General features: G+C 65.8%; 422 protein-coding genes, 3 tRNA genes, 13 pseudogenes, 3 CRISPR repeat arrays and 2 riboswitches (2 of these 443 running past the window's edge). Of the genes and pseudogenes, 216 read left to right on the forward strand and 222 right to left on the reverse strand.

The genetic code is table 11. From position 1 onward, the window contains the following. Together OJF58_RS06275 and OJF58_RS06280 are read right to left on the reverse strand one after the other, a co-directional pair. Window positions 1-707 carry the 5' portion of an extracellular solute-binding protein gene (locus OJF58_RS06275; protein WP_300782716.1) on the reverse strand. The gene continues 622 nt to the left of window position 1, outside the view, so 707 of the gene's 1,329 nt are visible here — the first part of the coding sequence; the start codon lies at window positions 705-707; the stop codon falls past the left edge of the window. Further along, complete coding sequence (locus OJF58_RS06280) at window positions 704-2,062, reverse strand: sn-glycerol-1-phosphate dehydrogenase (protein ID WP_300782719.1); 1,359 nt, start codon at window positions 2,060-2,062, stop codon at window positions 704-706. Before OJF58_RS06280 ends, OJF58_RS06275 begins: the two co-directional genes overlap by 4 nt. A gap of 113 nt (window positions 2,063-2,175) precedes the next feature. Between OJF58_RS06280 and OJF58_RS06285 the strand changes: the two genes are divergently transcribed. The 5 genes from OJF58_RS06285 to cofH are packed head-to-tail and all read left to right on the forward strand — an operon-like array spanning window position 2,176 to window position 8,537. Next, the gene (locus OJF58_RS06285; RefSeq protein ID WP_300782722.1) at window positions 2,176-3,129 is read left to right on the forward strand and encodes a sugar-binding transcriptional regulator; all 954 of its coding nucleotides are present in this window, start codon (window positions 2,176-2,178) and stop codon (window positions 3,127-3,129) included. Beyond that, on the forward strand, window positions 3,129-4,571 hold the full coding sequence (gene xylB, locus OJF58_RS06290; protein WP_300782724.1) for a xylulokinase: 1,443 nt from the start codon (window positions 3,129-3,131) through the stop codon (window positions 4,569-4,571). The genes OJF58_RS06285 and xylB overlap by 1 nt, the downstream gene beginning before the upstream one ends. 9 nt (window positions 4,572-4,580) lie before the next feature. Beyond that, window positions 4,581-5,546: a 2-phospho-L-lactate transferase gene (gene cofD / locus OJF58_RS06295; RefSeq protein ID WP_300782727.1), complete on the forward strand. Its 966-nt coding sequence runs from the start codon at window positions 4,581-4,583 to the stop codon at window positions 5,544-5,546. Window positions 5,547-5,569: 23 nt separating this feature from the next. Then, complete coding sequence (gene cofC / locus OJF58_RS06300) at window positions 5,570-6,118, forward strand: 2-phospho-L-lactate guanylyltransferase (RefSeq protein WP_300782729.1); 549 nt, start codon at window positions 5,570-5,572, stop codon at window positions 6,116-6,118. Beyond that, window positions 6,108-8,537, forward strand: a complete 2,430-nt coding sequence (gene cofH / locus OJF58_RS06305; RefSeq protein WP_300782731.1) for a 5-amino-6-(D-ribitylamino)uracil--L-tyrosine 4-hydroxyphenyl transferase CofH — start codon at window positions 6,108-6,110, stop codon at window positions 8,535-8,537. Before cofC ends, cofH begins: the two co-directional genes overlap by 11 nt. A 68-nt stretch (window positions 8,538-8,605) precedes the next feature. Here the strand turns inward: cofH and fgd are convergent, their stop codons facing one another. After that, window positions 8,606-9,610: a glucose-6-phosphate dehydrogenase (coenzyme-F420) gene (gene fgd / locus OJF58_RS06310; protein ID WP_300782734.1), complete on the reverse strand. Its 1,005-nt coding sequence runs from the start codon at window positions 9,608-9,610 to the stop codon at window positions 8,606-8,608. A 74-nt stretch (window positions 9,611-9,684) separates the two neighbouring features. Between fgd and cofE the strand changes: the two genes are divergently transcribed. After that, a complete protein-coding gene (cofE, locus tag OJF58_RS06315) occupies window positions 9,685-10,428 on the forward strand; it encodes a coenzyme F420-0:L-glutamate ligase (RefSeq protein WP_300785193.1) in 744 nt (247 codons plus the stop codon). 92 nt (window positions 10,429-10,520) lie between these two features. On the opposite strand, the gene OJF58_RS06320 is transcribed toward cofE, so the two are convergent. Together OJF58_RS06320 and OJF58_RS06325 are read right to left on the reverse strand one after the other, a co-directional pair. Next, window positions 10,521-11,660 (reverse strand): ABC transporter substrate-binding protein, encoded by a 1,140-nt coding sequence (locus OJF58_RS06320; protein ID WP_300782737.1) that lies wholly within the window; start codon window positions 11,658-11,660, stop codon window positions 10,521-10,523. Window positions 11,661-11,668: 8 nt separating this feature from the next. Then, window positions 11,669-12,538 (reverse strand): IclR family transcriptional regulator, encoded by an 870-nt coding sequence (locus OJF58_RS06325; RefSeq protein WP_300782740.1) that lies wholly within the window; start codon window positions 12,536-12,538, stop codon window positions 11,669-11,671. A 106-nt stretch (window positions 12,539-12,644) separates the two neighbouring features. Between OJF58_RS06325 and OJF58_RS06330 the strand changes: the two genes are divergently transcribed. The 7 genes from OJF58_RS06330 to OJF58_RS06360 are packed head-to-tail and all read left to right on the forward strand — an operon-like array spanning window position 12,645 to window position 20,850. Further along, window positions 12,645-13,532 (forward strand): branched-chain amino acid ABC transporter permease, encoded by an 888-nt coding sequence (locus OJF58_RS06330; protein WP_300782744.1) that lies wholly within the window; start codon window positions 12,645-12,647, stop codon window positions 13,530-13,532. Beyond that, window positions 13,529-14,470: a branched-chain amino acid ABC transporter permease gene (locus tag OJF58_RS06335; RefSeq protein ID WP_300782747.1), complete on the forward strand. Its 942-nt coding sequence runs from the start codon at window positions 13,529-13,531 to the stop codon at window positions 14,468-14,470. Before OJF58_RS06330 ends, OJF58_RS06335 begins: the two co-directional genes overlap by 4 nt. Next, window positions 14,467-15,264 carry an ABC transporter ATP-binding protein gene (locus OJF58_RS06340; RefSeq protein WP_300782750.1) on the forward strand — a complete coding sequence of 266 codons (798 nt, stop codon included), beginning with the start codon at window positions 14,467-14,469 and terminating at the stop codon, window positions 15,262-15,264. The genes OJF58_RS06335 and OJF58_RS06340 overlap by 4 nt, the downstream gene beginning before the upstream one ends. After that, entirely contained in the window at window positions 15,261-15,995 is a 735-nt protein-coding gene (locus tag OJF58_RS06345; protein ID WP_300782752.1) for an ABC transporter ATP-binding protein, read from the forward strand. The genes OJF58_RS06340 and OJF58_RS06345 overlap by 4 nt, the downstream gene beginning before the upstream one ends. 21 nt (window positions 15,996-16,016) lie before the next feature. After that, window positions 16,017-18,092 (forward strand): hydantoinase/oxoprolinase family protein, encoded by a 2,076-nt coding sequence (locus OJF58_RS06350; protein ID WP_300782755.1) that lies wholly within the window; start codon window positions 16,017-16,019, stop codon window positions 18,090-18,092. Between the two features lie 2 nt (window positions 18,093-18,094). Further along, a complete protein-coding gene (locus OJF58_RS06355) occupies window positions 18,095-19,831 on the forward strand; it encodes a hydantoinase B/oxoprolinase family protein (RefSeq protein ID WP_300782758.1) in 1,737 nt (578 codons plus the stop codon). An 11-nt stretch (window positions 19,832-19,842) separates the two neighbouring features. After that, entirely contained in the window at window positions 19,843-20,850 is a 1,008-nt protein-coding gene (locus OJF58_RS06360; protein ID WP_300782760.1) for a TIGR03619 family F420-dependent LLM class oxidoreductase, read from the forward strand. Here the strand turns inward: OJF58_RS06360 and OJF58_RS06365 are convergent. The 3 genes from OJF58_RS06365 to OJF58_RS06375 form a co-directional block, all read right to left on the reverse strand. Next, on the reverse strand, window positions 20,843-21,910 hold the full coding sequence (locus OJF58_RS06365; protein WP_300782763.1) for an LLM class flavin-dependent oxidoreductase: 1,068 nt from the start codon (window positions 21,908-21,910) through the stop codon (window positions 20,843-20,845). The genes OJF58_RS06360 and OJF58_RS06365 overlap by 8 nt on opposite strands. A gap of 124 nt (window positions 21,911-22,034) precedes the next feature. Then, window positions 22,035-23,105 carry an LLM class flavin-dependent oxidoreductase gene (locus tag OJF58_RS06370; RefSeq protein ID WP_300782767.1) on the reverse strand — a complete coding sequence of 357 codons (1,071 nt, stop codon included), beginning with the start codon at window positions 23,103-23,105 and terminating at the stop codon, window positions 22,035-22,037. Window positions 23,106-23,120: 15 nt separating this feature from the next. Further along, window positions 23,121-23,981, reverse strand: a complete 861-nt coding sequence (locus tag OJF58_RS06375) for a TIGR03620 family F420-dependent LLM class oxidoreductase (protein ID WP_300782769.1) — start codon at window positions 23,979-23,981, stop codon at window positions 23,121-23,123. Between the two features lie 81 nt (window positions 23,982-24,062). Here OJF58_RS06375 and OJF58_RS06380 point away from each other — a divergent pair, with 81 nt between their 5' ends. The 6 genes from OJF58_RS06380 to OJF58_RS06405 all read left to right on the forward strand — a co-directional run bounded on the left by OJF58_RS06380 (window position 24,063) and on the right by OJF58_RS06405 (window position 29,818). Then, complete coding sequence (locus tag OJF58_RS06380; RefSeq protein WP_300782771.1) at window positions 24,063-24,905, forward strand: LLM class F420-dependent oxidoreductase; 843 nt, start codon at window positions 24,063-24,065, stop codon at window positions 24,903-24,905. Then, window positions 24,902-25,846, forward strand: a complete 945-nt coding sequence (locus tag OJF58_RS06385; protein WP_300782773.1) for an LLM class flavin-dependent oxidoreductase — start codon at window positions 24,902-24,904, stop codon at window positions 25,844-25,846. Before OJF58_RS06380 ends, OJF58_RS06385 begins: the two co-directional genes overlap by 4 nt. A gap of 105 nt (window positions 25,847-25,951) precedes the next feature. After that, window positions 25,952-26,797, forward strand: a complete 846-nt coding sequence (locus OJF58_RS06390) for an LLM class F420-dependent oxidoreductase (protein ID WP_300782776.1) — start codon at window positions 25,952-25,954, stop codon at window positions 26,795-26,797. A gap of 94 nt (window positions 26,798-26,891) precedes the next feature. Then, entirely contained in the window at window positions 26,892-27,677 is a 786-nt protein-coding gene (locus tag OJF58_RS06395; RefSeq protein ID WP_300782779.1) for an alpha/beta hydrolase, read from the forward strand. A gap of 5 nt (window positions 27,678-27,682) precedes the next feature. Continuing rightward, the gene (locus OJF58_RS06400; protein ID WP_300782782.1) at window positions 27,683-28,927 is read left to right on the forward strand and encodes an LLM class flavin-dependent oxidoreductase; all 1,245 of its coding nucleotides are present in this window, start codon (window positions 27,683-27,685) and stop codon (window positions 28,925-28,927) included. 3 nt (window positions 28,928-28,930) lie between these two features. Then, window positions 28,931-29,818, forward strand: a complete 888-nt coding sequence (locus tag OJF58_RS06405; RefSeq protein WP_300782784.1) for an LLM class F420-dependent oxidoreductase — start codon at window positions 28,931-28,933, stop codon at window positions 29,816-29,818. A 27-nt stretch (window positions 29,819-29,845) separates the two neighbouring features. Here OJF58_RS06405 and OJF58_RS06410 read toward each other — a convergent pair whose 3' ends face one another. Genes OJF58_RS06410 through OJF58_RS06420 form a run of 3 tightly spaced genes read right to left on the reverse strand, consistent with a single transcriptional unit; the run spans window position 29,846 to window position 33,046 of the window. After that, entirely contained in the window at window positions 29,846-30,838 is a 993-nt protein-coding gene (locus tag OJF58_RS06410) for a TIGR03619 family F420-dependent LLM class oxidoreductase (protein ID WP_300782787.1), read from the reverse strand. A gap of 2 nt (window positions 30,839-30,840) precedes the next feature. After that, entirely contained in the window at window positions 30,841-31,800 is a 960-nt protein-coding gene (locus tag OJF58_RS06415; protein WP_300782790.1) for an LLM class flavin-dependent oxidoreductase, read from the reverse strand. Further along, window positions 31,793-33,046 carry a pyridoxal-phosphate dependent enzyme gene (locus tag OJF58_RS06420; protein WP_300782792.1) on the reverse strand — a complete coding sequence of 418 codons (1,254 nt, stop codon included), beginning with the start codon at window positions 33,044-33,046 and terminating at the stop codon, window positions 31,793-31,795. Before OJF58_RS06420 ends, OJF58_RS06415 begins: the two co-directional genes overlap by 8 nt. Window positions 33,047-33,125: 79 nt before the next feature. Here OJF58_RS06420 and OJF58_RS06425 point away from each other — a divergent pair, with 79 nt between their 5' ends. Both OJF58_RS06425 and OJF58_RS06430 read left to right on the forward strand, forming a co-directional pair. Next, window positions 33,126-34,061, forward strand: coding sequence for a histone deacetylase family protein (locus OJF58_RS06425; protein WP_300782794.1), 936 nt, complete (start codon window positions 33,126-33,128; stop codon window positions 34,059-34,061). After that, window positions 34,054-34,788 carry a hypothetical protein gene (locus OJF58_RS06430; protein WP_300782797.1) on the forward strand — a complete coding sequence of 245 codons (735 nt, stop codon included), beginning with the start codon at window positions 34,054-34,056 and terminating at the stop codon, window positions 34,786-34,788. Before OJF58_RS06425 ends, OJF58_RS06430 begins: the two co-directional genes overlap by 8 nt. Window positions 34,789-34,801: 13 nt before the next feature. On the opposite strand, the gene OJF58_RS06435 is transcribed toward OJF58_RS06430, so the two are convergent. From OJF58_RS06435 to OJF58_RS06460, 6 genes are all read right to left on the reverse strand, one after another. Then, window positions 34,802-35,521, reverse strand: a complete 720-nt coding sequence (locus OJF58_RS06435; RefSeq protein ID WP_300782799.1) for an ABC transporter ATP-binding protein — start codon at window positions 35,519-35,521, stop codon at window positions 34,802-34,804. Beyond that, window positions 35,518-36,252 carry an ABC transporter ATP-binding protein gene (locus OJF58_RS06440; protein ID WP_300782802.1) on the reverse strand — a complete coding sequence of 245 codons (735 nt, stop codon included), beginning with the start codon at window positions 36,250-36,252 and terminating at the stop codon, window positions 35,518-35,520. Before OJF58_RS06440 ends, OJF58_RS06435 begins: the two co-directional genes overlap by 4 nt. Then, complete coding sequence (locus tag OJF58_RS06445; RefSeq protein WP_300782803.1) at window positions 36,242-37,243, reverse strand: branched-chain amino acid ABC transporter permease; 1,002 nt, start codon at window positions 37,241-37,243, stop codon at window positions 36,242-36,244. Before OJF58_RS06445 ends, OJF58_RS06440 begins: the two co-directional genes overlap by 11 nt. After that, the gene (locus OJF58_RS06450; protein WP_300782805.1) at window positions 37,240-38,106 is read right to left on the reverse strand and encodes a branched-chain amino acid ABC transporter permease; all 867 of its coding nucleotides are present in this window, start codon (window positions 38,104-38,106) and stop codon (window positions 37,240-37,242) included. The genes OJF58_RS06445 and OJF58_RS06450 overlap by 4 nt, the downstream gene beginning before the upstream one ends. A 25-nt stretch (window positions 38,107-38,131) precedes the next feature. Further along, a complete protein-coding gene (locus OJF58_RS06455; RefSeq protein WP_300782806.1) occupies window positions 38,132-39,391 on the reverse strand; it encodes an ABC transporter substrate-binding protein in 1,260 nt (419 codons plus the stop codon). A 66-nt stretch (window positions 39,392-39,457) separates the two neighbouring features. Further along, window positions 39,458-40,594: a mandelate racemase/muconate lactonizing enzyme family protein gene (locus OJF58_RS06460; RefSeq protein WP_300782809.1), complete on the reverse strand. Its 1,137-nt coding sequence runs from the start codon at window positions 40,592-40,594 to the stop codon at window positions 39,458-39,460. A 72-nt stretch (window positions 40,595-40,666) separates the two neighbouring features. Here OJF58_RS06460 and OJF58_RS06465 point away from each other — a divergent pair, with 72 nt between their 5' ends. From OJF58_RS06465 to OJF58_RS06490, 6 genes are all read left to right on the forward strand, one after another. Next, window positions 40,667-41,860, forward strand: coding sequence for a CaiB/BaiF CoA-transferase family protein (locus tag OJF58_RS06465; RefSeq protein ID WP_300782812.1), 1,194 nt, complete (start codon window positions 40,667-40,669; stop codon window positions 41,858-41,860). Then, on the forward strand, window positions 41,857-42,411 hold the full coding sequence (locus tag OJF58_RS06470; RefSeq protein ID WP_300782815.1) for a HutD family protein: 555 nt from the start codon (window positions 41,857-41,859) through the stop codon (window positions 42,409-42,411). Before OJF58_RS06465 ends, OJF58_RS06470 begins: the two co-directional genes overlap by 4 nt. After that, window positions 42,408-43,169: a substrate-binding domain-containing protein gene (locus OJF58_RS06475; protein WP_300782817.1), complete on the forward strand. Its 762-nt coding sequence runs from the start codon at window positions 42,408-42,410 to the stop codon at window positions 43,167-43,169. Before OJF58_RS06470 ends, OJF58_RS06475 begins: the two co-directional genes overlap by 4 nt. Before the next feature lie 28 nt (window positions 43,170-43,197). After that, window positions 43,198-43,674 (forward strand): redoxin domain-containing protein, encoded by a 477-nt coding sequence (locus tag OJF58_RS06480; protein ID WP_300782820.1) that lies wholly within the window; start codon window positions 43,198-43,200, stop codon window positions 43,672-43,674. A 136-nt stretch (window positions 43,675-43,810) separates the two neighbouring features. Then, window positions 43,811-44,914: a catalase family peroxidase gene (locus tag OJF58_RS06485; RefSeq protein ID WP_300782823.1), complete on the forward strand. Its 1,104-nt coding sequence runs from the start codon at window positions 43,811-43,813 to the stop codon at window positions 44,912-44,914. A 2-nt stretch (window positions 44,915-44,916) separates the two neighbouring features. Next, window positions 44,917-45,435, forward strand: a complete 519-nt coding sequence (locus OJF58_RS06490; RefSeq protein ID WP_300782826.1) for a cytochrome b — start codon at window positions 44,917-44,919, stop codon at window positions 45,433-45,435. A gap of 11 nt (window positions 45,436-45,446) precedes the next feature. Here the strand turns inward: OJF58_RS06490 and OJF58_RS06495 are convergent, their stop codons facing one another. Continuing rightward, window positions 45,447-46,733, reverse strand: a complete 1,287-nt coding sequence (locus OJF58_RS06495; protein WP_300782829.1) for an aminotransferase class III-fold pyridoxal phosphate-dependent enzyme — start codon at window positions 46,731-46,733, stop codon at window positions 45,447-45,449. A gap of 130 nt (window positions 46,734-46,863) precedes the next feature. Between OJF58_RS06495 and OJF58_RS06500 the strand changes: the two genes are divergently transcribed. Further along, a complete protein-coding gene (locus OJF58_RS06500; RefSeq protein WP_300782831.1) occupies window positions 46,864-47,556 on the forward strand; it encodes an HAD family phosphatase in 693 nt (230 codons plus the stop codon). On the opposite strand, the gene OJF58_RS06505 is transcribed toward OJF58_RS06500, so the two are convergent. Then, window positions 47,537-47,992 carry a DUF3617 family protein gene (locus tag OJF58_RS06505; RefSeq protein WP_300782834.1) on the reverse strand — a complete coding sequence of 152 codons (456 nt, stop codon included), beginning with the start codon at window positions 47,990-47,992 and terminating at the stop codon, window positions 47,537-47,539. The genes OJF58_RS06500 and OJF58_RS06505 overlap by 20 nt on opposite strands. Before the next feature lie 62 nt (window positions 47,993-48,054). Next, the gene (locus tag OJF58_RS06510) at window positions 48,055-48,756 is read right to left on the reverse strand and encodes an SDR family NAD(P)-dependent oxidoreductase (protein WP_300782837.1); all 702 of its coding nucleotides are present in this window, start codon (window positions 48,754-48,756) and stop codon (window positions 48,055-48,057) included. 68 nt (window positions 48,757-48,824) lie between these two features. Between OJF58_RS06510 and OJF58_RS06515 the strand changes: the two genes are divergently transcribed. Beyond that, complete coding sequence (locus tag OJF58_RS06515; protein ID WP_300782839.1) at window positions 48,825-49,496, forward strand: DsbA family oxidoreductase; 672 nt, start codon at window positions 48,825-48,827, stop codon at window positions 49,494-49,496. 20 nt (window positions 49,497-49,516) lie between these two features. Here OJF58_RS06515 and OJF58_RS06520 read toward each other — a convergent pair whose 3' ends face one another. After that, a complete protein-coding gene (locus OJF58_RS06520) occupies window positions 49,517-52,645 on the reverse strand; it encodes an AsmA family protein (protein WP_300782842.1) in 3,129 nt (1,042 codons plus the stop codon). A 140-nt stretch (window positions 52,646-52,785) separates the two neighbouring features. Between OJF58_RS06520 and OJF58_RS06525 the strand changes: the two genes are divergently transcribed. After that, window positions 52,786-54,381, forward strand: coding sequence for an ABC transporter substrate-binding protein (locus tag OJF58_RS06525; protein ID WP_300782845.1), 1,596 nt, complete (start codon window positions 52,786-52,788; stop codon window positions 54,379-54,381). Window positions 54,382-54,396: 15 nt separating this feature from the next. Here the strand turns inward: OJF58_RS06525 and OJF58_RS06530 are convergent, their stop codons facing one another. Together OJF58_RS06530 and OJF58_RS06535 are read right to left on the reverse strand one after the other, a co-directional pair. Continuing rightward, entirely contained in the window at window positions 54,397-55,500 is a 1,104-nt protein-coding gene (locus OJF58_RS06530) for an enolase C-terminal domain-like protein (protein ID WP_300782848.1), read from the reverse strand. Next, on the reverse strand, window positions 55,497-57,038 hold the full coding sequence (locus OJF58_RS06535; RefSeq protein ID WP_300782850.1) for a carboxylesterase/lipase family protein: 1,542 nt from the start codon (window positions 57,036-57,038) through the stop codon (window positions 55,497-55,499). Before OJF58_RS06535 ends, OJF58_RS06530 begins: the two co-directional genes overlap by 4 nt. Before the next feature lie 34 nt (window positions 57,039-57,072). Between OJF58_RS06535 and OJF58_RS06540 the strand changes: the two genes are divergently transcribed. Beyond that, window positions 57,073-57,798, forward strand: a complete 726-nt coding sequence (locus OJF58_RS06540; RefSeq protein WP_300782853.1) for an ABC transporter substrate-binding protein — start codon at window positions 57,073-57,075, stop codon at window positions 57,796-57,798. Between the two features lie 102 nt (window positions 57,799-57,900). Beyond that, window positions 57,901-58,104 (forward strand): hypothetical protein, encoded by a 204-nt coding sequence (locus tag OJF58_RS06545; RefSeq protein WP_300782856.1) that lies wholly within the window; start codon window positions 57,901-57,903, stop codon window positions 58,102-58,104. On the opposite strand, the gene OJF58_RS06550 is transcribed toward OJF58_RS06545, so the two are convergent. Genes OJF58_RS06550 through ugpC (OJF58_RS06565) form a run of 4 tightly spaced genes read right to left on the reverse strand, consistent with a single transcriptional unit; the run spans window position 58,068 to window position 62,385 of the window. Then, window positions 58,068-58,970, reverse strand: coding sequence for a carbohydrate ABC transporter permease (locus OJF58_RS06550; protein ID WP_300782859.1), 903 nt, complete (start codon window positions 58,968-58,970; stop codon window positions 58,068-58,070). The two genes, OJF58_RS06545 and OJF58_RS06550, sit on opposite strands and share 37 nt — an antisense overlap. Further along, the gene (locus tag OJF58_RS06555; protein ID WP_300782862.1) at window positions 58,963-59,919 is read right to left on the reverse strand and encodes a sugar ABC transporter permease; all 957 of its coding nucleotides are present in this window, start codon (window positions 59,917-59,919) and stop codon (window positions 58,963-58,965) included. Before OJF58_RS06555 ends, OJF58_RS06550 begins: the two co-directional genes overlap by 8 nt. Window positions 59,920-59,972: 53 nt before the next feature. Continuing rightward, the gene (locus OJF58_RS06560) at window positions 59,973-61,301 is read right to left on the reverse strand and encodes an extracellular solute-binding protein (protein WP_300782865.1); all 1,329 of its coding nucleotides are present in this window, start codon (window positions 61,299-61,301) and stop codon (window positions 59,973-59,975) included. A gap of 31 nt (window positions 61,302-61,332) precedes the next feature. Continuing rightward, window positions 61,333-62,385, reverse strand: a complete 1,053-nt coding sequence (ugpC, locus tag OJF58_RS06565) for a sn-glycerol-3-phosphate ABC transporter ATP-binding protein UgpC (protein ID WP_300782868.1) — start codon at window positions 62,383-62,385, stop codon at window positions 61,333-61,335. Window positions 62,386-62,593: 208 nt separating this feature from the next. Here ugpC (OJF58_RS06565) and OJF58_RS06570 point away from each other — a divergent pair, with 208 nt between their 5' ends. The 3 genes from OJF58_RS06570 to OJF58_RS06580 are packed head-to-tail and all read left to right on the forward strand — an operon-like array spanning window position 62,594 to window position 63,694. Further along, window positions 62,594-62,992, forward strand: coding sequence for a DoxX family protein (locus OJF58_RS06570; RefSeq protein ID WP_300782871.1), 399 nt, complete (start codon window positions 62,594-62,596; stop codon window positions 62,990-62,992). A gap of 11 nt (window positions 62,993-63,003) precedes the next feature. Then, window positions 63,004-63,342, forward strand: coding sequence for a Lin0512 family protein (locus OJF58_RS06575; protein WP_300782873.1), 339 nt, complete (start codon window positions 63,004-63,006; stop codon window positions 63,340-63,342). A gap of 7 nt (window positions 63,343-63,349) precedes the next feature. Continuing rightward, a complete protein-coding gene (locus OJF58_RS06580) occupies window positions 63,350-63,694 on the forward strand; it encodes a Lin0512 family protein (RefSeq protein WP_300782876.1) in 345 nt (114 codons plus the stop codon). Here OJF58_RS06580 and OJF58_RS06585 read toward each other — a convergent pair. The 7 genes and pseudogenes from OJF58_RS06585 to OJF58_RS06610 form a co-directional block, all read right to left on the reverse strand. Beyond that, entirely contained in the window at window positions 63,691-63,900 is a 210-nt protein-coding gene (locus OJF58_RS06585) for a hypothetical protein (protein WP_300782879.1), read from the reverse strand. The genes OJF58_RS06580 and OJF58_RS06585 overlap by 4 nt on opposite strands. Before the next feature lie 52 nt (window positions 63,901-63,952). After that, window positions 63,953-64,477 (reverse strand): UGSC family (seleno)protein, encoded by a 525-nt coding sequence (locus tag OJF58_RS06590; protein ID WP_300782881.1) that lies wholly within the window; start codon window positions 64,475-64,477, stop codon window positions 63,953-63,955. A gap of 16 nt (window positions 64,478-64,493) precedes the next feature. Further along, window positions 64,494-65,549: a hypothetical protein gene (locus OJF58_RS06595; RefSeq protein ID WP_300782884.1), complete on the reverse strand. Its 1,056-nt coding sequence runs from the start codon at window positions 65,547-65,549 to the stop codon at window positions 64,494-64,496. Between the two features lie 83 nt (window positions 65,550-65,632). Further along, a complete protein-coding gene (locus OJF58_RS06600) occupies window positions 65,633-66,229 on the reverse strand; it encodes a LysR substrate-binding domain-containing protein (protein WP_300785195.1) in 597 nt (198 codons plus the stop codon). A 118-nt stretch (window positions 66,230-66,347) separates the two neighbouring features. After that, window positions 66,348-66,596: pseudogene (locus OJF58_RS27090) on the reverse strand (LysR family transcriptional regulator); the annotation flags it as partial. Then, window positions 66,542-67,621 (reverse strand): LLM class flavin-dependent oxidoreductase, encoded by a 1,080-nt coding sequence (locus OJF58_RS06605; RefSeq protein WP_300782887.1) that lies wholly within the window; start codon window positions 67,619-67,621, stop codon window positions 66,542-66,544. The pseudogene OJF58_RS27090 and the gene OJF58_RS06605, both read right to left, overlap by 55 nt. Window positions 67,622-67,637: 16 nt before the next feature. Continuing rightward, window positions 67,638-68,510 (reverse strand): LysR substrate-binding domain-containing protein, encoded by an 873-nt coding sequence (locus OJF58_RS06610; RefSeq protein ID WP_300782890.1) that lies wholly within the window; start codon window positions 68,508-68,510, stop codon window positions 67,638-67,640. 74 nt (window positions 68,511-68,584) lie between these two features. Between OJF58_RS06610 and OJF58_RS06615 the strand changes: the two genes are divergently transcribed. Next, the gene (locus tag OJF58_RS06615; protein ID WP_300782892.1) at window positions 68,585-70,351 is read left to right on the forward strand and encodes an acyl-CoA dehydrogenase family protein; all 1,767 of its coding nucleotides are present in this window, start codon (window positions 68,585-68,587) and stop codon (window positions 70,349-70,351) included. Between the two features lie 188 nt (window positions 70,352-70,539). Next, a complete protein-coding gene (locus tag OJF58_RS06620) occupies window positions 70,540-72,153 on the forward strand; it encodes a gamma-glutamyltransferase (RefSeq protein WP_300782895.1) in 1,614 nt (537 codons plus the stop codon). A gap of 12 nt (window positions 72,154-72,165) precedes the next feature. On the opposite strand, the gene OJF58_RS06625 is transcribed toward OJF58_RS06620, so the two are convergent. Further along, a complete protein-coding gene (locus tag OJF58_RS06625) occupies window positions 72,166-72,648 on the reverse strand; it encodes a CBS domain-containing protein (protein ID WP_300782898.1) in 483 nt (160 codons plus the stop codon). A 29-nt stretch (window positions 72,649-72,677) separates the two neighbouring features. On the opposite strand from OJF58_RS06625, the gene OJF58_RS06630 reads away from it, so the two are divergent. The 13 genes from OJF58_RS06630 to ugpC (OJF58_RS06690) all read left to right on the forward strand — a co-directional run bounded on the left by OJF58_RS06630 (window position 72,678) and on the right by ugpC (OJF58_RS06690) (window position 87,574). Next, on the forward strand, window positions 72,678-73,325 hold the full coding sequence (locus tag OJF58_RS06630; RefSeq protein WP_300782901.1) for a 2Fe-2S iron-sulfur cluster-binding protein: 648 nt from the start codon (window positions 72,678-72,680) through the stop codon (window positions 73,323-73,325). Continuing rightward, window positions 73,322-74,320: a xanthine dehydrogenase family protein subunit M gene (locus OJF58_RS06635; RefSeq protein ID WP_300782903.1), complete on the forward strand. Its 999-nt coding sequence runs from the start codon at window positions 73,322-73,324 to the stop codon at window positions 74,318-74,320. Before OJF58_RS06630 ends, OJF58_RS06635 begins: the two co-directional genes overlap by 4 nt. 2 nt (window positions 74,321-74,322) lie before the next feature. Continuing rightward, window positions 74,323-76,455, forward strand: a complete 2,133-nt coding sequence (locus OJF58_RS06640) for a xanthine dehydrogenase family protein molybdopterin-binding subunit (protein ID WP_300782906.1) — start codon at window positions 74,323-74,325, stop codon at window positions 76,453-76,455. Between the two features lie 97 nt (window positions 76,456-76,552). Beyond that, window positions 76,553-78,145 (forward strand): ABC transporter substrate-binding protein, encoded by a 1,593-nt coding sequence (locus OJF58_RS06645; protein WP_300782907.1) that lies wholly within the window; start codon window positions 76,553-76,555, stop codon window positions 78,143-78,145. 21 nt (window positions 78,146-78,166) lie between these two features. Next, window positions 78,167-79,102 (forward strand): ABC transporter permease, encoded by a 936-nt coding sequence (locus tag OJF58_RS06650; RefSeq protein WP_300782910.1) that lies wholly within the window; start codon window positions 78,167-78,169, stop codon window positions 79,100-79,102. Then, complete coding sequence (locus OJF58_RS06655; RefSeq protein WP_300782913.1) at window positions 79,068-79,949, forward strand: ABC transporter permease; 882 nt, start codon at window positions 79,068-79,070, stop codon at window positions 79,947-79,949. The genes OJF58_RS06650 and OJF58_RS06655 overlap by 35 nt, the downstream gene beginning before the upstream one ends. Further along, window positions 79,946-80,926, forward strand: coding sequence for an ABC transporter ATP-binding protein (locus OJF58_RS06660; protein ID WP_300782916.1), 981 nt, complete (start codon window positions 79,946-79,948; stop codon window positions 80,924-80,926). The genes OJF58_RS06655 and OJF58_RS06660 overlap by 4 nt, the downstream gene beginning before the upstream one ends. Continuing rightward, window positions 80,919-81,890 (forward strand): oligopeptide/dipeptide ABC transporter ATP-binding protein, encoded by a 972-nt coding sequence (locus OJF58_RS06665; RefSeq protein ID WP_300782918.1) that lies wholly within the window; start codon window positions 80,919-80,921, stop codon window positions 81,888-81,890. Before OJF58_RS06660 ends, OJF58_RS06665 begins: the two co-directional genes overlap by 8 nt. 47 nt (window positions 81,891-81,937) lie before the next feature. Further along, window positions 81,938-83,173 carry an adenylate/guanylate cyclase domain-containing protein gene (locus OJF58_RS06670; RefSeq protein WP_300782921.1) on the forward strand — a complete coding sequence of 412 codons (1,236 nt, stop codon included), beginning with the start codon at window positions 81,938-81,940 and terminating at the stop codon, window positions 83,171-83,173. 125 nt (window positions 83,174-83,298) lie between these two features. After that, on the forward strand, window positions 83,299-84,624 hold the full coding sequence (locus OJF58_RS06675) for an extracellular solute-binding protein (RefSeq protein WP_300782924.1): 1,326 nt from the start codon (window positions 83,299-83,301) through the stop codon (window positions 84,622-84,624). Window positions 84,625-84,664: 40 nt separating this feature from the next. Continuing rightward, entirely contained in the window at window positions 84,665-85,597 is a 933-nt protein-coding gene (locus OJF58_RS06680) for a sugar ABC transporter permease (RefSeq protein ID WP_300782927.1), read from the forward strand. Window positions 85,598-85,625: 28 nt separating this feature from the next. After that, window positions 85,626-86,477 (forward strand): carbohydrate ABC transporter permease, encoded by an 852-nt coding sequence (locus OJF58_RS06685; RefSeq protein WP_300782930.1) that lies wholly within the window; start codon window positions 85,626-85,628, stop codon window positions 86,475-86,477. Between the two features lie 5 nt (window positions 86,478-86,482). After that, a complete protein-coding gene (gene ugpC / locus OJF58_RS06690; protein ID WP_300782933.1) occupies window positions 86,483-87,574 on the forward strand; it encodes a sn-glycerol-3-phosphate ABC transporter ATP-binding protein UgpC in 1,092 nt (363 codons plus the stop codon). A 3-nt stretch (window positions 87,575-87,577) separates the two neighbouring features. Here the strand turns inward: ugpC (OJF58_RS06690) and OJF58_RS06695 are convergent, their stop codons facing one another. From OJF58_RS06695 to OJF58_RS06760, 14 genes are all read right to left on the reverse strand, one after another. Continuing rightward, entirely contained in the window at window positions 87,578-88,429 is an 852-nt protein-coding gene (locus tag OJF58_RS06695) for an HAD family acid phosphatase (protein ID WP_300782936.1), read from the reverse strand. Next, entirely contained in the window at window positions 88,426-89,385 is a 960-nt protein-coding gene (gene add / locus OJF58_RS06700; protein ID WP_300782939.1) for an adenosine deaminase, read from the reverse strand. The genes OJF58_RS06695 and add overlap by 4 nt, the downstream gene beginning before the upstream one ends. Continuing rightward, window positions 89,382-90,194 carry a phytanoyl-CoA dioxygenase family protein gene (locus OJF58_RS06705; protein WP_300782941.1) on the reverse strand — a complete coding sequence of 271 codons (813 nt, stop codon included), beginning with the start codon at window positions 90,192-90,194 and terminating at the stop codon, window positions 89,382-89,384. The genes add and OJF58_RS06705 overlap by 4 nt, the downstream gene beginning before the upstream one ends. Continuing rightward, window positions 90,191-91,513: a thymidine phosphorylase gene (gene deoA, locus OJF58_RS06710; RefSeq protein ID WP_300782944.1), complete on the reverse strand. Its 1,323-nt coding sequence runs from the start codon at window positions 91,511-91,513 to the stop codon at window positions 90,191-90,193. Before deoA ends, OJF58_RS06705 begins: the two co-directional genes overlap by 4 nt. A gap of 7 nt (window positions 91,514-91,520) precedes the next feature. Continuing rightward, window positions 91,521-92,309 (reverse strand): purine-nucleoside phosphorylase, encoded by a 789-nt coding sequence (locus OJF58_RS06715; protein ID WP_300782945.1) that lies wholly within the window; start codon window positions 92,307-92,309, stop codon window positions 91,521-91,523. Then, window positions 92,306-92,701 (reverse strand): cytidine deaminase, encoded by a 396-nt coding sequence (locus tag OJF58_RS06720; RefSeq protein WP_300782948.1) that lies wholly within the window; start codon window positions 92,699-92,701, stop codon window positions 92,306-92,308. The genes OJF58_RS06715 and OJF58_RS06720 overlap by 4 nt, the downstream gene beginning before the upstream one ends. A gap of 1 nt (window position 92,702) precedes the next feature. Beyond that, the gene (locus OJF58_RS06725; RefSeq protein ID WP_300782950.1) at window positions 92,703-93,626 is read right to left on the reverse strand and encodes an ABC transporter permease; all 924 of its coding nucleotides are present in this window, start codon (window positions 93,624-93,626) and stop codon (window positions 92,703-92,705) included. Window positions 93,627-93,629: 3 nt separating this feature from the next. Continuing rightward, the gene (locus OJF58_RS06730) at window positions 93,630-94,694 is read right to left on the reverse strand and encodes an ABC transporter permease (protein ID WP_366526821.1); all 1,065 of its coding nucleotides are present in this window, start codon (window positions 94,692-94,694) and stop codon (window positions 93,630-93,632) included. Beyond that, window positions 94,691-96,232 (reverse strand): ABC transporter ATP-binding protein, encoded by a 1,542-nt coding sequence (locus OJF58_RS06735; protein ID WP_300782952.1) that lies wholly within the window; start codon window positions 96,230-96,232, stop codon window positions 94,691-94,693. Before OJF58_RS06735 ends, OJF58_RS06730 begins: the two co-directional genes overlap by 4 nt. Then, on the reverse strand, window positions 96,229-97,230 hold the full coding sequence (locus OJF58_RS06740) for a BMP family ABC transporter substrate-binding protein (RefSeq protein WP_300782954.1): 1,002 nt from the start codon (window positions 97,228-97,230) through the stop codon (window positions 96,229-96,231). The genes OJF58_RS06735 and OJF58_RS06740 overlap by 4 nt, the downstream gene beginning before the upstream one ends. Before the next feature lie 76 nt (window positions 97,231-97,306). Next, a complete protein-coding gene (locus tag OJF58_RS06745; protein ID WP_300782956.1) occupies window positions 97,307-98,470 on the reverse strand; it encodes an LLM class flavin-dependent oxidoreductase in 1,164 nt (387 codons plus the stop codon). 3 nt (window positions 98,471-98,473) lie between these two features. Continuing rightward, the gene (locus tag OJF58_RS06750; protein WP_300782958.1) at window positions 98,474-99,256 is read right to left on the reverse strand and encodes an SDR family NAD(P)-dependent oxidoreductase; all 783 of its coding nucleotides are present in this window, start codon (window positions 99,254-99,256) and stop codon (window positions 98,474-98,476) included. A gap of 22 nt (window positions 99,257-99,278) precedes the next feature. Beyond that, window positions 99,279-100,730 carry an amidase family protein gene (locus OJF58_RS06755; protein ID WP_300782961.1) on the reverse strand — a complete coding sequence of 484 codons (1,452 nt, stop codon included), beginning with the start codon at window positions 100,728-100,730 and terminating at the stop codon, window positions 99,279-99,281. Between the two features lie 252 nt (window positions 100,731-100,982). After that, the gene (locus tag OJF58_RS06760; protein WP_300782963.1) at window positions 100,983-101,978 is read right to left on the reverse strand and encodes an OmpA family protein; all 996 of its coding nucleotides are present in this window, start codon (window positions 101,976-101,978) and stop codon (window positions 100,983-100,985) included. A 437-nt stretch (window positions 101,979-102,415) separates the two neighbouring features. Here OJF58_RS06760 and OJF58_RS06765 point away from each other — a divergent pair, with 437 nt between their 5' ends. The 5 genes from OJF58_RS06765 to OJF58_RS06785 all read left to right on the forward strand — a co-directional run bounded on the left by OJF58_RS06765 (window position 102,416) and on the right by OJF58_RS06785 (window position 106,626). Next, complete coding sequence (locus OJF58_RS06765) at window positions 102,416-103,141, forward strand: PhoH family protein (RefSeq protein ID WP_300782965.1); 726 nt, start codon at window positions 102,416-102,418, stop codon at window positions 103,139-103,141. A gap of 235 nt (window positions 103,142-103,376) precedes the next feature. Beyond that, on the forward strand, window positions 103,377-105,263 hold the full coding sequence (uvrC, locus tag OJF58_RS06770; RefSeq protein ID WP_366526822.1) for an excinuclease ABC subunit UvrC: 1,887 nt from the start codon (window positions 103,377-103,379) through the stop codon (window positions 105,261-105,263). 64 nt (window positions 105,264-105,327) lie between these two features. Further along, window positions 105,328-105,897, forward strand: coding sequence for a CDP-diacylglycerol--glycerol-3-phosphate 3-phosphatidyltransferase (gene pgsA, locus OJF58_RS06775; RefSeq protein ID WP_300782967.1), 570 nt, complete (start codon window positions 105,328-105,330; stop codon window positions 105,895-105,897). Next, window positions 105,894-106,145, forward strand: a complete 252-nt coding sequence (gene moaD, locus OJF58_RS06780) for a molybdopterin converting factor subunit 1 (protein WP_300782969.1) — start codon at window positions 105,894-105,896, stop codon at window positions 106,143-106,145. The genes pgsA and moaD overlap by 4 nt, the downstream gene beginning before the upstream one ends. Before the next feature lie 4 nt (window positions 106,146-106,149). Next, a complete protein-coding gene (locus tag OJF58_RS06785) occupies window positions 106,150-106,626 on the forward strand; it encodes a molybdenum cofactor biosynthesis protein MoaE (RefSeq protein WP_300782972.1) in 477 nt (158 codons plus the stop codon). Window positions 106,627-106,682: 56 nt separating this feature from the next. Here the strand turns inward: OJF58_RS06785 and OJF58_RS06790 are convergent, their stop codons facing one another. The 7 genes from OJF58_RS06790 to OJF58_RS06820 all read right to left on the reverse strand — a co-directional run bounded on the left by OJF58_RS06790 (window position 106,683) and on the right by OJF58_RS06820 (window position 111,579). Next, complete coding sequence (locus OJF58_RS06790) at window positions 106,683-106,925, reverse strand: DUF2630 family protein (RefSeq protein WP_300782973.1); 243 nt, start codon at window positions 106,923-106,925, stop codon at window positions 106,683-106,685. Between the two features lie 33 nt (window positions 106,926-106,958). Next, window positions 106,959-107,927, reverse strand: a complete 969-nt coding sequence (locus OJF58_RS06795; protein ID WP_300782976.1) for a HesA/MoeB/ThiF family protein — start codon at window positions 107,925-107,927, stop codon at window positions 106,959-106,961. Next, window positions 107,924-108,532: a thiamine phosphate synthase gene (locus OJF58_RS06800; protein WP_300782978.1), complete on the reverse strand. Its 609-nt coding sequence runs from the start codon at window positions 108,530-108,532 to the stop codon at window positions 107,924-107,926. The genes OJF58_RS06795 and OJF58_RS06800 overlap by 4 nt, the downstream gene beginning before the upstream one ends. After that, a complete protein-coding gene (locus OJF58_RS06805) occupies window positions 108,529-109,302 on the reverse strand; it encodes a thiazole synthase (RefSeq protein ID WP_300782980.1) in 774 nt (257 codons plus the stop codon). The genes OJF58_RS06800 and OJF58_RS06805 overlap by 4 nt, the downstream gene beginning before the upstream one ends. A gap of 3 nt (window positions 109,303-109,305) precedes the next feature. Continuing rightward, entirely contained in the window at window positions 109,306-109,503 is a 198-nt protein-coding gene (gene thiS / locus OJF58_RS06810) for a sulfur carrier protein ThiS (RefSeq protein WP_300782982.1), read from the reverse strand. Further along, a complete protein-coding gene (locus OJF58_RS06815; RefSeq protein ID WP_300782985.1) occupies window positions 109,472-110,491 on the reverse strand; it encodes an FAD-dependent oxidoreductase in 1,020 nt (339 codons plus the stop codon). The genes thiS and OJF58_RS06815 overlap by 32 nt, the downstream gene beginning before the upstream one ends. Further along, window positions 110,488-110,605, reverse strand: a riboswitch (TPP riboswitch). Its footprint overlaps the gene before it by 4 nt. Window positions 110,606-110,646: 41 nt before the next feature. Further along, a complete protein-coding gene (locus OJF58_RS06820) occupies window positions 110,647-111,579 on the reverse strand; it encodes a branched-chain amino acid aminotransferase (protein WP_300782988.1) in 933 nt (310 codons plus the stop codon). Between the two features lie 315 nt (window positions 111,580-111,894). Here OJF58_RS06820 and OJF58_RS06825 point away from each other — a divergent pair, with 315 nt between their 5' ends. From OJF58_RS06825 to OJF58_RS06840, 4 genes are all read left to right on the forward strand, one after another. Then, a complete protein-coding gene (locus OJF58_RS06825) occupies window positions 111,895-112,323 on the forward strand; it encodes a MarR family transcriptional regulator (RefSeq protein WP_300782992.1) in 429 nt (142 codons plus the stop codon). Window positions 112,324-112,328: 5 nt separating this feature from the next. After that, window positions 112,329-113,018 carry a response regulator gene (locus OJF58_RS06830; protein WP_300782994.1) on the forward strand — a complete coding sequence of 230 codons (690 nt, stop codon included), beginning with the start codon at window positions 112,329-112,331 and terminating at the stop codon, window positions 113,016-113,018. 10 nt (window positions 113,019-113,028) lie between these two features. Continuing rightward, on the forward strand, window positions 113,029-114,378 hold the full coding sequence (locus OJF58_RS06835) for an ATP-binding protein (protein ID WP_300782996.1): 1,350 nt from the start codon (window positions 113,029-113,031) through the stop codon (window positions 114,376-114,378). Between the two features lie 63 nt (window positions 114,379-114,441). Continuing rightward, entirely contained in the window at window positions 114,442-115,536 is a 1,095-nt protein-coding gene (locus OJF58_RS06840) for a branched-chain amino acid aminotransferase (protein WP_300782998.1), read from the forward strand. On the opposite strand, the gene OJF58_RS06845 is transcribed toward OJF58_RS06840, so the two are convergent. The 5 genes from OJF58_RS06845 to OJF58_RS06865 all read right to left on the reverse strand — a co-directional run bounded on the left by OJF58_RS06845 (window position 115,533) and on the right by OJF58_RS06865 (window position 118,682). After that, on the reverse strand, window positions 115,533-115,871 hold the full coding sequence (locus tag OJF58_RS06845; protein WP_300783000.1) for a tRNA-binding protein: 339 nt from the start codon (window positions 115,869-115,871) through the stop codon (window positions 115,533-115,535). The genes OJF58_RS06840 and OJF58_RS06845 overlap by 4 nt on opposite strands. An 83-nt stretch (window positions 115,872-115,954) precedes the next feature. Continuing rightward, entirely contained in the window at window positions 115,955-116,389 is a 435-nt protein-coding gene (locus OJF58_RS06850) for a phasin family protein (protein WP_300783002.1), read from the reverse strand. 124 nt (window positions 116,390-116,513) lie between these two features. After that, a complete protein-coding gene (locus tag OJF58_RS06855) occupies window positions 116,514-117,125 on the reverse strand; it encodes a TetR/AcrR family transcriptional regulator (RefSeq protein ID WP_300783004.1) in 612 nt (203 codons plus the stop codon). Next, window positions 117,122-117,919, reverse strand: a complete 798-nt coding sequence (proC, locus tag OJF58_RS06860) for a pyrroline-5-carboxylate reductase (RefSeq protein WP_300783006.1) — start codon at window positions 117,917-117,919, stop codon at window positions 117,122-117,124. The genes OJF58_RS06855 and proC overlap by 4 nt, the downstream gene beginning before the upstream one ends. A 28-nt stretch (window positions 117,920-117,947) precedes the next feature. Next, window positions 117,948-118,682: an enoyl-CoA hydratase-related protein gene (locus OJF58_RS06865; RefSeq protein ID WP_300783008.1), complete on the reverse strand. Its 735-nt coding sequence runs from the start codon at window positions 118,680-118,682 to the stop codon at window positions 117,948-117,950. 78 nt (window positions 118,683-118,760) lie between these two features. Between OJF58_RS06865 and OJF58_RS06870 the strand changes: the two genes are divergently transcribed. From OJF58_RS06870 to OJF58_RS06885, 4 genes and pseudogenes are all read left to right on the forward strand, one after another. Next, window positions 118,761-119,018 (forward strand): accessory factor UbiK family protein, encoded by a 258-nt coding sequence (locus tag OJF58_RS06870; RefSeq protein ID WP_366526823.1) that lies wholly within the window; start codon window positions 118,761-118,763, stop codon window positions 119,016-119,018. A 3-nt stretch (window positions 119,019-119,021) separates the two neighbouring features. Next, window positions 119,022-121,037 carry a hydantoinase/oxoprolinase family protein gene (locus tag OJF58_RS06875; protein ID WP_300783010.1) on the forward strand — a complete coding sequence of 672 codons (2,016 nt, stop codon included), beginning with the start codon at window positions 119,022-119,024 and terminating at the stop codon, window positions 121,035-121,037. Window positions 121,038-121,102: 65 nt separating this feature from the next. Further along, window positions 121,103-121,870 (forward strand): annotated as a pseudogene (locus OJF58_RS27095) (hydantoinase B/oxoprolinase family protein); the annotation flags it as partial. A gap of 94 nt (window positions 121,871-121,964) precedes the next feature. Next, on the forward strand, window positions 121,965-122,702 hold the full coding sequence (locus tag OJF58_RS06885; protein ID WP_300783014.1) for a hydantoinase B/oxoprolinase family protein: 738 nt from the start codon (window positions 121,965-121,967) through the stop codon (window positions 122,700-122,702). Window positions 122,703-122,715: 13 nt separating this feature from the next. On the opposite strand, the gene OJF58_RS06890 is transcribed toward OJF58_RS06885, so the two are convergent. Beyond that, a complete protein-coding gene (locus tag OJF58_RS06890) occupies window positions 122,716-124,335 on the reverse strand; it encodes an L-lactate permease (protein WP_300783015.1) in 1,620 nt (539 codons plus the stop codon). Between the two features lie 386 nt (window positions 124,336-124,721). Here OJF58_RS06890 and OJF58_RS06895 point away from each other — a divergent pair, with 386 nt between their 5' ends. From OJF58_RS06895 to OJF58_RS06995, 21 genes are all read left to right on the forward strand, one after another. Next, entirely contained in the window at window positions 124,722-125,231 is a 510-nt protein-coding gene (locus tag OJF58_RS06895; RefSeq protein WP_300783016.1) for a YbjN domain-containing protein, read from the forward strand. A 148-nt stretch (window positions 125,232-125,379) separates the two neighbouring features. Further along, entirely contained in the window at window positions 125,380-126,192 is an 813-nt protein-coding gene (lgt, locus tag OJF58_RS06900) for a prolipoprotein diacylglyceryl transferase (RefSeq protein WP_300783018.1), read from the forward strand. 11 nt (window positions 126,193-126,203) lie between these two features. Next, window positions 126,204-127,304, forward strand: a complete 1,101-nt coding sequence (locus OJF58_RS06905; RefSeq protein ID WP_300783019.1) for an SAM-dependent methyltransferase — start codon at window positions 126,204-126,206, stop codon at window positions 127,302-127,304. Beyond that, window positions 127,301-128,080: a peptidoglycan editing factor PgeF gene (gene pgeF, locus OJF58_RS06910; RefSeq protein WP_300783020.1), complete on the forward strand. Its 780-nt coding sequence runs from the start codon at window positions 127,301-127,303 to the stop codon at window positions 128,078-128,080. The genes OJF58_RS06905 and pgeF overlap by 4 nt, the downstream gene beginning before the upstream one ends. Window positions 128,081-128,134: 54 nt before the next feature. After that, a complete protein-coding gene (locus tag OJF58_RS06915) occupies window positions 128,135-129,130 on the forward strand; it encodes a hypothetical protein (RefSeq protein WP_300783021.1) in 996 nt (331 codons plus the stop codon). Window positions 129,131-129,239: 109 nt separating this feature from the next. Continuing rightward, window positions 129,240-130,832, forward strand: a complete 1,593-nt coding sequence (locus OJF58_RS06920) for an ABC transporter substrate-binding protein (protein WP_300783023.1) — start codon at window positions 129,240-129,242, stop codon at window positions 130,830-130,832. 102 nt (window positions 130,833-130,934) lie between these two features. Continuing rightward, complete coding sequence (locus tag OJF58_RS06925; protein ID WP_300783025.1) at window positions 130,935-132,524, forward strand: ABC transporter substrate-binding protein; 1,590 nt, start codon at window positions 130,935-130,937, stop codon at window positions 132,522-132,524. A gap of 64 nt (window positions 132,525-132,588) precedes the next feature. Further along, entirely contained in the window at window positions 132,589-133,530 is a 942-nt protein-coding gene (locus OJF58_RS06930) for an ABC transporter permease (protein WP_300783027.1), read from the forward strand. Beyond that, entirely contained in the window at window positions 133,527-134,462 is a 936-nt protein-coding gene (locus OJF58_RS06935) for an ABC transporter permease (RefSeq protein ID WP_300783029.1), read from the forward strand. The genes OJF58_RS06930 and OJF58_RS06935 overlap by 4 nt, the downstream gene beginning before the upstream one ends. Window positions 134,463-134,585: 123 nt before the next feature. Then, entirely contained in the window at window positions 134,586-136,214 is a 1,629-nt protein-coding gene (locus OJF58_RS06940) for an ABC transporter ATP-binding protein (protein ID WP_300783031.1), read from the forward strand. Between the two features lie 96 nt (window positions 136,215-136,310). Continuing rightward, complete coding sequence (locus OJF58_RS06945; RefSeq protein WP_300783033.1) at window positions 136,311-136,526, forward strand: dodecin family protein; 216 nt, start codon at window positions 136,311-136,313, stop codon at window positions 136,524-136,526. A 63-nt stretch (window positions 136,527-136,589) separates the two neighbouring features. Further along, the gene (locus OJF58_RS06950) at window positions 136,590-138,200 is read left to right on the forward strand and encodes an acyl-CoA dehydrogenase family protein (RefSeq protein WP_300783035.1); all 1,611 of its coding nucleotides are present in this window, start codon (window positions 136,590-136,592) and stop codon (window positions 138,198-138,200) included. Between the two features lie 14 nt (window positions 138,201-138,214). Next, window positions 138,215-139,687 (forward strand): M81 family metallopeptidase, encoded by a 1,473-nt coding sequence (locus OJF58_RS06955; RefSeq protein WP_300783037.1) that lies wholly within the window; start codon window positions 138,215-138,217, stop codon window positions 139,685-139,687. 27 nt (window positions 139,688-139,714) lie between these two features. Continuing rightward, window positions 139,715-140,878, forward strand: coding sequence for a cobalamin-independent methionine synthase II family protein (locus OJF58_RS06960; RefSeq protein ID WP_300783039.1), 1,164 nt, complete (start codon window positions 139,715-139,717; stop codon window positions 140,876-140,878). 237 nt (window positions 140,879-141,115) lie between these two features. Further along, entirely contained in the window at window positions 141,116-141,421 is a 306-nt protein-coding gene (locus tag OJF58_RS06965) for a hypothetical protein (protein WP_300783041.1), read from the forward strand. A 99-nt stretch (window positions 141,422-141,520) separates the two neighbouring features. Continuing rightward, window positions 141,521-142,885, forward strand: coding sequence for an IS1182 family transposase (locus OJF58_RS06970; RefSeq protein ID WP_300778177.1), 1,365 nt, complete (start codon window positions 141,521-141,523; stop codon window positions 142,883-142,885). A gap of 259 nt (window positions 142,886-143,144) precedes the next feature. Continuing rightward, window positions 143,145-144,077 (forward strand): ribose-phosphate pyrophosphokinase, encoded by a 933-nt coding sequence (locus tag OJF58_RS06975; protein WP_300783043.1) that lies wholly within the window; start codon window positions 143,145-143,147, stop codon window positions 144,075-144,077. A 101-nt stretch (window positions 144,078-144,178) separates the two neighbouring features. Then, the gene (locus tag OJF58_RS06980; protein WP_300783045.1) at window positions 144,179-144,895 is read left to right on the forward strand and encodes a 50S ribosomal protein L25/general stress protein Ctc; all 717 of its coding nucleotides are present in this window, start codon (window positions 144,179-144,181) and stop codon (window positions 144,893-144,895) included. A gap of 27 nt (window positions 144,896-144,922) precedes the next feature. Beyond that, window positions 144,923-145,546 carry an aminoacyl-tRNA hydrolase gene (gene pth / locus OJF58_RS06985; protein ID WP_300783047.1) on the forward strand — a complete coding sequence of 208 codons (624 nt, stop codon included), beginning with the start codon at window positions 144,923-144,925 and terminating at the stop codon, window positions 145,544-145,546. Window positions 145,547-145,549: 3 nt separating this feature from the next. Then, window positions 145,550-146,647: a redox-regulated ATPase YchF gene (ychF, locus tag OJF58_RS06990; protein ID WP_300783049.1), complete on the forward strand. Its 1,098-nt coding sequence runs from the start codon at window positions 145,550-145,552 to the stop codon at window positions 146,645-146,647. A gap of 77 nt (window positions 146,648-146,724) precedes the next feature. After that, window positions 146,725-147,129: a RidA family protein gene (locus OJF58_RS06995; protein ID WP_300783051.1), complete on the forward strand. Its 405-nt coding sequence runs from the start codon at window positions 146,725-146,727 to the stop codon at window positions 147,127-147,129. A 257-nt stretch (window positions 147,130-147,386) separates the two neighbouring features. Here OJF58_RS06995 and OJF58_RS07000 read toward each other — a convergent pair whose 3' ends face one another. Continuing rightward, a complete protein-coding gene (locus tag OJF58_RS07000) occupies window positions 147,387-148,010 on the reverse strand; it encodes an FMN-binding negative transcriptional regulator (RefSeq protein ID WP_300783052.1) in 624 nt (207 codons plus the stop codon). Window positions 148,011-148,102: 92 nt separating this feature from the next. On the opposite strand from OJF58_RS07000, the gene OJF58_RS07005 reads away from it, so the two are divergent. The 3 genes from OJF58_RS07005 (at window position 148,103) to OJF58_RS07015 (ending at window position 150,974) form a co-directional block, all read left to right on the forward strand. Beyond that, complete coding sequence (locus tag OJF58_RS07005) at window positions 148,103-148,771, forward strand: dienelactone hydrolase family protein (protein WP_300783054.1); 669 nt, start codon at window positions 148,103-148,105, stop codon at window positions 148,769-148,771. Between the two features lie 68 nt (window positions 148,772-148,839). After that, a complete protein-coding gene (locus OJF58_RS07010) occupies window positions 148,840-150,075 on the forward strand; it encodes a CoA transferase (RefSeq protein ID WP_300783056.1) in 1,236 nt (411 codons plus the stop codon). Then, window positions 150,072-150,974 carry a CoA ester lyase gene (locus tag OJF58_RS07015; protein WP_300783058.1) on the forward strand — a complete coding sequence of 301 codons (903 nt, stop codon included), beginning with the start codon at window positions 150,072-150,074 and terminating at the stop codon, window positions 150,972-150,974. The genes OJF58_RS07010 and OJF58_RS07015 overlap by 4 nt, the downstream gene beginning before the upstream one ends. Before the next feature lies 1 nt (window position 150,975). Here OJF58_RS07015 and OJF58_RS07020 read toward each other — a convergent pair whose 3' ends face one another. From OJF58_RS07020 to petA, 5 genes are all read right to left on the reverse strand, one after another. Then, window positions 150,976-151,305 carry a hypothetical protein gene (locus OJF58_RS07020; RefSeq protein ID WP_300783061.1) on the reverse strand — a complete coding sequence of 110 codons (330 nt, stop codon included), beginning with the start codon at window positions 151,303-151,305 and terminating at the stop codon, window positions 150,976-150,978. Between the two features lie 13 nt (window positions 151,306-151,318). Next, a complete protein-coding gene (locus OJF58_RS07025) occupies window positions 151,319-151,540 on the reverse strand; it encodes a hypothetical protein (RefSeq protein ID WP_300783063.1) in 222 nt (73 codons plus the stop codon). A gap of 152 nt (window positions 151,541-151,692) precedes the next feature. After that, a complete protein-coding gene (locus OJF58_RS07030; RefSeq protein WP_300783065.1) occupies window positions 151,693-152,493 on the reverse strand; it encodes a cytochrome c1 in 801 nt (266 codons plus the stop codon). Window positions 152,494-152,497: 4 nt separating this feature from the next. Beyond that, on the reverse strand, window positions 152,498-153,733 hold the full coding sequence (locus tag OJF58_RS07035) for a cytochrome b N-terminal domain-containing protein (protein ID WP_300783067.1): 1,236 nt from the start codon (window positions 153,731-153,733) through the stop codon (window positions 152,498-152,500). A gap of 33 nt (window positions 153,734-153,766) precedes the next feature. Next, on the reverse strand, window positions 153,767-154,333 hold the full coding sequence (petA, locus tag OJF58_RS07040; protein WP_300783068.1) for a ubiquinol-cytochrome c reductase iron-sulfur subunit: 567 nt from the start codon (window positions 154,331-154,333) through the stop codon (window positions 153,767-153,769). A gap of 154 nt (window positions 154,334-154,487) precedes the next feature. Here petA and OJF58_RS07045 point away from each other — a divergent pair, with 154 nt between their 5' ends. Genes OJF58_RS07045 through OJF58_RS07055 form a run of 3 tightly spaced genes read left to right on the forward strand, consistent with a single transcriptional unit; the run spans window position 154,488 to window position 156,837 of the window. Further along, window positions 154,488-154,946 (forward strand): tRNA (cytidine(34)-2'-O)-methyltransferase, encoded by a 459-nt coding sequence (locus tag OJF58_RS07045; protein WP_300783069.1) that lies wholly within the window; start codon window positions 154,488-154,490, stop codon window positions 154,944-154,946. After that, window positions 154,943-155,866 carry an oxygen-dependent coproporphyrinogen oxidase gene (hemF, locus tag OJF58_RS07050; protein WP_300783070.1) on the forward strand — a complete coding sequence of 308 codons (924 nt, stop codon included), beginning with the start codon at window positions 154,943-154,945 and terminating at the stop codon, window positions 155,864-155,866. The genes OJF58_RS07045 and hemF overlap by 4 nt, the downstream gene beginning before the upstream one ends. A 2-nt stretch (window positions 155,867-155,868) precedes the next feature. Continuing rightward, entirely contained in the window at window positions 155,869-156,837 is a 969-nt protein-coding gene (locus OJF58_RS07055; RefSeq protein WP_300783071.1) for an FkbM family methyltransferase, read from the forward strand. On the opposite strand, the gene OJF58_RS07060 is transcribed toward OJF58_RS07055, so the two are convergent. Genes OJF58_RS07060 through OJF58_RS07075 form a run of 4 tightly spaced genes read right to left on the reverse strand, consistent with a single transcriptional unit; the run spans window position 156,818 to window position 159,319 of the window. After that, window positions 156,818-157,225: a hypothetical protein gene (locus OJF58_RS07060; protein WP_300783072.1), complete on the reverse strand. Its 408-nt coding sequence runs from the start codon at window positions 157,223-157,225 to the stop codon at window positions 156,818-156,820. The two genes, OJF58_RS07055 and OJF58_RS07060, sit on opposite strands and share 20 nt — an antisense overlap. Window positions 157,226-157,235: 10 nt before the next feature. Continuing rightward, complete coding sequence (locus OJF58_RS07065; RefSeq protein WP_300783074.1) at window positions 157,236-158,408, reverse strand: CCA tRNA nucleotidyltransferase; 1,173 nt, start codon at window positions 158,406-158,408, stop codon at window positions 157,236-157,238. A gap of 32 nt (window positions 158,409-158,440) precedes the next feature. Beyond that, on the reverse strand, window positions 158,441-158,674 hold the full coding sequence (locus tag OJF58_RS07070; protein WP_300783075.1) for a hypothetical protein: 234 nt from the start codon (window positions 158,672-158,674) through the stop codon (window positions 158,441-158,443). Between the two features lie 18 nt (window positions 158,675-158,692). Further along, window positions 158,693-159,319, reverse strand: a complete 627-nt coding sequence (locus OJF58_RS07075; RefSeq protein WP_300783076.1) for a CoA pyrophosphatase — start codon at window positions 159,317-159,319, stop codon at window positions 158,693-158,695. 66 nt (window positions 159,320-159,385) lie between these two features. Between OJF58_RS07075 and OJF58_RS07080 the strand changes: the two genes are divergently transcribed. The 8 genes from OJF58_RS07080 to OJF58_RS07115 all read left to right on the forward strand — a co-directional run bounded on the left by OJF58_RS07080 (window position 159,386) and on the right by OJF58_RS07115 (window position 169,080). Continuing rightward, entirely contained in the window at window positions 159,386-160,399 is a 1,014-nt protein-coding gene (locus OJF58_RS07080) for a MoxR family ATPase (protein ID WP_300783078.1), read from the forward strand. Between the two features lie 20 nt (window positions 160,400-160,419). After that, window positions 160,420-161,313 (forward strand): DUF58 domain-containing protein, encoded by an 894-nt coding sequence (locus OJF58_RS07085; protein WP_300783079.1) that lies wholly within the window; start codon window positions 160,420-160,422, stop codon window positions 161,311-161,313. A 142-nt stretch (window positions 161,314-161,455) separates the two neighbouring features. Beyond that, complete coding sequence (locus tag OJF58_RS07090) at window positions 161,456-164,251, forward strand: DUF4159 domain-containing protein (RefSeq protein ID WP_300783081.1); 2,796 nt, start codon at window positions 161,456-161,458, stop codon at window positions 164,249-164,251. Continuing rightward, window positions 164,248-166,347, forward strand: coding sequence for a hypothetical protein (locus tag OJF58_RS07095; protein WP_300783083.1), 2,100 nt, complete (start codon window positions 164,248-164,250; stop codon window positions 166,345-166,347). The genes OJF58_RS07090 and OJF58_RS07095 overlap by 4 nt, the downstream gene beginning before the upstream one ends. 72 nt (window positions 166,348-166,419) lie before the next feature. After that, entirely contained in the window at window positions 166,420-166,866 is a 447-nt protein-coding gene (locus OJF58_RS07100) for a nuclear transport factor 2 family protein (RefSeq protein ID WP_300783084.1), read from the forward strand. 105 nt (window positions 166,867-166,971) lie between these two features. Beyond that, window positions 166,972-167,688 (forward strand): pirin-like bicupin family protein, encoded by a 717-nt coding sequence (locus tag OJF58_RS07105; protein ID WP_300783086.1) that lies wholly within the window; start codon window positions 166,972-166,974, stop codon window positions 167,686-167,688. 69 nt (window positions 167,689-167,757) lie between these two features. Then, window positions 167,758-168,531 carry an SDR family oxidoreductase gene (locus OJF58_RS07110; RefSeq protein WP_300783088.1) on the forward strand — a complete coding sequence of 258 codons (774 nt, stop codon included), beginning with the start codon at window positions 167,758-167,760 and terminating at the stop codon, window positions 168,529-168,531. A 27-nt stretch (window positions 168,532-168,558) separates the two neighbouring features. Continuing rightward, the gene (locus OJF58_RS07115) at window positions 168,559-169,080 is read left to right on the forward strand and encodes a hypothetical protein (protein WP_300783089.1); all 522 of its coding nucleotides are present in this window, start codon (window positions 168,559-168,561) and stop codon (window positions 169,078-169,080) included. Between the two features lie 131 nt (window positions 169,081-169,211). Here OJF58_RS07115 and OJF58_RS07120 read toward each other — a convergent pair whose 3' ends face one another. From OJF58_RS07120 to OJF58_RS07140, 5 genes are all read right to left on the reverse strand, one after another. Beyond that, window positions 169,212-170,204 (reverse strand): NADPH:quinone oxidoreductase family protein, encoded by a 993-nt coding sequence (locus tag OJF58_RS07120; RefSeq protein WP_300785202.1) that lies wholly within the window; start codon window positions 170,202-170,204, stop codon window positions 169,212-169,214. A gap of 157 nt (window positions 170,205-170,361) precedes the next feature. Further along, on the reverse strand, window positions 170,362-172,197 hold the full coding sequence (locus OJF58_RS07125; RefSeq protein ID WP_300783091.1) for a carbamoyltransferase: 1,836 nt from the start codon (window positions 172,195-172,197) through the stop codon (window positions 170,362-170,364). A gap of 19 nt (window positions 172,198-172,216) precedes the next feature. Beyond that, window positions 172,217-172,369 (reverse strand): DUF5989 family protein, encoded by a 153-nt coding sequence (locus OJF58_RS07130; protein ID WP_300783093.1) that lies wholly within the window; start codon window positions 172,367-172,369, stop codon window positions 172,217-172,219. Between the two features lie 22 nt (window positions 172,370-172,391). Beyond that, window positions 172,392-172,823, reverse strand: a complete 432-nt coding sequence (locus tag OJF58_RS07135; protein WP_300783095.1) for an SxtJ family membrane protein — start codon at window positions 172,821-172,823, stop codon at window positions 172,392-172,394. Window positions 172,824-172,899: 76 nt separating this feature from the next. Continuing rightward, entirely contained in the window at window positions 172,900-173,550 is a 651-nt protein-coding gene (locus OJF58_RS07140) for a TetR/AcrR family transcriptional regulator (RefSeq protein WP_300783096.1), read from the reverse strand. A 120-nt stretch (window positions 173,551-173,670) separates the two neighbouring features. Here OJF58_RS07140 and OJF58_RS07145 point away from each other — a divergent pair, with 120 nt between their 5' ends. The 5 genes from OJF58_RS07145 (at window position 173,671) to OJF58_RS07165 (ending at window position 177,778) form a co-directional block, all read left to right on the forward strand. Then, complete coding sequence (locus tag OJF58_RS07145) at window positions 173,671-174,339, forward strand: HAD-IA family hydrolase (protein ID WP_300783097.1); 669 nt, start codon at window positions 173,671-173,673, stop codon at window positions 174,337-174,339. A 279-nt stretch (window positions 174,340-174,618) separates the two neighbouring features. Beyond that, the gene (locus tag OJF58_RS07150; protein WP_300783099.1) at window positions 174,619-175,173 is read left to right on the forward strand and encodes a RecX family transcriptional regulator; all 555 of its coding nucleotides are present in this window, start codon (window positions 174,619-174,621) and stop codon (window positions 175,171-175,173) included. A 33-nt stretch (window positions 175,174-175,206) separates the two neighbouring features. After that, entirely contained in the window at window positions 175,207-175,557 is a 351-nt protein-coding gene (arsC, locus tag OJF58_RS07155; protein WP_300783101.1) for an arsenate reductase (glutaredoxin), read from the forward strand. 4 nt (window positions 175,558-175,561) lie between these two features. Next, window positions 175,562-177,232, forward strand: a complete 1,671-nt coding sequence (locus tag OJF58_RS07160; protein WP_300783102.1) for an adenylate/guanylate cyclase domain-containing protein — start codon at window positions 175,562-175,564, stop codon at window positions 177,230-177,232. A gap of 60 nt (window positions 177,233-177,292) precedes the next feature. Continuing rightward, complete coding sequence (locus OJF58_RS07165; protein WP_300783104.1) at window positions 177,293-177,778, forward strand: tetratricopeptide repeat protein; 486 nt, start codon at window positions 177,293-177,295, stop codon at window positions 177,776-177,778. Between the two features lie 63 nt (window positions 177,779-177,841). Here OJF58_RS07165 and OJF58_RS07170 read toward each other — a convergent pair whose 3' ends face one another. Further along, complete coding sequence (locus OJF58_RS07170; protein ID WP_300783106.1) at window positions 177,842-178,681, reverse strand: universal stress protein; 840 nt, start codon at window positions 178,679-178,681, stop codon at window positions 177,842-177,844. Window positions 178,682-178,838: 157 nt separating this feature from the next. Between OJF58_RS07170 and OJF58_RS07175 the strand changes: the two genes are divergently transcribed. Continuing rightward, window positions 178,839-182,351, forward strand: a complete 3,513-nt coding sequence (locus tag OJF58_RS07175) for an indolepyruvate ferredoxin oxidoreductase family protein (RefSeq protein WP_300783107.1) — start codon at window positions 178,839-178,841, stop codon at window positions 182,349-182,351. A gap of 42 nt (window positions 182,352-182,393) precedes the next feature. Here OJF58_RS07175 and OJF58_RS07180 read toward each other — a convergent pair whose 3' ends face one another. After that, window positions 182,394-182,993 carry a YqgE/AlgH family protein gene (locus tag OJF58_RS07180; protein WP_300783108.1) on the reverse strand — a complete coding sequence of 200 codons (600 nt, stop codon included), beginning with the start codon at window positions 182,991-182,993 and terminating at the stop codon, window positions 182,394-182,396. A 137-nt stretch (window positions 182,994-183,130) separates the two neighbouring features. Here OJF58_RS07180 and OJF58_RS07185 point away from each other — a divergent pair, with 137 nt between their 5' ends. The 4 genes from OJF58_RS07185 (at window position 183,131) to OJF58_RS07200 (ending at window position 186,238) form a co-directional block, all read left to right on the forward strand. Next, a complete protein-coding gene (locus OJF58_RS07185) occupies window positions 183,131-183,613 on the forward strand; it encodes a peroxiredoxin (protein WP_300783109.1) in 483 nt (160 codons plus the stop codon). Between the two features lie 166 nt (window positions 183,614-183,779). Next, on the forward strand, window positions 183,780-184,448 hold the full coding sequence (locus OJF58_RS07190) for a hypothetical protein (protein WP_300783111.1): 669 nt from the start codon (window positions 183,780-183,782) through the stop codon (window positions 184,446-184,448). Between the two features lie 70 nt (window positions 184,449-184,518). Beyond that, on the forward strand, window positions 184,519-185,397 hold the full coding sequence (locus OJF58_RS07195; RefSeq protein WP_300783112.1) for a shikimate dehydrogenase: 879 nt from the start codon (window positions 184,519-184,521) through the stop codon (window positions 185,395-185,397). 19 nt (window positions 185,398-185,416) lie between these two features. Then, a complete protein-coding gene (locus tag OJF58_RS07200) occupies window positions 185,417-186,238 on the forward strand; it encodes an SDR family NAD(P)-dependent oxidoreductase (protein WP_300783114.1) in 822 nt (273 codons plus the stop codon). On the opposite strand, the gene OJF58_RS07205 is transcribed toward OJF58_RS07200, so the two are convergent. The 3 genes from OJF58_RS07205 to alkB all read right to left on the reverse strand — a co-directional run bounded on the left by OJF58_RS07205 (window position 186,228) and on the right by alkB (window position 188,283). Further along, window positions 186,228-186,989, reverse strand: a complete 762-nt coding sequence (locus OJF58_RS07205; RefSeq protein ID WP_300783115.1) for an SDR family oxidoreductase — start codon at window positions 186,987-186,989, stop codon at window positions 186,228-186,230. The two genes, OJF58_RS07200 and OJF58_RS07205, sit on opposite strands and share 11 nt — an antisense overlap. Window positions 186,990-187,019: 30 nt before the next feature. Further along, on the reverse strand, window positions 187,020-187,538 hold the full coding sequence (locus OJF58_RS07210; RefSeq protein ID WP_300783116.1) for a methylated-DNA--[protein]-cysteine S-methyltransferase: 519 nt from the start codon (window positions 187,536-187,538) through the stop codon (window positions 187,020-187,022). Window positions 187,539-187,632: 94 nt separating this feature from the next. Beyond that, window positions 187,633-188,283: a DNA oxidative demethylase AlkB gene (gene alkB / locus OJF58_RS07215; protein WP_300783118.1), complete on the reverse strand. Its 651-nt coding sequence runs from the start codon at window positions 188,281-188,283 to the stop codon at window positions 187,633-187,635. A gap of 208 nt (window positions 188,284-188,491) precedes the next feature. Here alkB and OJF58_RS07220 point away from each other — a divergent pair, with 208 nt between their 5' ends. Further along, window positions 188,492-188,908, forward strand: coding sequence for a low affinity iron permease family protein (locus tag OJF58_RS07220; RefSeq protein ID WP_300785203.1), 417 nt, complete (start codon window positions 188,492-188,494; stop codon window positions 188,906-188,908). A 256-nt stretch (window positions 188,909-189,164) separates the two neighbouring features. Here OJF58_RS07220 and OJF58_RS07225 read toward each other — a convergent pair. Beyond that, window positions 189,165-189,341, reverse strand: a pseudogene (locus OJF58_RS07225) (SUMF1/EgtB/PvdO family nonheme iron enzyme); the annotation flags it as partial. Between the two features lie 77 nt (window positions 189,342-189,418). Between OJF58_RS07225 and OJF58_RS27100 the strand changes: the two are divergent. Together OJF58_RS27100 and OJF58_RS07235 are read left to right on the forward strand one after the other, a co-directional pair. Further along, window positions 189,419-189,547, forward strand: a pseudogene (locus OJF58_RS27100) (LysR family transcriptional regulator); the annotation flags it as partial. Between the two features lie 284 nt (window positions 189,548-189,831). After that, window positions 189,832-190,383 (forward strand): substrate-binding domain-containing protein, encoded by a 552-nt coding sequence (locus OJF58_RS07235; protein ID WP_300783120.1) that lies wholly within the window; start codon window positions 189,832-189,834, stop codon window positions 190,381-190,383. 1 nt (window position 190,384) lies between these two features. On the opposite strand, the gene OJF58_RS07240 is transcribed toward OJF58_RS07235, so the two are convergent. Then, window positions 190,385-191,359, reverse strand: a complete 975-nt coding sequence (locus tag OJF58_RS07240; RefSeq protein ID WP_300783122.1) for an HAD family hydrolase — start codon at window positions 191,357-191,359, stop codon at window positions 190,385-190,387. 65 nt (window positions 191,360-191,424) lie between these two features. Here OJF58_RS07240 and OJF58_RS07245 point away from each other — a divergent pair, with 65 nt between their 5' ends. From OJF58_RS07245 to OJF58_RS07275, 7 genes and pseudogenes are all read left to right on the forward strand, one after another. Then, a complete protein-coding gene (locus OJF58_RS07245; RefSeq protein WP_300783124.1) occupies window positions 191,425-192,048 on the forward strand; it encodes a hypothetical protein in 624 nt (207 codons plus the stop codon). A gap of 57 nt (window positions 192,049-192,105) precedes the next feature. Then, a complete protein-coding gene (locus OJF58_RS07250) occupies window positions 192,106-193,527 on the forward strand; it encodes a DUF3300 domain-containing protein (RefSeq protein WP_300783126.1) in 1,422 nt (473 codons plus the stop codon). Window positions 193,528-193,536: 9 nt separating this feature from the next. After that, window positions 193,537-194,487: pseudogene (locus tag OJF58_RS07255) on the forward strand (DUF2950 domain-containing protein). A 26-nt stretch (window positions 194,488-194,513) separates the two neighbouring features. Continuing rightward, on the forward strand, window positions 194,514-194,729 hold the full coding sequence (locus tag OJF58_RS07260; RefSeq protein ID WP_300783128.1) for a hypothetical protein: 216 nt from the start codon (window positions 194,514-194,516) through the stop codon (window positions 194,727-194,729). A gap of 15 nt (window positions 194,730-194,744) precedes the next feature. Beyond that, entirely contained in the window at window positions 194,745-195,077 is a 333-nt protein-coding gene (locus OJF58_RS07265) for a hypothetical protein (RefSeq protein ID WP_300783130.1), read from the forward strand. A 16-nt stretch (window positions 195,078-195,093) separates the two neighbouring features. Beyond that, window positions 195,094-195,306, forward strand: a complete 213-nt coding sequence (locus tag OJF58_RS07270; protein WP_300783131.1) for a hypothetical protein — start codon at window positions 195,094-195,096, stop codon at window positions 195,304-195,306. 28 nt (window positions 195,307-195,334) lie between these two features. Then, the gene (locus OJF58_RS07275; RefSeq protein WP_300783132.1) at window positions 195,335-195,898 is read left to right on the forward strand and encodes a hypothetical protein; all 564 of its coding nucleotides are present in this window, start codon (window positions 195,335-195,337) and stop codon (window positions 195,896-195,898) included. Window positions 195,899-195,983: 85 nt separating this feature from the next. Continuing rightward, window positions 195,984-198,346: a CRISPR direct-repeat array (repeat unit 36 nt; unit sequence GCTTCAATGAGGCCGAGGCACGAAGGCCTCGGATGC). Between the two features lie 100 nt (window positions 198,347-198,446). Here OJF58_RS07275 and cas7u read toward each other — a convergent pair. After that, a pseudogene (gene cas7u / locus OJF58_RS27105) lies at window positions 198,447-198,995 on the reverse strand (type I-U CRISPR-associated RAMP protein Csb1/Cas7u); the annotation flags it as partial. Further along, a complete protein-coding gene (locus OJF58_RS07280) occupies window positions 198,985-200,907 on the reverse strand; it encodes a DEAD/DEAH box helicase (RefSeq protein ID WP_300783134.1) in 1,923 nt (640 codons plus the stop codon). The pseudogene cas7u and the gene OJF58_RS07280, both read right to left, overlap by 11 nt. Window positions 200,908-201,814: 907 nt before the next feature. On the opposite strand from OJF58_RS07280, the gene OJF58_RS07285 reads away from it, so the two are divergent. Next, window positions 201,815-202,867: an integrase family protein gene (locus tag OJF58_RS07285; protein ID WP_300783135.1), complete on the forward strand. Its 1,053-nt coding sequence runs from the start codon at window positions 201,815-201,817 to the stop codon at window positions 202,865-202,867. 105 nt (window positions 202,868-202,972) lie between these two features. Beyond that, complete coding sequence (locus OJF58_RS07290) at window positions 202,973-203,170, forward strand: AlpA family phage regulatory protein (protein ID WP_300783136.1); 198 nt, start codon at window positions 202,973-202,975, stop codon at window positions 203,168-203,170. A 273-nt stretch (window positions 203,171-203,443) separates the two neighbouring features. Here the strand turns inward: OJF58_RS07290 and OJF58_RS07295 are convergent, their stop codons facing one another. From OJF58_RS07295 to OJF58_RS07310, 4 genes are read right to left on the reverse strand one after another with little or no spacing between them, the layout of a single operon-like run. Then, window positions 203,444-206,392, reverse strand: a complete 2,949-nt coding sequence (locus tag OJF58_RS07295) for a type I restriction endonuclease subunit R (protein ID WP_300783137.1) — start codon at window positions 206,390-206,392, stop codon at window positions 203,444-203,446. After that, window positions 206,389-207,786, reverse strand: coding sequence for a restriction endonuclease subunit S (locus tag OJF58_RS07300; protein WP_300783138.1), 1,398 nt, complete (start codon window positions 207,784-207,786; stop codon window positions 206,389-206,391). Before OJF58_RS07300 ends, OJF58_RS07295 begins: the two co-directional genes overlap by 4 nt. Then, complete coding sequence (locus tag OJF58_RS07305; protein ID WP_300783140.1) at window positions 207,783-209,756, reverse strand: class I SAM-dependent DNA methyltransferase; 1,974 nt, start codon at window positions 209,754-209,756, stop codon at window positions 207,783-207,785. Before OJF58_RS07305 ends, OJF58_RS07300 begins: the two co-directional genes overlap by 4 nt. Window positions 209,757-209,805: 49 nt before the next feature. Beyond that, window positions 209,806-210,987, reverse strand: a complete 1,182-nt coding sequence (locus tag OJF58_RS07310; RefSeq protein ID WP_300783142.1) for a TraM recognition domain-containing protein — start codon at window positions 210,985-210,987, stop codon at window positions 209,806-209,808. Between the two features lie 80 nt (window positions 210,988-211,067). On the opposite strand from OJF58_RS07310, the gene OJF58_RS07315 reads away from it, so the two are divergent. Together OJF58_RS07315 and OJF58_RS07320 are read left to right on the forward strand one after the other, a co-directional pair. Then, window positions 211,068-212,183 carry an SIR2 family protein gene (locus OJF58_RS07315; RefSeq protein ID WP_300783143.1) on the forward strand — a complete coding sequence of 372 codons (1,116 nt, stop codon included), beginning with the start codon at window positions 211,068-211,070 and terminating at the stop codon, window positions 212,181-212,183. Further along, on the forward strand, window positions 212,173-214,029 hold the full coding sequence (locus OJF58_RS07320) for an ATP-binding protein (RefSeq protein ID WP_300783145.1): 1,857 nt from the start codon (window positions 212,173-212,175) through the stop codon (window positions 214,027-214,029). Before OJF58_RS07315 ends, OJF58_RS07320 begins: the two co-directional genes overlap by 11 nt. A gap of 434 nt (window positions 214,030-214,463) precedes the next feature. On the opposite strand, the gene OJF58_RS07325 is transcribed toward OJF58_RS07320, so the two are convergent. Then, a complete protein-coding gene (locus OJF58_RS07325; RefSeq protein ID WP_300783146.1) occupies window positions 214,464-215,843 on the reverse strand; it encodes an ATP-binding protein in 1,380 nt (459 codons plus the stop codon). Between the two features lie 326 nt (window positions 215,844-216,169). After that, window positions 216,170-217,732, reverse strand: a complete 1,563-nt coding sequence (locus OJF58_RS07330; protein ID WP_300783148.1) for a recombinase family protein — start codon at window positions 217,730-217,732, stop codon at window positions 216,170-216,172. 335 nt (window positions 217,733-218,067) lie between these two features. Here OJF58_RS07330 and OJF58_RS07335 point away from each other — a divergent pair, with 335 nt between their 5' ends. Both OJF58_RS07335 and OJF58_RS07340 read left to right on the forward strand, forming a co-directional pair. Next, a complete protein-coding gene (locus OJF58_RS07335) occupies window positions 218,068-219,063 on the forward strand; it encodes a hypothetical protein (RefSeq protein ID WP_300783149.1) in 996 nt (331 codons plus the stop codon). Beyond that, window positions 219,060-219,227 (forward strand): hypothetical protein, encoded by a 168-nt coding sequence (locus tag OJF58_RS07340; protein WP_300783151.1) that lies wholly within the window; start codon window positions 219,060-219,062, stop codon window positions 219,225-219,227. Before OJF58_RS07335 ends, OJF58_RS07340 begins: the two co-directional genes overlap by 4 nt. A 160-nt stretch (window positions 219,228-219,387) precedes the next feature. On the opposite strand, the gene OJF58_RS07345 is transcribed toward OJF58_RS07340, so the two are convergent. After that, window positions 219,388-219,464 (reverse strand) — tRNA-Arg (locus tag OJF58_RS07345). 213 nt (window positions 219,465-219,677) lie between these two features. On the opposite strand from OJF58_RS07345, the gene OJF58_RS07350 reads away from it, so the two are divergent. From OJF58_RS07350 to OJF58_RS07360, 3 genes are read left to right on the forward strand one after another with little or no spacing between them, the layout of a single operon-like run. Further along, window positions 219,678-220,562: a DMT family transporter gene (locus tag OJF58_RS07350; RefSeq protein WP_300783152.1), complete on the forward strand. Its 885-nt coding sequence runs from the start codon at window positions 219,678-219,680 to the stop codon at window positions 220,560-220,562. Between the two features lie 27 nt (window positions 220,563-220,589). After that, window positions 220,590-221,780, forward strand: a complete 1,191-nt coding sequence (locus tag OJF58_RS07355) for a molybdopterin-dependent oxidoreductase (protein ID WP_300783154.1) — start codon at window positions 220,590-220,592, stop codon at window positions 221,778-221,780. An 11-nt stretch (window positions 221,781-221,791) separates the two neighbouring features. Beyond that, window positions 221,792-222,106, forward strand: a complete 315-nt coding sequence (locus tag OJF58_RS07360) for a cytochrome c (protein WP_300783155.1) — start codon at window positions 221,792-221,794, stop codon at window positions 222,104-222,106. A gap of 5 nt (window positions 222,107-222,111) precedes the next feature. Here the strand turns inward: OJF58_RS07360 and OJF58_RS07365 are convergent, their stop codons facing one another. Continuing rightward, window positions 222,112-223,455 carry an LLM class flavin-dependent oxidoreductase gene (locus OJF58_RS07365; protein ID WP_300783156.1) on the reverse strand — a complete coding sequence of 448 codons (1,344 nt, stop codon included), beginning with the start codon at window positions 223,453-223,455 and terminating at the stop codon, window positions 222,112-222,114. A 124-nt stretch (window positions 223,456-223,579) separates the two neighbouring features. After that, window positions 223,580-225,076, reverse strand: a complete 1,497-nt coding sequence (locus OJF58_RS07370) for an NAD(P)/FAD-dependent oxidoreductase (protein ID WP_300783157.1) — start codon at window positions 225,074-225,076, stop codon at window positions 223,580-223,582. Window positions 225,077-225,153: 77 nt separating this feature from the next. On the opposite strand from OJF58_RS07370, the gene OJF58_RS07375 reads away from it, so the two are divergent. Both OJF58_RS07375 and OJF58_RS07380 read left to right on the forward strand, forming a co-directional pair. Beyond that, the gene (locus tag OJF58_RS07375; protein WP_300783159.1) at window positions 225,154-227,457 is read left to right on the forward strand and encodes a xanthine dehydrogenase family protein molybdopterin-binding subunit; all 2,304 of its coding nucleotides are present in this window, start codon (window positions 225,154-225,156) and stop codon (window positions 227,455-227,457) included. Between the two features lie 104 nt (window positions 227,458-227,561). After that, window positions 227,562-228,326 carry an FkbM family methyltransferase gene (locus tag OJF58_RS07380; protein ID WP_300783160.1) on the forward strand — a complete coding sequence of 255 codons (765 nt, stop codon included), beginning with the start codon at window positions 227,562-227,564 and terminating at the stop codon, window positions 228,324-228,326. Between the two features lie 7 nt (window positions 228,327-228,333). Here the strand turns inward: OJF58_RS07380 and OJF58_RS07385 are convergent, their stop codons facing one another. Beyond that, on the reverse strand, window positions 228,334-228,852 hold the full coding sequence (locus OJF58_RS07385; RefSeq protein WP_300783161.1) for a DUF2478 domain-containing protein: 519 nt from the start codon (window positions 228,850-228,852) through the stop codon (window positions 228,334-228,336). Between the two features lie 15 nt (window positions 228,853-228,867). Beyond that, window positions 228,868-230,649 (reverse strand): PQQ-dependent sugar dehydrogenase, encoded by a 1,782-nt coding sequence (locus OJF58_RS07390; protein WP_300783163.1) that lies wholly within the window; start codon window positions 230,647-230,649, stop codon window positions 228,868-228,870. A gap of 214 nt (window positions 230,650-230,863) precedes the next feature. On the opposite strand from OJF58_RS07390, the gene OJF58_RS07395 reads away from it, so the two are divergent. Continuing rightward, window positions 230,864-231,082: a dodecin gene (locus OJF58_RS07395; RefSeq protein ID WP_300783164.1), complete on the forward strand. Its 219-nt coding sequence runs from the start codon at window positions 230,864-230,866 to the stop codon at window positions 231,080-231,082. A 111-nt stretch (window positions 231,083-231,193) separates the two neighbouring features. On the opposite strand, the gene OJF58_RS07400 is transcribed toward OJF58_RS07395, so the two are convergent. From OJF58_RS07400 to OJF58_RS07430, 7 genes are all read right to left on the reverse strand, one after another. Further along, window positions 231,194-231,901 (reverse strand): ABC transporter ATP-binding protein, encoded by a 708-nt coding sequence (locus tag OJF58_RS07400; RefSeq protein WP_300783166.1) that lies wholly within the window; start codon window positions 231,899-231,901, stop codon window positions 231,194-231,196. Next, entirely contained in the window at window positions 231,898-232,650 is a 753-nt protein-coding gene (locus tag OJF58_RS07405; RefSeq protein ID WP_300783167.1) for an ABC transporter ATP-binding protein, read from the reverse strand. The genes OJF58_RS07400 and OJF58_RS07405 overlap by 4 nt, the downstream gene beginning before the upstream one ends. Beyond that, window positions 232,643-233,641: a branched-chain amino acid ABC transporter permease gene (locus OJF58_RS07410; RefSeq protein WP_300783168.1), complete on the reverse strand. Its 999-nt coding sequence runs from the start codon at window positions 233,639-233,641 to the stop codon at window positions 232,643-232,645. The genes OJF58_RS07405 and OJF58_RS07410 overlap by 8 nt, the downstream gene beginning before the upstream one ends. Beyond that, window positions 233,638-234,522 carry a branched-chain amino acid ABC transporter permease gene (locus OJF58_RS07415; protein ID WP_300783169.1) on the reverse strand — a complete coding sequence of 295 codons (885 nt, stop codon included), beginning with the start codon at window positions 234,520-234,522 and terminating at the stop codon, window positions 233,638-233,640. Before OJF58_RS07415 ends, OJF58_RS07410 begins: the two co-directional genes overlap by 4 nt. A gap of 114 nt (window positions 234,523-234,636) precedes the next feature. Next, the gene (locus OJF58_RS07420) at window positions 234,637-235,833 is read right to left on the reverse strand and encodes an ABC transporter substrate-binding protein (protein ID WP_300783170.1); all 1,197 of its coding nucleotides are present in this window, start codon (window positions 235,831-235,833) and stop codon (window positions 234,637-234,639) included. A 314-nt stretch (window positions 235,834-236,147) separates the two neighbouring features. Then, entirely contained in the window at window positions 236,148-236,819 is a 672-nt protein-coding gene (locus tag OJF58_RS07425; protein WP_300783171.1) for a hypothetical protein, read from the reverse strand. A 738-nt stretch (window positions 236,820-237,557) separates the two neighbouring features. Beyond that, window positions 237,558-237,914, reverse strand: a complete 357-nt coding sequence (locus OJF58_RS07430) for a hypothetical protein (RefSeq protein WP_300783172.1) — start codon at window positions 237,912-237,914, stop codon at window positions 237,558-237,560. 176 nt (window positions 237,915-238,090) lie between these two features. On the opposite strand from OJF58_RS07430, the gene OJF58_RS07435 reads away from it, so the two are divergent. Further along, window positions 238,091-239,284, forward strand: coding sequence for a CoA transferase (locus OJF58_RS07435; RefSeq protein ID WP_300785205.1), 1,194 nt, complete (start codon window positions 238,091-238,093; stop codon window positions 239,282-239,284). A 54-nt stretch (window positions 239,285-239,338) separates the two neighbouring features. Continuing rightward, window positions 239,339-240,550, forward strand: a complete 1,212-nt coding sequence (locus OJF58_RS07440; RefSeq protein ID WP_300783173.1) for an iron-containing alcohol dehydrogenase — start codon at window positions 239,339-239,341, stop codon at window positions 240,548-240,550. Window positions 240,551-240,833: 283 nt separating this feature from the next. On the opposite strand, the gene OJF58_RS07445 is transcribed toward OJF58_RS07440, so the two are convergent. From OJF58_RS07445 to ppk2, 5 genes are all read right to left on the reverse strand, one after another. Beyond that, on the reverse strand, window positions 240,834-242,009 hold the full coding sequence (locus tag OJF58_RS07445) for a patatin-like phospholipase family protein (protein WP_300783174.1): 1,176 nt from the start codon (window positions 242,007-242,009) through the stop codon (window positions 240,834-240,836). Window positions 242,010-242,211: 202 nt separating this feature from the next. Then, window positions 242,212-245,388, reverse strand: coding sequence for a multidrug efflux RND transporter permease subunit (locus OJF58_RS07450; RefSeq protein WP_300783175.1), 3,177 nt, complete (start codon window positions 245,386-245,388; stop codon window positions 242,212-242,214). Between the two features lie 4 nt (window positions 245,389-245,392). After that, entirely contained in the window at window positions 245,393-246,412 is a 1,020-nt protein-coding gene (locus tag OJF58_RS07455; RefSeq protein ID WP_300783176.1) for an efflux RND transporter periplasmic adaptor subunit, read from the reverse strand. A gap of 409 nt (window positions 246,413-246,821) precedes the next feature. Continuing rightward, complete coding sequence (locus OJF58_RS07460) at window positions 246,822-247,955, reverse strand: OmpA family protein (protein ID WP_300783177.1); 1,134 nt, start codon at window positions 247,953-247,955, stop codon at window positions 246,822-246,824. A 326-nt stretch (window positions 247,956-248,281) separates the two neighbouring features. Continuing rightward, the gene (gene ppk2 / locus OJF58_RS07465) at window positions 248,282-249,082 is read right to left on the reverse strand and encodes a polyphosphate kinase 2 (RefSeq protein WP_300783178.1); all 801 of its coding nucleotides are present in this window, start codon (window positions 249,080-249,082) and stop codon (window positions 248,282-248,284) included. A 407-nt stretch (window positions 249,083-249,489) separates the two neighbouring features. Here ppk2 and OJF58_RS07470 point away from each other — a divergent pair, with 407 nt between their 5' ends. The 4 genes from OJF58_RS07470 (at window position 249,490) to OJF58_RS07485 (ending at window position 252,314) form a co-directional block, all read left to right on the forward strand. Continuing rightward, the gene (locus OJF58_RS07470) at window positions 249,490-249,708 is read left to right on the forward strand and encodes a hypothetical protein (protein ID WP_300783180.1); all 219 of its coding nucleotides are present in this window, start codon (window positions 249,490-249,492) and stop codon (window positions 249,706-249,708) included. Between the two features lie 20 nt (window positions 249,709-249,728). Continuing rightward, window positions 249,729-250,058: a hypothetical protein gene (locus tag OJF58_RS07475; protein ID WP_300783182.1), complete on the forward strand. Its 330-nt coding sequence runs from the start codon at window positions 249,729-249,731 to the stop codon at window positions 250,056-250,058. 81 nt (window positions 250,059-250,139) lie between these two features. Then, window positions 250,140-250,739 carry a hypothetical protein gene (locus tag OJF58_RS07480; RefSeq protein WP_300783184.1) on the forward strand — a complete coding sequence of 200 codons (600 nt, stop codon included), beginning with the start codon at window positions 250,140-250,142 and terminating at the stop codon, window positions 250,737-250,739. A 285-nt stretch (window positions 250,740-251,024) separates the two neighbouring features. Further along, window positions 251,025-252,314, forward strand: coding sequence for a DUF2254 domain-containing protein (locus tag OJF58_RS07485; protein ID WP_300783186.1), 1,290 nt, complete (start codon window positions 251,025-251,027; stop codon window positions 252,312-252,314). A 99-nt stretch (window positions 252,315-252,413) separates the two neighbouring features. Here the strand turns inward: OJF58_RS07485 and OJF58_RS07490 are convergent, their stop codons facing one another. After that, on the reverse strand, window positions 252,414-253,328 hold the full coding sequence (locus OJF58_RS07490) for a DUF2950 domain-containing protein (RefSeq protein ID WP_300783188.1): 915 nt from the start codon (window positions 253,326-253,328) through the stop codon (window positions 252,414-252,416). Further along, window positions 253,325-254,539, reverse strand: coding sequence for a DUF3300 domain-containing protein (locus OJF58_RS07495; RefSeq protein ID WP_300783190.1), 1,215 nt, complete (start codon window positions 254,537-254,539; stop codon window positions 253,325-253,327). Before OJF58_RS07495 ends, OJF58_RS07490 begins: the two co-directional genes overlap by 4 nt. Window positions 254,540-254,770: 231 nt before the next feature. On the opposite strand from OJF58_RS07495, the gene OJF58_RS07500 reads away from it, so the two are divergent. After that, on the forward strand, window positions 254,771-255,628 hold the full coding sequence (locus OJF58_RS07500; RefSeq protein WP_300783192.1) for an amino acid ABC transporter substrate-binding protein: 858 nt from the start codon (window positions 254,771-254,773) through the stop codon (window positions 255,626-255,628). A 36-nt stretch (window positions 255,629-255,664) separates the two neighbouring features. Here OJF58_RS07500 and OJF58_RS07505 read toward each other — a convergent pair whose 3' ends face one another. Next, window positions 255,665-256,414 (reverse strand): Crp/Fnr family transcriptional regulator, encoded by a 750-nt coding sequence (locus tag OJF58_RS07505; RefSeq protein ID WP_300783194.1) that lies wholly within the window; start codon window positions 256,412-256,414, stop codon window positions 255,665-255,667. A gap of 369 nt (window positions 256,415-256,783) precedes the next feature. Between OJF58_RS07505 and OJF58_RS07510 the strand changes: the two genes are divergently transcribed. Then, window positions 256,784-257,572, forward strand: a complete 789-nt coding sequence (locus OJF58_RS07510) for a Crp/Fnr family transcriptional regulator (protein WP_300783196.1) — start codon at window positions 256,784-256,786, stop codon at window positions 257,570-257,572. A 254-nt stretch (window positions 257,573-257,826) separates the two neighbouring features. Here OJF58_RS07510 and OJF58_RS07515 read toward each other — a convergent pair whose 3' ends face one another. From OJF58_RS07515 to pflB, 6 genes are all read right to left on the reverse strand, one after another. Beyond that, window positions 257,827-259,098: an OprD family outer membrane porin gene (locus OJF58_RS07515; protein ID WP_300783198.1), complete on the reverse strand. Its 1,272-nt coding sequence runs from the start codon at window positions 259,096-259,098 to the stop codon at window positions 257,827-257,829. A gap of 161 nt (window positions 259,099-259,259) precedes the next feature. Then, a complete protein-coding gene (locus tag OJF58_RS07520) occupies window positions 259,260-260,783 on the reverse strand; it encodes an L-serine ammonia-lyase (RefSeq protein WP_300783199.1) in 1,524 nt (507 codons plus the stop codon). 259 nt (window positions 260,784-261,042) lie between these two features. Further along, complete coding sequence (locus tag OJF58_RS07525) at window positions 261,043-261,477, reverse strand: hypothetical protein (protein WP_300783201.1); 435 nt, start codon at window positions 261,475-261,477, stop codon at window positions 261,043-261,045. A gap of 35 nt (window positions 261,478-261,512) precedes the next feature. After that, complete coding sequence (locus OJF58_RS07530) at window positions 261,513-263,108, reverse strand: TrkA C-terminal domain-containing protein (RefSeq protein ID WP_300783203.1); 1,596 nt, start codon at window positions 263,106-263,108, stop codon at window positions 261,513-261,515. Window positions 263,109-263,132: 24 nt separating this feature from the next. Next, window positions 263,133-263,945: a pyruvate formate-lyase-activating protein gene (pflA, locus tag OJF58_RS07535; protein ID WP_300783205.1), complete on the reverse strand. Its 813-nt coding sequence runs from the start codon at window positions 263,943-263,945 to the stop codon at window positions 263,133-263,135. Window positions 263,946-263,971: 26 nt separating this feature from the next. Continuing rightward, entirely contained in the window at window positions 263,972-266,236 is a 2,265-nt protein-coding gene (pflB, locus tag OJF58_RS07540) for a formate C-acetyltransferase (protein WP_300783206.1), read from the reverse strand. A 105-nt stretch (window positions 266,237-266,341) separates the two neighbouring features. Here pflB and fabI point away from each other — a divergent pair, with 105 nt between their 5' ends. From fabI to OJF58_RS07560, 4 genes are all read left to right on the forward strand, one after another. Then, window positions 266,342-267,121 (forward strand): enoyl-ACP reductase FabI, encoded by a 780-nt coding sequence (gene fabI / locus OJF58_RS07545; RefSeq protein WP_300783207.1) that lies wholly within the window; start codon window positions 266,342-266,344, stop codon window positions 267,119-267,121. A 131-nt stretch (window positions 267,122-267,252) separates the two neighbouring features. Further along, window positions 267,253-269,412: a TerB family tellurite resistance protein gene (locus OJF58_RS07550; RefSeq protein ID WP_300783208.1), complete on the forward strand. Its 2,160-nt coding sequence runs from the start codon at window positions 267,253-267,255 to the stop codon at window positions 269,410-269,412. A gap of 2 nt (window positions 269,413-269,414) precedes the next feature. After that, a complete protein-coding gene (locus tag OJF58_RS07555) occupies window positions 269,415-270,389 on the forward strand; it encodes a phosphate acetyltransferase (RefSeq protein ID WP_300783209.1) in 975 nt (324 codons plus the stop codon). A 17-nt stretch (window positions 270,390-270,406) separates the two neighbouring features. Then, window positions 270,407-271,603, forward strand: a complete 1,197-nt coding sequence (locus OJF58_RS07560; RefSeq protein WP_300783210.1) for an acetate/propionate family kinase — start codon at window positions 270,407-270,409, stop codon at window positions 271,601-271,603. 266 nt (window positions 271,604-271,869) lie between these two features. On the opposite strand, the gene OJF58_RS07565 is transcribed toward OJF58_RS07560, so the two are convergent. The 6 genes from OJF58_RS07565 to OJF58_RS07590 all read right to left on the reverse strand — a co-directional run bounded on the left by OJF58_RS07565 (window position 271,870) and on the right by OJF58_RS07590 (window position 277,985). Beyond that, window positions 271,870-272,364 (reverse strand): hypothetical protein, encoded by a 495-nt coding sequence (locus OJF58_RS07565; RefSeq protein WP_300783212.1) that lies wholly within the window; start codon window positions 272,362-272,364, stop codon window positions 271,870-271,872. Between the two features lie 5 nt (window positions 272,365-272,369). Continuing rightward, entirely contained in the window at window positions 272,370-273,935 is a 1,566-nt protein-coding gene (locus OJF58_RS07570; protein WP_300785206.1) for a terminase gpA endonuclease subunit, read from the reverse strand. Between the two features lie 85 nt (window positions 273,936-274,020). Beyond that, window positions 274,021-274,236 carry a hypothetical protein gene (locus OJF58_RS07575; RefSeq protein WP_300783214.1) on the reverse strand — a complete coding sequence of 72 codons (216 nt, stop codon included), beginning with the start codon at window positions 274,234-274,236 and terminating at the stop codon, window positions 274,021-274,023. Between the two features lie 2 nt (window positions 274,237-274,238). Further along, the gene (locus OJF58_RS07580) at window positions 274,239-276,002 is read right to left on the reverse strand and encodes a prohead protease/major capsid protein fusion protein (RefSeq protein ID WP_300783215.1); all 1,764 of its coding nucleotides are present in this window, start codon (window positions 276,000-276,002) and stop codon (window positions 274,239-274,241) included. After that, window positions 275,995-277,407: a phage portal protein gene (locus OJF58_RS07585; RefSeq protein WP_300783216.1), complete on the reverse strand. Its 1,413-nt coding sequence runs from the start codon at window positions 277,405-277,407 to the stop codon at window positions 275,995-275,997. The genes OJF58_RS07580 and OJF58_RS07585 overlap by 8 nt, the downstream gene beginning before the upstream one ends. Window positions 277,408-277,409: 2 nt before the next feature. Beyond that, complete coding sequence (locus OJF58_RS07590) at window positions 277,410-277,985, reverse strand: hypothetical protein (RefSeq protein WP_300783217.1); 576 nt, start codon at window positions 277,983-277,985, stop codon at window positions 277,410-277,412. Between the two features lie 173 nt (window positions 277,986-278,158). On the opposite strand from OJF58_RS07590, the gene OJF58_RS07595 reads away from it, so the two are divergent. After that, entirely contained in the window at window positions 278,159-278,374 is a 216-nt protein-coding gene (locus OJF58_RS07595) for a hypothetical protein (protein WP_300783219.1), read from the forward strand. Here the strand turns inward: OJF58_RS07595 and OJF58_RS07600 are convergent. The 14 genes from OJF58_RS07600 to OJF58_RS07665 form a co-directional block, all read right to left on the reverse strand. After that, the gene (locus OJF58_RS07600; RefSeq protein ID WP_300783221.1) at window positions 278,371-279,852 is read right to left on the reverse strand and encodes a helicase HerA-like domain-containing protein; all 1,482 of its coding nucleotides are present in this window, start codon (window positions 279,850-279,852) and stop codon (window positions 278,371-278,373) included. The two genes, OJF58_RS07595 and OJF58_RS07600, sit on opposite strands and share 4 nt — an antisense overlap. Window positions 279,853-279,988: 136 nt before the next feature. After that, a complete protein-coding gene (locus OJF58_RS07605) occupies window positions 279,989-280,531 on the reverse strand; it encodes a site-specific integrase (protein WP_300785207.1) in 543 nt (180 codons plus the stop codon). A gap of 67 nt (window positions 280,532-280,598) precedes the next feature. Then, window positions 280,599-281,798 carry an IS256 family transposase gene (locus OJF58_RS07610; RefSeq protein WP_300779380.1) on the reverse strand — a complete coding sequence of 400 codons (1,200 nt, stop codon included), beginning with the start codon at window positions 281,796-281,798 and terminating at the stop codon, window positions 280,599-280,601. A 95-nt stretch (window positions 281,799-281,893) separates the two neighbouring features. Next, window positions 281,894-282,442, reverse strand: coding sequence for an integrase arm-type DNA-binding domain-containing protein (locus OJF58_RS07615; RefSeq protein WP_300783223.1), 549 nt, complete (start codon window positions 282,440-282,442; stop codon window positions 281,894-281,896). A gap of 180 nt (window positions 282,443-282,622) precedes the next feature. After that, window positions 282,623-282,699 (reverse strand) — tRNA-Arg (locus OJF58_RS07620). A 107-nt stretch (window positions 282,700-282,806) separates the two neighbouring features. Beyond that, window positions 282,807-284,249: a saccharopine dehydrogenase C-terminal domain-containing protein gene (locus OJF58_RS07625; RefSeq protein WP_300783225.1), complete on the reverse strand. Its 1,443-nt coding sequence runs from the start codon at window positions 284,247-284,249 to the stop codon at window positions 282,807-282,809. 98 nt (window positions 284,250-284,347) lie between these two features. After that, window positions 284,348-285,478, reverse strand: a complete 1,131-nt coding sequence (locus tag OJF58_RS07630) for a type III PLP-dependent enzyme (protein WP_300783227.1) — start codon at window positions 285,476-285,478, stop codon at window positions 284,348-284,350. Window positions 285,479-285,910: 432 nt separating this feature from the next. Continuing rightward, window positions 285,911-287,155 (reverse strand): MFS transporter, encoded by a 1,245-nt coding sequence (locus OJF58_RS07635; RefSeq protein WP_300783229.1) that lies wholly within the window; start codon window positions 287,153-287,155, stop codon window positions 285,911-285,913. Then, window positions 287,152-288,300: a dATP pyrophosphohydrolase gene (locus OJF58_RS07640; RefSeq protein ID WP_300783231.1), complete on the reverse strand. Its 1,149-nt coding sequence runs from the start codon at window positions 288,298-288,300 to the stop codon at window positions 287,152-287,154. The genes OJF58_RS07635 and OJF58_RS07640 overlap by 4 nt, the downstream gene beginning before the upstream one ends. A gap of 7 nt (window positions 288,301-288,307) precedes the next feature. Further along, window positions 288,308-289,228, reverse strand: coding sequence for a metallophosphoesterase (locus OJF58_RS07645; RefSeq protein WP_300783233.1), 921 nt, complete (start codon window positions 289,226-289,228; stop codon window positions 288,308-288,310). A gap of 47 nt (window positions 289,229-289,275) precedes the next feature. Then, window positions 289,276-290,523 (reverse strand): aminotransferase class I/II-fold pyridoxal phosphate-dependent enzyme, encoded by a 1,248-nt coding sequence (locus OJF58_RS07650; protein ID WP_300783235.1) that lies wholly within the window; start codon window positions 290,521-290,523, stop codon window positions 289,276-289,278. A gap of 14 nt (window positions 290,524-290,537) precedes the next feature. After that, window positions 290,538-290,858, reverse strand: coding sequence for an acyl carrier protein (locus OJF58_RS07655; protein ID WP_300783237.1), 321 nt, complete (start codon window positions 290,856-290,858; stop codon window positions 290,538-290,540). A gap of 97 nt (window positions 290,859-290,955) precedes the next feature. After that, complete coding sequence (locus OJF58_RS07660; protein WP_300783239.1) at window positions 290,956-291,882, reverse strand: NAD-dependent epimerase/dehydratase family protein; 927 nt, start codon at window positions 291,880-291,882, stop codon at window positions 290,956-290,958. 7 nt (window positions 291,883-291,889) lie between these two features. Beyond that, on the reverse strand, window positions 291,890-293,644 hold the full coding sequence (locus tag OJF58_RS07665; RefSeq protein WP_300783241.1) for a fatty acyl-AMP ligase: 1,755 nt from the start codon (window positions 293,642-293,644) through the stop codon (window positions 291,890-291,892). A 208-nt stretch (window positions 293,645-293,852) separates the two neighbouring features. On the opposite strand from OJF58_RS07665, the gene OJF58_RS07670 reads away from it, so the two are divergent. The 6 genes from OJF58_RS07670 (at window position 293,853) to cas2 (ending at window position 302,014) form a co-directional block, all read left to right on the forward strand. Beyond that, window positions 293,853-295,025: an aspartate aminotransferase family protein gene (locus OJF58_RS07670; protein ID WP_300783243.1), complete on the forward strand. Its 1,173-nt coding sequence runs from the start codon at window positions 293,853-293,855 to the stop codon at window positions 295,023-295,025. 4 nt (window positions 295,026-295,029) lie between these two features. After that, a complete protein-coding gene (gene argF, locus OJF58_RS07675) occupies window positions 295,030-295,956 on the forward strand; it encodes an ornithine carbamoyltransferase (RefSeq protein ID WP_300783244.1) in 927 nt (308 codons plus the stop codon). 25 nt (window positions 295,957-295,981) lie between these two features. Continuing rightward, window positions 295,982-296,950 (forward strand): Hsp33 family molecular chaperone HslO, encoded by a 969-nt coding sequence (locus OJF58_RS07680; RefSeq protein ID WP_300783246.1) that lies wholly within the window; start codon window positions 295,982-295,984, stop codon window positions 296,948-296,950. Window positions 296,951-297,300: 350 nt separating this feature from the next. Next, window positions 297,301-300,753 carry a type II CRISPR RNA-guided endonuclease Cas9 gene (gene cas9, locus OJF58_RS07685; protein ID WP_300783247.1) on the forward strand — a complete coding sequence of 1,151 codons (3,453 nt, stop codon included), beginning with the start codon at window positions 297,301-297,303 and terminating at the stop codon, window positions 300,751-300,753. Window positions 300,754-300,760: 7 nt separating this feature from the next. Next, complete coding sequence (gene cas1, locus OJF58_RS07690; protein WP_300783249.1) at window positions 300,761-301,678, forward strand: type II CRISPR-associated endonuclease Cas1; 918 nt, start codon at window positions 300,761-300,763, stop codon at window positions 301,676-301,678. 3 nt (window positions 301,679-301,681) lie between these two features. Beyond that, window positions 301,682-302,014, forward strand: a complete 333-nt coding sequence (gene cas2 / locus OJF58_RS07695; RefSeq protein ID WP_300783250.1) for a CRISPR-associated endonuclease Cas2 — start codon at window positions 301,682-301,684, stop codon at window positions 302,012-302,014. A gap of 74 nt (window positions 302,015-302,088) precedes the next feature. Then, window positions 302,089-303,445: direct repeats of the CRISPR family, unit length 36 nt; unit sequence AGCCTACCTACCGAATGATCGCGGGCCAACCGCAAC. Window positions 303,446-303,503: 58 nt separating this feature from the next. Here the strand turns inward: cas2 and OJF58_RS07700 are convergent. From OJF58_RS07700 to OJF58_RS07720, 5 genes are all read right to left on the reverse strand, one after another. Next, window positions 303,504-304,703, reverse strand: coding sequence for an IS256 family transposase (locus tag OJF58_RS07700; RefSeq protein ID WP_300779380.1), 1,200 nt, complete (start codon window positions 304,701-304,703; stop codon window positions 303,504-303,506). 142 nt (window positions 304,704-304,845) lie between these two features. After that, window positions 304,846-305,474: direct repeats of the CRISPR family, unit length 36 nt; unit sequence AGCCTACCTACCGAATGATCGCGGGCCAACCGCAAC. A 216-nt stretch (window positions 305,475-305,690) separates the two neighbouring features. Then, on the reverse strand, window positions 305,691-306,860 hold the full coding sequence (gene argE / locus OJF58_RS07705; RefSeq protein ID WP_300783251.1) for an acetylornithine deacetylase: 1,170 nt from the start codon (window positions 306,858-306,860) through the stop codon (window positions 305,691-305,693). A 61-nt stretch (window positions 306,861-306,921) separates the two neighbouring features. Further along, a complete protein-coding gene (gene folE / locus OJF58_RS07710) occupies window positions 306,922-307,548 on the reverse strand; it encodes a GTP cyclohydrolase I FolE (RefSeq protein WP_300783252.1) in 627 nt (208 codons plus the stop codon). A gap of 28 nt (window positions 307,549-307,576) precedes the next feature. After that, on the reverse strand, window positions 307,577-307,969 hold the full coding sequence (apaG, locus tag OJF58_RS07715) for a Co2+/Mg2+ efflux protein ApaG (protein WP_300785208.1): 393 nt from the start codon (window positions 307,967-307,969) through the stop codon (window positions 307,577-307,579). A 126-nt stretch (window positions 307,970-308,095) separates the two neighbouring features. After that, entirely contained in the window at window positions 308,096-308,575 is a 480-nt protein-coding gene (locus tag OJF58_RS07720; RefSeq protein WP_300783253.1) for a PaaI family thioesterase, read from the reverse strand. A 75-nt stretch (window positions 308,576-308,650) separates the two neighbouring features. Here OJF58_RS07720 and OJF58_RS07725 point away from each other — a divergent pair, with 75 nt between their 5' ends. Then, complete coding sequence (locus OJF58_RS07725; protein WP_300783255.1) at window positions 308,651-309,091, forward strand: MarR family winged helix-turn-helix transcriptional regulator; 441 nt, start codon at window positions 308,651-308,653, stop codon at window positions 309,089-309,091. 11 nt (window positions 309,092-309,102) lie between these two features. On the opposite strand, the gene OJF58_RS07730 is transcribed toward OJF58_RS07725, so the two are convergent. The 3 genes from OJF58_RS07730 to metZ all read right to left on the reverse strand — a co-directional run bounded on the left by OJF58_RS07730 (window position 309,103) and on the right by metZ (window position 312,163). Further along, complete coding sequence (locus OJF58_RS07730) at window positions 309,103-310,212, reverse strand: acyltransferase (protein ID WP_300783257.1); 1,110 nt, start codon at window positions 310,210-310,212, stop codon at window positions 309,103-309,105. A 95-nt stretch (window positions 310,213-310,307) separates the two neighbouring features. Beyond that, entirely contained in the window at window positions 310,308-310,928 is a 621-nt protein-coding gene (locus tag OJF58_RS07735) for a TenA family protein (RefSeq protein ID WP_300783259.1), read from the reverse strand. Window positions 310,929-310,948: 20 nt separating this feature from the next. After that, window positions 310,949-312,163, reverse strand: coding sequence for an O-succinylhomoserine sulfhydrylase (gene metZ, locus OJF58_RS07740; RefSeq protein WP_300783261.1), 1,215 nt, complete (start codon window positions 312,161-312,163; stop codon window positions 310,949-310,951). A gap of 46 nt (window positions 312,164-312,209) precedes the next feature. After that, window positions 312,210-312,285, reverse strand: a riboswitch (SAM riboswitch). 31 nt (window positions 312,286-312,316) lie between these two features. Here metZ and OJF58_RS07745 point away from each other — a divergent pair. Beyond that, a complete protein-coding gene (locus tag OJF58_RS07745; protein WP_300783263.1) occupies window positions 312,317-312,616 on the forward strand; it encodes a type II toxin-antitoxin system prevent-host-death family antitoxin in 300 nt (99 codons plus the stop codon). Then, entirely contained in the window at window positions 312,613-312,987 is a 375-nt protein-coding gene (locus OJF58_RS07750; RefSeq protein ID WP_300783265.1) for a type II toxin-antitoxin system VapC family toxin, read from the forward strand. Before OJF58_RS07745 ends, OJF58_RS07750 begins: the two co-directional genes overlap by 4 nt. 4 nt (window positions 312,988-312,991) lie before the next feature. Here OJF58_RS07750 and OJF58_RS07755 read toward each other — a convergent pair whose 3' ends face one another. Together OJF58_RS07755 and OJF58_RS07760 are read right to left on the reverse strand one after the other, a co-directional pair. Next, a complete protein-coding gene (locus OJF58_RS07755; protein WP_300783267.1) occupies window positions 312,992-314,677 on the reverse strand; it encodes a thiamine pyrophosphate-binding protein in 1,686 nt (561 codons plus the stop codon). A gap of 11 nt (window positions 314,678-314,688) precedes the next feature. After that, window positions 314,689-315,003 (reverse strand): NIPSNAP family protein, encoded by a 315-nt coding sequence (locus OJF58_RS07760; RefSeq protein ID WP_300783269.1) that lies wholly within the window; start codon window positions 315,001-315,003, stop codon window positions 314,689-314,691. A gap of 314 nt (window positions 315,004-315,317) precedes the next feature. Between OJF58_RS07760 and OJF58_RS07765 the strand changes: the two genes are divergently transcribed. From OJF58_RS07765 to OJF58_RS07780, 4 genes and pseudogenes are all read left to right on the forward strand, one after another. Next, complete coding sequence (locus OJF58_RS07765; protein WP_300785209.1) at window positions 315,318-315,902, forward strand: RNA-binding protein; 585 nt, start codon at window positions 315,318-315,320, stop codon at window positions 315,900-315,902. 112 nt (window positions 315,903-316,014) lie between these two features. Further along, window positions 316,015-316,770 (forward strand): annotated as a pseudogene (locus OJF58_RS07770) (aldolase); the annotation flags it as partial. A gap of 22 nt (window positions 316,771-316,792) precedes the next feature. Then, window positions 316,793-317,365 carry a DUF4136 domain-containing protein gene (locus OJF58_RS07775; RefSeq protein ID WP_300783271.1) on the forward strand — a complete coding sequence of 191 codons (573 nt, stop codon included), beginning with the start codon at window positions 316,793-316,795 and terminating at the stop codon, window positions 317,363-317,365. Window positions 317,366-317,401: 36 nt separating this feature from the next. After that, window positions 317,402-317,950 carry a carboxymuconolactone decarboxylase family protein gene (locus tag OJF58_RS07780; protein WP_300783273.1) on the forward strand — a complete coding sequence of 183 codons (549 nt, stop codon included), beginning with the start codon at window positions 317,402-317,404 and terminating at the stop codon, window positions 317,948-317,950. On the opposite strand, the gene OJF58_RS07785 is transcribed toward OJF58_RS07780, so the two are convergent. Further along, window positions 317,942-318,880, reverse strand: coding sequence for an RNA polymerase sigma factor (locus OJF58_RS07785; RefSeq protein WP_300783275.1), 939 nt, complete (start codon window positions 318,878-318,880; stop codon window positions 317,942-317,944). The genes OJF58_RS07780 and OJF58_RS07785 overlap by 9 nt on opposite strands. 168 nt (window positions 318,881-319,048) lie before the next feature. Here OJF58_RS07785 and OJF58_RS07790 point away from each other — a divergent pair, with 168 nt between their 5' ends. Then, window positions 319,049-319,633: a ferritin-like domain-containing protein gene (locus OJF58_RS07790; protein WP_300783277.1), complete on the forward strand. Its 585-nt coding sequence runs from the start codon at window positions 319,049-319,051 to the stop codon at window positions 319,631-319,633. Between the two features lie 18 nt (window positions 319,634-319,651). Continuing rightward, window positions 319,652-320,047, forward strand: a complete 396-nt coding sequence (locus OJF58_RS07795) for a cytochrome c family protein (protein ID WP_300783279.1) — start codon at window positions 319,652-319,654, stop codon at window positions 320,045-320,047. 6 nt (window positions 320,048-320,053) lie between these two features. Here the strand turns inward: OJF58_RS07795 and OJF58_RS07800 are convergent, their stop codons facing one another. The 3 genes from OJF58_RS07800 to OJF58_RS07810 are packed head-to-tail and all read right to left on the reverse strand — an operon-like array spanning window position 320,054 to window position 322,774. Continuing rightward, window positions 320,054-320,833: a cyclase family protein gene (locus OJF58_RS07800; protein WP_300783281.1), complete on the reverse strand. Its 780-nt coding sequence runs from the start codon at window positions 320,831-320,833 to the stop codon at window positions 320,054-320,056. A gap of 25 nt (window positions 320,834-320,858) precedes the next feature. Further along, window positions 320,859-321,626 carry an SGNH/GDSL hydrolase family protein gene (locus OJF58_RS07805; RefSeq protein WP_300783283.1) on the reverse strand — a complete coding sequence of 256 codons (768 nt, stop codon included), beginning with the start codon at window positions 321,624-321,626 and terminating at the stop codon, window positions 320,859-320,861. Continuing rightward, on the reverse strand, window positions 321,626-322,774 hold the full coding sequence (locus tag OJF58_RS07810; protein ID WP_300783285.1) for an OpgC domain-containing protein: 1,149 nt from the start codon (window positions 322,772-322,774) through the stop codon (window positions 321,626-321,628). Before OJF58_RS07810 ends, OJF58_RS07805 begins: the two co-directional genes overlap by 1 nt. Before the next feature lie 58 nt (window positions 322,775-322,832). Between OJF58_RS07810 and OJF58_RS07815 the strand changes: the two genes are divergently transcribed. After that, window positions 322,833-323,549 (forward strand): alpha/beta hydrolase, encoded by a 717-nt coding sequence (locus OJF58_RS07815; RefSeq protein WP_300783287.1) that lies wholly within the window; start codon window positions 322,833-322,835, stop codon window positions 323,547-323,549. Between the two features lie 47 nt (window positions 323,550-323,596). Here OJF58_RS07815 and OJF58_RS07820 read toward each other — a convergent pair whose 3' ends face one another. Continuing rightward, window positions 323,597-324,805, reverse strand: a complete 1,209-nt coding sequence (locus tag OJF58_RS07820) for a CoA transferase (RefSeq protein WP_300783289.1) — start codon at window positions 324,803-324,805, stop codon at window positions 323,597-323,599. 177 nt (window positions 324,806-324,982) lie between these two features. Between OJF58_RS07820 and OJF58_RS07825 the strand changes: the two genes are divergently transcribed. Then, window positions 324,983-325,846: a tripartite tricarboxylate transporter substrate binding protein gene (locus OJF58_RS07825; RefSeq protein ID WP_300783291.1), complete on the forward strand. Its 864-nt coding sequence runs from the start codon at window positions 324,983-324,985 to the stop codon at window positions 325,844-325,846. 265 nt (window positions 325,847-326,111) lie between these two features. Beyond that, window positions 326,112-326,405 (forward strand): helix-turn-helix domain-containing protein, encoded by a 294-nt coding sequence (locus tag OJF58_RS07830; protein WP_300785211.1) that lies wholly within the window; start codon window positions 326,112-326,114, stop codon window positions 326,403-326,405. 34 nt (window positions 326,406-326,439) lie between these two features. Here the strand turns inward: OJF58_RS07830 and OJF58_RS07835 are convergent, their stop codons facing one another. After that, a complete protein-coding gene (locus OJF58_RS07835; RefSeq protein WP_300783293.1) occupies window positions 326,440-326,712 on the reverse strand; it encodes a metal-sensitive transcriptional regulator in 273 nt (90 codons plus the stop codon). Between the two features lie 38 nt (window positions 326,713-326,750). On the opposite strand from OJF58_RS07835, the gene OJF58_RS07840 reads away from it, so the two are divergent. The 3 genes from OJF58_RS07840 to OJF58_RS07850 all read left to right on the forward strand — a co-directional run bounded on the left by OJF58_RS07840 (window position 326,751) and on the right by OJF58_RS07850 (window position 330,214). Next, on the forward strand, window positions 326,751-329,066 hold the full coding sequence (locus tag OJF58_RS07840) for a heavy metal translocating P-type ATPase (protein ID WP_300783295.1): 2,316 nt from the start codon (window positions 326,751-326,753) through the stop codon (window positions 329,064-329,066). Window positions 329,067-329,155: 89 nt separating this feature from the next. Next, window positions 329,156-329,893, forward strand: a complete 738-nt coding sequence (locus tag OJF58_RS07845; protein ID WP_300783297.1) for a hypothetical protein — start codon at window positions 329,156-329,158, stop codon at window positions 329,891-329,893. A gap of 45 nt (window positions 329,894-329,938) precedes the next feature. After that, window positions 329,939-330,214 carry a hypothetical protein gene (locus tag OJF58_RS07850; protein WP_300783299.1) on the forward strand — a complete coding sequence of 92 codons (276 nt, stop codon included), beginning with the start codon at window positions 329,939-329,941 and terminating at the stop codon, window positions 330,212-330,214. Here the strand turns inward: OJF58_RS07850 and OJF58_RS07855 are convergent. Genes OJF58_RS07855 through kdpF form a run of 8 tightly spaced genes read right to left on the reverse strand, consistent with a single transcriptional unit; the run spans window position 330,209 to window position 339,482 of the window. Next, complete coding sequence (locus OJF58_RS07855; RefSeq protein WP_300783301.1) at window positions 330,209-331,126, reverse strand: phosphoribosylaminoimidazolesuccinocarboxamide synthase; 918 nt, start codon at window positions 331,124-331,126, stop codon at window positions 330,209-330,211. The genes OJF58_RS07850 and OJF58_RS07855 overlap by 6 nt on opposite strands. 1 nt (window position 331,127) lies before the next feature. Further along, on the reverse strand, window positions 331,128-331,520 hold the full coding sequence (locus OJF58_RS07860) for a carboxymuconolactone decarboxylase family protein (protein ID WP_300783303.1): 393 nt from the start codon (window positions 331,518-331,520) through the stop codon (window positions 331,128-331,130). 37 nt (window positions 331,521-331,557) lie between these two features. Further along, on the reverse strand, window positions 331,558-332,241 hold the full coding sequence (locus OJF58_RS07865; RefSeq protein ID WP_300783305.1) for a response regulator transcription factor: 684 nt from the start codon (window positions 332,239-332,241) through the stop codon (window positions 331,558-331,560). Window positions 332,242-332,251: 10 nt separating this feature from the next. Next, entirely contained in the window at window positions 332,252-334,936 is a 2,685-nt protein-coding gene (locus OJF58_RS07870; protein ID WP_300783307.1) for a sensor histidine kinase KdpD, read from the reverse strand. Between the two features lie 15 nt (window positions 334,937-334,951). After that, complete coding sequence (locus tag OJF58_RS07875; protein ID WP_300783309.1) at window positions 334,952-335,557, reverse strand: K(+)-transporting ATPase subunit C; 606 nt, start codon at window positions 335,555-335,557, stop codon at window positions 334,952-334,954. A 10-nt stretch (window positions 335,558-335,567) separates the two neighbouring features. After that, the gene (gene kdpB, locus OJF58_RS07880; RefSeq protein WP_300785213.1) at window positions 335,568-337,613 is read right to left on the reverse strand and encodes a potassium-transporting ATPase subunit KdpB; all 2,046 of its coding nucleotides are present in this window, start codon (window positions 337,611-337,613) and stop codon (window positions 335,568-335,570) included. 38 nt (window positions 337,614-337,651) lie between these two features. Beyond that, window positions 337,652-339,379, reverse strand: a complete 1,728-nt coding sequence (gene kdpA / locus OJF58_RS07885) for a potassium-transporting ATPase subunit KdpA (protein ID WP_300783311.1) — start codon at window positions 339,377-339,379, stop codon at window positions 337,652-337,654. Between the two features lie 13 nt (window positions 339,380-339,392). Continuing rightward, a complete protein-coding gene (gene kdpF, locus OJF58_RS07890; protein WP_300783314.1) occupies window positions 339,393-339,482 on the reverse strand; it encodes a K(+)-transporting ATPase subunit F in 90 nt (29 codons plus the stop codon). Between the two features lie 232 nt (window positions 339,483-339,714). Here kdpF and OJF58_RS07895 point away from each other — a divergent pair, with 232 nt between their 5' ends. Together OJF58_RS07895 and OJF58_RS07900 are read left to right on the forward strand one after the other, a co-directional pair. Then, complete coding sequence (locus OJF58_RS07895; protein ID WP_300783316.1) at window positions 339,715-339,852, forward strand: hypothetical protein; 138 nt, start codon at window positions 339,715-339,717, stop codon at window positions 339,850-339,852. Between the two features lie 292 nt (window positions 339,853-340,144). Then, window positions 340,145-342,037 carry a potassium transporter Kup gene (locus OJF58_RS07900; protein ID WP_300783318.1) on the forward strand — a complete coding sequence of 631 codons (1,893 nt, stop codon included), beginning with the start codon at window positions 340,145-340,147 and terminating at the stop codon, window positions 342,035-342,037. Between the two features lie 11 nt (window positions 342,038-342,048). Here the strand turns inward: OJF58_RS07900 and OJF58_RS07905 are convergent, their stop codons facing one another. After that, window positions 342,049-342,546 (reverse strand): hypothetical protein, encoded by a 498-nt coding sequence (locus OJF58_RS07905; protein ID WP_300783320.1) that lies wholly within the window; start codon window positions 342,544-342,546, stop codon window positions 342,049-342,051. Between the two features lie 164 nt (window positions 342,547-342,710). Here OJF58_RS07905 and OJF58_RS07910 point away from each other — a divergent pair, with 164 nt between their 5' ends. From OJF58_RS07910 to OJF58_RS07930, 5 genes are read left to right on the forward strand one after another with little or no spacing between them, the layout of a single operon-like run. Continuing rightward, a complete protein-coding gene (locus tag OJF58_RS07910) occupies window positions 342,711-343,949 on the forward strand; it encodes a hypothetical protein (protein ID WP_300783322.1) in 1,239 nt (412 codons plus the stop codon). Window positions 343,950-343,961: 12 nt separating this feature from the next. Then, complete coding sequence (locus tag OJF58_RS07915) at window positions 343,962-345,377, forward strand: SrfA family protein (RefSeq protein WP_300783324.1); 1,416 nt, start codon at window positions 343,962-343,964, stop codon at window positions 345,375-345,377. A 51-nt stretch (window positions 345,378-345,428) separates the two neighbouring features. Continuing rightward, window positions 345,429-348,395, forward strand: a complete 2,967-nt coding sequence (locus OJF58_RS07920) for a virulence factor SrfB (RefSeq protein ID WP_300783326.1) — start codon at window positions 345,429-345,431, stop codon at window positions 348,393-348,395. 4 nt (window positions 348,396-348,399) lie between these two features. Beyond that, window positions 348,400-351,066 carry a virulence factor SrfC family protein gene (locus OJF58_RS07925; RefSeq protein WP_300783328.1) on the forward strand — a complete coding sequence of 889 codons (2,667 nt, stop codon included), beginning with the start codon at window positions 348,400-348,402 and terminating at the stop codon, window positions 351,064-351,066. A gap of 10 nt (window positions 351,067-351,076) precedes the next feature. Beyond that, entirely contained in the window at window positions 351,077-352,183 is a 1,107-nt protein-coding gene (locus OJF58_RS07930; protein WP_300783330.1) for a tetratricopeptide repeat protein, read from the forward strand. 104 nt (window positions 352,184-352,287) lie between these two features. On the opposite strand, the gene OJF58_RS07935 is transcribed toward OJF58_RS07930, so the two are convergent. Further along, the gene (locus OJF58_RS07935) at window positions 352,288-352,665 is read right to left on the reverse strand and encodes a hypothetical protein (RefSeq protein WP_300783332.1); all 378 of its coding nucleotides are present in this window, start codon (window positions 352,663-352,665) and stop codon (window positions 352,288-352,290) included. A gap of 188 nt (window positions 352,666-352,853) precedes the next feature. On the opposite strand from OJF58_RS07935, the gene OJF58_RS07940 reads away from it, so the two are divergent. From OJF58_RS07940 to OJF58_RS07950, 3 genes are all read left to right on the forward strand, one after another. Next, window positions 352,854-354,023: an acetyl-CoA acetyltransferase gene (locus OJF58_RS07940; protein WP_300783334.1), complete on the forward strand. Its 1,170-nt coding sequence runs from the start codon at window positions 352,854-352,856 to the stop codon at window positions 354,021-354,023. 283 nt (window positions 354,024-354,306) lie between these two features. Further along, window positions 354,307-355,278 carry a tetratricopeptide repeat protein gene (locus tag OJF58_RS07945; RefSeq protein ID WP_300783335.1) on the forward strand — a complete coding sequence of 324 codons (972 nt, stop codon included), beginning with the start codon at window positions 354,307-354,309 and terminating at the stop codon, window positions 355,276-355,278. Between the two features lie 166 nt (window positions 355,279-355,444). Further along, a complete protein-coding gene (locus OJF58_RS07950; RefSeq protein WP_300783336.1) occupies window positions 355,445-355,771 on the forward strand; it encodes a hypothetical protein in 327 nt (108 codons plus the stop codon). Between the two features lie 24 nt (window positions 355,772-355,795). On the opposite strand, the gene OJF58_RS07955 is transcribed toward OJF58_RS07950, so the two are convergent. The 3 genes from OJF58_RS07955 to OJF58_RS07965 all read right to left on the reverse strand — a co-directional run bounded on the left by OJF58_RS07955 (window position 355,796) and on the right by OJF58_RS07965 (window position 358,628). Beyond that, complete coding sequence (locus OJF58_RS07955) at window positions 355,796-356,182, reverse strand: DUF4168 domain-containing protein (RefSeq protein WP_300783337.1); 387 nt, start codon at window positions 356,180-356,182, stop codon at window positions 355,796-355,798. Between the two features lie 133 nt (window positions 356,183-356,315). Further along, window positions 356,316-356,612 (reverse strand): hypothetical protein, encoded by a 297-nt coding sequence (locus OJF58_RS07960; RefSeq protein ID WP_300783339.1) that lies wholly within the window; start codon window positions 356,610-356,612, stop codon window positions 356,316-356,318. A gap of 174 nt (window positions 356,613-356,786) precedes the next feature. Continuing rightward, window positions 356,787-358,628: an NAD(P)/FAD-dependent oxidoreductase gene (locus OJF58_RS07965; protein ID WP_300783340.1), complete on the reverse strand. Its 1,842-nt coding sequence runs from the start codon at window positions 358,626-358,628 to the stop codon at window positions 356,787-356,789. A gap of 95 nt (window positions 358,629-358,723) precedes the next feature. Here OJF58_RS07965 and OJF58_RS07970 point away from each other — a divergent pair, with 95 nt between their 5' ends. After that, on the forward strand, window positions 358,724-359,668 hold the full coding sequence (locus OJF58_RS07970) for a hypothetical protein (protein ID WP_300783341.1): 945 nt from the start codon (window positions 358,724-358,726) through the stop codon (window positions 359,666-359,668). Between the two features lie 12 nt (window positions 359,669-359,680). Here OJF58_RS07970 and OJF58_RS07975 read toward each other — a convergent pair whose 3' ends face one another. From OJF58_RS07975 to xdhA, 3 genes are read right to left on the reverse strand one after another with little or no spacing between them, the layout of a single operon-like run. Further along, the gene (locus OJF58_RS07975) at window positions 359,681-360,478 is read right to left on the reverse strand and encodes an SDR family oxidoreductase (RefSeq protein WP_300783342.1); all 798 of its coding nucleotides are present in this window, start codon (window positions 360,476-360,478) and stop codon (window positions 359,681-359,683) included. Window positions 360,479-360,491: 13 nt separating this feature from the next. Beyond that, a complete protein-coding gene (gene xdhB / locus OJF58_RS07980; RefSeq protein ID WP_300783343.1) occupies window positions 360,492-362,783 on the reverse strand; it encodes a xanthine dehydrogenase molybdopterin binding subunit in 2,292 nt (763 codons plus the stop codon). After that, window positions 362,780-364,138, reverse strand: coding sequence for a xanthine dehydrogenase small subunit (gene xdhA / locus OJF58_RS07985; RefSeq protein ID WP_300783344.1), 1,359 nt, complete (start codon window positions 364,136-364,138; stop codon window positions 362,780-362,782). The genes xdhB and xdhA overlap by 4 nt, the downstream gene beginning before the upstream one ends. Window positions 364,139-364,280: 142 nt before the next feature. On the opposite strand from xdhA, the gene OJF58_RS07990 reads away from it, so the two are divergent. The 7 genes from OJF58_RS07990 to OJF58_RS08020 are packed head-to-tail and all read left to right on the forward strand — an operon-like array spanning window position 364,281 to window position 370,625. Then, a complete protein-coding gene (locus OJF58_RS07990) occupies window positions 364,281-365,180 on the forward strand; it encodes a polysaccharide deacetylase family protein (protein WP_300783345.1) in 900 nt (299 codons plus the stop codon). 1 nt (window position 365,181) lies between these two features. Continuing rightward, window positions 365,182-366,105 (forward strand): polysaccharide deacetylase family protein, encoded by a 924-nt coding sequence (locus tag OJF58_RS07995; protein WP_300783346.1) that lies wholly within the window; start codon window positions 365,182-365,184, stop codon window positions 366,103-366,105. A 27-nt stretch (window positions 366,106-366,132) separates the two neighbouring features. Then, window positions 366,133-367,362 carry an ABC transporter substrate-binding protein gene (locus OJF58_RS08000; RefSeq protein WP_300783347.1) on the forward strand — a complete coding sequence of 410 codons (1,230 nt, stop codon included), beginning with the start codon at window positions 366,133-366,135 and terminating at the stop codon, window positions 367,360-367,362. Window positions 367,363-367,378: 16 nt separating this feature from the next. After that, window positions 367,379-368,251: a branched-chain amino acid ABC transporter permease gene (locus OJF58_RS08005; RefSeq protein WP_300783348.1), complete on the forward strand. Its 873-nt coding sequence runs from the start codon at window positions 367,379-367,381 to the stop codon at window positions 368,249-368,251. Then, window positions 368,248-369,210: a branched-chain amino acid ABC transporter permease gene (locus tag OJF58_RS08010; RefSeq protein WP_300783349.1), complete on the forward strand. Its 963-nt coding sequence runs from the start codon at window positions 368,248-368,250 to the stop codon at window positions 369,208-369,210. Before OJF58_RS08005 ends, OJF58_RS08010 begins: the two co-directional genes overlap by 4 nt. Next, window positions 369,203-369,931 (forward strand): ABC transporter ATP-binding protein, encoded by a 729-nt coding sequence (locus tag OJF58_RS08015; protein WP_300783350.1) that lies wholly within the window; start codon window positions 369,203-369,205, stop codon window positions 369,929-369,931. The genes OJF58_RS08010 and OJF58_RS08015 overlap by 8 nt, the downstream gene beginning before the upstream one ends. Further along, a complete protein-coding gene (locus tag OJF58_RS08020; RefSeq protein ID WP_300783351.1) occupies window positions 369,924-370,625 on the forward strand; it encodes an ABC transporter ATP-binding protein in 702 nt (233 codons plus the stop codon). The genes OJF58_RS08015 and OJF58_RS08020 overlap by 8 nt, the downstream gene beginning before the upstream one ends. On the opposite strand, the gene OJF58_RS08025 is transcribed toward OJF58_RS08020, so the two are convergent. The 5 genes from OJF58_RS08025 to OJF58_RS08045 all read right to left on the reverse strand — a co-directional run bounded on the left by OJF58_RS08025 (window position 370,619) and on the right by OJF58_RS08045 (window position 374,475). Next, on the reverse strand, window positions 370,619-371,665 hold the full coding sequence (locus OJF58_RS08025) for a P1 family peptidase (protein ID WP_300783353.1): 1,047 nt from the start codon (window positions 371,663-371,665) through the stop codon (window positions 370,619-370,621). The two genes, OJF58_RS08020 and OJF58_RS08025, sit on opposite strands and share 7 nt — an antisense overlap. Then, window positions 371,662-372,447, reverse strand: a complete 786-nt coding sequence (locus tag OJF58_RS08030) for an SDR family NAD(P)-dependent oxidoreductase (protein ID WP_300783355.1) — start codon at window positions 372,445-372,447, stop codon at window positions 371,662-371,664. The genes OJF58_RS08025 and OJF58_RS08030 overlap by 4 nt, the downstream gene beginning before the upstream one ends. 111 nt (window positions 372,448-372,558) lie before the next feature. Continuing rightward, a complete protein-coding gene (locus OJF58_RS08035; protein ID WP_300783357.1) occupies window positions 372,559-372,873 on the reverse strand; it encodes a hypothetical protein in 315 nt (104 codons plus the stop codon). A gap of 145 nt (window positions 372,874-373,018) precedes the next feature. Next, complete coding sequence (locus tag OJF58_RS08040; protein ID WP_300783359.1) at window positions 373,019-373,894, reverse strand: YihY/virulence factor BrkB family protein; 876 nt, start codon at window positions 373,892-373,894, stop codon at window positions 373,019-373,021. Window positions 373,895-374,046: 152 nt separating this feature from the next. After that, window positions 374,047-374,475: a CBS domain-containing protein gene (locus OJF58_RS08045; protein WP_300783360.1), complete on the reverse strand. Its 429-nt coding sequence runs from the start codon at window positions 374,473-374,475 to the stop codon at window positions 374,047-374,049. 80 nt (window positions 374,476-374,555) lie between these two features. Between OJF58_RS08045 and queC the strand changes: the two genes are divergently transcribed. After that, a complete protein-coding gene (gene queC / locus OJF58_RS08050; protein ID WP_300783362.1) occupies window positions 374,556-375,263 on the forward strand; it encodes a 7-cyano-7-deazaguanine synthase QueC in 708 nt (235 codons plus the stop codon). A gap of 25 nt (window positions 375,264-375,288) precedes the next feature. Here the strand turns inward: queC and OJF58_RS08055 are convergent, their stop codons facing one another. Further along, window positions 375,289-375,831: a DUF4142 domain-containing protein gene (locus tag OJF58_RS08055; RefSeq protein WP_300783364.1), complete on the reverse strand. Its 543-nt coding sequence runs from the start codon at window positions 375,829-375,831 to the stop codon at window positions 375,289-375,291. Window positions 375,832-375,984: 153 nt separating this feature from the next. On the opposite strand from OJF58_RS08055, the gene OJF58_RS08060 reads away from it, so the two are divergent. After that, window positions 375,985-376,812, forward strand: a complete 828-nt coding sequence (locus OJF58_RS08060; protein ID WP_300783365.1) for a universal stress protein — start codon at window positions 375,985-375,987, stop codon at window positions 376,810-376,812. A 17-nt stretch (window positions 376,813-376,829) separates the two neighbouring features. On the opposite strand, the gene OJF58_RS08065 is transcribed toward OJF58_RS08060, so the two are convergent. The 5 genes from OJF58_RS08065 to OJF58_RS08085 all read right to left on the reverse strand — a co-directional run bounded on the left by OJF58_RS08065 (window position 376,830) and on the right by OJF58_RS08085 (window position 380,539). Continuing rightward, a complete protein-coding gene (locus OJF58_RS08065; protein WP_300783366.1) occupies window positions 376,830-377,285 on the reverse strand; it encodes an SRPBCC family protein in 456 nt (151 codons plus the stop codon). Then, complete coding sequence (locus OJF58_RS08070) at window positions 377,282-377,647, reverse strand: metalloregulator ArsR/SmtB family transcription factor (RefSeq protein ID WP_300783368.1); 366 nt, start codon at window positions 377,645-377,647, stop codon at window positions 377,282-377,284. The genes OJF58_RS08065 and OJF58_RS08070 overlap by 4 nt, the downstream gene beginning before the upstream one ends. A gap of 5 nt (window positions 377,648-377,652) precedes the next feature. Then, window positions 377,653-378,300 (reverse strand): glutathione S-transferase family protein, encoded by a 648-nt coding sequence (locus OJF58_RS08075; RefSeq protein WP_300783370.1) that lies wholly within the window; start codon window positions 378,298-378,300, stop codon window positions 377,653-377,655. 78 nt (window positions 378,301-378,378) lie between these two features. Further along, window positions 378,379-379,827 (reverse strand): tetratricopeptide repeat protein, encoded by a 1,449-nt coding sequence (locus tag OJF58_RS08080; RefSeq protein ID WP_300783372.1) that lies wholly within the window; start codon window positions 379,825-379,827, stop codon window positions 378,379-378,381. A 172-nt stretch (window positions 379,828-379,999) separates the two neighbouring features. After that, on the reverse strand, window positions 380,000-380,539 hold the full coding sequence (locus tag OJF58_RS08085; RefSeq protein ID WP_300783373.1) for a VOC family protein: 540 nt from the start codon (window positions 380,537-380,539) through the stop codon (window positions 380,000-380,002). A gap of 77 nt (window positions 380,540-380,616) precedes the next feature. Between OJF58_RS08085 and OJF58_RS08090 the strand changes: the two genes are divergently transcribed. The 3 genes and pseudogenes from OJF58_RS08090 (at window position 380,617) to OJF58_RS08095 (ending at window position 382,665) form a co-directional block, all read left to right on the forward strand. Beyond that, window positions 380,617-381,891 (forward strand): amidase, encoded by a 1,275-nt coding sequence (locus OJF58_RS08090; protein ID WP_300783374.1) that lies wholly within the window; start codon window positions 380,617-380,619, stop codon window positions 381,889-381,891. Beyond that, window positions 381,888-382,205, forward strand: a pseudogene (locus OJF58_RS27110) (hypothetical protein); the annotation flags it as partial. The gene OJF58_RS08090 and the pseudogene OJF58_RS27110, both read left to right, overlap by 4 nt. A 136-nt stretch (window positions 382,206-382,341) precedes the next feature. Next, window positions 382,342-382,665, forward strand: a complete 324-nt coding sequence (locus OJF58_RS08095) for an aspartate dehydrogenase domain-containing protein (protein WP_300785214.1) — start codon at window positions 382,342-382,344, stop codon at window positions 382,663-382,665. Between the two features lie 83 nt (window positions 382,666-382,748). Here OJF58_RS08095 and OJF58_RS08100 read toward each other — a convergent pair whose 3' ends face one another. From OJF58_RS08100 to OJF58_RS08145, 10 genes are read right to left on the reverse strand one after another with little or no spacing between them, the layout of a single operon-like run. Further along, window positions 382,749-384,797, reverse strand: a complete 2,049-nt coding sequence (locus OJF58_RS08100; RefSeq protein ID WP_300783375.1) for a hydantoinase/oxoprolinase family protein — start codon at window positions 384,795-384,797, stop codon at window positions 382,749-382,751. A gap of 5 nt (window positions 384,798-384,802) precedes the next feature. Next, a complete protein-coding gene (locus OJF58_RS08105) occupies window positions 384,803-385,504 on the reverse strand; it encodes an ABC transporter ATP-binding protein (RefSeq protein WP_300783376.1) in 702 nt (233 codons plus the stop codon). A 20-nt stretch (window positions 385,505-385,524) separates the two neighbouring features. Then, the gene (locus OJF58_RS08110; protein WP_300783377.1) at window positions 385,525-386,274 is read right to left on the reverse strand and encodes an ABC transporter ATP-binding protein; all 750 of its coding nucleotides are present in this window, start codon (window positions 386,272-386,274) and stop codon (window positions 385,525-385,527) included. Continuing rightward, window positions 386,271-388,148 carry an ABC transporter permease gene (locus OJF58_RS08115; protein ID WP_300783379.1) on the reverse strand — a complete coding sequence of 626 codons (1,878 nt, stop codon included), beginning with the start codon at window positions 388,146-388,148 and terminating at the stop codon, window positions 386,271-386,273. Before OJF58_RS08115 ends, OJF58_RS08110 begins: the two co-directional genes overlap by 4 nt. Window positions 388,149-388,194: 46 nt before the next feature. Then, window positions 388,195-389,400 carry an ABC transporter substrate-binding protein gene (locus tag OJF58_RS08120; RefSeq protein WP_300783381.1) on the reverse strand — a complete coding sequence of 402 codons (1,206 nt, stop codon included), beginning with the start codon at window positions 389,398-389,400 and terminating at the stop codon, window positions 388,195-388,197. Between the two features lie 14 nt (window positions 389,401-389,414). Continuing rightward, window positions 389,415-390,299, reverse strand: a complete 885-nt coding sequence (locus tag OJF58_RS08125; protein WP_300783382.1) for a UPF0280 family protein — start codon at window positions 390,297-390,299, stop codon at window positions 389,415-389,417. After that, a complete protein-coding gene (locus tag OJF58_RS08130) occupies window positions 390,296-391,753 on the reverse strand; it encodes a 6-hydroxynicotinate reductase (protein ID WP_300783383.1) in 1,458 nt (485 codons plus the stop codon). The genes OJF58_RS08125 and OJF58_RS08130 overlap by 4 nt, the downstream gene beginning before the upstream one ends. Continuing rightward, a complete protein-coding gene (locus OJF58_RS08135; protein WP_300783385.1) occupies window positions 391,750-394,458 on the reverse strand; it encodes a molybdopterin cofactor-binding domain-containing protein in 2,709 nt (902 codons plus the stop codon). The genes OJF58_RS08130 and OJF58_RS08135 overlap by 4 nt, the downstream gene beginning before the upstream one ends. After that, window positions 394,455-395,285, reverse strand: coding sequence for an FAD binding domain-containing protein (locus tag OJF58_RS08140; protein WP_300783387.1), 831 nt, complete (start codon window positions 395,283-395,285; stop codon window positions 394,455-394,457). The genes OJF58_RS08135 and OJF58_RS08140 overlap by 4 nt, the downstream gene beginning before the upstream one ends. A gap of 59 nt (window positions 395,286-395,344) precedes the next feature. Next, the gene (locus OJF58_RS08145; protein ID WP_300783388.1) at window positions 395,345-395,815 is read right to left on the reverse strand and encodes a MarR family winged helix-turn-helix transcriptional regulator; all 471 of its coding nucleotides are present in this window, start codon (window positions 395,813-395,815) and stop codon (window positions 395,345-395,347) included. 244 nt (window positions 395,816-396,059) lie between these two features. Here OJF58_RS08145 and OJF58_RS08150 point away from each other — a divergent pair, with 244 nt between their 5' ends. Beyond that, window positions 396,060-397,262, forward strand: a complete 1,203-nt coding sequence (locus OJF58_RS08150) for a CoA transferase (RefSeq protein WP_300783389.1) — start codon at window positions 396,060-396,062, stop codon at window positions 397,260-397,262. Here the strand turns inward: OJF58_RS08150 and OJF58_RS08155 are convergent. The 6 genes from OJF58_RS08155 to aroA all read right to left on the reverse strand — a co-directional run bounded on the left by OJF58_RS08155 (window position 397,259) and on the right by aroA (window position 403,029). Next, entirely contained in the window at window positions 397,259-398,245 is a 987-nt protein-coding gene (locus OJF58_RS08155; protein WP_300783391.1) for an ornithine cyclodeaminase family protein, read from the reverse strand. The two genes, OJF58_RS08150 and OJF58_RS08155, sit on opposite strands and share 4 nt — an antisense overlap. Next, window positions 398,242-398,646, reverse strand: a complete 405-nt coding sequence (locus OJF58_RS08160; protein ID WP_300783392.1) for a lipopolysaccharide assembly protein LapA domain-containing protein — start codon at window positions 398,644-398,646, stop codon at window positions 398,242-398,244. The genes OJF58_RS08155 and OJF58_RS08160 overlap by 4 nt, the downstream gene beginning before the upstream one ends. Before the next feature lie 45 nt (window positions 398,647-398,691). Next, window positions 398,692-399,033 (reverse strand): integration host factor subunit beta, encoded by a 342-nt coding sequence (ihfB, locus tag OJF58_RS08165; RefSeq protein ID WP_300783393.1) that lies wholly within the window; start codon window positions 399,031-399,033, stop codon window positions 398,692-398,694. Window positions 399,034-399,195: 162 nt separating this feature from the next. Beyond that, window positions 399,196-400,932: a 30S ribosomal protein S1 gene (gene rpsA, locus OJF58_RS08170; protein ID WP_300783394.1), complete on the reverse strand. Its 1,737-nt coding sequence runs from the start codon at window positions 400,930-400,932 to the stop codon at window positions 399,196-399,198. A gap of 154 nt (window positions 400,933-401,086) precedes the next feature. Further along, a complete protein-coding gene (locus tag OJF58_RS08175) occupies window positions 401,087-401,719 on the reverse strand; it encodes a d(CMP) kinase (RefSeq protein ID WP_300783396.1) in 633 nt (210 codons plus the stop codon). Then, window positions 401,716-403,029, reverse strand: a complete 1,314-nt coding sequence (gene aroA / locus OJF58_RS08180) for a 3-phosphoshikimate 1-carboxyvinyltransferase (protein WP_300783398.1) — start codon at window positions 403,027-403,029, stop codon at window positions 401,716-401,718. The genes OJF58_RS08175 and aroA overlap by 4 nt, the downstream gene beginning before the upstream one ends. Window positions 403,030-403,202: 173 nt before the next feature. On the opposite strand from aroA, the gene OJF58_RS08185 reads away from it, so the two are divergent. From OJF58_RS08185 to OJF58_RS08210, 6 genes are all read left to right on the forward strand, one after another. Next, window positions 403,203-403,568: a TIGR02300 family protein gene (locus tag OJF58_RS08185; protein ID WP_300783399.1), complete on the forward strand. Its 366-nt coding sequence runs from the start codon at window positions 403,203-403,205 to the stop codon at window positions 403,566-403,568. A 63-nt stretch (window positions 403,569-403,631) separates the two neighbouring features. Beyond that, window positions 403,632-403,707, forward strand: a tRNA-Ala gene (locus OJF58_RS08190). A gap of 144 nt (window positions 403,708-403,851) precedes the next feature. Further along, a complete protein-coding gene (locus OJF58_RS08195) occupies window positions 403,852-404,238 on the forward strand; it encodes a hypothetical protein (protein WP_300783401.1) in 387 nt (128 codons plus the stop codon). A gap of 263 nt (window positions 404,239-404,501) precedes the next feature. Next, window positions 404,502-405,974, forward strand: a complete 1,473-nt coding sequence (locus OJF58_RS08200; RefSeq protein ID WP_300783403.1) for an AAA family ATPase — start codon at window positions 404,502-404,504, stop codon at window positions 405,972-405,974. A 146-nt stretch (window positions 405,975-406,120) separates the two neighbouring features. Continuing rightward, a complete protein-coding gene (locus tag OJF58_RS08205) occupies window positions 406,121-407,530 on the forward strand; it encodes a PAS domain-containing sensor histidine kinase (protein ID WP_300783405.1) in 1,410 nt (469 codons plus the stop codon). Window positions 407,531-407,842: 312 nt separating this feature from the next. Beyond that, window positions 407,843-408,223, forward strand: a complete 381-nt coding sequence (locus OJF58_RS08210; protein WP_300783407.1) for a hypothetical protein — start codon at window positions 407,843-407,845, stop codon at window positions 408,221-408,223. A gap of 390 nt (window positions 408,224-408,613) precedes the next feature. Here the strand turns inward: OJF58_RS08210 and OJF58_RS08215 are convergent, their stop codons facing one another. From OJF58_RS08215 to OJF58_RS08235, 5 genes and pseudogenes are all read right to left on the reverse strand, one after another. Further along, on the reverse strand, window positions 408,614-408,847 hold the full coding sequence (locus tag OJF58_RS08215) for a hypothetical protein (RefSeq protein ID WP_300783409.1): 234 nt from the start codon (window positions 408,845-408,847) through the stop codon (window positions 408,614-408,616). Window positions 408,848-409,504: 657 nt separating this feature from the next. Then, complete coding sequence (gene ligD, locus OJF58_RS08220) at window positions 409,505-410,524, reverse strand: non-homologous end-joining DNA ligase (protein WP_300783411.1); 1,020 nt, start codon at window positions 410,522-410,524, stop codon at window positions 409,505-409,507. 305 nt (window positions 410,525-410,829) lie between these two features. After that, entirely contained in the window at window positions 410,830-411,111 is a 282-nt protein-coding gene (locus tag OJF58_RS08225) for a hypothetical protein (protein WP_300783413.1), read from the reverse strand. Window positions 411,112-411,346: 235 nt separating this feature from the next. After that, a pseudogene (locus OJF58_RS08230) lies at window positions 411,347-411,986 on the reverse strand (ATP-binding protein). Between the two features lie 11 nt (window positions 411,987-411,997). After that, window positions 411,998-412,865: pseudogene (locus tag OJF58_RS08235) on the reverse strand (IS21 family transposase); the annotation flags it as partial. A gap of 218 nt (window positions 412,866-413,083) precedes the next feature. Between OJF58_RS08235 and OJF58_RS08240 the strand changes: the two are divergent. Next, on the forward strand, window positions 413,084-413,404 hold the full coding sequence (locus tag OJF58_RS08240) for a hypothetical protein (protein WP_300783415.1): 321 nt from the start codon (window positions 413,084-413,086) through the stop codon (window positions 413,402-413,404). Window positions 413,405-413,495: 91 nt separating this feature from the next. Here OJF58_RS08240 and OJF58_RS08245 read toward each other — a convergent pair whose 3' ends face one another. Beyond that, on the reverse strand, window positions 413,496-414,971 hold the full coding sequence (locus OJF58_RS08245) for an adenylate/guanylate cyclase domain-containing protein (protein WP_300785215.1): 1,476 nt from the start codon (window positions 414,969-414,971) through the stop codon (window positions 413,496-413,498). 258 nt (window positions 414,972-415,229) lie between these two features. On the opposite strand from OJF58_RS08245, the gene OJF58_RS08250 reads away from it, so the two are divergent. The 3 genes from OJF58_RS08250 (at window position 415,230) to OJF58_RS08260 (ending at window position 417,608) form a co-directional block, all read left to right on the forward strand. Next, on the forward strand, window positions 415,230-415,889 hold the full coding sequence (locus tag OJF58_RS08250) for an SOS response-associated peptidase family protein (protein ID WP_300783417.1): 660 nt from the start codon (window positions 415,230-415,232) through the stop codon (window positions 415,887-415,889). A gap of 620 nt (window positions 415,890-416,509) precedes the next feature. Then, window positions 416,510-416,992, forward strand: a complete 483-nt coding sequence (locus OJF58_RS08255; protein ID WP_300783418.1) for a response regulator — start codon at window positions 416,510-416,512, stop codon at window positions 416,990-416,992. A 199-nt stretch (window positions 416,993-417,191) separates the two neighbouring features. After that, window positions 417,192-417,608, forward strand: coding sequence for a response regulator (locus OJF58_RS08260; RefSeq protein ID WP_300783420.1), 417 nt, complete (start codon window positions 417,192-417,194; stop codon window positions 417,606-417,608). Between the two features lie 529 nt (window positions 417,609-418,137). Here OJF58_RS08260 and OJF58_RS08265 read toward each other — a convergent pair. The 8 genes from OJF58_RS08265 to OJF58_RS08300 all read right to left on the reverse strand — a co-directional run bounded on the left by OJF58_RS08265 (window position 418,138) and on the right by OJF58_RS08300 (window position 425,169). Next, window positions 418,138-418,347: a hypothetical protein gene (locus OJF58_RS08265; protein ID WP_300783422.1), complete on the reverse strand. Its 210-nt coding sequence runs from the start codon at window positions 418,345-418,347 to the stop codon at window positions 418,138-418,140. A 323-nt stretch (window positions 418,348-418,670) separates the two neighbouring features. Then, window positions 418,671-419,387, reverse strand: a complete 717-nt coding sequence (locus OJF58_RS08270) for a phosphatase PAP2 family protein (protein WP_300783424.1) — start codon at window positions 419,385-419,387, stop codon at window positions 418,671-418,673. A 258-nt stretch (window positions 419,388-419,645) separates the two neighbouring features. Further along, the gene (locus tag OJF58_RS08275) at window positions 419,646-419,843 is read right to left on the reverse strand and encodes a hypothetical protein (protein ID WP_300783426.1); all 198 of its coding nucleotides are present in this window, start codon (window positions 419,841-419,843) and stop codon (window positions 419,646-419,648) included. Then, entirely contained in the window at window positions 419,840-420,034 is a 195-nt protein-coding gene (locus tag OJF58_RS08280) for a hypothetical protein (RefSeq protein ID WP_300783428.1), read from the reverse strand. Before OJF58_RS08280 ends, OJF58_RS08275 begins: the two co-directional genes overlap by 4 nt. 235 nt (window positions 420,035-420,269) lie before the next feature. Beyond that, a complete protein-coding gene (locus OJF58_RS08285; protein ID WP_300783430.1) occupies window positions 420,270-421,088 on the reverse strand; it encodes an alpha/beta hydrolase in 819 nt (272 codons plus the stop codon). Then, entirely contained in the window at window positions 421,081-422,172 is a 1,092-nt protein-coding gene (locus OJF58_RS08290) for an amidohydrolase family protein (RefSeq protein WP_300783432.1), read from the reverse strand. Before OJF58_RS08290 ends, OJF58_RS08285 begins: the two co-directional genes overlap by 8 nt. Then, window positions 422,165-423,463: a CoA transferase gene (locus OJF58_RS08295; protein WP_300783434.1), complete on the reverse strand. Its 1,299-nt coding sequence runs from the start codon at window positions 423,461-423,463 to the stop codon at window positions 422,165-422,167. The genes OJF58_RS08290 and OJF58_RS08295 overlap by 8 nt, the downstream gene beginning before the upstream one ends. Further along, window positions 423,463-425,169 (reverse strand): amidohydrolase family protein, encoded by a 1,707-nt coding sequence (locus OJF58_RS08300; protein WP_300783436.1) that lies wholly within the window; start codon window positions 425,167-425,169, stop codon window positions 423,463-423,465. Before OJF58_RS08300 ends, OJF58_RS08295 begins: the two co-directional genes overlap by 1 nt. A gap of 198 nt (window positions 425,170-425,367) precedes the next feature. Between OJF58_RS08300 and OJF58_RS08305 the strand changes: the two genes are divergently transcribed. From OJF58_RS08305 to OJF58_RS08315, 3 genes are read left to right on the forward strand one after another with little or no spacing between them, the layout of a single operon-like run. Continuing rightward, window positions 425,368-426,387: a TRAP transporter substrate-binding protein gene (locus OJF58_RS08305; protein WP_300783438.1), complete on the forward strand. Its 1,020-nt coding sequence runs from the start codon at window positions 425,368-425,370 to the stop codon at window positions 426,385-426,387. Next, window positions 426,384-426,917 carry a TRAP transporter small permease subunit gene (locus OJF58_RS08310; RefSeq protein ID WP_300783440.1) on the forward strand — a complete coding sequence of 178 codons (534 nt, stop codon included), beginning with the start codon at window positions 426,384-426,386 and terminating at the stop codon, window positions 426,915-426,917. Before OJF58_RS08305 ends, OJF58_RS08310 begins: the two co-directional genes overlap by 4 nt. After that, window positions 426,914-428,188 (forward strand): TRAP transporter large permease, encoded by a 1,275-nt coding sequence (locus OJF58_RS08315; RefSeq protein ID WP_300783442.1) that lies wholly within the window; start codon window positions 426,914-426,916, stop codon window positions 428,186-428,188. Before OJF58_RS08310 ends, OJF58_RS08315 begins: the two co-directional genes overlap by 4 nt. Window positions 428,189-428,195: 7 nt before the next feature. On the opposite strand, the gene OJF58_RS08320 is transcribed toward OJF58_RS08315, so the two are convergent. Continuing rightward, window positions 428,196-428,966, reverse strand: coding sequence for an IclR family transcriptional regulator (locus OJF58_RS08320; RefSeq protein ID WP_300783444.1), 771 nt, complete (start codon window positions 428,964-428,966; stop codon window positions 428,196-428,198). Window positions 428,967-429,236: 270 nt separating this feature from the next. Here OJF58_RS08320 and OJF58_RS27115 point away from each other — a divergent pair. Then, window positions 429,237-429,437 (forward strand): annotated as a pseudogene (locus OJF58_RS27115) (DUF1214 domain-containing protein); the annotation flags it as partial. A 61-nt stretch (window positions 429,438-429,498) separates the two neighbouring features. Here the strand turns inward: OJF58_RS27115 and OJF58_RS27120 are convergent. Then, window positions 429,499-429,789, reverse strand: a pseudogene (locus OJF58_RS27120) (VOC family protein); the annotation flags it as partial. A 456-nt stretch (window positions 429,790-430,245) separates the two neighbouring features. Here OJF58_RS27120 and OJF58_RS08325 point away from each other — a divergent pair. The 3 genes from OJF58_RS08325 to OJF58_RS08335 all read left to right on the forward strand — a co-directional run bounded on the left by OJF58_RS08325 (window position 430,246) and on the right by OJF58_RS08335 (window position 434,087). Next, window positions 430,246-431,445: an IS256 family transposase gene (locus OJF58_RS08325; RefSeq protein WP_300779380.1), complete on the forward strand. Its 1,200-nt coding sequence runs from the start codon at window positions 430,246-430,248 to the stop codon at window positions 431,443-431,445. Window positions 431,446-431,918: 473 nt separating this feature from the next. Further along, window positions 431,919-433,688 carry a PAS domain-containing protein gene (locus tag OJF58_RS08330; protein ID WP_300783446.1) on the forward strand — a complete coding sequence of 590 codons (1,770 nt, stop codon included), beginning with the start codon at window positions 431,919-431,921 and terminating at the stop codon, window positions 433,686-433,688. Between the two features lie 27 nt (window positions 433,689-433,715). Then, a complete protein-coding gene (locus OJF58_RS08335; protein WP_300783448.1) occupies window positions 433,716-434,087 on the forward strand; it encodes a hypothetical protein in 372 nt (123 codons plus the stop codon). 424 nt (window positions 434,088-434,511) lie between these two features. Here OJF58_RS08335 and OJF58_RS08340 read toward each other — a convergent pair whose 3' ends face one another. Then, window positions 434,512-435,072: a L,D-transpeptidase family protein gene (locus OJF58_RS08340; protein WP_300783450.1), complete on the reverse strand. Its 561-nt coding sequence runs from the start codon at window positions 435,070-435,072 to the stop codon at window positions 434,512-434,514. 643 nt (window positions 435,073-435,715) lie between these two features. On the opposite strand from OJF58_RS08340, the gene OJF58_RS08345 reads away from it, so the two are divergent. From OJF58_RS08345 to OJF58_RS08355, 3 genes are all read left to right on the forward strand, one after another. Then, window positions 435,716-436,576: a tyrosine-type recombinase/integrase gene (locus tag OJF58_RS08345; RefSeq protein ID WP_300779415.1), complete on the forward strand. Its 861-nt coding sequence runs from the start codon at window positions 435,716-435,718 to the stop codon at window positions 436,574-436,576. 12 nt (window positions 436,577-436,588) lie between these two features. Beyond that, the gene (locus OJF58_RS08350; RefSeq protein ID WP_300779416.1) at window positions 436,589-437,779 is read left to right on the forward strand and encodes an IS91 family transposase; all 1,191 of its coding nucleotides are present in this window, start codon (window positions 436,589-436,591) and stop codon (window positions 437,777-437,779) included. A 392-nt stretch (window positions 437,780-438,171) separates the two neighbouring features. Next, a protein-coding gene (locus OJF58_RS08355) for an IS630 family transposase (protein ID WP_300783452.1) occupies window positions 438,172-439,118 on the forward strand; the annotation gives its coding sequence in 2 pieces (ribosomal slippage) (window positions 438,172-438,510 and window positions 438,513-439,118; 945 coding nt in all). Window positions 439,119-440,026: 908 nt separating this feature from the next. Here the strand turns inward: OJF58_RS08355 and OJF58_RS08360 are convergent. Further along, entirely contained in the window at window positions 440,027-440,503 is a 477-nt protein-coding gene (locus OJF58_RS08360) for a pyridoxamine 5'-phosphate oxidase family protein (RefSeq protein ID WP_300783454.1), read from the reverse strand. A gap of 343 nt (window positions 440,504-440,846) precedes the next feature. Then, window positions 440,847-442,046 carry an IS256 family transposase gene (locus OJF58_RS08365; RefSeq protein WP_300779380.1) on the reverse strand — a complete coding sequence of 400 codons (1,200 nt, stop codon included), beginning with the start codon at window positions 442,044-442,046 and terminating at the stop codon, window positions 440,847-440,849. Window positions 442,047-442,223: 177 nt separating this feature from the next. Between OJF58_RS08365 and OJF58_RS08370 the strand changes: the two genes are divergently transcribed. Next, the gene (locus OJF58_RS08370) at window positions 442,224-442,583 is read left to right on the forward strand and encodes a hypothetical protein (RefSeq protein WP_300783456.1); all 360 of its coding nucleotides are present in this window, start codon (window positions 442,224-442,226) and stop codon (window positions 442,581-442,583) included. Window positions 442,584-442,596: 13 nt separating this feature from the next. Here the strand turns inward: OJF58_RS08370 and OJF58_RS08375 are convergent, their stop codons facing one another. The 5 genes and pseudogenes from OJF58_RS08375 to OJF58_RS08395 form a co-directional block, all read right to left on the reverse strand. Beyond that, on the reverse strand, window positions 442,597-443,907 hold the full coding sequence (locus OJF58_RS08375) for a site-specific integrase (protein ID WP_300783458.1): 1,311 nt from the start codon (window positions 443,905-443,907) through the stop codon (window positions 442,597-442,599). 304 nt (window positions 443,908-444,211) lie between these two features. Next, window positions 444,212-444,799: a septation protein A gene (locus OJF58_RS08380; protein ID WP_300783460.1), complete on the reverse strand. Its 588-nt coding sequence runs from the start codon at window positions 444,797-444,799 to the stop codon at window positions 444,212-444,214. Next, window positions 444,796-445,743: pseudogene (gene ftsY, locus OJF58_RS08385) on the reverse strand (signal recognition particle-docking protein FtsY); the annotation flags it as partial. The pseudogene ftsY and the gene OJF58_RS08380, both read right to left, overlap by 4 nt. A 9-nt stretch (window positions 445,744-445,752) precedes the next feature. After that, window positions 445,753-446,616 (reverse strand): diaminopimelate epimerase, encoded by an 864-nt coding sequence (dapF, locus tag OJF58_RS08390; RefSeq protein WP_300783462.1) that lies wholly within the window; start codon window positions 446,614-446,616, stop codon window positions 445,753-445,755. Between the two features lie 6 nt (window positions 446,617-446,622). Next, window positions 446,623-447,489, reverse strand: a complete 867-nt coding sequence (locus OJF58_RS08395; protein WP_300783467.1) for a hypothetical protein — start codon at window positions 447,487-447,489, stop codon at window positions 446,623-446,625. 90 nt (window positions 447,490-447,579) lie between these two features. Between OJF58_RS08395 and OJF58_RS08400 the strand changes: the two genes are divergently transcribed. Then, window positions 447,580-448,182 (forward strand): 2-hydroxychromene-2-carboxylate isomerase, encoded by a 603-nt coding sequence (locus OJF58_RS08400; protein WP_300783469.1) that lies wholly within the window; start codon window positions 447,580-447,582, stop codon window positions 448,180-448,182. Window position 448,183: 1 nt separating this feature from the next. Here OJF58_RS08400 and OJF58_RS08405 read toward each other — a convergent pair whose 3' ends face one another. Further along, window positions 448,184-448,819: a type II CAAX endopeptidase family protein gene (locus OJF58_RS08405; RefSeq protein WP_300783471.1), complete on the reverse strand. Its 636-nt coding sequence runs from the start codon at window positions 448,817-448,819 to the stop codon at window positions 448,184-448,186. Between the two features lie 166 nt (window positions 448,820-448,985). Here OJF58_RS08405 and ffh point away from each other — a divergent pair, with 166 nt between their 5' ends. The 6 genes in view from ffh to leuC are tightly spaced (at most 46 nt apart) and all read left to right on the forward strand, a layout consistent with a single transcriptional unit that may run on beyond the window. Next, the gene (ffh, locus tag OJF58_RS08410) at window positions 448,986-450,389 is read left to right on the forward strand and encodes a signal recognition particle protein (protein ID WP_300783473.1); all 1,404 of its coding nucleotides are present in this window, start codon (window positions 448,986-448,988) and stop codon (window positions 450,387-450,389) included. A 46-nt stretch (window positions 450,390-450,435) separates the two neighbouring features. Then, window positions 450,436-450,804, forward strand: coding sequence for a 30S ribosomal protein S16 (gene rpsP / locus OJF58_RS08415; RefSeq protein ID WP_300783475.1), 369 nt, complete (start codon window positions 450,436-450,438; stop codon window positions 450,802-450,804). Further along, window positions 450,804-451,319 carry a ribosome maturation factor RimM gene (rimM, locus tag OJF58_RS08420; protein ID WP_300783477.1) on the forward strand — a complete coding sequence of 172 codons (516 nt, stop codon included), beginning with the start codon at window positions 450,804-450,806 and terminating at the stop codon, window positions 451,317-451,319. Before rpsP ends, rimM begins: the two co-directional genes overlap by 1 nt. A 6-nt stretch (window positions 451,320-451,325) precedes the next feature. Then, entirely contained in the window at window positions 451,326-452,045 is a 720-nt protein-coding gene (gene trmD, locus OJF58_RS08425; RefSeq protein ID WP_300783478.1) for a tRNA (guanosine(37)-N1)-methyltransferase TrmD, read from the forward strand. Between the two features lie 16 nt (window positions 452,046-452,061). Continuing rightward, complete coding sequence (gene rplS, locus OJF58_RS08430; protein WP_300783479.1) at window positions 452,062-452,544, forward strand: 50S ribosomal protein L19; 483 nt, start codon at window positions 452,062-452,064, stop codon at window positions 452,542-452,544. Between the two features lie 7 nt (window positions 452,545-452,551). Next, window positions 452,552-453,343: the 5' portion of a 3-isopropylmalate dehydratase large subunit gene (gene leuC, locus OJF58_RS08435; protein WP_300783481.1), read on the forward strand. The gene runs 654 nt beyond the window's last position; the window shows 792 of its 1,446 coding nt (coding positions 1-792); its start codon is at window positions 452,552-452,554; its stop codon lies beyond the right edge, outside the window.

Genomic DNA, 453,343 nt, shown 5'->3' on the forward strand with positions numbered 1-453,343 from the left:
TGCACCAGCCGTGTCTTGTTGTACACGAACTCCGTATCCAGCCCGTCGTAGCCGTTGGATTTCGTACCCCATGGCTGGTCGTTCACAGTGCTGTAGTTCTCCATCAGGCTCCAGAAATAATCCCCGGCAAGGGAGGAACCGCACTCGGCGATGCCCTTGCTCTTGATCGCATAGAGCTGCTTCTCGAACTCGGCCCAGGTGTCGGCCGGTGCGGCGAAGCCGGCCTTCTCGAACTGCTCCTTGTTGTAGAACAGGATCGGCGTCGAGGAGTTGAAGGGCATGCTCATCAGCTTGCCCTTGTACTGGTAGTAGCTCGCCACCGGCTTGATGAAGTCGGAGAAATCGACCTGCTTCTTCTTCTCGGTCATCAGATCCTGCACCGGCACGATGGCGCCGGACAGCAGCATGGCCATGAAGCCGCGCTCGTAGATCTGCACGATCTGCGGCGCCTTCTTGGCGCGATAGGCCGCGACCGTGGCGTTGATGACCTCGTCGTAGTTGCCCTTGTGCGTGGCGACAACCGTGTATTTGGTCTGCGAGTCGTTGAAACGCTTGACGATCTCGTCCACGCGCTCGCCCAGCACGCCGCTCATGGCGTGCCAGAACTGGATCTCGATGCGCTGCTGGGCGACCGCGCTCGCGCCGCCGCCGGCGACGGCGCTCGCCGCGAGCAGTCCCGTGAACAACGACCTCTTGGTCAGGTTCATGCTTTTCCTCCCTGCATTGAACGATCAACCGGGGCCGCGTCGCGCGCAGGCCCCCAGAATCCGCCGGCGGCAAACAGATCGGCGACGGCCCGGTCGAGCCAGCCGAGGTCGTGCAGCAGATCGAGCCCGGTGTAACGGCGACGGATCAGCCGCGCCCGCGCGTAATCCGTCGCATGCTTCTCGAGGGGCACGCCGACCGCGCCGGCCCGAGACGGCGCGCCGACCGCGTCGAGCCACTGCCGCACGGTCGCCGCCCGAGGCAATCTCTTGCGCAGGTAGCGGAGTATCTCCGGCCAGTTGTCGCGCAAAGCGCGCAGCCGGCGCTCGACCTGCGCCGGCGACGCCGCTTTCGCCGCCGTCTCGACAGCGGCGTTGGCCGCCATGAAGGAAAGCGGGAACGAAGCCTGCACGTCTGCTCGCAAGGCCGACAGGGAGGGCGCTCGCTCGGCGAGCCGCGCCGGGTTGATCGCCCCGACATCCTGCCACTGCAGCCATTCGTAGGCGGCCAGCATGGAGAGGCAGCCGACGCCGACACAGGCGCCGTGCGAGACCGGCTCGCCGTCGACCGCCACCTCCTCCATCTCCCAGAGATGGGCGAACTGATGGTCGCTGCCGCTGGCCGGCCGCGAGTTGCCATGCGCCTGCATGGCCAGCCCCGACATCACCAGACCGCGCATCAGGCCGCCGAGCGCAGTTCGGTCGCCGGCGCGGATCGCGGCCGGATTGCCGAGCCAATCGTCCAGATGGTCCTGGACCATGGCGAAGGGACCGGCATTCAGGCTCTCCTCGCCCAGAGCGTCGGCCACGATCCAGTCGACGCCCGCGACCAGCTTGCCCGCTAGATCGCCGTAGCCCCACGCCGCCATGATCGCCGGCGCCTCGGCGATCACCTCGAGGTCCGCCACGATGGCGACGGGCGCGGCACAGGCGAGCGTGCGCTTGAAGCCGCCCTCGCGCAGGGCGGCGCCGGACGCCGCGTAGCCGTCCATCGATGCGGCGGTGGGCGCGCAGACATAAGGAGTTTCCGCCTGCCCGGCCGCATGCTTGACGAGATCGTTGATCACGCCCGAGCCGATCGCGATCGGCAGCAGCCTGCCGGCGCGAAGGCGCCGGGCGAGATCGCGCGACTGCTCGGCGCTCGGCTTAACGCGCGGATAGCCGCTCATCACGATCGGCTCGGCCAGGCCGATCCGCGCGGCTTCGAGGATGGCGGCCACGCGCCGGCCCGCGGCCGCCCAGGTGTTGTCATCGGCCACCATCACGTAGGTCTCGGCCGGCGCCGTACGCGTCAGCACGGCCGGCAGCGCCTCGAGGCTACCCGCGGCAATGACGACATCGCGCGTCGTGCCAGCCACGGCGACCGCCTTCCGAAGGTCCGAGTCCAGCCCGTCCATGGCCCGAGGATTATCAACTTTCGCGACATTTGTATAGGATACGATACAAATGTTTTCGGGGTATGACAGGCGCCATGTCGGACGATGACGAGCAGCTCCGGGTGCGCGTGGCCTGGCTCTATTTCATGGAAGGCCTCACGCAGGCCGATATCGCCGGCAAGCTCGGCATCACCCGATTGAGGGCCAACCGCCTGCTGGGGGAGGCACGCGACAGCGGGCTGGTGAACATCCAGGTCAATGCGCGGCTTTCGGGCTGCGTGGCGCTGGAACGCGAGCTGATCGCCGAGACCGGGCTGAAGGACGCCGTGATCGTGCCCACGCCGGCCGACCCCGAGCAAATCTCGGCGGTCCTGGGCAGGGCCACGGCCGACTATCTCGCGCGCCACCTGAACGAAGACCGGGTGCGCGCGCTCGGCATCGGATGGGGCGCCACGCTGCACGAAACCGTACGGCATCTGCATAGCGCCAACCTGCCTGATCTCAGCGTCAACTCCATGATGGGCGGGCTCACCTACGGGTCGGAGCTCAACACCTTCGAGATCGCGAGCGAGTTCGCCCGGCGCATCAACGCGCAGTGCAACTACCTCGCCGCACCGATCTACGCCGGCAGCCCGCGCTCACGCGACACGATCCTGGAACAGGACGTGTTCCGCGATACTTTCCAGCGCCTCTCCTCGATCGACATGGCCCTGATGAGCGTGGGCGATCTCAGTCGCCGCTCGCTGCTGATCCGCTATGGCCTGCCGCGCGACGTGACCGTCGAGTCGCTGCGCGGCGCGGGCGCCGTCGGCGACATCATGGGCACGTTCCTCGATGCACGCGGCCAGCCGGTGCGCCACGCGGTCAACCGGCGCGTGATCGCGATGCCGATCGACCTGCTGCGCAAGGTTTCCACGGCGATCGTGACGTCGGGCGGCCTCAACAAGTCGGCGATCGTGGCGGGCGTGCTGCGCGCCCGCCTCTGCTCCGTGCTGGTGTGCGACGAGGCGACGGCGCGCGCGGCGCTTGGGTTGCTGCGCGGCGGCTGATGTATCTCGGCATCGATATCGGCACGTCGGGCGTCAAGGCCGCCGTGATCGACGAGCAGGACCGGTCCGTGGCCGAGGCGGCGGCGCCGCTCGCTGTCTCACGGCCACGACCGCAGTGGGCCGAGCAGAGGCCGCAGGACTGGTGGCGCGCCGTCGAGCTCACGCTCGATGCGCTGGCTGCGGATTCGCCGGCCGCGATGGCGGCGGTCAAGGCCATCGGCCTGTCGGGGCAGATGCTGGGCGTGACCCTTCTCGACCGGGCAGACCGGCCGCTGCGCCCGGCCCTGCTGTGGAACGACGGCCGCGCCGGCGCCGAATGCCGCGAACTGGAGCGGCGCTTTCACGATTTCACCGAGCGTGTCGGCTGTCGGCCAATGCCGGGCTTCCCCGCCCCCAAGCTTCTGTGGCTCGCGCGCCACGAGCCGGCTGCTCTCGACCGCGCCTGTCGCGTGCTGCTCGCCAAGGACTATGTCCGTCTATGCCTGACCGGCGAGGCCGCCAGCGACCGCGCCGATTCCTCGGCCACGCTGCTGATGGACACGGCCGGAGGCGACTGGGACGACGCTCTCCTTGCCGCGTGCGGCATTGCTCGGACGATGATGCCGCGTCTGGTCGATAGCGCCGAGATCGCCGGTATCGTGCGGGCCGAGCTGGCGGCGCGCTGGCGCCTGCCGGCAGGAACGCCCGTCGCGGGCGGCGGCGGAGACAATATGTGCGCCGGCATCGGCGTCGGCGCCGTCCGGTCGGGCGATGCCTATATCGGACTCGGCACGTCCGGCGTTTATTTCGTCGCCAACGACCGCTTCATCCCGTCGAGATTCGCCGGCATGCATACCCATCGTCATGCCGTGGCCGCTCTCTACTGCCAGCAGGCCGTGGTCCTGAGTGCCGGCGCGTCGCTCGCCTGGGTGGGCGGCCTGTTGCGCGCACCCGATCTTTCGAGCCTGATGGCCGAGGTCGAGGCGGCGGAACTGATCCCCGCCGAGACGCCCGTCTTCACTCCGTACCTGGGCGGCGAACGGACGCCGCACGACGATCCGACCCTGACCGCCACCTTCTCCGGCTTGACTCACGAGACGAGTCCTCTGGCCTTGGTGCAGGCGGTCATGGAGGGCGTGGCCATGGCCTTGGCCGATGGGCACGAGGCGCTGATCGAAAGCGGTGCACGCGTCGGCGAGGTCCGCCTGACCGGAGGCGGCGCCCGCAGCACCCTGTGGGCCCGTCTCGTCGCCGCTGCGCTCGGCATTCCGCTCCGGCTTCAGCCGCACGCGCAAACCGGCCCGGCGCTGGGCGCGGCGCGGCTCGCCCGACAGAGCGTCGGCGGTCCGTTGATCGCCGCCTCCGGCAGCGAAGCGATCATCGTGCCGGTCGAGCCGTCGCTGCGCGAACAGCTCCTGCAGAAGCGCGCGCTTTTCCGCAGACACCTCCACCTTTCGCGCTAAGCTCGGAGCATGAGTCAGGACAATCGCAGCGTGCTCGCCCTCGCCGGCGGGGTGGGGGGCGCCAAGCTCGCGTTCGGCCTCAGTGCCGTTCTGCCGGCCGAGGCGCTGACAGTGGCCGTGAACACGGCAGACGACTTCGAGCATCTCGGCCTCTCGATCTCGCCGGACCTAGATACGGTCATGTACACGCTGGCCGGCGTCGCCAATCCGGAGACAGGCTGGGGCCGACGGGACGAGAGCTGGAACACCATGGCGGCGCTCGAGCAACTGGGCGGCGAGACCTGGTTTCGCCTGGGCGACAAGGATCTCGCCACGCACATCGAGCGCACCCGCCGCCTGCGTGCCGGCGAGACGCTCACGACAGTGACCAGGGACCTCGCCCAGCGTCTCGGCGTCAAGTGCGCCATCGTCCCGATGACCGACAATCCGGTGCGCACCGTCGTCACCAGCGACCGCGGCGACCTCGCCTTCCAGGACTGGTTCGTCCGGCTGCGCTGCGAGCCTGCGGTCGAGCGCGTCCGCTTCACCGGCGCGGACAAGGCGCGCGCCAACCCTGTCCTTCTCGACATGGCCGGCCTGCGCGGCGTGATCTTCTGTCCGTCCAACCCGTTCGTGAGCGTGGCGCCCATTCTCGCGATCCCCGGCGTGCGCACCGCCCTGCAGCGCACGACGACGCCGCGGGTCGCCGTGACGCCGATCGTGCGCGGACAGGCGATCAAGGGCCCGGCCGCCAAGATGCTCGCCGAACTTGGCCACGATGTTTCCGCACTGGGCGTGGCGCGTTACTACAAAGGCCTGATCGACGGCTTTGTCCTCGACCAGACCGATGCGGGCCTGAAGGCCTCCATCGAAGATCTCGGGATCAAGGTGCTTGTCGCCGACACGATGATGCGCACCGACGAGGACAAGCGGCGACTTGCCGTCGCAGCCCTCGAATTCGTGGACGCCCTCGCCCGCACTCTGCAACACTCCTAGCCATGCTTGCCGCTGTCGTTCCGATGAAGTCCCTGCCGCTCGCCAAGGGCCGCCTCGCGCCGGTCCTCGATGCAGCGGGACGGCGTGCGCTGGCGCAGAGGATGCTGGACCATGTGCTCGGCACGCTCCGTCAGGCCGGGCTCCCCTCCATCCGCGTGGCAAGCGGCGCCGGCGACGACAGCGACCTCAATCGAGACGTAACGGAAGCGGCCCGCACGGTGCAGGCCGAAGGCGCGACAGACCTCCTCCTGGTGATGGCCGACCTGCCCTATCTTTCCGTGCCCGACATCGAGGCCCTGATCGAGGCCGGCCGCAAAAGCCCCGTGGTCATCGCCGAGGCCAAGGATGGCGGCACCAACGCGCTTCTGCTGCGGCCGCCGACGGTGCTCGAATTCACCTTCGCCACCCAGCGGCCGAGCGCCAGGCTGCACGTTGAACGCGCACGATCGGTCGGCATCGAGCCCGCCATCGTGCGCCGGCCCGGCCTTTCGCGCGATATCGACACGCCGGCCGATCTGGCCCAGCTTGTCTCCGACCATCCTGTGTACCATGTGTTCCGTCATGTCGCCTGAAGTCGAAAGAATTCTTGCCGAAGCGGCCGATTTGCCGGGCCTGATGAAGAAGGCGGCGGCGATCCGCGATGCCGCCTTCGGCGAACGCGTGACCTTCTCCAAGAAGGTCTTCATCGCGCTCACGCATCTCTGCCGCGACACCTGTGGCTACTGCACCTTCGTGCATCCGCCGCGTCGCGGCGAGGCGGCATACCTCACGCCCGATCAGGTGCTGGAAATCGCGCGCGCCGGCCAGACGGCGGGCTGTGCCGAGGCGCTCTTCACCCTGGGCGACAAGCCGGAGCTGAAATGGAAGCCCGCAGCCCAGGCGCTCGAAGCGATGGGCCATACGACGACGCTCGACTACCTCGCGGCGATGGCCGAACGGGTCTTCAAGGAGACCGGCCTGTTGCCCCATCTCAATCCCGGGCTGATGACGGCGGCCGACCTCGCCCGGTTGCGGCGCGTTTCGGTCTCGATGGGCATCATGCTGGAGACGACGGCGGCTCGGCTCGGCGAGCGCGGCGGCCCGCATTACGGCGCGCCGGACAAGGAGCCGGCGGCGCGTCTGGCCACGATCGGGGCCGCCGGCAAGGCGAAGGTTCCCTTCACCTCGGGCATCCTGATCGGCATCGGCGAGACGCGCGCCGAGCGGATCGAGGCGCTGCTGGCGCTGCGCGACCTGCATCGCGCCCACGGTCATCTGCAGGAAGTCATCATCCAGAACTTCCGCGCCAAGCCCGACACGCGCATGGCGAAGGCGCCCGAGCCGTCGTTCGAGGAACTTTTGTGGACCGTCGCGGTGGCGCGCCTGATTTTCGGCGACATGCTTTCGGTCCAGGCGCCACCCAATCTGCAGGAGCCGGGCTACGGCCGGCTGATCGAGGCGGGCATCGACGACTGGGGCGGCGTGTCGCCGGTGACACCCGATCACGTCAATCCCGAGCGGCCCTGGCCTGCGCTGGAAGCGCTGGCCGTGGAAAGCGCGAAGTACGGCAAAGTGCTGACCGAGCGGCTCGCCGTCTACCCGCGCTACGTGCACGACAAGGCCTGGATCGATCCCGCATTGCGTCCGCGCGTGCTGGCGCTGAGCGGCGCGGGCGGGCTCAGGCGCGACAACGACTGGCGGCCGGGCCTCGTCATGGCGCTGCCCAAGGACGATGTCGCGACTCTCGCGCAGCCGGCGGTGCGCCCGAGCGCCAGTCTCGCGCCGATCCTCGACCGGGCGACCCGCGGCGAGGATCTCGGCGAGGACGATATCGAGCGACTGTTCGCGGCGCGCGGGCCAGACTTCGCCGCCGTGACGCAGGCCGCCGACGCGGTGCGCCGCGAGACGGTGGGCGACGCGGTCTCCTACGCCGTCGTACGCAACATCAACTACACCAACATCTGCTACTTCCGCTGCGGCTTCTGCGCCTTCTCCAAGGGCAAGCTCGCCGCCAACCTGCGCGGCTCGCCATACGACCTCACGGTGCAGGAGATCGTACGCCGCGCGGCCGAGGCCTGGGACCGCGGCGCCACCGAAGTCTGCATGCAGGGCGGCATCCATCCCGACTACACCGGCCAGCACTATCTCGATGTGTGTCACGCCGTGCGCGAGCGGATCCCCGGCATGCACGTGCATGCCTTCTCGCCGCTCGAGGTCTGGCACGGCGCCACGACCCTCGGCCGTTCGATCCCGGACTTCCTGGCCGCGCTGCGCGATGCCGGCCTCGGCAGCCTGCCGGGCACGGCGGCCGAGGTGCTGGACGACGAGGTGCGCGACGTCCTCTGCCCCGACAAGGTCTCGACCGATCAGTGGCTCGAGATCATGCGGGCCGCCCACAAGGTGGGGCTGCGCTCGACCGCCACCATCATGTTCGGCCATGTCGACCGGCCGATCCATTGGGCGCGCCATCTGCTGCGCCTGCGCAACCTGCAGAAGGAGACGGGCGGCTTCACCGAACTGGTGCCGCTGCCGTTCGTCGCCGCCGAGGCGCCGATCGCGCTGAAGGGCCAGGCACGCCTGGGGCCGACCTTCCGCGAGGCGGTGCTGATGCATGCCATCGGCCGGCTCGCGCTCCATCCGCACGTCAGGAACATCCAGACCTCGTGGGTGAAGATGGGCATCGAGGGCGCCAAGATCTGCCTGCAGGCCGGCGCCAACGATCTGGGCGGCACGCTGATGAACGAGTCGATCACCCGCGCCGCCGGCGCCGAGCACGGCGAGGAGCTGCCGCCGGAGGCGATGGAGCGGCTGATCGCCGATCTCGGTCGCACGGCGCGCGTCCGCACGACGCTCTATGGCGATGCCGACACCGATCGTATCGCGGCCGCGCATGCTGCCGCGCCGCTCGCGCCCGTCACGCTGGAAGTCGCGACCCGCTGGACCGGCCCGGCGACCGAAGGCGACAAGCGCCGCGTGCTGCCCAAGCCGCGGCAAGCGGCCACCGCGCGCTGAGTCCTTTTGGGACTGCGGGCTGCCAGCCCGCCCATGAGCGAGCCGGAGGCTCGCGGTCCCAAAGAAGGCTATCCGAATTTCTTGCGGAGCCGCGGCAGCACGTCCTTTGCATAGAGCGCCAGGAAGCGCGCCTGGTCGGGGCCCGGCGCGTGGAACACCAGATGGTTGAAGCCGAGCTGGAGGTAGGGGGCGATACGCTCGACGTGCTCGTCGGGATCGGTCGAGACGATCCAGCGACTAGCGATGCGATCGATCGGCAGGGCGTCGGCGAGACGCGCCATCTCGGTCGGATTGTGCACCGAGGTCTTCTCCTCGGCCGAGAGCGCCAGCGCCGACCAGAAGCGCGTGTCCTCCCTGGCGCGCGCGAGATCGGTATCGAATGACACCTTCATCTCGATCATGTAGTCGACGGAGCCCGGCGCCTTGCCGGCCGCCTTCATGCCCTCGACCACCCCGGGAATGAGCTTGTCGCGATAGAGCTCGGCGCCCTTGCCGCTGGTGCAGATGAAGCCGTCGCCGCTGCGGCCGGCGTATTTGGCGACCTGCGGGCCGCCCGCAGCGACGTAGATCGGGATGAGCTCGGCCGGCCGGTCGTAGATCGTGGCGTCGCGGGTCTTGTAGTATTCGCCTTCGAAGGTGACGTGCTCCTCGCTCCACAGCTTGCGCATCAGCACGATCGATTCGCGCAGCCGCGCGTACCGTTCCTTGAACTCGGGCCAGGGCTGGCCGGTCGCCGGCACCTCGTTCAGCGATTCGCCCGTGCCCACGCCCAGGATCACGCGGCCGGGGAAGAGGCAGCCCAGGGTGGCGAAGGATTGCGCCACGATCGAGGGATGGTAGCGATAGGTCGGTGTGAGCACGCTGGTGCCCATCGCGATGCGGCCGGTGCGGGCGCCCAGCGCCCCCATCCAGGTGACGGAGTGCGGCGCATGGCCGCCCTCGTGCCGCCAGGGCTGGAAATGGTCGCTGATGAACACCGAGTCGAAGCCCTGCCGCTCGGCCTCGCAGGCGAAGTCGAGCAGCTCCTTCGGCGCGAATTGTTCGGCGGACGCCTTGTAGCCTAGCCTGAGCATGGATCGGCCCCTTTGATCGAAGACGGGGAAAAGGCTTATCACTACCCGCCTCTCTCCTGCGATGGAGTTTTTCGATTAACGCCCGACGCCTCGAACTGATCGCGCCCGCCGGCCTGCCCCGCATAAGACGGGACGACGATCTCGCCTCGTTGATCGCGCCTTTTGGTCTCCAGAACCACGATGTCGTGGTCCTGGCGCAGAAGATCGTTTCCAAGGCCGAAGGGCGACTGTTCCGCCTCTCGGACGTCATCCCCTCCGAAAAGGCGGTCGAGCTGGGCCGGCAGGTCGACAAGGATCCGCGGCTGGTCGAATTGATCCTGCGGGAATCGACCGAAATCGTACGGGCGGTGCGCGGCGTGCTGATCGTGCAGCATCGGCTGGGCTTCGTGATGGCCAATGCCGGCGTCGACGCTTCGAATGTCGACGATCCCGAGCAGGTGCTGTTGCTGCCCGCCGATCCCGACGGCTCGGCCCGCCGGCTGCGCGCGCGGCTGAAGGAGCTCGTCGGCGTCGAGGTGGGCGTGATCATCAACGATTCCTGGGGCCGCGCCTGGCGCATGGGCACGGTCGGCGCGGCGATCGGGGCCGCCGGCCTGCCCGGCCTGATCGACATGCGCGGCCAACCCGACATGAACGGCCGCCTCCTGCGCGTCACCGAGATCGGCCACGCCGACGAGATCGCGGCGGCGGCATCGCTTCTGATGGGTCAGGCCGCCGAGCGCCGGCCGGTCGTCATCCTGCGCGGCCTCGGCCCGCCCGCCCGCGACGGCAACGCGGCCGAGCTCGTGCGGCCGAGGCAGATGGATCTGTTCCGATGACAGCGTTCGTTGATGTCATCCCGAGCGTAGCGAGGGATCTTTAGCAAGCCGAAAGATCCCTCACTTCGTTCGGGATGACACTGCTCTGGCTGTCACTCCACCTTCACCAGCTCGGCGACGGCGACCTTGCGGTTCTTCACCGTCTGCAGCACGACGTAGTGGCCCATCGAGTTGTGGTCGTCGAAGCCCACGACCTTGCCCATGAGGTTGTCGATCTTGACCTTGCGCATGGCCTCCATGACCTTCTGGCCGTCGGTGCTGTTCGCATCCTTGATCGCCTGCGCGATGATGCGGATCGACTGGTAGCCGGCCCAGGTTTGCAGGTAGGGCTCGGACTTGTGCTTGGCCTCGATCTTTTCGACGAAAGCCTTGTTCTGCGGATCGTCGATCGTCGAATTGTAGACCCAGGCGCTGATCGAGCCTTCCATGCCGCCGGCCTCGATGATGGGCTGGTTGCGCCCGCCCAGCTCGACGCGGCCGGTATAGGGGATATGGACGCCGAGCTGCATCGCCTGGCGCAGGAAGTTGATCGAGTCGCCGCCGATCTGGAAGGTGGCGATGGCATCGGGATGGAGTTGCTGCAGGCGCGTCAGCAGGCTGGTGAAGTCCGGCGTGTTCTGCGGCGGATAGTCGGTCGACAGGATCTTCAGTCCGGCCTTGCCGGCCACCGCCTTGAAGGCGTCGGCCCCGCCGCGGCCGAAGTCGGTGTCCTCGGCCACGATCGACACCGTCTTGAACATCTTCTTCTGGCCGAGATACTGACCCAGGGCGTCCATCATGGCGCTGTCGGACGGGCTGATGCGAAAGGAATATTCGTTGCGGCCCGGCCCCGCATGCTCGGTGATCTGCGGGTTCGAGGCGATGCCGGTGATCATCGGGATCCTGGCATCGGCGATGATCTTCATCGTGGCGAGATGGACCGAGCTGCAATGAGCGCCCTCGATCGCCACGACCTTGGCCTCGACGAGCTTGTTGGCGACGTTCACCCCTTCCGACGGGTTGCACTTGTTGTCGAGCACCATCAGCTCGACCTTGCGGCCGCCGAGCAGGCCGCCGGCGGCGTTGATCTCGTCGACGGCCAGATCGACGCCCCACATCTCCCATTCCGACGCGACCGCCGCCGGGCCCGTCTTGGGCGTCGAGACGCCGATCACGATCGGCTGTGCCAGCGCGGGCACGGCCCCGAGCAGGCAGGCGGCAGCGGCCGCCAACCAGGTCTTCATCTTCATCATGCTCCTCCTCACACGCTCCCTGTTGTTCCATTTGTTGGCATGCTGGCCGGCATGCCCAGCAGCCGCGAGATGCGCAGCGCCGCCGCCGTCACCAGCGGCTCGACGCTTGCAAGCGTCAGGCCCGAATCGAGATACTTCGGAAAGGCAACGCTCAGCGCCGCGACGACGGCGCCGGTCCGGTCGCGGATCGGTGCGCCGACCGAGAGCACGCCGGGAATGTTCTCCTCGTTCACCAAAGCAAAGCCTTGCCGTCGCACCTTCGGGAGCAGGGCGACGAGCGCCGCGGGATCGGTGATGGTGTGCGGGGTGATGGCGGCGAGCCTTCGCGTGCCTACGACCTTGCGTGCCTCGTTGTCGCTCAGCGACGCCAGAAGGACCTTGCCCGCGCCGGTGCTGTGCAGGGGCATCTCGCTGCCGGGACTGACCCTGATCGCGACCGGGCCGTCGGCCTGCACGGCCAGCAGATAGATCGCGCGGCCGCCGCGCAGCACCGAGAGAAAGCCGTTCAGGTGATGGTCGTGCGCCAGCCGCTCCAGCTCGCGCCGGGCGGCGACGACATAATCGAAAGCCCCTTCGCCCGTCACGCCCAGCGCCAGCGTGCGATGGCCGAGGCGATAGCGCGACGTGTCGTCGTTCTTCTCGATGTAGCCGCGCGTCGCCAGCGAGCTCACGAGGCGCTGCACCACGGTGGGACTGAGCCCCAGGCGGCGCGCGAGCTCGCGCACGCCGAGCTCACCGCCTTCGGCCGCGATGGTTTCCAGCACGTCGAGCCCGCGCTCGAGCGACTGCGAGCGCGCACTCGGCCGGGGCTCGGCTCGCGCCGGCTGCGGCCGCGGCGCCACGATCACCCGTCGCCCGGCGATCCTGGGTGCGCTCATGGCATGTGTGCCGAATATCGGTACATCGTTTCGATAGTTGCAGCGTCACAGAATTCTTGATTATCTGTCAACCGCCTGGTCCAGGAATTGCACAGTCGCGACGACAATGACCATCGACGCCGGCTATCTCCTTCAGCTCACGCTGAACGGCCTCGCGCTGGGACTCCTCTATGCGCTGATCGCCGTCGGCCTGTCGCTGATCTTCGGCGTCATGGAGATCATCAACTTCGCGCATGGCGAGCTCCTGATGCTGGGCGCCTTCGCCATGACCTTCGCACTCCCGGTGGTGGGCCTGCTCTACTGGCCCGCTCTCGCCGCCGCCATCCTTGTCGCCATGCTGGCCGGCCTGCTGATCTACGAGATCCTGCTGGCGCGGCTCAGGCCGGACGAGTTCGAGCGCAGCATCCTGATCACGCTCGGTCTCTCGATCGTCCTGATCCACACGGTGCAGTATTTCTTCACCGCGACGCCACGCATGGTCGACACGCAGTACGGCTTCTCCGGCATCGCGATCGGCAGCATCCGGCTCACCTGGACCCGCGTGATCGGCGCCGCGGCCGCGGTGGTCGCCTTCGCGGGCCTCTACCTCACCTTGCGCTTCACCCAGTTCGGCCGTGCCATGCGCGCCATCGCACAGAACCGCGAGGCGGCCCTGATGGTCGGCATCCGGCCGCGCGTCGTCGCGCGCAACGCGATGATCCTCGCCACCGGGCTCTGCGGCCTCGCCGGCGCGGCCCTGGCGCCGATCCAGCTCGTCACACCCTACATGGGCCAGTTCCTGATCTTCAAGGCGTTCGCGCTGGTGATCATCGGCGGGCTGGGCAACATTCCCGGCGCCGTCGCGGCCGCCGTCGCGCTGGGCTTCGTCGAGAGCTGGATCGGCGGCTTCTTCAGCGCCGCCTGGCAGGAAGGTGCGGTCTTCGTGCTCATGATCGCCGTGCTGATGCTGCGGCCGGACGGCCTGTTCAAGCGCGGAGGCATGCGCGTCGGATGAAGCTTGCCGCCGCTCTGGTCGCGGCGCTCGTGCTCGCCGCGCTGCCGTTCATCACCTCGTCCAACTACATCATTGGCGTGGGTATCTCGGCCCTGGTCTTCACCGTCGCCGCCGCGGCGCTCAATCTCGTCTACGGCTTTGCCGGCCTGCTGTCGTTCGCCCAGCTCGGCTTCTGGGGTATCGGCGGCTATGCCGCGGCGCTCACGGTCGTGACCTTTGGCGGCTCGTTCTGGCAGGGCGTGCTGTGGGCGGCGCTGCTGAACGGCGCGATCGCGCTCCTCGTGGGATACCCGATGCTGCGCACCAACCGGCATGCGTTCGTGATCTCGACGCTGACCTTCGCGCTGCTCGTCACGCTGGTCGCACGCGACTGGGTGAGCCTGACGCGCGGGCCGCTCGGCATTCCCAACCTGCCGCCGCCGCATGCCCTCGGCCGGCGCTTCGATACACCGGCGAAATTCTATTGGCTGGTCTGGGTCTTCGCGGTGACGACGGTAGCGTTCCTCTATGCGCTGTGCAGCTCGCGCATCGGCCGCACGCTCGTTGCGATCAAGCAGAACGAGCCGCTGGTGCGCGCGCAGGGCATCGCCCCCATGCCCTACAAGCTCACCGCCTTCGCGCTCAGCGCGGCCATCACCGGAGCGGCCGGCGGCGTGTACTGCTTCCACCTCCGGATCATCGATCCGACGTTCCTCGATTTCTACTACATGCAGACCTTCCTGATCATCGTGATCATCGGCGGAAGCGGCAGCTTCTGGGGCGTGATCGCCGCCGGCATCGCGCTTTCCGCCCTGCCGGAGGTGCTGCGCTTCTCCGAAGATCTGCGCATGATCATCTACGGCGTGATTCTGGTGGTCGCCATGTTCGTGATGCCGGCAGGCGTCGCGGGCTGGCTGCGCGAGCGCAAGCTCGCCGCCGTGCGTGAGGCCCTGCGATGAGTGCGATCCTGAAACTCGCCGGGCTGCGCAAATCCTATGCCGGCGTCCATGCGCTCGACGGCGTGTCGTTCGAGGTCGAGGCTGGCAGCATCACCGGCCTGATCGGCCCAAACGGCTCGGGCAAGAGCACGGCGATCGATTGCATCTCCGGCTTCCAGAAGCTCGACGGCGGCAGCGTGACGCTCGCCGGCACCGACATCACCGGCCGCCCGGCGCATCTGATCGCGCGCGCGGGCCTGATGCGAACGTTCCAGACGGTGCGAGTCTACGAGCGTCTGTCGCTCGCCGACAATCTCGCCATTGCCGCGCAGCAGTTCGATCCGGCCACCTGGATCGACGAGTTCCTGCGCACGCCGCGCTACCGGCGGGCGGTCGAAAGGTCGGAGCAGCGCGCCCGCGAGCTGGTCGGGCTGATCGGCCTCGAGCGCTACTACGAGGCCGAGGCGGGCATTCTTTCCTATGGCCAGAAGAAGCTGGTGGCGCTGGCCGCCGCTCTGATGCCGCACCCCAGGATCGTGGTTCTCGACGAGCCGGTGGCGGGCGTCAACCCGAGCCGCATCCGCGAGATCGAGGTGGCGCTGCAGCAGCTCAACCGGGCCGGCGAGACCTTCCTGATCGTCGAGCACAATGTCGAGTTCATCACCAACCTCTGCCACCGCGTGATCGTGCTCGAGCAGGGCCGCAAGCTGACCGAAGGCACTGCCGCCGAGATCCATACCGATCCGCGCGTGCTCGAAGCCTATCTCGGCATGACGCCGGAAATGGCCGAGGCGGAAATGCGGGGCGCGGCATGAGCGCGACCGCACTCGACCTCGTCTCGGTGACGGCGGGTTACGGCGACAACCCCATCGTGCGGGATTTCTCGGCACGGCTGCGGCCCGGCTCCATCACCACCCTGATCGGCGGCAACGGCGCCGGCAAGTCCACCCTCCTGCGGGCGATCTACGGGACCAACCGCCTGTTCTCCGGCAGGATCGTCTTCAGGGACGAGACGATCGAGCGCCTGCCGCCCTGGGAACGGCTTCGGCGCGGCATCGGCTTCGTGCCGCAAGGCCGCTGCAATTTCCCGGCGATGAGCGTGGCCGAGAACCTCAAGATGGGCTGCTACACCCTGCCTGCCGCTCGACACGAGGCGGCGATCGGCCGGGTGACGGCTTTGTTTCCGCTCTTGCGCGAGAAATGGCGTATCGAGGCGGGCAACATGTCGGGCGGCGAGCAGCAGATCCTCGAGATGGCGATGGTGCTGCTGCTCGAGCCGAGCCTCCTCCTGCTCGACGAACCATCCCTCGGCCTGTCCCCCAGGATGCAGGGCGACGTGTTCGCTACCGTCCAGCGGATCGCCGCGATCGGTGTCACCGTCCTGATCGTGGAGCAGAATGTGCGCGGGGCGCTCTTGATCTCGGACCGCGCCCTGGTGATGGAACAGGGCCGCAAATTCATGGAGGGGCCAGCCACCGAGGTGCGGACCGACCCCCGGATCCGCCAGGCCTATCTCGGCGGCAACATCCAGCAGACGGCGGCGTAGAGTCGAGGAAGGTAGTGCGAAATGGACAAGGCAAGACTGGCGGTCGATATCGGCGGCACGTTCACCGATCTCGCGCTCGAGGCGAACGGCAAGCGCATCAGCGTGAAGGTGCTCACCACGCCGCGGGCGCCGGAGGAAGGCGTGCTCACGGGCATCGCCGAAATCCTGAAGCAGTCGGGCGTAAAGCCGGCCGATCTCGGCCTCATCATCCACGGCACGACTCTCGCCACCAACGCCATCATCGAGCGCAAGGGCGCCAGGACGGCGCTCATCGTCACCGAAGGCTTCCGCGACTCGATCGAGATGGCCTTCGAGCACCGCTTCGAGCAGTACGACATCTTCATGCAGAAGCCGCCGCCGCTGGTGGCGCGCGACCTGCGTTTCGGCGTCCCCGAGCGGCTCGATGGCCGCGGCAACGTCCTGATCCCGCTCGATGAGGACGCCGTGCGCGCGCTCGCGCCCAGGCTCGAGGCACAGAGGATCGAGGCGGTCGCGATCGGCTACATGCACGCCTATCTCGACGGCAAGCACGAGCGGCGCACGCGCGACATCCTGGGCGCGCTGATGCCCGGCCTCTCGATCACGCTGTCGAGCGAGGTGTCGCCCGAGATCCGCGAGTACGAGCGCTGGTCGACCGCCGCCGCCAACGCCTACGTCCAGCCGGTGATGGACCGCTATCTCGGCCGCCTCGACAGGGCGCTGCGCGAGCGCGGTTTCGCCTGCCCGCTCTTCATGATGACCTCGGGCGGCGGCCTCACCGCGCTCGAGACCGCGCGCCGGTTTCCGATCCGGCTGGTCGAATCGGGACCGGCGGGCGGCGCCATCCTGGCCGCGGCGCTGGCCCGGCAGTGCGGCCTCGACAAGGTGCTGTCGTTCGACATGGGCGGCACGACGGCCAAGATCTGCCTGATCGACGACGGCGAGCCGCAGCATTCGCGTACCTTCGAGGTGGCACGCCAGTACCGCTTCCTGAAGGGCAGCGGCCTGCCGCTGCGCATCCCGGTGATCGAGATGGTCGAGATCGGCGCGGGCGGCGGCTCGATCGCCCATGTCGATTCGCTCTCGCGCATCAATGTCGGCCCGGAAAGCGCCGGTGCCGAGCCGGGCCCGGCGAGCTACGGCCGCGGCGGCACGGAGCCCACCGTGACCGATGCCGACGTGGTGCTGGGCCGCATCGACCCGGGCTATTTCGCCGGCGGCACGATCAAGCTCCTGCCGGACGAGGCGGGCAAGGCGGTCGACAAGGCGGTGGGGACGCCCCTCGACCTCAAGCGCCTCGATGCGGCGTTCGGCGTCAGCGAGATCGTCGAGGAGAACATGGCCAACGCCGCGCGCGTGCACGCCGTCGAGCGCGGCAAGGAACTGCAGGCGCGCACCATGATCGCCTTCGGCGGCGCCGCCCCCATCCACGCGGCCCGGCTGGCCGAGAAGCTCGGCATCGACCGCGTGCTGGTGCCCGAGGGCGCCGGCGTCGGTTCGGCGGTCGGCTTCCTGATGGCGCCGGTGGCCTACGAGGTCGTGCGCAGCCGTTACGTGCAGCTCGACGAGGACAAGTTCGACCCCGCCTTCGTGAACCGGCTGTTCGCCGAGATGCACGCCGAGGCCGAGGCCGTCGTGAAGGCGGGCGCACCGCAGGCCAAACTGGTCGCCACGCGCACCGCCGACATGCGCTATCGCGGCCAGGGCCACGAGATCACGGTCGACCTGCCAACCGGCAAATTCACCGCCGCCTCGCGCGAGGCGCTGATCAAGCTCTACGAGGAAGGCTATGCCGCCACTTTCGGCCGGACCATTCCGGGCCTCACCGTCGAGATCATGAACTGGACGCTGCGCCTTGCCGCGGAACAGCCCCCGGTGGCCAAATGCCCGCCGCAGCCCGCCGACAAGCCGGCCAAGGCGCGCGGCCGCCGGCCGGTCTACGATCCGGCCGATCAGGACATGAAGGAAATGCCGGTCTATCATCGCACCGACCTTTCGATCGGCAGCTATGTGCCCGGCCCGGCGGTGATCGCCGAGGACGAGACGACCACGATTGTTCCGAAGAGCTTCGCCGCGCGCCTCAGCCCGATCGGCGCCATCCTCCTGGAGAAGGTGTGACCATGAACATCAACGACCCTCTCTCGCCCATCCGCCTGCAGCTCATGTGGGACCGTCTGATCGCGGTCGTCGAGGAGCAGGCGCTGGCGCTGATCCGCACCGGCTTCTCGACCTCCACGCGCGAGGCGGGTGACCTGTCCGCCGGCGTGTTCGACCTCAAGGGCGCGATGCTTGCCCAGGCCGTGACCGGCACGCCGGGCCATATCAACTCCATGGCGCGCGCGGTGCGACATTTCCTCGACAAGTTCCCGGCAAAGACCATGAAGGAAGGCGATATCTTCCTCACCAACGACCCGTGGAAGGGCACGGGCCACCTTCACGACTTCACCTTCGTCACGCCGACCTTCCGGCGCGGCAGGATGGTGGCGCTATTCGCCTCGACCTGCCACGTGGTCGATATCGGCGGCCGGGGCATGACGACCGATGCGCGCAACGTCCATGAAGAAGGGCTCTACGTGCCGTTGATGCGCTTCGCGCATGCGGGCAAGGTCGACCAGACCCTGATTGACATCGTGACGGCCAACGTGCGCGAGCCGGTGCAGGTGGTGGGCGATCTCTACTCGCTCGCGACCTGCAACGAGATCGGCTGCCGGCGGCTGATCGAGATGATGGACGAGTTCGCGATCGACGATCTCGATCGTCTGGGTGGCCACATCCTGGAGAAATCCCGGCAGGCCTCGCTCGAGGCGATCCGCAAGATCAAGCCCGGCGAATACAAGTTCTCGATGCGCGTCGACGGCTACGACAAGCCGATCGACCTCGTCGCCACCATGAAGATCGGGCCGACCGGCATCGATGTCGACTTCGCCGGCACCTCGGGGGTGTCGGCCTACGGCATCAACGTGCCGGTCTGCTACACCGAGGCCTACTCCTCGTTCGGCGTGAAGTGCATCGTGGCCCCCAAGGTGCCGAACAACGAGGGCTCGCTGTCGGTGATCCGCGTCACGGCGCCGGAGGATTCGATCCTGAATGCGCGCAAGCCCGCGCCGGTTGCCGCCCGCCACGTCACCGGCCAGATGCTGCCGGATGTGATGTTCGGCTGCCTGCACCAGGCACTCGGGGGCCACGTGCCGGCCGAGGGCACATCGTGCCTGTGGAACCTGTTTGCACTGGGCGGTCCCGGCGCCACCGACGGCGATCCGGCCGAGACGGTGCACGCCCAGCCCTTCAGCGTCATGAGCTTCCATGCCGGCGGCACCGGCGCCCGGCCGGGCGCGGACGGCCTGTCCGCCACGGCCTTCCCGAGCGGCGTCCGGAACGTGCCGATCGAGGTCAACGAGGCGGTGTCGCCGGTCATCGTGTGGCGCAAGGAATACCGCCAGGATTCGGGCGGCGCCGGCGAGTTCCGTGGCGGCCTGGGCCAGGTCATGGAAGTGGGCACCCTCGACAAGGCGCCGTTCGCGCTCAGCGCCTACTACGACCGTATCGACCATCCGCCGCGCGGTCGCGACGGTGGCCTCAACGGCGCCTCCGGCCGGGTCAGCCTTTCCTCGGGCCAGGTGCTGCGCGGCAAGGGCCTGCAGACCGTGGCTGCGAAAGAGCGCGTGATCATCGCCATGCCGGGCGGAGGCGGCCTCGGCAATCCGCGCAAGCGGCCGACCGCAGCCGTGGCTTCCGATGTGCGCCAGGGCTTCATCTCGACGGAGTCGGCGCGGCGCGACTATGGCGTCGCGGTGAACGACGACGGGACGGTCGACGAGACAGAGACCGCCAGGCTGCGCGCCGTGGCAGCCGAATAGGAACCAGAACGATGCGCGTGAGTGCCGGCTTGCCGACCGGGATGGAGGGCCTGACCTATCCCATACCCTTCTCCGATCCGGAGAATGTGATCCGGATCGCCCAGGCCGCCGAGAAGTTCGGCTACGACTCGGTGTGGGGCAACGACCACATGACGACGCAGAACTATGTACGCGCCGAGTTCCCCGTGCCGCCCCGCTTCTGGGAACCGCTGGTCACCTATGCCTTCGTGCTCTCCAACACCAGGACCATCAAGGTCGGCACCGGCATCCTGGTGCTGCCCATGCGGCACGACATCGTCGTGGCGGCAAAGCAGATCGCCACCCTCGACCATTTCGGCAAGGGCCGGCTCGAGCTCGGTGTCGGCATCGGCGCCTACCGGGAGGAGTTCAAGGCGCTGCAGCCCGACAGCCGGATGGAGCGCGGCGACATCGTCGACGAAGGCCTGCAGGCGCTCAATCTTCTGTTCAAGGAGCGCGTCGCGAGCTTCGACGGCAGGTTCTACAAGTTCCGCGATGTCGAGCTGTTCCCCAAGCCCTATCAGAAGAAGCTGCCGATCTATGTCGGCGGCAACAACGCCAACAACATCCGCCGCACCGTGCAATGGGCGGACGGCTGGCTGCCGGCCGGCATGCATGTCGATCGGATTCGGGCCGGCGTGAAGACCCTGCGCGAGGAGGCCGAGAAGGCAGGCCGCGACTGGCGCGCCATCGAGGTCTGCCCGCAATTCGTCGTCCATGTCGGCAAGACGCACGAGGCTGCGATCGAAAGCTTCCGCAGGAGTCAGATGAACAAGCACCTGGTATCGCTCGCCAGGTCGACGCTCAGAGGCCAGGGCGCGGCCACGCACGAGGAGATCAACCTGATCGGCACGCCGTCGGAGATCGTCGAGAAGGCGCTGGCCTTCCGCGAGGCCGGCGTCACACACCTGCTCGGCCTCTACTTTGCCGCCAACTCCGTGCCCGAGCTTCTGGACCAGATGCAGATCTTCGCCGAGGAGGTCGCGCCGAAGGTCAAGTAAGCGTCCTCTTCACGAGGGGAATCACCCCCTTCGCGATTGCTTCGAGCTCCTCGACCGCCTGACGCAGGGACATGCCGGGCGGCCGTGGCTGGAAGATGATGTGGTCGACATCGAGGCGCGGTTGCCAGTCGATGATCTTCCTGGCGATGTCGGCCGGGGTGCCCAGAAGCCAGCGTTCCTGCATGAAGTCTTCCGACATGAAATACGGATTGTCGCCGGTGAGCGGCTTGCGCTCGCCCGTCACGCGATCGATGTAGGAGAGGCCGACGCGTTCGGGCGCGTACTGGACACGATAGACATGGTCGATGAAGGGCTGATGCCGCTTCATCGCGTCCGCCGCCGAATCGCCCACCAGGATCTCGCGCATCAATGCCCGCGGCAGCGGACCCGCGTTCTGGCGCGCCACCTCCTCGTCGAACGACCGGAGCTGGCGCACCAGATGCTCCAGCTCGATCAGCGGCGCGACCAGGAAGCCGGCGCGGTGCCGGACGGCACGTGCCCGCGCCTTGGGCGCCGCAGCGCCGATCCAGAGCGGCAGGCGGCCCGGCCTGACCGGCGGCGGTCGCAGCAGGCCATCCTTCACCTTGTAGATGCGGCCGTCATAGTCGAAACGCTCACCCTTCCAGGCGAGGCCGAGGATGTCGAGCGACTCCTCGAAGGCCGACGTCCGCCGGCCATAAGGCCAGCCGAACATTTCGAACTCGGCCGGGCGATAGCCCTGCCCCAGCCCGATCTCGACGCGGCCGCCCGACAGATTGTCGACCACCGACAGGTCCTCGGCCAGGCGCAGCGGATGGCCGCCGAGCGGCGCGAGCGCGACGGCCTGGCCGATCCGGCAATTCGGCGCCGCGACGGCGAGCGCCGCACAGGCCACGACCGGCGACGGGCAATAGCCGTCGGCCTCGCCATGATGTTCGCTGGCCCACACCGAGTGGAAGCCGAGCCGGTCCGCTTCGGCCGCGAGCTCGATGCCCTCTCGATAGGCCTTGTCGTATGGCTCTCCGAGCTCGCGATGCGCCTGGAAGCTGAAGGAGACGCCGAATTGCGGAGCTTTGGTCATGGGCATACCGTCCTCAAACCAGCTTCGGTGTCATCCGGGCGAACGCGAGGGATCTTTCGCAGCGCTTGCCAAAGATTCCTCGCTTCGCTTGGAATGACACGCTCCTGGGGTCGAACAGTTCAACTCACGCAAACGCCTTCCGGATGCGCGCCCAATCGGCGAGGGCATGTTCCTGGCCGGGCACGAGCTGGATCGTGAACTGCGTGAAGCCGGCGCTTCGCAGCCCATCGACGCGCTGCTTGATCTCCGGCGCGGTCGCCGTGAAGGAGGTCGAGCGGATCAAGTCGGCGGTGACGAACTGCTTCTCTGCCGGCTTCACGAACATCAGATGCCCCCGGTGGTTCTCGAGGTAAGGCGCATCCTTGGGCTCGAAGGTGCGGGCGAGTGCGACATAGCCGTCGAGCTCGGGCCTCGTGTTGGGCATCCCGGTGGTGCCGGGCCTCAGCCCCGACAGCACCTCGTCCGCCGCGCGATGGAGCATCACAGCGGCGCGGGGGCCGGCTTGGGCCATGGCCCGTTCGGAGTCGACGGGCTCGCCTTCCTGCAGCACGCAGCCGAGCGCAAAAGCCGTCGCCTGCAGGTCGCCGAGCGCATGTCCGGCCTTCTGCCAAACCGCCCGCATCGCCTCGACCTCGCGCGCGCCATGCTCGACGGACGATACGAAGTCGATCCAGCCGGCCTTGAGCCGGGCCGCGAGCGCGCGCGTGCGCGGGCCGTAGGCCGAAAGGTGGAGCGCGATCGGATCGCGCGTGTCGATAAGGCCGAGCTCGGGATTGAGGAAGCGGATCTTGCGCTTCTGCCCCTCCATCTCGAAGTCGACGATGTCGCCGCGCAGGAGGCCATGGACCTGGGCGATGTAGGCCTCCATGTCCTTGACCTTCATCGCGCCGAAGCCCATGGCGCGGCGCGCCGTGAAGCCGGTGCCGATGCCGAAATCGATGCGGCCGGGCGCGAGCTTGTTCAGCGTGGCGAGCGCGTTGGCGGCGACCGGTGCAATGCGGTTGGAGGGCACGAGCACACCGGTGCCGAGCCGGATGCGCCGCGTGTTCACCGCCGCAGCGCCCATGGCGACGAAGCAGTCCGCGCTCAGCATCTGCGTGTCGTAGAACCAGGCATGGGTGAAGCCCAGCTCCTCGGCCCGCTGCACAACTTTCCACGAGTCCGCCGCGGTGGGCAGCGCGATGCCGAAATCCATTCCGTTTCTCCCGCTCTATGTATCGGCCAGTGCCTGGAGCATACTGTCGCGCGCCGCGAAATCGCCATCGGCATGGACCGGCTGCAGGCAGACATGGGTCGCGCCGGCATCGAAGTGCGCACGCAGCCCTTTCCTGACGGCGGCTGCATCACCCCACAGCACCATGGCGTCGATGAAACGGTCGCTGCCGCCGTTCGCCAGCTCTGCTTCGGTGAACCCGAGTCGCAGCCAGTTGTTGCGGTAGTTGGGTAGCACCAGGTACCGCGCCAGCTCCTTGCGGCCGAGTGCGCGCGCCTTCGGCGGGTCGGTCTCGATCGTGACCTTCTGCTCCACGGCAAGCTGCTTCCCGGGTCCCAGGATCTTCGCGGCTTCCGCCGTATGCTGAGGCGTCACATTGTAGGGTACGGCGCCCTGCGCCTTCTCCGCGCTCAAAGCGAGCATCTTGGGCCCAAGCGCCGCCACCAGCACCGGCGCTTCACGGCCTTCGGGCAGATCCTTGTGAACGCCGTCGAGATAGGCGCGCATGGCGCCGAGCGGCTTGTCGTAGCGATGGCCGCGCAGCCCCTCCACCATCGGGATGTGGCTGACGCCGAGACCGAGCACGAAGCGGCCGCCATAGAGGTCGTTCAGCGACACCATGGCGCGGCGCGCCGTGAAAGGATCGCGCGCGTAGATGTTGGCGATCGAGCTGCCAATCGTGAGCCGGCTGCTCTTGGAGAGAAGATACGCCGCAAGCGACATCGATTCGTAACCGCGCGACTCGGGGTACCACAAGGTGCCGTAGCCGTTCTTCTCCACGGCGTTCACCAGATCGCCGAGCTGTGATCCGTTCAATTTGTCCGTCGAGTACCAGACTCCCAGTCGTCCGAGCTGCATGATTGTGCTCTCCCTGCGTTGCGGGCTTGGCGTGCGACGTTAGCGGACGTATCGTCGGAAATCGATTCCGGGAGGGCTCGCATGGATCTGGGCGTCTGCTATTTCCCCACCGACTACGGGATCGACATGACCGAGCTCGGGCGAGCGCTCGAGGAGCGCGGTTTCAAGTCCCTGTTCGTGCCCGAGCACACGCATATTCCGCTCAGCAGGCGCACGCCCTTTCCCGGCGGGGGCGAATTGCCCAGGCGCTACTCCCATACCCACGATCCGTTCGTGGCTTTGTCCTTCGCGGCCGCGGCCACGAGGAGACTCAAGGTCGGCACCGGCATCCTGCTGGTGCCCCAGCACGAGCCGATCGTAACCGCCAAGGCGATCGCGAGCCTCGACCAGCTCTCGGGTGGACGCTTCGTCTTCGGCATCGGCGGCGGCTGGAACGTCGACGAGATGGAGAATCATGGCGCCACGCATGCCACGCGCTTCAAGATCATGCGCGAGCATGTGCTGGCGATGAAAGCCTTGTGGACGCAGGACGAGGCCTCCTTCCACGGCGAGTTCGTGAAGTTCGATCCCACGTGGTCGTGGCCCAAGCCCCGGCAGAAGCCGTATCCGCCGATCCTGCTGGGCGGCGAGACCGACCACACCCTGCGCCGCATCATCGAGTATTGTGATGGCTGGCTGCCGCGCCCGCGCGGCTTCGATCCGGTCCAGGGCATCGATCGGATGCGCCGCATGGCCTCGGAGAAGAAGCGCGATCCGGCCTCGCTCTCCGTCACCGTTTTCGCCGCGCCGCCGGACGCGGCCGTGCTCGAGAGCTACGCCAAGGCCGGCATCGACGGCGCCTTGCTCGCGATCCCCGACTCAAGCCGCGACGAGATCCTGCGCCAGCTCGATCAGTGGGCGCCGCTTGCCAAGGCGCATGCATGACGGTCGCCGTCGGTCTCGGCCTGATGGAATTTCCCTTCGCCGGGGCCGGCGACTATTGGCGCTGGATCGATCTCTGCGAGCAGGGCGGCGTCGACTCGGTCTGGCAGACCGACCGGCTGGTGAGCCGCCAGCCCATCCTCGAGTGCATGGCGACCATGGCGGCGCTGGCCGGCCGCACGCGACGCCTGCGCTTCGGCATGAATGTCGTCTCGCTCGCGCTGCGCGATCCGGTGTTGCTCGCCAAGCAATGCGCGACGGTCGACCTCCTGTCGGAAGGCCGGCTGCTGCCCGCCTTCGGCATCGGCAGCCCGCTGGGGCCCGAATGGCAGGCTTTGAACATCGATACGCGCACGCGCGGCAGGCGCACAGACGAGGCCTTGGAGATCATCGCCCGTCTGTGGCGCGAGGACAGTGTCGACTTCGCCGGCATGCACTATCGGCTGGCCGGCGCCTCGATCTCGCCCAAGCCGGTGCAGCCCGATCTGCCGATGTGGATCGGCGGCTCGTCGCAAGCGGCCATCCGGCGAACCGCGCGCTACGGCACAGGCTGGCAAGGCGGCGGCGAGACGCCGGCCGACGCCGCCCGCGTCGTGGCCGCGATCAAGACCGCGACTGCCGAGGCCGGCAGATCGATCGACGCCGATCACTACGGTGCGAGCTTTCCGTTCTATTTCGGCGACGCGACCGACAGTGCCGTCACGGGCGCGATGGCGGCCTATACCAAACGCACCGGCCGCGAAGCCGAGCGCTACTTCGCCATCGGCAACGAGACGGCCATCATCGGGCGCATTGCCGACTATGTATCGGGCGGCGTCGAAAAGTTCATTCTGCGACCGGTCGGGGCCAATGGCGAGGAAGTCATCGCCCAGACGCGGCGTCTGATCGACAAGGTCCTGCCGCTCGTTGTCGCTCGATGGCCGAAAACGAAGGTGGCTGCATAGCAAAATGAGGTGTCATCCCGAGCGTAAGCGGGTGATCTTTTGCGATGTCGATCAAAGATCCCTCGATGCGCTCGGGATGACACTGCGAGTTGGGAGGAAAGACCAATGCATCTCGGCGCGGCGATGTTCTTCACCGATTACTCGATGTCTCCCGGCGAACTGGCCAAGGCGCTGGAGGAGCGCGGCTTCGAATCGCTGTGGGCGCCGGAGCATTCGCACATTCCGCTCTCGCGCAAATCGCCGTTTCCGAGCGGCGGCGAGTTGCCCAAGAAATACTACGACGCGATGGATCCGTTCGTGACCCTGACCGCGGCGGCGGCCGCGACGACCAAACTCAAGGTCGGCACCGGCATCTGCCTCGTCGTGCAGCGCGATCCGATCCAGACCGCCAAGCTCGTCGCCTCGATCGACCAGGTTTCGGGGGGTCGCTTCCTGTTCGGCGTCGGCAATGGCTGGAACAGCGACGAGATCGAGAATCACGGCACGGCGTTCAAGAGCCGCCACAAGCTGGCGCGCGAGCGCATCGAGGCAATGAAGGTGATCTGGACCAAGTCGAAGGCCGAGTATCACGGCGAGTTCGTGAACTTCGACCCCATGATGACGTGGCCCAAGCCGGTGCAGAAACCGCACCCGCCGATCCTGGTCGGCGGCGCCTTCCCCTATGCCGCCAAGCGTGCGCTGCGGTACGGCGACGGATGGATGCCACATCGCACGCGGCCCGACTACGCCAACGTCCGCGACTTGCTGCCGAAGTACCGCCAGATGGCGGTGGAGGCCGGGCGCGAACCGGTGCCGGTGACGATCTGGGGCGCGACCGAGGACGAGGATCTCCTGAAGCGTGACCGCGACGCCGGTGTTGTGCGCATCGTGGTGAGTCTCGACTCCGCGAAGGCCGACGCGATCCTGCCGCAACTCGACCGCTGGGCGAAACTTTTGCCGAAGGTCGCCTAGCCCCAGGACCACAGAGCAAATCGTCGACGGTCGCGGCGGTTTGACTTGTCGGAAATCGGTTGCGACCATCCTCGCTCCCGCAAGAGGAGCGCGCATGGCCGGCACGGACTGGACCGACTCCACCATGGAGGCCGCAGGGATAAAGCTCCATGTGGCGCGCGCCGGTCGCGGCCGTCCGCTGATGGTGCTGCACCACGAGACCGGCACGCTCGATCGCCTTCCCTTCTACGATGCGCTCGCTCAGCACTACGACGTTCTGGTGCCGCATCATCCGGGCTACAGCCGCTCGCAGCGACCGGACTGGATGCGCAGCGTTCGCGATGTCGCCGTCCTCTATCGCGGCCTGATGAGCGATCTCAAGCTAGGCAATGTCGCCCTTGTCGGCCTGGGATTCGGAGGCTGGATCTCGGCCGAGATGGCCAGTATGGCGCCCGCCGACCTCTCGCATCTGGTGCTGGTCGGCGCCATGGGCATCAAGCCGCCGGAAGGCGATATCCTCGATCTCGCCGTCACCGGCTATATCGACTATGCGCGCGCGGGCTTCCACGACCAGAAGGCGTTCGATCGGGTGTACGGCGCCGAGCCGTCCACCGACCAGCTCGAGATGTGGGACATCTGCCGCGAGATGAGCTTCCGCATCGCCTGGAAGCCCTACATGTACAGCCAGACACTGCCGCACCTGTTGGGCGCCGTGCGCGTACCGGCGCTGGTGGTCTGGGGGGAGGACGACAGGGTCGTGCCGCTGAGCGCCGGCAAGCGCTATGTCGAGGCCCTGCCGCAGGCGAAGCTGCACGTCGTCGAATCATGCGGCCATTGCATCGACATGGAGAAGCCTGAGGCTCTTGCCGGACTGGTCACCGAATTCATCGGTCGGGAGTGATCGCCATGCACCTGATGTATTTCACCGAACAGCCGATGTCGGCTTATCCCGAGCAGGCCGGTCGCGATTTCGGCGCTACCGCGCTCATGTTCTCCAACAAGCATTTCGATCCGGTGGCGGGCTCCAGGCTCTACAACAACTACATCGAGCAATACATGCTGGCCGAGGAGGTCGGTGTCGACGGCATCATGCTGAACGAGCACCACAACGCACCGTTCTGCATGCAGGCCAAGGCCAACATCTTCGCCGCCATCCTGGCCGGCATGACCAAGAAGGTGAAGATCGTGATGCTGGGCAATCCGCTGCCGCTGGCGGAGAATCCGGTGCGGCTCGCCGAAGAGCTCGCCATGATCGACATGATCTCCAGGGGCCGCCTGGTCTCGGGCTTCGTGCGCGGCGGCGGACAGGAGCAGCTCGCGACCGGCGTCAATCCCGCCTTCAACCGCGAGCGCTTCGAGGAGGCGCACGAGCTGATTGTCAAGGCCTGGACGCAGACGGGTCCATTCCGCTTCGAGGGCACGCACTACCAGCACCGCGTCGTCAATCCCTGGGCGGTGCCGCTGCAGAAGCCCTATCCGCGCGTCTGGATCCCCGGCGTCATCAGCAAGGAGACGATTATCTGGGCGGCGCAGCAGCGCTATCCCTACATTGCGCTCAATACGTCGATCGAGCAGACCAAGAAGATCTGGGAACTCTACGACAGCGTTGCGCTGCAGACGGGCTACGTCGGCGGACCCGAGAATCGCGGCTATCTGATCCAGGTCCATGTCTCGGACAACGAAGAGAAGGCGATCGAGAATGCCAGGCAGTTCCGCTGGATGCAGGGCGAGTTCACCGGCCTTGCACACCCCGTGTGGAGCACGCCGTCGGGCTACGGCTCGCCCAGCAACCGGCGCGCCTTCGTCGAGTTCGCAGCCGGCCGCGCCAAGAACCCGCGCGGCGAGACCAGCTTCGAGCAGCAGATGGCCGATCTGCGCATCATCGCCGGCACACCCACGACCGTCGTCGCCAAGCTGCGTCGCATCCTCGAGGAAACGCGGCCCGGTATCCTGGCGCTGTGGGGCAACGATGGCCGGGTGAGCCAGGAAGACTCCCTTACCTGCATCCGGTTGATGGGCACGGAAGTCTTCCCGGCGCTGCGCGAGATCGCCAGGAGCCTCGACCTCAAGAGCCCGTTCGAGACGAACGCACCGGTACATCTGCGATATTCGACGGACCTCAAGCCCGCCAAGGCGGCGGCCGCGGAATAAGGCGTGAAGTTCACCCTGCATTTCGGGAACAACACCTTTCCCGATCTGGCCGGTGCGGCGCGACTGGCGCGTCTGGCGGAGGCGGCCGGCTTCGACTCGGTGATCGCGGTCGATCACGTTGTCTATCCCGACGCCTACAGCTCGACCTATCCCTACGCGGCCTCCGGCCGGCTGCCGGGGGATCGGACCGTGTCGCTACCCGATCCGCTGATCTGGATGGCGGCGGCCATGGCCGTCACGACGAAGCTGCGCTTCATGACCGGCGTGATTATCCTGCCGCTGCGCCATCCGATGGTGCTGGCCAAGCAGGTGGCGACGCTCGATCACATGAGCGGCGGCCGCATCGAGCTCGGCATCGGCGTCGGCTGGCTCAAGGAGGAGTTCGAGGCGCTGGGCGTGCCGTTCGAGAAGCGCGGCCAGCGCTCGGACGAATACATCGCCGCCATGCGCGCGCTGTGGGCCAGGGACGGCGCGAGTTTCTCGGGCGAGTTCGTGAACTTCCACGAGGTGAGCTCGAACCCCAAACCGGTGCGCGGCAGCGTGCCGATCGTGATCGGCGGTCATTCCGAAGCGGCCGCCAAGCGCGCCGGCCGACTGGGCGACGGGTTCTTTCCGTCGATCGGGTCGCAGGTCGACACCTTCCCGCTGTTCGATCTGGTGCGCCGCACGGCCGAAGGCGCTGGCCGCGATCCGAAGGCGATCGAGATGATGGCAGGCTGTCCCGATGCGCTGCCCAAATCGGGCAAGGATCCCAAGGCCGCGGTCGAGGAGCGCCGCCGCCGCGGCATCGACCGCATCATCCAGCCCGTGCACGCCTTCCTGCCCGATCTCGAAAGCAATCTCGGCCGCTTCGGCGAGACGGTGATCCAGCAATTCGGTGACGTCGCCTGATCGACAATCCGTGTCATACACCGGAGCTTACATCACCGTGTTCGCGAACCATTCGACCTGATCTTCGAACTCGGTCATCGAATCGGCCGGGATCATGAGGGCGCAGGCGTGGTCGACGCCGATCTTGCGCAAGCCCTCGACCTTCTCGCGAATGAGGTCGGGCGAACCCACGAGGTTCGCCGTCACCTGCTGGGAAAGATCGCGGCCGGTGTAGGCAAGCGATTTGCGGTGAGCTACCAGGCCAGAGGCCATGTAGCGCCTCTCCGCCTCCTCTGCCGTCTTGGCGATCGTCACCGAGAATTGCGGGGCGATCTCGATCTCGGCCGGATCTCGCCCCAGCTCCGTTGCCCGCACCTTCAGCGCCTCGATACGCCCGGCGAGCTCGGGCCACGGCCGCCAGCCCGGGAGCCAGCCCGTGCCGACGCGAGCCGCTCGCTCCACCGCTTCCATGTTGTGGCCGCCGATCCAGAGCGCGAAGGGCTCGCGGCTGGGCTTGGGATACATCTCCATGTCGCGCACGGCGTAGTACTTGCCCTCGTGCATCACGCGCCGCTCGCTGAACAGCCGCCGCATCAGCGCGATGCCCTCGTCCATCATCTCGCCGCGCCGCACCCTGGGCGCCAGCCGGGGCGCCCAGGCGGCGAACTCCTCGCGATAGGCGCCGATGCCCAGCGCGAGGATCAGCCGGCCGTTCGAAAGCTGGTCGAGCGTCGCGGCGGTCTTGGCGAGCCAGAACGGATCGCGCATCGGCAGCACGGCAAGCGCGGTGCCGACCTCGAGTGTCGTCGTGGCGGCAGCGCAGAACGACAGCACCGTCAGCAGCTCGTAGAAGTTGGGCGGCGTCTTCGGAAACAACTCCCGCACATAGTGCTGGGTCTGGATGTGGTCGTTGCCCCAGACCGAGTGGTAGCCGAGCGTCTCGCAGACCTTCGCCAGGCGCACGAAATCGCCGGGCGCCACGAAGGGGACCGGATACATCACTCCTTCGAAGCCGGTGGGCAGGCAGATGCTGAATTTCATGCCTATCCCTGCGCTGCGGCCAGGGCAGCCGAGATCGACGCGGCGTCGTCCAGGCCGCCGATGATCACCTCGTCGAGCCCGATAGCGCGATATTGCGCGAGCCTCTCCTTCACCTGCGCAGGCGTGCCACAGGCAGCGTGGCGGCGCACGACGTCGTCGCTCACCAGGCGGTCCACCTCGGTCCAATCTTCCGCGGCATAGGCGGTCGCCAATGCCGCTTGGTCGAGACTCGCGCCTCCCAGACGAATGTTCTCGGCATGATGGGCGCCGCGCAGCACGAAGCCGATCGGCCGACGGATTGGATCGATCCCCTCCTTCTCCGTCGCCCCCAGGCGGGTATAGACGATGCCGAACTTGCGAAACGGCCTGCTCTCCGCCCCGACCGCGGCCTGATCGAGGCAGGCCTTCACGAAGGGCGGCGAGGTCGCCGCCGAGATCAGCACGCCGTCGGTCTCGCGTCCCGCGAGTTGCAGCATGTTCGGCCGCGATGCCGCGACAACGATCGGGATCTCGCACGGCGCGTTGACGAGCCGCCGGCCGCTTACCTTGAAGGCCTTGCCCTCGAAATTGGCCATCTCGCCCGCGAACAACGAACGGCAGACCTTGATCGCCTCCGAGACGGTCATCAACGGCCGCAGCGCATCGACGCCGGCCGCCTTGAGGTCGGCGGGCGCGCCTGAGCCGAGGCAGAGCGTCACGCGGCCCGGATAGGCCTCCGCGAGACTCGCCGCCGCCATGGCGATGTAGACCGGGTGCACCGAGTAGGGGCTCATCGCCATCAACGCGATCCTGATGCGCCTGGTGGCGCCGAGCGCCAGCGCGGCCGTCGTCACCGGATCGCGCAGGAAGAGATGGCAGGCGATCCAGAGAGTCGAGGCGCCGCCCTCTTCCGCGACCCGTGCCTGCTCGGGAATTGCGGTAATCGGCGCGCGGCCGTCCATCGCGATGCCGAAGTCAGCCATGGGCGAATCCATAGCTGTTCTCGAGTGCCGCCAGCAGCTCCGGAAGACCGCCGGTCACGAGTGGCGGCTCGGGCAAGGCAGTTTCGATGGGTCCGGGATCCTTCAGGCCGGCCGCTGTCAGCAGCGCCACGCAGCGTTCTTGAGGCTTGATGGTGCCTATGGCCCGCAAGCGCTCGATGGCCGCAAAGGGCGCGGCAGAGGATGCCTCGGGCCAGATGCCTTCCCTGGCGGCGAGCGTCACGACCCAGCGCCGCATCTCGTCATCGCCGACGGTGACCGCGGCACCCCTGGAGCGGCGCAGCACGTCGAGCGCCTGCACCGTCGCCTGCGCCGCGCCGATCGAGGTGGCGATGGAAGGCGCGTTGCGCGCGACCTCGGGCGGCATCGGATCGCCGCTCGCCAGCGCCGCCGGCAGCGAACCCGAAACCTCGGCCGCGACGAAGCGCGGCGTGCGATCGATCCAGCCCAGCGCCTTCAGCTCCTCGAAGCCCTTCCACATGCCATAGAGCGCGTCGCCGTAGCAGACCGGCAGCACGCACCAGTCGGGCGGCTGCCAGTCGAATGCCTCGGCGATCTCGAAGGCGATGGTCTTGTAGCCTTCCATTCCGTAAGGATTGCTGCCGACCACGGGGCCGAAGAAGGGCGAGGTCGGATACCAGCCGAGCTCGCGCACGCCGAGCGACTGCAGCCGCCAGCGGTCGGCCTTGTCCGCCACCGTCACCACCATGGCGCCGTAGGCCCGCATCTGCAGCAACAGCGGGCCGGCCGAGCCTACGAAAGTGAACACGACGCAGGGGATGCCGGCCTTCGCGGCATAGGCGGCGGCCGCCGCCCCGGCATTGCCCGACGAGCTCGAGGCGATGACCTTCGCGCCGAAACGCCTGGCCATGGTGAGGGCACCCGCCGCCAGCCGGTCCTTGAACGACCAGGTGGGATTGCGCGATTCGTCCTTGATCCAGACATCTCCCAGCCCCAGGCCGGGGGCGGCCAGGAGTGGCGTATTGCCTTCACCCAAGGTCACAGCCTCACTGGCCGTCGCATGCAGAAAGCCGTCCCAGCGCCACATCGAGCGGGCGGAACCGGAGGGAGCGTCCCGCTTCAACCCTTCGCCGGGCCGGCTGTCGTAGGCGACGGTGAGATTGGTCGGCGCCCCCTTGGCCCGGCAGGCCGGGCAATCCTCGGCATAGTGGTCGACAGGGCGGCGGGCGCCGCAACGAATGCAGACAAGCGCACTGGGGACTGGCATTTGCCGGCCAAGTTGGCGGGCCGGGACGACAGCGTCAACCGGGATGCCACGCGCCTCGAGGCTCTCTAAAGTGAAGCCGATGTCGACCTTGCTGATCAGCCATCCATCGTTCCTCGAGCACGATCCGGGCGAGTACCACCCCGAGCGCCCCGACCGGCTGCGGGCCGTCATGGCCGCTTTCGAGGACGAGTCGTTTGCGCTGCTGGAGCGTGCCATGGCGCCGCCAGCGACGCTCGAGCAGCTTCTGCGTGTGCATCCGCAGACCTACGTGGAGACGATACTCGGCGTCCGGCCGGCGGCCGACGAGATCGTCATGATCGATGGCGACACCGCCATGAGCGCCGGCAGCGCCGAGGCGGCCATGCATGCCGCCGGCGCGGTCGTGGCCGGGGTCGATGCCGTGCTGGGCGACAGCAATATCGATACCGCATTCGCCGCGGTGCGACCGCCCGGCCACCATGCCACACCCGAGATCCCGGGCGGCTTCTGCCTGTTCAACAATGTCGCGATCGGCGCGCGCCACGCCCAGGCCCAGTACGGCGTCGAGCGGGTAGCCATCCTCGACTTCGACGTCCATCACGGCCAGGGCACGCAGGCGGTGGTCGAGGCCGACGCCTCCCTCTTCTATGGCTCCTCGCATCAATATCCGCTCTATCCCGGCACCGGCAGCGCGCGCGAGCGCGGGGTCGACGGCAACGTCGTGAACGTGCCGCTGGCGCCCAACAGCGGCGGCCGCGAATTCCGGGCCGGCTGGAGCGACCGCATCCTGCCGCAGCTCGACCGCTTCGCGCCCGAACTCCTGATCGTCTCGGCCGGATTCGACGGCCACCGGCGCGACCCGCTGGCGCATCTGCGCCTGGAGACCGAGGACTTCCGCTGGATCACCGAAGAGCTTCTCGCCATCGCCGATCGGCATGCCCGGGGCCGCGTCGTGTCGGCGCTCGAGGGCGGTTACGATCTCGAGGCGTTGGCCGCATCGGCGGCTGCGCATGTGCGGGCATTGATGCGTGTTTGACCGCGTCGAGGCCGACGGTGCGAGCGATGAAGCAGGCGGGAAGAGCCTGAAACGATCGGCCGCACTGGTGTTGCTGCTCGCGATCATGTTGGCCTCGTCCAGCGCGAGGGCGGCCGGCGGGCCGCACGTGGTGGACGATTCCGAGCCCGAAACGCCGGGCGTCTGCCATTTCGAAACCTGGGTCTCGCCGTCCCTTTCGGGGGGCGGCTATGTCAACGAAAGCCCCGCCTGCACGATGACCAAGATTCCGTGGCTGCAACTGGGTGCGGCCTACCAGCATTTCTGGGGACCGACATTCAACGGCCCGATCTTCGGCCCGGCAGCCAAGATCAATTTCCGGCACGAAGACAGCGGCCTCGGTGTCGGCCTCGGCCTCAACAGCGGCGTGAATCTGCAGACAGGCGAGCTCGCGACGGCATCGACCCTCATGCTCGTGACCGTGCCCATCGACGACAGGGTCAGGTTCAATTTCAACGCGGGCTGGAGCTATGTGAACAGCGATACTCCGAACTCGTTCTTCTACGGCGGTCAGTTCGAGGCCGAGGTCGGCGGCGACATCCTTCTCATGATCGAGGCCTTCGGCCGAGCGGCTAACTCGCCCGGGACCCAGATGGGGCTGCGCTACACGCCGCACGGCGGCCCGTTCGATTTCGATCTCCTGGTCGCCAACTATTTCGGCGCCGTCAATACACAGGTCGTCACCTTCGGCGTGACCATACGCTACTGACGGCCGTTCGACGCTACTCGACGCCGAGGTAGATGCGCTGGACGTCCGGATTGTCCGCCATCGCCCTGGCCGGTCCCGCGAGCACGGTGCGGCCGACCTGCAGCACATAGGCATGGTCGGCCGCCTCGAGCGCGACATCGACCGACTGCTCGGCGAGCAGAATGGTCTGTCCGTCCCGATGGAGGGCGGCAAAGCTGTCGTACATCGAATCCACGATCGCCGGGGCGAGGCCCAGGCTCGGCTCGTCGAGCATCAGGAGCTTCGGCTCGCTCATCAGGGCGCGGCCCACCGCCAGCATCTGCCGCTCTCCGCCGGACATGGTGCCCGCGCGCTGCGCACGCCGCTCGGCGAGACGCGGAAAGGCCGTGTAGACGCGCTCGAGCAGGCGGGGGATGCGCTTGCGGTCGGCCAGCGGCGTGGCGCCCAGCAGCAGGTTGTTCTCGACGCTTTGCAGAGCGAAGAGGCGCCAGCCTTCCGGCGACAGCGCCAATCCTTTGCGCACGATCGCGTAGGCCGGCTGGCCCGCGATATCCTCGCCGTCGAAGGCGATGCTGCCCGAGGATATGCGGGCAATGCCGGCAATGGCATTGAGCGTCGTGGTCTTGCCGGCGCCGTTGGAGCCCAGCAGCGCAACGACCGCACCGCGCGGCACCTCGAGCGACACATCCGCCACGCCGATCAGATCGCCGTAGCGCACCTCGAGACGATCGATCTTCAGCAGCGGCGGCTTCATGGGCCCTCGGCGTGCTTGACCTTGCGCCGGCCGAGATAGGCCTCGATGACGTGCGGGTCGCTCGTCACCTCGCGTGGCGTGCCGCGGGCGATCTCGCGCCCCTGATGGAACACCACGACCCGGCGCGTCAGCGAGGTGATCACCTCCATGATGTGCTCCACGATCACGATCGTGATGCCGCCGGCATGGATGCGGCGCACCAGCTCGATCGCCTCGCGCACCTCGGTCGGGGTGAGGCCGGCCATGGCCTCGTCCAGCAGCAGGGCCTTCGGCTCCGAGGCGAGCGCGCGCGCGATCTCCAGCCGCTTGCGGCCGGGCGTGCCGAGGCTGCGCGCCGGCGCGTCGGCGAGCGGGCCGAGGCCGACGCGATCCAGCACCGCGCGCGCCTTGGCGCGTGCATCCGCCGCGTTGGGATGGCGCAGCAGCGCGCCGATCATGACGTTGTCGAGCACCGTCATCGACTCGAAGGTGAGCGGGACCTGGAAGCTGCGCGCAAGGCCGAGGCGGGCGCGCGACTCGGGCGGTTCACGGGTAACGTCGACGCCCGTGAAATGCACGCTGCCGGATGTCGGTGCCAGATCGCCCGTGAGGCAGTTGAAGAAGGTCGACTTGCCCGCCCCGTTGGGCCCGATCAGCCCGAGGATCTCGCCCTCCTCGACCGTGACCGACGCATTGTCGACCGCCTTGAAGGCGCCGAACAGGCGGGTGATGCCGCGCGCTTCAATCAGCATGGCCGCTCGCGGCGCTCGGCGTGGCGGTCGTCTTCCTTGTTGGCGCACGCGGCCGCCGTTCCAGCAGCGACAGCAGGCCGCTCGGCAGGAAGCGGGCGATGATCACGATGATGGCGCCATAGACGACGAACGTGATGCCGGCGCCCTGGCCGCCCAGCAGGCTGTTCGACAGCTCCTCCAGCGGCACCAGGATCAAGGCCCCGATCAGCGGCCCGAAAAGCTGACCCGCCCCGCCGAGCGCCGCCATGACCACCATCTTGACCGACAGCAGGATGCCGAAGCCCGACTCGGGATCGATGAAGCCGAACATGCAGAGATAGAGCGAGCCCGCCAGCGACGTGAAGGCGGCGCTCAGCATGTAGGCGTAGAGCTTGTAGCGGCCCGCCGAAACGCCGAGCGAGCGCGCCGCACGCTCGCTGTCCTTGATGGCGCGCAGGTAGAAGCCCATGCGCCCCCGCTCGATCCACCAAGTGAGCCCCAGCAATCCCGCCAGGACGGCGAGAAAGATGTAGTAGTAGGGCAAGGCCGAGAGGAAGGAGAGGTCGAACACCGAGCGCGGCATGGCGGGGCCGCCGAGGCCCTGCGCGCCGCCCAGCCAGTTGCTGGTCGAGCTCAGCACCCGTACGAGCTCGCCGACGGCGATCGTCGCCATGCTGAAATAGTGGCCCGAGAGCCGCAGTGTCGGCACGCCGATCACGGCCGCCACGCCGACGCTCAGCAGCATGCCGATCGGCGCTCCAAGGATGGGCGGCAAGGCAAGATGAACGAAGGCGACCACCGCCGAATAGGCACCGATGCCGAAGAACACCGCATGGCCCACCGAGACCTGTCCGGCGTAGCCGCCGACGATGTTCCAGGCCGAGGCGCTGATGGCGGCAAGCAGCACCAGCGCCCCCAGTCGCTGCCAGACCGGCGAGCCGCCCGTCACGATCGGATAGGCGAGCACGACGACAATGGCCGCGAGCTGAAGAAGGCGGCGGGAGGTCATCATGTCTTGCCCATCAGGCCCTGCGGCCGGAACCACAGCACCAGCACGAATACGGCGTAGACGATCACGTCCTTGTAGACCGGACCGATCAGGAAAGCCGAGAGCGACTCCACCACGCCGATCATCAGCCCGGCCACGAGCGCGCCCAGCACGCTGCCGAAGCCGCCGAGCGCCACCGTCACGAAGGCGACGATCGCCAGCGTCTCACCGACGGTCGGCGAGGTGTAGAAGAAGGTGGCGATCAGCGCGCCCGCGATGCCGGTCGCGGCGCCCGCCAGCGCCCAGGCAAGAGCCTGCATGCGTTGCGGCCGGATGCCCATGAGCTGGGCGGCCGTGGCATCCTCCGACACGGCCAGCATGCGACTGCCGACTGCCGTCCGGGTCAGCAGCAGGTGCAACAGCACAGTGACCGCGAATCCGACAACGCCTGCCAGCACGCGCGAGCCGTCGAAGCGGATGCCGCCCAGGACGAACGAATGGCCGACGAGATCGTCCGGCAAGGTCCTGAAGTTGGCGCCGAAGACCCACAAGGCGCCGTAGCGCAGGAACAGGGCCAGGCCGAACGTGCCCAGGATTTGCGCCAGCATCGGGCCACGTGCGATGTGGCGAACCAGCAGGAAATAGGCCAGCACGCCGAGCGTAGCGATCAGGATCGCGGCGATCGGCACCGAGGCCCAGGGGCCGCCGCCCATGGCCGTCCAGACCACCACCGCCGTGTACATGCCCAGCATGACGAACTCGCCATGGGCAAAGTTCACGACGTTCATCATGCCCCAGATGAGGCTGAGGCCCGAGGAGAAGAGCGCGTAGACGGCACCCAGCAGCAGGCCGCTCACCACGACCTGCAGCAGAAGCATTGTCGTCATGCAGGCTGCCCCTGCCGATGGTCCGCTACCAGCCTTTGTAGGGCAGGATCAGCTCGTGCGTCGCCCGCGATTTCGGCCACACAGACACGTACTGGCTGTTGCGCAACTGGGTGACGAGGGTGGACGCCAGGATGTTCTGGCCCTTGTCGTTGAACTTCACGCCGTCGTAGCCGGCAACGAGCTGCTCGGGCTTGATATCGGTGGCCCGGAGCGCCGCCTGGATCTTGGCCGGCGCGGTCGAGCCGGCGCGGTTGATGGCGTCGGCCAGCACGAAGAAGCCCTGCAGGGCGCGCGAGGACACGTCGTCCAGCCCGTCCCCGTTGGTCTTCTTCTTGTACAGCGCATCGCAGATCGCCGGCACGCTGCCGGGCTTGCCCGGGGCGAAGACCGATCGGCTGATCAGCCCTTCCGTCACCGATCCCATGGCCTTCACGAAGGCCGGATCGTTGAAGCCGCCGTCGTCGGCGATCAGGATCGCGGGCTTCCAGTTCTGCTCCTTCATCGTCTTGGCATAGAGGATGGCGTCCGACGTATAGGACACGAAGATCGCGACGTCGGGATTCTTCTCCTTGAGCTGCAGCACCTGCGGCTGCACGTCCGTCGAGTTCGCCGAATAGGCCACTTTCATGCTGACGTTGAGCTTGTCCTTGTCGAAAACGTCGGCGATCACGCTGGCGACCGAGTTGCCGTATTCGGTGTTCTCGTGCACGAGCGCGATGGAATCGACCTTGCGCCCGGCCGCCTGCTGCTCCTTGAGGAAGCTCGAATAGGCCTTGGCGAAGTCGCCGGCGACGGGAGTCACGCGGAAGAACCACTTGAAGCCACGCTCGGTGAGGTTCGCCGCCACCGATTCGGGATTCACGAACGGGATGCCGTAGCGTTCGGCGATGGCGCTGGCGGTGAGCGTGATGCCCGACTGGTAGGCACCGATGACCGCGACGACCTTCTCCTGGCTGATCAGACGCAGGGTCTGGTTCTGGCCGGCGGCCGGCGTGCCCTGGTTGTCGGCGAAGACGACCTCGATCTTGGCGCCCTTCAGGCCGGGCAGGCCGCCGCCCTTCGCCAGCGGCAGGAGCTTGGCCAGCTCGGCATTGCCGTTGTTCACGATGTCGGCGCCAAGCTCGATCGCCATCTTCTCGTAGTTGCCGGCGCTCGCGGAATTGCCGCTCAAGGGATAGACCGCGCCGATCTTGACGGTCTGCTCGTCGGCGGCCGCGCGGCCAGCCAAGCCAAGAGAGGCCACGGCGGCCCCGGCCATCGCTGCACGACGTGTCGTCTTCACCATGGATCCTGCCCCCTGATACCGGCGTTTGCTTCTTATGCGTGGCGAAGATGGCACGGCTGGCTTGGATCAGCAAACCCGGTAGCGCTCTACGGTCGCAGGGTCGATCTCGACCCCGAGCCCCGGTCCCGGCGGCAGCAGAACATGTCCCTCTTTCAACTCGAGCGGCGTCTCGAGAAGCTGGGTGCGCAACGCGTTGTCGCTCATGTCGTATTCGAGCATCTGCGGATGCGGTGGGTGGTCGACATGCGGCGACGCCGGCTGGGCGGCGATGAAGTGGCAGGCCGCCGCAAGCCCTACCGCGCCGCCCCAGACGTGTGGTGCCAATCGCAGGTTCGCCGCCAGCGCAAGTGTGGCGATGCGTTTCGCCTCGGTGATCCCGCCCACGCCGGGAATGGACGGCTGCACGATATCGAGGCAGCGGCCGTCGATCAGCGCCCGGAAGTCGCGAATAGTGTGATGGGCCTCGCCGGCCGCGATCGGAATGGGCGAGCGGGCACGCAGCTCGGCGTAACCCTCGAAATCGCCCGGCGGCAGCGGCTCCTCGATCCAGTGGATGTCGAATGGCGCGATCGCGCGCGCGCATTCGAGCGCTACGTCGACCGTGTAGGCGCCGTTGATATCGACCATCAGGAGCCTGTCGGGCCCCAGCGCCTCCCGCGCCGCCCGCACGCGGCCGACATCGCTCTTGAGGCCGCGGCCGATCTTGATCTTGGCACCGGCATAGGGGTGCGCGGCGGCCTCGGCCAGCATGTGGGAGAGCTGCCGTTCGGGGTCGTCGGAGAAGAAGCCGGTCGAGGCGTAGGCCGGGATACGCGTCGTGCGGCAGCCGCCGATCAGGTCGCACACCCGCACGCCGAAACCGCGCGCGATGGCGTCGAACAGGGCCACGTTGATGCCGGCAAGGCAGGCGGTGAGCTGATTGCCGACGCCGAGATGATACATCGCGTTGCGGATGCGTGCCTCGATGTGCTCGAAGTCGAACACGCTCCTGCCGACGAAGAACGGCTCGATCATGCGGAAATACTCGCGCGTGACGAAGGGATTGCCGAAGGCCTCGCCGACCCCTTTCACGCCGGCATCGGTCTCGACCTCCACGAGGCCGCCCTGGCGGCGAAAGCCGCCGCCGCGCGACATGCCGTACGCCTTCCCCGGGGCGAAGGCATATTCCAGACCGATGAACGAAAGACGCCGGATGGTCGGCATGGCGGCTCCTGTGAAACCCGCGCTATGGTGGGCAAAATTCGAGGCGAGGCAACCATCCATGACGAAGAAGGCATGAGCTACGACGCCCCCTTCGCCGGGCTGAAGGTCGTGGATCTCAGCCAGGGCATCGCCGGCCCCTACTGCGCGATGCTGCTGGCCCAGCACGGCGCCGAGGTCATCAAGGTCGAGAGCCTCGGCGACGGCGACTGGGCGCGCACGCTCGGCGTACGCTACGGTAGCCACACCGCCTTCTCTGTCGTCGGCAATCTCGGCAAGCGCAGCATCGCGGTCGATCTCAAGACCGCGGCCGGCAAGGAGGTGGCGTGGCGCCTCCTGAAAGGAGCCGATGTCTTCCTCGAAGGCTTCCGGCCCGGCGTGATCAAGCGGCTGGGCTTCGACTACGACGCCGTTGCGGCGCGCGAGCCGCGGCTGCTCTATCTCTCGATCTCGGGCTTCGGCCAGACCGGGCCGCTCGCCGAGCGGCCGGCAATGGATCCGGTGCTGCAGGCCTACACCGGATTGATGAACGAGAATCGCGGCGAGGACGGCATTCCCCATCGCGTGCCGGTGATCGTGGTCGACATGTCGACGGCGCTCTATGCCTTCCAGGCGCTGTCGGCGGCGCTCTACGCGCGGCGGGACGAAACGCGGGGGCGATACATCGACATCAGCCTGATGCAGTCGGCCGCCGCCCTCCAATCGATCCGGCTCATGGCCTGCCACCTGGAAGGCGGCACGATGAAACCGGGCGGTGCGCCGGGCGGCGTGTTCCAGATCGCCGACGGCTGGATGTCGATGGTCGCCATCAACGATCGCGACTGGCGCAGCCTGTGCGCCGCGATGGAGATGCCTTCGCTCGCCGATGAGCCGCGCTTCGCCGACTCCACCTCGCGGCTTGCCAATAGCGACGCCCTCTATGCGATCCTGCGGCCGGCCTTCGCCCGCGAGCCGTGGAAAGTCTGGAGCGAGCGGCTGACCCGGGCGCGCCTGATGCACGAGCGATTGAACAGCTATGCCGACTACATCGCCCAGCCGCACGTCAAGGAAACAGGCGCGGTCCATTGGCTGTGCCAGGCCGGATTCGACGCCGCGGTGCCGATGCCCGGACTGCCGGGCCTGGCACCCCTGAAGGACGGCACGCTGCGCGGCACCGCGCCTGTCGCGGGGGAGCACACGCGCGCCATCCTCGCCGGGCATGGCTATGCCGAGGCCGAGATCGAGGCCCTGCTCGCCGAAGGGACGGTCGCCGCCGTCCGGCCCGCATGATCGCCCTGCTCGATCCTTCGCAGTACCGCCAGACGCCATGGAAGAACGGCGGCGGCACGACCATCGACATTGCCGAGGAGAATGGCGTCTGGCGTTTCACCCGCACGCCCATCGCCGAAGCCGGCCCCTTCTCCGACTACACGGGCTTCGAGCGAATGCAGGTGCTGGTGGCGGGCCGCGGCCTGGTGCTCGAGACGCCCGACGGCGAGATCGACGTGCGCATGCCGTTCAGGCCGGTGCGCTTCGCCGGCGAACTGCCCGTCGTCAGCCGTCTCGAGGCGGGGCCGGTCGAGGTGATCAATCTGATCGGTGCACGTCGTGCCGTGACGATCGATCTCGATATTCTCGATGCCGGCGAGCGCGGCGCCGTCGAACCGGGTATCCACATCGCCTATTGCACCGACGGGCCGGCCATCCTCGACACCGACGAGACATTGCACCGGGTCCCGCCCCATCATGCCTTGCGGATCGACGCAGACCAGCCGACGCTGCTCGCCTGCAAGGGTGGCCGGGCGGTCGTCGCGAGCATCATCGTGGGAGTGCGGGCATGAAAGGAGCTCTTCGTCTTTTGCTGAGTGCCGGCCTGTTGCTCGTCGGCGCCTCCGGTGCCTCGGCGGCCGATCTCAAGCTCATGACGACCGGCGCCTTTCGCCCCGTGGTCCAGGACGTCGTGCCCGTCTTCGAGAAGCAGACCGGAAACAAGGTCGCGGTTGTGAGCGACACGGCCGGCGCCCTGATCCGGCGGCTGCGCGCCGGCGAGGCCTTCGATGTGATCGTGCTCACCTCCGACGGTCTCGATGCGCTGGCCGATATCGGGACCGTGACCGGCGATTCGATCACGCCGCTGGCCAGCGTCGGCATCGGCGCCGCCGTGGCCAGGAACGCACCGCAGCCCGACCTCCGGACCGTCGACGCTTTCCGCGAGACCCTTCTGAAGGCGCACCGCATCGCCTACATGGACCCGAGCGTCGGCAGCACCAGTGGCAACGCGCTGGCGCAGATCTTCAAGAAGATCGGCGTCTCTTCCGAGGTCGAGCGCAAGGCCGTGCTGGTGAAGAGCGGTCCGGCCGGCGAGGCGGTGGCTCGCGGCGAGGCCGACATCGCCTTGCAGCAGGCGAGCGAGTTGCGGCTCGTGCCAACGATCCGCTTTGCCGGGCTGCTGCCGGCCGCGATCCAGGTCTACACGACCTATTCCGGCGCGATCGCTGCGGCGACGCATGAAAAAGACGCCGCAAACGCCCTGCTCGACGCCCTTTCCGATCCCGCCCTGGAGCCGGTGCTGAAGCGCCGCGGTCTGGAGGCGCCCTGAGATCAGGCGGTCTTGTGGAGCCGGCCCTATGTCCCTGACGGAGATTTCCGAGGCGCCGCCGCTCGATGTCGAGCGCTGGTTCAACACCGACGATCCGCCGACGCTGGCACGACTGCGCGGCAAGGTGGTGGTGCTGCACGCTTTCCAGATGCTGTGTCCCGGCTGTGTGACTCATGCCCTGCCGCAGGCCAAGCGCCTGCACGAGATCGCGCGGCACCTCGACGGTCTCGTGGTCCTGGGGCTGCACAGCGTGTTCGAGCATCACGCCGCCATGACGCCGGTCGCGCTCGAGGCGTTCCTGCACGAATACCGGATCGCCTTTCCGGTCGCCGTCGATCGGCCTTCCCCGGATGGTCCGATACCGCACACGATGGCCGCCTACGGGCTGCGCGGCACGCCCTCGACGATCATCGTCGACCGCGCCGGACGCATCGCTCGCCATAGCTTCGGCGCCGAGGACGACCTTGTTCTCGGCCTGACGCTGGGCAGCCTCTTGAGAGGCTGACGCACATCTTTCTGCAGGCAATCGTCGGATAGCCTGCACCTCGCGCCTTCTTGATCTCCTGCGGCCGAATGCGCAGGCTATGCAGTGCCACAGGCGGCTCGCCACTCCCTGGGTCCCTCTCACCCCGGATGATGCCATGCCGAATACCAGCCCCTCATCGCCTGATGCGCGCTACAGTCTGGCGGCCCTTCTGGAACCCGCGTCGCTCGCAAAGCTCGGTGCTATCGGCGCGATCGTGCTCGCCCTCATCGTGCTGTTCCTCTGGACCGGCGGCTGGCTCACCTCTGGCCGACTCACGCAGACGCGTCTGATCGACACATTCGAGGACGTGAACGGCCCGCACCCCGGCTTCCGGCGAAATCACGCCAAGGGTGTCTGCCTCGCAGGCACATTCGAGAGCAACGGCGACGGCACTCAGTTCTCCACCGCATCGGCGTTCAAACCGGGCCGCGTGCCGGTGTCGGGGCGCTTCGCGCTGGCAGGCGGCATGCCGATGAGGCCCGACAAGCCGACGGCGGTGCGCAGCATGGCGCTGAGCTTTGCCCTCGCCGACGGCGAGACCTGGCGCACCGCCATGAACGACATCCCCGTTTTTCCGGTCAGGGATCCGCAGGCCTTCTACGGGCAGCTCCTCTCGTCGCGTCGCGATCCAAGGACGGGCAAGCCCGACCCGATCGCCAAGAAGGCGTTTCTCGCCGCTCATCCGGAGACGGCCAGGGCGATGGCGACCATCAGGGCGCATCCCTTCTCTTCGGGCTTCGCCAACGCGACCTACAATGCGCTCAACGCTTTCCTGCTCGTCGATGCGGCCGGCAGGACGACGCCGGTGCGCTGGTCGATGCGGCCGGTGGATGCCTTCGCGCCCGAACCGTCCAATCCGCCGGCCGACAAGAACTACCTGTTCGACGAGCTGATCGCCCGGATCGCCAAAGCGCCGGCGCAGTGGCATTTGATCCTCACCATCGGCCAGCCGGGCGATCCGACCAACGATGCGACGCTTCCCTGGCCGACCGACCGACAGCAGGTCAATGCCGGCACGCTCAGCGTCGATCGCATCGTCGCGGAAGCCGAGAGCAACTGCCGCGACATCAGTTTCGATCCGCTGACCCTTCCGGCGGGCATCGAGCCGTCCGACGATCCGCTGCTGTCCGCACGATCGGCCGCCTACTCGGTCTCCTTCTCGCGCCGCGCCGGTGAGCCGAAGACGCCCAGCGCCGTGCAGGTACCGCAAGGCAGGTGACCATGATCCCGCATTTCCCCGTCCTGTCGCGCGTGCTGCACTGGCTAATGGCAGTGCTGATCCTCGCCATGTTGTTCGTTGGCGTCGCGATGGTCTCCTCGCTGTCGGACTATCATCGGCTGGTGGCGATCCACAAGCCGATCGGCATCCTGATCCTCGTCCTTGCGGCCATCCGGCTGGTGAACAGGCTCGTCAACCCGCCGCCGCCCCTGCCGACCGGAATGCCTGTTTCGCTTCGCGTCGTCGCGGCGGCGTCGCACTGGCTGCTCTACGGCCTGATGTTTGCCCAGCCGATCGTGGGCTGGGCGATGCTGTCGGCGGCGGGCTATCCCGTTGCCCTGATCGGGACATTCCACCTGCCGCCGATCCTGCCGCATGATGCCGCTCTCTATGCGCTGATGCGACCGCTGCACACCGTCCTGGCGTTTGCCCTGTTCGCGACCTTCCTCCTCCATCTCGCCGCCGCGCTCACGCACGCCTTCGTCTTCCGTGACGACGTGTTCAGGAGCATGACGCACTGAGGCGGCGAAGGTCAGCCCTTCGCCAGTTCCTTGACGGAGTCCGTCCAGGCACCGATCGTGTGATCGATGTCGGCCTGGGTGTGGGCGAGGCTCACATAGTATTTCGACTCGCCCTTCATGATGCCGCGAGCCCGCAAGAGCTGGTTGAAGCGGGCGGCGATCGCCTTGTCGCCCTTCAGCGTGTCACGATAGTCGCGCACCGGCTGGTCCGTGAAGACGACGTCGAACAGCGGCGGCTCGCCGATCACGCGCGCCTTGATGTCCGCCTTCCTGAGGAGATCGTCCAGCGCACCCATCAGCTTGCGGCCGGTCTCGAACACGCGCTCGTAGGTGCCGGGACGCTTCAGTACCTGCAAGGTCGCCAAGCCAGCGACCGAGGCCACCGGATTGCCCGACAGCGTGCCCACCTGGAACAGGAAATCCTCGTCGGCAACGGCGAGCTTGTCGAAATGCGCCATGATGTCGGCGCGACCGGCAATGGCCGCCAGCGCAAAGCCGCCGCCCACGATCTTGCCCAGCGTGCAGAGGTCGGGCGTGACGCCGTAATATTCCTGGGCACCGCCATAGGCGAAGCGGAAGCCCGTCACCACCTCATCGAAGATGAGCGGAATGCCGTGCTCCTGCGTGATGCGGCGCAGCGCCTGGAGGAAGCCGGGCGCCGGCGGAATCAGCCGCTGGAACGGCTCGACGATGACGCCGGCAAGCTCGTCGCGATGTTCCTTGATCAGGCTTTCGGTCATCTCGACGTCGTTGAAGGCCGCGATCAACATCTCGTCCTGGACGCTCTTGGGAATGCCCGCCGAATCGGGGATGGCGCGCGGGAAGTTTCCCGGATTCTTGGGCGCCATCGACATCAGGGCGTAGTCGCTCATGCCGTGATAGCCGCCCTCGAATTTCAGGATCTTGTCGCGCTTGCGGAAGGCGCGGGCAGCGCGCATGGCGTAGAGGTCGGCCTCGGTCCCCGAGCAGACGAAGCGCACCTGCTCGGCGCACGGCACGGCCTCGACGATCGCCTCGGCGAGCGCGATGCCATGCCGATTGTTGGCAAAGAAGGTCGTGCCCAGCGGCACCTGCCCCTGCACCGCCGCCGTCACCTCGGGATGGGCATGGCCGATGAACATCGGCCCCGAGCCCAGCAGGAAGTCGACATACTCGCGGCCCGCCTCGTCCCAGATGCGGCCCGCCTTGCCGTCCTTCAGCACCACCTCGGCCGGCAGGTTGCCGAAGCTGCCGCCCGGCAATACCCGCTTCGCGGCGGTCACGAGATCAAGCATGGGGTCGGCGGTCTCGACGGACATGGCGCACTCCTCGGCAAATTGGAGAATGCCAGCTTAGCGCGATTGGCGGCCGAGGCATCGGCAGAAACCCTAGGGACGGCCATGAAATTTCGCGCATTTGCCGTTTGCCCCTCCTGCCCTACAACAAGCCATGTTCCCGAAACCTGTGAAGGCGGCGCTGTTCGACATGGACGGCCTGCTGATCGACACCGAGGCCGTCTATATCGATGCCCTGCAGGCCGCCGCCGCGGCGATGGGGCTCGAGATGCCGCTCGACTTCTGCCATTCCATGATCGGCATCCCCGGCCCGATCTGCGACGGCATGATCCGCGATTTCTACGGTCCCGGCTTCGAGCTGGAGACCTTCTCCGACCATTTCGACGCACACACCGCGCGCGTCTTCGACGCGGGAATGCCGGTCAAGCCGGGCACGGTCGAGTTGCTCGACTTCCTGGTCGCACGCGGCCTGCCGCTCGGCATCGCGACCTCCTCGAGCCAGGCGACCGTTGCCAAGCACCTTGGCCGCGCGGGCCTGATCGACTACTTCAAGGCGATCGCCACGCGCGACGATGTCCCGCGCAGCAAGCCGCATCCCGACGTCTATCTCGAGGCGGCCCGCCGGCTCGGCGTCGCGCCCGAGAACTGCCTTGCCTTCGAGGACTCCAATACCGGCCTTACCGCGGCGCATGCCGCCGGCACGATGGCCATCATGGTGCCCGACATCCTGCAGCCCACCGACGAGGTGCGGGCGAAGTGCCTGCACATCGCGTCCGATCTTCACGCGGTCCTGCACCTGCTGCGGAAAGGGACGCCGGTCGTCGGCGTCAGTGCGGCAGATCCTTGATGTTCACCACCCGGCCGCCGGGTATGACCACGTCGCCGGCCTTGCGATCGGCCGGACAGGGGCCGAGATACTTGAGGTTGGACGTCATGTGCGTGCCCTCGCTGTCGACCTCGACCTTGATCGCCTTGTCGAAGTCGCCGATCGCGGTGCCGGTCGCCGTCTTGCCGTCGCAGGTGCCCTTGAACGAATAGCCGCCGGGGATTTTGTGGAACTCGTGGGTGCAGCCCGGCCTGTTCCTGCCCATGGCCGAATATTGTCTCTCGGTTTCCTCGTCGATGCACATCTGCATCGTCATCGATTTGCCGCCCGACAGCTCAAGCGATTGCTCCCACATGCCCGGCTTGCGATGGGGCGGCTCGACCTGGGCCAGTGCCGGCAAGGCCGCGCCGAGGCCCGCCAGGAACAGAACGGTCATGGTCGATATTGGAGGTTTCATCGAGCTGCTCCCTTTCGTTCCCGTTCCATATCACAGACAGGCCATATGACGGGAGGCGAGGGCTAGAACTTTTCCACCCACGGCCGGACCTCGACCTCCCAGCTCCAGGCACTGCGATGCTGCTGCAGCACGGCCCAGTAGGTCTCGGCGATGGCATCGGGATCGAGCAGGCTGTCGGGCGGATCGGACGGCACGGGCCGCGCCGCGCTTCGGATGCCGCCATCGATCACGAAGTGGGCCACGTGGATTCCCTTCGGCGCCAGCTCGCGCGCCATCGACTGGGCGAGGCCACGCAGCGCGAACTTGCCCATGGCGAAGGTGGCCGAAAGCGGGAATCCCTTGACGCCCGCCGTGGCGCCGGTGAGCAGGATGGCGCCACGCCCCTTCGGGAGCATGCGCCGTGCCGCCTGCTGCGAAACCAGGAAGGCGCCGAATGCGCTGACCTCGATTGCGCGCTTCACATCCTCCGGAGCGAGCTCGACCAGCGGGGCGCGCAGGCGCGCACTGGCGTTGTAGACCACGACATCGGGCGTCTCGCCCTTCGCCTCGACCGCGGCGAAAAGCGCCGCAACATCGGCCGGCTCGGCGGCGTTGCACCTGTGCACGCTTGCGCCGGTCTCCGCCGCCAGGGCCGCGAGCTTGTCGGTCTGGCGGGCGGCCACCGCCACGGTCAGCCCGTGCTTGGCAAACAGGCGTGCCAGCGACGCGCTGAGGCCCGGGCCGGTGCCGACGATCAGGGCGGAACGGTAGCGGGGCTCTTGCATGAGGGACCTCGTTGTTCGGGTGACGGTGCGGGTATAGGGTACACCAGCGGAACGGAAAGGACTTTGCCATGGACAAGACCGCTCCCGCCGCGCGGATCGACGTCATCTCCGATGCGATCTGTCCCTGGTGCTATATCGGCAAGCGCCAGCTCGAAAAGGCGCTCGAGCGCCTGGCGCAGGAGCAGCTCCGCTTCAGCGTGATGTGGCATCCCTATCAGCTCAATCCCGACATGCCGACCGAAGGGGTCGACCGCGCGACCTATCGGGCGGCGAAGTTCGGCGGCGCCGAACGCGCGCAGGCGATCGATCGGCGCATCACCGAAACCGCCGCGACCGTGGGTCTGGAATTCCATCTGGAGAAGCTTACGCGCACACCGAACACGCTGAATGCCCATCGGCTGATCCGCTACGCTGCGCAGCAGGGGGTGCAGGACGGTGTCGTCGAGGCGCTGTTCAAGGGCTATTTCTGCGACGGCGCCGATCTCGGCGATCCCGAGCTGCTGGCCGCGATCGGCGGCGCCGGCGGCCTCGACCCGGATGCCGTGTGGAAGATGCTGGCGAGCGACGAGGGCCGGCGCGAGGTGCTGGCCCACGACCAGATGGCGCGCAATGCCGGTATCCAGGGCGTGCCGAGCTTCGCTCTCCAGGGTCATGTTCTCTTCTCCGGCGCGATTCCGGCCGAGGAGATGGTCGGCACCTTCCGCCAGGCCTGGGACATCCTGAAGAACCGCGCGGCGTAGACCGACCTCTGCGCCCGCGACTACCGCGCCGAGCTTCGTTTGGTGCTCAGCAGGGGCGCGGCAAGTGCCCCCTTCACCGTGGTGACGTAGCGATCGGCACCGTTCTCGAGCATGACCGTGGAGTCGATCGTCTCGTCGGCGAAACTGGCACGGCCGTCGATATTGGCGACGGCACCTTGGCCCTGAATGGCCTGGTTTTCCATGGTCATTCCGCCCGCCCCCAGGCTCACCTGCCCGGAGAGGGGATTCTGCCGGTCGATGAAGCTCTTCAGGATCTGCGCATCGAAGGCGAGGCTGTCACTGAAGATGCCGCCGATGCTGGCCGCAAAGTGCGCGAAGGCGGTCGATCCCTCGACCACGACCGGGTGAAGGTAGCCGCTGACCCTTCCGGTTCCCGTCAAGGCGTTGCGGATCGCCTGTGAGGAGATCCCCGAGCCCGCGATGCGCAGGCCGCTGACATCGACCTTGCCTTCGACCGCGATCGAGAAGCCGGACGAGCTCAGCGTGTTCTTCCCCAGGGTGCCCTGCAGCAGCCGATCGAGCGCAATGCCATGCACGTTGCCCACCAGATCGACGGCGAGCGCCGATCCGGACGCGTCGATCGTGCCGGCGAGGCTGGCCGTGCCGCCGTAGAACATGCCTCCGAGCTTCGAGACCTTGATGATGCCGTTCGCCAGGGCCGCTTCGATATCCGCCCGTTCGACCGTGAGCGAGGTCAAGGTCATTTTGTCGGCCTGCAGGGAAAGCTTCACATCGAAGGCACGAAATGCCGCAAGATTGATCGGCTGGGCCGTCGTTGGGCTCGGCGTCGGATCGGGCGCCCCCTCCACCGGAGTGATATGAGCGACCGACTTGGGATCGATTCCCAGCCAGCGGTCGACCTTCAGCACGCCGGGCACCGTGAGGGTCGCGACCAGGCTCGGGTGACGATCGAGCGTCGTGTCGATCCGGCCATGCAGGCGGCTGCCGCGCGCGCGGACTTCGCCATCGAAACGCGCCTGCCGCGACGTCCCCTTCAGACTCCCCGTGGCACGGATGTAGCCCACACTCGACATCTCCCTGCCGCTCGCCGCCGAGACGAGAGCGCTGGCATCACGGGTATGGAGGAAGAAGCTCGGGAAGTCGTAGGCGAGATCGTCGCCCAATGACAGCGTGCCCGAGAGGCGGCTGTCGGTGCGGAGGAAGTTCATCGCGACATCGCGCAAGGCGACCGCGTCGAACGTGCCAGCGACCGCGCCTGTCGCGGTGAGCGGGCCGATCCTGCCGTTCAGGAATCGCGGCAATCCCGCATAGACGAGCAGCCGGTCGGCGTCCCGGGTCGAGACATCGAATGCAAGGTCGAAGCGCGGCGCCGTACCGAAATCACTCACCACTCCCTTCAAATCGAGCCTTGCGCCGACGGCGTCGGCGATCTTGACTGACGTGAGCTGCAGGCGATTGCCCTGCACCACCGTATCGCCCTCGATGCCTTTCAGGGTCTCGCCACGAAAGACGAGATCGGCGATCTTGAGCTTGAGCCCGACCCTGGGAGCATCGGGCCCCGATGGCCTCGACGTTGGTTCGGCCGACGCGGGCGACGGCAGCTCGCCGGACGCGGGCAGTGCGCCTTTCGGCAGGTAGGCGTCGAGGTTCAGGCGGCCTGCCTCGGCGTGAAGACTCGCCGAGAAGGGGGACTTGAGAAAGAGTGTGCCGCCGGCCGTTCCCGTCGTGTCATCGAGCCTGAACCGGGCCCCGCTCACCTGGAGGCTGCCTGGCGCCGAGACGAGCTTGCCATCCACCGCCAATGCCCGCAGCCGGCCGGGCAGTACGCCCGACAGATCGAAGTCCAGCCAGCTCAGCGTCTGGCGCAGATCGTTGCCGGCAATGCTGAAGCGGCCGCTGCCCGCGTCGACCTCCACCTTCATATCGCCCGGCATAACCGCCGACAGATGCGGCACGATGGCGACGCCCTTCCTGATATTGAGCACCAGGGAAAGATTGCGCACGATGCCGCCACTGTAGCGCGCCTCTCCGATGGTGGCTTCGAGATCGGCATCGAGTGCGGACCATGCCGAAGCGGTCCGGCTTCCCGCCTGCGGCTTTACCATCGACCTGACCGCCGCCGGTGCGAAGTCGATCGGCCGCGACAGGATCGTGAGCCACTTGTCGACATCGAGATGCGAGAGGGCGACCTTTCCAGCGAGTGCCGGCGCCGGCCTGAAGGCGACCGAGAAAGAGCCGGAGGCTTCGTCCCTGCCGGCGCGAGCCTCGAAATTGTCGGCCGCGATCTTCTCGCGGGAAACGACGATGTCGCCCTCGAAAGAAAAACGGCCGGCGCCGGAAGTGTCGAATTGTGGTTTCGTGCCGCCAAGCGCGCTCCAGATCGAACTGACGAAGTCGCTCAGCAACCCGGTCTCCACCGACAGGCGCCCCGTGGCCGTCGCGTCGGGCGCCACCGCGCTCAGGGTGCCGTCGAAATCGAGCTTGCCACTGGATACTTCGAGCGAAACGCGCGCGCGATGACCTTTGGCGTCCGGTGCGTCGACTCCGATATCGAGCTTGAGCGGAATGCCGTTCACGGTGGCGCTGCCGCCGATCCGGAACGGACCGTCGAACGAATGCACCGTCGCGCTGCCATTGACATCCTCGGCCGTGAGCGTCGAGCCGTCGTGCGGGTTCGTGTAGGTCACGCGGCCGCGCACGATCGACAGCCGCCCAATTGCGAGATGCAGGCCGCTGCTTGGCGCTCCCGCTTCCTGCCTGGCCCCGCCGCCTGGCTCGAACTGCCAGTTGGGCCGACCATTGGCGTCGGTCTCGAGCACGATGGTCGGCCGATAGAGCGTGAGCGTGCCGACCTCGAACCGGCCTTGCAGCAGCGCCCACCATGACGGCGTGACCGCGACCCACCGCACATCGATCATCTGCGCGCCTTTGGCGCCGACGGCGTTGGAGAAACGGACCCGGCCCGCGCCGATGCCCGGCACCGGAAAGGCCGACAGCTTCATCGGCCCATCGATCACCAGCTCGCGCCCCGTCGCAGCACGCACGGCCTCGATCAATCCCGGCTTGTACGCCTCGACATCGATCAGAGACGGCAAGGATGCGAGCGCCGTTGCGACCGACGCCAATGTGGCGGCGGCAATCAGGCCGATCTTCCAACGCAGGCGCATGGTCATTGCCCGTCAGCGACGGCCGGAAGTTTCGCCGAACGATCGGCGACGGCGAATACCACGCATCGAAGAGTGGCCTCCATGCTAGCGTTTGCCCGAACGCTGCTCCGCGGCATGCGGCGACACGGCGGAAGGAGACGATGACGATGCGGCCTCTCATTCTCGCGGCCGGCCTGCTGGCCACCCTCGCCTGCGCCGCGGCGCCGGCTCTGGCGCAAAAATCCGGCGGCATCCTCAAGATCTATCATCGCGACAACCCACCCAGCGCCTCGATCCACGAGGAAGCGACCAACTCGACCGTCATTCCCTTCATGTCCGTCTTCAACAATCTGGTGCTTTACGATCAATCCAAGCCGCAGAACAGCCCGGACGATATCGTGCCCGACCTGGCGACCTCCTGGAGCTGGAGCGCCGACGGCAAGGCCTTGACGTTCAAACTTCGCCAAGGGGTGAAATGGCACGACGGCCAGCCGTTCACGGCGAAGGACGTCGTCTGCACCTTCGACCTGCTGACCGGCAAGGGCAAGGACAAGCTGCGCCGCAACCCTCGTCAATCCTGGTACGGCAACGTCGAATCGGTGACGGCCGACGACGATTTCACGGCCACCGTCCATCTACGCCATGCCCAGCCGTCGCTTCCCTCGTTGCTCGCCTCGGGCTATTCGCCGATCTATCCCTGTCACGTTCCCTCGGCGCAGATGCGGACGAAGCCGATCGGCACGGGCCCATTCAAGTTCGTCGAGTTCCGGCAGAACGAGGGCATCAAGCTCGCCCGCAACCCCGACTACTGGAAGAAAGGTCGGCCTTATCTCGATGGCATCGAGTTCAGCATCGTGTCCAACCGGGCGACGGCGATCCTCGGCTTCGTATCGGGCCGCTTCGACATGACCTTCCCCTGGGAAATCACCATGCCGCTGTTGAAGGATGTGAAGAGCCAGGCGCCGGACTCGGTCTGCCAGATCACCTCGATGAACAACAGCACGAACCTCATCGTGAACCGTGACGCACCGCCGTTCGACAACCCGGACCTTCGCCGGGCGCTGTCGCTCGCGATGGACCGCAAGGCATTCGTGGACATCCTGAACCAGGGCCAGGCACAGATCGGCGGCGTCATGCAGCCGCCGACGGACGGCATCTGGGGGCTGCCGCCGGAGATGGTCGCTTCGGTCCCGGGATACGGGCCGGATGTCGACAAGAACCGCAGCCAGGCGCGCGAGCTCATGAAGAAGGCAGGCTATGGACCGGACAAGCATCTCCAGATCAAGGTCTCGACACGCGGCATCTCCCTCTACAAGGATCCGGCCGTGATCCTTGCCGGACAGCTCAAGGAGATCTGGATCGACGCCGAGATCGATATCGTCGAGACCTCGCAATGGTACGCCAAGGTGGCGCGCAAGGCATATTCCGTCGGCCTCAACACCACCGGCAACGGCGTCGACGATCCCGACCAGAACTTCTTCGAGAACTTCTCCTGCAAGTCGACGCGCAACTACACCGGCTACTGCAATCCCGACATCGAGAAGATGATCGAGCAGCAGTCGGCCGAGACGGACAGGGAGAAGCGCCGCAAGCTCGTCTGGGAGATCGACCGCCGCCTCCTGGAGGACAACGCGCGGCCGATGATCATGTGGAACCGCGCCGCCACCTGCACCAGGCCCGATGTGAAGGGCTATGTCGCGCAGGTGAACAGCGTCTACAATGGCTTCCGCTTCGAGGACGTCTGGCTCGACAAGTAGCCGCGGCAGGACAATCTACGACAGCACCGCGATCTTCTTGCGCTCGATCAGCTCGAAGTCGATGTCGGCGCCGAGGCCGGGCTCGTGCGGGACGTGCACCATGCCGTCGCGACCCACGACAATGTCCTTCCGCAGACCGTACTTCTGGGCCGCGTCGGGCAGCAGGACCTCGAAGAAGGTGGTGTTGCGGATCGAGGCGATGACGTGGAGGTTGGCGAGGTTGTTGAGCGAGTTGCCGCCGTGATGGACCTCGAAGCCCATGCGGAACGCCTCGGCGAGATGGGCCGCCTTCACCAGCGTCGTGATGCCGCCCTTCACCGCCACGTCGCCGCGCAGGAAGTCGGTCGCCTGCTGCGTGATCCAGGGCTGATAGGATTCGAGGCCGGTGATGGGATACTCCGTGGCGAGGATCGGGATCGAAAGCTGCCGCTTGAGCTTCACGTAGTTGTAGATGTCCTGGTCGTGCAGCGGATCCTCGTACCATAAGAAGCCCAGCGCCTCGGCGACCCGACCGACGCGCAACGCCGCCGGATAGTCGTAGGCCCAGGTCGAATCGAGCATGATGGTATAGTCGCCGACCGCGCGGCGCACCGCCTCGCACACCTCGATGTCCTTCCGCCACTCGGTCGGCGGATGGATCTTGTAGGCGGCCCAGCCCTCCTCCTTGTGCTTCACCGCCTCCTCGGCGTAGGCCTCGGGCGAAGCGAGCACGGCGGAGCTCGCATAGGCCGGCACCGATTCGCGGAACGTGCCCAGCAGCCGGTGGATCGGCTGGCCCATGGCCTTGCCGAGCAGATCCCACAGGGCGACATCGACGGCGCCGATGCAGCGCACGCCCGCACTGCGCTGGCGTCGCCAGAGCTCGGCGACAATGGCCTCGCGCATGACCGGGTCGCGCCCCATCAGCATCGGCTTCAGATGGGTGATCAGGCCCTGTGCGTCGGTGGTCGCGGAATTGGACGCGGAGCCCAGGAAGGCATGGCCCTCGACGCCATCGTCGGTGCGAAGGCAAAGCAATCCCAGCGCGCTCGATCCGGCGAAGCGGGAGGTCTGGCCATATTGCGTGGCGGGAATGTCGTCCCACGAAAAGAGCGTGAGCGAAACGTCCGTGATCTTCATGCGTCCTCCCAAACCCGCCGTTCGACGCCGCAAGGATCGCTCGCCAGCCGGCATTCGGTGTCGAAGATCATGGTCGGTCTCGCCGCCGTCGAATAGGCGGGCCACGCGGGCAGATCCGCATGTCCCGGCCGGCCTGTCTTCGCGAAGGCGATCCACGCCCGTGCCATGCGTTCGCCCAGCGCCAGTCGTGCCGGATCGTCGCCGGTGAGCGGCGCGTCGGCGAGATTGTTGAACACGAACGGAATCTCGAGGGTGTGGCAGGAGCGCAAGCGGCCGTTCAGCACCGGCGTCTCCCAGGCGAAGAGGTAGACGAACACCTCGGCCGCCTTCTGCGCGAGCTTGCGTTCGGCGATGGCGAGCGAGAGGCTGCGCACGCCGAGATCGCCCACGATCGCGACGCCGATCTCGTCCGCCCTCTTTCCCTGCTGCGCCTTGCGGTAGATCGCGATCACCTCGGACGCGCGCTCTCCCAGATAGGGGGTCATCGCCTCGCCGAGATTGTCGAAGGTCGCTTCCCTGACCCAGGGGAGATGGCCCAGAAACAGCGTCATCTCGTCCTTGTTGGTCCCGATCATCAGCGGCACGTGGGCCGAGATTGTGGGTGCCTCCGGTGCAAAGGGTCCGCCCGGAAAGACCTCGCCGTCGATCACCGGATTGAAACCCAGGCGGCGCCTGTCGGCGAAGGAGGCGCGGCCGACCGTGGCCTGCACGGCATTCTGCGCCTCGAGAATCTTCGACACTGGCAGAGCGTGCAGCTTGGCCGCTTCCGCCGGAGCAAGGCCAAGCTGCTGCAGCACCTGATGTGCGGTCCTGGCGCCGTCCTCGCGATTGGCCATCTGGACGGCGGGGCCGCTCTGGATGATCGCTTTGTGGAAGAGTCCCCTGGCCGACGGCATCGCCATCAGCACGCAGACCTTCGCGCCGCCGCCCGATTCGCCGAAGATCGTCACGTTGGCCGGATCGCCGCCGAACGCCGCGATGTTGTCCCGTACCCATTCGAGCGCGGCGACGATGTCCTGCATGCCCGCCGTCCCGGCACCGGCAAATTGCTCGCCGGCCATGTCTTCCAGATGGAGATAGCCCAGCGCGCCCAGGCGGTGGTTGATCGACACGACCACTACATCGTCGAGCCGGCAGAGGTTGGCGCCGTCGGTCCAGGGCGAGGATCCCGAGCCGGTGATAAAGGCGCCGCCATGGCACCAGAACAGGACCGGCCGCTTCCTGCCTTCCAGGCCCGATGTCCAGATGTTGAGATAGAGACAGTCCTCGCTGATCTTCTGTCGGCCGCCGAGAGTGAAAAGCTTCAGCAGATCGGTCGGCAGGCCGAACACGTTCTCGGCCTGGATCGCCATGTTGCCGTAGGACGTCGTCTCGCGAACGCCGCTCCACGGTGCCGGCTTCTGCGGCGGCTTCCAGCGCAGCGCACCCACCGGCGGCACGGCATAGGGAATGCCCCTGAAGACGCGAACGCCGCGCTCGACCAGGCCGCGGACGCGACCGCTGGCGGTTTCGACGACACAGCCGTCCGTCATGTGCATTTCTCCCTCCGCCCGTTCAGTATAAGCTCCGGCCATGAGCGACAAAGCGAAAGCCGAGCTGGCCCCGACCGGTGTTCTGCGTGCCGGCATCAATCTCTCGAATTTCCTGCTCGTGACGGGCCGCAGCGCCAACGGCGACCCCGAAGGCGTGTCGCCCGACATGGCGCGCGCGATCGCCGACCGCCTCGGCGTGCCGGTGAAATACGTGTCGTTCAAGAGCCCCGGCGAGCTCGCCGATCAGGCGGGCAACAATGTGTGGGACATCGGCAATATCGGCGCCGAGCCGCAGCGTGCCGAGAAGATCGCTTTCACCGCCGCCTACTGCGAGATCGAGGCGACCTACATGGTTCCCAAGGGCTCCCCGATCACGACGATCGCCGACGTCGACCGGAAAGGCGTGCGGATCGCCGTGTCGGCCCGCTCCGCCTATGGCCTGTGGCTCGAGAACAACATCAGGAACGCGACCCTCGTCCAGGTGGCGGGGCTGGATGCGGCCTTCAACAAGTTCGTCGACGACAAGCTCGACGTGCTGGCGGGCTTGCGTCCTGGACTTCTGAAGGACATCGAAAAGCTGCCCGGCGCCAGAATCCTCGACGGCAAGTTCAGCGCCGTGCAACAGGCGGTGGGGACGGCGCGTGTCAATGCGGCCGGCGCGGCGTTCCTGGCCGAGTTCGTCGAGGAGGCGAAGCGGTCGGGCCTCGTGGCGCGGCTGATCGAGAAGCACAAGGTCAAGGGCCTGTCCGTCGCTCCTCCGGCCTGAAGCAACGGCAACCGCGTCCCGACGCACGACGTTCTTCTCCAATGCCAGCTGGTGCCGTATGCGCCGGCCGTCGAAGACCGTCCTCCGTGCAAGGACCGCGTGATGACCGAGGTTCCCGAAAAGCCCGCCAATCCGGTGCCGGTTTCCCCGCCGACACCGGGCAAGACCGATCCGATCCCGCCCGAGATGCCGCCGGTGAGCCCGCCCGGTCCGGAAGTCGAGCCGCCGAGGCAGCCTCATCCGCCGGGCCCGCCCGGACCGGTCGCGAACTACTCCTTCACCGCGCCCGTCAGCGAGGAGACATAGTAGTCGACGAAGAAGGAATAGAAGATCGCGACCGGCAGCGAGCCGAGCAGAGAGCCCGCCATCAGCGCGCCCCACTGATAGACGTCGCCCGACACCAGCTCGGTCAGGATCGCCACCGGCACGGTCTTCTTCTCGCTGCTCTGGATGAAGGCGAGCGCATAGATGAACTCGTTCCAGGAGAGCGTGAAGGAGAAAATGCCGGCCGAGATCAGTCCCGGCACGGCGAGCGGCAGGGTGATCCGGCGCAGGATCTGCAGGCGCGTGGCGCCATCGATCAGCGCGCACTCCTCGAGCTCGTACGGGATGGACTTGAAGTAGCCGATCAGCAGCCAGGTGCAGAACGGCACGAGGAAGGTCGGATAAGTCAGGATCAGGGCGAAAGGCGAGTCGAACAGGCCGAGCTGGTAGACCGTCGTCGCCAGCGGAATGAACAGGATGGTCGGCGGCACGAGGTAGGCGAGGTAGATCGCAAGCCCGACATATTGGCTCCCCGTGAAGCGCAGGCGCTGGATCGCATAGGCGGCGAGCACGCTCGCGAACAGCGACACCACGGTGGCGGCGAGGGCGATGCCCATGGTGGTCATCAGCCAGTGCGGATAGGCGGTCTCGAACAGCAGGTGCCTGATGTGCTCCAGCGTCGGGCTGCCGATCAGGAACGGGTTGTAGTGCTTGTAGTCGTAGAGCTCGCCATCCGGCTTGAAGGCCGTGATGGCCATCCAGTAGAACGGAAACAGCAGGATGATCACGAAGCAGGCGAGCGGCAGGTAGATCGTCACCACCCGCCGCGCGCGGCTATCCCAGGCGAGCTGCTCGGGCGCGGCGCTCGCGACGTTGGTCGAGCCGCCGCCGGCCGGTACGTCAGTCATTGGCCTCTCCCTGCTGCCACTTGCGGCGCGCGAGCGCGAAATAGCTGAACAAGGTGGCGACCACCAGGAAGGGGATCATCGATACCGCGATCGCCGCGCCCTCGCCCAGCTCGCCGCCCGAGATGCCGCGCTGGAAGGCGAGCGTCGCCATGAGATGGGTCGAGTTGATCGGGCCGCCGCGGGTGATGGCGTAGACGAGCTGGAAATCGGTGAAGGTGAAGATGATCGAGAAGGTCATCACGATCGCGAGGATCGGCAGCAGCAGTGGAAAAGTGATGTAGCGGAAGCGCTGCCATGCGGTCGACCCGTCGAGCAGCGCCGCCTCGTAGAGCGAGGGCGAGATGGTCTGCAGGCCGGCCAGCAGCGAGATCGCCACGAACGGGATGCCGCGCCAGATGTTGGCGGCGATCAACGACCAGCGCGCAGGCCAGGTCGTGCTGAGAAAGTCGAAATACTTGTCCCTGAGGTGCAGCACGTCGACCGCGAGGTAGGACAGGATCGAGAATTGCGGATCGTAGATCCACCAGAAGGCGATTGCCGACAGCACGGTCGGCACGATCCAGGGCAGCAGGATAATCGCGCGCAACAGGCTCTTCAGCGGCAGATGGTTGTTGAGCAGCAGGGCGAGCCAGAGGCCCAGCGCGAACTTCCCGAAGGTCGCGACTGCCGTGTAGAAGACACTGTAGAAGACGGCGCTCCAGAACTGCGGGTCCTCGAGCAGGTACTCGAAGTTCTCGAAACCGATCCACTGGCCCGAGCGTCCGATCTTGGTGTCGGTGAAGGCAAGCCAGACGCCGAGTCCCAGCGGATAGGTCAGGAACACCAGCAGGAGCCCGCACGCCGGCAGCAGGCAGGCGACGACCAGGAACGGCTTGCAGTCGAACAGCCGGGCCAGCCAGCTCGGCTGCGGCCGCACCCGGGTCCAGTCGGTGATGGTGGCGACGGTCATCCTTCCTCCGGCGAGGGGACGGCGCGACCCGACAGCCGCGCCGTCCCGACAGGTCAGCGGTAGTAGCGCTTGGCGCGGCGTTCGGCTTCCTTCACGGCCGCCTCGGGCGTCGCCTGGCCCGAGGCGACGGAGGCGAACATCTGCACGAGCACGTAGTCGGCGGCGACGGTGCCGGCCGCCTGCGTGATCGGGCCCTTGTAGCCGGTCCAGAACTGCGCATCCATCGAGTTGCGGTAGACCGCGATCTTGGGATCGCTCGTCCACACCTTGCTCTTGTCGTAGGCCCTGAGCGGATGCGCCCAGTAGCCGAGACAGCCGGTCAGCCATGGGTCGTACTGCTCGGCCTCCATCATGAAGGCGAGGTACGCCTTGGCGGCGTTCTGGAACTTGGAGTGCTTGAACAGCATGGCGTTCAGCACCAGCGCCGACTGCGCCGGCTTGCCGACGATGCCGCTCATCAGCGGCGCATGCTCGGTGTCCTCGGCGATCGGCTTGGTCTTGGCGTCGTTCTTGAGCGAGAAGTAGAGCGACACGCCGTTGGCCGTGAGGAACAGCTCGCCGGCAGAGTAGGCGCGGTTGTTGCTGACATCGTTCCACGAGAGCGTGCCCGACACGAAGTTGGGATAAAGTTCCTTGAGGTAGCGCAGCGCGTTCAGCGTCTCCTTGCTGTTGAGCGCCACCTTGCCATCCTCGTCGACCAGATAGGCGCCGTGCGACCACAGCAGCCACCTGGCGAAGCCATTGGCGTCGCCGACCGCATTGCCGAGCGCGAAGCCGGCCGGCTTGTCGATCTTCTTCAGCGCCTGGCAAAGCTTCAGGAAACCGGCGTGGTCGTTGGGAATGCTGTCGAAGCCGGCTTCCTTGACGGCGGACTTGCGATAGACGACCGGACCGCTCGAGCCGCCCATCGGCAGGCCGATCCAGTTGTTGGTCTTGGCCTTCTTGCCGTACTTCTCGCCGAGGAACATCCAGCCGCCATACTTCTTGCCGAGATACTCGGCGACGTCGCTGAGCTCGGACACCTTGTCGGAATAGATGTGCGGATCCTCGGCCCAGCCCAGAATGACGTCCGGCCCGGCGCCGGTGTTGGCCGACACGGCGGTCTGCTGGCGAATGTCCTCCCAGCCGACGAAATCGACCTTCACCTGGACGCCGGTCGCCTTGGTGAACTTCTCGGTGTTGGCGCGGAAGATGACCTCGTCGGGCTCGACGAAGCGTGCCGGCCGCAGAACGCGCAGGGAGGCGCCGTTCTCGGGCGTGAGCTTCGGCGCGGCGACCTCGGCCTTGGGAATGTCCTGACCCATCGCCTGACGGGCGAGCGCCATCGCCATGGCCGAGGCGCCGAACGCCAGCGCATCGCGCCGCTTGATGATGAACACCATTTTTCTTGTCTCCTCCTACTCTACTTCCTGACTAGAGCCTGCGGCCCGACTGCTGGTCGAACAGGTGGACCAGCGCCGGGTCCGGGCGCACCGGCAGGATCTCGCCCGGCTGTGCCGACACGCGCTCGCGAAAGGCGCCGAGCACGGGCTGTCCGCCGATGCGCATCAGCACCTGCGTCTCCGAGCCGGTCGGCTCGACGACCTGGATGGTGGCGGGAATGCCGCCCCGATCGATGATCAGATGCTCGGGCCGGATGCCGTAGACGGCCGGGCCATCCTTGGGAGCCGCTCCGCTGGCCGGCAACGGCCATGCCGTGCCGTCCTCCATGCGCAAGGCGCCGCCGGCGATCGTGCCCTTCAGCATGTTCATGGCCGGCGACCCGATGAAGCCCGCCACGAACAGGTTGGCAGGCCGGTCATAGAGATCGAGCGGCTTGCCGACCTGCTCGATGTTGCCGCCGTTCATCACCACGATCTTGTCGGCCATGGTCATGGCCTCGATCTGGTCGTGCGTGACATACACGGTCGTGACCTTGAGGCGCTGGTGCAGCTCCTTGATCTCGGCCCGCATCTGCACGCGCAGCTTGGCGTCGAGATTGGAGAGCGGCTCGTCGAACAGGAACACCTGCGGGTTGCGCACGATCGCGCGGCCCATGGCGACGCGCTGGCGCTGGCCGCCCGAGAGCTGCCGCGGATAGCGGCCGAGGAGCTGCTCGAGGCCGAGGATCTTCGCTGCCCGGCCGACTTCCTGCTCCATCACGGCCCGCGGCGCCTTGGCCAGGGTCAGCGAGAACGCCATGTTGTCGAACACGGTCATGTGCGGATAGAGCGCGTAGTTCTGGAACACCATGGCGATGTCGCGATCCTTGGGCGGCACCTGGTTCACCACCTTGCCGCCGATCGCGATCTCGCCGGACGTGATATTTTCCAGACCCGCCAGCATGCGCAGCAGGGTGGACTTGCCACAGCCGGACGGGCCCACCAGAACCACGAACTCGCCGTCCGCGATATCGACGCTGACGCCATGCAGGACTTCGAACGATCCGAACGCCTTGTGCACGTTGCGGATTTCGACCGTCGCCATTAACCCTCCCACTCTACGCGCGACGACAAGCGTCGTCGCGATTACCACTCGACTCTCGAGGCCGCTCCCTTCGCGCGCGGACTATAGCAAAGCCGGGCACGGAGGCGAGCAATCAGTGACGCAACCGTGACCTGGTCACTTCCTCGGATCGCTTGTCGGAAAAAGATCGCGCCTGCATTATGCAGTCGATCGACAAGGAGATACCGCCATGGATTTCACCGTCATCCCGGCGAGCTGGGCGCCTTATCTTCTCAGCATCTTCCGGATTTTCAGCGGCCTTATGTTGCTGGAGCACGGCACGGCCAAGCTTTTCAAGTTTCCTGTCGTGCCGTCAATGGCGCAGATCGATCTGTCGTCGATGCCCGGCATCGCCGGCTTCTTCGAGCTGATCGGCGGTGCGCTCCTTGCGCTTGGCCTCTTCACGCGGCCGGTTGCATTCATCCTGTCCGGAATGACCGCCGTCGCCTATTTCTACGCGCATGCGCCTCGCGGCTTCTTCCCGGTCCTGAACAACGGCGAGCTCGCGATCGTCTACTGCTTCGGCCTGCTTTATATAGCGGCGGCTGGCGGCGGGCCGTGGGCGGTCGATGCCGCGCGCAAGAGGTAGGGACGGACGCCATGGCCCTGCAGCGCGTCGCCCTCGAGATCGGCATGGGCACCGACATCCGCGGCGGCGACTACACCAAGGCCGCCGTGCGGGCGTTGCGCGACGCGCTGTGGCACAACTCGCTCACCGTGGCCCACGCCGTGGGCAAGTCCAGCGACGACATGCAGGTCGAGGTGCTGATCGGCGTGCCGCAACCCGACAAGGTCGACAAGACCGAGGTGCTGAAGGTACTGCCGCACGGCAGCGGCGTGGTGAAGGTCGTCGAAGGCGGTCTCGAGATTGCGAACGAGACCGGATCCGACAAGACAGTGATCGCGCAGGCTGCCGCGATCGTTCGGCTCGATCTTTGAGGTAAGCATGGCCCGCAAGCGCGTGATCCTCGAGCTCGGCACCGGCAACGACCTGCATGGCGGCGACTACACCAAGGCGGCGCTGCGTGCGGTGCAGGACGCGCTGCATCACAGCTCCCTCACCATGATCCGCACCCTCAAGGTCGACGCGAAGAAGCAGATGTTCGTCGAGGTCACGATCGGCGTGCAGCAACCCGACAAGGTCGACCTCGAGAAGGTGCGCGCCTCCCTGCCCTACGGCATCGTGACCGTAAAGGCAGTGAAAGGCGGCCTCGACGTTCCCGACCCCGATGGCAAGGACATCGCCGTCATCGCCAGCGCCGCGGTCGCGGTCCAGCTGGAGCTGCCCTAGCGACGGCTCCTGCCAATGATGACGAGACCCAGACCGACCACGACGGCGACAATGCCGGCAATGGTTGGAATTGGGATGGTCTTTTCCTCTTTCTTGGTAACCTTGAGCGGTCCCGCGTCGAGAACGGTTTTCTGCTCGGTGATGGAGATATTGGCGACAACCAGGCCGGCGATCCCTAGCACGATCAGGATCACGCCGACGAGCACGAGTGGTCTCATGCCGTCGCCAACGTCCGACTTCGGACAAAGTTCCCCGATGTCAGGGCTTCACCAGCAGCTTCACGCCTTGCTCGAGCGCGGCGCGGGCGCGCTCGGCGAGCTGCTGGTCTGTGGCGCTGCTGACCGGATGATCGATGACGGCGAAGGCGTAACCCGGCATCCCCAGCACGCGCCCCATCATTTCGGCGGCGCTGACGAAGCGGGCCGTCATCACCCCGAAGGCGGGAATGTTCTGGCGTTCAGCGGTAACGGCGTCGTGCAGACTGCACGATGAGCAGCTGCCTCAATCGCCTATGCCCGAGATCACGGCGTCCCACTGCCTGATCTCGGCGGCAATGGGCGCGTCGGCCGGAGCGCTGTAGTTCGACTTGGTGCGACACACCACCTTCGCGACGCCGTGCTCGTCGCGCAACAGGCGCTCGAGATGGCGGAAGAAGCCCTTGGTGCCTTCCTTGCCGTTGGAGATCAAGCCCACGGTCTTGCCCGCGAGCGTGTCGAGGCGCGGCGCTGCCTGGCCAAGCGGCGCGGTCTTTTCGGCGGTGGGATCGAGCACACGGAAAGTCATATTGGTCCTCTTCGACTCAAGCCTTGGGCGGTTCGCAATCGATACAGACGCCCATCGGCAAGGTCACGGCATGGCTCTTGTTGCCGAGCCAGGGCGGGATCACGGCGCCGAAGCCGCCGGCCGGCCCTCCGGCGGCGATCACCAGGAGCTGATCCGGCGATTCCATCGCAGGATAGACGCTGTCGCCGCGGTCGCGCACGACGGCGCCCTTGCCGACATCGGCCCATTCGCGACGGTGGATGCGGGCGCGTTCGTGGATGAAGTTCGCGATGTCGGTCTTGCTCCACCCGGCGGCCTGCAGATGCTCGCGTAACTGCTTGGGGATGATCAGCGCGTAGTTGCCGGGATGGATCGAATAGTGCCGCAGGTTGGCACGCATCTCGGCGGCGAAGGTCTCCAGGATCTCCTCGGGCTTCGTCGTCCATTCGTTCATGATCTGGCGCGGCGCACCCGCCGCCATCACCGTGACCGCCGACGCCTCTTTCTCGACGCCACGCTGCTGGTGGAGCGGCAGCCAGGAAGAATCCTCCTCGTCCTCGGCGATGCAGTAGCTGAACTTGCCGGGATGGCCCAGCGTCGAGCGGTCGATGGCGCCCGGCCGCACGTCCATCAGGTTGATGAGGCAGAGGCGAATCGCTCGCCCGATCGCCGCCGTCGCCCGGTCGGAATTGCCGAGCGCATTGAAGCCGCCGCTGGCACCGATCTCGCGGCGGATCGGCCCGTTCAGCACCACCAGCACGGCGCAGCCGCCGGTGCTGGCCGTGGCGCCATGGATCAGGAAGGGCTCCTGCATCATCGCCGTCCAGGCGGTGACGACGACAGGGAAGTGGATGGGCAGACAGCCCGCCATCACCGCGTTGACGGCAAGCTTCTCGGCGGTGATGGCGAGCCCGCGTACCGGCTCGACGCCGACGAGCTGGTCCGGCGGCATCATCGCCCAGTCGAGGCAGGCCTGCACGGCGTCTTCCGTCGGCGGCACGATGGGCAGCCCGTCGGTCCAGCCGTTGCTGTGGTAGAGTTCCTGCACGGCCGAGATGCTGTCGGCCTCGTAAATCCGCGACGCGAGCTGCACGGTCATCCTCCACCGACAAGCATAGGGCCGGCGAGCGCCATGCCAAGATCAACCTGATAGACGGGATTGTTGCCGATCCTGCATCAATCGGCCTTGCGCCACTCGCGGCGCAGCAAGGCGAAGAGGCCAGCGGCCGCCGGCGTGAGCTCCCGTCCGCGCAAGGTGATCAACCCCAGACGGCGCACCAGCTTCGGCTCGACGAGCGGCACGACGCGCACGCCCGGCGGCAGCGGACCGCGCGTCGCCCCTCCGGGCACGACGCCCACGCCGGCGCCCGCCGCCACGAGGGCCAGCAGGGTCGCGATCTGGGTGACGACGACCCGCTGGCGAAGTTGCAGTCCCGCCGTCACAGCCGCCGCGTCGATCGTGCGGCGCGTGCGCGATTCGGTCGGCAGAGCGACGATGGGATGCGCCGCAAGCTCGGCGAGTGCCACGCTGCGCCGGCCGGCAAGCTTGTGGCGGACGGGCACGACCGCATGGAAGGTCTCGCGGCCCAGCGCCGTGCCGACAGCGAAGTCGGGCAGCGCATCGACATAGCCGATACCGAAATCGGCAACGCCGCCACGCACGTCGTCGATGATCGACGCGTAGACACCCTCGCGCACATGGATCTCGATGCCTGGCCGGTCGTCGTGATAGGCGGCGATCAGGCGGGGCAGGACGCCGCCCGCGACCGACATCACGCTCGACACCACCCAGGCCGCGCCGCTCCTGCGCGACCTCGCGCACGCTTTGCACCGTGATGCCGAGATCGTTCAGCATGCGCTCGGCGACGGCAGCGAACTCGCGCCCCGGCGCCGTGATCCGGACGCGCCGCGTGCTGCGGTCGAACAGGCGCACGCCGAGCTGCGCCTCGAGCCGCTTCACCATGCGCGTAAGCGCGGGCTGGGAGAGCCTGAGCCGCGCCGCCGCCGCGACGAAGCTGCCGTACTCCGCCAAGGCGAGCACCGCCTCGAGCTGCCGGGCGCCGATGTCGGGCAGCGATCCGCGCATCAGGCCGCGAGCATGCGCTCGCGATTGCGGTCGCGCAGGATGGGCATCACCCATTTGCCGAAGCGCTCGGCCTCCTCGTCGTGCAGGTAGCCCGAAAGACAGAAGGAGTGACAGCCGAGATCGATGAACTTCTGCAACGTGTCGGCGCACTGCCCGGGGTCGCCGACCACGGCGATGCCCGCCCCCGGCCGCACCTGCGTGATGCCGGTCCAGAGATGCGGCTCGATCGTCTCGCCGATCGCCGCCAGCTCGCGGACCCGCCGGTTCGCCTCCGACGTCGCAAAATGCCGTTTCACGAACGCCTTCTGCGCCTCGGTGGCATGCGCCACCAGCCCATGCGCGAAATCCCAGGCCTCCTTCTCGGTCGGCCGGCAGACGATCTGCAGGCGCATGCCGAAGCCGATCTCCTCCTCGCGACCGTGCTTCGCGGCCATGGTGCGGATCTCGGCCATGTTGGCGCGGATGCGGTCGTAGGTGTCGCCCCAGAAGAGATGCACGTCGGAGTGCTTGGCCGAGATCTCCCAGGCCTGCCGGCTGCCGCCGCCGAGATAGAACTTCGGATGAGGCTGCTGCAGCGGATAGGGCCGGATCTGCGCGCCCTTGAGCTGATGGAACTTGCCCTCGAAGTGCACGGGGCCGCGCGCGGTCCAGAGCGCCTTCAGGATCGAGACCTCCTCGTCCATGATCTCGTAGCGCTCCTGCTTGCCCCAGCGGATGCCCTCGGCCGCATTCTCGGCCTCGCTTTGGCCGGCGATCAGGTTGATGCAGATGCGGCCGCCCGAGAGCTGGTCGAAGGTCGAGATCATCTTCGCGAGCAGCACGGGATTGATATAGGATGGCCGGGCCGCGACCAGCATGCGGATCGATTTCGAGCGGGCCACCATCATCGCGCTCGCGATCCACGCCTCCCAGCAGGCGGTCTGCACCGGCACCAGCATGTACTCGAAGCCGGCCGCCTCGGCCGCCTGCACGACGCGGTCGAACAGCGCGAGCGAGGACGCGACTTGCGCCTCCGCGAGGCCATATGCCGTCGTGTCGCCTGCGGTCGGGAGGAACCAGCCGAATTCGAGACGCCGCATGCCGTTCGCTCCTTGGTCAGGCGAGCCGTTTGCGCAGCCAGATCGCAAAGGCCGTCAAGGCCGGATCGTCGCCGAGCCGCGCCTCGTATTGCAACACGAAGTGACGGCGTGTCGGCCGCACAGCGGGATGGGCGATGACGACCTTGCGGCGCGCGAGATCGGGGCCGAGCAAGGCTTCGATCGCCATGGCGAAGCCGAGCCCCGCCGCCGCCGCCTCGATCGCAAGGCCGATGCTCTCGAAGCTGCTGCCGCCCTGTGCCGGGACATCGTTGAAGCCGGCATGATCGAGCCAGCGCCGCCAATCGTCGGGACGCGGCCGCGCATGCAACAGCGGAACGGCCGCGAAATCGGGCTTGCCCGACTTCAGCCAGCGCGGCGCGCATACCGGGACCGTCGCGATCGGCACCAGGGGATGCGTCACCAGGCCGGCACGCGGCGCGGCATCCGAGACGGCGATGACTGCGTCGTAGCGGCTCGGAAGCATGTCCAACGGGTTGAGGCTGGTGTGCAGGTCGATCGCGAGATCGGGATGCGCCGCCCTGAGCTCGGGCCAAAGCGGCAGCAGGATCCGCGAGGCGAAGAAACCGTAGACACCGACCGAAAGCCGCCTCAGACGGCGCAGCCGCACGCCGCTTGCCGCGTCGGCGATACGGTCGAGGGCATCGCGTGTCGCGGCAGCCAGCGCCTCGCCCGCCGTCGTCAAAACGAGACCGGTCGAGCGCCGCAGGAACAGCGGCTTTTCGAGCCGAGCCTCCAAGGCGCGAACGTGGCGGCTGACGGCGCCCGGCGTCACGCCGAGCTCCTCCGCCGCCCGCGTCACGGACTGATGCCGGGCCGCCGCCTCGAAGGCGCGGACGGCATGCAATGGGGGAAGGCGGCGCCAGGCCATGCCTTGACTATGACTCAACGCCAAAGGCGAACAAGTCGTTTGCAGGGCCTTTGGCGCAATCCTAACCTTGTTTCATGAACCTGCCCATCGCTCCTTCCGTCTTGTCCCTCGCCTCGCGCGAGGCGTCGGCCCGACGCGCCGACACGCTCGCCCCCACCTGCCAGGGACTGAACTACTTCGAGATCGATCACAGCCTGCGGAGCCTTCTGACGCTGCGCATGGAGGCGCCGCTGCTGACCCATCTCGAGCCCCATCTGCGCGAGCTGGGCGAGCTGGGAGGCGGCCGGCTGGGCGAGTTGTCGGACACGGCCGAGCATCATCCGCCGCAGCTCCAGCCGCGCGACCGCCGTGGCCGTGACGAGGAGTGGATCGAATATCACCCTGCCTATCGCGAGATGGAGCGCATCGCCTTCGGTCGGTTCGGCATGCACGCCATGACGCACCGCGCCGGCGTGCTGGGTTGGCCCGCGCCGATGCCGCCGATCGCCAAGTATGTCTTCCACTATCTCTTCGCCCAGGCCGAGTTCGGCCTGCTTTGCCCCGTCAATCTCACCGACAGCTCGTCGGAGCTGGTGCACCGTTTCGGCAGCGAGGAGATCCGCTCCCGTCATCTCGACGCGATGTGGAGCCAGGACATGGACTCCCTGCAGCGCTGCGCGCAGTTCATGACCGAGAAGGCGGGCGGCTCGGATGTCGGTGCAGGCGATCTGAGAGCCGTGCGCGACGGCGAGAACTGGCGGCTGTGGGGCGAGAAGTGGTTCTGCTCCAACGCCGATGCGGAGCTCGCCGTGCTGCTGGCCCGGCCGGATGGCGCACCCGCCGGCGGCCGCGGCCTCGGCCTCTTCCTGATGCCCAAGACGCTGCCCGACGGCACGCGCAATGCCTACCGGATCGTGCGGCTCAAGGACAAGCTCGGCAGCCGCACCATGGCGAGCGGCGAGATCGTGTTCGAGGGCGCCGTCGCCCACCAGCTCGGCGCGCTCGACCAGGGGCTGAAGCAGATGCTGGTCATGGTGAATTCCAGCCGCGTCTCGCACCTCGCTCGCGCCGCCGGCATGATGCGTCGCTGTCTCAACGAGGCGCTGCAGGCCAGCCGCCACCGCAACGCCTTCGGCCGCGCCGTGATCGACCATCCGCTGATGCGCCGTCAGCTCCTGAAGCTCATCGTGCCGACCGAGCAGGCTCTCTCGGCGCTGCTCTACGCGGCCAATGCCCCCGAGCAGGTGCTGCGCATGCTGACACCGATCGCCAAGTACCGCGCCTGCCGCGACAACGTGACGGTGGCGACGGGCGCGATGGAGGCGCGCGGCGGCAATGGCTACATCGAGGACTGGCCCAACGCGCGGCTGGTGCGCGATGCTCATCTCGGGCTGATCTGGGAAGGCACCAGCAACATCAACGCGCTCGATGCCATCCAGCGCGCCGTCGGCAAGGTGCGTGCGCATCTGGCCTTGCGCGAGGACCTGGCGGAGCGCCTCGAAAAGGCTTCCGGCCTGCCCGGCCAGTTCCGCACGCGGCTCGAGGGCGGCATCGCGAATGCCTTCCGGTTCGCCGAGGAGGTGGCGTCCAGACCGGAGAACGAGCGCTTCTGCCGGCTGGCCGCGGGCAAGCTCTATCACGCGGCGACCGCGGCCTTGCTCGCGACCGAGGGCCTGCAGCTCGGTGCCTCGGGCGGCGATGCGCGACGTCTCCTGCTCGCGCGCTTCGTGCTGGAGCATCGCCTGCAGGAAGGTGGGGCCGCGACGATCGAAGCATCTCGCTGGGAAGACGAGGCGATCGATCTCCTGCTGGCCAATGCACCAGTACCGCTTGCCAAGGCGACTGCCGCGCTGGTCGCCTGATCAAGGGAGCGCACGCGCGCTTGCAGTACCGCTGTGTCATTCCGAGCGCAGCGAGGAATTCTTCCGGAGCGCCAAGATCCCTCACTCGCTGCGTTCGGGCGAAAGCTGGCAGCCGTCGATCGATGCAATTGGGGCTGGCGGCGGGCGGTCGAAATCGCCACGATCCGCGATCTCGCGGGGGGAGATCGATGCTTCAGCACGGACGGCGGCCCACAATCGCATCGCGGCACGGCATGGTGGCGGCCGCGCATCCGCTCGCGGCGGCGGCAGGGGCGCGCATTCTCGGTGCCGGCGGCACGGCCTTCGACGCCGCAGTGGCGACGGCCGCCGCCCTGAACGTCGTCGAACCGTACATGTCGGGACTCGCCGGACGCGGTGTCGCCACGTGCTATATCGCCAGCGAACGGCGCGTGCGCTCGCTCGATTTCGTGGCGCCCATCCCGCTCGATTTTCCGGTGGAGCGCTTCAGCCATCGCAACCAGCTCATGCGCGGCGCGCTGCCGGTGGGCGCGCCGGGCAATCTGGCCGGCTGGTGCGAACTGGCGCAGAGCCATGGGCGCAAGAAGCTGCCCGAGCTTTTCGCACCGGCCATCGCGCTGGCACGCGACGGCTTCCAGCTCATCGAGTTCAATCTCGAGGAATTCGCCAAGGCAGCGCCCGAGCTCGCCGTCCACAAGGCGCTCTATCCGGAATGGTCGCGCGTCTACACCGCAGGCCAGGGCAAGGTCGCGCCGGGCTTCATCCTGAAGCAACCCGATCTCGCCCGCACGCTCGAGGCGCTGGCCAATGAAGGTCCGGGACTGCTCTATGGCGGCGCGCTCGGCCGCAAGATCGTGGAGCGGCTGTCGGAGCTCGGCGGCTGCCTCACGATGGAAGACTTCCTCGAGGTGCAGCCTCGCTGGGTCGATCCCATCTCGGTCTCCTACCGCGGCCATGCCGTCAACGTTCCGCCGCCGCCCTGCGAAGGCTTCCAGTATCTCTTGACGTTGCGCATCCTCGAAGGATTCGACCTCGCGAAGATGGCGCTCGGCTCGATGCAGCATCTCGACACCGTTCTGCGCGCCATCCGCCTTGCCGCCGGCGTGCGCATCGCGACCGGCGTGCCGAGCGCGCAGAAGCTTGCCGAGCTCCTGTCCGACGGTGCTGTCGAGGCGCTCCGTGCGCGCGTGCGCGACGGCCGGCCGATCGAAGGTCCGACCGAGCAATGGACGCCGGCGGCCGGCAAGGGCGCCGCCCTCGAGGAAAGCCATACGACCTCGTTCTCGATCGCCGACAGCGAGGGCAATCTCGTCTGCGTGACGCAAAGCCTCGGCAGCGTCTTCGGCTCGGGCGTGGTGGTGCCCGACACCGGCCTCTGCCTCAACAACTTCCTGTACTGGGCCGACGTCAATCCCGAGAGTCCGCATCGCGTGAAGCCGGGCGATGCGCTGCCGATGTGCATGGCGCCCTCGATCCTGACCCGCGACGAGGCACCGGTACTGGCGCTCGGCACGCCGGGCAGCTATGGCATCCTGCAGACCCAGCCGCAGGCCCTGGTGCACTATCTCGATTTCGGCCTGCCGCTGCAGCAGGCGATCGAGGCGCCGCGCGCTCGCCTCACCGACGGCCGGGACGTGCTGATCGAATCGCGGGTCGCCCGCGACGTGCGCGACGCGCTGCGCCGGCGCGGCCACGATGTGAGCAACGGACCCGACTGGACGATGAAGGTCGGCGGCATGCAGGCAGTCGCGGTCGATCCCAAGACCGGCGTCTTCACCGGCGGCTGCGATCCGCGCCGCGACGGCTACTGCGTGCCGGTGTAGATCGCGCTGACACTATTTCCGCGGCCGGGATGGCTCGGAAATCTCCGAGATCGCCGAGCCGACGCTGGCCAGGCCCGCCGCGCGCGGCTCGGTCGCCACGTCGCCCAGGGACACGATGCCCATCAGCGACTTGTCGTGGTCGAGGATGGCCAGCCGCCGGATCTGCTGCGTCTTCATGCGTTCCAGGACTTCCTCCGCCTCCTCGTCGCAGAAGGCATAGACGATATCCTCGGTCATGCAGTCGCGCACCAGGGTGTCGACCGGAGACAGGCCGGCCGCCACCGCGCGCACGACGATGTCGCGGTCGGTGATTGTGCCTACCAGCCGGTTGCCGTCGCAGACCGGCAGGGAACCGACGCCCAGCGCCTCCATGGCCGACGCCGCCTGTTGCAGTGAGGTGTCCGGGGCAGCCGTCTCCACCTCGCGCGTCATGATCTCGGAAACCTGCATGGAGAGGTAATGCAGGTCGCGGCCGTTGGTTGCCCGGCCTTGCAACGCCCTTCCCCGACCGTCGTTGTTCCAGGATGAGCGACAGCCACTTGACCCGGCGGGGCATCCTCGGCACCGGCGTGGCGCTGACAGCGCTGCGACGAACCGGGGCCCTTGCCGACGAGCCAGGCGCTGCGGAATCGCCGCGGGCGTCCCAGGAGTCGGCCATGATCGATGTCGCCATCACGGTCAACGGCGCGCAGCACCGGCTCGGGCTCGACCCGCGCACCTCGCTTCTCGATGCGCTGCGCAACCATCTCGGCCTCACCGCTACGAAGAAAGGCTGCGATCACGGCCAGTGCGGCGCCTGCACGGTCCTGGTCGATGGCGTGCGCCGGAATTCCTGCCTCAATCTCGCGGTGGCCTGCGATGGCCGCGAGATCGTCACCATCGAGGGCCTGGGCAGCGAACAGACGCTGCATCCGATGCAGGCCGCCTTTGTCGCGCATGACGCCTTCCAGTGCGGCTATTGCACGCCCGGGCAGATTTGCTCCGCCGTCGGCATGCTGTCCGAGATCGAGCGAGGCCTGCCATCGGCGGCAACCGCGGATATCGCGGCCGACACGATGCAGGTCGCGGAAAGCGAAATCCGCGAGCGCATGAGCGGCAATATCTGCCGCTGCGCTGCCTACCCCAACATCGTTGCGGCCATCCTCGAAGCTGCCGGGAAGACCACAGGATGAAGGCCTTCAGCTACGAACGGCCGGCCGATACGACCGGCGCGCTCCAGGCGATTGCGCGGCCAGGGGCCAAGTTCCTGGCCGGCGGCACAAATCTTCTCGACCTGATGAAGGTGGAGGTCGAGGCGCCTTCGCATCTGGTGGATGTCTCCCGCTTGCCGCTCGCGCAGTTGGAGGAGACCCCTGACGGCGGGCTTCGGATCGGGGCGACCGTCACCAATTCCGACCTCGCCACCGACCGTCGTGTGCGCGAGCGCTATCCGATGCTGTCGCGGGCACTGCTGAACGGTGCCTCGGGCCAGCTGCGCAACCAGGCGACCACGGCCGGAAATCTGCTGCAGCGGACCCGCTGCTATTACTTCTACGACACGTCGAAGCCGTGCAACAAGCGCAGCCCGGGAAGCGGTTGCTCGGCCTTGCACGGCTATAACCGCATCCATGCCGTCCTGGGGGCAAGCGACGCGTGCATCGCGGTCCATCCGTCCGATATGGCGGTGGCGATGATCGCGCTCGATGCCGAGGTCGAGGTGCGATCGGCCGCCGGCAACGGCAGGACCATCAGGCTGGTCGACTTCCATCGTCTGCCGGGCACGACCCCGCAGGTGGAGACCGCCCTCGAGGCCGGCGAGCTGATCACCGCTGTGCTCCTGCCGCCGGCCCCGTCCGGCGGGCAGGTCTATCGCAAGGTGCGCGACCGGGCGTCCTACGATTTCGCCCTGGTGTCGGTGGCGGCGCTGGTCGATCTCGACGGCGACCGCATCCGCACGGCCCGCATCGCGCTGGGCGGCGTCGCCCACAAGCCGTGGCGTGCGCCCGAAGTCGAACGGCGGCTCGTCGGCAAGCCTGCCACGGCGAGCAGCTTCCAGACCGCGGCCGCCGAGCTCATGACGGGTGCACGCGGCTACGGTCACAACGACTTCAAGATCGACCTCGCCTCGCGCACTGTGGCTGCGGCATTGGTGGAAGCGGCGCAGCAGGCGCAACGCCAGAAAGGCTGACCATGCCCGATTCGATCATCGGCCAACCTATCGACCGTATCGACGGTCCGGCGAAGGTGACCGGCCGGGCGCTGTATGCCGCGGACGTGGCGGCGAGCGCGCCGCCGGCGTACGGGGTGCTGGTCACGAGCACGGTCGGGCGCGGTGAAATCTCCAAGGTCGAGGCGGGCGACGCCGAGAGCGCAGCCGGCGTCCTGCTGGTCATGAGCCACGAGAATGCGCCGCCGCAGGCTCCCTTCAAGTCGGGCGGGCTGGGCGGCCCGCGCCATGCGCGACCGAAGCCGCAGCTCGACGGCACGCGTGTCCACTACTACGGCGAGCCGGTCGCGCTGGTCGTCGCCGAGACCTTCGAGCAGGCGACGGCCGCCGCGCGGCTGGTGCGCATGTCGTACCGGGCCGAGAGCGGGTCGTACGATCTCGCCGACGGCCGCCGACTCGCCTACACGCCCGAGCACATCGTCGTGGGCAAGCCCGACTCGCGGATCGGCGATGTCGACGGGGCGCTTGCGACCAGTCCCGTCACGCTCGATGCCACCTACACGACGCCTTATCAGAGCCACAACCCGATGGAGCTGGTGGCAAGCCTCGCCGAATGGTCGGGCGACAAGGTGACCATCCATTGCGCCACGCAGCTCGTGAACAGCGCCCATCGCTCGATCGCCGCGACCCTCAAGCTGCCGCTCGAGAAGGTCGAGGTCGTGAGCGAGTACGTCGGCGGCGGCTTCGGCGGCAAGCTGCCGATCTATGGTGACGCCATCCTGGCCGCGCTCGCGGCCAAGCGGCTCGGGCGCCCGGTGAAGATCGTGCTGACACGCCAGCAGATGTTCTCCGTTACCACCCACCGCGGGGCGACGATCCAGCGTGTGCGGCTTGCGGCTGCCGAGGACGGAAAGTTGAGCGCGGTCGCGCACGAGGTGTGGGCGCAGTCGGCGCGGCTGGACGAGTTCGCCGAGGCGGCGGCCGCGAGCACCCGGGCGATGTATGCGGCTCCCAATCGGCTGACGACCCATCGCGTCGTTCCGCTCGATCTGCCCGTTTCCGATTCCATGCGGGCGCCGGGCGATGCGGCAGGCCAGCTCGCCCTCGAGCAGGCGATGGACGAGCTGGCAGAAAAGCTTGGTCTCGATCCGATCGAGTTCAGGCTGCGCAACGAGCCGGACCAGGACCCCGAGAAGCACGTGCCCTTCTCCACCCGATCCTTGGTGCTTTGCCTGAAGAAGGGCGCCGAGCAGTTCGGCTGGAGCCGACGCGACAGGCTGCCGGGTCGAACGAAGGACGGCGATTGGTTGATCGGCCTCGGCATGGCCACCGCGATCCGGCCCAACTACCGCGAGCCCGCGCACGCGCGCGTGCGCACGGACGCGCGGCGCCACGTCACCGTCGAGATGGACATGACCGACATCGGCACAGGTTCCTACACGATCCTGGCGCAGGTGGCTGCCGACGTCCTGCAGGTTCCGATCGATGCCGTCAGCGTCCATCTCGGACACAGTACCTACCCACAGACGCCGGGATCGGGGGGATCGTTCGGCGCGGCCAGCAGCACCGCAGCGCTCCGGGCGGCCTGCCTGGCGTTGAAGGAGAAGCTCGATGCCGGGCAAGGTCCGGGCAACCTGCAGGCCGAGGGCCAGTCGGTGCCTGGCGAGGAATACGAGAAGTTCTCGCAGTACAGCTACGGCGCCCATTTCGCGGAGGTCGCGGTCGACATCACGACGGGCGAGGTCCGGCTGCGGCGCATGCTCGGCGTCTTCGATGCCGGCCGCATCCTCAATGCGAAGACCGCCCGTTCCCAGTTGATCGGCGGCATGCTCTGGGGCGTGGGCTCGGCGCTGCACGAGAACGCCGTCGTCGACACCCGGTCCGGCGCCTTCGTGAACCACGACCTCGCGGGCTATCACGTTCCCGTGCATGCCGACGTTCCGGCGGCCGTCGATGCCGTCATGCTGTCCGGCTTCGATGACAAGTCGAGTCCGCTTGGCTGCAAGGGCGTCGGCGAGCTCGGCATTTGCGGCGCCGGCGCCGCCATCGCGAACGCCGTCTACAACGCCTGCGGCGTGCGCGTGCGCGACTATCCGATCACGCCCGACAAGATCCTGAGCGGGCTCCTGCAGGAGAACGTGGCGCGGCGACGCTGAAAGTAGCCTGAAAAAGCGTTTCGGCATTCCTCTTGCACATCGGCGGCCGGCGCGCTGGAATGCGCGCCAATCAAATTGTGCGAAGGGGGAAACGAGTATGCGTCGATTGGTTCGGCTGGCCGCCATTGTATTCGCCGTATTCGGAGTTGCGGCCGCCCAGGCGCAGGACACGCCCCGCCGGGGCGGCACCATCCGCATGACGGCGCCCTATGCCGCAAGCTTCGGCAGCCTCGATCCGCACGCGACGCCGCGGGCCCAGGACGACATCGTCGGCAAGGCCCTTCAGCGCTCGCTATACAGTTGGGATACCGCCAACAACAAGCCGGTGCTCGAGCTCGCCAAGTCGGTCAGCGCCTCGCCGGACGGCCTCACCTACACATACAAGCTGCGCGACGACGCCTACTTCCACAACGGCCGCAAGATGACGGCCGACGACGTCATCTGGTCCTACAACCGCATCATGGACGGCAGCAAGGGCTTCCCAGGCGCGCGCTACGTGCGCATCATCAAGGGGGCCGTCGAGGTCGAGAAGGGTCAGGCCAAGGAGATCTCCGGCCTGAAGAAGATCGACGACTTCACGCTCGAGATGACCCTCACCGAGCGCGTCGAGCCGGGCTACTACTTCTTCGCCGGCACGACCGCGATCCTGCCCAGGGAAGAGGTCGAGAGGGGCAATTACGGCGCCTATCCTGTGGGTCTCGGCCCCTTCAAGTTCAAGGAGCACATTCCGGGCTCCCGAGTCGCCGCCGAGCGTTGGGACAAATTCTACAAGCCCGGCAAGCCCTACGCCGACAAGCTCGAGGTGCTGATCATGGCCGAGGCGGCGGCGCGCGACGTCGCCTTCCGCAACAAGGAGATCGACACCTCGATCCTGGGCCCCGCCCAGTATGTCGCCTATCGCGCCGATCCGGAGCTGTCGAAGGGCATCCTCGAAGTGGCCGAGATGTTCACGCGCGCCATGCAGTTCAACCCGACCTACAAGCCCTTCGCCGACAAGCGCGTGCGACAGGCGATCAACTATGCGATCGACACCAACCTCATCATCAAGCGGCTGGTGAAGGACAAGGCCTATCGCGCGGTGAGCTGGCTGCCGCCCTCCTCCGCCGCCTTCGACAAGACGATGCAGCCCTACCCCTTCGATCCGGCCAAGGCGAAGAAGCTGCTGGCGGACGCGGGCTACCCCAACGGCTTCGAGTTCGAGCTCAGCACCAGCCAGAACGAGAGCTGGGGCCTGCCGATCGTCGAGGCGATCATTCCCTATCTCGACAAGGTCGGCATCAAGCTCAAGCCCAAGCTCGTCGAGGTCACCGTGCTGACCGAGATCGCGATGAAGGGCGAGCACCAGGCCTTCATCGGCTCGAACCTGACGGGACCGGATTCTCTGGCCACCCTGCGCTGCTTCTACTCCAAGACGCCGCGCACGGCATGCAACTACACCTCGTTCAACAATCCCGAGTTCGACAAGCTGCTCGATGCGGCGGGCGAGGCGGCCGACATGGCCAAGCGCAACGACCTCCTGCGCCAGGCCAACAACCTCCTCTACGAGGAAGCGCCCGTCTGGTTCTTCAACTACAACAAGGCGGTGCTGGCCTATCAGCCCTGGATCCACGGCCTGCAGGCGAACCCGACCGAGATCACGCATCAGTATCCCGAGAACATCTGGGTGGATGCCACTTCGCCGGCGAAGTGACGGCGAGGACGAGGAGTCCCGATGCTCCCCATCCTCGCGCGCCGCGTCGCCAACATCGTCCCCACGCTCGCTGCCGTCGTGGCGCTGATCTTCCTGCTGTTCAGCGTCCTGCCCGGCAGCTTCGTGTCGGCCATGAACGAGGACGGCCGCACCGCTATCGATCCGGCGGTGATGGAGCGCATGCGCAAGGAGATGGGCCTGGACGATCCGGTCGCGACGCGGTTCGCCAAGTACGTGACGCATGTCGCGGTCGGTGACCTCGGCACTTCGTTTCGCACCCGCGAGCCGGTGACCAAGCTGATCTCCGCCCGCGTCTGGCCGTCGCTGAAGCTCGTTTTCGCCGCCATGTGCTTCGCCATCGCCGTCGGTGTGCCGCTGGGCTTCCTCGCCGCCCTCAAGCCGGGCAGCGCGATCGACACCGCCTCGATGGTGGGGGCGATCTCCGGCTTGTCGTTGTCGCAGTTCTGGCTGGGGCTGATGCTGATGTACCTCTTCGCGCTTCAGCTCAAATGGTTGCCGAGCTTCGGCTACGGCGACGGCGGGATCCGCCATCTGATCCTGCCGGCCGTGGCGCTCGGCGTCGGTCCGATGGCGCTGCTCGCCCGCACGACGCGGGCCGCCGTGCTCGACGTGCTGAATGCCGATTTCGTGCGCACTGCCCGCAGCAAGGGCATGACCGAGACGCGGGTCGTGGAATGGCATGTTCTGCGCAACGCGCTGGTGCTGGTGATCACCACCATCGGCCTGCAGTTCGGCTCGCTGATGGGCGCCGCGGTCGTGGTCGAGAAGCTGTTCTCGTGGCCCGGCGTCGGCTCGCTGCTGGTCGACTCGGTGTTCCAGCGCGACATCCCCACGGTCCAGGGCTGCATCCTGCTGATCGTGACCTTCTTCCTCGTCATCAACACACTGATCGACCTCGCCTATGTCGCTATCGACCCGCGCATCCGCTACGGCTGACGTCGCCGCGAGGCGCAGATTCAGGCTCAAGGGCGGGCTGTCCCTGTGGATCGGCGGCGCGCTGGTCGGCCTCGCGATCGTGGTGGCGATCACGGCTCCGCTGATCGCGCTCACCGACCCGGTGATGAGCGCCAACCTGATGAACGCCGAGATCCCGCCGGGCCTCGAGTTTCCGTTCGGCACCGACGCGCAGGGCCGCGACATCTACTCCCGCATCGTCTACGGGTCGCGCATCTCGCTCACTGTGGGCGTCGTCAGTCAGATCGTGAACAGCCTGATCGGCGTGTCGCTGGGACTGAGCGCGGGCTACTGGGGCGGCCTGTGGGACGACCTGGTGAGCGGCCTGACCAACCTGATGCTCGCCATCCCCTCGCTGATCTTCGCACTCGCCATCATGGCCATCCTGGGGCCCGGCCTGGTGAGCCTCGTCATCGCGCTCGGCCTCACCAACTGGTCCTACTCCTGCCGGCTCGCGCGCGCCCAGGTGCTGTCGCTCAAAAGCCAGGGCTACGTCCAGGCCGCGCGCATCCTGGGCTATGGCGATCTCCGCATCATGTTCACCCAGCTCCTGCCCAACATGCTGGGGCCCTTGATCGTGATCGCCACGCTGGGCATGGGCGGCGCGATCCTGGCGGAAGCGGCGCTCTCGTTCCTGGGACTCGGCATCCGGCCGCCCTTCCCGAGCTGGGGCAGCATGCTGTCCGAGGCGCGCGACCAGATCACCACGGCGCCCTGGCTGTCGGTCTTCCCCGGCCTTGCGATCTTCTTCACGGTGCTCGGCCTCAATCTCCTGGGCGACGGATTGCGGGACATCCTCGATCCGCAAACCGCGACGCGACGCGCATGACCATGCTGCCGCTCCTCGAGGTCGACGGGCTGCGCATCGCGCTCGCCGGCGACTCCGCGATCCACGACGCGGTCGAGAACGTTTCGTTCGGGATCGGCCGCGGCGAGGCCTTCGGCCTGGTGGGCGAGTCGGGCTGCGGCAAGAGCATCACCGCCCTTGCCGTAATGGGGCTCCTGCGCCGTCCCCTGTCGCTGGCCGGCGGCCGCATCGTGCTCGACGGACAGGAGATCCAGAACGCTTCCGCCGCCGAGTGGCGGCGGCTGCGCGGCAGCCGCATCGCCATGATCTTCCAGGAGCCGATGACGGCGCTCAATCCGCTCTCGCCGGTCGGCAAGCAGATCGCCGAGATGTTCGTGCTGCACAAGGGCGCCTCCTGGAACGAGGCGATGGATCGCGCCGAGGAGGCGTTGCGGCAGGTGCGCGTGCCCTCGCCCGAGCGCCGCATCCGCGATTATCCGCACCAGCTCTCGGGCGGCATGCGCCAGCGCGTGATGATCGCGATCGCCCTTGCCTGCGGCCCGGACCTCCTGATCGCCGACGAGCCCACGACCGCCCTCGACGTCACGGTGCAGGCCGAGATCATCGACCTGATGGCCGAGCTTTGCGCCGCCAAGGGAACGGCGATCCTGATGATCAGCCACGATCTCGGCCTGGTCGCCAACATGTGCCGGCGCGTTGCGGTGATGTATGCCGGCCGCATCGTCGAGAGCCAGGCCGCCGACGCGATCTTCGCCACGCCCCGCCATCCCTATACGCAAGGCCTGGTGGATTCCCTGCCCCGGCTGGGCGAGCGGGCGCAGCGCGGCCGACGGAAGCTGCGCGAGATTTCCGGGGTCGTGCCCTCGATCGCCGCCTACCCCGCCGGCTGCCGCTTCAATCCGCGCTGCGCGGCCGCGACCGAAATCTGCCGCAGCGTCCCGCCCGAGCTGTCGCTGCTGCCGGCCGGCGGCCTGGTGCGGTGCCACCACCATGCCTGATCCGCTGCTCGCTCTTGATGATCTCGCGGTGCACTTCACGGTCGGCAGCGCGCTTGCCGGCGGCATCAAGACCCTCAAGGCCGTCGAGGGCATCGACCTCGAGGTGAAGCCGGGCGAGTGCCTCGGCCTGGTCGGCGAATCGGGCTGCGGCAAGTCCACGCTGGCGCTGGCCATCATGGGGCTGATCGCGCCGACGCGCGGCGGCATCGCGCTCGATGGTCGAGATCTCAAGCAGCGCACGCGGCTCGAGACGGCGCGAACCGTGCAAATGGTCTTCCAGGATCCCTATGCGTCGCTCAATCCGCGCCAGACCGTGCGTCGCACCCTCGCCGACCCGCTGCGCCTGCAGGGCGTGACGGACAGGCGCGAGGTCGACGGACGCGTGATGGACATGCTGGCCAGGGTAGGGCTGCGGCCCGAGCATGCCGATCGCTACCCGCACGAGTTCTCGGGGGGCCAGCGCCAGCGCATCGGCATCGCGCGCGCGCTGATCCTGCGTCCCAAGCTCGTGATCTGCGACGAGCCCGTGTCGGCGCTCGACGTCTCGATCCGCGCGCAGATCATCAACCTGCTGCTGGAGCTCAAGGACGAGATGGGCCTCGCCTACATCATGATCAGCCACGATCTCGGCGTGGTCGAGCATGTGAGCGATCGCGTGGCGGTAATGTATCTCGGCCGCATCGTCGAGCAGGGCGGCTGGCAGGAGATCTTCGAGAATCCGCGCCACCCCTACACGCGCGCGCTGATCGCGGCGATCCCCGATCCGTTCCAGCGCGCCGCGGCCGCCACCGCCCGGGCCAAGGCCAAGGGGGAGATCCCGAGCGCGCTCAATCCTCCACCGGGCTGTCCTTTCCACCCGCGCTGCCCGCTGAAGGTCGACCGGTGCTCGCAGGAGCTGCCGGCGCTTGCCGCTGTCACGCCCGACCACCGCGCGGCCTGCCATTTCCGGGATCGCGCCGCTTAGCGGAGTGCACTCTGGTTTCGTCGCCGATACCGCCTACATTGGAGGCGATGAACTCGCTCGATGTCGACCGCATTGCCGATTGGGTGACCCGCCGCGGCCTGGAAGGCGCCAGCGAAGCCGATCTGCTGCGCGAATTCTGCGAGAAGTGCAACACGGCGGGGTTGCCGATCGGGCGCGCGCTCGTGGTCATCGACACGCTGCATCCGGTGCACGAAGGCACCGTCTTCCGCTGGCGCAATGACGACGTCGAGGAGGAAGCAGCCACGACGTACGGCCGTACGACGGACGGCGCCACAGCCGAGACCTGGCGGCGCAGCCCCTTCTACCATCTGCTGCAGACTGGCAGCGAGGAGCTGCGCCGGCGCATCGGCTTCGGCGAGTCGGCCGACTTTCCCGTCATCGAGGAAATGAAGGCGCTGGGCCATACCGACTACATCGCTTTCGTCTACCGCTTTGCATCCGACGCCACGATCGGCGAGATGGACTGCGTCTATTCCGGATGGTCGACGCGCAACGCCGCGGGCTTTGGCGACGCGGGCATCGCGGCCCTCCGCCGCCTCGCACCGGCCCTGGGGCTTGCCATGAAGAGCGCTGCGCTCGCCAACGTGGCCGACACGCTGGTCGAGGTTTATCTCGGCCGCGACGCCGGACGGCGCGTGATCAAGGGCCGCATCCAGCGCGGCGTCGCCGACCGCATCGATGCCGTGCTGTGGTTCTCCGATCTCCACGATTTCACGTCGATCACCGATACGGCCGCCCCCGACGAGATCATTCCGCTCTTGAACGACTATGCCGATGCGGTGATCACGGCGATCCACGAGGCCGGCGGCGAGGTGCTGAAGCTGATCGGCGACGGCACGCTCGCGATCTTCCGCGCCAAGGATCCAGCCGTGGCTTGTGCCAGCGCACTTCGTGCCGAAGCGGCGATGCGCCGTAACGTGCAGGCGCTGAACGCCAGGCGGGCGATGGAAGCGCGGCCGACCTCGACGGTCTATCTTGGCCTGCATATCGGCGAAGTGTTCTACGGCAATATCGGCAGTGTCGACCGGCTCGATTTCACCGTCGTCGGGCCGGCGGTGAACGAGGCGAGCCGCATCGCGTCGATGTGTCGTTCGGTCGACCGTCCGCTGCTGATCTCCTCCGCGTTCGCCGACGCCCTGCCGGCCGAGAAGCGCAAGAAGCTGGTGTCGGTCGGCCGCTTCGCCCTGCGCGGCGTGGGTCGGGCGCAGGACCTATTCACGCTCGATCCAGCCCTCATCCAGACGCCGCACAACGGAACGTGAAATCGCTTTCCCGACTCGCCAGGAAAAATTCCGCGGCACGACTTGCGCCCATTCCTTCCAGATGCGTACGATGACGCCAACAAATGCCGTCCAGAGAGGCGGTCGTCTTCTGGGAGGAAGAAAACATGGTTCAGACGAAACGTCGGAGTGTCATCAAGCTTGCCGGCAGCGCAGCCGCCGTCGCGTCCACGGGTATGGCCGGAATCCTCGCCTCGGGTCGCACGCCCGCCTATGCCCAGCAGAAAACCGTCCACTGGCTGCGCTGGGTCGACTTCGTGCCGGCATCCGACACGCTCCTGCGCAAGGAACTGATACCGGCGGCCGAGAAGGAACTCGGCATGAAGATCAACCTCGAGACGGTGAACGGCAACGACCTGCAACCGCGCGCCACGGCGGCCATCCAGTCGGGCTCGGGGCCCGACCTGATCATGGCATTCAACAACTACACCTACATCTACGCCAACAGCGTGGTCGACGTGAGCGACATTGCCGAGGAGCTCAGCAAGCGCGAAGGCGGCATCTATAAATACTGCCGTTCCTTCTGCAGCGACGGCAAAATGTTCATGGCCATGCCATGGGCCGTGATCGGCGCCATGGTCGCTTACCGCAAGTCGTGGTTCGAGGAAGCGGGCTTCAACGCCTTTCCCCAGACCTGGCAGGAGTATCACGACGCGGGAAAGAAGCTGAAAGCCAAAGGTCGGCCGATCGGCCAGACGCTCGGCCACACTTTTGGCGATGCGCCGACCTTCACCTATCCCTTCATGTGGTCGTGGGGCGGCAAGGAGGTCGAGGCCGACGGCAAGACCGTCGCCATCAACTCCAAGGAAACGATCGAATCGGTCAAGTTCATGACCGGGTTCTGGAAGGACTGCTGCGACGAGGGTGGGCTGGCCTGGGACGATACCAACAACAACCGCGCCTTCCTGTCGGGCACCATCTCGGCGACTTTGAACGGCGCCTCGATCTACATCGAGACCTTGCGCAAGCCCGACCAGTACCAGACCGAGAAGGGCAAGCCGATGAAGGAAGACATCATGCACTCGCCCCTGCCGAAGGGCCCGGCGGGTCAGTTCGGCATGCACCTGATGCAATCCGACATGCTGATGAAGTATTCCAAGAACCAGGCTGCCGCGAAGGAATTCCTGCGCTGGATCCACGCCGAGAAGAACTACGGCAAGTGGTTCGAGTCGCAGAAGGGCTACTCGACGCCGCCGACGACCAAGTGGGAGTCGAGCCCGGTATGGAACGCCGACCCGGTGCTCGCGCCGTTCAAGGTCGCGGCCCGTCTCGGCCAGGCGCCGGGCTATGCCGGTCCGCCCAACGCCAAGGCCGCCGAGGGCCTGTCGAAGTACATCATCACCGACATGTATGCCAAGGCGGTGCAGGGCATGGCGCCGGAGGAATCGGTGAAATGGGCGGAGGGCGAGCTGAAGAAGATCTACTCGGCCTGAGGCGGACCGCCATCCCGCAACCCAAACCGACGGGTACCGCATGACAGTGACCGCCGTCCCGGGTACGGCAGCAGCCAGACGCCCCGTCCCGCGGCTGCGCAAGCTCGAAGACGAGCGTTGGCTGGCCCTGGTGTTGCTTGCGCCGACGGCGATCCTGCTCGGCCTGTTCATCGCCTATCCTTTCGTCGAGGGCGTGCTGCTGGCGCTGAGCGACGCCCGGGTCGGCGATCCCGGTCATTTCGTGGGCCTGGCGAATTTCGCCAAGCTCTGGAACGACAACATCTTCTGGACGGCGGTCTGGAACACCTTCTGGTACACGGGCGTCACGACGGTGTTCAAGCTCGGGCTGGGGCTGTGGCTCGCGATGCTGCTCAACCGGCATTTCCGCGGCAAAGCCCTGGTGCGGGCCTTCATCCTCCTGCCGTTCATCATTCCGACGGTGCTGTCGACCTTCGCCTGGAAGTGGATGTTCGATCCGACTTTCAGCGTCATCAACTGGACGCTCCACCAGCTCGACTTCATCACCCAGCGCATCAACTGGCTGGGCGATCCCAACCTCGCCATGGCGTCGATCATCGTGGTCAATATCTGGCGCGGCGTGCCGTTCTTCGCCATCAGCCTGCTCGCCGGCCTGCAGACCATCAGCCCCGAGCTGAACGAGGCGGCGGCGATCGACGGGGCGCGGCCGTGGGCGCGCTTCTGGCTGATCACCTGGCCGCTCCTGCTGCCGGTGACCATGGTGGTGATGCTGTTCTCGGTGATCCAGACCTTCGCCGACTTCCAGCTCGTCTATGTCATGACCGGCGGCGGGCCGGCGAACGCCACCCACCTCTTCGCCACCTACGCCTACCAGATCGGCATCGGCACCGGCCTGCTGTCGCAGGGCGCGGCAGTGTCGCTCGCGATGTTCCCGTTCCTGTTCGTGATCGTGGTGATCCAGCTCCTCTACATCCGCCGCGTGGAGGTCCGCTGACATGCAGCGCCGGCAGGGAGGTGCGTGAATGATCGAGGGTGCGCTGTGGCGGCGATGGATTTTCTACAACATCCCGCTGATCCTGTTCGTCTTCGTCCTGCTGTTTCCCTTCTACTGGATGATCGTCACGAGCTTCCGGCCGGACGGTGAGCTCTATCGGCCGTGGAACGCCGTGAACTACATGCCGTTCTGGACCAACCACCCCACGCTCGAGCACTTCCGCTACCTCTTCGAGGAAACCGATTTCGGGCGATGGATGGTGAACACGATGTTCATCGCCGTCACCTCGACGGTGATCTCGCTGTTCTGCGGCGTGCTGGCGGGCTATGCCCTGGCCCGGCTCAACTTCCCCTTCGCCGGCAGCCTCGGCACGATGATCTTCATCACCTATCTCGTGCCGCAGACCCTGCTGTTCATCCCGCTGGCCGAGATCATCCGCAACTTTCACCTCGGCGACACCCCGTGGTCGCTGATCCTCACCTATCCCACCTTCCTGATCCCCTTCTGCACCTGGCTGATGATGGGGTACTTCAAGGCGATCCCGAAGGAGCTCGAGGAGTGCGCCCGCATCGACGGCGCCTCGCGCTGGAAGGCGATGCTCTACATCATCGTCCCGATCGCCGTGCCCGGTATCCTGTCGGCCGGCATCATCGCCTTCACGCTCTCCTGGAACGAGTTCATCTACGCCCTCGTCTTCCTCTCCTCGCCCGAGCAGAAGACGGTGGCGGTGGGCGTCACCTCGGAGCTGATTCGGGGCGACGTGTTCTTCTGGGGCTCGCTGATGGCGGGCGCGCTTCTGGGATCGGTCCCGGTGGCGATCGTCTACTCGTTCTTCGTCGAACACTACGTATCGGGCCTCACCGGCTCGGTGAAGGGTTAGCGTCCATGGCCGAAGTCAGCCTGCACAAGCTCAACAAGCGGTTCGAGGCCTTCCATGCCGTGAAGGACGTCGACCTGCAGATCCGCGACAAGGAGTTCGTCGTGCTGGTCGGGCCTTCAGGCTGCGGCAAGACCACGACGCTGCGCATGATCGCCGGCCTCGAGGCGGTCAGCGACGGCGAGATCCGCATCGACAACACGGTGGTGAACGCAGTGCCGCCGATGGACCGCGACATCGCCATGGTGTTCCAGAACTACGCGCTCTACCCGCACATGAGCGTCGCCTCGAACATGGCGTTCGGGCTCAAGATGCGGAAGTTCCAGAAGGCCGAGATCGAGCAGCGCATCAAGCGCGCCGCCGGGATCCTCGGCATCGAGAAGCTGCTCGATCGCAAGCCGCGCCAGCTCTCGGGCGGCCAGCGCCAGCGCGTGGCGCTCGGCCGGGCCATCGTGCGCGACCCAAAGGTCTTCCTGTTCGACGAGCCGCTCAGCAATCTCGACGCCAAATTGCGCGTGCAAATGCGCGTCGAGCTCAAGAAGCTTCACGAGCGGCTGGGGACGACGGCGATCTACGTCACCCACGACCAGGTCGAGGCCATGACGCTCGGCGACCGCGTCGTCGTGATGAAGGACGGTGTCGTCCAGCAGGTGGGCGAGCCGCTCGAGCTTTACAACACCCCGGCCAACCGCTTCGTGGCGGGCTTCATCGGCTCCCCGGCCATGAACTTCGCCGACGTGACGCTGGTGGAGAGCGGCGGCCAGATCATGGCGGAGGCGCCCGGCCTCAAGATCGCCCTGCCGTCCGACCTCGCGGGGCGCGGCCGCGCACAGGTCGGGCGCAAGGCGACGCTCGGCATCCGGCCCGAGGACATCCACATCGCCGGGCCGGCGGATGCCGTCGGCCACTGCTTCGACGCCGGCGTCGAGGTCGTCGAGCAGCTCGGCTCGGAGATCCTGCTCGATACACGGGTCGGGTCGGCCCTGTTCGCCGCGAGCATCGAGCCCACCGTGCGCGTGCGCCCGCACGACAAGCTCAGGCTCGCGCTCAAGCCCGAGCGCCTGCACCTGTTCGACGCCGACAGCGAAAAGGCGATCTGACACCTACTCCTTCGGGCCGCTCCAGCTTTCGAGCACGTCCCACTTGGCCTTGCGCTGCGCCTCGCGCGATTTCTTGAAGTCGTGGCCGTAGGGCGCGGTGTCGAACGACCCGTAGGTCGGGTTGGCGATCACCAGCCAGTCGCGGCCCCAATGAGCCTTGTCCTCCTCGAACACCTTCTGCCGTTCCGCCTCGCTGCTGCGGTAGCGGTCGTCGAAATCGCCGAGATTGTCGCCGAAGTTCAGCAGGATCCGATAGTCCCTGGCGATGAACGCCCGGCGCGTGCCCTTTCGGCTGCCCCAGTCCGGTCGCTCGTTCTGCATCAGGAAGGTATCGACATTGCCGCTCATGGGGAAGCCCAGCTTCTCCATGTTCTCGCGTGTGTCCTTCTCGGTCACGGCGTCGCGGTTGCTGATATAGAAGACCTTCACGCCCCGCGAGTCGGCATATCGCGTGAACTCCACGGCGCCAGGAATCGCCTTCGAGATCTGCGCCGCGCAGAACTGGTTCCAGGTTTTGGTGCTGAAGGACTGGTCGGCCTTCATCATCCAGACCTCGTAGGGCGAGTTGTCCAGCAGCGTCTCGTCGATATCGAGCACGACCGCAGGCGGCAAATTCGCGTAGTCGCCCTTCTGCTCGACGGGCGCGGCCGTCCAGCTCCTGTCGGCCAATGCCTCGTCGAGGCGGACGCGCGCGAGTGCATAGACCGTGAGCGCATTGCCCTTGTATTCGACCGAGCGCTGGTTCCAGAGCACCGCCAGCAGCAGGTCGTTCGGCGGCGGCTCCTCGGCCCGCGCTGCCGCTCCCGTGATCGCGACGATGGCGATGGCCAGCGCCGTCCCCTTGCGCATGATCATGATTGCACCCCCTCGAGCAGTCGCCGCTTCGTCGCGGCATCGACGAACGATGCCTCGATCGCCGTTCGCACGATCTGGCGCAGCGCCGTGTCCGGCAGGCCCGCCGCCTCGTATTCGGCGGCCAGCGTCGTATGGAAGAATGGCGGATCGTCCGAGTTGAGCGTCACCCGCACGCCGGATGCGATCAATCGATGGAGCGGATGGGCGGCGCGGTCGGGATAGACGCCAAGCGCGATGTTGCTGCCGGGGCAGACCTCGAGCACCGTGCCGCGCCGCGCCAACTCCTCCAGCAAGGCGGGATCCTCGGCGGATCGCACGCCGTGGCCGATACGGCTGACCGGCAAGGCCCGGATCGCCCCCCAGACGCTCTCGGGCCCCAACACTTCTCCGGCATGGACCGTGCAGCCGTACCCCTTCTCGTGCGCCAGCCGGTAGGCCGGCGCGAAGTCGGCCGGGGTGTACTTCGCCTCGTCGCCGCCCATGCCGAAGGCCACCACATAAGGATGCGGCTCGGCGACCATGCGCTCGACCAGCGCAAGGGCGCGCTCCGGGCCAAGGTGGCGGATGCAGACCACGATGATGCGGCCGACGATGCCGCACTCGCGGCTGGCCCGGTCGATGCCGTCGGCCAATGCCGCCAGCCAGTCGGCATAAGCGATGCCCAGCGCCTTCGGCCGCTCGGGCGAGCAGAACATCTCGACATAGACGGCCCCCTGGGCCGCAGCGCCGACGAGATAGGAATAGATCACATCGCCAAAATCGCGTGGCGTCTTTAGCACGCCGCAGACCCGGTCATAGGCGGCCAGGAAGCTCAGGAAATCCCGCCAGACATAGCTGCCGTCCGGACCGAACAGGCCGTCCGGAAGGGCCAGTCCGTTGCGCGCCGCGAGTTCCCGCGCCAGCGCCGGCGTGATGGAACCTTCGAGATGGCAGTGCAGTTCGGCCTTGGGGATCAATTGAAACCTCGCAGCGGATGATCGGGACGCTGAAGCCAGTTGTCGGCATCGTAGACGGCCTGGCCGTCGATCAGGTGCAGCGCATAGGCGTGCCGCGGACGGTCGGAGCGATTGGCGGCGCTGGCATGCGGCAGCAATCCGTGCAGTACCACCAGCGACCCGCGCGGCACTTCCAGCGCGACGGGCTCGGCGTCGGGCCATGGCGTCGCATCGAGCCTGGACGTGATCAGATCCGATCCCACCCGATGGAAGCGTTCGCGCAACGGGCCGCGATGCGCGCCGGCCAGCGCCAGCAGGCAGCCATTGTTTCGGTCGGCGTCGTCGAGCGCCATCCAGAAGCCGGTTACTGTCGAGGGCCTCGTGTAGAGGTAGGTCGCGTCCTGGTGCCAGCCCACTTCCGCCCCGATCCGCGGCTGCTTGAAGAGATACATCGATTGCAGCAGCAGCGGCTGGGTGAGGCCCAGCGCAGCGGCGAGCGCGGCCAGGCATGGCTGGCGCGAAACGCGATCGAATACCGGGTCGAGATCGTGCAAGGCGTGGCCGATCTTGTTCAGGGCGAGCCCGGTCGGCCGGTCCGCCGCCTCCTCCTCGAAAAAGAACCGGATGGCCTCGCCCGACTCCTGAAAATAGCGATCGCGGGCATGGCCCTGGTCGCGGGCGGAGAAGATCGTGCGCGCCGGTCCGGGATCGAAGGCCGCGACCAGCTCGGCAGCACGCGCCTGCAGGGCGTCGCAATCCTGCGACGACACGAACCGTTCGAGCACAAGGAAGCCGTCGCGCTCGTAGGTGGCGAGATCGATATCGCTCACGGAACCACCCGGTCGATCACGACCGGCCTTTCCGGAGGGGACGCATCGTCGATATGGATCGCCTCGCGAACGGCCGCGATCGCCGACTCCGCATCGGCTTCGCTCGCCGCATGGACAGCGCACAGCTCGTCGCCGGCCTGCACGTACGCGCCCACATCGACCACGCCGGTCAAGCCGACGGAGGAATCGATGGCGTCGTCGGCATGGCGGCGACCGCCGCCCAGTGCAACCACGGCAATGCCGATTTGCCGCGCATCCATCCCGACGACATGGCCGCCGCGTTCGGCGCGACAGGGCTTCACGACTGGAGCCTGTGCCAGGTAGCGCTCGGCACGATCGACGAAGTCGCCGGGACCGCCCAAAGCCGCCACCATGCGCGCGAACCTCTCCGCGGCGCTGCCATCGGCCAACGCGGCGTCGGCCCGCGACCGGCCGGCCGCGACACTCGACGCGAGGCCGCCCAGGGCCAGCATTTCTCCCGCCAGCGCCATGACCACCTCATGCAGACGCTGATCGCGCGTTCTGCTGCCTTTGAGATAGGCAACGGCTTCGGCCATTTCGAGCGCGTTGCCGACATTCCGCCCCAGCACCTGGTCCATGTCGGTGACGAGCGCCACGATCGGCAGGCCGGCACGCTCGGCGACGGCGACAAGGCTCCGCGCCAGGTCGCGCGCCATCGGCTCGCTGTCACAAAAGGCGCCCGAGCCGCATTTGACGTCCATCGCCAGGCCGCCGAGACCGGCCGCGATCTTCTTGCTGAGGATCGAGCTCACGAGCAGCGGGATCGATTCCACGCTCCCCGTCACATCCCGTATGCCGTAGAGGCGCCGATCCGCCGGCGCGAGATCGTCGGTCTGGCCGATGATTGCGCAGCCCACCTCGCGCACGACCCTGCGGAAAGTCGCCACGTCCGGCTGTGTCTCGTAGCCGATGATCGAGTCGAACTTGTCGAGCGTGCCGCCGGTATGGCCGAGGGCGCGACCCGAGATCATCGGCACGAAGCCGCCGCAGGCCGCGACGACGGGCGCCAGCATCAGGCTCACCTTGTCGCCGACCCCGCCGCTCGAATGCTTGTCGATCACCGGACCGGGCAGATCGAGATCCGACCAGTCGAGCATGACACCCGATCGGGCGAGCGCCAGGGTGAAGGCCACACGCTCCTCAAGCACCATGTCGCGGAAGAACACCGACATGGCGAAGGCCGCCACCTGGCCTTCGCTGAGGCTGCCATCGGTGATGCCACGCACGATCTCGGCAATCTCCCTGGCCGACAGCACCTTGCCGTCGCGCTTCTTGCGGATGATCTCCTGCGGCAGCATGACTGCTTCAGCCGTAGCTTTCGAGGAAACCGCGCAGCAGCCGGCGGAGCTGCCCGGCGGATGCGTTCGCCACGGTGATGGTCTGGTCGTGGCCGATCGCGCCTGGAACCAGGCCGGCGGCGTAGTTGGTCATCACCGAGACAGCCGCCACTTTGAGGCCGGCATGGCGTGCAAGGATGGTCTCCGGTGCGGTCGACATGCCGACTGCATCCGCGCCCATCGTGACGGCGGCCCGGATCTCGGCCGGCGTCTCGAAGCTCGGTCCGCAGAACCAGATGTAGATGCCGTCGTGGCAGCGGATGCTGGCTGCCTTCGCCGTCGCCAGCAGCCTTTGTGCAAGCATCGGATCGTAGGCATCGACCATGTCGACGAAGCGCCGATCGGCGCCGAGGCCGAACAGCGGATTGACGCCCGTGAAGTTGATGTGGTCGGTGATGACCATCAGCGAGCCTGGCGGCATGTCGAGCCGCAGGCTGCCGGCCGCGTTGGTCTGCAGCAGCGTCTCGCAGCCCAGCTCCGCCATCGCCTCGATGGGCGTCCGCATCTCGTCGGCGCGGCCGAATTCGTAGTAGTGCGCCCGGCCCTGCAGGACGGCGACCGGCGTTGCCCCGACATGGCCGAGCACGAGCCGCCCTTCATGCCCGGCGACGGTCGGCCTCGGGAAGTCCGGCAGCTCGGCATAAGGGATCGCCGCCAGCGCTTTCACCTCCTCGACGAAACTGCCCAGTCCCGAACCCAGCAGGACCGCCACCTTGGGTCTGAAGCCGGGCGCATGGCGCGCGATCGCCTCGATCATGATCGACCGAGATGATGCGGGCCGAACGACATGGGGAACAACTCGCCCACAGTCACGGTGCGGTGCAGGCCATCGGGACCGCAGAGATGGACCTTGACATCGTCGGCCGCGAACTCGCGCAGCTTCTGCCGACAGCCGCCGCAGGGCGAGATGACCTCCGGCCCTGGCCCGATCACCACGCATTCCGTCACGCGCCGCTTGCCTGCCGCGACGAGCGCGGCGATGGCTGACGCCTCGGCGCAAAATCCCTCCGGGTAGGCGGCATTCTCCACGTTGCAGCCGCCATGGAGACCGCCTTCCTCGTCGCGCACGGCGGCGCCGACATGGAATTTCGAATAGGGCGCATAGGCCCGCACCATCATGGTGCGCGCGAGACGGAGCAGATCGTCCATGTCAGCGCTCCTTCTCGTAAGGAATGCCGATCGCCTTGGGCGCCACGGCGCGTCCGACGAAGCCGGCCAGCAGGAACACGGTGAGAAGATAGGGCAAGGCCTGGATGAATTGCACGGGCACTTCGCCCATCCCGGGCACGGTCACGCCTTGCAGGCGGATGGCGACGGCGTCCAGCAGGCCGAAGATGAGACAGGCGCCAAAGGCCGGAAATGGCCGCCATTTGCCGAAGATGATGGCGGCAAGGGCGATGAAACCCTGGCCTGCGGTCATGTCGCGGCTGAAGCCGGCGTTCTGCGCGATCGAAAGATAGGCGCCGGCGAGGCCCGCGAGGAGACCGCACAGCAGCACCGCGCGGTAGCGCAGCCAGGCCACCGAGATGCCGGCGGCGTCCACGGCCAGCGGCATCTCGCCTACGGCCCGCAGCCGGAGCCCGAAGCGGGTGCGCGCGATCAGCCACCAGGTGAGCGGCACGCTCGCCAGCGCTGCATAGACCAGGATGTTGTCGCCGGCGCGGGGAAGGAAGATCGGCATCAGCCGCTGCCCTGGCCGATCGAGCGGAGGCGTCTGGCCGCCCTGATGGAACCAGGCATTGCCGAGCACGACAGTGAGGCCCGCGGCCAGGATGTTGAGGGCCACGCCGCTCACCACCTGATTGCCGCGGTGGGTGATGCAGGCAAAGCCGTGCAGCAGCGCCAGGATCTCCGCAGCGACGACCGCCGCCGCCACCCCGCACCATGCGGACCCGGTCAGCGTCGAGCCGACGGCGGCAAAGAAGGCGGCGATCAGCATCTTGCCCTCGAGACCGACATCGACGATGCCGCTTCGTTCCGAGAAGAGTCCGCCCATGGCGCACAGGATGAGCGGTGTCGCCGTCCTGAGCGTAGCGGCGGCGGCGAGAAAGACAATAGGGGGAAGATCCTCCATGGATCATCCGCGACGCGGCAAGAGGGCAGCGATCCAGGGCCGCGGCAACTGCTCGAGCGCGCCGGAGAACAGGATCACAAGACCCTGGATCACGACCACCATCTCCCGGGTGATCGCCGGCTCGTCGAAGGCAAGCTCCGCGCCGCCCTGCTGCAACGCTCCGAACAGCAGCGCCGCCAGCGCAACGCCAAGCGGATGGTTGCGCCCCATGAGCGCGACCGCGATGCCGGCAAAGCCGTAGCCCGCCGGGAAGTCGAGCACGATGCGATGGTGCACGCCCATCAGCTCGTTGACGCCGACGAATCCGGCGAGCGCGCCGGAGAGGCACATGGCGAGCATGGTCATGCGCCTGAGATCGGTGCCGGCATAGCGCGCGGCCTCAGGATTGTGGCCCATGGCGCGCAGGGCGTAGCCCCAGCGCGTATGCCACAGGAACAGCCAGACGGCGGCGCAGCAGGCGAGCGCGAGGACGATCGAGAGATTGAGGGGAGACCCTGACAGGGCAGGCAACTGGCCGGACGGGCCGAAGCCGCGGCTTTGCGGTGTCATGGAGCCCGGGGCGATCAGCACGTTCACCAGAAGATAGACCATCAGCGCGGACGCCACGAAGTTCAGCATGATGGTCGTGATGACGATGTGGCTGCCCCGCCAGGCCTGCAGCCAGGCGGGAACGGCGGCCCATGCCGCACCGAACAGCGCCGCCGCGGCAATGGCGATGGGCGCCATCAGCCAGCCCGGCAGGTACCGGTCGAAGGCCAGCACCGCGAGCCCGCAACCCAGGCCGCCGATATAGGCTTGCCCTTCGCCGCCGATATTGAACAGGCCGCCGTGGAAGGCGAGCGCTACGGCCAGCCCGGTGAAGACGAAGTTGGTGGCGTAGTAGAGCGTGTAGCCGATCGACTCGGGCGTGCCGACCGCGCCCAGCACCAGCCGGTTCAGCGCATGGAGCGGGTCGATGCCGATCAGACGCACGATGATGCCGACCACGAGGAAGGCGAGCACGATGTTGATCAGCGGCGCGAGCAGAAGCTCGGCCCAGACGGGGAGTGCGGAACGCGACAGCCTCACGCGACCGATCCCGCCATCATGAGCCCGAGACGCCGCTCGTCGGCTCCTTCCGGCTCGACCTCGCCGACGATTCGGCCGGCGAACATGACCAGCACGCGGTCGGCGAGCGTCAGGACCTCGTCGAGCTCCGTCGAGACGACCAGCACGGCACAACCGCGATCGCGCGCCTTGACCAGCTCGCGGTGAATGAACTCGATGGCGCCGATATCGACGCCGCGCGTCGGCTGCCCCACCAGAAGCACCTCGGGCTCGTGCGCCATCTCGCGCGCCAGCACGAGCTTCTGCTGGTTGCCCCCGGAAAGCTGCGATGACCTCAGCCCTGGAAGCCGAGGCCGCACATCGAAGCGCTCCATGAGATCGCGGCAGTAGGCGCCGATCGCCGGTCTGTCGAGAAGGCAGCGCGGGCTGAAGCGCGGCTCGTCCTGATAACCCAGGATCGAGCTCTCGGCCGCCGGGAATGGCGCGACGAGCCCCTGGCGCAACCGGTCTTCCGGGACGTGGGCCAGTCCGATCGCCCGGCGGTCGGCCGGATCGCCGGGATGGCGCGCATCGAACCGGCGGCCGCAAATCGCGAGTGATCCCGCCGTCGGCGCCCGGATGCCCGCCAGCACCTGCAGCAGCTCCGCCTGGCCATTGCCGGACACGCCGGCAATGGCGACGATCTCGCCTGCCCGGAGATCGAGATCGACATCGTCGAGCAACGGCCGGCCGTAGCGGTCGATCAGGCGCAGGCCGTCGGCGTGCAGCATCACCGGGCCGGGATGCGCGGGCGCCTTCTCGATCTGCAGGCGCACCTTGCGGCCGACCATCAGCTCGGCCAGCTCCTGCGGATCGGTACCGGCCGTAGGCCGCTCGGCAACCACCTCGCCCTGCCGCATCACGACGACGCGATCCGTGACCGCCATGACCTCGCGCAGCTTGTGGGTGATCAGCAGCACGGTCACGCCGCGCTGGCGCAACGCCTTGAGAACGACGAACAGACGATCGGTCTCCTGCGGCGTGAGGACGGCGCTCGGCTCGTCGAGGATCAGGATGCGCGCACCGCGCAGCAGGACCTTCAGGATCTCGACCCGCTGCTGCTCGCCAACCGACAGATCGGCGACCCGGGCATCGGGGTCGACCGAAAGCCCGTATTCTCGGGTCAATTGCTCGACCTCGGCCCGCGTCCAGGCGAGGCCGCCCCTCAGCACAAAGCCCCTTTCAGCGCCCAGCACCAGATTCTCGAGCACGGTGAAGCTCTCGATCAGCATGAAGTGCTGATGGACCATGCCGATGCCGTGCGCGATGGCGTCGTGCGGGCTTTCGAGGCGCACCGGCACGCCGTCGATGCGGATCTCGCCGGCATTCGCCTGATGGAGACCGAACAGGATGTTCATCAGCGTCGACTTGCCGGCACCATTCTCGCCGATGATGCCCGTGATCGTGCCGGCTTCGAGGCGAAGCGACACACCGCGCACCGCCTGCACGCTGCCGAACGACTTGTCGATCGCCAGGAACTCTATGGCCGGCGGTGCTGTGGGGGACGGCGCGCGCGTCACTTGCAGGAATTGTCGCTCATGTAGTCGTGAACCACGATCTTCCCCGCGATGATGTCGGCCTTGGCCTGCTCCACCTTTGCCTTCATCTCGGGCGTGATCAGCTTCTCGTTGTACTGGTCCAGGGTCCAGTCGACGCCGCCTTCCTTGAGACCCAGCACCGATACGCCGCCTTGCCACCTCCCCGCCTGCGCCGCCTCGAAGCTGCGATAGGTGGCGAGATCGACCCGCTTGATCATCGAGGTCAGCATGGTGCCGGGATGCAGATGGTCCTGATTCGAATCGACGCCGATCGCGTACTCGCCGCGGTCCTTGGCCGCCTGCAGCACGCCGATGCCCGTGCTGCCGGCGGCGGCATAGACGACATCGACGCCGCGGTCGAACTGGCCCTTGGCGAGTTCGGCGCCACGGCCGGGGTCGTTCCATGCCGCCGGCGTGGTGCCGGTCATGTTGGCGATCAGCTCGGCCTTGGGATTGGCATACTTGATGCCCTGCTCGTAGCCGCACTGGAAGCGGCGGATCAACGGAATGTCCATGCCGCCGACGAAGCCGATCTTGCCGGTCTTCGAGGCCAGCGCTGCCGCGACGCCGACCAGGAACGAGCCCTCGTGCTCCTTGAAGGTGACGGACTGGACATTCGGCAGATCGACCACGCTGTCGATCAGCGTGAAGTGCGTCTTGGGAAATTCCTTCGCGACCTTGCCCAGGGCCACACCCTGGGAGAAGCCCACGGCGACGATGGGATCGTAGCCGCGCTGGGCGAAGCGGCGATGGGCCTGCTCGAACTGCGTCTCGTTGCTGGGCTCGAACTCGGCGACGGCCACCTTCGTCTCGGCCTTGAACTTCTCCGCGCCGGCGCTCACGCCTTCGTTGAAGGATTTGTCGAACTTGCCGCCCGTGCTGTAGACGATCGCGGGCTTGATCGCGTTCTGCGCCCGCGCCACTGGCGCGAGCGCGACGCCGACAAGCAGGATAGCCGCCAGCAGACGGTGCAGGCTCATCGTCGAAAGCTCCCCTGTTTGCGAAAGTTTGAACGGCCCGAACATCGCCGTCCAGCCGGGATCATCGCGGCGGACGTCAGTGGAAACGCGGCATCACTTTCGTCCAGAAGGCCTCGATCGACTTCATCAGCCTGGGATGCGGCACCAGGCTGTTGTAGGTGTAGCAGAATACCCAATCCACCGGCTGCCGCGCCTGCTGGGTCTCCATGGCGCGCAACACCGTGTCGACCGTGCCGACGAAGGCGTAGCCTTGGGCAATCACTTGCTCCGACGTGGGGAATTCGCCGGTCTTGGGATCCTGCATGCCCTTGCGGAAGCCGAACGGCTCGAACCAGGCGCGCCCCGAGAACTGGCCGGAATCGCGCCACAGCGCGATGGCCTCGGCATCGCTGTCGGCGATGATGACGTCGCGCAGCACGCCCACCCCCTGCCCCTTGGGCTTGCCCGAAACCTCGGCGTAGACGCTGTAGAGCTTGTCCTCGTAGACCGGATGCATGGGCGGCAGGATCGGGGTGATGCCCTCGCGGGCGCAGAAGCGGACCGTGTTCTCCGAGCTCGCGAACGGCTGGAAGAGCGGCGGATGCGGCTTCTGCAGCGGCTTCGGGACGACGCCGACGGCCTTGAGGATGCCGCCTTCCACGCCCTTGCCCCACTTCGCGGTGGTATCGAGCGTCCACGGCGTGGGGCCGGCCGGGACCTTCCAGAACTTGCCGTCGAAAGTGAGCATTTCCTCCGTCCAGCACTTCTTGACGATGCGGAAATTCTCCTCGAAGGCCAGCCGGTTGGCGGTATCGATCTCGTCGTGCTGGTTGGGCAGGGCGCCGTGGATGCCGTGTGTCTGCTGCGCCATGACATCGACCCAGCGGCGCTGGTACCCACGCGCGAAGCCCGCACAGGCCCGGCCGCCGGTCATGTGGTCGAGCATGGCGATGTCCTCGGCGACGCGGATCGGATTGGAGGCCGGCAGGACGATGCCGAGCTGGCCCACCCGGATGCGCCTGGTCTGCATCGCGAAGTAGAGATCGAGCAGCACCGGGTTGTTGGAGAGCTCGAACCCTTCGATATGGAAATGATGCTCGGTGAAGCTCACCGAATCGTAGCCCAGGTCGTCGCCGAGGCGGATCTGCTCGGACAGCTCCTTCAGCATGCGCTGGTAGAAGTCGGGACGCATGCCCGCCATGCCGGCTTCGATCTCGGCACGGCTGCCGATACTGGGCAGGTAGAACAGCGAGGCTTTCATCTCTCATTTCCCCTTCGGTGTGGCGGCGATCCCCGGCACATGCGCGAGCAGCGACTTGGTCAGTCCGCCGTCGACCACGAGGGCCTGCCCGGTGATATAACTCGCTGCGGGGCCAAGCAGGTAGGCGACAGCATCGGCGATATCGTCCGGCGTTGCCACGCGACCGAGCGGCACCATCTCCGCTCGCCGCCGCGCGAGCGTTCGATTGCGATAGATCGCGTCTGTCATCGAGGTATGAACGAAGCCCGGGCACACCGAGTTGGCGCGGATGCCGTCGGCAGCCCATTCCATGGCCATCATCTCGGTCAGCATGATCAACGCCGCCTTCGCCGGGCTGTAGGCGCCGGTCGGCAATTGCGGCAGACGTCCGGCCATCGAAGCGATCGTGACGATGGCGCCCTTCGATCTTGCCAGATGCCGATGCGCCGCCCTGCCCAGCAGCCAGTTGGCACGCAGATTGATGTCGAACACGCGATCCCAGGTGGCGATGTCGAGATCGAGCAGCCTGCCGGGAGCCGTGATGCCGGCGTTTCCCACGACCGCATCGATGCCGCGCATGGCTTTGGCCGCGACGGCAATCACGCGTGCCGGCGCGTTCGGCCTCGCCATGTCGGCCTTCAAGGTTCGCACCTCGCAACCCGAGGCGCGCAGCGACCGGGCCAGCGCCTCCAGCTCGTCGAGATAGGCGACATCGCACAAGGTGAAGGCCCTGGCGCCATCGGCCGCAAGCCTGAGCGCGACGGCCCGGCCGATGCCGCGGCTGGCCCCGGTGATCACCACCCGCATCGTTTCGTTTCCTCCTGTCGCTTCAGAAGGAGGGTGGCACGGTTCCGGGTTTGGGGTCGATGGGCAGGAGCTTGTGCAGTCCCATCAGGCTTTCGTAGAGCGAGGCGGCCTGCAGCAGCGCCGCCTCGCCTCGCGGCTTGCCGACGAGTTGCAAACCGACCGGTCGGCTGTATGCGTCGAAGCCACAGGGCACGGCGACGGCGGGACTGCCGGCAACGGTGATGGCCGAATTGACGGTCGATCCCGCCATATAGTTCTCGAGCTTCTTGCCGGCAATGGTGGCAGGCGCGCGCAGATGGACGTCGAAGGCGGCGGTCGGCGCGCCGGGCGTCACCAGCAAATCGTATGTCTGGAAGAATTCGCTCATGCGCCTGAAAAGCGCCGCGCGTTCACGCTCGGCCCAAGCGAGGCGGCTGGCTGTCTGCTCGAGGCCGAGCTCGGTGTTCCAGATGATGTCGGGCTTGATCTTGTCGCGGTATTGCTGGAGCTGCAGCTCGCGGTCGACGACGAACTGCTGGCTGCGCAGCGCCATGAACACCTCGTCCACGGGCCCGAAATCGGGCGACGTTTCCTCGACGATGCAGCCCAGCTCCTCGAAACGCCGGGCCGCCTTGGTGCAGATTTCGCGAATCTCGCGGTCGAGCGCCATCCTTCCGCCGAGATCGGCGGTGAAAGCCACCCGGGTTGGCGCGACGGGACGAGCGACGGCGGCACTGAACGAGACGGCCGGCGCATCGAACGTCATCGGATCGTGTGTACAGAAACCCGCCATCGCATCGAGAAACAGGGCGAGATCGGCAACGGTGCGCGCCATCGGTCCCTGCACCGACTGCGGCGAATAGAGATTGTTCGACGTGCCGCGCGTCACCCGGCCGGGCGATGGCCTGAGACCGACCACCGAGCAATAGGTCCCGGGACGGCGCAACGAGCCGCCATGGTCGGAGCCGTGCGCCAGCCAGACCTCGCCCGTCGCCACCGAAACCGCGCCGCCGCCAGTCGAGCCACCGCAGGTAAGGGCCGTGTTCCAGGGGTTGCGCGTGCGGCCGAACACCTCGTTGAAGGTGCTGCCGCCGGCGCCGAATTCGGGCGTATTGGATTTCGCCATCACGATACCGCCCTTGCGCTCGATGCGCTCCACCAGCGGATGGGATTTCGTCGGCACATGGTCGGCGAAGATCGGCGAGCCGTAGGTGGTGCGCACGCCGGCCACGTCCGTCAGGTCCTTGATCGACACGGGAAGGCCTGCGAGCCAACCCGCTTCGTCCTTCGCTTCACAGGCGTCCGTGCCGGACATGATGCGCCTGGCGTGGATACGAGCGCGATCGAGACAAAGGGTCGGCAACGCGTTGACCGCCGGCTCGACCTCGGCGATGCGCCGCGCCGACGCCTCGACCAGATCAAGCGGCGTCAGCTCGCCCTTCTTCAGCCGCGTCACCGCCTCGACCGCTGTCATTCGGTAAAGATCGTCGCCCATCTCCGCTCCTCGAACGTACGCAACCGTACCCGTCATCGTGGCCACAAACGGTCACAATGGCCAGCGGGCAGAGGTGCAACGATCCCTCACGATGTCGCGTTGACGGCTCAGCAGGCAGCTCATTCCTGCCGCCCTTTCCTGACGAAGGGCATGGCCCGTCCCGTCGCTCCCCCGCGGGACGGGCTTCTTCTCTGAATCCAAAAGAGAACGGCCGGGCAGACCCGGCCGTTCGATTTTGCAAAAAGCGGAGCGCTACTGGATCACGATCTCGACACGGCGGTTCTGCGGCTCGCGCACGCCGTCGCCGGTCGGCACCAGCGGCTGGGTCTCGCCCTTGCCGATCACCGAGATCGCCGTCGCCGGCACGCCGTCACGCACAAGGGCGTCCTTGACCGCATTCGCCCGACGCAGCGACAGCGCCATGTTGTAGCTCGCCGGTCCGGACGTGTCGGTGTGGCCGGTGGCGGTGATGCGGGCGCTGCCCTTGGTCTTGTAGGCGTCGGCCGCCTGCTGGATCGTGCTCAGGGCCTGCTGCGACAGGTTCGAGCGGTCCCAGTCGAAGAACACCATGAAGGATGGCGCACTGGGCTGCGGCGGTGGCGGCGGCGGAGCAACCGCCTCCGGCTGACCGAACTTGTAGCTGACGCCCAGCATCACGCTGAAGTTGTTGTTGTTCCAATTGCCATAGGCCGAGGCCGGATTGGTCGTGCCGTAGTAGCGGCCGTCGAGGTTGACGCGGAAGTTGTTGTCGACGTTCCATCCGAGGCCGATGATGCCCTGGTAGGCAAACACGGTGTTGCTGAGTGAGGTCGTGGCGCCAAAGATATCGACGCCGTCGACGAAGCCGACGCCGGCACCGGCGCCGATATAGGGCGTAACCATCGCGCCCGGCAGGAAGTCGTACAGAGCGTTCACCATGACGCCGACCTGATTGACGTTCCGGCTGGCGTTGAAAGCGCCGAACGTCCCAAGCCCGGTCATGTACGTATCGTTCTGCCGGAAGACGCCTTCGAGCTCGATGCGCGGACCGACGAAGTCATAGCCGATCACCGCACCCGCGGCCCAGCCCGTCGTGGGGTAGCCATTGGCGACACCCATATTGTAGTTGAGCAGCCAGTTCGCTCCCCCTTCCAGGCCGATATACACGCCCGGATAGGTCTGATGCTGCGTAAACCAGTCCGATTGCGCGTTGGCACCCGCCATCGGCAAAGCGATAAGGGCGGCCGCGCCGAGCAGCGTCTTTTTCATGCTGGAACATCCTCGATTGCGAAAGCAGCGTGACGACTGTCCAACGCCATGAAGCCGCCATACGTTGCCCAAAGCCGCCACAGCGGCCGCTTTCACGCCAAAGCTGTGGCGTCAGTGCAACACTTCAGGCTTACGCCAGGGAAGGCGTTCCAAGCCATCCGCGCATTCATTGTATGAAATGTCCGTGACGTCCATAAATATTGTAGCCCGCTCGCGGGGATCGGCGTAGGCTTCGGTCGGTAAGTGAAGGAGGTGCCTATCCGTTCGAGGACCAAGCGCCCCGACGGAACCAAGACCATCGGTGGAATGACCGCCGTGTGCGTTGTGCGCCGCACCTTCCGACTTGCCGCCGATCGCCCCCCGCCTCCGCTTGCGGAGGCGTTCTTGCTTTCGGGTGCCCGGCCTCACTCACCCGCTTCTGACCCCGGAGTATGAATATGGCAAAACGCGCCGCCCGCCGCGCCAAGCTTCATGCCATCGATAACAACCGGATTCACAATCTCGTCTTCGACCATACGCCGGCCAATGATCGGGATCAGAGCTACGTCCGAAAAATCAGGCCACGCAGCGACAATCAGCGGGTTCTGATGGAGGCAATCGAAACCAAGCCTTTGACGATCGCCGTCGGGCCGGCGGGAACCGGCAAGACCTACCTTGCCATCGCCGCCGCCGTGGAGGCACTCGAGGCGGGAACCGTTTCGCGCATCGTCCTTTCCCGCCCGGCGGTCGAAGCCGGGGAAACGCTCGGTTTCCTGCCCGGCGACATGCGCGAGAAGCTCGACCCCTACCTCCGTCCCCTGTGGGATGCCCTGAACGACCGCCTGGGGGCAAAACGCCTGCGCCAGAACCTGGACGACGGCACCATCGAGATCGCCCCGGTCGCCTTCATGCGTGGCCGGACGCTGAACAACAGCTTTGTGCTGATCGACGAGGCGCAAAATTGCACCTATGGCCAGATCAAGATGCTGCTGACGCGACTTGGCTGGCACTCGACGATGGTGATGACGGGCGATCCCGATCAGACGGATCTGCTGCCGGAACTCTCGGGCCTGGGGGCCATCGCCCAGCGCCTCGAGGGGCTTCCGGACGTGGCGGTCGTCCGGTTGGCGGACAAGGATGTGGTTCGCCACCCCCTGGTCGGCAGAATGCTAGCCGTGCTTTGAAACGCCGGAAGTTATCCACATATGGGAATGTAACAAACGATTGGGGAAAAACAGGAACGCAGGCTGCCGCGATCATTCTCGGTGGACAGCACCTATGCCCAATAGCCATTTCATATCAATAAATTAGCTTCGGGGTGGCAGGCCGTTGCCACCCTGACTACATTGAGTCAATACGGTGACGCCGATGTAACGTCGCCTATGCGATCGGCTTTTTCACAGACTTCCCCACACCGTCGTGAGCAACGAGACCGACATCGAACAGCCGCCGAGCGAAGGATCGCTCGCCGACGGCATGCGGATCATCGCCGACCTTGTCCGTACTCTGCCACGCAAGCCGGGAGTCTATCGGATGATCGCCAGCGATGGCGAGGTCCTCTATGTGGGCAAGGCGAGGTCGCTGCGCAGCCGCGTGGCCGCCTATACACAGCCGACGCGGCTGGCCACCCGCCTGATGCGCATGGTGTCGGCGACACGGACCATGGAGTTCGCGGTCACCGACAGCGAGGCCGAGGCGCTGCTCCTCGAGAACAATCTCATCAAGCGCTTCCGGCCGCGCTTCAACGTGCTGCTGCGCGACGACAAGTCCTTCCCCTACATCGTCATCCGCCGCGACACCGAATGGCCGCAGCTTGCGAAGCATCGCGGCACGCGCGAGCCGGACAACGAATATTTCGGTCCCTTCGCCTCGGCGACCGCGGTCAACCGCACCCTCTATGCGCTGCAGCGCGCCTTCCCCCTGCGGTCCTGCTCCGACGGCGTCTTCTCGACCCGCACCCGACCCTGCCTGCAGTACCAGATCAAGCGCTGCACCGCGCCCTGCGTCGGCCGTATCGACAAGCCCGAGTACGACAGGATCGTCGACGAGGTGCGCGACTTCCTGGGCGGTCGCAACCGCGAGGTCCAGCAGGCGCTGTCGCAGCGGATGGAACGGGCCTCGGCCGAGCTCGAATTCGAGCAGGCCGCCGTCCTGCGCGACCGCATCAAGGCGCTGGCCCACATCCAGTCGCACCAGTCGATCAGCCTGCATTCGATCGACGAGGCCGATATTTTCGCCGCCCACGCCGAGGGCGGGCAGGTCTGTGTGCAGGTCTTCTTCCTGCGCGCCGGCCAGAATCTCGGCAACCGGGCCTACTTCCCGAGCCACGGCAAGGAGCTCGACGAGTCGCAGGTGCTGTCGGCCTTCATCGGGCAGTTCTACGAGTCGCGGCCCGCGCCCAGGCTCGTGCTCACGAGCCACGAAGTGGCCGAGGCCGAGCTTCTGGAAAGCGCGCTCGCGCTCTCGGCGGGCCACAAGGTCGAGATCCGCAATCCCCGGCGCGGCGACCAGAAGGATGCCCTCGATCAGGCTGTCACCAATGCGCGAGAGGCGCTGGCGCGCCGCATGGCCGAGCGCGGCACGCAGCGCCAGCTGCTGGAGGGGGTGGCGCGGGTGTTCGGCCTCGACGCGCCGCCCGAGCGCATCGAGGTGTACGACAACAGCCATATACAAGGCGCCGCCGCGATCGGCGCCATGATCGTGGCCGGCCCCGACGGCTTCATCAAAAATGCGTACCGCAAGTTCAACATCCGGACGGAAGGGGCGGCCGGCGACGACTTCGCGATGATGCGCGAGGTGATGAGCCGGCGGTTCGGCCGCGCACTCAGGGAGAATCCCGAACGCGACGAGGAGCATTGGCCGGATCTCGTGCTGATCGACGGCGGCCAGGGTCAGGTCGAGGCGGTCCGTCAGGTGCTGACCGAGCTCGGGCTCGAGGACATCGCCACCGTCGGCATCGCCAAGGGGCCGGATCGAGATGCCGGACGCGAGCGCTTCTTCGTGCCGGGTCGCCCGCCCTTCTCCCTGGAGCCACGCGATCCCGTGCTCTATTTCCTGCAACGCCTGCGCGACGAGGCGCATCGCTTCGCGATCGGCACGCACCGCACGCGGCGGACCGCCGGCATCATGCGCTCGGCCCTCGACGAGGTGCCGGGTATCGGTGCCGGCCGCAAGCGTGCCCTGCTGCACCATTTCGGCAGCGCCCGCGCCGTGGCCGTGGCGACGCTCGAGGACATCAAGGCCGTTCCCGGCATTTCCGATGCCCTCGCCCGCAAGATCCACGACCATTTCCGAGGCGCAGGATGAACCCTTTCTTCTCGCCCCGGGATGACAGGCGGCGGCCGATGGGCTTTATGTTCTTGTGACCATCATGCTCAACACCGCGAACATCCTCACCCTGTCGCGTATCCTCGCGATCCCGCTGGTCGTCGCCTGCCAATGGCTCGACCGGCCGTGGTCGCCCTGGGTGGCGGTGTTCCTGTTTGCCGCCGCGGCGATCACCGACTGGTTCGACGGCTATTTCGCCCGCCGCTATCACCAGATCTCGCGGCTCGGCCGATTTCTCGACCCGATCGCCGACAAGCTGCTGGTGGCTGCCGTTCTCGTCATGCTGGTCCAGGACGGCCCGCTGGGCGGCGTTCACGTGTTCGCCGCTCTGATCATCCTGGCGCGCGAGATCCTCGTCTCCGGCCTGCGCGAGTTCCTGGCCGAGCTGCATGTCGGCTTGCCGGTGAGCCAGCTCGCCAAATGGAAGACGGCCGTTCAGATGACGGCCATCGCCTTCCTGCTCGTGGGGAATGCCGCGGCAAGCTGGGTCACGACCATTGGTCTCTGCCTGATCTGGATCGCTGCCGGCCTGACCCTGGTGACGGGCTACGACTATCTGCGGACCGGACTACGCCACATGGCGGAGGACGCACCGCCGGGCAGCGCCGAATGAAAGTGAGATATTTCGCCTGGATGAAGCGCACGGTCGGCGTCGCCGAGGAGCAGGTCGAGCCGCCGGCCGAGGTGCGCACCGTAGGGGACCTCGTCGCCTGGCTGCGCACGCGCAGCGACGGACATGCCGAGGCACTGGCCGAAGGTGCGGCCTTCGGCGCGGCGGTCGACAAAAGGACCGCGCCGTTCGACGCGCCGCTTGCCGGCGCCACGGAGGTCGCGTTCTTCCCTCCGTTCACGGGAGGATAGGCTCATGGCCGTACGGGTCCAGGAAGCCGACTTCGATGTTGGCGCCGAGATCGAGGCGCTGACCGGGAGCAACAGGCGCATCGGCGGGCTCGCCCTGTTCGTCGGCCTGGTCCGCGACAAGCATGTCCGCGAAGGCCTGCATCGCGAGCCTATCGAGGCGCTCACGCTGGAACACTATCCCGGCATGACCGAGAAGGCGCTGGAGGAGATCGAGGCAGAAGCCCATCGCCGCTGGCCCCTCGAAGCCACGCTGATTGTCCACCGCCACGGGCGACTCGCCGCGGGCGACCGCATCGTCCTCGTCATTGTCGGCTCGCCCCATCGCGAGGCAGCGTTCGAGGCCTGCGAATTCCTGGTCGACTGGCTCAAGACCAAGGCGCCGTTCTGGAAGCTGGAGGAAACGCCGGCCGGCGAGAAATGGGTGGACGCACAGGAGGGCGACGACAAGGCCGCCGCCCGATGGGAGAAGAAGGCCTCCTGAACGCCGCGACCGCCGGGCTCGGTCCGGCATGCATGGCCAGGCCGGAGCTACGCCGGCTATCCTTGGTAGTTCTCCACCGTCTTGGCCGACCGCACTTGCGCGTCGTCCGGATTGCGGCCGAACTCGCGCAAGGCGCGCCTCTGGCGCAGAAGATCCCAGCATCGGTCGAGCTCGACATTGATCGAGCCAAGCCGTTCCTTTTCCTCGTCCGAGATCGTGCCCTTGCCGTAGAGCCGCTTCTCTTCCTCAACCAGGTGCTCGATATGCTTGAGCACGGTCTGATCGGTGACATGCGTCATGACAGCTCTCCGTCGATCAAGTGCCCCCGTCGATCACCCCAAGGCCACCAGGGCGAGATTGGCAAGGCCCCGGCCGCGCAGCCGGTCGGCCGCCATGAGGGACCGCTGCCCGCTGCGGCAACAGAGGACAATGCGTTGCGAGGGCGGAGGTTGCGTGACGATTTCCTCCACATGGTCGACATCGAGCCGTCTTGCGCCGGCGAACGGCGAGACGGGCGCCTCGTCTAAGCCACGCAGGTCGACGACGAGATCGTCCGGACCGACAGCGGAAGGCGCGATGAAGGGCACGGCCGCCTCCGGCTCCGGACTGCCTTCGAAGCCGAAGCCGCCGAAGGCGAGCTTCTTTGCATCGAAGGTCACGACGCGACCGAGCACCGTGGGCTCGAGCTTCAACAGGAGATGCAGCGCCAGATGCGCCTGCAGGGCGCCCAGCACCGCCACGGCCGTACCGAGCACGCCGACCGTCGCGCACGTTCCGCCGTCGATGGACACGTCGGGAAACACGGCGCGATAGCTCGGTCCGCCCCCGCAGAAGGCGCCGGCATAGCCTGTAAGGCCGATCGCCGACGCGCTCACGAGCGGCTTGGCCGCCGCGGCGCAGGCATCGCTCAGGATGTAGGTCACCGCGAAGCTGTCGGCGGCGTCGACGATCACGGCCGCCCGCGCGACCAGTTCCGAAGCGTTCTGCGGCGTGAGACGTTCGACGATCGTCTCGACGGCAAGATCCGGGTTGAACCGGCGCAGGATCGCACCGGCCGCTTCGGCCTTCGCCTTGCCGATGTCAGCCATGCCGTAGAGCGGCTGGCGATGGAGGTTGCTCTCCTCGACCGTGTCGTGGTCGACGATCAGCAGCGTACCGACGCCCGCGCCGGCGAGATATTGCAGCACCGGGCAACCGAGGCCGCCGGCGCCCACGACCAGCACCGAGGCGGCCGCAAGCCGAGCCTGGCCTGCGCTACCGACCTCGTCGAGAACCGTTTGCCGTGCGTACCGGTCCGTCATGCCGGCACGCGCGTGGCGGCGAGCCACGCCTTGGTCTGGCCCATCGGATCGGCATGGTTGACGATGTCGCCCACCACCGCAGCCGAGTCGGCGCCGGCCGCGAGGCAAAGCTTGGCGCGCTCGACCGTCAGGCCGCCGATCGCCACCAGGGGCTTGTTGCCGATCAGCTTCTTCCATTCGCCGATTCGTTCCAGCCCTTGCGGCGCCCACGGCATCTTCTTGAGCAGCGTCGGATAGATCGGGCCGAGCGCCACATAGTCGGGATTGGCCGCGAGCCCCTTCTCCAGCTCGGCGTGATCGTGCGTGCTCACGCCCAGCAGAAGGCCGGCGCGACGGATCGCCTTCACGTCAGCGCCCACCAGATCCTCCTGGCCGAGATGAACCCAGGTGCATTTCTCGTCGATGGCGATCTGCCAATAGTCGTTGACGATGAGGTCGGCGCCATGCGTGGCGCACACTGCCCTGGCCACCCGCACTTGGCGACGCAATTCTTCATCGGGCTGGTCCTTGATGCGGAGCTGGATGAAGCGGGCACCCGCCGGCACCAGCCGCGCTACCCAATCGGCATCGGGAACGACGGGATAGAAGCGGTCGATCATGGTCAATCTCCCAGCGCCGCCCGACCGATGGTGGGCGTCGACGGGACAGCCATGTCGCGCGGCTCCATCGGCTGGGCCCTGAACGCCGTATGGCCGGCCTCGATGGCAAGCGCAAAGGCCCTGGCCATCGCCACGGGATCGCCGGCCTCGGCCACGGCAGTGTTGAGCAGCACGGCGTCGTAGCCGAGCTCCATGGCCGCCGCCGCATGGGACGGCACGCCGAGCCCCGCATCGACCACGAGCGGCACGTCGGGGAAGTGGGCGCGCAAGGCTTTCAGGCCATAGACGTTGTTGAGGCCTCGCGCCGAACCGATCGGCGCGCCCCACGGCATCAGCACGCGGCAGCCCGCTTCGACGAGGCGGTCGGCCACCGCGAGATCCTCGGTCGTATAGGGAAAGACCTCGAAGCCTTCCTCGCCCAGCACGCGCGCCGCCTCGACCAAGCCGAAGACATCGGGCTGCAGCGTGTCCTCGTCGCGGATCACCTCGAGCTTGACCCACGACGTCTCGAAGAGCTCGCGCGCCATGTGCGCGGTCGTGACGGCCTCCTTCACCGTGTGGCAGCCCGCGGTATTGGGCAGCACCCGCACGCCGAGCGAGCGCACCAGCGACCAGAAGCTCTGCCCGGCTCGCTCGGGTCCCGCTTCGCGACGCAGGGAAACGGTCACCACCTCCGCCCTCGACGCCCGGATCGCCTCTGCCAGGATCTTGGGCGAAGGGTAGCGCGCCGTGCCGAGCAGCAGCCGCGATTTCAGTTCGACGCCGTAGAAGGCCATCGGTCAGCCCCCCTGCATGGGCGCCACGACCTCGATCTTGTCGCCGTCGACAAGCCTGGTCGTGGGCCGCAGGCTGGCGGAAACGAAGCGGCCGTTCACCGCCGTCGCGATCTTCCGCCCGCCGTAACCCAGGATATCCAGCGCGCCCGCAAGCGTGCCGGGCTCAACCTCATGCTGGTCGCCGTTCACGTAGATCCGCATCGATGGTCTCCAGGGAAGGAAGCAACTCGGCCGTCCGCTCGGCCACCTCGCGCGCCAACGCGGGCGCCAGCAGGAAGCCATGACGATAAAGGCCATTGGCATAGAGGATCCGGTCTTTCTGCCGCACCGCCGGCAAGTTGTCCGGAAAGGCCGGCCGTACATCGGCGTTGATCTCGAGGATCTCCGCCTCGCCGAACGCCGGATGCAACGCATAGGCGGCGTTCAGGAGATCGACGGCGGAGCGCACCGTCGGGCCGCCGCGCGCCTCGCTTTCGATCATCGTGGCGCCCACCATGAATATGCCCGCGCCGCGCGGCACGACGTAGAGCGGGATGCGCGGATGCAGCATGCGCACCGGCCGAGAGAACTCGAGATCGCGCGACCGGATCACCAGCATTTCGCCGCGCACGCCGCGCAGATCCGAAAGCGCGTCGCCTGCCGCGAGCCCCCGGCAATCGACGATCAGGCCGTGCCGCGATCTTGCGGGCGAAAAGTCGACGCCGAAGCGGATCGGCACGCTGCGGGTGCGCAAGGCATCGGCAAGCGCCGCCAGCGCCCGACGGGGATCGAGATGCCCTTCATCGGGAAAGAACAGCGCGCGGCGGTAGCGGCCGGCGAGATCGGGTTCGAGCTCGGCAAGGCGCTCCCCGTCGACCCACTGGAAATTCCCGGTGCGCCCGGCGAAGCGCGAGAGCTCGCCCATGTCGCGGGCCTGCGCCACGACGAGGCTTCCCTGGCGGACCGTGCCGGCGAAGTGGCGCACCCACCAGTCGATCGACGGCGCTCCACGCAGGGCGACCGCCGGCTCCGTGGTGGCCCGCTCGCACCACGGCGCCAGCATGCCGCCCGCCATCCACGAGCAGCAGCCATCGCCCAGCGCGCGGCCGCGCTCGACCACCTCGACGGCATATCCACTTTCGGAGAGCTCGAGCGCGCAACAAAGTCCTGCGACGCCGGCACCTACGACAATGACGCTCGACTGGCTCAACCGCTGGCTCCCGTTCCTTCGCCGGCATGACCCGGATCAGGTTCAAAGGGTTCAGCCGTTCCGGCTGTCTCAGACCAGCCTCCTCGCGGAGACCGGACACCCCTCGGACATATGGTAAACAGACTGCGGCAAGGCCACCCTGTCAAGCCGTCGCGCTATGCCGCCTTCGCAGATGCCGGCTGCGCGAAATGCCCGGATTCGCCGAAGCCCTCGCAATCCGGCTGGCGCACCAGCTCGGCGTAGTCGGCCATCAAGGTCCCGCTCATGGGCCCGACCTGATAGCGATGTGTATCGATGGCGCCGACCGGCACGATCTCGGCCGCCGTTCCGCACAGGAAGATCTCGGCCGCGTCATCCAGTTCGCATGGCATCACCGCGCGCTCCTCGACCGTCCATCCACGCTTTCGCGCCATGCCGATCACAGCGCGCCGCGTGATGCCGTCGAGGAAGTTCTCCACCTTGGGGGTCACCAGCCTGCCGCCCATCGTCAGGAAGACATTGGCGCCTGTCGACTCGGCGAGCCGTCCCTGCCAGTCGAGCATCAGGGCGTCATCGAAGCCAGCGTTGAGGGCGCGGTCTTTCTCGATGCCGCAGATGATGTAGAGGCCGGCCGCCTTGGCGCCACCCGGCGCGACTTCCGGCGACGGTCGCCGATAGCCGGCCATGGTGACCTTGATGCCGCCCGGCTTCGGCTGCACCGAGAGGCGGCCCTCCTGCGCCCATGGCGCGATGGCGAGATGCACCGTCGTGCCGATTGCCGACACGCCCATCACTTCCGATCCTCGCCAGGCGATCGGCCGGACATAGCCGCTGGCGAGCGCGTTGGCCTTCACCACCGCCCGTGTGGCCTCGTCGATCTGCTCGCGCGTCCACGGCAGATCGTAGTCGAGGAGGCGGGCCGAGTTGATCAGCCGGGCGCTGTGGGCCGCGAGCCGGAACACTCGGCCCTCGTAGACCCGTTCCCCCTCGAACACGGCCGAGCCGTAGTGCAGCGCGTGGGTCAGTACATGCATGTTCGCCGAGCGCCAGGGAACCAGCTCCCCGTCGCACCAGATCCAGCCGTCGCGATCCGCCATTGTTAAGGACATTGCCATTTCTCCGATCAAATGATCCCGAAGCGGTCTTTCAGCCACCCTCGTACGCAATCTTTGACCCAAATATGTCAATACTGCTGACCTAGTCAAGACTGCTGTTTCCAGGCAGCGCCAAGTCCGCTAACGCTTCGGCCCTGACGATCGACGGATGGCCGTGAGTTCGGCGATCAGTGCGCGGTGTCAACGAGAGCTCTGACGCTCTATAGTGCCGCCGCCAACGCAGAAGACATGTCCGTGATGGTGGAAACGAGGCCTCCCGCTAACCCGCTGTTTCTGCGTGACGAAGAGCTGCGACAAGGCATCGAACTCATGTTCTACGCCTATCGCGACTTCACCTTCGAGATCGACCAGCATCTCAAGCGCTACCAGCTGGGCCGCGCGCACCATCGCGCGCTTTATTTCATCGGCCGCCATCCCGGCCAGACCGTGGGGCACCTGCTGTCGATCCTCAAGGTCACCAAGCAGTCGATCAGCCGCGTGCTGAAGGACCTGCTCGAGCAGCAATATGTCGAGCAGAAGAGCGGCCCGCGGGACCGGCGCGAGCGCAGGTTGTGGCTCACCGAAAAAGGCCAGGCACTCGAGCGCGAGCTGACCGAGCGGCAGAGCCAGCGCTTCGCGCGCGCCTATCGCGAGACCGGCGCCGAGGCCGTCGACGGCTTCCGCAAGGTGCTGCTCGGCCTTCTCGATCCCGTCGAGCGCATCGAGATCGACAAGCGCGTGCGAGCGGGCGGCCGCTGACCGGCATGGATGGCACAGCCGACAAGCCCCATATTCTGGTCGTCGATGACGATACGCGCCTGCGCGATCTCCTGAAGTCTTTTCTCTCGCGCAACGCCTTGCGCGTCACGGTGGCCGGCAGCACCGCCGAGGCCCGCGAACGGCTGGCTGTCCTCGATTTCGACTTGATCGTGCTCGATGTCATGATGCCGGGCGAGACGGGCCTCGACTTCGCGGCCGAGCTGCGGCGCACGGATACCGTGCCGATTCTGATGTTGACGGCAAGAGGCGAGCCGAGGGACCGCATCGCCGGCCTCGAGGCGGGCGTCGACGATTATCTCGGCAAGCCCTTCGAGCCGCGCGAGCTCCTCCTGCGGATCCAGAGCGTGCTGCGGCGCGGCCGGCCGACCGAGATCGCCGCCGGCAACGTGACCTTCGGGCCGATGCAGTTCAATCTGGAGCTGGGAGAACTCACGCAGAACGGCAGGCGTATGCCGCTGACCGAGGCCGAGACCGCTCTGCTGCGCGCGCTGAGCGCGCACATGGGCGAGGTTCTGAGCCGCGAAGCGCTGTGCCGAAGCGTCGGCGGCGGAATGAACGAACGCGCGATCGATGTCCAGGTGACGCGGCTGCGCCGCAAGATCGAGCCCGACCCCGGCTTTCCGCGCTACCTTCGCACCGTTCGCGGCCAGGGCTATCGCCTTGTCGATGCTTGAGTCGTTCCCGATGAGACGGATCAGCGATCTGTTCGAGACGATCGCGGTGTGGGCCGATCGCCACTCGCCCCAGACGTTGTTCGCACGCGCGCTGATCATCATCGTGGTGCCGATGCTGCTCCTGCAGGCACTCAGCGCCTGGTGGTTCTACAGCCAGCGCGGTGACAATGTGACGAATCGGCTGGCCTTCCTGCTGGTGCGCGATCTCAGGGCGCTGATCGCGCTGCACCACGACTTCCCCGACGAGGCGCACAGACGCTGGATCATCCACCATGCGCAGGTCGATCTCCTGATGGATGTGAGCTTCCGCCGGGGAATCATCGAGCAGTGGAAGCCGCCCGATCATTACGACATCGTGGGGCGCGAGGTGCAGGGAGCGCTCGACGCCGATCTCAAGCGACCCTATTTCATCGACAACGACGTCGGCGGCGACCAGCTCCTGCTCGAGGTCCAGCTCAACAACGGCGACATCATGACGGTGCGGGTGCCGCACCTTCGCCTCACCTTCGGCTCGAGCTTCGCCTACGTGCTGGCGCAGCTCGGCCTCGCCCTCGTTCTGTTCGGCCTCGCCATCTGGTTCATGCGCCGCGAGCTGGTGCCGATCGAGCATCTCGGGGTCGCCGCCGATGCGCTCGGCAAGGGGCGCGACATTCCCGACTTCGCCTTCTCCGGCGGCACGCGCGAGGTGCGCAACGCCGCCCGCGCCTTCCAGACCATGCGCATCCGGCTGAGCCGCTCCATCCAGCAGCGCACCGAGATGCTGGCGGGCGTCAGTCACGACCTGCGCACGCCGCTCACGCGCATGAAGCTCTCGCTCGCACTCCTGCCCGACTCGCCCGAGACCCGGGAGCTGAACGACGACGTCGCCGATATGGAGCGCATGATCGAGGGCTATCTCGCCTTCGCGCGCGGCGAGGGCGACGAGGAGACGGCGCCGGTCGATCTCGCCGAGATCCTCGAGGAGGTGGTCGCCGGAGCCAGACGCGACAATGCCGATGTCGGACTGAGCTTCGAAGGCGACATGCATGTCGAGCTGCGGCCCTTGGCGATGAAGCGCTGCCTCACCAACCTTCTCTCGAACGCGCTGCGCCACGGCACGCGCGCCGAAATCCAGGCCGTTCGCGGCCGCACCTCGGTCGAGGTCATTGTCGACGACGACGGGCCTGGCATCCCGCCCGACCGCTATGAGGACGTGTTTCGCCCCTTCTACCGCCTCGACGAGTCGCGCAATGTCGATACCGGCGGGGTCGGTCTCGGCCTCACCATCGCGCGCGACGTGGCGCGCAGCCATGGCGGCGACGTGTCGCTGGCCGCCTCGCCGCTCGGCGGCCTGCGCGTGGCGGTGAGAATTCCGCTCTGAGCCCCGACATGCTTGTGACCGGCCGCCCTGTGCTATAGTGCCGGCAACCAGCTTCGAGAAAAAATGTCCAAGACCCAGTCGCTTAGCTTCGCCCGCGTGCCGCATCCGTCGCCGACTCCGGCCGACAAGCGCGCGGAGCTCCTGAAGAATCCGGGCTTCGGCCGCGTCTTCTCCGACCACATGGTGACCATCCGCTACAGCGATTCCCGGGGCTGGCACGATGCCAGGATCGAGCCGCGCGCGCCGATCTCCATGGATCCCGCCGCCGCCGTCCTGCACTACGCCCAGGAGATCTTCGAGGGACTGAAGGCCTACCGCACCGCCGACGGCGGTGCGACGCTGTTCCGCCCCGAGGAGAATGCCCGGCGCTTCCAGCGATCGGCCGAGCGGCTGGCCATGCCCGTGCTGCCGGAGAAGGCCTTTCTCGATGCCTGCGATCTGCTGGTCAGCACCGATCGCGCCTGGATACCGGACGGCGACGGCAGCCTCTATCTGCGCCCGTTCATGTTCGCCACCGAGGTCTTCCTCGGCGTGAAGCCCTCGTCGGACTACCTTTTCATGGTGATCGCCTCGTCGGTCGGCGCCTACTTCAAGACCGACGCGCCAGCGGTGTCGGTCTGGGTCTCGACCGACTACACGCGCGCCGCGCCGGGCGGCACGGGCGTCGCCAAGTGCGGCGGCAACTACGCCGCGAGCCTGCTCGCCCAGGCCGAGGCCACGCGCCACGGCTGCGACCAGGTGGTGTTCCTCGACGCCAAGGAGCAGCGCTGGGTCGAGGAGCTGGGCGGCATGAACGTCTTCTTCATCTTCGACGATGGCTCCCTGTCGACCCCGCCGCTCGGCGGCACGATCCTGCCCGGGATCACCCGTTCCTCGTTGATCACGTTGGCCAAAGACAAGGGTCTCGAGATTCGCGAGGAACGCTATTCGATCGATCAGTGGCGCAGCGATGCCGGCACCGGCCGCCTGCGCGAGGCCTTCGCCTGCGGCACTGCCGCGGTCGTGACGCCGATCGGCACGGTGCGCAGCAAGGACGGCGAATTCAGGATCGGCAACGGCGGCTCGGGCGCCAAGACTGAGGAGTTGAAGGCGACGCTGGTCGGCATCCAGCGCGGCCGCACCCCCGATCCGTACGGCTGGATCCACAAGGTCTTCTAGAAGAGCCTGCCGCCGTTCGGGACCGGCTTGTCCGGCACGATCAGCACCACCGAGCCGCCGTCGTCGGGAAAGCCGAGCGTCAGCACCTGCGACATGAACTTGCCGATCTGGCGCGGCGGGAAATTGACGACCGCCGCGACCTGCCGGCCGACCAGGCTTTCCGGCGAGTAGTGCGTGGTGAGCTGGGCCGAGGATTTCTTGATGCCGATCTCCGGCCCGAAATCGATCTCGAGGACGATCGCGGGCTTGCGTGCGCCGTCGAGCGGACGCGCCGCCCGCACGGTGCCGACGCGGATGTCGACTTTGGCAAAGTCGTCATAGGCGATGGTGGTCATGGCCCGAACCCTACGGACGATCGGCCAAAAGAAAAGGGCCGTCCTGCGCAGGACGGCCCATGCGATCAGCGCGGCTCGCGGACTTACTTCTTCGCGATCGCGGCCTTGACCTCGTCGGCGAGCTCGGTGATGCGCTCGTTGATCACGCCGAAAGCCTCCGTCTGGCCCTTGGCATAGAGGTCGCCGAGCTCCCTGGCATTGGCGAGAGCGGCGTCATAGCTCTTCTTCGCGAAGTCTATCTGCTTGGCGGCCTTCTCCTCCACCGTGGCGGCGGCCAGGACCTCGCTGCCGTGCTTGGAGAGGTCCTCCAGCGCGGTGCGGACCATATCACCCTGGCGCTGGGCGATGGTCTTCAGCGACTCGACGGCCGAGCTGCTGGCGGTGGTGATGGCGGCGAAGGTCTTGCGATTGCTCTCGACGATCGACTCGACGTTGACCACCGGGAACTTGAAGTCGCCGGCGAACTTGCTGAAGTCGAAATCGGTGAAGGGGTTCTTGAAGCTGCCGTTGGTGTACATGGGAAATCTCCTGAGACGACTGGGCTGGGCTGAAAAGTCGGTGTCATGCTGCACTGCACAACGGAGCGAAATCTATGTTTTGCAGCCGCGAAGTCAAGAGGCTTTTGTGCATTGCACAAAATATTCATGGCGCAGGCGTGTCAGGCGCTCGTCTTCGAGAGGAAAACCTATAACTTTCAAATAGTTGTGCCCATCTCTCCGCTGTCTTCAGCCGATGGTCGAGGGCGGCCATGGTCTTCGAGAGATCATTCGTTTCATCGCGGTCGAATACGCGCGATACGGCGTAGTGAATGGCCAGAAGGCCGTTCTGCCGCAGCGCCCCGGCCAAGCCTTCGCTCGGCAGTGCGGCCGCTTCCAGCATGGCCGCCATTGCCCGTCGGAAGGACTGACCGAGCGCCAGGGCAAGCAACGGATCGCGGGTCGTGGCATGCCGGATCTCGCGCAAAGCGTCGCGATGCGGCGCCAGCGCGTCGTAACGGCGCATCATCACGTCGAACAGCCGGTCGCGCGCCGTCTCCTCGGGATCGCGCTCGCGCGGCGTGCCGGCAAGGACTTGCGCATCGGTCCGTGCCATGAAGGCGGCCACCAGCGAAACCTTGTCGGGGAAAAGACGATAGAGCTCGCCCAGGCCGAGCCCGGCCGCCTGCGCAACATCATGCAGGCTCACGCCGGCAAATCCCCGTTCGGCGACGAGAGTGAGAAAAGCGTCGAGCGCGCGGTCCCGGACCTCGCTCATCCGGCCAGTTCCTTCGAGCGGCGCGAGGCCGCTGCCAGCGCCTTGTCGAAGATGGGTTGGAGTCCGTCGGCGGCCATCAGAACCTTCAGAGCTTCAGCGGTCGTTCCGCCGGGGCTGGTGACATTAACGCGCAGTTGCGCCGCCGGTTCGGTCGACCGCCGCAGCAATTCCCCGCTGCCGGCCACCGTCGCGCGTGCGAGCTGCATCGCCATGTCGGGCGCGAGGCCGAGCTTGGCGCCGGCGGCGGCCATCGCCTCGACCAACAGGAAGACGTAGGCCGGCCCGCTGCCCGAGAGCGCCGTCACGGGGTCCATCAGCGCCTCGTCCTCGACCCACAGGGCCTGCCCCACGGCCTCGAGCAGCTCCTGGCATCTTGCCTTCTCGGTCGCCGACACGCCGTCGGCTGCCGCTGCCACGCTGATGCCCTGGCGGACGGCAGCGGGCGTGTTGGGCATGGCGCGCACGACCTTGGCGGTCGTGCCGAGATGGCGGGCGAAATAGCTCAAGGTCTTGCCGGCCGCGATGGACAGGAACACCGCCCCTTCGTCGGCGAACCGCCTGAGGTCGGGGAGCACCGCATCCATCGTTTGCGGCTTCACCGCCAGAACGACGATCCCGGGTGTCTCGCTGACCTCGGCCGTCGAAGCCACCGTCCGCAGCCCGGGCTTGCGAGGCCGCAGGCCTTCGACCGGCTCGGCGACAATCACATCGGCGGGTGCGAGGCCGCGCGCCAGCCAGCCCTCCAGCATGGCGCCGCCCATCTTGCCGCAGCCGACCAACAGGAGCTTGCCCATGTGCGCCTCCCCCCCCCCTTTCGCCTCGTCAGCGCCCCTTGAACCGCGCCGGCCGCTTCTCGCGGAAGGCGGCTGTTCCCTCCTTGCGATCCTCGCTGGTCGCGATCTGCTCGAGCTTGTAGCGCTGCGGCACGAAGATCTCGGCCGGGCCGCGCGGCAGGGTCTGGTTGGCGAAATCACGCAGGGTGCGGATCACCAGCGGAGCCGAGGCCGCGATCACGCTTGCCATCCGCCGCGCCTCCTTGCGCTCCTCGCCGAGCGGCACGACCTTGTTCACGAAGCCGACGTCGTAGGCCCGCCTGGCCGCAATCTCCTCGCCCAGCAGGAGAAGTTCCATCGCCACCTTGTGCGGCATGCGCGAAACGATGCCCGGCATCAGGCCGCCGAAGACGCCCACCTTGGCCTCGGGATACATGAATTTCGTGGTATCGGCTGCGACCATCAGATCGCAGGTCATGACGAGGCAGATGCCGCCACCGATCACCCAGCCCTGGGTAGCCGCGATCACCGGCTTGCTGAGCTTGTGGGAGACGTCGGGAACGGCTTTCCACATGGCGGCAGGCGGATCCTTGAGGTCGGCGCCGACGCAGAAGGCCGGCCCGTCGGCCTGCAGGATGGCAACGTGGTCGCTGCCCGCTTCGAAGGCGCGCCAGGCGTCGTACAGGCCGTCGCACAGTTCCTGCGTGAGCGCGTTGCGCTTCTCGGCGCGCGCCATGGTGATCGTGGTGATACCCTCGCTCGATTCGACCTTCACAAGACTCACGGCGTTCCTCCCGTCCCGGCGGCATCCTTGCGCGGGATGCTATCAGCCGCCCATACTCGCTGCATCAGGAGTCCCATCATGCAGACCCGCAACCCCTTTATCGACGATCTCACGAAGCTCGCCAACGGCGCCATGGGAGCGCTCACCGGCATGAAGGACGAGGTCGAGGCGCGCGTGCGCGACCAGATCGCGAAGGTCCTCGACGGCATGGACATTCCACGGCGCGACGAGTTCGAGGCGGTCAAGGCGATGGCTGCCAAGGCACGCGAGGAGAACGAGGAGCTGAAGAAGCAGATCGCCGACCTGCAGGCGCGGCTGATGAACACGGGGCCATAGCGTATGCGCGTCGGCGTCGAGGTCGGCGGCACGTTTACGGATCTGGTCGCCGTCGAGGGAGGCCGTGTTGTCGTCACCAAGGTGCCCAGCACGCCGCGGTCGCCCGATATCGGTGCCTTTGCGGCGCTGACGGCGTCGGGCATCGACCTCGCCCGCATCGAAGATCTCGGCCATGGCTCGACGGTCGCGACCAATGCGGTGCTGGAGCGCAAAGGCGCATCGGTCGCCTTCGTCGCGACCGCGGGCTTTCGCGACCTGCTGTTCATGCAGCGCCACGACCGGCGCAACATTTACGACCTCTTCTATGCCAAGCCCGCGCCCCCGGTGCGCCGCAAGGATTGCTTCGAGGTGCGCGAGCGCCTGCGTGCCGATGGCTCGGTCGAGACGCCGCTCGACGAAGCGACAGTGCGTGCCGAGCTCATTCCCGCTCTTCGGGCCGGCGGCTATCGCGCCGCCGCGATCTGCCTCTTGAACGCCTACGCCAATGCGCAACACGAGAAGCGGCTTGCGGCACTGATCGCCGACGCGCTGCCGGACGTGCTGGTCACCTGCAGCCACCAGGTGGCCCGCGAGTTCCGCGAGTTCGAACGGGCCTCGACCACCTTGCTTTCGGCCTACGTCCAGCCGGTGGTCGATGGCTACCTGCACCGCTTCGAACACAAGCTCGCCGACGCAGGCTTCAAGGGCCGCTTCACGGTGATGCAGTCGAACGGTGGCCGGCTGCCCGCCGAAGCGATGCGCCAGAGCGCGATCACCGCGCTCTATTCCGGACCGGCGGCAGGCGTGGTCGGCGCCACGCGCCAGGCGGCGCGCTCTGGCTTCAGGGACCTCATCACCTTCGACATGGGCGGCACCTCGACCGATGTCTGCCTGGTGCAGGACGGCCGGCCGTCGCTGGCATCCGAGAGCGAGATCGACGGACTGCCGATCCGCACGCCGGTGCTGGACATCGTGTCGGTCGGCGCAGGCGGCGGCTCGATCGCCTGGGTCGACGACGGCGGCATGCTGCGTGTCGGCCCGCAGAGCGCCGGCGCCGATCCGGGTCCCGCCTGCTACCGACGGGGCGGGGGCGAGCCGACGATCACCGATGCGCACGTGGTCACCGGCACGATCCGGCCGGCGGCCTTTCTCGGCGGCCGCATGAAGCTCGACGCCGAAGCCGCCGCCGAGGTCTTTGCGTCGGTCGCGCACCGATTCGGCCTCGGGGTCGAGCAGGCCGCGGCATCGGCGCTGCAGCTCGCCGACGCCAACATCGTCCGCGCGATCCAGCTCGTCTCGACCGAGCGCGGCCGCGACCCGCGCGACTACGCGCTGGTGCCGTTCGGCGGCGCCGGCCCGTTGCATGCCGCGCGCATCGCCGACGAGCTCGGCATCGCCACCATCGTGGTGCCGCCCAATGCCGGTGTCATCTCCGCCTACGGACTGGTCGCCTCCGACTACACCAAGTTCGATGCCGTGACCCGCAAGATGAAGCTCGACGAGGCGGCGGCTCGCGACGCGGCCAAGATTTTTGCCGAGATGCGCGCGCGGCTTGCCGCCCAGTTCGCCGACATGAAGCTGCCGGGTGAGCTCGTGTACACGCACACGCTCGATATGCGGTTCGTAGGCCAGGCGTTCGAGGTCGGCGTCGAAATTCCCGCCGGCCGGCTGGGCTCACTCGACGCGGCCTATCTCGCCGGGCTGTTCACCGACGCGCATCACCGCACCTTCATGCATGGCGCGACGCTCGAACGGCCGGTCGAGATCGTGACCCTGCGCGTCGGCGCGACGCTGCCCATCGGCACTGCGCCGACGCTCGACCGAGAAGCCGCCGCGGCGCGTCGGCCGGAACGGACCCGCATCTTCCACGGCGAGGCATGGATCGAGTGCACGCGCTACACCGCCGAAGCCCTGGCCCGCGGCCAGCGCCTCGAAGGCCCGGCCGTGATCGAAGGTCACACGGCCACGACCTGGGTGCCAGGCGGCTGGACCGCCACCCTCGATACGGCCGACAATCTTATGCTGCGGAGAGCCTCATGACGGCCACTCTCAATCCCATCGACTATGCCGTAATTAGCCAGGCGCTGATCGCGGGCGCGCGCGAGATGGGGGTAAAGCTGATCCGCTCGGCCTACTCCACCATCCTGCGCGAGGCGCGCGACGGCTCGGCCGGCCTGATGGACCGCTTCGGCAACACGGTGGCGCAGGCCGAGCTCATCCCAATGCAGCTCGGGCCGATCGGCGAGACGTTGCGCGCCTGCTTGAAGCGGCACCCCGTCGAGACGCTGCAGGAAGGCGACTTCCTGATCAATAACGATCCATTCGAGGGCGGCCAGCACATCCCCGACGTCTTCATCTTCACGCCGATCTTCGTTGCGGGCCGGGTCGTGGGCTTCGGGGCGTCGGTCGCACATCATCTCGACCTCGGCGGCGGCGCGCCGGGCCTCAACATCCATGCCAGCGACGTCTATCAGGAGGGCCTGCGCATTCCTCCCAGCCGCTACAGCTTCGAGCGCGACTGGAACGGCGGCTCGTTCGAGCGGCTCGTCACCGCCAATGTGCGCGTGCCCGATCTCACCATCGGCGACTTCAACGCGCAGTTCGCGGCCAACGCCATCGGCGTCCTGCGCGTGAAGCAGCTCTGCGAGCGCTACGGCACGGACAAGGTCGAGGCGGCGATGCAGGAGATGCAGGACTACTCCGAGCGCCGCGTGCGCGCCGCCATCGCCCAGGCGCCCAAGGGTACCTACCATGGCGAGGACGCGATCGACGACGACGGGCTCTCCGACGATCCGCTGCCGGTCAGGGTGAAGGTCACGATCGCCGACGATTCCGTCGAGATGGACTTCGAGGGCACCTGCGCACAGGTGAAGCGCAATCTCAACTGCCCCTACTCGAGCACGCTGTCGGCCGCGCTTTCCTGTGTGAAGTCGGCTGACCAGCCCCGACATTCCCTACAACGAAGGCATGGCGCGGCCGATCCGGATCAAGGTGCCGTATGGCTCGCTGCTGAATCCGCGGCCGCCGGCTCCGGTGCGCGCGCGCATGATCCCGGCCTATCGCGTCTTCAACGCCGTGATGAAGGCGATGGCGCAGGCCCTGCCCGACAGGGTGATCGCCACCGGCTTCGACTGCACCACCGCCTTCTGTCTCTCCCATCTCGGCGAGAAGGGCTACAGCGTCTACCTCGAGATCTTCGGCGGCGGCTATGGCGGCTCGAAGAACGCCGATGGCTGCGATGCCGTCGATTCGCCGCTCAGCAACTGCTCCAATGCGCCGGTCGAATCGCTCGACATCGACTACGACTTCTTCCGCGTCGTCGGCTACGAGCTGGCCGCCGACTCCTTCGGCCTCGGCGCGCGGCGCGGCGGCGCCGGCTTCTGGCGGCGCTGCGAGATCCTGACGGACGACGTGCAGCTCGCGATCTATTCCGACCGCTTCCGCCTCGCCCCCGAGGGCCTGTTCGGCGGCGAGCCGGGCCGGCGCGGCTATTGCCGTGTCTTCCGCGCCGACGGCAGGACCGAGGAGCTGCGCAGCAAGGCAGCCGTCGATCTCGCCAAGGGCGACGTGGTCGAGATGTTCGTGGGCGGCGGCGCCGGCTTCGGCCGCGTCTCCGAGCGCCCCGACTCGCTGATCGAGCGCGATCTTGCCGACGGTCTTCTCACCCGCGATCCGCGCGCGGCGCGCAGGCTCGCGGCGGAATGAGTCGCCCGCCCTCCTAACCGAGGACGCGCGTGGTCGGCACGAACAGGTAGAACGCCACGCCGATCACGATCAGCCAGACCAGCATGATGAAGGTCCAGCCCATATTGTGGCGGATCACCTCGCCTTCGTTGCGCACGAAGCGGCTGGTCGAGACACCGACGCTCGCGGTCTGCGGCGCCACTGGCTTGCCGACCTCGGCGCCGACCGAATTGAGCGACGGCAGCAGAACCGGCGGGAAGCCCAGGATCTTGCCGACGGCGAGCTGGAAGGCGCCGAACATGGCGTTGGTCGAGGTGTTCGAGCCGCTGAGCGCGACGCCAATCCAGCCGAGGATCGGCGCCACGACGATGAACAGCACGCCGATCTTCGAGAAGCCGAAGGCGAGCGACGCCGCCATGCCGGAGTAGTTGAACACATAGGCGAGGCCGAAGATGAAGACGCCGACGAGGCAGGCACCCCACATCTGCTGCCAGGTCCGATGGACGATCTCGCCGAGTTGCGTGCCGTTCACGCGCAACAGCACGGCAATGACGAGCCACGACACCGCGATCGCGGTGCCACCCACCCCGGGTGCCCAGGAGAAGGCCGCCGCCACCGTCTTGCCCGGCTCGAGCGCCGATCCCGCTGCCACGGACGCCTTGAACGGCACGTAGGCCGGGATCCTGGACCACGGCCCGGTCCACAGCACCACGATCACGACAAGGACGATGACCGGCAGCCACGCCTGGACGATCTCGCCACCGCTGAGGCCGTGCGCCTCGCCCGTCGCCCGGTCCTTCGCCTCGCCCGACAAGGGCGCGCCGCCGTAGCCGCGCACCGTCGCCGGCTGCCAGATCTTCAGCAGCGCCAGAAGGCAGACGAAGCAAAGAATCGCGCCCGCCACGTCGGGCAGGTAGGGGCCGAGATAGACCGCGACGGGAAGCTGGCCGGCGATATAGGCCAACGAGCCGACGATGGCGAGCGGCCATGCCTCCCACATGCCCTGGCGACCGCTCACCAGATAGAGCAGAACCCACGGTGGCAGCAGAGCCAGCACGGCGACTATATGGCCGACCGAGCTCGACAGGGCGAGAAGTGGCAGTCCCGTCACCGCGGCCAACCCGATGATCGGCGCTCCCAGAGCGCCGTAGGAGACCGGCGCATTGTTCGCGAGCGCCGCTACCCGCACGGCGTCGAGATCGGGGATACCGAGTGTGATCAGGATCGGCGCGACGAAAGCCCATGGGTAGCCGAAGCCGACCAGCCCTTCGAGCAGCGCGCCGAACGCCCAGGCAAAAAGCATCGTCTGCACACGTACGTCGGCGGTGCCCTGCGCGACCAGCCAGCGGCGGAACTTCTCGAACACCCCGGTGACCACCAGCGTATTGAACAGCATCACGCCCCAGATCGTGATCCAGTCCACGCTCCACACGCCGGTCGCAGAGCCATAGAGATAGGCGAGTGCGCCCTGGCCTGTCGGCATATGCCAGACCAACGCAGCGATAGCGTAGGTCACAATCGAGCCGATGAGCACGGCTATCCAGGCCGACAGCCGTAGAACGGCGAGGAGAAACAACAGCAGCGCCACCGGCACCAGCGCAATCAGCCAGCTGAGGAACAGATTTCCCGTCGGATCGAGGACCTGATTGAACATTGGGCTCTCCCCGCGTGTGGCCTCGTTGCCAGTCGGCTCTGCTGGTTCTCCACTCAACTCGGGACAATTCCGGCAGCGAGCATTGTGCAATTTTGCAGGGTGGGCAACGAATGCCTGTCCACCGGTCCGGGAGATGGCACGAAGCGGCCGGCCGAGCGATTCGATTGGCGAACCCCGACGCATCCGACTTCGGATGCTGGGGATTAAATTTTTGGAATCGCTGACTCTTTTCCGGAATCGAGGCGGATTTCTTATTGCACCCCGACTCGCCCTTGTGGCAGGCTAGTGGTTGTGGGTTGCTGGGTACCCACCACGATATATCGACCAACCGCTTTTCAAGAACGGTCTATGCGAGCCGCAGAGCGGAATGGTTGGGGAGTCGGTCGATGGCGTTATCGCGACACGAGCGGAGCAAGCAAAAGGTCGATCTGAACCCGCTCGAGATGATCGAAAAGCTCGTGTCGGCCAACGAATGGCCCTTCGATCGAACATCCGAGCGCGAGATCGCCGTCGAGGTGGCGGGCCGCTGGTGCGACTACCGCATGTTCTTCAGCTGGCGCGAGGATGTCGAGGCGCTGCACTTCACCTGTGCCTACGACGTCCGCATCCCGGCCGAGCGCCATCCGGAGATCCATGGCCTGCTGGCACTGATCAACGAGAAGATGTGGATGGGCCACTTCGACCTCTGGACCGAGGAGGGGTTGCCGATGTTCCGTCACGCCATCCCCCTGCGCGGCACCGAAGGCCTCAAACCCGAGCAGCTCAACGATCTGGTCGAGGTGGCGATCAGTGAAAGCGAGCGCTTCTACCCCGCCTTCCAGTATGTCGTGTGGGCTGGCAAGACGCCGGCCGACGCATTGACCGCCTCGATCCTCGAGACGGTCGGCGAAGCCTGACCGAAAAGGACCTCCGACGCCCCCTCTCTTAGAACATCAATAACCCGCGTTGGATCGTCCTGAGCGGCGCCGGCCTCCCCCTCGGCCGGCGCCGCGACCATTCTGCGGTGACGCCGGCCGCGTCGGCCCGGCTATAACGGGCGCCCGCATGATCCCCCTGCTCATTCCCTATCCCGACATCGACCCGGTCCTGGTGCAGATCGGCCCGTTTGCCATCCGCTGGTATGCGCTCGCCTACATCGCGGGCCTGATCATCGGCTGGCGCATCATGCGCCGCGTCTGTCAGCAGCCGCCGGCCATCCTGTCGCCGGAGAAGATCGACGACTTCCTCTTGTGGGCGGCGCTGGGCGTCATCCTGGGCGGCCGATTGGGATACGTGCTCTTCTACAAGCCAAGCTACTTTTTCCACGACCCGGTCGCCATCCTGACCCTGTGGGAAGGCGGGATGTCGTTCCATGGCGGACTGCTGGGCGTGGTGACCGCGATCCTGGCCTTCGCCTGGCGCAACCATGTCAATCCCTTCATGCTGTCGGATCTGGTGGCGATCGTGGCGCCGATCGGCCTCTTCTTCGGCCGCATCGCCAACTTCATCAATGGCGAGCTGTGGGGCCGGCCTACCGACGTGCCGTGGGCAATGATCTTCCCGCGCGGCGGACCGATCCCGCGCCATCCGAGCCAGCTCTACCAGGCCTTCTTCGAGGGCGTGCTGCTGTTCCTGCTGATGCTGGCGGTCTGGAAGCTGAGCGATGGCCGGCGGCGGCCGGCGCTGCTCACCGGCGTGTTCTGCATGGGCTACGGCGTGGCGCGGATCGTCGGCGAGATCTTCCGCGAACCCGACTCCTTCCTCGGCTTCCTGTGGGGACCGATCACCATGGGCATGCTGCTGTCCGTGCCGGTCTTCCTGTTCGGGCTGATCCTGGTCGTTCTCGCCGCGAGCCGGCCAGCCCTGCCCCAGCACTGAAGCGAGAGCGTGTGACCAGCGAGCTCGGCCGACGCCTCGCCCGGCGCATCGCCGTCGCCGGGCCAATGTCGGTCGCCGAGTTCATGGCCGAGGCGCTTGGCCATCCGACGCTCGGCTACTATCGCCGCGCCCTGCCGATCGGCGCGGACGGCGACTTCACCACGGCGCCGGAAATCTCGCAGATGTTCGGCGAGCTGCTGGGCGCCTGGCTTGCCGAACGCTGGCAGGCGATGGGGCGGCCATCGCCGGTGCGGCTGGTCGAGCTCGGACCGGGGCGGGGCACGCTGATGGCCGATGCGCTGCGGGCCACGCGCGGCGTTCCAGGCTTCCATGGCGCGCTCGACCTTCGCCTCGTCGAGATCAGCAAGCCGCTGCGCGCCCTGCAGGAGACGGTGCTTTCAGGCTACCGGCCGGCCTGGCACGAGCGTTTCGACGACGTGCCGGAAGGCCCGCTGCTGCTGATCGCCAACGAATTCTTCGACGCCCTCCCGGTGCGCCAGTTCGAGAGGACAGCGCACGGCTGGAACGAACGCATGGTGGGCCTCGCGCCCGACGGCACGACCCTGGCGTTCGCCTTGTCACCGGGCCCATCGCCTTTCGCGCGATTGTTGCCTGCGGCGCTGCGCGACGGCGATTCCCCGCCGGGAACCGTCGCCGAGATCTCCACGGCAGCGATCGATCTGGCAAACCGGATCGCTGCGCGCCTCGTGCAGCAGCGCGGCTGGAGCCTGATCGTCGACTACGGTCGCGATGCACCCGCTGCCGGCGCGACATTCCAGGCCTTGCGCGGGCATAGGCCGGTCGATCCGCTCGAGCGGCCGGGCGAGACCGACCTCACCGCCCATGTCGACTTCGCGGCGCTTGCGGAAACCGCGCGCGCCGGCGGCGCACGGGTCTTCGGCCCCACCGGCCAGGGCACATTCCTCCGTCGTCTCGGCATCGAGCAGCGCGCCGACGCCTTGAAGGGGCGGGCGACGGCCGAGCAGCGAGACGCCATCGACGCGGCACTGGCGCGCTTGATCGCGCCCGGGCAAATGGGCACTTTGTTCCGCGTTCTGGCCATGGGCGACGACAGAAGCCCGGCGCCGGCCGGCTTTTCGGACGAGACATGATCCAGGCCACCATCCAGGCCAAGACGCTGGCCGATCTCGACGGCGTGCAGCACCGCTTCTTCACGCGACGCGGCGGCGTGAGCGCAGGCCTCTATTCCTCGCTCAATTGCGGCTACGGATCGGGCGATGGCCTCGACAATGTGCGCGAGAATCGCCGCCGCGCCGCGGCGGCCTTCGATCTCGCCGAGGCCGATCTTCTCACGCTTCACCAGATCCATTCGTCCGAGGTGCTGACGGTCGGCGCCGAGCGATGGCGCTCGCCCGGCGCGCCGAAGGCCGATGCGCTGGTCACCGACCGGCCCGGTGTGGTGCTGGGCGTGCTCGCCGCCGACTGCGCCCCGGTGTTGCTTGCCGATCCGGCCGCGCGGGTCGTGGGCGCGGCTCATGCCGGCTGGAAGGGCGCCCTGGGTGGCGTGGTCGAAGCGGCGATTTCGGCGATGGAGCGGCTGGGCGCGCGGCGCGAACGGCTGCGCGCGGCGATCGGCCCTTGCATCGGTCGCGACTCCTATGAGGTCGGGCCGGAATTTCCGGTGCCCTTTCTCGCCCAGGACGAGGCCAACGGCGCGTTCTTTCGGCCGGCACCGCGGGCCGGGCATTTCCTGTTCGACCTTGCCGGCTATCTTGCCAAACGGCTCGCGCGCGCCGGCGTGGCGGCCAGCGCGACCGGGCACGACACCCTGGCCGGTGCCGACGATTTCTTCAGCTACCGCCGCAATACCCTGAAGGGCGTGCGCGACTATGGACGCGGCCTGTCGGCCATCGCCCTCGAAGGTTGACTTGCCGTACTTCATCATCCTCGTCGTCTGCTGTCTCCTCGGCCTGATCGCGACATGCGCCTTGTCGTGATCGTGCTGGCCACCCTCGCGCTTTCAGCCTGTGTGCCTACGCCCAAGCCGTTCGCGCACAACGGCGCGGATGATCGAGCCTATGCGCCGAAGGACGACAAGGCCGATGTGGCGATTGCACCACCGACCAATATGCCGACCGTGCTTGGGCAGCGGGTCGCGGCGGCGCTCGCGGTCGAGCTGCAGGCCTACGGCATCGTCGGCACCCTCGCGCCGGGCCGGGCGCCGGCGAGCGTGACGGGAGTGATGAGCACGCACGACGCGCCGCTGGGTCTCGGGCTGGAGATCGATGTCGACTGGTCGCTGACCGGCGCCGACGGCGTCAAGGGGCCGAGCACGACCAAGACGGTGATTCAGCCGAAGGACTATGCCGCGGCCGACGACAAGCTCGCCTCGCGCATCGCCCAGCAGGCCGCTCCTCAAGTCGCAACCCTGATGGGCCGTCCGCCCGACTACGAGGCGCGCTCGCTCGGTCAGGTCGTGGCCGGGCTGAGCGTCCCGCCCGTGCCGCCGCCCGACGCGAACGCCAGCAAGCCGGACGCCGAGACAGCCGTCGCCGCCTCTTCCGCCGCCAAGCCTGCGCCGACTGCCGCGCCGGCGGCGCGGAGGCCGCCGCAGATCAAGGTCATGGTCGGATCGATCACCGGCGCCCCCTCCGACGGCAATCGCCAGCTCTTTTCGGGCATGCGACGGGCGCTGGGCTCGAGTCGCATCGTCGTCATGGACAAGGCCGCGGCCGACGTCTTCACCGTGACCGGTGCGGTCAAGCTGACGCCGATCGACGATCGTTCCGGCCAGCTTTCCGTCACCTGGCGGCTCAAGGATCCGGCCGGCAAGGAGATCGGCAAGGTCGAGCAGGCCAACCCGGTGCCGTTGGCGGCCGCTCGCGGCACGTGGGCGGGGTTCGGCGACATTGTCGCAGCCGCCGCCGTCGAAGGCATCCTGGAGCTGCTCGACAAGGCCCGCGAGCAGCAACACTAGGGCGCACCCGATTGAATCGGCTTGTCAGAGGGGGGCTGGAGACTGCTACTGTCATCGCAGCGGCTCGACTTTTGCAATGACAAGGCCGCGACATGGTGAGGGGGTTGCTATGTTTGAATTGAGGAGGCCGGCTGCGGCGCTGCTTGCGGCCGCGAGCGTCGCCGGCATGTTCGGCGCGGCGACGACGCCTGCGCAGGCGCAGACGATCAAGGCGGTGATGCACTCGGATGTGAAGATTCTCGATCCGATCTGGACCACGGCCTACATCCAGCGCAATTTCGGCTACATGGTCTGGGACACGCTCTTCGCCATGGACGAGAAGTTCGAGGTGAAGCCGCAGATGGTCGACAAGTGGGAGGTCTCCCCCGACAAGCTCACCTGGACCTTCACCCTGCGCGACGGGCTGGTCTGGAGCAACGGCCAGCCGGTCACTTCCGAGGACTGCATCGCCTCGATCAAGCGCTGGGGCGCCAAGGATTCGATGGGCCAGAAGATGATGGCCTCGGTCGCGGGCTTCGAGGCCGTCAACGACAAGACCTTCCGCATGAAGATGAAGGAACCGTACGGGCTCGTGCTCGAGTCGCTCGGCAAGCCGTCGTCGAACGTCCCCTTCATGATGCCCAAGAAGACGGCCGACACCGATCCCAACACCCAGATCAAGGTCGAGGACGTGATCGGCTCGGGCCCGTTCATCTTCAAGGCCGACGAATGGAAGCCGGGAGAGAAGGTGGTGTTCGTCAAGAACCCCAAGTACAAGCCGCGCTCCGAGCCGCCCTCCGGCCTCGCCGGCGGCAAGGTCGCCAAGGTCGACCGCGTCGAGTGGATCGCCATGCCCGACGTGCAGACCCAGGTGGCGGCGATCGAGAACGGCGAGATCGACATGATCGAGTCGCCGGGCCATGACCTGCTGCCGCTCCTCTCCAAGGACAAGAACATCAAGCTGTTCGACAGCAATCCGCTCGGCAACCAGTATACGTTCCGCTTCAACTCGCTCTTCAAGCCGTTCAACGATCCGAAGATCCGCCATGCCGTGATGGTCGCCTTCAACCAGGAGGAATTCCTGAAGGCCACGATCGGCAATCCCAGGTACTACAAGGTCTGCAAGGCGCCGTTCGTCTGCGGCACGCCGCTCGGGACCGACGAGGGCATGAAGGACGTGCTGAACGGCGATACGGCCAAGGCCAAGCAACTGCTGAAGGAGGCGGGTTACGACGGCACGCCGGTCGTGCTGATGCAGTCGACCGACCTGCAGGTGCTGACCAATCTCGCGCCGGTCGCCAAGGCGCAGCTCGAGGCGGCGGGCTTCAAGGTCGACATGCAGGCAATGGACTGGCAGACGCTGGTCGGACGGCGCAACAAGAAGGATCCTCCGGACAAGGGCGGCTGGAACGCCTTCCTGACGTCGTGGGTCGCCGCCGACATCCTCAATCCGGTGATGGCGGGCTTCTTCAATGCCTCGTGCGACAAGGCCATGTTCGGCTGGCCGTGCGATGCGACCATCGAGAAGATGCGCGACGCGTTCGCCCATGAGACCGATCCGGCGAAGCAGAAGCAGATCGCGATCGACCTGCAGAAGTACTGGGTCGACCATCCGACGCACATCAATGTGGGCCAGTGGTACCAGCCGGTGGCGCTGCGCACCAACATCGACGGCATGCTGGTGGCGCCCGTTCCCGTCTTCTGGAACATGACCAAGAAATAGGAAGTCGCGTCGGGCACGCGGGCGCAGCCCCGCGTGCCCATCGACGAGGGCGGGCAGCGTGTCCCGCCTTCCTCGATGGGAGAATAAAGAAACGAGGCTTCCATGAAATCGACGACGATGAAGAGGCGTACGTTCGGCGCTCTGACCACGGGCGCCCTCGTGGCCGCTGCCGGCGCGCCGCAGGCAGCCGACAAGAAGGTCCTGCGCTTCGTGCAGAACGGCAACCTGACCATCCTCGACCCGATCTGGACCACGGCCTACGTCACGCGCAACCACGGCTACTTCATCTACGACACGCTGTTTGCGATGGACGAGCACAACGCCATCAAGCCGCAGATGGTCGACAAGCACGAGGTATCGGCCGACAAGACCCTTTGGACCTTCACCCTGCGCGAAGGGCTCGAATGGCACGACGGCAAGCCGGTCACGTCCGAGGACTGCATCGCCTCGATCAAGCGCTGGGGCGCGCGCGACACCATGGGCCAGAAGCTCATGGACTTCGTCAAGGAGATGACGGCCGTCGACCCCAGGACCTTCACGATGCAGCTCAAGGAACCGTACGGCCTGGTGCTCGATTCGCTCGGCAAGCCGAGCTCGAACGTGCCCTTCATGATGCCCAAGGCGGTGGCCGAGACCGATCCGTTCAAGCAGATCAGCAGCCAGATCGGGTCCGGTCCCTTCATCTACGTCAACGCCGAGTCCAAGCCCGGCGAAAAGCACGTCTACCTCAAGAACCCGAAATACAAACCGCGCAGCGACGCGCCGTCGGGCCTCGCAGGCGGCAAGGTGGTCAAGGTCGACCGGGTCGAGATCATCGAGATGCCCGATCCGCAGCAGCAGGTGAACGCCATCATCGCCGGCGAGATCGATCTGATCGAGCAGCCGCCGCACGACCTGTTGCCCGTCCTCAAGGCCGACAAGGGCGTGACGCCCGTCAACTGGAACCCGCTCGGCCAGCAGTTCATCCTCCGCCTCAATCATGTGCAGCCGCCCTTCAACAACCCCAAGATCCGGCTGGCGGCGCTCCATTGCATGCGCCAGGAGGATTATCTGAAGGCGACCGTCGGCTCGCCCGAGTACTACAAGGTCTGCGGGGCCGCCTTCGTCTGCGGCACGCCCAACGCCTTCGACGCGCCCAACGGCATGCTGGTCAAGCCGGACTTCGAGAAATCCAAGGCTCTCCTCAAGGAGGCCGGATACGACGGCACGCCCGTCGTGCTGATGCAGTCCACCACCCTGCCGGTGCTCACCAACACCGCGCCGGTCACAAAGTCCCTGCTCGAACAAGGCGGCTTCAAGGTCGACATGCAGTCGATGGACTGGCAGACGCTGGTCACGCGCCGCACCAAGAAGGACCCGCCGAGCCAGGGCGGCTGGAACGTCTTCCACACCTTCTCCGTGGCGGCCGACATCCTGAATCCGATCTCCTGCACCTACATGGCGGCCAATGGCGACAAGGCGTGGTTCGGCTGGCCGACCGATCCGACGATGGAGAAGCTGCGCGACTCCTACACCAAGGAGACCGATCCGGCCAAGGCGAAGGAACTGGCGCACGCGGTGCAGAACCGCGCCCTGGAGACCGCGCAGTACGGCTGGATCGGGCAGTGGTACGGACCGGGCGTCGCCCGCAAGAACGTCACCGGCTGGCTCAATGCCCCCGTGCCGGTGATGTGGAACATCAGCAAAGCGTGACGTAAATTCCGCCGTCCCGATCCGGCCAGGGTCGCATCGGGGCGGCGGCCCAAGTGCAGGACACATGATCGACTTCATCGCCCGTCGTCTCGTCTCCATCATCCCCGTGCTGGCGGTGGTGGCGATCTTCGTCTTCCTCATGCTGCGTCTCACGCCGGGCGATCCGGCGGCGGTGATCGCCGGCGACAACGCGACGTCCGACCAGATCGCCCTGATCCGCACCAAGCTCGGCCTCGATCTGCCGATCTGGCAACAGTTCTTCATCTGGCTCGGCGACATCCTGCGCGGCAATTTCGGCGAAAGCTTCTTCTTCAAGAAGACCGTGGTCGACCTGATCGCCCAGCGCCTCCAGCCGACGCTGGCGCTCTCGATCTGCACCCTGATCATCGCGGTCACGACCGCTGTCCCGCTGGGCGTCATCGCCGCCTATCGCAACGGCTCGCTGCTCGACCGTTTCGTCATGGGCTTCTCGGTGCTGGGCTTCTCGCTGCCGACGTTCGTGATCGGCTATTGCCTGATCTACATTTTCGCGATCGATCTCGGCTGGCTGCCGGTGCAGGGCTATACGCGCATCGAGGTCGATTTCTGGGGCTTCGTCGAGCACATCATCCTGCCCAGCATCACCCTCGGCATCATCTACGTCGCGCTGATCGCGCGCATCACGCGCGCCTCGGTGCTGGAGGTGCTGAACGAGGACTATATCCGCACGGCGCGCGCCAAGGGCCTCTCCAACCGCGTCGTGCTGATGCGCCATGCGCTGCGCAACGCCGCGGTGCCCATCCTGACCGTCATCGGCATCGGCATCGCTCTCCTGATCGGCGGTGCGGTGGTGACGGAAACCGTCTATGGCCTTCCGGGGCTCGGCCGCCTCACGGTCGAGGCCGTGCTGAGTCGCGACTTCCCGACCATCCAGGCCGTGATCCTGATGTTCTCCGTCGTCTACGTCGTCATCAACCTGCTGATCGACATCAGCTACACCCTGTTCGATCCGAGGATCCGCTATTGAGCGCGATTATCGAAGAAGCCGTCGATTCGGCCGCCATCGCGTCGGCCTCGGCCAGGCGCAAGCCGCTGTGGTTGCTGGCGATCCGCAATCCTGCGGTGATCTTCGGCGGCGCCATCCTGCTCGTCATGGTCGCGATTGCGATCCTTGCGCCCTATCTCGGCACGATCGACCCGACCCGGATCGATCCCGCGGTGCGCAACAAGAAGCCGGGCACCGAGATCACGATCCGTCTGGACGACGGCTCCACGCTGAAGCGCACGGCCTATATGGGCACCGACACGCTGGGCCGCGACGTCTACAGCCGCGTTCTCTACGGCACGCGGGTCTCGCTGATCGTCGGCATCGCGGTCGCCGTGCTGTCCCTTGCGTTCGGCCTGATCATCGGCATGGTCTCGGGCTACATCCGCTGGCTCGACGGCATCGTCATGCGCATCATGGACGGTCTGATGGCGATTCCCGGCATATTGCTGGCCATCGCTCTCGTCTCGATCTGGCGCGCCGGCCTGATCACGGTGATCTTCGCCATCGTGGTGCCCGAGGTGCCGCGCGTCGTGCGGCTGGTCCGGTCGATCGTGCTGACGGTCCGCGAGGAACCGTACGTCGAGGGCGCGATCTCGGTCGGCACGCCGACCTGGACGCTGATGTTCCGCCACATCCTGCCCAATACGATCGCGCCCCTCATCGTGCAGGGCACCTTCACGGCGGCGGCGGCGATCATCACCGAGGCGATCCTGTCCTTTCTCGGCATCGGCATTCCGCCGGAGACGCCGAGCTGGGGCAACATCATGTCGGAAGGGCGCACCCTCTTCCGCATCTTCCCGCACAACATTCTCTATCCGAGCATTTTCCTCGCGCTCGCCGTGCTCGCCATCAACGTGATGGGCGACGGCCTGCGCGACACGCTCGATCCCAAGATGAGCAAGAAGGTTTGACCGGAGGTCGAACGCCGAGCGAAAGCCGAGGGGTCTTTTCTGGATGTGCAGAGTTCTTGTTGTTGATCGATCGCTCCGCTTGGCGCGATGCGCTTCGGTCGGGATGACGGCGGAGAGGTATTGATGTCCGACAAGAGGCCGGTCCTCGAGGTCAAGAACCTCAGCGTCGCCCTTCCTCCCGGTGGCGACCGCGTCCATGCCGTCGACAAAGTGAGCTTCACGGTCAATCCCGGGGAGATCGTCTGCCTCGTGGGCGAGTCGGGCTCGGGCAAGTCGGTGATCGCCTTCACCATCATGGGCCTGCTGGCCAAGGCGCTGAAGCCGGTTTCTGGAGAGATCCTGCTCGAGGGCGAGAACGTGCTGGCCGCTGGCGAGGAGCGGCTGAGGGAGCTGCGCTGCACGCGCATGTCGATGATCTTCCAGGAGCCGATGACGGCGCTCAACCCGGTCATGACCTGCGGTGAGCAGATCGACGAGGTGCTGCGCACGCACACCAAGCTCGACGCCGCACAGCGCAAGGCCAAGATCATCGGCATCCTGACGCGCGTGAGGCTGCCGGAGCCCGAGCGCATCTACGCTTCCTTCCCGCACCAGCTCTCCGGCGGCCAGCGCCAGCGCATCATGATCGCCATGGCTCTGGTGCTCGATCCCGTGCTGCTGATCGCCGACGAGCCGACCACGGCGCTCGATGTCACGACGCAGGCCGAGATCCTGAAGCTGATTGCCGAGCTGCAGGCGGGACAGGGCACGGGCGTTCTGTTCATCACCCACGATTTCGGCGTCGTCGCGGAGATCGCCCACCGGGTCGCCGTCCTGCGCTGGGGCGAGCTGGTCGAGATGGGGCCGACCGAGCAGATCCTGGCGCGCCCCCAGCAGCCTTACACGCGCATGCTCATCTCGTCGGTGCCCTCGATCCATCCCGCCCATCGCGGCGTGCGGCTGGAGAACGAGACGGTGCTGCGCACCGAGAAGCTCGGCAAGACCTACGCCGGCAAGTCGTTCTTCCAGAAGGCCCGTGTGGTGAAGGCCGCGGTGGACGTCGATCTCGACATCAGGAAGGGTGAGACGCTCGGCATCGTCGGCGAATCCGGCTCGGGCAAGTCGACGGTGGCGCGCTGCATCGCCCGCCTGATCGATCCCAGCGAAGGCAAGGTGTTCCTGGGCAAGACCGAGATCGCGACGATCTCCGCGTCGAGGCTGCGGCCGCATCGCCGGCGGGTGCAGATCGTCTTCCAGGATCCCTATCGCTCGCTCAACCCGCGCATGACGGTGGGCGATTCGATCATCGAGGGACCGATGAACTTCGGCCTCCGGCGCGACGAGGCCCTGGCGAGGGCGCGCAAGCTGATGGAGACCGTCCGGCTCGATCCCAATGCGCTCGATCGCTATCCGCACCAGTTCTCCGGCGGCCAGCGCCAGCGCATCTGCATCGCCCGTGCGCTGGCCATGGAACCCGAGCTGCTGATCGCCGACGAGGCGGTCTCGGCGCTCGACGTTTCGGTGCAGAAGCAGGTGCTGCAGCTCCTGGACGAGATCCGCCAACGGCTGAACCTCGCCGTGCTGTTCATCACCCACGACCTCAGGGTGGCCGCCCAGATCTGCGACTATGTCGCCGTGATGAGCCAGGGCCGGGTGGTCGAATATGGCGCGGCCGAGCAGGTGTTCGGCGCGCCCAGGCACGACTACACCAAGGCCCTGTTCGCCGCCGCTCCCGGCCGCAACTGGGAGTTCGGCAAGTTCGCGGCGGCGTGATAGGCTGCGCCTCACCACAAGGAAAGCATCCGGCGCCGAGCCTCCCCCCGACCCGCGCCGGACAGGGACGATGACATCGAGTCCAGGGAGGCTTCCATGGCCGAGAGCGTCTACAAGGTGGTCGAGCTGGTCGGCACCAGCAGCGAGTCCTGGGAAAAGGCCGCGAAGGCGGCGGTGGAAAGGGCCGGCGAGTCGCTGCGCGACCTGCGCGTCGCCGAGGTCGTCGAGCAGGATATCGTCATGGAGGGCGGCAAGGTCTCGGCTTACCGCACCAAGCTGAAGCTGTCGTTCAAGTACGAGGGCAAGGACTGAGCGGACGGCGGGACGGGTGGCGATGGCCCTTGCGCGGCCTGCCATCCGGTCCAAACTGTCCGCATGACCTCGGCATTCCTCGAAGACGCCTCGTTCAACCAGTCGCCGCCTTTCGGCAACGTCGATCTCTTCCTGAGCGACAGGCCGCTCGCCGAGGCGGCGGCGCGCTGCGGACTCGATCTCGCCGGCCTGTCGGCCTGCGGAAAGGACTACGGCTCGGCGGAGACGCTCGACCTCGGCCGCGTGGCGAACGAGAACCCGCCCAGGCTCAGGACCACCGACGCCAAGGGCAACCGCATCGACTTCGTCGAGTTCCATCCGGCCTACCATGCGTTGATGGCCAAGAGCATCGGCTGGGGTATCCATTGCTCGGCGCACGACGGCAGCGAGCCGGCCGGGCCGATGGCCAGCCGCGCCGTGCGGCTCTACCTCGCGACGCAGGCCGAGAGCGGCCATCTCTGTCCTGTCACCATGACCCATGCCTGCATCGGCGCCCTCGGGGCGGAGCCTGCGGTGCTGGAGAAATGGCGCTCCAGGATCCTGTCCCGTCGCTACGACCCGCGGCCGCTGCCGTGGTGGGAGAAGGACGGCGTGACGCTGGGCATGGGCATGACCGAGCGTCAGGGCGGCACCGACGTGCGCGCCAACATCACCGAGGCCAGGACGGTCGGCGACCATGTCGAGATCAGCGGCCACAAGTGGTTCATGTCGGCGCCGATGTGCGACGCCTTTTTGGTGCTGGCCCAGGGCGAGGCCGGCCTCACCTGTTATCTGATGCCGCGCCACCGGCCCGACGGCGGGCAGAACGGGCTCCGCTTCCAGCGCCTGAAGGACAAGCTCGGCAACAGGTCGAATGCCTCGTCGGAGGTCGAGTTCCACGCAGCCTACGCCGAGCGCGTCGGACCCGAAGGCGCGGGCGTGCGCACCATCATCGAGATGGTGAACCTCACGCGGCTCGATTGCGCCATCGCCTCGGCCGGGCAGATGCGCTTCGGTCTCAGCCAGGCGCTGAACCACATCCGCAACCGCTCGGTGTTCCAGCGGCGGCTGAGCGACCAGCCGGCGATGCGTGCGGTGGCGGCCGACCTCGCGCTCGAGGTCGAAGCGCAGGTGGCTCTGGTGTTCCGCCTCGCTGATGCGGTCGACAAGGACGAGGCGGCCTATACCCGTCTGCTGACGCCGGCCGTGAAGTTCCTGGTCTGCAAGACCACCCCCCAGGTGGTGTACGAATCGCTCGAGTGCCTGGGCGGCAACGGCTACGTCGAGGATCTGCCGATGGCGCGTCTCTATCGCGAGGCGCCGCTGAACGCGATCTGGGAGGGCTCGGGCAACGTGATGGCGCTCGACGTCCTGCGCGCGGCCGGCCGCCAACCGGAGGCGACGATGGAGACGGTTGCCGCGCTGGCGCGCCTCGCCTCGCAGGCCTTCGACGTGCGGCCGCTGGTGTCGGCGCTCGAGCGGACGCTCAAATCTCCCGATGCCGAACGCCGTGCGCGTTTCCTGTGCGAAGGCCTCGCCCGCATCGCGGCTCTGGCCGCGCTCGTTGAGGCGAACTCGCCCTTCGCCTCGCTCTACGGCGAGACGCGGCTCGACGGCACGCGCTTCGCCCAGTTCGGCACGGCCGACCTGGGTGCCTCTGAAACAGCTTTGATGGACAGGGCTTTCGCGGCCTAGCAAGATCGCGGCCCATGAAAAAGATCTTCACGGCGTGCCTCGGCACCGAGACCAACACCTTCGCGTCGATTCCCACCGGACATCAGCTCTTCGAGGAAACCTGCCTCTATCGCAAGGCGAGCTATGGCAAGCAGGTGCCGATGTTCGGCGCGCCGCTCGCCGTCTGGCGAGGCCGTGCCGAAGCCAAGGGATGGCAGGTGGTGGAAAGTCTCTGCGCTTTCGCCCAGCCCGCCGGGAAGATGGTGAAGAAGGTCTATGAGAGCTTCCGCGACGAGATCGTGGCCGATCTCAAGGCCGCGCTTCCGGTCGACGGCGTGCTGCTCTCCATGCACGGGGCCATGGTGGCGGAAGGCTATGACGACTGCGAAAGCGACCTGCTGACCGCGGTGCGCAAGGTGGTCGGCCCCGACATCCCGGTCGGCGTCGAGCTCGATCTCCATTGCAATATCGGCGCGGGCACGCTGCGCGACGCCACGGCACTGGTGCTGTTCAAGGAGTACCCGCACATCGACGTCCCCGAGCGCGCCGACGATCTCTTCACCGTGATCGAGGGCGCGATCGAAGGCCGTACGAAGCCGGTGATGGCCGCGTTCGACTGCCGGATGATCGGCGTGTTCCACACCACGCGCCAGCCGATGCGCGGCTTCGTCGACAAGCTTTCGGCCATGGAAGGCAAGGACGGCGTCCTCTCGCTGTCGATCGCGCACGGCTTTCCCTGGTCGGATGTCAGGGAGATGGGCTCCAAGCTGATCGCCATCACCGACAACGACCGGCCCAAGGCGGAAAAGCTCGCACGCGAGCTCGGCCTGGAATTTTTCGCCATGCGCGACAAGACCCAGCCGCCCTACGTCTCGCTGGACACCGCGATGGCGCGTGTCTCCACCCACAACCTGCCCAAGCCCATGGTGCTGGCCGACGTTTCGGACAATGCGGGCGGCGGCGCCGCCTCCGACTCGACCTTCATCCTGCAGGCCCTGCTCGACCGGAAGATCCAGGATGCCGCGATCGGCATGTTCTGGGATCCGGGCGCGGTAAAGCTCGCCTTCGAGGTCGGCGAGGGCGCGGAGCTCGACATCCGCCTCGGCGGGAAGCTCGGTCCCCAGTCCGGGCCACCGGTCGACGCGCGCGCCAGGGTGCTCAAGGTCGGCACGGACGTCACCATCGAATTCGGCGGGGCGCGCAAGAGCGTGGGCTCGATCGGCGACGCCGCGGCGCTACAGATCGACGGCATCACCGTGATCGTCAATTCCAAGCGCACCCAGTGCCACAGCCGCGACTGCTTCACCAAGCTCGGCGTCGACCCCTCGACGAAGAAGGTCGTGGTGGTGAAGTCGATGCAGCACTTCCATGCCGCCTACGCGCCGATCGCGAGCGAGGTCGTCTACGTCGCCGCACCCGGCGCGCTCGTGCCCGACTGGTCGTTGCTGCCCTACGGGAAGGCCGACAAGACGCAATGGCCGTTCGTGGCCGATCCTCACGCCAACTGACCAGACCTCGATGTCGGGAGGCACTCCATGCGTCGCAGCGAGGACCGGATTCTTACGACCCATGTCGGCAGCCTCCCACGCCATCCGGCGCTCGCCGACCGGCTGATTCGCGAGGAGGCCGGCGAGGCAGTGGATCGGGCGGAGCTGCACCGCCTGGCCGAAAGCGCGGTTCGACATGTCGTCGAACGGCAGGTCGCCTGCGGCGTCGATGTGATCAATGACGGCGAGCAGCCGCGCGTCGGCTTCCAGACTTACGTGGCGCAGCGCATGAAGGGCTTCGGCGGCGAATCGAAGCGCCCGCGGCCGCGCGACTTCACCGACTTTCCCGTCTTCGCCGCGTGGATGGCCGGGCGGCTTCCCCGCCGCAGCAAGGTGTCGAACGCCCCCCAGGCGATCGCCGACGTAGTCTACGACGACCTCGGCGCCGCGCAGCAGGAATGCCGCATGTTTCGCGCGACGCTGGACCGCCTCCCCGCGCCGCCTGTCGACGCCTTCATGACTGCGGCATCGCCGGGGATCATCGCCACGACGCTCCTCAATGCGCACTACGACAGCCACGAAGCTTACGTCTTCGCGCTGGCCCGCCAGATGCGCAAGGAGTACGAGCTGATCGCTCGCGACTTCGTGCTGCAGATCGATGCCCCCGACCTCGCGATGGAACGCACGGTCCTGTTCCACGACAAGACAGTCGCCGAGTTCCTCGCGATCGCCGAGATGCACGTCGCGGCGCTCAACGAGGCTTTGGCGGCCATTCCGCGCGAGCGCATCCGCCTGCATTGCTGCTGGGGCAACTACGAAGGGCCGCACGTTCACGACATCCCGCTCGGGGAGATTCTGCCGGTGCTGTACCAGGCCCGTGTCGGCGCGCTCAGCCTGGAGTTCGCCAATCCCCGGCATCAGCACGAATATGCCGCGCTCAAGAGCAACAGGCCGCCGCCGGAGCTTCTTCTGCTGCCTGGCGTGATCGATTCGACGACCAACTACGTCGAGCATCCGGAAGTGATCGCGAATCGGATCTGCGAGGCGGTTGACGCGGTCGGCGAGCGCAGCCGTGTCATCGCCTCCAGCGACTGCGGTTTCGGCACCTTCGCGGGATCGGAACTGGTCGCCGAGGATGTCGTCTGGGCGAAGCTCAGGAGCTGCCGCGAAGGCGCGGATATCGCAACGCGACGGTTGTGGGGCCGGTCGTAACCTCGCTCGTCATCAATCCGCACGGTTGATGATGCACGATGTCGCCGCGTTGCTGAAACGTGGCTGTCACGCACCAGAACGCAGTGGCATGCGGAACACTTGCGCACTTCGGCGACGACAAGTCTACGTGGCGTAACATCACGTTATTTTCGAATGCGACGGGCAATTCTTCTCGCTCGTCGATCCGCGACGCGCGCCCCACGTCCGGATCTCAGTCCGAGTGGAGGTACCCATCGCATGAGTAAGCGTTCCCTGTTTCAGTGCGCGGCCGCGATCGCCGGATCCGCCATCGCCCTTGGCCTCGCCGCCCCTGCCTTTGCGCAATCACCGAGCGAGAGCATGGCCGAATGTCAAAGGCTCCATGCCCAGTGGTCGAAGTACAACGGCACGTCGGCCTACAGCAAGAACGTCGGCCCCGAGATGGCGCTGGAGGATTGCCGCAAGGGCAACTACGCGGCCGGCATCGCCGAGCTGAAGGACATCCTGCAGCGGGGCGGCATACCGATCCCGCCGTCGCAAACGGCGACCGTTCCCGGCAGGTAATCGCCGCGACGCGAGCACAGAAGAAGGCCGCTCCCATGGAGCGGCCCAGACCGCTGACAAACCCCTGGCATTTGCCAGGGGTTTTTGATTCAAGGCGGTATGCTGAAGAAGGCGCTACCGCAACAGATCGAACTCGAACTCGTGGCGATCGAGGGTCTGGTTCCGAAGGATCACCTGCTCCGCAAGATTGAAGCGGTGATCGATTTCTCGTTTATCCATGAGCGTGTGGCGGGGCTTTACTGCCCCGACAATGGGCGCCCGCCGCTGGATCCGGTGGCGATGTTCAAGGCCCTGTTCATTGGCTACCTGTTCGGGATCCGCTCCGAACGGCAGTTGGTGCGCGAGATCGAGGTCAACATCGCCTATCGCTGGTTTTTGGGGCTGAAGCTGACCGATCCGGTATTCGACGCCTCGACGCTGTCGCAGAACCGACGCCGGCGCTACAACGACACGTCGGTCGCGCAGGACATCTTCGATGCGATCGTGGAGCAGGCGATCCGTCACGGCCTGGTCGATGGCACGGTGCTGTACACCGACTCGACGCACCTGAAGGCCAACGCCAACAAGAACCGCTATGACGTTGCCGTGGTCGCCAAGTCGCGTTCGGACTATTGGGATGCGCTTGATGCAGCGATCGGGGAGGATCGTGCCGCGCACGGCAAGAAGCCGCTGAAGGACAAAGCGCGCCAGCCGATCGAGAAGGAGACCAAGGTCTCACGCACCGATCCGGAGAGCGGCTACATGGTGCGTGACGGCAAGCCGAAGGGCTTCTTCTATCTCGACCACCGCACGGTCGATGGTCGCCTGGGCATCATCACTGACACCTATGCGACGCCCGCCAACGTGCATGATTCCATCGTGTATCTCGGCCGCCTCGACCGCCAACGCCGCCGCTTCGACTTCAATGTCGGCGCCGTCGGCCTCGATGCCGGTTATGCGACCACTGGCATTGCCAAGGGCTTGGAGGAGCGCGGTGTACTGGGCGTGATCGGCTATCGCCGACCGACGCCGCCGCGATCCGGCATGATGCCGAACAAGGCCTTCCACTATGAGGCAGAGGTGGATGGCTATCGGTGTCCGCAGGGCCAGCTTCTCACCTACGCCACCACCGATCGCACCGGATATCGACACTACACCAGCGATCCGGCCATTTGCAGAGCCTGCCCGTTGCTCGCTTCCTGTACGTCCAGCGCCAACGCAACGCGCCTGATTACCCGTCATGTCTGGGCCGAGGTTCGCGAGCGCACCGACGCTCATCGGCTGACCCCTTGGGGCAAGCGCATCTACAAGCGACGCAAGGAGACGGTCGAACGCTCCTTCGCTGATGCCAAGCAACTCCACGGCCACCGCTATGCCCGCTTCCGTGGTCTCCTCGCCGTGGCCTGCCAGTGCTTGCTGGCTGCCGCTGCCCAGAACATCAAGAAAATCGCTCTCGCAATGGCGCCTATCCCCGTTCCGGCCTGATCCGATCAAATTCCAACACCATCAACAAAAAACCCCGCTGAAAAATCGACGGGGTTTGTCAGCGGCCTGAGGCCGCTCCCATGGAGCGGCCTTTTTTGGTCGCAGAGGGGCGCGCGCCAGCCGAGGCTGCGCTATTGCAGCCGTTTACAGCACGCGCAACGGTTGGTATGTTCCGCCGCGTCGCGGCCGGGAATGGCCGTTTTGTCGTTTGTTATCAACGACTTAACGCGAACCTGCCCGGCGTGAGGGACGCGATTCCATGAAGATCCTGACCGGCAACAGCAATCGGCCGCTGGCGGAGGCGATTTCCGCCAAGCTCGCTCTGCCGCTCGTGAAGGCGAACATCAAGCGGTTCTCCGACAACGAGATCTTCGTCGAGATCCTGGAGAATGTGCGCGGCGAGGACGTGTTCGTCATTCAGTCGACCAGCTATCCCGCGAACGACCATCTGATGGAACTCCTGATCACCATCGATGCGCTGCGCCGCAGCTCGGCGCGCCGCATCACCGCGGTGATGCCCTATTACGGCTACGCCCGGCAGGATCGCAAGACCGGCTCGCGCACGCCGATCTCGGCCAAGCTGGTCGCCAACCTGATCACCAACGCCGGCGCCCATCGGGTGTTGACCCTGGATCTCCACGCCGGCCAGATCCAGGGTTTTTTCGACATCCCGCTCGACAACCTCTACGCTGGCCCCGTCTTTTCCAAGGACATCAAGGAGACCCTCGGCAACCGCAGCCTGACCGTGGTATCGCCCGACACCGGGGGCGTGGTGCGGGCGCGGGCGATCGCCAAGCGCATCGAGGCCGATCTCGCCATCATCGACAAGCGCCGCGAGGCCGCAGGCGTCAGCGAGGTGATGAACGTGATCGGCGACGTGAAGAGCCGCGACTGCATCCTGATCGACGACATCGTCGATTCGGCCGGCACGCTCTGCAATGCCGCGGCAGCACTGATGGACCACGGCGCCAAGTCGGTCTGCGCCTACGTCACCCACGGCGTGCTGTCGGGTGGCGCCGTCGCCCGCGTCGCCGCCTCGCCGATCGAGAAGATGGTCATCACCGATTCGATCCAGCCGACCGAGGCGGTGCGCGTGTCATCGAACGTACGGCCGCTCAGCATCGCTTCGCTGATGGCCGAAGCCATGAAGCGCATCTCCGAGGAGACCTCGGTATCGAGCTTGTTCGACTAAGGCCCGTTCGGCAGGAGTACACGGAGATCCGGCGCTCGGCACCCCTGGAGGCCACGCCGCGATGAAGAGAGAGCAACGACAGAACCACAGGAGAAATTGAAATGGCAGAGACGACGAAGGTCGTCGCGAAGAAGCGGGACCGGGCCGGCAAAGGGGGCGCCCGTTCCAGCCGTCGCGAAGGACTGATCCCCGCCGTGATCTACGGCGACAAGCAGGCCCCCCTGATGATCGCGGTCGAGCCCAAGGCGATCGAGCGCGAGATGCACAAGGAGGGCTTCTTCAACCACCGGCTCCAGATCGACGTCGAGGGCACGAATGTCGACGTCCTGCCGCGCGACGTGCAGCTCGATCCGGTGACCGACCGTCCTCTGCATCTCGACTTCCTGCGCATCGGCCCCGATTCGATCATCACCGTGCAGGTGCCCGTCCATTTCAGGAACGAGGCGGCATCGCCCGGCATCAAGCGCGGCGGCGTGCTGAACATCGTCATGCACGAGATCACGGTGCGCACCAAGCCCGACCTGATCCCGGAGTTCTTCGAGGTCGATCTCACCGGCCTGGAGATCGGCCATTCCGTGCACATCTCGTCGCTGAAGGCGCCGGAGGGCGTGCGCATGGTGACGCGCGAGCGGGACGCCACGGTGGCGTCGATCGCCGCGCCCACGGTGGTGCGCGAGGCGGCGGCGCAGGCGGCCGCCGAGGCGGCTGCTCCGGCGGCGGCCGAGGCGACGCCGGCCGCAGGCGCTGCCGCTCCCGCGGCGCCGGCCGCCGGCGCGGCGCCCGCCGCTCCTGCGGCTGCGACGCCGGCCAAGAAGTAAGCGGGGTCGCGGCACCCCGCCCTTCCCATGCTGCTGCTGGTCGGCCTCGGCAATCCCGGGCCGCGCTATGCGGGACACCGGCACAATGTCGGATTCATGGCGGTGGACGAGATCGTCCGCCGCCGTGTCTTCTCGCCCTGGCGCGCGCGCTTCAACGGCGAGATGGCGGAAGGCCATCTCGGCGGCGAGCGTACGCTCGTGCTGAAGCCGATGACCTACATGAACGAATCGAGCAAGGCGGTCGGCGAGGCCGTGCGCTTCCTGAAGGTGCCGCTCGACCGCGTCGTGGTCTTCCACGACGAGCTCGATCTCGCGCCTGGCCGGGTGCGCATGAAGAAGGGCGGCGGGGCCGGCGGCCACAACGGCCTGCGCGACATCGACGCCCATGTCGGCAACGGCTATCGCCGCGTGCGCATCGGCATCGGCCATCCCGGCCACAAGGATCTGGTCCTGCACTGGGTGCTGCGCGACTTCGAGCCCGACGAGCGCGATCCGAAGGAGGGCTGGCTGCCGAAGCTCCTGACGGCGCTCGCCGAGGAATCGGCGTTGCTGGCCGATGGCACGGCCAGAGGCGACGAGAAATACATGAGTCGGGTCGCCAATCTCGCGCCGCCGCCCGGCCTGCCGGCCAGACTGTCCCTCGAAGAGTAAGCCATGGGTTTCAACTGCGGTATCGTCGGCCTGCCCAATGTCGGCAAGTCGACCCTGTTCAATGCGCTGACCGCCACTCAGGCGGCGCAGGCCGCCAACTATCCCTTCTGCACCATCGAGCCCAACGTGGGCCGCGTCGCCGTGCCCGATCCACGACTCGACAAGCTCGCCGCCATCGCGCAGTCGGCGAAGATCGTCAACACGCAACTCGAGTTCGTCGACATCGCCGGACTGGTGAAAGGCGCGAGCAAGGGCGAAGGGCTCGGCAACCAGTTCCTGGCGAACATCCGCGAGGTCGACGCCATCGCCCATGTGCTGCGCTGCTTCGAGGATGGCGACGTGACCCATGTGGCGGGCAGCGTCGATCCGGTGCGCGACGCCGAGATCGTCGAGACCGAGCTGATGCTGGCCGACCTCGACAGCGTCGAGAAACGCCTGCCCAACCTTGAGAAACGCGCCAAGGGCGGCGACAAGGAAGCGGCCGTCGAGGCGCCGGTCGTGAAAAAGGCGCTCGAGGCGCTGCGCGACGGCAAGCCCGCGCGCGCGGCCGAGCTCACCGCCGAGGAACAGCCGGTGTTCGCGCGGCTGCAGCTCATCACCGCCAAGCCGATGATGTACGTGCTGAACGTGGAGGAAGCTTCGGCGGCGACGGGCAACCGGCACAGCGCCAAGGCCGAAGCGTGGGCGAAGGAGCGCGGCATTCCGTCCGTCGTGATCTCAGCGGCCATCGAAGCGGAGGTGGCACAGCTTTCGCCGGAGGACCAGGCCGAGTATCTCGGCCATCTCGGCCTCGAGGAGACCGGCCTCGCGCGCGTGGTGCGCGCGGGCTATGCCCTCCTCGATCTCGTCACCTTCTTCACCGTGGGACCGAAGGAGGCCCGGGCCTGGACGGTGCGCCGTGACGCCCGGGCGTCCGAGGCGGCCGGCGTGATCCATACCGACTTCGAGAAGGGCTTCATCCGCGCCGAGACCATCGCCTACGACGACTACGTGGCGCTGGGCGGCGAAACGGGCGCGCGCGACGCCGGCAAGCTTCGCCTCGAAGGCAAGGACTACGCCGTCAAGGACGGCGACGTCTTCCACTTCCGCTTCAACGTCTGAGCCGCGGCCTCTTTACCTCCGCGGCCGCAGGGTGGAGGGTGCGAAGCCCTTTCGGGCTTCTGCCACAGAGCTTGCACATGACCGTTTCTTTCTCCAACCCCAGGACCATGCCGCGCCGCGCGGGCTACTCGCAGATCTGCGAGGTGACAGCAGGCAAGCTCGTGCTGATCGCGGGCCAGGTGCCGCACGATGTCAACGACAAGCTGGTCGGAGAGGGCGACTTCGCCGCGCAGGTCGAGCAGGTGTTCAGGAATCTCGCGGCCGCTCTCGAGGCGGCAGGCGGCAGCTTCAGGAACCTCGTCAAGATCAACAACTACTGCGTCGCCTCCGTCACCCAGGAGCAACGGACCGCCTTCCAGAAGGTGCGCGACCGCTATGTCGATACGGCCTCGCCGCCGGTCAGCACCTTCATCTTCGTCAGCCGCCTCGCCCAACCGGGCTGGCTGTTCGAGATGGACGCCATGGCCGTGATCGACGGGTAAGTCGACTCAAGGGAGCGCGCAACTCCAGTTGCGCTCATGCGCTGGAAGCCGAAAGAAAATGCGCCACTGGAGTTCGCCACCGGCCAGGGATAGCCTCTCGGGGACGAATCTGCGCACGGCAAAATAGGTGTCACCCCGAGCGAAGCGAGCGAGGGATCCTTTGTCGGCGCCGCGCAAGATCCCTCGCTGCGCTCGGGGTGACACGACACGGGTTGGATGCCTGATGTTTCTTGTTCGTGCCGCGCTCCGATGAAACGTCACGGCAGCACCTTCTTCATCCAGAGCGCCGTCGCCTGCGCCTCCTGGCTGTCGCTTGCTTCGAGCTGCGCAATCACGCGATGGCGGTCCTCGAGGTCGCGATTCTGGCTGAGCTTGGCCTTGGCCTCGATGCGGGAAAGCGGCATGCGGAAAGCGACGATGCCCCTGCTCTGCGCCTCGGCATTGCCGGGCGGCAGGCGGTCCATCGACCAGGCATCGGGACCCTCTCCTTCGTAGGTCGCGACAAGCCTGGCCAGGATGTCGAGGGCGCCCTTCGTGTCGTCGATGATCTCGGGCCTGCCGTAGGCATGGACCGTGAGGTAGTTCCAGGTCGGCACCTTTGGCCCCGGCGTGTACCAGGTCGGCGAGACATAGGCATGCGGCCCCCAGAACATGGCCATCGAGTCGGCCGCGCCTTCAAACAGCTTCCAGTGGCTGTTGGCGCGAGCCATGTGGCCGATCAGGTGTCCGTGTGCACTGCCGTCCTCCTGCCACAGCAGCGCCAGATGGCTGGCGAACGGCGTACCATCGGCACCGGTGGTCACGAGCAGTGCCCAGCTATGGGCCCGCATGATCTCGCGACCCATGGTCTCGGATGCTTCGAACAGCTTGGGAATGTACATGTCTGGCCTTGATGCGCTCGCTCTGCGGGCGGACGGGTTGAACAGCGCCGGATTACCATGTCAGATGCGGCCCGCAACCGGGAGGTTTTCTCATGGGTGAAGATATCCGTCTTAAGTCGGCCGCCGGCGAGATCGGCGCCTACCTCGCCATTCCCAGGGGCACGCCGCGCGGCGGCATCGTGGTCATCCAGGAGATCTTCGGGGTCAACCACCACATCAAGGCGGTGACCGACAAGTTCGCCGCCGACGGTTACATCGCGCTGGCGCCCAGGTTCTTCGACCATATCAAGACCGGCATCGAGCTCGGCTACACGCCCGACACGATCGCCGAAGGCCGCAAGTACGTAACCGAGCTCGGGCTCGACAAGCCGGTGCAGGATGTCGATGCGGCGATCGCCGAGCTGAAGAAGCGCGGCGCGAAGAAAGTCGCGGTCACCGGCTTCTGCTGGGGCGGCACCATCACCTGGCTCTCGGCGACGCGGCTCGCTCCGGACGCCGCCATCGCCTACTACGGCGGCGGTATCTACGGCACCAAGAACGAGAAGCCCAAGGCGCCGACCATGATGCATTTCGGCGACAAGGACATGCACATCCCGATGGAGCATGTGAACGAGATCCGCAAGCTCCACCCCGACGTGCAGGTCTTCGACTATCCCGCCGACCACGGCTTCCACTGCGACGAGCGCGGCTCCTACGATGCAGCCGCCTCCAAGCAGGCTATGGGCCGGACGCTCGAGTTCGTGAAAAAGCACGTGGGGTAGCGAGCAATCTTTCGCGCCGCTGCCCAAAGATCCCTCGCTGCCGCTCGGGATGACACTCTCTCTTCCAGATGCCCAAACATCCCGCAAAGAAATCTTTCACACCGCACGCGCCCGGCCCGCTGAACGGCATCCGCGTCGTCGATCTGTCGCGGCTGGTGGCGGGAAACGTCCTCACGCTGCAGCTCGCCGATTTCGGCGCCGAGGTGATCAAGGTCGAGCCGCCCGAGGGCGACACGCTGCGCTCGTGGCGGGTGAAAGGGGTCGAGACGGCCTGGAAGGTCTATAGCCGCAACAAGAAGAGCATCGCGCTTGACCTGCGCTCGGAGGAAGGGCGCGCGATCGTGCGCCGGCTCGCCGCCTCGGCGGCGATCCTGGTGGAAAGCTTCCGGCCGGGCGTGCTGGAGGACATGGGCCTCGCGCCCGCCGAGCTGCACCGGCTCAATCCGAAGCTGGTGATCGTGCGCATCTCGGGCTGGGGCCAGGACGGCCGCTACCGCCACAAGCCGGGCTTCGGCACACTGATCGAAGGCTACAGCGGCTTCGCCTCGATGAACGGCTTCGCCGACCGCGAGCCGGTGCTGCCGCCGATGTATCTCGCCGACTGCATGGCGGCGCTGAACGGCTACGGCGCGGTGATGGTGGCGCTGCGCGAGGTCGAGGTGAACGGCGGTACGGGACAAGTGCTCGACCTGCCGCTGTTCGATCCCCTGTATTCGATGCTGGGACCGCAGGCCGCCAACTACAAGCTCACGGGCGAAGTGAAGGTGCGCACCGGCAGCCGTTCGACCAACGCCGCGCCACGCAACGTCTACCGGACGAAGGACGGGCGCTGGGTGTGCCTCTCGGCCTCCACGCAGGGGATGGCCGAGCGCGTGCTGGCCAAGATCGGCAAGCCCGAGCTCGTCAAGGATCCGCGCTTCGCCACCAACATCGAGCGCGTCAGGAACGGCGTCGAGCTCGACCGCCTGATCGGCGCTTTCATCGGCGAGCGCGATCTCGCGGAGAACCTTCGCTACTTCGACGAGGCCGGCGTCACGATCGGTCCCGTCTACGACATCGCCCAGATCGTGCAGGACGACTATGTGCTGGAGCGCGAGGCGCTGGTGGAGATCCCCGACGCCGAGATGGGCGGGCTGCCCACACATCCCGTCGTGCCGCGGCTGTCCGGCACGCCGGGCGCGCTGAAATGGGCCGCGCCGGCGATCGGCGAGCACAACGAGATGCTGCTCGAGCCGCTATTGGGCAAAGCGGCGTACACGAAGCTTTGCGCGGCCGGCGTGATCTCGAAGGGAAGGAAGAAGTGACCGCCAACCGCCCCGCCGCGCCCGTCTGGCGCTCGATCCTCTACGTGCCGGGCAACGTGCCGAAGTTCATCGACAGGGCGCACGAGCGCGGCGCGGATTGCGTGCTGGTCGACCTCGAGGACAGCGTGCCGCCGCCGGAAAAGCCCGGCGCGCGGGCGATGCTGGCCGAAACCATGCACAAGGTCGCGCGCGGCGGCGCCGACGTCGCGGTGCGCATCAACCGGCCGCTGCGGCTCGCCATCCCCGATATCGAGGCGGCGGTAAGGCCAGGACTGTCGGCGCTCTTCGTCACCAAGACCGAGAGCGTGCAGCATCTCAGGCTGCTCGACGAGGTCGTGAGCGACCTCGAGCGCGAGCGCGGCATGCCGGTCGGCGGTGTGGGATTCGGCGGCATGATCGAGCATCCACGCGCGCTGGCGCAGGTGAACGACATCGCCGCGCATGCACCGCGCCTCGTGGCGCTGATGCTGGGCGGCGAGGATTTTGCGCTCGAAACCGGCTCGGTTCCCGGCGACGAGACGCTGGAGCTGCCCAAGCGCCTGGTCGCCTTCGCGGCCCAGGCCCATGGCGTGCCCATGATCGGCATTCTGGGGACGGTGGCCGACTATTCCGATCCGGATGCCTATCGCCGAAGCGCCGAGCGGGCACGCCGGTTCGGCTTCTCGGGCGGGACCTGCATCCATCCCGGCCTGGTGGCGGCGCTGAACGCGGCCTTCACGCCGACGGCCGACGATGTGGCCCGCGCCCGCAAGCTGATCGAGGCCGACCGCAGGGCGGCCGCCGAAGGCCGCGGCTCCTTTTCGCTCGGCGGCAAGATGATCGACATCCCGGTCGTCGACCGCGCCCGCAGGCTGATCGCCCGACACGAGGCGATCGAGCGGCGGCAGCGACGGGGCTGAGCTATTTCTTGGGCAGCTTGTCCCTCTCGGCCTGGATCGCCCGGTCGATCACCGTGAACAGATAGGCGTCGGGCGCGAGCGTGCAGCCGCCGCGCACCAGCAGCGCAAGCTGGCCGCCGCGTTCGTCGTTGGGAAGCGACACACCACGATAGCGCGCCGAATGCTCCGCCAGCATGATCGCCAGCCGCTTGCGGGCCTCCGGCTGCATGGCCTGCGCCTCGCGGCAGGTGACATACACCGCCTGCTCGAAGTTGAGCGATGGAACCTGGGCCCGGGCTGCGGGTCCCAAAGCCAGCAGACCGAGAACGCCGACGGTGATTGCCCCTCTCATGGCCGCCCCCTCCCTACTTGTTGTTGTCGATGGCCGTGCCGCCGAGATAGCCCACGGCGCCGCCGATCAGACCGGCGCCGACCACCGTTCCGAAGCTGCCGCCGGTGACGAGGCCGATGCCGGTGCCGATCGCGCTGCCGGCCGCGGCCCCCTTCTCCGCACTTGTCCAGGGGCGGTCGCACGCCGAGAGCAGGCCGGCCACCACGAGCATCACGATCGAGGTTGCTTTGGTCATTCTCCCCTCCGTTGCTGCCGGATCGATGGTAGCCCAAACCGCGGCAGTCACAAACGACTTGCAGCGAGACACGGACAGCGGGGAAACGTGCCCCCAAAAAGGAACGCGCGGCCATCGAGGCCGCGCGTCCTGTCGGACAAATCGATCCGCGCTCAGTGCGCGTCGGCCCAGACCGCGCGCTTCACCGCGTACATGAGGCCGGCCATCGCCAGCAGGAACAGGATCACCCGCACGCCGGTGCGGTTGCGCGCCTCGAGATGCGGCTCGGACGCCCAGGCGAGGAACTCGACCACGTCGGATGCCTCCTGCTGCAGCGTGTTCTTGGTGCCGTCCACGTAGTTCACCCGGCCGTCTTCGAGCGGCGGCGGCATCGCGATGCGATGCCCCGGGAAGTACGTATTGAAATGGTCGTCCTTCTGGACGTTGAACTCCTTGATCTGCTCGGGCGTCAGCTTTTCGTAGGGCACGTAGCCGGTGAGAATGCCATAGACGTAGTTCGGCCCGCCTTCGCGCGCCTTGATGATCACGCTGAGGTCGGGCGGCGCCTTGCCGCCGTTGGCCGCGGCGGCTGCCAGCTCGTTGGGGAACGGCTTCTTGAAATGGTCCGAGGGACGCGCCGGCCGCTCGATCGCCGAGCCGTCGTCGCCGATATCGGGCACCTGGAAGTCGGCGGCGATGCCCTTCACCTGGTTCTCGGTGAGGCCGAGCTCCTCGAGGTTGCGGTAGGCCAGCAGCTCCATCGAATGGCACGCCGAGCAGACTTCCTTGTAGACTTGGAAGCCGCGCTGGGCGGCGGCGCGATCGTAGGTGCCGAACGGGCCCTGGAAGCTCCATTCGTGCTTGGGCAGCGGCGGCGTGCCCTCGGCAGCAGTGGCGATCGTGCCGGCCGAGAAGGCGATGAGCGCGGCCGCGCCCGCCAGGATGAGCTTGTTCGGGGAAAGCTTGATGGACATCGGCTCAGATCGCCTTCTTCTGGAGCACCGCTTCGGCGATGCTGGATGGCAACGGCAGCGGCCGTTCGATCTTGCCCAGAACCGGCAGCAGGACGAGGAAGTGGAAGAAATAGTAGGCCGTGCCGAGGCGCGCCGCCGGCACGTACCAGCCCTCCGGCGGATGGGCGCCGCAGTAGCCCAGCAGGAACGTATCCGCGACCAGCACGAACACGAACCACTTGTAGATCGGCCGGAAGCTGCACGACCGCACGCGCGAGGTGTCGAGCCAGGGCAGCACGAACAGCACGGCGATGGCGCCGAACATGCAGACCACGCCGCCCAGCTTGTCGGGGATCGCGCGCAGGATGGCGTAGAATGGCAGGAAGTACCATTCGGGCACGATCTCGTTGGGCGTCACCAGCGGGTTGGCCGGAATGTAGTTCGCCACGTCGCCCAGCACGTTGGGCATGAAGAACACGAAGATCGCATAGATGATCAGGAAGCAGATGACGCCGAAGCCGTCCTTCATCGTGTAGTAGGGATGGAACGGCACGGTGTCCTGCGGGCCCTTCGGGTCGATGCCCAGCGGGTTGTTCGAGCCGTGCACGTGCAGCGCCACGACGTGCAGCGCCACCACGCCGACGATCACGAACGGCAGCAGGTAGTGCAGCGCGTAGAAGCGGTTGAGCGTCGGGTTGGCGACGGCGAAGCCGCCCCACAGCCAGGTCACGATCGACTCGCCCACCACCGGAATGGCCGAGAACAGGTTGGTGATGACGGTCGCACCCCAGAACGACATCTGCCCCCAGGGCAGGACATAGCCCATGAAGGCGGTGGCCATCATCAGCAGCAGGATGACCACGCCCAGCATCCACAGGAGCTCGCGCGGCGCCTTGTAGGAACCGTAGTAGAGGCCGCGGAAGATGTGGATGTAGACGGCCATGAAGAAGAACGACGCGCCGTTCATGTGCATGTAGCGCATCAACCAGCCCGACGGCACGTCACGCATGATGCGCTCGACGGAGTTGAAGGCCATGTCGGCGTTGGGCGTGTAGTTGGTCGCCAGGATCACGCCGGTCGCGATCATCAGCACCAGCATCACGGTCGCGATCGCGCCGAAATTCCAGAAGTAGTTGAAATTCCGCGGCGTCGGGAAGGTGTGATACTCCTTCTCCAGATAGGAGAAGATCGGCAGGCGGTGATCGATCCAGGCGATCACCTTGTTGTTGAAGACCGGCGGAGCGCCGTGAGACGAGGCCATTGCTGCGAGCTCCAGTGGCGATCGGCGAGGCGATCAGCCGATGCGAACGAGGGTGTCGGACGTGAAGAGATAGTCGGGAACCGCGAGATTCAGGGGTGCGGGGCCTTTGCGGATCCGGCCCGACGTGTCGTACTGCGAGCCGTGGCAGGGGCAGAACCAGCCGTCGTACTCGCCGCGCGGATCACCCTGCTTGGTGCCGAGCGGCACGCAGCCGAGATGGGTGCAGACGCCGACCACGATCAGCCACTCCCGGCGCACCTTCTTGGCGGTGTCGGTCACCCGCGCATCGTCGGTCTCGGGATCGCGCAGTTCGGAGAGCGGCACTGCCTCCGCCTCCTTGATCTCCTTCTCGGTACGGTGGCGGATGAAGACCGGCTTGCCGCGCCAGTTCACCGTGATCGCCTGGCCCACCGGAATCGCCTTCACGTTCACCTCGACGGTGCTGAGCGCCAGCGTGTCGGCCGCGGGATTGAGATTGTTGATGAAGGGCCAGGCCACCGCGATGGCGCCGACGGCGCCCATGGCGCCCGTCGCGACCATCAGGAAGTCGCGCCGTGTCGGATCGACGTGACCGCCGGCCGGGATGCTGCTTGAAGCCATTGCTCGATAGGTCCCCCGAGGAGTTATGGCTTATAGACGAGAAAGCGCCTTTTGTTTCAAGGCTCTGTTGGTCGCAGGTACGAACCATCGTGCGCTGTGACAGCGTGCCGCATGAAAGCCCTTCCGCGTCGCGGACGGCGGTAGAAAGGATGCCATGCGTCTCGCCCTCTACCAGCCGGATATACCCCAGAATCTCGGGGCCTTCATCCGCCTGGCGGCCTGCCTCGCGGTTCCGCTCGAGATCATCGAGCCGTGTGGCTTTCCGCTCGACGACCGGCGCATCCGGCGGGCGGCCATGGACTATTACGGCCTGGCTCGGATCACCCGCCACGCCTCCTGGCACAGCTTCCACCGCGACCGGCCGACCGGCCGGCTGGTGCTGCTGACCACGGCGGGAGCGGAACGCTTCCCCGAGACCGCCTTCCAGCCGGACGATATCCTGCTGCTCGGTCGCGAAAGCGCCGGCGTGCCGCCGGACGTGCACGATGCTGCCGACCTGCGGCTGCGCATTCCCCTGCAGCGCGGCGCGCGGTCGCTGAATGTCGCCCTGGCCGCGACAATGGTATTGAGCGAGGGCCTGCGCCAGACGAAGGGATTTGCCGCTCTCTCATGACCCTGCCTTCACGCCATGCCACAGGGCCGGCCGGTCCCACGCCCCTGCCACCCGACAAGACAATCGCCGAGCGCAAGGATCAGGCGCGCGCCTGGTTCGAGAATTTGCGCGACCGCATCTGTGCCGAGTTCGAGCAGATCGAGACCGAGCTCACGGGAACGCACCGCGAGCTGCCGTCCGGCCGCTTCGCCCGCAAGGAATGGCAGCGCGACCGCGGCCCGAACGGCGAGGATCGGGGCGGCGGCGTCATGTCGATCCTGCGCGGCCGCGTGTTCGAGAAGGTGGGCGTCAACGTCTCGACCGTCCATGGCGAATTCAGTCCCGAGTTCCGCGCCCAGATCCCGGGAGCGGCGGAGGATCCGCGGTTCTTCGCCTCGGGCATCTCGCTGGTGGCCCATATGCGCTCGCCGCGCGTGCCCGCCGTCCATATGAACACGCGCTTCATCGTGACCACGCGCGCCTGGTTCGGCGGCGGCGCGGATCTCACGCCGATGACGGCCAACGAGGCCGACACGCGCGATTTCCATGCCGCGCTGAAGGCCGCCTGCGATGCGCACGACAGCGGCTACTATCCGCGCTTCAAGGACTGGTGCGACGAGTACTTCTACCTGCCGCACCGCGGCGAGCCGCGCGGCGTGGGCGGCATCTTCTACGACTATCTCGACAGCGGCGACTTCGCCCGCGACTTCGCGTTCACGCGCGCCGTCGGCGACGCCTTCCTCGGCGTCTACCCCAGGCTGGTGCGCCGGCACATGAACGAGAGCTGGACCACGGCCGAGCGCGAGCATCAGCTCGTGCGCCGCGGCCGCTATGTCGAGTTCAACCTGCTGCACGACCGCGGCACCAAGTTCGGACTCATGACCGGCGGCAATGTCGAGGCGATCCTGATGTCGATGCCACCCGAAGCGCGCTGGCCCTAGCCATGCGCATGATCGGCCGCCTGCTCGACGGGATGGGGCGGTGGCTTCTCCTGCATGCACCGCTCCTGGGAAGGCTCTACGCGCTCGGCCTCTGCCGCCGGCCGCGCAGTGCGCCGACTGCGGGCTGGTCGTTCGCCGGCGAGTTCTACGTCGAGCGCCAGTGGCTCGCTTTGCGCCGCGGCGCGCTGTGGGAAGGGGCGCTCGAGAAAGGGCTGAAGGTCCCGCTCGTCGTGCCATGGCTGGAAAAGACGCGGATCGAGACGGCGCTCGGCACCGACACCAGCCTTTGCGTCTATGTCGCCGGCTCGTTCGAGCCCAACGAGTTCGCCTTCCTCCGCCGGACGCTGCGCCCCGGCATGACCTTCGTCGATATCGGCGCCAACGAGGGCCTGTTCACCCTGTTCGCCGCGCGCCGCGTCGGAGGCTCCGGCCGCGTGATCGCCGTCGAGCCCAGCGACCGCGAGCGTCGCATCCTCGAGCGCAACATCGCACGCAACAGCCTCGGCAACGTCACCGTCGTGCCGCACGCGCTCGCCGCCGAGCCTGGCACGGCCGAGCTGCTGATCGCGCCCGGGCGGCACGGCCTGCACAACACGCTGGGCAATTTCATCTACGCCTACGAGGGCGAGATCGCCGTCGTGCGCCAGACCGTCGCCGTCGAGACGCTCGACGGCCTGCAGGAGCGCCTGGCGCTCGGCCGCACCGACGTGATCAAGATCGATGTCGAAGGCGCCGAGGTGAAGGTGCTCACCGGCGGCCGGACGCTTCTGTCGAGATCGCGGCCAATCCTGCTCGTCGAGGCCAACGAGGACGCACTCAAATGCCAGGGCACGAGCACCGACGCCTTGCTGAAGCTGCTGCGCGCTCTCGACTACCGCATCCACATCTTCAACGAGCATGGCCTGACCGAGCCATGGACCGAAGGCCGGCCCCTCTCCGCCAACATCGTCGCTATGCCTGACGCTGATTGAGCGCCCCGCCCGCCAGCAACGGGGAAACGAGCAACGCCAGCATCAGCAGTGGATAGGGCGCGCTCCACCAGAAGGCGAAGCGGTCGAGGAAGGCGGCGGGCCCGGTGCCGAAGGTGAGGCGGCCGTAGAGATAATCGACGAAGGCGGTGGACGGCGGCCACAGCAGGGCCGCCAGCAGCGCCGCCTCGAACCAGCGCGGACCGGTGGTGCGACGCGCATGGATGATCGCCATCGAGATCACATAGGGCAGCGGCACCAGCACCTTGTACCATTCGACGGCCCGCACCGAGAGCGCCATCGCGATCCAGGTGTCGCCGATCACGTCGTTCACGATCACCATGGCCGCGATCGCGAGCCACAGCAGCAAGGTCAGCCCCGGCCGGATCATGCGGCGGCGGTCACGATGCTTTCGCGCGACGTTGGAGCTCGGCCAGGCAGGCGGCGCGATCGGCGGCGAAGTCGCCCGCCACCCACCAGTCCTCGACCGCCGAGATCAAGGCGCCGATCCGCGGACCGGGCGCCAGGCCCATCTTCAGCGCATCGCCGCCGCTCACCGGCAGCTCGGGCGGCGTCCAGCTTTGGGCCAGCGCGAGCGCGGCCCGCCAGTCGCCCGGCGCGTCGGCGGCCAGCAGCAGGCGATCGATGTAGAGCCTGTTGCCGAGGCGATAGATGCCCGCCCGCCAGGCGCGCGGGCCGCCCGAGAGATCGAGCGCCGGCTCGCGCGCCAGCATCACGTCCAGCCGGAGCGAATCCTGGGTGGAGAGCCGGAGCCGCTTGCCGATCGCCGTCGCGTCGGCATCGCGCGACAGGATCGCGGCCAGCCGACGCAACCTGTCGGGCGCGGGCTCGCGCGCGATCAGGGCCCTGAGCCTCGTGGTGCCGGCATATTCCGGCAGCCAGCGATCGAGCGCGCCCGCCTCGACCATCGCCTCGAGCGCATCGGCCGGCGCTGGCGCCTCGAGGAGACGCAGCAGCTCCTTGGCGACCCGCTCGGCCGACAGGGCGCCGAGCGTCCCGGCATTGCGCCGGCAGGCATCGAAGCCCGGCCCGTCGAGCGGTGGCCGCCCGTACCAGGCATGGAAGCGGAAGAAGCGCAGGACGCGCAGGCGATCCTCGGCGATGCGCCGGTCGGGATCGCCGATGAAGCGCACGCGGCCCGCGACCAGGTCGGCGCGGCCGTCGAACGGATCGTAAAGCGTGCCGTCGGGATCGGCATAGAGCGCGTTGAAGGTGAAGTCGCGGCGCGCCGCGTCCTCCATCCAGTCGTCGGTGAAGGCGACGACGGCGCGCCGGCCGTCGGTCTCGACGTCGCGCCTGAGCGTGGTGAGCTCGAAGACACGACCGTCGGCGAGCGCCGTCACCGTGCCGTGCTTCACGCCGGTCGGGATCGTCTTGATGCCGGCGGCCTCGAGCGCGGCCATCACCGCCTCCGGCGACCTGTCGACCGCAAGGTCGATGTCGTCGGCCGGCCGTCCCAGCACCGCGTTGCGCACGCAGCCGCCGACGAAGCGGGTCACGATCCCGGCCGTGCCGAGCGCCTCGAACAGGCGTCGCGCCGGGCCGTCATCCATCCAGGTTGCGGGTGGGAGGCGACCGGCTGGCGTCATGATGCAAAGAGGCCGCCATAGCCCTGGCTCTGGGTGAAGAACATCACCAGCATGCCCACGATCACGCAGACGAGACCCGCGATCGCCAGCCAGGTGAGCGGCAGGTCCTGCCATTCCGGCAGGGTGCCGGCGAGCTTGCGCTCCTCCTTGATCTTGACGGCCCAGGCCCAAAGGAAGAAGGCTACGGTCGGCGCCGTCACCAGGACGATCACCAACAAGACGATGCGCATGGCGCTTTCCCTTCGGGCTCAGCCGGCACGAGTCAGGATGAAGTGCAGGTTCTTCAGCATACCGGCGGTCGCCCCCCAGATGTAGCGCTCGCCATAGGGCATGGCGTAGTAGCGTCGCTCGTGGCCGTTGTGCATGCGGCTGCCGATCTTGTGGTTGACCTCGTCGAGGAAGTGCTCGAGCGGCACCTCGAACACGTCCGCCACCTCGCGCGGATCCGCATGGAGGGTGAATCCCGGGCTGACGACACCCACGATGGGCGTGATCTCGTAGCCCGTGCCGGTGCGGTAGGAATCGATGGCGCCGATCACGTCCACGAATTGCCGTGAAAGCCCCACTTCCTCCTCGGTCTCGCGCAATGCCGTCGCCACGGCGTCGGCATCGCCCGCCTGGCGACGGCCGCCGGGAAAGGCGATCTGGCCGGCATGGCTCGGCATGTCGTCGGTGCGCTGGGTCAGGAGCACGGTTATGTCGGGCGCGCGATTGACCAGCGGCACCAGGACCGAGGCCGGCCGCCAGCTCTGGGGAACGGCGGCGATGCCGCTCAGGGAGAGGTCGCTGCCGAGAGGCGCAGGATCGACCGGCAAGCCCGATGCCAGGCGGGCGCTCCGTTGCCGCACCCGGCGCACAATTTCGTCAATCGTCATGCCCTTGTTCCGGCCTCAATTCTGGGCTTCCCTCAGCTTCGATCCCACCGACAACAGGAGCGCCTCGTGGCCCCCGACACATCGACCGCCACCGACGCCGACGCCCAAGCCGCCCTGGCCGATATCGAGCGGCTGGGCGGTCAGTTGCGTGCCGCCCGTGCCGCCATCGGCAAGGTCATTTATGGCCAGCAGGCTGTCATCGATCAAACCCTGGTTGCGCTCCTCTCGGGCGGCCATCTGCTGCTGATCGGCGTCCCGGGCCTCGCCAAGACCAAGCTGGTCGAGACGCTCGGCACCGTGCTGGGCATGGACGCCCGACGCATCCAGTTCACGCCCGACCTGATGCCGGCCGACATCCTGGGCTCGGAAGTGCTGGAGGAAAGCGATGCCGGCCGGCGCTCCTTCCGCTTCATCCAGGGGCCGGTGTTCGCCCAGCTCCTGATGGCCGACGAGATCAACCGCGCGAGCCCGCGCACGCAATCCGCACTGCTGCAGAGCATGCAGGAACGGCACGTCACGGTGGCCGGCAAGCGCTACGATCTGCCGCTGCCCTTCCATGTGCTCGCGACCCAGAATCCCCTGGAGCAGGAAGGCACCTATCCCCTGCCCGAGGCCCAGCTCGACCGCTTCCTGCTGCAGGTCGATGTCGGCTATCCCGACGAGGAGGCCGAGCGCCAGATCATGATCGCCACGACCGGGGCCAACGTGCCGGTGGCGAGCCAGGCGCTGACGCCGGCCGATCTGATGGCGGCCCAGGCGCTGGTCCGCCGCCTGCCGATCGGCCAGAGCGTGGTCGACGCCATCCTGAAGCTGGTGCGCGCTGGCCGCCCGGAGACGACCGACCTCGATGTCGTGCGCCAGCGCGTGGCCTGGGGACCGGGACCGCGCGCCAGCCAGGCCTTCATGCTGGCCTGTCGCGCCCGCGCCATCATCCAGGGCCGCCTCGCGCCGTCGGTCGACGATGTCGCGGCCTTGGCCGGGCCGATCCTGCGCCACCGCATGGCGGTGAACTTCTCCGCACGCGCCGAAGGCATCACGGTCGAATCGGTGATCGGCCAGATGTGCGCGCGTCTCGCCTAGGCATTGCGGCGCCCGACCTGATGGCCCAATCGACATTCAACCGCTCGCTCGAACTTGCCGGCACCCTGCCCGCGCTGATGGTGGCCGCCGATCGCGTGGCGGCGACCGTCATCCAGGGCGTGCATGGGCGCCGCCGGGTGGGCCAGGGCGACGCCTTCTGGCAGTACCGCCAATATCGCGACGGCGACAGCGCGAGCCGCATCGACTGGCGGCAGAGCGCGCGCAGCCGCAGCCTGTTCGTGCGCGAGACCGAGTGGGAAGCCGCCGCCAGCGTGTGGCTGTGGCGCGACGCCTCGCCGTCCATGCACTACGCCTCCCTGCGCAATCTCGAGACCAAGGTCCAGCGCGCCGAGCTGATCGTGCTGGCGCTCGCCAATCTCCTGACCGATGCCAGCGAACGCATCGCGATCCTGGGCGGCGGCATGCGGCCGAGATCCGGCCGGATCGCCGTCAGGCGCATGGCCGAAGCATTTTTCGCCGAGACGCAAAAGGACGCCGCCAAGTCCTCCAGCCTGCCGCCGCTTGTGCCGCTGCCGGCGTACGGGACCGTGGTCCTGGTGTCCGACTGGCTCGATCCCCTCGACCGGATCGAGGCCGTCGTGCGTCATTATGCGAGTGCCGGTGTGCGCGGCCATCTGGTGCAGATCCTCGACCCGGCGGAGGAGGATCTGCCGTTCAACGGTCATGTGAAGTTCGAAGGCCTCGAGGCCGAGGGCCAGCACACCATCCGCCGCGTCGAGACCGTGCGTGGGGCCTACGGCGCCCGCCTTGCGGCCCAGCGCGAGGGACTGCAGCGACTGGCGCGCCCCGCCGACTGGACGGTCCATTTGCATCGCACCGACCGGCCGGCGCAAACAGTGCTCCTCTCCCTCTATCTGGCGATGGCCGACCTGCGTCGCCTGAACGCGGCTTGATGGTTGAGATGATTCTTCGCGTTGCCATCCTTCGAGACGCCGCGCTGCGCGCGGCTCCTCAGGATGAGGCCAAAGTAAGACCTCACCCTGAGGAGCGGTCTACAGGACCGCGTCTCGAAGGATGGGAACACACGCGTGGACCATGCTGAGCCTCGGCGCCTTCGCCTTCGCAGCCCCCGGCATGCTGGCGCTGCTGCTCGTGCTGCCGGTGATCTACTGGCTGCTGCGCATGATCCCGCCGCTGCCGCGGCTGGTGCGCTTTCCGGCGATCCGTCTCCTGATGGGGCTGGAGCCGACCGAGCAGACGCCGATGAAGATGCCGTGGTGGCTTCTGCTGCTGCGGCTCCTGCTCGCCATCGCCCTGATCGTCGCCATGGCAAAGCCCATCCTCAATCCGCAGGCCGATCTTCCCGGCAAGGGACCGCTCCTGCTGGTGATCGACGACGGCTGGGCGTCGGCGCCGGGCTGGACGGCGCGCCTCGCCCACGCCGAGCGTTTGATCGACCGCGCCGAGCGTGGCGGGCGCCCGGTCGTGCTGATGGGCACCGCGCCCGCGCCGGTCGATGCGCCGGCGATGAAGCAGGGCGCCTTGCGACCCGAGGAAGCGCGCACGCTGCTGCGCGCGATGCGGCCCAAGCCCTGGCCGACCGACCGCGCCGCCGCGGTCAATCAGCTCGACCGCATGCAGGTCGATGCCAACGCCTATGCCGTGTGGCTGAGCGACGGCCTCGAGGATGCGGGCGCCGACAAGCTGAGCACCCGGCTGCGCCGGTTCTCCGGCCTCGAGGTGGTGCTGCCCGACCAGGCGACGATGCCGCTGGTGCTGCTGCCGCCCGACGCCGAGGGCCGCGATCTCAAGGTGCACGCGCTGCGGCCGCAGGCCAACGGCCCGCGCAAGGCCGCGGTCCGCGCCGAGGACGAGCAGGGCCGCGTCGTGGCCCGCATCGACCTCGACTTTCCGGCCACGGGCACTCGGGGCGAAGGCGTCCTGGCGGCGCCGGTCGAATTGCGCAACCGCATCGCGCGCCTCGACATCGAAGGCCAGGGCGGCGCGGGCAGCACAGTGCTACTGGACGAGCGCAGCCGTCGCCGGCCGGTCTCGATCCTGGGCGAGCGCGCCGCGGCCAGCGGCCAGCCGTTGCTGCAGGAAGTCTACTTCCTCCAGCGCGCGCTCGAGCCCTATGTGAGCCTGAGCATCGGCGATCGCGAGAAGGTCGTGACGCACAACACCGCGGTCCTGCTGATTCCCGACAGCTCGGCGCCCTCGCCCCACGACCGCGAGGAGATCGCCAAGTGGATCGAGCAGGGCGGCGTGGCCGTGCGCTTCGCCGGCCCCAACCTCGCGGCAGGCGGCGACAATCTCGTGCCTGTGCCGCTTCGCCTGGGCGATCGCTCGCTGGGCGGCGTCATGAGCTGGGGCACGCCGGCGACGCTCGCCGACTTCCCGTCCAACAGCCCGTTCTTCGGCATCCCGATCCCGAAGGACGTGCGCATCTCCCAGCAGGTGCTGGCCGAGCCCACGCCCGACCTCAGCGACAAGACCTGGGCGCGCCTCAGCGACGGCACGCCCCTGGTCACCGCCGAAAAGCGCGGCAAGGGGTATCTCGTGCTGGTACACACGACCGCCAACACCAACTGGAGCAACCTCGCGCTCTCGGGGCTCTTCGTCGACATGCTGCAGCGGCTGGTGCTGCTGTCGCGCGGCATCGCGGGCGACGGCGTCAACAAGGCGCTGAAGCCCTGGCGCACGCTCGACGGCTTCGGCCGGCTCGGCGCGCCGCCCGCCGGCGTGCAGATGCTGCCGGCCGACGCGAACAGAACCTTCAGGCCGAAGCCGACCACGCCGCCCGGTCTTTATGGTGACGAGAACGCCCATGTGGCGTTCAATCTGGGAGACCATGTCGACGTTCCCAAACCGCTGGTGCTGCCCGCGGGAGTCGCGACCGACCGCCTGTCCGAGGGCGGCGAGACCGACCTGTCGCGCTGGTGCCTGCTTGTGGCGACGATCTTGCTGCTGAGCGACTTCCTGATCTCGCTGTGGCTGCGGGGAATGCTGCCGCGCGCCGTCCGGCTGCGCCGTGCAGCGACGGCAGCCGTCCTGATGGCGCTCGTCGGCCTGCTCGCCAGCCCGCCCAATGCGCAGGCGCAGACCACCTCGTCGAGCGAGCGGCAGGTGCAGACCGCCGCGGCCCCGAACGAGGACAAGGCGCCGCCCGCCCTGTCCGAACAGGAAGCCTTGCGCGGTGCGCTGGACGTGCGCCTCGCCTATATCGTCACGGGGAACAAGGACGTCGACGACACCAGCCGCGCCGGCCTCGAAGGGCTGAGCGAGGTGCTGCGCAGCCGCACCTCAGTCGAGCCCGCCGATCCCGTCGGCCTCGATCTCGACCGCGACGAGCCGCGCCTCTTCCCGCTGATCTACTGGCCCATCACCTCGACCCAGCCCAACCTGTCGCCGCGCGCATCGGCCGCCCTGGATCGCTATCTGCGGACCGGCGGCATCGTCTTCGTCGACACCCGCGACCAGCAGATGAGCTTCGACCGGCCGGCCAACGGCAATCCCGACCTGAAGCGGCTGCTGGGCGCGATCGAGCTGCCGCCGCTGGTCGCCATGCCGTCGGACTACGTGCTGACCAAGTCGTTCTATCTCCTGTCCGACATGCCCGGCCGCTGGCAGGGCGGCAAGATCTGGATCGAGGCGGGCAACGGCCGCGTGAACGACGGCGTCGCCACCATCATGATCGGCTCGAACGACTATGCGGGCGCCTGGGCGATCGATCAGCGCGGCCGCGGCCTCCTGCCGGTCTCGCCAGGCGGCGAGACGCAGCGCGAGATGGCGTTCCGCTTCGGCGTGAACCTCGTCATGGTGGCGCTGACCGGCAACTACAAGGATGACGCCGTCCACGTCCAGGACATCATGCAGAGGCTGCGCCGATGAACATGTCGTCGGCCGTCTCCGTCGCCTTCGATCCGCTGCTGTCCTGGACGGTGCTGGCGGTGCTGGGCGGCATCGGCCTGCTGCTGGTGCTGGCCGGCCTGCGCGCCGGCGCGCGCGGCACGCTGTGGCGGCTGGGCGCGGTGGCGGTCGTGCTGGCCGCGCTCTCAAATCCATCGCTGGTGGAGGAGAAGCGCAAGCCGATCGCCGACGTGGTGCAGATCATGGTCGACGACAGCGATTCGATGTCGATCGGCGACCGTCGCCAGCAGGTCCAGGCCGCGCGCGAGATGCTGAAGCGCAAGTTCGGCCAGGAGCAGGGCCTCGAGGTGCGCGAAGCCGTGCTGCCGCCCTCGCATATCCAGCTCGGCAGCGAGCGGCCCGGCGGCACGCGGCTGATCGAGGCGATGCGGTCGGCGTTGGTCGACGTGCCGCCGGAGCGCCTGGCGGGCGTCGTGCTGCTGACCGACGGCCAGGTCCACGACGTGCCGCCCGCGCTGCCGCCCGAGCTGGGCGGCGCGCCGCTGCATGCGCTGATCGCCGGCAAGAAAGGCGAGCGCGACCGGCTGATCACGGTCGAGCAGGCGCCGCGCTTCGGCGTGGTCGGCCACCAGGTGACGGCCAAGTTCAAGGTCGACGATCCCGCCGGCGGCACCGCACCGGTGACGGTGACGGTGGGCGGCGAGGTCGTGCGCCGCATGCAGGTGCCGGTCGGCAAGCCGGTCGAGCTTCCGCTCACCGTCACCAATCCCGGCGAGAACATCGTCGAGCTGGAAACGGCGCCCGGCCCGAGCGAGCTGACGCTCGACAACAACCGCGCCATCTTCACCATCAACGGCGTGCGCGATCGCCTGCGCGTGCTGCTGGTGTCGGGCGAGCCCTATCAGGGCGAGCGGGCGTGGCGCAATCTCCTGAAGAGCGATCCGGCCGTCGATCTGGTGCACTTCACCATCCTGCGCACGCCGCAGAAGGACGACTTCACGCCGGTGCGCGAGCTGTCGCTGATCGTCTTCCCGATGCGCGAGCTGTTCGAGCAGAAGCTGAAGGAATTCGACCTCATCATCTTCGACCGCTACGAGTCGGGGAACCTGATCACGCGCGAGTATTTCCGCAATATCGCCGACTACGTGAAGGAAGGCGGCGCCCTGCTCGTCTCCGTCGGTCCGGTCTTCGCCACCCAGCGCTCGCTCTATCGCTCGCCGCTCGGCGCCATCCTGCCGGCCTCGCCCACCGGCGATGTGCTGGAGCAGGGCTTCAAGCCGAAGGTCACCGATATCGGCCGGCGCCATCCGGTGACGGCCGACCTGCCGCAGGAGGGCGCGCCCGGCAAGGAGCCGCAATGGGGCCGCTGGTTCCGCGTCGTCACCTCCCATGCCGACCGTGGCCATACAATTCTCTCCGGCGCCAACGACCAGCCGTTGGTGGTGCTCGACCGCGTGGGCAAGGGCCGTGTCGCGGAGGTCCTGTCCGACCAGCTCTGGCTCTGGAACCGCGGCATCGACGGCGGCGGGCCGCAGCCCGAGCTGGTGCGCCGCACCGCGCACTGGCTGATGAAGGAACCCGATCTCGAGGAGGAGGCGCTGCGCGCCAAGGCGGTCGGCGGCCATATCGAGATCACGCGCCGCACACTGGCCGCCACCTTCCCCGACGTCACCATGACCGCGCCCGGCACACCGCCCAACGGCGGCGCCCAGCGCAAGCTCAAGCTCACCGAGGTCGAGCCCGGTCTCGGCCGCATCGTGGTCGATGTCGACAAGCCCGGCCTCTATCGCTTCGACGACGGAACGCTGCGCACCGTCGCCGCCGTGGGCAATCCCGATCCGCTGGAATTCTCCGATGTGCGCGCCACCGACCAGAAGCTGAAGCCGCTGGTCGAGGCCTCGAACGGCGCGCTGATCTGGCTCAGCGACCATCCCAACCCCGAGATCCGCTCGGTGCGGCCCGGCCGCGCCGCCGGCGGCACCGACTGGATCGGGTTGCGTCGCAACGAGGGCTACACCGTCACCGGCATCAACCAGACTCCGCTCCTGCCCGGTATCCTCGTCGCCGTCGCCTTCCTGCTGGCGCTCGGCAGTGCCTGGTGGCGCGAGGGACGGTAGCTTCATTTCGGATTTCGGCGAAACATCGTACAGCCGTTTCCCGGCAGGGTTCTCACGGAAGGAGGACGGACCATGGACACGCAGCACCATCTTCAGCCGGACGACAGCGCCGCCATCGAGGCGGCGCGGCGCATCTATCATGCCTGGGACGACGCGCTCGGCCGCAAGGATATCGAGGCGTCCCTCGCCCTCTATGCCGAGGACTGCACGCTTGAAAGCCCGCTGGTCCGCCACCTGCTGGGTTCCGACAGCGGCGTGGTGCAGGGCAAGGCGGACCTGCGCGCCTTCGTCGAGAAGGTCTTCAGGACCCAGCCGCCGCAAAGGAAACGTCATCGCCACGGCTTCTTCACCGATGGTCGCCGGTTGATGTGGGAATATCCCCGCGTCGGCCCGGACGGCGATCAGTTCGATCTGGTCGAGGTCATGGAGCTGAAGGATGGACTCATCCAACACCATCGCGTCTATTGGGGATGGTTCGGCAGCAAGCATCTGCAGGATGGCGGCCATCGCGGCCCGTAGCTCCGCCCCGCGCTTCGACGCGGGAAGGAGGAGAATGCGCGCTTACCAATCCGAAACTTGATCCCATGCGGTCAGGGGGCCATCTCGGGGGCCGAGAGGTATCCCATGATTGAACGCAGGCCCTTCGAGAAACTGGGCAAGTCGAACCACGGCTGGCTCAACGCCAACTTCCATTTCAGCTTCGCGGAGTATCGCGATCCGGCGCGGGTGCACTGGGGCGCGCTGCGCGTGTGGAACAACGACCGCATCGCACCGCAGTCCGGCTTCCCGCCGCACCCCCATCGCGACATGGAGATCGTGACCTATGTCATCCGGGGAGCGATCACCCATCAGGATCATCTGGGCAACCAGGGCCGCACCGAAGCGGGCCAGATCCAGGTGATGAGCGCGGGCAACGGCATCCAGCACGCCGAATACAACATGGAGCAGGCCGAGACCGAGCTGTTCCAGATCTGGATCCTGCCCAACAAGGAAGGCGTGCCGCCGCGCTGGGAGACCGTACAGTTCCCGGCCGAGGCGCGCGACGGCAAGCTGGTGCCGCTGGCCTCCGGCCGCGGCCACGAGGGCGCGATCCCGCTTTATGCCGATGGGACGCTGTTCGCCGGGACACTGAAGGCAGGCCAGTCGATCCGCCAGAAGCTCGACCGCAAGCCCGCCTATCTCGTGCCGGCCAAGGGCAGGATCGAGGTCGTGGGCCGGGACGGCAAGCCTGTCGCCGCAAATGCACGCGACGGCATCGCCGTGGTCGACGAGCCGGAGATCGAGCTCAAGGCGAGCGAGGACGCCGAGATTGTGCTGGTCGAAACGGACAGGCTGAACTGAGCTCGGCTTGCGTTGACGGTCGAGACCGGGCGGGCTTTGATCCGCCCGGTTTTCGTTTGGGAGAAGAGCATGGCCTACAGGGGCTTCGATCTGACCGGCAAGGTGGCGCTGGTGACGGGCGGCAATGGCGGCATCGGCCTCGGCATGGCGGATGCGCTGGCCGAGGCGGGCGCCGATGTCTGCATCTGGGGCACGCGCGTGGAGAAGAACGAGAAGGCCGTGGCCCAGCTCAGGAAGCACGGCCGCAAGGTCCATGCCCAGACCGTCGATGTCGGCGACGAGAAGCAGGTCGAGGCCGCCTTCGCCGAGACGCTGAAGGTGATGGGCCATGTCGACAATTGCGTCGCCAACGCCGGCGTCTCGGGCCGCGGCAAGGGCTCGATCCTCGAGATGGACTACGAGGAATGGCGCCGCGTCCTGCGCGTCAATCTCGACGGCGTTTTCTTCACCTTCCGGACAGCGGCCAAGCACATGGTCGAGCGCGGCAAGGGCGGCTCGCTGGTGGCGATGGCCAGTACGGCGGCGATCGAAGGGGCCGCCCGTTCCAGCCATTACGGCGCCAGCAAGGGTGGCGTCTGCGCCATGGTGCGGGCGCTCGCGGTCGAGCTCGCCCGCTACAACATCACCGTGAACTCGATCCTGCCGGGCTGGATCGAGACCGAGATGACGGCCAACGCCTTCGCCAACCCCAAGTTCTCGGGCAACGTCATGCCGCGCATCCCCGAGCGGCGCTGGGGCGTCGGCGGCGATTTCGGGCCGATCGCGGTCTATCTGGCGAGCGACGCCACGCGATACACGACAGGGCGCGACTTCGTCATCGATGGCGGCTATACCCTGTTCTAGATCTCGAAGCGGCAGGGGAGTGAGGCAATGAACAAATGGGCGAGCGTGGCGGGGCTTTTCCTCGCCTTGGCAACCGCGCCGGTGTGGGCACAGACGACCAAGACGACGGCCACGGTCAAGCCAGTGCCGGCGAACGGCGAGAGCCGCTATGTCGGCTACTACTATCCCAAGCCGACCTCGACCGAGACCTACACCTCGCAGCTCAAGACGATCGAGGGTGCCGGCCGCGCCGAGCGCATCCAGTTCGTGACGGTGGTGTCGCAGGGCACGCTGCAGTCGAACTATCGCGTGCCCTATGCCGTGTTCGCCAAGGGCGACAAGGGCGACCACCTGATCATCGTGGGCCTGCAGTCGGGCGAGCTGAACACGGTCTACCGGATCCGGGCGCTGCTCGCCAACATGACGACCATGTCGCGCACCTCGCCCTTCTTCCAGGAGCATACCGTCGCCGAGGATGCGACCTTCTTCGATCTCCTGAAGCTGCTCGGCTTCCACGACGTCACCGTTACCGACGGCGAGAAGATCACGCACCAGGTGACGATCAAGTAAATTCCAGAATGGTGTCATCCCGAGCGCAGCGAGGGATCTTTCGCAACGCCGACCAAGGGTTCCTCGCTTGCGCTCGGGATTACACAGCAGTGGCCGGAGCGCGAGATCTGTTTCTCGTTCGTGGCACGCTCTTATGAGCTTGCCTCCATCTCGAGCACGACCTTGCCGACGACCTTGCGATCGAGGAGCGCCTGGAAGGCGTCGGCAGCCCGGTCGAGAGGAAAGCGGTGCGAGATGTGCGGGCGCATGACACCGAGGGCGGCGAGCCGCGGCAGCTCTTCCAGGTAGTCCCGTCCCAGCTTGGGCGAGAGGCGTCGGACCGTCTCGCCGGCCCGCACCCCCAGCACCGACAGCCCCTTGATCAGCACATGGTTGGACATGATCCGGCTCGGCCCGCCAGAGGTGAACCCCACCACCAGCAGCCGCGCCCCGTAGGCGGCCGCGCGCATCGATTTCTCCAGCACCTCGCCGCCCACCGGATCGTAGATCACGTCGGCGCCCTTGCCGGCGGTCAGCGCCTTCACCGCGGCCACGAAATCGGCTGTGCGGTAATTCACGACCTCGTCGGCGCCGTGCGCCTTCACGACGGCGAGACGGGCATCGTCGCTGCCGGTCGCGATCACATGCGCGCCGAGATGCTTGCCGAGCTGCACGGCGGCGAGCCCGACGCCGCCCGAGGCCCCGTGCACCAGCAGCACCTCGCCTTCCCCCAGCCGGGCGCGATGGACCAGCGAATGATAGGCGGTCTGCGCGCCGACGCGAAAACCCGCGCCTTCGGCATAGGACCAGCCGTCGGGCAGGCGCAGCAACGGGCTCTTGACCGAAACCTTGACGAACTGGGCAAAGGCGCCGGGCCGCACGCCGAAGATCACGCGGTCGCCCTTGCGCCAGCCCGCGACCTCGGCACCGAGCGCGTGGATCGCGCCCGCGCCTTCGACGCCGGGCGTGAACGGAAGCTCGGGCCTGTGCTGGTAGCTGCCGGCCACCATGAGCACGTCGGGAAAGTTGACGCCCGCGGCACCGACCCTGATCACGACTTCGCCCGGCCCAGGCTCGGGAACCGGGCGCTCCTCGACCTTCAGGACGGACGGATCGCCCAGCCGGTCGCAGACCACGGCGTGCATGGCGCTAACGGCCGTCACGGGAGGCGGAGTCGTCCGCGATCCGACCTCTTGTCATCCTGAGCGCAGCGAAGGATCCCATGGCGATAGCGACCGATCTACTCGTTGAAATGGCAGGAGGTCCTTCGCTTCACTTAGGACGACGAAGTTGGATTGCGAGCTAGTCGAGCTCGAAAGCGTTCTTGTAGTCGAGCTTGAGCGCAGGGTCTTGCTCTTCCTTCTTCAGGAAGCAGTTGCCCACCACCAGCACCTCGATCTCGCTGCCCATGAAGCAGCGGAAGGCGTCCTCGGGCGTGCAGACGATCGGCTCGCCGCGCACGTTGAACGAGGTGTTCACCAGCACCGAGCAGCCGGTCTTCGCCTTGAAGGCCTGCAGCAGCGCGTGGAAGGCCGGGTTGGTCTCTTTGTGCACCGTCTGGACGCGCGCCGAATAGTCGACGTGAGTCACGGCCGGAATATCCGAGCGCGGCACGTTCAGCTTGTCGATGCCGAACAGCTTTTCCTCTTCCGCGGTCATCGCGCGGCGGCGGCTTTCGACCACTGGCGCCACCATCAGCATGTACGGGCTGTCTCCGTGGATGTCGAAATACTGCTCGACGTCCTCGCGCAGCACGGCGGGCGCGAACGGCCGAAACGACTCGCGGTACTTGACCTTGAGATTGAGCGTCTTCTGCATGGTGGGCGAGCGCGCATCGCCCAGGATCGAGCGCGCGCCGAGCGAGCGCGGCCCGAATTCCATGCGACCCTGCATCCAGCCCACCGCCTTCGAGTCCGCGAGCGCCTGGGCGGTCTGCTCGATCGTCTGCTCGCGCGTGAGCTGCGCGAACTTGGCGCCCGCCGCGGCCAGGCGTTGCGCGACCTCCTCGTCGCCGAAGGCGGGGCCGAGATAGGAGCCGGCCATGCCGTCCATCGCGCCGTTGAGCTTGCGCGGCTGGCCCATGAAGCCGTGATAGGCGGCAAAGGCCGCGCCCACCGCGCCGCCGGCATCGCCCGCCGCAGGCTGCACCCAGATATTGTCGAACAGGCGCTCGCGCAAGAGCTTGCCGTTGGCGACGCAATTCAGCGCCACGCCGCCGGCGAGGCAGATGTTCCTCGCCCCCGTCTCTTTCTTCACCGAGCGGCCGAGGCGCAGCACGATCTCTTCGGTCACGGCCTGCACCGAGGCGGCGAGATCCATATGGTGCTGGGTCAGCAGCTCCTCGGGCTTGCGCGGCTTGCCGCCGAACAGGGCGGCGAACCTGTCGTTGGTCATGCGCAGGCCGGTGCAGTAGTCGAAATACTGCTGGTCGAGGCGGAAGGTGCCGTCCTCCTTGAGGTCGACGATCTTGTCGAGGATCAGGTCCTTGAACTTGGGCTCGCCGTAAGGCGCGAGTCCCATCACCTTGTACTCGCCGGAATTGACCTTGAAGCCCGTGTAGTAAGTGAAGGCGGAATAGAGCAGCCCGAGCGAATGCGGGAAGTGGATCTCCCTGAGCATCTCGAGCTTGTTGCCCTGGCCCCAGCCCAGCGACGTCGTCGCCCATTCGCCGACGCCGTCCATGCACAGGATCGCGGCCTCGTCGAAGGGCGAGGGGAAGAAGGCCGAGGCGGCATGGCTCTGGTGGTGCTCGCCGAACAGCAGGCGCTTGTGCCAGTCGAAGTCCGGCTGCCACTTCTTCATCTCGTCGCGCAGCAGCGTCTTCTGGAACAGCTTCTCCTTCAGCCACAGCGGCATGGCCATGCGGAAGGAGTTGAAGCCGCGGGGGGCGAAGGCGAGATAGGTCTCGAGCAGCCGCTCGAACTTCAGGAAGGGCTTGTCGTAGAAGGCGACGTAGTCGACGCCTGCCAGCTTGATGCCGGCGACGTCGAGGCAATACTGGACGGCGTTCTGCGGGAAGCCCGAGTCGTGCTTCTTGCGCGTGAAGCGCTCCTCCTGCGCCGCGCCGACCAGCACGCCATCCTCGATCAGGGCGGCGGCGCTGTCGTGGTAGAACGCCGAAATTCCCAGCACACGCATGGCAGGAGGTCCGCTTCCCCTAGAACAGCGTGTAGATGAACGGCGCGATCGCCGAGCCCTTGGTCAGCACGATCAGGCCGCCGAACACGACCATCATGATCAGGATGGGCAACAACCAGAACTTCTTGCGCTCGCGCATGAAGGCCCAGAGTTCGACGATTATGGCGCCCATTTTTCCCGCGATCCTTTCGAAATCAGAACTGGTTGCGCATCGATTGCGGCGGCGGTCCCGGCGGCTTGCGCTCGATCCAGTAGCTGCCGGCGTTCCGGTCGAGCTTCAGCCGCAGGAAATCCTTGCCCGCGGCCCGCATGATGAAGCCGATCGGCATGATGGTGAGGAAGAACAACAGGCCGAGCACGATCGGGTTGACGACCTTGTAGAGCAGCAACCCGAACTTCAGCCAAAGCCGGTTGAGCGGATTGAGGATCCGCGGATAGGCGAGCGCCACCAGCAGGAAAAGCGCCGCCAGCGGCAAGGTCCAATGCCAGCCGGCATGGCCTCGCCACCAGGAAAGGGCGCTCACCAAGGCAAAAAAGCCGGCAAACACGAACCCGAAGCCGCGGTCGGAGCCTGCCTTGACGTGTTCGTCGCGCGAAAAGTCCTCGTGAAGCTGGCTGGTCGCCATCGCTGTCGTCGGATCTCCTGAATCGGGCCCTTAAGTCCCTGATCCCCAACGCCAAGTCAATCGGCGTACCATCAACTTATTGCCGGGCTTTCCCCAGCTCGTGCTCCAGCAGCGCCGTGAGCGTGAGCCGCCAGATGCCGACCGCCCGCTCGACGCTCAGCCCGTCGCGGCGGCGCAGGACAATCCAGGCGTCGAGCGACAGGGCCGCCCCGATGGCGTCGACCAGCTCCTCGCGCGTCTGCTCGGGCAGCATAGCCAGCTCGGGCTCGAACGCTTTCAGCGTCGCATCGCGCAACTGCTGGCGCAGCGCCAGGCCCCGTTCCAGGAGCGCCGGATGGCCGGCGAACTGGCCGGCCGCCACGCGCAGGGGGACGATCTTGTCGAACAGCTCGACGAGGCTCTGGATCAATCCCTCGACGCGGGTCCCCAGTGGCCGGTCGGCCGTCGGCGGCGGCCCCATCTGCACATCCTCGCCGATGCTGTCGACCACAGTTACGAAAAGTGACTGCACGTCGCCGAAATGCTGGAAGACCGAACGGACCGAGACGTCGGCGCGCTTGGCTACCCCCACCACCGTGGGCGCTTCGCTGGTCTCCTCGATCATGGCCTTGGCGGCCTCGATGATCTTGCGGCGGGTGGCAGCGGCCCGCCGATTGCGCCCATCCGCTCGAACCACGTCGTTTGCTGGCACGGCATTGCCGCGCGGCATTACGGCTGCTTCGCTCATATTCACTTTCCCGAATCGGTGTGAAGGTAAAGACGGGTAGCCAAGGGCCTGACCCGTCGCCTATGGAGGGCGTGAGATAAAAGCCGACTGCGGCAGGAACAAGGTGAAGACGGTCGCACCGTGAAAAATATCAGCCATGCAAATTCGCCGAAGGCGGTGCTGTGGGACTTCGGCGGCGTCATCCTCAGCAGCCCCTTCGAAGCCTTCAGACACTACGAACGCGAGATCGGGCTGCCGGAAGATTTCATTCGCAGACTCAATGCGCGCAATCCCGACACCAATGCCTGGGCCAAAATGGAAAGAAGCGAGGTGTCGCTCGAGGAGTTCGTCCGCCTGTTCGAGGCCGAGGCGGCCGAGGCAGGGCACAAGCTCGACGGCTGGCGCGTGCTGAAGGCGATCAGCGGCGACATTCGGCCGCAGATGGTCGAGGCCCTGCGGCGCTGCAAGGCGGCTTTCCGCGTCGCCTGCATCACCAACAACATGAAGTCCGGCGAAGGCCCTGCCATGGCGCGCAGCCCGGAGAAGGCCGCCGCGGTCACCGAGGTCATGGCGCTCTTCGAGCATGTCGTCGAGTCCAGCAAACTCGGCCTGCGCAAGCCCGACCCGCGCATCTATCGCCATGCCTGCGATCTGCTGGGCGTCGAACCCGAGCACTGCATCTATCTCGACGATCTCGGCATCAACCTGAAACCCGCGCGAGCGCTCGGCATGCGCACCATCAAGGTCGGCGATCCCGACCTGGCAATCGCCGAACTCGAGGCGATGGTCGGCATTCCGCTGAGAGGCTGATGCTCGCGGCTTCCGAGCTGGCCACGCCAAGATTGCGCCACTGGAGTTCGTCACCGGCCAGGGGCGGACCCTCGTGGATGGACAAGTACTTTTGGCAAGGCTGTGTCATCCCGAGCGGAGCGAAGGATCCTTTGTCGGCGCCGCGAAAGATCCCTCGCTTCGCTCGGCATGACACGATACTGATTGAGCGCCTGCTCTTGCTTCTTGTCAGTGGCGCGCTCCGATGAGCGTTCATGGGAGCGCGCAACTCCAGTTGCGCTCCTGCAGCGGCGCGCCTCGATGAAACGGCCGGCGCGGCCAATCACGGCCCGGTACCTGCAGAACGCAGCGACGTTCTATCTCGAGCGTTATCCCAGCACCGCCGAGGGCCTGCGCCGTATCCTGCAGCGGCGTGTGCGCAAGGCCGAGCTGGCCGAGGCGCCAGTGATGCAGAACGTGCAGCAGGCAATCGACGCCATCGTCGCCCGGTTCGTGGCGGCGGGCGTGATCGACGACAAGGCCTTCGCCCAGACCAAGGCGCGCGCGCTGCACCGGCGCGGCGTCTCGGCACGTCTCACGCGCCACAAGCTCAGGCTCGCCGGGGTCGACGCCAATACCCTCGACCGGGCGATGGCAAGCCTCGACGAGGAGCTGCATACCGATCCCCGCCAGCGCGAATGGAAGGCGGCGACCGCCCTTGCCCGCCGCCGGCGGCTCGGCCCCTTTCGGCCGGCGAAGGACCGCGCGCAGGCGCGCCCGCGCGATCTTGCGGCGATGGCGCGGGCCGGTTTCGACTATGAGCTTGCCAAAAAAGTGATCGACGCCCCGAATGCCGAGTCGCTGGACGAAGGCTGAGGCGGGAGCGAAGGTCAGTCAGGGGAGCGACGCATGACCATCACGATCTGGCACAATCCGCGCTGCAGCAAGTCGCGGCAGACGCTCGAGCTTCTGCAGAAGAGGGGCATCGAGCCGGCGATCCGGGAATATCTCAAGGAGCCGCCCAGTAAGGTGGAGGTGGAAACCCTGATCGACCTCGTGGGCGGCGACCCCGCCGAACTGATCCGCGACGGCGAGGCCGAGTTCAAGGCGCTCGGGAAAAAGAAGGGCGAGCTCGGCCGCAGCGAGATCGCCCGGGCGATCGCCGCCCATCCGATCCTGCTGCAGCGGCCGATCGTGGTGTCGGGCAAGCGCGCCGCCATCGGCCGGCCGCCGGAAGCGGTGCTGCCGCTCCTGAAGTAGATCGATGGTCGGACGGCTGCGCCTCTGGTCGGGCTACGTCCTCCTCGCCTACGTCACGACGCATCTGCTCAATCACGCGCTTGGCCTGATCTCGCTGCGCGTGATCGAGGCCGGGCGGGTCTGGTTCGTCTTCGTCTGGCAAGGCCTGCTCGGGCAGACAGTGCTGTACGGCGCCCTGCTGCTCCATATCGCGCTCGCCTTCTGGGCGCTGTTTCGCCGGCGCACCCTCAAGCTTTCGCTCTGGGAGTGGGCGCAGCTCTGTCTCGGTGCGTCGATCATCCCCTTTGGAACCTTGCATGTGGTCGGCACGCGCATCGCCCACGACTACTTCGGCGTGCAGAGCGGCTATCCGTGGGTCCTTGGTTCGCTGGTTGCCGGCACCTGGCTGGGCGTCGTCCGTCAATTCGGCCTCGTGTTCGTGGTCTGGATCCATGCCTGCATCGGCATCCACTTCGCCTGGCGCCTGCGACCCTGGTACCGCACCGCGCTTCCCTATCTCTACGCAATCGCCCTGCTGGTGCCGGCGGCGGGCCTCGGCGGCGCCGCCATCGCCTTGCGCGATTTCGCCGAGCTGGCGCAGCAGCCCGGCTTTCTGAGGAACGTCTTTGAGCAGGCGCACGCGCCGGACGCCCACGGTGTCGCCGCGCTGTACGCGATCTCCAATACGTTGGTGGCGGTCGCGACCGTCCTGTTGCTGGCCTGCCTGGCGGCTCGGCCGCTGCGCGACCTGTGGGAGCGCCGGGCCGGCGTCGTGGTGCTCTTCTATGGCGACCGCAGGACCGTGTCCGCGCCCACGGGTCTCTCCATCCTCGAGATGAGCCGGATCGCGGGCATTCCCCACGCCTCGGTTTGCGGCGGCCGCGGCCGCTGCTCGACCTGCCGGGTGCGGGTCGGCGGCCCCGATCGCCACCTGCTGCCGCCGGCCTCGACGGAAGAGCAGAAGGTGCTGGCCCGCGTCGGCGCCCCGGAAAACGTCCGCCTCGCCTGCCAGCTCCGCCCCCTGCCCGGCCGCTACCGCATCACGCCCCTGTTGCCGGCCTCGGCCGGCCCCCGCGACGCCTATCGGCGCCAGTCCCAGGCGCATGGCGGCGAACGCTACGTCGCCATCCTGTTCGCGGACATCCGCGGCTTCACCTCGATTTCGGAAGGCCGCCTGCCCTACGACGTGGTGTTCCTGCTGAACCGCTATTTCCGCGCCACCGGCCAGGCGGTGCAGGCGGCGGGCGGCCGGCTCGACAAGTTCATCGGCGACGGGGTAATGGCGATCTTCGGCCTCGACGCCGAGCCGCAGGCCGCCTGCCGGGGAGCCCTCGATGGTGCCCGCCGCATGGCACTCGCCCTCGATGATCTCAATGAAGCCCTGGCGGGCGATCTCGACCAGCCCCTGCGCATCGGCATCGGCCTGCATGCGGGCCCGGCGATCGTGGGCGAGATGGGCTTCGAGCGCACCTCGTCGCTGACCGCGATCGGCGACACGGTCAACACCGCGAGCCGACTCGAGACGCTCACCAAGGATTTCGGCGTCGAGCTGGTGGTGTCGCAGGATCTGCTCGACCGGGCGGGCGTCGATCTCTCCGGCGCGGCGCGTCACGACGTCGAGATTCGCGGCCGGCAGGGACGGCTGGCGGTACGCGCCCTGCCGCGCGCCAGCGATCTCACGAGCTTGTCATCTTAATTTCGTTGCGCCGATCGGTATGTCCGGAACAATCCCCGCAAGCGAAGGGAGGAGGCCCTCATGCGTTCGACCCTGTTCTCCGGCATGGCGTTGCTGGCCCTGGTGTTTTCGGCGTCGGCTTATGCGGCAGGCGGCGGGGGCGGCGGCATGGACAACCCGCCCGCCCCCGTCAAGGATCCGAACTTCACGCGCGCCAAGGCCATGATCGAGGCCAAGGACTACCGGGGCGCCATGCCGCTTCTGCAGCAGGTCGTGGCCAAGGATCCGAAGAACGCCGACGCCTACACCCTCATGGGCTACGCCACGCGCAAGTCGGGCGATCCCAACGGCTCGCTGCAATACTACAACCAGGCGCTGTCGATCGATCCCAAGCACATCGGAGCGCATGAATATATCGGCGAGGCCTACCTGATGCTCGACCGGCCGGCCGAGGCCGAGCAGCAACTGGCGCGCCTCGATTCGATCTGCGTCTTCGGCTGCACCGAGTACCGCATGCTCAAGGCCGCGATCGCGAGCTACAAGGCCGGCAAGAAGCCGACGAACTAGCGAAGCTGGTTCGTCGCCCCGAGCGTAGCGAAGTGCAGTCGAAGAGCCTCTTCGTCCTCGTCGTCAATGCGCCATCAGCACCGGCACGGTCATGCTGCCCAGCACGGTGCGGCTGGCGCCGCCCATCACCATCTCGCGCGTGCGCGAGTGGCCGTAGAGGCCCATGACGATCAGATCGGCCGAGCCGTCCGCCGCGCGCGACAGGATGATGTCGCCGATGTCCGAGTCGTCGGCGGTGTCGTGCTGGCGCACGGCCTTCACCCCGTGGCGCGCAAGCCAGCCCATGAACTCCGATGTCGCGGCGCTGTCGCCCTCCTCCCCGCTCCCGGATGCGGCGATGGTGAGGACAGAGACGGTCTCCGCCTTCTCGAGGAGCGGCAGAGCGCCCGTGGCGGCCCGGCCCGCCTCGCGCCGGCCGTTCCAGCACAGCAGCACTCTCCTGCCCGGCGCGGCGCTGACGCCGATATACGGCACGACCAGCACCGGCCGCTCGCTCGCCAGCGCCAGCCGCTCCGGCAGGTCGGGTTGCGCTCCCATGGTAGAGGTTTCGCGCTCGCGCTGGCCGACCACCACCAGGTCGGCGCCGTGCGCCAGCCGGGCAAGGGCCTCGTCTGCATAGCCATCGGCCGTCCGCCATTCGGTCGGCACGCTCTTGCCGGCCGCGCCGTTCCTGAACAGCGTTGCCGCCGCCGCCTCGTCGGATTTCACCGACGCGTCGTAGTTTTGGTAGAGCGCGTCCACGGCGAGGCTGCCATCGCTGAAGATCGGCGCCTCGAAGCGCGGCCGCACATAGGCGCCGATCACATGGGCGCCGAAACGCGCCGCGAGATCGAGCGCCACGCCGATCCGGGCGGCGGATGTCTTGCCCGCGTCGCAATGCACCAGAATAGTCTTGTATGCCATGGCTCCTCCTGACGATGGCCGCGGTACAACGTAGCCCAAGCTCAGGAGATGCGAAATTTCATCCTGAAACGCGGGCAACGGCCTTTCCCCTTCTCTGTCCGGGCCGCTATTCTCCCTGTGAACGTCGGTTTACCCCTTTGCGGGAGGACTTTCAGCGATGAGCACGGCCGCCACCCCCGTCCCCCTCGTCTTCGGCGACTACGCCCTGGAGGACCGTTACCGGCTCGACAAGGGTCGCGTGTATCTCACCGGCATCCAGGCGCTGGTGCGCCTGCCGATGATGCAGCGCCAGCGCGATTTCAAGGCCGGGCTGAATACCGGCGGCTTCATCTCGGGTTATCGCGGCTCGCCGCTGGGCATGTACGACAATGCCCTGTGGGGCGCGAAGCGCTACCTGAAAGAGAACAACATCCATTTCCAGCCGGGCCTGAACGAGGATCTCGCCGCGACCGCGGTCTGGGGCAGCCAGCAGACCAATCTTTTCCCGTCGGCGGCTGTCGATGGCGTGTTCGCCATCTGGTACGGCAAGGGGCCGGGCGTCGATCGTTCGATGGATGTGCTGAAGCACGGCAATGCCGCCGGCACCTCGCCGCATGGCGGCGTGATCGCGCTGGCGGGCGACGATCACGGCTGCCAGTCCTCGACCCTGCCGCATCAGAGCGAGCAGGTCTTCGCCGCCGCCATGATCCCCGTCGTCAATCCGGCGACAGTGCAGGAGTATCTCGACTTCGGCATCCTGGGCTTCGCGCTGTCGCGTTATTCGGGCTGCTGGATCGGCTTCAAGGCGATTTCCGAGACCGTCGAGTCCGGCGCCTCGGTCTGGGTCGATCCCGAGCGCATCCAGGTCGTGATGCCGACCGACTTCCAGTTGCCGCCGGGCGGGCTCGGCATCCGCAATCCCGATCCTCCGCTCGAGCAGGAAAGGCGCCTGCACGGGCCAAAAATGGCGGCCGTGCAGGCGTTCGTGCGGGCCAACGGCTTCGACCGCACGGTGATCGAGCCGCCGCGGGCGCGCATCGGCATCATGACGACCGGCAAGGCCTATCTCGATACACGCCAGGCGCTGGAGGATCTCGGCATCGACGACGCGCGCGCCAAAGCGCTCGGCATCCGCCTCTACAAGGTCGGGCTCACGTGGCCACTCGAGCCCGAGGGTGCGCGCCGCTTCGCCGAAGGCCTCGACGAGGTGATCGTGGTCGAGGAGAAGCGCTCCAACCTCGAGGATCAGCTTGTCCGCATCCTCTACAACCTGCCGGCCGATCGCCGGCCGCTGGTGATCGGCAAGGCCGACGAGACCGGCCGCATCATCCTGCCGAGCGACGGCGAGCTCTCGCCCACCGGCGTCGCCCTGGTGATCGCCAACCGGCTCATGAAGCATGCCGGCGAGTCACCCGAGCTCAAGCAGCGGCTGGCGCGGCTCGAGGCCAAGGAGAAGCTGCTCGCCGCGCCGCCGCCCAAGATGGCGCGCACGCCCTATTTCTGCTCGGGGTGCCCACACAACACCTCGACGCGCGTGCCCGAGGGCAGTCGCGCCATGGCCGGCATCGGCTGCCACGGCATGGCGGTGTGGATGCCCGAACGCCGCACCTCGCTCATCAGCCATATGGGCGGCGAGGGCGTGGCCTGGGTCGGCCAGGCGCCGTTCACGTCGGAAAAGCACATCTTCCAGAACCTGGGCGACGGCACCTACTACCATTCCGGCCTGATGGCGATCCGCCAGTCGGCGGCCGCGGGCGTCAACATCACCTACAAGATCCTCTACAACGACGCCGTCGCCATGACCGGCGGGCAGCCGCACGACGGCCCGCTGAGCGTCCCCGAGATCACGCGGCAGGTCGAGGCCGAGGGCGCGAAGAGGATCGTGGTCGTCACCGACGAGCCCGACAAATATCCGCCCAATGCCGGCTTCGCGCATGGCGTCAGCATCCGCCATCGCGACGAGCTCGACGCCGTGCAGCGCGAGCTGCGCGACATCCCGGGCCTCACCGTGCTGGTCTACGACCAGACCTGCGCCGCCGAGAAGCGGCGGCGGCGCAAGCGCGGCACCTTCCCCGATCCCGCCAAGCGCGTGTTCATCAACGACGCGGTGTGCGAGGGCTGCGGCGACTGTTCCGAGCAGAGCAACTGCGTGTCGGTCAAGCCGCTCGAGACCGAGCTCGGCCGCAAGCGCCAGATCGACCAGAGCAACTGCAACAAGGACTTCTCCTGCCTGAAGGGCTTCTGCCCGAGCTTCGTCTCGGTGCACGGCGGTACGCCGGCCAAGGCCCGGCGACCGCAGCTCAAGGTCGTGCAGGACGATCCCTTGGCCTCGTTGCCGATGCCGACCCTGCGGCCGTTGAGCGAGGCGTACGGCATCCTCGTGACCGGCATCGGCGGCACCGGCGTGATCACCGTCGGTGCGCTGATCGGCATGGCGGCGCATCTCGAAGGCAAGGGCTGCACCGTGCTCGACTTCACCGGGCTCGCGCAGAAGAACGGCGCGGTCATGAGCCATGTGCGGCTGGCACCCCGGCCCGACGACCTGCATGCCGTACGCATCGCCGCGGGCGGCGCCAATCTCGTGCTGGGCTGCGATATGGTGGTGGCCGCGTCACCGGCGGCGCTGTCGCGCATCGAGCCCGGCATCACCAAGGCCGTGATCAACGGCCATATGACGCCGGTCGCGGCATTCGTGACCAACGGCGACATGGATCTCGGCGCCGAGTCCATGATGAAGGCGATCCGCGACGCCGCCGGTGACGAGGCCACCTCGTTCGTCGACGGCACCGGGCTCGCCACCGCGCTGCTCGGCGACTCGATCGCGACCAATCTCTTCATGCTGGGCTACGCCTGGCAGAAAGGGCTGGTGCCGCTGTCGCTCGAGGCGCTCATGCGCGCGGTCGAGTTGAATGGCGTCGCTGTCGAGACCAGCAAGCGCACCTTCGACTGGGGCCGGCTCGCCGCGCACAATCTTGCTGCCGTGCAGACCGCGGCCAAGCCGACATTGCGCGTGGAGAAGCCGGTGGCCCGTACGCTGGCCGAGATCGTCGCCAAGCGGGTCGAGTTGCTGACCGCTTACCAGGACGCCGCCTATGCCGAGCGCTACCGCGCTTTCGTCGACAAAGTCGCCAAGGCCGAAAAGGAGAAGGCCAAGGGCCGTTCCGGCCTCGCCGAGGCGGTGGCCAAGTCGCTCTACAAGCTGATGGCCTACAAGGACGAGTACGAGGTGGCGCGGCTCTACACCGACGGCGAGTTCCTGAGGAAGCTCGGCAGCCAGTTCGAGGGCGACTACAGGATCACCTTCCATCTGGCGCCGCCGCTGTTCGCCGAGCGCGATCCGGTGACGGGCCACCTCAAGAAGCGCGAGTACGGCGCCTGGATGATGCCGGCCTTCCGCCTGCTCGCCTCGATGAGAAAGCTGCGCGGCACGGCCTTCGACATTTTCGGGCGCACCGCGGAGCGGCGCATGGAGCGCCGCCTGATCGGCGAGTACGAGGCAACGATCGACAGCGTCCTCGCCACGCTCGACCAGACCAACCACCCAATCGCGGTGCAGATCGCCCAGGTGCCGGAGAGCATGCGCGGCTTCGGGCATGTAAAGGAAAGGAACGTGCAGGCGGCCAAGGCGCGCGAGACGTCGCTGCTGGCCGCCTACCGTGCCCCGGCGACGGCCCGCGCCGCCGCGGAGTAGCGGCGAGTTCGACGTCGTGCGCGTTGTCGATCCGGCGCGCCTTCAGGCGCGTCCGGTCTGGTGCGAGTAGGAGGCGAGGTCGAAGCGGCCGCTGCCGCCGCCTTTTCCGCCCAGCATGTCGAGCGCGCGCTGCCACTTCGCCCCGAAGTCGGCGTCGAACACGAGGGCCGGGTTGGCATCGACCACCAGCCAGGCATTGTCCTGCATCTCGCGATCGAGCTGGCCGGGCGCCCAGCCGGAATGGCCGAGCGCCAGCCAGGCCTGCTTGGGACCGTGACCGCCCGCCATATCCTTCAGGATCTCGAGCGACGCGGTCAGCGCCATGCCGCCTTCGATCAGCAGCGTCTCCTCGCGCTTGTAGTCGGCCGAATGCAGCACCAGCCCGCGCGACGTCTCGACCGGCCCCCCGAACAGTACCGGCTGATTGTCCGACACCGACGGCACCTCGATGCCGAGCTGCTTGTAGACCTGCCCCAGCGGCAGATCGTTCACCGCATTGTTCACGATGATGCCGAGTGCGCCCTCGGTGTCGTGCTTGCAGATGAAGACCACACTCTTCTGGAAGCGCTCATCCGGCATGGATGGCGCTGCGACGAGGAAGCGGCCGACGAGCGAAGCCGCAGGCGAGGACCCCGACATCATTCTATGTTCCCCCAAATCCATGGGGATTGTCCGGCCAAAGATCAAGTCCTTGCGAAGGGGTAGACCATGGGTCGGTCGTGGACAAGGGCGGCCATTGCGTCCTAGGGTCCGGCGTCCCACCAATCAGGAGCAGAGACATGGCCAAAGTCGGCGACAAGGTGCCCAATGCGACGTTGCGCATGCTGGGACCCGAAGGCCCCAAACCCGTCACCACCGAGGAGCTGTTCGCGCCCGGCAAGAAGGTCGTGGCCTTCGCGTTGCCCGGCGCCTTCACGCCCACCTGCTCGGCCAAGCACGTGCCCGGCTTCGTCTCCGAGTTCGACAAGCTGAAGGCCAAAGGCGTCGACACGGTCGCCTGCATCTCCGTGAACGACGCCTTCGTCATGGGCGCCTGGGGCAAGGACCAGAAAGTCGGCGACAAGGTGATGATGCTGGGCGACGGCAACGGCGAGTTCACCCAGGCGATGGGCCTCACCATGGATGGCTCGAAGTTCGGTCTGGGCACGCGCAGCCAGCGCTATGCCATGATCGTCGACAACGGCGTCATCAAGGATCTGTTCGTCGAGAAGCCCGGCGCTTTCGAGGTATCCTCGGCCGAGAACGTGCTGAAGCATCTCTGATCCTCGGGCTCGGACCCTTCGTCCGCAGCAGATATTGACGGTGGGATTGAAAATATCCCGCCGTCTTTATTTTCGGAGATGAGGTGCAATTGTTGGCAGCGCTTCCACCCTTGCAATATGCTCGGAGCATGCAGGCTCCGCGCCTGCGAAACGAGGGAGATGCGCAATGACAAACATCGGACGCCGCATGGCGTTTACTCGTCTTGGGATCGCGACTGCCGCGGCGGCCGCCCTGTCGATGGCGGCGCTGCCGGCGTTTGCCGAGGAGGAAGACCTCTATATCGCGAGCCGCTACCAGAACTTCAAACGCGGCACGATCCACAGCCTCGATCCGAAGACGCGCGGCCTGGTCGTCATGTTCGACGGCCTCGGCCGGGTCAAGATGAAGGCGTCGGACATGGTGGTGAAGACGACCAGCGGCTATCCCGGCAATGCCTATGACGAGCTGAAGGTCGGGCAGACCGTGGACGTCCACTGGTACGACTATATCGACTTCCTGATCGCCAAGACGACGCCCCAGTCGTCGGCGCACGCCAAGGCGATGGTGGCCCAAGGTGCGCGGATCGAAGGCTTTCCCGGCAGCCTGCACAAGGTCCGGCTGTTTGAGATGACGGGCATGGTGGTGAGCACCGATCCGCAGCACGGCACGGTCGACATCATCAACGCCTCGACCGGCGAGCCCGACAAGCCGGCCCCCGACAGCGGGGAGGTCATCCGGCTGCCGCAGATCCAGACCGAGAAAGGCCGGGCGGCCCTGGCAACATTGAAGCCGGGCGACAAGCTGACGGCGGTGTTCAGCGTGCAGAGCGCCTTCAGGATCGCGATCGTCCGCTAGCCCTCTCCATTCTCGATCGACATGACGGCGGGACCCTCACAGTCCCGCCGTTTTCGTCTATGGTGGCGGCATGGATTTCGCCGAGCCACCTCTTTTCACCGGCCAGTTCGCCGTCAACGGCGCGACCCGCCTGTACGGCACGATCGGCGATCCCATCCGCCAGTTGCGTATGACCGGCGTCATGTCGCACGTTTTCTCGGCGCTCGGCATCAATGCCGTATGGCTGCCCTTCGAAGGCGGCGCCGCGCTCCTGCCGGTGATGCTGGAGGCGCTCGGCAAGATGCGCAATCTGGGCGGCTTCACCGTCACCATCCCGCACAAGACCGCGATCCTGCCCCTGATGGGTCGCGTCACGCGGCGGGCACGCGCGGCAGGCAGCGTCAACCTGGTGAAGCGTGATGCCGACGGCGCGCTCTCGGGCGACATGGTCGACGGGGCGGGCTTCGTGGCCGGGCTCGAAGCCCAGGGCCATCGCGTGCGCGGCGCCAGCGTCTGGCTGGTCGGCCTGGGCGGCGCGGGCGGCGCCATCGCAGCGGCGCTGTGCGAGGCCAAGGTCGGCCGCCTGCTCGTCACCGACCTCAAGGCGGCGCGCGCCGATGCGGGCCTCGACCGGCTGTCGCGCTACTACCCCGACGTGCCCGTGGCCAGCATCGCGGCCGAGCAGCATCCGCCCAAGGGCATCCATTATGCGATCAACGCCACGCCGCTCGGTCTGCGGCCGGGCGATCCGCTTTCCTTCGATCCGGTGACGCTCGATCCCGACACGGTGATCGCCGAGGTCATCATGAGCCCGGTGGAGACGCCGCTCCTGCAGCGTGCACGCACGCACGGCCGGCGGGTCCATCACGGCCGTCATATGCTCGACCACCAGATCCCGCTCTATCTCGACTGGTTCGGCATCGACAGCAAAGGCATCGACGTCGTGCGCCTGGTGCGCTCGCTCTCCTAGACCGTCATCGGAGGACCGCATGACGCACAAGGGACAAACGGCCCTGGTGACGGGCGCCACCGACGGCGTCGGCCGCGTGGTCGCCGCGCGACTGGGCGCGGCTGGCTTTCGCGTGCTGGTCCACGGCCGAGACCGGACGCGCGGAGAGGCCACCGTGCGGGAAGTAGAGCAGGCCGGCGGCAGCGCCACTTTCCTGCGCGCCGACCTCGCCTCGCTGGACGAGGTCCGCGGTCTCGCCGGGAACGTCGCCGCGGCCACGGACCGCCTGCACCTCCTGATCAACAATGCCGGCATCGGCACGGCCGGCGACAGGCCCGGTCGGCAGGTGAGCGCCGACGGTCACGAGCTGCGCTTCGCCGTCAACTACCTCGCGGGCTTCCTGCTGACCCGTCTGCTCCTGCCGCTGCTCGAGGCCAGCGCACCGGCCCGCATCGTCAACGTTTCCTCGGCCGGCCAGCAGGCGATCGACTTCTCGGACGTGATGCTCACCCGCCGCTACAGCGGCGTCGCGGCCTATTGCCAGAGCAAGCTGGCGCAAATCCTGTTCACGATCGACCTCGCCGAGGAGCTGAAGGACAGGAGCGTGACCGTGAACGCGCTGCATCCCTCGACCTACATGAACACGACGATGGTCCGCCAATCGGGTACCACGCCGATCAGCCGCGTCGAGGACGGCGCCGAGGCGATCCTCAATCTCGCGATCGGGCCCTCACTCAAAGGCAGGAGCGGCCTCTATCTCAACGTGCTGCGCGAAGCCCGCGCCGATGGGCAGGCCTACGATCCCGCGGCGCGCGCCAGGCTGCGCAAGCTCAGCCGTGACCTCACCGGTCTCAAAGGGTGAGGCCGCCGTTGACATGGATCGTCTGGCCGGTGACGTAGCTGGCGGCCGGCGAGCAGAGAAAGGCGATCACGGCAGCGACTTCCGCCGTCTTGCCATAGCGGCCCATGGGAATCGATTCGCTCACCCTGGCCATGCGCTCGCGCGACACCGCGGCATGGGCATTCGCATCCTTCTCGATGAAGCCGGGGGCCACGCAATTCACCGTGACGCCCGATGGCGCGAGGTCGGCGGCCAGCGCCCGGGCCAGCGCCTCGACGCCTGCCTTGGCGGCGGCCGAGGCCGGGAAGCTCATGATGCCGCGCGCAAAGGCATGGGCCACGAAGGACGACACGCCGACCAGCCGGCCGGCCGCCCCGGCCTTCACGAGGAGCGGCTTGGCGGTCGTGGCAAGCTCGAAGAAAGCGGTGGTCATCGAGGCGAGGCTCGCATCCCATGTCGCGCGATCGACCTCGCCGATGGCACGGCTATCGGCGAAGCCTGCATTGCTCACGATTATGTCGATCCGGCCAAAACGCTTCACTGTCTCGTCGACCAGGCGCGCCGCGATGCCGACCTGCGCGAGATCGCCCTCCAGCAGCAGCACCTCGCTCCCGGCCTCGCGCACCGAGGCGGCGACCCGTTTGAGGCCGGCCTTGTTCTTGCGGGCGTGGATGGCCATCGCGGTTCCGGGACCGGCCAGCGCACGGGCCGTGGCCGCGCCGATCCCTGACGAGGCGCCGGTGACGAGAGAGACACGGGTGACGGAAGTCATGGTCCGTCACCCTAGCCTCCACGCGGCAAGTCACGCCAGTTGAAAGCAGGCGGCGCGGCGTTCGCGCTCGAGCAGGGCGCGTTTGCGCTTGGCACCCCAGCGATAGCCGGACAACCCGCCATTCTTCTTCACGACCCGGTGGCAAGGGATGAGCACGGCGATCGCATTGGCGGCGATGGCCGCCGTCACGTCCCGCGCGTCGCGCGTGCCGAGCCTGGCCGCGAGCGCGCCGTAGGTCGTGGTCTCGCCGGCAGGGATCTGGCGCAGGAGCGACCAGACCGTCTTCTGATAGTCGTCGCCGCGCGGGTCGATGGCGACATCGTGCGCATCGTCGGGCCGGTCGATCAGCGCCTGCAATCTGGCCGCCAGCGCCGACAACCCCTCGTCGTCCTGTTCGAGGAAAGCCTCGGGAAGTCGCGGGCGCAGCGCTTCCAGCGCCGTCTCGCGCCGGTCAGCGAACTCGAAGGCGACGACGCCCCTTTCCGATGCCGCGACGATGAACTCGCCGAGCGCGCTCTGGCCCCACGTGTAGCGAATACGTTCGGGCATGATCATCTCCATCGCATGGAGACTTCATCTGGGACGGAGCGGAGCCGACGACACTCCGGCACTTGCCGGCAATTCGTAGGGCTCGGCCACGAAGTCAAAGGGCGGCGCGGAAGGTGAGGTTGATCCGCTGGCGACCGAGTTTCGGATGCTCGCCCTGCTTCAGCGTGAGCACGCCATGGTGGTAGAGCCGCGAAGGCCCGCCCCAGACAGCGATATCACCGTGCTGCAGCCGATATTTGATCACCGGGTCGGCGCGCTTGAGGCCGCCGAACTGGAACGTCGCCGGCAGGCCGAGCGAGACCGAGACGATCGGCTGGCTGAAGTCGCGCTCGTCCCTGTCCTGGTGCAGAGAGAGGCGCGCCTCCGGCAGATAGCGATTGATGAGGCAGCTGTCGGGCGCGAAACCGGCATACCCCGCTTCCGCTGCGGCCTCGTTCGCGAGCCGGCGCAAGCTTTCGGGCATGGCCGGCCAGGCCTTTCCGCTCTCGGGATCGGCGACGGCGTAGCGATAGCCGCTCCTGTCGGTCACCCACCCGACCTCGCCGCAGTTGGTCATGGCGACCGACATCACGAAGCCGCCGGGCGTCGTCATATGTCGAAACGGTGCGGCCGCGAGCACCGATCCGAGCGCCGCCAGGATCCCGTCCTCCACGACGAGTGCGCGCCCGCGCAACAGCACCGCGCCGGGCGCCATGTCCTCGCGCGCAGGGAGCGAATCGCATGATTTCTCGAACAGATCAGGCACGGGAGTCGCCGAATGCCGCCGATGTTGAGGTCATCGATAAGTATATCAGATGGATCGGCCTGCTGAGCTCATTGCGATACGGGAACTTGGAGAGAGGCTGCAACGTTTCGCCTGCTGTGGCGGCGCTGTGCGGCCAAGTGATCGGTTGGAGCAGATGCCTGATCCCGAGAGACGCGGCATTCCTTTGACGGCTGGCGTCGATGAAGCCATCGCGCGGGGAAACAGGAAGGCCCGGGAAGCAGCCGAAAAGGTCCATGACGGCCCGGTTTCCGTCTGGTTCAGCAAGCTCGCCAGCTCGACGGCGCACGCCACCGGTCGACCGGCGACATTTGCCATTTGTTGCCTCACCGTCATTGGATGGGCCGTGACAGGTCCCCTCTTTCACTACTCCGATACGTGGCAGCTCGTTATCAATACCGGCACCACCATCGTGACCTTCCTGATGGTATTCCTCATCCAGAACACGCAGAACCGCGATGGGGCCGCGCTCCAGGCCAAGCTGGATGAGCTGATTCGAGCCACGCACGACGCGCGGAATGCCTACATGGGCATCGAAAATCTGCCGGAATCCGAACTGGAAGGCATGCGCGAGCACTGCGACGACCCTGCGCCTCGGTCTGGTTGACGGGCTCCGCTTCCGGCCGGCCAACCCCGAGGTGGCACCACCAGGTGGCGACCTTTCATGCAGTCCGCTGGCCGCCGCGGCCCAAGACAGACTGGACAGGGCGGGGCTGGCTGAGCTTCCCACCCGCGTGCCGGGCGCAAAGCCCGGTCAGAACCGGCCCCAGCACGGACGTCCCGACGACCAGCACCAGCACGGTGTTCAGCATCGGCGCGTCGATCAACCGTTCGCCGCGCTATTCGCGGCATGGTAGCCGACCGAACTTGCGGAACTGCGCGTTGGTCACGGGCGTGGCATCGATCCAGAAGCCGTCGACTGTCACGCGATGCGACGGCGCCTCTTCCGGATAATGGCGGTCCGAGCCCGTGCGGAACGTCCCGCCGGGAAGCCGAATCATGTTGGACGCCGAGGCGACCGGCTTTTCCAGTGTTTCCATCTCTACGATCCGAGGCTTTCGGCGAAGGTCGTCCGGGCGACGATGCCAAACAACAGCCAAGACGATACAGTTCGCGAATGGAAATCGACCTGAAGTTGCTGCAGCACGCCGTCGTGCTGGCCTGTCACCGCCATTTCGGCCGCGCCGCTGCCGCGTTGCAGATCCGCCAACCGACGCTCAGCCGGAACATCGCCGCCCTCGAGAAGAAGGTCGGCGTGCGCATCTTCGAACGGTTGCGCCGGGACATTGCGGCGACACCGGCCGGCGACGACGTGCTCAAGATGGCCGACGAGCTGATTGCTCGGGCGAAGGCGATGTCGAGCAAGCTGCAGCTCGTGCGGGCCGGCCGGGGTGGCCGATTGAGGGTCGCGCTGGGAACCTTCATCGCCGACATTACGGTCAACGACGCCGCCTCGATCTGGTCAGCACCAAGCCGGCCATTCAACTCGAGCTCCTGGAGCGCGAATGGACCGCGGCCCTGGCCATGCTCATGGCCGACCGCGTCGACTTCGCCGTCCTCGATGTCACGGTGTTGCGCGGCATCCCGGCGCTGCACGTCGACCCGCTCGGCAGGCTGGACGGCGTCTATGTATGTCGCGCCGGTCATCCACTGCTTCGTAAACGGCCGCTGAAGGCCACCGACATGCATGCCTATCCGCTCGTCCATTCGAATGTTTCGACGGAGCACGCCTACCCGATGGAAGATATCGACCCCGGCCTGACGATCGACGACGCGACCGGCAGCATCCTGCAGTCGATCGCCGTCGCATCGTGCCGTCTGATGTACGACATGGTCGAGGCAAGCGACGCGATCAGCATCGCCCGTATCAGCCAGGTCGAGGAGCGCATAGCGCAAGGACGGATGGCAGTTCTCGATCTGCCTTGGAAGGCGAGGCCGCCGTGTGCGGAGTTCGGCATCGCCTGCAAGCAGGAGCGCACCTTGCCGCCCGCGGCGCGCATGTTCATCGGTCTGATCCGCAAGCGCATGCGGGCCATCGCAAAGAAGGCGGTCCGCGCCCATCACTTGGCCTCGAACGGATAGATCACCTCCAGTCGGCTTTCATGTCCACGACCGTCCACTTCCGGCGCACGGCTTCGTCCCAGGCCTTGTCGAGCTTGCCGATGTGCGATTGCCGGTCGTAGGCGTATTCGCGCACGGCATCGGTATGGTGCACGAGGCCCATGAAGCGCAGGCCGCCGCCTGCCGCGGTCCATTCCAGCATCTGCTGGTCGCCGTCGGAATTGCCGAAGGCGAAGATCGGTTGCCGGCCGATGAAGCGGTTGATGCCGACCGGCTTCCCCGGTCCATCGTCGATGAACTCGACCTTCGCCTCCTTCATCAGGACCGGCTTGTCAGGTTGCTGCATCACGAACTTGACCACATCCGACGAGCCCACGACCTGCTCGGGCGGAATGCCATAGACCTTCTCGGTCCATGGCCGCATGAACGCCACGCCGCCGCCTGACACGATGAAGGTCTTGAAGCCATGGCTGCGGAGATAGGCCAGCAGCTCGATCATCGGCTGGTAGACGAAATCGAGGTAAGGCCGCTTGAAGCGCGGATGCCCGGCATTCGCCATCCAGTCGGTCACCGTTCGAGCGAACTCTGCGGTGGTCATGCCGGAATGCGTCGCGGCGATCACTTCGAGTACCCCTTTCTCGCTCGACGCCACAAGTCCCGCCATGTTGCCGGTGAGGACCGACTTGAAGGGCTCGCGCGACTGCCACTCCGGGTGCTGCGGCGCGAGTTGCTTCACACGATCGAGCGCGAAGGCGAACTGGAAATAGACCGGCTGCTCGGTCCAGAGCGTGCCGTCATTGTCGAACACCGCGATGCGCTCCGGCGGCGGAACGAAGTCGGCACCGCCGTCGGTCGTCGTGCGCTGCACGAAATCGACAATCGCTTTCTTTGCCGCGCCATCGTTCCATGAGGCGAGAGGGTTGATCTGAGCGAGGGCGTCGCTGCCGGCGACAGCCCAGCCTGCGATGGCGAGCGCGAGAAGAAGACGTCGGCGCATCCATCCCTCCAGACCACCATCACAAGCTTTGCACGCAAAGGCGAACATGGCGAGTCGTTTCGGGAATGCCGGATATCCACGAATACATGGAACGGCTGACACAAAACGCATATCGTGAAATCGACACGCCCAGTCGTCGTTTGTCCGTCCATCGGGAGGCAGACATGCGAAGCGAGCAGGCCAATGCGGGAGATGGCGTTGCGATGCGAGGCGCCTTTCATCTCGCGACCCGCCGGGTCGAAAGCGTCTACGACCTCAGGGAGTGCCTGCGCGGCGCCGACATCGAGGTGGTCCAGCTCGCGGCGGGACGGCAGCGAGGGTCGCTCACCTATCTCGGCGTGGACGACCTCGAGATGACACTCGGGAAATTCGCGCTACGGGTCCGCGCACGCGGCGTCATCAGTCCGACAAGGGTGACGCTCGGGATGGTGCTGGCGACGTCCGGCCGCGTCATGATGTGGGGACGCACGATCAAGCCGGGGGATGTGGTCGTCATCCCCGGCGGAGTCGATCTCGACGCCGTCTTCAATACTGGAGCGGCTTACGCCGCCATCTCGGTTCCCGTACCCTACCTCCTGACGCGGGTCGCCGGCGAAAAGGCCCTGGCCGACCCCGACTTCTGGACGACGCGCGGCGTCTGGTCCACCGAGCCGTCCCTCGGCGCTGAAATCGCGCATCGGCTCGCCTGAATTTTTCCAAGCCTGGAATGCGATATGGCGATGGCGGCCCCTCGGGCTGCCGACTTCTTGAGTCGCACGATTGTCGAAGCCTTCGTGACGAGCCTGTTGGCCGCCCTGCCGCCGGATCGATCGGAATCCGCCTTCAACGGCATCCGCCTCGTGCACGAGGTAGAGCGTTATGCGGCGGCGGGCGAACGCGTCGTTCACCTGTCCGAGATCTGCACCACGCTCGGCGTTTCGAGACGCACCCTCCACCGGGCCTTCTCCGATGCGCTGAATATCGGCCCTGCAGCCTATCTGCGCTCGCGGCACCTGCTTGCGGTCCATCGCGCTTTGCAAGGGGGCGTCCAGCCCCGGGCGACCATTGCCGATATCGCCTTCGAGCATGGCTTCGCCGAACCGGGCCGGTTCGCCCTCTACCATAAATCGATGTTCGGCCAGTCGCCCTCCCGGACGCGCGCATCGTTCCGGCACGGCGGACCTGTGGGCACTTCGGTCTCGGCCGACGATCTGGCACAATCTCGAGACCCGCGGGCACAGGAAACCTCGGGGAAATTCAAGCCCGAGGAACTCGACCAGATGCTGGCGCCGATCGCGCTCTATCCCGACTCGCGTCTGTCGCAGGTCCTGATCGCGGTCGGCTATCCGCTCGAGATCGTCGAGGCGGCGCGCTGGTCGAAGGCCAATCCTGCGGTGAAAGGCGAAGCCCCCGTGACGGCCGTCAAGGACAAGGATTGGGATGCGAGCGTGAAGTCGCTGGTCGCCTTTCCCAGCGTGCTGTCGCAAATGAACGAGCACCTCGACTGGACCCAGAAGCTCGGCGACGCGATGATCTCCCAGCAGCAGGATGTGGCCGATTCGATCCAGCGCCTGCGCGCCAAGGCCGCCGCGGCGGGCAACCTGAAGAGGACGCCGCAGCAGACGGTCAGCACCCAGGGGTCCGGCGACAATATCGAATACCTCGTTACGCCGGCCGATCCGCAAGTCGTGTACGTGCCCTCCTACAATCCGTCCTGGGCCTACGGTCCGTGGCCCTATCCCGCCTATCCTCCGGCCTACTATCCGGTCGCCGGCGCCCTGGTGAGCGGCTTCTTCTGGGGCGCCGGCATTGCCGCGGCGGGCGCTTTGTTCGGCGGCTGGAACTGGGCGGGGCCCGGCAACTCCTACGTGAACGTGAACGTCGACCGCGCCGTCAATATCGACAATCGCTTCGACCGCACCAGGATCGAGGGCAATGCCGGAGCCAGTCATCCGCAACTTGCCAACCGCGGGCAGATCCACGCGCCGGCGAGCGGGAGGCGGCCAAACCTCGCTCAGCAACATCAGGCCCTGCAAAATCGCGGCGTCCAGCGACCATCCGCCTTGAGCGGCGTCAATCGCGGCCAACAAGGTCAATCACGAGACGCGGCGTGGCCAGGCGCAGATGAACCGAGCGCAGTCGCACCCGAACTTCCACGGCGGAGGCCGGCCCGCCGGCGGCTTCCATAGAGGACGGCGATGAGAGCTCGTGTCCTTCCGACTGTGCTTCTCTCCGTGGTGCTCGCCGCCGGCATCACAGCGGGCGGCTTCGCCCAAACGCCGACGCCATCGGTTTCCAAGGCAGCGCCTGCGAAGCAGCGGAGCTTCGCTTCGCCCGGGCAGGCGGCGGACGCACTGACCGCGGCCATTCGCAAGGACGACGACCGGGCTGTCGCGGCGATCCTGGGCAACGGCTGGCGCGAATTCGTGCCGGGCACCCGCCAGGACGAGGACGGGCAGCGCGCCAAGTTCATGGCGGCCTGGGACGAGGCACACAAGGTCGAGCTCGAGGGTGAGGACAAGGCGGTGATCGAGGTCGGCAAGACGCGTTTCGTGATGCCGATTCCGCTCGTCAAGGAAAGCGATGGCTGACGCTACGACATCGAGGCCGGCCGCAAGGAGATCGAGGCGCGCCACATTGGCCGTAACGAGCTGACGACCGTGCAAACGCTGCTGGCCATCGTCGACGCCGAGCGCGACTATGTCGTCCAGGATCCGATGAAGACCGGCCTCTCGCCCTACGCCCGACGCCTGCTGAGCTCGCCGGGCAAGAAAGACGGTCTTTACTGGGAGACCAGGCCCGGGGAGCCGGAAAGCCCCCTTGACGCGCTGGTGGCCAAGGTGCAGCCGGGCGAGCGCGAAGCCGGCCACGGCTACTACGGCTACCACTATCGCATGCTCTACGGCCAAGGGCCCGATGCGCCGGGCGGTGCGCGGCGCTACCTGGTCCATGGCCGCATGATCGCCGGCTTCGCGGTCATCGCCTGGCCGGTGCAGTACGGCGAGACCGGTGTCTCGACCTTCATCGTGGGTAATGCGGGAGAGGTCTACGAGCAGGATCTCGGACCGGATACGGCGAAGCGCGTTGCCGCCATCACTGTCTTCAATCCGGACAAGGACTGGCAGAAATCGGACACGACGACGCCGTAGAGGGCGTCATGCGCAAGGAGGGGGAAATGCGAACGATAGCACCGGCCTTGATGCTCGCGGGGACTGTCCTGGTCGCGGGATGCGATCGGCCCATGAGCAGCGGCGAGAAAGGCGCGGCGGTCGGCGCCGCCGCCGGCACCGGCATCGGCCTCGTCACCGGTGGCAGCTTCGGCCAGGTGGTCGGCGCCGGCCTGATCGGCGGCGCGGTCGGCTATCTCGGCGGCAGCGCCGTCGGCAAATAAGGGGAGAGGTCGAACATGAAAGCCAGGTCCCTTTTCGTCCTCGGCGCCTTGCTCGCCGCGCCGACAATCGTCCAAGCCCAGACGCCGCGGCTCAGTTTCGACCAGGCGGTCTACATGACCTGCCGCGACGCGCAGGTGATGCAGCCCGAGGAGCGCAAGCAGCTCGCGATCTTCCTTGCCGACCATTCGGCGCGCTATCGCGGCGTCTCGCTGCCGCAGGACGAACGCGGCGGCCAGCTCGCCATGCTGGTCCGCGGCGGCTGCACGCTGGCGCCAGACGCCTATCTGTTCACCGTCATCGACCGCGCGATCCTCGCTGAAAAAGACAAGCTGCCCAAGCGTCAGTAAAAGTCGGAGAGCGTGGATGAGGCGAGTACTGGAGCATCTGATCTGCGCGTCGGCCTTTCTGACGCTGCTCGCGTCGGCAAGCGTCGTCGACGGCGACAGCGGCAGCGGCGCCGTGTTCGGCCCGTTCATGGGCGAGTCCGTTGGTATCGGCCCTGCCCTCCTGTGGTCGCCCGAATTCCTGAAGGACCATGCTTCCAACACCTACCCCGGAGAGGAAAATGCATCGTAGACTCACCAGTTCAGCAAGCACGGCCGTCATGGTCCTCTCGCTGCTCGCATTTGCTCCTTCGGGCTTCGCTCAAGACCCGTCACAGCCGGTCGGAGGCCTGTCGATGACGAGCGCGCAGTCGGTCGACGGGCGGATCACGTCTGTGGATGCGAACGCTCGACTCGTTACGGTGGCGATGTCCGACGGCAGAACGGTCAGCGGGAAAGTGAGCGAGAGTGTCGGAGGCCTGGATCTCGTGAAGCCGGGAGATCGCGTCCACGCCGTTTTCGAGGAGACAGTGAGTTTCGTGCTTTCGGGACCGAATACGGCGACACCGACCAACCGCGCCGTGGCCGGCATGGCCGCTTCCGGTCCCGATCGCATGCCGGCCGGTGTCGTGGGCAGCAAGTCCGTATCGAGCTGGCTCGTCGTGGCCACCAGTGTCGCCGACAATACGATCTCCCTCGTCGAGCCTGCGGGCGGGCAGGTTCACACCTTCACGGTGCGCACACCGGAAGGCCGCGCGGCCCTGCCGAGAGTGATGCCGGGCGACAAGTTGACCGTCGTCCACATCGAATTCGTGTTTGCCGGCGTGATGCGGGAGGACCGGTAGCTGCTCCGGGTAGGAAAATTGTGGTCGCCCAAACGGAAAGCACGATGAAAGCTATTGGCGCTGGCTTTCGTGTTGCTATTGCTGTCGTCGCTCTCTGCCGAGGCACGAAGGCCTCGGATGCACCACGCCGCCGTAATCCCATTCGTGAATGAGATACAGCTTCAATGAGGCCGAGGCACGAAGACCTCGGATGCTCGAGGAGAAGGCCGCGCACGCCGAGGAGCACAAGGGGCTTCAATGAGGCCGAGGCACGAAGGCCTCGGATGCCGGGCGGACAGGGCTGCTGGGCGAACAGGAAGATCAGAATGCTTCAATGAGGCCGAGGCACGAAGGCCTCGGATGCTATCGCATATCGCGAGACAACGGCGGAAAACCATCACGGCTTCAATGAGGCCGAGGCACGAAGGCCTCGGATGCTTTACGGTAAACATCGTATATGGCACCGGTACGGATCAGCTTCAATGAGGCCGAGGCACGAAGGCCTCGGATGCGCACCCCGGCGGGCGATCCCACCACCATCGTCTGAGAGCTTCAATGAGGCCGAGGCACGAAGGCCTCGGATGCGAAGCGCAAGGAGGCGCTGGCCGCGGCCGACCAGGTCGCTTCAATGAGGCCGAGGCACGAAGGCCTCGGATGCGACAGCAACGCGCGACCCTTGAACTGAACTTTCCCGCGCTTCAATGAGGCCGAGGCACGAAGGCCTCGGATGCCGCGCGCTGGCCGAAGCCACCCCCGCGGGGAGGGCCTGCTTCAATGAGGCCGAGGCACGAAGGCCTCGGATGCGACGCCCGGCATGCCCATCCGCATGCGGCAGGGAGCGCTTCAATGAGGCCGAGGCACGAAGGCCTCGGATGCCTCCGCCATTGTCGATGAATAGACCCGCCTGCCCAAGCTTCAATGAGGCCGAGGCACGAAGGCCTCGGATGCCTGGTGGTCTCAAGAACCCCTGGAAGGCCGAGAATTGGCTTCAATGAGGCCGAGGCACGAAGGCCTCGGATGCGATGCCGTGAAGAAGGGCTATCGGGACGCTGGCGGTGCTTCAATGAGGCCGAGGCACGAAGGCCTCGGATGCCGCCCCGGCCTGTTGGCCGCCCCCCCAAGAAGCGCACGCTTCAATGAGGCCGAGGCACGAAGGCCTCGGATGCCCGGGAGTCATGATCCTTGTCGCCGCGCGCCTATTAGCTTCAATGAGGCCGAGGCACGAAGGCCTCGGATGCCGAGGTGGTGATCAACATCGACGATCTGCTGCTGGCGCTTCAATGAGGCCGAGGCACGAAGGCCTCGGATGCACTGGAAGGCTGCCGGTGTTTCGGTCGGATCGACCCGCTTCAATGAGGCCGAGGCACGAAGGCCTCGGATGCACGGCGACCTATTCGGACCTCTCGAACAGTCCGGCAGCTTCAATGAGGCCGAGGCACGAAGGCCTCGGATGCTCGCTCAATTCTCGAATGCAATCGACATCGGCGTGATGGCTTCAATGAGGCCGAGGCACGAAGGCCTCGGATGCCCGCAGCCGCATCGAGACATTGCAGAGAATGGGCCGGCTTCAATGAGGCCGAGGCACGAAGGCCTCGGATGCGAAAATACGCGCCAAGGGAATGCAAGGAGTGACGTGGCTTCAATGAGGCCGAGGCACGAAGGCCTCGGATGCTCTCTAGATCGAAAGCAACAGTCAGTTGTTGTCCGGGCTTCAATGAGGCCGAGGCACGAAGGCCTCGGATGCAGGTCAGCACCGAGGTCTGGCCCTGGACGAAGCTCGCGCTTCAATGAGGCCGAGGCACGAAGGCCTCGGATGCAGCCGCGCCTCTACGAGCGGCTGGCTGACATGATCGCGCTTCAATGAGGCCGAGGCACGAAGGCCTCGGATGCCCGGCGCCCAGTCGAACTGGCCGCGCCGGGTGGCGTCGCTTCAATGAGGCCGAGGCACGAAGGCCTCGGATGCGGAGAGGCCGGCGCCATAGCGGTTCCCGTCATCGTCGCTTCAATGAGGCCGAGGCACGAAGGCCTCGGATGCGCGGCGCGCGTGGCTCTCCGGCAGCAACGCCACGCCGCTTCAATGAGGCCGAGGCACGAAGGCCTCGGATGCCAAAACCAATCTGTCTCGGCGCTTTCCCGACACCGCGCTTCAATGAGGCCGAGGCACGAAGGCCTCGGATGCCCTACAGGGAAGCCGACGCGATCCTGGCAAAGCTCGCGCTTCAATGAGGCCGAGGCACGAAGGCCTCGGATGCAGCTGCTCGTGCACCCAGCAGCGCACTGAGGGATCGCTTCAATGAGGCCGAGGCACGAAGGCCTCGGATGCGCAGGAAGCCGAACGGCAGCGGCCAGTCGATGGCGCCGCTTCAATGAGGCCGAGGCACGAAGGCCTCGGATGCCCTGCTGCACCGCCTTGAGATGCGCCTCCTGCTCCTGGCTTCAATGAGGCCGAGGCACGAAGGCCTCGGATGCAAAGGCTGTATTCGTCCCGGCTGAAGGGAACGTTCCCGAATCCCTTATTCGTATCGCCGCTGGGGTTGACGGCATCATTCTTGACGCCTCCGCTTGCGGCTACCTTTACATCTTTTGCTTCAACGAAGGCCGACAGCGAACGGGGCAGGCGCAGTCGTCCGCCGGCAAGCTCCTTCTTCGCCAAAAAGACACCGTGTAGCAGCGCATTGGGATCAAATTTCAGCAGAGTGCCGGCGAGCCTTCGAATGTCGACGCGACCCTCCTCCATGTCGGCCAGGTCTGCCTTCAGCACATTGAAGATCGACTTGTCCTTTCCCTCGAGGATGTAGGGGGAATTAATCCGATGCGCTTCGAGTACAGAATTTGTGAGCGGCTTTTCGCCCTTGTCGACGACCTTGATCACCGGAAGCCCCTTGAGCGGAGCGACCCAGTCATCGTTGACCTCATCCCAGCAAACGGCCTCCAGGCGGTTCGCCATGCTCTGGGCGGATTCCACGAGCAGCATGTCCATGCCGCCGGGCCCCTGATAGGTCGCAGCCCCAAGATTGGGGAAACCGGTGGGCTGGAAGCGCGTCCCTTGCAGCGGCTTGAGCTTTGCCTCGATCAATAGGCGCGGCGCGTCCTTGAGCGCGGTGAAATCAAGCGACATTGGCGGCGTCCTCCTTTGGCTCGGGCACTTCTTTGTTCTCAAATATGCGGGGATAGGCGCGCTCCTCCGCTTCCACAGCTTGAACCTGGAGCGCTTTGCACAGCAGCCTAGCCTCATCGCGCACGTGGCGTAGATGGTCAGGCAGCCCGACCTCTCGATCTTTCAGGGTATCGGGATCGCCGTCGGCGCTGTCGGGCTCCGTCTTTGGTCCATCCCGCCGGACAACGAGATCGACCGCGCTCGTCGCGTTGATGTCGAATCCGCGCTCCGCATCATAGCCGCCGACGGCGGCCTCCACGAAGATGAGCGCTCCCGGCCAAGGCCGATCGAGCTTCGTCCAGCGCTTCTCCAGCCAATCCCACACGAAAGCTCTGCCCCTATACGCGCCCAGCCATTTTTTCGCCTGTCCGACCGGCACGGCGCAGAGCTCGTCGCGATGCGGGTGCCTCGCTTCATCCCCCTGCGGTCCGGCCTTGAGATCGGCGATCTTGCGCCAGAACACGCGCACGTCTGTGTCGTCGGCGCCGCGCACATAGGGCGAAATATCGACATCGAAACCCGTCAGGTCCGGATCGGTGTCGAAGAGCTGGTAGAGGTCTCTGCATCGAACAACTTGCCATGATCCTTGAGAGCCATTCGCAAATCCTTCAAGCGACTTCGGCGAGACGTCTGTGAGATTTTCAAGATAGTCGCGTGCCACTGCGAGTTCTTCGGAGGTATACGGCAAGGCCAGATTGCCCATCTTCCCATCGTCCGCTGCGATGTCGATCCAGAAGGCCTGCGCGTTTGTCTCCTCACCGCCACGATTGAGCCGGCCGAAGCGCTGCACCAACGATGCCCACGGCGCAAGCTCGGCAAACATGACAGCCGAGGTTATGTCAACGCCCGCCTCAACCGCCTGCGTCGCCACAACGATGCGGCCAGCGACATCAGGTTGCTGTGCAAGCTGCTTGCTAATTTTTTCGCGTTCGACTGGCCGGAAGCGGCTATGAACGAGCAGAAGTGGCGGCGCATCCAGCTTCTTTAGTGCATCATAAAGCGCCTGTGCGCGCCCTACATGATTCAAGATGACCAGCGTCGTCTTGCCAGGTCTGTGGGCTGCCATGACTTCGGCAGCGAGCGCATCGGCATATTCGATCAAGGCTTTTCCTGACGCAGCCTTAGAATCGACGGTCGTCTTTGCCTTCACGATTGCTTTTGGGGCGGCGAGCCGCTGCTGGACAGCGGGATGTGCTCGGTCGATGTCAGTAAGCCCTTGGATAACAAGCTTGGCTGCACCCTTCTCGAAGTCGACCGTCTTCAGCCAGTCCCGCTCCAGAGTCGCCGACATCCACAGCGAGCGGCAGCCGACCCAGGCGCCGATCTCACGCCGAAACGCTTCGAGCTGCGCGGATGTGGACGCGCCGGCTGCCATGAGCTGGACCTCGTCGAACACCCACATCGCATCGTTGTGGAGGAGGGCGAAATCGACCGGCCAGCGCCCGCGACCGACGCCATAGCCGCGCATCAGCGCCCGAGAGAGCAGAATATCTTGCGTGCCGATGAGGATGGCGGACCTTTCGGGGTGGCGGATCCACGTGTCGTCGACTTCGCCGCCCATCAGCACATGTGGCTTTTCCGGTAGACGCCAGTCTGCATCGAGCCCTGTGCCATGGAGGTTCCTGAGCCACAGAGCCACGTTCGCCGCCGTCTGCTCGACAAGCGTTCGCATTGGAAGGCACCAGACAAGTCGCCGCGGCGTTGTACGGTCTTCCTGTGCGCGCTTGTGCATCCAAGCGAGAGCCACGCTCGCTGTCTTGCCAAGACCGGTTGGTGCAATGAGCGCATCAGGCCATTCATTCGTGGCCAGACGCCACTGATAGCCGTAAGGTTCCCTGCCGGTTACCCGTTGAAAGAAATCGGCAAAATGCATTGATGGTTGCCCCTACCGATCCGATGCAAACCCCTGTCGCCATTCGGGCCGGTGCAACGGCTGGTGCCATATCCCCTTCCATCCCGTCGTAGTTAATGGCTGAGAGGGCGTGCAATCCAAAAAATGTAACTTTCGTAACTGAGATCAACCTTCGGTGGTATGCAGGCGAGATACCATGCCAGCCGGGATTAGAGAATCATTACCGGCATTGGCAACGAAGGCGTTGCCGGCACAAAGCCATTCGCCCAGCATTTCTGGTCGATACCTTAATCCCCAACATCAGCCGGGCGCCCAGCTTGAATCTCCCCGATCTGGTCTCGGAGGTCCGAAATGATACCGAGCCAAGCCTCCTGGTGGGCGAGGAGCAGACGGAGATCGATGGCTACCTTCTCATTAACCCGAATGTTCCAGTTGATTGGATTTGGAGAATCCTTCACACGGCTACCGGGCAAAAGAGCAACCACATTCTTCATGTAGCTGTGGCCGGCTGCGCCCCGAGCTTCGCGTCCCGGCTCGCCGTTCCCTATACCTCGACAGTTCCAGCCGGCTTGATCGAAAGCGCGTTGAGCAGTCCGCCAACTCGATACAGGCGACGTTCAGGCGCGCAAGGCATACTTGCAATCAATCATAGCTCAAGTCGAGGTCGGAGACGACAAGATGAGCGTGTTCAGCGACAAGGTCGTTCTCGCTGCAGCAGCCATGGGCCGGGCGGGAGACGGCACGAATGTTCGTGGTTTTGTACGCAAATGGCGCGCCCGAAGAGATTCGAACTCCTAACCTTCTGATCCGTAGTCAGAATGTACGGCTCCTCATGTCGATCATCGTGACCGTAAGCGATTGATTTGACGTGACTTCTTTGTCCATAACGACCATAGTCTCTCACAGCAACTCGGATAATTCTGAGCCTATGGCGAGCCTAACGGACGTAACTGTGCGCTCCTTGAAGCCACCGGCACGGGGCCAAAGAACGTACTTCGACGACAAGGTCAGGGGCTTCGGCGTTCGCGTATCCCAAGGCGGCACCAAGACCTTCATCATCCTGTACGGCACCAAACGGCGGCGCGTCACGCTTGGCACCTGGCCCGTGGTTTCTCTGGCCAAGGCGCGTGAGGTCGCAAGACACAAGCTGGCGGAAGTCCAGCTCGGCGCTGACCACGCCCGGATCTCCTACCAATCGCTCAAAGATAGCTTCCTTATCGAGGCCAAGGCGAACACCCGCCCCCGGACGTACGACAGCTACAAGTGGCTGCTCGGCCGGGTCGACCTCTCAGGCGACGCCAACGCCATCACGCCACGCATGTTGACCCACGAGACCGACAAGCTTGCCCCGTCGGTCAAGCAGCACGCTATTGCGGTTCTCAAGATGATGTTCCGGCACGGCGTCCGGAAGGGTCTTCTGAAGAGCAACGCCGCCGAAGCGCTGACCGTGCGGAAGTCGAGGCCCAGAAAGCGCGTACTCTCAGAAGAAGAGCTCAAACTCGTCTGGCAAGCCTGCCCGGACACGGCATACGGAACCGTGGTCAAACTCCTCATACTGACTGGCCAGCGCCGCAGCGAGATCGAACACATCGTCCTCAAGGGCGATTTGGCGACCATCCCTGGGCGGTACGTCAAGAACCACCGAGATCATACGTTCCCCGTCGGGAAGGCGGCGCAAGGCTTGCTCGCGAAGCCGCGCACCTGGAACGGCTGGAGCAAGTCCAAGAAGGACCTCGACAAGGCGATCAACAAGGGCAGAGAAAAGCACATGCCGCCCTGGACGCTACACGACCTCCGCAGGACGTTCAGGACCAAGTGGGCCGAGCTCCAGCTTCCCCGGGAAGTGGCGGAGAAATACATCAACCACGTCTCCGGTGTGCAAGATCCGGTCGAGCAGATCTACGACCAGCACGACTACATCCCGGAAATGCGGAAGCACATCGCGACGTACGAGCGGCGGGTGCTCTCGATCGTCAAATAGCCTGGCGGGCAGCTCCCTCGCGCCAGATGTGATACCCTTCCGACGCCCAAGGGCATTGTCCAACCCTAGGGGCGTCGCGATGCTCCGTGTCTACGGAGACTAGCGATGCGTTTTCTCACCAAGAAGCAGGTCAAGGAACTCGTCACCTTGTCGTTTGCCGAACAGGCGCGCCGCGAGATCAAAGGGAGGTTCCCGAAGAGGATACGCCTTTCGGAGCATCCCCGAGGCCGCGTGGTGTACCGGGAGGCGGACATCCTCAAGTGGATGGAGGACCCGGCCGGCTACAAGGCGGAAAGCCACTGACAGGAGCTCCGAGAGGAGCGGGAGGCCGGCGTCCAAACCGGCCTCCTTTCTCCGGCCGCTGTCGCATCACGCTTCGAGGACATCCACATACAGCTTCCACACACGGCGTACCTATTCTCTATGGGGATGTTGGCGCCGCTCCGAAGCAGCAGGCATCGCAGTCGGCATGCTTTCGGCCTCGGACGACTTCCTCGCGTATCACTCTGCTCGCATGCGCTCACAGACAGAACGCTCCGGCCTCTTCCTACTCGGCCTTACGATGATGCGGGCCGCCTAAGCCCTGCTACCCGGAGCATCCTCGTATGTCATTGAAAACACCATTTCGGTCAGCCAACGCTGGAAATCCGGATTGTCGCTAAACTGTTTGTACAGCTCGGAGTCGTCCTTCAGGACCGACGTCATCACCCGTCTAAGCGCCTTGTCGTGCTCGATCCGTGCATTCTGTTTGTCGGAGTTCTTCTTGGCGTTCTGATACGCCTTGTCTGCCGAAACTTTGGATGGGATATCCTCTGTGACAAGCTTCCGAATGCGGTCGCTGTCTGCCCATTTGATGTTGCCGAACTGGTCATTGAACGACTTCAGAATACTGGAAAGTCGGTCCAGCTCGGGCTCAGCTCTTCCACCACCAGCATCCGTCGGCACTGGCTCGATTTCCGCATGCTGATCCGGCAATTGGATCTTCAGCGCCGTCTTCTTCTCGGCGCGGTAGCTGTCCATATCGATGGTTTCCAGGATGCCTTTCGACAAGTCTTCTTCTTTCGGCGCCGGCAGCTTCGGAATCAGGAAGGTCAGGAAGATCGACAGCTTCTCCCATTCGGCGTTAGTGTACGGGAGGATCGCCGACAGGAAGCCGTAACTCCGGACGAAGGCTTTGGCCTTTCCCTTGAAATCGACCTGGCCGTCTTCATCGAGATTTTGGAGATAGAGCGCAACACAGCTATCGAGCAGCGGATCGAGCGTTTCCCTGCCCGAACCCGTCAAATACAGCTTGGCGAACTCTTCGACCACCGCAGGCGAATAGATGCCTGCACCGTCGAGGTCCGCTTTGAGGTCGTGCAATTTGTTGGCGTCAGTCTCTTCCGCCAAGATGGTCGTTCGATAGTATGGCTCGAAGGACGCCTTTATTGTCTCCAGGTCGTTCATGAAATCGAGCACGAACGTGTCATGCTTCTTTGGGCGCGCCCGGTTAAGCCGCGACAGCGTCTGCACCGCTTTGATGCCGGACAGCGTTTTGTCCACATACATGGTGTGCAATAGGGGCTCGTCGTAGCCCGTCTGGAACTTGTCGGCGCAAATTAAGAAGCGATACGGGTGTTCCTGAATCTTGTCAGCGATCTCGCGCGACGGGAATCCGTTGAGCGAGGCCTCGGTGACTTTCGTCCCACCGTAGTCATGCTCCCCGGAGAACGCGACGATCGCCTTGTATGGGCTCTTGCGCTCTTCCAGATACTTTTGGATCGCGTGGAAGTACTGGATGGCCCGCTCGATGCCGCTTGTCACCACCATCGCCCGGGCTTCGCCACCGATCTTGCGCAGGTCGATGACCTGCTCGTGGAAATGATCGACGATGATCTCGGCCTTAACGCGGATGGCGTGGTCGTGGCTCTCGACATACCGCCGCAGCTTCTTCTTAGCCCTCTTGGTGTCGAATTCCGGATCGCCCTCGATTGTCTTCACCAGCTTGTAGTAGCTATCGACCGGCGTGTAGCTCTGGAGCACATCGAGGATGAATCCTTCGTCGATGGCCTGCTTCATCGTATAGCTATGGAAGGGGCGGTGCTTAGTCTTGCCTTGCTCTTGGTATGGTTCGCCGAAGATCTCCAATGTCCTGCTCTTTGGAGTCGCCGTGAACGCGAAATAGCTCGCATTCGGGAGCAGCTTCTTCGCCTCCATGATCCGATTGATCTTGTCCTCGATCGTCTCGTCTTCCTCCTCCTCGCCCGCAGCCGACAGCGCAGTGCTTAGAGCGGCCGAGGTCTTACCGCCCTGACTTGAATGCGCCTCATCGATGATGATCGCGAACGGTTTGCCGCGGTGCTCGTTGCTGATCTCATCCAAGACAAAGGGAAACTTCTGCACTGTCGAGACGATAATCTTGCGGCCGCTTTCAATAAACTTACGCAGGTCACCGGAGTGGTCTGCATGCCCGACCGTCGCACCGACCTGCATGAAGTTCTTGATGGTGTTGTGGAGCTGGCTATCGAGGATAGTCCGATCTGTCACCACGATGACCGACTCGAATACGGGCTGGTCCTTGCGTTTGAGGCTCACGAGCTGATGTGCCAGCCAGGCAATCGAATTGGACTTCCCGCTACCCGCCGAATGCTCGATCAGGTACCGCTGACCGGCCCCGTGCTCGCCTGCATGGGCAAGCAGCTTCCGAACCACATCCAGCTGATGGAAGCGCGGGAAGATCTGATCACGCCTCTTCTTGTTTGTTTTCTTGTCCCGCTCTTCGACGATTTGCGCGTAGTTCTCGATGATGTTCGTAAGGCTCGCCGGACGTAACGTTTCCTTCCAGAAATAGTCGGTCTTCAGTCCGGTCGGATTTGGCGGATTGCCGGCGCCGTCATTCCAGCCTTTATTGAATGGTAGAAACCACGACGCTGGGCCTTTAAGTTGGGTACAGAATCGGACCTCTGCGTCATCGATCGCGAAGTGCCCGATGCAGCGGCCGAACTGAAACAGCAACTCCTTCGGGTCGCGGTCTCGCTTGTACTGCTCGATGGCATCCGCCACCGTTTGCTTGGTGAGGCTGTTCTTGAGCTCGAACGTGGCTATCGGTAGACCGTTGATAAACAGCCCGACGTCCAGAGCATTCATAGTCTCGTCGAGGCTATAGCGGAGCTGCCGTGTAACGCTGAACCGATTGGCAGCATGACGCTCTTCGGCCTTGGTGTTGCCGGGCGTCGGTGTCCCGTAGAAGAGGTCGAGTGAGTGCGGCCCATGCTTTACGCCATGCCTCAGCACGTCGATGACGCCCCGTTTGGTGATCTCGCCTTGCAAGCGTGCAAGAAACTTTTGCCGCGTTGGGCTTTCGTTGTCCAAATCAAGCGCATCGACTAGCAATGGTTGAGTGGAAGTGATGAAAGCGCGAAGTTGCACCAAGTCCACCGCATAGCTGCGGTCGTAGTCGGTCGGATTGCCAGCGATCCAGCCGTCGGCCGTCATATCGCCGAGGATCAGGACCTCCAATCCTTTCTCACTTGTATCGGTTTTCATGCTGCGTCTTCGGCCTCAAGCTCTCCAGCTTCGACCGATTCTTCATCGTGCGGCAATTCACCAACTTCGTCCAGTAGCTCGACCTCCGGAGTCGCGTCGGGCAGTTTAGCCGCTGCCTCCCGCACGTCGAGCTTGCCGGTGACGATATCAGCAATCAGGCCTACGCGGTACTCCCGAAGGAGATCAATCTCACGACGAGCCCTATCAATTGCGGCGCGGAGAGACGATGTAGCCTCATCGAGGAAGCGGATGATGGCCGCTTGCTCAGCAGGCGGCGGAACCGGCGTCTTTACGCCCAGGAAGGTTGACGGAGGAATCGTGTTCCTAAGTCCAGAATACAGTGGACTCAAAAGTTTACGGTCGTCCATTGCGATGTAGAAGGCTTCAATAAAACTCGCGAGAAGTTTGTCGTGACATTCGAAGACCGTGTACGCGCCTGTAATCATCCCATGATGGTTGGAGAGGCCGACTGTTCTCGGCGTCTCAGGCACATCGAAAAGGCAAAAGACCAAATCGCCAGGTCGCACTTCTTGACTGGTACCCATATCCGCTGAGAACTTTCCACGCCCTGACGCGACATCTCTTACAATCACGCCGGCCTTAGTGAGCGACAGTAATTGATAGTCACTATGGCGTTTTCCTACGAGCACCTTTCGCTTCCGAAGCATCGCCCTATTAGGAACCAAGTGCCAATGCTCAGGCACATCCCCCAGCCACTCCACACCAGAAGGCTTGAGCCGAACACTTGGATCGAGCCCGCGCGTGACCGCGCGGTGAATAATGGCCTGCCTTTCTTCCTCGAGCAGCTTAATCAGCTTTTGCTTTGCTGCGATGTAGCGGCGTATCCGCCGGTCGGCGTGATCAAGGAATCGGACGATGGCTGCTTGCTCAACCTCTGGCGGAATTGCAAAGGGTATCTCTCGCATCCTCGATTGCGCTAAGTCCCATTGACCGATACGAACACCGTCTGAAGCCTGGTTGAAGTAAGGGATATATGCTTTAGACCTAATTGCTAAATGAAAGAAATTGACGGCTACGCCGGCGAGCTCAAATACAAAGTATGCCGGGCTGACGATACCATCGAAGTCAGAGACGCCATACGAACCCTGCCACGCCTTCATTTTGTTCATTGCAAATTGTCCGCGCCTCACTACTTTATAATTCGAGAGATCATCAGGAATGTAGTTGTGGTTTTCGTCGGCATCAGTAACGTCCCGAACGATAACGCCCCTTTCACGAACGACCGAAAGCAAAGGCAAATCAGGACGATTTCTTTGTGTCACCGCTTCTAGGACATGCCGCAATTTGCGCACGTCCCAATGGTTCGGCACATCTCCCAGCCATGGCAGGCCGGAGTCCTTCATCTTGGGGTAGGGTTTCAGGCCGTCGATCATACGGAAGTTCCGACGATCTCTTTCAGCAAGCCTTCCGTTTCACGTTCAAGCGCAAGAATGTCTTTCTTGATGTCTTCGAGAGAGCGGAGCGGTTGCGGCTTATAGAAGTATCTATTGAAGCTGATCTCGTACCCGATCTGCGTCTTGCCCTCATCGATCCATGCATCCCTAGCATGAGGTAGCACTTCTCGACTGATAAACGCTTTAATCCCACCCGGCTCTTGCAGCGGTACCTGTTCCGTATCGCGCAGATCGCCATCCGGTTCATACTCAACGACACAGCGCTTACCCTTAACGACAACTTCAAACAGCCCGTGTAATGGATCGGCCGTAGCTGATTTGTGGATCTTGCGAATTACTGGTGAGGCAGTAGGAGTGGTGCCTCGCTCGGCTTTCAACGCCTTAATTTCCTTTGGCGTGTAGGCGCGATCAGCATCAATGCCAGGAATTCGCAAAGGCTGCTCGACCGTAACCTTCCAATACCCGAAGGCCGCATTGTCAAAAATCTTCGATTGTTCGGTGTCCCTGAAGTCAAGGAACGCCTGAACAATCCGGTCGATATCTTCGCCCGACAATTCGCAATTCTTCTGGCCGAGGTTCTTCCGTAGCGGCTTGTACCAACTAGTCGCATCAATGAGCTGAACCTTGCCCTTGCGATGTTCCGGCTTCCTGTTCGTGATCACCCAGATGTAGGTCGCAATGCCTGTGTTGTAAAACATGTTGAGCGGCAACGCGACGATGGCTTCGAGCCAATCGTTTTCGATGATCCAGCGGCGGATGTTACTCTCACCCTGGCCGGCGTCGCCGGTAAACAACGATGATCCGTTGTGAACCTCCGCGATGCGGCTGCCCAGCTTCGTCGAGTGCTTCATCTTCGAGACAAGATTGGCAAGGAACAGCATTTGCCCGTCGCTCGAACGCGTCACCAGCGAGTATTCGGGATCGCCGCTATGCTCGATCAGGAAGCGCGGGTCCTTGATGCCATCCTTGCCGCCCATGCGTTCGAGATCGCTTTTCCAACTCTTGCCGTAGGGAGGATTCGACAGCATGAAGTCGAACTCGCGTGACCGGAACGCGTCGTTGGCGAGTGTTGAATATTCCGGGCCGCCGACGATATTGTCCGCCGCTTCGCCTTCGCCTTTAAGAAGGAGATCGGCCTTGCAGATCGCATACGTCTCCGCGTTGATTTCCTGACCGTAAAGATGGGTGGCAACCTCCTTGCCGTGATCCTTGGCGAGTTGCTGCAAGGTTTCTTCTGCCACCGTCAGCATCCCACCAGTACCGAGCGCGCCGTCATAGAGCAGATACGTGCCTGATTCGATCTGATCGGCGATCGGCATGAAGATCAGATTTGCCATGAGCCTTACCGCATCGCGCGGCGTCCAGTGCTCGCCAGCCTCTTCATTGTTCTCTTCGTTGAAGCGGCGCACCAGCTCCTCGAAGATCGTCCCCATCGCGTGGTTGTCGAGACCCTTTTGCTTCACCGATCCATCGGCATTGAGCACGGGGTTGGGACTCAGGTTGATCGAGGGATCGAGGAATTTGACGATTAGCGTGCCAAGCGCGTCAGCTTTGGATAGCCTTGGGATCTGATTCCGGAACTCGAAGTTGTCCAGGATCACCTGAACATTCGGCGAGAACCCGTCGAGGTACGCCTCAAAGTCCGCCCGCAGCTGCTGCTGACTGCCCCTGTTGCGCAGATCGCGAAGGGTAAACTGCGACGTGTTGTAGAAGCCCTGTTCGGAGGCGGCGCGGAGTGCAGCGTCCTGGTTGGTTATCTTCGCCTTATCGAGGCTCGCTTTCGCGTCGAGCACCGCCTTCTTCGTCGGCTCAAGCACCGCGTCGAGGCGGCGTAGCACCGTCATCGGCAGGATCACGTCTCGGTACTTGCCGCGGACATACAGATCGCGCAGTACATCGTCTGCAATTCCCCAAATGAAGTTGGCGATCCAAGTGTAGTCTCCGTTCACTGCACCGTTCCTTCCGCTGTCGCCAGGGTCCTTCATTAGTGTAATGCTATCACGACGACGGGCTCCAGGGCGACGTCGACGCGCTAAACGGCTTGCTTGGTGTCCCGTCGACCATGAGCTTGAGGTAGACGTGGTAGTTGGGGAGCGAGGTCAAGTCGTCGGCGTCAAATACCGGTGAGAACTCGCGTGCCAGGTGGATAGCGTCCTCGGCTCCCGTTCGGAACGCGATGACCGTACCTGCATTTCCTAGGACAGCGTGCCGCACTTCCGACTCCAACTGGTCGAGGTGCTGATGCGCGAGCGCAAGCGAGACGCCGTACTTCCTGAGCTCGGAGGCCATCGTCGCGATTGAGAGCGTCGTGAAGCTCTGAAATTCGTCGAGGAACAGGGCAAACGGCCGGCGCTCTGCGGCAGGAGCGTCGGCGCGGCTGAAGGCCGCTAGCCCTATGGTCGATACAAGTAGGCTCCCCAAAAGATTGGCGCTGTCCTCGCCGATCTGCCCTTTGGCGAGGTTCACAAGTAGCGCCCCACCCGCATCCATGATCGATCGAAGGTGGAGGTCCTCCTTCGGCTCCGTGAGGATGCGCCGAAGCATCGGATCGGCCAGGAATGCCCCTATCTTGTTCTGCACCGGCGCAATGCCGTCTGAGCGATATCCCAACGAGTACCGACTGAACTCCTTGAGCCAGAACTGTCGCACCGGCTCGTTGGAGAGCGCCCAGGCGACTTCCTTCCGAAATGATTCCTCGCCAAGGAGCCGCAGAACGTCGGCCAACGTGCTCCCCGGCCGTTCGAAGAGGGCATAGAGAGAGTTCCGGAGAATATGCTCCATACGAACGCCCCACGCATCACTCCACAGCTTCCGCATAGCTTCGAGCAGGCCGGAGACCGCAAGCGGGATCTTGTTCGTCCGCACGTGCCGCAGCGGGTTGTAACCGTATGGTGACGTAGGGTCAGGAACGTTCCAGTAGATTAAGTCGGATCGGCCGGACCGTTGAGCATCGTTCGCGAGCCGCTCAACCACGTCGCCGTGAGGATCGATAAAGCAGAGGCCGCGGCCAGCATGAAGATCCTGCCTTGCGAGCGACGCCAAGAACGTAGACTTCCCGGTCCCGGTCTGTCCAAGTATATAAATGTGCATCAGCCGGTCGGCCTGACGAATGCCAAACGCGGTGCGGTCATTCCGGAACAGCACATGCCCTATGTGCGATACGTCCTTCTCCTTTCCCATGCCGTCACGATACCGGCGCACTGTAGTGTCCGCATGACGGCATCATGCAGGGCTTTGAAGTAGCCTAACGAAGAGCGTGCATGCGCTTCTCGCTCGCGTGTCATTACTCGTTCCCGACCGTTTCTGCACGTGGTAGCATGCAAGCTGAGAACTACACCATGCCACGGACCTCCTGTATCACGGCCGACTCAACCGACTTCAGCAACACGCTGACGAAGGCCCTTCAGTCATGTCAAATTAACTTTCTCCTCGGTTCTGGAGCTTCTACCCCAGCAATTCCGATCGCCGGTCAAATCGAGGACGAACTGAACAAGCTCCTCGAAGATCCGGCGGCGCTACAGGCGAAGAAGTTTGAATTTCTCCGAGCAATTCAGGTCTCAACTAACGATCTCATCACAAGCGTAGAAAACGCCAACAACATCGAGACGCTCGATGCCCATCGACAATTCCTGGGCATCCTGTCGCGCATCCTTGAGGAAAGAAAAACCGATTTGCTACCACGACAGGCAACCGTGTTCACGACAAACTACGATCTCTTTGTTGAACGTGCGTCTGAAAGTGTCGTGACACTTCGAGTCAACGACGGGTTTCTCCGAGGCCCTGCAGTCGGGGCAAAACCGAAATATCAGCCCGAGACTTTCTTCGATGTAACATACAAGACGGGCACCTTGTACAGGTACACGGCGGCCGTGCCCATCGTAAATCTGATCAAGTTGCATGGATCTCTATCGTGGCGCACGGCTGGCACTGATCTGGTCTACTGCGCAGCGGAGTGTGAAGTCCCGGATCCAAGTGCCGAAGATTTTGCAACGAGCCTGCCGCTCTTTTTGGATCAGTTTTCCCTCGTGCTGCCAACCAAAGAGAAATTTAAACAGACTTTGGTAGAGCGGACCTACTACGACCTACTACGAATCTTGGCTAACTCATTGGAAGTCGAAAATACGGTTCTGATCGCCTTTGGCTTCTCATTCGAGGACGAGCACATCCGTGATCTGGTCACCAAAGCTCTGAAAAATCCCACCTTGTTGCTTGTGATTGTGGCTTACAGCAGGGGCTCGATCGACGGCTACAAGACCAAGTTCGCCAATCACAATAACGTTGTGATTTACCACCCCGACGGCGACGAGCTCATCAAGTTTCCTCGCTTCAATGAGCTTCTCTCGGGCGTTGTTCCGAAGTCCGCCTATGGCAACTGACTATCAGAAGAAGGAGGCCGTTCTTCGGATCGGACAGGTCGTTGAAGTCTCTGGTCGCAGAATCTTCGTGCGCGTTGATAAGAACAAGAATGTATCGGACCTTCTATTCGACGGCCAGATCCTAAGGAACGTGTCGGTTAACGGCTATATTGAGATTCGAAAAGGCTTCCTGACGCTAATTGGTAAAGTTGAAGGTGAACGAATCGAGGAGGCCGGAACAGCGGATATTGCTGCCGTCGCCCACTTTGATAGAAATAGGCGCGTTTTGACTATTGCCTTGGTTGGATTCATCAATAGGGACGGGCAGTTTCAGGGTGGAACGCGAGAACTACCGCTGATTGGGAACGAGGCATTCTTGGTGACCTCGGAGCGTATCCATCAGATCCATAGGCTAGCGACCGACAACAGCATAACCATATCGATCGGCAAGACCGATTACGAAGAATACCCGATGGAGTTTCCGGTCGATGGCCTATTTAACAGCCATATTGCGATCTTCGGAAACACTGGCAGCGGCAAATCCAACACGCTAGCGACGCTGTTCGGCGCTTTTGTACATGCGTTGCGCGCCCGGAACGCAGCGGCGTTTCTCGAAAAGTCGCGTTTCCTACTGTTTGACTTTAATGGGGAGTACGCAAAAGCCGAGTGCATCACCGACCAGAAGAGGGTGTTCAATCTTTCGACCGGGAGAACGGCAAGCGATAAGTTGCCGATTTCCCAGGATAGCCTTTTAGATGTCGAGCTGCTGGCAATTCTCGCAGACGCCACTGAGAAGACACAAAAGCCCTTTCTCCGCCGCGCCGTGCGTCTCTTCCGTCATGTTTTTGATGGCAAAGAATCCGATGAGGCCACCGAGCATTTTAGAAATATTGTGCGGCTACAGGTGACCCATATTTTACAGATGTCCGACAAACTACGCGTCGATTTGTTGCTGGATTACCTTCGGGAGATTTTGCCTGAGAACGATGAAAATGGAAATCGCATTGAGATCAACGGAGACATTGAATGGCACAACGTATCACAGGGATACCGGATGCGTGGGCCTGGCCAGATATTCTTGAAAACCGAGCCAGACAAGATTCCCGACACCATCGTATACCAACATGTTGCACGTTTTGCTTTCAGTGAGAACCTACTCACGAAATTGATCTCCTTCATGTACGTGCAGTTGATATACGACGTTCTAGCAAACAGGGCTCAAAATGAGCACATCGCCCCGGCGATCAATAAACTGATCAGTAAGCGAGTAGATATCGAAAAAATCCTTGATACGGACAGTGGAGGCACCCTGTGGGAGCGCAATTTTGTTGTCGTGAATCTACACGACGTTAACCTGGAGATGAAGAAGACGATCCCGCTATTGGTGGCAAAGAAGGTATATCAAGACCACAAGAATGGTCCGAGAGGTCACTCGCTCTCCGTAATCATTGATGAGGCGCACAACATCCTCTCGACCGAATCAGCCCGGGAGGCAGAGAGTTGGAAAGACTATCGGTTGGAAACGTTCGAAGAAATCATCAAGGAAGGACGGAAGTTCGGTGTCTTTGTGACAATCGCGAGCCAGAGACCCAACGACATATCTCCAACTATCACCTCACAGGCGCACAACTACTTCATCCATAGGCTGATTAATCAAAAGGATTTGGCGACTATTGCCTCTGCCGTGTCCTACATTGACCAGCTTTCGGAAGCTTCAATCCCTACACTCCCGACAGGCACATGCATCTTCAGCGGGACAGCAGGCCAGATGCCTTTGAAGCTGGTAATTCCTAGACTGGAGGGACTGAAGCGGCCACAAAGCGGCACACTTGAGTTCACCGACACAATTCCAGCAGCTGGTAGCTAAACATTGGCCAGCTGCCCCAAATGCACCGGCGAAGAGAGTCCGGCTCATTGAGGGCTGGGATTGGCGGCAGAGACGGTAGCAAACGATGACGTGCCACCGATGCTTGCCCAGCCGTGCATCACGCCGTTTTTGCGTAGCCGGCTCCATCGGCGAGACTAAGCAGCGAGGCGGTCGTCTGGTTCGGAAACCACGCCGTCCATCTTTGCTTTCTTTTTTACGTCTCTTTCGACGTGCTCGATGATGGTGCGCGCGAGGCCAAAAGTTCGAGGTTTGCCCCGATAAGGCTCACTCGAACAAAAACCGTGCATTACGGTACCTAGACATGAAGAAAGCGCTCAACCGAGCGCTTTCTTCATGCACGCGGATCCATGCGTTGCGGTGTCTAGACCGGCGAGACCCAAGGGGAATCGAACTTTGAGCGATTGCTCTTAGAATTACACTTTCGATACTGCCTCGGTGTCGAACACGCGCACGTCGTTATCGGTCTTGAAGTATGGGATCTTGTCTTCCTCAATACCGAACCACAGGTAGATCTCTCTCATGATGTTAAAGAGAAATCGAGCCGGTTCGAAATCCGTGACCGATGATTCGATCTCAAACGCCGTCTCGTCCGCCGGCGCAGGCTGATCATGCATTCCAAATTGTTGGGAGGCACTAAACAAACCATATGGCCCAAGCATGCTCTTGATCCCCCCAAGGTGCATGTGATGCAGTTCGACACGCATAATGACTTTGGCCGGTGGGGTGTCGAAGTCCTTGAGGACTAGCGAATAGAAATTCAAGAATGCATAGACGTACTCGATAAGCGCCAGAGGATTGAGCCGCTGCTTGCTGTCGTCACGCCCCCACGCAAGGAAGGCTGCATCAGCCGGTGCGACCGCGACCATCATGCCATCGCGATAGAGATCGAGGACTTTGCGATCACCGTTGGTGGCACGGATTGCCTCCCCTTTCATGATCTTAGCCTGATCGTGGTGCGTCAGATCCCAACCGTAGTGTCGTAGTTGCGGAGGATGTTCGAGCTTGCGCCTGATACTGTCCTCCGAACTCGCAAAGATCGTCTTTAGCTGCCCCGGGGGCAACGGAACGACAGACAAGGCGATGTATCGCCCCTCCTTGATGCCCCCATGGGCGGCCGCGGCTTCAACTCGCTGTGTGCGGGTTTCTTCAGGAATTTTTTTTTCTGGAACGGACGGCGAAGCAGGGGCCGCGTTCTTGATGAGCGTTTCAAGCGCTTCAAATTTTGAGCTAACCAGCGCATCGTAGTTCAGCCCCGCACGCAAGGCTGCTTGAAGTTCCGCTATACTTAAGGGTTTGCTCGTATCTCCCTTTCTCTCAGCATAGCCCAGCAACGTCTCACTGTGTTTTGCTCCGTCGAACGTCCTAGTCACCAAGAACGGTTTCGAAGAGGCGCTTTGCGCCGGGATGCTTATGACAACAACTCCCTTCGAAGGATCACCCTTCGTTGGAACCCAAACAACCGTCACACCTGCTATTGCGGGGAAAACCCACGCGTCGAGGACGTCCGTATACTGGGTCGTGTTGACCAGACCCTGCGCGAACGAGCGCACCTTCTCTATCTCATCACCGAAATGGGAAGTGCTCGATTTGGTCTGCAGACCAATGATGATGCGGCCACCAGAGGCATTCGCGAACGAGGAGACATCCTTTGCGAGCTCGCGCTTCGCTTCATCATTGGTGAGCTGGTAGGGCTGGCCCTTGCATTCAAGCCACGCCGTTTCCGATGCGCCAACGAGCGCCTCGAAATCTCCACTTGCCACAATGGCATCCAGTTGTTCCGGAGTAACTTCCACGTTGCCAGTATAGGGTCTGGGTTCCCAAACCCCAAGTCAGGCGTATCCTTCCCGGATATGCTCAATCATCAAGAGCGGTCGGCATTGGTCGACCACCTCATGGCGAACGCCACCGAGGAAGAACGCATTGATGCGACCAGGCGCTGGTTCAACGTCTTAAGCGTCCTTATCAGATTTGCAGAGAACCACAGTTGTCCAAAGTGTACTGGCGGAGAGAGCATCGCTCATGGAGAGCCGGGACCGGCGGCAACAGACGATGCCACGCCGGCGATGCCCGCCGAGTCGTGCAACACGCCGTCTTGGCGGAGTCGCCTCTATCGGCGAAACTAAGCAGCGAGGCGATCATCTGTATTGGAAGCCTCGTTGTCGTTGCCTGCCTTCTGCTTTGCGTCTCGTTCGACGTGCTCGATGATGGTGCGCGCGAGGTCAAAAGTTCGAGGTTTGCCCCGATAAGGCTCACATGAGGTGATGCCTTGCGGCGTCACCAACTTATCAAACGGTTTTTGCCAAGCAATTACGAGCTCTTTTTCCGATACGGATAAGTTCGATGTTGTGTCGGTGAGCAACTCGTCAATATCTAGCTCAGAGGCTGAATCTGCAAAGCAACTAAGCCTTCTTACGAGTTCGAGGATTCTGTTGGCCTCTGCGCGTGCCACGGCTTCCGAATCGCTTAGCGCGTTCAACCTTGATCGCAGTACCGCCAACTCTTTTATCAGTTCCTCCTTTCGCCTTAAGAAGGTGTCTTTGTCGATGACTCCATCGATGTAGGCATCGGTCATTCGAGAAAGCCGACCGGCAACCGCTTTTTGCTGTAGTTCAATCTTGCTTTTCTCGACCGGCAGTTCGTGCACCCTCTGCTTTAACAAATACTCCATATCTGCCTTAGCTAGCGCCCATTCGGCGTCCGTGAAGCGTAGCGTGAGAGCCGACTTGGCGAGCTCGGCATCGATGCGATCCTCGCGGATGGAAGCACGCGGACAACTTCTTGTATGACAACGATAGTAGATCCGGCCTTTCTGGCGCTCCGCGATGAGCGCGTAGCCGCACGCGCCGCAGCGAATGCGTCGCTGATACCGGTACCGCTTCCGCATTCCTCGGTGTGGCGTCCGGCCTTGGAGGACAGTCTGCACCTGGTCGAAGAGCCCGATATCAATCAACGGCTCATGCACGCCCTGAAATACTTCGTTGGTCGTCCGAAGCTTGATGATACCGGCATAGAACGGGTTGTTGAGCATCGTCGACAGACCATTCATCGTGACACGACCGCCCCGGTGATTTCGGAGGCCACGTCGATGGAGTTCCGCGCAAAGAGTGTCGAGGGACCACAAACTGGTACGATACAGCTCGAAGGCGGAGCGCACTAACGGGCCGGCAACCGGATCAATCATTTTCGGCTTTCCGCCTCCCTGATCGAGATAGCCGAGCGGCGCTTTCAAGGGATATAGGCCCTGCTTGAGACGCCCGTAGAATCCCTTCCGAACTTCATCGCGCAGGTTACGGATATAGTCGGCCGCGACGACGGCAAGAATGTCCGCCGAAAGCCTCCCGCCTCGCGACGTAAGGTCAATGCTCTCGTGCGCGAAATGCAGTTCGATGCCCCGATCGGCGAGTTCACCGAGGCGCGCCCAGTCACGTAGGTTGCGCGCGCTACGGTCAATCTTGTGCGTGATAATCCCGGCAGCCTTACCACGATCGAGCCCCTTGAGCATGCGATTGAACAGCGGTCGCCCCTGGCTTGCCGCCGTCTCCTGCTCTTCGAACCACTCAACGATCCTGAGGCCGTGGCGCTTGGCGTAAGCTTCAACCGCCGCTTTTTGTTCTTGAAGACTCGAACCCTGCTCTCCCTGCTTGATCGTGGAAACGCGGATGTATGCGAAATACTGCTTCATAGATCTGGCGTGCTTCAAGCGACTCTAGCATTCCCATCCGATTCACGCGAATCGCAGACCGGACACCGATGGTTCTCCGCGAAGCGAATCAGGATCGTGAGCACGTTAAACCAGCGGCGGGTGGCATCGATCCGCTCGGCTTCGGTTGCATTAGGCATAACGAAATCGACAAACGCTGATCGTCGATCCTGCTTCATCGCTTAATCGTATCTATGGGACGGTACGCCAGCTAGGGATGGCGATGCACAGCGCGACGTGCATTACGGAGTCTCTGCATCAGATAGACTGAACGATACACTGCAAAAATGTTGCCGAGTAAGGAGCCGCGATCTGAGTTGTTGGTTTCCGACGTCCTGGAAGACGGCACGCTTGTTGAAACCATCTTTGACCCTGCAAGTCGGGAAACCCGCTTCGTGCGTCAGTCAGCGGGCGGTTGCGAATACCTCACGGTGATTGACCGAGACCGCATCCGATACGTCCCCGTCAAAGCCCGGAACGACCTTGTACGGCATCGGGCACTATTGCTTCCCTCCGAGCCGACGCCATGCGGCACTCTCACCGAGCTGCTCGCAGAGATCGAAGCGTTCTTCGCCCGATACGTCGTGCTCGCGCCAGATGCACAGCGTCTAGCCGCTGGATACGTGATTCTCTCATGGCTCTACGACGCCTTCCGGGAACTGCCGTATCTTAGATTTCGCGGCGACTACGGCACCGGCAAGACCCGTGCGCTCATCGTGATCGGCAGCATCGCGTGCAAACCGTTCTTCGCTTCGGGCGCTTCGACGGTGTCGCCCATTTTCCACACGCTTGATACCTTCAAAGGCACGCTCGTCTTCGACGAGGCAGATTTCCGATTTTCCGACGAGAAGGCGGAACTCGTGAAAATCCTCAATAATGGCAACGTTGCCGGATTTCCGGTGCTGCGCACGCAGGTCACGGCCGCGAAGGAGTTTGAGCCGAGGGCCTTCCATGTTTTCGGACCGAAAATGGTAGGCATGCGCGGTCGCTACGACGACCGTGCCTTGGAGAGCCGCTTCCTTTCGATCGATATGGAGCCCGCGCTCAAGGGCACGGTTCCGATAAACCTGCCCGATGCCTATGAGGCGGAGGCGCTCACGCTTCGTAACAAGCTTCTTCATTTTCGGCTCCGAGAACGTCTGAAGGTACGCCTCGACCATACGCTGGCGGTACCGGGTCTTGAGCCACGCATAAACCAGATCCTGCTACCACTCCTCTCCGTGGTGCCCGATGGGCAATACCGTGATGCGATCGTGCGCCATGCCGAAGCCCACCAGGCCGACACGGTTTCAGAGCGTGGCGATATCGGATGAAGCGCATCATGGCCATGCTCGATGCGATGACCAGCGATACCGAGCCGTTCCTGTTCAAGTACAAGGCCGACTTCGGCGAGGCATGGCGCGTCCCGCCCGTCATGTACGATCTCCTGGAGACGCCATGGCATCGCGTCCGCAGCACGTTCGATCTCATGCGCTAGTAAACATCTGCAGAGCGTCGAGCTTCGGAGAGAATCGCAGCACGTTGGCGCGAAGCGCGAAAGCAAGGCTAAACGCAGCAATCTCGGCTGCCTCTGAGCCTAGCGCGAGCCTAAGAAGGCTGGGAAGCCCATCCAAAGAGGCCTAAAGTATTGAAAAGATTGGCGCGCCCGAAGAGATTCGAACTCCTAACCTTCTGATCCGTAGTCAGATGCTCTATCCAGTTGAGCTACGGGCGCGGCGGGGACTTCTCTAAAGAAGATACCCAGGGCTTGCAAGCCGGACCGCAGGGCGGCCCCGGTCGCCAGTGGCAATCAACTGGCGCAAATGCTTGGCAAAGGGTCACTTTCGGTCTAACCGGCTCGGTCAGTTATGAGCGTCCGGCCGCCTCCTGCCCTGATCGCACCGCCTGGTCCGGGTCGAAGCCGTCCGCCGGTCGGCTCCGCCATGCCATGACCCGCCAGTCGCCCCGGGTGCTGGCGCTGCTGGCCGGCCTGACCCTGATCTGGGGCACCAACTGGCCGCTCTTCCGGGTCGCGCTCGCCGAGCTGCCGGTCCTCACCTTCCGCAGCATCGTGCTGACGACCGCGATCGTCGTCCTCTACGTCGTGATGCGCCTGCGCGGCGAAGCGCTCGCGGTCCCGCGCGGCAAGTGGCCGATACTGATCCTGGCCTCGCTGATGAACCTCACCGTCTGGAACATCGCGACCTCCATGGCGGTGCTCTACATCCCGTCCGGCCACGCCTCCGTGCTGGCCTACACCATGCCGCTCTGGGTAGCGCTGATCGGCTTCGTCGTGTTTCGCCAGCCGCTGACGGGCCGGCTGCTGGCGGCCATCCTGATCGGCGCGGCGGCGGTGGTCGCGCTGATGGCGCCCAACTTCGAAAGCTATGCCGGCGCGCCCTGGGGCCTGTTCTGGGGGCTTCTCGCCGGGCTCTGCTGGGCCATCGGCACCTTCGTCGTGAAGCGTACGAGCTGGCCGGGCATGGGGCTCTCCCTCACCTTCTGGCAGGTAGCCGCCGCCTGGCCGCCGATCGTGCTCGGCGCCGTCGTGATCGACGGCCCGCCCACGCACCTGCCCTCGGCCCTGGTCATGGCGGCGACGCTCTATACCGGCGCGATCCCGATGGCGCTGGGAACGGCGGCGTGGTTCGCCCTGGTGAAGCTCCTGCCGGCGCAGGTCGCGGCCCTGTCCTCGATCGCCATCCCGATCGTCGCCGTGCTGAGCGGCATGATCCTCCTGCACGAGCCGCTGTCGCCCCTGCAGGCGGTGGCGATCGGCTCGACCGTGATCTCGCTCTGGCTGGCGCTGGTCCCGGGCCGGAGCGTTGGCTAAAATTGGCGCAACGACCCGGAGGACGCCATGATCAATAGACGAGGCCTGATCAAAGGTTCCGGCGCACTCGCCGCCGCCCTCAGCCCCCTGCAGGCGCTCGCCGACAGCGTGACGATGCCGTTCGGCAACGGCGAGCGGCCGATCGTCAAGTATCCGCAGAAGCGGCCGATGATCGGCCTCACCAGCCGCCCGCCGCAGCTCGAGACGCCGTTTTCCGTCTTCAACGAGGGCGTGATCACGCCCAACGACGCCTTCTTCGTGCGCTACCATCTGGCCGGCCTGCCGGTCGACATCGATCCCGACACCTTCACCGTCGAGGTCAAGGGCAAGGTCAACAAGCCGTTGAAGCTCCGGCTCGCCGACCTCAAGCGCCTGCCGGCGGTCGAGATCGTCGCGGTCAACCAGTGCTCGGGCAACAGCCGCGGCTTCTTCGAGCCGCGCGTCGCCGGCGGCCAGTCGGGCAACGGCGCGATGGGCAACGCGCGCTGGCGCGGCGTGCCGCTCAAGACCGTGCTCGACCAGGCGGGCGTCGCGGCGGGCGCCAGGCAGGTGACCTTCAACGGCATGGACGGCCCGGTGCTCGATACCACGCCGGACTTCGTGAAGGCGCTCGACATCGACCACGCGCGCGACGGCGAGGTGATGCTCGCCTATCAGATGAACGGCGCCGACCTGCCGTTCCTGAACGGCTTCCCGCTGCGCCTCGTCGTGCCGGGCTGGTACGGCACCTACTGGGTGAAGCATCTCAACGAGATCACCGTCATCGACAAGGTGTTCGACAATTTCTGGATGAAGACCGCCTACCGCATCCCGGCCAACGACTGCCATTGCGTCGAGCCCGGCACGGCGCCCAAGGAGACAGTGCCGATCAACCGCTTCGACGTGCGCTCCTTCATCACCAGCGTGGCTGACGGTGCCAAGGTGAAGGCCGGCGAGCTGACGTTGAAGGGCATCGCCTTCGACGGCGGCAGCGGCATCAAGGAAGTCGCGGTTTCCACCGACGACGGCAAGAGCTGGACGCCGGCCAAGCTCGGCCAGGACCTCGGGAAGTACTCGTTCCGCGAATGGCAGTTGCCGGTGAAGCTCGCAGCCGGGACGCATGTGCTGAAGGCGCGCGCCACCAGCAACAAGGGCGAGACCCAGCCCGCGACAGCGAGCTGGAATCCGGCCGGCTACATGCGCAACGTCATCGAAGCCGTCCACGTGACGGCGAGCTGAGGAGCCCGATCATGAGACGCTTCGCCCTGGCCGGCCTCCTCGTCGCCGGCAGCGCCGCCCTCACCCTGTCGGTCAGCGCCAAGCCACTGAACTACGAGCTGCCGGAAGAGGCCGCCACCCTGAAGCCCGGCCCCAATCTCGATGTGGTGCAGGGCAATTGCGGCGCCTGCCATTCGGCCGACTACATCCAGACCCAGCCGCAGGGACCGAAGTTCAAGCAGGCGTTCTGGCAGGCCGAGGTCACCAAGATGATCAAGGTCTATGGCGCGCCCATCAAGGAAGAGGATGTGCCGAAGATCGTCGAGTACCTGTCGACGACCTATTGAGGCTCCTACTCGGCGGCCCTGGCAGTCGTCGCGAAGAAGCGGTTCGCGGGCCGCGGCAGGCCGAGATTCTCGCGCAGCGTCTTGCCCTCGTACTCGGTGCGGAACAGCCCGCGGCGCTGCAGCTCGGGCACGACCTTGTTCACGAAGTCGTCGAGCCCGCCCGGCAGATAGGGGAACATGACGTTGAAGCCGTCCGACGCATTGGTCGTCAGCCATTCCTCCATCTGGTCGGCGATCATCCCGGGCGTGCCCAGCATGCCGAGCCCGCCGTAGCCGCCCAGCCGTCCGGCGAGCTGGCGCACGGTGAGGCCCTCGCGCCGGGCGAGCGCAACCACCCGCTCGCGGCCGCTCTTGCTCTGGTTGGTCTCGGGGATTTCCGGCAGCGGCCCGTCGGGATCGAACTTGCGCGCATCGATGCCGACCGCGATCGAGAGCGCGGCGATGCTGCTCTCGTAGCTCACGAGGCTGTCGAGCCGCGCCCGCTTCTCCTTCGCCTCGTCCAGCGATTCGCCGATGACGACGAAGGCGCCGGGCAGGATCTTGATGTGGTCGGGATTGCGCCCAACCCTGGCTGCACGGCCTTTCACGTCGGCATAGAAGGCGCGGCCGGCCTCGATCGGGCCGCCGGCCGCGAACACGACTTCCGCCGTCTCCGCCGCGAGCTGACGGCCCGCATCGGAAGCGCCCGCCTGGACCATCACCGGCCAGCCCTGGATCGGCCGCGCGATGTTCAACGGTCCGCGCACCTTGAGATACTTGCCCTTGTGGTTCAGCACATGGAGCCTGGCAGGATCGAAGTAGATGCCGCTCTCGACGTCGCGGATGAAGGCGTCGTCGGCCCAGGAGTCCCAAAGGCCGGTCACGACATCGAAGAACTCGCGGGCGCGGGCATAGCGCTCGCCGTGCTCCATCTGCTCGTCCATGCCGAAATTCAGCGCCGCGTCGGGATTGGACGTCGTCACCAGATTCCAGCCGGCGCGACCGCCCGAGATGTGGTCGAGCGAGGCGAAGCGACGGGCAATGGTGTAGGCCGGCTCGAAGGTGGTCGAGGCCGTGGCAATCAGGCCGAGATGCTCGGTGTGCTGGGCCAATGCCGGAAGGAGCGTCAAAGGATCGAACGACGTCACCGTCGCCGAGCGCTTCAGCGCCTCCATCGGCATGTTCAGCACGGCGAGATGGTCGGCCATGAAGAAGGCATCGAATTTGCCGCGCTCCAGCGTCCGGGCATAACCGATCAGGGCCCCGAGATTGAAGTTGGCGTCGGGGGTGCCGCCGGGATAGCGCCAGGCGGCCGTATGGATGCTGACCGGGCGCATGAAGGCGCCCAGCCGAAGCTGGCGTCGGGTCATGGGAAGAATGTCGCCCTCGTCGTTGCAGCCCGCAAGATGGACCGGACGACAAGAATTTATCCTCGCATTACCCGGAGGAGCGTGTAGCTCGGTGCCGCGCTCCGATGAACGGCAGCGTCGTGCGCTAGGCGAGCGCGAAGCCCTTGTAGCCAGCGGCCACGACCTCCTGGCAGGCCGCGACGTAGGCCGGGAAGCCGCCGATATAGGGCATGAAGACGCGCGGCTTGCCCGGGATGTTGGCGCCGACATACCAGGAGCTGCAGGTCGAGCGCAGCGTGATGCTGGCCGACTTGCCGACCTCGCCCACCCATGCCTCCTGAGCGGCGCCGGTCGCCTCCGACGGGCTGCCCGGCCCGGTGATGGTGAAGAGATTGGGAAAGCCCGCGACCGTGAGGCCGAGATAGGTCTTGGGGCCCTCGCGCCACGCTTCCTGCAGCGTCACGCCGCCGCGGCCGCGGAAATCCACCCCGAGCAGTGCGCCGGTCATGGCGTCGAAGCCCGTCGCCAGCACGAGGCAGTCGAAGTCATGATCCCGGCCTTTCGCGCGCAGCCCGGTCGGCGTGATGCGCTCGATCGGGTCGTCGCTGACATCGACCAGCTCGACGTTGGGCCGGTTGAAGGTTTCCCAGTAGCCGGTATCGACGCAGAGCCGCTTGCAGCCGATGATGTTGCGGGGCGAGAGGATCTCCGCCGTCGTTGGATCCTTGACGATCTCGCGGATCTTGGTCCGCACGAAGTCGGCCGCGGTCTTGTTGGAGTCGTCGTTCAGCAGGAGATCGGAGAACGAGGCGATGAAGCCCAGGCCGCCATAGGCCCAGCGCGTCTCGTAGATGCGGTTGCGCTCCGCTTCCGGCGTTTCGACGGCCGACGCCGGATTGATGTCGAAGTCGATACCGGCCGGCTTGGTCCTGGCCCGCGTCCGCATCTCGCGATAGGTCGCCTTCACCCGCCGCACATAGTCGGTATCGAGCGGTGCGTTGTGGGCCGGAATGGTGTAGTTGGCGGTTCGCTGGAACACCGTGAGACGGCTTGCCTGCCGGGCGATGATGGGGATCGACTGGATGGCCGAGGAGCCGGTGCCGATCACACCTACCGTCTTGCCCGTGAAATCGACGCCCTCGTGCGGCCAGTTGCCGGTGTGATAGGTCGGCCCAGCGAAATCGCCGAGGCCGGGAATCTTCGGCATGTTGGGCGAGGAGAGGCAGCCCATCGCCGTGATGACGAAGCGCGATGCCAGCCGGTCGCCGCGGTCGGTCTCGACGATCCAGAGGTTGTCCTGCTCGTCGAAGGTCCCGCCTGTGGCCCGCGTCTCGAACTGGATGTCGCGCCGGAGATCGAACCGGTCGGCGACATGGTTGGCGTAACGCAGGATCTCGGGCTGCGTGGCGTAGCGCTCCGTCCATTCCCATTCCTGCTCGAGCTCGGGCGAGAACTGGTAGGAATACTGCACGCTCTCGACGTCGCAACGCGCCCCCGGATAGCGATTCCAGTACCAGGTGCCGCCCACGCCCTTGCCCGCCTCGATCACGCGTGTGGAGAAGCCGCCCTGGCGCAGGCGATGGAGCATGTACATGCCGGCGAAGCCCGCGCCGACGACGATCGCATCGAAGTCCGTCTTCATGCCCGGATTGGAACCCGGCGCTTCCCGGGAGGCAAGCGGGCTCTTGCCTGCCGCCGACCGCCACGCGAGATTGCGGCATGGCCCTTTCGATCATCGGCGATTCGCCCAAACGGCGCGAGGATCTGCGCTTCGTCACCGGCCGGGGAGCCTATCTCGACGACCTGCGCTTCGACGGGTTGGCGCAGGCCGCTGTGCTGCGCTCGCCGTACGCACACGCCTCGATCCGCTCGATCGATGTTTCGGCCGCGACGCGCGCGCCCGGCGTGCTGGCCGTGCTCACCGCCGCCGATGCCCATGCCGACGGGTTGAAACCGCTACGGCCCTATGTCGAGGCCAATGTGCAGACCGGCGAGCCGTTCGCTTTCGCGCTCCAGCCGCTGCTCGCCGCCGACAAGGTGCGGTTCGCGGGCGAGCCGGTGGCGCTGGTCGTGGCCGAGACGCTCGCCCAGGCGCTCGATGCCACCGAGTCGATCATCGTCGACTATGTCCCGCTTCCCGCCGTCACGACGGCCGGGGCGGCCTGCGCGCCCGGTGCACCGCAAATCTCGGCAGAGGTGCCGGGCAATCGCTGCCTCGACTGGCGCACCGGCGATTGGGCGGGCGTCGAGGCGGCCTTCGAGCGCGCCGCGCACCTCGTGCAGCTTCGGCTCGACAATCATCGCGTCGTCACCAATCCGATGGAGCCGCGCGGCTGCGTCGGCCAGTTCGATCCGGCGAGCGCCCGCTATACGCTCCATGTCTCGAGCCAGAACATCCACGCCAACCGCAACCACGTTGCGCGCTGCCTCGGCGTCGAGCCGAAGGATGTGCGCTTCGTCGCCCCCGATGTCGGCGGCGGCTTCGGCGCCAAGAACTTCGCCTACGCCGAGCAGGCGCTCGTGCTGTGGGCCGCGCGCCGCATCGGCCGGCCGGTAAAATGGGTGGCGAGCCGCAGCGAGGTGTTCCTGTCCGACCACGCCGGGCGCGACGTCCAGGCCGAGGCGACGCTCGCGCTCGATGCGTCGGGCCGGTTTCTCGCCCTGAAGGTCGAGAGCTTCGCCAATCTCGGCGCGTACATGGCCGGCGCCGGTGGCGGCGTGCAGACCTACCAGTACGTGCATCTGCAGGGCACGGTCTATCGCATCCCCGCGATCGCGCTCCACATTGTCGCCGCCCTCAGCAACACCGCGCCGATCGGCGTGACGCGCGGGCCGGGCTTTGCCGAGACGGTGAACATTGTCGAGCGCCTGATCGATGCCGCGGCGCTGCAAGGCGGTTTCGACAGGTTCGAGCTGCGGCGACGCAACATCGTGCCCGCGCACGAGATGCCGATGATCAATTCCTTCGGCTTCCAGATCGACAGCGGGGCCTTCGGCGATACGCTCGACAAGGCGCTGGCGCGCGCCGACCTGGCGGGCTTCGCAGACCGCCGGCGCGAGAGCGAACGACGCGGACTGCTGCGCGGGCTCGGCGTCGCCTATCACATCAAGGGCACCGGCGGCTCGCCGGAGGAGAATGTCGATATCCGGTTCGAGAGCGACGGCACGGTGGCGCTCGTCACCGGCACGCAGCATATCGGCCAGGGCCATGAGACGACCTTTCCGCAGATCCTCGCCCATCGCCTCGGCATCCCCAACGAATTGATCCGGCTCCGTCAGGGCGACACCGATCTCATCGCCACGGGCGGCGGCCACGGCAGCTCCCGCGCCACCTACATGGGCGGCACGGCGATCTGGCGTGCGGCCGATGCCATCATCGCCAAGGGCCTCGCGCTCGCGGCCGAGGCGCTGGAAGCCGCCGAGGCCGATATCCGCTTCGAGAACGGCCGCTTCACGGTCTCCGGCACCGACCGCGGCACCGCACTGCTCGACGTCGCGGTCCTCGGTCGCAAGAAGAACCGACCTCTCGACACCTATCATTTCTGGAAGCGCGAGCATCTCACCTTCCCCAACGGCGCGCATGTGGCCGAGATCGAGATCGACCGCGACACGGGCGCGGTCGATCTCGTGCGCTACACGGCCGTCGACGACTACGGCGTGATGGTCAACCCCATGATCGTCCAAGGGCAGGCGCATGGTGCGATGGCGCAGGGCATCGGCCAGGCGCTGATGGAGCACGCCGCGTACGACCCCATCTCGGGCCAGATGATCGCGGCCTCCTTCATGGACTATGCGCTGCCGCGCGCGGCGCACCTGCCGGCGTTCGACCTTGGCTTCAATCCCACCTCCTGCATCACCAACCCGCTGGGCGTGAAGGGCTGCGGCGAGGCCGGCGCGATCGCCGCCTTCCCGGCCATCGTCAATGCCGTCCTCGATGCCCTGCGGCCGCTCGGCGTCACGCATTTCGACGGTCCTGCGACTCCCTTGCGTGTGTGGCAGGCCATCGCGGCGGCTCAAGGCTGATACCGTTCTTTGTGCGTGCGCTGCGCAGGGCGCCACATCATGATCACAGGCAGCGAGAGAGGCCTTTCCTAACATGGGGGGTCGCAGCCTGACGGGAGAGCAGCGTGGCCTATATCCATTCCTCGGCGGCCGTTTCCGTGCGCCGAAGCGTCATTGCGCGCCTCAAGAACGTCCTGCGCCCGTTCGAGCCCTACCTTCCGCTGCCGGCGCCGCGCCTGTCATGGGGGCAATCGATCGCCGTGCTGCGCCGGCACGGCTTCCAGCCCGCCACCGTGTTCGATATCGGCGTCGGCTTCGGTACGTTCGGCCTTTATCATCTCCTTCCCGACGCCTTCTATCATCTGGTCGAGCCGACCCGCGAAGCCCTGCCGCATGTCCAGAAGCTCGCGCGACGGCTGCGTTGTGAGATCCATCCCGTGGCGCTCGGCGACCGCGACGGCGAGGTGCAGCTCGAGGTCCGCTCGGACATCCAGGGTTCGACCCTGCTCGAGGAAGTGGGCCAGCGCGACTTCCTGCGCTTCGACCGCGTTCCGATGCGCCGGTTCGATTCGCTTTTCACGCGCATCGAGCGTCCCGCGCTTTGCAAGATCGATGTGCAGGGCGCGGAGCTGATGGTGCTGGAGGGCATGACCGGACGGATTGCCGACATCGACGCCTTCATCATAGAGACCAGCACCATCGCGACGGTCAAGGGCGGCGCCGAGGTCCACGGTGTCGTGAATTTCATGCAGGATCACGGCTTCGCCCTGGCCGACGTGATCGGGCTGAAGCGCCGTCCGCTCGACGACGCGACCGCCCAGCTCGATCTGATGTTCGTGCCCGAGAACGCGCCGCTGCGCGCCGACCGCCGCTGGGCGACGGATTCCTGAACCGTCTTCAGGGCGACGGCCGGACGTCGGCCCACCATTGCTCGATGCGGCCGGCATCGGCGGGAAGAGCGACGAAGTGCGGCGCGGCAAAGGCTTCCCATGCCGGCATGAAGCCCCTGCCGACGGACGTGAGAACAGGCACGCCGGCCTCGAGCGCCGCATCGAACGCGCCGCGAAGTCCGCCGCCGCCTGCTTCCAGCTTGCCGAACTTGCTCAGCACGACGAGATCGCAGCCGCGCGCGATATCCGCGCGCACGGCGTCGGCCGCCGTCAGCACGCCGCCGCCGTCGAGATGGCAGGCGGTCGAGGAAGGCCCCAGATCTTGGAACATCGGGAAGCGCTTACCGCTGGCGAGGCTGCGCAGATAGCCGGCCCGGCAGGCGCGGTCGACGAGACCATGATCTTCCGCAAGGACGCCGGCGAGGCGCAGGGAGGTCCGCCAGTGGTCGGTCAAGCTGCGGAACAGATCCTGGACGGTGGCGGCGGGCGCCTCCTGCACGACGGCAATCTTCTCGACAGAAGCCAAGGCATCCTCCTGCGGTCAACGATGGTTGGCGTGGCTGATGGCCCAGACATAGGCCGACACCGCGGCAAGGTCACTTGGCGTGAGCGGGCTTCCGCCCATCGGCGGCATCGCGCCCTGGTATCGTTTTGGCTTCGGAACGCCCCTGGCGATAATGCTCCTGAGACTGTCCAGACTGCCGTCGGTCCATAGCCACTGGCCGGTGCTGAGCGGCGGGCCGACCGAGCTGCCGCCGCCATCGGAGCCGTGGCAGCCGCTGCAGGCGCCGTTGCTCGCCTCGCCGTGATAGATGCGGTCACCCAGCGCCACCTGCTCGGCCGTGGCGCCAGGCGGCGTGGGCAGCGGCTGCGCCTTGCGCCCGGCGTCGCGATGAACGCCCTCCGGCGGAGAGGCCCGCGACGAAGCCGTTGCCGAGTACGAACCGGTACGCGCGGGGGTGACCTTGTCGGAGCCGTCGCCGTCATAGGTGATGCGCCAGATGCGGCCATGCACGTCGTCGGAGACGAAGAGCGCGCCATCCGGCGCCACGGCGAGCCCGCTCGGCCGGAACGCCGCCCGGCCCGGTTCCTTGTGTCCGCCATCGAAGCCGTCGGCGAAGACGACGTAGGGGCCTGCCGCCTTGCCGTCGGCCAATGGCTGGAAGACGACATTGAAGCCGGCTTGCGGCAGCGGCGCACGATTCCACGAACCATGGAAGGCGATGAACGCACCGCCGCGGTAGCCGGCCGGGAACTTGTCGCCGAGATAGATCGCAAGCGCATTGGGCGCCCAGTGGCCGGGAAAGGCCGCGACCGGCCCCCGCCGGTCCGCACAAAGCCCGACGGCCCTGCCGCCGTCGCCGCCATATTCCGGCGCGAGCACGAGCTTCTTCCGGTTCTGGTCGTAGTAACATTCCGGCCAGCCATAGTCGGCGCCCTGTGTGACTTCGATCAACTCCTCGGCCGGCAATTCCGCACTCTGCTCGGCGGTGTAGAGGCGCGGCCAGTTCTGGTAAAGCTGGTCGCGACCGTGCTGGGTCGCGAACAGGCGGCCGGCGGCGTCGAAAGCCAGGCCTTCGGCATTGCGGATGCCGCTCGCATAGCGTTCCGCCGGCGAGAAGACCTGTCCGGTCTTGTCGGCATCGTAGCGCCAGATTCCGCCCCGCGTTCGTTTCTCGATGCAGAGGTCGCGGCCGCGCGCGCCGGCCATGCGATTGGCCGCCTGGCAGGCGTTGGTCGCCGAGGCGAGATCGACGAAGAGATCGCCCTTCGCGTCGATCGCGAAGGGATGCATCGGATGATCGCCGGTGAGCGGCAGGCCTGAAACCACCTCCGTCGGCGCGCCGGCCGGCACCGACGCGCCGGGCGTCAGCGCATAGCGCAGGATGCGGCCGTTCTCCTCGGCGTAGAGCGCGCCGTCATAGAGGGCGATCCCGGTGCCGCCGGTGCCGCCGGCCCGGGGCGTCGCGCCGAAGCGCTGGACGCTGTCGGCACGGCCATCGCGGTCGATATCCTTCAACGCGATCAGGAAACCGCCCGCGGGCGGCGCCCGACGATAGTAGCGGCCGCTCCAGCTATTGGCATAAAGCGTGCCGTCGGCCGCCACGGCGAGATGACGGACATGGCCCAGATTGTCCGCGAACACCGTCGCGCAGAACCCTGGCGACAGCGCGAGGCCGCCATTGTCTCCGGGGCAGCGCGAAGCGCGGGACGGTTGGGCCGCCAGCCTGCCCTCCGTCACCGCTCCTATCACCACGATCGCTGCAAGGACCGAGGTGAGTGCGATCGCGGCCCGCACACCGCGGCGATTCCAGATCGTCATTCCCGGCTCCCTATCGCACCCACAGTGGCAGATGTGCCCTTGTGCGCGGATTTCCAGTGCCGGCGGCGCTGAAGCCGCAGTGAAGACTAAGCCGTCTTGATCCAGACCGCCGCCTTCATGAGCGCTGGCGGAGCCGGGCGGGACGACCGATGCTACGGGGACGGCATGGCATGCGCCGCCCAGTTGGTTTCTTCAACAAAGCGAGGAGACGCACATGGCTACCAACCGGACCTATGTGAAGACCGAAGTTGTCGGGAGTTCCGACAAGTCGGTTTCCGACGCCATCGAGTCGGCGATCGCGACGGCATCGCATTCCCTGCGCAATCTCGATTGGTTCGAGGTGGTCGAAGTTCGGGGCAACATTCGCGACAGCAAAGTCTCGAACTACCAAGTCACCCTCAAGCTGGGCTTGAGATACGAGCCGAAGGGATAGCAATGCGCGCTCGTCCGCTTGCCCTGACGCCAAGCAGAGGGGGTCGTTCTCAATAGGCCTCGTTGCGCGATCGCAATGCACCAAACCTCGTCGACCCGAGCCGTGGGAACCTCACAGCGCCATCAGCCGGTCGAGCAGTGCATGATCGGACCTGAGTGCGGCCGCGGGGCCGGCGAAGCGCACGGCGCCCTTCTCCAGCACATAGACGCGGTCGGCCAGCGCCAGCGAGAACTCGATGCCCTGCTCGGCGAGCAGGATCGTCATGCCCTGGGCTTTCAGCTCGCCGATCTTGACGAGCAGCGCCTCGACCACGAGCGGGGCGAGCCCCTCCGACGGCTCGTCAAGCAGCAGCAGGTCGGGATTGCCCATCAGCGTGCGGGCAATGGTCAGCATCTGCTGCTCGCCGCCGGAGAGGAAGCCGCCCTGCCGGTCGCGCAGCGCGCCGAGCACCGGGAAGAGCTCGACGACCGCCTCGGTCGTCCAGCGTCCCGGGCGCGCCGCCGCCCGTCGCGCGACGTCGAGATTCTCCCACACCGAGAGCTCGGCGAAGATGCGGCGATCCTCCGGAACGAAACCGATGCCGGCGCGGGCGACGCGGTATGGCGACCAGCCGGTGATGTCGTGCGACTTGAAGCGGACATGACCGGCGCTCGGCGGCGTCAGGCCCATCACGGCGCGCATCGTGGTCGTCTTGCCGACGCCGTTGCGGCCGAGCAGGCAGACGCATTCGCCCGCGTTGACCTCGAGCGAGATGCCGAACAGCACGCGACTGAGTCCGTAGGCCGCATGGACGTCCTGGAGCGCCAGCAGCGCGCTCATGACGGCGCACCCGCCGGTCGGTCGCCCAGATAGACGCGACGGACCTCGGCATCGGCGCGAACCGCCGTCGGATCGCCATGGGCGATGATGCGTCCCTGGTGCATCACCGCGATCTTCTGCGCGATCGAGAACACGACCGCCATGTCGTGCTCGGTGAACAGCAGCGTCAGCCCGCGCTCGCGGGCGATACGGGCGATGAGCGCAATGGTCTCGTGGGTCTCGGCGGCGGACATGCCGGCAGTCGGCTCGTCGAGCAGCAGGATCTTGGGGTCGCTCGCCAAGGCGATGCCGAGCTCGAGCTGCTTCTGATTGCCGTAGGCAAGCGTTCCCGCGGTCACCTGCGCCCGGCCGGCGAGGCCGATCGAGGCGAGCAACGCCTCGCTTTCCGCACGATAGAGCCTCTCCGAACGCGACCAGAAGTTGGGCCCCTGGCCGCGATGGGCGAGAAGGGCCGCCTGCACGTTCTCCAGCACGGTGAGCCTGGGAAAGATGTTGGTGTGCTGGAACGATCGTCCCAGACCCATGCCGCAGATCCTGTACGGCGCCATGCCGGTGATGTCGCGCCCGTCGACGGACACGCGGCCGGCGGTCGGCCGCAAGTGCCCGGTGATGAGATTGAACAGCGTCGACTTGCCGGCGCCGTTCGGCCCGATCACGGCCGCGATCTCGCCCCCGGCCACGGCCAGATCGACGCCGGAGACGGCGCGGAAGCCGCCGAACGACTTGGACAGGCCGCGCACCTCAAGCACCTGCGCGCTCCGCTCTCTTGCGCCGAAGCCAGGCGAAGCCGGCGGCCAGCCCGCCGGCAATGCCGCCCGGGAAGGCGAACAGCAGCACGAGCAGGATCGCACCGAGCACCAGCGGCCAGTACTCGGTGTAGGACGTGATCTCCTGGTTGAGGAGGACGAGCGTGGCCGCGCCGACCACCGGCCCCCAGAAGTGATCGATGCCGCCGAGGATGGTCATGATCATCACCTCGGCCGATTTCGGCCAGTAGACATAGTCGGCGAAGACGCCGCGGTTGAAGATGCCGAACAGGGCGCCGGCAATGCCGGCGAAGCCGCCGGCGACCACGAAGGCGGCCAGCTCGTAGCCGCGCACGTCGAGGCCGATCGACGCCGCACGCTCCGGGTTCTCCCTGATGGTCGTCAACATGCGGCCGAACGGCGAGGCGATGATCCTCTGCATCGCCGCCAGCGACAGCATCACCAGCACGAGGGTCAGCAGGTAGAAGTGATCCGAGACGCGCAGCTCGTCGAGAAGCGGCACCGACGACATCCAGCCGAGATCGGGATACGGCACGTCCGGCAATCCCTGATCGCCGCCGGTGACATCGTTCCATTTGAAGCAGATCGCCCACACGATCTGCGAGAAGGCGAGCGTCAACATGGCAAAGTAGATCCTGGTGAGACGCACGCAGAAGAAGCCGAACACCAGCGCGCCGAGCGAAGCGCCGAACGCCGCCGCCGGCAGCGCGATCGCGAACGGCAGCCCATAGGTCTTCATCAGGATGCCGCACACGTAGGAGCCGATGCCGAAATAGGCGACGTGACCGAACGAGACAAGGCCGGTGGTGCCCAGCAGCAGGTTGAGGCTGACCGCGAACAGCGCACTGATCGCGATCTGGGTGGCCAGGAAAGTCTCGTAGCGCGAGCCGAACCACGGGATCGTGAATGCGACCAGGAAGACGACGAGCGTCCACGGCACACGCCGTGCGGCGGCGGCGGCCGGCGAGGTCATCGGAGCGGCCTTCCGAACAGGCCCCAGGGGCGTACGATCAGGATCACCGCCATCAGGGCGAAGACCGAGAACAGCGAGAAGCCCGGCAGGATGAGAATGCCGAACGAAAGCACCTGGCCGTAGATGACCGAGCCCCAGAACGTGCCCCAGAACGAGCCGAGGCCGCCGATCACGACGACGATGAACGCCTCGACGATGATCTCGACGTCCATGCCCGGCACGATGCTCTGGATCGGCGTGACCAGCGCGCCCGACAGGCCGGCGAGGAACGAGCTGACGACGAACATGCCGGTGTAGAGGGCGCCGACATTGGCGCCGAGCGCGCCCAGCATCTCGCGGTCGAGCGCCGCCGCCCGCACCATCCGCCCGGAGGGGCTGCGCGTCAGCACGAGCCAGCCGGCGACGGCGATGGCGGCGCCGATCAGCATGATGAACAGGTTGTAGGCCGGCAGAATGGCCCCGAACGCCTCGATGCCGCCCGCCAGCATCGGCGGGCGCGACACCGACAGCTGATGCGTGCCCCAGAGGGCCTTGGCCGCGTCACCGAGGATGAGGACCAGCGCGTAGGTGAGAAGCAACTGGTAGATCTCCTCGCGGCCGTAGATGTGGCGCAGCAGCAGCCGTTCGATCAGGCCGCCGAGCAGCGCGACGCCCAGCGCCGCGGCGAGCGCGGCGAGCCAGAAACCGTGCAGGATCGGGGCCAGCCATTGCACGACCTGCCAGGCGAGGTAGGCGCCGATCATATAGAAGGAGCCGTGCGCGAAGTTGAGCACGCGCATCACCCCGAACACGAGCGACAGACCCGACGCGATGAGGAACAGGAACATCGCTGTCGTGAGCCCGCCCAGGAACTGGCCGAACAGGAACGAGGCGTCGGCCATCGCTCAGCCCTCGCGCACAAGGAGGGCATGCCCCGCCCGCGACGGAGCGGAGGGCATGCCGAGCTTGTGGTCCGCTGGTTCCAACTCAGTCGGAGACGGCGTCGGTGGGCGCCATCAGTCCGTAAACGGCCCCTGAGAAAGGTATTTTGGATTCTTCATGATCGCGAAGGGATAGCGGTCGTCCTTCACCATCTGCCCCCAGAACTCGCCCATCTCGGTCTCGTGCGTCTTCGGGTTGAAGGTGAGCTTGCCGATCGGCGTATCGAAGGAGAGCCCGAGCATGGCCTTCGCTACCTTGGCCGAGTTCGTGCTGCCGGCCTTCTTGATGCCTTCGGCCAGCGCCAGTATCGAGGCGTAGCCCATGATCGCCCAGCCGGACGCGTACTTCTCCTTGGTGAACGCCTTGAGATGCTCGATGTAGGTCTTGTGCGCGGCCGGCTCGTTCTCCGGCCAGATCACGGGGTCGTAGGCGTCGGACCAGATGCCGTAGGGGTAGTCCTTGCCCAGCGCCTGCGCCGCGTCCGTCGTGCCGACCTCGCCGCCGTCGGCCAGACGATTGTCGATCGCCTTGAAATAGCCGAGGGGCGCCGCCTGCTTGGCGAAGGTGACGAAATCACCGCCGAACACGTCGCAGAACACCGCATCCGGCTTCTTGGCCATCTGCGCGGTGATGAACGGCGTGAAGTCGCTCTGGCCGAGCTTCGGCCATTGCTGATCGACGATCTCGATGTCGGGCCGCGCCTTCTTGATGAAGTCGACGAAGGCGCCGACGGCGTCGCGGCCATAGGCATAGTCTGGCGCGATGGTCGCGACCCGCTTCACCTCCTTCCAGCCCGCGATGATCGAGGCGCCGGTGCGGCCGTCGATGTCTGTGTTCGACGCCAGGCGGAAGATATAGGGGTGCAGGTTGGCCGGCGAAACGAGCTGGATGGTCTTCGACGTCGGCGCGACAAAGACGATCTTGTTCTCCTTGGCGATGGTCGACACCGCCGGCGCCTCCGCCGAGGTCAGCGTTCCCGACAGGAAATCGACACTGTTCTTGATGATCAGCTCGCGCGCGAGGCGGACGGCCTCGTCGGCGCTCGCCTTGCTGTCGCGCGTCAGCAGCTCCAGCTTGCGGCCGAGGACACCGCCGCTCGCGTTGATCTCCTGCACCGCCATTTCGGCGCCCTTGACGATCGGTACGCCATAGACCGAGGCGGGGCCGGACAAGGGCATCGGATAGCCGATCTTGATCGTGCTCTGGGCGGCGGCCGCCACCGGAACGAGACTTGCAGCAACGATCACCGCCAGAAGGCGCTGCGGCATCATGGGCATCCTCCCTGGAATTCTTGTGATTCTGGGCTTCAAAGACCTCGAATTTTAAGGGGTACCACGCTAATCCAACCGTGCGGCTTTCGCCGGCGCACTCTGCCGTCTTGGACTGCCTGTCTTGCCTGTCAGCATGACCCTACGGCCACCGCTGGTCAATCCGACAACGGAACCGAGTTGATCCCGCTTCGTCTTGGAGGCGGATCGTCGATCGCGCCGTTGCTTGTCGTCGTACCGATCACCTCTCGAGGACGACCAAAGCGACACGGCGGGACTGACATCCCGCCGCGGCCTCCGTGCCACTACCTCATGCTTCAGCGAACGATCGCGATCCTGAAGGCGCTCTGGACGCTATAGACGGCGGTGAGCTGGTCGCCCGCCTTCAGCGTTGCAAGGGCGGCTCGTCCCGGCTCGGTCTGGATCTGCGGCAGGCGGATGACCTCGCCGCTGTTGGGCGCGGGCGCGTCCGGCTCGCCCGTGGACGCATTGATGATGTCGACCGCCGAGTGCTCCGGATAGGTCTTGACCACCATGCCGGTCGTCTTGAACAGGCGCACCTTGTGCTCGGAGCCGGGGAAACTCTCGATTCGCGCACCTTGGGCGACCATGGCGTCCGCGTGGCTCGTGACGGCCGGCGTCGTCCTGGCAATCAGAAAGTCGAGATAGTCGAACCAGTGGACGTCGACGGTCTGCCCCTCCTTCAGCTCGGAGTAGGCATTGCCGGGATAGCCGGTCGTCGTTTTCACGACCATGTCCGAGGCCTTCATCTTCACCCGGCCGACATCGTCAAAGACGACGACCAGCCCACGCGTCTTCGGATCGAGGCTATGGACCGTGCCGCGCTTGAAGTTCTGATAGCGCAGCGGCACGTACAGGTCTTCGGCCGGATCGGCCATGGCCGGAGGCGATGCGATCGTGAAGACTGGGGCGGCGACGGCGACGACGCCCAGATACGCGATTGTCGTGCGGCGATTGAGATCGACCATGATCTTCCCCTCAAAAGTGATGGCTAAAAATGCCATCACCGGCGACATCGCTCCGTGATCCAGATCAATCGGACGACGAACACATGCGACGTTCGATTGTAGTTCGATTGATCTGGCGCAAAGACGGTCGGGAGCACTCTTCGCAGCATGTTTTAGTGGCTGCTGCCGCTGAGGGGATACTCAATGCAACCCACGCTGCTCGACTACCTGCTGCTCTGGCAAGTTGTCATCTTTTTCGGCGTTCCGCTCGGCCTGCTGGTGTTTGTAGTGATCCAGGATTTCCTCACCCACGACTAGGCTCGATCCAAGTGAACGCGCCCGAGCCGAGCAAATGTCCGCGGTCAACCTCCGACTCGCCCATCGGGACAGGGCTTGGCTCGAGCCCGTCTGGCTGCTTCGCTTGACGCGGTCTCGCCCGTTCGGGGATTGACCAAATGGATGCGTCCGCACGCAGCACAGCACTGCGAAACGTGCGTCGTCGCAGCGACCGGGCTCTCGACTGTTGCCTGCACCTGCAACCCGCTGCTTGGACAGCGATAAAGAAAATTCTCCATCGATTCGCCAGTTCCGACACCCGGATGTGGATGCTGCTTGCAGTTCAGAAACAGAATAGCCGCCACGGAGTGGACATCCTTGATCGAGATCAATCCCCACGACAATGGCGGCCGTTGCATGATCTCGCTTTGGCCGAGCACCGGGCGGCGGTGGAAACCGAGATATTTGCAAACGCCTCGACTTTCAGCGTGAGGGCAGCGTGAAACCGCTGCTGCGCAACAGATTCTCGAGGGCGGCGATGCCGGCGGCGGTGTTTCCGCGGTTGCAGTCCTCGATGGCGGCGCGCGTCATCGGGCTCGGGGCGAGGCGGCCTTCGGCACCGGCGCTGCCGGTGTAGCGCAACGCAAGGTCGGCCAACCGACGACAGTAGGCCGCGTCGTCGTTCTGCGCCCGCGTGCCGAACGGCAACACAGCGACGATCATGGCCAAGGCAAGCAGCGTCCAGGACGTTCCGTACATCCGAACCTCTTGTTGCAGCTCATGCCGCATGGGGCCGGCGGCGGCCTTGATGCATGTCAAGAGTGCCGGCAGGAGGTCCATTCAGGAGATCAATCGGACCGCTGCACCCAGAAGGCGCCGCCAGGATGCACGGTCCCTGGAGGATACGCCGTCGCGAACGGCCGTGCTCGTTGCATTGGAACAACGTTTGGAGGATCAATGATCGACAGACGTCCATAACTCGCGTAGGGAGCGCAGCCGGCTGCGCACTGACCTGCATGACCAAGCGAAGCGGCCCGCTCGAGGGCATTCGGGTTCTCGATCTTACGACCATCTTGTTCGGCCCGTTCGGCACTCAAACCCTTGGTGACTGGGGAGCCGAAGTGATCAAAGTCGAATCGCCGGCTGGCGATGGATGGCGCTACAGCGGCCAATTTCGCAATCGCGGCATGAGCGGCCAGTTCATGGCCGCGAACCGCAACAAGCGCAGTCTCGCGCTGGATCTGAAGCAGCCGGACGGCAAGGCCGTATTGCGGCGCCTGATCCCGACAGTAGATGTGTTCGTCAGCAATGTCAGGCCGGCTGCGCTGGCGCGGCTGGGCTTCGGCTACGATGCCTGCCGCGAGCTCAATCCGCGGCTCGTCTATGCGACGGCCACCGGCTTCGGCCAGGACGGTCCGTGGGCGGCTCGCCCGGCGTTCGACGAGATCGTCCAGGCCGCCTCGGGCCTGGCTTCTGCCATCGGCACCGACGATGAGCCGGCGTTCGTGCCGAGCCTGGTGGGCGACAAGCTATGCGGGCTGGCGCTCACGGCCGCCGTGAGCGCCGCGCTGGTGCGCCGCGAGCGCGACGGAATCGGCCAATTGGTCGAAGTGCCGATGCTCGAGACCGTTGCCGCCTTCAACAGTATCGAGATGCTCGGCGGTCACGCCTTCGTCCCGCCGATTGGTCCTGCCGGATACAAACGTGTCAGGAAGCGGCGCCCGGTCCGGACGAAGGATGGCTGGCTGACAATGCTGCCCTACTCCGGCGACAACTGGTGCACCTTCTTCGAGGCCGTCGGACACCCTGAATGCATCGAGGAGTTCTCGGTGCGGGATCCGGTGCAGCGTGCAGCAAATATCGACAAGATCTACGACCGCATGGGCGAGATCGCCGTGACCCGCACCACCGCGGAATGGGAGGAGTTGCTGTTGCGCATCGATGTCCCGCACGCCTCGTTTGCAAAGCTGGTCGACGTCGCCGAGCAGCCGCATCTGAAGGCAGTCGACATGTTTGTGGAGCTCGACCATCCGACGGAGGGCAGGATCCGCCAGGCCCGACCGCCTGCCCGGTTCTCCGAGACGCCGGCGAGCATCCGTCGCCTGCCGCCACATCTTGGCGAACACACGCGCGAAGTGTTGCGCGAGGCGGGGTACACGGATGCGGAGATCGCGGATCTCATAAAGCGCAAGACAGTGGCCGCGCCATGAAACTGCAGCGCTGTCGTCGATCGTGACCTGCAGTCGCGCAACGAGGAGCCGATGATGGATAAGGACTTTCGCGCTGCCGGGCATTCCTGGCGGCTGCACTGCGGTCCGCAGGTGATCGAAGAACGCCTGAAGGAAGCCGTGGTGCGCGCCGGAGCGAAGCGCGCTTTCGTGATTTGCTCGCCGTCGATCAACAGGCGAACCGACGTGGTGCGCCGCATCGCCACTTCGTTGGGGGAGCGCTACGCGGGAGTCTTCGACGGAATCCAGAAGGATTGCCCCTACCCCAACGTCTGCGTCGCGAAGGACGCCGCGGTCGCCGCCGGCGCGGACCTCCTGATCGCCGTGGGCGGCGGCAGCGTCATCGTGGCAACGCGCGCCGTGGCGATCTTCCTCGGCGAACGGGGCGACCCTTTCGAGATCATGACGCAGTATCCTGAAGGCCGACCGGCCTTCAGCCCCCGGCTCCTGGCGCCGAAGCTGCCGATCGTGAATATCCCGACAACGCCGACGAGCGCGATGAATCGGGCCGGCACGGGGCTTAGGAACGATGATCTCGATCATCGCATGGAGTACTTCGACCCGAAGACGCGCCCGCAAGCGATCTTGCTCGACCATGGAGCGCTGTCGGCTACGCCTCGGGACGTGCTGCGCTCCACCGCGACAACCATCCTCGCGAGCGCTGTCGGCGCCATGGCCCAGATCGACGTCAACCCGCTGGTCGAGGGCGATCGGAACCAGGCGTTCCGGCTGGCGCAGCGCGCCTACACCCGGCTGGCAGACGGACATGACGACACCGGCCTGCGCGTCGACCTTTGCGTCGCGGCCTTCCTGCATAACCGGGCCGAGGACGATGGCGGGCGCACATTCCGGAGCGCGACCTTCTCGGGCGACTACGCCGTGTCCACGGCGCTCCATGTACACTACCCACATGTCGGGCAAGGCGAATCGACGTCGGTCGTCCAGGCAACGAAGATCAGGCTCGCCGAGACGATCGACCCGCGATCGGCACGGCAAGTTGCCGAAGCTGTCGGTGTCTGGCGTGACGGCATGGACGGAAGGCAGGCGGCGTTTGCCGTCGCCGACACACTGGAGAATCTTTACGGACGAGCAGGCCTGCCGATCCGCCTGAGAGAACTCCGCATTCCAAGAGAGGATCTCGCGCTGATCGCCAATCGAACCGTGAAGAACTTCAATGCCAATGCCGGCGCGAGATCGGCCGAGGAACAGGTTGCAAGTGCCGCGCGGCTGCTCGAAGCCGCTTATTGAAGCGCGATGGCAACGGCACCTACGTTGCTTGCCGAGATCCCTACCGAATGGCCGCAGCGCTCGCGGCAAGCGGATGGCATGCTCGACAAATCCCGGGTATATTGACCGGTGAGCTAGAGTTCCTTCTTGCGACTACTATGGTGGAGTTGGCGTGCCGGAGTGGTCAAAAGAGAGAACTGGTGCGCCATGCTTCAAAGATAACCGATAGCCGCGACCCATACTATTTGTTCGTGGACTGCAACTATGGCGCAGCTTCCAAATCGACCCTCCTCGCCGAGTAAGTTCACCGCGTGGCAGTCATATTCGGCGCTGCAAGTCCCGGCGGCGTCTTGTGCCAGGCGTTTCCTGCCATGGCCTGCTCATAACCATAGTCGTACAGCGCTCGCATATAAGGTTGCTCGAACTGTCCCTTCTCGGTCATCTGGAAGTCGGTGCCGATGTAGGCGAGGTTGTAGTCGACGCCATCGCGCTGGGTCACGAAGTACGTCCGCAGCACGTCGTTGCGACCGCTGGCCGCCAGCATGGTACTGACGGCGCGACCGGCGATGCTGATGGTGCGTCTTTCGGCAACCGCATAGTCCGGATCCAGCCGGGCGTTGCGGATGATGTAGGCATGCCGCTCGCGCTTGACCCCCACGCCTTTAAGATCGACCGAGGGCGGATAGAGGAAGAGCTGGGCGATCGCGCCGCCATCGACATGCAGCTCCTGATACTTGCGCCCGTCGAGCTCGACATCGATCAGCACCGGCTGGAAGGCGGCCGGAACGGCCGACGATGCCCGCAGGATCTTGCGCACCAGGTCCAAAGCCCCGGGCCGGCCGCTGGCCGCGATCGCGCCGATGTTCCAGATCACCGGCCGCTGGGCGTCGAGATTGGTGGTGCCGATCATCAGCAGGCGGCCCTTGCGGTATTCGGCCGCGATCGCGTCGAGGAGATCCTGGTTGGCATACTTGGCGATGAGCTTTGCCAGCGGCGACGTGTCGGCCATGGCGTCGTCGAACAAGGCGGCCGTGTAGCCGCGCTGCTCGAAGACCCTGTCCGGCGTCATGGTCGTGTAGACCTCGCGCAACTGCGCGTCGTAGGCCGGCCCCAGGAAGGCGAAGGGCGCGATCAGCGCGCCGGTGCTGACGCCGGTCACCATCTTGAATTGGGGCCGTGTCCCGGTCGCGCTCCAGCCGTTCAGCAGGCCGGACCCGAAGGCGCCGTTGTCGCCGCCGCCGGACACGGCGAGGAAGTGGGCTGGCGGCATCGGCGCGTTGGCCGAGAGGCCCAGCGTTGCCCTCTCCCGCTCGAGTGCCGCCATGCCTTCCTCGATCACCGGGCCTGAATCGGCGTCGGGAAAGAACCGGGCGTTGGCGAGGCCGAGCGGCAGGGCGCGCATCGTGTCGGCGCGCGGCACCGCCGGGCCGCGCTCGGGTATCGAGCAGCCGATCGTCCAAAGGCCGAGGATCAGAATCACAAAGATTGTCGGTCTCAATTGGATCACAAAGGCCTCCCGCACCTCAGCCCGCAACAGCGACCCGCCGGACGATCTCGTCGATCACCTGATCCTTGCCGACGCCGTCGGCGCTCGCCTCGTAGCTGCGGCTCGCTCGACAGCGCAAGCGATCGTGCGACTGCTTGCCGTCGTGTGGCCAAGGCACTATAGCCAGGCATGAAAGCTACTTTGAGACCCGTTCCATTGAGGCACTCTCTGTAGACGGCGCGAGGGCCTCGTAGCGTCGCCGCAGGCCAGGACGTGCTCTTTCGCGCAGCCACTGGAACATGACGTAAAGCGGCGGGATCGCGAAGATGCCGACGAGGGATGCCGCGAGCATGCCGCCGAAGACCGGCGTGCCGACATTGCGGCGCGCGAGCTGTGCGGCACCGAGCGCGACGACCAGGGGATAGAGGCCGAGGATGAAGGCGAAGGAGGTCATCATGACGGGCCGGAAGCGCAGGCGCGCGCCTTCGACGGCCGCCGGCGCAAGCGCGACGCCGCTCTCGCGTTTCTCCTTGGCGAACTCCACGATCAGGATACCGTTCTTTGCCGCCAGCCCGATCAACACGACCATGCCGATCTGGCCGTAGAGATCGAGCGTCAGGCCGGCCAGCAGGATGGCGCCGAACGATCCCAGGATCCCGATGGTGACCGACAGCAACACCGGGACCGGGATCGTCCAGCTTTCATAGAGGGCGACGAGGAAGAGGTAGGCGAACAGGATCGCGAAGGCGAGGATCATGGCTGTCTTGCCTTCGGCACGCTTTTCCTGGAACGAGACGTCGGTCCATTCGCCCTGGTATCCGGGCGGCAAGGTGGCCTTCGCCACCTGCTCCACCGCCGCCAGGGATTGCCCCGAGGAAACGCCGGGAGCCGGGCTGCCCTGGATCGCGACGGCGAGGCGGTTGTTGTAGCGCACCAGGGCCTGCGGCCCGATCACGACGCGCACTTCGAGCAGGCTGCGCAACGGCACCATGTCGCCGTCGGCGGTGCGCACGTTGATGCGGTAGATGTCGTCGACGCTGGCGCGATCCTGGGCCTCGGCCTGCACATTGACCTGCCAGGTCCGGCCGAAGAGGTTCATGTCGTTCACGTAGTAGCCGCCCAGCGACGTCTGCAGCGCCTGGAAGACATCGGACAGCTTGAGGCCTAAAACCTGGACCTTGTCGCGGTCGATATCGAGATAGATCGAAGGCGTCGTGGCGGAGAAGGTGCTGAAGACGCGCGTCAGGCTGGGATTCTGGTTCGCCGCCACCAGCATGCCCCGCAGGGCCTGGGCGAGCGCCTTGGGATCGGAGCTGCTCATGCTCTTCAGCATGTAGCTGAACCCGCCCGCCGTCCCGAGGCCGATGATCGGCGGCGGCGCCACGGCCACCGCCGATCCGCCGCGGACTTCGCGAAACCTATCGTTGAGGCGGGCGATGACCGCCGGGGCGCCCCGTTCCCTGGCGAGCCGGTCGTGGAAGGGCTTGAGCGAGACGATGACGAAGGCGCCGTTGGCCTGCGAATAGTTGTCGATGAAGTTGAGACCGATGACGGAGGTGTAGCTGTCGACCGTGTCCTCCGCGGCGATCAGGCGCTCGAGCCGGGAGACATAGTCGCTGGTGCGCGCCACCGAGGCGCCGTCGGGGAGCTGGGCGATCACGAAGAACGCCCCCTGATCGTCCTCCGGCAGGAAGCCGGTCGGAGTGATCCGAGACAGCAGGGCCGTCCCGATCATCGCCACCGCCACCATTGCAATCCCGACGATCGAGAAGTGGACCAGGCGTGCGACGACGCCGCCGTAGGCGTCGCGTACGTGGTCGATCGTGCGCATCACCCTGCCCATGACGCCACGCCGCGGTCCCTCGTGGCGCTTCAGGAGGATCGCACAGAGCGCGGGCGAGAGCGTCAGCGCATTGACCGCCGACAGGAACATCGACACCGCGACCGTCACCGCGAACTGGCGGAACAGCTCGCCCGAGATGCCGGGAATGAAGGCAATCGGCACGAATACCGACAGCAGGACGAGGGTGATGGCGATGATCGGCGCCGTGATCTGTCCCATCGCCACCTTCGTCGCGTCGGCAACCGACAAGTCGGGCCGGGACTCCATCACCTGCTCGACGTTCTCGACGACCACGATGGCGTCGTCGACCACGATCCCGATCGCCAGCACGACGGCGAGGAGCGAGACGGTGTTGGCGGAATAGCCGATGGCCAGAAGCACCACGAAGGTGCCGATCAGGCTGACCGGGACAGCGACCGTCGGAATGAGGGTCGCGCGCCAGCTTCCCAGGAACAGGAACACCACCAGGACGACCAGGACGAAGGCCTCGACCAGCGTCTTCTCGACCTCTTCTATGGTGGAGGTCACGAACACGGTCGGGTCGTAGGTCACCTTCCAGTCCAGATCCGGCGGAAAGTCGTGCGCCATCTCGGTCATCGCCGCCTTCACGGCGGCGAGCGTGTTGACCGCGTTGGTGCCCGGCGCCTGGTAGAGGCCGATGACCGTCGCCGGCTTGCCGTTCAGCCGCGTCTCGCGATCGAGATTGGCGGCGCCGAGCTCGATGCGGGCGATGTCGCCCAGGCGCAGGATCGAGCCGTCCGGGTTGGTGCGGATGACGATGCGCGCAAACTCCTCGGGCGAGGCCAGCCGGCCTTTGGTCTGGATATTGAGCTGGAGCTGCTGGTCGTTCGAGATCGGCCGCGCCCCAATGCGGCCGACCGCCGCCTGGACGTTCTGGGCCTGGAGCGCCGCGACGACGTCTCCCGTCGTCAGGTTGAGCCCGGTCAGTCGGTCGGTCTGTATCCAGACCCGCATCGAGTAGTCCTGCGGCCCGAACAAGGTGGCGGAGCCGACGCCCGGCGTGCTCTTGATGCGATCGAGCACGTTGATCGTGACGTAGTTGGAGATGAAGAGCGGATCCTTTGTCCCCCTGGGCGAATAGACCGACAGCACGCCCAGCAGCGCCGTCGACTGCTTCTGCACCGTGACGCCCTGCTGCTTGACCTCGGCGGGCAGCCGCGCCACGACCGCTTGCACCCGGTTGTTCACGTTGACAGTATTGATGTCGGGGTCGGTGCCGAGCTCGAAGGACACCTTCAGCGAATAGCTGCCGTCATTGCCGCTGACGCTGCGCATGTAGATGGCGCGATCGACGCCCACCAGCTGCGCTTCCAGTGGCTGGGCGACGGTGGCCTCCACGACCGCCGCCGACGCACCGGGGTAGGTGGTGGTGACGGAGACCTGCGGCGGCACGATATCCGGATATTGCGCCAGCGGGATCGCCACGAGGGCAATAGCCCCCGCGATCACCGTCACGATGGCAATGACGATGGCCAGCCGTGGCCGGTCGACGAAGACCGAGGAAATCATCGCCTCAGCCTCCGGTCATCGAAGCGACCGGCGAAGCCTGCACTGGAGCGCCGGCGCGCAATGAGCCCAGCCCCTCCACGACCACCTGCTCGCCGCCTTTGAGGCCGTCGGCGATGACCGCGTTCGGGCCGGAATCGCCTCCCACTTTCACGCGTCGAACGGCGGCCTTGCCGTCTTCCACGATGAAGACATAGACGCCTTCCTGGTCGGCAATCAGGGCCGCTTGCGGCACCAGAATCCGTTCGACCGGCTTTTCCTGCTCGACGGCGGCTTGCAGCAGCTGGCCATCCACCAGCACCCCTTTCGGATTGGGCACGGTGGCCCGCACGAGGACCGTATCGGTCGCCTGGTTCACGGTCACGTCGACGAAATTGATCCGTCCCGGCTCGCTATAGAGCGAGCCGTCGGAAAACCGGAGGCGAACGAGCAGTCCCGCTGCATTCGCTGCCGTATGGGTTTGCTGGCCTTCCTTCTGCAACTCGAGAAATTCGCGCTGGCTCACCGGGAACAGCACGTACATCGGATCGACGCTGACGATCGTGGTCAGCGTGCCGGACTCCGGCCCGACCACATTGCCTTTCGTCACGGCCGAACGCCCGATGCGGCCGGCGATCGGCGACATGATCTGCGTATAGCCGAGATTGATCCTGGCGTTCTGCAGGGCCGCCTGGGCGGACGCGAGGTTGCCTTGCGCCGTCTGCTCGGCGGCGACCCGTTCATCGCGCACGGCCACGGACTGGGCGCCGGTCTTGACGAGTTCGTCCGATCTCTGCCGCTGAAGCATGGCGTTGGTAAGCTGTCCCTGGGCCCGCAGCACCTCGCCCTCGGCCTGCCGGACGGCCGCCTCGAACGGCCCCGATTCGATCCGATAGAGCGGCGCGCCCGCGGCGACCACGTCGCCTTCCTTGAACAGGATCTCCTCGAGGTATCCGGTCACCCGCGCCTTGACCTCGACGCGGTCCTTCGCCTGCACGCGGCCGACGAAGGTCGTCGCCTGCGTCACCGCCCGCTTCTCCGCGAACACCGTTCCGACAGGTGTCGGCTGCCCAGCGGCGGGCTGGGCATGCAGTCCATTCCAGGGAACAATGATGCTTAGCGCGACCAGCGAAGCATACCAACGTCCTCGCCTCGGCACTCCTTCCCGACCGAGCTGGTAAGGCTTGTTCATATAGCCTCGGGCAGGGCCTTGCCCTGAACAGACGAAGTCGTGCTGATGCTTTCGGGTAAGGTGACCAGTCTTGCTGGTGCACCGCAACCAGCGAGCGCACTGGCAGATAGACTAGTCAGTGCCGGTCGACGTCGCAATGCACTCTTTCCTCCACAGCATCGGACAGAGGCTGGTTTCGACCACCCGGTCGTGCCGCCGGACGGAGTGTGCGGCAAACGAAATCCCATGACCGCCGCTGCCTGTGGCTTTGGTCCAGGGCTTCCCGCTACTGGATCACGATCTCGACACGGCGGTTCTGCGGCTCGCGCACGCCGTCGCCGGTCGGCACCAGCGGCTGGGTCTCGCCCTTGCCGATCACCGAGATCGCCGTCGCCGGCACGCCGTCACGCACAAGGGCGTCCTTGACCGCATTCGCCCGACGCAGCGACAGCGCCATGTTGTAGCTCGCCGGTCCCGACGTGTCGGTGTGGCCGGTGGCGGTGATGCGGGCGCTGCCCTTGGTCTTGTAGGCGTCGGCCGCCTGCTGGATCGTGCCCAAGGCCTGCTGCGACAGGTTCGAGCGGTCCCAGTCGAAGAACACCATGAAGGACGGAGCGGCCGGAGCCGGAGGTGGAGGCGGCGGTGCCGCCACTTCAGGTGGCCCGAACTTGTACTGCAGGCCGAGCATGACCGCGAAATTGTTGTTGCTCCAGCCATTGCCATTCAGGCTCGGGTTGGATGTTCCATAGTAGCGGCCGTCGAGATTGAGGCGGAAGTTGTTGTCGATATGCCAGCTGGCGCCGACAATGCCCTGGAACGCGAATACGGTGCTGCTGAGTGAACCGGTGCCGTCCACAAAGCCGATGCCAAGGCCGGCGCCAATGTAGGGTGTGATGATCGAATCGGGGAGAAAATCGTAGTACCCGTTCACCAGGATCCCGAGCTGACTGATGTTGCTGGAATAGAAGCCCGATCCCATCGGACCGGCGCCCGTAACGGAGTTGACCTGGTTCTGGCGATAGACACCTTCCAGTTCAACGCGCGGACCGATGAAGTCGTAGCCGATCACACCTCCCGCGGCCCATCCGGTCTGCGTCGTGATCGGCACATTCGCAAACTGCGTACCCGCGGTGTTGACCGTTGTATTGAGAAGCCAGCTCAGACCGCCTTCGGCCCCGATGTAGACGCCCGGCGTGGGCGCTGTCTGCGCACCGGCCGTCAGCGGAAGCAAGGCGAATGAGGCTCCGGCAGCAGCCATCCATTTCAGCATCGTCATCGCACCACTCCCCTTCCGTACCTGGAATCGTTCATTCCACTGGCAGAGAATGACCTTGCGAAGGAAACTCCGACGCCGGCCACCGCCGCGAATCGCGCGTTCAAAGTAGGTAACGGCTCCCTGGGAGGCATTGACATTAGTCAAGGGCCGTTCGCACCGGCATCCGCTCTGTCTTCCGTATTCTGCAGCAGGTGGGTAGCCTCGACGTTCCCCGCGCCGGGCTTGCCCCATTCGTCGTCGGTTCGATTGATCAAACGCATGGCGCCGACCTCGGGCACGACTTCAAAGTCGTCACCGAAGGAGCGCTGGCACCATGGATGACCCTACACTGCTCGACTATCTGCGATTCTGGGACACTGCGCTGTTCTTCGGCGTGCCCTTGAGCCTGCTGATACTGGTTCTCATTCAGCGGCACCGGTCGCGCTAGCCGAGCCATCAATCTCAACGTGAGGGCAAGCGCCTTTGCCTCTTCAATAATGCTGTTCGACGAACCTGCGACCCATCAGGGAAGCGACATCGTCATACTGCTTCGTCTTCGAGCGCTCCGGGAGTTCCACCTTCTTTTGCTCAACATGCCTGTAGGGAATACGAGAAAGGATGTGGGAAATGCAATTGAGTCGAGCCCGTTTCTTGTCATTCGAATCGACCAGGTACCACGGCGCATACTCTGTATCCGTATGCTCGAACATGAGGTCACGCGCTTTCGAATAGTCATACCATCGCCTGAACGACTCCAGGTCCATCGGGCTGAGTTTCCATTGCCGGACCGGATCGTCGATGCGAGCCTGGAAGCGCCGCTCCTGCTCCTCTTGGCCGACTTCCAACCAAATCTTGATGAGTCGTGTTCCGCCTTCGACGATGAACTTCTCCACGATGGGGCAAAGCGCGAGAAATCGTTGATGCTGTTCGTGCGTGCAAAAGCCCATTACGTACTCGACTCCGGCGCGGTTGTACCAGCTTCGATCGAAGATCACGATTTCTCCGCCCGATGGGAAATGCTCGACGTACCTCTGCAGATAGATTTGCGATCGCTCGCGGTCCGAGGGCGATGGCAACGCCACCACCCGGAACACTCGAGGGCTCACGCGATCAACGATTGTCTTGATCGTGCCACCCTTTCCGGCAGCATCCCGTCCCTCGAGAACAATAATAATGCGCTCCTTGTGCTCCCGAACCCATGCCTGAAGACTGCACAACTCCGCCTGGAGCTTGCGCAGTTCCTTTTCGTAGATCTTTCGGCTGAGCTTTTCGTTGGCCGCCTTCTTCAGCATGGCTATCTCCCCGTTCACCGACGGCGGAACGCATATTCTTGGCTAATTAAAGCCGCACCCATTCCGGATAGTCCTTGACTTTGATCAAGGACCGTACGGCACCTTGGTAACGCCCACCAAGCCAGGCCTCGCTGCTCGGATGGGTTCGGGATCATCGCGGACCGACAGAGATTGACTAATGTCAAGGAGGGCGTTCGCCCGGTGCGCTACTAATCCTCAACGATGGAAAGCCTTCAGTTCCTTTCAACCATGCTTTCGACCCTTTTGGTGGTGGCGACAACTTTGATCATGCTGGCGATGACGCTGGACGGCCAAAATCCCGGTCGGCGGCCGCGGGACAGCTTTGAACGAGCTCACCGCAGACGGGCCGTCGCCGCTATCCAGGGTGAAAATCCGACGAGGGAAACATGACTAAGACGATTTCGATCGTATCGATCGCGTTGGTGAGCCTCGCCACCGCTTGTGATCGGCCAATGACTACAGGGGAAAAGGGTGCGGCAGTCGGCGCGGCGGCCGGCACCGGTATCGGTCTCGTGACCGGCGGCAGCTTCGGCCAGGTCGTGGGCGCCGGCCTGATAGGCGGTGCGGTCGGCTATCTCGGCGGCAGCGCCATCGGCGACAAGTGAACCGGGCGGAGGCAGAACAAATGTCAGCCAAGAGCTTTCTCGCCATGACTGCGCTTCTTCTCGTCCCGGTGGAAGCCAATGCCCAGGGCGGGCAGCTGACCTTCGACCAGGCGGCCTATGTAACCTGTCGCGAGGCGCAGGCGATGCAGCCCGATGCGCGAAGGCAGATTGCGGTCTTCCTCGCCCAGCACGCCGCACGCCATCGAGGCATCGCCCTTCCGACCGACGAGCGCGGCGGCCAGCTTGGCATGCTGGTGCGCAGCGGATGCACGCTCGCTCCCGACGCTTACCTGTTCACAGTCATCGACCGGGCGATCGTGGCCGAGAAGCCCAACCTCGCAAAGCGCTAACCGGTCGACACTTCCCGCTTTGTGGCTCTGCGAGACCGTACCGGCTTGGAGCGCCCCCTGTGGGTAGAGGAGCACAAGACAATGAAGCATGCCTATTCTGCAGCCGTGGCCATGCTTGGTCTCTTGCTGATCACCCCGACAGTTTCGGGCTGGGCGCAGGTCACGTCGGCCACGCAGCCCGTTACCGGCATAACGATGGCAACCAAAAGAGTAGCGGAGGGGCAAGTCACTGCCGTGGATCTCGGGGCCCGTACCGTTACGGTGATGCTCTCGAATGGCAGAAGCGTTAGTGGCGCAGTGAGCGAGGGGGTCGGAGGGCTCGACCTTGTAAAGGTAGGTGACCGTGTTGAAGCCACCTTCGAAGAGAGATTGAGTTTCGTTCTCTCGGCGCCGGGTACGGCCACGCCGGCCAATCGAGCCATTGGCGGACTTGCCACCTCCAGAGCCGATCAAATGCCGGCCGGATATATGGCGGCTTACGCCGTATCGACCTGGATGGTGGTGGGGACGGATGTGGCAAACAATACGATCTCCCTTGTCGACCCTGCAGGTGGTCAGGTCTTGACCTTCGATGTACGCACAGCGGAGGGCCGCACGTCCTTGCCGAGGGTGAAAGCCGGGGACAAGTTGACAGCCGTGCGGGCCGAATTCCTGTTTGCTCGAATAGTGCGTAAGCCCTGATCCTGCCGCTTGAACAATGCCGAAGTTCAAGCTCGTCAATCCGGGCGGCCCGAACAGTTGGCCGTTACCGGGATTGGCGATCGTGCCGATCGGTCCTTGGCCGATCATGATGACGGCGACCATCTACATCGTTGCACCGTCCCGCCGCTCCTGCGCGAGCCACGGCAACCGAGTCCGGAATGGATGAAGCTGACAGCAACCTGCTCCGGGCTGACTGCACGGCGGTCCGCTCGCGCGACCGGACCACCCTGGGCTGGATCGACATAGCAAAATGGGGGGAACCGAATGAAATGGGGACAACTGTACGCAGTACGCAGTTACCTGCGTTCAGCGCTATGGGTCATTCCCGTGGCGGCATATCTCGCATCGTTCATCGTCATCCGGATCCTCAGCGCGATCGACGATGCACTGGGATGGAGCTGGTATTGGACCATGGAGATCAGCGTGGTCCAGAACGTTCTTCAAGGAATGGTGGCGGCGACAGGGACATTCCTGGTTTTCGCCTTCAGCTCGCTCCTGGTTGCCATCCAGGTGGCCAGCGCCCAGCTTTCGCCCCGGATCATCGCCACGACCCTGCTTCGCGACAGAAACATCCGATTGATAGTCGCGCTGTTCGTTCTGACCGTCAGCTTCGACCTGGGAACCCTGGTCCGCTCACAGACACACGTTCCTTACCTGTTGCTTACAGTTGCGATTGTCTTCGCTGGCAGCTCCACGGTGGCATTTGTCTACCTGATCGACCACGCGGCCCGACTGCTGCGGCCGGTGAGCATCGTATGGCGTCTGGGCGAGGCAGGAATAGAAGTCGTGGAACAGGTCTATCCGCACAAGATTGCCAGTGCGGATCGGCCATCGCGGCCACGGCCAGACTTGAGCGTTCCGATGCGCACGGTCGTGCACAACGGCGTTTCGGCGATCGTCCTTGCCGTCGATCTCGACACACTGGTGGCGGAAGCCGAGAGGACCGGCGGCGTCATCGAGTTTACCCATCAGATTGGCGATTTTGTTTCGGTCGGTGAGCCCATCTTCCTCCTCTATGGAGGCGCCGCTTCTGCCGACGACGACGTGCTTCAGGCGGCAATCGCAATGGGTCCCGAACGCACGATCGAGCAGGACGCGACCTTCGCATTCCGCATCATCGTCGACATCGCCATCAAGGCGCTATCGAAGGCGATCAATGATCCCACCACTGCGGTGCTGGCCATCGACCAATTGCATCGTCTTCTCCGCGCCGTTGGACGACGGCATCTGCACGACGATGTAGTTCGCGACACCACCGGGAACGCCCGTCTCGTTTTTCGAACGCCCGACTGGAAGGATTTTGTGCAGCTCGCATGCCGTGAAATTCGCCTTTACGGCGTCGAGAACTATCAGATCAGCCGGCGCATGCGGGCGATGCTCGAGAACCTGATGCAAATCCTTCCCGAGACACGCTGCGCCGCGTTGCAGAAGGAGCTCGAGCTGCTCGATCACGCACTCGAACGGCTCAACCTGCAGCCGGACGATCTCGATCTTGCACGAGTTTCCGACTTCCAGGGTCTTGGAGGAGCCACCCGCAAACGACTTGCATCTTAGCGCTGCGGACGGCCGACACCCCTCATGCTTGCGAAGCGCGTTTGCCCCGGCGGCGCCTGCCCCGCACCTCTTCCGGTCGGCGGCAATCGATACGCCGCATCAGGGCGTCATGTCGGCCTTCTCCCACTCCTTGTCCGGATTGAATGAGGCAATAGCAGCCGCCCGTTCGGCAGTGGCCGGACCCAGATCCTGCTCGTAGACGTCGCCGCTGTGGCTCACCATGAAGGTCATGACACCCGTCTCGTCGTACTTGACGGGCCAGGCGAGGACGGCGAACCCGCCGATCATGCGCCCCTTCACCAGATAGTCGTAGGCGCCGCCGGGTGCGGCCGGCCCCTGCCTGTAGAGGAGACGGAAGCGATAGCCGTGATAGTCCTCGGCCTTCAGCTCGCCTGGCTGTGCCCTGGCGACCAACGGGCCGAGCGGGCTCTCCGGCTCACCGGGCTTGCTTTCCCAGTACAAGCCATCCTTGTGTCCGGGCGAGCTCAGCAATCGGCGCGCATACACCGGAACACCGGCCTTCGTCGGATCGAGCGAGACATAGTCGCGTTGAGCATCGACAATGGCGAGCAGCGTCTGGATCACGAAGAGCTCATTGCGTCCGATCCGCCGCGCCTGCATCTCCTTCTCGCCGGCGACGACATCGTAGTGCCACTCGTTGCCCTGCTTCACGATCGGGACGGGCGAGACCCAACCCGTGGTGCCGACTCCGACCAAAGCCTTGTCGTCACCCTGGGGCAGGATCTTGTGGCTCTCGTCCCATGCCTTCAGGAACTTGGCGCGAATCTCGTCGTCGTCCCGATCCGAGCCCGGCAGGAAGTCGTGCCAGCCCGAGCCCAGCATCGCCGCGACCGCCTTGTCGTCATCGCGGCGGATGGCATCGGTCAGGGCATCCGCCGCCGCCTCGGCTGTGGGAAAGCCCTGCAACGAGGCTGGCGCCTGCGCCGCCGCACCGGTGGAAAGCCAGAACCCGAGCGCCAGCGCCAGAAATGCCCGCCAAAGGCAGTTGCTCATCGCCGCCCTCCCCCTCCCGGCCGACCGCCGCCACCGGGCCGTCCTCCACCGCCGGACGGACGCTGCACATTCCGATGCGAGGATGCCCTTCCCTGTTGGGCGCGACCGCGGGCGGCTTCCCGGTTGACCTGCTGACCACCATTGACCCCACCGAAGCCACCACCACCCTGCCGCTGGCCGGCCTGGTTGCCGCGCCGTTGCTGGACATTGCCCGCCCCCTGACCAGGACGTGCATTGGCGATATTGCCCTGGCCCGGGCGGCCGGAGCCGGCGCCGCCCGGCCCGGGTCGCGCGTTGGCGACATTGCCGGGCCGCGACGGCTGATCGATCCTCCCCCGGAACTGCTGGCGCTGCTCGACACCCGGCCGCGACTGGCCATATCTCTGGCGCGTGGCGGGATCACGATAGGCGACGCCCCGACGGTGCCCGGCATCGTGTTGCCAGCGGTTGCCGTTGCCGACATTGGCACGGTTGAAGCTGCGGTCGATGTTCACGGCACGGTTCGCGTTGATGTTCACATAGCTGCCGCCGCGGCCATAACCCCAGTTCCATCCGCCGAAGATGGCGCCAGCGGCAGCGAACCCCAAACCCCACATGAAGCCGCTGGCGAGCGCGCCACCGAACGGATAGTAGACCGGCGGATAGGCCGGATAGGGCCAGGTCCCGTAGGCCCAGCCTGGATTGTAGGACGGCACGTAGACGACTTGCGGATCGCTCTGTTCGACGACGATGATCCTTTCGCCTCCGGACGAGGTCTCGGTCCTGACGACCTGCTCCTTGGTGGTTTGCAGGTTGCCGGCATCTGCTGCGCGAGCGCGCAGGCGCTGGATCGAGTCGGCCACGTCCTGCTGCTGTTCGATCATCGCGTCGCCGAGCTTCTGCGTCCAGTCGAGATGATCGTTCATCTGCGACAGGACGGGCGGGAACGCGACCAGCGACTTCACGCTGACGTCCCAGTTCTTGTCTTTCACCGCCGCTACCGCGGCGTCACCCTTCAACGCCGGATTGGCTTGCGACCAGCGCGCCGCCTCGACCACTTCCAGCGGATAGGACGCAGCCATCAGCATCTGCGACAGCAGCGCGTCCTGGTAGAGGGCGATCGGTGCCAGCATCTGGTCGAGCTCCTCGGGAGAGAACGGCTTCTTGCCTTCCTGTGCCCACGCCCTGCGAGCCGCCGCGGCCACAATGGCCGCGAGCGACAGAACGATCATGCGACGCCGATGCATTCCAGCAGTCGATTCGAGATCGTCTTCCCTCCGAAACGAATCCATTGGCTCGTCGATCCGATTCAGTTGGACCTTGTGCATTCTTAGAACGCCAGCCGATGCCCTGAATTGACTATTGTCAAAGAGATCGCCGGATCGGCACAGTATTTGTATCGCTTTCCTGTCGCTGTGCCGGGACAGCGAACTTCGCGAGTTCCCCTCGGGAGACGACGGACAATGGTCGCAATCGGAAGAGCGGCGTGCGCCACGATCCTGGCGGCAGGAATGCTTCACGCGGATGTCGTGGTTGCCGGGACTCTCGATGACATACGTGGCAGCGGCACGGTATGTCTCGCTTACCGCAAGGACGCGCCGCCCTTTTCCTACGTAGCGGGCAATGGCGCCGCGCCTGTCGGGTTCATCGTCGACCTCTGCCGCGCCGTCACCGCCGGGATCGGGAGACAGCTCGGGATCGATATCAAGGAAGCGTACGTTCCTGTCACCGCGACCGATCGCTTCGACGCGATAACCAACAACAAGGCAGACCTCCTGTGCGAGGCGACCACCCAGACACTGAAGCGGCGGGAGACGGTCAGTTTCTCGATCCCGACATTCGCGGATGGTGCCAGCTTCATCATCCAGCCCGGCGGTCCAAAAGATATCGGAAGCCTCGCCGACAAGAAGGTCGGCGTCCTGGCTGGCACGACAACGGAGGCCGAGCTGCGACGGGCTTTGGCGGCCAAGCAGCTCAACGCAGAGATCGTGCCGGCGAAGACCCATCGGGAAGGTCTTGACGCCGTCGAAAAGGGAGCCGTTGCCGCCTATTTCGCAGACCGCGGCATTCTTGCCTTCCTGCTCATGAACGCGAAGAGGCCGACAAATCTGCTCCTGGCCGACATCTACCTGACCGTGGAGCCCTACGCGCTCGCCATGCGGCGCGGCGACGAGGAGTTCCGCCTTGCCGTCGACCGAGAGCTGAGCTCGATCTATCGGTCGGGACAGATTGCCCGGATCTTTGGTGCAACCTTTGGCCCGTCTGTGCGGCCTTCGCCGACATTGCTCGGCCTGTACGCGACCGCAGCTCTTCCAGAGTGAGGAGAATCCTCACGCCATCCGACCAATCGGGTGCCTCTATCGGTACGCGTCCCCGATCAGTCGGGCTGGATCATGAACGACGATCCGATCTTCCTCAAATTCGAGAAGCCCCTTCTTTCTGAGCTTCGAGAAGGCACGACTGACGGTTTCGAGCCTGAGGCCGAGATAGTCGGCAATGTCCGCTCTGTTCATGGGAAGACGGAGCGGCCGTGTCTGGATGCCATGCTCGCTGTACGCAACGCTCAGATGTCCAAGAAAGCTTGCAACGCGCTCGGTAGACGTCAGTTGTCCGATCACAGCCATATGATGGCTAACGTTATGTAGTTTGCCCTCCAGGGTCTCTTTGATCACTGTGGCGACATCCTGATGCGCGGCCGCAAAAGCATCGAAACGTCGCCGGTTGAACGAGCATGTCCTCACCTCGGTGATGGCCGTGCCATCGAAAGCATACCTGCCGTCTACTTGGAGGTAGCCGCAGAGCTCGCCGGCAAGAAAGAAGCCCAGTACCTGTCGTCTTCCATCGGCTAGCAGCTTTGAAACCGCTACCACCCCCGAAATGATCTTGAAAACAGCGCCAACGGGATCTCCCGCACGAAACAGAAATTGCCGGCGCCTCCACGTCTGCTGAACCCCGAGGTCGAAGAGTTCCTTCTGCCGGTCGTATTCGAGTGCGCGACAGACGTTGAATGCCTTGACCGGGCAATTGAGACATGGAAGCGGCCTCGCTGGCCGCGATTGGCGGATTTCCTCCTTCAGAGCCGATGCCGATTTCGCCCGCGCAGCCATGCGGCCCCTCCCCAGGAACTCGCTGGATCGTGATATCCTAGCACAGCGTGGGAAGCTTATGATCGGCCTCAGAGAGGTGACGGCGCACCGGCTTGCCCGGATGCTCACGGCCCTCGGCCGCTCGAAGATCGTAAGGCACGGAGGCCGCCGCCGGTGGCAGTGGAGCTATCGAAGTCGGCGCCAAGGCGACTTTCGAGGCGCTCGACGGAGACGGCCGTGGACGCGCGGAAATCCGGCCGGTGTCATTTGCCGAAACGCCCCCGTCGTGTGCGCCTCTTCCTGTCGTTGATCAAAATCAAGGATTCGATGGATTCAAAGTGAGATTTCGCACGTCAGTTGCAATAGTGTTCCGCATGAAGGAGGTGCTCAATGGGGGTGAGCGCATTTTCACGCGGGATTTTGCCCGGACATGCTGCGCCGCCGCTCGCGCAGCCCATATCGATGATCACCGCTCGAGGCACGGTCAAACCGCTGCCGTGTCTTACCTGTCCGGCGAAGACCGCGAACGTCTGCAAGCCGCTCGACTATGACCGGCAGAAAGATCTGTTCGAGCTGGGTCACCCGCGACAGTGGGAGCAACGCCAATTTCTGTTCCATGCCGGCGCCGCTGTCGGGCCGGTCTTCAAGATCACATCCGGGATGGTGGCGGTGTCCACGGCATTGGCCGATGGACGCCGACAGATCGTCGCCCTGTATCTTTCGGGCGACATCTGCGGCCATTCGGAGGTCGACGGCAAATATGCGTACGATGGCGAGGCCATCGGCACGGTCACGGCATGCGCATTCGACAGGCCGTGTTTCAAGGCCTTCGTCAAGCGTCACCCCGACGTCGCCGATGCCATGACGGGAGTATTGGAGGACAAGCTGGCGCGTGCCCGTCGGCATTTGACTGTTGTCGGGCAGCTCACATCGACCGAAAAGCTCGCCAGTTTCCTCCTGATGTTGGCTACAGCGTACAGCGAGCATGGCTTCCAGGTCCGGCCGCTTGTCATGCCGATGAAGAGGAGCGATGTCTCGGACTATCTCGGGCTCAGGATAGAGACCGTCAGTCGTGCGTTCACAAAGCTCCGGAAGCAACGGCTCGTGGACCTGGACGACGACCGCATCATCATTCTCGATCCAATCGGACTCTCGCATCTCGGCAACGCCATGGATTGAGGTGCATGCGATCGTACGATGATTGCCCGGACCTCAGCGGCGGATCTGTTGCAACCACGCCCAGCCTGACGGTTCATCGCGAAAGACGCGGATCGGTCTCCCTCCGGTCCCCGCGGTAGCAAATTCCTGCGCTGCTGCTTCGCACGGCGCATGATCCCCGACGACGAGCGCGATGCGGGCGTTCAAGAAATGGACGGGCAGCACGCCCATCCAGTACCGGGACACACTGCGCCGCCCGAAGCCGTAACCGCCTGTCAGTAGAGCTTCACGGTGTAGTTCAGAATCAGACGGACCTCGTCCACCGTCGTGTGTATGCCGTTCTGGTCCGTGGCGGAGAATCCGTAGCGCGCACGGAACCACAGTCCCGGCAGCGGCTTCCATTCCGGCCGCCATTCCAGATTGAAGTCCCATTCGTATTCGGTGAGCGGACCGCCGGCAGCGGCCGCGCTGGTCCAGCCATTGAAGTAGAACACCGAAGCCGCCAGCCCCGGCAAGCCGATCGGCTTGAGGCTGGACGAAAGGCCCACCATCACCGCATTCTCGCCGGCCCGGTTGAAGGCCTGGATCTGAGCATCGGTGTAGAACGGGTTGGCGCTCCAGGGCGTCTGCATATTGAAGCCCGGATTGACCACCGTATAGGCCGCCGTGAGAATCGCGCTCTGGTAGCCGAGTTGCAGCTGGGAGCCGAACTGGTTCGTCCCGAATGGGTGTCCACCGTTCAGCAGGTTCGCGCCGGTGCTGTGCTGGTCGGCGAACTGCAGTGCCAGGATGGCATTGAAGTCGGTTCCCAGGTTGACGCCGTATTTGCCCTCGCCATAGATGATGTTGATCGTATCCTGCGTGTAGTACTCGATGCCGCCAATGCGCAGCGGCCCCCAACTGAACAGGCCGCCGAAGACGCCGGTGCCGCGATCCTCGTCGGCGCCGGCCGAGCGTGACATCGATACGAAATCGGTGGCGTTGCGGTCCTTCATTGCGGCGATGTAGCCGCCGCCGTAGCGGAAGGACGGCCCCGTATCCGGATTGCCGAAGGTGCCGCGCAGCACATAACCGTAGAAGGTCTTGGGCGACATGCGGTTGTCCTGGGGCCCGATGAAGGGCGTATCGTAGAGATAGCGCCCGGCGATGATCTCGTGGTCGTCGGTGATGTGGACCTTGCCGTAGAGTTGGCCGAGCACGCCGTATTGCTGCTGACCAGGGGCCAGCAAGCCGCTGCCGTCATGGTCGAGCGGAGCATAGACCGGAAACGAGGTGTAGAGTACCAATCCGCCCGATATGAGGTCGAACAGCCGGCCCGTTTCGAAGGCAAAGGAGCCGCCCGCCGCCCAGGCTTCCTTCCAGGCTGCTCCAGTCGGCGCGTTGGTGACCTCATCGCGATAGTAGCTGCGGAAGTTGAAGGCAGCCTTTGAATCACGTAGGAAGGCCGGTGCGTCCTTCAACTGCTCGCGAATCTTCGGAAACATGGTGAGCGGCGGCGGCGCCGGCGCCGAGAAGGCGCGTTCGATCGCCGTCAGGCTCTGTTTCACTGTCTCGGGAATTGGCTGTTCCTGCTTTTCGCTCTGGGCGATGGCCACGGTCGCGAGACAGCTTGTCGCCAGGTTTGTCAGGATCGCCAAAAGGCGGCGGGCTTGCTTGATCCGGCAAGTCACGGCGTCCCCCTCGCTGCTTTGGATCTCGAGCTCTGGCCTCAGCAGAGCACCAGATTGGCGGCCAACCCTGCCTCGCTCGTCTCCTTGTATTTCGCGTTCATGTCGCGGCCGGTGTCGGCGAGGGTCTTGATCGTGGTATCGAGATCGACGCGGTGGCGCGAGCCGATCTCGTTGGTCGCGATCATCACCGCCGTCCAGGCCTTTACCGCGCCGAAGGCACAGCGCTCGATGCACGGCACCTGGACATAGCCGGCCACGGGATCGCAGGTCATGCCGAGATGATGCTCGAGCGCCGACTCGGCGGCGTTCTCCAACACCTGCGGCGTCGTGCCGAGGACCTGGCAGATCATGCCCGCGCCCATCGCCGAAGCGACGCCGATCTCCGCCTGGCATCCGCCCTCGGCCGCCGCCAGCGTGGCGTTGTGCTTGCACAGGTAGCCGACCGCGAGCCCCGCCAGCAGGCCTTCGCGGATCTTCTCGCGTGGAATCTTGCGCGGCCCTTCGGCCAGGGCATAAACGATCGCCGGCATGACGCCGGCCGAGCCGCCGGTTGGCGCGGTGATGACGAGATGGCCGCGCGCGTTCTCCTCGGAGGCCGCCAACGCGAAAGCGGCGACCATGGCAATGGCGCGGTCGCTCGGGTACCGATCGTCCTGGGCGCGCTCGTAAACCGTGGACGCCTTGGAGTGCAGCTTGATCGGTCCGGGCAACACGTCGTCCTTGAACGTCAGGCCGACCTTCACCGTCGCCACCATGGCGTTCATGATCTTGTCGAGGAAGGCGTTCACCTCGGCCTCGCTCTTGCCCGAGATCGTCGTCTCGTTCGCCATCATGACCTGCGCGATCGAGAGCCCGTTCTTCTCGGCGTGCTCACGCAGCTCCCTCATCGTGGCGTAGGGATACCTGGGTGGGTTCTTCTTCGGCGGTTGGTAGCCCTTCCATTCGATGAAGCCGCCGCCCACCGAATAGTATTCGAGCTCGTAGATCGACTCCCCTTCCGGACCCAGAAGCTTGCAGACCATGGTGTTGGGATGGTGGAAGTCGCCCTTGGTCGAGTCGTAGACGATATCGACAAGCGACAGGTTGAAGGTCTTGGCGCCGAGCTTCAGCGGATAGAACTGGCCGGGCTTGTCGCGCATCTCGTCGAGGAACAGCGGGTCGACAGTCGCCGGCTCCTTTCCGAGGAGCCCGGCCAGCGCCGCGCGCTCCGTGCCGTGCCCCTTGCCGGTGGCGCTCAGGCTGCCGAACAGATGGACCTTGAGCCCTGTCGCCCGGCCGAGCTGGTCGGCCGACAGCTTCGAGCAGCGCTGGAAGAAGTCGTAAGTGATGCGCATCGGCCCGATCGTGTGCGAGCTCGAGGGCCCGGGGCCGACCTTGTAGAACTCGTCGGCCAGGATCATGACCGGACCCTTCGCCGACTTCACGACATTCAGGTCGGGCGACAGCATGCTGCCGAGGCCCGGCGGGCCCGCCGCTTCCTTGGCGGCCTGCTGTGCCCGCGCCTCCCGCGTCCAGACGGCGCCGGTCATGGCCGCGGCCGCGCCGATCGCGGCGTGACGCATGAGAAACGCCCGACGGTCGATATTCCGGGGCAGCTTGGACATGTCGGCTGGAGGCCAATCGCCATCAACTGGCGTGTCGAAAGAACCCATGTTGCCCCCCATGAGCACGTTACCGGCAAAAAATAGGCGCTATGTGCGGTAGAGGTCGTTGACTAAAATCAAGGATCGCTGGTGCCGCGGGCCCGGCTGCCGCACCTGCGAGACGCGAAAGGCGCTCCGCCGGCATCAGTGGACCGATGCTTGGGCGGCAACGCGGCCTTCACCAACTGAGGAAAACGCCGACGTCGCCCCGCAGACCGCCGGCGCGGTCGACGATCTCGTACTTGATATGGTAGCCGCGCGGCCTGAGCTGCCTTTCCCAGAATTCGTAGATCTCCTTGGGAATTCCAGTCAGCGTCCTCTCCCATCCCGGTTCCGCCTGGTCGATGGCACGGCCGTCGTCCGTGCAGAGATGGTTGGGGAAGCGGAACACCTGAACCGACGTGAGGCCGTTGTCGACCGCGCGATTGATGATGTGCGCGGCCTTTTCCAGGATCTGCTCGTCCGTCAGGCCCGATGGCCTGGCGATGCGATCGAGAAACGCGCGCTTCTCCGCCTCGGCCGCGGCGTGCGCCTTGGCGATGGCGGATGCTTTTTCGCCCTCCACTTGCGCGATCTTCGCCCGCTGATCCTTGGCCGATGGCAACGTTTGCATGGTAAACCTTCCTCCTGTTGAATGGTGGAGCTGCCTTACCCAGAGACCATGGCAAGGCCGACTATCTGCACCGCGAGCACTTTCAGGATTGTGGCCGAGGGGAAAATCATCGCGTAGGCGATGTCCGTCCGTTCGGTAGGCGCCATTTGGCTGGCGTAAACAAGGATGGCTGGATTTCCGGTGGCGCCGGACGCCACGCCCAGAAGGTCGTCGAAGGGAACCTTGAGCACATACAGACCGGCAAGAAGAATGATCGCGACGACAGTAAGGACGACAATCGCGCCCAATAAGAGCATGATCGGCCCGGTATCGGCGACAGTGGTAAGGAACGCCTGACCAGAATTGATCCCGACCGTCGCGAGGAAGAGCGTCAACCCGAAATTTCGAAGCACGATGTTGGCAGGCAACGGCATCACCCAGCTGATCGGACCTGTGCGCCTGAGCTTGCCGACGATCAGCGCCACGATCAGTGGGCCGCCGCCAATGCCGAGGCTGACGGTTCCGACGCCGGGCAGCGGGATCGGCACGAGCCCAAGAAGCACGCCGAGGACCATGCCGAAGCCGACGGAGATGTAGCTGAATTCTGCGGTCGACTTGAGTGAATCGCCGAAGAAGGTACGGGCCGCCGCGATATGCTCGGGTGGCACCAGCACACCGATGCGATCTCCGATCTCGAGCGTAGCATCTGAGCTCGGAACGATGTCGAGGTCGTAACGCCGGAGGTGGAGAATATGCATCGGGAACGCCTTCGGCATCGGCAGTTCGTCGATTGGTATCCCGGCCAGATACGCTCTGGAGACGAAAAAGCGCTGGTAGCTGAGGTCGCTGCGGTCCTTGGCAACGCGATTGGGATCCAGCCTGCCCAATATCTCCTCCACTTCGGCGAGGGCGTCTTGGGTGGGCGCGGCGACCAGGAGGCCGTCGCCCGCAGCCAGCTCGATATCGTCGTCCGGCAAGAGATTGCGATGCCCCTGACGCACGATCGACACCTGCACGCCGGCCGGCAGCTTCTCCTTAACCTCGCCCAGAGTTGCGCCGCCCGCCGGCAGACGCTCAATGGTGATCTCGCCCATATGGAAGCGTGCCGCCGGCGGCGGGAACGCCGGCTTCACGGCGCGCGTCAGGAAGTAGAAGCCGAGAATCGGGCCGATGACGCCAAAGGGATAGGTCACCGAATAGCCGATCGACGGCTCCTTGCTGCCGAAGACGTCGAGTGCCGCCTGCAGGGTCGGCGTGCTGGTCATTGAGCCGGCGAAGATGCCCAGCAAATGGGCGGGGTGTATGTGAAATATACGGCCGAGCCCAAGAGCGACCAGGAGACCGGCCACGATCGCGACAAAGGCAAGCAGATTGTAGCGCCGTCCCGGTCCAGACAGACCTTCAAAGAATTGGCGGCCGTAGAGCGTGCCGATGCCGTAAAGGAACATTACCAGCCCGATCAGGCCGATCGGGCCCGCGATTTGCGCCTTGGGTGCCACCGCGCCGAGGGCGAGGCCGACGAACAGCACCGCACCGATGCCGAGCGAAAAGCCAAAAATGTTGATCTGGCCCACGGCATAGCCGACGCCGACCGCGAGAAACAAAGCGAGGATCGGCTGCGAACCGATCAGATCAGCGACAACGGCAACCACCGACCTCTCCGCGCCCGGATCCGTTCAGCGTGCTCGGCATCCGGCATCGCGAAAAATCTTCAATGCCGCCTGCACCTGTGCGTCCGTGGGAGGACGCGTGTTTTCCAGCTTGTAGTCGAGGCCCAAGGCCCGCCACTTGAACGAGCCCAACTGGTGGAAGGGCAACACCTCGACCCATTCGACATTGGCCATCGGAGCGACGAACCTGGCGACAGTTTCGACGTTCTCCGGAATATCTGTCAGCCCCGGCACCAGCACGAAGCGGACCCATACCGGCTTGCCTATCGAGTTCAGACGCCGCGCGAACCGGAGCGTGGGCTCCAGCTCGGCGGAGGTCAGCAGCCGATAAAGGTCGGGATCACCGCTCTTGATGTCGAGGATGACGAGATCGAGGTTCGCAAGATGGTCATCCGAGAGGCGCGAGCCGAGAAACCCGGACGTCTCGATGGCCGTATGAAGGCCCATATGCTTGGCCGCCGCCAGCAGTGCGCAAGTGAAGCCCGTCTGGACCAGCGGTTCGCCGCCCGAGATGGTCAGGCCGCCCCCCATGGCGCGCAGCATCGGAGCGAAGTCGCCCAGTCTTCGCACCGCATGGCCCAGCTCGATCTTCGTGCCGTCCTTGAGGTGCCAGGTGTCCGGGTTATGGCAGAACTGGCAGCGCAGCAGGCAGCCCGACATGAACACAATGAGGCGCACGCCCGGACCGTCGACGGTCGACCCGGTTTCATACGAGTGGATCCAGCCGAATTGGCTCTCTTGTCCTTCGAAGGTTCCGGTCTCCGGCGCATCCGGTGACTTGGCCACGCGCAAGTCGTAGCGGCTGCCGACATCGACCATTCCATTTTCTGTCATCGGCCGGCCTGTCAGTAGGTTTGATGGAAGGTACGATGGATGACGTCGAGCTGCTGCTCGCGCGTCAACCGGACGAAGTTCACGGCGTAGCCGGAGACCCGGATGGTGAGCTGCGGGTACTTCTCCGGGTGCTCCATGGCGTCCTTGAGTGTGTCGATCGACAGAACGTTCAGGTTCATGTGGAAGCCGCCTTGACCGAAATAGGCATCGAATGCCTTCACGGCATTGTCGATGCCGGCTTCGCTATTGCGCTGCGTCAGGCTGGGCGAGATGCTGACGGTGTAACTGATTCCGTCCTGGGCGTCGGCATAGGGCAGCTTGGCGACCGAGATGCATGAGGCGAGCCAGCCGTGGGTGTCGCGACCATGCATCGGATTGGCACCCGGCGCGAACGGTTCGCCCCTGCGTCGCCCATCGGGCGTAGCGCCGGTATGCTTTCCGTAGACGACGTTCGATGTGATGGTGAGAACCGACTGGGTGTGGGTCGCGTTGCGGTAAGTGGGGTGCTTTCGCACCTTGGCCATGAACCGAGACACCAGGTCGGCAGCGATGTCGTCGACCCGGGGATCGGCGTTGCCGTACTTGGGAAACTCGCCCTCGATCCGGTAGTCGACCGCGAGCCCGCGATCGTCGCGGACGACATGGACCTTCGCATGCTTGATGGCCGAGAGGCTGTCGGCCACTACCGAAAGGCCGGCAATGCCGCAGGCCATGGTGCGAAGGATGTCGCGGTCGTGCAGCGCCATCTCCAGCCGCTCATAGAAATACTTGTCGTGCATGTAGTGGATGCAGTTCAGGGCGTGCACGTAGGTACGCGCGAGCCACTCCATCATCGCGTCGAACTTGCCGAACACCTCGTCGTAGTCGAGCACGTCCGACTCGACCGGCGCCGTGACCGGCGCAACCTGGTCGCCGCTCAGCTCGTCGCGTCCGCCGTTGATGGCGTAGAGCAGCGCCTTGGCGAGGTTCACGCGGGCGCCGAAGAACTGCATCTGCTTGCCGAGCCTCATCGACGACACGCAACACGCGATGCCGTAGTCGTCGCCCCAATAGGGCCGCATCAGATCGTCGTTCTCGTACTGGATCGACGATGTGTCGCGGCTGACGCGGATGCAGAACCGCTTGAAAGCTTCCGGCAGGTGGCGCGACCACAGTACGGTGATATTTGGCTCGGGCGCGGGACCGAGATTGACCAGCGTGTGCAGCATGCGGTAGCTGGTGCGCGTGACCAGCGGCCGGCCATCGAGATCCATCCCTCCGATGCATTCGGTCGCCCAATAGGGATCCCCGCTGAACAGTGCATCGTATTCGGGCGTGCGCAGGAAACGCACGATGCGCAGCTTCTGCACGAGCTGGTCGATCAGCTCCTGCGCGCCGGTCTCGTCCAGCTTGCCCTCGCGGAGGTCACGACCGATGTATATGTCGAGGAAGCTCGAGACGCGCCCGATCGACATGGCCGCACCGTTGGCCTCCTTGATGGCGCCGAGATAGGCGAGGTAAGTCCACTGCACGGCCTCGCGCGCGTTCTCGGCCGGACGAGCGATATTGCAATCGTAGCGACGGCCCATCTCCACGAGGTCCTTCAGCGCCCGCATCTGCTCGGCCAGCTCCTCGCGCTGGCGGATCACGTCTTCGCTCGCCCACATGTCGTCGAGCTGGGCCCGCTCGACCTGCTTGGCGGCGAGAAGTCGGTCGATGCCATAGAGCGCCACGCGGCGGTAGTCGCCGATGATGCGGCCACGACCATAGGCGTCGGGCAGGCCGGTAATGACGTGGCTGCGCCGGCACCGCATGATTTCCGGGGTATAGGCATCGAAGACGCCGTCGTTGTGGCTTTTGCGGTAGCGCGTGAAAATTTCATGCACGGCCTTGTCCGGCTCGAAGCCGGCCGCCTTCAGGCCGGCCTCGACCATGCGCAGTCCGCCGAACGGGAAGATGGCACGCTTGAAGGGTTTGTCGGTCTGCAGGCCGACGATCACCTCGTTGTCGCGGTCGATGTAGCCTGGTCCGTGTGCCAGCATCGTCGAGGGAGTGGCGGCATCGACATCGAGCACGCCCCTTCTGCGCTCCTCCTCGAAGTAGGGCCGGAGCTTGTCCCACACCGCCCTGGTTCGGACCGAGGGACTGGCCAGGAACTTGTCGTCGCCCTCGTAGGGCACGACATTGCGCACGATGAAGTCACGCACATCGATGGCATCGTTCCACCGTCCTGGATTGAATGTGCGCCACGCCCCGGATTCACGCTGATCGAGCGAAAGATTTGCACGATCCGGCATGCGCTCCTCCCTGGTTCGCTATGGTCGAAATCTGCCCCGGGAACGGCCAGCCGGCGTTGATTTATGTCATTGTTCGGCGACTGCCCGGAGGCTACGGCTGCCGGCATGAACGAAACGATCAGGCCGATCCTCACCGGCTGCAAAGCGCTGGTCGTCGGCATCGCCAATGACCAGTCAATTGCATATGGCTGTGCAAAGGCCTTCCGGTTCGCAGGGGCGGAAGTCGCTGTGACGTGGCTGAACGACAAGGCCCGACCTCACGTGGAGCCGCTGGCGACGGAGCTGGGAGCGGCCATCACTGGATCGCTCGACGTGTCTGTACCCGGCCAGCTCGAGGCGATCTTTGGCGCCATCGGGGAGCGCTGGGGCAAGCTCGACATCCTGGTTCACTCGATTGCATTTGCGCCCAAGGCCGATCTCCAGGGCGGCCTGCTGGATTGTTCGGCCGAGGGTTTTGCCAAAGCCATGGACGTCTCCTGCCACTCCTTCATCCGCATGGCCCGGCTCGCAGCCCCCCTGATGAAGGATGGCGGCGCCATGTTTGCGATGAGCTATCTGGGCGCCAATCGCGTGGTGCAAAACTACAACGTCATGGGGCCGGTGAAGGCCGCCCTCGAGGCGTCGTGCCGATATCTCGCGCTCGAACTGGGAACGCACGGCATTCGCGTGCACGCTATCTCACCCGGTCCTCTCAAGACCCGTGCCGCCTCCGGCCTCAAGGATTTCGAGCTGCTTCTGAACGAGGCCGCTCAGAAGGCGCCACTGGGTGAGCTCGTGGACATCATGGATGTCGGCTATACCTGCGCCTATCTAGCAACTCCTTTCGCCCATCGCATCACCGGCGGCACCGTCTATGTCGATGGTGGCCACAATATCGTGGCGTGAACCGGGCAACCGCTTCTAGTCCTTTGAGCTGGTCAAGGATCACAAGACAGGTGCCTCGAATCAACGATGAAGCCGACACCGACCGAGAAACAGATCCCATCTCTCCCTCCCTCGTGCACGGGAGTACGATCATGCCGCAAACGAACGATCTGAATTTTGTCACCGAATACTGGGTCGATGCGTGGCAGCGCTGGATCCTCAGCCTCGACGTGCTGCGCCAACGCGGCAACAGCTATCTCGAGGACTGCGAGAAGAACGCTCCGCACGTGCTGAGCTTCAAATTCGAGCCCGTGCTCGATGGCCGGACCCTGGCGCGGCCTGTGAACTACGTCCTGGTGCGCATCATCCCGCCGGACGGCACGGCGATCGATCCGGCCAAGCCGCCGTTCGTCGTCGTCGATCCGCGCGCCGGGCATGGTCCCGGCATCGGGGGCATGAAGCAAGACAGCGAGATCGGCGTGGCCATGGCGGCCGGGCATCCCTGCTACTTCATCGGCTTCTTTCCGACACCAGAGCCCGGTCAGACGATCGAGGATGTGTGCGTTGCGGAGGCCAAATTCCTCGAAGAGGTCGCGCGGCGGCACCCCGAGGCGGAAAGCAAGCCGGTCGTCGTTGCGAACTGTCAGGCGGGCTGGCAGATCATGATGGCGGCGGCAATCCGGCCAGAGCTTTTCGGACCGATCCTGCTTGCGGGGTCCCCGCTCTCCTACTGGGCCGGCGTGCGCGGCCGCAATCCCATGCGGTATCTCGGCGGCATGCTGGGCGGCACATGGCTGACCGCGCTGGCCGGCGATCTGGGACATGGCATTTTCGACGGTGCCAACCTCGTGGCCAATTTCGAATCGCTCAATCCGGCCAACACCTACTGGGAGAAGCCATACAATCTCTATGCCAACATCGACACGGAAGCGAAGCGGTTCCTCGACTTTGAAACCTGGTGGGGCAACCCGGTGCTGCTGAACGCCACGGAAATGCAGTGGATCGCCGACAACCTGTTCGTCGGCAACAAGCTGACCGCCGGCGAGATCCAAACGTCGACAGGCGTGCGTGTCGACCTGCGCAACGTCCGTTCGCCGATCATCGTATTGTGTTCGTGGGGCGACAACATCACGCCACCGCAGCAGGCACTGGGATGGATCACCGATCTCTACGCGCACGAGGACGAGATCGTCGCCAACGGCCAGACCATCGTCTACACGCTGCACCAGACGATCGGCCATCTCGGCATCTTCGTCTCCGGGAAGGTCGCAACCAAGGAACATGCCGAATTCGCCTCTTGCATGGAGATGATCGACCTGATGCCGCCCGGCCTCTACGAGGCGGTCATCGCCGAGGTCGACGAAGGCACGGTCAATCCGGAACTGATCCACGGCAAATATCTGTTCTCGCTGCAGGCGCGCACGCTGGACGACATTCGGGCGCTGGGCTGCAACGGCGAAGAGGACGACCGCCGCTTTGCGACGGTCGCGAGGATCTCCGAGGTCAACCACGGACTCTATTGCACTCTTGCCCGGCCGATGGTGCAGGCGCTGACCAGCTTGCAGTCCGCACAAGCCATGCGCGACCTTCACCCCAACCGGCTGCGCTTCGCCATGTTTTCCGACCGGAATCCGGCGATGCGGCCGGTCAAGGACCTGGCGGAGCAGGTCCGCGCGGCCCGCAAGCCGGTAGCGGCGGACAATCCCATGAACAGCGTCGAGGGAGTGGCATCAGCCTGGATCACCGCTTGGTGGGAGAACTACCGCTTGATGCGCGATGCCGCAACCGAGGCCGCGTTTCTCGGCACCTACGGTTCACCGATCCTACAGGCTTTGGTGGGTCTTGGAACATCCACGGCCCGTACCGAGCGCCGCGTCAGGCGGGATCTCGCGCGCGAAGCCATACAGGCACGCCAGCAGACCGAGCTCGAACGGCACTTCGAGGTCGGCGGGCTGACTGAAGCGATCGTGCGCGCAGTGATCCATGTCCGGTTGCCCGAAGGCCGCGTCGACGAGCGAGGTTTTTCGGCACTTCAGGCATTGCGCCGCGCGCAGCCGGCCAACCGCCGACTGACCTTTGGAGAGATCAAGGCGTTGTTCCGCCAACAGTATTTGCTGGTGCGACTCGACGAGGAACGGGCGGTGCGTGCCATACCCAGGCTGCTGCCTGACAGCGAGCAGCAGCGTCGGCGTGCCTGGGCTGCTGTGTGCGAGGTAATCGCTGCACGAGGTGAACTGCCCGATGAAGGCCGGCAACGCCTCGACCGCCTCCAGGCACTCTTCGGCATAACCAAGCAGCAGGTGGCTGAGTAATCATGGCGGATGTCACGACCCCGGCCGCCACCCGGCCGCACGAAAAATACGACCGCTTGATCGCGGTCGCTCGCAAGCATCCGCCGACGGCGGCAGCGGTATGCCATCCGTGCGATGCCGTTTCGCTGGAAAGCGCCGTCGAGGCGGCAAAGTTCGGCCTGATGAAGCCGATTCTGGTTGGTCCTCCGGCACGCGTGCGCGATGTCGCCCAGAAGGGCGGGCTCGACATTTCCGCTTTCGAGTTGGTCGAATCCGCGCACAGCCACGACTCCGCAGCAAAGGCGGTCGAACTCATCCGAGCCGGTCGCGCCGAGGCGCTGATGAAAGGCAGCCTCCATACCGACGAGCTGATGGGCGCAGCGGTTTCGCGCGACAAAGGCATCCGAACGGGACGGCGCATCAGCCATTGCTTCGTGATGGACGTACCGGGGCACCCCGATGCGCTGATCATCAGCGATGCCGCCGTCAATATCGCGCCCACGCTGGAGGACAAGGTCGACATCGTGCAGAACGCCATCGATCTTGCTCATGCGCTTGGCTCGGCGGAAGTGCGCGTCGCCATTCTGAGCGCCATGGAGACGGTCAACCCCAAGGTCAGCTCGACGATCGAGGCGGCGGCCCTGTGCAAGATGGCCGATCGTGGGCAGATTACCGGAGCCGTGCTCGACGGACCGCTGGCGCTCGACAACGCCATCAGCCCGGATGCCGCGGCGATCAAGCATATCGTCTCGCCGGTCGCAGGCCGCGCCAACGTGCTGATCGTGCCGGACCTCGAGGCTGGCAACATGCTGGCCAAGAGCCTGTCTTTCCTGGCCGGCGCCGACGCCGCCGGCATCGTGCTGGGCACGCGCGTCCCGATTATCCTGACCAGTCGAGCCGACTCGTTGTTGACGCGGCTTGCTTCATGCGCGGTGGCTGTCCTGGTCGCGGCCGCCCGCCGCGCACAGGAGATGGCGCTCGCGAAGAGCGCCGTATGACCGCCGGCATCTGACGCATGGTTATCTCGTCCGGTTGCATCGCCGTGCTCAATGCCGGCTCGTCGAGCATCAAGTTCGCGCTCTACGAGCCGGGCCCGGCCGGCGCTCTGCTTTTTCGGGGCCAGGTCGAGCGGATCGGCCAGGCGCCGAGACTCGAGGCAAAAGACGCTGCCGGCAAAGTTCTGGCCGAACGCAGCTGGTCCGATGGCAAGCTCGACCATGAGGCGGCGACCACCGAGATCATTGCGCTCGGCCGTGAACTGTTGCACGACCGACCGGTTCTTGCCTTCGGCCATCGCGTCGTCCATGGCGGCACCGACTTCTCCGCCCCGGCGCTGATCGACGACAAGGTACTGGCCAGGCTCGCCGAGCTGATGCCGCTGGCACCGCTGCACCAGCCGCACAACCTGGCGCCGATCCGCGCCATCGCCCGGGTCGCGCCGCACCTGCCACAGGTCGCCTGCTTCGACACCGCCTTTCATCGCAGCCAGCCAGCTATCGCCCAGGTCTTTGCCTTGCCGCGCGAGATCACGGCGGCGGGCGTGCGGCGCTACGGATTCCACGGCCTGTCCTATGACTACATCGTCACGCATCTCAAGGAGACCGAGCCAACTCTGGCGCGGGCGCGCCTGGTGATCGCCCATCTGGGCAACGGCGCCAGCCTGTGCGCCGTGCGCGATGGCAGGAGCGTGGCCAGCACCATGGGCTTCACGGCAGTGGACGGCCTGATGATGGGCACGCGCAGCGGCGCGCTCGATCCCGGCGTACTCCTCTACTTGATGCAGGAGCACGGCTTCGATGCTGCCGACATCGAGGACCTGATCTACCGCCGTTCCGGCCTGCTCGGCGTGTCGGGCGTCGCCTCGGACATGCGCACGTTGCGGCAGTCGCGAGCGCCCGAGGCGGCCGAAGCGATCGCCCTTTTCGTCTATCGCATCGTCCGCGAGATCGGCTCCATGGCGGCGGCACTGGGCGGGCTCGACGCACTGATCTTCACGGCGGGCATAGGTGAGCACGATGCCGCGACGCGGGCCGAGGTGGTCGCGGGCTGCGCGTGGCTGGGATTGACCCTGGATGAAGCGCGCAACCAGGTGGGCAAAGGCCGTATCAGCAGCGGGGCATCACGGGTGTCGGCATGGGTCGTGCCAACCGATGAGGAGCGGATGATTTCGCGCTACACCAGCACGTTGATTTCAACGGTTTCACCGGAATGAATGACATTTGCGGTGGACAAGATCATCAGCATCGGCCTGACGGCTCATGCGCCACCGTGGTGATTCCCGGTGTCGGGGTCGGGAGACCGATCCGCCTCGCGACCGCGAGCCGTCAAAGTCGTCGCCCGAAGTTCTCTCTTTTGTTCAGGCATGGCGTCCCCGAGAGGATTCACACACGAACTAAATAATGCCTATAAAATGGGCCTTTTATGCACTCTCCAAAACTCGTTGCCTACCGGGTTACCTACCAGTGACACACGAGTCGATCACATCCTGATCCCATGCTTGGTGAGCCACTCCTTTTCAAGTCGAAGAGCCTCATTAACCTGCGCTGCGGTCATTTCCCTAGCTACGCCGTCTCTATAATTGATCGCCTGTTGGTTAGTCTGCGCAAAGCTCGGATCTGTGGCAGGGGGCAATTTCTGAATCTCCCGTGCCTGCAACAGCGCAGCGATATCGTACCACATGTAGGCGCGTACGATATCGGCCTGAATATTCATCTTCTTGTCGCCACTCTCAAATACCTCCCCCAACCAATACGCTGGCGTATGGTCGCCCTTTGCAACTGCAACCTGTGCCCATTTCAGAAATGCTCGACCATTGTGACTCCACAATGCGTCCATCGCACAAGACGACGCGTCGCCACTGCAATCGTCTGTTTGCTCGACCCGCTGCTGTTGCAGTCCCGCTTGTGCTGACGCAGTTTGGATAGATAGCCCGACAAGAATGAAAAAAATTGCTATGAAACTGCCTGTTCTCATATTGCTCACTCCCCCCAAGAGGCTCGCCGTGTCAGCCAAGCTGAGCGAATAACGGTGGAGCGTGCAGCAGGAGCACCTGCGGACGCAAGATCTTCCTCGCGTCGATCAAGATTTGCCGTCACGAGCTGACGAGCGGCGAAGGCATAGACCACGCAATCCAGCGCTTCCGCCCGCAGACCGGGCTTGCGCTCGAATCTCCGGAAGGGCTGCCCGCTCTTGTAGCGAATGACGCGACGCTCCGAGGCGAGCTGTTCATACCAAGCCGTCTCGAGCGTGTGGCTGAATCGAATCGACTGGCCGCGGGCCAGGCGTGAAAGGATCTGCGCCTTCAACGTATCGACGCCCACAAGGAAAAGCCGGCTGCCTTTGGTTTTCGATGCGACGATGGCCGGCCGCGTGCCCGCCATGCCCTTCCCGGCCACGACGCGGCGCCCATAGCGCGCATGGCAGAATGAATAGACGATATCTGTCGTTCCACCATCGCCCGAGTCGATCACCGTCGCGTCAATGCGCAGCGTGCCGCCGTTGGGATGTTTCCAGGTCGTCTTTAGAAGGTCGTCCAGCTCGGCCCATGTCGTGTTGTTGAGCGGGCTGCCCCAAACGACGTGATGGGCGAGAATCAGGGCATCGGCGCGCGTCCAGCCGATCACCGTCGCCTCGATTCGATCGTCCTGCACGTCGACACCAGCGGTAATGACCAGCACTTCGGGCGGGATATTGCTGAGGTCGAAAGGTTCGGCGCGGGCCTGCAACGACGTTTCGTCGATTTCGTCGGCCGATTCGCGCCAGCCTTGGGCCAGGATCGTATTTACGAAAACCTGGAGCTCGTCGGGATGATCCTTCGCCGCGAGAAATTCGGCCGCGAGCTTGGCCCACGATGCGTTGGGGAGCGACGAAACCAGCGCATTGAGCCGAAAGCCGGCATGCCCGCGCATGTCCGGCCGCGTCACCCGCCAAATTCCGGCTTCCGCCATCGCGGGCTTGTGCCGTTCGTCGACCAGGCGATTGCAGTGAGGGCAACGGAATGCCGCGGACTCGGGGCGGTCCGGCTCCCACTCGATATGTTGCCAAAGAATTTCAGTGAAGGTGCCGCAGTGCGGGCACGGCACTTCGAAAACTCGAGCATCGCTCACGGCATAGGAGCGCAGGACGTTGCTGGTCTCCTCGATCGTGGGGGTACTGCCCATAATGATCTTGCGATTGCCGAAACTGAGCGTCCTACGTTCCGCCAACGTGAGCGGATTCCCTTCGGCGCCGGGTTCCATGGCGTCGACTTCATCCATAACCAAAATCTTGACGGTGTGCCGGCGGAGATTGCGAGGCGACTTGGCGGCCACGACTTTCAGGCTGCCGCCTGGGAAGCGGCGAGACAGGAGGGTATTGCGGCCGGTTTCGTCCGCTTCGGCTGACAACAGGCCAGCAAGGACCGGAGTCGCCTCGAATGTCGGCTCCAGATCCGACACGACATAATCGCGGCAGTCCGCTTCGGTCGGCTGCAAGACCAGAATAGGCGACGGTTCGTTGGCGATGAAGCTGCCCACGGTGGCGGTCGCCAACGTCGTATAATCGATCCGACGATTGCGACGGCGCCGCCGACGACATCTGCAGGCGCGGGGATGGTGAGCGTGTTGCCACGCTGAACAAAGTTTTTCATGGCTAGAGTCCTTTAGAGGTTCTGAAAACGATGGTGTTCACTGGCCGACCGCTCAGTGCCGCGATTTCCCTATCACACGCTGCGATAGCGGCGGCCATTTCGGAGTCGGACTTGTAGACGACGGTTTCGCCGTTCTGGTCTTTCACCGACAGGACGCCGCGCATGCGAGCCGCGAAAAGAGAATCGCGCCACAATTGGAGATCGGCCAGCGAGGTCATGGTTACTGACCCGGGTTGCGATAGACGCCGCGCCAGTCGACCGCGCCGCAGCCGAAGTCCAAGACCACGCGGAATTCGCGGGCCAGGACATCCCATCCATCGCGGCTCGCAAGTTGCGGACCCTGGGCGCTGGACAGGTAGGCATATTCCAGCACGGGCGCCGCGGCCGGGTCTGCGAACAGATACCAAGCCTTGGCGGGAAGGCGCGACTCGACTGCGAGCGACAGACGGCCGGAAAATGGATTCACGTCATCGACGGCCACGGGCGACAGCGACGCGAGGATCTGTTCCGAGGTCGTCTCGAGGTCGGCGCCGACCAGCAACGTCTTGGGCGCGACGTTGATGGGCATTTTGCCTTCCAGACCCCTTTGGGTCCGCATAGCCAGACGGCCATCCGAAAGTGTGGTGACGGACGGTGCCGCGCCAGCGGCGGCGATATTGCCGTGCGACGCATGGAAGAGCGGGTTACCGTCTTCCATCGTCGGACCAGCGCCGCTGTTCTGCAGCAGCAGACTGAGCAACAATGAGGTCTCGGTTTCGGCGGCAGCCTTCCCCATCATGGTGCCCCATCTTCCAAGGGCGCCAAGGTCGTCGTTGATCATGTCCTTCCGCGATACGCGGAACATGCGGCCAAGCGTCTTGACCGAATAGCTTTCCTTCGCTTCGGCCGTGCTGGTGCCCGTGATCTCGCCCGACTCGGTGACTTCCTGCAGCGTATCGAAGTCGCCCAGCTTCAACACGGACAGGGGCCGGAAGTCCGGAGCCGTACGCTGGCGCGCAAGCGCCTTGATCGGCGACGCGGCGAGCTGATAGCCGGACTGCAGCACTCGATTGCCCGTCTCCGTCAGCAGATTCGGGAAGTCACTGAGCGTAGCCATTGCACGAGTCAGCGTTTCCTCTTTGCCGAGAAGATGAACGCCCGCGACTCCGCGCTCGACCAGCATGGCGCGCGCCATGTCGATCATACCCATGTTCGCGTAGGGTCGGCTTTCGTCCGCCATCGGAACGCCCATACGCGCGGCAAGGGCGCCAGCCATGCGCGTCAGCTTGATGGCCGGATCGTCGTTCGACGGGCCTACCTGTTGCGTGCGGATGGTGGGAGTCGTACGCGTCCGCATCGCTTCGAAGGCGGCGCGGCGCGCGTCGTCCGCCGATGCCTCAGCGTCGATCTGACCGTTTGTCCAGGTATCGTCCAGGCCGACAAGCTCGGCGATGCTGCGGATCTGCGCGTTCACCTGCGCGCGCGTCTCCGCGTTGGGATTGTCGTTGTTGACGATGTTGTCAGGCATATTACCGCTCCGGGTTGTTGTGCCGGAGTCCGCCGGCACGGGTACGAAACTGATCTCGTGAGGCGTCCAGGCGACGGCCGTCCGCGTGCACTGGCCGCTGGCATCAGTCGAGTCGGTCCATTTTTGGACGCTGTAGCCGACGCTCACGTGACGGATGACTCCATCTGCGATGTCGCGAACGATCGGCGCGACATCCTCGCGAGAGCTGAGCTTGAGCGTCGCGACGGCCTCGCCATTCTCAACTTTGGCGTCGAGGATGATGCCCAACACGCTGCGCACGTCGCCTTGCTGATGCCCATTGAGCACGCTGGCGCCGATCAGGCGCGACAGGTCGATATGACCAGGTTTGAGGGAAAGGACCTCATTGAAGCCGCCGCGCCTCACGGGCTTGTTGGTCGCGAACACGACCTTGATGGTTCCATCCTTCATCGTGCTCGGCTGGAAGTCGGCACGCGCGCGGATCAGTCCGTCAGGCATCGCTCGGTCCTTTAGGTGCGGCATCGAAATTCAACCCAAGCGCCACCTCGCGTTGGCGGTCGGCGGCAATCTCGGCGTCGAGTGTTTCGACGGAATAGCCGCGCGAGGCGACTACTTGACGACGACTCGTGAGGCCTGCCGAGATGGCGGCAACCTCTGCGGCGATCTCCTTTTCAGGGTCGACATGGGCAATCGGTGGAGGGAACCAGTCGACGCGGAAATAGTCGGCCGCGTTCGCGGCGAAGTCTGGCGCCTCGATTTGGCCCGACAGGATTCCGAACGTGATGGCACGGCGCCAAACGCGGTCGAGGAGTTGGGGAACAAGGATGTTGAATTGCAGCGCTTCCAGGCGCGCGCGATAGGCGACCAATGCGGCGCGAAGTGACGAATAGTTGGCCTGTGAAAGGTCGCCAGTTAGCAAGTGCTCCGGCACGCCCAAGCCGGCCGCGATAGCGCGGAGTTGCATCTTGCCGAAGTCGACAAGTTGCTGGGCTTGCTGCGGCGAGCTGAAACGGATGTCGAACCCTGTCGGCAGGATCTTCAACGTTCCCGGCTCGAGACCGCTTTCCAGGATGCCGTTGGCGTCGGTCGTGCCGTCGTATGGCGAGTTGGACGCCGCGCCGTTCTGGTCGATCAGGAAGCCCGCATGCATGGCGGCAATCTTCGCGCCGAGCAAAAGCGCGTCTTCGAGTCCATCGTGCTCGGCAAGCCGCAGCATGATCGGTGCAAGCCAACTGATTCCGCGCACCTGTCCCGCGCCGATTGGCTGGAACACATGGCACATTTCATCGGCCGGAACGAGAACGGATGGTCCGCTGGTGGCGAAAACGTCGGTCGGCTTTTGCGGCAGAATCCAATAGCCAAGGCGATTGCCTTTGGCATCGAAGCGAACGCCGCTGATGTCGCGCGCGCCGTTGGCCAGCTCGCCAGTCTTGGAGTCGTCCAGCATCTCCGACGGAATCTGGCGGAGTTTGAGGCCGGTATCGGTGATCGGCATGTGTACCAGCGCCTCACCGTCGACGATCTTTGCCCGAACGGCGCCCGCTTGGATGCCTCCCCAATTCGTCAGTCCGTCCGCGTCACAAGTGGCCGCCCATTGGACGAAGTAGTCGCCCAGCGCTTTGCGCGTTTCCGGATTGGGATGCTGCGATGCTGCGGTAATGCCCGAGCCAACCGCGCCGGTGGTCAATTCCAACACGCCTTTGGCCGCCCAACTGTTGTTGGCTGCGAAGTAGCGCGCGCGGCTGCGGATTGATCCGACTGCGGCAAGCGTCTCCTGCCCTATCGAGCCGAACGAAGGCGACCAGTCCCAGCGCCGGCCGCCGGCAGCCGCATCGAAACGACGAACGTGCTTAGGCTGTTGGTCGCGGAACCATCGCCGCGGATTGAGAGAGGGGAGCCGCATTTTTAATTCTCATTGGCCCGATCGCGGAGGAGCGGCAGGAGAAGCGAACGGAGGTCCACAACGATGGAGGTTCGCGGGATGTAGGGGTCTGCAGGATTGCCACTTTCCGGCTTCTCGTCCGTCAACAGGACGGTGCCGCGATAGTATTTAGCGCCGTTATCACTGTTGCGGAAATAGGTCAGGACGAAAGACGGCCAGCCGCCTTTCCGAATGTCCTCGATTGCTCGCTGAATCGGACTGCCCTTAAGCGCCAGAAGGCGCTTGCGAACAGCCTCCGACGCTCCATCCGGAATGAAACCAGCGATAAGGCCCGCGTTGGCACAACTCAGTACCAGCATGTCAGCAATTCCGCTGTCCATTAGGGCGAACAGCACCTTGACCTTGCAAACCTCATGGAGCGGATAGAGGTAAGCCGAGGTTTTTCCGGAACCTGCCCGCTTCCCATAGCTGTTGAGCATCGCTGCGTCCTGAGTAGCCAGGTAGCGCAAGCGATTCATCGCCTGGCGCGAGGAAAAGCCCGCCTCTGCAAGCATTTCGGCGACGGCGCTGATCTGAAAATCGGTTGGCTGGGATGCCATTCTGAACCTCTATAAGAGATAGTCTTGTAGACAATATCTCATAGATAGTCTATAAAAATGTCACTGACGGGAGGTTTCTGGATTTCCCTCCGGTTGGTTGGACAAGGGAGATGCTCAGGGTGTGTTCGTGCGATCGTCCGCACCTTGGGCATCTTTCCCGAAGGTTTAGAGCGATGGGTATCCCAGACGGATATATCGAGCTTGATCGCGTGCTCTATGGCCGTTTCGGCCACTACCCTTTTCTCACGCGCGCCGATATCAAGCGCACGATCTGGCGCAAGCTGAGCCGATATGCCCGTTTCAGAACGGAACTGGTCAGCCTTGCCGAGCTCGAACGAGCAAAGAACGTAGCGCGGATTGAAGCGGAGATTGAGGCGTTGGTTGGCTAAGCGCGTGCCATCTTTTGAAGAAACCAAATGACGGCGGCTAGACTTAACAGGCCCCATCCAATCGAAAACCAGTAGAAAACCGCACCTGCGGCACCAAACAACACAGCGATCGTAACAACAGCCATCACCTTGTCGAAGCCTGTAGGTTGCGCTTGGCCAGGCGCGCCGCGCACGGTCGCCTTCGGTCCCAGCGGCTCCGGCACGGCCGGCCGTTCGGACGGCTGCAACGGCCCAAGCGGGCATCGCGGCAACGCCACGCGCACGCGCTGCAGCATGACCGGATTGCCGCTGGGGCCGATGGTCGAAACCAGGGCCTCCCCAACGCCAAGCGAGCCGATGACGGCCCCGGCATCAATCGATGGATTCGCAGGCATCGAATCAACGGCCGCGCGGATGGCGCGCAGATCCGCCGGAGTAACGCCGCGCAAGCCGTGCTGAATCCGATTGCCGAGCTGGGCGACGATGGTCGACGGAATGTCCGCCGGCGACTGTGACACAAAGAAGAGCGCGACTCCCTTCGAGCGAATCAACCTAACGATTCGCTCAATTCTCTGGAGTAGCGAAGCCGGGCAATCCTGAAAGAGCAAATGCGCTTCATCGATGAATAGCGCCAGGATTGGCCGTGGTAGATCTCCCGCTTCGGCGGCACGGTCGTAAATGTCTTGCAGCAAACCGATGATGAAAGCCGAATAGAGTGCGGGCGACCGTAGCAGCCTATCAGCGGCCAGAATGTTCACCTTGCCGCGGCCGTCCAGCATGGCGCCGTCTTTAGGGCCGAAGAGCGTGAAGGCATCGAACGAGTCGCGCTCGAAGGCTTGGCGTGCACCCTGTCGCTCGAGGCGCAGAACTGCGCGGCCGATGGCGGCCAGCGTGGTAGGCGTGAAATGCCCGAAGCGAGCGCGTACCGACTCGGCATTGTCGCGAGCGATTCGAATCGTCGCGTGCAAGTCGCGGATATCGTGGATGGCGGCGCCGCGGTCGGCGGCAATGGCGTAAAGAATTTCCAGCGTGCCGGCTTGCGCATCACTCAATTCGAGGAGCCTGGCGACGAGCTCGGAACCGAGTCGATCGAACGACATGCGCGCCGACTCGCCCTGGTCGCCGAACACGTCCAGAAAGCGAGCGGGAGTCGAGCGCGCCAGGGCGGACAAGTCGCCTTTGGCGTCGACAACGAATGTCGAGACTCCGGCATTGCAGAAGCCTTCGGCAAGCGTCATCAGCGTGACGCTCTTGCCACTGCCTGTGGCACCAGTGATCAAGCCGTGCCGGTTGGCGTAGCGGCCGGCTATGAAGGCGCCGCCACCTATGGGGATGCGAATATCGTTCGTTTGCGTAAAAGGTCGCGGCGTAGGCGGCGGCGCGACATAGGGTGCAGGCGGACGGTCTCCTTCGCGGTAGTAGATGTTTCCGCCCACTCCTGCTGCAACCAGTATTCGACGCGGATCAGGCAATGTGGATTTCGGTATACCGAAATTCACGTCGATATCTGGATTGAGCCTATGTTTGTGCCTTCTAGCCATTTCCCATCATACCGCGGCCATCCGTGTGGTAGAAAAATCCTATCCGGATTCGCGTGTTTCTTTTGTGTCAGGAAGTTAGCGCATCATGTCGGACTCAACCGATCAGCTCCGCCCCTTCCTTCGCTTTATCGAGATAGTCGTTCCACCATTCGAGCATCTTTCGTCGACCACTGAGCCATTGAGCGGAGTTGTAGATGCCGCGAATGCTGTTGGCGTCAACATGGGCGAGCTGCCTTTCGATCCAGTCGGGATTAAATTCCTGCTCGTTTAAAATCGTCGACGCGGTACTACGGAAGCCGTGCACCGTCGCGCGCGAGTGATAGCCCATGCGGTAGAGCGCATAGAGGAAGGTGTTTTCGCTGACGACTGGTGACCTCGTCCGCGACGATCGCTGCAGGTTCGGAAACACGTAGTCGCCGTCGCTGAGTTTGCGCAGTTTCCGCAGCAATTCCACAGCCTGCGGCGTGAGCGGAACAAGATGCTCAAGGCTCATTTTCAACCGACCGGCTGGGATGCGCCACAGGGCAGACGGCTTGTCCAACGCCTCGAATTCAGTCCAGCGAGCAAAGCGCGCTTCAACGGTGCGAACCATCGCGCGGACGATGAATTCAAGCCCGTAGCGTGTCTGCGGATGGATCGTGCCCCGAGACGTGGTGTAGCTGGCGCTGAGTCAGCACAGCGATCTTCGGCGTGAGCCGGATCGATCAGGCAGCCACAGCAGGCAGCCCGACGAGAGGATCATCGCTTACGGGGGCGATGCTTTCCAGCGTGATGTAGCGGGAGCGCTGGACGGCCCACTCGTCGTTCTGCTCGAGCAGGATGGCCCCGACGAGTCGAACGATGGCCGCTTCATTGGGGAAGATGCCGACGACCTCGGTGCGGCGCTTGATCTCGCCGTTGAGGCGCTCCAGGGGGTTGATCGAGTGCAGCTTGACCCGGTGCTGTGCCGGGAAGCTCATGTAGGCGAGCACATCGGGCTCTGCCTCGTCCATCAGGGTAGCCAGCTTGGGGACCTTGGGTCGGAGCTGATCGGCGACACGCCGCCACTGCGCACGCGCCTGCTCGGCATCGTCCTGGGCGAAGGCGGTGGCGATGAAGGCCGAGACCACGCGGCGTCCGCTTCGGCCGGCATGCGCCAAGGCGTTGCGCATGAAGTGGACGCGGCAGCGCTGCCAGGTGGCGGTGAGGATCTTGGAGATCGCTGCCTTGATACCTTCATGGGCGTCGGAGATGACCAGCTTGACGCCGCGCAAGCCGCGGCGCGTCAGCTTCCTGAGGAACGCCGTCCAGAAGGTCTCGGCTTCGGACGGGCCGATATCCATGCCCAGCACCTCGCGCCGGCCGTCGGCGTTGACGCCGACGGCGACGATGACGGCGACCGAGACGATGCGGCCGGCCTGGCGCACCTTCACGTAGGTGGCGTCGATCCACAGATAGGGCCAGTCGCCCTCGATCGGCCGGTCGAGGAAGGCCTTCACCCGCTGGTCGATCTCCTCGCACAGCCGGCTGACCTGGCTCTTGGAGATGCCGCTCATGCCCAAGGCCTTGACCAGGTCGTCGACCGATCGGGTGGAGACGCCTTGGATGTAGGCCTCCTGGATCACCGCGGTCAGGGCCTTCTCGGCCATGCGGCGCGGCTCGAGGAAGCTGGGGAAGTAGCTGCCGCGGCGCAGCTTGGGGATGCGCAGCTCCACCGTGCCGGCCCGCGTCTCCCAATCCCGGTCGCGATAGCCGTTGCGCTGGGCCAGTCGCGTGGCGCTCTTCTCGCCATGGGCGGCGCCGGTCAGCGCACCGACCTCGATCTCCATCAGGCGCTCGGCAGCAAAGGCGATCATCTCGCGCAGAACGTCAGCGTCAGGGGCCTTCTCGACAAGCGAACGCAGGTCCATCATCTCTTCGGTCATCGGTGGTTCCTCGCGTGCAGGTTGGAGCTCGCAACCCAACCCTAACCGGAAATCGCCGGTGACCCCCGCAAGGCCGCTCCCTCGCTACGGCGCCATCAAACAGCGCGCTCGCTCGCGGCCTTGCTCTCCCCAGCTACACCACCATCCGGGACACGACCTCCTCGCGCCTCGATCTTGCGCAATGCGTCTAGCAAGGTTGGCGGCTCGATTGCACCGACATTGAGATGACCGATTTCAGGGAAAAGGTTTTGCTCGAGCCGATTCAATACGAGGTCGGCATAGGACTCCTTCCATCCCGCTTTTTTGGTCGCGTGCCATTCGCGCGCCACGGCTTCAAAAGAATCGGATGCTGCGCCGGCGACCGTCGCAGGCCGATTACGGCCCATGATGACGATAGGGTCGCGATTCTCAGCCAACAGGATCTTGGCATGCTCCCGCTTCGCCCGAGCGTCCGCCAGGCTCACACGCGGATAGGGACCTAACGACAGGGTTTTGGATTTGCGGCCGAAGCGATAGGCCATTTGCCAAAGGGTCCCGGTCGATCGCACCAGGAGATAAAGCCCGCCGCCATCGAAAAGCTTGTACGGCCGTTCCTTGGGCTTCAACGCGCGCAGCCTTGCCGTCGACAAGCGATTGGTCGCCATGTTCCGTGAATCCCCCTGTGTAGGTAACGCTCGCCGCCCGTAGGCAAAGCGCCAGACCAATTACCTACCTCAGTTTGGGACTACCTGGTACTCACTGGCACTGAAGAATGGCAAAAAGTCACAATTAACGGGCTTTTGTGGCACCGCTTGGAACCGTCTGGAACGATGGAAAGTAGGTGTTGGCGTCCCCGAGAGGATTCGAACCTCCGACCCGCAGTTTAGGAAACTGCTGCTCTATCCGGCTGAGCTACGGGGACGTGGCTGGCGATATAGCATCCGATAGCGATGGCGTCAGCACCGTTTGGATTGCTCCTCTCGCTGGCGCTGCGTGGCACCACGAAAATGGCGCCATTGAGCCCCCAACTCAGATCACCCGGAAGTTCTTGAACTGCCAGGGATCGTCGACATCGACATCTTCCGGGAACAGCACGCCGCGGTCCTGCAGCGGCGTCCAATCGCCGTACCTGCCGACAACGGGACCGAGGTAAGGCAGGCAGATCTCGAGGTTGCGCTCGAAGTCCATGTCGTCCGCCTCGACGATTCCGCGGTCGGGATTTTCGAGCGCCCACACGATGCCCGAAAGCACCGGCGCGCAGACCTGCAGGGAAGTGGCGTTGTTGTAGGGCACCAGCCGGCGCGTCCCGTGGATGTCGAGCTGCGAGCCGTACCAGTAGACGCCTTTCTTGTGCCCCATCAGCAGCACGCCGAGTTCGTCCCAGCCGGAGCGGATCTCGTCGACGATCAACCGCTGTCTCTTCTGCTGGCTCAGGCCCTTCCCCGCGATCTCGTGCATGGACATGATCGCCTGGTCGCACGGATGATATGCATAGTGGACGGTCGGCCGGTACACGACCTTTCTTCCGTCGCGCAGGGTGAGCAGATCCGCGATCGAGATGGACTCGTTGTGGGTGATGATGAAGCCGTGGAAGGGACCTTCGAGCGGCGTCCAGGTGCGCACCCGGGTGAGCAGTCCGGGCCGGTTCAGATAGATCGCGGCTTCACAGCCGAAGGTATGCCGCCGACCGTCGGGGGGCAGGCTTTTTTCGTGCGTGCCCCATCCCATCTCGGCCGGCTGACAGCCTTCGGCGACGAAGCCGTCGATCGACCAGGTGTTGACGAATTCACCGACCTCTTTGGGCTTCGGCGATACCTGGGTATCGCGCTCGGCGACATGGATGACCTTGACGCCGAGCCGCTGCGCGAGCTTCGCCCAGCCCTCGCGCGAGGTCGGCGTCGCCGTCCTGGGTTGGCTGCCCTTCGCCAGGTCCAGCAGAGCCCGTTTCACGAAGTGCGAAACCAGGCCGGGATTGGCCCCATGGGCAATTACCGCGGTCGGCCCTCCCCGATACTTCGGGCGGATCTTGAGCATGCTCTCGCGCAGGGCATAGTTGGACCGCAGCGATACCGAGAGGTTGGGATCCGTGTAGCCCCCGGGCCACGGTTCGATGCAGGTGTCGATGTAGTGCGCGCCCTTCTCCTGGCACAGCTCGACCAGGGCCATCGAGGAGACCTCGACGGAAAGATTCACGACGAAGTCGCCCTTGCCCACCCGGGCCGTCAGAACCTGACGATAGTTGGCGCGGGTCAGCTTCTTGCGAACGAACTCGATGCCATAGCGCTTGATCTCGGAAGATCCGCCGCGGTCGTCCTCGGCGAGGATCGTGATCTGGCTCGGCTTGATGCCGATATGGCGCAAGATCAGCGGCAGCACGCCGTGGCCGATCGAGCCGAAGCCGATCATCACCATCCGGCCCTTGAAATCGAGATACTTCCTGCTGGCAGTCTTGCGCGCGGCTTTCCTCGCCATTCCAGCGCTCCCCCTTCTTGATCGTCGAGTGGTCGATAAACGGCGACGGGGCCTTTCTCAAGGCCCCGTCGGTTCGCTCCGATGCGGAGGCAAGGGCTTCAGATGCAGATCGCCTTGAGCGGCGCGAAGCCGTTGAAGGCGACCGACGAGTAGGTCGTCGTGTAGGCGCCGGTCGCGAGGATCTCCACCTTGTCGCCGGGCTTCAGCGAGAGCGGCAGCTTGTACTCCGTCTTCTCGTAGAGGATGTCGGCCGAATCGCAGGTCGGTCCGGCCAGCACCACCGGCCCCACGCGCGTGCCGTCGCGCGCGGTGCGGAGCCGATACTTGATGCTCTCGCCCATGGTCTCGGCCAGGCCCGAGAACTTGCCGATATCGAGGTAGACCCAGCGCTTGCGGTCGTTGGCCGCCTTGCGCGAGACCAGCACCACCTCGCTCTGGATCACGCCGGCGTCGCCCACCATGGAACGGCCCGGCTCGATGATCACCTCGGGCATGCGGTTGCCGAAATGGCGCACCAGCGCGCGGCCGACCGCCTCGCAGTAGGCCTCGATCGAGCTGACCTCGGCCCGGTAGCGCGCCGGAAAGCCGCCGCCCAGATTGACCATGCGCAGGTCCACGCCCTCCTCGGCGAGGGCGAAGAACATCTGCGAGACCTGGGCCAGCGCCTTGTCCCACTTCTCGAGGTCGGTCTGCTGGCTGCCGACATGGAAGGAGATGCCGTAGGCGTCGAGTCCCCACGCCTTGGCCTTGCACAGGAGGTCCTTGGCCATCTCCGGCGCGCAGCCGAACTTCTTGCTGAGCGGCCACTCGGCGCCCCCGCAATCGACCAGGACGCGGCAGAACACGCGGGCACCCGGCGCCACGCGGGCGAGCTTCTGCAGCTCCACCTCGCTGTCGAAGGCGAACAGGCGCACGCCCTGCTCGTAGGCCCAGGCGATATCCCTCTCCTTCTTGATGGTGTTGCCGAAGGAGACGCGGTCCATCGCCACGCCGGCGGCCTGCACCAGCTCGATCTCGCCGCGCGACGCGGTGTCGAACTTCGAGCCGAGGCCGGCCAGGCGCGACAGGATCTGCGCCGCCGGATTGGCCTTCACGGCGTAGAAGATATGGGCGGCCGGCAGGAGCTCGCGCATGCGGCGGTAGTTGTGCTCGACCATGTCGAGATCGACCACCAGGCACGGCGTCTCGGGCTGCTGCTCGCGAAGGTAACGAAAGATACGCTCGGTCATCGTTGGGGGATTCCCCGTCTGATTGTCAGGCTGGTTCGAAGGGAGTTACGGCGATGACGTACGGCGCCCCATCGAGGATGGGACGGGGCGGCGGCGTCAGCCGATACTCGACGGAGAGGTTTCCCGCCGAAGCGGAAAATCGAACGAGTCGGCCCGGCTGAGCGGGCAATGGACACGATAGCGGGGATCGCGCCCCGCACAGCAAGCAACCATCTCAGAAGCTCCTTCCCGGACCCGGCGCGAGGCCGGCACTGCCAAAAAGGACGCTTTCCGTCGTTGCGTAACCACTATGGGCCAGCGGCACGTGCGTGGGCGTCTTCATTCGCTATCTACAACTAATGTCCGCCGTTACAAGTGGATTCTTGAGGCGCCACCCAAATTTTTGGCTCTCTTGTGGTGCCGACGACACAGAGCGGCGTCGAGCGCTCCTTGTCACAACCGCGGCGACGATGCGCGCGGCAGCCTGATCGAGGCGGCGAGCAGGGTGAGCGGCACCAGTGACACAGCCGATACAATCAATGCCGGTCTGACGCCCCACACGCCGGCGATCTTTCCCCACAGCAGCGAGCCCGCCACCATGGCGCCGAAGAACACCATCTGGTTCACCGCCATGCCGCGCGCCCGCATGAAATTGGGCAGGATCATCTGGACCGAGGTGCTGTTGTTGGCGATCACGGTCATCCAGCAGGCGCCGACGAGGGCGAGGCAGGCCGCGAACACGGCCGGCCGCATGACCAGGGCAGCCACCATCATGGCCGAAGCGTGCAGGCCCATCGCCCAGATGTTGGCGCGATCGGAACCCAGCAGGCGATTGACCGTCGGCATCGCCAGCGCGCCCGATACCGCGCCGGTGCCGAACGCGGCATAGAGCAGGCCGAAGGAGAACTCGTCGAGGCCAAGCGAGAAGCGGCCGATCGCCGGCAGCAAGGTGCTGAGCGCGATCCCGGGCACGAAGTAGCAGAGGCCGCGGGCAAACACCGCCTTCAGCTCGGCCGAGCCGCGGACATAGGAAATGCCAGTGCGGGCCGCCTGCAGGAACCCTTCCCGGCGCTGCTCGGCGTGCGCCTCGGGCGGTCGTCGCCAGGCCCGCATGGCGAAGATCACGCCGATATAGGTGACGGAGTTGATCAGGAAGAGCAGGAAGACCCCGACCAGGCTCAGCAGGATCTGGCCGACCACCGGGCCGATCGTGCGCGCCAGGTTGAAGCCGGCGCTGTTCAGCGCGATGGCGGGGCGCAGCTCGGACGGGGCGACGATCTCGGGCACGACAGCCTGCCAGGCCGGCGCGTTCATGGCGTTGCCGAGCCCCATCAGGAAGCTGAGGACAAGCAGGTTCCAGGCGCTGAGCTGGCCCAGGAAGGCGAGGCCGGCGAGCACGGCGGCCACGCCCATCATCCACCATTGGCAGAGCATGATGTAGCGCCGGCGCTCGAACCGGTCGGCCAGGATGCCGGCGAAGAAGCAGAACAGGAACATCGGCAGCGTATTGGCGGCGGCGAGCGCGGCCACGAAGATCGGCTCGCGCGTGAGGCTGGTCATCTCCCACGCCGCGCCCGTGGTCTGCATCCAGCCACCGACGTTGGACAGCAGGTTGGCGATCCAGAGGCCCAGGAAGGCGCGATTGGCGAGCGGAGCGAAGGCCGAGGCCGGCTTGGCGCCGATGGGCGCGGCCGTCACGTCAGGGCTTTTTGGTAGATGCGATGCGTCTTGTAATGCACCCCGCCCACCGTGCGGATGATGTTGTTGGTCGCCTTGTTGTCCTCGAGGATCCACCCCAGTTCGGCCGAGGTCTTGCCCAGCCGCTTGCCGTTCTGCCGCAGCGTGTCGATCGCCATCATTGCCAGCCCCGCGCCCATCAGCGGATGGTTGCGGTACCTCCTGCGCACGCCCATCAGCGGCACGCGGGTGCTGCCGACGCCGACGATCTTGAGCCGCCACAGGAGCTTCATGAGGTTCAGGGGACCGAGCCGCCCGTTGAACTCCTCGATCGCCTCGTTGATGTTGGTGAGCGCCACGATGAACGCCACCGCCTCGTCGTCGACCTCCACGAACACGCACAGCTCGGGCACGATCACGGGCCCGAAGGCCTTGGCGGCGTGATCGATCTCGGCCTGGGTGAAGGGCACGAAGCCCCAGTTGTCGCTCCAGGCGTCGTTGAAGATGTTCACCACCGTCCGCACCTCGGCGTCGAACATCTTCATGTTGGCCGTGCGCACCTTGACGCGACCGGCCATGCCGGCCCGCGCCATCAGCTTCTTGCCGATGGTCTCGGGCGCGTTCTGGACGTCGTAGTCGTAGGAGAAGAGATCCTTGATCTTGGTATAGCCGCAGGCCTCGACCCGCGGCCCGGCATAGGGCGGGTCGTACGGCACCATCAGCATCGGCCGACTGTCGAAGCCCCAGACCAGGAGCCCCACCTCCTCGTTGACCGACAGGCTGAACGGCCCCGTGACCCTCTTCATGCCCTTGCCGCGCAGCCAGCCTTCCGCAGCGGCGAACAACGCCGCGAAGATCGACGGGTCGTCCTCCGCCGCGAGGCAGCCGAAATTGCCGGTGCTGTCGGCGTAGCGCTCGAGATAGACGCTGTCGAGCTGGGCGGCGATGCGGCCCACGACCCGGCCGCGGCGCCGGGCCAGGAAGAACCGCACGTCGACATGCTTGAACAGCGGATTCTTCTTGGGCGAGAAGGCCTCCTGCCGTTCGACGTTGAGATGCGGCGTGTAGCCTTTGTGGCCGGCAAACAGCCGCTTGGGCAAGTCGATGAAGGCCTTGAGGTCCGCCTTGGTGACGACCGGCGAGACCACGATGTCGGACGAAGCCATATTCTCCTCAACTTACCATGGCCGTGGCGGCGGCACTGTGGAAGACCAGCCGGCCGTCCGGCTCGCAGCCGCGACCCTCGGCCGCCAGCGCGCGTATCTCCACGTCGAGTCGCCAGCCGTCGCTGTCGCGATCGATGTGGATCAGGTGATAGCGGGCGCGGCCGTACTTGCTGCCGGGTGCGGCCGACGCCGAGCAGACGCCGAGCACCGGAACGGAACCGCGAGGGCCGGCGATGCGGGCGATCTCGCTGCGATGATTGTGGCCGTGTAGAACCGCTTCGCAGCCGACTCGACGGATCATGGCCTGGAACGCCGTGGCGTCGGTGAGGCGCTTCCAGCGCGACTGGTCGGTGAGCGGCGGGTGATGGATCAGCACGAGGCGGCAAAGACCTTTGCGTCCCGCCTCGCCAAGCAGACGTTCCGCCTGCGCGATCTGCGCCGGCCCGAGATCGCCCGTCGCGAGGAACGGCGGCTTGGGAACGCCCGTCGAGAGCCCGACCAGCGCCACCGGCCCGCGATGGCGGATGGTCGGGAAGACGTCCGCACTCTGCGCCGGCGGCTGGCCGTCGCTCGCGATGTAGGCCCCCCACAGGCCGACACCCCGATCCCACGGCACAGACACATAGATATCGTGGTTGCCCGGCACGACGGTCAGGCGATCCGGCCGGTCGAAGGCCGCGAGCCACCCGGCGGCGCGCTGAAATTCCTCCGGCAGCGCGACGTTCACGAGATCGCCCGTGAGCGCAATGTGGTCCGGCTTCTGTGCCTCGATATCGGCAACGACGCCGGCCAGCGCCTCCGGCAGGTGAAGATGCACGCGATGGCGCCACCAGTTGTAGTAGCCGGTGACGCGCTTGTTCAGGAGCTCGCTCGGCCGCGCCTGCGGCATCGGCAGATGCGGATCGGAGAGGTGCGCCAGCGTGAACATGCGGGACCTCCTCCGGCAGCGATGGCAGATCGGCCGCCCGGCGTCTGCTAGCGGGTGCCCCCGACGACGCGGAGCTTGGTCACGTTGCCGAGCACGCCGAGCTGGCGACCGATGCCTGTCATGACCTCGATCGTCTGCTCGATCTGCTCCCGCGTGTGCGCCGCCGAGACCGAGCAGCGCAGCAGCGACACGCCGTTGGGCGTGGCCGGCGGTACGGCAACATTCACGTAGATGCCGGCATCGAGCATCGCCCGCCAGAAGCCGATCGCCATCATGCGGTCCGGCAGATGAACGCCCACGACCGGGCCATGTTCCGGACCGAGCTTGAAGCCCTGGGCGGCGAGGCCGTCATAGAGTGCTGCGACATTGTCCCAAAGCTTGGTGCGCAGTTCCGGATGAGCCTTCACGATCCGGAGCGCCTGGCGCACCGAGGCCACGATCGAGGGCGGCAGCGAGGCCGTGAACATGTAGGATCGCGTCGTGACGCGCAGGATGTCGAAATCCGGATCGTCGGAAACGCAGTAGCCGCCGATCGCGCCCAACGTCTTGGAGAAGGTGCCGACGATGAAGTGGCAGTCGTCCAGCACGCCCGCAGCCTCGCAAAGGCCGCGGCCGTGCTCGCCCAGCGCGCCCAGCGAATGGGCCTCGTCGATCAGCACATAGGCGTTGTACTTCTTGCAGACGGCGACGAATTCCTTGAGCGGCGCGCTGTCGCCGAGCATGGAATAGATGCCTTCCAGCACCACCAGCCGGTTGCCCGGCGTGTCGTCCCCGTTCTTCCTCCCGCTGAGCCGGCGCAGGCGCGCATCCAGGCTCGACGGATCGTTGTGCTTGAACCGCACCACCTCGGCCTGGGTCTGCTTGCAGGCGTCGTAGATCGAGGCATGGCTGTCGGCGTCGATCAGCAGGACGTCGTCCGGGCCGACAAGCGCGGAGATCACGCCCAGATTGGCCTGGTAGCCGGTCGTGAACACCATGCAATGCTTCTTGCCGTAGAACTCGGCGATCTCCTTCTCGAGCGCCACGTGCTCGCTGTAGCTGCCGTTGGCGATGCGCGAGCCGGTGGTGCCGGTGCCCTCGGCCCGGATCGCCTCGATCGCGGCCTCCATGCACGAAGGATCGAAGGTCAGGCCGAAATAGTTGTTGGTGCCGACCAGCAGCGTCTTCTTGCCGTTGATGATGGCTTCGGTGGGCGACAGCACCCGTTCCATGCGAATCTGGAACGGGTCGGCGCCGGTCGTGCGGACGTCCCGATAGGCGTCCAGCAAGCCGGCATGGCGGTCGAACAGACCCATGGGCGTATGGGAAGCTAGCGGCGCGCGCTCAGCGCCAGGATCGTGTCGGCCAGCTCGTTGACCGTCTGGATTTCCGCCACGACATTCATCGGGATCGAGACGTCGTACTTGTCCTCGAGGTCCATGACCATGTCCATCACAGCAAGCGAATCGATCGACAGGTCCTTGGCGATGACCGTGGCGCCGGTGATGTCGCGGCCGTCGTCGGCCTGGAAGGGCTCGAGCTGACGGCAGATCTCGGCCATCACTTCGCCACGCGACGGCGCACGTCGCAGGACAATGGCAGGGGCGACGTCGTCGTTCTCGACGATCATGTTCTGGGCAGTACTACGCAAGAGGAGCTCCCCGGTCCGGGCATTTGACATGGCGCCTTGTGGCAGAAAAGGCGATTCCTTGTGAAATAACAAATTGTTACGATGTGTTTCACAGCTTCTAGAGCCAGTTCTGCGCGCGGTACCACAAGATCGTGTCCCGAAAACCGGCCGCCAGATCGAAGCGCGCGACGAACTTCGTGGCGGTGGCAAAGCGGCGATCGTGAACCGTCCAGTCCGGATGAAAGATCTCATTGACCTTGCCTCGGGTCAGAATTTGCGCGGGGCCTCCCAGCGACTGGATCGTCTCGTTCGCCGCGGCAAGCGCCCCAAGGATGGGACGCGCAATGCGCACCGTTCGTTCCCGGCGTCCGAGCGCCAATCCGGCTGCATGGGCCATGTCGGAATAGCGATAGCCGCCTTCGTGTCCGTCATCGACTTCGTAGACCGACGCCGGGACGGATGGCTCGACCGACAAGGCCAGCGCTTCCGCAAGGTCGGCGACATGGATGAGGGACAGGCGGGCGCCGGGTGCCGCCGGCTGCAGCGCGACTCCCCATTGGGCCATGCGAAAATAGGCAAGGGTCTCCCGGTCGCCGGGACCGTAGACGGCAGGCGCCCGGACTGCGAGCCACGGGCCGGATCGGTCGGCCAAGGCTTCCTCGGCCGCCCGTTTGCTCGCGGCATAGGGCGAAAGCTGCGGCTCGCGCGCGGCGAGCGACGATAGAAGGACAAGGGGCGTGGCGGGCGCCAGCGCCGACAGCCGCGCCGTCCCGTCCCGATTGATCGCGATGAAATCCTCGGGCCGCCGTGCCTTGATGAGGCCTGCCGCATGGATCACCGCAGCGGCCCCATCGACAAGTCGGCGCAGCGCGCTTTCGTCCGCGAGATCGCCCCAGACGATCTCGGCCTCCACACCGGCCAGGGATGGAAGAGGCGACCAGCGGCGGATCAGCAGCCGAAGCTTCCAGCCGCGCCGCGCCAGCGCGGCCACGAGATGCGGTCCGACGAAGCCGGTGGCCCCGGTGACCGCGATCCGCTTTTGCACCTGGCCCTCAGGCCGCGGCGGGCTTGGCGGAGGCGGCCGGCGTGTAGAGGCCCGCGAGATAGTTGGCCTTGGTGCGTGCCCGCGAGAGCTTGCCCGACGAGGTCATCGGCAGGCCCAGCGTCGGCGGCACCAGCACGACATCGCAGTCGACGGCCACGGCCTCGCGGACGGCGCCCGCGACGTCGCGTGCAAGGGCCGAGCGCGCGTCCTCGCCCGAGACGCGCGCGAGGACCGCCACCACCACGCGCTCGCCGTTCGCCGTGTCGATGGAGAAGGCGGCCGAGTCGCCGTTCTTGACCACGCGTCGCGCCTCGATCGCCCACTCGATGTCCTGCGGCCAGACATTGCGGCCGTTGACGATGATGAGATCCTTGGCCCGGCCGGTGACGACGATCTCGCCATCGAGGAGATAGCCGAGGTCGCCGGTATCCAGCCAGCGATCGGCCGACAGCACGGCGTCGGTCGCCGCCGGCTCGTCGAGATAGCCCGGCATGACGCTGGGCCCCTTGATGTAGATGCGGCCCACCTCGCGATCGGCCAGCACCTTGCCCGCCTCGTCGCGCACCTCGAGCTGGTGTCCCGGCAGCACCTTGCCGCAGACGACGAAACGGCGCGCATGCTCCTCGTCCTGCGGATCGACCGCGGGCTCGGCGCGCTGCGCCTCGCCGAGCGCGGTGCGATCGACCGAGTCGATCCGCGCCCCCGTTCCGTGCGCGCTGAAGGTGATGGCGAGGCACACTTCGGCCATGCCATAGCTCGGCAGGAACGCCGACCGGCTGAAGCCTTTCGAGGCGAAGGCCTCGACGAAGCGGTCGAGCACGTCGGGCCGCACCATGTCGCCGCCGATGCCCGCGACCCGCCAGCTCGAGAGATCGAGATCGTCCGGCACCTGCATGGCGCCGCGGCGTGCCGCGAGGTCGTAGCCGAAGCTCGGGCTGTAGGCGATCGTGGCGCGGTTGCGCGAGATCAGGTTCAGCCACTGCATCGGCCGGCGGGCGAAGTCGCGCGGCGTCAGGTAATCGACCGACATCTGCGTCGCCAGAGGCGACATCAGGAAGCCGATCAGCCCCATGTCGTGATAGAGCGGCAGCCAGCTCACGGCACGGTCGCCGAGCGAGACGTCGAGCCCGGCCGGCCCGACGATCCCGGCCAGATTGGCCATCAGCGCCGCCTGCGTGATCTGGACGCCATGCGGATGGCGCGTGCTGCCGGAAGAGAACTGGATATAGCAGTGATCGGCCGGCCCCAGCGGCCGTAGATCGACCGGCTTCTCCGGCAAGGCCTCGATCACGTCCATCCCGCCATGCAGGCGCAGCGCCGGGAACTCCGATGCCGCTTCGGCCAGGAAACCCGCGAGATCGTCGATGCCCACGGCCGCCACGGCACCGGAGGCGGCGAACTGACGGCGGAGCTGGTCGAGGTACGCCTCCTTGCCGCCGATCCCGACCGGAATGGACACCGGCACCGGCAGCAGCCCTGCATATTGCGCGCCGAAAAAGGCATCGAAGAAGCCGGGCCAGGTGTCGGCCGTGATGAGGAGCCGCTCGCCGCGCGCGAAGCCCGCTCCGATCAGCTTGCGGGCGGTGACATGCGCGCGCTCCCGCACCTCCCGCCAGGGCAGCTCCGACAGCCGCTCGCCGCGCGCACTGTAGAAGGTGACGCCCGTCTCTCCCTGGGCGGCATAGTCCAGCATCTCGGGCAGCGACCGGAAGGCGGCCCGGCGCAAGGCAAGCTGGCGGTTGCAGGTGGGGATCGGGTTCATGGCATGATCGAGGAGGCGGCGGTCTCCTAGCAGAGGCGTTCCGGCCTCTCAAGGCGGAGCCCGGCAGCCGGTGTGCAAGTTGACACACCCCGACCCCGGTCCGATAGTGCGCGAATCCTCGTCAAACGCCGGTGTTTCCAGGCCCGGAATCGCCGGCAGGACGAGGCTTTTTACTTTGAAGGAGGACTTGGCTGTGATTACGGCTGTGATGCCGACGTACGGTCGCAAGGACGTCGTGTTCGAACGCGGAGAGGGCAACTATCTCTACGCGACGGACGGCCGACGTTACGTCGACTTTACCTCCGGCATCGCCGTGAACGCGCTGGGTCACTGCCATCCCGCGCTCGTCAAGGCGCTGACCGAGCAGGGCTCGAAGCTCTGGCACACCTCGAACCTCTACCGGATCGGCAATGGCGAGAAGCTGGCCCGGCGGCTCGTCGAGCTCACCTTCGCCGACACGATGTTCTTCTGCAATTCCGGCGCCGAGGCGATCGAGGGCGGCATCAAGCTGATCCGCAAGTACCAGTACGTGAACGGCAAGCCGCAGCGCTACAAGCTCGTCTGCTTCCAGTCGGCGTTCCACGGCCGGCTGCTGAACGCGCTCGCCGCCACCGGGAACGAGAAATATCTCGAAGGCTTCGGCCCGCCGGCGCCCGGCTACCGCCATGCGCCGCTCAACAACGCCAACGTCGTGCGCGACATGATCGACGACGAGACGGCCGGCATCCTGGTCGAGCCGATCCAGGGCGAGGGCGGCGTGCGCGAGACGACGCCCGAGTTCCTGAAGGCGCTGCGCGCGATCTGCGACGAGTACGGCCTGCTGCTCTTCTACGACGAGATCCACACCGGTTTCGGCCGCACCGGCAAGCTCTTCGCCTACCAATGGTCGGGCGTCGCGCCCGACGTCATGGCGGTGGCCAAGGGCATGGGCGGCGGCTTCCCGATCGGCGCCTTCATGGCGACCGAGAAGGCGGCGGCCGGCATGGTGCCGGGCACGCACGGCTCGACCTACGGCGGCAATCCGCTGGCCACCGGCGTCGCCAACGCGGTGCTCGACGTGCTGCTGCAGCCCGGCTTCATCGAGGGCGTGCACGAGCGCGGCAAGTACCTCAAGGGCCAGCTCGAGGCGCTGGTGAAGAAGCATCCCAAGGTGTTCGACGAAGCGCGCGGCACCGGCTTCCTGCAGGGGCTGCGCTGCGTCGTGCCGGCGGGCGAGATGGTCGACCGCCTGCTGTCGCTGGGGCTCTTGGTGCCGATCGCGGGCGAGAACGTGATCCGCGTCTTTCCGGCGCTGATCGCCGACAAGGCCGCGCTCGACGAGGGCATCGCCATCCTCGACAAGGCCGCGCAGTCGTTCGCCTCCGCCAAGGCCGCCGAGTAGCGTCATGGCGGCCCCCAAGCATTTCCTCGACCTCGACCAGGTCGATCCCGGGACGCTTCGCCGGATCCTCGATCACGGCAAGGCGATGAAGAAGGCGCGCGCCAACGGCGGCCACGACCGGCCGCTGGGCGGCAAGACGCTGGCCATGATCTTCGAGAAGCCCTCGACGCGCACGCGCGTCTCCTTCGAGGTCGGCATGCGCGAGCTGGGCGGGCAGACGATCATGCTCGGCCGCACCGACACCCAGCTCGGCCGCGGCGAGACCATCGCCGACACCGCGCGCGTGCTGTCGCGCTACGTCGACATCATCATGATGCGCACCACCGTCGAGGAGAAGCTCCTCGAGATGGCCAAGTATGCGACCGTGCCGGTGATCAACGGGCTCACCGACAAGACCCATCCCTGCCAGCTCATGGCCGACGTCATGACCTACGAGGAGCATCGCGGCCCGATCCGGGGCAAGGCGATCGCCTGGTCGGGCGACGGCAACAACATGGCGACGTCGTGGATCCACGCCGCCGTGCAGTTCGACTTCGAGCTGCGCATCGCCTGCCCGCCCGAGCTCACGCCGCCGGCCGACGTGCTGCGCTGGGCCGAGAAATCGCAGGGGCGCATCACCATCGGCCACGACCCCGAGACGGTGGTGCGCGGCGCCGACTGCGTCGTCACCGACACCTGGGTGTCGATGGGCGACGAGGATCCGCAGAGCTCGAGCGCGGCCAGGCGGCACAACCTGCTGCGCGGCTATCAGGTCGACCAGCGCCTGATGAAGCAGGCCAAGCCGGACGCCATCTTCATGCACTGCCTGCCCGCCCATCGCGGCGAGGAAGTGACCGCCGAGGTGATCGACGGCCCGCAGTCGGTGGTGTTCGACGAGGCGGAGAACCGCCTGCACGCGCAGAAGAGCATCCTCGCCTGGTGTCTCTCATGAGGGTGCCTCTCATGAGGACCCATCCGTGAACCAGCCGTCGGAAGGCTTCCCCCGGACTTCCGACGACGATCACGCCCTGCCCTTCCAGCTCGATGCGCTGGGGGTGCGGGGCCGTTTCGTGCGGCTGGGCCCCACCCTCGACGCCGTGATCGAGCGCCACGGCTATCCGCTGGCGGTGGCGCGGCCGCTCGCCGAGGCGATGGTGCTGTGCGCGGCGCTCGCCACGTCGCTGAAGTACGACGGCATCTTCACGCTGCAGATCTCGGGCGACGGGCCGGTCCGCCTGCTCGTCACCGATCTCACCACCGACGGCGCGCTGCGCGGCTACGCGCAGTTCGATTCGTGGAAGCTCGCGGTGGCGCTGGGTGCCGGCAACGGCGAAGCGCCCGAAGGCTACGTGCCGAAGCTGTTCGGCCACGGCCGGCTCGCCTTCACCGTCGACCAGGGCCAGCACACCGAGCGCTACCAGGGCGTGGTGCCGCTCGAGGGCGCCACCCTGGCCGACTGCGCGCACATCTACTTCCGCCAGTCCGAGCAGCTCCCCACCGGCATCAAGATCGCGGCGCGGCGGGTCGTGCGGGACGGCGCGCCGCACTGGCGAGCGGCGGCGCTGATGGTGCAGCAGATGCCGGAATTCGACGCCGGTCGCATGGACGTCGATCTCGAGCAGCGCGAGGACGACTGGCGCAAGGCGGTGATCCTGATGGCCTCCGCGACCGAGGCCGAGATGCTGGACCCGGCCCTGCCCGCTTCCCGGCTCGTCTACCGGCTGTTCCACCAGGAACGACCGCGCGGCTTCGAGCGCCGCCCGTTCGTCGCGCGCTGCCGCTGCAACCGCGGCCGCATCGACCGCGTGCTGCGCTCGATCAGGCGCGAGGAACTCGCCGACCTGCGCGACCAGAGCGGCCGCGTCGCGGTGAAGTGCGAGTTCTGCTCGACCGAATATCTCTACAGCGACGACGACCTCGACCGGATCTACGCGGCGGTGGCGTGAGGGTGCGGCTGGACGACGTCTTCTCCTGCGGCGCGCGGCTTCTCATAAATTTATCGCCGGATGAGAAAGCCTCTGATACCAATGGCATCGGCATTTCAGGCCTGTTTCTCTTTCTTTTGCAAACAAAAAGGGCCACCCGTAGGTGGCCCTGCATTTTGTGCATCTTGCCGCTTTCGCGGCTCTGCTTGTTAACGGATGGCCCGCGATCATTCGGTAGGTAGGCTATCGTCTAGGCCGCCAGCACGCATACGTTGCATTCCTTACAATTTTAAGTCAACCCCCTAATTGCACGCAATCCGCAACGGGCCGCATACTGCCGGGCAATCGGGGCAACAACGAAGGATGTGGCGATGCGCAAATCGCGCCCATGGCGCTTGGGGCTGGATCTTGGGACCAATTCTCTGGGTTGGTGCGCCTTCGACCTCAAGAAGGGCGAAGATGGTCGCCAGCATCCCGTCGGCATTCGCCGCATGGGCGTCCGTATCTACACCGACGGCCGCGATCCTCAGTCCGGCGCGTCGCTGGCGCAGGAGCGCCGCGGGCCGCGCGGTGCACGCCGGCGGCGCGACCGATATCTCGACCGACGGGCCGATCTGCTGAAAGCGCTTATCCGGCATGGGCTCATGCCGGCCGACCCGACCCAGCGCAAGAAGCTCGAAGATATCGATCCGTGGCGCCTTCGCGGCGAGGGCCTCGACCGCCCGCTGCCACTGCATGAGTTGGGCCGCGCAATCTTCCATCTCAATCAGCGACGCGGCTTCAAGAGCAATCGCAGGGCCGAGCGCGGAAGCGACGACAAGGAAGCCAAGGACGCGCAGGACATGAAGGCGGCAGCCAAGAAGCTCGACGCTGTCATCGGTCCGAACCACAAGGACGCGCGTACCCTCGGTGAATACCTCTACAAGTCGCGGCGCGCGCGCTTCGACGACGGCGCCTGGAAGCCAATAACGCCGGCCAGGGCCGGAACGGTCCGGGCGCGCCCGACGACGGTGAAGGGCCGCAACACCTACGATTTCTATCCGCTGCGATCGATGATCGAGGCGGAATTCGATGCCCTGTGCGCTGCGCAGTCACAGCATCACCCTTCCCTGACGGACGTCGCGCGCGCGGAGTTGCGCGACATCGTGTTCTATCAGCGCCCGCTGCGGCCGGTCGACCCCGGCCCTTGCACCCTCGATACGGAAGAGGATCTCGACAAGAGAGACCGCCGTGCACCGCTTGCGCTGCCCATCCAGCAGGATTTCCGGATCCTGCAAGAGCTCGCAAACCTGGAGCTGTTCCACAAGACCAACCCCTCGATTCGACGACGCCTGAATCTCGCCGAACGCGATGCGCTCTATACAGCGCTGAAACGGAGCGAGAAAGTCAGCTTCAAACGAGTCCGCATTCTGCTCAAGATCGAGGACATCTGGAGCTTCAATCTCGAAAGCGAGAAACGCGACCATCTCAAGGGAGACATCGTTTCCGTGCGTTTGGCGCGAGAGAGCGCGTTCGGCAAGCGGTGGTACGACGGCCTGAGCGACGTCGAGCGGCAGAACATTGTCCTGAAGCTTCTCGACGAAGAAGATGCGGACGAGATTGTCCGGATCGGCGTCGAGGTCTGGGGGCTGACGCGCGAAGAAGCGGAGAAGGTCGCCGACACTCCCCTGCCCGTTGGATATGGCCGCCTCGGGCTCAAGGCTCTGTCGCGCATCGTGCCAATCCTCAGGGAACGGGCCGACAAAGACGGGGGACCGATCCGGTACGCCGATGCCGTGCTGGCGGCCGGCTACGACCATCACTCCGATTTCCGCGACGGCGAGCTGCTCGATGAGCTGCCTTATTATGGTGAAGCGTTGCAGCGCTACACAGCGCAGGTACGCAGCGAGTCGGCACCTGAATGGGAACGCGAGTTCGGCCGCCTGGCAAATCCGACCGTCCATATCGGGCTGAACCAGCTCCGCAAGGTCGTGAACGCGCTGATCGAGAAATATGGACCGCCAGAAGAGATCGTCGTGGAGCTGGCGCGCGACCTCAAGCGCACCCAGGAAGAACGCGACGAGGTGCAGAGGCAGCAGGCGGAGAATCAGAAGAAAAATGATCTTCGCCGCGAAGAGCTCGACGATCTCCAAAAGAGCCAGCCAGGATGGAGGCCGCCACAGGATGCGATGATGCGCTTGCGCCTGTGGGAAGAACTCGATGCGGAGAACGCGACAAACCGGTGCTGTATCTACACCGGCAAGCCGATCTCCCGGCGCATGCTGTTCTCCGACGAGGTCGAGATCGAGCATATCCTGCCCTTCACGCAGGCACTCGACGACAGCCCGGCGAATCTGACGGTGTCACTGCGCAGCGCCAACCGCGACAAGAAGAATCGGACCCCTTATGAGGCCTTCGGCCACAGTCCGCCGGGCTACGACTGGGACGCGATCATGCTGCGTGTCTCGGCACTGCCGCGAAACAAGCAATGGCGCTTTCGGCCGGACGCGATCGATCTCGTGAAGAGTCGCATTGCGCGCGAGAATGCCCGGCTGGAGGGCAATCTGCCCAAGGACGCGCTCGATGACATCGAGAAGGCCGGCGGGTTTCTCGCTCGCCAGCTCGTCGATACCGCATATCTCGCGCGAGTGACGCGGCAATATCTCTGGAAGATCTGGGATCCCGACAAGACCTGGGTCATTCCCGGCCAGATGACTGCATTGCTGAGGCGCAAGTGGGGGCTCAACTCGTTGCTGGGCGACCACAACAGGAAGAACCGCGCCGATCATCGACATCATGCCATCGATGCCTATGTCGTGGGCCTGACCGATCGCTCGATGCTGCAGCAGATACAGCATGCACAGGGCATCACTCGCGAGCGCATTATCGACGATATGCCCGACCCGTGGGACGGTTATCGTGACGAGCTGAAGGCCGCCCTCGATCGGATCATCGTGTCGCATCGACCGGACCACGGCATCGATCCCGACAGCAGCGCCTCGAGGCGTCGATCCACCAGCGGCCGCCTCCATGAGGAAACCGCGTATGGCATTGTGAAGGACCCAGAGCGCGAAGGCGGCAATATCGTTGCCCGCAAACCGATCGACGGCATGTCGGAGAACGAGATCGATCGTATTCGTGATCCGTTGCTGCGCGAGAAGCTGCGCACTCATCTCGCAGGCCTCCTCGGCGACGACAAGCTCCTGCAGAATGCCAAGGGCCGGCTGGTTGCCGCGCGCAAGGCCAAGGATGCCGCCGCGCTGGATCGAGCCAAGGCCGAAGTCGATCGTCTCAAGGTCGAGAACAAGAGCCGCAAGAAGTCGGGCGCCAGGGACTTCAAGGCCGCCCTTGCCGAATTCGGCCGAACCAACAGCATTCGCCGAGTCCGCTTGGTCAAGCCCGAAGCCGCTCTCGTCTCGATCCGAGATCGTAGCGGGCATCCTTACAAGGCCTACAGTGCTGGAGACAATCTGCGCGTCGAGCTGTTCGAGCTCCCGGATGGATCATGGGGGCGCGAGATCATAACTGCGTACGATGCCAATCGGCGGGACTTTCGACCGGCATGGCGGAACATCGTTCCTGAGCCAAAACTGCTGTGGCGCGTGCACAAGAACGATCTTGTGAAGCTGTCGGTCAATGGCGAGGAGCGCATCATGCGCGTCGTCTCGATCTGGGACCGCTATCTGCAGTTGGCCGGCCATGAGGAAACGAACCTCGCCGAGCGCTACCGCGATCGCGAGTTCAAATGGACGTTCGGCAACTACGACAAGCTCAAGAGCCAGAATTTCCGGCGCGTTTCGGTCAGCCCGAACGGCGAACTGAGAGATCCGGCCAAAAAGCCCTGAGGGAGATATGCCCGCCCGTATCGTCGAGGTTGCCGAGGACGACCGTCATCTCGCGGTCGATCGCGGCCTCATGACCGTCAGTAGCAAAGGCGCCGAGATCGGGCGCGTGCCCCTCGACGATATCGGCGCCCTGATCGTCAATGCGCATGGCGTCACTTATTCCAACAATCTCGTCGTACGGCTGGCCGAGCGCGGGGCGGTGATCCTCGTTTGCGGCAACAATCACAATCCGGCCGCCTGGCTGTGGCCGGTGGTGATGCATCACGAGCAGCGCAGCCGAATCCAGTCTCAGATCGAGGCGACCAAGCCGCTCGCCAAACGGCTGTGGCAAGCGGTGGTGCAAGCCAAGATCCGGCAGCAAGGGGCCGCTCTTGCCGCCTTGGGTCGCGAGGGAGCGGATGGCTTCGACCTCATGGCGCGGCGGGTCGGCTCCGGCGATCCCGACAACATGGAGGCCCAGGCCGCACGGCGCTATTGGCCACTGCTGTTCGGCGAGGCGTTCCGGCGTGATCGCGACGCGCCCGGCATCAACGCCATGCTCAACTACGGCTATGCCGTCCTGCGGGCGGTCACGGCGCGGGCGGTCTGTGGCGCGGGCTTGCATCCGGCGATCGGGCTCAACCACAAGAGCGAGGACATGGCGCTGGTCGACGACCTGATGGAGCCGTTCCGCCCCATGATCGACCTCATGGTCGCACGCGCCGTGGATGCGGATCACACCGGAGTCACGAAAGAGGCCAAGCGTTATCTGGCGAGCGTCGCTTCGGCCGACATGCAGACCGATCGCGGCCGCACGCCGGTCTTCACGTGCGCGGAACGGCTTGCGCAATCGCTGGCGCAATCCTGCGCGACCGGCAAGCCGGCGCTCGATTTTCCCTTGGCGCCCCTCCCTCTGGAACTGCCGGCGCCGCCGGAACCGGCGTGACCGGTGCCGACGCTCAGCGGCTATCGCCTGATGTGGATGATGGTCCTGTTCGACCTGCCGGTCGGCACCAAGAAGGAGCGGCGGCTCGCAACGAAGTTCCGGCAGTTCCTGCTCGACCAGGGGTTCGAGATGTCGCAGTTCTCGGTCTATCTGCGCTTCTGCGCCGGCAAGGAACAGGCGGAGGCCTATACGAAGAAGGTCGAGCAGGCCGTGCCGTCGAGCGGCAAGGTCCACATCGTTTACATCACCGACAAGCAGTACGAGAATATCGTGGCCTTCGACGGCCGGACGAAGGAGCCACCACGGAAAAATCCCGAGCAATACGTCCTGTTCTGACTTGAATGCGCGCGAACGAATTGAGACACGACCAAAGAAAAAGGCCCTGTTTCCAAGGCCTTAGAAGTATAGCAAGCCTACCTACCGAATGATCGCGGGCCAACCGCAACGACCATCAACACGAACAACGACTGAAAGGCAGCCTACCTACCGAATGATCGCGGGCCAACCGCAACGGCATAGGGCGGCAAGTGCGCGAACAGATGAGCCTACCTACCGAATGATCGCGGGCCAACCGCAACGAGCGCGCAATGCGGGGTTCGGACGAGAAAAGCCTACCTACCGAATGATCGCGGGCCAACCGCAACTAACCCAGGAATGACGCATCGTCGAGCGTGAGCCTACCTACCGAATGATCGCGGGCCAACCGCAACAAGGTCGGGCATATCGGGTTTCCACTCGGCAGCCTACCTACCGAATGATCGCGGGCCAACCGCAACGGAGCGATGCTCCTGCTACTCGGCGGCCTGAGCCTACCTACCGAATGATCGCGGGCCAACCGCAACCCTCTAAGCGTCGTCCGCTTCCCTTGCCGAAGCCTACCTACCGAATGATCGCGGGCCAACCGCAACGATCCCGTGCCTTTCCTGGGCAAGATCGTCAGCCTACCTACCGAATGATCGCGGGCCAACCGCAACGGCAGCATCGTCAATCCAGGCGAGGCGCGGAGCCTACCTACCGAATGATCGCGGGCCAACCGCAACGATACCAAGCCGCTTGTTCGCGAGGTCGTAAGCCTACCTACCGAATGATCGCGGGCCAACCGCAACTTGGGCGGCCGTATCTCGCAGACAAAGCCGAGCCTACCTACCGAATGATCGCGGGCCAACCGCAACAATAGACCGCGTGTGGCCGCCGTGCCGACCAGCCTACCTACCGAATGATCGCGGGCCAACCGCAACGGCCGCTGAGAGGCGTCCCTGTTCGGCCTTAGCCTACCTACCGAATGATCGCGGGCCAACCGCAACTGAATGCGAGCGCAATGCTAGCGCGCCGCTAGCCTACCTACCGAATGATCGCGGGCCAACCGCAACGCTATAGTCTGGTTGAACAGGAGGCCCTCAAGCCTACCTACCGAATGATCGCGGGCCAACCGCAACGCAGAAGGCGATCCATGCGTCCGATGACGAAGCCTACCTACCGAATGATCGCGGGCCAACCGCAACGGCGGCTTCTCGCACCCCGCGCCGCTCATGGAGCCTACCTACCGAATGATCGCGGGCCAACCGCAACCGTTCCGACTTGATTGAGTGCGCCGGCATTAGCCTACCTACCGAATGATCGCGGGCCAACCGCAACGGGGCGAACACGTTCACGGGCGACAATCATAGCCTACCTACCGAATGATCGCGGGCCAACCGCAACACGGCGACGCGCGCCTAGAGGAATTGCAGCAGCCTACCTACCGAATGATCGCGGGATCGTGCCCCGAGACGTGGTGTAGCTGGCGCTGAGTCAGCACAGCGATCTTCGGCGTGAGCCGGATCGATCAGGCAGCCACAGCAGGCAGCCCGACGAGAGGATCATCGCTTACGGGGGCGATGCTTTCCAGCGTGATGTAGCGGGAGCGCTGGACGGCCCACTCGTCGTTCTGCTCGAGCAGGATGGCCCCGACGAGTCGAACGATGGCCGCTTCATTGGGGAAGATGCCGACGACCTCGGTGCGGCGCTTGATCTCGCCGTTGAGGCGCTCCAGGGGGTTGATCGAGTGCAGCTTGACCCGGTGCTGTGCCGGGAAGCTCATGTAGGCGAGCACATCGGGCTCTGCCTCGTCCATCAGGGTAGCCAGCTTGGGGACCTTGGGTCGGAGCTGATCGGCGACACGCCGCCACTGCGCACGCGCCTGCTCGGCATCGTCCTGGGCGAAGGCGGTGGCGATGAAGGCCGAGACCACGCGGCGTCCGCTTCGGCCGGCATGCGCCAAGGCGTTGCGCATGAAGTGGACGCGGCAGCGCTGCCAGGTGGCGGTGAGGATCTTGGAGATCGCTGCCTTGATACCTTCATGGGCGTCGGAGATGACCAGCTTGACGCCGCGCAAGCCGCGGCGCGTCAGCTTCCTGAGGAACGCCGTCCAGAAGGTCTCGGCTTCGGACGGGCCGATATCCATGCCCAGCACCTCGCGCCGGCCGTCGGCGTTGACGCCGACGGCGACGATGACGGCGACCGAGACGATGCGGCCGGCCTGGCGCACCTTCACGTAGGTGGCGTCGATCCACAGATAGGGCCAGTCGCCCTCGATCGGCCGGTCGAGGAAGGCCTTCACCCGCTGGTCGATCTCCTCGCACAGCCGGCTGACCTGGCTCTTGGAGATGCCGCTCATGCCCAAGGCCTTGACCAGGTCGTCGACCGATCGGGTGGAGACGCCTTGGATGTAGGCCTCCTGGATCACCGCGGTCAGGGCCTTCTCGGCCATGCGGCGCGGCTCGAGGAAGCTGGGGAAGTAGCTGCCGCGGCGCAGCTTGGGGATGCGCAGCTCCACCGTGCCGGCCCGCGTCTCCCAATCCCGGTCGCGATAGCCGTTGCGCTGGGCCAGTCGCGTGGCGCTCTTCTCGCCATGGGCGGCGCCGGTCAGCGCACCGACCTCGATCTCCATCAGGCGCTCGGCAGCAAAGGCGATCATCTCGCGCAGAACGTCAGCGTCAGGGGCCTTCTCGACAAGCGAACGCAGGTCCATCATCTCTTCGGTCATCGGTGGTTCCTCGCGTGCAGGTTGGAGCTCGCAACCAAACCCTAACCGGAAATCGCCGGTGACCCCCGCAAGGCCGCTCCCTCGCTACGGCGCCATCAAACAGCGCGCTCGCTCGCGGCCTTGCTCTCCCCAGCTACACCACCATCCGGGACACGACCGATCGCGGGCCAACCGCAACCTGGAGAGCTGCCTGTAGAGCTGGCTGGAGAGCCTACCTACCGAATGATCGCGGGCCAACCGCAACGACCAGGGCGCGCTCGCCGGCCGGGTAGTCAGCCTACCTACCGAATGATCGCGGGCCAACCGCAACAACGGCGAGACAGCGGCACCCGCGCCTAAGAGCCTACCTACCGAATGATCGCGGGCCAACCGCAACAAGAGAGCCGTCATAGCCCGCGCCGCCATGAGCCTACCTACCGAATGATCGCGGGCCAACCGCAACAAGCCGGCCGATGCATAGTCGGGATCGGTCAGCCTACCTACCGAATGATCGCGGGCCAACCGCAACGAGTGGCGTGACAAGGCGCGGGCGCACGTAGCCTACCTACCGAATGATCGCGGGCCAACCGCAACACGCGCAGGAGGCTATTCATCGCCGCCGATAGCCTACCTACCGAATGATCGCGGGCCAACCGCAACGAGGAGAAATGGCTACCTTTCGGCAGAGGGAGCCTACCTACCGAATGATCGCGGGCCAACCGCAACGGAGTGCGACTCCCAGCTGGTTCGGCGTTCAGCCTACCTACCGAATGATCGCGGGCCAACCGCAACCGGATTGTCGCCGACCCATTGAGGGTCGGCGACAATCCGGGCGCTGCGCGCCGCTCGGCAAGGGCCGATTCAGGTCCTTGGAATGCACGGCCTGGACTGGAACGACGTCCGCCGCGGTGCTGCGAAAGATCCCTCGCGTTGCTCGGGATGACGCGGGAAGCCCGGGATGACGCAGGCGCGTTGCAGCGCGATCGCTTTCTTGCCGCTGGCGCGGCTCTACTCCCGGCACGCCCATTCGAGCATGCGGCTCATGAAGCCCTCGCACGCCTCGATCTGGGAGGCGAGGATGTACTCGTTGGGCTGGTGCGCCTGGGCGATGTCACCGGGGCCGCAGACGACGGTCGGCACACCGAGCGTCTTCTTGAAGATGCCGGCCTCGGTGCCGTAGACGACGCTGCCCACCGTGTTGGAGCCCGACCAGCTCCCGGCCAGCGCCTTCGCCTCGTCGTTGCCCTCGGGCGAGAAGGCGGGCGTAGAGGAGCGCAGCACGGTGTCGATGGCGGCCGCCGGATGCTTCGCCTTCATTTTGGGCAGCAGCTCCTCCCTGAGCCACTTCTGCGCGCGCTCGCCCAGCTCGTCGATCGGCCGGCCCGGCAGCTCGCGATAGCCCCACAGCACCTCGCACTCGCGCGCCAGGATGTTGCCGGCGGTGCCGCCCACGATCGTGCCGACATTGAAGGTCGCGGCCGCCGGCATGAACTCGCTGTCCCGGGGCGCCTTGGCGTCGAGCTCGTCCTGCACGCGGTTGAGCCAGTGCACGAACTCGCCGGCGAAGTGGATGGCGCTGACGCCGAGATGGGTCATCGAGGAATGCGCCTCGAAGCCGGTGAACCTAGTGACGTAGATCTGCGCGCCCTTGTGGGCGTGCACGACCGTCATCATGGTCGGCTCGCCGATGATGATGGCCCGGGGCCTTGGCACCTCGACGGCCATGCGGGCGGCCAGCGCATGTGCGCCGACGCAGCCCACTTCCTCGTCGTAGGAGAGCGCGAAGTGGATCGGCCTCCGAAGCTTCGCCTTCCGGAACTCGGGCAGCCGCGCAAGTGCGATGGCGTAGAACGCCTTCATGTCGCAGGTGCCGCGGCCGTGATACTTGCCGTCCCTCAGCGTCAGCGTCCACGGATCGGTGTCCCACGGCTGGCCGTCGACCGGCACCACGTCGGTGTGCCCGGAGAGCACGACGCCGCCCTCGACGTCGGGACCGACCGTGGCGAAGAGATTGGCCTTCTTGCCGTCCTCGCTGGGCACCAGCTTCGATGAGACGCCGTGCCCGCCGAGATACTCCCGGACGTACTCGATCAGCGCCAGGTTGGAATTTCGCGAGGTGGTGTCGAACGCCACCAGGCGCCGCAGCATTTCGACGGAATCGACGGTCTCACCGGCCATGTCACCCCTTGTCTGCGAACAAAGTGTCTGCGATCAGAGTCTGCGATCGAACGGACGACCGTCAAACAGTCGTGCGGCCGATCATAGTCAGGAATTCGCGGCGCGTCTCGCCATTGTCGCGGAAGGCGCCGAGCATGCGGCTGGTGACCATCGCGACGTCGGACTTGTGCACGCCGCGCGTCGTCATGCACTGGTGCGCCGCCTCGATGACGACGGCGACGCCGCGCGGCTGCAGCACCTCCTGCAGCGTGTTGGCGATCTGCGCCGTGAGCTTCTCCTGGATCTGCAGGCGATGGGCGTAGGCGTCGACCACGCGCGCGAGCTTGCTGATGCCGACGACGCGGCGGTCGGGCAGATAGCCGATATGCGCCTTGCCGATGATCGGCACCATGTGATGCTCGCAATGCGATTCGAGACGGATGTCGCGCAGCACCACGACCTCGTCGTAGCCCTCGACCTCCTCGAAGGTGCGCTGCAGCATCTCGGCCGGATCCTCGTCGTAGCCGGCGAAGAACTCCTCGTAGGCGCGCACGACGCGATCGGGCGTGCCGACCAGGCCCTCGCGGTCGGGATTGTCGCCGGCCCAGCGGATCAGCGTGCGCACGGCCTCCTCGGCGTCCTCGCGCGACGGGCGGGCGATGCCGGTGGCGAGCGAGACCATGTCGCTCTTCTTCAGGATCCTGTTCATTGCCTTCCTCTCCGCTGCCGTCGCGCCGCTAGTTAAGCTGTCGCGACTCGTTTGGCGTGTCGAGCGAGAATGTCGGGATCTCGATGTCGAAATTCTCGCCCGACTCGCTCACCATCTGGTACGTGCCGCCCATGAAGCCCGACGGCGTGGAGAGCGGAGTGCCGGAAGTATACTCGAACACCTCGCCGGGCCGCAGCCGCGGCGTCTTGCCGACCACGCCCTGGCCTTTCACTTCCTGGCGCCGGCCCAGCCCATCGGTGATCTTCCAATGCCGGCTGCGCAACTGCACCGTGACATCGCCCTTGTTCTCGATGCGGACCTGATAGGCCCAGACATATTGCGATTTCGACGGATCCGACTGATCGGGCAGATATTGCGGCCGTACGGTGACGCAAATGGCACGGGTTGTGGCGACGTAGATCGACAACGGACTCCTCTCGATCCCCGGGCATGGCGGCATTGGAGATGGGATTTTCCCGCCAAAAGGTCAAATGCCGCAAGCGGTCGCGCCGCCGGTGCGATCAAGAGCGCGTGCGTCGAATGAGCGTCAGATCGGGAACAGCAGACAGGTCGTCGTGCCGTGCGCGAGGAGCTTGCCCGCGGAATCCGTCAGGCGGCCTTCGGCCGTCGCGATGCGCGAGCCGAGGTTGATGACCTTGCCCTCGGCGCGCACCTCGCCCGTCCTCTCGGTCATGGCGCGCACGTAGTTGATCTTGATCTCGACCGTGGTGTAGCCGGTGCCGGCCTCGAGCTTCGTATGGATGGAGCAGCCCATCACCGAATCGAGCAGCGTGGCGGCGATGCCGCCATGGACGCTGCCGATCGGATTGTAGTGATCGAGCACCGGCTCGTAGGCGAAGGTCACGCGCCCGTCCTCCACCTCGTCGATCCAGAAGCCCAGCACCCGGGCGATCGGCGGTGCCGGCAGGCGTCCCGACCGGATCGCCCGGAACAGGGTCAGGCCGTCCATGCTGCGGGCCCGCTCGACGGGCACCACGCCGAAGCCCGCCTCGGGCATCCTCATCATCGCTCTCCTTCTCGATATAGGTGCATATACACATTCCAGCTTGGCCGCGGCAAGAGCCGGCGCTAGTGTCGTGCGATGTCCGGCAAGACGCCGCACCTTTCGCCCGTCGACTGCACCTGCTTCCGCCTGCGCGGGGCGGCGCGGCGCATGACCGTCATCTACGGCCGTCATCTCGCGCCGACGGGCCTCAGGATCTCGCAGTTCTCCCTGCTCGGCCTCATCATCGCCGGGGGACCGGTCTCGATCGGCCGGCTGTCCGAGCTGGCGACGACGGACCGCACGACCCTCACCCGCAACCTGCGGCCGCTGCTGGCCGATGGTCTCGTCGAGCCTGCCGCCGCGTGCGGGCGGCGCCGCGCGTTCGTCGCGACGAAGGCAGGGCGCGCACTCTTCAAGCGCGCCCTGCCGCTCTGGGCGGCCGCCGAGCAGGAGGTGCGGAAGGCCTTGGGCGCCCGGCTCACGGCCGATCTGCACGGAACCATCGGTCGCTCGATGGAGCGGCTGGCGCGTCTCTGAACAGCCAGCTTCTACGCGCCGAACATCAGACGCAGGCGCTGCCGGCCCGCCTTCTCGACGCCGCGATGCGCATAGCCGGCGCACACCAGCGACGCGACCAGCATGGCGGCCATGATCGCAAGCGAGGCCGCCAGCGAAAGGTCGTCGCGGCTGTCGTGGCCGGCGGCCGAAAGCAGCCGGGTGGCGACGAACTGCACGAGGCCGTGGAACAGGTAGAGGGAATAGGAGATCTCGCCCAGCCAGACGAGCGGCGCCGCGTTCAGCAGCGCCGCCGCCCGGCCCTCGTTGGCGACCGCCGCCAGGATCAGCGCCGGAAAGAGCAGGATCGTCACGAAATCGCTGACGCCGAGATGCAGCAGCAGGACGAGGACGGCGACCAGGCCGACGAGGACCGCGTCCCGGCGCGCGAGCGACATCCACGACCGGCCCTCGAACGCCGTGTAGAGCAGGCTGCCGATCAGGAATTCCGGCATGCAGCGCAGCAGCGCCAACGGTCCGTCCCATTGGTCGAAGTCGTCATGCGTCATGTCGGCCAGGCCGGCGAGAGCCGCGACCAGGACGAGCGCCAGCACGATCTTGGTCGACCGGCGGGCGCGCCAGATCCAGGGCAGGGCCAGCGGAAAGCCGAGATAGGCGATGAACTCGATGCTGATCGACCAGGACGGATAGTTCCAGCTCAGCTCCGAGGCCTTCAATCCCTGCAGCATGAAGAGATTGGCGACCAGCGCCGTCAGCGACCGCGCGCCCTCGATCGCGACAGTCTCGTAGGCGCCGGTGGTGGCGTATTCGACCATGCGCGACGCCAGCGCCGTCGCAATGAAAAGCGAGAGCACGAAAAGATGCAGCGGATAGAGCCGCGCGACGCGGGCCAGCAGGAAGCGGCCGTAGGATCCGCGCACCGGCTCGGTGAAGACGCGCCAGTAGACATGCGTCAGCACGAAGCCGCTCAGCATGAAGAAGAGGTCGACGGCGAGATAGCCCTCGTCCAGCAGATGCGTGAAGCCGTCGGTGCTAAGCGCCGGCAGGTACTGCGCCGCATAGTGATACAGCACCACCCAGAGGGCGGCGATGCCACGCAAGGGAGTGAGCGACTGAAGCTGACCGGACTGTTGCGAACGCATGCCGACGCGGTGTGCGGATGAACGACCGACGGCAAACGCTCGGCTGCGCGCATTCGTTGCGCGCGCCCAGTGAGGCAATTGAAAGGCGGGACCGCCTATTCCCGGCCCGAATGGGCGTCGAAGAAGCCGTACTCGAGTTCCATCGCGCGGCGGTAATTCGCACGTACCGTCTCATTGTCCGCGGCATGCCGGTCGAGCAGCGCCTCGAGGCGCGCCGCGAGGGCCTCGAAGCCGGGATCGGCGTAGGTCTTCACCCACTCGGCATAAAGCGGCGCCACGTCCGTGCGGGCGAGCGTCTGGCCGAGAAAGGCATAGAGCCTCATGCAGGGCGTCATGGCGGCAACCGTCTCGCCGAGCTTGCCGCATCGCGCCGTGTCGAGCAGGAAATCGACATAGGCGCGCGTGGCCGCGACCGGCACGACGCCCGCGAGCGCGACCTTCCAGCGCTCGGCGTAGCCGCCGTGGAGCTTGAGCTCGTCCAGCACCGCCGCGATCAGCGCGGCGAAGCCGTAGAGATCCTCGCGCGTCTCGCCATGTGCGAGGCAGAAGGCGTAGGCGCGCGCGAAGGCCTCGAGAAAATAGGCGTCCTGCGCCACGTAGTCCTTGAAGCTCTCGAGCGGCAGCGAGCCGTCGCCGAGGCCGCGCACGAACGGATGGGCGAGGATCTTCCGCGCCCAATCGTCGTTGGCCTGCCAGAGAGAGCGGGAGAGCGACACGGAGCGGCCGACCCGGCGCTTCAGCCGCCCAGCGCCTGCACGAGGTCGGCGATGACGTCGTCGGCGTCCTCGAGCCCCACCGAGATGCGGATGGTGCCGTCGCCGATGCCGAGCCTGGCGCGTTCCTCCGCACCGATGCGCAGGTGCGTGGTGGTGGCCGGATGCGTGACCATGCTCTTCGCATCGCCGAGATTGTTGGAGATGTCGACGAGCTGCAGCCGGTTGAACGCCTCGAATGCCGCCGGCTTGCCGCCCTCGAGGTCGAAGGCGACGACGCCGCCGCCGGCCGACATCTGCCGCATGGCGAGCTCGTGCTGGGGATGGTCCTTGCGGGCGGGGTAGAGCACGCGCGCGACCGCCGGATGCGCGGCCAGCGCCTCGGCCACGCGCGCGGCGTTGGCGCAGTGACGCTCGATCCGCAGGCCCAGCGTCTCCAGGCCCTTCACCAGCACCCAGGCGTTGAACGGGCTGAGCGAGGGCCCGGTGTTGCGAATAATGGGCTGCAGCTTGTCGAGGATGAACGCCTTCGAGCCAAGGACCGCGCCGCCCAGCGTACGGCCCTGGCCGTCGATGTACTTGGTCGCGGAGTGGACGACGACGTCGGCGCCCCATTCGAGCGGCCGCTGCAGGATCGGCGTCGCGAAGGCGTTGTCGAGCACGACCGCGGCCCCTGCCTTGTGCGCGAGCCCGCACACGGCCTTGATGTCGACGATGTCCAGCATGGGATTGGACGGCGATTCGAACAGCACGGCCTGGGTCGGCTTCGAGAGCGCCTTCTCCCACGCCGCGAGGTCGCCGCCGTCGACCAGCTCGCCCTCCACACCGTATCTCGGCAGCAGGGTGGAGACGATGAAATGACAGGAGCCGAAGAGCTGGCGCGCCGCCACGACCCGGTCGCCCGCCTTCAGCAGCGCCAGCAAGGCGTAGAACACTGCCGACATGCCGGTCGCGGTGGCGCGGCAGGCCTCCGCGCCCTCCAGCGCGGCCAGCCTCTGCTCGAACATCGAGACAGTCGGGTTGCCGAAGCGGGAATACTGGTAGTGGGCGCTCTCGCCCTTGAAGGTGGCTTCCGCCTCCTCCGCGCTCGCATAGGCATAGCCCGAGGTCAGGAACAGCGCTTCCGACGTCTCGTCGAAGTTCGAGCGGATCAGCCCGCCCCGGACGGCGCGCGTCTGCGGCCTCCACTTGCTGGTATCGGCCGCCTGTTTCCTCTTGCCCGCGATCGTTCCGTCCATGTCGCTCTCCACAACGAAAAACCCCCGACCGGAAAGGGCGGGGGCTTTTTCGAGCGCTCCGACCTTTTAGCGAGGTTTAACGTGGCCGCAAGCCGGTCGGCTCAAATTCCACGATGGCAGTCCTCATATAAGCGGTCACGGGCCAAGGCAAGCGTGATCTTGCGGCGCCCGGTCGATTTAGCTAAGTTAGCCAACATGCGGTATGTCAACACCCACGAGGCCAAGACGCAGCTCTCCAAGCTTATCGCGGCGGTGCGCGCAGGCGAAGAAGTCGTCATCTGCCAGGCCGGCAAGCCTGTCGCACGCCTCGCCGCCTACGAGCCCGCGCGGAAAAAGCCACGGCTCGGCGCCTGGAAGGACAAGATCGTCTTTCAGCCGGGATGGGATTCGGCCGAGACGGATGCCGAGGTCGAAGCGATGTTCGACGTGCTCAAGGAAACCGACGGCCGTTGAAGCTTCTGATCGATTCCAATGTGCTGATCTGGGCCATCGGACGGCCGACCGAATTGTCCCACGCCGCGCGACAGGCGTTGCAGGAATCCAACGATCGCTTTGTCAGCATTGCCTCGATGTGGGAGATCGCGACCAAGGTGTCCCTCGGCAAGCTTTCCTTGCCGGATGATCTCGCGGCGGCGTTGAACACGATTGCGGCGGTCGCATTGCCGATCACACCAGCCCACATCAACCGCGTGCAGCGCCTTCCCTTCCATCATCGCGATCCTTTCGACCGCATGCTGGTCGCCCAGGCGATGGAAGAAGGCCTGACAATCGTGACGCGCGACCGCCGTGTCGGTGCTTATGGTGTTCCGGTGCTGGCGGCCTGAGCCGTCAGCGCTGTCGCGCCAGCGCCTGCTCGCGCAGCTTGCTGAGCGTGATGCGCGAGGTCAGCGCCTCCGGATCGACCTTCACATGGATGATCGCGGGCTTGCCGGCCGACACGGCGCGCTCGAAGGCCGGCGCGAAATCGGCCGTGCGCGTCACCGTCTCGCCGTGGCCGCCGAAGGCGCGGGCATAGGCCGCGAAATCCGGGTTCTTGAGCTCGGTGCCGTGCACGCGCGTCGGATACTCACGCTCCTGGTGCATGCGGATGGTGCCGTACATGCCGTTGTCGACCACCACGATCACGACATTGGCGCCGTGCTGGACCGCCGTGGCGAACTCCTGGCCGTTCATCAGGAAGCAGCCGTCGCCCGCGAACGAGACGACCATGCGGCCGGGCTGGACGATCTTGGCCGCCACCGCGGCCGGCACGCCGTAGCCCATCGCGCCGCTCGTCGGCGCCAGTTGCGTGCGGAACCCGCGATACTGGAAGAAGCGGTGCAGGAAGGCCGCGTAGTTGCCCGCGCCGTTGGTGACGATCACGTCGTCGGGCAGGCGTTTGTTCAGCCAAGCGATCACCTCCGTCATGTTGACGGCGCCGGGCTGCTGGTTGGGCTCGATGTTGGCGAGATAGGCGGCGCGGCCTTGCTCGACATGCGTCTTCCAGCGCGCACCGTCGACCGGCTTCATCGCCTTGGCCGCCCTCGTGAAATTCGCCATGCCGCTGTTGATCGGCAGTGTCGGCTGGAACACGCGGCCGAGCTCCTCGGCGCCGGCATGGACGTGGACCAGCTTCTGCCTCGGCACCGGGATGTCGAGCAGTGTATAGCCCGCGGTCGTGGCTTCGCCGAGCCGGGGGCCGATCGCGACGATCAGGTCGCACGCCTTGATGCGCTCGGCGAGCGGAGGGCTCGCGCCGACGCCGAGATCGCCGACGAAATTGGGATGACGGTTGTCGAGCAGGTCCTGGTTGCGGAACGCGGTCGTCACCGGAAGATTGTTCGCCTCGATGAAGGCGCGGATGTCGGCGCAGGCCTCGGCCGTCCAGCCACCGCCACCCAGGATCACCATCGGCTGGCGCGCCGCGTCGAGAAGCTTGCGCAACGCCGCCATATCCTCCGCCGCCGGAGCGCCGCGCGCGATCTTGTAGGGACCGGCGTCGGCGACCTCGACCTCGTCGGTCAGCATGTCTTCCGGCAGGGCCAGCACCACCGGCCCGGGCCGGCCGTTCACGGCCCTGTGAAAGGCCTGGCTCACCAGCTCGGGGATGCGCCGCGCATCCTCGATCTGCGCCACCCACTTGGCCATCTGGCCGAACATGCGGCGGTAGTCGATCTCCTGGAACGCCTCCCGGTCGGCCTGCTCGCGCGCCACTTGGCCCACCAGCAGGATCATAGGCGTCGAATCCTGGAAGCCGGTATGGAGGCCGATGCTGGCGTTGGTGGCTCCCGGCCCCCGCGTGACGAAGCAGATGCCCGGCTTCCCGGTGAGCTTGCCGTAGGCCTCCGCCATGTTTGCGGCGCCGCCTTCCTGCCGGCAGATGACGTAGCGCAGCGAGTTGCGCTGCGCATAGAGCGCGTCCAGGGCCGCGAGATAGCTTTCGCCAGGTACGCCGAAGACCGTATCGGCGCCATGAATGCGAAGCTGGTCGATCAGGATTTGCGCGCCGCTGCGGCGGGGATAAGAGGTCGTCATGCGCTCTTCCTTCACTTCGTGGGTGAGAAGGAGGTCGGCACCAATATCTTGTTGTTCATGGTCTTCATGAACTCCCGGCTCTTCTGCAGGTAGGCCTGCCAGGCCGGATCGGCCGCCATCGCCGCGCGGCGCTGCGTGCGATCGGCCAGGTCCTCGTAGGCCCAGATATGGACGATCTCGTTCACATTGCCGACTTCGGTCGTGAAGTAACCGACCAGATGGCCGAGATGTTTCATCTGCACCGGCAGCCCCTCCTTCTCGTAGAGAGCGAGGAACTCGCGCAGCCGACCCGGCTGCAGCTCATAGGTGCGATGGTCGATGATCACGTGTCTCTTCCTCCGGCAAGTCCAATTTCCGTGGCGATTGTGTGGCGTGCCCCGTCCAAGCTCAACCCTTGTGGACTCAGGCGCGGAATCAGAGCATAAGTGCGGCATTGCGACACTGGCCGAGGAGCATCTTCAGGGGTCTCCGGCAAAGACGCGAGAGCGTGATACCGGTCAACGTCCATCCCGTGAGCTTCTTGGTCATCATCTGTCAAAGGTCTACGAATCGCTGGGACGCCTCCGTCCCAACAAGCGCGCGCCGGACTCCGCTCCTTCCTTCCTCCAGCCCAGAGCCTTGAATGAGTCGTAAATTGTTTGTGGGCAACCTGCCCTACTCGGTGACGTCCGAGCGTCTGCAAGAAGCTTTCTCTCAATTCGGGACCGTTGCCTCTTCGAAAGTGATCGTGGATCGCGAGACAGGCCGCAGCCGCGGCTTCGCCTTCCTCGAGATGGAAACAGATGACCAGGGCGCTGCAGCGATGCAGGCCATGAATGGCGCATTGCTGGACGGCCGCTCGATCGCCGTCCGCGAAGCGGTCGAGCGTCAGCCCGGTGGTGGCGGCTTCGGCGGCGGCGGTGGCGGTGGCTTTCGTCCGCGCGGACCGCGCACGCCCTATGGCGGCGGTGGCGGTGGTGGTGGCGGCTTCGGCGGCGGCGGCTATCGTGGTGGCCCCGGCGGCGGTGGCTTCGGCGGCGGTGGCGGCGGCGGTTATCGAGGCGCCAGCGACGGCGGCCCGATGCGCGACCGGCGCGCCGACTTCTCCGGTGGAGGCGGTGCTCCCGGCGGCGGTTACGAGCCGGGTGCCGACGCGGGTCGTCCGCAGCGCCGGCGCGACGGCGGACCGCATCGTCGCGATCGCGATTACGAACCACGCAAGCGCGGCTTCGACGACGATCAGTAGATCGCCGATCGCAATTGGATAGAAACGCCGGGATTCGTCCCGGCGTTTTCGTTCGCGGTCGGATTTCGCTTCCCCCGCACGATTCAAACCAGCATCATCCGCGCCGACGCGAGGGGATGAACGGGAAATGCTGGTCAACGATCCGGTCACGCAGGCGCGGCTCGATCTCGCGGCGGCGCTGCGGTCCGCCGCCCGACACGGACTGAACGAGGGCGTGTGCAATCACTTCAGCATGGCGGTGCCCGGACGCTCCGATCTCTTCCTCGTCAATCCGCAGGGCCTGCATTGGTCGGAGATTTCGCCGTCCGATCTCGTGGTGGCCGACTTCGCCGGCAACGTCGTGGAAGGACGCCATCCGGTCGAACCCACGGCCTTCCATATCCACGCGCGCATCCATGCCGGCAAGCCGGGCGCGGCGGCGGTGCTGCATACCCACATGCCCTACGCGACGGCGCTCACCTCGATCCGCGGCGGCCGTATCGAGATGTGCACCCAGAACGCCTTCCGCTACTGGGAGCGCATCGCCTACGACGAGGCCTATAGCGGCCTCGCGCTCTCGACGACCGAGGGCGACCGCATGTGCCGGGCAATGGGCGACAAGGACATCTTGTTCCTGCGCAACCACGGCGTCGTGGTGTGCGGCCCGACCATGGCGCAGGCCTACGATGATCTCTACTATCTGGAACGCGCGGCGATGGTGCAGGTGCTGGCGATGCAGACCGGCCGCCCGCTTCATGTGATCGACGAATCCTGTGCGCGACAGACCGCCGAGCAGATGGCAGGCGAAAGCCAGCAGGCGTTCCTGCATTTCGACTCGTTGAAACGTCTGCTGGACCGTGACGAGCCGGGCTGGCGGACGCTCGCATGACAGAAAGATCGGGGGAACAGCGATGCGCACGATCGCGATCGGGATGATGCTTTTGGCCTTGGCCGTCGCGCCTGCGTCGGCCCAGGCACCGCCGCTGGGCAAGCTGGAGATCAAGGCCTATCAGGTGATCCCGAAAGCCAAGACCGCGGTGCAGCTCACCGACGACACGGCGCTCGGCCGGCACATCCGGGGCCAGGTGATGGAGCGACTGGCCCGTCGCGGCAACGAAGTGGGCTTCCACGGCAACAACGTCATGCGGCTCGACGTCGCCTATCTCGATCTGCTGGGCTCCGGCGGCGGGTCCGACACCATCGGCGGCCAGCCGAGCTACGCCCCTCCGGCCTCCAACCCGAGGCCCGAGTTGCCGAGCAATCGCGTCCAGCGCCGCGACCTGATCAACATTCCCAAGAGCAAGTCGACGCTGCGCATCACGCTCACGCTCTACGACTCCACCACCGGCAAGGTGATCTGGGGTGCGACCGCCTCGTGCGGGACGGACGGCAACGACGTCGAGCGTGTCGGCGATGCAATGGTCGAGGCGATCTTCAAGGACGCCAATCGCAGCCATATCGGCGATGCCGACTGCCCGCTCTGAGCCTTCCGACAAACAACGATCCTCAGGAGACCATCGATGCCGCGCCTGGCCCCGCTCGACCTCGCCAAACTGACGCCGGAACAGAAGAAGGTGGCCGACGCCATCGTCGCGGGCCCGCGCGGCGGCCTGCGCGGACCGTTCGAGCCCTGGCTGCGCAGCCCGGCGCTCGCCGACCGGGCGCAGAAGCTCGGCGAATACTGCCGCTTCAACAACTCCCTGCCGCGCGATCTTTCCGAGCTCGCGATCTGCCTGGTGGGCCGGCACTTCAAGGCGCAGTACGAATTCTACGCCCATGCGCGCCTTGCGAAAGAAGCGGGGCTTGCGCCCGCGATCATCGAAGCCATCCGCACGCGCCAGACGCCGCCCTTCACGCGCGACGTGGAACGGATCGTCTACGACTTCGTGACCGAGTATCTGGCGACCAATCGGGTCGCAGCGCCGAACTACAGGCGCGCGCTCGACGCTTTCGGCGAGCAGGGTGTCGTCGATCTGGTGGGCGTGTGCGGCTACTACATGCTGGTCTCGATGACCCTCAACGTCTTCGAGATGGCCCTGCCGCCCGGCGAGCCCGAGCCGCTAGCGTAGCGCCACGATCAGCAGCGCCAGCACCGCCAGTGTCAGGAGCGCGGTGGTCGATTGCCAGAAGAGCGGGCGCGACAGCGGAACCCGCTCGCGCTGGATCTGCTGGGCGATACGGTGCCAGATGTCGGGCGAGGCCGGAGCACCATCGGCCAGACGCTCGGTGAGGAGCGCCAACCGGTCCTCCCACATGTCGGCTGCATGGCAATAGCGGGCGTCGCGTTCGCGCCGGCGTTCGAATGCGCGGCGGCTCGCGCCCTGCAGGCTGCCGACGGCGTACTGGGCCGCCATGAGCTCGCGCCAGTCCGCCTCGGCGCCACCCGACAGGCAGCGCCCCATTTGCGCGAGGCCCCGGCGGACCCAGCTCTTGGCCGTGCCGAGCTGCACGCCGAGTCGCGCCGCCAGCTCGCGATGGGTCAGTCCCTCGAAATAGACGAGCGCGACCGAGCGGCGGTGGTTGAGCGGCAGATTGGCGAGGCACGCGTTCACCTGGCGCGCCGCCTCGCTCTGTATCGCCTGATCCGCCGGATCGCGATCCGGCAGGACGAGCGTGTCGGCATCGAGCTCGCACTGCGCGACCTCGCGGCGATGCAGCCGGTCCTTGGCCGACAGCGCCCGGTTGCGGACGATCCTGATCAGCCAGGCGTAGGCCGGCCCCTTGCCCGGATCGTATCGATGCGCCCAGCGCCAGACGCGGAGAAAAGAGTCCTGCACGACGTCCTCCGCGAGATCGGGACGACCGACGATACCGCGGGCGACGGCGAGCATCCGGGCGCCGGTCAGCTCGTAGAGGCGCGCGAAGGCGCGCTCGTTCCCGGCGGCAGTTTCCGCGAGCAGCAGCGCCAGCGGCTCGAGCGGGGCCGGCGAAGACACCGCAACCGGCAGCGGTACACTCGCGTGCCCGACGATCCGGCGGAGGTTGAAGATCTCTCCCATGGAGACTTCTCCTTCGCACCTTGATACCCCGGCCGAGCCGAATTGGATGCAGCCGGCGGCGCAAATAAATGCATGGCGTCATTGCGCGAGCCGCGCATCCATTTTGCCCGGGCCGAGGGTTTTCCGATCGACGACGCCTGTTCCGGGCGTCGTGACCGGGAGAATACCATGACCATCGCCAAGCTCGTTCCCGCAGAGCGGGAAATCCGCCGCAGCTTCCTCAGCGGCTTCGGCAAGTTCACCTTGTCGGCCACCGCCATCGCCCTGCTGGCCGGCAATGAGAAGCTTGCTCTCATCACGCCCGCGTCGGCAAAGACGGCCAACGACGATGTCGCGATCCTGAATTCGGCCCTCGGCGCCGAGCAACAGGCGATCGCCGCCTACCAGCTCGGCGCCGACTCCGGGCTGTTACAAAAGCCGGTGCTGGCGCTGGCGGTCCAGTTCCAGGGCCATCACAAGCAGCACGCCGACGCGCTCGCAAAGGCGGTGCAGAAGCTCGGCGGCAAGCCGGCGACGCCGCTCAAGGACTACGGCTTCCAGAAGGACAAGCTCAAGAGCGAGGCCGACGTGCTTTCCTTCGCTGCCACGCTCGAGAAGGGCGCCGTCAGCGCCTATCTCGGCGCCGTTCCGATCCTGACCGATCGCGAGCTCGCCAAGGCCGCCGCCTCGATCCTGGGCGACGAGGCGATGCATTGGGCGGTCCTTCGCCAGGCGCTGGGCCAGACGCCGGTGCCTGAGGCATTCGTCTCCTGAGCCGCGGATCGCCCGACCATGAAAACCGTGCTTGCTTCCTGTCTCCTTGCATTTCTCATGGTCGGGCTGCCCGCCCAACACGCGCAGTCGGCAACCGGCGATCCCAAGCGCGGCGAGGCGATCTACCATCGCTGCCTCGCCTGCCATTCGCTCGAGCACAATCGCGTCGGGCCGCGCCATTGCGGCCTGTTCGGCCGAAAGGCCGGCACCGTCGAGGGCTACGCCTACTCCACCGCGATGAAGAAGTACGGCGTGATCTGGAACGAGAAGACGCTCGACCATTTCCTCGAGAATCCGCTGAAGGCGGTTCCCGGCACCAAGATGGGCTATGCCGGCGTCAAGGACCCGCAGGAACGGGCCGACCTGATCGCCTATCTCGAGCAGGCGACGCGCGATCCCAAGATCTGCAAATGAGCGCCGCTATTCCTCGAAGATCGCGACCGCCCTCGTCCAGCCCGCCGACGCCCCGCGGATCTTGTGCGGGAAACAGGAGATCGTGAAGCCGTCGGGCGGCAGCGATTCGAGGTTGTGCAGCTTCTCGAGATGGCAGTAGCCGATATGCCGGCCGGCCTTGTGGCCTTCCCAGATGATCGACGGGTCGTGGTCCCTGACCCACTTCTGGGCGGTGAAATAGAAGGGCGCGTCCCAGCTCCAGGCGTCGGTCCCGGTGAGCCGGATGCCGCGCTCGAGCAGGAACATGGTGGCATCGTAGCCCATGCCGCAGCCGGAATTGACGTAGTCGCTGTTGCCGTAGCGCGAGCCCGCCCGGGTGTTCACCACGACGATCTCGAGCGGTTTGAGCTCGTGGCCGATGCGGCCGAGCTCGTCCTCGACCTCCTTCGCGGTGATCACATGGCCGTCGGGCTTGTCGCGGAAGTCGAGCTTGACGCCGGGCTGGAAGCACCATTCGAGCGGGACCTCGTCGATGGTGATCGCGCGTTCGCCCTTGTTCATCGTCGGATGGAAATGATAGGGCGCGTCGAGGTGGGTGCCGTTGTGCGTCGACAGGTTGACGTTCTCGACCGCCCAGCCCGCACCGTCGGGCAGATCCTCCTTCCTGAGGCCGGGAAAGAAGCCTGCGATCTGACCCGCCGTATCTTCGTGCCTGTGGTAGGCGATCTTGGGGCCGAACGGCTCCGGATCGGAGACGACGTCGTTTTCGAGGTAGATCGACAGATCGACGAACCGACGTTTCTTCATGCGGCCTCCAGAAAGCTCCGGCCGCCTAGTTTCCGGCTTTGGCATCACCCGTCAATTGCGACGGCTTCACCGCGCGCAGAATGGCCATCGACAGGAGCTTGCCGATGCACTTCTGACCGAAGTCGTTCAGGTGCAGGCCGTCGTTGTAGACGAACTGGGAGTAGGGCATGCCGTCGTTGTACCAGGCCTTCATGATCGCCAGGCGATTGAAGAAGCCGGTGCCCTTCTCCTTGGCCACCTCCGCCATCACGCGCGCGTAGTCCTGCTCGTCGGGCAGCGCCACCACGGCCGGCACGTATTGCAGGTTCATCAGGATGAAATCGGCGCCGAGCGACTTGCCGATATCGATGCCGGCCCGGAGCTTGCGTGCGAACTTCTCGAGCGGCGTGTGGCGGATGGCCGAGTTGGTGCCGACCTGCCAGACGACCAGATGAGCGTGCTGCGGCTGCACGTCCGACTGCATCCGTGCGGCCATCTCCTCGGCGTCCTGACCACCGATGCCCTTGTTGGAAACATGTACGGCGACGCCCGGCATGGCGGCGCCGAGCCGGAGCTTGAGCTGGGCGGGATAGGCGTATTGCGGCGACGTCGTGCCGTAGCCCTGGGTCGAGGACGATCCCATCGCCACGATGCGCAGATCGTGGTCCTTTGCGACGGCCTCGCGGGCCGCCGTCAGGGGATGCCCGAGATCGAGCAGCTCGCGGCTGGCGCGGCAGTCGGGATCGGCGACGCCAGCCGCCGGTCCGCCCACGATCGCCATTCCCAGGGCCACGACGAAAAGGCTCGGCTTCATCAAAGCTCCTTTCGCACAGGCTTCCCCTTGAACCAGGCCGCGCCGTAGGCGACGGCGGACATCAAGGTGATCCCGGCAAAGCTCACGGCAACTTGCGAAACCACAGAATCATCAAAGTAAGCGACCACGATCTCCGCAGTCAGGGCAAGAAACGTCCCCAGGCAGAATATCTGCAGAGAATGCTCACCGCATCTGCGAATCGGTGTCAAAATTGGCCATCTCAGGAATCCCGCCCCCGGCGGCACGGCCAGCCGAACGAGCCAGGCCAGGGCGAGGAAATGGGCAAATCGCAGAATATCCAGGTTGGTCTTGTCGATGGGATAGAGCTGCCGCCCCAGCCAATCCGGCACGCGCTGCCCGAGGGACGTATCGTGCCAGGACCAGACGATCAGGCCGGCAAAAAGGAGGTAGAGGATCGCGAGCGCCGTCAAAGGCCAGCGCCAGCGGTCGATCCAGGCGAGCCGCGGCGCCAGCACGGCGAGCACGGCGCCGGTATAGAAGATGGCCTGCCAGGCCATTGGATTGAAGAACCACACCTTTTCGCCTGGGTAGCCGGGCAGGTTCCAGCCGAACCGCAGCGCCGCGATATAGAGGCCGAACGACGCTGTCAGCGCGGCGAATGGCCAGCGCAGCAGGGCCGGCAGCGCGAAGGGAAAAGCTGCGAGCAGCACGATATAGAGCGGCAGCACGTCGAGATTGGCCGGCCGGAACTTCAGCAGCACCGCCTCGACGATCGCGCGATAGGGGTTGGCGCCGAGACCCATGAGCTGCATCTCCTCGATCAGCTCGGTCGTGTTGCGGGCAAACGAGAAGTAGGCGATCTGCGCCGTGAAGAAGACGAACAGCAGGATGTGTGCGACATAGAGCTGCCAGACCCGGCGATAGATGCGTGACGCCGCCCTCGGCCAGCCGTCGCGCGCCATCATGCGGCTGTAGGCGATCACGGCGGTGTAGCCGGAGATGAAGACGAAGATCTCGGTGGCGTCGCTGAAGCCGAAGTTGCGGACCGTGAGCCATCCCAGGACATTCTGCGGGATGTGGTCGAGGAAGATGAACCAGAGCGCGAGGCCGCGGAAGAAATCGAGCCGAAGGTCGCGCCCGGATGACGGCACGCTGAGCACAGCAGGTCTCAGAGGCATGACGTTCATGGCACCATAGGTATCGCAGGCCACGATCCTCGGCTACGTTCAGGAGGGAGAGAACGAGATGACCAAGACGCCGCTGCTGCTCGTGCCGGGCCTGCTCTGTTCACCACGACTGTACGCGCCGCAGGTCGGCGCGCTTGGGGACATGGCCGACATCGTCGTGCCCGACTGGCGCAAGGCCCCGCTCTCTATCTTCGATTCCTGGGACTCCACGGCACGCTGGGTGCTCGGACAGATGCCGCCGGGCCGCTTCGCTCTCGCCGGCCTGTCCCTTGGCGGCATGATCAGCGTCGAGATCATGCAGTTCGCCGCCGACCGGGTGACCAGGCTCGCCCTGCTGGATACCGGCATGCGTGGCCAGAACGAGACCGAGAAGGCGGTCCGGCATGCCCGTATCAGGCTCGCGGACGAAGGCCGGTTCGAGCTGGTGTTGGGCCTCCAGCTCTCCCGCTTCCTGCCGGCCTATCGGCTGCCCGACAAGACACTGGTCGACGAGGTCATGACCATGTGCCTCGAGACCGGGGCTGAGATCTACAAGCGGCAGGAGGCACTGGCGGCGAACCGCGTCGACCGCCGCCCGGACTTGCCAAGGATCAAATGCCCTACGGTCGTCGTCTGCGGCCGCGACGACGCCGCCACGCCGCTTGCCTTCTCCGAGGAAATCGCGGCTGGCATCGAAGGGAGCGAGCTGGTCATCGTCGAGCAGTGCGGGCATCTCGTGACGATGGAGAAGCCCGAGGAGACGAACGCGATCCTCCGCCGCTGGCTCGAGCGATAGACGATGCGTGTCATCCTGCGCGAAGCAGGGGATGACGCCGTGGTTCCTCAGCCGACGATCTTCTTCTCCCTGAGCGCCGCCACTTCGGCCTCCTTCAGGCCGGCGATGCCGCGCAGCACCTCGTCCGTGTGCTCGCCCAGCGACGGCGGCGGCCGCGTGTCGTCGACCGGCGTGTCGGAGAAGCGGTAGTTAGAGCCGATAATGGGCACCTCGCCGACGCGGCGGTGCTTGTAGGTCTTCAGCATGCCGCGCCGCTTGACCTCCGGCTCGTCCAGCGCCTCCTTCATGGTGCGGATCGGCCCGGCCGGCAGGTGGCGGAACTTCTGCGCCCAGTTCTCCTTGGTGTCGGTCTTCAGCACGTCTTCCATCAGCTTGGTGAGGACCGGCTTGTTGGCGACCCGCTGGGCAATGGTCGAGAAGCGCGGATCCTCGGCCCATTCCGGATGGCCCATCGCCTTGCAGGTGTCGACGAACAGCTTCTGGTTGGCGACCGCCATGTAGATCTTGCCGTTCTTGGTGTCGAACGAGCTGTTCGGCACCGAGGCGAAGTGTCCGTTGCCGGCGCGCCGCGGCTGCTCGCCGCCGATCAGATAGTAGGCGCCGAGATTGCCGAGGCAGGCGAGCGCGGTGTCGTAGAGCGCGAGATCGATGTATTGGCCGTTGCCGGTGTCGGTGCGCGCGAACAGCGCCGCGTTGATCGCCGCAACCGAATGGATGCCGGTCATGGTGTCGACGATCGCGATCGCATGGCGCAGCCCCTCGCCATTCGCCTCGCCGTTTACGCTCATCATGCCCGATTCGGCCTGCAGCACCGGATCGTAGCCTGGACGATCCGACAGTGGCCCGGTCTGGCCGTAGGCCGAGATCGAGAGATAGATGAGCCGCGGATACTTGTCGCGAACGCTGGCGTAGTCGAGGCCGTACTTCTTGAGTACGCCGGGCCGGAAGTTCTCGACCAGAACGTCGGCGGTGGCCAGCAGCCTGTGCACGACCGCCTGGCCGTCGGGCTTGGTGAAGTCGAGGGCAACGCTCTTCTTGCCCCTGTTGTAGGTCATGAAGAAATGGCTTTCGCCCTTCTCGCCACCGGCACGGGGGCCGGCGCCCTTGCGCGTGTCGTCGCCGCCGTCGGGATTCTCGATCTTGATGACCTCGGCGCCCATGTCGGCCAGCATCTGGGTGCAAAGAGGACCGGCGATGACACGCGAGAAATCGACGACGCGTATTCCGCTGAGCGGCGGACAACCTGATTTTGCCATGCCGGAAAAATAGAGCCACGCACACGCGACTGTCCATGAGCGGCGAATCGACTATGCTGAAGCATCATGAGTTCATTTCGCATATCGCTCCGTCGACGTTCCGTCCTTGCTCTCCCCCTCCTCGCCACCCTTCCCGCCCGAGCGGACACCTGGCCTTCCAAGGCGGTGCATATCGTCGTGCCGTTCGCGCCCGGCGGATCCGGCGACATCACTGCCCGCCTGGTCGGCAAGTTCATCGAAGAAAGAACCGGCCAACCCTTCGTGATCGACAACAAGGCCGGCGCCAACGGCATCGTCGGTGCGCTCGCGGTGAAATCATCGGCGCCGGACGGCTACACGCTGATGCTGGCCACGACCTCGACCAATGCCGCCAACGTCCACATGTACAAGGACCCCGGCTACGATCCCGAGAAGGATTTCCAGGTCGTCGGCCTGATCGGTGAAAGCGGCGTGTTCCTCGTGGTGCCGGCCGACAGTCCCTACAAGACGCTGGCCGAGCTGATCGCCGACGCCAAGGGCCATCCGGGCAAGCTGAACTTCGGCTATTTCAACGCGAGCTCCCAGGTGCCGTCGGAGGTGCTGGGCAAGAAGGCCGGCGTCGAATGGCAGGGTGTGGGCTACAAGGCGATCGGCAATGCCTGGAGCGACCTCTATGCCGGCGCCATCCAGTTCATGTGCGTCGATCTCACGGCGGCGCGCGGCCAGGTCGTGGCCAACAAGGTGCGGCCGCTCGCCATCTCGCTGGCGGAGCGCAGCCCGCTCTATCCCGCCGTGCCGACTTTCGCCGAAAGCTTTCCCGATTTCGTAAGCACCGGCTTCCTCGCCATCGCCGTCCCCAGGGCGGTGCCGGACGAGATCAAGCAGAAGCTGAACGCGTTGATCAACGAGGCTGTCTTCTCGCCGGCGATTCACAAGCGCCTCACCGAGGAGTTCGCGCTCCTGCCGCACAGGCTCGACCTCGCGCAATGCGCCGCGCAGGATCGCGCCGAGCGGGCCAAGTGGGGCGAGTATGTGAAGATCGCACGGATCGAGCCGCAGTAGCGTACGACGTCGGCACTACGCTCCGGCCGGCGACCACGCCTCGCCGCGGCGACGCCTGTCTGCGCATCCACTAAGTCTGCATATCTGTTAAGCGGCTTTTCTCTCCTGTATCATATCTGTAAGCTGGATTGATTCTCCGTCATGGTACTGCGCGGATGACTTATATTGGCCTTTGGATTGCAGAACGATGATCGACCTCGATGTCGTTCGTACCGATCCGGCTGCGGCCAAGCTGGTCCAAGCCGCCTTTCGCCGCGCTGTCGGCATGATCAGCGGACGATGGAAGCTCGAAATCCTGTGGCATCTGAATCAGGGCACCCACCGCTTCGGTGAGCTGAAGCGCGCCTTGCCCGGCATCACCCAGCATATGCTCACCGCCCAACTCCGCGCGCTCGAGAAGGACGGGCTGATCAAGCGCACGATCTACGCCGAGGTCCCGCCGCGCGTGGAATACGAGATCACGCCGGCCGCCCGCCGTCTGCGGCCGATCTTCGTCGAGATCGTGAAATGGGCGGAGGAGCACGAACAGCCGGCCCCCCGGGACTCCGGCCAACCGTAGGCCGTCCTGCCCGGATGCGCCGCGGCCACCGCACCTAGCGGCGACGGTCGAGCACTTCTATCAGCTCGTCGATCTTGGCCTGGCGATCACGCTCGGATCCGGCATGGAACGCATGCGCCACGCAATGCTGCAGATGATCGTGCAGGATCTCCTGCTCGACCTTGTCGAGCGCCGCCCGCACCGCGCGCACCTGGTTGATGACGTCGATGCAGTAGCGGTCCTCCTCGACCATGCGCGCAACGCCGCGCACCTGGCCCTCGATGCGGCCGAGCCGCGCGAGCTGGGATTTCTTGATCCGTTCGTCCATGCTTGAACTATACCCCCGTAGGGTATAAATGACAAGACATGGTCCATTCCTGCTCGCATCACGATCATCGCGATCACGCCACCGCCGCCGAGACCGCCATCGATCCCGTGTGCGGGATGAAGGTGACGCTCGAGGGCGCGAAAAACACGACCGTCCACGACGGCGAGACCTATTACTTCTGCAATCCCAGGTGCCTCGCGAAGTTCGCGGCCGAGCCCGCACGCTATTCGAGTGTGCAAGAGCGGCCTTCGCCTCCACCGGTCGCACCCGGCACGATCTTCACCTGCCCCATGCATCCCGAGATCCGTCAGGTCGGTCCCGGGAGCTGCCCGATCTGCGGCATGGCGCTGGAGCCGGCGGAGATCACCCTCGATCTGGGTCCCAACGCGGAGCTGGTCGACATGACTCGCCGTCTCTGGATCGGCGGCGCGCTGACGGTGCCGGTGGTGGCGCTCGACATGGGAGGGCACTTCTTCGATCTCCATGCCCTGCTGCCGCACGGGCTGCTGCCCTGGGCGGAACTCGTGCTCGCAACGCCCGTGGTCCTGTGGGCCGGCTGGCCATTCTTCGTGCGCGGCGCGCAGTCGGTGATCCGGCGGGCGCTCAACATGTTCACCCTGATCGCGCTGGGCACGGGCGCCGCCTGGCTCTACAGCCTCGTCGCCACTGTCGCCCCCGGCCTATTTCCGGAGTCGTTTCGCAGCCCCGACGGCACGGTGCCGACCTATTTCGAGCCGGCGGCCGTCATCGTCGTGCTGGTCCTGGTGGGCCAGGTGCTGGAGCTGCGGGCGCGCGATGCCACCTCCGGTGCAATCAAGGCGCTGCTCGGGCTCGCTCCACGCACCGCCTTGCGCATCCGGCTCGAGGGCGACGAGGAGGTGCCGCTCGAGGCCATCGCGGTCGGCGACCCGCTCCGGGTGCGACCGGGCGAAAAGGTGCCGGTCGACGGCATCGTCACGGAGGGACGCGGCTCGGTCGACGAATCGACCATCACCGGCGAGGCGATGCCGGTGACGAAGGAAGCCGGTGCCAAGGTCGTGGGCGGCACCGTCAACCGCAGCGGCGCCTTCGCGATGAAGGCCGAGCATGTCGGCGCCGACACGGTCCTGGCGCGCATTGTCAAGCTGGTGGCGGAAGCACAGCGCAGTCGCGCGCCCATCCAACGCCTCGCCGATACCGTCGCCGGCTGGTTCGTGCCGGCGGTGGTCGTCGTTGCCGTGCTCGCCGCCGCAGGCTGGGCGATCTGGGGCCCCGCGCCCGCGTTCAGCCATGCCCTGCTCGCCGCCGTGTCGGTGCTGATCATCGCCTGCCCCTGCGCGCTGGGGCTCGCCACACCGATGTCGATCATGGTCGGCGTCGGCCGCGGCGCCTCGATGGGCATCCTGATCCGCAATGCCGAGGCCCTGGAGCGGCTGGAGAAGGTCGACACGCTGGTGTTCGACAAGACCGGCACGCTGACGGTGGGCCGCCCCACCGTCTCGGCGGTGACGGGAGCGGCTCTGCCCGAGGCAGAGGTGTTGCGCCTCGCCGCCAGCCTCGAGCGCGGCAGCGAGCATCCGATCGCCGCGGCGATCCTGGACGCGGCGCGCGCCAGGGCCGTCGCCCTTGCCGCCGTCGCCGATTTCGAATCGCCGGCCGGCCGTGGCGTCGCCGGCACCGTCGAGGGCCGGCGCGTCGTCTTGGGCAACGCTCGCTTCCTGGCCGAGCGCGGCGTCTCCGGCGTCGTTGCACCGCAGGGCGAGGGCACGACCGTGCTGCTGGGCGTCGACGGCGCCTTTGCCGGATCGGTCGCCGTCAGCGACCCCATCAAGGAAACGGCCGCCGGAGCCCTGAGCGCGCTTCGCGCCGATGGTCTGCGCCTCGTGATGCTGACCGGCGACAATCGCCGCACGGCCGCAGCGGTCGGCCGCCAGCTCGGCCTCTCGGAGATCGAGGCCGAGGTGCTGCCCGAGGACAAGGCGCGGATCGTGCAGCGCCTGCGCGGCGAGGGACGGATCGTGGCGATGGCCGGCGACGGCATCAACGATGCGCCGGCACTGGCGGCGGCCGACGTGGGCATCGCCATGGGCGGCGGCACCGATATCGCCATAGAGAGTGCGGGTATTACGCTCGCCAAGGGCGAGCTGTCCGGCATTGTCCGGGCTAGAAGGTTGTCACAAGCAACGATGCGGAATATCCGGCAAAATCTGCTTTTTGCGTTCGTCTACAATGCGGCCGGCGTGCCGATCGCGGCCGGGCTGCTCTATCCGGCGTTCGGTCTGCTGCTGAGCCCCATCGTGGCGGCTGCCGCGATGTCGTTGAGCTCGGTCAGCGTGATCGGAAATGCACTCCGGCTGCGGCGAGCCAAGCTCTAAAGAGTCGCCGACAAACGCCATAGGGAGAACACCGCGGCCCTGTCACAATGACGTCCTTTTCTGGCTCTTGGTCGTGGGCGTAGAGGGCGATGGTCGCTGGAAAGTTCGATTACCTGGTCAATGTCTCCGAAGCGGCTTTCCAGAGCATGGTCATCGCCACCATCGAAAGCTTCCTGGTGCCCGGCCGCGCCGGCAAAGCCGGTCGTCTGGTGAGACAGCGCGAGACATTCGGGCTGCTATGGGGTTACGAGACCATCACCGTGAGCAAGGGCCGCTGCTTCAATGTCGAGGTGGCCATCGTCGACGCCAACGCCGAGCGCGGCCGCAGCTCGGTCATCCCCTCGCACAGCCTCGAAACGCTCAACAAGGCGCTGCCCGCCTACTGGCCGAACCTGAAGTTCCTGGGCGACTTCCACAGTCACCCCTGGACGGTGCGCGAACCCTGGCCGGGCCGGCCGTTCCTGTCGGAGGAGGATCGCAGCAGCATCGAGAACAATCCGAGCTACGCGAAGCTCGGCCTGCGCGTGGCGCTGCTGCTCAACGTGCAGAAATTGTCCAAGAAAGGCCGCATGATGCCGGTCTTCTCGCACGACAATACGCTCGAGTTCCGGCTGAACGACCTCAGGATGAGCCTCGCCGCCTGGGTCGCCTGCCCGGTCCGCAACGGCTCGCGCGAGCAGGCGCTCTATGTGATCCCGCGGCCCGGCCGCACCGCGCACGACAAGTGGCGGCGCGAGGCCTGGCACGCCAAATGCCGCTATCTGGACAAGAAGCGCGTGTGGCTGAATGCGCCCGTCCACAATTTCCTGACCGCGCTCGGCGACTGACTGCTCCTGGCTTTCGCCGACTTCGCCCCCTGCACGGAGAGCGTTGTGCAAATAAAGAAGTCTATTGTTCCTCTCGTCGCGCTTGTCCTGATGCAGCCTGCGGCGACGCGGGCGCAGGGCGACGATGCCGCCTATTGCGCGGCGCTGTCGGCGCTGGCCAGCCGCTACATCGTGGGCGGCACGGCGGAAGGCCGAGGCGTGCCGAACCTCGATACCAGCACGGCGATCAGCGACTGCGCCTCGGGCAATACCGCCGCGGGCATCCCCGTTTTGGAGCAAAAGCTGCGCGCCAACGGCTTCAGCCTGCCCAAGCGCTCATGACCGCTCCAGCTCCACGCCGGTGAGCCGCCGGTAGGCGTCGAGATAACGCTTGCTGGTGGCCTCCACCACTTCCGGCGGCAACCTGGGCGCCGGCGCCTCGCCGTTCCAGCGGCCGGCGTGACGCTCGACATCGAGCCAGTCCCGCAGCGGCTGCTTGTCGAAGCTGGGTTGCGGCTTGCCGGGCTGGTAGCTGTCCGCCGGCCAGAAGCGCGAGCTGTCGGGCGTCATCACCTCGTCGATCAGCAGAATCTCACCCGATCCGCCGCGGCCGAACTCGAGCTTGGTGTCGGCGATGATGATACCCCGCGCGGCCGCCACGTCGCGGCCCTTGGTGTAGACGAGCCGCGTCAAGCGCTCGAGCTCTGCCGTCACCTCGGCGCCCAGGAGCTCACGCATGCGGCCGACGGTGATGTTCTCGTCGTGTCCGCTCTCGGCTTTCGTGGCAGGACTGAAGATTGGCGGATCGAGGCGGCCGCTTTCGGCGAGGCCGGGCGGCAGCTTCTCGCCGGCAAGCGTTCCCGCCCTGGCGTACTCCCGCCAGGCCGACCCCGAGAGATAGCCGCGGATCACGCATTCGATCGGGAACACGCTGCCGCGCCGGCACAGCATCGCGCGGCCGGCCAGCGCCTCGCGATGGCCTTTCAAGGCCGGCACGGCCGCTGCAATCTCGTCCGCATCGGCGGAGATCATGTGATGCTTCACGAGATCACCGAACTGCCGGAACCACCAGGCGCTCAGTTGCGTGAGCACCGCGCCCTTCATCGGGATCGGCTCGGCCATCACCACGTCGTAGGCGCTCACCCGGTCGGTCGCCACCAGCAGCAGCCGGCCGGCATCGACCTCGTAGACGTCCCGCACCTTGCCGCGGGCGATCCGCCGGAGCGGCAGATCGCTCGTCGTCATCAGCATCATGCTACTTTTCGTTCCTCATCTCGTGGAACACCTCTTTCGCCGTCAGCAGCGCCTCGCGCACCGACGGCAGGCCGATATAGCCGCAGAGATGCATCAATGCCTCGGACAGCTCGTCCTCCGTCCAGCCGGTGTTGCGCGCCATGCGGAGATGGATCGCAAGCTCGGGCCAGCGCGCCTGGGCGGTGTCGGAGACGACGCAGATCAGGGCCCGCGTCTTCATGTCGAGGCCGGGCCGCGACCACAGCATGCCGAACACGGCCTCGCGCGCGTAGTCGCCGAACTTCTTCATGATCGGATCGTCGTAGACGGTGGTCGCCATCTTGTCGGCGGTCGCCGCGCCCATGAGCTGGCGACGGATCTCGGTCCCCTTCTTGTAAAGTTCGCTCTCGGCCATGTTTCCTCCTGGGTGCCGGGCGCAGCCTAGCGCCGTGTCAGACCAGCCGGTAGCCGATTCCCGGCTCCGTCAGCACGTGCCGCGGTGTGGAAGGATCGGCTTCGATCTTCTGGCGGAGCTGGCGGACATAGACGCGCAGATACTGCGGATCGACCGATTCGTCGCGCCACACCTCGCGCAGCAGATGCTTGTGCGTCAGGACCTTGCCGGCATGGATCACGAGCTGCTCGAGGATGTCGTATTCCTTGGGCGACAGCTTCACGTCCTCGGCGCCGCGCTTCACCAGCCGCCGCACCAGGTCGACGCTGAGATCGTCGCTAGCGAAGCTGCGCTCCGCACCTTGCTGCTGCAGACGATGGCGCAGCGCCGCACGGATGCGGGCCATCAGCTCCTCGGCGCCGAACGGCTTGGTGACGTAGTCGTCGGCGCCCGAGTCGAGCGCCTTCACCTTGGCCGCCTCGTCGCCGCGGCTCGACAGGACCACGATCGGCACCGGTCCGATCCCGCGCATCCTGCCGATCAGCTCGAGACCGTCGATATCGGGCAGGCCGAGATCGAGCAGCACGAGATCGGGTCGATGATGGCGCATGGCCGACAGTGCCTCGCCGCCGGTCGCGGCTTCGATCGCACGATAGTCGTGGGCGCCGAGCGTCGTGCGCAGCAACCGGCGGATCGGCGGCTCGTCGTCGACGATCAGGATGACGGCGCCATCGCCGGTCACGGGCGGGCCTTCATGTCGGTATCGGATAGCTCACGATGAACTCGGCCCCGCTGCGGTCGATCCGATTGCGTGCGGCGATCGTGCCGCCCTGGACCTCGGTGAACCCCTTGGCGATGGCCAGACCGAGACCGGTTCCGGCGCGCCGCCGGTCGCCGGCATCGGCGCGATAGAATTTCTCGAACAGCCGGTCAAGCGCTTCCGGGGCGATCCCCGGCCCCTCGTCGCGCACGACGATCTCGACATGCTCGCCGAAACGCCGCGCCAGCACCTCGATGCGTCCGCCTACCGGCGAATACTTGCCGGCGTTGTCCAGGAGATTGAACAGCGCCTGCTCGGCCAGGACGAAGTCGAGCGAAAGCGAAGGCAGGTCTGGGTCGATCGAGCTGGAGACGACCCGCCCCTTCAGGAGCGGCATGGCGCGGCGCAGCGCGGTCGAGACCAGGTCGCCCGCCTCGACGGCCTCGCGCCTGGGCACGATCACGCCGGCATCGAGCCGGGTCATGTCGAGCAGGTTGCCGACGAAGCGGTCGAGCCGCTCCGCTTCGCTGAGCGCCGTTCCCAGAAGCTCCTCGCGCGCCGCATCGTCGTAACGGTCGCGATAGCTCCTGAGGCTCGAGAGTGCGCCGATGATCGAGGCGAGCGGCGTGCGCAGGTCGTGCGAGACCGACGTGAGCATGGCCGAGCGCAGCCGCTCGCGCTCGGCACCGATCCGTGCCTCGTCGATGTCGGCGGCCAGCGCCACGCGCTCGATCGCCACCGCTGCCTGGTTGCCGACCGCCTCGAGCAGCTGTCGTTCGGAGGCGCCGAGGTCGCGTCTGTCGCCGGACGACAGGATGCCGATGACGCCGACCGGCGCGCGGCTGGTCCGAATGGGCACGAACAGCCATCGCCCGCCCGGCAGAGTGTCGGTTCCCTTGCCGGCAGGCTGCTCGGCATCCCAGCACCAGCGTGCCGCCGCGAGATCGGCCTCGGTGAACTCGCAATCCGGCGGAAAGGCCGCGTACAGGGTGAGCCGGCTTTCCTTCCTCCGCCCTTTGTCCGGCATCAGGATGGCGACCTCGGCGTCGAGGAGCCGGGCGAGATGCGTGACCACGATCCACAGGAGGTCGTCGAGATCGACGACGCCGGCGATCTTGCGGCTGAAGGCATAGAGCTCGGCCGTGGTGCGCGCCTCGCGGCGGGCCGACTGGGCCTGGGCCCGGGTGCGCGTGCCGAGCGCGCTGGCGACGGCGGCGACGAACATCAGGAAGAAGAGCGCGACGATGTTGGCGGGATCGGCGATCGTCAGCCGATGGAGCGGCGGCAGGAAAAAGAAGTTGTAGCTCAGCACCGAGAGAGCGGCGACCCAGAGCGACGGCACGAGCCCATGCCGCGCCGCCGCGATCATCACGGGCACAACATAGATCAGCGAGACGTTGGGCAGATCGACATAGGCGCGTATCAGAACGCCGAGCGCGGTCGCGAGCGCGGTGGTCGAGACGCCTTCGAGATAGGGACCGACGGATCTGGGCGCCCCCACCGACCAGTCGACGGTGCCATCCGGCTCGGGACCGGCGGTCGAGGGCGCCACCTCGACGGCAAGTCCGGAGCCGCTGCGCACCAGCTCGTCGACCACCGACCCGTGACGCCATTCGAACCAGCGCGAGCGGCGCGACTTGCCGACGATCACACGGGTGGCGTTGCGCGAGCGGGCGAGCGCCAGAATCTCCTCGACCACGGTGCGGCCCGGGACGCTCGTCACCTCGGCGCCGAGCTGGCTTGCGAGGCGCATGGCCTCGGCGAGCCGGCCACGCTCGACTTCCGACAGCAGCGCATGACGCGGAGTCTCGACATAGAGCGCGATCAGCTCGGCATGGAGCCGGTCGGCCGTGCGCTTGGCGGCACGCACCGTGTTGGCGGCATCGGGACCCGGATCGAGGCAGACGATCACGCGCTCTCCGGCCGCCCACGGCCCGGTGATGGCGTGCTCGCGCATGTAGCTCAACATCTGCTCGTCGACGCGTGCCGCCGTGCGGCGCAGGGCAAGCTCGCGCAGCGCCGTGAGGTTGCCGGGCGAGAAATAGTGCTTCAATGCCCGCTGGGCCTGCTCGCGCACATAGACCTTGCCCGTGCTCAGCCGGGCGATCAGGTCGGCCGGCGTGATGTCTACCAGCTCGACCTCATCGGCGCTGTCGACCACCGAATCGGGAACGGTCTCGCGCACGCGAATCCGGGTGATACGCGCGACGACGTCGTTGAGGCTCTCGACGTGCTGCACGTTCATGGTGGAATAGACGTCGATTCCCGCCGCCAGCAGCTCCTCGACGTCGAGATAGCGCTTGGGATGACGGCTGCCGGGGGCGTTCGTATGCGCGAGCTCGTCGACGAGGGCGAGCGCCGGCCGGCGCTTGAGGACAGCATCGAGGTCCATCTCCTCGAGCGCATGGCCCTTGTAAGCGACCTGGCGTCGCGGAATCACTTCGAGATCGGCGAGCAGCGTCTCGGTTTCGGCACGGCCGTGCGTCTCGACGACGCCCGCGACCACGTCGCCGCCTTCGGCCTTGCGACGGCGCGCGGCCAGCAGCATCTCGTAGGTCTTGCCGACGCCGGGCGCCGCACCGAGGAAGATCTTGAACTTGCCGCGCGTTTCCTTCTGCGCAGCCTTCAGCAGCGCCTCGGGTGAAGGACGCGTGTCACTGGGAACGCCGGCGGCCATCGAAGAGCGAGGATGTCATCGCGCCCCCAGAGCGTCGAGGGCGATGTTGAGTCTCAGCACGTTGACGCGCGGCTCGCCGATCACGCCCAGAAACCGGCCTTCGACATGGGAGGTCACAAGATCCCGCACCTTCTGCTCGCGAAGGCCACGCGCCCGGGCGACACGCGGCACCTGGAACAAGGCGGCGGCCGGCGAGATGTCCGGATCGAGCCCGCTTGCCGAGGCGGTCACGAGGTCGACGGGGATCGGGGTGCTCGGGTTCTCCGTCTCGAGCGCCTTCACATCGCCCCGGACACGCTCGATCAGCGCCCGGGAAGTCGGCCCGGCATTGCTCCCACCCGAGTTGGCGGCGTTGTAGGGCGCTGGCACGGTCTTTGTCGGATCCTTGGGGTCGGTGCCGGTCGTGGCCGAGGGCCGGCCATGGAAATAGCCCGGCTTCGTGAAATTCTGACCGATCAGGTCCGAACCGATCACCTTGCCGTCCCTCTCGATCAGGCTGCCATTAGCCTGTCGCGGGAACAGCGCCTGGGCGATGGCGGTCATGGCCAGCGGATAGGCAAGGCCGGTCAGAACCGTGAAGCACACGATCATGACGACGGCAGGTCGAAGTTGACTCAGCATGGATCGACCCTCATGCAAGCCCGAGGGCGGTGACGGCCATGTCGATCAGCTTGATGCCGACGAACGGCACGATCAGGCCCCCCAGGCCGTAGACGAAAAGGTTGCGCAGCAGGACCGCCGATGCGCCCGCCGGGCGATAGCGCACGCCACGCAAGGCGAGCGGGATCAGGGCAACGATGATCAGGGCATTGAAGATGATCGCCGACAGGATGGCGCTCTGCGGCGACTGCAGGCCCATGACGTTCAGCGCCTGGAGCTGCGGATAGAAGGCGAGGAACAGCGCCGGGATGATGGCGAAGTACTTCGCCACGTCGTTGGCGATCGAGAAGGTGGTGAGCGCACCACGCGTCATCAGAAGCTGCTTGCCGATCTCGACGATCTCGATGAGCTTCGCCGGATCGCTGTCGAGATCGACCATGTTGCCTGCCTCGCGCGCCGCCATGGTGCCGGTGTTCATGGCGACGCCGACGTCTGCCTGGGCGAGCGCCGGCGCATCGTTGGTGCCGTCGCCGCACATCGCGACGAGCTTGCCCTGTGCCTGCTCCTCGCGGATGAGCTTGAGCTTGGTCTCGGGCGTGGCTTGCGCCAGGAAATCGTCGACACCCGATTCGGCCGCGATGGCCGCCGCCGTCAGCGGATTGTCGCCGGTGATCATGACGGTGCGGATGCCCATGCGGCGCAGCGTGGCGAAGCGGTCGCGGATGCCGCCTTTGACGATGTCCTTGAGGTGGATCACGCCGAGGAGCTTGCCGTCCCGGGCGACGGCGAGCGGGGTGCCGCCCGACCGCGCGATCTTCTCGGCGATGGCCTCGATCTCGCGTGCCGCCTGGGGCGGGGCGCGCACATCGACGATGATGGCATCGACGGCGCCCTTGCGGATCGAAGCGCCGTCGATATCGATGCCGCTCAGCCGCGTCTGCGCCGAGAAGGGGATGAACCGGGCATGAAGCGGCGCCATCTCGCGGCCGCGGATATCGTACTTCTCCTTGGCCAGCACCACGATCGAGCGGCCCTCCGGCGTTTCGTCGGACAGCGAGGCGAGCTGGCTCGCATCGGCGAGCTCGCGTTCGCTCACCCCCGACACCGGCAGGAACGCAGTCGCCTGACGGTTGCCGAGCGTGATGGTGCCGGTCTTGTCGAGCAGAAGCGTGTCGACGTCGCCCGCCGCCTCGACGGCTCGGCCGGACGTGGCAAGCACGTTGAAGCGCACCAGCCGGTCCATGCCGGCGATGCCGATGGCCGACAGAAGCGCCCCGATCGTGGTCGGGATCAGGGTCACGAACAGCGCCACCAGGGCCAGCACGCTCATCGTGCCGCCGGCATAGGCGGCGAAGCTCGGGATGGTGGCGACCGAGAATACGAAGATGATCGTCATGCCCGCCAGCAGGATGTTGAGGGCGATCTCGTTGGGAGTCTTCTGTCGCTCGGCGCCCTCGACCAGCGCGATCATGCGGTCGAGAAAGGTCGAGCCCGGCTCGGCCGTGATGCGCACCTTGATCCAGTCCGAGATCACCTGCGTGCCGCCGGTGACAGCCGACCGATCGCCGCCGCTTTCGCGGATCACCGGCGCCGATTCGCCGGTGATGGCCGCCTCGTTGACCGAAGCCACGCCCTCGATCACCTCGCCATCGGACGGGATCAGATCGCCCGCCCGGACCAAGACGATGTCGCCTTTCTCGAGCTTTGTCGCCGGCACTTCGGTCCACTTGTTCGCCGATGCGTCGGCCAGCCGTTTGGCGACGGTCTCGGTCCGGGACTTCCGCAACGTAGCGGCTTGCGCCTTGCCACGGCCCTCCGCGACAGCTTCCGCGAAGTTCGCGAACAGGACGGTGAACCAGAGCCAAAGGTTGATCTGGAAGGCGAAGCCCAATCCGCCATTTGCCGCAACGAGATCGCGGATGAACAGGATCGTCGTCAGCGTCGCCACGACCTCGACCGTGAACATCACAGGGGTGCGGACCATCAGTCGCGGATCGAGCTTTCTGAAAGCGTCGATGATCGCGGGCCCAAGGATCTTCGGATCGGCGATGGTGGTGACCGGCGTCCGTTTGCGCATATGCGCGGCAACTTCGATCGTCATGTCACTGCCTCGACTCAAAAAAACGTCCTGGCGTGCATCGCGAACTGCTCGGCCAAGGGACCGAGGGCGAGCGCGGGAAAGTAGGTGAGACCGCCCACGATCAGGATCACGCCGATCGCCAGGCCAACGAACAGCGGCCCGTCGGTCGGAAAGGTGCCGGCCGAGGCCGGTACGATCTTCTTGGCCGCGAGCGATCCCGCGATCGCGACCATCGGCACGATCATCAGGAAGCGGCCGATGAACATCGCGAGCCCCATCGTGATGTTGTAGAAGAGCGTGTTCGCGCCGAGGCCGGCGAAGGCCGAGCCGTTGTTGGCGGTGCCCGAGGTGTAGGAGTAGAGGATCTCGCTGAAGCCGTGCGGGCCTGCGTTCGCCGGCCCAGCGAGCCCGGCATTGACCACCGTCGCGATGGCGCTGAAGCCCAGGATCGACAGTGGCAGGATCAGGAGGGCGAGCATCGCCATCTTGACTTCCCTGGCTTCGATCTTCTTGCCGAGATATTCGGGCGTGCGGCCGACCATGAGGCCGGCAACGAACACCGCGACGATGGCAAACAGCAGCATCCCGTAAAGGCCGGCGCCCACGCCACCGACGATGACCTCGCCGAGCTGCATGTTGAACAGCGGCACGAGTCCGCCGAGCGGCGTATAGCTGTCATGCATCGAATTGACGGCGCCACACGAAGCATCGGTCGTCACGGTGGCGAACAACGCGGAATTGACGATGCCGAATCGCGTCTCCTTGCCCTCCATGTTGCCGCCCGACTGAAGGTCCGAAGCATCGGCATCGACCCCCAGCGCGGCGATCTGCGGATTGCCGGCGGACTCCGCCCAGTAGGCGGCGGCCACGCCGCCAAGGAACAGGACCCCCATGACGGCGAGCACCGCCCAACCCTGGCGCTGGTCGCCGACCATGCGACCGAATACGTTGGTGAGGGCAGCACCGATCGCGAAGATCAGCACCATCTCGACGAAATTGGTGATCGCGTTGGGGTTCTCGAACGGATGGGCGGCGTTGGCGTTGAAAAAGCCGCCGCCGTTCGTGCCCAGCATCTTGATGACTTCCTGCGATGCCACCGGGCCCTGGGCGATCACCTGCCTGGCGCCCTCGAGCGTCGTCGCCTCGGTGTAGGCCGACAGATTCTGCGGCACGCCCTGCCAGACGAAGAACAGTCCAACGACGATCGAGATCGGCAGGAGGACGTAGAGGGTGCAGCGCGTGAGATCGACCCAGAAGTTGCCGATGCCGCTTGCCGAGCGCCGCGCGAAGCCTCGAATCAAGGCGATCGCAAGCGCAACGCCCGTCGCGGCCGACACGAAATTCTGAACCGTGAGCCCCGCCATCTGCACGAGGTGGCTCATGGTCGTCTCGGGCACGTAGGACTGCCAGTTGGTGTTGGTGCCGAAGCTCATCGCCGTGTTGAAGGCGAGCCCCTCCTCGACCGCCGGCTGACCGGCGGGATTGAAAGGCAGCAGCGCCTGGAGGCGCTGCATCCCGTAGAGGACGAGAACGCCCGCGAGGTTGAACAGCAGCATCGCCACGGCATAGCCGACCCAGCCCTGGTCGACACGCTCGTCGAGGCCGGCCAGCCGACAGAAGATCCGTTCGACCGGACGCAATACTGGCGACAGAAACGTCCGTTCGCCCGCGAAGACGCGCGTCATGTAGCCGCCGAAGGGTTTCACCAGCAGAACGACGGCCGTGCTGAAAAGCGCGATCTGGAGCCAGCCGTTGACGGTCATGGAAGGTGCTTTCCTAGAAGCGTTCGGCGCGCAGCAGCGCGTAGATGAGATAGACGAGCAGGCCGAGCGTCACGGCGCCGGCGGCCAGGTAGTCGATCGGCATGATCCTCTCCTCACAACCGATCGCAGGCATGGACATAGGCGACGGCCAGCAGAAACAGGCCGCCGGCGAGCGCGATCAGGATGGCGTCCAGCATCGATGTGACCTCTATCGTGGAGCCGCCTTGTCGCGCGCCATCGCATAGGGAATCGAGAGGCCTCTCTGGGCCGGGCCATAGGAACCGCATATATGAACACCGCCTATTTCCCGGCGCGCGTCAGAGGATCCCACAGGCGTGCAAGATCCGGACGGCGATCAGCACCAGCGCGCCATGCGCCAGGAGGACCACGCCGATCTCGGTGAAAATCTCACCTGCCCGGGGTGCCGCGGCATCTCGTTTGCAGTCATGGTGCCCGAGGCGGCGCTGTGTTGACTTCATCGGGCAAGGATCGGAGCGTCCGTCATATGAAATCGAGAGCGTCCGGCACGGCGCTCCATAGGAATCGCTCAGGAAAATCTCCTCGCCTGTCCTGGTGGTTGGTATCCGCGCTCGCCTGCTCGCCCGCAGGTTCCCGTTATATTCTCGCTTGCGGTTTCAAGGAGCGGCATCGAGGCAAAGGAAAGCCCGCAAGAATCCGATTGACCGGCTCGGGATGTGGCGCAATACCCGCCCGCCATGCCCGGCGACATGCGCCGGATGGCAATGGAAGGCGTCCTTCAGTCAGATGTCCGGAAATGGAACGTCCGCTCCGGTGAGTCGCAAGCGCCTGGCGGGGCTCACCCTGGCGGCGCTCGGCGTCGTGTTCGGCGATATCGGCACGAGCCCCCTCTACACCATGAAGGAGTGCTTCAGCGAGTACACCGGACTGAAGCCGACGCACGAGGATGTACTGGGCATCCTGTCGCTCATCACCTGGACGCTGATCATCGTCGTCTCGTTGAAATACGTGGTGGTCGTCATGCGCGCCGACAATCGCGGCGAGGGCGGTGTGCTGGCACTGATGGCCCTGATCGCGCGCCGCGCCGGACTGCCTGCAGGACGGCGGAACTTCTACGTCATGCTGGGCATGGCGGGCGCGGCGCTGTTCTACGGCGACAGTCTGTTGACGCCCGCCGTGACGGTCCTGAGCTCGATCGAGGGATTGAACGTCGCCACCCGTACGTTCGAGCCTTTGGTCGTGCCGATCGCCCTCGGCGTGCTGATCGCCCTGTTTTCGGTCCAGCGATTCGGGACCGGCAGTGTCGGTCGCCTGTTCGGCCCGATCACCCTCTTGTGGTTCTTCGTCCTGCTGGTCCTCGGGCTCATCCAGATCGTGCAGACGCCGCAGGTGTTGGCCGCGCTCCTGCCGCTCTATGCCATCGACTTCGCGATCCGCAACGGATTCATCGCCTTCGTGGCCCTTGGCGCCGTGACCCTGGCCGTCACCGGGGCAGAGGCGCTCTACACCGACATGGGCCATTTCGGCCGCAAGCCCATCCGGCTGGCATGGTTCGGCCTCGTCCTGCCGGCGCTGCTCGCCAACTACTACGGCCAAGGCGGCCTGCTGCTGACCGACGCCACGGCGCTGCAAAATCCGTTCTTCAAGCTGGCGCCCCAGTGGGCGCTCTATCCGATGGTGGTGCTGGCCACCGTCGCGGCGGTGATCGCCTCGCAGGCCACCATTTCCGGCGCCTATTCGATGGCCCAGCAAGCCGCCCTGCTGGGCCTCAGCCCGCGCGTCCGCATCCAGCACACCTCGGCCAGCGAGTTCGGGCAGATCTATGTGCCGGCGATCAACTGGATACAGATGTTCGGCGTCGCCGTGCTCGTGGTTTCCTTCCAGTCGTCGTCCAATCTCGCCGCGGCATACGGGATTGCCGTGACCGGCACCATGCTGGTCGATTCCATTCTCGTATCCGCCCTGGCGCTGCGCGTCTGGAAGTGGGGCTGGCCGGCGACCGTCCTGGTGCTCGGCGGCTTCATGGCGTTCGACATCACGCTGATGTCGGCCAACATGCTGAAGTTCCTGGAAGGCGGCTGGGTGCCGCTGGCGCTCGCACTGGCCATCTTCACCGCCATGTGGACCTGGATGAAAGGCCGGACGGCCGTTGCCGCCCGCGAGCAGGAAAGCTCGCTGTCGATGGAGACGCTGCTTTCCAGCATCAATCCCAGCCGGGTCCATCGCCCGCAGGGCACGGCAGTCTATCTCACCGCCTTCTCCGGCAATGCGCCCAACTGCCTTCTGCACAACCTCAAGCACAACGAGGTGCTGCACGAGCAGGTCGTCCTGCTCACCGTCGAGGTGCCCGACGAGCCCTATGTGCCGCCCAATGCCCGGGCCCAGGTCGCGCATCTCGGCAAGGGCGTGCACCATGTGGTGTTGCGCTACGGCTTCATGGAGCAGCCGGACGTGCCGCGTGATCTGGTGCCGCTGGCCGAGCGCGGCGTGCCGGTCGACCCCATGCGCACGTCCTATTTCGTCGGCCGCAACAGCTTCGTGGCCGCCAGCCGGCCGCTGCTGCCGCGATGGCAGGAAAAGCTGTTCCTGGTCCTGGCGCGCTTCGCCTCCAGCGCGGGCGACTTCTTCCGCCTGCCCGCGAACCGGGTCGTGGAGCTCGGCAGCCGCATCGAGATCTAGCGTGGCACCTGTCAGTTGATCAGCGCACCGGCCTCGCCGGCAGGCGGCGCCAGGCGCAAGCCGGCGCGCCCGAGGGTCGCGGTGAAGCTTTTCAGACGCTCGGCGGCGACCCGTGCGGCGGACGGCACCACAAGGACATCGAGCGATGCGCCGAGCGGACCGTCATGGTCGCCTTGCGCCAGGCCACAAAGGGCGACAATGGTCGCCTCGTCGCGGCTCACCTGCGAGCAGGTCGGCAAGTGCACCCCGAGGATGCGCCGGGGGCCGAAAAAAAGGGCGTCCATGGCGATTGCGAAATCGGGTAGAGCATCGAGCACGCCGGCCACCTTGAAGCCTCCATGGAGTGCCGATCCTTCGGTCGGCAGCGTCCGGTCGTGTTGCCATTGCCGAATGGCCCACAGCACGAAGCGTTCGCCGATCGGCAGGGCGCAGGCGCAGTCGGCGCGTCCGCAACTCTGGCGCCCGACGTCTCCTTGCCGCCGGACGCTCTGCTGCGACGTGACTTTCATGGACTCCTCCGCCGGATTGCGGGCAGAGCATGATGCGATTGCGATGCATTCGCAATACTCTTTTCCCTTCGCAGATCGAAAGTCTGTGAGCGCCCAACCACACCATAAACAAGTCGAATTCGCCGCTGATATGCTGGCTTCCCACTGAACGGCGTACGCGAAGAATGGGCCAAGGCCCGACCCTGATCCTCACCACCAGACTGGGCGTCCGGCCACTGGGCGTGCGCGGCGAGCCGCTGCATGCGGTCGCCGGCCAGCTTCTGTCGGTCGTCCGGCGCCGTCTCGGCGACGGGCCGGCCGACCTGCTCGCCGAGCCGCAATTGCGCGAGTCGGGCGACGGCATCGACTGGTATGCCGCGCGGTCGGGACCAGTCCGCCGGTTTGCCGAGCTTGGCGAGGCCGAGCGCAGCGAGACCTTGCGCGCGGTCGAGGCGCACCTCGATGCCATTCGCGGCCTCGGAAGCCAGCTTGCGGCCTCCCCCTCCAGCGAGGAAGCGCGCCTCGTCGGCCAGTCGCTGCATCTCGCCACGACACGGCCGTCGGACGATTTCATCTACCTGGTGGACGGCCAGCCCGTCATCGCCGCCTGGGGCTACGAAGCCGACGCGGCCGCGAGCCTGCTGGCCGCCGCACCGCCGTCACTGCCTGCGGCGGCATCCGCCCCCGCCACCACCTTCGCCAGCGCGCCGGCCTTTCCGGTGGCGGCACGGTGGGACCTGTCGCCCTGGTTGGGCGCGCTCCTGTTCGGGCTCCTGCTGCTGCTTGCGCTGCTGATCGCGTCATGGCTGTTGCGCGCCTGCGCGCCGGTCGATCCGGCGACCAGCATCGCGACATTGGAGACGCCGGCGCCCCCCGCGCCGCCACCGCCTCCCGACCCCACACCGACGCTGAAGGCATCGCTCGATGACGCGCAGGCCGACGAGAAGAACCTGAAGGCGCAGCTCGCCGCGCTGGAGGCCGACCTCAAGCACAAGGTCGAGCAGTGCAAGCCGGTTGCGCCGCCCAAGCCCCCGCCGCCCCCGGTCGCCAAAGCGCCACCTCCCGCGCCGCCGCCACAGCACGCGACGGCACCGCCGGTCAGCCGGCCGCCGCCGGGCATGCTGCCCTGCGACTGGTCGGGCGACTCGGGCGGCGAAGGCGTGACGCGCAACCGGCACTATCTCGGCGACAAGCCCGGATTCGTGGCGATCAACTACAACCTCTATGTGAAGCCCGACGACATCAAGGTCGTCTATCGCGGGCAGGTGATCGCGGGCACAGGCGGGCCGCGCAGCGGGCGCGGCGGCTTCGGGTTCGACTGGAATCCGGTGGCCGGGGATTATTCCGTGGACGTCATCGTAACAGGAGAGATGTGGGGTACGCGATGGACCTACGCCATGTCCTGCCCGCGCGGCGGACGCTGATCGGAAGCTGAGATGGCCGGTCCCCTCCTCAGCAGCGAGCCGCTTCAGCGCTATCGCGCCCTCGGCCTCGGCGGCGATCCGGTATGGCACGCCGCAGGCCAGCTGCGCGCCGCCATCGCGCAGCGGCTGTCGCGCGAGCATGCCGATCTTCTGGCGATTCCCGAGGTCGATCCCTCGGGCCGCCGCATCGACTGGTACGCGCCGTTCGACGGCGAGGTACGGCAGCTCGCCGATCTCGGCGAGGCCGAGCGCGCCGCGCTGCTCGACAAGGTCCGCCGCCTGCATGCCGACCTCGCCCATCTTGCCGACGCCATGGAGGCGCCGCAGCGTTCGGGCGCCGAACGCAACTTCGCGAAGCTCCTGCGCCATGCGCTGACGGCGCCGGGCGAGGAGACGCTGTACGTGGTCGATGGCCGGCCGGTCATGACGTTCTGGGGCTTCTCGGCCGACGCCGCGCTGCCCGGCGTCTTCCTCGCCAGCCCGCCCAAGCCGCCGATGCCGGCGACGCCGCCACCCGAGGCCATCGTCGCATCCGCGCCGGCGGCAGCGATTGTCGGCTCGGGTGCGCGCTCGACCTGGTGGCAGTGGCTGTTGCTCGCCGCCTTCCTGCTGCTCCTGCTGGCGGTCCTGGCCTGGATCGTGCGCCCTTACCTGCCGCATATCGAGCCGCGGCTCGCGGCGGCGGCGCGCGACCGGGCGCTCGCCTTCTCGGTGCGTGAGCCGGCCGCGCTTCAGCAGGCGCGAATGGACACGCTGATCAAGGACAATGAGACCCTGCGTCTCGAACTGGCGCGCCTCACCGACGAGGTGGCGCGGCGCGGCGGCAATTGTGCCGCGGGCGTCGTCGGTCCCGGCGGCGTGATCGTCGGAACCGCGGGCGAGACGCCGATCGAACGGCACGCCGAAGCCGACGGCAAGAACAGCGCCGACCTCGGCCTCGCAGACAAGGACAAGGGCCACGGGCCTGACGACAAGACGGCCGCCGACGAGAAAGGCGCGCATGGCCCCGACAAGAACAAGCAAGCGGCGCAAAAAGAGAAGAAGAACGAGCCGAAGCCCATGGTGGTGCCGCCCGAGGCGAAGCAGAAGCAGGACCTCTCCTTTCTGAAGGGCGATTGGCGCTCGCGCACCAGCCTCGCCACCTCTCAGGGCGAGAAGAATCTTCACCCTTCGTACACGCTCGACGACAAGGGAAAGGGCAAGGTGAGCTTCGTGCAGCAGGACGGATCGACTTGCGAGGCGCCCGCCGAAGCACGCTGGGACAACGGCAAGCTGGTGATCGAGGAAAAGGCCAATCCCAAATGCACCGACGGCCGCACCTATGCCCGCAACATCGTCAACTGCGAGATCGGCAAGGATGGCGTCGCTCAATGCAACGGCAGCCAGCCCGGCGACAAGCGCAGCTACAGCGTGCAGATCGGTCGTTGATTTCATAGACTTGAAACCCCAGTTGCACAGGCTTCTTCCGCATAGGCATCCATGAGCGATCTCGCCCGCCTGCCGAGCTATCCCAGTCCGACGACACTGATCGCCCGCTCGGGCATCCAGTTCCTCGATTTCGGATTCGATCTGGCGCGCCTGCGCGTGCGTGAATGGGGTTTCCACGACAGCGCCGCGACCAAGGCGATCGACGATCTTGTGCAGCTCGAGTTCGACGAGGCGCGCGGCCAGTACGAAGTGGTCGAAGCGGGCCGCCGCCGTCCGGCCGAGCCCAATCTCGTGGTGACGGCGAAGGATGCGCTTGCCCCCTTCCTCGACAAATGGGTGCCGGTGCCGTTCCTGCAGGTGCGGCCCAACAATCAGTTCCGCGAGGGGCCGGCCGACTGGGCGCGTATCCGCGTGGTCGATCTCGAGGCGCGCTTCGGCGAAGGCTTCCGCGACGAGCAGGGCAATCGCTACCGCGCCGTGCTGGCCTTCGACACCGGCCTGATCGCCGAGGCCGAGGGCCGCGCCTATCTCGCTCCTTCGTCAAAGGACGTGACGTCGGGCGCCCTGTTCGCGCTCGCGCCGCAGCAGCGCGCCAATCACTGGCTTCTGCGCCAAGGCTGGATGAACCAGTGGCTGGAGGAGCTGTTTCGCGAGCTCCACCCGCGCGCCACGCTCGAGGAGATCGAGGGCGATATCAAGCAGAAGCCGCAGGAGGCGAGCGCGCGCTATCTCGCCTTCCTCGGCCTGCTCGCCGAAGCGGTCCCGTTCCCGCCGATCAAGCTGGTGGGCGACGCCGAGCGTCCGGGGCGCGGCGCGATCGAGGTCGACCTCGTGCTCGATGTCGGCAACTCGCGCACCTGCGGGCTGCTGATCGAGGCGGCCGGCGAGCTCGGCGTCAACCTGAACGACTCCTACGAGCTCGCGCTGCGCGACCTCTCGCATCCCGAGAGCGTGCACATGAAGCCGTTCGAATCGCGCGTCGAGTTCGCCCAGGCCTGGTTCGGCAAGAATCACCTGTCGCGGATGGGCGGCCGGGCCGACGCCTTCGTCTGGCCGACCATGACGCGCGTCGGGCCGGAGGCGACGCGGCTGGCTGCGCGCCGCCGCGGCACCGAGGGCAATACCGGCATGTCGAGCCCCAAGCGCTATCTGTGGGACGAGGATCCGCAGGCGCGCGAATGGCGCTTCAACATCGCCTATGCCCAGGACCAGACGGCCATGCCGGCCGCCGCCGGCCCCATGGCGCAGCTCATCAACCAGAAGGGCGAGCCGCTTCATCTCGTCGAGCCGGAAGCCGACAGCGCCGATCACCTGCCGGTGTTCGAGCCGCTCTATTCGCGCTCCTCGATCATGACCTTCGTGCTGTCGGAGGTCCTGCTGCAGGCGCTGACGCTCATGAACTCGCCGCAGCAGCGCGGCCGTCGTGCGCATGCCGAGACACCGCGACGGCTGCGCCGCATCGTTCTCACCTTGCCCACCGGCATGCCGCTCGCCGAGCGTCTGATCTTCCGCCGGCGCGCCGAGGCGGCGCGCGATCTGGTCTGGATGATGATGGGCTGGAAGCTCGACGATGCGGACGCCCCGGCCCCGCGCGTGCTCACCGACTGGGACGAGGCGAGCTGCACGCAGCTCGTCTATCTCTACACCGAGGTGGCGCGCAATTTCGGCGGCGATGCGCGGCGGTTCTTCGAGATCGCGAGCAAGCCGCGCGGCAAGCCGGCGGACGGCACGCTCGGCATCGCCAGCATCGATGTCGGCGGCGGCACGACGGACCTCATCGTCAACAACTATCGCCTCGAGGGCGCCGGCACCTCGGTCACGCTGTTCCCCGAGCAGAAGTTCCGCGAGGGCTTCAACGTCGCGGGCGACGACATCCTGCTGCGCGTCGTGCAGAGTCACGTGCTTCCGCCCATCGAGTCGGTGATGCGCGCCGCCGGAATCGCCAATCCGGCCGACCTGATGGCCGAGCTGGTGGGCGGCGATCGCGGCGGCGAAGACGTGATCCAGCGCAATCTGCGCCAGCAGTTCGCGCTGCAGATCGCCCATCCGATCGCCCTCGAGCTCCTGAACGCGGCCGAGACCTACGATCCGACCTCGGGTGTACTCGCTGCCGAACCGCGGCCGTACGACTCGTTCTTTCCCGGCGGAGCCCGGCCGTCGGAGGAGGTCGTGGCCTTCGTGAATGAGGCGGCGCGCAAGCGCGGCGCCAAGGACTTCGACCTCAGGACGACGGTGTTCCCGGTCGACCTGCCCGGCCTCGACAAGACCGTGCGGGCCGAGATGGCGCGGGTGCTGGCGCCGCTCGCCGAGATCGTCCACGCCTACGACTGCGACATCCTGCTGCTGTCGGGCCGGCCCTCGCGCCTGCCCGGTATCCGCGCCCTCCTCATGGAGCTCCTGCCGCTGCCGCCCGAGCGCGTGATCGCGCTGCACGAATACCGCGTCGGCGCCTGGTATCCGTTCCGCGACGCCCGGCTCAGGGTCGAGGATCCCAAGACGACGGTGGCGGTCGGCGCCATGATCGCCGCCCTCGCCCAGTCCCAGCTTCCGGATTTCTCCTTCCGCTCCGACTTGCTGCGCTCCAGGAGCATCGCCCGTTTCATCGGCAAGCTCGACGGCGGCGGGCGGCTGCAGAAGGAGGACCTCGTCTATCGCGACGTCGATCTCGACAATCGCGAGTACGAGCTGCCGGAGGCCACTTTCGAATTCCGGGGGCCGATGTGGCTCGGCGCGCGCCAGCTCGATCTCGCGCGCTGGCCGGCGGCGCGGCTCTACGCGCTGGAGTTCGCGCGGCCCGAATACGCCGAACGTCATGCACGCGAGACGCCGTTCAAGATCGCACTCGCACGCGTGAAACCCAAGGACAAGGACTCGACGGACGTCGAGCGCTTCCGCCTGCGTCAGGTCGTGAATCGCGACGGCCGCGCCGTCGCCCTCGACCGGCTGACGCTCCGACTGCAGACGTTGCCGCGCCGTGAGGGCTATTGGCTCGACACGGGCATGCTCAAGACCGGGTAAGGGTATGGATACTGTCGATCTCAAGCTGGCTCAGGACTGCGAGGCGCTGGCCGTTGCCGCGAGCGAGGGCGTCGGCTGGCTGAAGGGCGCCGCCGCCCAGTCGCCGACCGTGGCGCAGCAGGCGCCGTCGCTGATCAGCGAGCTGCAGAAGGTTCGCAACCAGAGCCGCAAGCTCGCCCGCGCCGCGCGCCGGCGCATGTGCGTCGGCGTGTTCGGACCGAGCCAGGCCGGCAAATCCTACCTGGTATCGATCCTGGCCAGCCGCGACGGCCACCCCCTGCAGGCGCGCTTCGCCGACAGGACCTACGACTTCCTGCGCGAGATCAATCCGCCGGGCAATCGCGAGTCGACGGGCCTGGTGACCCGCTTCGGTCTGGGGCTGAGCGACGTCGCGCCCGACTTCCCGGTGCGGGTGCGGCTGCTCACCCAGACCGACATCGTCAAGATCCTGGGCAACTCCTTCCTGCTCGACTTCGATCACCAGAAGGCGGCCTTCGAGCGCCCCGACGGTACGGCGATCCGCAAGCGGCTCGCGGAGCTGCGCGGCAAGGTGATGCCGGCGCCGCCCGGCGATCTCGATGCCGACGATGTCCTCGACCTGATCGAGTATTTCGACACCTTCTTCGCCGGCGTCACGTCGGAGCTGCGCACGGAGTACTGGCGCGAGGCGATCGAGCTCGCACCGCGCCTCTCCGGACGCGACCGCGCCAAGCTCTGGTCGGTGCTGTGGTACGACTTCCAGCCCTTCACAGAGCTCTATCTCACCCTCTACGAGGGACTCGAGAAGCTCGCTTTTGCGCCGGAAGCGCTGCTCGGCATGGATGCGCTGATCCCGCGCGAGAAGAGCATCATCGATGTCCTCACGCTCGATCGCCTCGGCGCCGACGCCGGCGATACGCTGCTGGTGCGCCCCAAGCAGGCCGATCGCGCGGTTTCCGAGGATGCGCGCCTGCCGCGCTCGCTGGTCTGTGCGCTCACGGCCGAGCTCAATGTCGCGATCAACGAGAAGCCCTGGGACTTCTTCGATCACACCGACCTGCTCGATTTCCCCGGGGCGCGGTCGCGCCTGAAGCTCGCCAACCTGCAGGATGTCGCCAAGGCCAAGGGCGTGGCGGAAGGCGCCAACCCGCTGCGCGAGCTCCTGCTGCGCGGCAAGGTCGCCTATCTTTTCCAGCGCTATTCGGCCGAGCGCGAGCTGTCGGCCATGCTGCTCTGCATTCCCGACGGCAACCAGGAGGTCCGCGACCTGTCGGACATGATGGCGGCGTGGATCGACCAGACGATCGGCGCCACGCCGGCCGAGCGCGCCAAGCAGAGGAACGCGCTGTTCCTGGTGCTGACCAAGATGGACCGCGAGTTCGAGCAGAAAGCCGGCGAGACCGAGGAGTCGCGCCGACTGCGCTGGAGCGCGCGGCTGAACAACTCGCTGGTCAACAATTTCCGCGGCGAATGGCCCACCAACTGGAACGGACGACCGTTCGACCACACCTTCTGGCTGCGCAATCCGACCGTCCTCGACGAGCGCCTGATGGACTATCGCGACGGTCGCGAGGTGGGTGTCGCCGAGGCCTTCGCCCAGCGCGCCATCGAGCTGCGCCGTCACTTCGTCGAGAACTTCGACGTGCAGCGTCATTTCATGAATCCGGCACAGGCCTGGGACGAGGCGTTCAAGGCCAACGACGGCGGCGTCTCCTACCTGGTGAAGAATCTCATCCCGGTCTGCGATCCGGCGATCAAGCGGTCGCAAGTGCGCGGCCAGCTCGAGGTGCAGGTCCGCCGGCTGGTCGATCGTCTCGCCGGCTTCCACAGCGCTTCCGACGGCGACGCCCGGGCGAAGAAGCGCGAGCTGGTCCACACCGTGCTGCGCGGCCTTGCAAGCTGCATCCAGCAGCAGCTTTTCGGCGAGCTGATCGCCGCCCTGCAGGTGGCCGACAACGCCCTGCGCGACATCTATTTCCGCATCTCGACGGCGCAATCGACCGAGGCGCCGGACGGCCGCAACGGCCGCCAGGCCAATCAGGTGACGCAGTCGACCGGAGCCACGGTCGATCTCGGCGCGATCTTCGCCGATGTGTTCGGCGAGGAGGAAGGCCGCGCCGCCCCGCCTGCTGGCGTTCTCGAGGACCGCGCCGAACGCTTCGCGCACGAGGCCGCCGAGTACTGGCTCGAGAACATGCGGCGCATCGGGGCCGACGACAAGGTGCTGTCGCATTTCGGCGTCGATCGTCAGCACCTCGGCTGGCTGATCGACGAGCTCGTGGTCGGCGCGCACCGGCTCAAGCTCATCGACCAGCTCTCGCTCGACGTGCGTGCGCTCGAGAACGCGGCCAACGCCAAGTGGGAGGACATCGCCGAGCGCCAGGTGCGCACCGCCGCATCGGCGCTGAACGGCTATGTAAGCGCGCTCGGCTTCGACCGCCTGCCGCTCGAGCAGCGCCCTGGCCTGCCGCCCAATTCGCCGACGCGCCGTGTGTTCCAGAGCCCGCCGCCGCCGGTCGACGGTCCGGTGCTGAGCGAGGATCCGGCGGCAATCTATGCCGACTACTGCAAGGACTGGATGCGCGCCTTCCTTCAGCTCGCCATGGACAATGTGGGCTACGAGGGCGGCCGCGAGATCACGGCCGAGCAGAACGAGCGCCTAGGCGCGATCCTGCGCGCCGTGCCGGCGTAAGGGGGCTGCATTGCCGGTCCGTGCCTCCGTCGTGCCGCAGCCGACCCCCGGTCACGCCATCCTGCGCGTGGGCGACCTCGATGCGCCGCCTGAAGGGCTGACGCTCTCGATCCAGCGCCAGCAAGGTCCCGATTCGCACCTCGGCGAGGACGGCTGGCGCCGCACCGAGGCCTGGCTGCGGCCCGACCAGGTCGTGCGCGTGAAGGGCATGCTCGATTTCCATCTCGGGCCCGCCATCTGCGATCGCCTGGCCGGCATCGCGACGGCGCGCCTGCGCATCAAGGAGCCCGACATCGGCGTGGTCGCCTCGACCGTCGTCGCCTGGCCCGCCATGCTGACCTCGGGCGCCGTCGATCCGACGAGCAAGCCGGCGGTCGAGGAGTCGCCGTTCCGCTTCCGCCGTCCGCCGCCCACGGTGCAGCCACCGCCGGCGCCGCCCTTCGAGCCCGAACCGGCGGAGCCGCCGCGGCCGATTCCCGAGCTACGCGCGGCGCGCGAGCCAGCCCCGCCGCCGGCGCGCTCCGGCATCGTGAGCTGGCTTGCGACTGCGCTCGCCCTGATCGTCGTCGCGGGGGCGGGCTATTACGCCTACACGACATACTTCCAGAAGAACGGCACGCAGGTGGCGGTGACAGCGCCGCCCGCGAACACGACGCCTGCGCCCGCTCCCGCGGCGACGCCAGCCGAGGCGCCGGCGAAATCCATCCGCGACACGGTGGCCGAATATCTCGCGACCAAGCCTTCGGCCGAAGCGATGCTGGCGAAAGGCCAGGAGTATGCCGCCGCCGGCAACCTCGCCGGTGCCTTCCTGGTCTGGCGCCAGGCCGCCGCCTCGGGCAATCCGCAGGCGGAAGTCGAGATCGCCGAATTCTTCGATCCGCTGGCGCCGAGGCCCAAGACCGGCTTCACGCCCGACGGCGCCCGCGCCGCCGACTGGTACGAGCGGGCGGCCCTTGCCGGCAACGCCGAGGCGCAACGCAAGCTCGGTCTTCTCTATGCCATGGGCGCCGCCGGCGTGCCGGCCGATCCGGCCAAGGCGAAGAGCTGGCTGCAGCAGGCCGCCGACCAGAACGACGTCGAAGCCAGGAAGGCGCTCGAGCAGCTTTCAAAGAAGTAAAGTGAGGATATCCGCCTCAAATCCGGTGTGATCCCGAGCGCAAGCGAGAGACCTTTTATGTGCGTCCCGAAGGGTCCCTCGCTGACGCTCGGGATGAGACCGAATCACGTCTTGTGGCCAGGCGCGGCCTCGGGCGCCGGCGTCGTCTTGCCCAGCGGATCCTTGATCGTGCAGACGTCGGCCTTCAGCCGTTCCTTGAGCACGGCGATCTGCTCCTCGATCTGCTTGTTGGCGGCCTTCTGCTTGTCGATCTGATCCTGCAGCGCCTTGACTTCCTTCTGGTCGGGCCCCGGCGGTGCGGGAGGCGGCGGCGGCGCGGGCAACTGCACGGCGACATTCACAATCGGCCGGTAGAAGAGATACCAGCCGAGCCCGAGCCCGGCCGCGACCAGAAGGGCGCCGCCGACCAGCCCGCCCAGGATGAGCGGCCAGCGTGGGCGGGACGGTTCGGCAGGACCGGGAGGTGGCGAGGTGTCGGCCATCGATCAATTGGGCTCCAATTTTCGGCCCAGTCAACACTGTCGCAACGGCGGAATTTGGGCGGTTGAAGGGCTCGTCCAAAGCCGGGCCGCGAGGGCGGGGATGAGCAAATCTCCTGCGGCCGGGCTTGCCCGGCGGCCGCCCCTATATAAGTGTGTAGGTACACGCGCAAAGCATCGAGGAGTGTCCCATGACGGCCTGCATCGTCGGTTGGTCCCACGGAAAGTTCGGCAAGCTCGACGGCGAGACGAGCGAATCGCTGATCGTGAAGGCGGCCAGCGAGGCGATCGCTCATGCCGGCATTGAGCCCCGGGACATCGACGTGATCTATGTCGGCAACATGAACGGCGGCTTCGTGCGCCAGGAGTTCCATTCCTCCCTCGCCCTGCAGACCCATCCCGACCTGCGCTTCAAGCCGTCGACCCGCGTGGAGAATGCCTGCGCCACCGGCTCGGCCGCGATCCATATGGGCCTCAACACGCTGGCGGCCAAGAAGGCGCGCTTCGTGCTGGTGGTGGGCGTCGAGAAGATGACCGAGCTCAACTCGGCGCAGGCGGGCGACGTCCTGATCAAGGCCTCCTATGTTGCCGAGGAGGCGACTATCGAGGCGGGCTTTGCCGGCATCTTCGGCAAGATCACCTCGGCCTATTTCCAGCGCTACGGCGACAAGTCCGATGCGCTCGCCAAGATCGCCGTCAAGGCACACAGGAACGGCGCCCGAAATCCCTACGCGCATTTCCAGAAGGAGTTCACCTACGACTTCTGCCGCAATCCCTCCGACAAGAATCCCTTCGTCGCCGGTCCGCTGAAGCGCACCGACTGCTCGCCCGTGACCGATGGCGCCGCCGCGGTCGTGCTCGCCGACGTGTCGACCGCGCTCGCCATGAAGCAGGCGATCGCCTTCCGCGCCGCCGAGCACGTGAACGACTTCCTGCCGATGAGCCGGCGCGACATCATCAAGTTCGAGGGCCCGCAGCTTGCCTGGCAACGTGCACTCGCCGCCGCCAGGCTCGACCTGCTCGACCTTTCCTTCGTCGAGAGCCATGACTGCTTCACCTCCGCCGAGCTGATCGAGTACGAGGCGATGGGCCTCACGGCGCCAGGCGAAGGCGAGCGGGCCATCCATGAAGGCTGGGTCGAGCGCGACGGCAAGCTGCCGGTCAATGTCTCGGGCGGGCTCAAGGCCAAGGGCCATCCCGTCGGCGCCACCGGCGTCTCGATGCACGTGATGACGGCGATGCAGCTTTCCGGCTCGGCGCCTGACGGCCTGCAGCTCCCCGAGGCGAAGCTCGGCGGCGTGTTCAACATGGGCGGCGCCGCCGTCGCGAACTATGTGAGCATCCTTGAGCCGCTGCGCTGACTACGGCCGGCGCGGAGGCGCTGTGCCTCCGCGCCATTTCGAACACAACTTTCGCCTCAAGCCGTCACACACGGGCGCGACTGCGCACCCTACTCTCCAGTTGCGCGCGATCGGAAGGGGTTCTGATTCGCGACGTCCGGCCATCGAGCCGGAGGGTGTGGAAGACGTCGCGTCGGGTACGGCCAAACTCGCATTTGCATGACCGTCCTCCGCTGCGCGGCGGCAGTGTGGGAAGGATGTCATGGGCGATTTCACTTCGGTTCGACGCACCGCATGGCGTCGCATGTCCGCTTCCGGCGCCAAGGGCACCGTCAGGCGCGGCTGGGCAGGGCGCATCGCGGTCCTGCCCGTTCTGGGTGTGCTGACCGCCGGCGCGCTGGTGGCCGCGGCGGGGCCCGTGCCCGATTCGGTCATCTTCATCGACCGCGGCAAGACCTACAACGACAGGGGGCAATGGGAAGCGGCCATCCACGAGCTCGACCGCGCCGTCAAGCTCGATCCCTTCTCGTACAACGCCTATCTCAATCGCGGCAATTCGTACCGCGGCAAGGGCGATGCCGAACACGCCATCCAGGACTACGACGAGGCGATCAAGCTCAACCCGCTGGGCGCGCTCGCCTACCTCCACCGTGGCAAGGTCTACAACGACAAGGGCGAGTACGAGCGAGCCATCCAGGATTTCGACTCGGCTATCAGGCTCGACGTGACGGACGCCAACGCCTTCCTCAATCGCGGCAACTCATATCGCGCCCTCGGGGACGACGAGCGCGCACTTCAGGACTACGGCCAGGCGCTCAAGCGCAACCCGAACGACGCCGTGACCTATATCAATCGCGGCAAGGTCTACAACGACAGGGGCCAGTACGATCTCGCCATCAAGGACTTCGACAAATCGATCAAGCTCAACCCGAAGGACGCCAACGCCTTCCTCAATCGCGGCAACGCCTACCACGGCAAGCAGAGGCTGGATCTTGCCATCCAGGACTACGACCACGCGATCAGGCTCAACAAGAACGACTCGGTGTCGTTCATCAACCGCGGCAAGGCCTACACCGACAAAGGCCAGTACGACCTTGCCATCGCAGACTTCGACCACGCGATCGAGCTCAACCCGAAGGACGCCAACGCCTACCTCAACCGCGGCAATGCCTACCGCGCCAAGGGGGAGGAGGATCGTGCCATGCGGGACTATGACGAGGCGCGGAAGATCCAGCATCCGAACGACACGGTTGCCTCGAGCGCCGTTGGACATTAGCGGTCGCTGCCGGCCGTACCGGACAAGGGATGCTCGACGGATCTCCTGTTGGAAGCTCGTCGAGCAGCCGTTCGATCGTCGACACTGGAATGCGCCACTGGCTTTGGCCCGGCCAGGCAAGCTATGCTCGGCCGTCCCGTCAGTGGCCATCGAGGTGGTGAAGACGATGCATCCGAGGTTTCTGCTGCTGGCGGCGCTTGCGGTTTCGACCAGCGCCTGCGCTTCCTCCGATGAGCTGCAGGCAGGCATGGAGCGGTACAAGAACGAGCCGGTGAACGAGCTGGTCGCACGACTCGGGCCGGCCAGCAGCACGGCCCCCGACGCGGACGGCCCGCTGTGGGTCTGGTCGACAGGCGACTCCCTCACCGGCAGCGCGTTGAACTGCGCCCTGCGCGTGCGCGTCGGCGACGATCAGCGTGTCATCGCTGCCGACTGGTCAGGCAACTACGGCGCCTGCCGTTACGTCTCGCAGCGGCTGCAAGGCCAGCACTGACCGGCCGGCCTCCCGCCGGCCGCCTTACTGCAGCCGTCTCAGCAGCTTGTCGCGCACGACCGGATCCTTCTGGGCCACGTCCACGATGGTCGTGTATTCCTCGACCGAAAGACCTTGGTCCGTGACGGCCTTCTTCATCGCCGTGTTGGCCTCGTCGACGAGACGCTGCTTGTCGCCGGCCGGCGCCTTGGCGATCTTGTCCCGGTAGCTCTGGCTCACGGCCGCAACGCGTTTGACGGCGGCGGCCGTGGCGTCGATCTTCTTGTCGGAAATGTTCGCAGGCGCCGCTGTCGGCCCGGGCGTCGTCGCCGAAGGCGGCGCGGCCCGGTCCTGCGCGTGGGCTGCCGGCACAAACCAGAAGCCGGCGACAAGACATGTCAGGGCAGCGCAAAATCCAATCGTGGATCGCATGTGTGTCTCCTTGCTCGATGTCGTAGCTGGTGGACGCAATTCAGCCCGCCCTGCACGGAGATCCCGTGCAGTCAGCCGTTCGGCACGGCCGGTCGGAGCGAATCCCCGTGGATTCGCTCCGACCGAAAGACCCTCAATGACGGAGGTCGGTCTCGAGATCGACCACGAGCTCCGTCGGCTCGGGCTCGTGCGGTTGCAGGCTGCCGGCACTTTCATCGGCCCAGCTGGCGAGGTTCACGATCACCCCCAACCGTCCGTCGGTCTGCTCCGACTCGACGGGCTCGACGATGCAGAGACCGCTATTGTCGAGAAAGTAGGTGTGGTCGCCGAACAGCCGTTCGAGCTTCGATATCGCCGGATGTTCCGCCGGGATGGCCTGGGCGTCGAGTTGATTAAGCGTCCGCTCGATCTGTGCGGCATTGAGCTTCATCGCACATTCCTTCCGGTTGGAGTTTCCGTTCGCGTGTCGGATTGCGCGGCGGCCTCCCACGTGAAAGTGGTGGTCGTGAAGTAAGGTCGATCGTCTCGTCGGCCGTTCCGCTGGCGCCACTGTAGGGCGACCTCCTATCAGGTCAACCCGTCGATGGAGACTTTACGTCGGTCACTACGACTGGGTTGCGACCTCCGGAGAATCAGCACGCCCACTGCGCCTCTCGCGTCGCTTTGCCAGAACGTCGGAGGCAGCGTCGGCCCGAGGCAACCAGCCCAGCTCGCAGGCCTTGATCTGCAGCGCGAGATACTTGGAGTAGATGCGGCACTGGGCGAGGCTGCCGGCGATGAACCACAGGCCTGGTTGCGGTGTGCGCGCAAACATGTTGCGCAGCTCCTGCCCATCGCCGAAGCCCCAGATGGGCCCGACGCGGCGGGCCACTTCGTCGCCGAACAGCTTGCGCACCAGGACTTCCTGGCCCTTGTAGCCGGTCGCCAGCACGAGCAGATCGGCCGCGAGCGTTTCGCCGGAGCGCAGCCGCGCCCCTTGGGGCACGAAGGCGTCGATATCCGAGTTCTGGATCAGCCGTATCCTGCCTTCGACCAGGAGATCGGAGCAGCCGACATTGAAATAGTAGCCGCCGCCGCGTGTCAGATACTTGAACTGCCAGCCCGTTCCGTCCTCGCCGAAGTCGAGCCGGAAGCCGATACGCTCCAGCCCGTCGAGGAGCGCCTTGTCCATGTCCTTAGCCCGCTCGGTAAAGAGCTTGTGGCTCTTCCTGCCCAGCGCCAGCGGCGTGGCCACGGTGATCAGGTCGCAGTCCTCGAGCGATGGTCCCTCGTCATAGAGCGCATACGGAAGCTGGGCACTCGGCTCGACATTGACGATCAGGGTCGGGCTGCGCTGCACCAGCGTCACCTCGGCCCCGCTCGAACAGAGATCCTGCGCGATGTCGTGGCCGCTGTTGCCGGTGCCGACAACGATCGCCCTCTTGCCTTTCCACGCCTCGCCGTCGTCGTACTGGCTCGAATGCAGGACCTCGCCGCGGAAGTTCCGCAGGGTCGGCATGTCGGGAACGTTCGGGATGCCGCTCACGCCGGTCGCCATGACGACATGCCGCGGATGCATCTCGCGCCGCGTGCCGTCGGCCCGGCGCAGCGTGACGGTCCATCGCCCTTCGCGCTCGTCATATCGGCCCCCCTCGAACTCGGTGCCCGCCCAGTAGTTGAGCTCGAGGCTCTCGACATAGGCCTCGAACCAGCCGGCGAGCTTGTCCTTGGGAATATAGGTCGGCCAGCCGGGCGGGAACGGCATGTAGGGCAGGTGATTGACCTGGACCTGATTGTGCAGCGTGAGCGCGTGGTAGCGCTTGCGCCAGTTGTCGCCGATGCGCGGCCAACGATCGACGATCAGCGTGTCCACCTGGAGCTGAGCGAGGCGCGCGGCGATCGACAGGCCGGCCTGGCCGCCGCCGACCACCAGCACCGCGGGATCGCGGTCGACATAGGCGGCGGCTTGCTTGCGGAGGTCGAGCCAGTTGGGGCCGCGAAAGTCGCGCGAATAGGCCTCGCCGTGCGGCCGCGCCTTGCCGACCTGCTCCTCGTGACCCTTCAGCGCCTCCAAGGCCGTGAGCAGGGTCCAGCCCTTCAGTCCGCCGCCGGCCTCGGGCGTGAGCCTCACGACGCCGCTGCCGCGCCCTTCCGCCGTCTCGAACTTGAAGATCGCCTCGACCGCCTCGGTGCCGGCGCGCGTGACGCGACGCGGCGGCGTGCGGTCGGGGTCGACGACGAAGCCGGTCGGCCGCGTCCGGTCCGCGCCAGCGGCCAGCGCACGCGCCAGTACGTTGCGGCCGCTCACGGTCTCGATCCGCCAGCTCAAGGCCAGGACATCGCGCCAGTGGCTGTCGGCGTGGAACAAGGCCGCGATCGCCGCCTCGCCGCCGTCCGACAGAGCACGCTCGAACTGCACGAGCCAATGCGCGACCGTCGTCTCGATCTCCGTCGTTGCGTCCCGCATCCGTCTCCTCCACCCGTCGCGGAGCGACCCGTTGGGCCCAGATCACTTCGATCCTATAGTGATTTCCGGCCAATGTCGGGCATGGAGATACGCGGATGCGTCATATCGATCAGCGCGAAAGCGACGCCATCCTGGCCGCGATGCGGCAGGTCGCGCTGGCGGATGGCATTCTGACGGCCGCCGATCGCACCAGCATTTCCGCCGCCGGCCGCTACCTGCTGCGCCGGACCGCGTCGATCGACTGCGACACCCTGCCGGCGATCGATCCGGCCGACCTTGCGGCCGGGCTCGGGACGTCCGACCTCAGGAAGGAGGCCGTGAAGTATCTTGCCGTCATGACCGTTATCGACGGCGTTCTCGACAAGAAGAAGGTCGCGCGGCTCCTCGACTATTCGCGCGCCCTCGATGTCGAGGAAAGCTATCTCACGGAGATCGTCGAAGCCGCCTCCGGCCATGTCGCCTGGTCGCTCGCCGACATGACGCGGCAGAACATGGAAAGCATCACCGGAAAGCCCTGGGGCGACAAAGATCCGATGCCCTGGTTCCTGCCCTACACGGGAGACAAGGCAGATCCGGCGCTCGCGGCGCGCTACGAGGCGCTGGGGCGGCTCGCAGACGGCACCTTCGGCAAGACGCTCTGGGCTTTCTACAAGACCAACGGCTACGCCTTCCCCGGCCATCCGTCGGCGCTCAACGAACGTTTCGGGACGCCACACGACTCGACACACGTCATCTCCGGATACGACACGAGCGCCCGCGGCGAGATCCTGGTCTCGACCTTCACCGCGGCCATGCACCCGGTGAATCCGATGGCCGGCCACATCCTGCCCGTCATCTTCAGCTGGCACCTTGACATCAAGATCAACGATGTCGCCAAGTCGACATCCGGCGGCCTCGATCCGGACGAGTTCTGGCACGCCTGGGCGCGTGGGCGCGATATCCGGACCGACATCTTCGGTCCCGAGTGGCGGGTGTGGGACTGGGTCGAGCGCGACCTCGAGGAGCTTCGGCAAGCGCTCGGCGTGACGCCGGCAGGATGACCGGCTGGGTTCCTACACCACCGGGCTCATGCCGCCATCGACGTTGATGGCGACGCCCGTCACGTAGGACCCGGCATCGGAGCAGAGGAAGCAGGCAAGCCGCGCGAACTCCTCGGCTCTGCCCATGCGGCCGAGCGGAATGCGGCCTTTGGCCATACCGTCGAGGAACTGCTCGTAGCTCTTGCCCTCGCCGGCGGCCGTCTTGTGGCGCCGCACCCACTGGTCGCTGTCGATCAGGCCGACCAGCATGGCATTGACGAGGACGTTGTGCTTGGCGTTCTCCTGCGACAGCGCCTTGGTGAGCGCGAGCCCGGCGGCGCGGCTGACGCTGGTCGGGGTCGAATTGGCGTTGGGCGCCTTGGCGCCGATATTGAGCACGTTCAGGATGCGTCCCCATTTGCGCTCGCGCATGCCGGGCAGGGCGAGACGAATGGTGCGGATCGCGGCAAAGAGCTTGAGGTCGAGATCGCCTTGCCAATCGGCGTCCGTTACCGTGTCGAACGGCTTGGCGTGGCTTATGCCGGCATTGTTCACGACGATGTCGACCTTGCCGAGGTCGGCAACGATCTTCTTCCATGTTTCCGCGATCGGCTCCGCCTTGGCGACGTCGCAGGAATAGGTCTCGATCTTGCCGTTGGTCTTGCCGGCCGCCTTCTGCACCTCGGCCTTGGCGGTCGCCAGCACGTCGGCCTTGCGCGCCAGCATCGCCACCGAGCCGCCCGAGGCCGCGAATTCCTTGGCCATCGCAAGACCGAGTCCCGTGCTGGCGCCCGTGATCACGGCCACCCGGCCGTCCATGCGTACGTCCATCGTTCTCCTCCGCTCAGGTCTTGAGCTTAGCGATTGCCGACAGGACACGCTCGGGCGTCGCCGGCGCATCCAATCGCACTGCGGTCTTGCCGTCGCCCGTCGCAGCAATCGCGTCCTTGAGCGCGTTCCAAACCGCCGTCGCCAGCATCAGCGGCGGCTCGCCGACGGCCTTGGAGCGGAAGACGGTGGCCTCGGCCGCCGGTGCGTCGTCGAGCATTTTGACGGTGAAGACCGGAGGCACGTCGCGGCTGCCGGGAATCTTGTAGGTGGAGGGTCCGACTGTGCGCAGCCGGCCCTCGCCGTCCCACCACAGTTCCTCGCAGGTGAACCAACCCTGCCCCTGCACGAAGGCGCCCTCGATCTGGCCGAGATCGATCGCCGGATTGAGCGAGGCGCCGCAATCCTGCACGAGGTCGACGCGCAGGACCCGGCTTTCGCCGGTCAGCGTATCGATCGCGACTTCCGCCGCGGTGGCGCCGAAGGAATAGTAGAAGAACGGCCGGCCGCGCATCGCCACGGGATCCCAGTGGATCTTGGGTGTCCGGTAGTAGCCCGTCGAAGAAAGAGAAACGCGGCCGAGATGGCAAAGCCGTGCCAGCTCGCCGAAGCTCAGCACCTGGTTGCTGCCGGGCCTGGCGATGCGCACGTTGCCGTCGGCCAACTCGATGTCGTCGAGCGCCGCGCCGAAATGCGCGGCAGCGAAGGCGATCATGCGCTGCTTGATGGTATTCGCCGCCTCGTAGGCCGCCCAGCCGTTCAGGTCGGAACCGGTCGAAGCGGCGGTGGGCGAGGTGTTGGGCACCTCGGCGGTCGAGGTGGCGGAGGGCCGGATGCGGTCGAGCTCGACCTTGAAGACCTCGGCCACGACCTGCGCCACCTTGACGAACAGCCCCTGCCCCATCTCCGTCCCGCCGTGGTTCAGCCGGATCGAGCCGTCGGTGTAAACGTGGACCAGCGCGCCGGCCTGGTTCATGTGCGGCATATTGAAGGAGATGCCGAACTTCAGCGGGAACAGGCCGAGCCCGCGCTTCAGGATGGGGCTGCTACGATTGAATGCCGCGATCTCGGCACGGCGGCGGTCGACCTCCGCCTCGCGACGAACCTCGGCCCAGACACGCGGCAGGTGGTTCTGCTCGACCTTCTGGCCGTAAGGCGTTTCGTCCCTGCCCTCGCCGTAGAAGTTGAGCGCACGCACCTGGAGCGCATCGCGGTCGAGATGAAGGGCGATGCGATCGAGCGCATCCTCCATCACCACCACACCCTGCGGGCCGCCGAAGCCGCGAAACGCCGTGTTCGACTGCTTGTTGGTGCGGCAGGCATAGCCAGTCGCGCGGAAGTGCGGGATCCAGTAGGCGTTGTCGGCATGGGTGAGCGCGCGGGCCACGACGCCCGGCGTCAAATCGAGGCTCCAGCCGGCATCGGCCGCCAGCATCGCATCAAGGGCCAGAACGCGGCCTTCGCCGTCGAAACCCACGGTGTAGCGGCAGAGGAAGGGATGCCGCTTGCCGGTCGCAAGCATGTCGATCTCGCGCGGCAGGCGCAGCTTCACCGGCCGGCCGGTGCGCCATGCGGCAAGCGCCGCCGCGCCGGCAACCCAGGAGGCGTTGCTCTCCTTGCCACCGAAGCCGCCACCCAGTCGCCGTACGACCGCGGTTATGCGGTTGTAGTCGCAGCCCAGCAGGTGCGCGCAGACATGCTGGACCTCAGTGGGATGCTGGGTCGACGAATGCACGACGATGTCGCCATCCTCGCCGGGCAGGGCAAGGGCGATCTGGCCCTCGAGATAGAAATGCTCCTGCCCGCCGACACGGAACTCGGCGCTCAGTCGATGAGGCGCCGATCCCAGTGCTGCGTCCACATCGCCGCGCTGCAAGGTCGACGGCGCCTGGACATAGGCCTCCCTGGCAAGCGCTGTCTCGATGTCGAGGATCGGCTCGGTGCGCTCGACATCGATCACCGCCCGCTCGGCCGCGAGTCGGGCCGCATCGAGGGTCCGCGCCGCCACCATCGCGAGCGGCTGGCCGACATAGGAAACGTCATCGACCGCAAACAGCGGCTCGTCCCGGCCGACCGGCGCCACGTCGTTGCGGCCGGGAATGTCGGCTGCACCCAGCACGGCGACGACATCGGCCATGGCGGCGGCCGGCGAGAGGTCGAGCTTGCGCAAACGACCCGAGGCGGCAGGACTGAGGATCAGCGCCGCATGCAACGTGCCCGGCGGTTCGGGCATGTCGTCGATGTAAAGCGCCTGGCCGCTGGTGTGCTTGAGCGCGCTGTCGTGGCGGTGAGGTCGGTGGACGGTCATAGCGCCTCCACTTCCACCGGGCGATCTGGTTCGGCCAGCCGCATCTCCAGGCGGCGCAGGAGGTTCTTGGCGACCTGCAGGCGATAGGCCGCCGTGCCGCGCCAGTCGTCGATCGGCTGGAAATCCAGAGACAAGGCAGCGGCCGCGGTGGTGAAGCCGTTCTTCAACAAGGCTTCCTCGGCGTGCAACGCGCGTCTTGGTGTGGCCGCCATGCCGCCGAAGGCAAGCCGTGCGTTCTCGATCCGGCCATCCCTGATCCGGAGCCAATAGGCGCCGGCGACTGTCGAAATATCCTGGTCGCGCCGCTTGCTCACCTTGTCACAGAAGAAATGCTCGCTCGGCCGCAGCCGCCGCAGAGCAAGGCTCTGGATCACCTCGTCGGATGCCAGTGCCGTCTTGCGATAGCCGAGAAAGAAATCGTCGAGCGGCAGTTCGCGCACGCCGCGCGTCGAGGCGAGCGTGAGCCGCGTTGCCAGCGCCAGCAGCACCGGCGGCATGTCGCCGATGGGTGAGGCGGTGCCGAGATTGCCGCCGATCGTGCCGAGCGCGCGGATCTGCCGCGAGCCCAGACGCGCGAGATAGGTGCGCAACGCCGGAAACGCCGCGACCAAGACAGGCATCGCACGCGCGTAGGGAACGGCGGCGCCGATCGCGATCTCGCCCTTGCCTTCCTCGATCGCGGTCAGCTCCGGGACATGCGCGACATGGATCAGTGCGCGGGGCGGTTTGCGGCCGCGGCTGGCCAACAGACCGAGATCCGTGCCCCCGGCCAGCAAAAGGGCCTCGGGATGGTGCGCACGCATGCGCAGCAGGTCATCGAGCGTGCGCGGCGCAAAGAAGCGGCTATCGAAGGTCACCGATCCTTCGTGTGATGGCGGCATCACGGCGGGTTCCGCCGCGAGGCTCGCCACCCTCTTCATCGCCTCGACGATCGGACGATAGCCGGTGCAACGGCAGAGGTTTCCCGCCAGCGCGTCGTGGACGGTGTCGGGGTCGGGTGCTTCACCGCCCGAGGCAAAAGCATAGGCCGTCATCACGAAGCCCGGCGTACAGAATCCGCACTGCGTGGCGTCGGCCTCCGCGATGGCGCGCTGCACCGCGTGCGGGCCGCCATCCGGGCCGCGCAGCCCTTCAACGGTACGCAGCGACTGCCCGTCGATCTGTCCGATCAGTGCGATGCAGGCATTGATCGGCTGATGCCGACCGTCCGCGCGCTCCAGCACCACCGTGCAGGCGCCGCAGTCGCCCTCGGCACAGCCCTCCTTGGTGCCCCTCAGTCCGCGGTGTTCGCGCAGCCAGTCGAGCAATGTGGTCATCGGCGAGATGTCCGACAGCTCGACCGGCTCGTCGTTCACCCTGAAGCGTATCCGGTCCGCCATGCGAGCGAGGATGGGCGGGCGAGCGCTGTCCTGCAAGCCTGACGCGGATTTGCACCGATAGCAGTATTGCACCTGTCCGGGCTCCGTGATGCACTCCGCGTCCACAAGGAAGGGATCGATGGATCCGTATCGGTTCAGCTATTCTCCCGTCGTCGAGCGTCCGAAGCTCTCTTGGCCCGATGGAGCGCGCGTCGCGGTCTGGGTCTGTCCCAACATCGAGCACTACGAATACGTTCCCGCCGAGGTGCGCATCCGCAACCCCTGGCCGCGCATGCCGCATCCCGACGTGCTGGGCTATGGCGGCCGCGACTACGGCAACCGCGTGGGCCTGTGGCGCATGTTCGAGGTGCTGGACAAGCACGCCATCCGCTGCACCGTCTCGCTCTCCATGTCGGTGATCGAGATGTACCCGGAAATCCTCGAGGCGATGGAGGCGCGGCGCTGGGAGTACATGAGCCACGGCTACTTCAACACGCGCTACCATTGGGGATATGCCGAGCAGGAGGAGCGCGAGGTGATCGAGCACAGCAAGGCGACCCATCTGCGCCTCACCGGCCGCAAGCTGCGCGGCTGGTTCTCGCCCGCCGTCTCGAACACGCTCAATACGCCCGACCTCGTGAAGGAAGCGGGACTCGAGTATTTCTGCGACTTCTACCACGACGATCAGCCGACGCCGATCGCGACGAAGCACGGACCGCTGATCCACGTGCCCTATTCGATGGATCTCAACGACGCCATGATCTACCGCCAGCCGGTCGAGGCCGAGGAATTCGCGCAGATGATCGTCGACCATTTCGACACGGTCTATCGCGAGGGCAGCGAGAACGGCCGCGTGATGTGCCTCGCGCTCCATCCCTACATGATGGGCGCGCCGCACCGCCTCAAGCATCTCGACCGCGCGCTCGCCTACATCCGCCAGCACAAGGACGCCTGGATCTGCACCGCTGAGGAGATCCTCGACTGGTATACGGCGAACGGGCTCGCGGCCTATCAGAAGCATCTTGGCAAGGAGGCGTGACGTGAACGCTCCCTCCGTTCCCAAGAACCCGCCGCCGCTCGCGCCCGGGATGGACAATCCCTGGTACGACTACTCGCCGTTTCCCACCCGGCCGGCGCTCGAATGGCCGCGCCGGGCGCGCGTCGCCTTCTGCGTCGTGCTTCATCTCGAGTATTACGAGCTGCTGCCCGCCGACGGCAGCGTGAAGGACGCGCGCTTCGTCGGCGAGTTCGGCAACTACCATCCCGATTACCGCACCTGGACGCAGCGCGAGTACGGCAACCGCACCGGCATCTTCCGCGTGCTCGACGTGCTCGATCGCTACCAGATCCGGGCCGGCGTCGCCGTGAACGCGATGGCCGCCGAGCGCTATCCTTACCTGATCGGCCAGTTCAGGAAGCGCAACTACGAGTTCATCGCCCATGGCGTCTCGGCGAATCGCCTGATCTCGTCGAAGATGAGCGAGGCCGAGGAGAAGGCCGAGATCGCCGCTGCGAGGAGCGCCACCGAGAAGGCGGCCGGCGCGACGCCGAAGGGTTGGCTGGGTCAGGAATACGGCGAGAGCCAGCGCACCCCCGGGCTGCTCGCGGAGGCAGGCTTCGACTATGTCCTCGACTGGCCGAACGACGACCAGCCCTATCCGATGAAGGTCGGCCGGAAATTCGTCTCGATGCCCAACCAGCCGGAATGGGACGACGTGCAGCAGCTCTGGCTGCGTCGGATCAATACCACGCGCTATCCCGATATCGTCGCCGATGCCTTCGAGCTGCTGCACTGCGAGGGCGGGCAGGTCTTCAACCTCTCGATCCACCCCTGGTTGATGGGCATGGCGCATCGCATCAAGTATCTCGACGAGGCGCTCCGGCGCATCGAGCGCCTCGGCAACGTCTGGCAGGCGACGCCCGGCGAGATCGCTGCCCACTACATGAACACGATGATGGACTGACACGCCAAGAGGAACGGGGACTTCACCATGGACCAGCAACGCTCTATTCCGATTTCCCGCCGTGCGGTTCTCGCCGGCGGCACCGCGCTCGCCACCGGCGCGCTCGCCAGCCCGGCAATCGTTCGCGCACAGCCGGCACCGGTCAAGGTCGGGCTCATCCACCCGGTGACAGGCTTCGTCGCCTATAACGGCCAGCAAAGCCGGCTCGGCGCCACCATGGCGATCGACGACGTGAACAAGGCGGGCGGCGTCAAGGCGATGGGCGGCGCCAAGCTCGAGGCGCTGCTGGGCGACAGCCAGTCCAAGGTCGAGGTCGGCGTGAGCGAGGTCGAGAAGATGCACGAGCAGGGCGTGGCCGCCTATATCGGCTGCTTCCAGAGCCCGGTCGGCATCGCCGCCAGCCAGGCCGCGGCGAAGTACAACACGCCGTTCCTGATCGATGTCGGCGCATCGGACCTGCTGGTGACGCGCGGGCTGAAGAACGTTTTCCGTCTCAAGCCCGGCTTCGGCGTCTGCGTCGACCAGGGCATGGCGGCGCTCGATACCCTCAACAAGGGCGCCAACAACGTGGCCAAGAGCGCGGTGATCGTCCACGAATCGGGCGAGTTCGGCACCGGCACGGCCAAGCTTCTGTCGGGCAAGCTGCCGTCGATCGGCATCCAGGTAAAAGAGGTGATCTCGCACGACAATCCGACGCGCAATTTCGACAATATCGCGCTGCGCATCCGCTCGGTCGCGCCCGATCTCGTGATGATGTCGAACTACCAGAACGAATACGTCCTGCTCGCGCGCACACTCTTCCAGCAGAAGGTCAACCTCGCGGGCTTCTATTCGTTCCTGGGCGGCGGCTTCAACTACAAGTTCGTCAAGGAGATGCCCGACGTCTCGCAGTACATGATGGACACCAATCACTGGTTCAACCCGAAGTCGGAAAAGGCGCAGGCGCTCAAGAAGCGCGTCGAGGCGACCAAGGTGCTGTTTACCTATGAGCTCTATCTCAGCTACTCGGTGGTGATGCTGCTGGCCGACGCGCTCGAGCATGCAGGCTCCGCCGACAACGAGAAGCTGCTGGCGGCACTCTCGGCCTCGACCTTCAAGGCCGAGCTCATGCCCTACGGCCCGACCAGGTTCGTCAACGGCCAGAACCAGGGCGGCCGCGCGATGACGCTACAGTCGCTGAAGGGCGACATCGAGGTGATCGCGCCGGCGGAATTCGCGTCGGCCAAGGCGGTGTTTCCGCGGCCAAAGTTCACGTGACGGTGCACCGAACGGCGTGCTCGATCCGGGGATCCTCTTCGCCGGCGTGCTGAACGGGCTGCTCGCCGGCGGCATCTATGTGCTGGTGGCCGTGGGGCTGACGCTGATTTACGGCGTTCTGCACATCATCAATTTCGCCCATGGCAGCCTCCTGATGCTCGCCATGTATGCCGTCTTCTTCCTGTGGCGGCTCTCGGGGCTCGATCCCTATGCCGCCCTGCCGATCGTGATCGGCGCCGCCTTCGTCTTTGGCTACCTCCTCTACCGGCTGGTGATCGGCCGCCTCAGCCACGGTCGCGACGAGAACATCCTTCTGATCACGCTCGGCGTCTCGATCGTGGTCGACAATGTCGCCCTTCTCCTCTTCGGCGGCGACACGCAGACGGTCACGACACCCTACGCTTCGGCCTTCGTCCGGCTGGGCGACGCCTTCCTGCCCTTGCCCAAGATCATCTCCTTCGTCGCCGCCCTCCTGGTCTGCGCGGTGCTGGGCGTTTTCCTGGCGAGGAGCGACACGGGCAAGGCAATCCGAGCGGTTGCCCGCGAGCGGCAGGGGGCGCGGCTTGTCGGCATCGACGTCGACAATATCTTCGCCCTCTCCTACGGCATCGGCATTGCCTGCCTTGGCGCCGCCGCCTGCCTTCTGATGCCGACCTACTACGTGACGCCGAGCTCGGGCCATGCGTTCGTGCTGGTCGCCTTCACCATCGTCGTGCTGGGCGGCATGGGCAGCTTCGCCGGCGCAGCCATTGGCGGCCTGATCATCGGGGTGGTCGAATCGCTGGGTGGCCTTCTGCTGGGCGAGCAGCTCGGCCAGATCGGCATCTCGGCCATCTTCATCCTGATCCTGCTGCTGAAGCCCTCCGGCCTGTTCGGGGCCCGCCAATGACGCGGCAGGATCTTTTGCCGGCTCTCGCGCTCGCGGCGGCGATCGTCCTGCCGCTGGTCGCGCCGGGCTACCTCGTCGACATCGGCATGCTGGTGTTCTTCCTCGCCTTCATAGGCCAGTCCTGGAACATCAGCGGCGGCTTCGCCGGCCAGACCTCGTTCGGTCACGCCGTGTTCTTCGGCACCGGCGCGTACACCTCGACCATCCTGCAGATCACCTTCGGCTGGAACGCCTGGCTCGCCTGGCCTGCCGCCATGCTGGCGGGGGCGATCGTCGGCTGGATCATCGCGGTTCTGTCCTTTCGTGCCGGGTTGCGCGGTTCGTATTTCGCCCTGATCACTCTCGCCTTCGCCGAGGCGTTCCGCATCCTCGCCAATTCGGTCTCCTTCACCCATGCCGGCCTCGGCATGCTGATCAAGGCCGATCAGCGGGCAGCCAACTTCCAGTTCAGGGATCCGATCTGGTTCTATTATCTCGCGCTTGCCCTCTGCATCGTCTCGCTGCTGATCGCCTGGCGGTTGACGCGCGGGCGTTTCGGTGCCCGGCTGGTTGCCGTGCGCGAGAACGAGGATGCGGCACGCGCGCTCGGCATCGACGTCTTTGCCGAGAAGGTGAAGGCGCTCACGCTCTCCGGCGCCATCGCCGCCGCGGGCGGCACGTTCTATGCGCAGAAGTACCTCTACATCGATCCCAACATCGCCTTCGGCGTCGACAAGTCGATCGAGATGCTGCTGGTCACGATGGTGGGCGGCGCCGGCACGATCTTCGGGCCGCTGCTGGGCGCGCTGGCGCTCACCGGAATCAACGAGGCGACCCGCGCGCTGGCGAGCGTCCTTCCCGCCCTGAAGAACGTCCAGCCTCTCAGCCTGGTCGTCTACGGCGTCATGCTGATCCTGATCGTCGGCCGCCTGCCCGACGGGCTTGCCCGTCTTTACCAGCGGATCCACCGCAATGCTTGAGGCGAGCGGCATCAGCAAGTCGTTCGGCGGCTTGAGGGCGGTCGACGGCGCCTCGCTCGACGTGCAGCCGGGCGAGATCGTGGCGCTGATCGGCCCCAATGGCGCCGGCAAGACGACGCTGTTCGCCACCCTGGCCGGCTTCCACCATCCCGATGCCGGCCGCATCGTCTTCGACGGCCGCGACATCGGCGGCGAGCCGCCGCACCGCATCTGCGCCGCCGGCATGGTCCGCACTTTCCAGATCACGCAGCCCTTCGCGAAGATCAGCGTCCGCGAGAACCTGATGGTGGGGGCCTATCTGCGTGTCGCCGACCGCGGCGAGGCGCGCCGCCGGGCCGAAGCCGTCGCGACGCAGGTCGGCATGGCCGGCCAGCTCGACCGGCTGGGCGCCGATCTCACCGTCGCCGGCCGCAAGCGGCTGGAGCTGGCGCGCGCCCTCGCCACCGGCCCGCGCCTCTTGCTGCTCGACGAGGTCATGGCGGGCCTCAATCCGACCGAGATCGCCGAGATCGTGGAAGTCATCCGAGCGATCCGGACCTCCGGTGTCACCATCCTGCTGATCGAGCACGTGATGCAGGCCGTCACCTCGCTGGCCGACAGGGTCTATGTCCTGAACCAGGGCCGCATGATCGCCGAGGGCACGCCGGCAGAGATCGCCGGCAATCCCGCCGTGGTGGAGGCCTATCTCGGCCATGGCGCCGCCGAGGTGCTGCGTGCTTGAGATTGCCGGCCTGCGTGCGGGCTACGGCACGGTCGAGATCCTGCGTGGCGTCGATCTTGCCGTCGAAGCCGGCGAGATCGTGGCGCTGCTGGGCAGCAACGGCGCCGGCAAGTCGACGCTGAACAATACTGTCTGCGGCCTCTACCGGCCGTTCGGCGGCACGATCCGCTTCGACGGCCGCGGCATTGCAGGCACCTCGTCCATGGGCATCGTCGAAGCCGGCCTGATCCAGGTCCCCGAAGGCCGGCGCGTGTTCCCCAACCTTTCGGTGCAGGACAATCTCGAGCTCGGCAGCTACCGCCGCGGCAAGCGCGCACGGCGGCGCAATCTCGACCGCGTCGTCGCGATCTTCCCGCGGCTCGGCGAGCGCCTGAAGCAGTCGGCCGGCACGCTGTCGGGCGGCGAGCAGCAGATGCTGGCGATCGGCCGCGGCCTGATGAGCGAGCCGAGGCTGCTGATCCTCGACGAGCCTTCGCTCGGCCTCTCGCCGATCCTGGTCGAGGAAATGTTCGGTCTGATCCGGCGGCTGCATGGCGACGGCCTGTCAATCCTGCTGGTCGAGCAGAATGTCGTGCAGTCGCTCGCCATCGCGCACCGCGCCTATGTCCTGGAAAACGGCCGCATCGTGCTCTCAGGCCGGGCCGCCGACCTCGCTCTGCACCCCGACCTGCGCCGGAGCTATCTGGGCTATTGAGGGGTGCTCCGTCGCACCGTCTTGCCGAAGCGCCGCCGAAAATCGGGCAAGGCGTTCTCGAACGGCAGCGCGGTCGCCTCGTAGACGCCGCGCGCCACGGCGCGCGCCAGACAGTCGGCGGCGGCAGCGCCGATCTCCGTCAAAGCCGGCGGCTCGCCGGCCGGACCCAGCGCCGCATCGGCCCGCGCCGTCGAGACGGCGAACACCGTATCGCCGTCGTTGGGTGCATGGATCGGTCGCAGAGCGCGGGCCAGCCCGTCGTTCGCCATGACCGCCAGCCGCTTGCACTCCGACTTGGTGAGGCTGGCATCGGTCGCGACCATGGCGATGGTCGTTGCCGTCGCCCCAACCGGCTGGCCCTTGAAGCGTATCGCGAGATCGGGCTCGGTCAGCTTCGCGGGCCAGCCATAGCCGCCGAATTCCCGGCCCTGTTCGTAGGGCGCCGCCCAGAAGTGTGGGCCCTCGCCGATCGTGGCCGAGCCCACGGCGTTCACAGCCGCCAGTGCGCCCACGATGAAGCCCTGCTTGGTGCGCTGACTGGCCGAGCCGAGGCCGCCCTTCAGGTTCGCCGTGGTGCCGCCATAGCCCGCGCCGACGGTGCCGAGGGCGAAATCCACGGCGGCCGCAAGCGCCGCGTCCCGGCCGAGATCCCAGTACGGCGGCCGGCGCTTGACCGGCTGCGTCAGCCAGGCCTTCTCGCCGCCGTTCATGAGGTCGAACAGGATGGCCTGCACGGCCACCGGCAGCGTGATGCCGCCGAAGGTGGCGCCGCGACCTTCCGCGCACAGCACCGCCGAGACGCCGCCCGCCGCGTCGAGCCCGTAGAGCGAGCCGCCGGACAGCACCACGGCATCGATCACGGCGCGTGTCATCTCGGGCTCGAGCAACGTCACGGCCCGCGATCCCGGCGCGCCGCCCAGGGTCGCGACGCTCGCCGTCACGCTCTGGTCGAAGACGGCGACCGTGACGCCGGTCGCGGCGCGGGCATCGTGCGCATTGCCGACGCGCACGCCGGACACGTCCGTGATCAGGTTCCTCACGTCAGGAACTCGCCGCCATTCACATGAATGGTCTGGCCGGTAACGAAGGTCCCTTGCGGTCCCACCAGCAGGCGCACCATCGCGGCAATCTCCTCCACCGTGCCGAAGCGCTTGAGCGGGATCGGCCGGTTGACGCGGTTGACCGGCGCCGGACCGGCCGACGCGCCGCGCACTGTGTCGATGGCGCCGGGCGAGAGCGCGTTGCAGGTGATGCGATGCGGCGCGAGCTCGACCGCGAGCGCGCGCATCAGCCCCTCGAGCCCGGCTTTGGAAGCCGAGACGTGGCAGCGGTTGGGCGTGCCGACATGCGTGGAAATTCCCGACAGCGCCACGATGGCGCCGCCCCGGCCCTTGGCGATCATCTGCGGAACGACGGCCTTGGTCAGCAGGAAGGCCCCGTCGAGGGCCACCGACAGGATCTCGCGCCACTCCTCGAACGACATGTCGAGGAACGACGTCTGCCGGCGAAGCCCGGCGTTGCTCACGAGAATATCGACGCCGCCCAGCTTCTCGGCCTCGGCGGCAAGCCGCGACGGCACGGCGGGATCGGCGACGTCGCCCATTGCCGCCACCGCCTTTCCGCCGGCCGCCGCGATCTCGCCCACCGCAGCGTCGACCGCCTGCCTGTCGCTGCGCCCGTTCACCATGACGGTCGCGCCGTCACGAGCGAGCGCCAGCGCAATGGCCCGGCCGATGTTCCTGCCGGCGCCCGTCACGAGGGCCACTTTGCCTTGCAGGGGAAGGGCAAGGTTTCCCTCCCGGGCCGGCATCTCGTTTCCCATAGTCGCTATCCTTCGATGGAGCTGGCGCAAACGGCCGTCCGGGCCAATGTAGCAAAGGCCGGCCGGTTGTTCCTTGCCTTTGCGACAGCGTCCCTGCGGTGCGGCCCTCGGCTAGCGCGACTCACGGTCCGGCTTCGGCGCCGGGAAGGGCTGCGCCTCGAGAAAACGGGCGGCATCGCGATAGACAAGATACGCGTCGCGGCACCGCCCATAGTCACGCACGCGACCATCCAGAGCCATGATCAACTTCCGCCGCGTGGCTTCGGCGTAGGGCGACTGCCAGACGCCGGCGATCAGCTTGGCCTGCGCGACCATATGATAATCGGCGGCTATCGCCGCGGCCGTCTCGGCGCTGCGCCCATCGGCGACCGCATCTATCCTGCCGATGAACCCGGCGTTCACCGCATCCCCGTCATCCCCAAGCATGCCCCAGCTCCCCAAGCGGGAGCGAGCATCGCCCAGTCTTGGCCGGGGTCAAATCAATGCGGATGCATGGGTGATCCGCAAAAGTGGCGGCAAAGGTCACAGCCCTGCCGGGCCTTCAATGCTTACGCTTGCAAGGCTCGCATTTTCAGCTTTCTGTCTCCGTCGCCGTCATGTTAGAGGCGTGGCTGCCGTGACGGTGGGCGAAGACGCGCGTGAACTCGGCGCCCAGCAGGAAGATCTGCGCCGAGTAGTAGATCCAGACCAGAAGGATGATCAGGGCGCTCGCGGCGCCGTAGGACGAGGCCACGTTGCTCTGCCCGATATAGAAGGCGATGGCGTATTTGCCGCCCTCGAAGAGGATCGTCGAGGCGAGCGCACCGATACCGACATCGCGCCAGGCAATCTCCACATCCGGCAGCACCTTGAACATCGCCGCGAAGAGGCCGACGATCAGCAGCGCGGACATGACGATGTCTGTCGCCTGGAGCGCAAGCTCGGCGACGGGAAAGACGGATCGGAGGTAGGACGACAGGCTCGCCAACGCCGCACTGGCAGCGAGCGAGACCATCAGCAGGAAGCCCGCCGTCACTACCAGACCGAGACTGACGAGGCGCGCACGCACCAGGCGCGAAAGCGCCGAGCGATCGGGTGTCGCCTTCCAGATGCGGTTCATCGCCGCCTGGACCTCACCGAATACGCCGGTCGTGGCGACGATCAGCACCGCGACGCCCACGATCGAGGCAATCACGCCGTCGCGCGGCCGGGCGGCGCTCTCGATCATGGCCTGCAGCGCTTCTGCCGCGCCATGTCCCATCAGGCCGCTGAGTTGGGTGACGATGGCGCCTTCCGCTGCTTCGCGGCCGAACGCGAGACCCGCGATCGCCACGACGACCAGTAGCACCGGCGCAATGGAGAACAGCGTGAAATAGGCGATCGATGCGCCGCGGCTCAGCGCATCGTCGGCAATGAAGCCCTCGATCGTGTCCCGCAGCAGCAACCATAGGAGGCGGATGCTCTTCACATCGCATCCGCATCGTCTGGCGTCAGGAAAGGCGGCCCGTCCATGCCGACTCAACACGCCCCGTGCGGGGTGGTTGCAGAGCCGGCGCCATCGGATTGGCAAGGAGCGAAAGGACCGTCATCTCCCGGGATGAGGCCGATGAACGTCCTCGCTCAACTGGCGACGATGTATGCCTTCAGCGCATCGGCCTCGACCTGCGTCTCGGTCAGGCGCGCCTTCACCACGTCGCCGATCGAGACCAGACCCAGCAGCTCGCCGTGGCGCATCACCGGCAGATGCCGGAAGCGGCCGCGCGTCATGGTGGCCATGACCTGCTCGATCGTGTCGTCGGGATCGCAGGTCACGACGTCGGTGGTCATGATCTCGCGTGCCGCCTTGTCCAGCGCCGCGGCACCGTGCTGGGCCATCGCGCGCACCAGATCCCGCTCCGAGACGACGCCGATCACCTCGTTGTCCTGGAGCACCAGCACCGAGCCGACGCGGCGGGTGCTGAGCTGCTCGGCGACCTGGGCGACTGTCGCCTGCGGCGCGGCGCTGAAGACGTGACGACCTTTCTCGGCAAGGATGTCGGAAACGAACATGGCATTCCCCTTTCCCATTGGGTGACGGGCAATACGCGAACGCTATGGCGCCGCGAGAAGCGGCGGGTCATAAACGCCTTATGGAGGACTCCCGCTCAGCTCTGGTGCTCTTCTCGGGCGGCCAGGATTCTACGACCTGCCTCGCCTGGGCGCTAGAACGGTTTCAGCATGTCGAGACGGTCGCCTTCGACTACCGGCAGAGGCATCGGATCGAGCTCGATCAGCGGCTCGTCGTGCTGGACGCGTTCCGTAACCGCTTCCCGCGGTGGACCGGCCGGCTGGGCGAGGATCACCTGGTCGACATGGCCGTCCTCGGGCAGATCAGCGAGACCTCGCTTACGCGCGACGTTGCCTTCGCCATGGAGAAGAGCGGGCTCCCCAACACCTTCGTGCCGGGCCGCAATCTGCTCTTCTTCACCTTCGCTGCCGCCATCGCCTGGCGGCGCAACATCCGCCACCTGGTCGGCGGCATGTGCGAGACCGACTATTCCGGCTATCCCGACTGCCGCGACAACACGGTGAAGGCGCTGCAAGTCGCGCTCGATCTCGGCATGGACAGGAACTTCGTCCTGCATACCCCGCTGATGTGGCTCGACAAGGCGGCGACCTGGGCGCTGGCCCAGCAGCTCGGAGGCCCGGCGCTGGTCGAGACGATCGTCGCCCACACCCACACCTGCTACCTTGGCGAGCGCGGACCGCGTCACCCTTGGGGACATGGCTGCGGTGCGTGCCCCGCCTGCCGCCTGCGCAAGCGCGGCTATGAACTGTGGGTGAAGGGGACCGCCTGAGAGTTGCTGACGGGCGCTTGCCGCCTCACATGCCGCTCGCCAGCGCCTGCGCCATCTCGCGATGCGTCTTGACGCGGGGAAATTCGGTTCGCGCAAATCCCGATATGGCGCCGCTGGTGGCGCTGCTGCCGCTGCCCGCCTGGCTGTTGGAGTTCGCGGCATATTGCTGCTCGGCGTCGCTCAGCACCGCAAGCTGGGCATTGGCATAGGCGACGTCGAACTCGCGGCCCTGCAGGCCGTTCAGGCGCTGGAGAATGGCCGCCGTGCGAGGCGCCGCATTGGGATCGGGGGCATAGGAAACGCCGGCTTCCGTCCTGGCCTTGCGCAGGCGCGAGGCGGCATCGCTGTAATCGGCGATCATGCGGTCGGCGAAGCCTCGGACGTTGCTGTTGGTCGACCGCGCGAGGGCAAGCTTGCCGGCGCCGATCTCGAAGTCGTTCAACTGTTGGGCGTAGCCCACGAACCGGGAGTCCGGCAGCAGGTCGGCCGCCAGGGCGCTGGTCGTCTGAAAGGCCGGAAAGACGGCGAGGGCTCCCAGCAACAATGAGCGTCGAGCGACCGGCAGCATGGCAGGCTCCTTTGCGGTGGATGCGGCGATAACGTCCGCCTGTCGCACCGGTTGCATTCGAGGGACACGCTCTCGACAGACTTGCCATGAGGCCGCGACGGCCTCTTAATCGCGCCGTCGCTCTCACGCGGCGACTTTTGGGGGGAGAGTCCATTGATCAAGTCGATTTTGGCCGTGTCCGAAGGCGGTCCCGATGCCGCTATGTCCTTTCGCCTGGCAAGCCGCGTGGCCGGCATATTCGGCGGCGCCGTCGATGCATTGCACTTGCCGGTCGGCCTGACAGGCGGCGCCACGGGCCTGGCGATGAGCGGCGAGGCCATGCCGCTCGTGATGAATCTCGACGACGAGCGCTTGGCCCAACGCAGCAAGGAAAGCGAGCGCGCCTACAAGGAGCTGGTGGCATCGATCAAGGGCGCCACGTTCACCGCCGCCGAGACCGGGACACTGGACGCGATGGTGGCGATGGGCCGCTGCTCGGACATCGTGGTCATCGGCCGCCCCGGCACCGACCCCGAGAACGTCGCGCCGGCCACCGTCGAGGCCGCCTTATACGAGTGCGCCCGCGCCGTGATGGTGGCGCCGCCCGACGCCGGTGCCGGCGCTTTCGGCTCGATCGTCGTCGCCTGGAACGCGAGCTTCCAGGCTGCCCGCGCCATCGGGTACGCCCTGCCGTTCCTTTACAAGGCCGCCAAGGTCACCCTGCTGGTCATCGGCAGCAAGCCGGACGACGTGGGCGCCCGCTATCTGGCGCGCAATCTCGGCCGGCAAGGCATCGAGGCGGCGGTCGACGCCATCGACCCGGGCGCGGTGTCCGCTCGCGCGCGCGGCCGCGCCCTGCTCGGCTACACGCAGGAAAAGGCGGCGGACCTTCTCGTGATGGGGGCCTATGGCCGCGGACAGATGCTGACCTTCCTGGGGCTGGGCGGCGCCACCGCCAAGGTGATCTCCTCCTGCCCAGTGCCCCTCCTGATGGCGCATTGACTCGACCGTAGCGGATATCACCCGAGCGCGGCTTCGAGCTGGTCGAGCAGCGCTCGGGTGCCGCGCTCGCGGCTGCCGGCGTCGTCGTAGCCGTCCAGGAAAGCGCCCTGCTCGGTCAGCACCAGCCGGGTGCCGGCACCGGCGGACTTGAACTCGACGGTGGCCAGCGAGACCGAAATCTTGGTCTCGTCCATATGCATATCGTAGACCGACACTATGCGTTCGTTGGGCACGATGTCCTGGAAGGTGCAGTTGTAGTGGTGCACCGGGCCGCCCGGCGGACCGCCGCTCACGCTCTCCTTGCCGCCAACGCGAAAGTCCATCCTGTGGTCGGACCTCTCCCAGTCGTTCGGCCCGACGAACCAGCGTGCCTTGGCCCTGGGATCGGAGAAGGCCTTGAAGACCCGTTCCCGCGGCGCCGCATAGGTGCGCTCGATGGTGAAGGTGGCGTGCTGGACACTGCGTTTGGTCATATCCTCCTCCGTTTGCTGGGGGTCGGCGTCGGTTGGTCACCCGTCTCGGCCAGGAAGTCGCCCAGCCGATCGAGCCGTTGCTCCCAGCTTGTCCGCCGCTCGCTGATCCAGCGCTCGGCCGTGTGCAGGGCCGCGAGATCGATGCGGCAGGTGCGCACGCGCCCGACCTTCTGCGAGCGCACCAGGCCGCTCGCCTCCAGGACGGAGAGATGCTGCACCACCGCCGACAGGGTCATGTCGAGCGGCCGGGCAAGCTCGCTCACGGAGGCCGGTCCGCGTGCCAGGCGCTCGACCATGACGCGCCGCGTCGGGTCGGCCAGCGCCTGGAACGTGAGGTCGAGCGGCGCCGCGCTTGGCTGCATGCCGATCATCCCGGAAAGAGCTCCAGATACGGCTCTGCCTCGGCAAAGGTTCGCGCGATCGACGGCCGCCTCGTCAGCCGCTCGAAATAGGCCGCGAGCCCGCGATGGTCGTCGCGGAAGGGCAGCACCTTGTCGGCGAAGAACAGCGCCGGCGCGGCCGCGCAATCGGCCATCGTGAAGACATCGCCCGCGGCCCATGTCCGCCCGCCGAGATCGGCTTCGAGAACGCCGTAGGCGGTGGCGAGCGCCGCCTTGGCCTCGGCGACGCCCTGCGAATCGGTCCTGCCGGGAGGCCGCAGGCGGTCGCCCACGATCTTCTGCATGGGAAGCTGAATATGGAGATCGAATAGCCGGTCGCTCAGCCGGGCACGCAGTGCGAGCGCCCGGTCGGCGGGGGTCAGCGGACTCGGTCCCGGATAAAACAGATCGAGATACTCGATGATGATGCTGGATTCCGCCGTCGTGCGATCACGGCCTTCGTCGCGCAATACCGGCATCTTGCCGATCGGCCAGAGCCTGCGGAAAGCGCCGCCCGACTCCGCATCGCCGAGATCGACGATGCGACGCTCGAACGGTGTTCCGTTCTCGTAGAGGGCGATCAGGACCTTCTGGCAGAAGGAGGAGAGCGGATGAAAATGCAGGACGAGCGACATGCTCGCCTTAATACTTAAGTATCCACTTAAGTGTCAACCGTTGGCATGTTGCCCTGGCTTCCCGACGGACCGAACCTTTCAGGGACAGGCGCCGGCGGCCTGGCTCACCACTTCGGCGTCGGCGCAGGCGGTGCAGGCATTCCCGTAGGTCTTGCGACTGCCGTCCCGCCGCACGCCGCAGGCCGGACGATAGTCGCGGGTGCACATCTGCGGGCGCGGATCAGCGCAGACGCCGCCGGCGACCGGCATCGATTCTTCGGCGAGCTCGGCCTTGGTGAGAAAGAAGCGGAAGGGCTTGGGCCTATAGTCGCTGAGCGCGCCGATGATGGAGATCGTCGAGCCGATCGCAGGCAAGGGCCGAAGCGGATGCTCGAGCGTGATCTCCAGGTCGACGGTGTTGCTCGCCTGGTTCTCCTCCGACAGCGCCGCCTCGATGCGCTCGGACGTGGCCTTGATCACCTTCACCGGCAGCTTGAGTCGCGCGCCGCCCTGTTGTTTCTCGACGATCGCCTTCCACACCTTGTCGGCAGCCTGCTGGTTGTCCGACGAATCGCCGCGATGCGAGAGGATGAATTCCCAGTCCTCGAAGGTGAGGTTGGCAGGATCGTTCTTCGCGGCCATGTAAACCGCGGTTTCGGCGGGCGACATGGCGCGCGGGATGGAATCGGCGAAACCGTCGGGCGGCCGTTGCTCGCCTGCCACGCTGGCCACCAGCTTGCCCCAGTCCTTGTCGGTGCCGTGGTAGTGGCTGTAACGGGCTCGCGCGTACTTCTCGATCTCGGCCGCGGCCGCGTCGTTCTTCATCGAGCGGGCGATCGCGATGGCCCGCGCGGCATACCAGAAGCCCAGCGCGTCGGTCGGCTTGCCCTCCAGAAGGGCGACAGAGAGCTGATAGGTATCCGGCAGGTTGGTCGGGTTGACGTTCACCGCCTCGAGAAAGTGGGCGCGCGCCTTCGCATAGTCCTTGGCCTGCAGCGCCGCATAGCCCAACGTGCCGTCGAACACCGCCACGATCTGCATCTTCAGACGCGTGAAGTCGGGTTCGGTCATCGACGCCGGGCACTGCCATTTGGGCAAGGCGGCCATGCCGCGATGCGCCGCCTCGACAGCCGCCGTCAGCGCCTTCTCGTCGCCAGCCATGGCCTGCGTCCGTCCCGAATAGGCGCGGTTGGCAAGGGCACGAACATTGTCCGGATCGAGCTGCAACAGGCGTACGGCGATGGCATCGGCCTTGGCCGGATTGTTGGCGGCCTGCCACGCCGCCATCGTCTGCTCGAAAGCCTCTGTGCGGAGCACGCTGTAGGGATACCAGGCGAGGAAGACCTCGAGCGCCTGTGCCCGCTTGGCGGGATCCTGGGTGTTAACGGCGGCCAGATAATTCTTGTACTCGGCCGGGTTCGTCATGCCGGCTGGCAATGCCGGCGACTGGGACGACGCCGGCGGCGGCGCGGACGTCTGCGCGGCCACATCGAGGCCGGTGAAGACGAATGCCAACAAAAGGACATGCATCGACCAGCGGGCCGGCATCTGACGGCGAACGCGTCTGGCGAATGAAATATGATCGCAAAGTGTCATCGGGTCGGCATTACCGCGGCCGTTGTCGAAAATAAGGCAGCGTTTGGCTGCATGGAACAGCGCCTTTCAGTCATGGGCGGAGATGCGGCCTTGCACCCGCCCATGGTTGGCGTACGCGTTTCGTTCATAATGCCTCGACCCGGGCGCGCAAAGCCGCGTCGTGAAGGGTCGTGTCCTGTCCCGGCGGCGCATGGCGGACGGCTTCCTCCAGGCTCGATGTCTGGCGCCATTCCATCGCGGGCCGGGCGCGATCGTCGGAGCCGATCTGGTCGACACCCCAGTACAGCTCGAGATGATGCCCGTCGGGGTCGAGGAACTCGACCGAGATCTGGCAGCCTGCGCGGCGGCGGCCTTCGTACACGACCTTGGCCCCGTTCTTCTTCAGGTGATCGCGGGCGCGGAACACCTCGTCGAGCGTTGCGAGCTCGAAAGCCAGGTGATGCAGGCTCCGGTCTCCGCCCTCGTCCTTGCCGCCGACGAGCGCGAGACAGTGATGATCGCCATTGCAGCGCAGGAACACCATGCCACCGGGCATCATGGACCCGGGATAGATGTCCGAAACCTTGAAGCCCAGCACCTCGGTGTAGAAGCGGCGCGACCGCTCAAGATCGGAGACGAAGATGACGGCATGCCCGATCTTGCGAACGGCAAAGGGCGTGGTCATGGCGCTGGCCTCCCGGGCTACCTTTCCACCAATGGGTCGGCCATCATGCCGCCAATCGAGCACAAGGGGGAAGATGCATGGCGACAGCGCCCAACCGATTCACGGCCACCACCGCCCTGCGACGCATGGCCGACAAGCGGCTCAAGGCCCGCGACCTGGTCGAGGCCTGCCTCGACCGCATCGCGGCGCGCGAGGGCGAGGTCCATGCCTGGGAGGCTCTCGATCCCGAGGGGGCGCGCAAGCGGGCCGACCGGCTCGACAAGCGCAGCCGGCCGGTCGGGCCGCTGCACGGCCTGCCGCTCGCCGTGAAGGACATCATCGCGACCAAGACGATGCCCACCACCTGCGGCTCGGCGATCTATCGCGACCACGTGGTCGGCAGGGACGCCGCCTGCGTCACCCAGCTCGTGGCCGCAGGCGCCATCGTCCTCGGCAAGGCGGTGACCACCGAGTTCGCCGGCGCCCATGCCGGCAAGACCCATAATCCGCACAATCTCCGCCATACCCCCGCCGGCTCCTCGTCCGGCTCGGCCGCCGCCGTCGCCGACTTCATGGCGCCGGTCGGCTACGGCACGCAGACGGCGGGATCGGTGATCCGGCCCGGCGCCTTCAACGGCGTTGTTGCCTACAAGGGCACCTACGGCTGGGCCGACCTCACAGGCGTCAAGCCTTATGCCAAGAGCCTCGATACGCTGGGCTTCTTCGTGCGCGAGGCCAACGACCTCGCCCTCATCCGGGCGGCGTACGGTCATGCGCCGGCCGATCCGCCGAACCGGACCCCGCGCATCGGTCTCTGCCGCACGCTGTGGTGGGACCTGGCCGATCGCGACAACCGCAAGAACATCGAGGCCGCCGCCCGCGCCTTGCGCGCCGCCGGTGCCCGAGTGCGTGAGTGGGAGATGCCCGAGCGCTGGCAGGCGCTGGCGACGGCGCAAAACCGGATCATGACCAGGGAGGCGACTCGATCCTACGCCGCCGAGCGCGCGCGCTTTCCGCATCTGCTGTCCCCCAGCCTGACACAGGTGCTGGCGACCGGCGATTCGGTCACGCGCGCACAGCTTGCCGATGCGAAGAAGCGCAAGCGGCGCGGGCTCGACGACCTCGCCGAGGCCTGGCAGCGCTTCGACTTTTTGCTGACGCCAGCCGCAAAGGGCGAGGCGCCGGCCGGCCTCGGCAATACCGGCGACCCGCTCTTCAACCGCATCTGGACGATGCTGGGCACCCCCTGCATCGCCCTGCCCTTCAATATCGGGGCTTTCGGCCTGCCGCTGTCGCTGCAGCTCGTGGGGCCGCTGCGCAGCGACGACCAGCTCATCGCCTGGGCGCGCTGGGTCGAGCAGCGCCTGTCGTGACCGTCAAGCTCGGGCTGATCGGCTATGGCGCCATCGGCCGGCATGTCGAGGCCGCCCGGCTCCGCGATATCGAGCTCGTGTCGGTGCTGGTGAGGCGGCCGCGCGCGGACCGTCGGCTCACGCACGAGCCCGACCTTTTTTTCGCCCACAGCTTCGATGCCGTGGCCGAATGCGCCGGCCACGAGGCGGTGCGCGCGCATGGCCAGCGCGCACTGGAGGCGGGCGCCGATCTCCTCGTGACATCGGTCGGCGCTTTGACCGACAGCGGCTTGTTCGAGCGGCTGCTCGCCGCAGCCAAGGCGAACACCCGCCGCGTCATCCTGCCCTCGGCGGGCATCGGCGCACTCGACATCCTGAGCGCCGCCGCCGTCGGCGGGCTGGACAGCGTCACCGTCACGGTGCGCAAGGATCCGTCGGCCTGGAAAGGCACGGTCGCCGAGAAGCAGGTCGATCTCGACGCGCTCGACGAGCCGCTGGTCATTTTCGACGGGCCGGTCCGCCAGGGCCGCGCGGCTCTATCCGCAGAACGTCAACATCTCGGCCGCGGCAGCGATCGCGGGGCTCGGTCTCGACAGGACGCGGCTGGTGATCGTGGCCGACCCCACTATCCGAACGCACATCGTCGAGCTCGAAGCCCAGGGTGCGTTCGGGCGATTCGCCTTCCGGGAAGACGTGGCGGTCAGCGAGGAGAACCGCAAGACCGGCAAGCTGGTCGCAATGGCGATGGTGAAATCCATCCGCCAGCTCGCCTCGCCACTCGTCGTCGCAGCGTGAAGGGTGGAGCGTCACCGGGGTCCGCCGCCTCCCCTGACGCTCATCGGAGCGCGCAGCTCCAGTTGCGCTCATGCGCGATTGCGTCAGCGCACCGTGATCAGCAGATTGCCGAGCCTGTCCTGCCGCACCTTGTCGCCCGGTTCCACGACCGTGGTGCAGTCGAGCTGCTCGAGGATCGCCGGACCCTCGAAGATCGCGTCGATCGGCAGCTTGTCGCGCGCATAGATCGGCGTTTGCCGCCAGCCGTCGCTGAACCACGCGCGACGCTCGCCGATCTGCGCCGCCTGCAGCGTCGAGGCGCGCTCGGACGCGGCCAGCAGGCCGAGGTCGATGTGCGGCCGCACGCCGATTACCGCGGTGTGCAGGTTCACCAGCACCGGCGGAATCTCGCTGAGCTCGATGCCGAAACGGCGCCAGTAGGCCGCCGCGAAGGCCTTGTGCAGCCCGTCGATGCCGAGATCGGGCCGCTCGACCGCGACCGACAGGATATGGCTCTGGCCCTGGAACTGCATGTCGGCGCTATGGATCGCCCGCAGCTCACCGACCGGCACGCCCTCGCGCGCGACGGTCGCCTCGCCCTCCTGCTTCTGCTCGGCATAGATACTGGCGATCGTGGCGTCGTCGATCGTCGAGAGAGGCTTGTTCACGGTGCGTACGAAGTCGTGGCGCAGGTCGGCCACGACGCAGCCCAGCGCGTTGGTGATGCCGGGCCGCGCCGGCACCAGCACGGTCGGGATGGCAAGCTCGCGCGCGAGGGCGCTGGCGTGCAAGGGACCCGCGCCGCCGAAAGCGAAGAGCGCGAAGTCGCGCGGATCGTGGCCGCGCGACAGCGAAACGAGGCGAATCGCGCCAGCCATGCGATCGTTGGCGATGCGCAGGATGGCGGCGGCCGCCGCCTCGGCATCGAGGCCGAGGCGCTTGCCCAACTTGCCCTCGATCGCCTGCCGCACGTGATCGAGCGTCACTGGATGGTCGACACCCAGCAGATGATCGGGATTGAGACGGCCCAGGAGCAGATTGGCATCGGTGATGGTCGGCGCATCCCCACCGCGGCCATAGCAGATCGGTCCCGGCCGCGCGCCGGCGCTCTCCGGCCCCACACGAAGCATGCCGCCGGCATCGACCGAGGCGATCGAGCCGCCGCCCGCGCCGATCGTATGCACATCGACCATCGGCACATGGATGGGCATCGCATATTCGAGCTCGAGCTCGCCCGAGACCTGCGGCACGGCATCCTCGATCAGTCCGACATCGGTCGAGGTGCCTCCCATGTCGTAGGTGATGAGGTTGCCCTGGCCGCACAGGCGGCCGGTATAAGCGGCGGCCATCACCCCCGAGGCGGGGCCGGACATCACCGTGTTCACGGCCGCCCTGGCGATGAGCTGCGACGAGATGGTGCCGCCGTTGCCCTGCATCACCAGGATGTCGCGGTCGAAGTCCTTGGCCGCGAGCTCGGCACGCAGGCGCGAGAGATAGCGGTCGAGCACCGGTTGCACCGCGGCATTGACCGCCGCCGTGACGCCGCGCTCGAACTCGCGATATTCCGACAGGATCGCGTGCCCCGCGGTCACGTAGGCGTTGGGCCAGAGGCCACGCACGATCTCGGCCGCGCGCCGCTCGTGCGCGGGGTTGATGTAGCTGTGCAGGAAATGGACCACCACCGCCTCGCAGCCCGCGGCCAACAGCTTCTTCGCTGCATCGGTCACCGCCGCCTCGTCGAGCGGGATGAGCACATGGCCGTCGGCATCCATGCGCTCGGAGACCTCGAGCCGCAGCTCACGCTCGACCACGGGATGGAAAGTGCCCTTGAGACCATAAGGCTGCGGCCGGGTGCGGCGACCGAGCTCGAGCACGTCGCGGAAGCCCTTGGTCGTGATGAGCCCGACACGGGCGATCTTGCGCTCGAGCAGGGCGTTGGTGGTGGTGGTCGTACCGTGCACGACGGCCTGCAACCTGGCCGGATCGGCGTCCGCCTCCTGCAAGGCGGCCATGAAGCCGACGGCCTGATTGTCTGCGGTGGTCAGAACCTTGGCGAGCCGCACCGTACCGGAGTCGGAATCGACCGCGAGGAGGTCGGTGAAGGTGCCGCCGACATCGATGCCGACGGTGAGGGAATTCTTGGATGAGGACATGGTGGTCAAACCGAAAGATACTGTTCGCGAAGGGCGGCGTCTGCCGCGAGTTCGGCCATCGTGCCGCCGAAGCGAATCTCGCCTTTCTCGATGATGTAGGCGCGATCGGCGACCGCCTGGCAGAAGTGCAGGTTCTGCTCCGACAGCAGCACCGACAGGCCCTGTTCCTTGAGCGCGCGGATCGACTGAGCCATCTGCTCGACGATGATCGGCGCCAGGCCTTCCGACGGTTCGTCGAGCATCAGGCATCGGGGATTGCCCATCAAAGTGCGGGCGATGGTGAGCATCTGCTGCTCGCCGCCCGACATGCGTCCGCCGGACCGGTCGCGCATGCGGCCGAGGTTGGGGAACAGCGCAAAAAGCCTGTCCTCTGTCCAGGTCGGCGCGCCCCTGCGAGCTGGCTGGCGGCCGACCGAGAGGTTCTCGATCACCGTCAGCTCGGTGAAGATGCGGCGCTCTTCCGGCACGTAGCCGAGCCCCAGCCGTGCGATGCGGTACGGCGCGAGGCGGTCGATGCGCCTCTCCGCGAAGCACACCTCGCCGCGTGCCGGCGGCACGAGGCCCATGATCGCCTTCATGGTCGTCGACTTGCCCGCGCCGTTGCGCCCGAGCAACGCCACGACCTCGCCCGCCTTCGTCTCGAGCGACACGCCGTGCAGGATATGCGCACGGCCGTAGTAGGCATGCAGATCCTTCACGGAGAGCATCGGGCGCCCTCCCCTGGACATCAATGCAGGCCTCCCAGATAGACGGCACGCACCTCGGCGTTGTTGCGCACCTCCTCCGGCTGGCCGCCGGCGATCAGGCGACCGCGATCGAGCACGATGATGCGGTCGGCCTGGCCGAAAACCACGTCCATATCGTGCTCGGTGAACAAGACGGCGATCTCCTGCGCACGCGCCAGATTGGCCGCCAGCTCCATCAGGGCCACGCGTTCGCGAGGGGCCATGCCGGCGGTCGGCTCGTCCATCAGCAGAAGGCGCGGGCTGTTGGCGAGCGCCATGGCGAGCTCGACCCGCTTCAGGTCGCCGTAAGCCAGCACGGCGCAGGATCGCCCGGCCTGGTCGAGCATGCCGACCCGCTCCAGGAGCGCATCCGCTTCCGCCCTCAGCGCAGTGCCGAATCTCGCCAGGAGAGAGCCGAGCTTGCCGGCATGCGAGTAGAGCGCCATCTGCACGTTCTCGCGCACGCTGAGCGAGGCGAAGGTCGCGGTGATCTGGAAGGTCCTGCCGACACCCAGGCGCCAGATGGCACGCGGGCTCAGACCGACGATGTCGCGCCCCGCCAGCCGCACGAGGCCGCTGTCCGGCGCAAGCTGGCCGTTCAGCATGTTGAAGCAGGTGCTCTTGCCGGCACCATTGGGGCCGATCAGCGCCAAGAGCTCGCCGGCCGAGACGGCGAAGGAAACGTCCGCCACGGCCTGCACGCCGCCAAAGGCCTTGTGCAGGCCGTCGACCTGGAGAACAGGCTCCCTCACGCAGCCTGCTCCCGCCCGCGGGCGAACAGGGCCTTCACGCCGCCGACCAGACCTTGCGGGAACAGCACGACGATCAACAGGATCACGAGACCGAAGACGGCACGCCAGTAGTCCGTCTCGCGCGCCAGCACGTCGCGCAGCCAGGTGAAGAGGCCGGCGCCGACCACCGGGCCGGTCAGAGTCTCGACGCCGCCCAGCAACACCATCACCAGCCCATCTGTCGACTGCGAGATCGAGGCCGCGGAGGGCGAGATGCTGCCCTTGGAGAAGGCGAGGACGACGCCTGCGAGGCCCGCCATCGCACCGGCCAGCACGAACGCCGCCCACTGGAAGCCGCGCGCGTCGATGCCGATCGCCTCGGCCCGCAGCGGCGAATCGCGCGCGGCGCGCAGGGTGTAGCCGAAGGGCGAGAACAGGACGCGCCACAGGAAGGCGATGCCGAGCCCGCAGGAGATCACCGTCAGGTAATAGTAGGCCGTCTTGCCCGAGAGCCATGCCGCGGGCCAGATGCCGACCATGCCGTTGCTGCCGGATGTCAGCGAATCCCACTGGAAGACGATCGACCAGGTGATCTGGGCAAAGGCGAGGGTCAGCATGGCGAGATAGACGCCGCTCAGCCGCACGCAGAACCAGCCGTAGAGGCCGGCGAAGGCGGCAGCGACAAACGGCGCCAGCAGGAAGGCCGCCTCCATCGGCAGGCCGGCGCGCTTCAGCAGCACCGCCCCGGCATAGGCCCCCAGCCCGAAATAGGCGGCATGGCCGAACGAGATCATGCCGGCCGGGCCCATGATGAAATGAAGGCTGGTGGCGAACAGCGCGAAGCAGGCGATGTCGATGAGGAGGGCGGCCATATAGTCGTCGCTCGCGAGCGGCGCGAGCAGGAGCAGCGCGATCCAAAGGAGCGCCGTCATCGGGCGGGGCGGCCTGAGCGGCGCCGGCACGCTGCCGGCTGCCCGCACCACGGCCGGGGGTTTGCCCAGCAGGCCGTAGGGCCGCAGCACCAGCACGACGCCCATGATCACGAACTCGACCACCAGCACGAGCCTGGAGAAATCGACCTCGAAGCCGAGTGGCCGGATCGTGCCGATGCCGATGCAGAGGGCCTTGGCGACGCCGATCAGGATCGCCGCCAGCAGGGCTCCCGGCAGGCTGCCGAGCCCGCCCACCACGGTGACGACGAAGGCATCGGCGATCACCGGAAGATCGAGCTCAAGGTTGGCAGGCTCGCGCGGGATCTGCAGAGCGCCGCCGAGCCCGGCCAGCACCGCACCGACGAAGAACACCGAGGTGAAGAGCATGGCCTGGTCGACGCCGAGGGCGCCGACCATCTCGCGATCCTGCGTCGCCGCCCGCACCAGCGCTCCCCAGCGGGTGCGCGCGAGTAGCAGCCAGAGCAGCCCGAGCACCACCGGACCGATCGCGATCAGCAGCAGGTCATAGGCCGGAATGCGCTTGCCCAGGATGTCGACCGCCATCCCGAGCCCGGGCGCGCGCGGGCCGACGAGATCCTCCGATCCCCAGACGTAGAGCGCGCCATCCTTGACGATCAGCACGATGGCGAAGGTCGCCAGCAACTGGAAGAGCTCCGGCGCATGGTAGATGCGCCGCAACACCAGCACCTCGACGATCACGCCCACCACGCCGACCGCGACCGCCGCTAGGACGACGCCGCTCCAGAAGCCGATCGGCGTCCGGCCCAGCGCCTGGATCGCGCTGTAGGCCATGTAGAGGCCCAGCATGTAGAACGAGCCGTGCGCAAAATTGACGATGCGCGTGACGCCGAAGATCAGAGACAGGCCAGCCGACACCAAGAACAACGACGATGCGTCGGTCAGCCCGTTCAGGAGCTGGATGAGGAGCGAGGGGAAGGTCACGTCGATTCACAGGGACCGGCACACCACGCGCACGGTCCGGAAGAGATCAGTTGGCCGGCCTCATCTTCTTCACCTCGGCGTCCCCCGGCAGGACGTCCTTGCCGTCGACGAAGTGCCAGTCGGTCATGTACCCCTTGCCGTCCTTGACGGCGATGCGGCCGACGAAGGCGCCCATCGTCGACTGGTGATCGATCGCGCGGAACGTCACCGCGCCGAACGGCGTCGCGACCTGCAGCCCCGCCATGGCCACGACCAGCTTGTCCTGGTCGAGGGCGCCGGCCTTCCTGATCGCCGCCACCGCCGACATCACCGTCGAGTAGCCGACGACCGACCCGAGCCGCGGATAGTCGTGGAACTTCGCCTTGTAGGCGTTGAAGAACCTGGTGTGCTCGGGTGTCTGGAGATCCTGCCAGGGATAGCCGGTCACATACCAGCCGACCGGCGCCTCGTCCTTCAGCGGGTCGAGATATTCGGGCTCGCCGCCCAAGAGGTCGAACACCGCCACGTTCTTGAACAGGCCGCGCTCGCTGCCGGCGCGCACGAACTTGGCGAGATCGGCGCCGAACAGGGAGGAGAAGATCGCATCGGGCTTGGCATCGGCCAGCGCCTGGGCGACCGTGCCGGCATCGATCTTGCCGAGCGGCGTGGCCTGCTCGGCGACGAACTCGGCATCGGGTTGCTTCGCCTTCAGGAGTTCCTTGAAGGCGGCCGTCGCCGATTGCCCGTATTCGTAGTTCGGATAGACGATCGCCCAGCGCTTCTTGTGCAGCCTGGCCGCGTCGGGAATGAGCATCGCCGTCTGCATGTAGGTCGAAGGGCGCAGCCGGAAGGTGTAGGCATTGCCCTGACCCCACACGATCTTGTCGGTGAGCGGCTCGCCGGCGATGAACAGCGTCTTCTTCTGCTTGGCGAAGTCCGCGACGGCGAGGCCGACGTTCGAGGGGAAGGTGCCGATCAGGAAAGCGACCTTCTCGCGGCTCAGCAGTTCCTCGGCCGCGCGCACGGCGTCGGCCGGATTGCCGTTGTCGTCGCGGCTCACCACCTCGATCTTGCGGCCGAGCACGCCGCCCGCCGCATTGACCTCGTCGACCGCGAGTTCCATGCCTTTCTTGTAGGGATCGAGAAAGGCGGCGAAGACCTTGTAGCTGTTGATCTCGCCCAGCTTGATCGGCTCCTGCGCAAGAGCCGGTACCGTGAACGAGAGAGCAAGGAGCGCCGTGGCGCCCGCCAGCAGACGATTGCGGGTCAGCATGAGGTCCCCCTTTTTCACATGAAGCTTCCCGGACGCGAGCCTAGCGAGGCCGGGCGGCCCGAGACAAGCGCGGCATCCCGCCGACGTTCCTCCAGGCGCCACGCGCCCTGCAGCGAGAGAGCGGCGCCCTCGATGCGGCCGAGCAGGCACAGTCGGCGGGCTTCGGCCGCGCCGCCGTCGAGCGCCTCCGCCACGAGCGCCGGCGGCAACCGCCCGACCGCGACCGTCACCGGCAGGTCGAGAAGGTCGCTGTCGGGATCGAGGTCGCGTGCGGGACGACGCTCGATCGCCGGATGATCGATGTTCACGGCGTTGGCAACCACCGTCGCGGCCGCATCGGCGGCGGCCGCTGTCGTCGCCAGCACAGTGACGCTGTCGGCGATGCCGAGCGAGAAGGAGCGGCCGCGCCAGCCCGAGGTGGCGATGCCCCGCACCATGCGATCGTCCGTGATTTCGACAGTGCCATCGAGGGCCCGGGCGAAGATGCCCGCGCGCAGGCTGTGCCCCGGTCCGAGATGGAAGGCGATATCGCCGCCATTATTGACGTAGGCCTTGTCGAGCGAGCGACCGGCACGCATTGCCCCCAGGACCTCGTCGGCCACTGCGCCCGCCACCGCGGCCATGGGCGTGATGAAGATGTCGCGATAGGGCCATACCGCCGCGCCCATGCGCCGGGCCACCGGGCCTTGCAGCAGCGGGCGGGCGTCGCCGACCGGGCGGCGCAGCATTGGCAGCTCACGGACCAGCGTGGGCAGAATGTCGCCGAAGCGGTCGGTGGCCTGTCGGTAGGCCCGCTCCGCTTCGTCCCGGACGCCGAAGGCCTCGATGACAAGGTCGATGGGGCCGTGCTGCAGATGCAGCCGACCGTCGGGCAGGCGAGCGGCAACGGCCCCGGTCACTTCTCGTCTCCATCGAAGCGCACGCGCTGGCCGCGCAGCACTTCCTCGAGCGTCACCGCGCGCGAGGCATAACCGCCCAAGGCCGCATAGTCGTCGGCCCGCAGCGTGAACTCGATCGGCGCCACCAACGCCGGCGTCGGCACGTATCCGAACGATCTTTCGGGCATGCCCGCGACATCGACCATCAGGGTGATGCCGCCGCCCGGCCAGACATAGGCCGGCACGCCGCCCAGCGTCACCTTGGTGAGGGTCTGGCGCACCGAGCGCGTCAGCCGCACCGGATTTTCCGTGACACCGGCCCGCAGCGAGCCGCCGGCCCCCGCCATGAAGAGCACGGTGCAAAGCGCCGGCTCGCAGTTCTCGGCGATACGCTCGACGACCCGCCGTACCGGCTCAGGCATATCCTTCGATCGCGGCACGAGGTCCCGATCGAGCTCGAACCACGCCGAATGTTCGCCCGTGGTGGAAACCATCAGGAGCCGCAGGCCAGGCCACGCGACACCCGGATCGATCTTCTCGACGATCTCCAGCGGGTCGCGCACATCGGTGCCGCCCCAGCCCAGGCCCGGCTCGGCCGTCTGGAAATAGCGGCCCGGGGTGGATCTGCGGCCGCGCACGCGAATGCCGGCGGGCTTCATGTCGAGGAAACGACCGCCCTGATGCTCCGTCAGCACGCCTGTAATGTGGTCGTCGACCACGATCACCTCGTCGACATGGTCCTTCCATTGCGGCGCGAACATGCCGATGGTGGCCGAGCCGCAGCCAACCCGCATGCGTTCCTCGAGCTGGCCGTTCACGATCGGCGGCTGGCCCGATTGCACCACGACGGTCGAGCCGCCGTCGATCGCAAGCTCGGCGGGCTCGCGATTGCAGAGCGCCAGCAGCGTGTCGCAGGTGACCACACCCTCCTTCTTGCTGCCGCCCGTGAGGTGATGGACCCCGCCCAGCGACAGCATCTGCGAGCCGTACTCCGCGGTGGTGACATGGCCCACCGCCTCGCCCTTCACCCGTACCGCCGCCTGCTCGGGGCCGAGATAGCGGTCGGTGTCGATCTTCACCTTGACCCCGCAGTAGCTGAAGATCCCCTCGGTCACGACCGTGACCATGTCGACGCCCTCGTGTCGCGACGAGACGATGAAGGGTGCGGGCTTGTAGTCGGGATAGGTCGTGGTCGCGCCGATGCCGGTCACGAAAGCGCCCTCGCCCCTTCCCAGGACGTCGGAGCCGAGCTCGCCGGCCCAGCCGCCGCTGCCTTCGACGAAGGCCACGCGCGCCAGATCGGGCTTGGCCAGCAGCACCAGCGGATCGACCCGGACCAGCTTGCCGCTCTCGTTGGCATAGCGGTCGCAGGCGCCGGCGCGGCCCGGACGAATGCGGCAGAGCACAGGACAGGCATCGCAGCGGATGATGCCCGCCTTTTGCTCCGCCTCGGTGAGCGCCAGCTCGTCGCTCACGGCTCGCCTCCCTTCAGCGCAAGAATTGCCTCCCGAAGCCGGTGGGGCAGCAGGGGAACACGGCGCGCCCGCACGCCGGTCGCATGGTGCACCGCTCCCAGGATGGCCGGCGCGGTCGGCACCAGCCCCGGCTCGCCCACGCCCTTGGCGCCGGAGGGTCCCAAGGGCTCGCGATCCTCGATCAGCAGGCACTCGATCTCGGGCACGTCACCCACCGTCGGGATCAGATAGTCGTGCAGGTTCTCGGTACGACCGGGCAGATACTCTTCCATCAGGGCGAGCCCCAGCCCTTGCGCGATGCCGCCTTCGATCTGGCCCTCGACCAGAGTGGGATTGATGGCCTTGCCGACGTCATGGGCGGCCACGATGCGCAGCACCTTGACGGTGCCGAGCTCGATATCGACCTCGACCGTCGCCATCTGGACCGCGAAGGCGTAGGTGGCATACGGAATGCCCTGGCCGTCGGCATCGAGCGGCGTGGTCGGCGGGTCGAAAACGCCTTCGCCCATCAAAGAGCCGATCCTGGCGAGATCCAGCGTGTGGACCTCGCCGCCGTCGCACACCCTCAGCGTGCCCCCTTCGAGCGACAGCCGCGCGTCGTCTCCGGCATTGGCCAGTCGCAGGATCTGCTGCCGAAGGTCTCGGCCTGCCGCCTCGGCCGCACGGCCCGATACGAAGGTCTGGCGCGAGGCCGAAGTCTTGCCGGCGTCGGCGGTGAGATCGGTGTCGCCGCTGACCAGCGTGAGCTGCCCCACCGGCAGGCCCAGCGCATCGGCAGCGATCTGGGTCATGATGGTGTTGCTGCCCTGGCCGATATCAAGCGCCCCGTTGTAGAGCGTAAGGGTGCCATCGGCTGCGAGCCCCACCCGCATGCGCGAGGGGTTCGACATCGAGGTATTGCCGATGCCGTACCACATGCAGCCAATACCGACCCCACGCCGCTTGGCCCCGCCTCTGGCATTGAACGCCGCCACCTCCTCATGCGCCTTTCGCCAGTACGGCCGCAGGGCGTCCAGACATTGCGGCAGCCCTGCAGAGTGTTCCAGCGTCTGGCCGGTGGCGGTGGTGTCGCCGGCACGCAAGGCATTGCGATGCCGGAACTCCAGCCGGTCGATGCCGAGCCGGTCGGCCAGCTCGTCCATCATGGCTTCGTGCGCGATCGCGGCCTGGGGCACGCCGAAGCCGCGGAAGGCGCCGGCCGGCGGGCCGTTGGTGAAGAAGGCCTCGCCCCAGGTGCGCACGTTGGGCACGACATAAGGGCCCATGGCATGGACTGGCACGCGGTTGGCGACGGTTGGCCCCCAGGAGGCATAGGCGCCCGTATCGAAGGTAGCCGTCACGTCGCAGGCAAGCAGCCTGCCCTTCCCATCGCAGCCGAACCTGGCCTTGATGCGCGCCGGATGTCGCTTGGTGGTCGCCATCATGCTTTCCGGTCGCGTGTACACCAGCGCCACCGGCCGGCCGAGCTTCCAGGCGGCCACGGCGATCAGGGGCTGGATGGACAGGTCGAGCTTGCCGCCGAAACCACCGCCACAGGCGGTCGGCACGATGCGCACCGCCTCCGGTGCAAGCCGCATGACGCTCGCGATCTCGTCACGATCCATATAGGGCGTCTGAGTCGTGGCATGAATCTCGATACGATCGCCCACGCGGCGGGCCCACCCTGCCTCCGGCTCGATATAGGCATGCTCGACGAACGAGGTCTCGAAAGTGCCCTCGGCGACCACTGCGCTGAGGCCAAATGCCGCCGTCGCGTCGCCGCGCCTCACCCCTCCCTCGAGCAGCAGGTTCCGTGGCTTGTCGGCCTGGACCAGTGGCGCGTCGGCTGCCATTGCGGCGTCGATCCCGACAACCGGCGGCTCGGGCGTCCACGCGATGGGCACTTCCTCCTCCCGCACCGCCAGCACCGCCGTCCGCTCGCCGACCAGCGCCAGAACCGCCTCGCCGCGGTATCTCACCAGGCCGTCGGCGAGGACCGGCTGATCCTTGATGTCTGGATAGATGCCGTAACCGTTGAAGGGAATATCGGCGGCCGTCAGGACGGCAGCGAGGCGAGCCCTCAGAGGTCCAAGGTCGCCAAGAACGAAGCGCGCCCGGGCATGGGGCGAGCGAATGACCCTGATCCACAAGGTGTCGGTCGGCATGACATCGGCGCCAAAAAGGTCGGTGCCTTTGACCTTGGGAACGCCATCGACACGGGGAATGCGTGCACCCACCGCACAACCGGAAGGCGGGGCCGTGGCCTTCGGTCCTGCCCCCACGGCCAGCACGGCGTTGACGATCTTGGCATAGCCGGTGCAGCGGCAGAGCACGCCCCCCAGGGCCTCCTCCACCTCGGAGCGGCTGGGCCCGGGCCGGCGGAGCAGCAGGTCATGGGCCGCCATCAGCATGCCGGGCGTGCAGATGCCACACTGCGCGGCGCCATGCGCCAGGAAGGATTGCTGCAGCTCGGCGAGCACGCCGTCGCGCTTCGCGAGTCCTTCCACTGTCTCGACCGTGCGCCCTTCCATCTGCCCCATTGCCACCAGACAGGAGCAGACCTGCCGACCATCGAGACGCACCGTGCAGGCGCCGCAGTCGCCCGCGTCGCAACCGACCTTGGTTCCGGTCCGCCCGAGATCGTCGCGCAATGCCATCGCAAGCCGTGTTGCCGGCGGGCCACACCACTCCACTTTTTTTTCGTTCAGGGCGAAGGCGACCCTCACGACGCCAATCCCGCAAGCAGTCGGCGCAACAATGTAACAGCCGCATCCAGCCGATAGGAGGCGCTGCCCCGGACATCGTCGATCGGCCTGAGCGGTGCCAGGTGGGCAGGCTCGACTCGCTCGGCGAGGCGCGCGTCGATGGGTGCACCGGCGAGCGCAGCTTCGAGCACCGGCAGACGTTGCGCCACCGCCGAGCAGGCGCCGACGGCGACGCGTGCGGCTCGAACACGATCCTCTGCGATCTCGATCGTCGCCGCCGCCATGACGATCGAGATCACGAGATAGCGCCGCGCCCCAAGCTTCAGGAAAGAACTGCGCGCGATGGTTGCAGGCCCTGGAACATGGATCGCGACCAGCAGCTCGTCAGACGAGAGCCGCGTACGACGGTTGCCGACAATGAACTCGGAAAGCGGCAGGCGACGAACCTTGTCGCGACTGGCGAGCTCGACCTCGGCATCGAGCGCCAGCAGCGGCGGTACGCCATCGGCGGCGGGCGAAGCATTGCAGAGATTGCCGGCCAGCGTGCCGACATTCTGGATCTGCCGTCCACCCACTTCACGCGCTGCCTGCTTGAGGCCGTCGAACAGCGGCGGCAGATCGGCAGCCAGAAGCTCGCTCCAGGTCGTCGTGGCGCCCAGCCGCCATCCCGCGCCATCGCAGGAAATGCCGGCTAACGACTTGATTCGGCTGATGTCGAGGATGTCTTCGTCGATCGCCCGCCCGACCCGCGCCGGGTAGAAATCGGTCCCGCCGGCCAGCACCGTACAGGGCCGGGCCAGAGCCTCCAGCGCCTCCTCCAGGCGGGTGGGTTGGCGGTAGTCACCCATATCGTTCGTGTACGTACGATGAGCACAGAATCGAGGAGAGTCAAACCATTCGGCAGCGCTCAGATGATCTTGGACAGAAGCTCGAGAAGCTGACGCTGCTCGGTCCCGTTCAGCGGCTTCAGCGTCTCGCGCGAAACCGCAGGACCGTTCACCAGCAGCTTGTTCACGATGCGCTGGCCTTCGGTGGTGAGGCTGAGCAGCGTGCGACGCGCATCGCCGGGATCGGGACGCGAGTCGACCAGACCGCGCTCCTTCAACCGACGGACGACTCCCTGCATCGTCGCCTTGTCCATGCCGACGAGTCGGCCGAGCAGGTTCTGCGACAGCTCGCGATACTCGTTCAGCTTCACCATGCTCGAGTACTGCGTCGGCGTGATGTTGGGATCGCCGATCGTGACCTGGAAGATCGCACTCGCTCGTTGATGGGCGCGACGCAGCAGATAACCGATTTGCTCTTCGATGCGGTACGGCCGCGCCAACGGACCCGACGCCGTCCTCAGCTCCTGCTGCTTCCTCGCGACGTTGCGCATCGCCCCCCGCCTCTTCGACCTCCTCGCTACACCGACTGAGCGCGTCGCACAACGGTCAGCTTTGCATTCCACACCGACGATGAATCCGACTCCGATTGATTCGCAGCCGATCAAGGACAGCACGTCGCAGCCATGCTTCGCGCAGCATTCGACCAGCGAACGCGAACGGCGACCTGCCGATGACGGTTCTCGAATGCGATGGCAGTCTTGCCATCGTCTTTGTTCTCTTCGAAGGACCATCGCCATGGCCGGCGCACTGAACGGTATCCGAGTCGTCGATCTCACGAACATCATCCTCGGCCCTTACGGCACGATGCTGCTCGCCGACCAAGGCGCGGACGTGATCAAGGTCGAAGCGCCGGAGGGCGACGCCGTGCGCCACATCGGCCAGCCGGGACGGACCGTCGGCATGGGGCCGACATACCTCTACGTGAACCGCAACAAGCGCTCGCTCTGTCTCGATCTCAAAAATTCCAAGGCGCGCGCGGCGCTACTGGAGGTCGTGAAGACGGCGGATGCTTTCGTGCACGCCCTGCGACCGCAGGCGATCGAGGGGCTGGGTCTCGCCTATAACGAGATCCGCGAGGTGAAGCCGGACATCGTCTATGTCGGCGCCTACGGCTACTCGGCCGATGGTCCTTACGGAAAACTGCCGGCTTACGACGACGCCATCCAGGCACGTTTCGGCATTGCCGACTTGATGGGCCGGGCCGCCGGAGACGACGTGCCGCGCTATCCGCCCACCATCCTGGCCGACAAGACGGTGGGGCTCACCTTCGCCTTTGCGACGCTCTCCGCTCTCATGCATCGCCAGCGCACCGGCGAAGGCCAGTTCGTCGAGGTGCCGATGTTCGAGACCATGGCCGCCTGGCTGATGGTCGAGCATCTGTGGGAACGGACCTTCGACGACGAGGGCGAGGTCGGCTACACGCGGCTCCTCGCGCGGACCCGCAAGCCGTACCGGACGCTGGATGGCTGGATGGCGATTCTTCCATACAACGACAAACATTGGCGCAATTTCTTCGAGTTGGTTGGAAGGCCGGAAGTGCTGAAGGACCCGCGCTACGCCACCCTCAACGCACGCTCCCTGCACATCAACGACATGTACGCCATGGTCGAAGCGCTCGCGCCGACCAGGACCACCGCCGAATGGGTGGCCTTGCTCGACAAGGCACAGATTCCCAATGCGCCGGTGTCGACGCCGGCCGACCTGTTCGAGGATCCGCATCTGGCATGGCGCCAGCTCTTCAAGAAGTACCCGCACCCCAGCGAGGGCGAGATCACGATGGTCGAGCCGCCGATGCGCATGAGCCGGACGCCCCCGTCCATTCGGCGCATGGCGCCGTTGATGGGCGCGGACTCGCGATCGGTCCTCGCCGAAGCCGGAATTGGCGACGTCGAGATCGACGCGCTCAAGGCGGAAGGCGCGCTGATCGAACCGGACTAAAGGGCCTCGAAGGCGAGCTCGGCCGCCGCCAGATCCTCGAGCGCCGCGCCGACAGACTTGAAAAGCGTGATGGCCGACCGATCGCTTGCATCGCGGCCGGGCTTCTGGCGGCGCGACAACTCGAAGAGATCGGCGATGACATCGTCCTGGACGATCGTTCCCGCGGCCAGTGGCTGGACGATATCGCCCGCCTCCTCGAGCGCGCCGGCCCGGGTATCGACATAGAGCCGTGCCCGCCGGACGGCACGGTCGTCGCTCTCACGCATCTCGGGTGTGTAGGCGCCCACAAGGTCGAGATGTTGGCCGGCGCGCAGCCATTCACCCTCGACCAGCGGCGTCTTCGACAGGGTGGCGCAGGACACGATGTCGGCCTCGGCGACCGCGGCTTTCCGGTCGGCGACGGCCTGTACGGCGACGGGACGGCCCAGGGCCAAGGGCAGGGAATGCGCGAGATCGCGAGCGAGACGCTGCGCCTTGGCGGCATCCCGCCCCCAGATCGAGACACGCGCGATCGGCCGCACCTTGGCGTGGACGCGTACGAGGTGAGGAGCCAACGCGCCGGTGCCGATCATGAGCAGCGAGGCGGCATCCGGCGGCGACAGATAGCGCGAGGCGAGCCCCGAGGCGCAAGCGGTGCGACGCTTCGTCAGTACCGTGCCGTCGAACAAGGCAAGCGGCAGGCCGGTCGCGCCGTCGAGCAACAGGTATTGGCCGAAGATCGACGGCAGGGATTGCCGCCCATTGTCGGGAAAGACCGTCACCACCTTGATTCCGATCCGGCCCAGCGCATTGGCGGTCCGTTGCGTCCAGGCCGGCATCAGGAGCAGCGTGGCGTCGGCCGATCCCGGGCCGTTGGGTGCAGCAAGTGTATGGTGGTGGCGCCGGGGCATCTCGCAGCCGGCACGAAACAGCGCGTCGAGCCGGTCGACCAGCGCGAGATCATCGATGGCCGTGTCCACCTCGGCCCCGGACAGGATCTTCACGACAGCGGCCCTCGGGGCGGCATGGCAAGGTCGGGTAAGACCAGCGCCGTCTGGCGTTCGATTGCCTTCTGGCCACGCGCCGTCGCGTCATCGGGCCCGGTCCTCGGCGGTGCGCGCTCGGCGAGAGCCTCGCGCAGCCGGACTACCTCGCGATCGAGCCGGGCGGCCTCCTTGCCCCGCTCGCGGGCGCGGCGGCGATGGTGGCGGCCGACCCACCAGCCCAGTCCCAGCCCGACCAGCACACCGAGCAGCAGGACCGCCACGATCAGCAGGTAGAGAGGTGCCTGTACACTGTAGGGCAGCGGCCAGAAGCTCAGGGCCACGCGCTCGGTATTGCTGACCGCCATCAGCACGCCGAGCAGGAGGAGCAACAGGACGACGACGCGGGACAGGATCTTCATGCCATCGCTACAATGGCATAGCGCGGCGCAAGGAAGCGAGAGGCGCTACTCCTTGTCCTCGACCGGGCGGGACTGGTCGGCCGCCGCAAGACCCGCCGCCCGCACCGCCTCCTTGTTGAGGCGGTCACGCAGATCCTTGCCCGTCTTGAAATAGGGGACACGCTTGGAAGCGACCGCAACCTGCTCGCCGGTGCGCGGATTTCGCCCCGTCCTCGGATCGCGCTTCTTCACCGAGAATGCGCCGAAGCCGCGCAACTCGACGCGATCGCCGTTGGCGAGCGCCTTGGAGATCTCGTCGAAGACCGTGGCCACGATGCGCTCGACATCTCTTTGATAGAGATGAGGATTCCGCGCTGCCAGGCGAGCGATCAGCTCCGACTTCGTCATTGGCTTCATAATAGCGCAAAAAGCCGCAGGGTCAAGGTAAGCCATTGAAAGCAAAAGGAAACCGCCGGGAGCCCGATTGCGGCGATCGCAATAGCATTCAACCAATGAAAAAAGGCCGGCCCTCGGCGGGCCGGCCCTCACATCCGATAAGTCGCGAAAGACCTACTTCTCCCCGGAGTCTTCCTTCTTCTGGGCGCGGCTCAGGGCGGCGCCCAGAATGTCGCCCAAGCTCGCGCCCGAGTCGGACGAGCCGAAGTCGGCCATGGCCTTCTTCTCCTCGTCGAGCTCGCGCGCCTTGACCGACAGCACGACGCGACGGGAGGTCTTGTCGATGTTGGTGATCTTGGCGTCGAGCTTGTCGCCGATCGCATAGCGGTCGGGACGCTGCTCGGAGCGATCGCGGCTCAGCTCGGACTTGCGGATGAAGCCCGGAATGCCATCTTGGACCGTGACATCGATGCCGTTGTCCTGGATCCCGGCCACGATGACGGTGACCACATCGCCCTTCTTGGCGACCTGGCCCACCTTCTCGAACGGGTCGTTGGCAAGCTGCTTGATGCCGAGCGAGATGCGCTCCTTGTCGACATCGACGTCCAGCACCTTGACCTTGACGCTGTCGCCCTTCTTGTAGTCGCGGATGGCCTCGTCGCCGGCCTTCTCCCACGACAGGTCGCTGAGATGCACCATGCCGTCGATATCGCCCGGCAGGCCCACGAACAGGCCGAACTCGGTGATGTTGCGGACCTCGCCGTCGATCTCCGTGCCCGCCGGGTACTTGTCGGCGAAGCTTTCCCACGGGTTGGCCATGCACTGCTTGAGGCCGAGCGAGATGCGACGCTTGGACATGTCGACGTCCAGCACCATCACCTCGACCTCCTGCGAAGTCGAGACGATCTTGCCCGGATGCACGTTCTTCTTGGTCCAGCTCATCTCCGAGACGTGGACCAGGCCCTCGACGCCCGGCTCCAGCTCGACGAAGGCGCCGTAGTCGGTGATGTTGGTGACCCGGCCCTTGAGCTTGAGACCGACCGGATACTTCGCGCCGGCGCCGTCCCACGGATCGCTCATGAGCTGCTTCATGCCGAGCGAAATGCGCTGCGTCTCGGGGTTGAAGCGGATCACCTGCACCTTGACCTGCTGGCCGATGGTGAGCGCCTCCGACGGATGATTGATGCGCTTCCAGGCGATATCCGTGACGTGCAGCAGGCCGTCCACCCCGCCCAGATCCACGAATGCGCCGTAGTCGGTGATGTTCTTCACGACGCCGTCGAGCACCTGGCCTTCGGACAGCGCCCCCATCAGGCGGGTGCGGTCCTCGGCGCGGGTCTCCTCCATGACGGCACGGCGCGACACGACGATGTTGCCGCGGCGGCGATCCATCTTGAGGATCGCGAATTGCTGGGCCTGGCCCATTAGCGGGCCGACATCGCGCACCGGGCGGACATCGACTTGGCTGCCCGGCAGGAACGCCACGGCGCCCGACAGATCGACCGTGAAGCCGCCCTTCACACGGCCGAAGATCGTGCCCATGACACGCTCGCCGTCGGTGAAGGCCTTCTCGAGCAGAGTCCAAGCCTCCTCACGTCGCGCCTTGTCGCGCGACAGGACCGCCTCGCCGTCCTTGTTCTCCATGCGGTCGACGAAGATGTCGACCGTGTCGCCTTCCTTCACCTCGGCGGCTACGCCGCCATTGGCGAACTCGCGCAGCGGCACACGGCCTTCGGACTTGAGGCCGACATCCACGACGACGAAATCATTGGCAATGCGCACGACGGTCCCCTTGACCACCGTACCTTCGAAGCTCGACGCACCGCCGAGCGATTCGTCGAGAAGTGCTGCGAACTCCGCACTCGCGGCGTCGTTCGCGGTTCGATTCCGCAGGGCGCTGCCCTTAGCCATCCAATACCTCTTCCTTCCTCGATCCCGGGCGAAACGCTGCCGCCCGTCGGCCAACCGGTTGATCCGGCGGATCCAGTGCCTTGAAACTCCGACGTCCGAATGTGGGATCCGTCCGCCAATCGCCGCTCGATGTCTTTGATCCGCCGGCGGCGATTTATGGCCCGGGAGATCGAAAGCCCTTGCGCTCGATAAACGCCAAAGCGGCGGCAAAGGCCGCGTCGGCATCCATGTCGCTGGTATCGAGAAGCCAGGCATCGGGTGCGGCCTTAAGGGGGGCAGCCGCCCGTTCGCTGTCGCGACGGTCCCGCTCCGCCATCTCGGCAAGAACGCGCGTCCTTATAGTGTCGACCCCTCGTCGGCGCAACTCCTGGAACCGCCGCTCGGCCCGCGACTCGGCGCTGGCGGTCACGAAAAGCTTCACCGGAGCGTCAGGGCAGATCACGGTCCCGATATCGCGCCCGTCGAGCACCGCTCCCGGTGCCTGAGATGAGAACTCCTTTTGGAATTTCAAGAGGTTGACCCTGACGTCCGGAATCGCGGCGACCTTCGAGCCGGCCTGGCCCGCCTCGTCGCCGCGCAACACCGGGTCGTCGAGATCCGACGCGGTCAGGCCGGCCGCGACCTCGGCCGGCGAGCGACCGGTGCGCGCCGAAATCCAGCCGACGGCGCGATAGAGAAGGCCAGTATCGAGGTGTGGCAAGCCGAAATGCGCCGCCAGGCGCTTCGCCAGGGTGCCTTTGCCGGAGGCCGACGGCCCGTCGATCGCGATGACCAGCCGCCGGCTCACGCCGCCTCGATCCCGGCGCCGAGCCCGTTCATCAGCGCTGCGAAGCCGGGGAAGGACGTGTCGATCGGCGAGCCGTCGTCGACGGCCACCGGCTCGCGCGTGCCCAGCCCCATCACGAGAAAGGACATGGCGATACGATGATCGAGATGTGTTTTCACCAGCCCGCCACCAGGCGGAGGTGCACCGGTACCGTGAACGGTCAGGGAATCGGCGCCCATCTCGTGTGCCACGCCGTTGGCCGCAAGCCCGGCCGCGACGCTCGACAGCCGATCGCTCTCCTTGGCCCGCAGCTCGGCCAGCCCCTGCATATGGGTGGTACCCTCGGCAAAGGCCGCGGCAACGGCCAGGATGGGGTACTCGTCGATCATCGACGGAGCGCGTTGCGCCGGCACATCGATCCCTTTCAGGCCGCCGCCTTTCACGTGCAGGTCCGCGACCGGCTCGCCGCCTACTTCGCGCTCATTCTGGAACGCAATGTCGGCACCCATCTCCTTGAGGGTGGCATAGAGGCCCGCACGCAATGGATTGATGCCGACATTCCCGACCAGGACGTCGCTGCCGGGCCGGATGCAGGCGGCCACGACGGCGAACGCGGCCGACGAGGGATCGCCCGGAACGACCAGATCGCGGCCCTTGAGCTCGGGCCAGCCGGCCACCGTGATGCGCTTGCCGCCCTTCTCGGCCGCGGCGACGCGGATCTCGGCGCCGAAATGGCGCAGCATGCGCTCGGTATGATCGCGGGTCGCCGCCGGCTCGATCACCGTCGTCTCTCCCGCGGCATTGAGGCCGGCAAGCAGGATGCAACTCTTCACCTGAGCCGAGGCGATCGGCAGCTCGTATTCGATGGGGACCATCTCGTCGGTGCCGACGATGGCCAGCGGCAGGCGGCCGCCCTCGCGCGACTGGAAGCGTGCGCCCATGCGGGACAAGGGCTCGATCACGCGTTGCATCGGTCGCCGCCGCAGCGAGCCGTCGCCGGTCATGAAGCTGGTGAAACGATGGCTGGCCAGGATGCCCGACAGCAGCCGCGCCGAGGTGCCGGAATTGCCGAGATCGAGCACGTCCTGCGGCTCGCAGGCGCCGCCGACGCCGAAGCCGCGCACGCGCCAGACCTCCCCCTCGCGCCTCACGTCGGCGCCCAGCGCTGTGAGCGCGGCCGCCGTGCGCAATATATCCTCACCTTGCAGCAAGCCGCTGATGACGGTCTCGCCGAGCGCCAGGGCGCCGAACATGAGGGCACGGTGCGACACCGACTTGTCGCCCGGCGCGCTCACCCGCCCTTGCAGGCGGGCGACCGGGCGGGCGACCAATTTGAGCGGTGTGGGCGAAGCGGACAGGACGGGCTCCCGAAGCGCGGCAGGAATGGGGTGCGGCGCCCTCCTACCATGCCCGAATTTGGTTTTGACAGGGTGAAAGACGCGTGACATACGCCCTCCCTCGCGGCCGAAAGGCCCTGTGCAGCGGAAATTCCGGGAGATCCAGCGTGGTCAAGGCGTCCTGGGGCACCAAGCGTACCTGCCAGAACTGTGCGGCGCGCTTCTACGACCTGAACAAGAGCCCGATCAAATGCCCCAAGTGCGGTCGGGAGCATGATCGCGAAGACTTCGTGAAGGTTCGTCGTGGCCGCGCGACGGCCGCCACCACGGCAGCCGCCGCCGCTGCGGCGGCGACCGCCGCAGCCGCCAAGGCCGCGGCCGCCAAGAACAAGAAGCTGGAGGATGTGGCGCTCGACGACGAGGCGGCCCTGGAGGCGGACGACGAAGCGCTGGAGGATACCGACGATCTCGCCGACGAGGCCGAGGACATCGAGGTCGAGGTCGAGGACGACAAGGGCGACGGCGATCGCTGAGGGCGACGCGGTTGCCAGCCACGCGGGCGCGAACTATACCTCGCGCCGCCAGCATCGGATTTCGGGGCCATAGCTCAGCTGGGAGAGCGCTACAATGGCATTGTAGAGGTCAGGGGTTCGATCCCCCTTGGCTCCACCAAATAAATCAAGGGCTTAGCCAGAAATGGCTAGGCCCTTAAATTTTGTGGGGAAGCAACGGGGAAGCAAGCGACCAGGAATTATGCGACGCCCGTAGTTCGAACAGCCGGATACACTTGCTACCCGGAGTCACATTGCATCACCAGTGAGCACGGCCGAAACTCTGTTGCCAGCGGTCAATGATGGCAGCCGGTGTCAAACAAGCTCCAATGGCAAATTTTGGCTTCTTGGCAATATCCCGCAAATCTGCAAGGCGTTCATCCTTGCGAGCACAACCGTAGAGCGCCAATGGGTGCAGCGGCGCGGACGTCTGCTTCGCACCTGCAAGGCGATCAACAAGACATACAGCGTGATTCACGATTTTTTGGCGCTGCCACCGGGCATGGAGAACGGCCTCGATCCCGACGCACGCAGCCTTGTGCGCTCGGAGCTGAAGCGCGCAGAGGAATTCGCTCGTCTTGCTAAGAACGCGGGACGGCCCGACGGCGCGCTCGCCATCATCGATAAAATGGTGAACGCGGCGTATCTGTGATCGGGACGACGGGGGACAACATGCCACTCAATGACCGGAAGATAATTTCAATAATCCTCGAAGAATGCAAAGGGGTCGAGGAACGCTGCGGCGGATACCGCGAAGAGATAATTGACGTGATTTCCGACATTATTGAGTATGAACGTCAGCATCGCGTGCAGGGGACAAATATACAGAAAAAGATCAATGATAAATGCAACGCCGCGGCGCGCTTCCTCTCCGAGAATCGCGGAATAGACGTATCGACGGAGGAGTAAGCGAGCATGAAGCTTCTCCGCGCTAACTTCGAGAATTTCCGCCTGCTGCGGGACCTTGATCTGCGGTTCTCCAGCGATCCCAACCGCAAGCTGACAGTGATCAGGGCGGCGAACGAATCCGGCAAGACGACGATATTGAACGCCCTGCAATGGGCGCTTTACGGCGACACGGCGCTTCCCGGCAAAGGCGAGGATTTCCGCCTGCATCCGATTGATTGGGACGGCAGCGCCGGCCGCCGCGTCCCGATAACCGCGACGGTGGAATTCGAGGTGACGACGTACCGGCGCAGCCCTTCTGGCCTGCGCGAAACGCGCCGCCAATACCGGCTCGTGCGGTCGGCCTTCGAGGAAGCGGACGGTAAGACTTCCCGGCGTTCGCCATCGGCGGTCAGGCTCTTCGCCCTCAATGACACGGGCGCGAGTCCGATCGATGCGCCGGATGCGCTTATCAACGACGAATTGCCGCCGGAGCTGCGCGATATTTTCTTTACTGATGGCGACCGTGCGCTCAGCTTCATCGAAGCCGATGTCGCCGTATCGACGAAGCGCGAGCGCGTGCAGCGCGCGATCCGCGCCCTTCTCGGACTCGGCGTGATCGAGGACGCCATCAGGCACGTCCGCAAAGCGGCATCTGATGTCAACAAGCAGGCAAAGCAAGTCGGCGGCGGCAGTGAACTGAACATAATCGCCTCGCGGCTCGAAGCGATCGACGAGGATATCCTGAAGCTCGAAGGCGAGCTCGACGACGCCAAGCAGCAATTCGTCGCCTTCGACGAAAAGGTGGAGGAAACGGACCGCAAGATCGCGGCGGCTCTACAAAAGGGCGACAAGGAGAAGCTGCAAAAAGAACTCGAACAAGCCAAACGCAAGATCAAGCAGCTTGACGACCAGCTCAACGCCGCCAACAAGGAGCACAGCGCGCTGTTCCGCGGGCAGTATGTCGCCACGGACCTGCTAGGGCCGGTACTCAACCATGCCTTCGGCAAGCTCGAAGAACTGCATGACCAGGGCAAGATTCCCAATACGACGATTCCCGTTCTCGAAGATCGGCTCAACGCGGAAATCTGCATCTGCGGCGAAACCCTGAGGCCCGGCGACCCGGATGGCCATCGGCGCCGCGATCACATTCAGAAGCTGATCGACGACAGCAAGCGGTCCGATGAAATCCAGGAGGTTATCACCGACCTGTATTACGGTGCGAAATCGTTGCGTCCCGTTGCAGGTGCTGGCAGTCGCTGGCGGGAGGAATACGGTAAGGTCGTAAAGAGCCGCGACGGCTTGCAGCTCCTGCGCGACGAGGCCGGACGGGAATTTCGCGCGCTGGAATTGCAGCTTGACGCGCTGCCCGACACCGACATTCAGGGGCTGCGTGAGTCGCGCGCGAGTCCGGGGCGTGTGTGCCCGAAGGCGCTTGCGGGCAGCCGCCGGCGGGGGAGAGCGGCCGGCTGGCTGTTCCCGCCTGTGCTGAGCCGCTGCTAAGGGGGTGCGCCGGAGCGCTTCGACAAGTGCTAGGCTAATGGCTTAGCATCCCGGGAGGCAGGCGGAGCGTTGTATCGGGGACATTATTCAGTAGTTAATCGGACAACATGTGCCCTCAAAGAACGTCGCCAGAGTCGGCTGAACAGATGTCCGATGCTTTAGGCGACGCCGAGCGGTTCCAACTGCTTGTCAGTGCCGTCAAGGACTACGCGATCTATATGCTGGATCCCGCCGGTCACATTGTGAGCTGGAACGCCGGGGCCGAACGCTTCAAAGGCTACCAGGCCGAGGAAGTGATCGGGCGGCACTTTTCTCTGTTCTACACCCCGGAGGACCGCGAGCGCGGGATACCCGAACTTGCCCTCAAAACTGCCCAGACCTCCGGGAAGTTCGAGACCGAAGGCTGGCGCATGCGCAAGGATGGCGGCCGCTTCTGGGCCCACGTCGTGGTCGATCCTATCACTGACTCCGCCGGGAACCTGGTCGGTTTCGCCAAAATCACCCGCGACCTGACGGAGCGGCGCGAGGCCCAGGACAAGCTGGAGAAGGCCAGGGAAGCTCTTTTCCAGTCGCAGAAGATGGAGGCCATCGGCCAGTTCACGGGCGGCGTCGCCCACGACTTCAATAACCTGCTTGCGGTCGTGCTGGGTGGCTTGGAGCTGGTCCAACGGCGTGTGGGCGAAGGCGACCCCCAACTGCACCGGTTGCTCGACAATATCCGGCAGGCCGCGCAGCGAGGCGCCAACCTCACGCAAAGAATGCTGGCGTTCGCGCGCCGCCAGGAGCTGAAGCCGGCGCTGATCGACATCTGCGACCAGATTCGCGGCATGGTGGATCTCCTCGACCGATCGCTTGGCCCCGATATCACCTTGGCAACGCGCTTCCCAAGGAAGGCGGTGATGGTGCTGGTCGATCCGACCCAGCTCGAGATGGCAGTCCTGAACCTTGCCATAAATGCGCGAGATGCGATGCCGGCAGGAGGAACCGTTACGGTCGAGGTCGTCACCGAGGCGCTGGATGAAGGCAATAGCCATGGTTTGGGTGCCGGCGACTACGCGGTTCTCACGGTGATCGATCACGGTATGGGCATGGACGAGGACACGGTTCGTCACGCGATCGAGCCGTTCTTCTCGACCAAAGGCGTCGGCAAAGGAACCGGTCTTGGCCTATCCATGGTGCATGGGCTGGCCGAGCAGTCGGGCGGCCGGTTCGTGCTGCGCAGCACGCCGGGCAAAGGGACCAGAGCAACCCTGCTGTTGCCCCTGCAGCCGGCGAAGCGAGCTGAAGAGCCACAGCGAGACGCAAATAAAGGGACATCGCCGCCGCCCTCGCTGAACTTGCTCATTGTCGATGACGACGCCCTTGTTCTGACTACCACAGCGGCGATGCTCGAAGAGGCAGGCCATACCGTAACCAGTGCCTATTCCGGTCAGGAGGCCCTCAAGGTCCTGGCGGACTCGGAGCCGTTTGATGTGCTGGTTACTGATCAGGGAATGCCCAACATGACTGGGCAGCAACTGATCCAGCGCGTTCGTGCTTCCCAGGGATGCCGGTGATACTGGCCACGGGCTATGCCGAGACGCCGCCTGGGTTGGCACAGGACGTGATCAGGCTCGGAAAGCCTTTTATGCAAGAGCAGCTACTGGCGGCCGTGAGACGCGCGATGCGAGCGCTGGTTGCTCAGCCGCTCCAGCGAAGCTGAGCAGTCCGTCTGCCGCGCTGTTTCGCCCGCTGTCAAATGTTTGCCTTGTCTAGCAGCATAAGACCAAGCAGCATCAGGGCGATCAGCACGACAACCGCGACAACGAAAGTATTGTGTTGCCAACCGTTTGGCATCTAGGACTACTCCTCTCTCTGCCTAGAGCCGAATGAACCGAAGGCTGATGGTCACCGAGCGACCGCGCCAACTGATCTCTGGCCTCCAGCGTGTGGTGGACGCAGCGCGCCTCTACAGGCATCAGCTGTCCTCCCCGGAGGCGTCCATAGTCCTTCACGACGCGATCGACAAGATTCGTGATGTGCTTGACGGACCCTTTGAAGATCCAGGCCTCCAGGAAGCATGCCGACGCATGTTGTTTCTATGCGAGGAGATTGCGCATGACCTCAAGGTCAGTGAACTGCGGGGCGCCGCGGCCATGCCAAACCGAACCCGGGCTGCGGATCTTTGCGGAACGCTGATGGACCTCGCCAGCGTCCTGATTTCGGTTCTCCAAATCGACGCCCAGACGAAGCCGAGCGTTACCCCTTGAGCTTCGGGGCGACCGGTCCGTATCGACGGCGGAGCAAAAGCCACCGCTTGAGGGAGCGGGGAGAAAAGCCTAGCTCCTCGCCGCGTAAAGCATGGAAGCGAGCCGGACTTGGCTCCGACACTTTCTCAAGCTCGGCTTGCGCGTAGGAAGCGAACTCCCTCAATATTTTGAGAATGCCCTCATCAAACAGGACACCGTGTGCAATGCCGACTCTCGGCGGCATGGTAAATCCCCAAGGTGCGCTCGGAGGCGATAGAACAACACCGACGAAGCCAGTGACGTTCCGAAAACAGCGCCCTACGAGAGTGATCGACATGTGGCTCACGATCGGGAATGCGACTTGCGCCAGCTTGTACCTCGCCAAATGGCCCCGAAATAGTGCTGGCGCCTTCAAGGCAGGGGCTTCCGGCTAACCGCGTCCACTGTCGCTTTGTCGATCGAGCAATGGAATTCGCTCGCCCAACCCTGATGTCGATTGTCCTCATGCCCACAAAGGGCATCGATGATGACACTGGCGTCGCTGGCCTGCTCGAAGGCACAGAACAGCGTGGTCTCAAGGCTTGTCTGCTCGCAGCTGAGGGCGAAGTCCCCTTCAGGCTGCAAGCGCTCGATCAGGAGCTTCATGAGGGCCGCCGGGTCCTCACAAACGCCGACTGGCGCGTGCGCGACGACCAAGTGAAGGTCGCACCGCCGCTCGGTGAATGCCGGCCAGGCGAATTGGGGCATGGCCTTCACAACGTCCACATTTCGGCAAAGGCTCCCGCTTCCCAGGCACCCGCAATCACGTCACAGCGAGGTCGCAGGAGCGAAGCAACAACAGCCGGGTCAACCGCCTTATGTCCTTCGCAAGGTGAAGATGCGCGTCGGACAAGCTGGGCTGCTTCTGGCATACGGGCAGCCCAGCGCTTGCAGCGGCTACCTTGGGGAATCAGACGGACGAGTGGCCGACGCTTCCGCCGCCTTCGAGGACGGAAATCGCCTTCCTGATTGCGATGGTCGTCGCCACTTGCTTCGTTTCGCAATCACAGCGGCGACAGTCTGGGGAACGGTCGAGACGATCGACTGGATCGACCCGGCGGAGCGAAGGTAAAGCGGCTCGCTCACAATGAGGTCGCAGAGATGGCAGCAACGGCTTGTGCTGTCTTCCGTTGATGCCGTGCTGGACGAACGCCGACCTACTCTCCCCGTTGGCGAACGGCCGGCAGGGCGTGCGCCTGACGTTTGGGGTGGTCCAGCCTCCTTGAGTAAGTGGGAAGCCAAGGAAGGGTCGGGCGCACGCTTCTACGATTGGGACCGCTTTGGTACTGACCGGACCACTTGGTTCGCCGGCTTGTCCTCTCGCTGACCCTGATAGGATACCTGCCGCAGCAGGCCATCTTCGGTCCAGGTGAGATACGTCACCTCGACGACCATCCTCGGCCGCACCCAATGGACGCGCGAGAGCTGGAGCGGAGACCCGAAGCGAGACTCGCGCGGCGGCGGCTCGTCCAGGGGCATCTTGGTCGTCGCCAGTGGCTTGAGGACGCCATATAGGCGCTTCAGCTCAGCCGCATTCATCCCGGTGCCGGCCCGCCCCGCATAGTGCAGTCGTCCGTCCTCGGTGTAGTAGCCAAGCAACAGAGCGCCGATATGGGCTCGGCTTCCCTCGGGATCGGTCCAGCCGACAACAACGAACTCCTCGCGGTTAAGGCACTTGGACTTCACCCATAGCCCACGGTCACCGGGCGCATATGGACGATCCAGCCGCTTCGAGATGACCCCTTCCAAGGCCATGTCGCACGCGCGCCTTAGAAACCGAGGTCCGTCACCAACAACGTGGTCGCTGTAGCGCAGCCCTGGGATGGCCTTCCGAAAGAGCGATTGCAGCCGCTGCTTGCGCTCGATCAGCGGCAGCCCTGCGCTGTTCTGCCCTTGCAGGAACAGAAGATCGAAGGCGAAGAAAATCAGGTCGTCGGTATGGCCCTGGTCCATCGCGGCCTGGAGCCGACTGAAGGAGCTGACACCGTCTTTGCGAAGCGCGCACAGCTCGCCGTCGATATAGGCCGTCTTCACCGGCAGCGCCTTCAAGGCGTCGATCGTGTAGCGGTAGCGGTGCGACCAATCGAGGCCTGTCCGCGTCAGGAGCTGGATGCGCCCGTTGTCCAGCCGCGCAAGCATGCGGTAGCCGTCGTATTTGATTTCGTGCAGCCAGCCTTCGCCGGATGGCGCCTGCTCCACCAGGCGCGTCAACTGCGGCTTTATCCATGCCGGAGGATGTGATTGGTTTGTTTGCGAAGCGCTCCGCTTCGGCTTGGCCGCCATGGTCCAGCTTCACTCTGGAGGTGACCGTTTCGACCGCGGCTTGCGTCGAGCTTTCTGAGGAGCGTCGCTTTGGGCTTCAGCGGAAGGAGGTCGCGGTAGCTCAACCTCCGGCCAGGGCTCCCAGCCGTCGAGCAAAAGCCCATCCCAGTTAACGTGTCGGCCGTCGCCATGGTCATGCGCGAGGCGCCGATACCTGACCAAATCGACGGGCTCCCACTCGAACATTACATCGTTCAGTGAATCATGCACCCAGCACGGCTTCGTGGGGTCGAACTCGGACATCGGGCGGCGAGGCGGCGCGGGCATCAGTTCAAAGCGTCCGCGTCACGCCAGATCCACTGCTTGAGCCTATGACGCTGATAGTCACTGAGCCGGCGGCGGAAGCGGAAGCACATAAGGCAATCTTCGATGCCGAAGTCCGATGCAACTGTTACCGAAGCACCAAGCTCATCGTATCCTGGTAGCTCCTCGCGCAGGTCGGCCTCCTTGACGGCGCGCTCGGCCTCGGTCCAGCCGCGGGTGTCGTTAACCAGGACGTGGCTTTCGCCACCGCCGTTCGGGTCGTCGGGATAGTCGCTGCGGTACATGGCGACCTAACGCTTCGGGATCGGTGCAGGCTGCGGGTGTCAATATATCATGTATGACAAGTCGCACCTGCCTCCGGGAGCCCTTGCGTGCGGATTCCGCTGACGCCGGCCGGGCATTCCGATTGAAGTCGGCCACCTTTTCCGATTGAAGCCGGCCGGAGATTCCGATCGATGCCGGCCAGGGTGGCGAACGCCCACTGGTCGTCTGTCGTTTGCCATCGCTCGGGTTGAGCGGTCAAGCGGTAGACTGAGGAACGATCTTCTTGCGCAGCGAATCTCCCTTGAGCCTGAGGCGATGGGCGTTGTGCACGAGGCGGTCGAGGATGGCGTCGGCGATGATGGGCTCGCCGATGATGGCGTGCCAGCGATCGACGGGGGTCTGGCTGGTGATCAGGGTGGCGCCGCGGCCGTAGCGCTCCTCGACGACCTCCAGCAGATCGCGCCGCTGGTCGGACCCGAACGGCTCCAGCCCCCAGTCGTCGAGGATGAGCAAGCGGACCTTGCCGAGCCTCTTCATCAGCCGCGGATAGCGGCCGTCGCCGCGGGCGAGTGCGAGGTCGGGGAACAGCTTGGGCACGCGCTGATAGAGGACGGAGTGGTTGTCGCGGCAGGCCTTGTTGCCGAGCGCACAGGCGAGCCACGATTTGCCGACCCCGGTGGGCCCTTCGATGATCAGGTTCTGCGGGACGGTGATCCAGTCGCCGACAATCAGCTTCTGGAACAGGGATCGTGGCCTCGCGATCGAGCAGCAAGGCAAGCCACTCGGCGTGACCGAGACCGGCGGCACTTGGGTTGTCCTGCAGCTCGGCGAAGGCACGGGCCATGCCGGTAAGGCCCAGGGTGGTGAGCTGATCGATGGTGGGATGGATGAGCAAGATCTGTCTCCTCAGTGGTAGTAGCGGGAGCCGCGGATGTTGGGATGGTCGAGCGGCAACTCGGGCCGGTGCCGCTTGCGGCAACGGCTGACGGTCCAGCCCCTTGTCGAGGATCGAGCCGATCGAGCCGTAGGAACGGGCCCCGATCTCGAGCCCACGACAGCAGGCGGCCTCGAGACGATCCGTGCCGTATTGGCGGACGAGCCTGAGGATGCCGAGGCAGGCGCGGAAGCCCTGCTCGGGATGCGGCCGGCTGCGCAGGATGACCTCGACGAGAGTGGCGGTGTCGCGGCCGATGGTGGCGGCCTCGCGCAGGAGGCGCTCGTGGGTCCAGCCGGCGTAGCGACGGTGGGCGCTCGGCATATGGTCGGCCAGCGTGGTGTGCCGGCCGCGCGCACCGCCCAGCAGATGACAGGCAACCCGCTGCCCCTTGTGGAACAGCTCGACTGTTCGCTCGGTGATGCGCGCCTCGACCTCCTGGCGCAGCAGCCGATGCGGCACCGAGTAGTAATGGCCGTCGATGTCGACGTGGTAATCGAGCCCGACGCGGCGCCGGCGCCAATCGGCGTAGACGTAGGGCTCGACCGGCAAGGGATTGAGAGCTGGCCGGTCGAGTTGCTCGAAGAGCTGGCGGCGGCTCACCCCCAGATGGCGCATCGGCCGAGCATTGAGGTCATCCAGCAACGTCCTGATGGCGGCGTTGAGCTCGGCCAGCGAGACGAAGCGCTGATGGCGCAGGCGCGCCAGGATCCAGCGTTCGACCACCAGGACACCGACCTCGACCTTGGCCTTGTCGCGCGGCCGGCGGGGGCGGGCCGGCAGGATCGCCGTGCCATAGTGGGTGGCGAAGTCCTAGTAGGTCGGATTCAGCCCCGGCTCTCCCCTTCCCTGGCAGGCCAGGGAGCCTATGCGGTTCAACCAGCGATCGAGCGTCCGCCACCTCAGGGGTGGCCGACCTCAAATCCGAACCGGCGGCCGGCTTGGATCGGAACGGGCGGCCGGCTGCAAATTGGGATCAGTGGCCGACTTCATCCCGGAATAAGTGGCCGCCTTGCTCCGGAATCCGCACCCTTGCGTGGCGTGACTATGAGGTCACCTTGCCGTCCGGGCTGATGGGCAGCGTAACCTTCACACTCGGCGACCCCGACTTCGATTCCTTTGCCTCTCGGCTTGCGCGCCAACATGAGGCATCGATCTTTGGCTCTCTTGCACTCGAAGTGCCGGGTGAACCGGAGATGCCAATCGTCTGGATGGTTCAGCACACCAAGCTTCAGCTTTGGTATCCCAACACGGGCAACCCGGATCACGGTGAAGAGCTCAGGAAGGTGGTGAGGGAGCTGTACGAGGTTTTCCTTCGCGACATCGGCGACTTGGTCGAAGTGGACGACGACGATTCGACAGGCCAGGACTTGAACTAGGGTCAAAACCCACAAAAGTCCTCCGCTGCAGCCGATCCGACTCCACGGCACCCACGAACGGTTGGCTTGGGCGGATTGGCGAAAGCCAGCGCTACGACCGGCCAGTGACGCGATAGACTCGCGCATTGCCCTCGACGCCGCGCAGCGGCGCACCGAACTCCTCGACATCGTGGCCGGCCAGAAGATCGCGAACGCCGGAAGCCGTGTAGAGCGCCTCCGTCAGACAAATTTCGCTGGCATCGGCGAAGGACTGCACTCGCGCGGCTATGTTCACGGTCTGGCCGAAATAGTCGAGATTCTCGTTGAGGGTCACGGCGATGGACGGCCCGCTGTGGGCGCCTATCTTGAGAATGATGGCGGGCTGTCCGTGATCTCGGTTGAACTGGTCGATCTCCTGCAGGATGCGGAGCGCCGCCGCTACAGCGTCGACCGGCCGGGAAAAAGCTGCCATCACGGCGTCGCCGATGGTCTTCACTATGGCGCCGGCATGCCGATGGGCGACCGTGTCGAGAAGGGCGAAATGTTCCCGGACCAGGGCGTAGGCATTGAGATCGCCGAGGCGCTCGTATAGCGCCGTCGAGCCCTTCAAGTCAGTGAACAGGAACGTGACCTGTCGGATGCCCAGGCCCTCTTCCTCGTCCACGCGCTCGGAGCGGAAGAGCTTGCGGAACGTCTGCCGCGTCAGCAGCATCCCGCCGGAGACGTAGGGATCGAATTCGAGCGCCGGCTTCTCTGGCATGGCCACGATCTCGGGAGGCCAGTTGGTGAGGAGCAGCGCGCCGCGCTTGACGCCCGTGTTGCTGACTTCGAAGATCGCAGGTCCCGGCGGCACGGCCGAAACGGCAGGCGTGAAACGCTGTCCATCGTAGAGGACGCGGACGATCGTCGGACCGTCGGGCGTCGGAACGTCGGGCGGTGCGGCCGCAGGGGTCGACATGACCGGAAGCATGAAGCCGGCCTGCGTCTGGACGTTGACGCCCGAGAGGGCGCCGGGGCCGATCTCGGCCTGCAGCCTAGTTGTGACGCCCGGTGGCAGATACGCCATGCCGCGCACGAAGCCGCGCAGGACGTCGACAAACCGGGTCTGTCCGCCAGGCAGCCGCCCGCTGTCGGCGAATTTCAGCTTCCAGTGCAGATCCTCGATCGAGAGGTTGTCGACGTCGTGCAGCGCCAGGCGCCGGACCTGCGGCGAGACGGAAAAGGAAACCTCGATGAAGTCGTCGAGCTCTGTATGACCGTCGATATCGCACAGTCCGCAGACGAAGTGGCTACGAAGCGCTCGCAGCTTGCCGAAGCTTTCCAGCACCAGGCCCGAGTGGGGGCAGAGGATGTCCCAGTGCATATCGACCAGACCGGCGCGCGCGGCGTGAAGGAAAAGGTCGATGGACTCCGGCTCGGCCACGCCGCGATCGCGGGCAAAGGCCAGGGGATTGGCGCGGTAGACGCCAACTTCGTCGCCACTGCGGATCAGCGTTTCGAACTTGGAGATGACCCGAGGACCCCAGGCGCGAGCCTGCTCGATCTGGGTCATCTTGTTTTCGAGAAGCCGTTCGTCAATGGATGTCATTGCCAGCTCCTGACGGCGACAGCCTATCAGCTTCTCCTGGTCGTCGCGAGCTACTCGGCCGCCGCCAGCCTGCCGGCGAACCTTGCCGCCTGCACACGCGCGGGCAAATCCTGCGGCGATGGCGGTTCCGCCTCCTGAAGCTCGACAGCAGTGCCTGCGTCCGCTCTGGGTCACTGCGGTCGGGTCGGAAGCAGGCACGGAATTGCAGACTTTATGGGGTTTGACCCTAGCTCCAGAGCCTTCTGTTAGGCTGCGGCCATGTGCAATCTCTACACCTACCGCGTCATGCCCGAGGAAATGGCCGGGCTGATGGCTCACTTCAGGCTGATCGGCCAGAGCTTCGCCGAGGCGCTGCGAAGCCGCAACGAGCCGATCGACGATGTCTATCCCAACCGCCCCGCGCCGGTGCTGGTGATGCAGGACGGACGGCCAGTCGTGCGGCAAGACATGCTGTGGGGCTTCCCGCCGTTCGGCGGCAAAGGCCCCTACGGCACGAACTTCCGCAACCTCAAGCTCAAGCTGCGGCGGGACTGGCTCGACCGCGAGCACCGTTGCATCGTGCCAGCCCGTGCCTTCGCCGAGCCCGACAAGAACACGAGCAAGCCTGTTGCGTGGCGCTGGTTCGAACGGGTGGATGGCTTGCCGTTCTTCTTCGCCGGGATCTGGCGGCCTTGGACGGGTGACCGAGGAACGAAGAAGGCTCCCAACCTAGGGGACCACATGCTGTTCTCGATCATGACGACCGAGCCGAAGGGCGTCGTGGCGCCGATCCACGAGAAGGCGATGCCCGTGATGCTGATGACGCCGGAGGATGTCGGTCGCTGGCTCGATGGCGGCTCGGTAGCGGATGCGGTCGAGATGCAGAAACCCGCGGCGGACGATGCAATCCGGGTTTCCGACTTGAGGAAAGCAGCCTGATCAGCGTCGCCCGAATTTATGCCGGGCCGCTGGCGGCACGAACCCGGCTGCCACGCTTGGCTTGCGGTCCGTGCCCAATATTCGCGCTTCAGCTTTTGGGTGCCGTGATGGCCGCTCGCGAATGTCCTCGCGATAGTCGCCCATCCCTGTCTCGGTGTGCGGTGGGTAACGGTGTGATCGGCCACACCGCCACAAACGGAGCAACTGAAGCTCACGGTGCGGTAGTCGCGATCGAGATAGCCCGGCGGCAAGCGGAGTGGTGCGAACCGGCGACATGAGTCGCAGCGCAGCCACATCTCGCCGAACGTCTTGCGGAGCGCGCGAAAGGTATAGGGCTCGGCGGGCCAGGGACCGACCATGCTCCCGACCTACGGAGCCGAAACGGCCGAAAGGCCAAATGCTTGTGACATGCCGAACACTCCCAAAGTGCTCGACCGGACCCCACGCCCCTCTGTCTCCAGCGGCGGACGTTCTACCTCCGGCACCTCACAAAAGGCCAGTGCGTTCCAAATGTCGCACGCGGTAGGCCAAAATCGTGGAACCAGAGTGATTTCGGCGCGTTTTTAAGGCTCGTTATTTACCAGACGACATTTCAATGGAAGAAAAACAGGGGGCAATTGATGCGTTCCAATTTGTCATTGGTATGGGTAGCGCCTGACCGGCCGGTAAATAGTTCACCAAGTGCCGAACGCGCGAGAAAATCTGGCAACGGCCATCACACAAGACAATCGACAATTCTGGTCGTGGAGGACGAGCTCCTGATCAGGCTGGCCATCTCTGACTATCTGCGCGATTGCGGGTATCGAGTTTTGGAGGCCGCAAATGCCAATGATGCGCAGCAAATTCTGCGGGCGGACGAGCCGGTGGAAGTGCTGTTTTCCGATATAGACCTCGGGCCGGGTATGAACGGCTTTGCCCTCGCCAGATGGGTTCGCCAGGAGTATCCCGCTGTTCGCATCGTTCTAACGTCTGGCGTTGTAAGATCGGCCGAGGATGCGGCGGAGCTTTGCGACGGCCCCTTCGTGCGCAAGCCGTACTCCTATGAGATGCTGGCAGATCAGATCAAACAAATGCTCGCTCGTTTCCAGCGCAGCCGGGGTTGAAGCCTAGCAGGAAAATTGTTGGCAATCTTCGCGGACGAGTGCCAGCGCCGAGCAAGGCGATTGCGCTTCCCCCTCGCACGATAACAGCGCATCATCAGTCATCGCTGGCCGAGAAATAGGCGCCAGCGCCTGAGAGACAGCGCCGGATTTCAACCGGCTACAGCACTCCCGCCTGATCAATTATTGGAGTGCTGTCACCATGGCATCGTTCAACAAGCCAAGCCGTTCCGATCGACCACCGATTCTCGCCGGCCTTAACATCTTGGTCGCCGAGGATGATTTTGTGATTGCCGAGTACGTGCGCACGGTCATCGAATCGGCCGGCGCCAATGTGATTGGCCCTGCCGCCGATGTCGAGCGTGCCTGCGCTCTCGCCAGGACCGAAGACTTGCACGGCGCTGTGCTGGATCTTCAGCTCCGGGACGACCTAGCAGTGCCTTTGATGAACCAACTGGACAGCCGCCGCGTGCCGTTCGTCGTCATCAGTGGCCATGAGCTTGCATCCGTGCCACGGCGCATTGCCGGCATGAGTTACGTTGCCAAGCCTATCGCCGACGCTGAACTTATCGAGAAGGTCGCCGCAGCCAGCAAGGCGAAGTCCCCCAGCATTCGATAGGTCAGCGGAGCGCGATGAAATGCATCGGCCTGGTGCTCGCTCTGTTCGTCGTGGCAGGGTGCGCGAACTGCCAATCCTGCAAGCAGATCCCGGGATGGGATGGCCGTTATGCCACCCATGACCGCGGCGCCCTCAATCGGGAGAACCATCCCGGTTTGCCGATAACGCCGTACGTCCCGCAGTCGTAGTTGGTCATCAAGGGCCTTCTCCTGCTTTGGCCGTCGGCTCGGGCGCCGGCGCGCCAACCCAAATTCCATCTCGTGGACTTGCCATCGGTCAGACTGGAAATTCGTCGGCGGTAGCTATTAGTCAATGGTGCCGCTCGGAGTTCGCCCTGCCGACGACTCGTGACGGTGGTTATCCGTCGGGGAGGCTTCCGATATACACCTTCCTTTTTACCTGCCCGAAGATAGGGACCGCCGTGGAAGGTTGGACCATGCTGCCGTTCACGCTGGACCACTTTGTGATGCAGGCGTGTACAGCCTGTGGCGGCACACATCTTGTCACCCCAGCTTCTGGTCAGAAGCGGTCATATCCCACCAAAGTGGGCAAGAACGCCCGATACAAGAGCGACGAAGGCGAAGGCGAAGGCCGCGGCCAGGACGAACCGCCAAATCTTCGGAGCTAACGGATCGAAGGATCTGTGCGTAGGGCGGCCGACAAAGCGACTGCCGAACGACCAGCCGCAAGCGGCGCCAAAGGCACCACTTGCCAATAAAAGGATGTCAGTGATGTCCATCGCCGCCTCTGGATCTTGCCCGCTCGCTACACCGACTTGAACAAGAGGCGGCCGTGACCATCCGTGGGTCAGTTTAATTTCTTCGCCTGGCTCAGCAGGCCAAGGACCGACCGTGCGCGCGACCTACTGAGGCCGCCTGTGAATGCCGAAGTCGAAATTGCTTCTGACACGCCGAACACGCCTACAGTGCTCGACCGGGTTCCGACGACCTCTGTCTCAAAGCGGCGAACGTTTTAGCGCCGACAACTTGGGACAGGCGAGTCCTTTCGCTTTTCCAGCTCGAAACTGTACCGACGCGGTAACGCTGATCCCTTCGCGCGGCGTTAACGGAGCACGGCTCTTGCAAGATTTGCCGTGTCTAGCAGAAGAATCTGGTCTGCAAACAATAGTGCAATCTCGAAAGCGAACAGCCACGCAAGAGCGTAGAATGCAGAGGGATGAGCTGCACTTAGGCCGACAATGCGATCGGGAAGCCTCGTTGCGCCGATAAGCCGGCGCAATAGGAGCATAAGTGTTACGCCAACCGCGGCACCTCCGATGATGTCGCTTGGCCAATGATAACCAAGAAAAAGCAACGGCAAACAGATCACCAGCAATGTCCAGACGGTCGCCGTTGCGCCCAACCAGCGGGAGCGAATCCACAGCGGAACGTTGAGTGAAAAGAACAGGGCCGCATGGTTGCTGGGGAAAGAACTGAATGCGTTGATCGAAGTAGGATCAACACCGAAGGGCATTCGTAGACCGAGATCCAGGTCCTGTAACGGAAAGTGGTGAAATGGCAAAAGGACTTGCAGGAGACGCGACACACCTCCGACGACAGGAGCAGCAAGAAGTGCGACCACGACGTTGCGCCGCTGGGTAAAGCCACCGCTTTTGTCGGCCTCGAACCACAGCCACCAAAACACAGCCAGGAATGCACCGCCGTTTAAGAGGCGCAAGTCCACGATATCAAATACGAACTTGTCGAATGCGATGCTGTGTCCGGCAAGTTGATTTGCATATCGTGCGAGGTTGCGATCGAGCAGAGTGATGGCGTTCATTGCGCGCCCAGATCGTGCGTACATCTGTCGCCCACGGAGGGCCACTGATCGTGAGCCGGCTGCCTGTGGGGAGCCAGACCGGTGAGTATGAAGATAGACCGTCGCCCATTGGAAGAATGGATCAACGAAACCGGGGAAGCTGTGACTATTTGGGAGTGCAGCCCTTCGCGCCCTCTCGGGAATGCAATACGAGTAGTCGCAATAAGAAAAGGCCCCGACACTGCAAGCCGTGGCCTTCCTTGTCGAGCTGGTGACAGGCTACGACGCCACCGGCTCACGCTTCCGAGGCTGCGGCCAGCGCCGGAAGGCGATCAGCCACAGAATCACAATCATTCCCAGCGGCGCTGCCGATAGCAGCGTCCACCACCGTGACAGGCCGATCCGATTGAGCAGTGCCCAGGCCGGAATAGCCGTCAGGACAACGACAGTGGCGTAGGGCAGGAGATCGGCCATCATGCGTCCGCCCAGCCGCCGCGCTTCACGACGCCGAACATGGCTGACGCCCGATTGATGCTGTCGTCTGCGGACGCAAGCGAATGCCAGACGGCATGGCCCATGGTTGCCAGCCGGCGCAAGTCGCCGGAAGGCTGTTCTGTGCCTTCGCACACCTGCGCTTGTCGTTCGGCTGTCTCGATCAACACGCTCAACAATTCGTACGTCCGACGTTCGGCCGCCCGCATCGGCGATATAGCGTTCGACAATCGGCCCCCACAGCTTCATCGATTTTCCCGGCGTCGATCGCTTGATGCCATCGCGGCCGCCCTTCCTGCAGCGCTTTCCAAACTCGCTCGGCAGGGAAGCGCCGCCAGTCACAGCAGGAGCAATGCCAAGACAGAGCTGTCGGCGAGCAGATCCGTTGCCTCGCTGCGAACCAATGCGCTGTCACGCCGAATTCAACCGCAACGTCGCCGAGAATGTAGCAAACAAGTCGGCACACGCCGCAGCGTGCGAGAACGCTAGCCCGTGTCGTGTACCGGCAAAGATCTGCAGCGAGCTTCTGGGCAAGATGCCGTGCAGCTCGGATACGAGCTCAGACTCGACGAAAGGGCTGGAGTCGGGGGCAATAAGCAGTACAGGCAAATCCAGATCACGCAGCAGCGGCGTTAGGTCCATGTTCCTCACTAGCTTCGCGATGCCGCGGACCAGAGCCGGATCGGTGCGATCCTGCAGGGTCTGAAACCAATTCAAAGCTTCAGGCGACACAGCCCCGTCAAAGAAGCGGTAGGCCATCATCCGCTCCGACCATGCGCGCATACTTTCTGGGCTGTCCGCCAACTGTTGCCACCCCTCCAGGATACGCATCCGGGTCCCCCGATGTGGGGACGAGATGGTCGTGATCGACAGCAGCCGCTCCCGACACGTCGCGCCAGTGAACAGCGCGACGGTGCCGCCTAACGATTCGCCGATCAGATGGAAGCGTTGGGTGCCAGAGGTATCGGCCACCGCCAACACGTCATCGCGGAACAGCTCCAGGTCGAGCTTTGCGGCACGCTTGAGGGCGCTCGAACGGCCGCAGCCCCGCATGTCGAAGCGCACGACACGATGGTGCATGGCGAGACGTGGGAGCCATTCGCTCCACATGTCCGCGCTGGTGCCCAGCCCGTGATGCAGGATTACCGTGCTCGGGGTGGCCAGCCAGGGCGGTGCAAGTTCGAGGACGTCCCAGGCCAGGGTGCCGTCGGCGACAGCTACTTCACGCACGTGCTACGACCCGCTCAACCACGATGCCTTGGGCGGCGAGATCGAGGCCGTAGATCCGGCAAGCACTATCATGGAACAATGCCCGCTTCTCCTCGACCGAGCCGCCGGCCGCCAGGCGCTTGAAGGCGTTCCAGAGCACCAGCCAGCTGCAGGTTCCCTTGTCGACCGGGAAGTTGCTTTCGAACATGGCCCGGCGCGTGCCAAAGGCGTCGAGGCATAGGTCGACATAGGGCTTCCACGCCTCGGCCAGCTCGGCAGACGAGGGCGGACGCGGGCGGTTCGGGAAGTCGAAACCCAGGACATGCATGCCCATGCCGCCGAGCTTCACGTTGACGTTGGGGCAGCGCGCCAGCTCGCGCATGGACCGGCTCCAATCGGCAAACACTTCGTCACGCTTGCCTGCGTATGGGCCGAAGGTGGCAGGACCGCCAATGTGGTCGCAAATGATGGTGGTGTCGGGAAAGGCGCGCGCCAGATCGATCAGGTCGGAGAGCTGGGTGTGCAACAGCCAGGCGTCAAATGTCAGGCCAAGCGGGGCCAGCGCCGCAAAGCCCTTGCGGAACTCGCGATCGAGCAGGAGACCGGGCGGCGGATTGGCGCTGGTCGCCCGCAAGCCGTCCTTGTGCCATGCTGCGACATTGCGGATGCCGCGAAAGCGTCCGCCAGCTGCCGCCATGTGCGCCTCGAGCGCGGCTCGGGCGCGGTCGCCGAAGCGCAGATCGACATTGCCGATGATGCCGGCACAGGCGCGCGGCTGACCGTACACGCCGCTGGCGCTCATTGCCGCCACGCCGTTGACGAACTCGGTCTCACCCAGGGACTTGCGGTCGTCCGGCCCCCATGGGCGATAGAAGACGCGGCACTCGACGAAGAGCGAGGCCACCAGCCGATGCCCGGTCGCAACGTCGGCCAGGAAGTCGGGCAGCATGTACTGATGGCCGCGCATGTCCATCAGGTGATGATGCGGGTCAACGATCGGCAGATCCGGCTCGAGGGCGGGCTCGTCGGCCTGCAGGGCAAGCCACTCGGGTCGGACGGACAGGAAGGCGTCGGGAATTTTGCTGCCGATGGCGCCGTCATTCATGGCGATCTCCTCCGTCTGTTTCGTCCTGCATCTTCCCGAACGCACCGCCGCCGGCGAGCGCAGTGCAGCGCGCCGTGTCGTAGCCGAGTACCTCCGAGAGGACGATCTTCGTATGTTGGCCGAGTGCCGGCGCCGGCGCTGGCGCGGCGGTCGGCGTGTGGGAGAAACGGAACGGCGGGCCAATGTTGGGCACGCTGCCCGCGGTATCGTGCGGCAACGACCGGGCGAGGCCCCTTGCCGCCATCTCGGGGCTGGCAAAGGCCTCGGCCAGGGTGCGCATCGGGCCGGCCGGCACATTGGCCGCCTGCAAACGGGACATCCACTCATCGCGCGGTCGAGCGGCAAAGGCGGTCTCCAGCGCCGCAAACAACGCGGTCCGATTGGCGGTGCGTGCCCGATTGGTCGCGAAGCGCGGATCGCCGGCAAGCTCGGGTCGACCCAACACGTCGGTCGCGAGGCGTCGGAACAGCCGGTCGTTGACGATGCAAAGGTAGAACGGTCCGTCGCTTGCCTGGAACAGGCCGACCGGCGCGGCACCAGGCGGCGCCTGCCCGAAGCGGCCAGGGACGTTGCCGTCGACGAGGTAGGACATACCGTAGAGCGCGCCGAGATTGGCTGCGGTATCGAACAGCGCCACCTCGACGTGCTGGCCACAGCCCGTGTGCTGGCGAGCGAGCAGGCCGGCCAGCACCGCATTGCAGGCCATCATGCCGGTCGAGACATCAACCACCGGCGGGCCGATACGCACAGGCGGGCGGTCAGCGAAGCCGTTGAGCGACATGAGGCCGCTCTCGGCCTGGATCACCGGATCGTAGCCTGATCGGCGCGCGGCGGCGCCCGTCTGGCCATAAGCGGAGACCGAACAATACACCAACCGTGGATTGATCTTTGCGATTGCATCGTAGTCGAGTTTCAGGCGCTTCATGACGCCAGGCGTGAAGTTCTCGACGAGCACATCGGCACGGCGCACCAGGTCGATGGCCACTTCATGCCCGGCCGCGGTGGCGAGATCGAGCACAAGGCTTTGCTTGCCACGATTCAGCGCCAAGAAGGCGGACGTCAAGCCGCCGATTGAAGCCTGACTGGCGTGGCGCATATCGTCGCCGTCGGGATGCTCGATTTTGATAACGCGAGCGCCGAGATCGGCGAGTAGTTGCGTGCAGACTGGGCCGGCCAGTACTCGCGAGAAATCGGCGACCAAGACGCCGTCGAGTGCTGTCGGCGCGCCGGTCGGGCGCGGCTCGTGCAAGGGGAGCTCAAGGGGCGTTGCGGGACTGCCGTCCATGGCCATCAGCCCCCTCCTCCGCGCACCAGTCTGCCTGGCAGTGCGCCAGTTGGCTGGTCATCCCGTTGCGTGACGATTCCGGCAACGATGGTGGCGCGGTAGCCGGTGGCGTCCTGCAGCAGGCGGCGGCCGCCGGCCGGCAGATCGTAGCTGACACGCGGTGCATGAAGCTGCAGCCGATCGTAGTCGATGACGTTGAGGTCGGCCTTGGCGCCAGGCGCGATCACACCGCGGTCGGTGAGGCCGACGGCGCGGGCATTGTCGTGGCTCAGCGCCTTGACCATTTCTTGAACCGAGAAGCGGCGGCCGTGGCGGCGGTCGCGCGTCCAGTGGGCAAGCATGAAGGTAGGCAGGCTGGCGTCGCAGATGAAACCGTAATGGGCACCGCCGTCGCCCAGGCTGACCAGGCTGTCGCGATGGCCGAGCATCTCGGCACAGGCGTCGAGGTTGCCGGCGGCGTAGTTGAGCAGGGGGCGATAGAACGTGGCGCGGCCGTCACGCTCGAGCAGCATCTCGTACGCCAACTCGGCCGGGTCACGGCCGAGAGCCTGGGCGCGGCCGGCGATGCTGTCGGAGGCCGGCGGCTCGTAATCAGGCCGCTCGGCGAAAGGATAAATCCGCTCGAAGTTGAACAGGCGCTCCCCGCTGGCCCGGTCGGCCGGTTGTTCGGCGAGCAACCGTGCCTTGAAGGCCGGGTCACGCATCGCCGCGACCTTCTGCGCGAGCGCCACGTCGCCGATCGCGCCCCAGCTCGGATGGCTCGAGAACGGATTGAGCGACAGTTCCAGGCCGTAGACCAAGCCGACGGCACGACCGCAAACCTGGGCCTTGATCGGGAGGCCCGAATCCACTGCACGCTCGATCAGCTCGAGCGCATGGCGCCAGCGGTCGGGCGCGCGGTCGGCCTGCCCGAGCGAGATCGACAATGGCCGGCCGGAGCGGCGGGCAAGGCCGCTCAGCATGGCGAACTCGCCATCGTCTGAGGGATGGTCGGTTACGACCTGCAGCACGCCGCGGCCGGTTCGCCCGATCGCCTCGGCGATGGCGGCGAGCTCCGGTTCGTAGGCATGGAGCGTCGGCGTCGGCATACCGTCGCTGCTGCGATGCGCGAGTGTGCGCGAGGTCGAAAAGCCGAGCGCGCCGGCATGGACGCCCTCGGCAGCAAGACGGGCCATTGCCTCCGCATCTGCCTCGGTGGCGGGCTCGCGTTTGGCAGCGCGCTCGCCCATAACATAGATGCGGAGCGCTGCGTGCGGAACCTGCGTGCCGAGATCGATGTCGAACTGGCGCTTCGCCAGCGCATCGAGATAGTCGGGGAAAGATTCCCAGCCCCACGGCAGACCTTCTTCAAGCACGACGCCAGGGATGTCCTCGACGCCCTCCATCAGGCGGACCAGCATATTGCGCTCCCCGGGCCGACAGGGCGCAAAGCCGACACCGCAATTGCCCATGATCGCCGTAGTGACGCCATGCGATGAGGAGGGTGCGATGCGACTGCTCCATGTCGCTTGGCCATCATAGTGCGTGTGAATGTCGACGAACCCAGGCGTGACGAGCAGGCCCTTGGCGTCAATCTCCTCGTCGGCGCGGCCTGCCGCCCGGCCCACTGCGACAATGCGGCCGCCCTCGATCGCGACATCGGCTTCGCGCGGCTCGGCGCCGGTGCCGTCGACCATGGTGCCGCCGCGGATGATCAACCTGCCCTCGCCCATCGGTTCCTCCTTCTTTCCTGAGCGAAAGACTGCGGGCCGAGCCGCTGCCCCTTCAATCGATTTCGGAGAATGCGACGTATGCATTCACATATGTGAACGCGCATGGCTGGGTTGCGAGAGCGTGCCTTGAGAGGTCGGATTTGCGACCGTCACATTCGCCAACCAAACGATGGCCAACCAACAAGGGGAGGAAAACCAATGAACAGGATCACGCTGCGGCGCCGGCCGCTACTGGCGGGACTAGCCGCCCTGCCGCTCGCCGCTCCGGCAGTGGTGCGCGCGCAGGCCAAGATCGTCATCCCCCTCGCGACCTGGGGCAGCCCGACACACATCAACATCGTCCAGTTCCTGGGACCGCTTCAGGCGGCACTGCAGCGCGAAACCAAAGGGCGCATCACTGTAAAGCACTATCCCGCAGGCCAGCTGGCGCAGGACGTCGACATGCCGATCGCGATCCCGACCGGCAAGGTGAAGTTCGGCTGGATCACCGTGCAGGGCTGGTCGGGGTTGATCAAGGATGTCGGCGCGCTGTCGCTGCCAGTGGCCATGACCATGGAGCAGGTCGCCAAGGCGTGCGACGAGCCGGGCGGCTTCAAGGAGGTGCTCGACAAGGAGTTCCGCACCAAGGGCGCCACCTTGCTCGCCATGACCGATATCGGCCCACCGGCGATCGTGTCATCGAAGAAGATTTTGGCGCCGACGGATGTCAAGGGTCTGCGCATGCGCGCACCAGCCGAGATGCATGCGGAACTGGTCAAGGTATTGGGCGGCTCGCCGGTCGCCATTCCCTTCGCCGAGGTCTATACGGCGCTGCAGCACGGCACGATCGATTCTGCGGTCATCGGCTTCCAGGGGATCCAGTCGCAGCGCGTCTACGAGGTCACCAAGTTCGCCATCGTCCCGGGCGCGTTCACCGGCACCGGCATGCAGGCCTTCGCCGCCAACCTGCAATGGTGGAACAGCTTCTCCGCCGCCGACCGCGAGACCATCGCCAAGGCGATCCGCGAAGCCGAGCTGATCTGCCGGGCGGCGATCATCAAGGACCGCGCCGGGCTTGCTGACGAGTATCGCCAGAAGGGCATGGAGGTGACGCTGCTCGATCCCACAATGCCGGAGTTTGCACAGTGGGCCAAGGCGACGGCGCCCCTTCTCGCCAAGGGCAAGGAATTCAGCAAGGAGATCATGGCGCCAATCCTCGCCGCGAGCGCCGGCAAGTGAGACTAGAGGCGGAAGAGGCGCCGGAGATTCCCGAGCGGGGCCTCTTCTTCAAGCTGGTAGGCAGCATCAGCCGCTGGGGCGCGTATCTCGGCGGCGTGATGCTGATCGTCATCACCGTGATTGTGACCTACGACGTGTTCGCCCGCTTTCTGGGCCACCCGACCGATTGGGCCACCGAGGTTGCCGGCTACATGGTGATCGGCGTCGCCGTGCTGGGCGCGGCCGAGACCCTGCGCCACAACGAGCACTTCGCCATGCACCTGGTGATCGACCTGCTCCAGCCACGCACTCACCGATGGGTCGGATTGGTAGTCTGGTCACTGGTGACTGCGCTGGTCGCCGGTCTGTGCTGGGGCCTGCTGGCTCTGGTCGACAATTCGCTCAAGTACGGGCTGCGCTCGTCGACCATCGTTGGCGCTCCGCTTGCAGTGCCGCAGCTCGTGCTGCTCCTGGGTTTCGTTGCGCTGCTGCTGGCGCTGGTCGCCCGGATCGTGGCGCTTGTCCGCCGCATCCGACAGGAACGCCGATGATCGCCGTAGGCATCCTTCTATTTTTCTTCGCCCTGGTGATCGCCGGCACGCCGATCTTCGGCGCCATGGGGATCGCAGCGCTCAGTGGCGTATGGCTGCTCGACGAGAGCAACACGCCGCTCCTCAACCTTGGCCTTACGGTATACCAGGCGCTGGGCAACTTCCTGCTGATCGCCGTCCCGCTCTACATCTATGCCGGCACGCTCATGGAGGTGGCGGGGCTGAACGAGAAGCTGTTCAAGTTCGCTCGCGCCTGGGTCGGTGCGGTCCCGGGCGGACTCGGCGTGGCAACGGTAGTGGCTTGCGCCATCTTCGCGGCGATATGCGGCTCATCGGTGGCAACCGCCGTCACGATCGGCCTGGTCGCTTTCCCGGCTCTGGTCCGCGGTGGCTATACCCCGCATTTCAGCGGCTCCCTGATTGCCGCCGGCGGCACCCTCGGCATCCTGATCCCGCCCAGCATCGCCATGATCATCTTCGGCGTGCTGACCGAACAGTCGATCGCCCAACTGTTCATAGCCGGGGCCGTACCGGGCGTCCTTGTCGCCGGCCTTATGGCGCTTTACGCCATCTTCTTCTCCGGCGTGCGCTCCGATCCGATGCCCATGAGCTGGAGCGACCGCATTCGGATAACACGCGAAGCCTTCCTCGTGCTGCTGCTGCCGCTCGGCGTCCTGGCCAGCATCTACAGTGGCCTCGCCACGCCGACCGAAGTCGCGGCGCTGGCGGTCACCTATGTGATCGCAGTTGGCCTGTTCACCCGCACGCTCAGCTGGGAGCATTTCTGGAGCGCGACCATGAAAGCGACGCGCACCAGCGTCATGATCTTCATGATGATCGCCTTCGGCCAGGCCTTGACCGAGTTCTTCACGCTGACCGGGCTGCCGCAGATGGTGGTCGATCTGGTGTCCTCCTCGGGACTAGACTATCTCGAGGTCGTGACGCTGATGGTGCTGATCTACATCCTGCTCGGCACCTTCCTCGAAGCGACATCGATGATGCTGGTGTCGGTGCCGATCATGTTCCCGCTAGCCAAGGCGATCGGCATGGACCCGCTCGCGTTCGGCGTCTTCGTTGTGCTGGCCGTCGAGGTGGCGCAAATCCACCCGCCTTTCGGCATCAACCTCTATGCACTGTCGGGAATCGGAAAAGTCCACATCGGGCGAATGTCGATCAGCGTCATCCCTTACATCGTGATCATGATCAGCATGATGTTCGCCATCTCGATCTTTCCGCACATCGTGACCTGGTTGCCCGGCACGATGAGATGACGTGCCGTTATGGCTTGCCGAAATGTCGGTCGATCGCGGCCCGCATCAAGCGCACGATCTCGCGCTCGCGTGACTGGAGCCTGTCGACCGGCCCGCCAGCGCCGACGGCCACCTGGCGGTCGTGTGGCGTGCCGGGCAGGCTCATTGCTATGATGCCACTTCCCGCCACGTACGTGCCATAGGAGCGGGCATAGCCGAGCCTCCTCACCTCCTTGAGGATGGCCATGAGCTTCCTGTAGTCGACCGGCTTCTCGCGCCCGGTGGCGTTGACCCGGTCGGCGAGGGCCCGCACTTCGGCATCATCGCATTTGCTCAGCAATGCCCAGCCCATGCCGGAGCGATGCAGCGGCCGCACGGTCCCAGGCGGAACGTTGAGCATGATCGGGTAGATTCCCGGGATTGTGTGGACATACTGCGCCTCGAGGTCCTTGCGGACGCCGAGGATGATGGTCTCGCCGATCAGGCTGTGCAGATCGCCCATCAGCGCCATCAGGCTGCCATGGCCGAACAGCGCTCCGTGCAGGTACTCCGAGACGATGGCAATACGAATTGTGGGGAAATACCTGCGGTCGCGCCGGTCGAAGCTCAAGTAACCGAGCCTGACCATGCTCTTCAGCAGAGCGGATGTGCTCGATGCCGGGTAGCTCAAGCGTTTGGCGATGTCGGTGGCCAGCATCGGCTTGCGGACTTCATTGAAAGCTTCAAGCACTTCGAACACCCGACCAACCGACTTGACGATAGAGTTCGCGCCGGCTCCAAAAGCAAGTGTTGTCCGCATCGATCTTCTCTACATCGACGAGATGAGACATTTAGCAGTTTAAGCAACGGCCACACACTTAAGAAGCGCGGACGTCGATGCGCATCAGCCGTTTGCACAGCACGTCGCGCTTCACAAAAGCGCTACCGCATGGCGATGAAGGGGCAAACGCGGTCAAAACCAACTGCGGCTCTTCACGTCAACTAGCGACTCTATCGCGTAGCTCAATCCTTATCCCGGCGTCATTTCGGTAGACGTGATGGATCTCGTGTACACGACTCGAGTGCTGAGAGCGTTACACTGGGATTGAAGACGGATCTGGACGGCGGCCTGACGATCTACATTCAGACCACTTCACCTGGGCGAGGCAAGCAGGCGAACTGGCTGCCTAGCACTCGGAGCGGCGGCCTCTTCATTGTGATGCGGACATACATGGCTGATCAGGAAATCGTGCAGCAGAGATGGGCTCCGCCGGCCATCTCTCTGGCGTGACACGGCGCGCTGACGTGCTACCTGCGGGGACGGCATGGCTGCGCCCCATCCATACCTTTTCCTACCATTCCAGCAATCCGAAACCCGCTCCCGTGGGATCGGCGACTTCAGCGACCTTGCCACCATGCCAATCGAGGCGCGGCGGGATCAGGATTTGTCCCCCTAGCTGCTGGACCTTTTCCGTCGCTTGGGCCGCATCCTCCACACGAATGTACTGAAGCCAGTGAGGATGGAGGGCGTCACTACCCGGAGGCAACGAGTGCGCACTTGCCCTCGGATTGCCGTTCGATGCAAACATCAGGTGCCGCCTGTGCCCTTGCGTCGGCAACTCAAGTAGCTGGTAGTCGAAGACCGCCTGGTAGAAAAGACTGCGCCCTGTGGATCCTCAAGCACCGCTTCGCGCCCCAAATCCGGGAACGTGCGCGGTTCGACCAGAACTTTTGCGTCATGCTCCAATGCATCCTTCTTTGCAGTATCGACATCGGTCACTGCGAAAAGCCCGATTAGCGAGTGCTGCCGGTAGACCTGCGAAGCGGCCGCACAAACCAAGCCTGCCACTCTCTGACCGTTGATTGTTGCTAGCGAGTAGTCCACGGATTGGAAGTTGATCCTCCGAAACGCCCAACCGAACACCTTCAATAGAAATACTCGGTCGTGTCCCGGATGGTGGTGTAGCTGGGGAGAGCAAGGCCGCGAGCGAGCGCGCTGTTTGATGGCGCCGTAGCGAGGGAGCGGCCTTGCGGGGGTCACCGGCGATTTCCGGTTAGGGTTTGGTTGCGAGCTCCAACCTGCACGCGAGGAACCACCGATGACCGAAGAGATGATGGACCTGCGTTCGCTTGTCGAGAAGGCCCCTGACGCTGACGTTCTGCGCGAGATGATCGCCTTTGCTGCCGAGCGCCTGATGGAGATCGAGGTCGGTGCGCTGACCGGCGCCGCCCATGGCGAGAAGAGCGCCACGCGACTGGCCCAGCGCAACGGCTATCGCGACCGGGATTGGGAGACGCGGGCCGGCACGGTGGAGCTGCGCATCCCCAAGCTGCGCCGCGGCAGCTACTTCCCCAGCTTCCTCGAGCCGCGCCGCATGGCCGAGAAGGCCCTGACCGCGGTGATCCAGGAGGCCTACATCCAAGGCGTCTCCACCCGATCGGTCGACGACCTGGTCAAGGCCTTGGGCATGAGCGGCATCTCCAAGAGCCAGGTCAGCCGGCTGTGCGAGGAGATCGACCAGCGGGTGAAGGCCTTCCTCGACCGGCCGATCGAGGGCGACTGGCCCTATCTGTGGATCGACGCCACCTACGTGAAGGTGCGCCAGGCCGGCCGCATCGTCTCGGTCGCCGTCATCGTCGCCGTCGGCGTCAACGCCGACGGCCGGCGCGAGGTGCTGGGCATGGATATCGGCCCGTCCGAAGCCGAGACCTTCTGGACGGCGTTCCTCAGGAAGCTGACGCGCCGCGGCTTGCGCGGCGTCAAGCTGGTCATCTCCGACGCCCATGAAGGTATCAAGGCAGCGATCTCCAAGATCCTCACCGCCACCTGGCAGCGCTGCCGCGTCCACTTCATGCGCAACGCCTTGGCGCATGCCGGCCGAAGCGGACGCCGCGTGGTCTCGGCCTTCATCGCCACCGCCTTCGCCCAGGACGATGCCGAGCAGGCGCGTGCGCAGTGGCGGCGTGTCGCCGATCAGCTCCGACCCAAGGTCCCCAAGCTGGCTACCCTGATGGACGAGGCAGAGCCCGATGTGCTCGCCTACATGAGCTTCCCGGCACAGCACCGGGTCAAGCTGCACTCGATCAACCCCCTGGAGCGCCTCAACGGCGAGATCAAGCGCCGCACCGAGGTCGTCGGCATCTTCCCCAATGAAGCGGCCATCGTTCGACTCGTCGGGGCCATCCTGCTCGAGCAGAACGACGAGTGGGCCGTCCAGCGCTCCCGCTACATCACGCTGGAAAGCATCGCCCCCGTAAGCGATGATCCTCTCGTCGGGCTGCCTGCTGTGGCTGCCTGATCGATCCGGCTCACGCCGAAGATCGCTGTGCTGACTCAGCGCCAGCTACACCACGTCTCGGGGCACGATCGAAATACTCTGTTGCCGCGAGATCCAGAGTTGCCAACTGGAGGAACGTTACCTTGCCGACCTGATGCTCCTGGATTCCGGGTTCAGCGACAAATATCGTCCGAGGTGACTGAACCATCGCGCCTCCAATCGCCCTAGCTGGAGACAGCAGAAATCGTGACCTTGCCGACACCCAAAGGGCACACTTTGCAATTGTACATGACGTCCCCAGCCGGCCAAGTGGTGGCCGATACGCTCCGGGCCGAACTGAAGGCCGCAGGTCATCGCGTTGGCGACGACGGCGCGACCGCTACGATTGGAACCCGATAACCGGAGGAAGGCATTTCTGCGGCTTTGCCGCCCTCATTTGTAGGTGCGGTCCGCAACCAATACCTTCTTAGCGGAGTTATGGACCGGAGGCGAAGATGCCCGGAGTCTACGACCAAGACAACACCGCCGAACGGGCCTCCGCGGGCGTCGACCAAGCGGACGAGGTGCGCCGTTATGCCGAGGCGATCGTAGACGCGATGCGCCAGCCCGCCCTGGTGCTGAACGAGGACTTACGCGTCGAGATTGCCAACCGCGCCTTTTACCGGATTTTCCAGGTCGACCAGGCGGATATCACGGGGCGCTTGATCTATGAGCTCGGAAACAGGCAATGGGATATCGGCGAGTTGCGGAAGCTTCTTGAAGAGATCCTGCCGAACAACGGGTCGGTCGATGAGTTCAGGGTCGAGCGCGAATTCGAGCGGATCGGCCGGCGGGTGATGATCTTGAACGCGCGTCGCTTGGAGCGGGTCGATCGGCGGCCAGCCATTTTCCTGACGATCGACGATATTACCGAACGGGAGGACACGCGCTGGCTGCTCGAAGCCGAGAAGGAGTACGCCGAGAAGGTCGTAGATGCCTCGCGCGACGCACTGCTGATCCTCGGCTGGGATCATCGCGTGAGGACCGCTAACGAGACTTTTTACAAGACCTTCAAAGTCGATCCCTCCGCCACGGAGGGTCGGATGGTCTACGAGCTCGGCAACGGGCAGTGGGACATCCCGGAGCTTCGCGACCTGCTCGAGAACGTGCTGCCCGACAACGACGCCTTCGACGACTTCGAGGTCGAGCACGACTTCGAAGATCTCGGTCACAGGATCATGGTGTTGAACGCGCGCCGGGTCGACCATACGCAGCTCATCCTGCTCGCCATCGAGGACCAGACCGAGGCGCGCCGCGCCGAACGGGCGCGCCGCGAGAGCGAGGCACGAATGGCCTCGATGATGCAGCACGCCCCGATCGGTATCGGTCTGATTGATCGGGAGGGTCGATGGGTTATGCAGAACCCGCTCCTTGAGCGCCTTTCGTCCGGACTGATTCCTTTTCGCGACTCCGATCAGACCTCTCGGTGGCACCCCGCCGACAAGAGCGATCCCGAGAATTGGCCTGGCTCCCGCGCGCTGCGCGGGGAGATCGTGGCGCCCGGTGTCGATTTCCGGACGGAGGTTGACGGTCAGGAGCGCTGGTTGCGGATCAGCGCAGCGCCTGTTCAAGGCTCGAAAGAGGTCGATCACGCCGTCGTCATCGCCGAGGACATCACCGAGGACAAGCGGGGCCAGGAGGAACGGGAACTTCTGCTCGCAGAGCTCAACCACCGGGTCAAGAATCTCTTTGGGGTGATCCGGTCGCTCGTGACGCAAGGTAGTGGCGGCGCGGAGGTCGAGCAGTACAAGAATACGCTCATAGGCCGGCTGGACGCCCTTGTCAGGGCACATACCCTGGTGATCGAAAGCCGCTGGGGCAGCTTCGACCTGACGACGCTTGCCGAGCGGACGCTGGAACCTTCCGCGACCAGGAGAGCCGCCGCGATCCAGATCAGGGGCGAGCCGCTGCCGCTCGAGGCGCGGCATGCGGTCTCGCTCAGCCTCATCCTGCACGAGCTTGCGACCAATTCTGTCAAATATGGCGCGCTATCTGCGGCGGAGGGAAGGATTGGACTGACCTGGCGCATCGTGCAGGACAGCGCGGACAGCCGGGCGGAGCTGGCATGGCAAGAGAGCGGCGGGCCGCCCGTTCGCGCGCCGAAGCGCCGTGGCTTTGGAACAACGCTCATCGAGCGTGCGTTTGCCTACGATCTGCAGGGCGGGGCGGAGATCGAGTTCCCGCCAGAGGGCCTTCGCGCCAGGGCTTGGTTTTCAATCTCCTGAAAGTGTGGCGTATGTTCAAGGTGACGCATGCATGGCGATGTCACCACGATTCGGCCGGGCCTCCGCGTTCTCGTGGTGGAAGATGAGTTTTTGATCGCTCTGGAAATTGAGCAGATGCTGGTCGGACTCGGATGTATCGTTGTCGGCCCCGCGCCGACTGTTTTACGTGCGCTCACGCTCATCGATCGCGAAGAGCTGGACTTCGCCATTCTTGACGTGAATTTAGGCTGCAATCGATCAACGCCGGTTGCCGAGAGGCTTTGGGCAGCCGGCGTGCCGTTCGCGCTCGCCACGGGTTACGATGACCGCCAGCTGCCCGAGGAGGCGTTCCACAAGGCGCCGCATCTTGGGAAGCGTCTTGACAGCCATCTTCTCATCAGCGCCCTGGGCCGCCTGTGAAACGGTCCAAATGGATGGCAGGGAAGCGTCCCTCTTTCGTCCGCAAGTGGCTCACTCGGACGAAGCGGTAGAAACCACTGAATCACGTCGAAAGCAGACATGGCGGGCGACCTGAGGGGTTTTGACCTTAGCTGCCACACAGCTTTTGCCTAAGCGTTTCTCCAAACTTGATTGTCCCCCTTTCTCTGCGGATGTTGGGAGTATGAACGTTGCCGCGGGCCTTCAAGAGGAGGAGCCGGGCGTACAAGGGAACCGGGTCCTGGTGCACTCGCAAGGCGGCGGCAGCCAGACCAAAGATGCCAGTAGATGTCATCGAGGAACCGGCAACCGCGTGAGCAATGCTTCGAAGGCTGCTGAATACTAGGATGCACGGCAGATTCTTTAGCCCTTTGATGGTGGGTGACCCCGGCTGCGCGGTCGGTGGTCAACCACCGTAGCCTTGGCGAGTTTGATCGATGGTGACGGGAGTTGTCCGCGGCATCTGGTCGGTCTCGAGAAGGACCTGGCCGGCCTTGTCGGGCAAGCGGGTATCGTAGGCGAGAGAGACCTGAATCCTTTCCGGCAATGGAACGGAATAGGTCCTTCCTTCGGCGACCATCCTGTCTATCGCATCCACGGAAACACCAAGCACCCAGGCCGCCAGCTGCCGGGCCTTTTCCACCCGTACGCAACCATGGCTCAGGGCGCGCTGCGGCCGATTGAAGAGTTGCTTCTCATTGGTGTCATGAAGATAAACGAGCTGATCGTTATCGAGCTCGAACAAAATCCGTCCGAGAGGATTCTGCGGCCCAGGTGGAATGTGGTGGGCTCCCTCGTTGCGAACCATTGATGGCGTCGGCGTCCAGGCTGGATTGAATTCGACAGCAAACATCGAGGAGACCAGCTCTGGCGTTGGACTATCCGGCCGACCAACGATCACTCGACTGCGCAGGACAGGCGCACCGTCCTGCAGCGCGATCAGCTCGAACGATCGGATGTCGACCAAGACAAATTTGCCGTGAGAGGGAATAGCTGGCCCAGAGGGACTGGGTTCCGGTTGTGGCGTCGCGACGGGCTCCACGATCGTCACGGGCGACGGGTTTGCTGTAGCGCAACCGGCACTCGCCAGTGCGCAAGCACTGGCCAACAGGCTCAATAGGCTCGGCAACGCCCTCATCCTTACGCCTTTGGCTCGTCGCGTTGAGATCCTGTGGCAAGCTTTCCTGTTATTGGATCGATAATATGAATGCGCCCGCAGGCTGGACAGGGTTGGCTCACGTACTGAGCTGGTGCGACTGGCAGTGGCGCAAAGCCCTGCACTACGGTTCCTGTGATGGAACAACGAAACAGAAAACTGCTCATTCCGCGGCCTTCCTCGCATATAGGATAAAGAAAAGCCGAGGATCAGCATCGAGGCCTTGATGTCGATCAATAGCGGACCGGCATCGCCTGTCGTGCCCATCGACGAGTCCAAAAGAAATTGAAGCGCACGGCATGGGAAGCCTAGAGCGTTTTCGCGGAAAAGGGAGTCGGAGGGGATTGAACTAAACCGCTGGCGCGGTGTTTGGGGTTCTGTATTGGCGTGAGAGCGCTCCTGTCTGAAGGATTGCGGGTTGTCGAAGCCCACCCTTGCAGACAGGAGAACCCCGATGGCCGAGTTGAGCCCTCTTCGCCGCCGCATGACCGAGGATATGACGGTCCGCAATCTGTCGCCGGCGACGCAACGATCGTACCTCCATGCGGTGGCGAAGTTCAGCCAGTATTTTGGTTGCTCGCCGGATCGATTGGATATCGAAGATGTGCGCACCTATCAGGTGCAGCTGGTTGCCCGCGGCATCTCCTGGCCGGCACTCAATCAGATCGTCTGTGCGCTGCGCTTCTTCTACGGCGTGACGCTGGGGCGGAGCGAACTGCCGGAGCGCATCCCGTATGCGCGCGAGCCTCGCAAGCTGCCGTTGGTGCTGAGTGCGGACGAGGTTGTCCGCTTTCTTGAAGCGGTGCCTGGCTTGAAGAGCCGCACGGCGCTGACCACGGCGTATGCCGCCGGGCTGCGGGCCTCGGAGGCGGTGCGGCTGAAGGTCAGCGATATCGACAGCAGCCGGATGATGATCCGGATCGAAGAGGGCAAGGGTGCCAAGGACCGCTATGCCATGCTGTCGCCGCAGCTGCTGACGATCTTGCGAGGTTACTGGCGCCTGGTGCAGCCGCCCCATTGGCTGTTCCCTGGCCGTGATGAGAACCGGCCGATCGATCCGCAAGTCCTGCATGCCGCCTGCCGTTCAGCCTGCAAGGCAGCGGGCTTGGCCAAGCGGGTGACGGTGCACACGCTGCGCCACAGCTTTGCGACTCACCTGCTGGAGGCTGGCACCGACATCCGCATCATCCAGGTCCTGCTCGGCCACAGCAACCTGTCGACGACCGCTCGCTACACCCGAGTGGCTTCCACGACGATACGCAACACGGCCAGCCCGCTCGACCGGCTGCGCCTGGACGTGGTGCCGCCCGGCTGACGGGCACACCTCGTGGCACCTGGGCTGGAGGTGGCGGAGATCTTCCGCCGCCACGGCGAAGCCTATCGTCGAGCCTATGCCGGTCACCTCGGACTGACCGAGCGACGCGTCATGAGCGCCATCGAGCTCTGCCGGACGGCGGCACTTGGCGGTCATGTCGAGCATTGTGCGGACTGTGGGCTGGTCCGCATCGCCTACAACTCGTGCCGCAACCGGCACTGTCCCAAGTGCCAGGGCCTGGCCCGTGCCGCGTGGCTGGCGGAGCGGCAAGCCGAGTTGCTGCCGGTGCCGTACTTCCACGTCGTGTTCACCCTGCCGGCTGCGGCGGCCGAGATCGCCTTCCAGAACAAGGCGACCGTCTATGCCATCCTGTTCCGGGCGGCTGCCGAGACGCTGTGCACGATCGCCGCCAATCCACGCCACCTGGGTGCCGAGATCGGCGTGGTCGCGGTTCTGCATACCTGGGGTCAGAACCTGCAGCATCACCCCCATGTCCACTGCGTCGTTCCCGCCGGCGGGCTGTCGCCCGATGGCACGCGTTGGGTTGCCTGCCGGCCGGGCTTCTTCCTGCCCGTGCGCGTGCTCTCGCGGTTCTTCCGGCGGCTGTTCCTGGAGAAGCTTCGCACGGCATTCGACGCCGGTGACCTCGGCTTCTACGGTGATCTCGCCGGCCTGGCCGATCAGGCCGGCTTCGAGCGGCGTCTCGACGAGCTGCGCCAGCTCGAGTGGGTCGTCTATGCCAAGCCACCCTTCGGCCACCCCGACCAGGTCCTCGCCTATCTCGGCCGCTACACCCATCGCGTGGCCATTGCCAACAGTCGGCTTGTCAGCCTCGAGCAGGGACAGGTCAGCTTCCGCTGGCGGGATTACCGACGCCACGGCAAGGCCAAGATGATGACCCTTGCCGCCAGCGAGTTCATCCGCCGCTTCCTCTTGCATACCCTGCCAGACGGCTTCCACCGCATCCGCCATTATGGCTTCCTGGCCAATGGCCATCGCCGCGCCAAGCTCGTTCACTGCCGACAGCTTCTCGCCGCCCCAACTCCTGAGTCTCCTACGCCAGCCGACTACCGCGAGCGCTATCGACAGCTCACTGGTCGTTCTCTCGACCTCTGCCCATGCTGTGGTGGCACCATGGTGCTGCTCGGGCCGCTGCCGCGCCCTGCTCGACAACGCTTGCTCAGCTGGTTCGACAGTTCATGAGACGCCATCGTTCTGTCGCCATCATCCAAACCCGCACAGCGTTCCATCAGTCGATGGGCGCTCGCCCTTGCGCGCAGGCGCCGATCCTGCACCTCGTCAGCGCGTCGTCCTCGCCGCTGGCGCGGCGATGGCCGCCGCCTGCGCCGCTCCAAACCCGCCTTCCACCGCGTCACCGTCCCCGCCTGCTGTCGCATTCGTCTGCCACTATCGCGGCGGCCTCGACACAATACCCATAGCTCGTGGGTTCCCAGCGGTTCAGTTCAATCCGGCTTCAATGAGGTCGCGACCTGCTGTGACCCAACCATCGGCCTGCGCGACCTCACAGAAGCCTCTAGATTCCCCGGAGAAGGGGATAGTGATTCGATTGCGCCTCGCCATGAGCGGAGGCGTCGATGGGCAAGCCTTATGGGCTGGATCTGCGGGAGCGCGTTGTGTCGGCCCTGGAGGCTGGGATGTCGACGCGAGAGGCGGCGGAAGTGTTTTCGATCGGTATAGCGACGGCGGGTGCCTGGGGTCGGCTCAAGCGCGCGCAGGGCGATGTCCGGCCGCTGCGGCAGGGCAGGCCGAAGGGCTCGGTGCTCGATGGCCATGCCGAGTTCATCCTGGGCCTCGTCAGGGAGAAGCCCGACACGACGCTCGCCGAGATGGTCGACCGGCTTGCCGCGGAGCGTGGCGTGAGGGTGGCGAGGACGGCGGTTTGGAAGTTTCTCGACCGCCACGACCAGACGCATAAAAAAAGACCGCTCACGCCAGCGAACAGAACCGTCCCGACGTAGAAGCCGCACGTCAGCGCTGGTTCGAGAGGCAGCCCGAGCTCGATCCAGAGTGCCTGGTTTTCATCGATGAAAGCGGGCTCTCGACCAACATGGCGCGCTTGCGCGGCTGGGCCCCGAAGGGCCAGCGCTGCCGCGCCGCCATCCCGCACGGGCACTGGAAGACCATCACCTTCGTCGGCGGCCTGACCCTCAACGGCTTCGTCGCCCCGATGCTGCTCGACGGGCCGATGGATGGCGAGGTCTTTCGAGCTTGGTGCGAGCAGATGCTGGCACCGGCCTTGCGGCCCGGCGACATCGTCGTCATGGACAATCTGGCCGCCCACAAGGTCGCAGGCATTCGCCAGGCCATCGAAGCGGCAGGCGCAAGGCTGCTCTATCTGCCGCCCTACAGCCCCGACCTCAATCCCATCGAAAACGCCTTCGCCAAGCTCAAGGCTCATGCCCGAAAGGCTGCCGCCCGCACCATCGAAGCTCTCGAGGTGGCCACTGCCAACGCCCTAAACGCTTTCCATCCCGCCCACTGCCAAAACTTCTTCGCCCACGCAGGCTATGGCTACGTTTAATGGGAATCTGCTCCCAACAGTGTCGAAGCCTTCATTCGCGACAAGAACATCGCCCACTACCGCTCGCTGCTCGACTCCGGAAAGGTCGGTGCGAGCGAGCGCGAGGTGATCGAACGACTCCTGTTCCAGGAGGAGCATCGCGATCGCCATGGCGCGTCTCGCCATGCGAATTCATGAAAGCAGTCGCTTGGCTCTTGCCTCGGCGCTAAACATCCGCCGCTGGACGTCAAGCCTGCAGGCGGGAAGCCATTGGGTTGGCGTGGATGACTTCGCTTCCGGTTCGGAATGCCGTTGGACCTATATGGCGTGACCACTGGTCCGGTCCTGCAATCGGCTTTGTAAATCGCGCTTCACGTCATGCTGGTCGCTGCGGTCACCATTTTGTTTTGGCTCCTGATGCTCGAGCCGCTGGACGAAGCGTTGCCAGATCAATAGGCTTTCTTTGTTGGATTTTCCCCGCGTCGCTAATTGGGGTGCGTCGGCGGCTCCTGCCGCGGTGGCTCTCTGCATCGCCGCGGCAGTCGAGCTTACCGACGTTAGTCGCTCGCTTGATCGACTACGTCAGCAATAGGCGCGCGGCACAAGACGATCTTGCTCCCGACTGCGCACCGATCGCAGCAATGCCAACGGTCAGACGCTCTTCAAGCGCTGCCCGCGCCTTGCGCTGGTGGCTCGACGAGGGAGCCAATTCGCCCTGCTTGATGCTTCCAAAAGGTCCCAAAACGTCACGGAAGCGGCTTCCGGTGCAGCAGTTGAGCTAGATCAATGTGAACCGAGCAAAAGGGGCTTTGCTTAAAGCCGGCACAGATAAAGAAAAGACACGGCTGCTTCGTGACGATGAAGGCGCTTGGCGATCCTGTGCTGCGGAGCCGGAAGACATTGCGGCGCTCGTTCTATTCCTCTCCAGATTAGGAGGGCGGATTCGACGTCTCAACCGGGTCGCTCCTTTCAAAACGCCCGGTTTTGGTTTCAAGAATAATGCGATAAGCGGAAAACCGTATACGACCGAGCGACCTGGCATGCGGATCCAAACCATGGCTGGGGACAGCGGTGGCACTGACCCTCTGCGAGACAAACCGCGCTCTGATCTTGCGTACAGCCTCCTCGGTAGCGGCACCGGACAATTCCTGAAATATGCCGTGCGCGATTACACAGCGCCAGTTCGCAGGGTCGTCGATATGATCGACCTCCACACATACCTTTGGGTTCTCGCGCATCATCGTAAGCTTTAGGCCTTCCGGTGAGTATCCGAAGATGGCCTCGCCATCGTACGCGTACGTCACTGGCACAATGTAGGTGTAGCCGTTGGTATGACAGCCAATTCGAGCGATCACTTCATTGTGCAACAGGTTGTCTATGTCAGGAAGAGAAAGCTGGCCGATCATTGCTACCTCGCTCGTCCGTGTTTCATATGCCGCCTGCCTTGCCGCCCTTCGATAAGGAGTTCCGACGTCTCCAACGGTTACTTCATGCTGCCGCCGACCCTCGCGATAGCTCACAAGGCGATCAGCAATGTCGAGCCGGGACTCGGGCTCCCGGTTTCTCAACTCATATGTATGCAGCGGAACAACGCTGCATCAAGGCAGAGGATCAGTACGATGGCGACGAATGCGCCTGCCACGATGCCACCTATAGTGCGCATGTCGTGGGCAAGAACGGATCGTGCCCCGAGACGTGGTGTAGCTGGCGCTGAGTCAGCACAGCGATCTTCGGCGTGAGCCGGATCGATCAGGCAGCCACAGCAGGCAGCCCGACGAGAGGATCATCGCTTACGGGGGCGATGCTTTCCAGCGTGATGTAGCGGGAGCGCTGGACGGCCCACTCGTCGTTCTGCTCGAGCAGGATGGCCCCGACGAGTCGAACGATGGCCGCTTCATTGGGGAAGATGCCGACGACCTCGGTGCGGCGCTTGATCTCGCCGTTGAGGCGCTCCAGGGGGTTGATCGAGTGCAGCTTGACCCGGTGCTGTGCCGGGAAGCTCATGTAGGCGAGCACATCGGGCTCTGCCTCGTCCATCAGGGTAGCCAGCTTGGGGACCTTGGGTCGGAGCTGATCGGCGACACGCCGCCACTGCGCACGCGCCTGCTCGGCATCGTCCTGGGCGAAGGCGGTGGCGATGAAGGCCGAGACCACGCGGCGTCCGCTTCGGCCGGCATGCGCCAAGGCGTTGCGCATGAAGTGGACGCGGCAGCGCTGCCAGGTGGCGGTGAGGATCTTGGAGATCGCTGCCTTGATACCTTCATGGGCGTCGGAGATGACCAGCTTGACGCCGCGCAAGCCGCGGCGCGTCAGCTTCCTGAGGAACGCCGTCCAGAAGGTCTCGGCTTCGGACGGGCCGATATCCATGCCCAGCACCTCGCGCCGGCCGTCGGCGTTGACGCCGACGGCGACGATGACGGCGACCGAGACGATGCGGCCGGCCTGGCGCACCTTCACGTAGGTGGCGTCGATCCACAGATAGGGCCAGTCGCCCTCGATCGGCCGGTCGAGGAAGGCCTTCACCCGCTGGTCGATCTCCTCGCACAGCCGGCTGACCTGGCTCTTGGAGATGCCGCTCATGCCCAAGGCCTTGACCAGGTCGTCGACCGATCGGGTGGAGACGCCTTGGATGTAGGCCTCCTGGATCACCGCGGTCAGGGCCTTCTCGGCCATGCGGCGCGGCTCGAGGAAGCTGGGGAAGTAGCTGCCGCGGCGCAGCTTGGGGATGCGCAGCTCCACCGTGCCGGCCCGCGTCTCCCAATCCCGGTCGCGATAGCCGTTGCGCTGGGCCAGTCGCGTGGCGCTCTTCTCGCCATGGGCGGCGCCGGTCAGCGCACCGACCTCGATCTCCATCAGGCGCTCGGCAGCAAAGGCGATCATCTCGCGCAGAACGTCAGCGTCAGGGGCCTTCTCGACAAGCGAACGCAGGTCCATCATCTCTTCGGTCATCGGTGGTTCCTCGCGTGCAGGTTGGAGCTCGCAACCAAACCCTAACCGGAAATCGCCGGTGACCCCCGCAAGGCCGCTCCCTCGCTACGGCGCCATCAAACAGCGCGCTCGCTCGCGGCCTTGCTCTCCCCAGCTACACCACCATCCGGGACACGACCCAAGAACGGCTGGATCGCCTTGGACGGGCATCAGGTGGTGGTGCGCTTCCTTGCGGCCTTCGGCAGGCGTTGCCGGCCGCAGTTCGAATGCCCGGCGTGCGCCCGGGGTTGTGCCCGCCTCTACAATGTTCCGGAGGCGTTTCATCCCTGGCGCTGCCTGCGCTGCGCCGGGCTGGAATACCGAGCGAAGCACCTCAAGCCGATCGAGCGGGCGGAGCGAGCGTTTGCCCGGCTGGCGCTGGAGGGCCGGGAACGAAAGCCGCGGGAGCGGCGTAAGCACTACTACAGGCGTTTTGCCCGGTTGATCGCTGCCGAGAAGCGATTTACCGATGCCGTCGCGGCCTATCTGGAGCTTGAAAAGCGCCGCGGCACGAGTTGAGTCCGATCACAGACTAACGCTTTTGCAGCGGAACGAGCTTTAGGACCTTCAATCGACTGCGCTTGCCTCCCATGAGGGCGCCGGCGATTTTGCGGGCGGTGCGATCGGCGACGGCGCGGACCGGATCGAGGTGCAGATGGGCGTAACGCTCGGTCGTCTCCGCCCGCGTGTGGCCGAGCACCTTGCCGATCAGGTACAGCGAATCGCCGTCGGCCGCCGCGACGCTGGCAAAACCATGCCGCAGATCGTGCACCCGGACCCCCAAGGTGCCGGCCTCCTTTCCGACCTTGATGCCGGCCAAACCTGCGACCCGCTTCCAGACCTTGGGCATACCCTTGAAGTAGCCGTGGCCGCGGGCGGCCGGGAACACCCATTCGTCGGGCTCTCCTGGTCCGATCGTGGACAGCACCGCCAGCGCCGGCGCCCCGAGCGGCACCACCTTCTCGTCCGTCTTGGAATCGGGCAGCCGCAACGCGCCGTGCTCGAAGTCGACGTATCGCCATTTGAGGGAGGCGATCTCGGTCCGGCGCGCGCCTGTCAGCAGCAGGACCCGGATCATGTTGAGCGCCACGGAATTGGCCCCATCCCGCTCGGCCCGTTTCATCGCCTCGCCGAGCCGGGCCAATTCCGCCGCCGACAAGAACCGTTCGCGCTTGGGGAGCTTGTTCAGCTCCACGCCCTCGGCCGGGTTAGCCTCCAAGAGGCCTCTTTTCGTCAGCCAGGCGAGCATGGCGGCCAAGACGACGGTCGCCCGCCAAGCAGTGCCGGCACCACCGGTGACCCGAATCCTGCCCCGCTTCTTGTCGCTCTTGCTCAGGGCCTTGGTCTTGCCGGTCGTGACATCCCGCTGAAATCTCTGGATGTCAGCCGGGACCAAGGCCTTGACCATGCGGCTGCCGAGGAGAGGCAGCGCGTGGCGCCGCAGATTGCTGGCATCGATGGCCCAGCTGGAGGCCTTTTTCTGCGGCTTGTCGGCGGGACCCTCAGCCAGATAGAGGTCGACGGCCTCCGAAACGGTCAGGTCCTCCCGCTGGGCCTTTCTCTCCGCCGAGGGGTCCGCCCCATCCGCCACGCCCAGAAGGGCCTTGCGGGCCCGCTGGCGCGCCTCCTCCGGCGTCAGGACGCCGACCCGGCCCAAGGCCAGCTTCCGCGTCCTGCCGGCCGAATTCCGGTACTGGACGATGAAGGTCCGGGCACCACTGGGCTTCACCCGGAGGCCGAAGCGCGGCAGCTCGCTGTCCCAATAGATGACGTCCTTCGCGGACGGCGGCAGACGATCAACGAACCGCTTGGTGAGCTTCTGGGGTTCGGCGCGATCTTCCAAGGGCGGCTCCATGTAAGGCGTTCCACGGCCCAAAAAAATCCGGGGAAGCAGCGGGGAAGCAGGAGGCGGAAAATTAGGGAAATTTCCCGGCTTTTCCGCCGATGGCCAATAATGCCGAAAACACTGGGAAAATCCAATGTCATCAAACATTATCAACTATTCAGAAAAGATGGGAAAAGGAGCCACCATTTCAATGGCATTGTAGAGGTCAGGGGTTCGATCCCCCTTGGCTCCACCAATAAAACGAAGGGCTTGGCCGGAAACGGCCGAGCCCTTCGATTTTGTGGAGAAACAGCGAGAACCCTCAACCAAACGGATTCTCGTCGCCGTCCCAGTGGCGCCTGAGCAGCGGCACCTGAAGGAAGGCGAAGACGAGCGTGAGCGGGAAGCTCAGGAACATCTTGCTCGCGATCCAGGTCTCGGTCGAGAAGCCGCGCCACATCACCTCGTTGACGGCGGCCAGCACGAAGAAGAACAGCGACCAGCGCAGCGTGAGCTTGCGCCAGCCCTCGTCGGTCAGCCGGAAGGCGACGCCGAAGATCGGCTTCAGGAGCGGCCGGCGCAAGAGCAGCAGCCCGCCGCCCAGGATGATGCCGAACAGGCTGTTCAAGATAGTGGGCTTGAGCTTGATGAAGGTCTCGTCCTGCAGCCAGATGGTGAGGCCGCCGAACACCAGGACGAAAAAGGCGCCGACCAGCGGCATGATCGGCCAGCGGCCCTCGAGCCAGCGATAGCAGGGCAGCGAGAAGGCCGAGGCGGCGATGAACACGCCGGTGCCGACATAGATGCCCCAGTGCGAGTTCGCGAGGAAGAACAGCAACAGCGGCCCGAGCTCGAGCGCGCTCGCGTAGAGCCGACGGATGCCGTGGTTCTCGCCTTCGCGGGCGCTCATGCCGGCAGTCCCATGAGACTGCGCGCAAAGGTGCGCGCCTCGAAGGGACGCAGGTCGTCGATCCCCTCGCCGACGCCGATCGCGACCACCGGCAACCCGAATTTCTCGGCCAGCGCCACCAGAACGCCGCCCTTGGCGCTGCCGTCGAGCTTGGTCACGACCAGCGCATCGACCGGCGACAGGGTCTTGAAGGTCTCGACCTGGGCGTGGGCGTTCTGCCCCACCGTCGCATCGAGCACCAGCAGGCAGGAATGCGGCGCCGAAGGATCGAGCTTCCGGATCACTCGCACGATCTTGCCGAGCTCTTCCATCAGGTTGGCCTTGTTGTGCAGGCGGCCCGCCGTGTCGATCAGCAGCACATCACAGCGCTCGGCCCGCGCCTTCTCCAGCGCCTCGAAGGCGAGGCCGGCGGCGTCGGCGCCGGTCGGCTTGGCGATCACCGGCACGCCGGCGCGATCGCCCCACACCTTAAGCTGCTCGACGGCGGCGGCGCGGAAGGTGTCGCCGGCGGCCAGCATGACGCTGCGGCCCTCGCCCTTGAAGAGATGGGCGAGCTTGGCGATGGTCGTGGTCTTGCCCGAGCCGTTCACGCCCACCACCAGCACGACATGCGGCTTGTGCGCCGCATCGATCGCCAGCGGCATCGCCACCGGCTGCAGGATCTCGGCGATGTCGTCGGCGAAAGCCGAGCGCACCTCCTCGTCCGTCACTTCCTTGCCGAAGCGCTCCTTGCCGAGCTTCTCGACCAGCCGCGCGGCGACGGCGACGCCGAGATCGGCCTGGATCAGCACGTCCTCCAGCTCGTTCAGCGTCTCCTGGTCGAGCTTCTTGCGGGTGAACAGGCCGGTGATGCTCTCGGTGACGCGCCTGGTCGACTTCGACAGGCCCGCACGCAGGCGCGACAGCCATCCGCCCTTCTTTTCGGTCTCGACCACGTCGCTCACGTCACACCCTCATGCCAGCAGGGAGGCATCGAGCTCGCCTTTGAAGGCGACGGCGATGCCGCCGGTCATCATCACATGGTCGTCGCGCAGCCACTCGATCGTGAGCGACCCCCGCTCCAGGATCACCTCGGCCTTGCGATCGACCAATCCGCGGCGGCTCGCCGCCACGACAGCCGCGCAGGCGCCTGACCCGCAAGCCAGCGTGAGGCCCGCGCCGCGCTCCCAGACCCTGAGCCTCAGCCGGCCGTCGCCCACGCGCTGGACGATGCCGATATTGGCGCGCTCCGGGAAGAACGGATCGTGCTCCAGCTTCGGTCCCAATTCGGCGAGCGGGACGGCCGCAATATTGTCGACGAAGAAAGTGGCGTGCGGATTGCCCATGCTGGTGCCCACCGGATCCTGCAACGGCCCGAGGCCCACCGGCATGTGATTGGTGTCGCAGGCCTCGCGCACGGGAATGTCGCGCCAGTCGAGGCGGGCCGGCCCCATGTCGACGGAAATCACCGGCAGGCCATTGGCGCCACGGCCCGTCCGCTGCGAATCGAGCAGGCCGGAAATCGTCTGCACCGTGACCTGATCGGCCTTGCGTTCGTCCATCACGACCGAAGCGACGCAGCGCGTGGCATTGCCGCAGGCGCCGGCCTCGCCGCCGTCCGGGTTGTAGATCCGCATGAAGACGTCAGCGCCGCGCTCGGTCGGCGGCTCGAGCACAATCAACTGGTCGCACCCCACCCCCAACCGCCGATCGGCGATGGCACGGCGGCGCGCCGGGGTGAGGTCGAGCGCCGTCCGACGGCCATCGAGGACGACGAAGTCGTTGCCCAGCCCGTGCATCTTCAGAAAGGGCATCTTCAGAAACGGCGCCTTGGTCATGGCGCGCTATATGGCCGTTCGCCCGGGCCAGCGCAACGAGCGGCCCCGCACCTCGCCGGCATGGTCGCCGCCCAGCTCGCGCACGTCGAGCGCCGCGAGCTTCTTGGTGTAGATCGTGAGATGGAGGATGCCGAGCGGCTCGTGCGGCATCGCCGGTTCGACGAACAGGCCTCGCTCGGCATCCCAAGCCGGGGTGGCATGGTGCACCGGCCAGTTGCAGCGGCTGGGCAGCGGCTCGTAAGGGAAGCCCTTGTCGTAGACCAGCACGTTGAGCGCGATCTGGTCGGTCATGTCCGTGGAGCGCTGGAGCGCCTCGTCCAGGAGGCCGGCCCAGCCCTGCCAGTGCGGCGCGTCGGCCGCGAGGGCGAATACGCCGGCATTGATCAGCGGATAGCGGATCAGCCGTTCGGCGGTCTCATTGTCGAAGCAGGCCGCGTAGGCGGCGCCGTTCACCGTGGCGAATTCCTTCCAGGCATGATGGTAGTGGCGCATCGATCGATGGATTTCCGGCGCCACGGCGAGCTTGCCGGTGCGCGCGGCCGCCAGGAACAGCACGACGGCATCGCCCTGCTGCACCCAGCAGTCGCCGTCGATCCAGAGATAGAGGTCGAAGCCGGGAAAGTAGCGCGGCAGGAACGGCCGTGCGGTCAGCGCCTTGTAACCGTCCTTGAGCCGATCGCGCCCGGGAAAGTCGAAATCCCAACCCGGCACGACCAGAGTCGCATCCCCTGACCGGCACCAGTCGCGCTGCGCCTCCGTCAGCCCGCAATCGAGGATGCCGAGCGCCAGCGAACGTCCTTCCGGCGTCGCGCGCAGGGAGCCGATGCAGTCGCGCATCAGCTCGAAATAGCCGGCATCGCCGCCGGTGATCACGATCGTTTTTTCCGCCACGGCGGCAGGATGGCGTATCCTCGCTTTGCTGTCGCCCGGCTTTCGGCAGTCGGGCGAGGTGGGAGGACTGCCATGACAAAGCACGTGGACTACTACGTCTCGCTGAATTCGCCCTGGACCTATCTCGGCTCCAAGCGCTTCGAGGCGATCGCCAGGAAGCACCATGCGCACGTCACCATCTGGCCGGTCGATTTCGGCTCGGTGTTCGCCGTTTCCGGCGGCCTGCCGCTGCCCAAACGCGCGCCGCAGCGCCAGGCCTATCGCCTGATGGAGCTCAAGCGCTGGCGCGATGTGCTCGGCGTCCCGCTGAACCTCGAGCCGAAGTTCTTTCCCGCCAACGAGCTGCCCGCCGCCAAATGCGTCATCGCCCTGCGCGAGCTGGGGCGCATGGCGGACGCCATCAAGCTCGCCCATGCCGTTTTGCACGCGCTCTGGGCCGAGGAGAAGAACACCGGCGATCCCGCCACCCTGCGCGCGATCATCGCGGGTTGCGGCCTCGATGCCGATTCGGTGATCAAGGCGAGCGAGACGCCCGGCATCGCCGACAAGCGCGACTCCTACACCAAGTACGCCATCGACCAGGGCGTGTTCGGCGCGCCTTCGTTCGTGATCGACCGCGAGATCTTCTGGGGCCAGGACCGGCTCGACTTCGTCGAGCGCAAGCTCGCGGCCTGATCTAGCTGCTGAGATAGGCCGCGGCCAGCACGGCGAAGCCGTTGTTGAAGATGTGGGCGGCCAGCGAGGGCAGCAGTGAATCGGTGCGCCGCCGCAGATAGCCGAACAGCAGGCCGAGCGGCAGGACCAGAAGGATGTGCGCCGGCTCGTAGTGGGCAAGCGCGAAGGCGATCGAGCTTGCGACCCAGGCCGGCACCGTCCCCCAGCGTCCGGCGATCCAGCCGTACAGCAGGCCACGGAACACCAGTTCCTCCACGACCGGCGCCAGGAGGGCGAGAATGAGCAGGCTGCGCATCAGCGCGCCCGGTTCGCGCGCGATGTCGACGGCTTCCTTCATGGCCTTGGGCTCGAGGCCGAGCTGGCTCACCGCCACCGACAGGGCGACGGTGCCGATCACCCCCAGCACCACCGGCCGCCAGCCGGCCGGCCTGATGCCCAGCGCCGGCAGCGCCGCCTGGCCAAGCGGGGCCGCGGCCACAAGGACGGCGCAGAACCCCAAGGCATAGAACGTCGCCAGGATGGTCAGGACCGCCTGGCCTGCCAGAAACTGCACACCGAGAAGGCCAAGGACCGCCAGCGCCGCCAGGAAGAGCAGGAGCGCCCAGCCGGGAACGGGACGATAATCCTTTTCGGCCAAGGGCTTGTCCTCGTACGCCAAATCTTTGACTCCATGCGTGCGAGGCCTTATACCCCGGCCGCTCAATCGGTCGTGCCGATTTCTCCGGTTCCCCCTGCGGGGAGCTCCGTCGATCCGCGAGGGTTCGCGCATCGGCGCGATACCTCTTTGGGCCGACGGGAGTGCGATGTTCGAAGGTCTGAGCAAACGCCTGGGCGATGTTTTCGACAAGCTGCGGGGGCGCGGGTCGCTCTCCGAGGCCGATGTCGACACGGCGTTGCGCGAGGTGCGCACCGCGTTGCTCGACGCCGACGTGGCCTTGCCGGTCGTGCGTCAGTTCATCGACGGCGTCCGGCCCAAGGCGATCGGCGCCGATGTCATCCGCTCGGTCACACCCGGCCAGATGGTGGTCAAGATCGTGAACGATCACCTGGTCGAGATGCTGGGCGGCACCGTCGCCGACCTCGACCTGAACGCCATCCCGCCGGTCGTGATCCTGATGGTGGGCCTGCAGGGTTCCGGCAAGACGACCTCGTCGGCCAAGGTCGCCTATCGGCTGAGCCAAGGCCCGCAGGGCATGGCGGCCGAGATGTTCGGCGGCTCCTTCTCGACCAGGCGTCGCGTGCTGATGGCCTCGCTCGATACCCGCCGGCCGGCCGCGCAGCAGCAGCTCAAAGTGCTGGGCGAGCAGACCGGCGTGCCGACCCTGCCGATCGTGCCGCTCGAGATGCCGCTCGCCATCACCCGGCGCGCCCTGGAGACGGCGCGGCGCGAGGGCTTCGATGTCCTGATCCTCGACACCGCGGGCCGCCTCTCGATCGATGAGGAGCTGATGCAGGAGGTCAAGGAGATCTCCGACCTCGCCAAGCCCAAGGAGACGCTGCTGGTCGCAGACGCGATGACCGGCCAGGACGCGGTCAATGTCGCCAAGGCGTTCAACGAGCGGCTGGCCGTCACCGGCATCGTGCTGACCCGCGTCGACGGCGACAGCCGGGGCGGCGCCGCGCTCTCGATGCGCGCCGTGACCGGCCGTCCGGTGAAGCTGATCGGCGTCGGCGAGAAGTTCGATCAGCTCGAGCCGTTCCATCCCGACCGCATCGCCTCGCGCATCCTCGGCATGGGCGACATCGTCTCGCTGGTCGAGCGCGCCGCCGAGACGATCGAGAAGGAAGAGGCGGAGAAGCTCGCCGCCAAGCTGCGCAAGGGCCAGTTCGACATGGACGACCTGCTGGCCCAGCTCCGCCAGTTGCGCAAGATGGGCGGGCTGCAGGGCCTGATGGGCATGCTGCCGGGCGCCATGCAGGCCAAGGCCGCCATGGCCAAGGCCAGCATCGACGAGAAGCAGCTCAAGCGCCAGGAGGCGGTCATCCTCGCGATGACCCCGCGCGAGCGGCGCAACCCCGACATCATCCACGCCTCGCGCAAGAAGCGCATCGCCAAGGGATCGGGCGTGCATGTCCAGGACGTCAACAAGCTCCTGAAGCAGCACGCCGACATGGTGAAAATGATGAAACGCGTCAACAAGCTCGGGGAAAAGGGATTGATGCGCAGCCTCGGCGGGATGACGCCGCCGCCCGGCTTCCCGCGCTGAAGTTTGGTGAACGTGAACCGTATCTGACGAATTCGAAGGAGAGAGAATGCTGACCATCCGCATGACCCGCCACGGCGCCAAGAAGAGGCCGTTCTTCCACATCGTGGTGGCCGATTCGCGCAGCCCGCGCGACGGCCGCTTCATCGAGAAGGTCGGCACCTACAACCCGCTCCTGCCGCGCGAGCACGCCCAGCGCGTAACCGTGGACAAGGAGCGCGTGGCCCACTGGCTCAAGGTCGGCGCCCAGCCGTCGGATCGCGTCGCCAAGTTCCTGGCGGAGGCCGAGTTGATGAAGCCGCGCGAGCGGCGCGAGCAGACCAAGAAGAACCAGCCGCGCGCCAAGGCGCAAGAACGCCTGAAGGCCGCGGCCGGTGCGGCGGCGGAAGGCGAGAAGACGGAGGCGGCCGCCTCCTGATGAGCAAGGGCCGCGTCCTGCTGGGCGTCATCGCGGCGCCGCACGGGGTGCGCGGTCTGGTGCGCATCAAGAGCTTCACCGGAGACCCGATGGCGGTCGGTGCGTACGGTCCGCTGTCGGACGAGACGGGGAAGAAGGAGTACCGGGTCGAGGCGTTGAGTGCCGCACGCGGCACGGTGCTGGCCCGGATCGAGGGTATCGCCGATCGGACGGCGGCGGAGGCCTTGCGGGGCTTGCGACTCTATGTGGAGCGCGGCGCCCTGCCCGAGGCCGGCGAGCGGGAATGGTACGAGGCGGACCTGATCGGTCTGCCGGCAATCGGCCGGGACGGCCGGGATTGGGGCAAGGTGATCGCCTTCCACGATTTCGGCGCCGGCCCCGTGATGGAGGTGTCGGGAGGCGTGATGCTGCCCTTCACCGATGAAGCGGTGCCCGAGATCGACATCGAGGGCGGCAAGGTCGTGGTGGATCCGCCGGCAGGCCTGCTGGTGGAGGGCGAAACGAAGGAGGCGTGAAGCAACGTGTGGCGCGCGACGGCGCTGACGCTCTTTCCGGAGATGTTTCCGGGCCCGCTGGGCGGAAGCCTGGCCGGCAAGGCACTGAAGGAAGGGGTCTGGTCGCTGACGACGGTCGATATCCGGCGGTTCGCCAAGGATCGCCATGGCACGGTGGACGATGCGCCCTTCGGCGGCGGCGCCGGCATGGTGATGAAGCCGGACGTCCTGTCGGCGGCGATCGAGGCGGTCGCGGAAAGCCGGATTCCGAAGATCCTGCTCTCGCCGCGCGGCGCGCCGTTCAGCCAGGCGCGGGCGCGGGAGCTGGCCGAGGGGTCGGGCGTGCTGCTGGTGTGCGGGCGGTTCGAGGGCGTCGACGAGCGCGTCATCGAGGCCCACGCCCTGGAGGAGATTTCGGTCGGCGATTTCGTGCTTTCGGGCGGCGAGATCGCGGCCATGGCGGTGATGGATTGCTGCGTGCGGCTCCTGCCCGGGGTGATGGGCGAGCCGGCGTCGGCGAGCGAGGAGAGCTTTGAGGACGGTTTGCTCGAGTACCCGCACTACACCCGGCCGGCGGTCTGGTCGGGCCCCGACGGAACCGAACGGCGCGTGCCGGAGGTCCTGGTCTCGGGGCACCACGGCAAGGTCGCCGAGTGGCGGCTGAGGCAGCGGGAAGAGATCACGCGGCGGCGGCGGCCCGATCTGTGGGCCCGCCGGCGGACCGCGTCCGGGAACGAAGAGAAGTGACGAAAGGATGGATGCGATGAACATTCTCGATACGCTGGCGCAGGCCACGATGGACAAGGTAACGGCCGAGCGGCCGGTGCCGCGCTTCGAGCCCGGCGATACGGTACGCGTGCACGTCAAGGTGCAGGAAGGCAACCGTGAGCGCATCCAGGTCTACGAGGGGGTCTGCATCGCCCGCAAGAACGACGGCGTGAACTCCTCCTTCACCGTGCGCAAGATCAGCTTCGGCGAGGGCGTGGAGCGTGTGTTCCCGCTCTACAGCCCGGGCATCTGGGAGATCGAGGTCGTGCGCAAGGGCACGGTGCGCCGCGCCAAGCTCTATTACCTGCGGGCGCTGCGCGGCAAGGCGAGCCGCATCGCCGAGGACGTCGAGGCCCAGCGCGAGCTGATCGCCGAGCAGGCCGAGGAGGCGGCGAGGCGGCCGCGGCGCGAGAAGCTCAAGAAGGAAAAGCCCCGCGACGAGAAGGGTGTCCGGGCCGCCAAGGGCGGCAGGAAGTAGGCGCGCCATGGCTGCCCGAAAGAAGTCGGCCACGCCGCCCCCTCCCCCGCCGGCGCCCCGGACCCTGTTCGAGAAGATCTGGGACGGCCACGTCGTCCATCGCCAGGACGACGGCACCTGTGTGATCTATATCGACCGGCATCTCGTGCACGAGGTGACGAGCCCGCAGGCCTTCGAGGGCTTGCGCCTGGCGCACCGCCCCCTGCGCCGGCCTGACGCCACGATCGCCGTCGCCGACCACAACACGCCGACCACCGACATGAGCCAGGGCATTCCCGACGAGGAATCGCGCATCCAGGTCGAGACGCTCGAGAAGAACGTGGCCGATTTCGGCGTGCCCTACTTCGGCCTGAACGACGCGCGGCGCGGCATCGTGCATGTCATCGGCCCCGAGCAGGGGCTCACCCTGCCCGGCATGACCATCGTGTGCGGCGACAGCCATACCTCGACGCACGGCGCGTTCGGGGCGCTCGCCTTCGGCATCGGCACGTCCGAGGTCGAGCACGTGCTGGCGACGCAGACGCTGATCCAGAAGCCGGCCAGGAACATGCGTGTGGCGGTCGAGGGCAGCCTGCCGCTCGGCGTCACGCCCAAGGACGTGATCCTCGCCATCATCGCGAGGCTCGGCACCGCCGGCGGCACCGGATATGTCATCGAATATGCCGGCCGCGCCATCCGCGACATGACGATGGAAGGCCGCATGACCGTCTGCAACATGTCGATCGAGGCGGGCGCCCGCGCCGGCCTGATCGCGCCGGACGATACGACCTTCAAGTACCTGCAAGGGCGCCCGTACGCG

Source organism: Enhydrobacter sp. (genome assembly GCF_030246845.1).
In the GTDB taxonomy this organism is placed as follows: Bacteria; Pseudomonadota; Alphaproteobacteria; order Reyranellales; family Reyranellaceae; genus Reyranella.

What these genes read in the sequence shown, in the direction of transcription:
- OJF58_RS08100 (WP_300783375.1), bottom strand. Translation starts at nt 384,797, where the DNA reads ATGTCCTCATCCAAGAATTCCCTCACCGTCGGCATCGATGTCGGCGGC.
- OJF58_RS07665 (WP_300783241.1), bottom strand. Translation starts at nt 293,644, where the DNA reads ATGAACCCGATCCCCACCTGCAACCGCCAGCTTGCCTTGCGCCGGGCC.
- OJF58_RS08030 (WP_300783355.1), bottom strand. Translation starts at nt 372,447, where the DNA reads ATGGGAAACGAGATGCCGGCCCGGGAGGGAAACCTTGCCCTTCCCCTG.
- OJF58_RS08250 (WP_300783417.1), top strand. Translation starts at nt 415,230, where the DNA reads ATGTGCAATCTCTACACCTACCGCGTCATGCCCGAGGAAATGGCCGGG.
- OJF58_RS08205 (WP_300783405.1), top strand. Translation starts at nt 406,121, where the DNA reads ATGTCCGATGCTTTAGGCGACGCCGAGCGGTTCCAACTGCTTGTCAGT.
- OJF58_RS07505 (WP_300783194.1), bottom strand. Translation starts at nt 256,414, where the DNA reads ATGGCTGCGCGGGCGAAATCGGCATCGGCTCTGAAGGAGGAAATCCGC.
- OJF58_RS06500 (WP_300782831.1), top strand. Translation starts at nt 46,864, where the DNA reads ATGTTCCCGAAACCTGTGAAGGCGGCGCTGTTCGACATGGACGGCCTG.
- hemF (WP_300783070.1), top strand. Translation starts at nt 154,943, where the DNA reads ATGACCCTGCCTTCACGCCATGCCACAGGGCCGGCCGGTCCCACGCCC.
- OJF58_RS07065 (WP_300783074.1), bottom strand. Translation starts at nt 158,408, where the DNA reads ATGGATGACGGCCCGGCGCGACGCCTGTTCGAGGCGCTCGGCACGGCC.
- arsC (WP_300783101.1), top strand. Translation starts at nt 175,207, where the DNA reads ATGACCATCACGATCTGGCACAATCCGCGCTGCAGCAAGTCGCGGCAG.
- OJF58_RS07045 (WP_300783069.1), top strand. Translation starts at nt 154,488, where the DNA reads ATGCGTCTCGCCCTCTACCAGCCGGATATACCCCAGAATCTCGGGGCC.
- OJF58_RS06535 (WP_300782850.1), bottom strand. Translation starts at nt 57,038, where the DNA reads ATGCACATGACGGACGGCTGTGTCGTCGAAACCGCCAGCGGTCGCGTC.
- OJF58_RS07860 (WP_300783303.1), bottom strand. Translation starts at nt 331,520, where the DNA reads ATGGCCGAGAGCGAACTTTACAAGAAGGGGACCGAGATCCGTCGCCAG.
- OJF58_RS07150 (WP_300783099.1), top strand. Translation starts at nt 174,619, where the DNA reads ATGAAACGGCCGGCGCGGCCAATCACGGCCCGGTACCTGCAGAACGCA.
- OJF58_RS06450 (WP_300782805.1), bottom strand. Translation starts at nt 38,106, where the DNA reads ATGACGACAATGCTTCTGCTGCAGGTCGTGGTGAGCGGCCTGCTGCTG.
- OJF58_RS06440 (WP_300782802.1), bottom strand. Translation starts at nt 36,252, where the DNA reads ATGCTGATTGAAGCGCGCGGCATCACCCGCCTGTTCGGCGCCTTCAAG.
- OJF58_RS06455 (WP_300782806.1), bottom strand. Translation starts at nt 39,391, where the DNA reads ATGGTGAAGACGACACGTCGTGCAGCGATGGCCGGGGCCGCCGTGGCC.
- OJF58_RS07475 (WP_300783182.1), top strand. Translation starts at nt 249,729, where the DNA reads ATGTCAGCCAAGAGCTTTCTCGCCATGACTGCGCTTCTTCTCGTCCCG.
- OJF58_RS07830 (WP_300785211.1), top strand. Translation starts at nt 326,112, where the DNA reads ATGATCAGCGGACGATGGAAGCTCGAAATCCTGTGGCATCTGAATCAG.
- OJF58_RS06915 (WP_300783021.1), top strand. Translation starts at nt 128,135, where the DNA reads ATGCGCCTTGTCGTGATCGTGCTGGCCACCCTCGCGCTTTCAGCCTGT.
- OJF58_RS07875 (WP_300783309.1), bottom strand. Translation starts at nt 335,557, where the DNA reads ATGCTGAGTCAACTTCGACCTGCCGTCGTCATGATCGTGTGCTTCACG.
- OJF58_RS06675 (WP_300782924.1), top strand. Translation starts at nt 83,299, where the DNA reads ATGGTTCAGACGAAACGTCGGAGTGTCATCAAGCTTGCCGGCAGCGCA.
- OJF58_RS07590 (WP_300783217.1), bottom strand. Translation starts at nt 277,985, where the DNA reads ATGGCATCCCAGCCAACCGATTTTCAGATCAGCGCCGTCGCCGAAATG.
- OJF58_RS07400 (WP_300783166.1), bottom strand. Translation starts at nt 231,901, where the DNA reads ATGAGCGCGCTGCTGGCGCTCCAGGACGTCCATGCGGCCTACGGACTC.
- ugpC (WP_300782868.1), bottom strand. Translation starts at nt 62,385, where the DNA reads ATGGCGACGGTCGAAATCCGCAACGTGCACAAGGCGTTCGGATCGTTC.
- OJF58_RS06490 (WP_300782826.1), top strand. Translation starts at nt 44,917, where the DNA reads ATGATCCCGCATTTCCCCGTCCTGTCGCGCGTGCTGCACTGGCTAATG.
- OJF58_RS07025 (WP_300783063.1), bottom strand. Translation starts at nt 151,540, where the DNA reads ATGACCAAAGCAACCTCGATCGTGATGCTCGTGGTGGCCGGCCTGCTC.
- OJF58_RS07245 (WP_300783124.1), top strand. Translation starts at nt 191,425, where the DNA reads ATGCCGGATATCCACGAATACATGGAACGGCTGACACAAAACGCATAT.
- OJF58_RS07165 (WP_300783104.1), top strand. Translation starts at nt 177,293, where the DNA reads ATGCGTTCGACCCTGTTCTCCGGCATGGCGTTGCTGGCCCTGGTGTTT.
- OJF58_RS06855 (WP_300783004.1), bottom strand. Translation starts at nt 117,125, where the DNA reads ATGAGCGAGGTCCGGGACCGCGCGCTCGACGCTTTTCTCACTCTCGTC.
- xdhB (WP_300783343.1), bottom strand. Translation starts at nt 362,783, where the DNA reads ATGACCGTCCACCGACCTCACCGCCACGACAGCGCGCTCAAGCACACC.
- OJF58_RS06755 (WP_300782961.1), bottom strand. Translation starts at nt 100,730, where the DNA reads ATGGGCGACGATCTTTACCGAATGACAGCGGTCGAGGCGGTGACGCGG.
- argF (WP_300783244.1), top strand. Translation starts at nt 295,030, where the DNA reads ATGGCGGCCCCCAAGCATTTCCTCGACCTCGACCAGGTCGATCCCGGG.
- OJF58_RS07425 (WP_300783171.1), bottom strand. Translation starts at nt 236,819, where the DNA reads ATGGTCGATCTCAATCGCCGCACGACAATCGCGTATCTGGGCGTCGTC.
- OJF58_RS08260 (WP_300783420.1), top strand. Translation starts at nt 417,192, where the DNA reads ATGGCATCGTTCAACAAGCCAAGCCGTTCCGATCGACCACCGATTCTC.
- OJF58_RS06445 (WP_300782803.1), bottom strand. Translation starts at nt 37,243, where the DNA reads ATGATGACCTCCCGCCGCCTTCTTCAGCTCGCGGCCATTGTCGTCGTG.
- OJF58_RS07835 (WP_300783293.1), bottom strand. Translation starts at nt 326,712, where the DNA reads ATGGACGAACGGATCAAGAAATCCCAGCTCGCGCGGCTCGGCCGCATC.
- OJF58_RS06790 (WP_300782973.1), bottom strand. Translation starts at nt 106,925, where the DNA reads ATGACGCATGTCACCGATCAGACCGTGCTCAAGCATATCGAGCACCTG.
- OJF58_RS08080 (WP_300783372.1), bottom strand. Translation starts at nt 379,827, where the DNA reads ATGCCGGCCCGCTGGTCGATGCATGTCCTTTTGTTGGCATTCGTCTTC.
- OJF58_RS08400 (WP_300783469.1), top strand. Translation starts at nt 447,580, where the DNA reads ATGACAAAGCACGTGGACTACTACGTCTCGCTGAATTCGCCCTGGACC.
- OJF58_RS06325 (WP_300782740.1), bottom strand. Translation starts at nt 12,538, where the DNA reads ATGAGCGCACCCAGGATCGCCGGGCGACGGGTGATCGTGGCGCCGCGG.
- OJF58_RS07640 (WP_300783231.1), bottom strand. Translation starts at nt 288,300, where the DNA reads ATGGCTTCGTCCGACATCGTGGTCTCGCCGGTCGTCACCAAGGCGGAC.
- dapF (WP_300783462.1), bottom strand. Translation starts at nt 446,616, where the DNA reads ATGACCAAGGCGCCGTTTCTGAAGATGCCCTTTCTGAAGATGCACGGG.
- OJF58_RS07555 (WP_300783209.1), top strand. Translation starts at nt 269,415, where the DNA reads ATGGCGGATGTCACGACCCCGGCCGCCACCCGGCCGCACGAAAAATAC.
- OJF58_RS07350 (WP_300783152.1), top strand. Translation starts at nt 219,678, where the DNA reads ATGACCCGCCAGTCGCCCCGGGTGCTGGCGCTGCTGGCCGGCCTGACC.
- OJF58_RS07195 (WP_300783112.1), top strand. Translation starts at nt 184,519, where the DNA reads ATGGATTTCGCCGAGCCACCTCTTTTCACCGGCCAGTTCGCCGTCAAC.
- pgsA (WP_300782967.1), top strand. Translation starts at nt 105,328, where the DNA reads ATGCTCAACACCGCGAACATCCTCACCCTGTCGCGTATCCTCGCGATC.
- moaD (WP_300782969.1), top strand. Translation starts at nt 105,894, where the DNA reads ATGAAAGTGAGATATTTCGCCTGGATGAAGCGCACGGTCGGCGTCGCC.
- OJF58_RS06340 (WP_300782750.1), top strand. Translation starts at nt 14,467, where the DNA reads ATGAGTGCGATCCTGAAACTCGCCGGGCTGCGCAAATCCTATGCCGGC.
- OJF58_RS07925 (WP_300783328.1), top strand. Translation starts at nt 348,400, where the DNA reads ATGGATACTGTCGATCTCAAGCTGGCTCAGGACTGCGAGGCGCTGGCC.
- OJF58_RS07060 (WP_300783072.1), bottom strand. Translation starts at nt 157,225, where the DNA reads ATGATCCGGCCGGGGCTGACCTTGCTGCTGTGGCTCGCGATCGCGGCC.
- OJF58_RS07490 (WP_300783188.1), bottom strand. Translation starts at nt 253,328, where the DNA reads ATGAGCAACTGCCTTTGGCGGGCATTTCTGGCGCTGGCGCTCGGGTTC.
- OJF58_RS06925 (WP_300783025.1), top strand. Translation starts at nt 130,935, where the DNA reads ATGAAATCGACGACGATGAAGAGGCGTACGTTCGGCGCTCTGACCACG.
- OJF58_RS08315 (WP_300783442.1), top strand. Translation starts at nt 426,914, where the DNA reads ATGATCGCCGTAGGCATCCTTCTATTTTTCTTCGCCCTGGTGATCGCC.
- OJF58_RS06740 (WP_300782954.1), bottom strand. Translation starts at nt 97,230, where the DNA reads ATGAGCCTGCACCGTCTGCTGGCGGCTATCCTGCTTGTCGGCGTCGCG.
- OJF58_RS07990 (WP_300783345.1), top strand. Translation starts at nt 364,281, where the DNA reads ATGGATCCGTATCGGTTCAGCTATTCTCCCGTCGTCGAGCGTCCGAAG.
- OJF58_RS06660 (WP_300782916.1), top strand. Translation starts at nt 79,946, where the DNA reads ATGACCATGCTGCCGCTCCTCGAGGTCGACGGGCTGCGCATCGCGCTC.
- OJF58_RS06955 (WP_300783037.1), top strand. Translation starts at nt 138,215, where the DNA reads ATGAAAAAGATCTTCACGGCGTGCCTCGGCACCGAGACCAACACCTTC.
- OJF58_RS07550 (WP_300783208.1), top strand. Translation starts at nt 267,253, where the DNA reads ATGCCGCAAACGAACGATCTGAATTTTGTCACCGAATACTGGGTCGAT.
- OJF58_RS07240 (WP_300783122.1), bottom strand. Translation starts at nt 191,359, where the DNA reads ATGCGCCGACGTCTTCTTCTCGCGCTCGCCATCGCAGGCTGGGCTGTC.
- OJF58_RS08145 (WP_300783388.1), bottom strand. Translation starts at nt 395,815, where the DNA reads ATGCGCAACGTCGCGAGGAAGCAGCAGGAGCTGAGGACGGCGTCGGGT.
- OJF58_RS06545 (WP_300782856.1), top strand. Translation starts at nt 57,901, where the DNA reads ATGACCGAGGTTCCCGAAAAGCCCGCCAATCCGGTGCCGGTTTCCCCG.
- OJF58_RS07630 (WP_300783227.1), bottom strand. Translation starts at nt 285,478, where the DNA reads ATGACCGAGCGTATCTTTCGTTACCTTCGCGAGCAGCAGCCCGAGACG.
- kdpB (WP_300785213.1), bottom strand. Translation starts at nt 337,613, where the DNA reads ATGCGCAAACGGACGCCGGTCACCACCATCGCCGATCCGAAGATCCTT.
- OJF58_RS07945 (WP_300783335.1), top strand. Translation starts at nt 354,307, where the DNA reads ATGTCCGCTTCCGGCGCCAAGGGCACCGTCAGGCGCGGCTGGGCAGGG.
- lgt (WP_300783018.1), top strand. Translation starts at nt 125,380, where the DNA reads ATGATCCCCCTGCTCATTCCCTATCCCGACATCGACCCGGTCCTGGTG.
- OJF58_RS06960 (WP_300783039.1), top strand. Translation starts at nt 139,715, where the DNA reads ATGCGTCGCAGCGAGGACCGGATTCTTACGACCCATGTCGGCAGCCTC.
- OJF58_RS06870 (WP_366526823.1), top strand. Translation starts at nt 118,761, where the DNA reads ATGCAGACCCGCAACCCCTTTATCGACGATCTCACGAAGCTCGCCAAC.
- OJF58_RS06655 (WP_300782913.1), top strand. Translation starts at nt 79,068, where the DNA reads ATGTCGCTATCGACCCGCGCATCCGCTACGGCTGACGTCGCCGCGAGG.
- OJF58_RS07595 (WP_300783219.1), top strand. Translation starts at nt 278,159, where the DNA reads ATGGGTATCCCAGACGGATATATCGAGCTTGATCGCGTGCTCTATGGC.
- OJF58_RS08210 (WP_300783407.1), top strand. Translation starts at nt 407,843, where the DNA reads ATGAACCGAAGGCTGATGGTCACCGAGCGACCGCGCCAACTGATCTCT.
- cas1 (WP_300783249.1), top strand. Translation starts at nt 300,761, where the DNA reads ATGCCCGCCCGTATCGTCGAGGTTGCCGAGGACGACCGTCATCTCGCG.
- rpsA (WP_300783394.1), bottom strand. Translation starts at nt 400,932, where the DNA reads ATGGCTAAGGGCAGCGCCCTGCGGAATCGAACCGCGAACGACGCCGCG.
- OJF58_RS06725 (WP_300782950.1), bottom strand. Translation starts at nt 93,626, where the DNA reads ATGGAGGATCTTCCCCCTATTGTCTTTCTCGCCGCCGCCGCTACGCTC.
- OJF58_RS08275 (WP_300783426.1), bottom strand. Translation starts at nt 419,843, where the DNA reads ATGATGGCCGATCTCCTGCCCTACGCCACTGTCGTTGTCCTGACGGCT.
- OJF58_RS08245 (WP_300785215.1), bottom strand. Translation starts at nt 414,971, where the DNA reads ATGACATCCATTGACGAACGGCTTCTCGAAAACAAGATGACCCAGATC.
- OJF58_RS06975 (WP_300783043.1), top strand. Translation starts at nt 143,145, where the DNA reads ATGAAGATCCTGACCGGCAACAGCAATCGGCCGCTGGCGGAGGCGATT.
- OJF58_RS08225 (WP_300783413.1), bottom strand. Translation starts at nt 411,111, where the DNA reads ATGTACCGCAGCGACTATCCCGACGACCCGAACGGCGGTGGCGAAAGC.
- OJF58_RS07375 (WP_300783159.1), top strand. Translation starts at nt 225,154, where the DNA reads ATGGCCCTTTCGATCATCGGCGATTCGCCCAAACGGCGCGAGGATCTG.
- OJF58_RS08320 (WP_300783444.1), bottom strand. Translation starts at nt 428,966, where the DNA reads ATGCGGACAACACTTGCTTTTGGAGCCGGCGCGAACTCTATCGTCAAG.
- OJF58_RS08265 (WP_300783422.1), bottom strand. Translation starts at nt 418,347, where the DNA reads ATGGACATCACTGACATCCTTTTATTGGCAAGTGGTGCCTTTGGCGCC.
- OJF58_RS07975 (WP_300783342.1), bottom strand. Translation starts at nt 360,478, where the DNA reads ATGGACGTACGCATGGACGGCCGGGTGGCCGTGATCACGGGCGCCAGC.
- OJF58_RS06685 (WP_300782930.1), top strand. Translation starts at nt 85,626, where the DNA reads ATGATCGAGGGTGCGCTGTGGCGGCGATGGATTTTCTACAACATCCCG.
- OJF58_RS08255 (WP_300783418.1), top strand. Translation starts at nt 416,510, where the DNA reads ATGCGTTCCAATTTGTCATTGGTATGGGTAGCGCCTGACCGGCCGGTA.
- ychF (WP_300783049.1), top strand. Translation starts at nt 145,550, where the DNA reads ATGGGTTTCAACTGCGGTATCGTCGGCCTGCCCAATGTCGGCAAGTCG.
- metZ (WP_300783261.1), bottom strand. Translation starts at nt 312,163, where the DNA reads ATGGACGGAACGATCGCGGGCAAGAGGAAACAGGCGGCCGATACCAGC.
- OJF58_RS07670 (WP_300783243.1), top strand. Translation starts at nt 293,853, where the DNA reads ATGCCGACGTACGGTCGCAAGGACGTCGTGTTCGAACGCGGAGAGGGC.
- ugpC (WP_300782933.1), top strand. Translation starts at nt 86,483, where the DNA reads ATGGCCGAAGTCAGCCTGCACAAGCTCAACAAGCGGTTCGAGGCCTTC.
- OJF58_RS06365 (WP_300782763.1), bottom strand. Translation starts at nt 21,910, where the DNA reads ATGACCAAAGCTCCGCAATTCGGCGTCTCCTTCAGCTTCCAGGCGCAT.
- OJF58_RS07785 (WP_300783275.1), bottom strand. Translation starts at nt 318,880, where the DNA reads ATGGGAGAGATCTTCAACCTCCGCCGGATCGTCGGGCACGCGAGTGTA.
- OJF58_RS08035 (WP_300783357.1), bottom strand. Translation starts at nt 372,873, where the DNA reads ATGCTTGGGGATGACGGGGATGCGGTGAACGCCGGGTTCATCGGCAGG.
- OJF58_RS07720 (WP_300783253.1), bottom strand. Translation starts at nt 308,575, where the DNA reads ATGATGAGGATGCCCGAGGCGGGCTTCGGCGTGGTGCCCGTCGAGCGG.
- OJF58_RS06890 (WP_300783015.1), bottom strand. Translation starts at nt 124,335, where the DNA reads ATGTTCAATCAGGTCCTCGATCCGACGGGAAATCTGTTCCTCAGCTGG.
- kdpF (WP_300783314.1), bottom strand. Translation starts at nt 339,482, where the DNA reads ATGCCGATCGACTACCTGGCCGCCGGCGCCGTGACGCTCGGCCTGCTC.
- OJF58_RS07780 (WP_300783273.1), top strand. Translation starts at nt 317,402, where the DNA reads ATGCCGCGCCTGGCCCCGCTCGACCTCGCCAAACTGACGCCGGAACAG.
- OJF58_RS07320 (WP_300783145.1), top strand. Translation starts at nt 212,173, where the DNA reads ATGGCAACTGACTATCAGAAGAAGGAGGCCGTTCTTCGGATCGGACAG.
- argE (WP_300783251.1), bottom strand. Translation starts at nt 306,860, where the DNA reads ATGGCCGGTGAGACCGTCGATTCCGTCGAAATGCTGCGGCGCCTGGTG.
- OJF58_RS06400 (WP_300782782.1), top strand. Translation starts at nt 27,683, where the DNA reads ATGCACCTGATGTATTTCACCGAACAGCCGATGTCGGCTTATCCCGAG.
- OJF58_RS07095 (WP_300783083.1), top strand. Translation starts at nt 164,248, where the DNA reads ATGAACATGTCGTCGGCCGTCTCCGTCGCCTTCGATCCGCTGCTGTCC.
- xylB (WP_300782724.1), top strand. Translation starts at nt 3,129, where the DNA reads ATGTATCTCGGCATCGATATCGGCACGTCGGGCGTCAAGGCCGCCGTG.
- OJF58_RS06945 (WP_300783033.1), top strand. Translation starts at nt 136,311, where the DNA reads ATGGCCGAGAGCGTCTACAAGGTGGTCGAGCTGGTCGGCACCAGCAGC.
- OJF58_RS06465 (WP_300782812.1), top strand. Translation starts at nt 40,667, where the DNA reads ATGAGCTACGACGCCCCCTTCGCCGGGCTGAAGGTCGTGGATCTCAGC.
- OJF58_RS07390 (WP_300783163.1), bottom strand. Translation starts at nt 230,649, where the DNA reads ATGACGATCTGGAATCGCCGCGGTGTGCGGGCCGCGATCGCACTCACC.
- proC (WP_300783006.1), bottom strand. Translation starts at nt 117,919, where the DNA reads ATGGGCAAGCTCCTGTTGGTCGGCTGCGGCAAGATGGGCGGCGCCATG.
- OJF58_RS07935 (WP_300783332.1), bottom strand. Translation starts at nt 352,665, where the DNA reads ATGGCCGACACCTCGCCACCTCCCGGTCCTGCCGAACCGTCCCGCCCA.
- OJF58_RS06560 (WP_300782865.1), bottom strand. Translation starts at nt 61,301, where the DNA reads ATGGTGTTCATCATCAAGCGGCGCGATGCGCTGGCGTTCGGCGCCTCG.
- ihfB (WP_300783393.1), bottom strand. Translation starts at nt 399,033, where the DNA reads ATGACGAAGTCGGAGCTGATCGCTCGCCTGGCAGCGCGGAATCCTCAT.
- OJF58_RS07055 (WP_300783071.1), top strand. Translation starts at nt 155,869, where the DNA reads ATGCGCATGATCGGCCGCCTGCTCGACGGGATGGGGCGGTGGCTTCTC.
- OJF58_RS06530 (WP_300782848.1), bottom strand. Translation starts at nt 55,500, where the DNA reads ATGAAGATCACGGACGTTTCGCTCACGCTCTTTTCGTGGGACGACATT.
- OJF58_RS07485 (WP_300783186.1), top strand. Translation starts at nt 251,025, where the DNA reads ATGAAATGGGGACAACTGTACGCAGTACGCAGTTACCTGCGTTCAGCG.
- OJF58_RS06635 (WP_300782903.1), top strand. Translation starts at nt 73,322, where the DNA reads ATGAAGGCCTTCAGCTACGAACGGCCGGCCGATACGACCGGCGCGCTC.
- OJF58_RS06425 (WP_300782794.1), top strand. Translation starts at nt 33,126, where the DNA reads ATGTCGACCTTGCTGATCAGCCATCCATCGTTCCTCGAGCACGATCCG.
- OJF58_RS07950 (WP_300783336.1), top strand. Translation starts at nt 355,445, where the DNA reads ATGCATCCGAGGTTTCTGCTGCTGGCGGCGCTTGCGGTTTCGACCAGC.
- OJF58_RS07565 (WP_300783212.1), bottom strand. Translation starts at nt 272,364, where the DNA reads ATGAGAACAGGCAGTTTCATAGCAATTTTTTTCATTCTTGTCGGGCTA.
- OJF58_RS07910 (WP_300783322.1), top strand. Translation starts at nt 342,711, where the DNA reads ATGGGCCAAGGCCCGACCCTGATCCTCACCACCAGACTGGGCGTCCGG.
- OJF58_RS06435 (WP_300782799.1), bottom strand. Translation starts at nt 35,521, where the DNA reads ATGAAGCCGCCGCTGCTGAAGATCGATCGTCTCGAGGTGCGCTACGGC.
- OJF58_RS06580 (WP_300782876.1), top strand. Translation starts at nt 63,350, where the DNA reads ATGGCCCGCAAGCGCGTGATCCTCGAGCTCGGCACCGGCAACGACCTG.
- OJF58_RS06765 (WP_300782965.1), top strand. Translation starts at nt 102,416, where the DNA reads ATGGCAAAACGCGCCGCCCGCCGCGCCAAGCTTCATGCCATCGATAAC.
- petA (WP_300783068.1), bottom strand. Translation starts at nt 154,333, where the DNA reads ATGGCTTCAAGCAGCATCCCGGCCGGCGGTCACGTCGATCCGACACGG.
- OJF58_RS07160 (WP_300783102.1), top strand. Translation starts at nt 175,562, where the DNA reads ATGGTCGGACGGCTGCGCCTCTGGTCGGGCTACGTCCTCCTCGCCTAC.
- OJF58_RS07970 (WP_300783341.1), top strand. Translation starts at nt 358,724, where the DNA reads ATGCGTCATATCGATCAGCGCGAAAGCGACGCCATCCTGGCCGCGATG.
- OJF58_RS08335 (WP_300783448.1), top strand. Translation starts at nt 433,716, where the DNA reads ATGCATGGCGATGTCACCACGATTCGGCCGGGCCTCCGCGTTCTCGTG.
- OJF58_RS08345 (WP_300779415.1), top strand. Translation starts at nt 435,716, where the DNA reads ATGGCCGAGTTGAGCCCTCTTCGCCGCCGCATGACCGAGGATATGACG.
- OJF58_RS08330 (WP_300783446.1), top strand. Translation starts at nt 431,919, where the DNA reads ATGCCCGGAGTCTACGACCAAGACAACACCGCCGAACGGGCCTCCGCG.
- OJF58_RS06720 (WP_300782948.1), bottom strand. Translation starts at nt 92,701, where the DNA reads ATGGACGATCTGCTCCGTCTCGCGCGCACCATGATGGTGCGGGCCTAT.
- OJF58_RS07275 (WP_300783132.1), top strand. Translation starts at nt 195,335, where the DNA reads ATGGTCCTCTCGCTGCTCGCATTTGCTCCTTCGGGCTTCGCTCAAGAC.
- OJF58_RS06665 (WP_300782918.1), top strand. Translation starts at nt 80,919, where the DNA reads ATGCCTGATCCGCTGCTCGCTCTTGATGATCTCGCGGTGCACTTCACG.
- OJF58_RS06415 (WP_300782790.1), bottom strand. Translation starts at nt 31,800, where the DNA reads ATGGCTGACTTCGGCATCGCGATGGACGGCCGCGCGCCGATTACCGCA.
- rpsP (WP_300783475.1), top strand. Translation starts at nt 450,436, where the DNA reads ATGCTGACCATCCGCATGACCCGCCACGGCGCCAAGAAGAGGCCGTTC.
- OJF58_RS08215 (WP_300783409.1), bottom strand. Translation starts at nt 408,847, where the DNA reads ATGAAGCTCCTGATCGAGCGCTTGCAGCCTGAAGGGGACTTCGCCCTC.
- OJF58_RS06480 (WP_300782820.1), top strand. Translation starts at nt 43,198, where the DNA reads ATGTCCCTGACGGAGATTTCCGAGGCGCCGCCGCTCGATGTCGAGCGC.
- OJF58_RS07585 (WP_300783216.1), bottom strand. Translation starts at nt 277,407, where the DNA reads ATGCGGCTCCCCTCTCTCAATCCGCGGCGATGGTTCCGCGACCAACAG.
- OJF58_RS07955 (WP_300783337.1), bottom strand. Translation starts at nt 356,182, where the DNA reads ATGCGATCCACGATTGGATTTTGCGCTGCCCTGACATGTCTTGTCGCC.
- OJF58_RS06715 (WP_300782945.1), bottom strand. Translation starts at nt 92,309, where the DNA reads ATGATCGAGGCGATCGCGCGCCATGCGCCCGGCTTCAGACCCAAGGTG.
- OJF58_RS07615 (WP_300783223.1), bottom strand. Translation starts at nt 282,442, where the DNA reads ATGGCGACCAATCGCTTGTCGACGGCAAGGCTGCGCGCGTTGAAGCCC.
- OJF58_RS06460 (WP_300782809.1), bottom strand. Translation starts at nt 40,594, where the DNA reads ATGCCGACCATCCGGCGTCTTTCGTTCATCGGTCTGGAATATGCCTTC.
- OJF58_RS07845 (WP_300783297.1), top strand. Translation starts at nt 329,156, where the DNA reads ATGGTCGCTGGAAAGTTCGATTACCTGGTCAATGTCTCCGAAGCGGCT.
- OJF58_RS06410 (WP_300782787.1), bottom strand. Translation starts at nt 30,838, where the DNA reads ATGAAATTCAGCATCTGCCTGCCCACCGGCTTCGAAGGAGTGATGTAT.
- queC (WP_300783362.1), top strand. Translation starts at nt 374,556, where the DNA reads ATGGAGGACTCCCGCTCAGCTCTGGTGCTCTTCTCGGGCGGCCAGGAT.
- OJF58_RS07030 (WP_300783065.1), bottom strand. Translation starts at nt 152,493, where the DNA reads ATGTCCATCAAGCTTTCCCCGAACAAGCTCATCCTGGCGGGCGCGGCC.
- OJF58_RS07480 (WP_300783184.1), top strand. Translation starts at nt 250,140, where the DNA reads ATGAAGCATGCCTATTCTGCAGCCGTGGCCATGCTTGGTCTCTTGCTG.
- OJF58_RS07290 (WP_300783136.1), top strand. Translation starts at nt 202,973, where the DNA reads ATGCGTTTTCTCACCAAGAAGCAGGTCAAGGAACTCGTCACCTTGTCG.
- OJF58_RS07810 (WP_300783285.1), bottom strand. Translation starts at nt 322,774, where the DNA reads ATGAACGTCATGCCTCTGAGACCTGCTGTGCTCAGCGTGCCGTCATCC.
- OJF58_RS06360 (WP_300782760.1), top strand. Translation starts at nt 19,843, where the DNA reads ATGCGCGTGAGTGCCGGCTTGCCGACCGGGATGGAGGGCCTGACCTAT.
- OJF58_RS06615 (WP_300782892.1), top strand. Translation starts at nt 68,585, where the DNA reads ATGAACCTGCCCATCGCTCCTTCCGTCTTGTCCCTCGCCTCGCGCGAG.
- OJF58_RS07005 (WP_300783054.1), top strand. Translation starts at nt 148,103, where the DNA reads ATGGGTGAAGATATCCGTCTTAAGTCGGCCGCCGGCGAGATCGGCGCC.
- OJF58_RS06995 (WP_300783051.1), top strand. Translation starts at nt 146,725, where the DNA reads ATGACCGTTTCTTTCTCCAACCCCAGGACCATGCCGCGCCGCGCGGGC.
- OJF58_RS07285 (WP_300783135.1), top strand. Translation starts at nt 201,815, where the DNA reads ATGGCGAGCCTAACGGACGTAACTGTGCGCTCCTTGAAGCCACCGGCA.
- OJF58_RS07940 (WP_300783334.1), top strand. Translation starts at nt 352,854, where the DNA reads ATGACGGCCTGCATCGTCGGTTGGTCCCACGGAAAGTTCGGCAAGCTC.
- OJF58_RS07625 (WP_300783225.1), bottom strand. Translation starts at nt 284,249, where the DNA reads ATGGCGAGGAAAGCCGCGCGCAAGACTGCCAGCAGGAAGTATCTCGAT.
- cofC (WP_300782729.1), top strand. Translation starts at nt 5,570, where the DNA reads ATGAAGTCCCTGCCGCTCGCCAAGGGCCGCCTCGCGCCGGTCCTCGAT.
- OJF58_RS07775 (WP_300783271.1), top strand. Translation starts at nt 316,793, where the DNA reads ATGCGCACGATCGCGATCGGGATGATGCTTTTGGCCTTGGCCGTCGCG.
- OJF58_RS07140 (WP_300783096.1), bottom strand. Translation starts at nt 173,550, where the DNA reads ATGAGCGAAGCAGCCGTAATGCCGCGCGGCAATGCCGTGCCAGCAAAC.
- OJF58_RS06575 (WP_300782873.1), top strand. Translation starts at nt 63,004, where the DNA reads ATGGCCCTGCAGCGCGTCGCCCTCGAGATCGGCATGGGCACCGACATC.
- OJF58_RS07135 (WP_300783095.1), bottom strand. Translation starts at nt 172,823, where the DNA reads ATGGCGACCAGCCAGCTTCACGAGGACTTTTCGCGCGACGAACACGTC.
- OJF58_RS07315 (WP_300783143.1), top strand. Translation starts at nt 211,068, where the DNA reads ATGCGCTTCTCGCTCGCGTGTCATTACTCGTTCCCGACCGTTTCTGCA.
- OJF58_RS07435 (WP_300785205.1), top strand. Translation starts at nt 238,091, where the DNA reads ATGACCAAGCGAAGCGGCCCGCTCGAGGGCATTCGGGTTCTCGATCTT.
- OJF58_RS07190 (WP_300783111.1), top strand. Translation starts at nt 183,780, where the DNA reads ATGACAAACATCGGACGCCGCATGGCGTTTACTCGTCTTGGGATCGCG.
- OJF58_RS07170 (WP_300783106.1), bottom strand. Translation starts at nt 178,681, where the DNA reads ATGGCATACAAGACTATTCTGGTGCATTGCGACGCGGGCAAGACATCC.
- deoA (WP_300782944.1), bottom strand. Translation starts at nt 91,513, where the DNA reads ATGCTGCCGCAGGAGATCATCCGCAAGAAGCGCGACGGCAAGGTGCTG.
- OJF58_RS07870 (WP_300783307.1), bottom strand. Translation starts at nt 334,936, where the DNA reads ATGGCCGCCGGCGTTCCCAGTGACACGCGTCCTTCACCCGAGGCGCTG.
- OJF58_RS07355 (WP_300783154.1), top strand. Translation starts at nt 220,590, where the DNA reads ATGATCAATAGACGAGGCCTGATCAAAGGTTCCGGCGCACTCGCCGCC.
- rplS (WP_300783479.1), top strand. Translation starts at nt 452,062, where the DNA reads ATGAACATTCTCGATACGCTGGCGCAGGCCACGATGGACAAGGTAACG.
- OJF58_RS06895 (WP_300783016.1), top strand. Translation starts at nt 124,722, where the DNA reads ATGGCGTTATCGCGACACGAGCGGAGCAAGCAAAAGGTCGATCTGAAC.
- pgeF (WP_300783020.1), top strand. Translation starts at nt 127,301, where the DNA reads ATGATCCAGGCCACCATCCAGGCCAAGACGCTGGCCGATCTCGACGGC.
- OJF58_RS08000 (WP_300783347.1), top strand. Translation starts at nt 366,133, where the DNA reads ATGGACCAGCAACGCTCTATTCCGATTTCCCGCCGTGCGGTTCTCGCC.
- OJF58_RS07370 (WP_300783157.1), bottom strand. Translation starts at nt 225,076, where the DNA reads ATGAAGACGGACTTCGATGCGATCGTCGTCGGCGCGGGCTTCGCCGGC.
- OJF58_RS07105 (WP_300783086.1), top strand. Translation starts at nt 166,972, where the DNA reads ATGATTGAACGCAGGCCCTTCGAGAAACTGGGCAAGTCGAACCACGGC.
- OJF58_RS07430 (WP_300783172.1), bottom strand. Translation starts at nt 237,914, where the DNA reads ATGGACCTCCTGCCGGCACTCTTGACATGCATCAAGGCCGCCGCCGGC.
- OJF58_RS07915 (WP_300783324.1), top strand. Translation starts at nt 343,962, where the DNA reads ATGGCCGGTCCCCTCCTCAGCAGCGAGCCGCTTCAGCGCTATCGCGCC.
- OJF58_RS08305 (WP_300783438.1), top strand. Translation starts at nt 425,368, where the DNA reads ATGAACAGGATCACGCTGCGGCGCCGGCCGCTACTGGCGGGACTAGCC.
- OJF58_RS07300 (WP_300783138.1), bottom strand. Translation starts at nt 207,786, where the DNA reads ATGATCGACGGCCTGAAACCCTACCCCAAGATGAAGGACTCCGGCCTG.
- OJF58_RS07920 (WP_300783326.1), top strand. Translation starts at nt 345,429, where the DNA reads ATGAGCGATCTCGCCCGCCTGCCGAGCTATCCCAGTCCGACGACACTG.
- OJF58_RS06515 (WP_300782839.1), top strand. Translation starts at nt 48,825, where the DNA reads ATGGACAAGACCGCTCCCGCCGCGCGGATCGACGTCATCTCCGATGCG.
- OJF58_RS06470 (WP_300782815.1), top strand. Translation starts at nt 41,857, where the DNA reads ATGATCGCCCTGCTCGATCCTTCGCAGTACCGCCAGACGCCATGGAAG.
- OJF58_RS07840 (WP_300783295.1), top strand. Translation starts at nt 326,751, where the DNA reads ATGGTCCATTCCTGCTCGCATCACGATCATCGCGATCACGCCACCGCC.
- OJF58_RS07905 (WP_300783320.1), bottom strand. Translation starts at nt 342,546, where the DNA reads ATGAAAGTCACGTCGCAGCAGAGCGTCCGGCGGCAAGGAGACGTCGGG.
- OJF58_RS06320 (WP_300782737.1), bottom strand. Translation starts at nt 11,660, where the DNA reads ATGATGAAGATGAAGACCTGGTTGGCGGCCGCTGCCGCCTGCCTGCTC.
- OJF58_RS08090 (WP_300783374.1), top strand. Translation starts at nt 380,617, where the DNA reads ATGGCGACAGCGCCCAACCGATTCACGGCCACCACCGCCCTGCGACGC.
- OJF58_RS08015 (WP_300783350.1), top strand. Translation starts at nt 369,203, where the DNA reads ATGCTTGAGGCGAGCGGCATCAGCAAGTCGTTCGGCGGCTTGAGGGCG.
- OJF58_RS06375 (WP_300782769.1), bottom strand. Translation starts at nt 23,981, where the DNA reads ATGCAGCTCGGACGACTGGGAGTCTGGTACTCGACGGACAAATTGAAC.
- OJF58_RS06390 (WP_300782776.1), top strand. Translation starts at nt 25,952, where the DNA reads ATGCATCTCGGCGCGGCGATGTTCTTCACCGATTACTCGATGTCTCCC.
- OJF58_RS06495 (WP_300782829.1), bottom strand. Translation starts at nt 46,733, where the DNA reads ATGTCCGTCGAGACCGCCGACCCCATGCTTGATCTCGTGACCGCCGCG.
- OJF58_RS06820 (WP_300782988.1), bottom strand. Translation starts at nt 111,579, where the DNA reads ATGTCCTTAACAATGGCGGATCGCGACGGCTGGATCTGGTGCGACGGG.
- OJF58_RS07175 (WP_300783107.1), top strand. Translation starts at nt 178,839, where the DNA reads ATGAGCACGGCCGCCACCCCCGTCCCCCTCGTCTTCGGCGACTACGCC.
- OJF58_RS07180 (WP_300783108.1), bottom strand. Translation starts at nt 182,993, where the DNA reads ATGATGTCGGGGTCCTCGCCTGCGGCTTCGCTCGTCGGCCGCTTCCTC.
- OJF58_RS06520 (WP_300782842.1), bottom strand. Translation starts at nt 52,645, where the DNA reads ATGCGCCTGCGTTGGAAGATCGGCCTGATTGCCGCCGCCACATTGGCG.
- OJF58_RS06850 (WP_300783002.1), bottom strand. Translation starts at nt 116,389, where the DNA reads ATGTACACCAACGGCAGCTTCAAGAACCCCTTCACCGATTTCGACTTC.
- OJF58_RS07085 (WP_300783079.1), top strand. Translation starts at nt 160,420, where the DNA reads ATGGCCCAATCGACATTCAACCGCTCGCTCGAACTTGCCGGCACCCTG.
- OJF58_RS06840 (WP_300782998.1), top strand. Translation starts at nt 114,442, where the DNA reads ATGTCCAAGACCCAGTCGCTTAGCTTCGCCCGCGTGCCGCATCCGTCG.
- OJF58_RS07645 (WP_300783233.1), bottom strand. Translation starts at nt 289,228, where the DNA reads ATGTTCACGCTGGCGCACCTCTCCGATCCGCATCTGCCGATGCCGCAG.
- OJF58_RS07440 (WP_300783173.1), top strand. Translation starts at nt 239,339, where the DNA reads ATGGATAAGGACTTTCGCGCTGCCGGGCATTCCTGGCGGCTGCACTGC.
- OJF58_RS06845 (WP_300783000.1), bottom strand. Translation starts at nt 115,871, where the DNA reads ATGACCACCATCGCCTATGACGACTTTGCCAAAGTCGACATCCGCGTC.
- OJF58_RS06830 (WP_300782994.1), top strand. Translation starts at nt 112,329, where the DNA reads ATGGATGGCACAGCCGACAAGCCCCATATTCTGGTCGTCGATGACGAT.
- pflA (WP_300783205.1), bottom strand. Translation starts at nt 263,945, where the DNA reads ATGGTCGATGTCGGCAGCCGCTACGACTTGCGCGTGGCCAAGTCACCG.
- OJF58_RS07790 (WP_300783277.1), top strand. Translation starts at nt 319,049, where the DNA reads ATGACCATCGCCAAGCTCGTTCCCGCAGAGCGGGAAATCCGCCGCAGC.
- OJF58_RS07580 (WP_300783215.1), bottom strand. Translation starts at nt 276,002, where the DNA reads ATGCCTGACGGACTGATCCGCGCGCGTGCCGACTTCCAGCCGAGCACG.
- OJF58_RS08365 (WP_300779380.1), bottom strand. Translation starts at nt 442,046, where the DNA reads ATGACCGAAGAGATGATGGACCTGCGTTCGCTTGTCGAGAAGGCCCCT.
- fgd (WP_300782734.1), bottom strand. Translation starts at nt 9,610, where the DNA reads ATGCTCAGGCTAGGCTACAAGGCGTCCGCCGAACAATTCGCGCCGAAG.
- OJF58_RS08360 (WP_300783454.1), bottom strand. Translation starts at nt 440,503, where the DNA reads ATGATCGGCCAGCTTTCTCTTCCTGACATAGACAACCTGTTGCACAAT.
- OJF58_RS07650 (WP_300783235.1), bottom strand. Translation starts at nt 290,523, where the DNA reads ATGGGTCTGTTCGACCGCCATGCCGGCTTGCTGGACGCCTATCGGGAC.
- OJF58_RS06750 (WP_300782958.1), bottom strand. Translation starts at nt 99,256, where the DNA reads ATGCGGGTGGTGATCACCGGGGCCAGCCGCGGCATCGGCCGGGCCGTC.
- OJF58_RS07795 (WP_300783279.1), top strand. Translation starts at nt 319,652, where the DNA reads ATGAAAACCGTGCTTGCTTCCTGTCTCCTTGCATTTCTCATGGTCGGG.
- OJF58_RS07815 (WP_300783287.1), top strand. Translation starts at nt 322,833, where the DNA reads ATGACCAAGACGCCGCTGCTGCTCGTGCCGGGCCTGCTCTGTTCACCA.
- OJF58_RS07415 (WP_300783169.1), bottom strand. Translation starts at nt 234,522, where the DNA reads ATGGCCGACGCCTCGTTCCTGTTCGGCCAGTTCCTGGGCGGGCTCACG.
- cofD (WP_300782727.1), top strand. Translation starts at nt 4,581, where the DNA reads ATGAGTCAGGACAATCGCAGCGTGCTCGCCCTCGCCGGCGGGGTGGGG.
- OJF58_RS06550 (WP_300782859.1), bottom strand. Translation starts at nt 58,970, where the DNA reads ATGACTGACGTACCGGCCGGCGGCGGCTCGACCAACGTCGCGAGCGCC.
- OJF58_RS06605 (WP_300782887.1), bottom strand. Translation starts at nt 67,621, where the DNA reads ATGCGGCGTCTCGAATTCGGCTGGTTCCTCCCGACCGCAGGCGACACG.
- OJF58_RS07560 (WP_300783210.1), top strand. Translation starts at nt 270,407, where the DNA reads ATGGTTATCTCGTCCGGTTGCATCGCCGTGCTCAATGCCGGCTCGTCG.
- OJF58_RS07470 (WP_300783180.1), top strand. Translation starts at nt 249,490, where the DNA reads ATGACTAAGACGATTTCGATCGTATCGATCGCGTTGGTGAGCCTCGCC.
- ffh (WP_300783473.1), top strand. Translation starts at nt 448,986, where the DNA reads ATGTTCGAAGGTCTGAGCAAACGCCTGGGCGATGTTTTCGACAAGCTG.
- cas9 (WP_300783247.1), top strand. Translation starts at nt 297,301, where the DNA reads ATGCGCAAATCGCGCCCATGGCGCTTGGGGCTGGATCTTGGGACCAAT.
- OJF58_RS06540 (WP_300782853.1), top strand. Translation starts at nt 57,073, where the DNA reads ATGAGCGACAAAGCGAAAGCCGAGCTGGCCCCGACCGGTGTTCTGCGT.
- OJF58_RS07520 (WP_300783199.1), bottom strand. Translation starts at nt 260,783, where the DNA reads ATGCGTCACGCCGCGATCGGCGCGGCCGCGGCCATGACCGGCGCCGTC.
- OJF58_RS07900 (WP_300783318.1), top strand. Translation starts at nt 340,145, where the DNA reads ATGTCCGGAAATGGAACGTCCGCTCCGGTGAGTCGCAAGCGCCTGGCG.
- ppk2 (WP_300783178.1), bottom strand. Translation starts at nt 249,082, where the DNA reads ATGCTGAAGAAGGCGGCCAACGAAAAGCTCAGCCGAAAGATCTACGAA.
- thiS (WP_300782982.1), bottom strand. Translation starts at nt 109,503, where the DNA reads ATGCGGATCTACGTGAACGGCGACCAGCATGAGGTTGAGCCCGGCACG.
- OJF58_RS06630 (WP_300782901.1), top strand. Translation starts at nt 72,678, where the DNA reads ATGAGCGACAGCCACTTGACCCGGCGGGGCATCCTCGGCACCGGCGTG.
- OJF58_RS07730 (WP_300783257.1), bottom strand. Translation starts at nt 310,212, where the DNA reads ATGCGTTCGCAACAGTCCGGTCAGCTTCAGTCGCTCACTCCCTTGCGT.
- OJF58_RS07495 (WP_300783190.1), bottom strand. Translation starts at nt 254,539, where the DNA reads ATGATCGTTCTGTCGCTCGCGGCCATTGTGGCCGCGGCGGCTCGCAGG.
- OJF58_RS06345 (WP_300782752.1), top strand. Translation starts at nt 15,261, where the DNA reads ATGAGCGCGACCGCACTCGACCTCGTCTCGGTGACGGCGGGTTACGGC.
- OJF58_RS07755 (WP_300783267.1), bottom strand. Translation starts at nt 314,677, where the DNA reads ATGACGACCTCTTATCCCCGCCGCAGCGGCGCGCAAATCCTGATCGAC.
- OJF58_RS07965 (WP_300783340.1), bottom strand. Translation starts at nt 358,628, where the DNA reads ATGCGGGACGCAACGACGGAGATCGAGACGACGGTCGCGCATTGGCTC.
- OJF58_RS07090 (WP_300783081.1), top strand. Translation starts at nt 161,456, where the DNA reads ATGCTGAGCCTCGGCGCCTTCGCCTTCGCAGCCCCCGGCATGCTGGCG.
- OJF58_RS06380 (WP_300782771.1), top strand. Translation starts at nt 24,063, where the DNA reads ATGGATCTGGGCGTCTGCTATTTCCCCACCGACTACGGGATCGACATG.
- OJF58_RS07205 (WP_300783115.1), bottom strand. Translation starts at nt 186,989, where the DNA reads ATGACTTCCGTCACCCGTGTCTCTCTCGTCACCGGCGCCTCGTCAGGG.
- OJF58_RS07510 (WP_300783196.1), top strand. Translation starts at nt 256,784, where the DNA reads ATGGGGGTGAGCGCATTTTCACGCGGGATTTTGCCCGGACATGCTGCG.
- OJF58_RS07365 (WP_300783156.1), bottom strand. Translation starts at nt 223,455, where the DNA reads ATGACCCGACGCCAGCTTCGGCTGGGCGCCTTCATGCGCCCGGTCAGC.
- OJF58_RS07235 (WP_300783120.1), top strand. Translation starts at nt 189,832, where the DNA reads ATGGCCGACCGCGTCGACTTCGCCGTCCTCGATGTCACGGTGTTGCGC.
- OJF58_RS07100 (WP_300783084.1), top strand. Translation starts at nt 166,420, where the DNA reads ATGGACACGCAGCACCATCTTCAGCCGGACGACAGCGCCGCCATCGAG.
- OJF58_RS06395 (WP_300782779.1), top strand. Translation starts at nt 26,892, where the DNA reads ATGGCCGGCACGGACTGGACCGACTCCACCATGGAGGCCGCAGGGATA.
- OJF58_RS06640 (WP_300782906.1), top strand. Translation starts at nt 74,323, where the DNA reads ATGCCCGATTCGATCATCGGCCAACCTATCGACCGTATCGACGGTCCG.
- OJF58_RS08300 (WP_300783436.1), bottom strand. Translation starts at nt 425,169, where the DNA reads ATGGGCGAGGGCAGGTTGATCATCCGCGGCGGCACCATGGTCGACGGC.
- OJF58_RS06885 (WP_300783014.1), top strand. Translation starts at nt 121,965, where the DNA reads ATGGCGCGGCCGATCCGGATCAAGGTGCCGTATGGCTCGCTGCTGAAT.
- OJF58_RS08045 (WP_300783360.1), bottom strand. Translation starts at nt 374,475, where the DNA reads ATGTTCGTTTCCGACATCCTTGCCGAGAAAGGTCGTCACGTCTTCAGC.
- OJF58_RS07070 (WP_300783075.1), bottom strand. Translation starts at nt 158,674, where the DNA reads ATGCGCATCGTCTTGTTGGTGATCGTCCTGGTGACGGCGCCGACCGTA.
- OJF58_RS06965 (WP_300783041.1), top strand. Translation starts at nt 141,116, where the DNA reads ATGAGTAAGCGTTCCCTGTTTCAGTGCGCGGCCGCGATCGCCGGATCC.
- OJF58_RS06795 (WP_300782976.1), bottom strand. Translation starts at nt 107,927, where the DNA reads ATGACGGACCGGTACGCACGGCAAACGGTTCTCGACGAGGTCGGTAGC.
- OJF58_RS06370 (WP_300782767.1), bottom strand. Translation starts at nt 23,105, where the DNA reads ATGGATTTCGGCATCGCGCTGCCCACCGCGGCGGACTCGTGGAAAGTT.
- OJF58_RS06745 (WP_300782956.1), bottom strand. Translation starts at nt 98,470, where the DNA reads ATGAAAGCCTCGCTGTTCTACCTGCCCAGTATCGGCAGCCGTGCCGAG.
- OJF58_RS08070 (WP_300783368.1), bottom strand. Translation starts at nt 377,647, where the DNA reads ATGCAGCCAAGCGCGGCGCCGCTCGACCTCACGTTCCAGGCGCTGGCC.
- OJF58_RS07525 (WP_300783201.1), bottom strand. Translation starts at nt 261,477, where the DNA reads ATGCAAACGTTGCCATCGGCCAAGGATCAGCGGGCGAAGATCGCGCAA.
- OJF58_RS08150 (WP_300783389.1), top strand. Translation starts at nt 396,060, where the DNA reads ATGGCCGGCGCACTGAACGGTATCCGAGTCGTCGATCTCACGAACATC.
- OJF58_RS07010 (WP_300783056.1), top strand. Translation starts at nt 148,840, where the DNA reads ATGCCCAAACATCCCGCAAAGAAATCTTTCACACCGCACGCGCCCGGC.
- OJF58_RS06555 (WP_300782862.1), bottom strand. Translation starts at nt 59,919, where the DNA reads ATGACCGTCGCCACCATCACCGACTGGACCCGGGTGCGGCCGCAGCCG.
- OJF58_RS06525 (WP_300782845.1), top strand. Translation starts at nt 52,786, where the DNA reads ATGACGATGCGGCCTCTCATTCTCGCGGCCGGCCTGCTGGCCACCCTC.
- OJF58_RS06980 (WP_300783045.1), top strand. Translation starts at nt 144,179, where the DNA reads ATGGCAGAGACGACGAAGGTCGTCGCGAAGAAGCGGGACCGGGCCGGC.
- OJF58_RS06940 (WP_300783031.1), top strand. Translation starts at nt 134,586, where the DNA reads ATGTCCGACAAGAGGCCGGTCCTCGAGGTCAAGAACCTCAGCGTCGCC.
- OJF58_RS07420 (WP_300783170.1), bottom strand. Translation starts at nt 235,833, where the DNA reads ATGATGCCGCAGCGCCTTCTGGCGGTGATCGTTGCTGCAAGTCTCGTT.
- OJF58_RS07340 (WP_300783151.1), top strand. Translation starts at nt 219,060, where the DNA reads ATGAAGCGCATCATGGCCATGCTCGATGCGATGACCAGCGATACCGAG.
- OJF58_RS08140 (WP_300783387.1), bottom strand. Translation starts at nt 395,285, where the DNA reads ATGGGTGACTACCGCCAACCCACCCGCCTGGAGGAGGCGCTGGAGGCT.
- OJF58_RS06620 (WP_300782895.1), top strand. Translation starts at nt 70,540, where the DNA reads ATGCTTCAGCACGGACGGCGGCCCACAATCGCATCGCGGCACGGCATG.
- fabI (WP_300783207.1), top strand. Translation starts at nt 266,342, where the DNA reads ATGAACGAAACGATCAGGCCGATCCTCACCGGCTGCAAAGCGCTGGTC.
- OJF58_RS07200 (WP_300783114.1), top strand. Translation starts at nt 185,417, where the DNA reads ATGACGCACAAGGGACAAACGGCCCTGGTGACGGGCGCCACCGACGGC.
- OJF58_RS07410 (WP_300783168.1), bottom strand. Translation starts at nt 233,641, where the DNA reads ATGACCTCGCCGGCCGCCGCCGCCGCACGGCGTGTGCCGTGGACGCTC.
- OJF58_RS07125 (WP_300783091.1), bottom strand. Translation starts at nt 172,197, where the DNA reads ATGCGTGTGCTGGGAATTTCGGCGTTCTACCACGACAGCGCCGCCGCC.
- OJF58_RS06825 (WP_300782992.1), top strand. Translation starts at nt 111,895, where the DNA reads ATGTTCTACGCCTATCGCGACTTCACCTTCGAGATCGACCAGCATCTC.
- OJF58_RS07265 (WP_300783130.1), top strand. Translation starts at nt 194,745, where the DNA reads ATGAAAGCCAGGTCCCTTTTCGTCCTCGGCGCCTTGCTCGCCGCGCCG.
- OJF58_RS08105 (WP_300783376.1), bottom strand. Translation starts at nt 385,504, where the DNA reads ATGCTCTCCGTGAAGGATCTGCATGCCTACTACGGCCGTGCGCATATC.
- OJF58_RS06875 (WP_300783010.1), top strand. Translation starts at nt 119,022, where the DNA reads ATGCGCGTCGGCGTCGAGGTCGGCGGCACGTTTACGGATCTGGTCGCC.
- OJF58_RS06355 (WP_300782758.1), top strand. Translation starts at nt 18,095, where the DNA reads ATGAACATCAACGACCCTCTCTCGCCCATCCGCCTGCAGCTCATGTGG.
- OJF58_RS08120 (WP_300783381.1), bottom strand. Translation starts at nt 389,400, where the DNA reads ATGCTGACCCGCAATCGTCTGCTGGCGGGCGCCACGGCGCTCCTTGCT.
- OJF58_RS07075 (WP_300783076.1), bottom strand. Translation starts at nt 159,319, where the DNA reads ATGACGATTGACGAAATTGTGCGCCGGGTGCGGCAACGGAGCGCCCGC.
- OJF58_RS06650 (WP_300782910.1), top strand. Translation starts at nt 78,167, where the DNA reads ATGCTCCCCATCCTCGCGCGCCGCGTCGCCAACATCGTCCCCACGCTC.
- OJF58_RS08325 (WP_300779380.1), top strand. Translation starts at nt 430,246, where the DNA reads ATGACCGAAGAGATGATGGACCTGCGTTCGCTTGTCGAGAAGGCCCCT.
- OJF58_RS07725 (WP_300783255.1), top strand. Translation starts at nt 308,651, where the DNA reads ATGTCCGGCAAGACGCCGCACCTTTCGCCCGTCGACTGCACCTGCTTC.
- OJF58_RS07185 (WP_300783109.1), top strand. Translation starts at nt 183,131, where the DNA reads ATGGCCAAAGTCGGCGACAAGGTGCCCAATGCGACGTTGCGCATGCTG.
- rimM (WP_300783477.1), top strand. Translation starts at nt 450,804, where the DNA reads ATGAGCAAGGGCCGCGTCCTGCTGGGCGTCATCGCGGCGCCGCACGGG.
- OJF58_RS07310 (WP_300783142.1), bottom strand. Translation starts at nt 210,987, where the DNA reads ATGGGAAAGGAGAAGGACGTATCGCACATAGGGCATGTGCTGTTCCGG.
- OJF58_RS06420 (WP_300782792.1), bottom strand. Translation starts at nt 33,046, where the DNA reads ATGCCAGTCCCCAGTGCGCTTGTCTGCATTCGTTGCGGCGCCCGCCGC.
- OJF58_RS08290 (WP_300783432.1), bottom strand. Translation starts at nt 422,172, where the DNA reads ATGAATGACGGCGCCATCGGCAGCAAAATTCCCGACGCCTTCCTGTCC.
- OJF58_RS06695 (WP_300782936.1), bottom strand. Translation starts at nt 88,429, where the DNA reads ATGATCATGCGCAAGGGGACGGCGCTGGCCATCGCCATCGTCGCGATC.
- ligD (WP_300783411.1), bottom strand. Translation starts at nt 410,524, where the DNA reads ATGGCGGCCAAGCCGAAGCGGAGCGCTTCGCAAACAAACCAATCACAT.
- OJF58_RS08200 (WP_300783403.1), top strand. Translation starts at nt 404,502, where the DNA reads ATGAAGCTTCTCCGCGCTAACTTCGAGAATTTCCGCCTGCTGCGGGAC.
- OJF58_RS08295 (WP_300783434.1), bottom strand. Translation starts at nt 423,463, where the DNA reads ATGGCCATGGACGGCAGTCCCGCAACGCCCCTTGAGCTCCCCTTGCAC.
- OJF58_RS07575 (WP_300783214.1), bottom strand. Translation starts at nt 274,236, where the DNA reads ATGACCTCGCTGGCCGATCTCCAATTGTGGCGCGATTCTCTTTTCGCG.
- OJF58_RS07020 (WP_300783061.1), bottom strand. Translation starts at nt 151,305, where the DNA reads ATGAGAGGGGCAATCACCGTCGGCGTTCTCGGTCTGCTGGCTTTGGGA.
- OJF58_RS06385 (WP_300782773.1), top strand. Translation starts at nt 24,902, where the DNA reads ATGACGGTCGCCGTCGGTCTCGGCCTGATGGAATTTCCCTTCGCCGGG.
- OJF58_RS08085 (WP_300783373.1), bottom strand. Translation starts at nt 380,539, where the DNA reads ATGACCACGCCCTTTGCCGTTCGCAAGATCGGGCATGCCGTCATCTTC.
- OJF58_RS07260 (WP_300783128.1), top strand. Translation starts at nt 194,514, where the DNA reads ATGCGAACGATAGCACCGGCCTTGATGCTCGCGGGGACTGTCCTGGTC.
- OJF58_RS06760 (WP_300782963.1), bottom strand. Translation starts at nt 101,978, where the DNA reads ATGAAAAAGACGCTGCTCGGCGCGGCCGCCCTTATCGCTTTGCCGATG.
- OJF58_RS06950 (WP_300783035.1), top strand. Translation starts at nt 136,590, where the DNA reads ATGACCTCGGCATTCCTCGAAGACGCCTCGTTCAACCAGTCGCCGCCT.
- OJF58_RS07130 (WP_300783093.1), bottom strand. Translation starts at nt 172,369, where the DNA reads ATGGGCGCCATAATCGTCGAACTCTGGGCCTTCATGCGCGAGCGCAAG.
- OJF58_RS07960 (WP_300783339.1), bottom strand. Translation starts at nt 356,612, where the DNA reads ATGAAGCTCAATGCCGCACAGATCGAGCGGACGCTTAATCAACTCGAC.
- OJF58_RS07805 (WP_300783283.1), bottom strand. Translation starts at nt 321,626, where the DNA reads ATGAAGCCGAGCCTTTTCGTCGTGGCCCTGGGAATGGCGATCGTGGGC.
- pth (WP_300783047.1), top strand. Translation starts at nt 144,923, where the DNA reads ATGCTGCTGCTGGTCGGCCTCGGCAATCCCGGGCCGCGCTATGCGGGA.
- OJF58_RS08380 (WP_300783460.1), bottom strand. Translation starts at nt 444,799, where the DNA reads ATGAGCGCCCGCGAAGGCGAGAACCACGGCATCCGTCGGCTCTACGCG.
- OJF58_RS07210 (WP_300783116.1), bottom strand. Translation starts at nt 187,538, where the DNA reads ATGCCCGAACGTATTCGCTACACGTGGGGCCAGAGCGCGCTCGGCGAG.
- OJF58_RS06330 (WP_300782744.1), top strand. Translation starts at nt 12,645, where the DNA reads ATGACCATCGACGCCGGCTATCTCCTTCAGCTCACGCTGAACGGCCTC.
- OJF58_RS06600 (WP_300785195.1), bottom strand. Translation starts at nt 66,229, where the DNA reads ATGTCGGTCGCGGGCGGCGTCCTGCCCCGCCTGATCGCCGCCTATCAC.
- folE (WP_300783252.1), bottom strand. Translation starts at nt 307,548, where the DNA reads ATGAACAGGATCCTGAAGAAGAGCGACATGGTCTCGCTCGCCACCGGC.
- OJF58_RS06785 (WP_300782972.1), top strand. Translation starts at nt 106,150, where the DNA reads ATGGCCGTACGGGTCCAGGAAGCCGACTTCGATGTTGGCGCCGAGATC.
- OJF58_RS08065 (WP_300783366.1), bottom strand. Translation starts at nt 377,285, where the DNA reads ATGACCAAACGCAGTGTCCAGCACGCCACCTTCACCATCGAGCGCACC.
- OJF58_RS06475 (WP_300782817.1), top strand. Translation starts at nt 42,408, where the DNA reads ATGAAAGGAGCTCTTCGTCTTTTGCTGAGTGCCGGCCTGTTGCTCGTC.
- OJF58_RS06930 (WP_300783027.1), top strand. Translation starts at nt 132,589, where the DNA reads ATGATCGACTTCATCGCCCGTCGTCTCGTCTCCATCATCCCCGTGCTG.
- OJF58_RS07000 (WP_300783052.1), bottom strand. Translation starts at nt 148,010, where the DNA reads ATGTACATTCCCAAGCTGTTCGAAGCATCCGAGACCATGGGTCGCGAG.
- OJF58_RS06805 (WP_300782980.1), bottom strand. Translation starts at nt 109,302, where the DNA reads ATGGCCTTCTACGGCGTCGAACTGAAATCGCGGCTGCTGCTCGGCACG.
- OJF58_RS06335 (WP_300782747.1), top strand. Translation starts at nt 13,529, where the DNA reads ATGAAGCTTGCCGCCGCTCTGGTCGCGGCGCTCGTGCTCGCCGCGCTG.
- OJF58_RS08075 (WP_300783370.1), bottom strand. Translation starts at nt 378,300, where the DNA reads ATGTCGCTCGTCCTGCATTTTCATCCGCTCTCCTCCTTCTGCCAGAAG.
- OJF58_RS07280 (WP_300783134.1), bottom strand. Translation starts at nt 200,907, where the DNA reads ATGCATTTTGCCGATTTCTTTCAACGGGTAACCGGCAGGGAACCTTAC.
- OJF58_RS08160 (WP_300783392.1), bottom strand. Translation starts at nt 398,646, where the DNA reads ATGAAGATCCTGTCCCGCGTCGTCGTCCTGTTGCTCCTCCTGCTCGGC.
- pflB (WP_300783206.1), bottom strand. Translation starts at nt 266,236, where the DNA reads ATGCCGGATCGTGCAAATCTTTCGCTCGATCAGCGTGAATCCGGGGCG.
- OJF58_RS06505 (WP_300782834.1), bottom strand. Translation starts at nt 47,992, where the DNA reads ATGAAACCTCCAATATCGACCATGACCGTTCTGTTCCTGGCGGGCCTC.
- OJF58_RS06485 (WP_300782823.1), top strand. Translation starts at nt 43,811, where the DNA reads ATGCCGAATACCAGCCCCTCATCGCCTGATGCGCGCTACAGTCTGGCG.
- OJF58_RS07360 (WP_300783155.1), top strand. Translation starts at nt 221,792, where the DNA reads ATGAGACGCTTCGCCCTGGCCGGCCTCCTCGTCGCCGGCAGCGCCGCC.
- OJF58_RS07110 (WP_300783088.1), top strand. Translation starts at nt 167,758, where the DNA reads ATGGCCTACAGGGGCTTCGATCTGACCGGCAAGGTGGCGCTGGTGACG.
- OJF58_RS07270 (WP_300783131.1), top strand. Translation starts at nt 195,094, where the DNA reads ATGAGGCGAGTACTGGAGCATCTGATCTGCGCGTCGGCCTTTCTGACG.
- OJF58_RS07035 (WP_300783067.1), bottom strand. Translation starts at nt 153,733, where the DNA reads ATGGCCTCGTCTCACGGCGCTCCGCCGGTCTTCAACAACAAGGTGATC.
- OJF58_RS06920 (WP_300783023.1), top strand. Translation starts at nt 129,240, where the DNA reads ATGTTTGAATTGAGGAGGCCGGCTGCGGCGCTGCTTGCGGCCGCGAGC.
- OJF58_RS06510 (WP_300782837.1), bottom strand. Translation starts at nt 48,756, where the DNA reads ATGCAAGAGCCCCGCTACCGTTCCGCCCTGATCGTCGGCACCGGCCCG.
- cofH (WP_300782731.1), top strand. Translation starts at nt 6,108, where the DNA reads ATGTCGCCTGAAGTCGAAAGAATTCTTGCCGAAGCGGCCGATTTGCCG.
- OJF58_RS06835 (WP_300782996.1), top strand. Translation starts at nt 113,029, where the DNA reads ATGAGACGGATCAGCGATCTGTTCGAGACGATCGCGGTGTGGGCCGAT.
- OJF58_RS07500 (WP_300783192.1), top strand. Translation starts at nt 254,771, where the DNA reads ATGGTCGCAATCGGAAGAGCGGCGTGCGCCACGATCCTGGCGGCAGGA.
- OJF58_RS07800 (WP_300783281.1), bottom strand. Translation starts at nt 320,833, where the DNA reads ATGAAGAAACGTCGGTTCGTCGATCTGTCGATCTACCTCGAAAACGAC.
- OJF58_RS07450 (WP_300783175.1), bottom strand. Translation starts at nt 245,388, where the DNA reads ATGATTTCCTCGGTCTTCGTCGACCGGCCACGGCTGGCCATCGTCATT.
- OJF58_RS06645 (WP_300782907.1), top strand. Translation starts at nt 76,553, where the DNA reads ATGCGTCGATTGGTTCGGCTGGCCGCCATTGTATTCGCCGTATTCGGA.
- OJF58_RS06350 (WP_300782755.1), top strand. Translation starts at nt 16,017, where the DNA reads ATGGACAAGGCAAGACTGGCGGTCGATATCGGCGGCACGTTCACCGAT.
- OJF58_RS07610 (WP_300779380.1), bottom strand. Translation starts at nt 281,798, where the DNA reads ATGACCGAAGAGATGATGGACCTGCGTTCGCTTGTCGAGAAGGCCCCT.
- OJF58_RS07120 (WP_300785202.1), bottom strand. Translation starts at nt 170,204, where the DNA reads ATGCACGCCGTGGTCTGCGACCGGCTGGGCGATCCGTCCGTCCTGAAG.
- OJF58_RS07700 (WP_300779380.1), bottom strand. Translation starts at nt 304,703, where the DNA reads ATGACCGAAGAGATGATGGACCTGCGTTCGCTTGTCGAGAAGGCCCCT.
- OJF58_RS08010 (WP_300783349.1), top strand. Translation starts at nt 368,248, where the DNA reads ATGACGCGGCAGGATCTTTTGCCGGCTCTCGCGCTCGCGGCGGCGATC.
- OJF58_RS07820 (WP_300783289.1), bottom strand. Translation starts at nt 324,805, where the DNA reads ATGGCAAAATCAGGTTGTCCGCCGCTCAGCGGAATACGCGTCGTCGAT.
- OJF58_RS06610 (WP_300782890.1), bottom strand. Translation starts at nt 68,510, where the DNA reads ATGGCCTGGCGCCGCCTTCCCCCATTGCATGCCGTCCGCGCCTTCGAG.
- OJF58_RS07855 (WP_300783301.1), bottom strand. Translation starts at nt 331,126, where the DNA reads ATGATGCTGATGACGACGAGCGATCTGCCGCTCCGGCGGATCGCCCGC.
- OJF58_RS07295 (WP_300783137.1), bottom strand. Translation starts at nt 206,392, where the DNA reads ATGAAAACCGATACAAGTGAGAAAGGATTGGAGGTCCTGATCCTCGGC.
- OJF58_RS08055 (WP_300783364.1), bottom strand. Translation starts at nt 375,831, where the DNA reads ATGCTGCCGGTCGCTCGACGCTCATTGTTGCTGGGAGCCCTCGCCGTC.
- OJF58_RS07395 (WP_300783164.1), top strand. Translation starts at nt 230,864, where the DNA reads ATGGCTACCAACCGGACCTATGTGAAGACCGAAGTTGTCGGGAGTTCC.
- OJF58_RS06680 (WP_300782927.1), top strand. Translation starts at nt 84,665, where the DNA reads ATGACAGTGACCGCCGTCCCGGGTACGGCAGCAGCCAGACGCCCCGTC.
- OJF58_RS06285 (WP_300782722.1), top strand. Translation starts at nt 2,176, where the DNA reads ATGTCGGACGATGACGAGCAGCTCCGGGTGCGCGTGGCCTGGCTCTAT.
- OJF58_RS08270 (WP_300783424.1), bottom strand. Translation starts at nt 419,387, where the DNA reads ATGAACGCCATCACTCTGCTCGATCGCAACCTCGCACGATATGCAAAT.
- OJF58_RS07330 (WP_300783148.1), bottom strand. Translation starts at nt 217,732, where the DNA reads ATGAAGCAGTATTTCGCATACATCCGCGTTTCCACGATCAAGCAGGGA.
- OJF58_RS06970 (WP_300778177.1), top strand. Translation starts at nt 141,521, where the DNA reads ATGCTGAAGAAGGCGCTACCGCAACAGATCGAACTCGAACTCGTGGCG.
- OJF58_RS07115 (WP_300783089.1), top strand. Translation starts at nt 168,559, where the DNA reads ATGAACAAATGGGCGAGCGTGGCGGGGCTTTTCCTCGCCTTGGCAACC.
- OJF58_RS06670 (WP_300782921.1), top strand. Translation starts at nt 81,938, where the DNA reads ATGAACTCGCTCGATGTCGACCGCATTGCCGATTGGGTGACCCGCCGC.
- OJF58_RS06570 (WP_300782871.1), top strand. Translation starts at nt 62,594, where the DNA reads ATGGATTTCACCGTCATCCCGGCGAGCTGGGCGCCTTATCTTCTCAGC.
- kdpA (WP_300783311.1), bottom strand. Translation starts at nt 339,379, where the DNA reads ATGACCGTCAACGGCTGGCTCCAGATCGCGCTTTTCAGCACGGCCGTC.